The sequence below is a fragment of the Sphingomonas sp. EC-HK361 genome (genome assembly GCF_902498785.1).
Lineage (GTDB): Bacteria > Pseudomonadota > Alphaproteobacteria > Sphingomonadales > Sphingomonadaceae > Sphingomonas.
This window is the reverse complement of record NZ_LR701494.1, coordinates 1,359,870-1,788,539: the sequence shown is the minus strand read 5'-3', so window position 1 is coordinate 1,788,539 and position 428,670 is coordinate 1,359,870. Positions and strand designations below refer to the sequence as shown.

At 65.9% G+C, this 428,670-nt stretch carries 412 protein-coding genes, 4 tRNA genes, 7 pseudogenes and 3 riboswitches (1 of these 426 cut by a window edge); of the genes and pseudogenes, 208 read left to right on the top strand and 215 right to left on the bottom strand.

Going from position 1 to position 428,670, the window contains the following annotated elements; genetic code table 11:
* Positions 1–257: 257 nt before the first annotated feature.
* Positions 258–698: a hypothetical protein gene (locus tag BOS5A_RS16035; RefSeq protein ID WP_234419390.1), complete on the top strand. Its 441-nt coding sequence runs from the start codon at positions 258–260 to the stop codon at positions 696–698.
* Positions 691–1,416 (top strand): phytanoyl-CoA dioxygenase family protein, encoded by a 726-nt coding sequence (locus BOS5A_RS16030; protein ID WP_234419389.1) that lies wholly within the window; start codon positions 691–693, stop codon positions 1,414–1,416. The genes BOS5A_RS16035 and BOS5A_RS16030 overlap by 8 nt, the downstream gene beginning before the upstream one ends.
* A gap of 275 nt (positions 1,417–1,691) precedes the next feature.
* On the opposite strand, the gene BOS5A_RS16025 is transcribed toward BOS5A_RS16030, so the two are convergent.
* Complete coding sequence (locus tag BOS5A_RS16025) at positions 1,692–3,785, bottom strand: TonB-dependent receptor (RefSeq protein WP_442800522.1); 2,094 nt, start codon at positions 3,783–3,785, stop codon at positions 1,692–1,694.
* A 124-nt stretch (positions 3,786–3,909) separates the two neighbouring features.
* Here BOS5A_RS16025 and acs point away from each other — a divergent pair, with 124 nt between their 5' ends.
* Positions 3,910–5,844 carry an acetate--CoA ligase gene (gene acs, locus BOS5A_RS16020; protein WP_151955878.1) on the top strand — a complete coding sequence of 645 codons (1,935 nt, stop codon included), beginning with the start codon at positions 3,910–3,912 and terminating at the stop codon, positions 5,842–5,844.
* A gap of 173 nt (positions 5,845–6,017) precedes the next feature.
* On the opposite strand, the gene BOS5A_RS16015 is transcribed toward acs, so the two are convergent.
* The gene (locus tag BOS5A_RS16015; protein ID WP_151955877.1) at positions 6,018–8,297 is read right to left on the bottom strand and encodes a glycoside hydrolase family 3 N-terminal domain-containing protein; all 2,280 of its coding nucleotides are present in this window, start codon (positions 8,295–8,297) and stop codon (positions 6,018–6,020) included.
* 162 nt (positions 8,298–8,459) lie between these two features.
* On the opposite strand from BOS5A_RS16015, the gene BOS5A_RS16010 reads away from it, so the two are divergent.
* The 6 genes from BOS5A_RS16010 (at position 8,460) to BOS5A_RS15985 (ending at position 18,268) form a co-directional block, all read left to right on the top strand.
* Entirely contained in the window at positions 8,460–9,458 is a 999-nt protein-coding gene (locus BOS5A_RS16010) for a LacI family DNA-binding transcriptional regulator (protein ID WP_151955876.1), read from the top strand.
* Complete coding sequence (locus BOS5A_RS16005) at positions 9,455–10,912, top strand: glucoamylase family protein (RefSeq protein WP_199857405.1); 1,458 nt, start codon at positions 9,455–9,457, stop codon at positions 10,910–10,912. Before BOS5A_RS16010 ends, BOS5A_RS16005 begins: the two co-directional genes overlap by 4 nt.
* On the top strand, positions 10,909–12,453 hold the full coding sequence (locus BOS5A_RS16000; protein WP_234419387.1) for a tryptophan halogenase family protein: 1,545 nt from the start codon (positions 10,909–10,911) through the stop codon (positions 12,451–12,453). Before BOS5A_RS16005 ends, BOS5A_RS16000 begins: the two co-directional genes overlap by 4 nt.
* Before the next feature lie 182 nt (positions 12,454–12,635).
* Entirely contained in the window at positions 12,636–15,677 is a 3,042-nt protein-coding gene (locus BOS5A_RS15995) for a TonB-dependent receptor (protein ID WP_151955874.1), read from the top strand.
* 79 nt (positions 15,678–15,756) lie between these two features.
* On the top strand, positions 15,757–16,434 hold the full coding sequence (locus BOS5A_RS15990) for a DUF6445 family protein (protein WP_151955873.1): 678 nt from the start codon (positions 15,757–15,759) through the stop codon (positions 16,432–16,434).
* A 16-nt stretch (positions 16,435–16,450) separates the two neighbouring features.
* Positions 16,451–18,268 (top strand): family 43 glycosylhydrolase, encoded by a 1,818-nt coding sequence (locus BOS5A_RS15985; protein ID WP_234419386.1) that lies wholly within the window; start codon positions 16,451–16,453, stop codon positions 18,266–18,268.
* Positions 18,269–18,421: 153 nt separating this feature from the next.
* Here BOS5A_RS15985 and BOS5A_RS15980 read toward each other — a convergent pair whose 3' ends face one another.
* Entirely contained in the window at positions 18,422–20,587 is a 2,166-nt protein-coding gene (locus tag BOS5A_RS15980; protein ID WP_151955872.1) for a TonB-dependent receptor, read from the bottom strand.
* 202 nt (positions 20,588–20,789) lie between these two features.
* Here BOS5A_RS15980 and BOS5A_RS15975 point away from each other — a divergent pair, with 202 nt between their 5' ends.
* Positions 20,790–22,049 (top strand): hypothetical protein, encoded by a 1,260-nt coding sequence (locus BOS5A_RS15975; protein WP_234419385.1) that lies wholly within the window; start codon positions 20,790–20,792, stop codon positions 22,047–22,049.
* On the opposite strand, the gene BOS5A_RS15970 is transcribed toward BOS5A_RS15975, so the two are convergent.
* The 7 genes from BOS5A_RS15970 to cyoA all read right to left on the bottom strand — a co-directional run bounded on the left by BOS5A_RS15970 (position 22,046) and on the right by cyoA (position 28,891).
* Positions 22,046–22,573, bottom strand: coding sequence for a response regulator transcription factor (locus BOS5A_RS15970; RefSeq protein WP_151955871.1), 528 nt, complete (start codon positions 22,571–22,573; stop codon positions 22,046–22,048). The two genes, BOS5A_RS15975 and BOS5A_RS15970, sit on opposite strands and share 4 nt — an antisense overlap.
* Positions 22,566–23,807 carry an ATP-binding protein gene (locus tag BOS5A_RS15965; RefSeq protein WP_151955870.1) on the bottom strand — a complete coding sequence of 414 codons (1,242 nt, stop codon included), beginning with the start codon at positions 23,805–23,807 and terminating at the stop codon, positions 22,566–22,568. The genes BOS5A_RS15970 and BOS5A_RS15965 overlap by 8 nt, the downstream gene beginning before the upstream one ends.
* An 84-nt stretch (positions 23,808–23,891) precedes the next feature.
* Positions 23,892–24,713, bottom strand: coding sequence for an SURF1 family protein (locus tag BOS5A_RS15960; protein ID WP_151955869.1), 822 nt, complete (start codon positions 24,711–24,713; stop codon positions 23,892–23,894).
* A complete protein-coding gene (gene cyoD / locus BOS5A_RS15955; protein WP_151955868.1) occupies positions 24,713–25,141 on the bottom strand; it encodes a cytochrome o ubiquinol oxidase subunit IV in 429 nt (142 codons plus the stop codon). Before cyoD ends, BOS5A_RS15960 begins: the two co-directional genes overlap by 1 nt.
* On the bottom strand, positions 25,138–25,749 hold the full coding sequence (gene cyoC, locus BOS5A_RS15950) for a cytochrome o ubiquinol oxidase subunit III (protein ID WP_151955867.1): 612 nt from the start codon (positions 25,747–25,749) through the stop codon (positions 25,138–25,140). Before cyoC ends, cyoD begins: the two co-directional genes overlap by 4 nt.
* Before the next feature lie 36 nt (positions 25,750–25,785).
* Positions 25,786–27,786 carry a cytochrome o ubiquinol oxidase subunit I gene (gene cyoB, locus BOS5A_RS15945; RefSeq protein WP_151955866.1) on the bottom strand — a complete coding sequence of 667 codons (2,001 nt, stop codon included), beginning with the start codon at positions 27,784–27,786 and terminating at the stop codon, positions 25,786–25,788.
* Between the two features lie 4 nt (positions 27,787–27,790).
* Positions 27,791–28,891 carry a ubiquinol oxidase subunit II gene (cyoA, locus tag BOS5A_RS15940; protein ID WP_151955865.1) on the bottom strand — a complete coding sequence of 367 codons (1,101 nt, stop codon included), beginning with the start codon at positions 28,889–28,891 and terminating at the stop codon, positions 27,791–27,793.
* A gap of 225 nt (positions 28,892–29,116) precedes the next feature.
* Here cyoA and BOS5A_RS15935 point away from each other — a divergent pair, with 225 nt between their 5' ends.
* Together BOS5A_RS15935 and BOS5A_RS15930 are read left to right on the top strand one after the other, a co-directional pair.
* Positions 29,117–30,436: an MFS transporter gene (locus BOS5A_RS15935; RefSeq protein ID WP_151955864.1), complete on the top strand. Its 1,320-nt coding sequence runs from the start codon at positions 29,117–29,119 to the stop codon at positions 30,434–30,436.
* Positions 30,437–30,506: 70 nt separating this feature from the next.
* Positions 30,507–31,244, top strand: a complete 738-nt coding sequence (locus BOS5A_RS15930; protein WP_151955863.1) for a Crp/Fnr family transcriptional regulator — start codon at positions 30,507–30,509, stop codon at positions 31,242–31,244.
* A 137-nt stretch (positions 31,245–31,381) separates the two neighbouring features.
* On the opposite strand, the gene BOS5A_RS16205 is transcribed toward BOS5A_RS15930, so the two are convergent.
* Genes BOS5A_RS16205 through BOS5A_RS15920 form a run of 3 tightly spaced genes read right to left on the bottom strand, consistent with a single transcriptional unit; the run spans position 31,382 to position 32,995 of the window.
* Positions 31,382–31,828, bottom strand: a complete 447-nt coding sequence (locus BOS5A_RS16205) for a cytidine deaminase (RefSeq protein WP_234419384.1) — start codon at positions 31,826–31,828, stop codon at positions 31,382–31,384.
* Entirely contained in the window at positions 31,825–32,502 is a 678-nt protein-coding gene (locus BOS5A_RS16200; RefSeq protein ID WP_234419382.1) for a glycoside hydrolase family 25 protein, read from the bottom strand. Before BOS5A_RS16200 ends, BOS5A_RS16205 begins: the two co-directional genes overlap by 4 nt.
* 10 nt (positions 32,503–32,512) lie before the next feature.
* Positions 32,513–32,995, bottom strand: a complete 483-nt coding sequence (locus tag BOS5A_RS15920) for a UPF0262 family protein (protein ID WP_151955861.1) — start codon at positions 32,993–32,995, stop codon at positions 32,513–32,515.
* An 88-nt stretch (positions 32,996–33,083) separates the two neighbouring features.
* Here BOS5A_RS15920 and BOS5A_RS15915 point away from each other — a divergent pair, with 88 nt between their 5' ends.
* Both BOS5A_RS15915 and BOS5A_RS15910 read left to right on the top strand, forming a co-directional pair.
* Positions 33,084–34,574, top strand: coding sequence for a replicative DNA helicase (locus BOS5A_RS15915; protein WP_151955860.1), 1,491 nt, complete (start codon positions 33,084–33,086; stop codon positions 34,572–34,574).
* 4 nt (positions 34,575–34,578) lie between these two features.
* On the top strand, positions 34,579–35,028 hold the full coding sequence (locus BOS5A_RS15910) for a cupin domain-containing protein (RefSeq protein WP_151955859.1): 450 nt from the start codon (positions 34,579–34,581) through the stop codon (positions 35,026–35,028).
* A 149-nt stretch (positions 35,029–35,177) separates the two neighbouring features.
* On the opposite strand, the gene BOS5A_RS15905 is transcribed toward BOS5A_RS15910, so the two are convergent.
* From BOS5A_RS15905 to BOS5A_RS15885, 5 genes are all read right to left on the bottom strand, one after another.
* A complete protein-coding gene (locus tag BOS5A_RS15905; RefSeq protein ID WP_151955858.1) occupies positions 35,178–35,936 on the bottom strand; it encodes a phosphoadenylyl-sulfate reductase in 759 nt (252 codons plus the stop codon).
* Entirely contained in the window at positions 35,929–36,363 is a 435-nt protein-coding gene (locus tag BOS5A_RS15900) for a DUF934 domain-containing protein (protein ID WP_151955857.1), read from the bottom strand. The genes BOS5A_RS15905 and BOS5A_RS15900 overlap by 8 nt, the downstream gene beginning before the upstream one ends.
* Positions 36,356–38,011 carry a nitrite/sulfite reductase gene (locus BOS5A_RS15895; protein ID WP_151956046.1) on the bottom strand — a complete coding sequence of 552 codons (1,656 nt, stop codon included), beginning with the start codon at positions 38,009–38,011 and terminating at the stop codon, positions 36,356–36,358. The genes BOS5A_RS15900 and BOS5A_RS15895 overlap by 8 nt, the downstream gene beginning before the upstream one ends.
* A gap of 140 nt (positions 38,012–38,151) precedes the next feature.
* Complete coding sequence (gene ubiB, locus BOS5A_RS15890; RefSeq protein WP_151955856.1) at positions 38,152–39,630, bottom strand: 2-polyprenylphenol 6-hydroxylase; 1,479 nt, start codon at positions 39,628–39,630, stop codon at positions 38,152–38,154.
* 127 nt (positions 39,631–39,757) lie between these two features.
* Positions 39,758–40,489: a class I SAM-dependent methyltransferase gene (locus BOS5A_RS15885; protein ID WP_151955855.1), complete on the bottom strand. Its 732-nt coding sequence runs from the start codon at positions 40,487–40,489 to the stop codon at positions 39,758–39,760.
* 56 nt (positions 40,490–40,545) lie between these two features.
* On the opposite strand from BOS5A_RS15885, the gene mutM reads away from it, so the two are divergent.
* From mutM to dnaA, 3 genes are all read left to right on the top strand, one after another.
* Positions 40,546–41,361, top strand: a complete 816-nt coding sequence (mutM, locus tag BOS5A_RS15880) for a bifunctional DNA-formamidopyrimidine glycosylase/DNA-(apurinic or apyrimidinic site) lyase (RefSeq protein ID WP_151955854.1) — start codon at positions 40,546–40,548, stop codon at positions 41,359–41,361.
* Positions 41,362–41,462: 101 nt separating this feature from the next.
* Positions 41,463–41,726, top strand: a complete 264-nt coding sequence (gene rpsT, locus BOS5A_RS15875; RefSeq protein WP_151955853.1) for a 30S ribosomal protein S20 — start codon at positions 41,463–41,465, stop codon at positions 41,724–41,726.
* Between the two features lie 418 nt (positions 41,727–42,144).
* Positions 42,145–43,542, top strand: a complete 1,398-nt coding sequence (gene dnaA / locus BOS5A_RS15870) for a chromosomal replication initiator protein DnaA (RefSeq protein WP_234419380.1) — start codon at positions 42,145–42,147, stop codon at positions 43,540–43,542.
* A 21-nt stretch (positions 43,543–43,563) separates the two neighbouring features.
* Here the strand turns inward: dnaA and trpS are convergent, their stop codons facing one another.
* The 3 genes from trpS to secB are packed head-to-tail and all read right to left on the bottom strand — an operon-like array spanning position 43,564 to position 46,684.
* Positions 43,564–44,571: a tryptophan--tRNA ligase gene (gene trpS, locus BOS5A_RS15865; protein WP_151955852.1), complete on the bottom strand. Its 1,008-nt coding sequence runs from the start codon at positions 44,569–44,571 to the stop codon at positions 43,564–43,566.
* A gap of 3 nt (positions 44,572–44,574) precedes the next feature.
* Positions 44,575–46,140 carry a murein biosynthesis integral membrane protein MurJ gene (gene murJ / locus BOS5A_RS15860; protein ID WP_151955851.1) on the bottom strand — a complete coding sequence of 522 codons (1,566 nt, stop codon included), beginning with the start codon at positions 46,138–46,140 and terminating at the stop codon, positions 44,575–44,577.
* A gap of 31 nt (positions 46,141–46,171) precedes the next feature.
* On the bottom strand, positions 46,172–46,684 hold the full coding sequence (gene secB, locus BOS5A_RS15855; RefSeq protein WP_151955850.1) for a protein-export chaperone SecB: 513 nt from the start codon (positions 46,682–46,684) through the stop codon (positions 46,172–46,174).
* Positions 46,685–46,875: 191 nt separating this feature from the next.
* Here secB and BOS5A_RS15850 point away from each other — a divergent pair, with 191 nt between their 5' ends.
* The 4 genes from BOS5A_RS15850 to BOS5A_RS15835 all read left to right on the top strand — a co-directional run bounded on the left by BOS5A_RS15850 (position 46,876) and on the right by BOS5A_RS15835 (position 51,065).
* Positions 46,876–47,520 (top strand): Tim44/TimA family putative adaptor protein, encoded by a 645-nt coding sequence (locus tag BOS5A_RS15850; RefSeq protein ID WP_151955849.1) that lies wholly within the window; start codon positions 46,876–46,878, stop codon positions 47,518–47,520.
* Positions 47,517–48,794 carry a murein transglycosylase A gene (gene mltA / locus BOS5A_RS15845; protein ID WP_151955848.1) on the top strand — a complete coding sequence of 426 codons (1,278 nt, stop codon included), beginning with the start codon at positions 47,517–47,519 and terminating at the stop codon, positions 48,792–48,794. The genes BOS5A_RS15850 and mltA overlap by 4 nt, the downstream gene beginning before the upstream one ends.
* Positions 48,769–49,317, top strand: coding sequence for a Smr/MutS family protein (locus tag BOS5A_RS15840; RefSeq protein ID WP_234419378.1), 549 nt, complete (start codon positions 48,769–48,771; stop codon positions 49,315–49,317). Before mltA ends, BOS5A_RS15840 begins: the two co-directional genes overlap by 26 nt.
* 71 nt (positions 49,318–49,388) lie before the next feature.
* A complete protein-coding gene (locus BOS5A_RS15835) occupies positions 49,389–51,065 on the top strand; it encodes a putative bifunctional diguanylate cyclase/phosphodiesterase (protein WP_151955847.1) in 1,677 nt (558 codons plus the stop codon).
* Between the two features lie 12 nt (positions 51,066–51,077).
* On the opposite strand, the gene dapE is transcribed toward BOS5A_RS15835, so the two are convergent.
* The 9 genes from dapE to rpmH all read right to left on the bottom strand — a co-directional run bounded on the left by dapE (position 51,078) and on the right by rpmH (position 56,920).
* Positions 51,078–52,211 (bottom strand): succinyl-diaminopimelate desuccinylase, encoded by a 1,134-nt coding sequence (gene dapE, locus BOS5A_RS15830; protein ID WP_151955846.1) that lies wholly within the window; start codon positions 52,209–52,211, stop codon positions 51,078–51,080.
* Positions 52,212–52,267: 56 nt separating this feature from the next.
* Positions 52,268–52,933 (bottom strand): glutathione S-transferase, encoded by a 666-nt coding sequence (locus tag BOS5A_RS15825; RefSeq protein ID WP_151955845.1) that lies wholly within the window; start codon positions 52,931–52,933, stop codon positions 52,268–52,270.
* Between the two features lie 42 nt (positions 52,934–52,975).
* A complete protein-coding gene (locus BOS5A_RS15820; RefSeq protein ID WP_151955844.1) occupies positions 52,976–53,596 on the bottom strand; it encodes an SOUL family heme-binding protein in 621 nt (206 codons plus the stop codon).
* Between the two features lie 67 nt (positions 53,597–53,663).
* Positions 53,664–53,807, bottom strand: a complete 144-nt coding sequence (locus BOS5A_RS15815; protein ID WP_199857404.1) for a hypothetical protein — start codon at positions 53,805–53,807, stop codon at positions 53,664–53,666.
* Between the two features lie 50 nt (positions 53,808–53,857).
* Positions 53,858–54,493 (bottom strand): ribosome biogenesis GTP-binding protein YihA/YsxC, encoded by a 636-nt coding sequence (yihA, locus tag BOS5A_RS15810; RefSeq protein WP_151955843.1) that lies wholly within the window; start codon positions 54,491–54,493, stop codon positions 53,858–53,860.
* A 10-nt stretch (positions 54,494–54,503) separates the two neighbouring features.
* Positions 54,504–56,207, bottom strand: a complete 1,704-nt coding sequence (yidC, locus tag BOS5A_RS15805; protein WP_151955842.1) for a membrane protein insertase YidC — start codon at positions 56,205–56,207, stop codon at positions 54,504–54,506.
* Positions 56,208–56,223: 16 nt separating this feature from the next.
* Entirely contained in the window at positions 56,224–56,436 is a 213-nt protein-coding gene (gene yidD / locus BOS5A_RS15800) for a membrane protein insertion efficiency factor YidD (RefSeq protein WP_151955841.1), read from the bottom strand.
* On the bottom strand, positions 56,433–56,714 hold the full coding sequence (gene rnpA / locus BOS5A_RS15795; RefSeq protein ID WP_234419377.1) for a ribonuclease P protein component: 282 nt from the start codon (positions 56,712–56,714) through the stop codon (positions 56,433–56,435). The genes yidD and rnpA overlap by 4 nt, the downstream gene beginning before the upstream one ends.
* Before the next feature lie 71 nt (positions 56,715–56,785).
* A complete protein-coding gene (gene rpmH / locus BOS5A_RS15790) occupies positions 56,786–56,920 on the bottom strand; it encodes a 50S ribosomal protein L34 (protein ID WP_151956042.1) in 135 nt (44 codons plus the stop codon).
* Between the two features lie 477 nt (positions 56,921–57,397).
* Between rpmH and BOS5A_RS15785 the strand changes: the two genes are divergently transcribed.
* Positions 57,398–58,906, top strand: a complete 1,509-nt coding sequence (locus tag BOS5A_RS15785) for a YifB family Mg chelatase-like AAA ATPase (RefSeq protein ID WP_151955840.1) — start codon at positions 57,398–57,400, stop codon at positions 58,904–58,906.
* A 10-nt stretch (positions 58,907–58,916) separates the two neighbouring features.
* Here the strand turns inward: BOS5A_RS15785 and BOS5A_RS15780 are convergent, their stop codons facing one another.
* From BOS5A_RS15780 to BOS5A_RS15770, 3 genes are all read right to left on the bottom strand, one after another.
* Positions 58,917–59,240, bottom strand: coding sequence for a Rap1a/Tai family immunity protein (locus tag BOS5A_RS15780; protein WP_151955839.1), 324 nt, complete (start codon positions 59,238–59,240; stop codon positions 58,917–58,919).
* 33 nt (positions 59,241–59,273) lie between these two features.
* A complete protein-coding gene (locus BOS5A_RS15775) occupies positions 59,274–59,990 on the bottom strand; it encodes a hypothetical protein (protein WP_234419376.1) in 717 nt (238 codons plus the stop codon).
* Between the two features lie 96 nt (positions 59,991–60,086).
* On the bottom strand, positions 60,087–60,386 hold the full coding sequence (locus BOS5A_RS15770) for a hypothetical protein (RefSeq protein ID WP_151955837.1): 300 nt from the start codon (positions 60,384–60,386) through the stop codon (positions 60,087–60,089).
* Between the two features lie 331 nt (positions 60,387–60,717).
* Here BOS5A_RS15770 and BOS5A_RS15765 point away from each other — a divergent pair.
* The 4 genes from BOS5A_RS15765 to ribA all read left to right on the top strand — a co-directional run bounded on the left by BOS5A_RS15765 (position 60,718) and on the right by ribA (position 63,655).
* Positions 60,718–60,802: transfer RNA gene (locus BOS5A_RS15765), tRNA-Leu, on the top strand.
* A gap of 99 nt (positions 60,803–60,901) precedes the next feature.
* A complete protein-coding gene (locus BOS5A_RS15760) occupies positions 60,902–61,516 on the top strand; it encodes a LolA family protein (protein ID WP_199857402.1) in 615 nt (204 codons plus the stop codon).
* Positions 61,517–61,823: 307 nt separating this feature from the next.
* Positions 61,824–62,606, top strand: a complete 783-nt coding sequence (locus BOS5A_RS15755; protein ID WP_151955836.1) for an exodeoxyribonuclease III — start codon at positions 61,824–61,826, stop codon at positions 62,604–62,606.
* Positions 62,606–63,655, top strand: a complete 1,050-nt coding sequence (ribA, locus tag BOS5A_RS15750; RefSeq protein WP_151955835.1) for a GTP cyclohydrolase II — start codon at positions 62,606–62,608, stop codon at positions 63,653–63,655. The genes BOS5A_RS15755 and ribA overlap by 1 nt, the downstream gene beginning before the upstream one ends.
* Before the next feature lie 4 nt (positions 63,656–63,659).
* On the opposite strand, the gene BOS5A_RS15745 is transcribed toward ribA, so the two are convergent.
* The 6 genes from BOS5A_RS15745 to BOS5A_RS15720 form a co-directional block, all read right to left on the bottom strand.
* Complete coding sequence (locus BOS5A_RS15745) at positions 63,660–64,364, bottom strand: head GIN domain-containing protein (RefSeq protein WP_151955834.1); 705 nt, start codon at positions 64,362–64,364, stop codon at positions 63,660–63,662.
* A gap of 43 nt (positions 64,365–64,407) precedes the next feature.
* Entirely contained in the window at positions 64,408–65,127 is a 720-nt protein-coding gene (locus BOS5A_RS15740) for a head GIN domain-containing protein (protein ID WP_151955833.1), read from the bottom strand.
* A gap of 108 nt (positions 65,128–65,235) precedes the next feature.
* Positions 65,236–65,769, bottom strand: a complete 534-nt coding sequence (locus tag BOS5A_RS15735; RefSeq protein WP_151955832.1) for a CarD family transcriptional regulator — start codon at positions 65,767–65,769, stop codon at positions 65,236–65,238.
* A gap of 242 nt (positions 65,770–66,011) precedes the next feature.
* A complete protein-coding gene (gene fdxA, locus BOS5A_RS15730; protein WP_151955831.1) occupies positions 66,012–66,353 on the bottom strand; it encodes a ferredoxin FdxA in 342 nt (113 codons plus the stop codon).
* Between the two features lie 64 nt (positions 66,354–66,417).
* A complete protein-coding gene (locus tag BOS5A_RS15725) occupies positions 66,418–66,696 on the bottom strand; it encodes an RNA-binding S4 domain-containing protein (RefSeq protein ID WP_151956040.1) in 279 nt (92 codons plus the stop codon).
* A 13-nt stretch (positions 66,697–66,709) separates the two neighbouring features.
* Positions 66,710–69,202, bottom strand: coding sequence for a helicase-related protein (locus tag BOS5A_RS15720; protein WP_151955830.1), 2,493 nt, complete (start codon positions 69,200–69,202; stop codon positions 66,710–66,712).
* Between the two features lie 211 nt (positions 69,203–69,413).
* Between BOS5A_RS15720 and BOS5A_RS15715 the strand changes: the two genes are divergently transcribed.
* Positions 69,414–70,892 (top strand): M23 family metallopeptidase, encoded by a 1,479-nt coding sequence (locus tag BOS5A_RS15715; RefSeq protein WP_199857401.1) that lies wholly within the window; start codon positions 69,414–69,416, stop codon positions 70,890–70,892.
* Between the two features lie 28 nt (positions 70,893–70,920).
* On the opposite strand, the gene BOS5A_RS15710 is transcribed toward BOS5A_RS15715, so the two are convergent.
* The 5 genes from BOS5A_RS15710 to BOS5A_RS15690 form a co-directional block, all read right to left on the bottom strand.
* Entirely contained in the window at positions 70,921–72,585 is a 1,665-nt protein-coding gene (locus BOS5A_RS15710; RefSeq protein WP_151955828.1) for an ATP-binding protein, read from the bottom strand.
* A gap of 72 nt (positions 72,586–72,657) precedes the next feature.
* Complete coding sequence (locus tag BOS5A_RS15705) at positions 72,658–73,377, bottom strand: TIGR02186 family protein (RefSeq protein ID WP_151956039.1); 720 nt, start codon at positions 73,375–73,377, stop codon at positions 72,658–72,660.
* Between the two features lie 35 nt (positions 73,378–73,412).
* Positions 73,413–74,327: a sulfite exporter TauE/SafE family protein gene (locus BOS5A_RS15700; protein ID WP_151955827.1), complete on the bottom strand. Its 915-nt coding sequence runs from the start codon at positions 74,325–74,327 to the stop codon at positions 73,413–73,415.
* A 42-nt stretch (positions 74,328–74,369) separates the two neighbouring features.
* Positions 74,370–74,561: a hypothetical protein gene (locus tag BOS5A_RS15695; RefSeq protein WP_151955826.1), complete on the bottom strand. Its 192-nt coding sequence runs from the start codon at positions 74,559–74,561 to the stop codon at positions 74,370–74,372.
* A gap of 68 nt (positions 74,562–74,629) precedes the next feature.
* Positions 74,630–74,812: a hypothetical protein gene (locus BOS5A_RS15690; protein WP_199857400.1), complete on the bottom strand. Its 183-nt coding sequence runs from the start codon at positions 74,810–74,812 to the stop codon at positions 74,630–74,632.
* Positions 74,813–74,951: 139 nt separating this feature from the next.
* Between BOS5A_RS15690 and BOS5A_RS15685 the strand changes: the two genes are divergently transcribed.
* The 7 genes from BOS5A_RS15685 to BOS5A_RS15655 all read left to right on the top strand — a co-directional run bounded on the left by BOS5A_RS15685 (position 74,952) and on the right by BOS5A_RS15655 (position 79,881).
* On the top strand, positions 74,952–75,416 hold the full coding sequence (locus BOS5A_RS15685; protein ID WP_199857399.1) for a helix-turn-helix domain-containing protein: 465 nt from the start codon (positions 74,952–74,954) through the stop codon (positions 75,414–75,416).
* Positions 75,406–75,765 carry a hypothetical protein gene (locus tag BOS5A_RS15680; RefSeq protein WP_151955824.1) on the top strand — a complete coding sequence of 120 codons (360 nt, stop codon included), beginning with the start codon at positions 75,406–75,408 and terminating at the stop codon, positions 75,763–75,765. The genes BOS5A_RS15685 and BOS5A_RS15680 overlap by 11 nt, the downstream gene beginning before the upstream one ends.
* Positions 75,766–75,879: 114 nt before the next feature.
* Positions 75,880–76,275: a hypothetical protein gene (locus BOS5A_RS15675; protein ID WP_151955823.1), complete on the top strand. Its 396-nt coding sequence runs from the start codon at positions 75,880–75,882 to the stop codon at positions 76,273–76,275.
* Entirely contained in the window at positions 76,223–76,684 is a 462-nt protein-coding gene (locus BOS5A_RS15670) for a winged helix DNA-binding protein (RefSeq protein WP_151955822.1), read from the top strand. Before BOS5A_RS15675 ends, BOS5A_RS15670 begins: the two co-directional genes overlap by 53 nt.
* 150 nt (positions 76,685–76,834) lie before the next feature.
* Positions 76,835–78,190: a cytochrome P450 gene (locus BOS5A_RS15665; RefSeq protein ID WP_151955821.1), complete on the top strand. Its 1,356-nt coding sequence runs from the start codon at positions 76,835–76,837 to the stop codon at positions 78,188–78,190.
* 66 nt (positions 78,191–78,256) lie between these two features.
* A complete protein-coding gene (gene cysQ, locus BOS5A_RS15660) occupies positions 78,257–79,069 on the top strand; it encodes a 3'(2'),5'-bisphosphate nucleotidase CysQ (protein ID WP_151955820.1) in 813 nt (270 codons plus the stop codon).
* Positions 79,070–79,131: 62 nt separating this feature from the next.
* Positions 79,132–79,881: a class I SAM-dependent methyltransferase gene (locus BOS5A_RS15655; protein ID WP_234419374.1), complete on the top strand. Its 750-nt coding sequence runs from the start codon at positions 79,132–79,134 to the stop codon at positions 79,879–79,881.
* Here the strand turns inward: BOS5A_RS15655 and BOS5A_RS15650 are convergent.
* Together BOS5A_RS15650 and BOS5A_RS15645 are read right to left on the bottom strand one after the other, a co-directional pair.
* Positions 79,857–80,561 carry an HAD family hydrolase gene (locus BOS5A_RS15650; RefSeq protein WP_151955819.1) on the bottom strand — a complete coding sequence of 235 codons (705 nt, stop codon included), beginning with the start codon at positions 80,559–80,561 and terminating at the stop codon, positions 79,857–79,859. The two genes, BOS5A_RS15655 and BOS5A_RS15650, sit on opposite strands and share 25 nt — an antisense overlap.
* Positions 80,558–81,220 (bottom strand): YggS family pyridoxal phosphate-dependent enzyme, encoded by a 663-nt coding sequence (locus BOS5A_RS15645; RefSeq protein ID WP_151955818.1) that lies wholly within the window; start codon positions 81,218–81,220, stop codon positions 80,558–80,560. The genes BOS5A_RS15650 and BOS5A_RS15645 overlap by 4 nt, the downstream gene beginning before the upstream one ends.
* A 23-nt stretch (positions 81,221–81,243) precedes the next feature.
* Here BOS5A_RS15645 and BOS5A_RS15640 point away from each other — a divergent pair, with 23 nt between their 5' ends.
* On the top strand, positions 81,244–81,771 hold the full coding sequence (locus tag BOS5A_RS15640; protein ID WP_151955817.1) for a thiamine phosphate synthase: 528 nt from the start codon (positions 81,244–81,246) through the stop codon (positions 81,769–81,771).
* 107 nt (positions 81,772–81,878) lie between these two features.
* Here BOS5A_RS15640 and BOS5A_RS15635 read toward each other — a convergent pair whose 3' ends face one another.
* Positions 81,879–82,547 carry a hypothetical protein gene (locus BOS5A_RS15635; protein WP_234419373.1) on the bottom strand — a complete coding sequence of 223 codons (669 nt, stop codon included), beginning with the start codon at positions 82,545–82,547 and terminating at the stop codon, positions 81,879–81,881.
* 219 nt (positions 82,548–82,766) lie between these two features.
* Between BOS5A_RS15635 and BOS5A_RS15630 the strand changes: the two genes are divergently transcribed.
* Genes BOS5A_RS15630 through holA form a run of 4 tightly spaced genes read left to right on the top strand, consistent with a single transcriptional unit; the run spans position 82,767 to position 87,402 of the window.
* Complete coding sequence (locus tag BOS5A_RS15630) at positions 82,767–83,201, top strand: DUF3576 domain-containing protein (protein ID WP_151955816.1); 435 nt, start codon at positions 82,767–82,769, stop codon at positions 83,199–83,201.
* Positions 83,202–83,213: 12 nt separating this feature from the next.
* Positions 83,214–85,898, top strand: a complete 2,685-nt coding sequence (gene leuS / locus BOS5A_RS15625) for a leucine--tRNA ligase (protein WP_151955815.1) — start codon at positions 83,214–83,216, stop codon at positions 85,896–85,898.
* Positions 85,895–86,401 (top strand): LPS assembly lipoprotein LptE, encoded by a 507-nt coding sequence (lptE, locus tag BOS5A_RS15620; protein WP_151955814.1) that lies wholly within the window; start codon positions 85,895–85,897, stop codon positions 86,399–86,401. The genes leuS and lptE overlap by 4 nt, the downstream gene beginning before the upstream one ends.
* Positions 86,398–87,402 carry a DNA polymerase III subunit delta gene (gene holA / locus BOS5A_RS15615; RefSeq protein WP_151955813.1) on the top strand — a complete coding sequence of 335 codons (1,005 nt, stop codon included), beginning with the start codon at positions 86,398–86,400 and terminating at the stop codon, positions 87,400–87,402. The genes lptE and holA overlap by 4 nt, the downstream gene beginning before the upstream one ends.
* Before the next feature lie 136 nt (positions 87,403–87,538).
* On the opposite strand, the gene BOS5A_RS15610 is transcribed toward holA, so the two are convergent.
* The 5 genes from BOS5A_RS15610 to BOS5A_RS15590 form a co-directional block, all read right to left on the bottom strand.
* Positions 87,539–89,083: a DHA2 family efflux MFS transporter permease subunit gene (locus BOS5A_RS15610; RefSeq protein ID WP_151955812.1), complete on the bottom strand. Its 1,545-nt coding sequence runs from the start codon at positions 89,081–89,083 to the stop codon at positions 87,539–87,541.
* Positions 89,083–90,267, bottom strand: a complete 1,185-nt coding sequence (locus BOS5A_RS15605; RefSeq protein ID WP_151955811.1) for an efflux RND transporter periplasmic adaptor subunit — start codon at positions 90,265–90,267, stop codon at positions 89,083–89,085. The genes BOS5A_RS15610 and BOS5A_RS15605 overlap by 1 nt, the downstream gene beginning before the upstream one ends.
* The gene (locus BOS5A_RS15600) at positions 90,264–91,685 is read right to left on the bottom strand and encodes an efflux transporter outer membrane subunit (RefSeq protein WP_151955810.1); all 1,422 of its coding nucleotides are present in this window, start codon (positions 91,683–91,685) and stop codon (positions 90,264–90,266) included. The genes BOS5A_RS15605 and BOS5A_RS15600 overlap by 4 nt, the downstream gene beginning before the upstream one ends.
* Entirely contained in the window at positions 91,673–92,137 is a 465-nt protein-coding gene (locus tag BOS5A_RS15595; RefSeq protein ID WP_151955809.1) for a MarR family winged helix-turn-helix transcriptional regulator, read from the bottom strand. The genes BOS5A_RS15600 and BOS5A_RS15595 overlap by 13 nt, the downstream gene beginning before the upstream one ends.
* Positions 92,138–92,227: 90 nt before the next feature.
* On the bottom strand, positions 92,228–92,479 hold the full coding sequence (locus BOS5A_RS15590; protein ID WP_234419371.1) for a hypothetical protein: 252 nt from the start codon (positions 92,477–92,479) through the stop codon (positions 92,228–92,230).
* A gap of 239 nt (positions 92,480–92,718) precedes the next feature.
* Here BOS5A_RS15590 and BOS5A_RS15585 point away from each other — a divergent pair, with 239 nt between their 5' ends.
* From BOS5A_RS15585 to BOS5A_RS15575, 3 genes are all read left to right on the top strand, one after another.
* A complete protein-coding gene (locus tag BOS5A_RS15585) occupies positions 92,719–93,615 on the top strand; it encodes a UDP-2,3-diacylglucosamine diphosphatase (RefSeq protein ID WP_151955807.1) in 897 nt (298 codons plus the stop codon).
* A gap of 22 nt (positions 93,616–93,637) precedes the next feature.
* Positions 93,638–94,660, top strand: a complete 1,023-nt coding sequence (locus BOS5A_RS15580) for a glycosyltransferase family 4 protein (protein WP_151955806.1) — start codon at positions 93,638–93,640, stop codon at positions 94,658–94,660.
* A gap of 105 nt (positions 94,661–94,765) precedes the next feature.
* On the top strand, positions 94,766–95,434 hold the full coding sequence (locus tag BOS5A_RS15575; RefSeq protein WP_151955805.1) for a DUF1013 domain-containing protein: 669 nt from the start codon (positions 94,766–94,768) through the stop codon (positions 95,432–95,434).
* Positions 95,435–95,615: 181 nt separating this feature from the next.
* On the opposite strand, the gene BOS5A_RS15570 is transcribed toward BOS5A_RS15575, so the two are convergent.
* A complete protein-coding gene (locus BOS5A_RS15570) occupies positions 95,616–96,500 on the bottom strand; it encodes a LysR family transcriptional regulator (RefSeq protein WP_151955804.1) in 885 nt (294 codons plus the stop codon).
* An 89-nt stretch (positions 96,501–96,589) separates the two neighbouring features.
* Here BOS5A_RS15570 and BOS5A_RS15565 point away from each other — a divergent pair, with 89 nt between their 5' ends.
* Positions 96,590–97,537 carry an NAD-dependent epimerase/dehydratase family protein gene (locus tag BOS5A_RS15565; RefSeq protein ID WP_151955803.1) on the top strand — a complete coding sequence of 316 codons (948 nt, stop codon included), beginning with the start codon at positions 96,590–96,592 and terminating at the stop codon, positions 97,535–97,537.
* A gap of 11 nt (positions 97,538–97,548) precedes the next feature.
* On the opposite strand, the gene BOS5A_RS15560 is transcribed toward BOS5A_RS15565, so the two are convergent.
* Both BOS5A_RS15560 and BOS5A_RS15555 read right to left on the bottom strand, forming a co-directional pair.
* Positions 97,549–98,175, bottom strand: coding sequence for a hypothetical protein (locus BOS5A_RS15560; protein ID WP_151955802.1), 627 nt, complete (start codon positions 98,173–98,175; stop codon positions 97,549–97,551).
* Positions 98,176–98,462: 287 nt separating this feature from the next.
* Entirely contained in the window at positions 98,463–99,284 is an 822-nt protein-coding gene (locus BOS5A_RS15555; protein WP_151955801.1) for a flagellin N-terminal helical domain-containing protein, read from the bottom strand.
* Between the two features lie 234 nt (positions 99,285–99,518).
* Here BOS5A_RS15555 and BOS5A_RS15550 point away from each other — a divergent pair, with 234 nt between their 5' ends.
* The 19 genes from BOS5A_RS15550 (at position 99,519) to BOS5A_RS15455 (ending at position 116,224) form a co-directional block, all read left to right on the top strand.
* On the top strand, positions 99,519–100,787 hold the full coding sequence (locus BOS5A_RS15550) for a sigma-54 interaction domain-containing protein (protein WP_151955800.1): 1,269 nt from the start codon (positions 99,519–99,521) through the stop codon (positions 100,785–100,787).
* Complete coding sequence (fliE, locus tag BOS5A_RS15545) at positions 100,784–101,149, top strand: flagellar hook-basal body complex protein FliE (RefSeq protein ID WP_151955799.1); 366 nt, start codon at positions 100,784–100,786, stop codon at positions 101,147–101,149. The genes BOS5A_RS15550 and fliE overlap by 4 nt, the downstream gene beginning before the upstream one ends.
* A 1-nt stretch (position 101,150) precedes the next feature.
* Positions 101,151–102,830 (top strand): flagellar basal-body MS-ring/collar protein FliF, encoded by a 1,680-nt coding sequence (gene fliF / locus BOS5A_RS15540; RefSeq protein WP_151955798.1) that lies wholly within the window; start codon positions 101,151–101,153, stop codon positions 102,828–102,830.
* Positions 102,827–103,837, top strand: a complete 1,011-nt coding sequence (fliG, locus tag BOS5A_RS15535) for a flagellar motor switch protein FliG (protein WP_151955797.1) — start codon at positions 102,827–102,829, stop codon at positions 103,835–103,837. The genes fliF and fliG overlap by 4 nt, the downstream gene beginning before the upstream one ends.
* Entirely contained in the window at positions 103,830–104,543 is a 714-nt protein-coding gene (locus BOS5A_RS15530; RefSeq protein WP_151955796.1) for a FliH/SctL family protein, read from the top strand. The genes fliG and BOS5A_RS15530 overlap by 8 nt, the downstream gene beginning before the upstream one ends.
* Complete coding sequence (locus BOS5A_RS15525; protein WP_151955795.1) at positions 104,537–105,868, top strand: FliI/YscN family ATPase; 1,332 nt, start codon at positions 104,537–104,539, stop codon at positions 105,866–105,868. The genes BOS5A_RS15530 and BOS5A_RS15525 overlap by 7 nt, the downstream gene beginning before the upstream one ends.
* Positions 105,868–106,290, top strand: coding sequence for a hypothetical protein (locus BOS5A_RS15520; RefSeq protein ID WP_151955794.1), 423 nt, complete (start codon positions 105,868–105,870; stop codon positions 106,288–106,290). The genes BOS5A_RS15525 and BOS5A_RS15520 overlap by 1 nt, the downstream gene beginning before the upstream one ends.
* A gap of 40 nt (positions 106,291–106,330) precedes the next feature.
* Positions 106,331–108,151 (top strand): flagellar hook-length control protein FliK, encoded by a 1,821-nt coding sequence (locus BOS5A_RS16195; RefSeq protein ID WP_151955793.1) that lies wholly within the window; start codon positions 106,331–106,333, stop codon positions 108,149–108,151.
* 19 nt (positions 108,152–108,170) lie between these two features.
* Positions 108,171–108,797: a flagellar basal body-associated FliL family protein gene (locus BOS5A_RS15505; RefSeq protein WP_151955792.1), complete on the top strand. Its 627-nt coding sequence runs from the start codon at positions 108,171–108,173 to the stop codon at positions 108,795–108,797.
* Between the two features lie 6 nt (positions 108,798–108,803).
* Positions 108,804–109,775, top strand: a complete 972-nt coding sequence (locus BOS5A_RS15500) for a flagellar motor switch protein FliM (protein WP_151955791.1) — start codon at positions 108,804–108,806, stop codon at positions 109,773–109,775.
* The gene (gene fliN / locus BOS5A_RS15495) at positions 109,772–110,077 is read left to right on the top strand and encodes a flagellar motor switch protein FliN (RefSeq protein WP_151955790.1); all 306 of its coding nucleotides are present in this window, start codon (positions 109,772–109,774) and stop codon (positions 110,075–110,077) included. The genes BOS5A_RS15500 and fliN overlap by 4 nt, the downstream gene beginning before the upstream one ends.
* A gap of 6 nt (positions 110,078–110,083) precedes the next feature.
* The gene (locus BOS5A_RS15490) at positions 110,084–110,365 is read left to right on the top strand and encodes a flagellar biosynthetic protein FliO (protein ID WP_151955789.1); all 282 of its coding nucleotides are present in this window, start codon (positions 110,084–110,086) and stop codon (positions 110,363–110,365) included.
* A 5-nt stretch (positions 110,366–110,370) separates the two neighbouring features.
* Positions 110,371–111,258 (top strand): flagellar type III secretion system pore protein FliP, encoded by an 888-nt coding sequence (fliP, locus tag BOS5A_RS15485; RefSeq protein WP_151955788.1) that lies wholly within the window; start codon positions 110,371–110,373, stop codon positions 111,256–111,258.
* 108 nt (positions 111,259–111,366) lie between these two features.
* Complete coding sequence (locus BOS5A_RS15480; protein WP_151955787.1) at positions 111,367–111,648, top strand: flagellar biosynthetic protein FliQ; 282 nt, start codon at positions 111,367–111,369, stop codon at positions 111,646–111,648.
* A 115-nt stretch (positions 111,649–111,763) separates the two neighbouring features.
* Entirely contained in the window at positions 111,764–112,537 is a 774-nt protein-coding gene (fliR, locus tag BOS5A_RS15475) for a flagellar biosynthetic protein FliR (protein WP_151955786.1), read from the top strand.
* A gap of 1 nt (position 112,538) precedes the next feature.
* Complete coding sequence (gene flhB / locus BOS5A_RS15470) at positions 112,539–113,666, top strand: flagellar type III secretion system protein FlhB (RefSeq protein WP_151955785.1); 1,128 nt, start codon at positions 112,539–112,541, stop codon at positions 113,664–113,666.
* A 52-nt stretch (positions 113,667–113,718) separates the two neighbouring features.
* Positions 113,719–115,194 (top strand): flagellar filament capping protein FliD, encoded by a 1,476-nt coding sequence (fliD, locus tag BOS5A_RS15465; RefSeq protein ID WP_151955784.1) that lies wholly within the window; start codon positions 113,719–113,721, stop codon positions 115,192–115,194.
* The gene (gene fliS, locus BOS5A_RS15460; RefSeq protein WP_151955783.1) at positions 115,194–115,592 is read left to right on the top strand and encodes a flagellar export chaperone FliS; all 399 of its coding nucleotides are present in this window, start codon (positions 115,194–115,196) and stop codon (positions 115,590–115,592) included. Before fliD ends, fliS begins: the two co-directional genes overlap by 1 nt.
* 86 nt (positions 115,593–115,678) lie before the next feature.
* Positions 115,679–116,224: a response regulator gene (locus tag BOS5A_RS15455; protein WP_151955782.1), complete on the top strand. Its 546-nt coding sequence runs from the start codon at positions 115,679–115,681 to the stop codon at positions 116,222–116,224.
* On the opposite strand, the gene BOS5A_RS15450 is transcribed toward BOS5A_RS15455, so the two are convergent.
* Entirely contained in the window at positions 116,221–117,144 is a 924-nt protein-coding gene (locus tag BOS5A_RS15450) for an L-threonylcarbamoyladenylate synthase (RefSeq protein ID WP_151955781.1), read from the bottom strand. The genes BOS5A_RS15455 and BOS5A_RS15450 overlap by 4 nt on opposite strands.
* 47 nt (positions 117,145–117,191) lie before the next feature.
* Here BOS5A_RS15450 and BOS5A_RS15445 point away from each other — a divergent pair, with 47 nt between their 5' ends.
* The gene (locus BOS5A_RS15445; protein WP_151955780.1) at positions 117,192–118,907 is read left to right on the top strand and encodes an acyl-CoA dehydrogenase; all 1,716 of its coding nucleotides are present in this window, start codon (positions 117,192–117,194) and stop codon (positions 118,905–118,907) included.
* Between the two features lie 100 nt (positions 118,908–119,007).
* The gene (locus BOS5A_RS15440; protein ID WP_151955779.1) at positions 119,008–119,826 is read left to right on the top strand and encodes an arylamine N-acetyltransferase family protein; all 819 of its coding nucleotides are present in this window, start codon (positions 119,008–119,010) and stop codon (positions 119,824–119,826) included.
* Positions 119,827–119,968: 142 nt separating this feature from the next.
* Here BOS5A_RS15440 and BOS5A_RS15435 read toward each other — a convergent pair whose 3' ends face one another.
* Together BOS5A_RS15435 and BOS5A_RS15430 are read right to left on the bottom strand one after the other, a co-directional pair.
* The gene (locus tag BOS5A_RS15435; protein WP_151955778.1) at positions 119,969–120,322 is read right to left on the bottom strand and encodes a GntR family transcriptional regulator; all 354 of its coding nucleotides are present in this window, start codon (positions 120,320–120,322) and stop codon (positions 119,969–119,971) included.
* A gap of 37 nt (positions 120,323–120,359) precedes the next feature.
* Complete coding sequence (locus BOS5A_RS15430; RefSeq protein WP_151955777.1) at positions 120,360–120,938, bottom strand: nitroreductase family protein; 579 nt, start codon at positions 120,936–120,938, stop codon at positions 120,360–120,362.
* Positions 120,939–121,053: 115 nt separating this feature from the next.
* Between BOS5A_RS15430 and BOS5A_RS15425 the strand changes: the two genes are divergently transcribed.
* Positions 121,054–122,847 (top strand): peptide MFS transporter, encoded by a 1,794-nt coding sequence (locus tag BOS5A_RS15425; RefSeq protein WP_151955776.1) that lies wholly within the window; start codon positions 121,054–121,056, stop codon positions 122,845–122,847.
* A 41-nt stretch (positions 122,848–122,888) separates the two neighbouring features.
* Entirely contained in the window at positions 122,889–123,581 is a 693-nt protein-coding gene (locus BOS5A_RS15420; RefSeq protein ID WP_151955775.1) for an NnrU family protein, read from the top strand.
* Positions 123,582–123,647: 66 nt separating this feature from the next.
* Here BOS5A_RS15420 and BOS5A_RS15415 read toward each other — a convergent pair whose 3' ends face one another.
* Both BOS5A_RS15415 and BOS5A_RS15410 read right to left on the bottom strand, forming a co-directional pair.
* Positions 123,648–124,640, bottom strand: coding sequence for an aldo/keto reductase (locus BOS5A_RS15415; protein WP_151955774.1), 993 nt, complete (start codon positions 124,638–124,640; stop codon positions 123,648–123,650).
* Positions 124,618–125,886: a dicarboxylate/amino acid:cation symporter gene (locus BOS5A_RS15410; RefSeq protein ID WP_151955773.1), complete on the bottom strand. Its 1,269-nt coding sequence runs from the start codon at positions 125,884–125,886 to the stop codon at positions 124,618–124,620. The genes BOS5A_RS15415 and BOS5A_RS15410 overlap by 23 nt, the downstream gene beginning before the upstream one ends.
* 63 nt (positions 125,887–125,949) lie before the next feature.
* Between BOS5A_RS15410 and glmM the strand changes: the two genes are divergently transcribed.
* From glmM to BOS5A_RS15370, 8 genes are all read left to right on the top strand, one after another.
* Positions 125,950–127,290 (top strand): phosphoglucosamine mutase, encoded by a 1,341-nt coding sequence (glmM, locus tag BOS5A_RS15405; RefSeq protein ID WP_151955772.1) that lies wholly within the window; start codon positions 125,950–125,952, stop codon positions 127,288–127,290.
* Positions 127,291–127,311: 21 nt separating this feature from the next.
* Positions 127,312–127,725: a GFA family protein gene (locus BOS5A_RS15400; RefSeq protein WP_151955771.1), complete on the top strand. Its 414-nt coding sequence runs from the start codon at positions 127,312–127,314 to the stop codon at positions 127,723–127,725.
* Between the two features lie 10 nt (positions 127,726–127,735).
* Positions 127,736–127,960 carry a DUF1272 domain-containing protein gene (locus BOS5A_RS15395; RefSeq protein ID WP_151955770.1) on the top strand — a complete coding sequence of 75 codons (225 nt, stop codon included), beginning with the start codon at positions 127,736–127,738 and terminating at the stop codon, positions 127,958–127,960.
* The gene (locus BOS5A_RS15390; protein ID WP_151955769.1) at positions 127,957–129,150 is read left to right on the top strand and encodes a bifunctional hydroxymethylpyrimidine kinase/phosphomethylpyrimidine kinase; all 1,194 of its coding nucleotides are present in this window, start codon (positions 127,957–127,959) and stop codon (positions 129,148–129,150) included. Before BOS5A_RS15395 ends, BOS5A_RS15390 begins: the two co-directional genes overlap by 4 nt.
* Positions 129,138–129,746 (top strand): ribonuclease HII, encoded by a 609-nt coding sequence (locus BOS5A_RS15385; protein WP_151955768.1) that lies wholly within the window; start codon positions 129,138–129,140, stop codon positions 129,744–129,746. The genes BOS5A_RS15390 and BOS5A_RS15385 overlap by 13 nt, the downstream gene beginning before the upstream one ends.
* Before the next feature lie 179 nt (positions 129,747–129,925).
* The gene (locus tag BOS5A_RS15380) at positions 129,926–131,065 is read left to right on the top strand and encodes a site-specific DNA-methyltransferase (protein WP_151956036.1); all 1,140 of its coding nucleotides are present in this window, start codon (positions 129,926–129,928) and stop codon (positions 131,063–131,065) included.
* 129 nt (positions 131,066–131,194) lie between these two features.
* A complete protein-coding gene (gene folP, locus BOS5A_RS15375) occupies positions 131,195–132,256 on the top strand; it encodes a dihydropteroate synthase (RefSeq protein ID WP_151955767.1) in 1,062 nt (353 codons plus the stop codon).
* A 43-nt stretch (positions 132,257–132,299) separates the two neighbouring features.
* On the top strand, positions 132,300–133,181 hold the full coding sequence (locus BOS5A_RS15370) for a bestrophin family protein (protein ID WP_151955766.1): 882 nt from the start codon (positions 132,300–132,302) through the stop codon (positions 133,179–133,181).
* Positions 133,182–133,185: 4 nt separating this feature from the next.
* Here the strand turns inward: BOS5A_RS15370 and BOS5A_RS15365 are convergent, their stop codons facing one another.
* From BOS5A_RS15365 to lgt, 6 genes are all read right to left on the bottom strand, one after another.
* Complete coding sequence (locus tag BOS5A_RS15365) at positions 133,186–134,637, bottom strand: flavin-containing monooxygenase (RefSeq protein ID WP_199857396.1); 1,452 nt, start codon at positions 134,635–134,637, stop codon at positions 133,186–133,188.
* A gap of 46 nt (positions 134,638–134,683) precedes the next feature.
* Positions 134,684–136,009 carry a cystathionine gamma-synthase family protein gene (locus BOS5A_RS15360; protein WP_151955764.1) on the bottom strand — a complete coding sequence of 442 codons (1,326 nt, stop codon included), beginning with the start codon at positions 136,007–136,009 and terminating at the stop codon, positions 134,684–134,686.
* 52 nt (positions 136,010–136,061) lie between these two features.
* The gene (gene pgeF / locus BOS5A_RS15355) at positions 136,062–136,826 is read right to left on the bottom strand and encodes a peptidoglycan editing factor PgeF (RefSeq protein WP_151955763.1); all 765 of its coding nucleotides are present in this window, start codon (positions 136,824–136,826) and stop codon (positions 136,062–136,064) included.
* The gene (locus tag BOS5A_RS15350) at positions 136,823–137,332 is read right to left on the bottom strand and encodes a GNAT family N-acetyltransferase (protein ID WP_151955762.1); all 510 of its coding nucleotides are present in this window, start codon (positions 137,330–137,332) and stop codon (positions 136,823–136,825) included. Before BOS5A_RS15350 ends, pgeF begins: the two co-directional genes overlap by 4 nt.
* Entirely contained in the window at positions 137,329–138,378 is a 1,050-nt protein-coding gene (locus tag BOS5A_RS15345) for a class I SAM-dependent methyltransferase (protein WP_442800521.1), read from the bottom strand. The genes BOS5A_RS15350 and BOS5A_RS15345 overlap by 4 nt, the downstream gene beginning before the upstream one ends.
* 92 nt (positions 138,379–138,470) lie before the next feature.
* Positions 138,471–139,376, bottom strand: coding sequence for a prolipoprotein diacylglyceryl transferase (gene lgt / locus BOS5A_RS15340; RefSeq protein ID WP_442800520.1), 906 nt, complete (start codon positions 139,374–139,376; stop codon positions 138,471–138,473).
* Positions 139,377–139,441: 65 nt separating this feature from the next.
* Here lgt and BOS5A_RS15335 point away from each other — a divergent pair, with 65 nt between their 5' ends.
* From BOS5A_RS15335 to phbB, 4 genes are read left to right on the top strand one after another with little or no spacing between them, the layout of a single operon-like run.
* A complete protein-coding gene (locus tag BOS5A_RS15335; protein WP_151955761.1) occupies positions 139,442–141,142 on the top strand; it encodes a class I adenylate-forming enzyme family protein in 1,701 nt (566 codons plus the stop codon).
* A 31-nt stretch (positions 141,143–141,173) separates the two neighbouring features.
* Positions 141,174–143,396 (top strand): xanthine dehydrogenase family protein molybdopterin-binding subunit, encoded by a 2,223-nt coding sequence (locus tag BOS5A_RS15330; protein ID WP_151955760.1) that lies wholly within the window; start codon positions 141,174–141,176, stop codon positions 143,394–143,396.
* Positions 143,393–144,400, top strand: a complete 1,008-nt coding sequence (gene hemH / locus BOS5A_RS15325) for a ferrochelatase (protein ID WP_151955759.1) — start codon at positions 143,393–143,395, stop codon at positions 144,398–144,400. The genes BOS5A_RS15330 and hemH overlap by 4 nt, the downstream gene beginning before the upstream one ends.
* A gap of 33 nt (positions 144,401–144,433) precedes the next feature.
* Positions 144,434–145,156: an acetoacetyl-CoA reductase gene (gene phbB / locus BOS5A_RS15320; protein WP_151955758.1), complete on the top strand. Its 723-nt coding sequence runs from the start codon at positions 144,434–144,436 to the stop codon at positions 145,154–145,156.
* 430 nt (positions 145,157–145,586) lie between these two features.
* On the opposite strand, the gene BOS5A_RS15315 is transcribed toward phbB, so the two are convergent.
* Positions 145,587–145,964 (bottom strand): glycine zipper 2TM domain-containing protein, encoded by a 378-nt coding sequence (locus BOS5A_RS15315; protein WP_151955757.1) that lies wholly within the window; start codon positions 145,962–145,964, stop codon positions 145,587–145,589.
* 205 nt (positions 145,965–146,169) lie between these two features.
* Between BOS5A_RS15315 and BOS5A_RS15310 the strand changes: the two genes are divergently transcribed.
* The gene (locus tag BOS5A_RS15310) at positions 146,170–147,162 is read left to right on the top strand and encodes an esterase-like activity of phytase family protein (protein WP_234419370.1); all 993 of its coding nucleotides are present in this window, start codon (positions 146,170–146,172) and stop codon (positions 147,160–147,162) included.
* Positions 147,163–147,240: 78 nt separating this feature from the next.
* Here BOS5A_RS15310 and rpmB read toward each other — a convergent pair whose 3' ends face one another.
* Positions 147,241–147,531, bottom strand: coding sequence for a 50S ribosomal protein L28 (gene rpmB / locus BOS5A_RS15305; RefSeq protein WP_151956033.1), 291 nt, complete (start codon positions 147,529–147,531; stop codon positions 147,241–147,243).
* A 183-nt stretch (positions 147,532–147,714) separates the two neighbouring features.
* Between rpmB and BOS5A_RS15300 the strand changes: the two genes are divergently transcribed.
* Positions 147,715–147,936, top strand: coding sequence for a hypothetical protein (locus BOS5A_RS15300; protein ID WP_151955755.1), 222 nt, complete (start codon positions 147,715–147,717; stop codon positions 147,934–147,936).
* 60 nt (positions 147,937–147,996) lie between these two features.
* Positions 147,997–148,425, top strand: a complete 429-nt coding sequence (locus BOS5A_RS15295; RefSeq protein WP_151956032.1) for a nucleoside deaminase — start codon at positions 147,997–147,999, stop codon at positions 148,423–148,425.
* A 4-nt stretch (positions 148,426–148,429) separates the two neighbouring features.
* Here the strand turns inward: BOS5A_RS15295 and BOS5A_RS15290 are convergent, their stop codons facing one another.
* Positions 148,430–149,104, bottom strand: a complete 675-nt coding sequence (locus BOS5A_RS15290) for an OmpA family protein (protein WP_151955754.1) — start codon at positions 149,102–149,104, stop codon at positions 148,430–148,432.
* A 128-nt stretch (positions 149,105–149,232) separates the two neighbouring features.
* Between BOS5A_RS15290 and BOS5A_RS15285 the strand changes: the two genes are divergently transcribed.
* Both BOS5A_RS15285 and BOS5A_RS15280 read left to right on the top strand, forming a co-directional pair.
* Positions 149,233–150,525: a hemolysin family protein gene (locus tag BOS5A_RS15285; protein ID WP_151955753.1), complete on the top strand. Its 1,293-nt coding sequence runs from the start codon at positions 149,233–149,235 to the stop codon at positions 150,523–150,525.
* Positions 150,522–151,049 carry a 2'-5' RNA ligase family protein gene (locus BOS5A_RS15280; RefSeq protein ID WP_234419369.1) on the top strand — a complete coding sequence of 176 codons (528 nt, stop codon included), beginning with the start codon at positions 150,522–150,524 and terminating at the stop codon, positions 151,047–151,049. The genes BOS5A_RS15285 and BOS5A_RS15280 overlap by 4 nt, the downstream gene beginning before the upstream one ends.
* A 130-nt stretch (positions 151,050–151,179) precedes the next feature.
* Here the strand turns inward: BOS5A_RS15280 and BOS5A_RS15275 are convergent, their stop codons facing one another.
* Together BOS5A_RS15275 and purD are read right to left on the bottom strand one after the other, a co-directional pair.
* Positions 151,180–151,800, bottom strand: a complete 621-nt coding sequence (locus BOS5A_RS15275; RefSeq protein WP_199857395.1) for a hypothetical protein — start codon at positions 151,798–151,800, stop codon at positions 151,180–151,182.
* A gap of 3 nt (positions 151,801–151,803) precedes the next feature.
* Positions 151,804–153,090: a phosphoribosylamine--glycine ligase gene (purD, locus tag BOS5A_RS15270; RefSeq protein ID WP_151955752.1), complete on the bottom strand. Its 1,287-nt coding sequence runs from the start codon at positions 153,088–153,090 to the stop codon at positions 151,804–151,806.
* Here purD and xseA point away from each other — a divergent pair.
* The 4 genes from xseA (at position 153,089) to BOS5A_RS15250 (ending at position 158,854) form a co-directional block, all read left to right on the top strand.
* A complete protein-coding gene (gene xseA, locus BOS5A_RS15265; protein ID WP_151955751.1) occupies positions 153,089–154,465 on the top strand; it encodes an exodeoxyribonuclease VII large subunit in 1,377 nt (458 codons plus the stop codon). The genes purD and xseA overlap by 2 nt on opposite strands.
* A gap of 17 nt (positions 154,466–154,482) precedes the next feature.
* Positions 154,483–154,683, top strand: coding sequence for a DUF2093 domain-containing protein (locus BOS5A_RS15260; RefSeq protein WP_151955750.1), 201 nt, complete (start codon positions 154,483–154,485; stop codon positions 154,681–154,683).
* Between the two features lie 71 nt (positions 154,684–154,754).
* On the top strand, positions 154,755–155,525 hold the full coding sequence (locus BOS5A_RS15255; protein WP_151955749.1) for a M23 family metallopeptidase: 771 nt from the start codon (positions 154,755–154,757) through the stop codon (positions 155,523–155,525).
* A 281-nt stretch (positions 155,526–155,806) separates the two neighbouring features.
* Positions 155,807–158,854, top strand: a complete 3,048-nt coding sequence (locus BOS5A_RS15250; RefSeq protein ID WP_151956029.1) for a TonB-dependent receptor domain-containing protein — start codon at positions 155,807–155,809, stop codon at positions 158,852–158,854.
* Between the two features lie 91 nt (positions 158,855–158,945).
* Here the strand turns inward: BOS5A_RS15250 and clpB are convergent, their stop codons facing one another.
* Positions 158,946–161,522, bottom strand: a complete 2,577-nt coding sequence (gene clpB / locus BOS5A_RS15245; protein WP_151955748.1) for an ATP-dependent chaperone ClpB — start codon at positions 161,520–161,522, stop codon at positions 158,946–158,948.
* A gap of 193 nt (positions 161,523–161,715) precedes the next feature.
* Here clpB and BOS5A_RS15240 point away from each other — a divergent pair, with 193 nt between their 5' ends.
* Genes BOS5A_RS15240 through BOS5A_RS15230 form a run of 3 tightly spaced genes read left to right on the top strand, consistent with a single transcriptional unit; the run spans position 161,716 to position 167,013 of the window.
* Entirely contained in the window at positions 161,716–163,821 is a 2,106-nt protein-coding gene (locus tag BOS5A_RS15240) for a penicillin acylase family protein (protein ID WP_234419367.1), read from the top strand.
* 31 nt (positions 163,822–163,852) lie between these two features.
* Complete coding sequence (locus BOS5A_RS15235; RefSeq protein WP_151955746.1) at positions 163,853–166,714, top strand: M16 family metallopeptidase; 2,862 nt, start codon at positions 163,853–163,855, stop codon at positions 166,712–166,714.
* Positions 166,714–167,013: a hypothetical protein gene (locus BOS5A_RS15230; RefSeq protein ID WP_151955745.1), complete on the top strand. Its 300-nt coding sequence runs from the start codon at positions 166,714–166,716 to the stop codon at positions 167,011–167,013. Before BOS5A_RS15235 ends, BOS5A_RS15230 begins: the two co-directional genes overlap by 1 nt.
* Before the next feature lie 145 nt (positions 167,014–167,158).
* On the opposite strand, the gene BOS5A_RS15225 is transcribed toward BOS5A_RS15230, so the two are convergent.
* The 8 genes from BOS5A_RS15225 to BOS5A_RS15190 all read right to left on the bottom strand — a co-directional run bounded on the left by BOS5A_RS15225 (position 167,159) and on the right by BOS5A_RS15190 (position 177,179).
* Entirely contained in the window at positions 167,159–167,710 is a 552-nt protein-coding gene (locus BOS5A_RS15225) for a hypothetical protein (RefSeq protein WP_151956028.1), read from the bottom strand.
* Between the two features lie 188 nt (positions 167,711–167,898).
* On the bottom strand, positions 167,899–168,189 hold the full coding sequence (locus tag BOS5A_RS15220; protein WP_151955744.1) for a hypothetical protein: 291 nt from the start codon (positions 168,187–168,189) through the stop codon (positions 167,899–167,901).
* A gap of 53 nt (positions 168,190–168,242) precedes the next feature.
* Entirely contained in the window at positions 168,243–169,520 is a 1,278-nt protein-coding gene (locus BOS5A_RS15215; RefSeq protein ID WP_151955743.1) for an MFS transporter, read from the bottom strand.
* The gene (locus BOS5A_RS15210) at positions 169,517–170,806 is read right to left on the bottom strand and encodes a dicarboxylate/amino acid:cation symporter (protein ID WP_151955742.1); all 1,290 of its coding nucleotides are present in this window, start codon (positions 170,804–170,806) and stop codon (positions 169,517–169,519) included. The genes BOS5A_RS15215 and BOS5A_RS15210 overlap by 4 nt, the downstream gene beginning before the upstream one ends.
* A 198-nt stretch (positions 170,807–171,004) precedes the next feature.
* A complete protein-coding gene (locus BOS5A_RS15205) occupies positions 171,005–171,277 on the bottom strand; it encodes a hypothetical protein (protein ID WP_151955741.1) in 273 nt (90 codons plus the stop codon).
* A 72-nt stretch (positions 171,278–171,349) separates the two neighbouring features.
* Positions 171,350–172,822: an efflux transporter outer membrane subunit gene (locus BOS5A_RS15200; RefSeq protein WP_151955740.1), complete on the bottom strand. Its 1,473-nt coding sequence runs from the start codon at positions 172,820–172,822 to the stop codon at positions 171,350–171,352.
* Between the two features lies 1 nt (position 172,823).
* Complete coding sequence (locus BOS5A_RS15195; RefSeq protein WP_151955739.1) at positions 172,824–175,997, bottom strand: efflux RND transporter permease subunit; 3,174 nt, start codon at positions 175,995–175,997, stop codon at positions 172,824–172,826.
* 6 nt (positions 175,998–176,003) lie between these two features.
* A complete protein-coding gene (locus BOS5A_RS15190; RefSeq protein ID WP_199857394.1) occupies positions 176,004–177,179 on the bottom strand; it encodes an efflux RND transporter periplasmic adaptor subunit in 1,176 nt (391 codons plus the stop codon).
* Positions 177,180–177,273: 94 nt separating this feature from the next.
* On the opposite strand from BOS5A_RS15190, the gene BOS5A_RS15185 reads away from it, so the two are divergent.
* From BOS5A_RS15185 to BOS5A_RS15145, 9 genes are all read left to right on the top strand, one after another.
* Positions 177,274–177,912 carry a TetR/AcrR family transcriptional regulator gene (locus BOS5A_RS15185; RefSeq protein ID WP_151955737.1) on the top strand — a complete coding sequence of 213 codons (639 nt, stop codon included), beginning with the start codon at positions 177,274–177,276 and terminating at the stop codon, positions 177,910–177,912.
* 95 nt (positions 177,913–178,007) lie between these two features.
* Positions 178,008–178,766: a trehalose-phosphatase gene (gene otsB, locus BOS5A_RS15180; RefSeq protein WP_234419363.1), complete on the top strand. Its 759-nt coding sequence runs from the start codon at positions 178,008–178,010 to the stop codon at positions 178,764–178,766.
* Entirely contained in the window at positions 178,763–180,556 is a 1,794-nt protein-coding gene (locus BOS5A_RS15175) for a glycoside hydrolase family 15 protein (RefSeq protein ID WP_151955736.1), read from the top strand. The genes otsB and BOS5A_RS15175 overlap by 4 nt, the downstream gene beginning before the upstream one ends.
* Positions 180,553–181,935: an alpha,alpha-trehalose-phosphate synthase (UDP-forming) gene (locus BOS5A_RS15170; RefSeq protein WP_151955735.1), complete on the top strand. Its 1,383-nt coding sequence runs from the start codon at positions 180,553–180,555 to the stop codon at positions 181,933–181,935. The genes BOS5A_RS15175 and BOS5A_RS15170 overlap by 4 nt, the downstream gene beginning before the upstream one ends.
* A 62-nt stretch (positions 181,936–181,997) precedes the next feature.
* The gene (locus tag BOS5A_RS15165; protein WP_151955734.1) at positions 181,998–182,882 is read left to right on the top strand and encodes a LysR family transcriptional regulator; all 885 of its coding nucleotides are present in this window, start codon (positions 181,998–182,000) and stop codon (positions 182,880–182,882) included.
* 69 nt (positions 182,883–182,951) lie between these two features.
* A complete protein-coding gene (dgcN, locus tag BOS5A_RS15160) occupies positions 182,952–183,986 on the top strand; it encodes an N-acetyltransferase DgcN (protein WP_151955733.1) in 1,035 nt (344 codons plus the stop codon).
* On the top strand, positions 183,944–184,933 hold the full coding sequence (gene dgcA, locus BOS5A_RS15155; protein WP_151955732.1) for an N-acetyl-D-Glu racemase DgcA: 990 nt from the start codon (positions 183,944–183,946) through the stop codon (positions 184,931–184,933). The genes dgcN and dgcA overlap by 43 nt, the downstream gene beginning before the upstream one ends.
* Positions 184,930–186,486 carry an N-acyl-D-amino-acid deacylase family protein gene (locus tag BOS5A_RS15150; RefSeq protein ID WP_151955731.1) on the top strand — a complete coding sequence of 519 codons (1,557 nt, stop codon included), beginning with the start codon at positions 184,930–184,932 and terminating at the stop codon, positions 186,484–186,486. The genes dgcA and BOS5A_RS15150 overlap by 4 nt, the downstream gene beginning before the upstream one ends.
* Complete coding sequence (locus BOS5A_RS15145) at positions 186,486–187,730, top strand: dicarboxylate/amino acid:cation symporter (RefSeq protein ID WP_199857393.1); 1,245 nt, start codon at positions 186,486–186,488, stop codon at positions 187,728–187,730. The genes BOS5A_RS15150 and BOS5A_RS15145 overlap by 1 nt, the downstream gene beginning before the upstream one ends.
* Before the next feature lie 104 nt (positions 187,731–187,834).
* Here BOS5A_RS15145 and BOS5A_RS15140 read toward each other — a convergent pair whose 3' ends face one another.
* On the bottom strand, positions 187,835–189,763 hold the full coding sequence (locus BOS5A_RS15140) for an amidohydrolase family protein (RefSeq protein WP_151955729.1): 1,929 nt from the start codon (positions 189,761–189,763) through the stop codon (positions 187,835–187,837).
* Between the two features lie 145 nt (positions 189,764–189,908).
* On the opposite strand from BOS5A_RS15140, the gene dacB reads away from it, so the two are divergent.
* Positions 189,909–191,348: a D-alanyl-D-alanine carboxypeptidase/D-alanyl-D-alanine endopeptidase gene (dacB, locus tag BOS5A_RS15135; protein WP_151955728.1), complete on the top strand. Its 1,440-nt coding sequence runs from the start codon at positions 189,909–189,911 to the stop codon at positions 191,346–191,348.
* A 102-nt stretch (positions 191,349–191,450) separates the two neighbouring features.
* On the opposite strand, the gene BOS5A_RS15130 is transcribed toward dacB, so the two are convergent.
* Together BOS5A_RS15130 and BOS5A_RS15125 are read right to left on the bottom strand one after the other, a co-directional pair.
* Complete coding sequence (locus BOS5A_RS15130; RefSeq protein ID WP_151955727.1) at positions 191,451–192,467, bottom strand: serine hydrolase domain-containing protein; 1,017 nt, start codon at positions 192,465–192,467, stop codon at positions 191,451–191,453.
* Positions 192,464–193,996 (bottom strand): permease, encoded by a 1,533-nt coding sequence (locus BOS5A_RS15125; RefSeq protein ID WP_151955726.1) that lies wholly within the window; start codon positions 193,994–193,996, stop codon positions 192,464–192,466. The genes BOS5A_RS15130 and BOS5A_RS15125 overlap by 4 nt, the downstream gene beginning before the upstream one ends.
* 286 nt (positions 193,997–194,282) lie before the next feature.
* Here BOS5A_RS15125 and BOS5A_RS15120 point away from each other — a divergent pair, with 286 nt between their 5' ends.
* Positions 194,283–197,357: a TonB-dependent receptor domain-containing protein gene (locus tag BOS5A_RS15120; RefSeq protein WP_199857392.1), complete on the top strand. Its 3,075-nt coding sequence runs from the start codon at positions 194,283–194,285 to the stop codon at positions 197,355–197,357.
* A gap of 60 nt (positions 197,358–197,417) precedes the next feature.
* Here the strand turns inward: BOS5A_RS15120 and BOS5A_RS15115 are convergent, their stop codons facing one another.
* Positions 197,418–198,398 (bottom strand): asparaginase, encoded by a 981-nt coding sequence (locus BOS5A_RS15115; RefSeq protein ID WP_151955724.1) that lies wholly within the window; start codon positions 198,396–198,398, stop codon positions 197,418–197,420.
* 144 nt (positions 198,399–198,542) lie between these two features.
* Here BOS5A_RS15115 and BOS5A_RS15110 point away from each other — a divergent pair, with 144 nt between their 5' ends.
* Positions 198,543–198,959: a PilZ domain-containing protein gene (locus tag BOS5A_RS15110; protein WP_151955723.1), complete on the top strand. Its 417-nt coding sequence runs from the start codon at positions 198,543–198,545 to the stop codon at positions 198,957–198,959.
* Positions 198,960–198,964: 5 nt separating this feature from the next.
* Here the strand turns inward: BOS5A_RS15110 and BOS5A_RS15105 are convergent, their stop codons facing one another.
* Both BOS5A_RS15105 and BOS5A_RS15100 read right to left on the bottom strand, forming a co-directional pair.
* Positions 198,965–199,258 (bottom strand): plasmid stabilization protein, encoded by a 294-nt coding sequence (locus BOS5A_RS15105; RefSeq protein ID WP_151955722.1) that lies wholly within the window; start codon positions 199,256–199,258, stop codon positions 198,965–198,967.
* 58 nt (positions 199,259–199,316) lie between these two features.
* The gene (locus BOS5A_RS15100) at positions 199,317–200,174 is read right to left on the bottom strand and encodes an HpcH/HpaI aldolase/citrate lyase family protein (protein ID WP_151955721.1); all 858 of its coding nucleotides are present in this window, start codon (positions 200,172–200,174) and stop codon (positions 199,317–199,319) included.
* A 52-nt stretch (positions 200,175–200,226) separates the two neighbouring features.
* Here BOS5A_RS15100 and rpiA point away from each other — a divergent pair, with 52 nt between their 5' ends.
* From rpiA to BOS5A_RS15070, 6 genes are all read left to right on the top strand, one after another.
* Complete coding sequence (rpiA, locus tag BOS5A_RS15095) at positions 200,227–200,892, top strand: ribose-5-phosphate isomerase RpiA (RefSeq protein WP_151955720.1); 666 nt, start codon at positions 200,227–200,229, stop codon at positions 200,890–200,892.
* A 71-nt stretch (positions 200,893–200,963) separates the two neighbouring features.
* On the top strand, positions 200,964–203,045 hold the full coding sequence (tkt, locus tag BOS5A_RS15090) for a transketolase (RefSeq protein ID WP_151955719.1): 2,082 nt from the start codon (positions 200,964–200,966) through the stop codon (positions 203,043–203,045).
* Positions 203,045–204,151, top strand: a complete 1,107-nt coding sequence (gene tal, locus BOS5A_RS15085; protein WP_151955718.1) for a transaldolase — start codon at positions 203,045–203,047, stop codon at positions 204,149–204,151. Before tkt ends, tal begins: the two co-directional genes overlap by 1 nt.
* A 118-nt stretch (positions 204,152–204,269) precedes the next feature.
* Positions 204,270–205,256, top strand: coding sequence for a phosphogluconate dehydrogenase (NAD(+)-dependent, decarboxylating) (gene gnd / locus BOS5A_RS15080; protein WP_151955717.1), 987 nt, complete (start codon positions 204,270–204,272; stop codon positions 205,254–205,256).
* A complete protein-coding gene (locus tag BOS5A_RS15075) occupies positions 205,253–206,068 on the top strand; it encodes a Cof-type HAD-IIB family hydrolase (RefSeq protein ID WP_151955716.1) in 816 nt (271 codons plus the stop codon). The genes gnd and BOS5A_RS15075 overlap by 4 nt, the downstream gene beginning before the upstream one ends.
* 6 nt (positions 206,069–206,074) lie before the next feature.
* The gene (locus BOS5A_RS15070) at positions 206,075–206,821 is read left to right on the top strand and encodes an HAD-IIB family hydrolase (RefSeq protein WP_151955715.1); all 747 of its coding nucleotides are present in this window, start codon (positions 206,075–206,077) and stop codon (positions 206,819–206,821) included.
* A gap of 97 nt (positions 206,822–206,918) precedes the next feature.
* On the opposite strand, the gene BOS5A_RS15065 is transcribed toward BOS5A_RS15070, so the two are convergent.
* Positions 206,919–208,235: an Nramp family divalent metal transporter gene (locus tag BOS5A_RS15065; protein ID WP_151955714.1), complete on the bottom strand. Its 1,317-nt coding sequence runs from the start codon at positions 208,233–208,235 to the stop codon at positions 206,919–206,921.
* A 118-nt stretch (positions 208,236–208,353) separates the two neighbouring features.
* Between BOS5A_RS15065 and BOS5A_RS15060 the strand changes: the two genes are divergently transcribed.
* Complete coding sequence (locus BOS5A_RS15060) at positions 208,354–208,764, top strand: DUF2147 domain-containing protein (protein WP_151955713.1); 411 nt, start codon at positions 208,354–208,356, stop codon at positions 208,762–208,764.
* 126 nt (positions 208,765–208,890) lie between these two features.
* Here the strand turns inward: BOS5A_RS15060 and BOS5A_RS15055 are convergent, their stop codons facing one another.
* Positions 208,891–209,520 (bottom strand): DNA-3-methyladenine glycosylase family protein, encoded by a 630-nt coding sequence (locus BOS5A_RS15055; protein WP_151955712.1) that lies wholly within the window; start codon positions 209,518–209,520, stop codon positions 208,891–208,893.
* A gap of 54 nt (positions 209,521–209,574) precedes the next feature.
* Here BOS5A_RS15055 and BOS5A_RS15050 point away from each other — a divergent pair, with 54 nt between their 5' ends.
* Positions 209,575–209,892, top strand: coding sequence for a 2Fe-2S iron-sulfur cluster-binding protein (locus BOS5A_RS15050; RefSeq protein WP_151955711.1), 318 nt, complete (start codon positions 209,575–209,577; stop codon positions 209,890–209,892).
* A gap of 196 nt (positions 209,893–210,088) precedes the next feature.
* On the opposite strand, the gene rlmB is transcribed toward BOS5A_RS15050, so the two are convergent.
* Together rlmB and BOS5A_RS15040 are read right to left on the bottom strand one after the other, a co-directional pair.
* A complete protein-coding gene (gene rlmB, locus BOS5A_RS15045; protein ID WP_151955710.1) occupies positions 210,089–210,835 on the bottom strand; it encodes a 23S rRNA (guanosine(2251)-2'-O)-methyltransferase RlmB in 747 nt (248 codons plus the stop codon).
* Positions 210,835–212,439 carry a M20/M25/M40 family metallo-hydrolase gene (locus tag BOS5A_RS15040; RefSeq protein ID WP_151955709.1) on the bottom strand — a complete coding sequence of 535 codons (1,605 nt, stop codon included), beginning with the start codon at positions 212,437–212,439 and terminating at the stop codon, positions 210,835–210,837. Before BOS5A_RS15040 ends, rlmB begins: the two co-directional genes overlap by 1 nt.
* A gap of 136 nt (positions 212,440–212,575) precedes the next feature.
* On the opposite strand from BOS5A_RS15040, the gene BOS5A_RS15035 reads away from it, so the two are divergent.
* Positions 212,576–212,661: transfer RNA gene (locus tag BOS5A_RS15035), tRNA-Tyr, on the top strand.
* Positions 212,662–212,747: 86 nt separating this feature from the next.
* Here the strand turns inward: BOS5A_RS15035 and BOS5A_RS15030 are convergent.
* The gene (locus BOS5A_RS15030) at positions 212,748–213,413 is read right to left on the bottom strand and encodes a tyrosine-type recombinase/integrase (protein ID WP_267903862.1); all 666 of its coding nucleotides are present in this window, start codon (positions 213,411–213,413) and stop codon (positions 212,748–212,750) included.
* Between the two features lie 70 nt (positions 213,414–213,483).
* Positions 213,484–213,677, bottom strand: a pseudogene (locus tag BOS5A_RS15025) (IS3 family transposase); the annotation flags it as partial.
* Between the two features lie 391 nt (positions 213,678–214,068).
* Here BOS5A_RS15025 and BOS5A_RS15020 point away from each other — a divergent pair.
* Positions 214,069–214,839 (top strand): arginyltransferase, encoded by a 771-nt coding sequence (locus BOS5A_RS15020; RefSeq protein ID WP_151955708.1) that lies wholly within the window; start codon positions 214,069–214,071, stop codon positions 214,837–214,839.
* 252 nt (positions 214,840–215,091) lie between these two features.
* On the opposite strand, the gene lepA is transcribed toward BOS5A_RS15020, so the two are convergent.
* Entirely contained in the window at positions 215,092–216,903 is a 1,812-nt protein-coding gene (lepA, locus tag BOS5A_RS15015; RefSeq protein ID WP_151955707.1) for a translation elongation factor 4, read from the bottom strand.
* 187 nt (positions 216,904–217,090) lie between these two features.
* Between lepA and BOS5A_RS15010 the strand changes: the two genes are divergently transcribed.
* Complete coding sequence (locus BOS5A_RS15010; RefSeq protein WP_151955706.1) at positions 217,091–217,873, top strand: CsgG/HfaB family protein; 783 nt, start codon at positions 217,091–217,093, stop codon at positions 217,871–217,873.
* Position 217,874: 1 nt separating this feature from the next.
* Here BOS5A_RS15010 and BOS5A_RS15005 read toward each other — a convergent pair whose 3' ends face one another.
* The 3 genes from BOS5A_RS15005 to BOS5A_RS14995 are packed head-to-tail and all read right to left on the bottom strand — an operon-like array spanning position 217,875 to position 219,476.
* Positions 217,875–218,411 (bottom strand): AAA family ATPase, encoded by a 537-nt coding sequence (locus tag BOS5A_RS15005; RefSeq protein WP_151955705.1) that lies wholly within the window; start codon positions 218,409–218,411, stop codon positions 217,875–217,877.
* Entirely contained in the window at positions 218,408–219,001 is a 594-nt protein-coding gene (pnuC, locus tag BOS5A_RS15000) for a nicotinamide riboside transporter PnuC (RefSeq protein ID WP_151955704.1), read from the bottom strand. The genes BOS5A_RS15005 and pnuC overlap by 4 nt, the downstream gene beginning before the upstream one ends.
* Before the next feature lie 7 nt (positions 219,002–219,008).
* A complete protein-coding gene (locus tag BOS5A_RS14995; RefSeq protein WP_151955703.1) occupies positions 219,009–219,476 on the bottom strand; it encodes an NUDIX domain-containing protein in 468 nt (155 codons plus the stop codon).
* A 111-nt stretch (positions 219,477–219,587) separates the two neighbouring features.
* Here BOS5A_RS14995 and BOS5A_RS14990 point away from each other — a divergent pair, with 111 nt between their 5' ends.
* Together BOS5A_RS14990 and BOS5A_RS14985 are read left to right on the top strand one after the other, a co-directional pair.
* Entirely contained in the window at positions 219,588–220,898 is a 1,311-nt protein-coding gene (locus BOS5A_RS14990) for an FAD-dependent oxidoreductase (protein WP_151955702.1), read from the top strand.
* 77 nt (positions 220,899–220,975) lie between these two features.
* Positions 220,976–221,052: transfer RNA gene (locus BOS5A_RS14985), tRNA-Pro, on the top strand.
* Positions 221,053–221,159: 107 nt separating this feature from the next.
* Here the strand turns inward: BOS5A_RS14985 and ahcY are convergent.
* Positions 221,160–222,572, bottom strand: coding sequence for an adenosylhomocysteinase (gene ahcY, locus BOS5A_RS14980; RefSeq protein WP_442800531.1), 1,413 nt, complete (start codon positions 222,570–222,572; stop codon positions 221,160–221,162).
* A 253-nt stretch (positions 222,573–222,825) separates the two neighbouring features.
* On the bottom strand, positions 222,826–223,581 hold the full coding sequence (locus tag BOS5A_RS14975) for a hypothetical protein (protein WP_151955700.1): 756 nt from the start codon (positions 223,579–223,581) through the stop codon (positions 222,826–222,828).
* A 204-nt stretch (positions 223,582–223,785) separates the two neighbouring features.
* On the opposite strand from BOS5A_RS14975, the gene BOS5A_RS14970 reads away from it, so the two are divergent.
* The gene (locus BOS5A_RS14970) at positions 223,786–224,604 is read left to right on the top strand and encodes a nucleotidyltransferase domain-containing protein (protein ID WP_199857390.1); all 819 of its coding nucleotides are present in this window, start codon (positions 223,786–223,788) and stop codon (positions 224,602–224,604) included.
* 581 nt (positions 224,605–225,185) lie between these two features.
* On the opposite strand, the gene BOS5A_RS14965 is transcribed toward BOS5A_RS14970, so the two are convergent.
* The 4 genes from BOS5A_RS14965 to BOS5A_RS14950 form a co-directional block, all read right to left on the bottom strand.
* Positions 225,186–225,332, bottom strand: a complete 147-nt coding sequence (locus BOS5A_RS14965) for a hypothetical protein (RefSeq protein ID WP_234419359.1) — start codon at positions 225,330–225,332, stop codon at positions 225,186–225,188.
* 4 nt (positions 225,333–225,336) lie between these two features.
* The gene (locus BOS5A_RS14960; protein ID WP_234419357.1) at positions 225,337–225,825 is read right to left on the bottom strand and encodes a hypothetical protein; all 489 of its coding nucleotides are present in this window, start codon (positions 225,823–225,825) and stop codon (positions 225,337–225,339) included.
* 169 nt (positions 225,826–225,994) lie between these two features.
* Positions 225,995–229,003 (bottom strand): excinuclease ABC subunit UvrA, encoded by a 3,009-nt coding sequence (uvrA, locus tag BOS5A_RS14955; RefSeq protein ID WP_151955697.1) that lies wholly within the window; start codon positions 229,001–229,003, stop codon positions 225,995–225,997.
* A gap of 143 nt (positions 229,004–229,146) precedes the next feature.
* Complete coding sequence (locus BOS5A_RS14950; RefSeq protein WP_151955696.1) at positions 229,147–229,365, bottom strand: hypothetical protein; 219 nt, start codon at positions 229,363–229,365, stop codon at positions 229,147–229,149.
* 143 nt (positions 229,366–229,508) lie between these two features.
* Between BOS5A_RS14950 and BOS5A_RS14945 the strand changes: the two genes are divergently transcribed.
* The 3 genes from BOS5A_RS14945 (at position 229,509) to BOS5A_RS14935 (ending at position 231,721) form a co-directional block, all read left to right on the top strand.
* Positions 229,509–229,883: a hypothetical protein gene (locus tag BOS5A_RS14945; protein WP_151955695.1), complete on the top strand. Its 375-nt coding sequence runs from the start codon at positions 229,509–229,511 to the stop codon at positions 229,881–229,883.
* 148 nt (positions 229,884–230,031) lie between these two features.
* Positions 230,032–230,256 (top strand): hypothetical protein, encoded by a 225-nt coding sequence (locus tag BOS5A_RS14940; protein ID WP_151955694.1) that lies wholly within the window; start codon positions 230,032–230,034, stop codon positions 230,254–230,256.
* 235 nt (positions 230,257–230,491) lie between these two features.
* A complete protein-coding gene (locus tag BOS5A_RS14935) occupies positions 230,492–231,721 on the top strand; it encodes a hypothetical protein (protein ID WP_234419356.1) in 1,230 nt (409 codons plus the stop codon).
* A 6-nt stretch (positions 231,722–231,727) separates the two neighbouring features.
* Here BOS5A_RS14935 and BOS5A_RS14930 read toward each other — a convergent pair whose 3' ends face one another.
* The 8 genes from BOS5A_RS14930 to mdh all read right to left on the bottom strand — a co-directional run bounded on the left by BOS5A_RS14930 (position 231,728) and on the right by mdh (position 241,826).
* Complete coding sequence (locus tag BOS5A_RS14930) at positions 231,728–232,657, bottom strand: DUF6597 domain-containing transcriptional factor (RefSeq protein ID WP_151955693.1); 930 nt, start codon at positions 232,655–232,657, stop codon at positions 231,728–231,730.
* Positions 232,658–232,709: 52 nt separating this feature from the next.
* Positions 232,710–233,705 carry a helix-turn-helix domain-containing protein gene (locus BOS5A_RS14925; RefSeq protein WP_151955692.1) on the bottom strand — a complete coding sequence of 332 codons (996 nt, stop codon included), beginning with the start codon at positions 233,703–233,705 and terminating at the stop codon, positions 232,710–232,712.
* A gap of 9 nt (positions 233,706–233,714) precedes the next feature.
* Positions 233,715–235,124 (bottom strand): dihydrolipoyl dehydrogenase, encoded by a 1,410-nt coding sequence (gene lpdA, locus BOS5A_RS14920; protein ID WP_151955691.1) that lies wholly within the window; start codon positions 235,122–235,124, stop codon positions 233,715–233,717.
* Between the two features lie 75 nt (positions 235,125–235,199).
* Entirely contained in the window at positions 235,200–236,438 is a 1,239-nt protein-coding gene (gene odhB, locus BOS5A_RS14915; protein WP_151955690.1) for a 2-oxoglutarate dehydrogenase complex dihydrolipoyllysine-residue succinyltransferase, read from the bottom strand.
* A gap of 80 nt (positions 236,439–236,518) precedes the next feature.
* Complete coding sequence (locus BOS5A_RS14910) at positions 236,519–239,452, bottom strand: 2-oxoglutarate dehydrogenase E1 component (RefSeq protein WP_151955689.1); 2,934 nt, start codon at positions 239,450–239,452, stop codon at positions 236,519–236,521.
* A gap of 75 nt (positions 239,453–239,527) precedes the next feature.
* Positions 239,528–240,412 (bottom strand): succinate--CoA ligase subunit alpha, encoded by an 885-nt coding sequence (gene sucD / locus BOS5A_RS14905; RefSeq protein WP_151955688.1) that lies wholly within the window; start codon positions 240,410–240,412, stop codon positions 239,528–239,530.
* Between the two features lie 82 nt (positions 240,413–240,494).
* Entirely contained in the window at positions 240,495–240,785 is a 291-nt protein-coding gene (locus BOS5A_RS14900) for a GIY-YIG nuclease family protein (protein ID WP_151955687.1), read from the bottom strand.
* 78 nt (positions 240,786–240,863) lie between these two features.
* Complete coding sequence (gene mdh, locus BOS5A_RS14895) at positions 240,864–241,826, bottom strand: malate dehydrogenase (protein ID WP_151955686.1); 963 nt, start codon at positions 241,824–241,826, stop codon at positions 240,864–240,866.
* A gap of 176 nt (positions 241,827–242,002) precedes the next feature.
* Here mdh and BOS5A_RS14890 point away from each other — a divergent pair, with 176 nt between their 5' ends.
* The gene (locus tag BOS5A_RS14890) at positions 242,003–243,130 is read left to right on the top strand and encodes an acyltransferase family protein (protein ID WP_151955685.1); all 1,128 of its coding nucleotides are present in this window, start codon (positions 242,003–242,005) and stop codon (positions 243,128–243,130) included.
* On the opposite strand, the gene zapE is transcribed toward BOS5A_RS14890, so the two are convergent.
* The 7 genes from zapE to sdhC all read right to left on the bottom strand — a co-directional run bounded on the left by zapE (position 243,072) and on the right by sdhC (position 249,162).
* Positions 243,072–244,181 (bottom strand): cell division protein ZapE, encoded by a 1,110-nt coding sequence (gene zapE / locus BOS5A_RS14885; RefSeq protein WP_151955684.1) that lies wholly within the window; start codon positions 244,179–244,181, stop codon positions 243,072–243,074. The two genes, BOS5A_RS14890 and zapE, sit on opposite strands and share 59 nt — an antisense overlap.
* Before the next feature lie 100 nt (positions 244,182–244,281).
* Positions 244,282–244,737, bottom strand: coding sequence for a PaaI family thioesterase (locus tag BOS5A_RS14880; protein WP_151955683.1), 456 nt, complete (start codon positions 244,735–244,737; stop codon positions 244,282–244,284).
* 88 nt (positions 244,738–244,825) lie between these two features.
* Positions 244,826–245,608, bottom strand: a complete 783-nt coding sequence (locus tag BOS5A_RS14875) for a succinate dehydrogenase iron-sulfur subunit (protein ID WP_151955682.1) — start codon at positions 245,606–245,608, stop codon at positions 244,826–244,828.
* A gap of 106 nt (positions 245,609–245,714) precedes the next feature.
* Positions 245,715–246,281: an ATP-dependent Clp protease proteolytic subunit gene (locus BOS5A_RS14870; protein ID WP_151955681.1), complete on the bottom strand. Its 567-nt coding sequence runs from the start codon at positions 246,279–246,281 to the stop codon at positions 245,715–245,717.
* A gap of 270 nt (positions 246,282–246,551) precedes the next feature.
* Positions 246,552–248,354, bottom strand: a complete 1,803-nt coding sequence (gene sdhA, locus BOS5A_RS14865; RefSeq protein WP_151955680.1) for a succinate dehydrogenase flavoprotein subunit — start codon at positions 248,352–248,354, stop codon at positions 246,552–246,554.
* Positions 248,354–248,749, bottom strand: coding sequence for a succinate dehydrogenase, hydrophobic membrane anchor protein (gene sdhD, locus BOS5A_RS14860; protein WP_151955679.1), 396 nt, complete (start codon positions 248,747–248,749; stop codon positions 248,354–248,356). The genes sdhA and sdhD overlap by 1 nt, the downstream gene beginning before the upstream one ends.
* On the bottom strand, positions 248,749–249,162 hold the full coding sequence (sdhC, locus tag BOS5A_RS16190) for a succinate dehydrogenase, cytochrome b556 subunit (protein WP_151955678.1): 414 nt from the start codon (positions 249,160–249,162) through the stop codon (positions 248,749–248,751). Before sdhC ends, sdhD begins: the two co-directional genes overlap by 1 nt.
* Positions 249,163–249,357: 195 nt before the next feature.
* Here sdhC and BOS5A_RS14850 point away from each other — a divergent pair, with 195 nt between their 5' ends.
* The 4 genes from BOS5A_RS14850 (at position 249,358) to BOS5A_RS14835 (ending at position 253,820) form a co-directional block, all read left to right on the top strand.
* Entirely contained in the window at positions 249,358–250,701 is a 1,344-nt protein-coding gene (locus BOS5A_RS14850) for a methyl-accepting chemotaxis protein (RefSeq protein WP_151956022.1), read from the top strand.
* A gap of 45 nt (positions 250,702–250,746) precedes the next feature.
* Entirely contained in the window at positions 250,747–252,117 is a 1,371-nt protein-coding gene (locus BOS5A_RS14845; protein ID WP_199857388.1) for a methyl-accepting chemotaxis protein, read from the top strand.
* A gap of 64 nt (positions 252,118–252,181) precedes the next feature.
* Positions 252,182–252,877, top strand: a complete 696-nt coding sequence (locus tag BOS5A_RS14840; RefSeq protein ID WP_151955677.1) for an SDR family NAD(P)-dependent oxidoreductase — start codon at positions 252,182–252,184, stop codon at positions 252,875–252,877.
* The gene (locus BOS5A_RS14835; RefSeq protein ID WP_151955676.1) at positions 252,867–253,820 is read left to right on the top strand and encodes a 50S ribosomal protein L11 methyltransferase; all 954 of its coding nucleotides are present in this window, start codon (positions 252,867–252,869) and stop codon (positions 253,818–253,820) included. The genes BOS5A_RS14840 and BOS5A_RS14835 overlap by 11 nt, the downstream gene beginning before the upstream one ends.
* 75 nt (positions 253,821–253,895) lie before the next feature.
* On the opposite strand, the gene phhA is transcribed toward BOS5A_RS14835, so the two are convergent.
* Entirely contained in the window at positions 253,896–254,762 is an 867-nt protein-coding gene (gene phhA, locus BOS5A_RS14830; RefSeq protein ID WP_151955675.1) for a phenylalanine 4-monooxygenase, read from the bottom strand.
* 14 nt (positions 254,763–254,776) lie between these two features.
* Between phhA and BOS5A_RS14825 the strand changes: the two genes are divergently transcribed.
* Positions 254,777–255,478 (top strand): TIGR02117 family protein, encoded by a 702-nt coding sequence (locus BOS5A_RS14825; RefSeq protein WP_151955674.1) that lies wholly within the window; start codon positions 254,777–254,779, stop codon positions 255,476–255,478.
* 109 nt (positions 255,479–255,587) lie between these two features.
* On the opposite strand, the gene BOS5A_RS14820 is transcribed toward BOS5A_RS14825, so the two are convergent.
* Positions 255,588–256,976 (bottom strand): helix-turn-helix domain-containing protein, encoded by a 1,389-nt coding sequence (locus tag BOS5A_RS14820; RefSeq protein ID WP_151955673.1) that lies wholly within the window; start codon positions 256,974–256,976, stop codon positions 255,588–255,590.
* Positions 256,977–257,190: 214 nt separating this feature from the next.
* On the opposite strand from BOS5A_RS14820, the gene aceA reads away from it, so the two are divergent.
* Together aceA and BOS5A_RS14810 are read left to right on the top strand one after the other, a co-directional pair.
* Positions 257,191–258,474 carry an isocitrate lyase gene (gene aceA, locus BOS5A_RS14815; RefSeq protein ID WP_234419354.1) on the top strand — a complete coding sequence of 428 codons (1,284 nt, stop codon included), beginning with the start codon at positions 257,191–257,193 and terminating at the stop codon, positions 258,472–258,474.
* Positions 258,474–258,656: a hypothetical protein gene (locus BOS5A_RS14810; RefSeq protein ID WP_151955671.1), complete on the top strand. Its 183-nt coding sequence runs from the start codon at positions 258,474–258,476 to the stop codon at positions 258,654–258,656. Before aceA ends, BOS5A_RS14810 begins: the two co-directional genes overlap by 1 nt.
* A gap of 64 nt (positions 258,657–258,720) precedes the next feature.
* On the opposite strand, the gene BOS5A_RS14805 is transcribed toward BOS5A_RS14810, so the two are convergent.
* Complete coding sequence (locus BOS5A_RS14805) at positions 258,721–259,116, bottom strand: type II toxin-antitoxin system death-on-curing family toxin (protein ID WP_151955670.1); 396 nt, start codon at positions 259,114–259,116, stop codon at positions 258,721–258,723.
* Entirely contained in the window at positions 259,113–259,334 is a 222-nt protein-coding gene (locus BOS5A_RS14800; protein WP_234419353.1) for an AbrB/MazE/SpoVT family DNA-binding domain-containing protein, read from the bottom strand. The genes BOS5A_RS14805 and BOS5A_RS14800 overlap by 4 nt, the downstream gene beginning before the upstream one ends.
* A 76-nt stretch (positions 259,335–259,410) precedes the next feature.
* On the opposite strand from BOS5A_RS14800, the gene BOS5A_RS14795 reads away from it, so the two are divergent.
* The 3 genes from BOS5A_RS14795 to BOS5A_RS14785 are packed head-to-tail and all read left to right on the top strand — an operon-like array spanning position 259,411 to position 261,556.
* A complete protein-coding gene (locus BOS5A_RS14795) occupies positions 259,411–260,364 on the top strand; it encodes a cation diffusion facilitator family transporter (RefSeq protein WP_151955668.1) in 954 nt (317 codons plus the stop codon).
* Complete coding sequence (locus BOS5A_RS14790) at positions 260,361–260,936, top strand: hypothetical protein (protein ID WP_151955667.1); 576 nt, start codon at positions 260,361–260,363, stop codon at positions 260,934–260,936. Before BOS5A_RS14795 ends, BOS5A_RS14790 begins: the two co-directional genes overlap by 4 nt.
* Positions 260,937–260,944: 8 nt before the next feature.
* Positions 260,945–261,556, top strand: coding sequence for a hypothetical protein (locus BOS5A_RS14785; protein ID WP_151955666.1), 612 nt, complete (start codon positions 260,945–260,947; stop codon positions 261,554–261,556).
* Here BOS5A_RS14785 and BOS5A_RS14780 read toward each other — a convergent pair.
* The 3 genes from BOS5A_RS14780 to BOS5A_RS14770 all read right to left on the bottom strand — a co-directional run bounded on the left by BOS5A_RS14780 (position 261,531) and on the right by BOS5A_RS14770 (position 264,187).
* On the bottom strand, positions 261,531–262,082 hold the full coding sequence (locus BOS5A_RS14780; protein ID WP_234419352.1) for a DUF4893 domain-containing protein: 552 nt from the start codon (positions 262,080–262,082) through the stop codon (positions 261,531–261,533). The two genes, BOS5A_RS14785 and BOS5A_RS14780, sit on opposite strands and share 26 nt — an antisense overlap.
* Positions 262,083–262,227: 145 nt before the next feature.
* Positions 262,228–263,013 (bottom strand): 3-hydroxybutyrate dehydrogenase, encoded by a 786-nt coding sequence (locus BOS5A_RS14775; RefSeq protein ID WP_151955664.1) that lies wholly within the window; start codon positions 263,011–263,013, stop codon positions 262,228–262,230.
* Between the two features lie 16 nt (positions 263,014–263,029).
* On the bottom strand, positions 263,030–264,187 hold the full coding sequence (locus BOS5A_RS14770) for a patatin-like phospholipase family protein (RefSeq protein WP_151955663.1): 1,158 nt from the start codon (positions 264,185–264,187) through the stop codon (positions 263,030–263,032).
* Positions 264,188–264,292: 105 nt separating this feature from the next.
* Between BOS5A_RS14770 and ypfJ the strand changes: the two genes are divergently transcribed.
* From ypfJ to rplA, 4 genes are all read left to right on the top strand, one after another.
* Positions 264,293–265,207, top strand: coding sequence for a KPN_02809 family neutral zinc metallopeptidase (gene ypfJ, locus BOS5A_RS14765; RefSeq protein WP_151955662.1), 915 nt, complete (start codon positions 264,293–264,295; stop codon positions 265,205–265,207).
* Positions 265,208–265,288: 81 nt separating this feature from the next.
* Positions 265,289–266,422, top strand: coding sequence for a glycoside hydrolase family 53 protein (locus BOS5A_RS14760; RefSeq protein WP_234419351.1), 1,134 nt, complete (start codon positions 265,289–265,291; stop codon positions 266,420–266,422).
* A 327-nt stretch (positions 266,423–266,749) separates the two neighbouring features.
* A complete protein-coding gene (rplK, locus tag BOS5A_RS14755) occupies positions 266,750–267,181 on the top strand; it encodes a 50S ribosomal protein L11 (protein ID WP_151955661.1) in 432 nt (143 codons plus the stop codon).
* Positions 267,182–267,185: 4 nt separating this feature from the next.
* Positions 267,186–267,878 carry a 50S ribosomal protein L1 gene (rplA, locus tag BOS5A_RS14750; protein ID WP_151955660.1) on the top strand — a complete coding sequence of 231 codons (693 nt, stop codon included), beginning with the start codon at positions 267,186–267,188 and terminating at the stop codon, positions 267,876–267,878.
* Positions 267,879–267,951: 73 nt separating this feature from the next.
* On the opposite strand, the gene BOS5A_RS14745 is transcribed toward rplA, so the two are convergent.
* Both BOS5A_RS14745 and BOS5A_RS14740 read right to left on the bottom strand, forming a co-directional pair.
* Positions 267,952–269,493 carry a hypothetical protein gene (locus BOS5A_RS14745; protein WP_199857387.1) on the bottom strand — a complete coding sequence of 514 codons (1,542 nt, stop codon included), beginning with the start codon at positions 269,491–269,493 and terminating at the stop codon, positions 267,952–267,954.
* On the bottom strand, positions 269,468–270,394 hold the full coding sequence (locus tag BOS5A_RS14740) for a phosphatase PAP2 family protein (protein ID WP_151955659.1): 927 nt from the start codon (positions 270,392–270,394) through the stop codon (positions 269,468–269,470). The genes BOS5A_RS14745 and BOS5A_RS14740 overlap by 26 nt, the downstream gene beginning before the upstream one ends.
* A 305-nt stretch (positions 270,395–270,699) precedes the next feature.
* Between BOS5A_RS14740 and BOS5A_RS14735 the strand changes: the two genes are divergently transcribed.
* From BOS5A_RS14735 to BOS5A_RS14725, 3 genes are all read left to right on the top strand, one after another.
* Positions 270,700–273,738 carry a TonB-dependent receptor plug domain-containing protein gene (locus BOS5A_RS14735; protein ID WP_151955658.1) on the top strand — a complete coding sequence of 1,013 codons (3,039 nt, stop codon included), beginning with the start codon at positions 270,700–270,702 and terminating at the stop codon, positions 273,736–273,738.
* 181 nt (positions 273,739–273,919) lie between these two features.
* Entirely contained in the window at positions 273,920–275,701 is a 1,782-nt protein-coding gene (locus BOS5A_RS14730) for a DEAD/DEAH box helicase (protein WP_151955657.1), read from the top strand.
* Complete coding sequence (locus tag BOS5A_RS14725; RefSeq protein ID WP_151955656.1) at positions 275,698–276,165, top strand: YaiI/YqxD family protein; 468 nt, start codon at positions 275,698–275,700, stop codon at positions 276,163–276,165. Before BOS5A_RS14730 ends, BOS5A_RS14725 begins: the two co-directional genes overlap by 4 nt.
* A 135-nt stretch (positions 276,166–276,300) precedes the next feature.
* On the opposite strand, the gene BOS5A_RS14720 is transcribed toward BOS5A_RS14725, so the two are convergent.
* Entirely contained in the window at positions 276,301–278,787 is a 2,487-nt protein-coding gene (locus BOS5A_RS14720; protein ID WP_151955655.1) for a PhoX family protein, read from the bottom strand.
* Between the two features lie 492 nt (positions 278,788–279,279).
* Here BOS5A_RS14720 and rplJ point away from each other — a divergent pair, with 492 nt between their 5' ends.
* Both rplJ and rplL read left to right on the top strand, forming a co-directional pair.
* Positions 279,280–279,795 (top strand): 50S ribosomal protein L10, encoded by a 516-nt coding sequence (gene rplJ, locus BOS5A_RS14715; RefSeq protein WP_151955654.1) that lies wholly within the window; start codon positions 279,280–279,282, stop codon positions 279,793–279,795.
* Between the two features lie 59 nt (positions 279,796–279,854).
* A complete protein-coding gene (gene rplL / locus BOS5A_RS14710) occupies positions 279,855–280,235 on the top strand; it encodes a 50S ribosomal protein L7/L12 (protein ID WP_151955653.1) in 381 nt (126 codons plus the stop codon).
* Between the two features lie 190 nt (positions 280,236–280,425).
* On the opposite strand, the gene BOS5A_RS14705 is transcribed toward rplL, so the two are convergent.
* The 10 genes from BOS5A_RS14705 to pyrE form a co-directional block, all read right to left on the bottom strand.
* A complete protein-coding gene (locus BOS5A_RS14705) occupies positions 280,426–281,229 on the bottom strand; it encodes a hypothetical protein (RefSeq protein ID WP_151955652.1) in 804 nt (267 codons plus the stop codon).
* Entirely contained in the window at positions 281,226–281,447 is a 222-nt protein-coding gene (locus BOS5A_RS14700) for a helix-turn-helix domain-containing protein (protein ID WP_151955651.1), read from the bottom strand. Before BOS5A_RS14700 ends, BOS5A_RS14705 begins: the two co-directional genes overlap by 4 nt.
* Entirely contained in the window at positions 281,447–281,971 is a 525-nt protein-coding gene (locus tag BOS5A_RS14695; RefSeq protein WP_151955650.1) for a DUF2975 domain-containing protein, read from the bottom strand. Before BOS5A_RS14695 ends, BOS5A_RS14700 begins: the two co-directional genes overlap by 1 nt.
* 72 nt (positions 281,972–282,043) lie before the next feature.
* On the bottom strand, positions 282,044–282,676 hold the full coding sequence (maiA, locus tag BOS5A_RS14690; protein WP_151955649.1) for a maleylacetoacetate isomerase: 633 nt from the start codon (positions 282,674–282,676) through the stop codon (positions 282,044–282,046).
* Complete coding sequence (locus BOS5A_RS14685; protein ID WP_151955648.1) at positions 282,673–283,749, bottom strand: AI-2E family transporter; 1,077 nt, start codon at positions 283,747–283,749, stop codon at positions 282,673–282,675. Before BOS5A_RS14685 ends, maiA begins: the two co-directional genes overlap by 4 nt.
* Positions 283,746–284,678 carry a signal peptidase I gene (lepB, locus tag BOS5A_RS14680; protein WP_151955647.1) on the bottom strand — a complete coding sequence of 311 codons (933 nt, stop codon included), beginning with the start codon at positions 284,676–284,678 and terminating at the stop codon, positions 283,746–283,748. Before lepB ends, BOS5A_RS14685 begins: the two co-directional genes overlap by 4 nt.
* Before the next feature lie 3 nt (positions 284,679–284,681).
* The gene (gene acpS, locus BOS5A_RS14675) at positions 284,682–285,089 is read right to left on the bottom strand and encodes a holo-ACP synthase (RefSeq protein WP_151955646.1); all 408 of its coding nucleotides are present in this window, start codon (positions 285,087–285,089) and stop codon (positions 284,682–284,684) included.
* The gene (locus BOS5A_RS14670; protein WP_151955645.1) at positions 285,086–285,814 is read right to left on the bottom strand and encodes a pyridoxine 5'-phosphate synthase; all 729 of its coding nucleotides are present in this window, start codon (positions 285,812–285,814) and stop codon (positions 285,086–285,088) included. The genes acpS and BOS5A_RS14670 overlap by 4 nt, the downstream gene beginning before the upstream one ends.
* Positions 285,811–286,296: a hypothetical protein gene (locus BOS5A_RS14665; protein ID WP_151955644.1), complete on the bottom strand. Its 486-nt coding sequence runs from the start codon at positions 286,294–286,296 to the stop codon at positions 285,811–285,813. The genes BOS5A_RS14670 and BOS5A_RS14665 overlap by 4 nt, the downstream gene beginning before the upstream one ends.
* On the bottom strand, positions 286,293–286,874 hold the full coding sequence (gene pyrE, locus BOS5A_RS14660) for an orotate phosphoribosyltransferase (protein WP_151955643.1): 582 nt from the start codon (positions 286,872–286,874) through the stop codon (positions 286,293–286,295). Before pyrE ends, BOS5A_RS14665 begins: the two co-directional genes overlap by 4 nt.
* Before the next feature lie 258 nt (positions 286,875–287,132).
* Here pyrE and coxB point away from each other — a divergent pair, with 258 nt between their 5' ends.
* The 5 genes from coxB to mprF all read left to right on the top strand — a co-directional run bounded on the left by coxB (position 287,133) and on the right by mprF (position 294,142).
* Positions 287,133–288,281, top strand: a complete 1,149-nt coding sequence (coxB, locus tag BOS5A_RS14655) for a cytochrome c oxidase subunit II (RefSeq protein WP_234419436.1) — start codon at positions 287,133–287,135, stop codon at positions 288,279–288,281.
* A gap of 1 nt (position 288,282) precedes the next feature.
* A complete protein-coding gene (gene ctaD, locus BOS5A_RS14650; RefSeq protein ID WP_151955641.1) occupies positions 288,283–289,947 on the top strand; it encodes a cytochrome c oxidase subunit I in 1,665 nt (554 codons plus the stop codon).
* A 489-nt stretch (positions 289,948–290,436) separates the two neighbouring features.
* Positions 290,437–291,177 (top strand): AcvB/VirJ family lysyl-phosphatidylglycerol hydrolase, encoded by a 741-nt coding sequence (locus tag BOS5A_RS14645; protein ID WP_151955640.1) that lies wholly within the window; start codon positions 290,437–290,439, stop codon positions 291,175–291,177.
* Positions 291,174–291,590 carry a DUF2147 domain-containing protein gene (locus BOS5A_RS14640; RefSeq protein ID WP_151955639.1) on the top strand — a complete coding sequence of 139 codons (417 nt, stop codon included), beginning with the start codon at positions 291,174–291,176 and terminating at the stop codon, positions 291,588–291,590. The genes BOS5A_RS14645 and BOS5A_RS14640 overlap by 4 nt, the downstream gene beginning before the upstream one ends.
* Entirely contained in the window at positions 291,587–294,142 is a 2,556-nt protein-coding gene (mprF, locus tag BOS5A_RS14635) for a bifunctional lysylphosphatidylglycerol flippase/synthetase MprF (protein WP_234419350.1), read from the top strand. Before BOS5A_RS14640 ends, mprF begins: the two co-directional genes overlap by 4 nt.
* 50 nt (positions 294,143–294,192) lie before the next feature.
* Here the strand turns inward: mprF and BOS5A_RS16230 are convergent, their stop codons facing one another.
* Positions 294,193–294,324, bottom strand: a complete 132-nt coding sequence (locus BOS5A_RS16230; protein WP_267903857.1) for a hypothetical protein — start codon at positions 294,322–294,324, stop codon at positions 294,193–294,195.
* A gap of 86 nt (positions 294,325–294,410) precedes the next feature.
* Between BOS5A_RS16230 and BOS5A_RS14630 the strand changes: the two genes are divergently transcribed.
* The 8 genes from BOS5A_RS14630 to BOS5A_RS14595 are packed head-to-tail and all read left to right on the top strand — an operon-like array spanning position 294,411 to position 300,257.
* A complete protein-coding gene (locus tag BOS5A_RS14630) occupies positions 294,411–295,325 on the top strand; it encodes a heme o synthase (protein ID WP_151955637.1) in 915 nt (304 codons plus the stop codon).
* Positions 295,322–295,468 (top strand): hypothetical protein, encoded by a 147-nt coding sequence (locus tag BOS5A_RS14625; protein ID WP_199857386.1) that lies wholly within the window; start codon positions 295,322–295,324, stop codon positions 295,466–295,468. Before BOS5A_RS14630 ends, BOS5A_RS14625 begins: the two co-directional genes overlap by 4 nt.
* Positions 295,468–296,007: a cytochrome c oxidase assembly protein gene (locus BOS5A_RS14620; RefSeq protein ID WP_151956019.1), complete on the top strand. Its 540-nt coding sequence runs from the start codon at positions 295,468–295,470 to the stop codon at positions 296,005–296,007. Before BOS5A_RS14625 ends, BOS5A_RS14620 begins: the two co-directional genes overlap by 1 nt.
* 37 nt (positions 296,008–296,044) lie before the next feature.
* On the top strand, positions 296,045–296,956 hold the full coding sequence (locus BOS5A_RS14615) for a cytochrome c oxidase subunit 3 (RefSeq protein ID WP_151955636.1): 912 nt from the start codon (positions 296,045–296,047) through the stop codon (positions 296,954–296,956).
* On the top strand, positions 296,953–297,357 hold the full coding sequence (locus BOS5A_RS14610) for a DUF983 domain-containing protein (RefSeq protein ID WP_442800519.1): 405 nt from the start codon (positions 296,953–296,955) through the stop codon (positions 297,355–297,357). The genes BOS5A_RS14615 and BOS5A_RS14610 overlap by 4 nt, the downstream gene beginning before the upstream one ends.
* Positions 297,354–297,980: an SURF1 family protein gene (locus BOS5A_RS14605; protein WP_151955635.1), complete on the top strand. Its 627-nt coding sequence runs from the start codon at positions 297,354–297,356 to the stop codon at positions 297,978–297,980. Before BOS5A_RS14610 ends, BOS5A_RS14605 begins: the two co-directional genes overlap by 4 nt.
* 11 nt (positions 297,981–297,991) lie before the next feature.
* Positions 297,992–299,386 (top strand): threonine synthase, encoded by a 1,395-nt coding sequence (gene thrC / locus BOS5A_RS14600; protein WP_151955634.1) that lies wholly within the window; start codon positions 297,992–297,994, stop codon positions 299,384–299,386.
* A gap of 1 nt (position 299,387) precedes the next feature.
* Positions 299,388–300,257, top strand: a complete 870-nt coding sequence (locus tag BOS5A_RS14595) for a class I SAM-dependent methyltransferase (protein ID WP_151955633.1) — start codon at positions 299,388–299,390, stop codon at positions 300,255–300,257.
* A gap of 3 nt (positions 300,258–300,260) precedes the next feature.
* Here BOS5A_RS14595 and BOS5A_RS14590 read toward each other — a convergent pair whose 3' ends face one another.
* From BOS5A_RS14590 to BOS5A_RS14575, 4 genes and pseudogenes are all read right to left on the bottom strand, one after another.
* Positions 300,261–300,542, bottom strand: a complete 282-nt coding sequence (locus BOS5A_RS14590; RefSeq protein ID WP_151955632.1) for an ETC complex I subunit — start codon at positions 300,540–300,542, stop codon at positions 300,261–300,263.
* Positions 300,543–300,551: 9 nt separating this feature from the next.
* Positions 300,552–301,520, bottom strand: a pseudogene (locus BOS5A_RS14585) (ATP-dependent helicase C-terminal domain-containing protein); the annotation flags it as partial.
* A 105-nt stretch (positions 301,521–301,625) separates the two neighbouring features.
* Positions 301,626–302,009, bottom strand: a complete 384-nt coding sequence (locus BOS5A_RS14580; RefSeq protein ID WP_199857385.1) for an ATP-binding cassette domain-containing protein — start codon at positions 302,007–302,009, stop codon at positions 301,626–301,628.
* Complete coding sequence (locus BOS5A_RS14575; RefSeq protein WP_199857384.1) at positions 301,997–302,422, bottom strand: TlpA family protein disulfide reductase; 426 nt, start codon at positions 302,420–302,422, stop codon at positions 301,997–301,999. Before BOS5A_RS14575 ends, BOS5A_RS14580 begins: the two co-directional genes overlap by 13 nt.
* A 177-nt stretch (positions 302,423–302,599) precedes the next feature.
* Here BOS5A_RS14575 and BOS5A_RS14570 point away from each other — a divergent pair, with 177 nt between their 5' ends.
* The gene (locus BOS5A_RS14570) at positions 302,600–304,537 is read left to right on the top strand and encodes a M1 family metallopeptidase (RefSeq protein WP_151955629.1); all 1,938 of its coding nucleotides are present in this window, start codon (positions 302,600–302,602) and stop codon (positions 304,535–304,537) included.
* 6 nt (positions 304,538–304,543) lie between these two features.
* Here the strand turns inward: BOS5A_RS14570 and BOS5A_RS14565 are convergent, their stop codons facing one another.
* The 5 genes from BOS5A_RS14565 to BOS5A_RS14545 all read right to left on the bottom strand — a co-directional run bounded on the left by BOS5A_RS14565 (position 304,544) and on the right by BOS5A_RS14545 (position 312,239).
* Positions 304,544–305,338, bottom strand: a complete 795-nt coding sequence (locus BOS5A_RS14565; protein WP_151955628.1) for a class I SAM-dependent methyltransferase — start codon at positions 305,336–305,338, stop codon at positions 304,544–304,546.
* Between the two features lies 1 nt (position 305,339).
* Positions 305,340–307,778, bottom strand: a complete 2,439-nt coding sequence (locus BOS5A_RS14560; RefSeq protein WP_151955627.1) for a S9 family peptidase — start codon at positions 307,776–307,778, stop codon at positions 305,340–305,342.
* A gap of 104 nt (positions 307,779–307,882) precedes the next feature.
* Positions 307,883–310,030: a TonB-dependent receptor gene (locus tag BOS5A_RS14555; protein WP_151955626.1), complete on the bottom strand. Its 2,148-nt coding sequence runs from the start codon at positions 310,028–310,030 to the stop codon at positions 307,883–307,885.
* 188 nt (positions 310,031–310,218) lie between these two features.
* Complete coding sequence (locus BOS5A_RS14550; protein ID WP_234419349.1) at positions 310,219–310,623, bottom strand: DUF6176 family protein; 405 nt, start codon at positions 310,621–310,623, stop codon at positions 310,219–310,221.
* A gap of 59 nt (positions 310,624–310,682) precedes the next feature.
* Positions 310,683–312,239 carry an alkaline phosphatase D family protein gene (locus BOS5A_RS14545; RefSeq protein ID WP_151955624.1) on the bottom strand — a complete coding sequence of 519 codons (1,557 nt, stop codon included), beginning with the start codon at positions 312,237–312,239 and terminating at the stop codon, positions 310,683–310,685.
* A 108-nt stretch (positions 312,240–312,347) separates the two neighbouring features.
* On the opposite strand from BOS5A_RS14545, the gene BOS5A_RS16185 reads away from it, so the two are divergent.
* The 5 genes from BOS5A_RS16185 (at position 312,348) to BOS5A_RS14525 (ending at position 314,057) form a co-directional block, all read left to right on the top strand.
* Positions 312,348–312,509: a hypothetical protein gene (locus BOS5A_RS16185; RefSeq protein WP_234419348.1), complete on the top strand. Its 162-nt coding sequence runs from the start codon at positions 312,348–312,350 to the stop codon at positions 312,507–312,509.
* Positions 312,506–312,853, top strand: a complete 348-nt coding sequence (locus tag BOS5A_RS14540; RefSeq protein ID WP_234419347.1) for a phosphatase PAP2 family protein — start codon at positions 312,506–312,508, stop codon at positions 312,851–312,853. Before BOS5A_RS16185 ends, BOS5A_RS14540 begins: the two co-directional genes overlap by 4 nt.
* Before the next feature lie 64 nt (positions 312,854–312,917).
* Positions 312,918–313,436: a Fur family transcriptional regulator gene (locus BOS5A_RS14535; protein WP_151955623.1), complete on the top strand. Its 519-nt coding sequence runs from the start codon at positions 312,918–312,920 to the stop codon at positions 313,434–313,436.
* Positions 313,437–313,438: 2 nt separating this feature from the next.
* Complete coding sequence (locus tag BOS5A_RS14530; RefSeq protein ID WP_442800518.1) at positions 313,439–313,636, top strand: hypothetical protein; 198 nt, start codon at positions 313,439–313,441, stop codon at positions 313,634–313,636.
* Positions 313,596–314,057 (top strand): hypothetical protein, encoded by a 462-nt coding sequence (locus BOS5A_RS14525; RefSeq protein ID WP_151955622.1) that lies wholly within the window; start codon positions 313,596–313,598, stop codon positions 314,055–314,057. Before BOS5A_RS14530 ends, BOS5A_RS14525 begins: the two co-directional genes overlap by 41 nt.
* Here BOS5A_RS14525 and BOS5A_RS14520 read toward each other — a convergent pair.
* Positions 314,028–314,103: transfer RNA gene (locus BOS5A_RS14520), tRNA-Thr, on the bottom strand. The two genes, BOS5A_RS14525 and BOS5A_RS14520, sit on opposite strands and share 30 nt — an antisense overlap.
* A gap of 186 nt (positions 314,104–314,289) precedes the next feature.
* Here BOS5A_RS14520 and BOS5A_RS14515 point away from each other — a divergent pair.
* Together BOS5A_RS14515 and BOS5A_RS14510 are read left to right on the top strand one after the other, a co-directional pair.
* The gene (locus tag BOS5A_RS14515) at positions 314,290–315,513 is read left to right on the top strand and encodes a PAS domain-containing protein (RefSeq protein WP_151955621.1); all 1,224 of its coding nucleotides are present in this window, start codon (positions 314,290–314,292) and stop codon (positions 315,511–315,513) included.
* 110 nt (positions 315,514–315,623) lie between these two features.
* Positions 315,624–320,219, top strand: a complete 4,596-nt coding sequence (locus BOS5A_RS14510) for an NAD-glutamate dehydrogenase (protein WP_151955620.1) — start codon at positions 315,624–315,626, stop codon at positions 320,217–320,219.
* A 123-nt stretch (positions 320,220–320,342) separates the two neighbouring features.
* Here BOS5A_RS14510 and BOS5A_RS14505 read toward each other — a convergent pair whose 3' ends face one another.
* On the bottom strand, positions 320,343–320,762 hold the full coding sequence (locus tag BOS5A_RS14505) for a hypothetical protein (RefSeq protein WP_151955619.1): 420 nt from the start codon (positions 320,760–320,762) through the stop codon (positions 320,343–320,345).
* A gap of 241 nt (positions 320,763–321,003) precedes the next feature.
* Here BOS5A_RS14505 and BOS5A_RS14500 point away from each other — a divergent pair, with 241 nt between their 5' ends.
* Entirely contained in the window at positions 321,004–322,371 is a 1,368-nt protein-coding gene (locus tag BOS5A_RS14500) for a pectate lyase family protein (RefSeq protein WP_151955618.1), read from the top strand.
* 133 nt (positions 322,372–322,504) lie between these two features.
* Here BOS5A_RS14500 and BOS5A_RS14495 read toward each other — a convergent pair.
* A pseudogene (locus tag BOS5A_RS14495) lies at positions 322,505–322,669 on the bottom strand (JAB domain-containing protein); the annotation flags it as partial.
* A gap of 489 nt (positions 322,670–323,158) precedes the next feature.
* On the opposite strand from BOS5A_RS14495, the pseudogene BOS5A_RS14490 reads away from it, so the two are divergent.
* A pseudogene (locus tag BOS5A_RS14490) lies at positions 323,159–324,486 on the top strand (IS66 family transposase).
* A 196-nt stretch (positions 324,487–324,682) separates the two neighbouring features.
* On the opposite strand, the gene BOS5A_RS14485 reads toward BOS5A_RS14490, so the two are convergent.
* The 6 genes and pseudogenes from BOS5A_RS14485 to styA all read right to left on the bottom strand — a co-directional run bounded on the left by BOS5A_RS14485 (position 324,683) and on the right by styA (position 329,402).
* The gene (locus BOS5A_RS14485) at positions 324,683–324,913 is read right to left on the bottom strand and encodes a DNA-binding protein (RefSeq protein WP_070156447.1); all 231 of its coding nucleotides are present in this window, start codon (positions 324,911–324,913) and stop codon (positions 324,683–324,685) included.
* Positions 324,914–325,322: 409 nt separating this feature from the next.
* Positions 325,323–325,854, bottom strand: a pseudogene (locus tag BOS5A_RS14480) (IS5 family transposase); the annotation flags it as partial.
* A 356-nt stretch (positions 325,855–326,210) separates the two neighbouring features.
* Complete coding sequence (locus BOS5A_RS14475) at positions 326,211–326,924, bottom strand: OmpW/AlkL family protein (protein ID WP_083276925.1); 714 nt, start codon at positions 326,922–326,924, stop codon at positions 326,211–326,213.
* 68 nt (positions 326,925–326,992) lie between these two features.
* Complete coding sequence (gene styC, locus BOS5A_RS14470) at positions 326,993–327,460, bottom strand: styrene-oxide isomerase StyC (protein ID WP_234419346.1); 468 nt, start codon at positions 327,458–327,460, stop codon at positions 326,993–326,995.
* 114 nt (positions 327,461–327,574) lie between these two features.
* Complete coding sequence (locus tag BOS5A_RS14465; RefSeq protein ID WP_070156439.1) at positions 327,575–328,075, bottom strand: flavin reductase family protein; 501 nt, start codon at positions 328,073–328,075, stop codon at positions 327,575–327,577.
* Between the two features lie 58 nt (positions 328,076–328,133).
* On the bottom strand, positions 328,134–329,402 hold the full coding sequence (gene styA, locus BOS5A_RS14460) for a styrene monooxygenase subunit StyA (protein WP_070156438.1): 1,269 nt from the start codon (positions 329,400–329,402) through the stop codon (positions 328,134–328,136).
* Between styA and BOS5A_RS14455 the strand changes: the two genes are divergently transcribed.
* The 3 genes from BOS5A_RS14455 (at position 329,383) to BOS5A_RS14445 (ending at position 332,435) form a co-directional block, all read left to right on the top strand.
* Positions 329,383–330,489: a LysR family transcriptional regulator gene (locus BOS5A_RS14455; RefSeq protein ID WP_124808634.1), complete on the top strand. Its 1,107-nt coding sequence runs from the start codon at positions 329,383–329,385 to the stop codon at positions 330,487–330,489. The two genes, styA and BOS5A_RS14455, sit on opposite strands and share 20 nt — an antisense overlap.
* Before the next feature lie 103 nt (positions 330,490–330,592).
* Positions 330,593–330,898 carry an EthD family reductase gene (locus tag BOS5A_RS14450; protein WP_070156436.1) on the top strand — a complete coding sequence of 102 codons (306 nt, stop codon included), beginning with the start codon at positions 330,593–330,595 and terminating at the stop codon, positions 330,896–330,898.
* A 34-nt stretch (positions 330,899–330,932) separates the two neighbouring features.
* A complete protein-coding gene (locus BOS5A_RS14445; RefSeq protein ID WP_070156435.1) occupies positions 330,933–332,435 on the top strand; it encodes an aldehyde dehydrogenase family protein in 1,503 nt (500 codons plus the stop codon).
* A gap of 62 nt (positions 332,436–332,497) precedes the next feature.
* On the opposite strand, the gene BOS5A_RS14440 is transcribed toward BOS5A_RS14445, so the two are convergent.
* Genes BOS5A_RS14440 through paaG form a run of 4 tightly spaced genes read right to left on the bottom strand, consistent with a single transcriptional unit; the run spans position 332,498 to position 337,417 of the window.
* Positions 332,498–333,235 (bottom strand): NUDIX hydrolase, encoded by a 738-nt coding sequence (locus BOS5A_RS14440; RefSeq protein ID WP_070156434.1) that lies wholly within the window; start codon positions 333,233–333,235, stop codon positions 332,498–332,500.
* Between the two features lie 19 nt (positions 333,236–333,254).
* The gene (locus BOS5A_RS14435; RefSeq protein ID WP_070156433.1) at positions 333,255–334,535 is read right to left on the bottom strand and encodes an AMP-binding protein; all 1,281 of its coding nucleotides are present in this window, start codon (positions 334,533–334,535) and stop codon (positions 333,255–333,257) included.
* A gap of 27 nt (positions 334,536–334,562) precedes the next feature.
* The gene (paaZ, locus tag BOS5A_RS14430) at positions 334,563–336,599 is read right to left on the bottom strand and encodes a phenylacetic acid degradation bifunctional protein PaaZ (RefSeq protein WP_070156432.1); all 2,037 of its coding nucleotides are present in this window, start codon (positions 336,597–336,599) and stop codon (positions 334,563–334,565) included.
* Between the two features lie 26 nt (positions 336,600–336,625).
* Positions 336,626–337,417 (bottom strand): 2-(1,2-epoxy-1,2-dihydrophenyl)acetyl-CoA isomerase PaaG, encoded by a 792-nt coding sequence (gene paaG / locus BOS5A_RS14425; RefSeq protein ID WP_070156431.1) that lies wholly within the window; start codon positions 337,415–337,417, stop codon positions 336,626–336,628.
* Positions 337,418–337,517: 100 nt separating this feature from the next.
* Here paaG and BOS5A_RS14420 point away from each other — a divergent pair, with 100 nt between their 5' ends.
* From BOS5A_RS14420 to BOS5A_RS14375, 10 genes are all read left to right on the top strand, one after another.
* Positions 337,518–338,960, top strand: a complete 1,443-nt coding sequence (locus BOS5A_RS14420) for a 3-hydroxyacyl-CoA dehydrogenase NAD-binding domain-containing protein (RefSeq protein WP_070156430.1) — start codon at positions 337,518–337,520, stop codon at positions 338,958–338,960.
* Positions 338,957–339,397, top strand: coding sequence for a hydroxyphenylacetyl-CoA thioesterase PaaI (gene paaI, locus BOS5A_RS14415; protein WP_070156429.1), 441 nt, complete (start codon positions 338,957–338,959; stop codon positions 339,395–339,397). The genes BOS5A_RS14420 and paaI overlap by 4 nt, the downstream gene beginning before the upstream one ends.
* Positions 339,390–340,592 carry a 3-oxoadipyl-CoA thiolase gene (gene pcaF, locus BOS5A_RS14410; RefSeq protein ID WP_070156428.1) on the top strand — a complete coding sequence of 401 codons (1,203 nt, stop codon included), beginning with the start codon at positions 339,390–339,392 and terminating at the stop codon, positions 340,590–340,592. The genes paaI and pcaF (BOS5A_RS14410) overlap by 8 nt, the downstream gene beginning before the upstream one ends.
* 70 nt (positions 340,593–340,662) lie before the next feature.
* Positions 340,663–341,658 carry a 1,2-phenylacetyl-CoA epoxidase subunit PaaA gene (paaA, locus tag BOS5A_RS14405; protein WP_070156427.1) on the top strand — a complete coding sequence of 332 codons (996 nt, stop codon included), beginning with the start codon at positions 340,663–340,665 and terminating at the stop codon, positions 341,656–341,658.
* Between the two features lie 33 nt (positions 341,659–341,691).
* A complete protein-coding gene (gene paaB / locus BOS5A_RS14400; RefSeq protein ID WP_070156426.1) occupies positions 341,692–341,976 on the top strand; it encodes a 1,2-phenylacetyl-CoA epoxidase subunit PaaB in 285 nt (94 codons plus the stop codon).
* The gene (gene paaC / locus BOS5A_RS14395; RefSeq protein WP_083276923.1) at positions 341,976–342,824 is read left to right on the top strand and encodes a 1,2-phenylacetyl-CoA epoxidase subunit PaaC; all 849 of its coding nucleotides are present in this window, start codon (positions 341,976–341,978) and stop codon (positions 342,822–342,824) included. Before paaB ends, paaC begins: the two co-directional genes overlap by 1 nt.
* A gap of 5 nt (positions 342,825–342,829) precedes the next feature.
* The gene (paaD, locus tag BOS5A_RS14390) at positions 342,830–343,324 is read left to right on the top strand and encodes a 1,2-phenylacetyl-CoA epoxidase subunit PaaD (RefSeq protein WP_070156442.1); all 495 of its coding nucleotides are present in this window, start codon (positions 342,830–342,832) and stop codon (positions 343,322–343,324) included.
* Entirely contained in the window at positions 343,315–344,409 is a 1,095-nt protein-coding gene (locus tag BOS5A_RS14385; RefSeq protein WP_223806539.1) for a 2Fe-2S iron-sulfur cluster-binding protein, read from the top strand. The genes paaD and BOS5A_RS14385 overlap by 10 nt, the downstream gene beginning before the upstream one ends.
* A 7-nt stretch (positions 344,410–344,416) precedes the next feature.
* Positions 344,417–345,190, top strand: a complete 774-nt coding sequence (locus BOS5A_RS14380) for an enoyl-CoA hydratase-related protein (RefSeq protein WP_070156424.1) — start codon at positions 344,417–344,419, stop codon at positions 345,188–345,190.
* 204 nt (positions 345,191–345,394) lie between these two features.
* Entirely contained in the window at positions 345,395–346,000 is a 606-nt protein-coding gene (locus BOS5A_RS14375) for a TetR/AcrR family transcriptional regulator (RefSeq protein ID WP_070156423.1), read from the top strand.
* 159 nt (positions 346,001–346,159) lie between these two features.
* Here the strand turns inward: BOS5A_RS14375 and BOS5A_RS14370 are convergent, their stop codons facing one another.
* Entirely contained in the window at positions 346,160–347,032 is an 873-nt protein-coding gene (locus BOS5A_RS14370) for a LysR substrate-binding domain-containing protein (protein ID WP_070156422.1), read from the bottom strand.
* Positions 347,033–347,115: 83 nt separating this feature from the next.
* Here BOS5A_RS14370 and BOS5A_RS14365 point away from each other — a divergent pair, with 83 nt between their 5' ends.
* The 3 genes from BOS5A_RS14365 to BOS5A_RS14355 are packed head-to-tail and all read left to right on the top strand — an operon-like array spanning position 347,116 to position 350,629.
* Complete coding sequence (locus tag BOS5A_RS14365; RefSeq protein ID WP_223806527.1) at positions 347,116–348,150, top strand: 3-hydroxyacyl-CoA dehydrogenase NAD-binding domain-containing protein; 1,035 nt, start codon at positions 347,116–347,118, stop codon at positions 348,148–348,150.
* A 29-nt stretch (positions 348,151–348,179) separates the two neighbouring features.
* Positions 348,180–349,673 (top strand): CoA transferase, encoded by a 1,494-nt coding sequence (locus BOS5A_RS14360; protein WP_070156420.1) that lies wholly within the window; start codon positions 348,180–348,182, stop codon positions 349,671–349,673.
* A gap of 53 nt (positions 349,674–349,726) precedes the next feature.
* Positions 349,727–350,629 carry a hypothetical protein gene (locus BOS5A_RS14355; RefSeq protein ID WP_070156419.1) on the top strand — a complete coding sequence of 301 codons (903 nt, stop codon included), beginning with the start codon at positions 349,727–349,729 and terminating at the stop codon, positions 350,627–350,629.
* A 107-nt stretch (positions 350,630–350,736) separates the two neighbouring features.
* On the opposite strand, the gene BOS5A_RS14350 is transcribed toward BOS5A_RS14355, so the two are convergent.
* Together BOS5A_RS14350 and BOS5A_RS14345 are read right to left on the bottom strand one after the other, a co-directional pair.
* A complete protein-coding gene (locus tag BOS5A_RS14350) occupies positions 350,737–351,579 on the bottom strand; it encodes a pirin family protein (RefSeq protein ID WP_070156418.1) in 843 nt (280 codons plus the stop codon).
* 37 nt (positions 351,580–351,616) lie between these two features.
* Positions 351,617–352,201: an NADPH-dependent FMN reductase gene (locus BOS5A_RS14345; protein WP_070156417.1), complete on the bottom strand. Its 585-nt coding sequence runs from the start codon at positions 352,199–352,201 to the stop codon at positions 351,617–351,619.
* Positions 352,202–352,278: 77 nt separating this feature from the next.
* On the opposite strand from BOS5A_RS14345, the gene BOS5A_RS14340 reads away from it, so the two are divergent.
* The 3 genes from BOS5A_RS14340 (at position 352,279) to BOS5A_RS14330 (ending at position 354,249) form a co-directional block, all read left to right on the top strand.
* Entirely contained in the window at positions 352,279–352,671 is a 393-nt protein-coding gene (locus BOS5A_RS14340) for a winged helix-turn-helix transcriptional regulator (RefSeq protein ID WP_070156416.1), read from the top strand.
* Positions 352,672–352,794: 123 nt separating this feature from the next.
* On the top strand, positions 352,795–353,364 hold the full coding sequence (locus tag BOS5A_RS14335) for a TetR/AcrR family transcriptional regulator (RefSeq protein WP_070156415.1): 570 nt from the start codon (positions 352,795–352,797) through the stop codon (positions 353,362–353,364).
* A gap of 51 nt (positions 353,365–353,415) precedes the next feature.
* A complete protein-coding gene (locus BOS5A_RS14330; protein WP_070156414.1) occupies positions 353,416–354,249 on the top strand; it encodes an SDR family NAD(P)-dependent oxidoreductase in 834 nt (277 codons plus the stop codon).
* Between the two features lie 28 nt (positions 354,250–354,277).
* Here BOS5A_RS14330 and BOS5A_RS14325 read toward each other — a convergent pair whose 3' ends face one another.
* Together BOS5A_RS14325 and BOS5A_RS14320 are read right to left on the bottom strand one after the other, a co-directional pair.
* On the bottom strand, positions 354,278–355,237 hold the full coding sequence (locus BOS5A_RS14325) for an alpha/beta hydrolase (protein ID WP_070156413.1): 960 nt from the start codon (positions 355,235–355,237) through the stop codon (positions 354,278–354,280).
* Between the two features lie 81 nt (positions 355,238–355,318).
* Positions 355,319–356,170 (bottom strand): SDR family oxidoreductase, encoded by an 852-nt coding sequence (locus BOS5A_RS14320; RefSeq protein ID WP_070156412.1) that lies wholly within the window; start codon positions 356,168–356,170, stop codon positions 355,319–355,321.
* A 97-nt stretch (positions 356,171–356,267) separates the two neighbouring features.
* Here BOS5A_RS14320 and BOS5A_RS14315 point away from each other — a divergent pair, with 97 nt between their 5' ends.
* Positions 356,268–356,681 (top strand): winged helix-turn-helix transcriptional regulator, encoded by a 414-nt coding sequence (locus tag BOS5A_RS14315; RefSeq protein ID WP_070156441.1) that lies wholly within the window; start codon positions 356,268–356,270, stop codon positions 356,679–356,681.
* Positions 356,682–356,786: 105 nt separating this feature from the next.
* Here BOS5A_RS14315 and BOS5A_RS14310 read toward each other — a convergent pair whose 3' ends face one another.
* The 15 genes from BOS5A_RS14310 to BOS5A_RS14240 form a co-directional block, all read right to left on the bottom strand.
* Positions 356,787–356,930, bottom strand: a complete 144-nt coding sequence (locus tag BOS5A_RS14310) for a hypothetical protein (protein WP_171905851.1) — start codon at positions 356,928–356,930, stop codon at positions 356,787–356,789.
* Between the two features lie 208 nt (positions 356,931–357,138).
* Positions 357,139–359,406 carry an NADP-dependent malic enzyme gene (locus BOS5A_RS14305; RefSeq protein WP_070156411.1) on the bottom strand — a complete coding sequence of 756 codons (2,268 nt, stop codon included), beginning with the start codon at positions 359,404–359,406 and terminating at the stop codon, positions 357,139–357,141.
* Positions 359,407–359,588: 182 nt separating this feature from the next.
* Entirely contained in the window at positions 359,589–361,214 is a 1,626-nt protein-coding gene (locus BOS5A_RS14300) for a GMC family oxidoreductase (protein ID WP_070156410.1), read from the bottom strand.
* 211 nt (positions 361,215–361,425) lie between these two features.
* On the bottom strand, positions 361,426–361,659 hold the full coding sequence (locus tag BOS5A_RS14295; protein ID WP_070156409.1) for a hypothetical protein: 234 nt from the start codon (positions 361,657–361,659) through the stop codon (positions 361,426–361,428).
* Between the two features lie 14 nt (positions 361,660–361,673).
* Positions 361,674–362,459 (bottom strand): 3-oxoadipate enol-lactonase, encoded by a 786-nt coding sequence (gene pcaD, locus BOS5A_RS14290; RefSeq protein WP_070156408.1) that lies wholly within the window; start codon positions 362,457–362,459, stop codon positions 361,674–361,676.
* Positions 362,459–363,661: a 3-oxoadipyl-CoA thiolase gene (pcaF, locus tag BOS5A_RS14285; protein WP_070156407.1), complete on the bottom strand. Its 1,203-nt coding sequence runs from the start codon at positions 363,659–363,661 to the stop codon at positions 362,459–362,461. Before pcaF (BOS5A_RS14285) ends, pcaD begins: the two co-directional genes overlap by 1 nt.
* Positions 363,661–364,320 (bottom strand): 3-oxoacid CoA-transferase subunit B, encoded by a 660-nt coding sequence (locus BOS5A_RS14280; RefSeq protein ID WP_070156406.1) that lies wholly within the window; start codon positions 364,318–364,320, stop codon positions 363,661–363,663. Before BOS5A_RS14280 ends, pcaF (BOS5A_RS14285) begins: the two co-directional genes overlap by 1 nt.
* The gene (locus tag BOS5A_RS14275; RefSeq protein ID WP_070156405.1) at positions 364,317–365,045 is read right to left on the bottom strand and encodes a CoA transferase subunit A; all 729 of its coding nucleotides are present in this window, start codon (positions 365,043–365,045) and stop codon (positions 364,317–364,319) included. Before BOS5A_RS14275 ends, BOS5A_RS14280 begins: the two co-directional genes overlap by 4 nt.
* A gap of 8 nt (positions 365,046–365,053) precedes the next feature.
* Positions 365,054–365,830: a benzoate diol dehydrogenase BenD gene (gene benD, locus BOS5A_RS14270; RefSeq protein ID WP_070156404.1), complete on the bottom strand. Its 777-nt coding sequence runs from the start codon at positions 365,828–365,830 to the stop codon at positions 365,054–365,056.
* Positions 365,827–366,846, bottom strand: coding sequence for a benzoate 1,2-dioxygenase electron transfer component BenC (gene benC, locus BOS5A_RS14265; RefSeq protein ID WP_070156403.1), 1,020 nt, complete (start codon positions 366,844–366,846; stop codon positions 365,827–365,829). The genes benD and benC overlap by 4 nt, the downstream gene beginning before the upstream one ends.
* Positions 366,847–366,870: 24 nt before the next feature.
* The gene (gene benB / locus BOS5A_RS14260; protein ID WP_070156402.1) at positions 366,871–367,395 is read right to left on the bottom strand and encodes a benzoate 1,2-dioxygenase small subunit; all 525 of its coding nucleotides are present in this window, start codon (positions 367,393–367,395) and stop codon (positions 366,871–366,873) included.
* Positions 367,392–368,744, bottom strand: a complete 1,353-nt coding sequence (locus tag BOS5A_RS14255) for a Rieske 2Fe-2S domain-containing protein (protein ID WP_018250963.1) — start codon at positions 368,742–368,744, stop codon at positions 367,392–367,394. Before BOS5A_RS14255 ends, benB begins: the two co-directional genes overlap by 4 nt.
* A gap of 30 nt (positions 368,745–368,774) precedes the next feature.
* On the bottom strand, positions 368,775–369,701 hold the full coding sequence (gene catA, locus BOS5A_RS14250) for a catechol 1,2-dioxygenase (RefSeq protein ID WP_070156401.1): 927 nt from the start codon (positions 369,699–369,701) through the stop codon (positions 368,775–368,777).
* Positions 369,702–369,759: 58 nt separating this feature from the next.
* Positions 369,760–370,050, bottom strand: a complete 291-nt coding sequence (gene catC / locus BOS5A_RS14245) for a muconolactone Delta-isomerase (protein ID WP_070156400.1) — start codon at positions 370,048–370,050, stop codon at positions 369,760–369,762.
* Positions 370,050–371,219, bottom strand: a complete 1,170-nt coding sequence (locus BOS5A_RS14240) for a muconate/chloromuconate family cycloisomerase (RefSeq protein WP_151956017.1) — start codon at positions 371,217–371,219, stop codon at positions 370,050–370,052. The genes catC and BOS5A_RS14240 overlap by 1 nt, the downstream gene beginning before the upstream one ends.
* A gap of 99 nt (positions 371,220–371,318) precedes the next feature.
* Here BOS5A_RS14240 and BOS5A_RS14235 point away from each other — a divergent pair, with 99 nt between their 5' ends.
* The 3 genes from BOS5A_RS14235 (at position 371,319) to BOS5A_RS14225 (ending at position 376,226) form a co-directional block, all read left to right on the top strand.
* Positions 371,319–372,245: a LysR family transcriptional regulator gene (locus tag BOS5A_RS14235; RefSeq protein WP_151955617.1), complete on the top strand. Its 927-nt coding sequence runs from the start codon at positions 371,319–371,321 to the stop codon at positions 372,243–372,245.
* A gap of 254 nt (positions 372,246–372,499) precedes the next feature.
* Positions 372,500–373,645: a transporter gene (locus BOS5A_RS14230; protein ID WP_151955616.1), complete on the top strand. Its 1,146-nt coding sequence runs from the start codon at positions 372,500–372,502 to the stop codon at positions 373,643–373,645.
* 199 nt (positions 373,646–373,844) lie between these two features.
* Positions 373,845–376,226: a TonB-dependent receptor gene (locus BOS5A_RS14225; RefSeq protein ID WP_234419344.1), complete on the top strand. Its 2,382-nt coding sequence runs from the start codon at positions 373,845–373,847 to the stop codon at positions 376,224–376,226.
* A gap of 255 nt (positions 376,227–376,481) precedes the next feature.
* Here the strand turns inward: BOS5A_RS14225 and BOS5A_RS14220 are convergent, their stop codons facing one another.
* The 11 genes from BOS5A_RS14220 to BOS5A_RS14170 all read right to left on the bottom strand — a co-directional run bounded on the left by BOS5A_RS14220 (position 376,482) and on the right by BOS5A_RS14170 (position 385,986).
* On the bottom strand, positions 376,482–376,838 hold the full coding sequence (locus BOS5A_RS14220) for a hypothetical protein (RefSeq protein WP_151955614.1): 357 nt from the start codon (positions 376,836–376,838) through the stop codon (positions 376,482–376,484).
* Positions 376,839–376,968: 130 nt separating this feature from the next.
* Positions 376,969–377,250: a hypothetical protein gene (locus BOS5A_RS14215; protein ID WP_151955613.1), complete on the bottom strand. Its 282-nt coding sequence runs from the start codon at positions 377,248–377,250 to the stop codon at positions 376,969–376,971.
* A 487-nt stretch (positions 377,251–377,737) separates the two neighbouring features.
* On the bottom strand, positions 377,738–378,412 hold the full coding sequence (locus tag BOS5A_RS14210; RefSeq protein ID WP_151955612.1) for a glutathione S-transferase family protein: 675 nt from the start codon (positions 378,410–378,412) through the stop codon (positions 377,738–377,740).
* Positions 378,413–378,517: 105 nt separating this feature from the next.
* The gene (locus tag BOS5A_RS14205) at positions 378,518–379,108 is read right to left on the bottom strand and encodes a flavodoxin family protein (protein ID WP_151955611.1); all 591 of its coding nucleotides are present in this window, start codon (positions 379,106–379,108) and stop codon (positions 378,518–378,520) included.
* 57 nt (positions 379,109–379,165) lie between these two features.
* The gene (locus BOS5A_RS14200) at positions 379,166–379,612 is read right to left on the bottom strand and encodes an Rrf2 family transcriptional regulator (RefSeq protein ID WP_151955610.1); all 447 of its coding nucleotides are present in this window, start codon (positions 379,610–379,612) and stop codon (positions 379,166–379,168) included.
* 287 nt (positions 379,613–379,899) lie between these two features.
* Positions 379,900–380,622: a TetR/AcrR family transcriptional regulator gene (locus BOS5A_RS14195; protein ID WP_151955609.1), complete on the bottom strand. Its 723-nt coding sequence runs from the start codon at positions 380,620–380,622 to the stop codon at positions 379,900–379,902.
* Between the two features lie 257 nt (positions 380,623–380,879).
* The gene (locus tag BOS5A_RS14190) at positions 380,880–382,337 is read right to left on the bottom strand and encodes an efflux transporter outer membrane subunit (RefSeq protein WP_151955608.1); all 1,458 of its coding nucleotides are present in this window, start codon (positions 382,335–382,337) and stop codon (positions 380,880–380,882) included.
* Positions 382,334–383,212 carry an HlyD family efflux transporter periplasmic adaptor subunit gene (locus BOS5A_RS14185; RefSeq protein WP_151955607.1) on the bottom strand — a complete coding sequence of 293 codons (879 nt, stop codon included), beginning with the start codon at positions 383,210–383,212 and terminating at the stop codon, positions 382,334–382,336. Before BOS5A_RS14185 ends, BOS5A_RS14190 begins: the two co-directional genes overlap by 4 nt.
* On the bottom strand, positions 383,209–383,424 hold the full coding sequence (locus BOS5A_RS14180) for a DUF1656 domain-containing protein (RefSeq protein ID WP_151955606.1): 216 nt from the start codon (positions 383,422–383,424) through the stop codon (positions 383,209–383,211). Before BOS5A_RS14180 ends, BOS5A_RS14185 begins: the two co-directional genes overlap by 4 nt.
* Positions 383,421–385,448 carry an FUSC family protein gene (locus tag BOS5A_RS14175; protein WP_151955605.1) on the bottom strand — a complete coding sequence of 676 codons (2,028 nt, stop codon included), beginning with the start codon at positions 385,446–385,448 and terminating at the stop codon, positions 383,421–383,423. Before BOS5A_RS14175 ends, BOS5A_RS14180 begins: the two co-directional genes overlap by 4 nt.
* Complete coding sequence (locus BOS5A_RS14170; protein ID WP_151955604.1) at positions 385,438–385,986, bottom strand: MarR family winged helix-turn-helix transcriptional regulator; 549 nt, start codon at positions 385,984–385,986, stop codon at positions 385,438–385,440. The genes BOS5A_RS14175 and BOS5A_RS14170 overlap by 11 nt, the downstream gene beginning before the upstream one ends.
* A 112-nt stretch (positions 385,987–386,098) precedes the next feature.
* On the opposite strand from BOS5A_RS14170, the gene BOS5A_RS14165 reads away from it, so the two are divergent.
* Positions 386,099–386,362 carry a LysR family transcriptional regulator gene (locus BOS5A_RS14165; protein WP_234419343.1) on the top strand — a complete coding sequence of 88 codons (264 nt, stop codon included), beginning with the start codon at positions 386,099–386,101 and terminating at the stop codon, positions 386,360–386,362.
* Positions 386,363–386,441: 79 nt separating this feature from the next.
* Here the strand turns inward: BOS5A_RS14165 and istB are convergent, their stop codons facing one another.
* From istB to BOS5A_RS14150, 3 genes are all read right to left on the bottom strand, one after another.
* A complete protein-coding gene (istB, locus tag BOS5A_RS14160; RefSeq protein ID WP_066770779.1) occupies positions 386,442–387,281 on the bottom strand; it encodes an IS21-like element helper ATPase IstB in 840 nt (279 codons plus the stop codon).
* Positions 387,278–388,789, bottom strand: a complete 1,512-nt coding sequence (gene istA, locus BOS5A_RS14155) for an IS21 family transposase (protein ID WP_066770782.1) — start codon at positions 388,787–388,789, stop codon at positions 387,278–387,280. Before istA ends, istB begins: the two co-directional genes overlap by 4 nt.
* A 152-nt stretch (positions 388,790–388,941) precedes the next feature.
* The gene (locus BOS5A_RS14150; RefSeq protein ID WP_070156703.1) at positions 388,942–389,826 is read right to left on the bottom strand and encodes a transporter; all 885 of its coding nucleotides are present in this window, start codon (positions 389,824–389,826) and stop codon (positions 388,942–388,944) included.
* A gap of 363 nt (positions 389,827–390,189) precedes the next feature.
* Here BOS5A_RS14150 and BOS5A_RS14145 point away from each other — a divergent pair, with 363 nt between their 5' ends.
* Positions 390,190–391,851 carry a GMC family oxidoreductase gene (locus tag BOS5A_RS14145; protein WP_083276958.1) on the top strand — a complete coding sequence of 554 codons (1,662 nt, stop codon included), beginning with the start codon at positions 390,190–390,192 and terminating at the stop codon, positions 391,849–391,851.
* Positions 391,852–392,387: 536 nt separating this feature from the next.
* Here BOS5A_RS14145 and BOS5A_RS14140 read toward each other — a convergent pair.
* Complete coding sequence (locus tag BOS5A_RS14140; RefSeq protein WP_234419342.1) at positions 392,388–393,164, bottom strand: alpha/beta fold hydrolase; 777 nt, start codon at positions 393,162–393,164, stop codon at positions 392,388–392,390.
* Between the two features lie 476 nt (positions 393,165–393,640).
* A pseudogene (locus tag BOS5A_RS14135) lies at positions 393,641–393,804 on the bottom strand (transposase); the annotation flags it as partial.
* Positions 393,805–394,046: 242 nt separating this feature from the next.
* A riboswitch (Fluoride riboswitch) is annotated at positions 394,047–394,122 on the top strand.
* A 23-nt stretch (positions 394,123–394,145) separates the two neighbouring features.
* On the opposite strand from BOS5A_RS14135, the pseudogene BOS5A_RS14130 reads away from it, so the two are divergent.
* From BOS5A_RS14130 to BOS5A_RS14055, 16 genes and pseudogenes are all read left to right on the top strand, one after another.
* Positions 394,146–395,498 (top strand): annotated as a pseudogene (locus BOS5A_RS14130) (voltage-gated chloride channel family protein); the annotation flags it as partial.
* A gap of 60 nt (positions 395,499–395,558) precedes the next feature.
* The gene (locus tag BOS5A_RS16265) at positions 395,559–395,993 is read left to right on the top strand and encodes a DUF190 domain-containing protein (protein WP_199857430.1); all 435 of its coding nucleotides are present in this window, start codon (positions 395,559–395,561) and stop codon (positions 395,991–395,993) included.
* Complete coding sequence (locus tag BOS5A_RS14120; RefSeq protein ID WP_199857382.1) at positions 395,980–396,771, top strand: ABC transporter ATP-binding protein; 792 nt, start codon at positions 395,980–395,982, stop codon at positions 396,769–396,771. The genes BOS5A_RS16265 and BOS5A_RS14120 overlap by 14 nt, the downstream gene beginning before the upstream one ends.
* Positions 396,772–396,830: 59 nt before the next feature.
* Positions 396,831–396,892, top strand: a riboswitch (Fluoride riboswitch).
* A gap of 55 nt (positions 396,893–396,947) precedes the next feature.
* A complete protein-coding gene (locus BOS5A_RS14115; RefSeq protein ID WP_083276961.1) occupies positions 396,948–397,769 on the top strand; it encodes a universal stress protein in 822 nt (273 codons plus the stop codon).
* 15 nt (positions 397,770–397,784) lie between these two features.
* The gene (locus tag BOS5A_RS14110; protein ID WP_070156705.1) at positions 397,785–398,111 is read left to right on the top strand and encodes a hypothetical protein; all 327 of its coding nucleotides are present in this window, start codon (positions 397,785–397,787) and stop codon (positions 398,109–398,111) included.
* A 179-nt stretch (positions 398,112–398,290) separates the two neighbouring features.
* Positions 398,291–398,350: riboswitch (Fluoride riboswitch) on the top strand.
* A gap of 105 nt (positions 398,351–398,455) precedes the next feature.
* Positions 398,456–399,679 carry a cation:proton antiporter gene (locus tag BOS5A_RS14105; protein WP_070156706.1) on the top strand — a complete coding sequence of 408 codons (1,224 nt, stop codon included), beginning with the start codon at positions 398,456–398,458 and terminating at the stop codon, positions 399,677–399,679.
* A 25-nt stretch (positions 399,680–399,704) separates the two neighbouring features.
* Entirely contained in the window at positions 399,705–400,145 is a 441-nt protein-coding gene (locus tag BOS5A_RS14100) for a universal stress protein (protein ID WP_070156707.1), read from the top strand.
* A complete protein-coding gene (locus tag BOS5A_RS14095) occupies positions 400,132–401,424 on the top strand; it encodes an SAM-dependent methyltransferase (protein ID WP_199857381.1) in 1,293 nt (430 codons plus the stop codon). Before BOS5A_RS14100 ends, BOS5A_RS14095 begins: the two co-directional genes overlap by 14 nt.
* Positions 401,418–401,816 carry a fluoride efflux transporter CrcB gene (crcB, locus tag BOS5A_RS14090; protein WP_070156709.1) on the top strand — a complete coding sequence of 133 codons (399 nt, stop codon included), beginning with the start codon at positions 401,418–401,420 and terminating at the stop codon, positions 401,814–401,816. Before BOS5A_RS14095 ends, crcB begins: the two co-directional genes overlap by 7 nt.
* Before the next feature lie 5 nt (positions 401,817–401,821).
* The gene (locus BOS5A_RS14085) at positions 401,822–402,631 is read left to right on the top strand and encodes a universal stress protein (RefSeq protein WP_083276962.1); all 810 of its coding nucleotides are present in this window, start codon (positions 401,822–401,824) and stop codon (positions 402,629–402,631) included.
* Entirely contained in the window at positions 402,631–403,254 is a 624-nt protein-coding gene (locus tag BOS5A_RS14080) for a 2,3-bisphosphoglycerate-dependent phosphoglycerate mutase (RefSeq protein ID WP_070156710.1), read from the top strand. The genes BOS5A_RS14085 and BOS5A_RS14080 overlap by 1 nt, the downstream gene beginning before the upstream one ends.
* 11 nt (positions 403,255–403,265) lie before the next feature.
* Positions 403,266–404,561, top strand: a complete 1,296-nt coding sequence (gene eno, locus BOS5A_RS14075; RefSeq protein WP_070156711.1) for a phosphopyruvate hydratase — start codon at positions 403,266–403,268, stop codon at positions 404,559–404,561.
* A gap of 13 nt (positions 404,562–404,574) precedes the next feature.
* Positions 404,575–405,201: a histidine phosphatase family protein gene (locus BOS5A_RS14070; protein WP_070156712.1), complete on the top strand. Its 627-nt coding sequence runs from the start codon at positions 404,575–404,577 to the stop codon at positions 405,199–405,201.
* Complete coding sequence (locus BOS5A_RS14065) at positions 405,198–405,827, top strand: cation transporter (RefSeq protein WP_070156713.1); 630 nt, start codon at positions 405,198–405,200, stop codon at positions 405,825–405,827. Before BOS5A_RS14070 ends, BOS5A_RS14065 begins: the two co-directional genes overlap by 4 nt.
* An 81-nt stretch (positions 405,828–405,908) precedes the next feature.
* Positions 405,909–406,061: a hypothetical protein gene (locus BOS5A_RS14060; protein ID WP_199857380.1), complete on the top strand. Its 153-nt coding sequence runs from the start codon at positions 405,909–405,911 to the stop codon at positions 406,059–406,061.
* Positions 406,061–406,276, top strand: a complete 216-nt coding sequence (locus BOS5A_RS14055; RefSeq protein ID WP_070156714.1) for a hypothetical protein — start codon at positions 406,061–406,063, stop codon at positions 406,274–406,276. Before BOS5A_RS14060 ends, BOS5A_RS14055 begins: the two co-directional genes overlap by 1 nt.
* Positions 406,277–406,298: 22 nt before the next feature.
* Here BOS5A_RS14055 and BOS5A_RS14050 read toward each other — a convergent pair whose 3' ends face one another.
* The gene (locus tag BOS5A_RS14050) at positions 406,299–406,511 is read right to left on the bottom strand and encodes a hypothetical protein (protein WP_070156715.1); all 213 of its coding nucleotides are present in this window, start codon (positions 406,509–406,511) and stop codon (positions 406,299–406,301) included.
* Positions 406,512–407,581: 1,070 nt separating this feature from the next.
* On the opposite strand from BOS5A_RS14050, the gene BOS5A_RS14045 reads away from it, so the two are divergent.
* The gene (locus BOS5A_RS14045; protein ID WP_083276964.1) at positions 407,582–408,163 is read left to right on the top strand and encodes an RNA polymerase sigma factor; all 582 of its coding nucleotides are present in this window, start codon (positions 407,582–407,584) and stop codon (positions 408,161–408,163) included.
* 421 nt (positions 408,164–408,584) lie between these two features.
* The gene (locus BOS5A_RS14040; protein WP_070156739.1) at positions 408,585–408,881 is read left to right on the top strand and encodes a helix-turn-helix domain-containing protein; all 297 of its coding nucleotides are present in this window, start codon (positions 408,585–408,587) and stop codon (positions 408,879–408,881) included.
* Positions 408,882–409,103: 222 nt separating this feature from the next.
* Here BOS5A_RS14040 and BOS5A_RS14035 read toward each other — a convergent pair whose 3' ends face one another.
* The 10 genes from BOS5A_RS14035 to BOS5A_RS13990 all read right to left on the bottom strand — a co-directional run bounded on the left by BOS5A_RS14035 (position 409,104) and on the right by BOS5A_RS13990 (position 417,134).
* Positions 409,104–409,487, bottom strand: coding sequence for a hypothetical protein (locus tag BOS5A_RS14035; RefSeq protein WP_070156717.1), 384 nt, complete (start codon positions 409,485–409,487; stop codon positions 409,104–409,106).
* Between the two features lie 106 nt (positions 409,488–409,593).
* Complete coding sequence (locus tag BOS5A_RS14030; protein ID WP_199857379.1) at positions 409,594–410,934, bottom strand: ImmA/IrrE family metallo-endopeptidase; 1,341 nt, start codon at positions 410,932–410,934, stop codon at positions 409,594–409,596.
* Positions 410,913–411,353 (bottom strand): hypothetical protein, encoded by a 441-nt coding sequence (locus BOS5A_RS14025; RefSeq protein ID WP_070156719.1) that lies wholly within the window; start codon positions 411,351–411,353, stop codon positions 410,913–410,915. The genes BOS5A_RS14030 and BOS5A_RS14025 overlap by 22 nt, the downstream gene beginning before the upstream one ends.
* Positions 411,350–412,276 carry a HEPN domain-containing protein gene (locus BOS5A_RS14020; RefSeq protein ID WP_070156740.1) on the bottom strand — a complete coding sequence of 309 codons (927 nt, stop codon included), beginning with the start codon at positions 412,274–412,276 and terminating at the stop codon, positions 411,350–411,352. Before BOS5A_RS14020 ends, BOS5A_RS14025 begins: the two co-directional genes overlap by 4 nt.
* 19 nt (positions 412,277–412,295) lie before the next feature.
* Entirely contained in the window at positions 412,296–412,748 is a 453-nt protein-coding gene (locus BOS5A_RS14015; RefSeq protein ID WP_070156720.1) for a type II toxin-antitoxin system VapC family toxin, read from the bottom strand.
* Positions 412,745–413,041: a type II toxin-antitoxin system Phd/YefM family antitoxin gene (locus BOS5A_RS14010; protein WP_083276965.1), complete on the bottom strand. Its 297-nt coding sequence runs from the start codon at positions 413,039–413,041 to the stop codon at positions 412,745–412,747. The genes BOS5A_RS14015 and BOS5A_RS14010 overlap by 4 nt, the downstream gene beginning before the upstream one ends.
* Positions 413,042–413,216: 175 nt before the next feature.
* The gene (gene cueR / locus BOS5A_RS14005; RefSeq protein WP_070156722.1) at positions 413,217–413,606 is read right to left on the bottom strand and encodes a Cu(I)-responsive transcriptional regulator; all 390 of its coding nucleotides are present in this window, start codon (positions 413,604–413,606) and stop codon (positions 413,217–413,219) included.
* Between the two features lie 2 nt (positions 413,607–413,608).
* The gene (locus BOS5A_RS14000) at positions 413,609–415,960 is read right to left on the bottom strand and encodes a heavy metal translocating P-type ATPase (RefSeq protein WP_083276966.1); all 2,352 of its coding nucleotides are present in this window, start codon (positions 415,958–415,960) and stop codon (positions 413,609–413,611) included.
* Between the two features lie 253 nt (positions 415,961–416,213).
* Entirely contained in the window at positions 416,214–416,774 is a 561-nt protein-coding gene (locus tag BOS5A_RS13995) for an RES family NAD+ phosphorylase (RefSeq protein ID WP_070156723.1), read from the bottom strand.
* Between the two features lie 6 nt (positions 416,775–416,780).
* Entirely contained in the window at positions 416,781–417,134 is a 354-nt protein-coding gene (locus BOS5A_RS13990; RefSeq protein ID WP_151955603.1) for a hypothetical protein, read from the bottom strand.
* A 185-nt stretch (positions 417,135–417,319) separates the two neighbouring features.
* On the opposite strand from BOS5A_RS13990, the gene BOS5A_RS13985 reads away from it, so the two are divergent.
* The 3 genes from BOS5A_RS13985 (at position 417,320) to BOS5A_RS13975 (ending at position 418,539) form a co-directional block, all read left to right on the top strand.
* A complete protein-coding gene (locus tag BOS5A_RS13985; RefSeq protein WP_070156725.1) occupies positions 417,320–417,697 on the top strand; it encodes a type II toxin-antitoxin system RelE/ParE family toxin in 378 nt (125 codons plus the stop codon).
* Position 417,698: 1 nt separating this feature from the next.
* A complete protein-coding gene (locus BOS5A_RS13980) occupies positions 417,699–418,022 on the top strand; it encodes a helix-turn-helix domain-containing protein (protein ID WP_070156726.1) in 324 nt (107 codons plus the stop codon).
* 169 nt (positions 418,023–418,191) lie between these two features.
* A complete protein-coding gene (locus tag BOS5A_RS13975; protein ID WP_190287315.1) occupies positions 418,192–418,539 on the top strand; it encodes a hypothetical protein in 348 nt (115 codons plus the stop codon).
* On the opposite strand, the gene BOS5A_RS13970 is transcribed toward BOS5A_RS13975, so the two are convergent.
* The 8 genes in view from BOS5A_RS13970 to BOS5A_RS13935 are tightly spaced (at most 53 nt apart) and all read right to left on the bottom strand, a layout consistent with a single transcriptional unit that may run on beyond the window.
* A complete protein-coding gene (locus BOS5A_RS13970; protein ID WP_070156728.1) occupies positions 418,536–422,300 on the bottom strand; it encodes a conjugal transfer protein TraG N-terminal domain-containing protein in 3,765 nt (1,254 codons plus the stop codon). The two genes, BOS5A_RS13975 and BOS5A_RS13970, sit on opposite strands and share 4 nt — an antisense overlap.
* An 11-nt stretch (positions 422,301–422,311) precedes the next feature.
* Entirely contained in the window at positions 422,312–423,736 is a 1,425-nt protein-coding gene (locus BOS5A_RS13965; protein WP_070156729.1) for a conjugal transfer protein TraH, read from the bottom strand.
* A 53-nt stretch (positions 423,737–423,789) separates the two neighbouring features.
* A complete protein-coding gene (locus BOS5A_RS13960) occupies positions 423,790–424,365 on the bottom strand; it encodes a hypothetical protein (RefSeq protein ID WP_070156730.1) in 576 nt (191 codons plus the stop codon).
* Positions 424,365–425,204 carry a conjugal transfer protein TraF gene (locus BOS5A_RS13955; protein WP_070156742.1) on the bottom strand — a complete coding sequence of 280 codons (840 nt, stop codon included), beginning with the start codon at positions 425,202–425,204 and terminating at the stop codon, positions 424,365–424,367. The genes BOS5A_RS13960 and BOS5A_RS13955 overlap by 1 nt, the downstream gene beginning before the upstream one ends.
* Positions 425,205–425,254: 50 nt before the next feature.
* Positions 425,255–425,860, bottom strand: coding sequence for a S26 family signal peptidase (locus BOS5A_RS13950; protein ID WP_070156731.1), 606 nt, complete (start codon positions 425,858–425,860; stop codon positions 425,255–425,257).
* Positions 425,832–426,713 carry a type-F conjugative transfer system pilin assembly protein TrbC gene (locus tag BOS5A_RS13945; RefSeq protein ID WP_124810437.1) on the bottom strand — a complete coding sequence of 294 codons (882 nt, stop codon included), beginning with the start codon at positions 426,711–426,713 and terminating at the stop codon, positions 425,832–425,834. The genes BOS5A_RS13950 and BOS5A_RS13945 overlap by 29 nt, the downstream gene beginning before the upstream one ends.
* On the bottom strand, positions 426,685–427,809 hold the full coding sequence (gene traN / locus BOS5A_RS13940; RefSeq protein WP_070157084.1) for a conjugal transfer protein TraN: 1,125 nt from the start codon (positions 427,807–427,809) through the stop codon (positions 426,685–426,687). Before traN ends, BOS5A_RS13945 begins: the two co-directional genes overlap by 29 nt.
* A protein-coding gene (locus BOS5A_RS13935) for a hypothetical protein (RefSeq protein ID WP_070157085.1) crosses the window boundary here: on the bottom strand, positions 427,806–428,670 show its final stretch. 992 nt of this gene lie beyond the right edge of the window; the window shows 865 of its 1,857 coding nt (coding positions 993–1,857); the start codon falls outside the window, past its right edge; the stop codon is at positions 427,806–427,808. Before BOS5A_RS13935 ends, traN begins: the two co-directional genes overlap by 4 nt.

Sequence of the window (428,670 nt, the reverse complement as noted above, 5' to 3'; positions counted from 1 at the left end):
AGCGACAAACCATCGAACATCGACGCTTGCAGCACCGCAAGCGCGCCGCCTAACATCAACCCCCAGACGAGGCCCGCACTCCACTAATTTACGCCGCGAGATGCGCCAAATGATCTGACGACGGACAGCACGACGACCTGTACGCGCGGCTCAACCTCTGGACGTTCGCGCTGCCGGGGCTTGCCGACCGGCGCGAGGACATCGCGCCGAACCTCGACTATGAGCTCGACCGCTTTGCCGAACGCGAGGGGACACGCGTGACCTTCAACAAGGAGGCACGCGATCGCTATCTTGCCTTCGCAGCGACACCTGACGCGCGCTGGACCGGCAACTTCAGAGACCTCGCGGCGAGCGTCACGCGCATGGCGACGTTCAGCTCGAAAGGGCGCATCGATGGGCCTTGCGTCGCGGCGGAGGTCGCGCGGCTCAAGCGGCTCTGGTCGACCGGAGCGGCGGTCGACGACGGCCTGGACAGCGTTCTCTCCGCGGAGCAGGCCGATGCGCTCGATCCTTTCGATCGCGTTCAGCTGGCTCATGTAATCAGAACGTGCCGCAGCAGCCGCTCGCTGTCTGAAGCCGGCCGCACCCTCTTTGCAGCGTCGCTCGCCCAGCGCGCATCATCCAACGACGCCGATCGGCTTCGCAAGTACCTTCAACGCTTCGGCCTCTCATGGCGGGCAGTGCAGGATCATGAATGATGCTGGTCCGGCGCAGCATGATGAGGAGCAGTCCGGCGTGACGGCTGCCGGAACAATGAACTTCCTTAAGGATGGCGCGGAATGCTTTCCCGCTGCGCTGGACGAGGCGTGTTGCTTGGCAATTGAACGCGCTCTGGCGGACCTGCCGACCGGAGTGCCGGGTGTCCGGATCGGGGCTGCTCCGGCCCTTCACGACCTGCTGGGTCCGGGCGGTGCGGCAGGGTCGATCGCAACCGGCGTTCTGGGTCCGCGATCTCGCCCGGTCCGGGCGGTGCTGTTCGACAAAACCGAGGGCGCGAACTGGGCGCTCGGTTGGCACCAGGACCGCACGATTGTCGTCCAGCAACGCGCATCGGTCGAAGGGTTCGGCCCCTGGACGATCAAGTCAGGCCTCGTGCAGGTCGAGCCGCCGTTTCCAATCCTTCAGCAGATGGTGACATTGCGTATTCACCTCGATCCTGTTGACGAAACCAACGCGCCGCTGCGGATCGTGCCTGGATCGCACAAGCTCGGCCGCATTCTCGAAGCCAAGATTGCGTCGATCGTTGTCCAATTCGGCGAGGAACTCTGTATCGCAGGGCGGGGCGACATCTGGCTTTATGCAACGCCCATCCTGCATGGATCGCGCGCGGCAGATCCACCCCGAAGACGACGTGTTTTGCAGGTAGACTATGCGGCGGATGACCTCCCACAGCCACTGCGCTGGCGCGGCGTTTGACCCCGAAAACCAGTTTAAACCCGTCCCGCTAAGTTATTGATTTCACGTGACCGGGATTTGGCGCAGTTTACAGCGGAAACGGCAGAAAACAGCCATTTTCAGTAGCTTGGGAAGCTCCTGCTCTACCATTGAGCTACACCCGCATCGGTCGTCCGGGGCGCGGGGCGTTGGCCGGTGCGCGTCGGATCGATGCCTGACGCGCCCGTGACATATCGTGGGGGCGTCGGTCAACTGGCGTTGCGCAGGTTCGGTTTTTCTCGCTCGCTCGGAAGATATCATCCGCCGCCGTAACGCAGGCCGATCCACAACGTGCGCGGGGTGGCGCGTTCGATCACGTTTGTGCCGCTGATCCCGGCTTCCACGCGGGCGTCAGCGATATTTTCTGCGCGGGCCTCGATCGCGAGGCGGCGGGTGAGAGGGAGCGCGGCATAGGCATCGACGGTGGTGGCAGGGGCGAGGCTGCGGCTGTTCTGGTCGTCGTCGAACTGGCGTGAAACGTAGCGCAGCGTGCCGGAGGCGACGGCGCGGCCGTGGCGCCAGCCGAGCGTGCCGGAAAGCTGATCGCTTGGGGTCTGGGCGGGGCGCAGACCGTCGAGCGGGGCAGCGGCGCCCGAGGCTTCGACACGCGATGCGACGTGGCTCCACGACAGCCGTGTGAAGCCGGCGCCGCGGCTCGCCTCCGCGTCCAGTTCGACGCCGCGTGCGCGGATCGCGTCCAGGTTGCCGCGCACTCGGTATATGCCGCCGGCTGCGACGAAGCCGACGCCGGGGAAATTGCCGGGACCGCTTCCGGCGGTGATGTTGGCGATCGCATCGTCCAGCCGGTTGTCGAACCAAGTCGCGTTGACGCGCAGTCCGCGCGCGGGCGCGATGGTCGCGCCGACTTCGTAGCCGCCGAGACGCTCGGGCTTCAGGAGCGCGTTTGCGGCGGTCGCGTCGGCTCCGACGCGGAACGGACGGTAGAGCTCGTTGAGCGTCGGTAGCCGCCATCCCCGATATGCCGCCGCGCGCAGCGTCAGTGGGGAAGCGACGCGCCACGCGATGCCGGCCCGTCCCGTCGCCTCGTCACCGGATCGATCGGCGAAGCGAGTGTCGGTGAGCGCCGCGCCGGTCGCGATCGTGCGTTCGGACAGGAAGCCGTTCGCGATACGCCAGTGATCGATTCGTCCGCCGAGCGCGATGGTGAGCGCGCCGAGCTCGATACTGCTGTCGGCGAACACGCCATAGGTCTGCGATGCGCCGCCGGCGACCCGGCGCCTGGTCGGCGATGCGGCGAGATAGGTGTAGAGTTCCTTCGTCCGCCCGGTCACGTCGCGCAGATCGGCGCCCAGCCGCAGCGAGACGGTCCTGCCGAGCGGCGGCGCGATCTCCAGCCGGGCGCCGGTGCCGGTCGCCGGGGTATTATACTGGTCGAGCGTGCGGGTCGCGGTCGTCCGCGCGGCGTCGATGCTCGCGAAGCTGGAGGCGAAGGCGCGTGTCTGGACATAGGCAAGCGCGGACCAGCCCCAGCGTCCACGCCCGACAAGGCGCAGGCTGGCGTCGGCGCCCTCGCTTCGGTTGGCGGTGAAGGGCGTGCCGCGTTCGCGGGCGTCGGTGAAGGCGGAGATGTTGGCCTGCAGCTCCGTCGCCTGCGCGACGCGCACGACCGCTCGCACCGCGCCCGAGGCTTGCTCATAGGGTGCCGCCCGGTCGACGGGGCCGCGGCTTTCGGCGACGGTCAGCACGAAGCCGTCGCCGCGTGCATAGGCACCAGAGATTGTCGCGAAGCCGCCGCTGCGCACGAGCGCGGCCGAGCCTTGCGCTTCAGTGGAATCGCGGCTGCCATGGGCGAAGCTTCCGATGAAGGGATCGTCGCCGTCGGGCGCCGCGCTTTCCAGCTCGACCGTGCCGGCGAGCGCGCCGGGGCCGTAATAGCCGCTGCCGCCGCCGCGCGTGACGCGAATTTGTCCAAGGCGTCCGGTGGCATAGGCGGGGAAGGCGACCCATCCGCCGAACGGATCGGCCTGCGGGACGCCATCCAGGATCAGCAGCGCGCGGCTCGATGCGTTGCCGCCGATCCCTCGCAGCGAAATGCCTTGGCTCGTCGGGTTGGCGGAGCGCGAATCGGAGCGCCGGAACTGCTGAAGCCCCGCCACGTCGGCGAGCACGCTTTCCAGCCGCGTGCTGGCGTTGGCGGTGATCCGGTCGCGGTCCAGCGTCACCACATCGACGACGCGGTCTGCGGGCGAGGCGTCCAGCCCGCGCCCGGTCACGACCCCGGTCACGACGATGTCGGGGACGGTAGCCTGCGGTGCGGTCGCCGGGATTTCCTGCGCCGTTGCCGCGGCGGGGATCCCGACGATCAGCGCGAGCAGGGAAAAGGTTTTCACAGGTCGGCCTTCTACACGGGCAGGCGGAGGCGCGCGCTTCGATCGCCTCCTTGCAGCCCGGCCCGTCTTGCGCAACCTTGACCCGGTGGGCCGAGCGCGGGAGGGTTGAGGGGAGGAGAGCCCAATGACCGAGACTGTTCACCGCGCAGGCAAAGGCACGTCCGGGAGCATCGACGCGGCCGAATATGCCCGCCAATATGCAGCGGCCCGCGACGACCGCGACGCCTATTGGCGCGCCGAGGCGAAGTGCGTGAACTGGGTGCGCCCGTTCGATACGGTGGACGAAAGCTCGTTCGACGAGGGTGATTTCGCCATCCGCTGGTTCGGCGGCGGGCAGCTGAACGTCTCCGCCAATTGCCTCGACCGGCACTTTGCGACGCGCGGCGACCAGGTCGCGATCATCTGGGAGGGCGACGAGCCCGGCGAGACGCGCCGAGTCACCTACCGCGAGCTTCACCGCGAGGTCTGCCGTTTCGCCAATGTCCTGAAGGCGCATGGCGTGAAAAAGGGTGATCGGGTGACGCTGTATCTGCCGATGGTGCCCGAAGCGGCGGCGGCGATGCTGGCATGCACGCGGATCGGCGCGATCCATTCGATCGTCTTTGGCGGTTTCTCGCCCGACAGCCTCGCCAACCGAATCCAGGACTGCGATTCGAAGCTGGTGATCACGGCGGACGAGGGGCGTCGCGGCGGCAAGCCGATCCCGTTGAAGGCGAATGTCGATGCCGCGGTCGCGCATTGTCCCGGTGTCGAGATGGTGCTCGTGATCCGCCGCACGGGGGGCGACGTCACGATGGTCGAGGGGCGCGACGTGTGGCTCCACGACGCTCTGGCAGGCGTCAGCGACGATTGCGCGCCCGAGCCGATGGATGCGGAGGACCCGCTGTTCATCCTGTACACCAGCGGATCGACGGGCAAGCCCAAGGGCGTGCTGCACACGACCGGCGGGTATCTGGTATGGGCGACCAAGACCTTTGCCGACGTGTTCGATTACCGGGCGGGCGAGATTTTTTGGTGCACTGCCGATATCGGCTGGGTCACCGGGCACAGCTATGTCGTCTACGGCCCGCTGTCGAACGGGGCGACGACGGTGATGTTCGACGGGGTACCGAACTATCCCGACCATGGCCGCTTGTGGGAGACGATCGACCGGCTGGGCGTCAACATTCTCTACACCGCACCCACCGCGATCCGCGCGCTGATGCGCGAGGGCGATGGCTGGGTGAAGCAGCACAGCCGCGCGTCGCTACGCCTGCTCGGCAGCGTCGGCGAGCCGATCAATCCGGAGGCGTGGGACTGGTATTACCGCGTCGTCGGAGACCGCCGCTGTCCGATCGTCGACACCTGGTGGCAGACCGAGACGGGGGGCATCCTCATCTCGCCGCTACCCTATGCGACCGACCTGAAACCGGGATCGGCGACGAAGCCTCTGCCGGGGGTTTTCCCGCAGATCGTCGACGCGGAGGGCAAGGTGCTGGACGGGGCGGTCGAGGGGAACCTTGTCCTGACGCGGAGCTGGCCGGGGCAGATGCGCACGGTGTGGGGCGATCACGACCGGTTCTTCCAGACCTATTTCACCACCTATCCGGGCAAGTATTTCACCGGCGACGGCTGCAAGCGCGATGCGGATGGCTATTACTGGATCACCGGCCGCGTCGATGACGTCATCAACGTCAGCGGCCACCGGATGGGCACCGCCGAGGTCGAGAGCGCGCTCGTTTCGCACCCCAAGGTGGCGGAGGCCGCGGTCGTCGGCATGCCGCACGCCGTGAAGGGGCAGGGCATCTACGCCTATGTGACGCTGAACACCGGCGAGGAGGCGTCCGACGACCTGCGCGGCGAATTGCGGCAATGGGTGCGCAGGGAAATCGGCCCGATCGCCTCGCCCGATGCGCTGCAATTCGCGCCGGGTCTGCCGAAGACGCGGTCGGGCAAGATCATGCGGCGCATCCTGCGCAAGATCGCGGAGGACGATACCGGCAATCTGGGGGATATCTCGACGCTCGCCGACCCGACTGTGGTGGAGTCGCTGGTGCGCGAGCGGGTGCGGGCGGTCTAAGGACGGATCGAGATTTGGTGCTTCCCCCCCCCCCGCCAGGGGGAGGTGGGCCGCGCAGCGGCTCGGAGGGGTCGGCAAGCGCTCACGATCGTTTGCGCGTCCTCCCCCTCCGTCAGCTTTGCTGCCACCTCCCCCTGGCGGGGGAGGATTCTGGTCCATCGGGCGTTTTGCGTTTATCCCTTCACCAGCTCGAAGCTGCCTTTGGCGCCGTCGGCCTGCGCGGACGGGGCGATCCAGATGTCGAAGGTGCCGGGCTCGACCGTTGGCTTCAGGTCCTCGCCAAGGAACTGGAGCATTTCGCGGGTCAGGGTGAACTTCACCGTCTCGCTGGCGCCGGGGGCGAGCGCGACCTTATGGAACGCCTTCAGCTTGCGGACCGGCTGGGTGATGCTCGCCGTCCGGTCATGGATGTAGAGCTGCGCCACTTCCTCGCACGCGCGCTTGCCGGAGTTGGTGACCGTGGTGCTGACCTCGAGCCTGCCGTCCCACGCCATCGTGGGGGCGACGGTCAGCGCGCCATAGCCGACCTTGCCGTAGGTCAGGCCGTGGCCGAACGGGTAGAGCGCGGCGTTGGGGGCGCTCCGCCACTGCGCCTTGTAGGGCACGCGGGGGCCATCGGGGGCGGGGCGGCCGGTCGCCTTGTGGTCGTAGTGATAGGGCTCCTGCCCGCTTTCATAGGGGAAACTGCACGGCAGGCGGCCGGCGGGGCTGTAGACGCCGAACAGCACATCGGCGGTCGCGTTGCCCGATTCCGATCCCAGGAACCAGGTGACGAGGATCGCAGGCGCGTCCTTGACTGCGCCGTGGAGCGCGAGCGCGCGGCCATTCTTCAGGACGACGACGATCGGCTTGCCGGTCTTCGCGACGGCTTCCGCGAGCGCCATCTGCGGTTCGGGCAGGACGATGTCGGCGCGCGACTGCGCCTCGCCCGACATGCCTTCGGACTCGCCGATCGCGAGGACGACGATATCGGCCGCCTGTGCTGCGGCAACCGCGGCGTCGATTCCGCCGGCGAGCGGCGCCTCGACCCCCGAGCCGAGCGTCACGCTGACGTTCCGTGCACCCGCGTTGCGGATGCCCGTCGCGAGGTCGATCGCCTGCGCGTTGTCGCCGTAGACGACCCAAGGGCCGTTCAAGTCATGCTGGCCGCTCGCGAAGGGGCCGATCAACGCGATCTTCGCGGACTTGTCGAGGGGCAGCAGATCGCCGTCGTTCTTGAGCATGACGATCGCCTTGCGCCCCGCCTCGCGCGACAGGGCCAGGCTCGCCTTGGTGCGCGACCGCGCTTTCTCGCGCTTCAGGTCGATGCGGCCGAAGGGCTTGTCGAAGAGACCGAGCATGTTCTTGACCGCGAGCGTGCGGCGGACCGAGCGATCGACGACCGCCTGCGGCACCGCGCCCGACCGGACGAGCTCGGGCAGGTGCAGCGTGTAGAGGTTCGACTGCATGCTCATGTCGACACCGGCGAGGATCGCGAGCCGCGCGGCATCGCGGCCGTCCCTGGCATAGCCCGCCGCGATCATCTCCTCATCGCCGGTATAGTCGGAGACGATGATGCCGGGAAACTTCCACTCGTCGCGCAGCACCTCCTGCATCAGCCACTTGTTGGCGGTCGCGGGGATGCCGTTGATCTCGTTGAACGAAGCCATGCCCGACATCGCGCCGGCCGCGAACCCGGCTTCATAGGGCGGCAGATATATTTCGCGCAGCGTGCGCTCGGACAGGTCGACGCTGTTGTAATCGAGCCCGCTTTCAGCCGCACCGTAAGCGGCGAAATGCTTGATGCAGGCCATCACCGCGTCGTTGGCGGCGAGGTCCTTGCCCTGGAAGCCTTTCACGCGCGCAGCGGCGAAGAGCTCGCCGACGAGCACGTCCTCGCCCGCGCCCTCCATCGTGCGGCCCCAGCGCTGGTCGCGGGCGATGTCGACCATCGGGAAGAAGGTCCAGTCGATCCCCGCGCCCGCCGCCTCATAGGCTGCGGCCCGCGCCGTGCGCATCGCGAGATCGGGTTCGAAGCTCGCCGCCTCGCCGACCGGCACCGGGAAGATCGTGCGGTGGCCGTGGATCACGTCGGCGGCGAAGATCAGCGGGATCTTGAGCCGCGACTGCTTCATTACCGCGGTCTGCATCCGCCGCGCCATCTCCGCGCCGTTGCCGTTGAACACGCCGGTCAGCTTGCCCGCGACGGCATCGGCGATCTGGCCTTCGAAGCTGGGGCCGGTCGATGGCGGGTTGAGCGCGGTCGCGACGCCGCCCCCCCACGCCGACGCCATCAGCTGCAACTGCCCGGCCTTTTCCTCCAGCGTCATCTTTGCGATCAGCGCGTCGATGAAGGCGGGGACGGCCAGCGAGTCGGTCGCCTGGAACAGCGCGCGTGCCGGGCTGGACGCCCAGGCCGCGATCGCGCCCGCGCCCAGCAGTGCCGCGCGCCGCGAAATCCGAATGTCCGTCATGGAAAAAGACCCCTCCGAGATGCCGGCGTGCTTGCGCCGAAGCGCTTCGCCGTTGACCATTGCGTGTAACCGGTTACGTAGACGCTGAACGCCGCATAATGCAATGACGAAGCGTTGGTCGCCGACGATCCTGTCGTCGATACGAAGGGTTGGGGAACGGGGATGGCTGCGGCCAATATTCGTGATGTCGCTCACCGCGCCGGCGTGTCGGTGGCCTCGGTTTCGCGCGCGCTGAACGGGCACAGCAACGTCCACCCCGATACCCGCGCGAAGGTGAATGCCGCCGCCAAGGCGCTCGGTTACGTTCCGCATGCTGGCGCGCGCAGCCTCAGCATGGCGCGCACGCACGCGATCGGCGTGGTGCTGCCCGATCTGCACGGCGAGTTCTTTTCCGAGATCGTGCGCGGCATGGACCGCGAGGCAAGCGGGCGCGGCTACCAGTTGCTGCTGTCGAACATGCACGCCGATATCGACATGGCGAGCCACGCGACACGCGCGATGCGCGGGCGGGTCGATGGCCTGGTCGTCATGGCGCCGCAGGTCGATGCGGCAGGACTCGAGATCCTGCTTCCGCCGGGGTTGCCCGCCGTGCTTGTGCATAGCGCCGACGGGTCTGGGCGGCCGCTGCTCCGGATCGATAGCCAGCACGGCGCGGAGACGATGACCCGGCATCTGCTCGCGATCGGCAAGCGACGGATCGTGCATATCACCGGTCCTGCGGGCAATATCGACAGCGCCGAACGGCAGGCGGGGTTCCTCGCCGCGATGGCCGAGCGGGGCGATGCCGAGCCGATCGTCGTCGCCGGCGACTTCAGCGACGATGGCGGCGCCGCGGCGGTGCGCGACCTGCTCGCTGTGGGCACGCGCTTCGATGCGGTGTTCGCCGCCAATGACATGATGGCGCTCGGCGCGCTGACCGTGCTGCGCGATGCCGGCATCGACGTGCCCGGCGATGTCGCGGTGGCCGGTTTCGACGACGTGCCGCTCGCTCGGTATCTCGCGCTCACCACGATGCGCGTGCACATGGCGGAGATCGGCGCGCAGGCGGTCGCACGGCTCGTCGCGCAGCTCGAGGGGAAGGGCGCGGACGCCAGCACCGAACTTCTCGTTCCCGATCTTGTCGTCCGCCAGACGACGCAATCCGAAAAGGCCCGGCGATGACCCTGTTTCCTGTCGACCAGCGTATCGGCCGACGCGCGTTTCTCTCGACCTCGGCAGCGGCGGGCGCCGGACTGGCGGCGGCCGGCTGTGCGCCGATGCTGGCGGAGGCAGCGCCGCGCGGCTCCACCACGCTGCCGCCGCTGATCGACGATATCGAGCACCGCACCTTCGCGTTCTTCTGGGACCTGGCGAACCGCGAGAACGGGCTGGTGCCCGATCGCTGGCCGACGCCGTCCTTCGCCAGCATCGCCGCGGTCGGCTTCGCGCTGACCGCCTATACGATCGGTGTCGATCGGGGCTGGGTGCGCCGGAGCGCGGCACGCGACCTGACGCTGACGACGCTGAAGTTCTTCGACACGGCCAAGCAAGGCCCCGCGATGAGCGGGATCACCGGGCACAAGGGCTTCTTCTACCACTTTCTCGACATGAAGACCGGGCACCGCTTCCGCGATACCGAATTGTCGAGCGTGGATTCGACGCTGTTGTTCCTCGGCATCCTTCACGCGGTCGCCTATTATGACGGCGCCGATCCGGTCGAGCGCCAGATCCGCGAGATCGGCGCGCGCGTCGTGGCGAAGGCGGAGTGGCCGTGGTTCCAGCCCGACGGCAAGGCGATCTCGATGGGGTGGCACCCCGACAAGGGCTTCATCGAGCGGCGGTGGGACGGATATAATGAGGGGATGATGGTCTACATCCTCGCGCTCGGTTCGGCGGGGCATCCGATCGCCGACGGCGGCTGGTCGTTGTGGACCGCGCCCTATGATCGCTTCTGGCGCGGGGAGGGGGCGACGCGCCGCCTCGCCTTTGCGCCGCTGTTCGGCCATCAATACAGTCAGATGTGGATCGATTTCCGCGGTATCCGCGATGCGCCGATGCGGGCGGCGGGGCTCGATTATTTCGAGAACAGCCGGCGCGCGACCTATGCCAACCGCGCCTATTGCGCCGCCAATCCGATGGGCTGGGCGGGCTATTCGAAGGACGTGTGGGGGCTGACCGCGTGCGACGGCCCCGCCAACGCGATGCTGCGCCATAACGGCCATCAGGCGCAATATTACGGCTATGCCGCACGCGGGCCGATCGCCGAACCCGACGGGCTGGACGACGGCACGATCGCGCCGACCGCAGTGCTCGGCAGCCTCGCCTTCGCGCCCGAAATCTGCGTCCCGGCTGCGGAGGCGCTCCACCGCGTCCACGGATCGCGCATCTACGGCAAATACGGATTCCTCGACAGCTTCAACCCCAGCTTCAACTATACCGACGTGAAGACCGATTCCGGCACCATTGACGCGCGCTATGGCTGGGTGGCGAAGGACTATCTCGGCATCGATCAAGGCGCGATCATCGGCGCGATCGCCAATACCCGCGATGGTGCGGTGTGGCGGGCGATGCGCACGTCGGACGTCATCCGCCGTGGCCTCAAGCGCGCGGGCTTCACCGGAGGATGGCTGGGATGACGCAGGGGCAGCAGGGCGGGGACCGGCGGGTCAGGCGGATCACGATCGTCGGCGGCGGGACCGCCGGCTGGATGACCGCGGCGATGCTGTCGCAGCTCCTCAAGGGCTTCGACATCCGCCTGATCGAGTCCGATCAGATCGGCACGATCGGCGTCGGCGAGGCGACGATCCCGGCGATCCGCAACTATGCCGCGATCGCGGGTATCGACCAGGCCGAGATGCTCCGCGCCAGCCAGGCGACCTTCAAGCTCGGCATCGAGTTCGTCGACTGGAAGGCGAAGGGCAACAGCTACATCCACGGCTTCGGCAAGATTGGGCAGGATCTGATGTGGCTGCACCCGCATCACATCTGGCTGAAGCTGGCGGCCGAGGGTCGCGCGAAGCATTTCGACCATTACGCGCTGAACACGCTGGCTGCGCGGCGCAACCGCTTCGCCTTTCCCGATCCGCGCAATCCGGGCTCGCCGATGGCGGGGATCGACTACGCCTATCACTTCGACGCGTCGCTGTTCGCGAAGTTCCTGCGCGCGCAGTCGGAAGCGCGCGGCGTCACCCGCATCGAGGGGCGCATCGTCGAGGTCGCAAGGCACGGCGAGGACGGGCATGTGACTCACGTCGTGCTCGACGACGGACGGCAGATCGAAGGCGATTTGTTCATCGATTGCTCTGGCATGCGCGGGCTGCTGATCGGCGAGGCGATGGGCGTCGGCTATGAAAGCTGGAGCGAGTGGCTGCTGTGCGACCGCGCGCAGGCGGTGCCGTGCGAGAGCGTCTCGCCGCTCACCCCCTACACGCGATCGACCGCGCGCGACGCGGGGTGGCAGTGGCGGATCCCGCTCCAGCACCGGATCGGCAACGGCCATGTCTATGCAAGCGCGCTGACCAGGGACGAGGCGGCAGCGGAGGTATTGCTCGCCAATCTCGACAGCAAGCCGCTCGCCGATCCGCGCCCCGTCGCCTTCGCGCCGGGCAAGCGCCACCGCGCGTGGGAGAAGAACGTCGTCGCGATCGGGCTGTCGGGCGGGTTCCTTGAGCCGCTGGAATCGACGAGCATCCACCTGATTCAGACCGGAATATTGCGATTGATCGCGCTGTTCCCGGCGAGCGGGATCGAGGCGGTCGATGTGGCGGAATATAACCGCCAGACCGATTTCGAATATCGCGACGTGCGCGACTTCATCATCGCGCACTATAAGGTCACCGACCGGGAAGACACGCCGTTCTGGCGGCATGTGAAGCACATGGCGGTGCCCGACAGCCTGGCGGAGCGACTGGAGCTGTTCCGCACATCCGGCCGCTTCTTCATGCATCGGCAGGCGGAGCTTTTCCGCGAGGAGAGCTGGGTCCAGGTTCTGATCGGACAGGGGCATCCGATGCGGTATGATCCCGTCATCGACACGCTGCCGCCACAGCAGATCTCCGATTTCCTCAAGGACATCGAAGAGGTTATCGACGACACCGCGAACCGGATGCCGGACCATGCCGCGTTCGTCGCGCGCAACTTCGCCGCGCCCGCGCCGCCGCCTGCTGTGGCCGCCTGAACACACCTACCCTTAAAAAGCCCGAAACGGCCCCGCGAAGCCAATTGTAACCGGTTACTCTCGCGTGTAAGCGTTTCCACAGGCCTCGCGAGTCGAGTGCCCGTCGTCGCGTAACCGGTTTCGGTGCGGGACGGCGGCGCTGGCGGACAAGAGGTTCGGACGTTTCAGGGGAGGTTTTGCACATGATTTTCAGCTCTCGTCGTTTGAGCATCGCGCACGGCATTTCGGCCTCCGCGCTCGCCGCCGCCATCGTCATCAGCGCGCCGGCGCAGGCGCAGACCGCCAGCGCGATCCGCGGCACGGTGCCGGGCGCCGCCGCCGGCACCACGGTCACCGCGACCGACACCTTCACCGGCCAGAAGCTCAGCACCCGGACGACCGCGTCGGGCGGCTTCACCTTTGTCGGCCTGCGCCCCTCGACCTACCGCGTCGACGTGGCCGGCAAGCCCTCGCAGCAGGTGACCGTGCCCGTCGGGCAGACCGCGATCGTCGATTTCAGCGAAGCCGCAGCGCCGGCCGAGACGGCGGCGCCCGGCGAAGCCCCTGCGCCTGCCGCAGGCGACATCGTCGTCACCGGCCGCCGCCAGCTTGAGACGCGCACCGCGACGATCTCGACGAACGTCAGCCAGGCGCAGATCGAGAACCTGCCGCAGGCCGAGCGCAACTTCCTGAACTTCGCGGCGCTCGCCCCGGGCGTTGCGGTGTCGCCGGGCAACGGCAATGCGCGCCAGGTGCAGGCGGGCGCGGTCAGCGCCGATAACATCAACGTTTTCATCGATGGCCTGAGCCTGAAGAACCAGGTCAATCACGGCGGCGTGGCGGGCCAGAATTTCAGCCAGGGCAATCCCTTCCCGCAGCTCGCGGTGCAGGAATTCAAGGTCGATACCCAGAATTTCAAGGCCGAGTATGAGCAGGCCGGGTCCGCGATCATCACCGCCGTTACCAAGACCGGCGGCGACAAGTTCCACGGGGATATTTTCGGCGACTGGATTCCCTCGTCCTTCTACGGGCGGAAATATTTCGATCGGCCGGGCCACAAGAACAACATCGGCACGAATTGTCCGGATGATGCGTCGAAGATCTGCTTCAAGCCGAAGGACAGCTATTCGCGCAAGCAATATGGCGGTGATCTGGGTGGCCCGATCATCAAGGACGTCCTGCATTTCTACGGCGCGTTCGAAGCGACCGATATCACGCAGCCTTCGACGGCCGTGCAGCTGTTGACGACCAACACGACAGCCAGTCAAGCTGTGCCCGAAGCGATCGCAAGCCAGTATAACGGCAGCTATCCAACCAAATTCAACCAGAAACTATACTTCGGCAAGTTGACGCTGTTCGCGAGCGCGCAGGACACGATCAACTTCAGCGGGTTCTTCCGCCGCGAGAGCAATCTTTCCGACTTCGGCGGTGTGAACGTGCCTTCGCACGGGCATCTGCTGCAGTCGAAGATCGACCTCTATCAGGGCGAGTGGAATCACCGCGGCGAGAATTGGCTCAACGAACTGACGGTCGCCTACAATACGGTGTTCAACGGCACGCCTCGTACCGGCACCGGTCCTGAGATCATTCTCGGGACGGCTGGCGCGGTCCAGGCTGGTCTCGGTGCGAATGGCTTCGAACAATATGACAACCAGAAGACCTGGACCTTCAAGAACAATGTGACCTTCTTCGGCGATCATCACGTCGTGAAGGCGGGCGTAAAATACGCGCGGAACGAGCTGTCGCGCGAAGAAGACCTGCAGAGCAACGGCACCTATTATTTCCAGCCGTCGACCTACACGTCGTTCGATGCGTCGACCCCGCAGGGCGCCGCGATTTCTGTGGTGCCGGTGCAGCCGGCGTTCGCGAAGGACAACCAGATCGGCGCCTTCATCCAGGACGACTGGACGGTCAACGATCACCTCACGGTCAATCTCGGGCTGCGCTGGGACTATGAGGACAACGCCAAGAACGAGAAGTTCGTGACGCCGGCGGCGATCGTCACCGCGCTCCAGAATTATCAGGGCTGGAAGGCGGCGGGGATCGACCCCAACGACTACATCTCCACCGGCAGCAACCGGAAGCCTTACTGGAAGGCGTTCCAGCCGCGCGTCGGCCTGTCCTACGACGTGAATGGCGACCGCGATCTGATCCTGTTTGCGGGCGCTGGCCGCTATTATGATCGGCCGCTGTTCATCACCTCGGGGATCGAGACGGTAAAATCCTATTATCAGAAGGTCGTGACGCTGAACTTCTGCGACGGTCCCGGTCAGCCGACCTGCCAGTCGATTCGCCAGCAGAATAACAATGTGCTGCCCACGAACACGATCGCCTACAATTCCAACCTCAAGAACGTCGATAACCTGCGTGCCGCTGCAACCGCGTCGGGGCTGGGCGGCGACGTCTGGCTGCTGAACAACGACACCAAGCTGCCCTATTCGGATCAGTTCAACTTCGGCTTCCGCAAGCGTCTGGGCGCGGTGCAGACGTCGGTGACGTTCAGCCACATCCGCAGCCACAACATCTTCAAGTTCGTGCGCGGCAACCGCCTGCCCGATGGAACCTACACGTCGCAGGGTGACCAGTGGATCGAGGATATCTTCCCTGATGCCGGCCTGCTGCCCAACTACGGCGGCAAGCTGAACATCGGTACGAACGACGGCAAGGCCGTCTACAACGCGGTCTATTTCACCGCCGAGAAGCCCTATACCGATTCAGCCGGCTGGGGTTTCACGAGCACGCTGACGATCCAGAAGGCGACCTCCAACGTCGCGCAGGACCTGCAGGGCGACGAATTCTACAACGGCCCACGGGTCGATGCCTATGGCTGGAACTATGTCGCGGGGGTCGAGAAATACCGATTCGTCGGCACCGGGATCGTCAAGGGGCCGCTCGACACCAAGCTGTCTGGCACGTTGACCGTCTCGTCGGGCCCGTCTTTCGGCCAGGTCATCTTCCCGGCCAACCCGCCGGAAAAGGCGTGCTGCTACGGCAACTTCGGCGGCGTGTTCTGGCCGGGCGAGATCGTAGGGTATTTCAACCTCGATCTGCGGGCGTCGAAGAACTTCAGGCTGCCGTGGGGCCATGATCTCGAGGTCAGCGTGGCTGCGTTCAACATCTTCGATGCGGTCAATCGGACCTATTCGGCCTGGACGGCCGGCTCGGGCGTGAACCCGACCAAGAAGGAATATGACACCGTCGGTTATGCCCGTTCCTTCCAGGTGGGTGCCAAGTATAAGTTCTGACGTCAGCCCCCTATTGATGTCAGTCATTGGGGGTGGCCGCGTGGCCGCCCCCTTTTTTGTTCGAAAGGAATGTTCCGTCGTGAAGCCAGCGCTCCAGCGGGTGGGAGAGGCAGGCACGCCGGTCGTGACGGTCGATGCGTTCAGCGGGGACGTCGCGTCGCTCGTCGCGCTTGCCGCGTCGCTTGCGCCGTTCCCGCGCGCGGACACCTATTATCCGGGCGTCCGACGCATCCTGCGCGAGGAGGAGCCGGCGTTCGCCTATGTCGCCCGCACGCTCGAGGCGGCGGCGCCGTTCATCGGGGGTGCGTTCGACGCGGAGGGCTTCGACCTGATCGAGGCGAGCTTTTCGATCGTGACGCGGGCGCCGGCGGCGCTGTCGGATCCGCAGCGTATCCCGCATTTCGACGCGACCGATCCGCGCCACCTCGCGATCATGCATTATCTGAACGTGCCGATGGCCAGCGGCACGGCCTTCTACCGCCAGCGATCGACGGGGATCGAGCGCGTGGACGACGGCAATATGGGCCGCTTCGTCGAAACCGCACGGGCCGAAACCGCCGCGACCCCCGGCGGCGGCTATATCAACGCCAGCAACGGTGCCTTCGAGCAGATCGGCGCGGTGGAGGCGGTGGCCGACCGGCTGGTCCTCTATCCCGGCAGCCTGCTCCATTCGGGCATCATCCCGCCCGACATGCCGCTCTCGCCCGATCCGCGCGTCGGGCGGCTGACCGCCAACATCTTCGTCCGCTGTCACTAAGGAAGGGTTTCGCCGCTTGCGTATCGCGCTCCCTCTTGCCGCTCTGCTTCTTGCCACCGCCTCGCCGACGCTCGCCGGGCAACGGACCTACACCAACCCGGTCGATATCGATTACCGCTACAATTTCGAGCAGGATGTCGAGCGTATCTCCTATCGCACCGGCGCGGACCCGGCGATCGTGCGGTTCAAGGGCGCCTATTATCTCTTCATGACGCTCGCCGATGGTTACTGGCGATCGACCGATCTCATCCACTGGGACTTCATCACGCCCAGCAAATGGCCCGCGCAGAGCGTCGTGGCGCCGGCGGTGTGGGAGGATGGCGAGCGGCTCTACATGATGCCGTCGACGACCCAGCGCGGGCCGATCTACGTCACCGACGATCCGGCAAGCGGGAAGCTCGACTATCTCAACCGGATGACGCCGCCGCTGCCGGGCGCGGTGCGATCGGGGTTCGAGGACAGCATCAAGCCGGGGGAGGTGCCGCCCGGCCCCTGGGACCCCGCGCTGTTCCGCGACGATGACGGACGCTGGTATATGTACTGGAACTCGTCGAACGTCTTCCCGCTTTACGCGATCGAACTCGATCCCAAGGACCGGCTGACCTATATCGGCAAGCCCAGGCCGCTCTTCGGGCTGGAACCCGAACGCCACGGCTGGGAACGCTTCGGCCAGGATCACAGCGGTGGTCTGCCCGACGGCACCCCGATCAAGCCCTTCATGGAGGGCGCGTGGATGACGAAGGTGAACGGCCGCTACTATCTGCAATATGGCGCGCCGGGGACCGAGTATAACGTCTATTCCAACGGCACTTACGTCGCCGATCACCCGATGGGGCCGTTCCGCTACGCGCCCTACAACCCGGTCGCCTACAAGCCCGGCGGGTTCGTTGAAGGCGCCGGACACGGCTCGACCTTCAAGGACGCGTATGGCAACTGGTGGAACACGGGGACGCCGTGGATCGGCTATAACTGGACGTTCGAGCGGCGCATCGCGATGTTCCCGACGCGGTTCACCAGCGACGGGCAGATGATCGTCTCGACCCGGTTCGGCGACTTCCCGCACTGGATGCCGACGAAGAAGACCGACGATCTCGACAGCCTGTTCACCGGCTGGATGCTGCTGTCCTATCGCAAGCCCGCGACGGCATCTTCGACGATGGGCGATCACGCGGCATCGACCGTCACCGACGAAAACCCGCGGACCTTCTGGGTTGCAGGCGCAAACAGGCCGGGCGAGACGCTGACGCTCGATCTGGGGTCCACGAAGACGGTGCGCGCGGTGCAGGTGAACTTTGCGGACTATAGGTCCGGGCGGTTCGGCGACGCGCCCGATATTTATACCGCGTTCACGGTGGAAGCGTCGCGCGACGGTAAGGTCTGGTCGAAGGTCGCGGAGACGGGGGCGGATCGCCGCGACCGCCCCAACGCCTATTTCGAGCTGGAGAAGCCTGTCGAGGCGCGCTTCATCCGCTATGTCCACGGGCATGTCGGCGCGGCGAACCTCGCGATCAGCGACATCCGCGTTTTCGGGAACGCCGCGGGCAAGCTGCCCGCCGCGCCCGCGTCCGTCAGCGCAGTGCGCGCGAAAGACACGCGCGACGCGACGGTGCGCTGGGCGCGGGTGGCGGGCGCGGTCGGCTACAATGTGCGCTGGGGCATCCGGCCGGATCGACTGACGCTGACCTATCAGGTGTTTGCCGACCGCGTGGCGAACGGGGCGCAGGCCGCGCTCGACCTTCGGGCGCTGAACGTAGGGGTGCCCTATTACGCGGCGGTCGAGGCGTTCGACGAGACGGGCGTGTCGAAGCTGAGCCGGACGGTGGCGGTGCGATAGAGCGTTCTCGACCTATCCGATCCGGGAGGGGCGTGATTCCAGCCAGCCCGTTTTCGCTTTAGACGGGGTCATTCCTGCGCAGGCAGGGATCCATGTCTCTCTGTAGCACGCGACACGGAGAGACATGAACCCCTGCCTTCGCAGGGGCGACGCTTACAGTGAAAACCGCAACGTCGCGCGGATGTCGCGGCCGGCGAGCGGTGCGAAGTCCTTCAGGAAGCTCGCGGCGCGGCGGGCATCCACATCGAAGATGTTGTTGGCGCTCAACAGCAGCGACGTCTTGCTGTCGGACCCGAACGGCTTGAGGTTCAGCGAGGCGTTGACCATCGTGTAGGCGGCGGTCGGCGTTTCGAAAGCGGCGATCCGGTCCTGCTTGAAGACATGCTCGACCTCGACGCGACCGGAAATCCTGTCGGCCTGCGCCTCCAGCCCGCCGAGGACGCGCATCGGCGGGATGCGCGGGATCGGCCCCAGATCGACGATGTTCGCGTGGACGTAATCGCCGAGCAGATCGGCGTTGATCGCGGTGCCGCCGAAGGTCGCGAGCCGCTTCGACGCATCGAATTCGACACCCCAGTAGCGGGCATCGCGCTGCTGATACTGGAAGCAGGGGAAGTCGACGGTCCGGCCGGACGGCGCGGCGGCGGCTTCGCAGATCGACGGATCGACCTGATTTTCCGAGATGTAATTGGTGAACCAGTTGTAATAGGCCGATGCGTCGAGGCTGAAGCCGTCGCCATGCGCGTGGAAGGTGCCTTCCAGGCCCCAGCTTTTTTCGAGGCGGAAGTCGGGGCTGCCGAGTTCATAGGCCTGCGTTCCGGCATGCGCGCCGTTGGCGAACAACTCCTCGCCCGTCGGTGCGCGTTCCGTGCGCGACAGGTTCAGGCCGACCCGGACTCCCTCAGCCAAGGCATAGGACCCGCCCAGTGATCCGGACAGCGCCTGGTAGCTGCTCTGCCCGCGGAAGAATCGCAGGTCGTCAGCCGGGGTGCGCGCGGCGACGTCGGTGAATTCGTAGCGCAACCCGCCCTCGAACTTGAACGCGCCGGCGTCATATTGCTGGAGCGTGAAGAGGCCGGTCTGGTTGGTCTCGTTCTTGGGAAGGAAGGCTTCGTCCCCGACGACGTTGAAGATGCGGTTGAAATACTGGACGCCCGACGCGCCCTTCCAGCCGCCGCGATCGGCCTGGATGATCTCCAGCCGGCCTTCGGTGCCGTTGTTGTAGAAGGCGGTGCCGACGCTGCCGTCCTCCTCCAGCTCGAAATGGCGGTAATCGGCATGGCCGAGGCGGATGCGGATCTTGTCGACGAGGCTGCCGCCGGCATCGACTTCGCCGCGAAGGTCGTAGCGGTTCTGGACGACGCTGAGCCGCGGGGCCTCCTGCTCCTGCCCGACCTCGGTCGCGTAGCGGATCGGCACGCCGTAGAGGCTGTCATAGTAACTGTACGAGACGCCGAGCGAACCGCCATCGGTGATGACGGTCGCGCCGACGCCTGCCGTCCAGGTGCGCGCGGCGGTGTTGGGCAACTTGTCCTTGATCGCAGCTGTCGCGGCGAAGTCGATCGGCTCGTCGGTGTCCTGCGGCAGGCCGACCTGCGAGAGCACCTGCGCGCGGGCGGCGGGCGTCAGCGCGTAGCCGCCGATCTTGAGGTCGTCCGACTTGCTGTAGGAGCCATCGGCATGAAGGACGAGGTGCTTGCCGACCGCGACATCCGCCGCCGCGCCGCCGGATCGTTCGTTGGCCGCCGATCCATAGGTGCCGATCGCATCGAGCCGGTAACCCTTCTCGGGCACGGTGCGCGGGATGCGGGTGTCGATGACGTTGACGACGCCGCCGACCGCCGACGACCCGTAGAGCAGCGCGGACGGACCGCGCAGCACCTCGATCCGCTCGGCGAGCAGCGGATCGATGATGACGGCGTGATCGACCGAGGTGTTCGACACGTCGATCGAGCCGATGCCGTCCGTCAGCACGCGGATTCGGTCGCCCTGGAAACCGCGTAGCACCGGGCGCGAGGCGCTCGGCCCGAACGAGGTGGAGGATACGCCGGGCTGGCGCGCAAGGGTGTCGCCGATCGTCGGGCGCAGTTCGCGGGTGAGATCGGCGCCCTTCAGGACCGATGTGCCCTGGAGCACGTCCGCCTCGTTGCGCTGAACGGGGGCGGTCACGATGATATCGTCCTGCCGCTTCGTCTGGGCGGCCTGATCGTCGGCAGGTTGCGTCGCGTCGGCAGGTGTCGATGTCGTCACCGGATCGGCGTGGGCAACGCTGGCGATGGCGAGGGCAGCGAGGCTGGCACCGATGGCGAGGGACTTCATGCGCGACTCCTTGAACCTTTGAACGCTTGTCCCGGCGCCGCTATCGGCAATGTTACAACATATCAATAGGGATATCGTGTCTTCGCGCCACATGACGTGTTTTTCACCGACGGGGCGTGGCGCGAATACGTCAGTGTAAACGAACTTGCGTTTGGCATGGCGTTGCGTAGCTTTTCCCGAGGAGAGGTTCCGGGGGGAATTCATGACGATGACACGTTGCATCGCGGCCGTGGCCGCGCTGGTCACGCCGTGCGCGGCATTCGCGCAGGACTCGGTGATGGTGCCCTATGGGGGCGGCAATCCGACGCCCGTTGCGCAGGCGCCCGCCGATACCGGCGATTCGCCGGAGGACATCGCGAAGGACGCGGCGCGCGACCTCAAGGACAGCCGCTTCTACAACAAGCCCGGCGCGACGCGCGCGCAATATGATGCCGACTGGCAGCGTTGCCGCCTGATCGCACGCGGATCGCGCACGCCTGCGGGGATGGTACCCTATTACTATAATCCCGCGGTGATTTCGCCGCTGGCAGCCGGGATCGGCGGTGGACTGGGCGGGTTGCTGGGCGCGGCCATCGCAGAAGGGCAGCAGCGCCGCGCGAACCGGCGGGCGTGCCTGCTCATCGGCGGCTGGCGCATGGTCGAAGTGCCGAATGCGGAGCAGGCGCGCGTCGCGGCGATGACCGATGCCGATCGCAGCGCCTATTTCGACACGATCGTCGGCGCGAAGGACGTGAAGGGCGAGGTCACCGAACGGACCAGCTTCTCGCTTGCTGCCGACCCGGCGCTCGCGCTCGACGCGCCGGTCGCCGGTTCGCCCACCGTCTTTGCCGGCAAGAAGATCGACCCGAAGGCGCCGATCCTGCTCGGCCCGGACGAGGGGCTCGTCGTCGTCGCGTTCCGCCGCCCCGACGCCGGCAGCGCGGGGCGGACGGGCCAGTTCATGATGGCGCGCTATGACGTGACGGCGCGTGACCGGGTGTACCAACCGCGCGATTGGAAGAAGAAGGGCGACAAGACGACCTATGCCATGACCGCGAAGAGCGCGGACAAGAAGGCGCCCTATGAGGTGCAGGTGCTGCGGATGACCGCCGGCGATTATGTGATCGATTCAAGCGCCACCGGGTCGCTGGTGCCCGCGACGACCAACTGCTTCGGCGCGCCGACCTTCCATGTCGGGGCCGGCGAGACGGTCTATCTCGGCGATTTCATTCCCTTTTGGAACGTGAAGACCGCGAGCGGCGCGGTCTCCGCTCTCGCCTGGGCGCCGCACCTCGAGGAGGCGCGCACGGCACTTGCCACTGCGCAGCCTACACTGGCGAGCGCGATGAAGACGGCGACGTGGCGCAACCGCGCGACCTATGCCTGTGCCGGGCTCACGATGGACCGGTTTGACCTGCCGGGGGTGGAGGCGCTCCCCGAGCCGGCGTTGCAGGGCGCGACGGCGGCAGCGGCGACCTCCTAGCGGACGTGGCGCTTCTCCAGCTTCCGCGCGAGCGTCCGGCGGTGCATGCCGAGGCGCCGCGCGGCTTCGGAGATGTTGAAATCGGTTTCCGCGAGCACTTCGTGGATGCGTTCCCATTCCAGCGTCTTGATCGACGTCGGCTGCGCGGAGATCGCCGCGTCGGTGTTACCTTGCGTCAGCCCGAACGCGGCTTCGATATCGTCGGTATTGGCGGGTTTGGTGAGATAGTGCGTCGCGCCGAGCTTCACCGCCTCGACCGCAGTCGCGATCGACGCGAAGCCGGTCAGGACGACGATCCGGATGTCGGGATCGTGCGCATGCAGCGCCTCGACACAGGTCAGTCCGGATGCGCCGCCGAGCCGGAGATCGACGACGGCGAAGTGGGGCGCGAAGCCGAGCGCGTCGGCGACGCCGGCCGCGGTATCGACGGTGCGCACGATATAGCCGCGACGCTCGAACGAGCGGGCGAGGGTGCGCGAGAAGGTGGCGTCGTCCTCGACGATCAGCAGGCGGCGGTCAGCCATCGGCATCCTCGCGTGTCGCGAGCGCGGCGAGGGGGAGGACGAGCGTCACCTCGGCGCCGCCGCCGGCGCGGTTGGCCGCCTCCACCGTGCCGCCGAGGGTGCGCAGCGTGTTGACGGTCAGGAACAGGCCAAGCCCGGCGCCGTGGCGCACCTTGGTCGTCTGATAGGGCGTGCCGATCGTATCGAGCATCGCGGGCGGGAAGCCGCCGCCATTGTCGCTGGCGGTGATGCGCAGATCGCCGTCCGCATCCTCGATCCGCAGCGTCACGCGCGTAGCACCGGCGTCCGCGGCATTTTCCAGCAGGTTGGTGATCGCCTGCGCAAGCGCGCGGTCGGCGACGATCGCGTGGTCGAGGGTCAGCCGGTCGTCGAGCACCGCGATCTCGCGCCGCCCGCTGCTCCAGCCATCGACGATGGCGGCAACGAAGGCGCGCAGCGTCGTGCGCACCGGGTCCTGACCGGTCACCTCGCCGGCGGCGAAAAGGATGCCCGACAGGATATCCTTGCAGCGCGCAAGCTCGGCCTGCATGTCGGCAAGCTCGGCGGACAGCCGCGTGTCGCGCGCTATCAGCGGGTCCTGCCGCCAGTCGCCCAGGATGACCGACAGCGACGCGAGCGGCGTGCCCAGCTCGTGCGCGGCGCCCGACGCAAGCAGGCCCATGCGGACGATCTGTTCCTCCTCGGCGGCGCGCTTGCGCATCTCGGCGAGGTGTCCGTCGCGCGCGCGCAGGTTCGCGGCGATCCGGGTGACGAACAGCACCAGCAGACAGGCGGCGAGGATGAAGTTGATCCAGCTGCCGACGATGAAGGGCGGGCTGATCGGGTTGGCGTAGGGCGCGGGCAAGGCAAGCGGGCGGTAGAGCGTCATCAGCACCGCGAACGCGCTGCACGTCAGCACGACGATCGCCCAGCTATACGCCGCCTCCAGCAGCACCGCGCCGAGCACGACCTGGAGGAGATAGAGCGAGATGAACGGGTTGGTCGCCCCGCCGCTCCAGTAGAGGTTGAGCGTCAGCGCCGCGAAGTCGCAGAGCAACGTGCCGAACAGCTCGACCGTGCGCACCGCACGGCGCTGGAGCAGCGCCAGCGTCGCGAGGTTGAGCAAGACGAGCGCCGCGAGCACGAGCAGCATCGGCACCACGGGAAGAGGAATGCCGAAAATGCGGTTGGCGACGAGTATGGTGCCGAGCTGGCCGGCAACCGCGAGCCAGCGCAGATGGGTGAGCAGCAGCATGTTGCGGCTGCTCGCGTCCTCGGCCGACCAACGCCGGCGGGGCTTTTCGGATTCTGCGGGCGGCGCTGGCGTCACGCAGCCGGATTACGCCGAGGCGCGCACGCGTGTCACGCGCCACGTCATGAAGGCGATCAGCGCGGCGAGGCCGAACCAGGTGAAGGCGTAGACGAGGTGGTTGTTCGGGAAGCGCACCACCGTCATGCCACCGCGCGGGACGAGCTGGCCGGGGGTGGCATCGGCATCGATGAAGTAGGGGGCGGTGGACGACATGCCGCGTTCAGTGCAGTCTTCGCTCATCGCGCTATCCTTACCCTTCCCACCGCCTGCGGCGGCGGGCCCCTTCCCTCTCCCAGTGGGAGAGGGAGGGAGCGGCGAAGCCGCGGAAGGGTGAGGACAGCGCCGAAAGGCACTGGTGATCGCCGCCACGTCACGCGAATACCAGCGGCCCTCCGACGGCACGTTGTCGCGCAGAAAGCCGCCTTTCGGCTCCGTGAGACGCAGTAGCCCGGTGACGGTGACCGGGCCAGTCGGCGGCGTCAGGTCCCGCTTGTCCTCGAGCGCCACGAACCCGCGATTGATGAGGACGGTGAAGCCGCGGCTGGTGTCGAGCGGGGCCATCACCCAGAAGCCGCCGCCAAGCTGTGTCGTCGCCTGGGTGAGCACCGGTTTCACTGGCCGCCAGGTGCCCTCCACCCGCACGCGGGTGTAGGCGTGGTCCGTGCCGATCCGGGGCCAGCGATCCGGCCCCGGCGCGGCGACGGGCGGGGCGGCGAGGCGGTGTTCGACCTGCGCGATCAGCGCCAGCTTCCACGTCCGCCGCTGGATCTGCCATATCCCTAGCGCGCACAGCGCCGCGACGAGCAGCAACAGCGCGGCGGCAAGCAGGGGCCTGCGCCGCGCCACCATCACATCGCGCCCGCGTCCCCGGCGGACATCGTCATGTTGCCGCCCATGTCCATGCCCGACGGCATCATGTTGGTGGTCATGTGATACATCACCCACAGCGTGCCGGTCAGCGCGATGACGACGAGGATGACGGTGAAGATCAGCGCCATCATCGTCCAGCCATGTTCGGACTTCGAGTTCATGTGCAGGAAATAGATCATGTGGACGATAATCTGCGCGAAGGCGAAGACCATCACGATCCCGGCGATAACGCGCGGATCGGCGAACGCCCTGGTCATCACCAGCGCGAAGGGGATCGCGGTGAGCACGACCGACAGCAGAAAGCCGATGACGTAATCGCGCATCGTTCCGTGACCGTGAGCCATGCCGTCGGCATGATGGTCGTGCGGCGTATCGGGGTGCCCGTGGGGCTGGGCGGGCGCGCTCATCGCAGGACTCCGAGCAGGTAGACGAAGGTGAAGACGCCGATCCAGATGACGTCGAGGAAGTGCCAGAACAGCGACAGGCACATCAGCCGGCGGGTATTGTCCGCGCCCAGCCCGCGGCGCGCGACCTGGACCATCAGCGTGACCAGCCAGATCAGGCCGCAGGTGACGTGGAGCCCGTGGGTGCCGACAAGCGTGAAGAAGGACGACAGGAACGCGCTGCGCTGCGGCCCGGCGCCTTCGTGGATCAAATTCGCGAACTCGTAGAGCTCGATGCCCAGGAACGCCGCGCCGAAGAGCCCGGTGATCGCGAGCCAGATCAGCGTGCCGCGTATCTTCCCCGCCTGCGTCGCCAGCATCGCAAAGCCGTAGGTGATCGACGAGAACAGCAGCATCGCGGTGTTGAGCGCGACGAGCGGCAGCTCGAAAATCTCCGACGGGCGCGGACCGCCGGCATAGCTGGCGCCGTAGACCCCCCAGCATGCGAAGAGCATCGCGAAGATGAGGCAGTCGCTCATCAGATACATCCAGAAGCCGATCATCGTGCTCCCGCCGGGGGCGTGATCGTGCTCGTCGGACAGATGGAAAACCTTGGGGAAGGCTTCGGTCATAGCCGGCTCGTTGGGTGCAGCCGTCGTGTTCACGCGTCAGGCTCCTGCATTCGCGAGGAGGCGGGTGCGGGCGCTTTCGGTTTCGATCACCTTTTCCACCGGGATGTGGAAATCGCGGTCGTAGTTGAAGCTGTGATAGATCGCGTAGCCGACCGCGCCGAGAAAACCGATCGCCGCCATCCACCAGATATACCAGATCATGCCGAAGCCGCCGACCAGACTCGCGCCGGCGATGACCAGCCCCGCTTCGGTGTTCTTTGGCATGTGGATCGGCCGGAACCCCTCGACCGGGCGCTGATAGGCGCAGTCCTTCATGTCGTACCACGCGTCCAGATCGTGGACGACGGGGGTGAACGCGAAATTATATTCCGGCGGCGGCGACGAGGTCGCCCATTCCAGCGTGCGCCCGTTCCACGGATCGCCCGTCATGTCGCGCAGCGCCTCGCGGTTCTTGAACGAGACGTAGAGCTGCATCAGGAACGCGGCGATGCCGACCGCGATGATCGCCGCACCGATCGCCGCGATCACAAACCAGATCTGCAAGCTCGGGTCGTCGAAGTGGCGCAGGCGGCGGGTGATGCCCATCAACCCAAGCACGTAGAGCGGGGTGAAGGCGACCCAGAAGCCGACGACCCAGCACCAGAAGCTCACCAGCCCCCATTTGCGATCGAGCTTGTAGCCGAACGCCTTGGGGAACCAGTAGTTGATGCCGGCGAACATTCCGAACAGCACACCACCGATGATGACGTTGTGGAAGTGCGCGACCAGGAACAGCGAGTTGTGCAGCACGAAGTCGGCGGACGGCACCGCGAGCAGCACGCCCGTCATCCCGCCCACCGTGAAGGTCACCATGAACGCGACCGTCCACATCATCGGCAGTTCGAAGCGGATGCGCCCGCGATACATGGTGAACAGCCAGTTGAAGATCTTCGCCCCTGTCGGGATCGAGATGATCATCGTCGTGATGCCGAAGAACGAGTTGACGCTCGCCCCCGACCCCATCGTGAAGAAATGGTGGAGCCACACGAGATACGACAGGATCGTGATGACGAGCAGCGCGTAGACCATCGAGGTATAGCCGAAGAGCCGCTTGCCACTGAACGTCGACGTGATCTCGCTGAAGACGCCGAAGGCGGGCAGGATCAGAATGTAGACTTCGGGATGGCCCCAGATCCAGATGAGGTTTGTATACATCATCGGATTGCCACCAAGCGTGTTGGTGAAGAAGTTCGTGCCGACATACCGGTCGAGGCTCAAGAGCGCGAGGACCGCGGTGAGGATCGGGAAGGCGGCGACGATCAGGATGTTGGTGGTCAGCGCCGACCAGGTGAAGATCGGCATCTGCATCAGCCCCATGCCCGGCGCGCGCATCTTGATGATGGTCGCAACCAGGTTGACGCCGGAGAGGAGCGTGCCGACGCCGGCGATCTGCAAGGCCCAGATATAGTAATCGACCCCGACATCGGGCGAGTAATCGAGCCCGGAGAGCGGCGCCATCGCGAGCCAGCCGGTGCGCGCGAACTCGCCGATGAACAGGCTCGCCATCACCAGCATCGCGCCCGCGGTCGTCATCCAGAAGCTGAAATTGTTGAGAAACGGAAAGCTCACGTCGCGCGCGCCGATCTGGAGCGGCACGACATAGTTCATCAGGCCGGTGACGAGCGGCATCGCGACGAAGAAGATCATGATCACGCCGTGCGCGGTGAACACCTGATCGTAATGATGCGCGTTCAGATACCCCTCGTTCGATCCGAACGCGATCGCCTGCTGCCCGCGCATCATGATCGCGTCCGCGAAGCCGCGCAGCAGCATGACGATGCCGAGCACAATGTACATCACGCCGATCTTCTTGTGATCGACGCTGGTGAACCACTCCTTCCAGAGATAGCCCCAGACCCTGAAATAGGTGAGCGCGCCGAGCAGCGCGACGCCGCCGATCGCGACCGCGACGAACGTGCCGACGACGATCGGTTCGTGCAGCGGCAGCGATTCCAGGCTGAGGCGGCCGAAGATCAGGCGGGTGAGGGTTTCGGACATCGGATCAGGCCTTTGCGAGGACGGCGGAGGTGCCGGGCCGCTGGATGTTCAGGGTCATGTTCTGGTTGGCGGGGGTGCCGGGCTGCCCGGTGCCGGGTGCCTGGCCGCGCCCGTCCGAGCCGCGTCGCTTCACCGGCGCGATCTCTTCGGGTGATTTCTGGAAGGCGCCCTTCGCCTTCGGTTTCTGGCTTTCGTTTGTCGGGACATGCTCCAGCACGGCACCGGGCTGCTGCATGTCGCGGCGCATCGTGTCGGCCATGCAGGGCGTGCCGGGACGGACGCACTGGTTCACCACCTTGTCGAAAAGACCCGGCGCGACCGACGTGAAGCCCATCGGCGGGACCTTCTCGCTTGGCTTTTCGAGCTGCAGATAGGTCGCGGTGTCGAGCGTCTTGCCCGTCGAGCGCGCGCTCGCCACCCAGCGGTCGAACCCCGCCTGGTCGAGCCCGCTGACCTTGAAGTGCATGTCGGAGAAGCCCGCGCCGCTGTAGTTGGACGAGAAGCCGTCGAAGGTGCCGGGCTTGTTGAGGACCGCGTGGAGCTTCGTCTCCATGCCGGGCATGGTGTAGATCATACCCGCCAGCGCCGGCACGTAGAAGGCGTTCATCACCGAGCTGGAGCTGAGCCGGAAACGGACCTGACGGTTTAACGGCAGCGCAAGCTGGTTGACCGTCGCGATGCCCTGTTCGGGGTAGATGAACAGCCATTTCCAGTCGAGCGCAACGACCTGGATTTCCAGCGGCTTGTCGGCCTTGTTCACCGGCGTGCCGCGCGCGATCTGCTGCAGCGGGCGATAGGGATCGAGCAGATGGGTGCTGACCCATGTCAGCGCGCCGAGCGCGATGACGATGAGCAGCGGCGCCGACCAGATGATGAGCTCCAGCCCGGTCGAGTGATCCCAGTTCGGCTCGTATTTCGCTTCCTCGTTCGACGCGCGGTATTTCCACGCGAACAGCACGGTCAACGCCATCACCGGAACGATGATGAGCAGCATGAGGCCGGTCGAGATCAGGACGAGATTCGCCTGCTGGCGTGCGACGTCGCCGCTGGGGTTCATCACGACCATGTCGCAGCCGGACAGCATCGCGACTCCGGCCAGTGCCATGACGAAACGGAAAGGGTGGGACCGCATCATGCGCGCCCACTAGGCTTTGCTGCGCGTGCGAACGATAGGACATTTTGTCCTATCCCCGCGGCGGCGGCGAGCGGGTATCGGGCACTCCCAAAGCGCGGATCACGTCTTGTGGCCGCGCGTTCAAGCCGCACGTCGGTGCGGAGCGGCCCTGCGGGCGGGGCTTGCATCCGGTGCCGAACAAGGAGCAGATACGACATGGCCACCGCGCATTCCGGTGAACTCGAAGCCGATGCCCGCCGCCTCAATGCGGACGGGCACGGCGTTCGTTCGGGCGAGATCGCGATCGGGGTCATCATCGGTCGTACCTCCGAATTCTTCGACTTCTTCGTCTATGCGATCGCCTCGGTCATCGTCTTTCCGACCGTCGTGTTTCCCTATGTCGATCGCCTGACGGGCACGCTCTACTCGTTCGCAATCTTTCCGCTCGCCTTTATCGCGCGGCCGCTCGGCAGCCTCATCTTCATGGCGGTCGACCGGAATTACGGGCGCGGAACGAAGCTGACCATCGCGCTGTTCCTGCTCGGCACGTCCACGGTGTCGATTGCCTTCCTACCCGCTTACGCGCAGGTCGGCCACTGGTCCGCGATCCTGCTGGCGACGTTTCGCATCGGGCAGGGCATCGCGCTGGGCGGCGCGTGGGATGGGCTTGCCTCGCTGCTCGCGCTCAACGTCTCCGAAAAGAAGCGCGGCTGGTATGCGATGATCCCGCAGCTGGGCGCCCCGCTCGGCCTGATCGTGGCATCGTCGCTCTTCGCGTTCAGCCTCGTCTTCGCGCCCTACGAGGATTTCATGGACTGGGGCTGGCGCTACCCGTTCTTCGTGGCGTTCGCGCTGAATGTCGTCGCGCTCTTCGCGCGGCTGCGCATGGTGGTGACGGCCGAATATAGCGACCTGTTCACCGCGCGCGAGTTGCAGCCGACCCGCGTGCTGCCGACGATCCGCAAGGAATGGGGTCACATCGTCATCGGCGCGTTCGCCCCGCTCGCCAGCTTCGCGCTGTTCCACATGGTCACCGTGTTTCCGCTGTCTTGGGTGCATCTCTACACGCAGGAGGCCGTGTCGCGGTTTCTGGTGATCGAGATCATCGGCGCGGTCTTCGGGCTTGGTGCGATCGTTGCCTCGGGGATGATCGCCGACCGGGTCGGCCGCCGCACGCTGCTCGGAGGATGTGCGGCGGCGATCGCGGCATTCAGCGGCTTCGCACCGCAGTTGCTCGCCGGCGGCGAGATAGGAGAGACGGTCTTCATGATCCTCGGTTTCATCCTGCTCGGCCTGTCCTTCGGCCAGTCCTCGGGCGTGGTTGCCTCCAATTTCGACAAGGAATCGCGCTATACCGGCTCGGCGCTCACCTCTGATCTCGCGTGGCTGTTCGGCGCCGGCTTCGCGCCGCTGGCGGCGCTGTTTCTGGCGAGCAAGTTCGGATTGATCGCGGCGGGCGGCTATCTTCTGTCGGGCGCGCTCGCTACGCTGGTCGCGCTGGCGCTCAACAAGGAGCTCGCAAGCCGCCTCGACTGATGACGCCCCCGAAATCGGGGCGTTTCGTCGTGTCGGGATTGATGCCAGAACGCGTTGGGGACCGTTGGCAATGTTGACCGATCTGTTTCTTGCCGGACGGGGGCGCGGCGTGATCTCGCCCGAGGATCTCGCGGCGCTCGACGCGATCGTGTCCGGACCGCACGAGGTGCCGGCGCGAACGACGCTGATCCGTCGCGGCGAGCCGGTCGAGCGCAGCACCTATCTGCTCGATGGCTATGTCTGCCGCTACATGGACGACCGGCAGGGGCACCGGCAGCTCGTCGCGATCCAGGTGCCGGGCGACTTCATCGATCTGCACGCCTATCCGATGAAGCGGCTGGATCACGATGTCGCGACGCTGGGGCCGGCGCGCGTCGCCTATGCCGATCACCGCGCGATCGACAAGCTGGTGCGCGAACGTCCGATGCTGACGCGCATGCTGTGGTATTCGACGCTGCTCGATGCCGCCATGCACCGCGAATGGATTTTCCGGCTGGGGCGCCTCGGTGCGAACGGCCGGATCGCGCATTTGATGTGCGAGCTCGACGTCCGCCTGTCGATGGTCGGCCTGTCGAAGGACGGGCGCTTCTCGCTGCCGATCACGCAGATGGACCTGGCCGAGGCGTGCGGCGTCACCAACGTCCATGCCAACCGCACGCTGCGCGCGCTGCGCGACCGCGATTTGATGACGTTCAAGTCCGGCGAGGTCGTGATCCACAACCTAAAGGCGCTGGCCGCGCTCGCCGAGTTCGAACCCGAATATCTGTATGCGGACTGGTCGGTCGATCTGTCGCAGGTAGAGGGGTGATCGTTTAGGAGTGCGCCGACCCTCATTGCCCGTCACCCCGGACTTGATCCGGGGTCCCGCTTGTTGCGGCGTGCCAAGGTAGCGAGACCCCGGATCAAGTCCGGGGTGACGCAGGATGGTGCGCTAATTCGCCCAGCCTAACGAACTCCCAGATCAGCTGGCCCGAACGCATCAGGGAGCAGCGCCGACAGCCGGTGGCTCTCGATCCGGTCGCCCTCGGCGCCGGCGCAGTGGACCTCGAGATCGCGTCCGCCAAGTTGCGCGGCCTCGTTCAGCACCTGCCGGCAACGACCGCAGGGACGAACGGGTGTGTCGCCCGTCGCGGCGCCGTGCGTGTCCATCAGCCCGCCGATGACCCCGATCGCCACGACATCGCGCAGCCGCCCGCGTGCGCTGACCTTCGCGATGGCGACCGTCTCAGCGCACAGCGACAGGCCGTAGCTCGCATTTTCTACGTTCGCGCCGCTTACGATCTCGCCGTCCGACAGCAGCACCGCCGCGCCGACCGCGAAACGCGAATAGGGGGCGTGGGCGTGGACGGCGGCCGCGCGCGCCGCCGCGATCAGGGTTTCCGCCTCGGTCACTGTGCCGTCTCCATCTTCACCACGTCCCAATTGACCGGCCCGTCGATGCCCTCGATCCGGCGGAAGTCGCTCGCCCGCCACATCCGCCAGCCATGCGCCGGATAGCCGGGTTTCAGGCCGTTGCCCATCGCCCACACGCCGCGCGGCAGCGCGCTCGACAGGTCGTAGTCGCGATCGACGGCGCGGCTGATGAGGAGGAGCGCGGGCTTGCCGGTGTGCGTTTCGACGATCGTCAGGAATCGCTTCAAATCCGCGACAAACGCGGCCGGCTGCGGTCGATCGGCACAGCCGGGGTCGTAGGCGATTTCGACAGCGGGGGGCAGGGCGCCCGGCGCGCGTGGGACAACGGTGTTGAAGGCATTCGCCTGATCGACCGCGTCCTCGCAAAGAGAATACACGTGAATCGCGCCGCGCCGCAGCCCGGCGGCGGCGCTGTCGCTCCAGTTCGTCTCGAACCGCGAGTCCCGGTGGCGTGCGCCGGCGGTCGCGACGATATAGGCGAAGTCCGCGCCCGATCCCTTGACCAGCGGCCATTCGACCGCACCGTTCGCCTCGGACACGTCGACACCCTGCACGGGATAGGTTTCGGATGAAGGACGCCAGCCGATCGCGACTTGCCATGCCGCCATCGCGACGATGCCGGCCGCCGCCAGCACGGCGAGGATTCGCCACATCACGTCTTCCTCATCCCTTGATGTGCAGCACGCAGATGAGCGTGAAGAGGCGCCGCGCCGTGTCGAAATCGATCGCGATCTTGCCGTCCAGCCGCTCCTTCAGGAGCTCCGCCGCCTCGTTGTGGATGCCGCGCCGCGCCATGTCGACGGTTTCGATCTGCGCGGGCGTGGATTGGCGGATCGCCTGATAATAGCTGTCGCAAATCGCGAAATAATCCTTGATGGCGCGCCGGAAGCGGGCGAGCCCCAATATATGGGTTTCGAGCGGTGACTCGTCCTCGCGCTTCACCTCGAAGGCGAGCCGGCCTTCCTCGACGCTGATATGAAGCTTGTACGGGCCGGCATAGCCGTCCTCATGTTCGCGCTGCGGGGCGAAGTGGTTGCCCTCGATCAGGTCGAAGATCGCGATCCGACGCTCCTGCTCGATATCGGCCGAACGCCACAGGATCGTGCGTTCGTCGAGGGTGACATCGATGATCCGCGGATCGGCCATTGTCCGGCGATAGTCGGATGACGATGCGGCGACAATTATTCTCGTTATCCACAATTGAGGATGCCGGGGGATGGCGTAGAAGCCGGCCATGGCCACGCTTGCATTCCCGACGCCTGCCGAACCGCAGGGCCCGCAGCTTCCGCGCAACGTCGAGGCGGAGGCCGCGATGCTCGGCGCGATGATGATCGACAACCGGCTGGCCGACGACATCGTCGACCGGCTGGAGCCGCAGCATTTCTTCGAGCCCGTCCACGGCCGCATCTTCGCCGCGATCAAGACGCTGCGCAGCAACGACATGCTCGCGACGCCGGTGACGCTGCGCCCGATGTTCGAGGCGGACGAGGGGATGAAGGAGCTGGGCGGGCCGGCCTATCTCGCCAGCCTCACCGGATCGGGCGCCGGGCTGATCGGCGCGCGCCAGTTCGCGACGCAGATCTATGACCTGGCGATGCTGCGCGCGCTGGTGACGGTGGGGCGCACCCTCGTCGACCGCGCGATGGACACCTCGGAAGAGGTGAATCCGCGCGGCCAGATCGAGCTGGCCGAGGAGGAGCTGTTCAAGGTCGCGGCGGACGGCGGCGCGGAGAGCGCGGTCAAGACCTTCGCGCAGGCGACGACGATGGCGGTCAAGATGGCCGAGCGCGCGCTCAATTCGGGCGGCAACCTGTCGGGCGTCACGACCGGGCTCGATTCGATCAACGCCAAGATCGGCGGCATGCACCATTCGGACCTGATGATCCTCGCCGGCCGCCCGGGCATGGGCAAGACCTCGCTCGCCACCAACATCGCCTTCAACGCCGCGCGGCGGTGGATGCGCGACATGGCGGACGGGATCGCACCCGCCGATTCGGTCGGCGCCAAGGTCGCGTTCTTCAGCCTGGAAATGTCCGCCGACCAGCTCGCGACGCGTATCCTTGCCGAGCAATCGGGGATCAGCTCCGAGTCGCTGCGCATGGGCAAGATCAGCCGCGCCGAGTTCGGCCGGCTGGCGGCGGCGGCAGCGGAGCTCGAGAGCCTGCCGCTGTTCATCGACGATACCGGCGGGCTCTCGATCTCGTCGCTCCACACCCGCGTGCGGCGGCTTCAGCGGCGGCACAACAACGAGATCGGACTCGTGGTGGTCGACTATCTCCAGCTGCTGACCGGCGGCGGCAAGGGATCGAGCGAGAACCGCGTCCAGGAAATCTCCGAAATCTCGCGCGGGCTGAAGACGCTGGCGAAGGACATGAACGTGCCGGTGCTGGCGCTCTCCCAGCTCAGCCGCGCGGTCGAGCAGCGCGAGGACAAGCGCCCGCAGCTGTCGGACCTGCGCGAATCGGGATCGATCGAGCAGGATGCGGACATGGTCTGGTTCGTGTTCCGCGAGGATTATTACGTCGCGGCGAAGGAGCCGAAGCGCCCGGTCGAGGGGGACGATTCGAAAACGTTCGAGGACCACGCGAAATGGGCGACCGACATGGAGCGGGTTTACGGCCTCGCCGAGCTGATCGTCGCCAAGCAGCGCCACGGCGCGACCGGCAAGGTCGTGATGAAGTTCGACCCGACGATCACCCGATTCAGCGACTACGTGGGGTATTGAGCGGGTGCCGAAGATCGACCTCACCGCGATCGCGCCGATCACCGGCAGCGGCTACCCAGCGCCGTTCGACGATGCCGCGGGCGCTCGCCGCATCCTGCCGCTGGCAAAGGCGAGCGGCATCACCGATTTCGAGGTCAACCTGGTGACCCTGGGCGAGGGCGACTGGTCGAGCCAGCGCCACTGGCATGAGGGCGAGGACGAGTTCGTCGTGATCCTGTCGGGCGAGGCGACCTTGATCGACGATGCAGGCGAGACGGCCCTCGGCGCCGGCGATTGCGTCGCCTTTCCCAAGAGCGACGGCAATGGCCACCATCTGGTCGGCGGCGCGGGCGGGTGCACTTTCGTCGTATGGGGCGTGCCGGAATCGACGCCGTGCCATTATCCCGACATCGACCTGCTGCTGCCCGACGCGCGAACCGGGGTTTACACGCACAAGGATGGCACGCCTTATTAGAGCCGTATGACACGATCGAACCAACGTCACCCCGGACTTGATCCGGGGTCCCGCTAGTCAAGCGGCGCCAAGAAGCGGGACCCCGGATCAAGTCCGGGGTGACGGCTCAATGTGACGTCCTCAAGCCTCAAGCCGGCAGTCTGGTCGCCTCAGAACACCGGCTCCTCGCCCGGCTTTTCGGGCACATGGATGCCGCATTCCACCTTGTCCCAGCCGCGCCAGCGGCCGGCGCGGGGGTCTTCGCCGGGTTGAACCTTGGAGGTGCACGGCGCGCAGCCGATCGAGAGATAGCCTTGCGCTTCCAGCGGATGGCGGGGCAGGTCGTGCTCTTCGAAATAGGCGTCCAGCCTCGCCTTGTCCCAATCGGCGAGCGGGTTGAGTTTCAGCCGGCCCTCGTCCTCCTCGAACCGCGGGAGGGCCGTGCGGGTGCCGGACTGGAAGCCCTTGCGACCGGAAATCCACGCGTCGAACGGCGCCAGTGCGCGGCGCAGCGGCTCGACCTTGCGCAAATCGCAGCAGCCGTCGGGATCATAGGACCAGCGCAGGCCCGTCGCGTCCTTGTCCGCGAGCAGGCGCGGGTCGGGGCGATAGACGCGAAGGTCGGTGAAGCCGAGCCGCTCGCTGAGTTCGTCGCGATAGGCCAGCGTCTCGCCGAACATCTTCTGGGTGTTGGTGAAGATGACCGGGACGTCGCGATTCACTTGCGCGACCATATGCAGCAACACCGCCGATTCCGCCCCGAAGGACGAGACGGCGGCGATGCGCCCCTTGAGCTCGCCTGCGATCAAGTCAGCCAGCATGTCCTGCGCGGCTACGCCTTCGAACCGTGCCTGATACGCTGCCGCGTCCACCGCGGTGAAGGCGGGCGTCACGTCGATCATGTCGAGGGCGCGCGCCGCACTAGCCATGCCGCACCTTCCACACCGGAACGACGCCGTCGGCAGCCTTCTGGTAATGCGCGTCGTAGCGATCGAGGCTGCGCGCCAGCACGGCGGGATCGATCGGTGCCTCGGGCGCGAAGCTGTCGAACCCGCAGCGGCGCATGAAGGGGATTTGATCGACAAGGACGTCGCCCGCCGCGCGGAGTTCACCGGCATAGCCGCTCTCCCGCAAGACACGGGCCGACGAGTAGCCGCGGCCGTCACGAAAGGACGGAAAGCTCACCTCGATCAACGCCAGCTGGGCGAGGTGCGGAAGCAGCGCGCGTGCGTCGTCGCCGGCCTCGATCCGCACGGCGCCGGCATTGGTCTGCCCGGCGAGGAACGAGTCCAGCGTGACCGCCGGTTCGTCATGGGCGTCATCGTCGCGGAAGCGCAGCAGCGTATCCTCAACCATAGATCGCCTCCTTGAACGGCTCGAATCCGACGCGGCGATAGGTGTCGAGGAAGCGCTCGCCGTCCTCGCGCACCGCGACATATTTGTCGGTCACCCGCTCGATCGCATCGACGATGCCGTCCTCGGAGAAGCCGGGACCGGTGATCTTGCCGAGCGACACGTCCTCCGCGCCCGATCCGCCGAGGAGCAGTTGGTAGTTTTCGGTGCCCTTCCTGTCGACGCCGAGGATGCCGATGTGGCCGGCATGGTGGTGGCCGCACGCGTTGATGCAGCCCGAGATTTTCAGCTTCAGCTCACCCAGATCGCGCTGGCGGGCCGGATCGGCGAAGCGCGTCGCGATCTTCTGCGCGACGGGGATCGAGCGGGCGTTGGCGAGGCTGCAGTAATCGAGGCCGGGGCAGGCGATGATATCGCTGATGAGGTCGAGATTGGCTTCCGCCAGTCCCGCGTCGGTCAGCGCCTGCCATACAGTATAGAGGTCCGCCTTGCGGACATGCGGCAGAACGATGTTCTGCGCGTGAGTGACGCGCAGCTCGTCGAAGCTGTAGCGCTCGGCGAGATCGGCCATCACGTCGATCTGGTCGGCAGAGGCATCGCCGGGGATCTGGCCGATCGGTTTCAGGCTGATGTTGACGATCGCGCAGCCGGCTTGCTTGTGCGGGCGGACGTTCTGGGCAACCCAGAGCGCGAAGTCGGGGTCTTTCCCCCCGCTTGTGTCGAGCGAAGTCGAGACACGCTTCTCGACTTCGCTCGAAGCAAACGGAGGGGGGACGAACATCGCGGTGATCCGGGCGAGCTCGGCGGCGGGCGGATCGATGCCCAGCGCCTTTACCGAAACAAACTCCTCCTCGACCTGGCGACGGTATTCGTCCGCGCCGAGTTCGTGGATCAGGATCTTGATCCGCGCCTTGTAGATATTGTCGCGCCGGCCGTAGCGATTGTAGACGCGAAGGCACGCCTCGAGGTAGCTCATCAGGTCGTCGGCGGTGACGAAGTCCTTGATCTCGGGCGCGATCATCGGGGTGCGGCCCATGCCGCCGCCGACGAAGACCTTCGCGCCGAGAACGCCGTCTCGCTCGACGAGCTGGATGCCGATATCGTGGAGCCGCATCGCCGCGCGGTCCTCGTCCGAGGCGATCACCGCGATCTTGAACTTGCGCGGCAGATAGCTGAATTCGGGGTGGAAGGTGCTCCATTGCCGGATCATCTCCGCCCAGGGGCGCGGATCGGCCACTTCGTCCGCGGCGGCGCCGGCATATTGATCCGAACTGATGTTTCGGATGCAGTTGCCGCTCGTCTGGATGGCGTGCATCTCGACCGTCGCGAGGTCCGCGAGGATATCGGGCGCATCCTCCAGCTTGATCCAGTTATACTGGATGTTCTGCCGCGTGGTGAAATGGCCGTAGCCCCGGTCGTACTTGCGCGCGATGTGGCCGAGCATCCGCATCTGGCGGCTGTCGAGCGTGCCGTAGGGCACGGCGACGCGCAGCATGTAGGCGTGGAGCTGAAGATAGAGGCCGTTCATCAGCCGGAGCGGTTTGAACTGATCCTCGGTGATCTGCCCGGCGAGGCGGCGGCGGACCTGATCGCGGAATTCGTCGACGCGGGCATCGACGATCGCCTGGTCGTAGGTGTCGTAGCGGTACATTAGTTCGTCATTCCGGTAGGTTTCCATGTGCTCCCGCGAAGGCGGGAGCCCAGTCTGGATCCCCGCCTTCGCGGGGATACAATGGTTCGCTGGCAATCATATCACCCAGCTCCCCGCATCCGGATCGGCTGGTTTCAGCGTCAGGTCCGGCCGCACCGTTGGCCCCAGCGCGCGGATGCGGTCCTTGATGTGGGCGGGGCGGGGGCCTTCGGGCCGGGGGCGGGGAAATGCGCCTCGATCCGGCGGACGAGATCGGGCAGGCGGGCAAGCGTGCGGACATCGGCGACCAGCCGGTCGGCGATCGCGGCCTCGGGGCCGAGTTCGGTGCGGATCCAGTCTTCGACCACGGGACGTGCGGTATCCCACATGTTGATGTCGGGATCGAGCGCGGTCGCGACGCCTTCGACCATCACCATCGTCTTTTGCAGCAGCAGCAGATGCGGCTGGGTCTGCATGTCGAAATCGCGGGTGATCGCGAACAGCCCGTCGAGCATCATGCCGATCGACATGTCCTTGACCGGCAGCCCGCGCATCGGCTCGCCGACGGCGCGCAGCGCGGTCGCGAATTCGGCGACATTGTGGTGGGAAGGGACGTAGCCGGCTTCGAAATGGATTTCGGCGACGCGGCGGTAATTGCCGGTGATGAGGCCGTAGAGGATTTCGGCGAGCCACACTCGCGCCCGCCTGTCGATCCGCCCCATGATGCCGAAATCGATCGCCGCGATGCGGTTGCCGGGCAGCGCGAAGAGGTTGCCCTGGTGGAGATCGGCGTGGAAAAAGCCTTCCGCGATCGCTTGGCGCAGGAAGGCGTGGACGAGCGTGCGGGCGAGAATCGGCAGGTCGAACCCCGATGCGGCCAGCGCCGAACGATCGGACAGCTTGATGCCGTCGACCCATTCCAGCGTCAGCACTTTCGCCGTCGTGCGTTGCCAGTCGATCGCGGGGACGACGAAATCCGGTTCCGCCGTCATGCCCTCTGCGAGTTCGGAGGCGGAGGCCGCCTCGCGGCGCAGGTTCAACTCACGCGCGGTCCAGCGTTTGAAGGTTTCGATCGTGAGGCGCGGGCGCAGGCGCGATGCCTCGCCGCCCATCTGCTCGACCTGCGCCGCGGCCCATTCATAGGTGTCGATCGCACGCGCGAACTCGTCTTCGACGCCCGGGCGGATGACCTTCACCGCAACCTGGCGCCCTTCGGTCGTCACCGCGCGGTGGACCTGCGCGATCGAGGCGGCGCCCACGGGCGTTTCGTCGATCGACGCGAACAGCGCCTCCAGCGGACGCCCGAAGCTCGCCTCCATCGCGGGGCGGAGCGTGGCGAAGGGGATGGGGGGCAGGTCGTCCTGCAACCGCAGCAGATCGTGCGCGGCGGCGTCCCCGACCAGATCAGGGCGTGTCGCGAGCGTCTGGCCAAGCTTGATCGCGGCCGGGCCGATCGCCTGAAACGCGTCGGCATAGGCCGGCACCTTGGGAACGCGCGCGCCGAACCGCGCGATGCGCGCCAGCCGGCGGACGGGTGCGGGCGTGTTCGGATCGTGCTCGATCCCCTGCAACGCGCCGTGCCGCGCGAGAATGCGGCCCCATTTCAATAGGCGCCAGAGGTGGACGACCGACGGAGTCATGCGCTTGCTCCCCTCCCTGCAAGGGAGGGGATGGGGGTGGGTTGGTGTGAGGCGGTTGCGCCGTCCGCCAACAGGCCGACCCACCCCCGACCCCTCCCTTCCAGGGAGGGGAGGACCGGCAGTTTCATCAAATCTTCCAGCCGCTATGGATCGCGACGAGGCCGCCCAGCATCGGCTCGACCTTCGTCTGCACGAAACCGGCGCCGCGGATCATGGCCTCGAACGTCGGCATATCGGGGAAGCGGCGGATCGATTCGATGAGGTAGCGATAGCTGTCCTCGTCATTCGCCAGCAGCTTGCCGACCCGGGGGACGAGGCGATGCGAATAGCTGTCGTAGAGTTCCTTGAAGCCCGGCCAGACCGTCGTCGAGAATTCCAGGCAGAAGAAGCGCCCGCCACGCCGCAGCACGCGGTGCGCCTCGCGCAGGGCCTTCGGGATGTCGGTGACGTTCCGGATACCGAACGCGATGGTATAGGCATCGAAGAATTTGTCCGGGAAGGTCAGCGTCTCGGCATTCGCCTCGGTCCATACCAGGCCGTCAATACCGCGTTTGGCCGCGCGTTCCATGCCGACCTCGAGCATCGCCGGGTTGATGTCGGCAACGGTCACCTGCGCGCCCGATTTCTGCAGCCGAAACGCGATGTCGCCAGTGCCGCCGGCCATGTCGAGCAGCTGCTCGTCCGGGCGCGGGTTCACGCGGCGGACGAAGCGATCCTTCCACAAACGGTGCATGCCCCCCGACATGGCGTCGTTCATCAGGTCGTAGCGGCTGGCGACGCTGGCAAAGACACCGCCGACGCGCGCGGTCTTCTCGTCGGGGGCGATATCTTCGTAGCCGAAGGAGACGGTCTCGGTCATGGCGCAGCCCTAGCCGCGCCTTGTGGCCGGAGCAAACGCAACCTAGCTGGGACGGCGTGCCGGAACTTCCCGAAGTCGAAACCACCGTTCGCGGGCTTGCCCCCGCGCTCGACGGCCACCGCCTGACGCTGGTCGAGACGCGGCGGGCCGACCTGCGCCATCCCTTCCCGCCCGATCTGCGCCAGCGGATGACGGGCGCAACCGTGACGGGGCTTGGGCGGCGCGCGAAATACGGGCTCGTCGATACCGATCGCGGCGACACGATGATCTTCCACCTCGGCATGTCGGGGCGGTGGCGAATCGATCCGCACGAGATGCTAACGCACGATCACCTGATCCTGGAGACCGATGCCGGGCGCCGGCTGGCGCTCAACGACCCGCGGCGGTTCGGGTTCGTCGATCTCTGGCGAAGCGACGATCTGGCGGCCTATCCTCCCTTCGCGGCGATGGGGCCGGAACCGCTGGGCGCGGACTTCTCGGCCGCGTATCTGGCCGGCGCGCTCGCCGGTCGGCAGGCGCCGATCAAGGCGATGCTGCTCGATCAGCGAATCGTCGCCGGGCTCGGCAACATCTATGTCTGCGAGGCGCTGCACCTGGCGCGAATCGCGCCGTCGCGGGCGGCGGGGCGGATTTCGCGCGCGCGCCTCGCGCGGCTCGTCGACGCGGTGCGCGCGGTCCTGCTCGCGGCGATCGCGGCGGGCGGATCGTCGCTGCGCGACTATGTGCGGCCCGATGGTGAACTTGGCTACTTCTCGAAGGAATGGCGCGTCTATGGGCGCGAGGGAGAGGCATGCGGGTGCGGCGCGCCCGTCCGGCGCCGGGTCGACAGTGGCCGATCGACCTTCTGGTGCGCCGCCTGCCAGGCCGGTTGACCGGCTGCGTAACTGGCGCTAATGGCCCCACCTTCGAAAGGGCGGCGGAGCCTTGTGCTTCACGCGCCTTTTTTTCATCGGACGAGATTTAAGGAACCCTCATGGCGAACACGCCACAGGCGAAGAAGCGCATCCGCCGCAACGACCGTCGCGCTGTCATCAACGGCAACCGCGTCACCCGCATCCGCACCTTCGTGAAGAAGGTCGAATCGGCGCTGGCATCGGGCGACAAGGCCGCGGCGACCGCAGCGCTCGCGTCGGTTCAGCCGGAGCTGGCCCGCGGCGTCGCCAAGGGTGTCCTTCACAAGAACACCGCAAGCCGCAAGTTCGCGCGCCTGACGAAGCGTCTGTCCGCGCTCGGCTGAGCCGCGCCAACATCTTCGCAGGTTCGAAAGGCCCGCCGGCACCCGCCGGCGGGCCTTTTCGTATGGTGCGTATGTAACGAAGCGGGGCGCGCCAAGAAATGAGGATTCACCGCGATTCGCGCGTTTCGTCTCAAGCGTCTTCGAACGAAAACTGCGCTTAGACAGGCACTTATAAGATTTTCAACGCATTTCCGCGGCGGAACTTGAGTCAATCCGCTTTATTTCAAAAATACGACACGCAGCGGACTTGATCGACTCACCCGCTTCTTCATAATCGTCCTTCGCAGCGGCGGCGTTCGCCTGTCGCGCCAGACGAACATTTGGGTGATGCCGGCGCGGCGGGGGCTGCAACGGGGGCAATTTTGGCCGGTAACAAGGCTGTTGCGACATGCGTGTCGCGACACAGGGAGAGATGCGCGTGGCGGTTTCGCAAGTCAGACTGAGTGCCGATGCGACGCCCGTGGCGAAGGCCTGGACGCGTATTCGCACCAATCTGCGCGAGTCGGCCGGCGCGCGGCTGTTCGAACAATGGTTGAAGCCGATCGCGCTCATCGACTCGGATGATGGCGAGCATATCCGCCTGTCGCTGCCGACCGCCTTTGCCGCGAACTGGGTCCGCAGCCACTATGCCGACCGGCTGGTGCACGAATTCCGGGCGGTGCTGCCCGGCGTGCGCAGCGTGACGATCGAAACCGCGACGCAGCGCGTCGAGCCGGTTGTCCTGACCGCCGCTTCGGCGGTGACGGCGCAGGGTGCGCCCGCACCCGTGGTAACCCTGGCGGCGGTCGCGGAACGCCCGGCGCTCGAACCCCGTTACGTCTTTGACCGGTTCGTCGTCGATTCGTCGAACAAGGTCGCGTTCCACGCCGCGAAGGCAGTGGCGGCGCCCGGCCCCGTCCGCTTCAGCCCGCTGTTCCTCCATTCGGGCACGGGGCAGGGCAAGACCCACCTCATGCACGCCATCGCTCATGCCTTTCTCGATGCCGAGCCGAACGCGCGCGTTCTCTACATGTCGGCCGAGCGGTTCATGTTCGAATTCGTCTCCGCTCTGCGTGTCCGGGACACCCACGCGTTCAAGGCACGCCTGCGCTCCGCCGATCTGCTGCTGATCGACGATCTGCAGTTCATCGCCGGCAAGGATTCCACGCAGGAAGAGTTCTTCCACACCGTCAACGAGATCATCGGCGCGGGGAAGCGGCTCGTGATCTCCGCCGATCGCTGTCCGCAGGCGCTGGAGGGGATCGACCCGCGAATCGTCGGGCGGATGGCGATGGGCTTGGTTGCCGACATCAAGGCGCCGGGGCTCGAATTGCGTCGCGCGATCCTCGAGCGCAAGCTCGGCGATCTCAGCGACGTGACCGTTCCCGCCGACGTGCTGGAGATGCTGGCGGCGCGAATCCACACCAACATCCGCGAGCTGGAAGGCGCGCTCAACCGGGTCGCCGCCTATGCGCAGCTGACCGGCGACGCCATCGACCTCGACTTCGCGGTGGCGACGCTCGGCGACATGCTGCGCGGTGGGCAGAAGCGTGTGACGATCGACGAAATCCAGAAGCGCGTCTCCGCGCATTTCGAGCTGAAGCCGCTCGACCTCGTCTCCGCGCGCCGCGCCCGCGCGGTCGCGCGCCCGCGCCAGATCGCGATGTATCTCGCCAAGCGGCTGACGACCCGGTCGTTGCCCGAGATCGGCCGCAAGTTCGGCGGCCGCGATCATTCGACCGTGATCCACGCGGTGCGCCGCATCGAGGAACTGCGCGACAGCGACCGTGAGATCGACGCGGCCGTCCGGGTGTTGATGCGGGACCTGGAGGGCTAATTTTCTTCCCCTGACGGGGAGTTAGACCTGCAATCCCATCGCGCGCTGCGCCCCGACCAGGATGGGCGCTGCGAAATCGCGCGCCTTCGCTGCGCCGCGCTCCAGGATCGCGCCCACTTCCGCGCGGTCGTCGAGCAGGCGGACCAGGCGGTCGCGGATCGGGCCGAGGACGCTGACGGCGAGATCGGCAAGCGCTGGCTTGAACTGTCCGAACCCCTTGCCCTCATACTCCGCGAGCACATCCGCTGGCGTGCGATCGGCGAGCGCGGCGAAGATCGTGACGAGATTGCGCGCCTCGGTACGGCCTTCCAGACCCTCGGGCGTGCCGGGAAGCGCGTCGGGATCGGTTTTGGCCTTGCGGAACTTGTCGGCGATCACGTCGTCGCTGTCGATGAGCTTCACCAGCGACATTTCGGACGGGTTCGATTTCGACATCTTCATGCTCGCGTCGCGCAGCGACATGATCCGCGGTGCGGCCGCGCTGACCAGGGGTTCAGGCAAGGTGAACAGATCGACGCCGTAATCGGTATTGAACTTCGTTGCGATGTCGCGCGCGAGCTCGAGATGCTGCTTCTGGTCCTCCCCCACCGGCACATGCGTGGCGTTGTAGAGCAGGACGTCGGCGGCCATCAGCACCGGGTAATCATAGAGCCCGACGCTTGCGCCTTCGCGGTTCTTGCCGGCCTTGTCCTTGAACTGGGTCATGCGGTTCAGCCAGCCGACGCGCGCGACGTTGTTCAGGAGCCAGGTCAGCTCCGAATGCGCGGGCACGCGCGTCTGGTTGAACAATGTCGACCGGGCCGGATCGATGCCGGCCGCGATGAGCGTCGCGGTCATCTCGATCGTGTTCGCGGCCAGTTCGGACGGCGCGATGAACTCGGTCAGGCCGTGAAGATCGGCGATGAAGTACAGCGTCTCGCCACCCTGGGCCTGCACGTCGTCCTGCATCGCCACCCACTGTTTCACGGCGCCGAGATAGTTGCCGAGGTGGAGATTTCCGGTGGGCTTGATGCCGGATACGACGCGCATGATCTACTTTCTTCGAGAAACGAGCGCCTTCACATCGGCGAGGCGGAGCGCCCCGAACAGGAAGGTCGCGGCGAGATAGACGAGGCCGCCGAGCGCGACCAGCACGAACATCGCCGCCCAGCGCGTGAGGCTGGGACCGGTGGTGTAGGGCACGAAGAGCGCGTTCGCGAACCCCATCACGGCCCCCATCAGGATCGCGGCGAGCGCGAGGCGCCACGCGCGGCGGCGCAACTGCGCATCGGCGACGAAATGCCCGCGCTTGACGAGCGTGCGCCAGAGCATCGCGACGTTGACGCTGGACGCGATCGCGGTCGCGAGCGGAGGACCCATATGCTTCAGCGGCACGATGAAGACGAGGTTGAGGACAAGGTTCACGACCATCGACATCGTCGCGTATCGCACCGGCGTGCGCGTATCGTGGCGGGCATAATAGCCCGGCGTCAGGACCTTCACGAGGATGTAGGACGGCAGCCCGATCGAGAAGGCGGCGAGCGCCTGTGCGGTGAAGAGGGTGTTGGTTTCGGTAAACTTGCCGTGCTGGAACAACGCCGCGACGATGGGGACGCCGCACACGCACAGCGCGATGGTCGCGGGCAGCGTCAGGAACAGCGCGAGCTCGAGCCCGCGGTTCTGCGTCTGCATCGCCTGGCCGTCGTCGCCACGACCGAGCTGAGCCGAGATTGTCGGCAGGAGGACCGTGCCGAGCCCGATACCGATGAGTCCGAGCGGCAGCTGGTTCAGCCGGTCGGCGAAATAGATGTAGCTGACCGAGCCGGCGTTGAGAAATTTCGCGGCGAGCGCGGTCGATACGACGAGGTTGATCTGCACCGCGCCCGCGCCCGCTGCGGCAGGCCAGATGAGCGACAGCAGCCGCTTCACGTCGGCGTTGATCTGTGGGCGCTTGATCTTCAGCGAGACGCCCGCGCGGCGGCAGGCGTGCCAGAGCCACAGCAGCTGCAGCACACCCGAGACGCTCACCGCGATCGCCTGGTTACGCGCGGTCAGCAGCGCCTCATGATCGTGGAAGAGAAGGAGCGCTGCGATGAGCGTCGCGTTGAGCAGGATCGGTGCGGCCGCATTGACCCAGAATTTGTGGAGCGAATTGAGGATGCCGCCGAGCAGCGAGACGAGGCTGATGAGCAGCAGATAGGGAAAGGTCAGCCGCGCGAGATAGACGGTGAAGGCGAACTGGTCGTGGCTCGCCTCCTTGAAGCCGAGCGTCATCGCCCATGTGATCGGCCAGGCTGCGACCTCCAGCAGCACGAGCATGCCGATCAGCACGGGTAGCAGGATCGAGAGCGCGTCCTGCGCGAAGGTGATGCCGTCGGGCAGACCCTTGCCTTGCGGGTCCGCGACCTTCTTGTTGAACATCGGGATGAACGCCGCGCTGAACGCGCCTTCCGCAAACAACGCGCGGAACATGTTGGGCAGGCGGAACGCGATCAGGAACGCGTCCGACGCGAAGCCCGCGCCGACGAACCGCGCGAACAGCGAATCGCGGACAAGCCCCAGGACCCGGCTGGCGAGGGTAAGCCCGCCGACCGATCCCAGGGCCTTGGCAAGGTTCATGGCCGTTTAGCCCTTCAGGGCCGAACCGGCGTCACGCCTGGCCGATCTCGCCGGTTTCGGTACCCGCGCCCTGCTGCGCTGCCTGCTGCATGTAAAGACCGCCGAAATCGATCGGCTCGAGCAGCAGAGGCGGGAAGCCGCCGTCGCGGATCGTGTCGGCGACGACGCGCCGCGCGAACGGGAAGAGCAGGCGTGGCGCCTCACCGAGCAGGAAGGGCTGGACGTGCTCGGCCGGAATGTTGCGCAGCCCGAACAGCCCCGCATAGGAAAGTTCGACCAGGAACGCGACCTGGCCGTCGCTCTCGGCGCGGATTTCGATCTTCAGCGCGACCTCGTGGACATCGTCGCCGACCTGATTGGCGCCGATATCGAACTGGACGTTGATCTGCGGTGCGTTCGGATTCTGGTAGATCGCCGGCGCATTGGGGTTCTCGAACGAGAGGTCCTTCACATATTGCGAGATGAGGCCGGCCGCGGGGCTGGTATCTTCGCCGTTGGGAAGCGGAGCGCCGGCATCGGCGTTGAAATCGTTCTGGTCGTCCATTTTTGCGCCAAGTCCCCTGCGAAATCGAGAAGTCGTTGCGGGGCGCGGCGCCTTTTCGGCACGACAGACCCCGGTTTCGCGTCGCGCCTAGCAGGGCGAAGGGGGCGTTTCAATCATGCGGACGCCGGCTTCGTTTGAAAGACGGGAACTTCACGCCTATGTTGGGCGTCGAGCGCCTACTCGGAGGACAAGTGTTTTATTTAGTGCTTCTTGCGATGGTCGCCGGTTTTTTGGCGTTGCGTCTCTATTCGGTTCTCGGCCGACGCACGGGGCATGAGCAGCCCTTGCCCAAGCCCGCGGAGGAGCGCGCGCCGGTGCGCGCCGTGACTCGCACGGTCGATGTGACCCCCGAGGTGCGCGAGCCGGCGAACCGCAATGTCGAGGATTCGGCGACTGCCGGATTGCGCGCGATCGTCGCTGCCGAACCCGGCTTCGACGTCACCCGTTTTCTGGAAGGCGCGCAAGCGGCGTATCGCATGACCCTCGAAGCCTATTGGAAGGGTGACGAGGACACTTTGTCGCATCTGGTCGAACCCGACGTCGCAAATGCCTTTGCCGAGGCGATCCGCGCGCGGGGTGAGGCGGGGCATGTGCTCGACAATCGCCTCGTGTCGATCGAGCGCGCGGTCATTTCGGATGCAGCGGTCCTCGGCCGCGATGCGCGGATCACGATTCGCTTCGATGCCGATATCGCCGCGGTGACGCGCGACGGGGACGGGAATGTGATCGCAGGCTCGACTGACGATGCCGTCGAAACACACGATGTCTGGACCTTCGCGCGCACGTTGAAGAGCAACGACCCCAACTGGAAGCTCGCGGACACCGACGAGGCATGACGCGCCTTCGGGGGGGAATAGCGCTGGCGTTAGGGCTGGCGCTGTCGGCGTGTGTCGGCGGCGGTCAGGCGCCGTCCCGGCCTGTCAGCGCGGGCGGAACCACTGTCGGCAACGTCATCCCCGTGCGTCAGCCCACGCCCGCGCAGCCCTTGCCGCCGGTCAGCGCCGTCACGGCCGCCGGGGCGGGCACGGCCGCCTCCGCAGGTCTGGCCGCCGGTCCCTCGATCGCGTCGCTGCCCATCACGCCAGATAACGCAGCCCGCGCGCTTTCTGCGTTCCGGACGAGCTGTCCGTCGCTGGTGCGCCGCGCGAACGACCCGACCGGACTGACTCAGGGTGCCGACTGGCAACCGGCGTGCGCGGCAGCGGCGCAGGTGGGCCAGGGCGATGCGCGGAGCTTCTTCCAGCGCTGGTTCGAGGCGGTGCAGGTCGGCGACGGCCGCGCGTTCGCGACCGGATATTACATCCCCGAAATCGCCGGCTCGCGGGATCGGCGTGCGGGCTACGACACCCCCATCTATGCGCGGCCCGACGATCTGGTCGATGTCGATCTGGGCCGGTTCTCCGATGCGCTGAAGGGCAAGTCGATCCGCGGTCGCGTGGATGGCAGGAAGCTGATCCCCTATTACGATCGCACCGCGATCGAGGATGGCGCGATCGGCACTCGCGCGAAAATCCTTGCCTGGGCCAAGGACCCGGTCGAGTTCTTCTTCCTCCAAATCCAGGGCTCGGGGCTGCTGCGCCTGCCCGACGGATCGATCATGCGGATCGGCTATGACAGCCAGAATGGCCGCGATTACACAGGCATCGGCGCGCTGATGAAGGGGCGCGGGCTGCTTCAGCCCGGGCAGACATCGATGCAGGGCATCGTCGCTTGGCTCAATGCGCACCCCACCGAAGGCCGCGCGATCATGCGTGAGAACAAGAGCTTCGTGTTCTTCCGCGAACTCTCCGGCCCGCCGCTCGGCGCGATGGGGCTGCCCGTCGCCGATGCGACGTCGGTCGCGGTCGATACGAAGTTCGTGCCCTTGGGCGCGCCCGTCTTCCTGTCGATGGACCGCACCGATGCGACCGGGCTGTGGGTGGCGCAGGATACAGGCGGCGCGATCAAGGGCGCCAACCGTTTCGATACCTATTGGGGGGCTGGCGACGAGGCGCGCGCGATCGCTGGCGGGATGAGCGCGCGCGGCACCGCGTTCCTGCTGCTCCCGGTCGGCACGCTTGCGCGGTTGCAGGGCATTGGCGGCAATGCCGGCGCGCCACCTCGACGCTGACGAAGCCGCGCTGTGGGCGCGGGTGATGGCAAGCGTCCGGCCGCTCCACGCGGTTCCGGCAGCGAGTCACCCACCGAAACAGCCGTTGCCCAATGCGGTCGCGCCATCGGCTGAAGCCATGCCGTCAACCGTCGCGAAGGCGCCCAAACCGGCAACGCGGCCGGGCGACACGCTCGACGGCGGATGGGATCGGCGAATCGCACGCGGCATCATCCAGCCCGACAGTTCGGTCGACCTTCACGGCCATACGCTGCATTCCGCGCACCTGCTGCTCGATCAGGGGCTGGACCGCGCGATTGCCCGCGGCGACCGCGTCCTGCTGCTCGTCACCGGCAAGCCGCCACGTCCGGAAAGCGAGCGTCCGCATGCGCGCGGCGCGATCCGCGCGGCGATCGGCGACTGGCTGGCGGCGTCGCGCCATGCACACGCCATCGCAAGCGTCCGCGGCGCGCATCCGCGTCATGGCGGGACGGGCGCGCTCTACATCGTGCTCCGTCGCCCGCGCGCTTCGCGAAAGTCTTAACCTTTCTCCGCCATAGGACAGGCCAGATCGGGTGTGTTCGTCCGATGGAGAGCGAGGGGCCTGGAAACGCGATGCAAGGCGCGAAGCTGAAGAACCGTGCGGTCGTCTTTGCGCTTTGCGCAGGCGGCGTCGCGTTCTTCCTGTCGCTCCTCGTCACCGCCAATGGCAGCCTCGCGATCGGCAATTACGCCCGCGCCTTCATCCCGGCGATGGTCTGCGCGGTGATGTGCTGGGCGTCCGCCCACCGCGCGATCGGCGCGACGGCGGAGGCGATCGATATCGCGGTCGACCGGCTGGCCGGCGCAGCGCGCGGCGACCTGACGAGTGCTGTTCCGCCTGCAGTCGGCGCGGCGGTGCCCGAGCTTTCTGCGGCGATGGACGGACTCTTCACCCAGATGGGGGCGAATCTCGAAAGCGTGCAGCGGCTTGCGCTTTTCGATCCCGTAACCGGGTTACCCAACCGAACCCATTTCCGCCGCACCTGCGAGCGGCTGCTTGGCGAGGTCGACGCCGATGCCAGCGCCGCGCTGCTGTTCATCGATCTCGATCGGTTCAAGGCGGTCAACGATACAAGGGGTCATGCGATGGGCGACATGCTGCTCGGCATGGTCGCAAACCGCCTGCGCGCCGTCGCCGACCGCGCAGTGGGGGAAGCGGGCGCATCGGCGCCGATGATCGGGCGGCTGGCGGGGGATGAGTTCACGCTGTTCTTCCCGTCGCTGCGCGACCCGGCGGACGCGATGTGGATCGGGCGTTCCGTCCTGTTCGCGCTGGGCGAGGAATTCGATCTGGGCGATGTGCCGGTATCGATCGGGGCATCGGTCGGTGTCGCGCAGCGACCCCTGCACGGCACGACGCTGCACGAACTGATGCGCGCCGCCGATATTGCGATGTATCACGCCAAGGCGCTCGGCCGCGGCCGTGTGGAGTGCTTCAGCGATGCGCTTGCCGCCGAGATCGCCGACCGTGCGCGACTCGACGGCGAATTGCGTCGCGCGATCGACAACCGTCAGTTCTCCCTCGCCTTCCAGCCGCAGATCCACCTTCACCGCGACCATGTCGTGGCGGCCGAGGCGCTGCTGCGCTGGCATCATCCCTCGCTCGGGCTGCGCATGCCGGGAAGCTTCATCGACCGCGCGGAGGAAAACGGCCTGATCGTCGAGATCGGCGACTGGGTCGTCGAGACGGTTTCCGAGACTATCGCGCGCTGGGGCCGTGCCGGCGTCGTGCAGCGGCTCGCGATCAACGTCAGCCCTCGCCAGATCGAGAATGCCGGCTTTTTCCGTCGTCTCCGCGCCGCGATGTACGAGGCGCAGGCGCCCGCGACGCTGCTGGAACTGGAGATCACCGAAACACTGGCGATGGGATGCAGCGCTGACGTGCTCCGCGCCATTTCAGCGCTGCGCAGCGACGGCGCGACGATCGCGATCGATGGCTTCGGCACCGGCTTTTCGAACCTGTCGCAGCTTCGCCAGATGCCGATCGACCGGATCAAGCTCGACCGCACGCTGATCGCGCCGATCGCCGAAAGCGCCGAGGCCCGCACGATCGCGCAGGCGGTCATCGCGCTGATCCACGGGCTGAACTGCGAAGCGGTGGCCGAGGGGATCGAGACGATGGCGCAGGCCGACGTGCTGCGCGTCATCGGCTGCGACGTGATCCAGGGCTATGCGGTCGCCGCGCCGATGGACGAGGACGCCTTCCTCGACTGGAGCCGCAAGGGCGAGCGCTGGACGGTCAACGGCTGAGCGTTCGCCGCATCAGCCCGCGACGCGGCGCAGGATGTCGGCATAGATATCGGTCAGCATGTGCAGGTCGGAGATCGCGACCGCCTCGTCGAGCTTGTGCATCGTCGCGTTGACCAGCCCGAACTCGACCACAGGGCACAGGGCCGACAGGAAGCGCGCGTCCGACGTACCGCCCGTCGTCGACAGTTCGGGCCGCAATCCCGTCCGCGCCTCGACCGCGTCGCCGATCAGGGCGGAGAAGGCGCCGGGTCCGGTCAGGAACGCCTCGCCGGAAATGCGCGCCACCACCGAAGCGTCGGGCGCATGGGCATGCACCAGCGCCTCGATCCGCCGCACCAGGTCTTCGCCGCGCTGCAGGTCGTTGAAACGGATGCTGAGCCGCGCTGATGCATGCGCCGGGATGACGTTCGTGGCCGGGTTGCCGACCTCCAGATCGGTCAGCTCGATATTGGAGGGCTGGAACCAGTCACTGCCCGTGTCCAGAACCAGCGCATCGATCGCGGCGAGCGCGGCAACGAGCTTCGGGATCGGGTTGTCGGCGAGGTGCGGGTAGGCGACGTGACCCTGTCGGCCGGGTACGCTGATCCAGATGTTGACCGAGCCACGCCGCCCGATCTTCACCATGTCGCCCAGCCGCGCGACCGAGGTCGGCTCTCCCACGAGACAGACGTCCGGCGACAGGCCGTGCTCGCGCAGCCGGTCGATGATCGCGGCGGTGCCGTGGATCGCGGGTCCTTCCTCGTCCCCGGTGATGAGGAGGCTGATCGTGCCGTCGGTTTGCGCGCGGGCGACCGCGGCGACGAAGGCGGCGATCGCGCCTTTCATGTCCACCGCGCCGCGCCCGTAGAGCAGGTCGCCGCGGATTTCGGGTGCAAAGGCATCGCTGGTCCAGCCCGCCCCGGGCGGCACGACATCGACATGCCCGGCAAAGGCGAAGTGCGGCCCTCCACCTTCGCGCACCGCAATCAGGTTTTCGACCGGCCCGTCAGGCGCCTCGCCAGCCACGAATCGCTCTATCGCGAACCCCAGCGGCGTGAGTGCCCCCTCCAGCACGTCGAACACGCCGCCCGTTGCCGGGGTGATGCTCTCAGTGCCGATCAGCGCCCTGGCAAGCGCAACGACGTCTGGCAGATCGGGACTGGTCATGGCAGCGGACATTGCCGAAGCGGGGTCGCGATACAATCCCGTGCGCCAGGCGCCGCTCAGGCCGGCGCCTGCTCATATTGCTCGATCACCCATTCCTCTTCCTGTGCACCGGCGATCCAGTCCTGCATGAAGCGGTGGTTGAGGACTGCGTCCATATAGGGCAGCGCGAAGCGCGCGACGGGCAGCTGGTAGGTCACGAAGCGGGTCACGACCGGCGCGAACATGATATCGGCCGCGCCGAATTCGCCGAACAGGAAATCCCCGCCGCCGCCGAAGCGCGCGCGTGCCTGCGCCCATAGCTCCATGATCCGCTGGAGTTCGGCGCGGACATCCTCGTCTGGGGACTTGGCCGGAAAGGTCTGGCGGATGTTCATGCTGTGCTTGCGGCGCAGATTGGCGAACCCCGAATGCATCTCGGCGGCCATCGACCGCGCCATCGCGCGCGCGGCGTCATCGGCCGGCCAGAATGTGTCTCGCCCCACCTTGTCGGCGAGATATTCGACGATCGCCAGGCTGTCCCACACGACCACATCGTCGCCGTCCCACAGGATCGGCACCTTGCCCGACGACGGCGCGAACTCGTCGCCCTCGCGGCGTTTGTCCCAGTCTGCGTCGTAGAGCGGAACGACGACTTCCTCGAACGGCAGCCCCGATTGCTTGCAGGCGAGCCAGCCGCGCAGGCTCCACGACGAATAGGCTTTGTTGCCGATGATGAGCTTCATGGATCGTTGGGTAGCGGTGCCCCGTCCGGCACGCAACCGATGCTAGCGCGCGATCGGGATCAGGACTTCGTTGCGGCGGAGCGGGGCCGGGATCATCGGCGAATTGTAGAAGGCGTATTCGGCCGGGCCGGTGGGACGATAATGGTGCTTGGCCAGCCACAGTCGCAGATCGCGTTCATGGGCGTTCAGTGCGTCGTCCCCGCCGTTCCCGGCGAAACGGATCGCGGCGACCCGGCGAGCGGGCAACTCCGCGATCGTAACCCCTCTGCCCGGGCGGGGCAGGGTATCGCGGGTAAACTGCGCCGGCATCACGAAGCGTGTGCGCCACCGCCCGCCATCGGCCCGATCGGCGAGGACCGGGGCGGTCATCGCAATCGGCGTCTCGTCGGCATGATCGCCCGCGCCGCCGCGGTGCTTGGCAAAGATGTAGCCCGCTAGCCTGTGAAAGCCGCGGCGCATCGATGCGATCCGGTCACCCTGCTCGGTCGTCTCCGCGACGATATGCTCGGCGTAATCGCGGATTTCGATCGGGCCGTCGGTTTCGACCGTCGTGAAATCGGGCTGTTCGACTCGCGCCTCACGACGCACCAGAAGCGCGCTTGCGATCCCGAGAGCCGCGAGGATGCCGCCGCCGATCGCCGCTGCCTTGTGCCACTTCGCCATTCGCGCGCTCCCGTAACTGTCAAGCGCGCAATGTAGGAAAGCCTGTCATCCCCCGCCAGAGCGGGCGCTAATGCCCATAGCGCTTGATCCCGCGTCGGCGCAGCTTGTTGCGGTGCCGGCGGCGCAAGGTGAGGAGGGCCGTCGGAATACAAACGACTGCCATCACTCCAATGATGAGAAACGCGGTGAGAATGCGCGGTTCGAGGTCCATGCGACCTAACTAATTTGTCATTTTCGCGGCGTCTAGATTGTAAGAAAGGACTAGCCGATCGCTTCGGCGACGGCAGCACGCAGTTCGGCGATACCAAGCCCGGTTTCGCTCGACGTGGCGATGATGTCGGGATGGGCGGCGGCGCGCTTGCGGGCTTCCGTCTCGGTCGCCGCGGTTACGGCGGCGAGGTCGCTTGCCTTGATCTTGTCCGCCTTTGTCAGGACCAAGCGGTAGCTGACGGCCGCCTTGTCGAGCATTTCCAGAATTTCGCGGTCGACGTCCTTGATGCCGTGGCGGCTGTCGATCAGCACGAGTGCGCGCTTGAGGACCTGCCGCCCGCGCAGGAAGTCGTTCACCAGGAACCGCCACTTGCGCACGATGTCCTTGGGCGCCTTCGCAAAGCCGTAGCCGGGCATATCGACAAGGCGGAAGACGAGCGGATCACCGACTTCGAAGAAGTTCAGCTCCTGCGTGCGCCCCGGCGTCACCGACGTGCGCGCGAGCGCCTTCCGTCCGGCAAGCGCGTTCAGCAGCGACGACTTGCCGACGTTCGAGCGGCCCGCAAACGCCACCTCCGGCGCGACCGCATCGGGCAGATGCTCGAGCGCAGGCGCGGACTTCAGGAAGTCGATCCGTCCCGCGAAGAGCTTGCGTGCCGCCTCGATCTGGTCGTCGTCGAACGTCACTTCGCCCTCATCATTTGGCCGGTGCCTGCTTAAGCACAGGGTGGCGCGCATAGAGCAGCCGCTGCTGGAGGATCGACAGGCAGTTGTTGGTGATCCAGTAGACCTGCAAGCCGACTGCGAACGGCGCCATCACGAACATCAGTACCCACGGCATCAGCGCGAACACCTGCTTCTGCGTGTCGTCCATCGGCGCCGGGTTCAGGCGGAACTGGAAGAACATCGAAATGCCGAGCAGGACGGGCACCACACCGATCGCCAGGAAATGCGGCGGGGTGAAGGGCAGGTAGCCGAACAGGTTGAGGATCGTCGCGGGATCGGGCGCCGACAGATCCTTGATCCACAGCACGAAGGGCTGATGGCGCATTTCGATCGTCAGCAGCAACACCTTGTAGAGCGCGTAGAAGATCGGAATCTGGATCAGCGTCGGCAGGCAGCCGGCGAGCGGGTTGACCTTCTCCGCCTTGTAGAGCGCCATCACCTCCTGCTGCTGGCGGACCTTGTCGTCCTTGTAGCGTTCCTGCAGCGCCTTCATCTTCGGCTGGATCGCGCGCATGTTCGCCATCGACGCGAACTGGCGCTGGGCGATCGGGAAGGTGATCAGCTTGATCGTGACGGTCAGCAGAATGATCGCGACGCCGAAATTGCCGAGCAGTTTGAACAGCCAGTCGAGATAGTAGAAGATCGGCTTCTCGACGATGCGGAACCAGCCCCAGTCGATCGCGTAATCGAGCTGGGCGATGCCTTCCTTGTCGGTGTAGCGATCGAGCAGCTTCACTTCCTTCGCGCCCGCGAAGAAGCGGGTAATCTGGCTGAATTGCTGGCCGGGCTGGAGCAGCTTGGGCGCGCTTGCGACGTCGCCCTGATACGCCTTGTTGGCGCCGGCGCGGAACTGTCCGTCGAACGCGCGCGTCTGATCGGGAATCAGCGCGGTCAGCCAGTATTTGTCGGTAAAGCCGAGCCAGCCCCCGGTGGTCGTGAAGCGGGTCGGCGCCGCATCCACATCCTTGAAATTGGGGGCATAGTGCGCAGCGCCGCCATTGACCGACATCGGTCCGCTGTGGATCGTCCAGCTGTCCGGATCCTTGGAGATGCCGGCGCGGTTCACGAGGCCGTAGGTCGCGACCGGTACCGCGCCCGCGCCGCCATTGGCGACGGTCTGCCTGACCGTGAACATGTAATCCTGATCGACCGACAGATCGATCCGGAAGCGCTGGCCCTGTCCGTTCGCAGCGGTGAGCGTGACGGGGCGGCCGGGCGCCAGCACCTGCGAGGACGCGGTCCAGACGGCGTCGGCTGCGGGCGGTTTCAACCCGTCGTCACGCCAGCCGAATGCCGCGAAATACGCATCGGGCGCGCCGGCCGGGGACAGCAGGCGGATCGGTTGCGAATCCTTCGCGATCGTTTCCTTGTAATCGATGAGCACAAGGTCATCGATCCGCGCGCCCTTGAGGTTGATCGAGCCCTTGAGCCGCGGCGTATCGATCGCGACGCGCGGCGATTCGGCCAGCACGATGCGGCGGTCGCGAATGGCGGCGGGGCCATCCGCTGTCGGATCGGCGCTCCTGTTCGCGACGACCTTCGTCTTGCCGTCCTCGATCTTCGTGACCGGGGGGTTGGCGGTGGGGAAGAACTTGTTCTGGATCAGCGGCCATCCGAACAGGATCAGCGCCGCGATCACCGCGAACAGCACGAAATTCTTCTGGTCGTCCTTCACGGAAGTCCTCTTGATCTCACGGCACCGGATCGTGACCGTGCCCACCCCAGGGATGACAGCGGGCAATGCGTTTCACCGCGAGCCAGCCCCCACGTGCGGCGCCATAGCGGCGAAGCGCCTCTATTGCATAGGCCGAACACGAAGGCTGGTAGCGGCAGGACGGGGGCAGGACGAGCGAAGGGCCGAGCTGCCACCCGCGCGCAATCAGGATCAGCAGCCGGGCGATCACCGGGCTGGGGTCCGCGGCTTCAGCTTGCCCAGCGCCTTGGCGAGGTCCGCGCCGAGCGTATCCCAGTCGCGCTCGATGCCGTTCTGGCGGCCGATCAAAACATGGTCGGCGCCGGCCACGCCCTGTTCTGCGATCACCGATCGCGCGAGTTCGCGGAAGCGGCGCTTCATCCGGTTGCGGACGACCGCGTTGCCGACCTTTTTCGATACCGTGATGCCGTAGCGAATCGTCGGATCGCCATCGCCGCGATCCTTCACCAACAGCACAAAGCCGGGCATCGGTGCGCGACGCCCGGCATTGGCTGCCAGATATTCGGATCGGCGGGTCAGCCGCGACAGCGGCTGGCGGATCAGGCCGACAGCTTCTTGCGGCCGCGGTTGCGGCGCGCGCGAATCACCGCGCGACCGCCGACCGTCGCCATCCGCGAGCGGAAGCCGTGGCGGCGTGCCCGCACCAGGTTGCTCGGCTGAAAGGTCCGCTTCATCGTTCATTCCCGACACTGAATTGAATAAGGCCGCCACGGGGACGGCCTTTGTTGGGGTGCGCATAGGCGACGGACCCGCCGAAGTCAACGCGGCGCGTTCCGCCCTGGTGCGCGCGTGGCGCCGCAGCGCGCTCGGCCGCCGCATGGCGCGATCGACGAGTTGCCCGGTGCGCGGCCAGCCCCGCTTCAGCCGCGCCCACCGCACCCGCGCCCACCGCGAGTTGCGCAGGACGAGGACGAGGCCGCCGGCAAAGAGCAATATCCCACCCGGGCCGGGCAGGGGGGAAGCGATCGGCGCTGCGACGATCAGCAGGACGCCGGCGACCAGTTGCGCGATTCGCAAGACGGGGTGGCGATCCTTCACGACGGGCCATGTGGGTGAGGTGTATTGGCTTGGCAAGACGCACCACAGGCAGCGCGCGCGATTGGCATGGCAAGTCCCGGAAATCTCCGTATGAACGGGCACGGGGGTGGGGCATGGTTTCGATCGTATCGACGGTTGCGTATCTGGGGCTCGATGCGCGCGCGGTCGAGGTGCAGGTGCAGCTCATACCCGGGGTGCCGGCGTTCAACGTCGTCGGGCTGGCCGACAAGGCGGTCGCGGAAAGCCGCGAGCGGGTGCGCGGCGCGATCGCGGCGATGGGTCTGGCGCTGCCGCCCAAACGCATCACGGTGAACCTGTCGCCCGCCGATCTGCCAAAGGAAGGCTCGCATTTCGACCTGCCGATCGCACTCGCGCTGCTGGCGGCGATGGGGGTCGTCGATGCCGAGATGCTGGCGGATTATGTGGTCGTCGGCGAGCTCGGGCTCGACGCGCGGATCGCCCCGTCGCCCGGCGTGCTGCTGGCGGCGATCCACGCCGCGGGAGAGGGAAAGAACCTGATCTGCCCGGCGGCGCAGGGATCGGAAGCGGCATGGACGGGCCAGATCGAGGTGCTCGCGCCCGCCGATCTCCTGTCGCTCATCAATCATTTCAAGGGCCATGGCCTGCTGGCGCAGCCCGCCCCGGGCGAGGTAGAGGATCACGCGCATGGCCCCGACCTCGCGCAGGTGAAAGGGCAGGAAACCGCCAAGCGCGCGCTCGAGATCGCGGCGGCCGGCGGGCACAATCTGCTGATGGTCGGTCCGCCGGGTGCTGGCAAATCGCTGATGGCGTCGTGTTTGCCTGGCATCCTTCCCCCGCTCGACTCGGCCGAGGCGCTGGAAGTGTCGATGGTCCAGTCGGTTGCGGGCACGCTGCAAGGCGGGCGACTGACCCGCACGCGGCCGTTTCGCTCCCCGCATCACTCGGCGTCGATGGCGGCGCTGACCGGCGGCGGGGTGAAGGTGAAGCCCGGCGAGGTCAGCCTCGCGCATATGGGCGTCCTCTTCCTCGACGAGTTACCCGAATTCCAGCGCGCGGTACTCGATTCGCTGCGGCAGCCGCTGGAAACGGGCACCGTCAGTGTCGCGCGCGCCAATGCGCACGTCACTTTTCCAGCGCGCGTCCAGCTGGTCGCCGCGATGAATCCGTGCCGCTGCGGGCATCTTGGCGACGCAAGCCTGGCCTGCGCGCGTGCACCCAAATGCGCGGCGGATTACCAGACGAAGGTGTCAGGACCGCTGCTCGACCGGATCGACCTGCATGTCGAGGTGCAGGCAGTCAGCGCCGCCGATCTCGTCCTGCCGCCGCCCAGCGAAGGGTCGGCCGAAGTCGCCGCCCGCGTCGCCGCCGCCCGTGCGGTGCAGCAGGCGCGCTTCGCCGATGACGGCATCCGCACCAATGCCGGGGCCGAGGGGGCCGTGCTCGATCGCACGTGTACGCCGGACGATCCCGGCCGCGCCCTGCTCGCGCAGGCGGCCGAGGCGATGCGCATGTCCGCCCGCGGCTACACCCGCGTGCTTCGCGTCGCGCGCACGATCGCCGATCTTGGCGGGTCGGACGTGGTGCGGCGGGTCCATGTGGCGGAGGCGCTGAGTTATCGGCGGAGGGCGCCGACGAATTGAGGGGCGCGTCTTACTTCCGCTTGCAGGGATAGGCATCGCGCAGCGCATCGCGCACGACGAACGAAGGGGCGCCAACGGCCTTCTTGCCGTGCTTGCGAAGGTATTTGCGCACGACTGCGACCACCGCGATGTTCGATGCACGCTCCGCCGAAGGACATATTCGGCGTGATTGCGACAACGCGTCGAATTCGCCGAGGATATAACCGGTGCAGAAATTGGCGGTGGGATCATCGTCCTTGCCGCGGCATTGGTCGATCAGCTGATCGTTGGTGATGGAACTCACGACCACCGGTCGATCCGCGGCGGCCAGAGCGGCGAGCATCAGGAAGAGCATGATCTTTCCCTCCGGCGGGTGTGCGTCACAAAATCACTGGCCGGCCGCCGCTTCCAGATAGGGCAGCAAACGCGCGCGCGGGAACACGTCGTCCACCGATTTCGTGTCGGGCAGGATATAGACGATGCCGCCCTTGTTCTGGAACAGGGGGCGAAGCTTGCCCGTGTAGAAGCTGGTGCCGACGTTGATGCAGCCGAAAGTGATGCGGTTGTCCTCCGCGGTCGGTGACAGGAGCCGCTCGACGCGCCGCTCCTTCTTGTTCGTGGTGATCACCGCGTGCAGCGCGACGGAATTGGCATAATCGACCCAGAGCACGCGCTGGCGACCGAAGGCGCGGCCGAACTTCGCCACGAAGCGGCCTGCGGGTGTCGTACGTTCGGCGGGGCCGATCTCGGCGAGGGTCTTGGCGCCCACGCCCGGGGAGGAGTCGTCGCCGACGCCGACGCCGATCAGGACGGGCGTCTGGCCCAGCGGCTCGCCGTTCGCCTTGAAGAGGAAGAGCGAGGCCGTCTGCTTGTCGATCACGGCATAGGGCAGGCGGCCATTGTCGTGCGCGGTGGCAACCCACGCGAGGACCCGGCTTGCCGCGTCCGATGGCACAAGCTCCACCGTCGTCGAGGTGACTTTCGGCGGGACGACCTTCTTGGCGGGCGTTGCGGTTTTAGCCTTACGCTCGCGCGTGATCGGCTTGGTCGTGGCCGCCGGCGTTGCTTGTGGCGCTAGCAGCGCCACGGTCAGCCCGGCGGCCAAGCCCGTACGACAGGCAAAACGAAACAGCTCTGTAAACATGGTGGCCTTGTTCAGCAGAGCTGTCCGTCGATGCAAGCGTGTTGTGTGGTGATTCGCTTACCCGCGCGGCTTGCGCTGCCGCTGCTGCATCTGCTGTTCCAGGCCATCGACGCGGCCGTTGAGCTGATCGATCCGCTGGCCGTTCTGCTGCGCCTGACCTGCGGCGGCCTGTGCCTGGGTGAGCGCCTGGCCGGAAGTGCCCTCGACCGTCCTTAGCCGACCGTCCATGCCGTCGATGCGCGAATTGACGGTCGCGATCTGATCGCGGACGAAGCCCTTGGTGGCGCACCCGCCGAGCGCGGTCGACGCGATGAGGATCGCGGGAACAGCCGCAAATTTGGCGATATCGGAACGCATATACTTACCTCTCGAAACCATGGTCGGGCCAATCAGCGCAGGCGGGACATGGTTAACAATCGTTATTAGCCGAGACGTGCGCCCGCTGCGATAAGATATGCCGCGGTTTCTTGTCCGCCGGATCAAACAAGGTCCGGCAAATCGCCTTCGCATGAAGGGATCTGATCTGAGTCGATGTGCTTGGTCCGGCCAAAACCCTTTTTGAAAATGCGATGCTGCAGCCAGCGCACAATTTGTGGCGAGCGTCGGGCATCGTCCTGAGATATCTCGTAAACGCCGCTGCACCGGCAGGCTTGCGGCTCCTCCCTGCTTCGGCTAGCGCCGCACATGTGCGGGCGTGGTGAAATTGGTAGACGCGCCGGACTCAAAATCCGGTTCCGCAAGGAGTGTCGGTTCGAGCCCGACCGCCCGCACCAGCAGCGTTCTTCGGCATTCGCCTTCTGCCTGTATCGGAACCGAAACGGTTCGCGCATGGTTCACCGGCTGTTCAACGCCTCGTGCCTAACCGGAGTGCCATGCTGAAACCCATGATCTTCGCCGCGCTTGCCGCGCCCCTCGTCCTCGCCGCACCCGTCCAGGCGCAGGCCACCGGCGATCTCGCCGCCGTCCAGCGCCATCTGCAGTCGGTGACGACGATGACCGCCGATTTCTCCCAGACCGATCGCAACGGCAAGGTGCTGACCGGCGTGCTGACGCTGAAGAAGCCCGGCAAGCTGCGCTTCCAGTATGAGAAGGGAGTGCCGCTGCTGATCGTGGCGGAGGGTGGTGCGCTGACCTTCATCGACTATTCGGTCAATCAGGTGCAGCGCTGGCCGATCAAGAACTCCCCGCTCGGCGTGCTGCTCGATCCGACGCGTGACATCACGCGTTATGCGAAGCTGGTACCAGGCGATTCGCGGCTCGTCAGCGTCGAGGCGAACGATCCCAAGCATCCGGAGTTCGGCCGTATCACGCTCGTCTTCGCGCGCGAGGCGTCGGCGCCGGGAGGCCTGATGCTGCAGGGATGGGTCGCGCTCGACAGCCAGAACAACCGCACGACGATCCGGCTGTCTAACCAGCGCTTTGGCGGCGAGGTGAGCGACAACACGTTCCGCTGGAACGACCCGCGGACGAAAAAGGGACGGAACTGACAGGTTCGTTCATTTGAGCGACAGGTTTGCGCCCCTAGAGAAGACCTCGCGGATCGGGGCTGTTCCGGGATTTTTCCCCCTGTTGCCCGGCTACCCTGGTTCGCCTGCGTGACGAACGCTAGTCGGCCCTCGTTCCATGCCCCCGGAGCGAGGGCCTTTCTGCGTAGCGCGGCCACGGGCCATGCCCGCGGACTCGCGCAAGCACGGACGGCGGGCAAAGCCCGTCCGACGACTTGGGCTTTTGTCCAAGAGGCGCCCCGCCAGCCCTCGCTTGTGACCACCTACCACCCTCGCTACATCGCCGCGGGTGAAGATCGTCTCCTGGAACATCAATTCGGTGCGGTTCCGCATCGCCATCGTCGAGCAGTTCCTGCGCGCCGAGCGTCCCGACATCCTGTGCCTTCAGGAAACGAAGGTCATCGACGGCGACTTCCCCGTCGCCGCGTTCCGGGCGATGGGTTACAAGCACATCATCCTTCACGGGCAGCGCATGCACCACGGAGTCGCGATCATCAGCCGCGTGCCGCTGGCGGAGGATGATCGGCTTGACTGGCAGGCCAATCGCGAGGCGCGGCATGTCGGGGTGCGGCTGGAAAACGGTCTGCGGCTGGAGAATGTCTATGTGCCTGCGGGCGGGGACGTGCCGGACCGCGACGTGAACCCGAAATTTGGCCAGAAGCTCGATTTCCTCGAACGGATGACAAATTGGTCGGACGGCTTGTCTGGCCCGACGCTGCTCGTCGGAGACTTCAACGTCGCGCCACTCAAATCCGATGTCTGGAGCCACAAGCAGCTGCTCGGCGTGGTCAGCCACACGCCCGTCGAGGTCGCGGCGCTCGCCCGGTTGCAAGCCGCAAATGACTGGGTGGACCTGGGTCGCCACTTCGTTCCCGCCCCCGAGCGACTCTACACCTGGTGGAGCTACCGCGCGAAGGACTGGGCTGCCTCCGATCGCGGGCGCCGGCTCGACCATATGTGGGCGAGCCCCGATGTGGCGAAAGCGGCGGTATCGCACCGCGTGTTCGAGGATTGCCGGGGCTGGCTGACGCCATCGGACCATGTGCCGATCATGACCGAGTTCGACTTTTGATGGGTGAAGCGAAGGCAGCGGCGCGGGCGGCGGATGCGCTGCGGCGCGGCTGGCCGATCCGGATCGGCGCGCTCGCGCTGCTGCCGGTCGAGACGGCCGACCCGGTGCGGCTCGCGGCGTTCGACCCGGACGACACCGCTGGCGTCCTCCTTTCCGCCGGCCGCGCGGTGACGTTGAAGCTCGCCAACCAGATCGAGGCGGCAACCCCGGATGCTCCCGTCTTCGTCGAGCGTGCGCCCTGGATCGATTTCGCGATTGCGACCGCGCTCGCTGACCCGCAGCTCGACCTGGCGACACCGTTGAAGGGGCCGTTCCGCGCCGTCGCGGTGCCGTCGCCGGCCGATGCGACCGCTGCGCTGCGCTTTGCGCGAATCGTGGGGATGCTGCCGGCGTTCTTCGTGATCGAAGGCGGCGTTGGCGACGTGGTGATCGCCGCTGACGACATCGATGCGCACGAGGATGCGGCCCGCCTGTCGATCGCGGCACGCGCGCATTTGCCCGTTGCGGGCGCGGAGGATGCCGAGATTGTCGCGTTCCGCACGCCGGAGGGGCCGGGCGAGCATATCGCGCTGCTGATCGGCGATCCCAACGGCCAGCCGCCACTCGTGCGGCTGCACAGCGAATGCCTTACGGGCGACGCGCTCGGCAGCCTGAAATGCGATTGCGGGCCGCAGCTTCACGCCGCGATCCACGCGATCGAGGCGAGCGGCTGGGGCATCCTGCTCTACCTGCGGCAGGAGGGGCGGGGGATCGGGCTCATCAACAAGCTGCGCGCCTATGCCCTGCAGGATCAGGGGTTCGACACGGTCGATGCGAACACGCGGCTGGGCTTCGCGATCGATGCGCGCGATTTCGGCGTCGCCGCGCGGATGCTCGCGCTGCTCGGGCAGGACCGGGTGCGGCTGCTGACGAACAATCCGCAAAAGGTCGCAGGGCTCGAGGCGGCGGGAATCACGGTGGTGGAACGCGTGGCACACGCGCTGCCGCCAAACCCGCACAACGCCCGCTACCTCGCGACCAAACGCGACCGAACCGGGCATCAGCTTTAGGACGTCAGCGTAGCGCCCTGGTGCCGCACACCACCGGCCCGCCGGCCGGCGCGCGAACGGTGCACTTGGCGTCGCCCGTGACCGTCACCTTGCCCAGCCCGGTCGAGTTGACCTGCGCGGTGTAGCGCGCGGCGGCGCCGATCTCACCGGGGCCGTCGAGCCGCACGGTCAGGTCGTTGGCGGTGAGCGCGCTCGCGTCGATCGCACCGGCGCCGTTCGCGTTCAGGCGTGCGCGCTGTGCGGTGCCCGCCAGCACCAGCGTGCCTGTGCCGATCACCGCTGCGTTGAGTTCGTCCGCCTTCACCCCGCTCGCGTTGATCGCGCCCGCTCCGGTGACCGACAGGTCGACGCGCTGCGCCGACAGCGGAGCGACAGTGACGCGTCCGCCGGCATTGACAATGATTGCGGTGAGGCGCGGCGTCGTCAGCGTAACGACCGGTGGAGTCGAGGGGGCATCGGACGGCGTCTCGCCCCAGCCTTCATGCCCCAGCCGCACGACGAGCGTGGTGCCGTTTACCGCGATATCGAGCTGTTCGATGAGCTTGCGATCACCGCTCGCCGTCGCCCCCGGAGAGGTGCCGGTGCGGATGCGGACCTCGAACGGTCCCTCGACGCGAACCCGCTCGAAGGTGCCCACGCTGTAGGTCCGCTGGATCGCGAAAGCGGGGGCGTGGAGGAGGAGTGCGAGGAGCGCGAGGAGGCGGATCATGCGCGCGAAACTGGCACCGATCCGCCCCGACTGGCAAGCGGCCTCAGCCGCAGCGGACGTTCCCCGAACCCATCTTCGATGTCTTGCACCGCGCGTTCGGGCCGAGATCGACATCGCCCGACCCCATCATCGAGATTTCGGCCGGTCCGTTCACGGTGGCACGCACGTTCCCGGATCCGGCGATCGAAACCTCCGCGCTGGCGGCCGCCAGTCTCGGCGCGTCGATATCGCCGGAGCCGGCGATGTTGACCTCCAGGCGCTTCGCCCGTCCGGCCGCCCGCAGCGTTCCCGATCCCGCGATGTTCATTTCTGCCGCATCGACGGCGACCGCGGCGAGGCCCAATTTGCCCGACCCTGCGACCGAGGCGTCGAACTTCTGCCCCTCCACGCGGTCGACCGCCATGTCGCCCGAACCGGCGACGCTTGCGGACGCGATCCGCGGCATCGTCACATACACCTTGATCGCGTCGCCCTTCGACCAGTGGAAACCGGCGTCCTTGCGGCGATCGATACGCAGCGTCTCGCCGACCTTGCGGATGCGCAGCCGCTCGAGCACCTTCGGGTCGCCCTCTGCGCGAACCGAGAAAGCGGCGCCGACGCGGACATCGACATTGTCCGACCCGGCGAGCTCGACCCCGGTGAAGTCGCCGACCGCAAAGCTGCGCGCGTTGCCGCTGCCGGTGCCCGTGATACCGGGCGTGTCGTCCGATCCGTTGCCGCACGCGGCCAGCGGGATCAGGGCGGCGAGGATCATCAGGCGCATCGGGTTCTCCCTAGTGTGTTGTAGTAATAATACACAAGAGAATCGGTTTCGCAAACGAAAAGGGCGGCCCCCGCAGGAGCCGCCCTCGACGTTGCGATGCAGGCCCCGTCAGGCGGGAACCTTGTCCTTGTTGTAGATGGCAGCGGCGGCGCGCAGGATATCGAGAATCTTCTCCTGTGCGGTCGGCTCGTCCACCTCTTCCATCGCGGCGAGTTCGCGCGCGAGACGGCTCGTCGCGCCTTCGAAGATCTGCCGCTCCGAATAGCTCTGCTCGGGTTGGTCGTCGGCGCGGAACAGGTCGCGGACCACTTCGGCGATCGACACGAGGTCACCCGAATTGATCTTCGCTTCATATTCTTGCGCACGCCTGGACCACATGGTGCGCTTCACCCGCGGCTTGCCCTTCAGCGTCTCGAGCGCTTCCTTCAGCGTCTTGTCGCTGGACAGCTTGCGCATGCCGACGCTCTCGGCCTTGTTGGTGGGGACACGGAGCGTCATGCGCTCCTTTTCGAAGCGCAGCACATACAGTTCCAGCTGCATGCCGGCGATTTCCTGTTTCTGCAGTTCGACGACGCGGCCGACCCCATGCTTTGGGTATACGACATAATCACCGACATCGAACGACAGGGCCTTGGCTGCCATGAGCGACCTTTCTGGAATCGGACCCGGGCGGCCTCGCTGCGGCTTTCGCCACGACGAAAAGGCGGTCCGGGACGAGGGGGGTTGTACGTCTCCAGCGGGCAACGCGCGACAGACGTGCCCGACATGGACCGATATAGCAGAGTCGCAATAAAATTACCAGCCCGATGAGTCAGTCAAGCTGTCCCGTCGCGCGAATTCCCTCGTTCTGGCGCAGTCGTGGCGCGGCCGGTCAGCCGCCCCGATCAGTCGCCTGTGCCGGCTTCCGGCGAGAAATATTTGTCATACTTCCCTTCCTCGCCCTTGTGCTCGTCGGCATCGGCGGGGGTCTGGTCGTTCTTGCGGGTGACGTTGGGCCACTGCGCGGAGAAGGTCGTGTTCAATTCCAGCCAGCGCTCGAGACCATTCTCGGTGTCGGGCAGGATCGCCTCGGCCGGGCATTCGGGTTCGCACACGCCGCAGTCGATGCACTCGCTGGGATTGATGACGAGCATGTTCTCGCCTTCGTAGAAACAGTCGACGGGGCAGACCTCGACACAGTCCATATACTTGCAGCGGATGCAGGCATCGGTGACGACATAGGTCATTGCCGGATCACTCCCCTCGGCGTTCGAACGATGGACAGCCTGCTATGCGGCACGCCTGTCTCCGTCAATCGCCAGTGCTTTCCTGCGAGACGTTCGCATCGAGATCGTCATAGCACGCCGCAGCCTCGACCGCAGGGCCGCGCCTGGCAGGCAGCGCCGCGACGCGGATCACGCGCACGCGGCCGTGCGCCGCGTAGGTCAGCACGTTGCCGACGCGCACGGTCGCATGCGCGCGCCCGATCACTCGGCCGTCGATCCGGAAATGGCCGGTTTCGGCAATAGCCTGCGCAAAGGCGCGGGTCTTGGCGAGGCGCACGAACCACAGGAACCGGTCGAGCCGCATCGTGCCCGCAGGATCAGCCACGCGCCGCACCGAGCGTCGCCAGGGCAGCGAACGCATTGCCGGGGTTCACGACGGCGGCCGCGCGTCGCACCGGCGGGCGCCCGCGCCACGCCCAACGCTCGGCGAAGCCGTCCCCCTTCACTGGACGAAAGCCAAGTTCTGCCATCAACCGCGCATAGGTTTGGGGATGAACGCCCATTGAGACCGCAAGGGCGGGGTCGGTCGCGAACGGCGCGCGGCCCTTGCGGGCATCATGCGCCGCGCGCGCGAGCCGCTCGACGAGATCGAGGCGGATTGCCTGCTGTCCGAGCGAACGGAAACCGGCTGCGGGCGTCGCGCCGGTCGCGCCGCGCGGCAACACCGTCGCACCGGCGTGCGGCAGATCGAACGGCTCGCTGCGCAGGGCACGCAGCGCGCGGCGCCAAGCGGAAGCCGCTGGCTTGAGCAGGCGCGCATCGAAAAGATCGAGCGCGCCGATGGTGATGCCAGCCTTGCGCAGACGCTGGCGACCTTCCGGAGAAAGTGCCTCGAGCGCATCGCGCAGCGGCGCACGTGCGGCAAGCCCGGCGCCGTCCTCCAGCGCTGCCGCAATGCTGCGCAGCATCGGTCCCGCGTCGGCATCGTCCGCCATGGCGGCGAGGTGGCGCAGCGCGGGGACATGGCGGCCGAGCGCGCTATCGAGCCACGCGCCGAGCGTTCTCGCGATGGAATCACGTGCCGCGCGGTCGAGGCAGTCGAGGCTTGGGTCGAGCGCTATCCGCGGCCGGGCCAGCGACGCACCGGCAACCAGCCGCGCGACAATCGACCCGCGCCAGGCAAGCGTCGGCGGCGTCACGGCGAGGTCGATCGCGAAGACGGTGTCGGCAGCCAGGTCGGACGCCCGCCGCGTGCGCTCGCTCGCCAGCCGTTTTCCCGCAGCGGCCATCACCATCCGCCGGTCGCTGGCGGTCGCATCGGGCGCGGGCGTGAAGGCGAACCCGTCCAGACGGCCGATCGGGTGATCCTCGACCAGCACCTCCCCCTCGGCGCCGATCGTGACGGGAAGCGCGCTCGTATCGGCGCCGATCTGGCGGATCAGCGCTGTCGTGCGCTTGTCGACGAAGCGCTGCGTGAGGCTCGCGTGGAGCGCATCCGACAGGCGTTCCTCGACGCTGCGGGTGCGCTCCGCCCAGTGGGCCGGATCGGCCAGCCAGTCGCTGCGCTGTGCGATATAGGCCCAGGTGCGCACTCCCGCTATCCGCCCGGCGATCGTCTCGACATCGCCATCGGCGCGGTCGAGCCGGGCCACTTCGTCGGCGAACCATTGATGCGGCAGGTGCCCGCTGCCCTCGCTCAGATGCCCGAAGACGCGCGCGACGAAGCGGGCGTGGGGATCGACGCCGGATTTGCGGAAATCGGGAATGCCGCACGCAGCCCAGAGGCGCGCGACCATCGCCGGACGCCGCACGCGGTCGCGGATCGCGGGGTCGTCCGCCAGCCGCTTCAACACTGCGAGATCGACCGACTGCGGCGCCGGGCGGAGCACGCCCGCGGGCGGCTTCGCTTCCAGGCTGGCGATCAGCGCGTCGATGCTCGACAGATCGGGCTCGCCCTCGCGCCAGTAAAGGAAATCGAGCGACGGGAAGCGGTGCTCCTCAATCGCGAGCACTTCCTCCGGCAGGAAAGCGCCCGGGCCGTCCTCGACCAGCGCGCCGAACGTGCCGTCGCGCTGATGCCGTCCCGCGCGCCCTGCGATCTGCGCCATTTCCGCGATCGTCAGCCGGCGGTTGCGGCGGCCGTCGAACTTGGTGAGGCTGGCGAAGGCGACATGCGCCACGTCCATGTTCAGCCCCATGCCGATCGCGTCAGTCGCGACGAGATAATCGACCTCGCCTGCCTGGAACATCGCGACCTGGGCGTTGCGGGTTCGCGGGGACAGCGCGCCCATCACCACCGCCGCGCCGCCGCGCAGCCGCCGCAGCATCTCGGCGACGGCATAGACTTCCTCCGCGCTGAACGCGACGATCGCGGAGCGACGGGGGAGGCGGCTGATCTTCTTCGCGCCGGCATAGGTGAGCGTCGAAAAGCGGGGTCGTCCGACGATCTCGACCTTGGGAATCAACGCCTTGACGACCGGACGAAGCGCGGCTGATCCCAATATCATCGTCTCCTCGCGCCCGCGCGCGTGGAGCAGGCGGCCGGTAAAGACGTGGCCGCGTTCCGCATCGGTGCCGAGTTGCGCTTCGTCCAGCGCGACGAACGCGACGTCCCTGTCCGGCATGCTTTCCGCGGTGCACAGGAAATACCGCGCATCCTTGGGCACGATCCGCTCTTCGCCGGTTACGAGCGCGACCTGGTTTGCGCCCTTGATCGCGACGACGCGGTCATAGACCTCGCGCGCCAGAAGACGGAGCGGGAAGCCGATCATCCCGCTGGAATGGCCGCACATCCGCTCCACCGCGAGATGCGTCTTGCCGGTGTTGGTGGGGCCGAGCACGGCGGTTACGGCGGAGGCGGTGGAGGACATGGTCGCGCCAACATCGGAGCCGCGGGCGGGGCATGCAAGCATCTGTGTTGGTTCGGCAAGGCGTCGTTGCGGCTCGTCGTGGGGGGGCAACGACCGGGCGCAAGGCGGCGCCATGGGGCGACGGGTTAATTTGACTTTAGCATGTTCACTCCACAACGGTTGGACCTGCGCCGGGGGGATCGGCGGACTGGCCGATCAAGGGCGTAATCTGTTGTTCTTGCGCGACGACCATGGACTGGAATTGGCAGGCGCCGCCGGCGGCCGTTCTTTCGGTCGTGCGCTCGTGCCGATCGCCGATCTGTCGCCAATCGATCGATTACGCGTAAAAGCCGCGCAGATCGACTGGGTGCCCGATCTGGGTGCCCAGATCGGCAGCCGGACATGGTGGCGCGGCCTGGCGACCTGCACAGCGCTGTGCGCCGCGACCTGGGTGATGTCGCCCGGGCTGGATCGTCCCATCGTCGGCGAAACCCCGGCACCGCTCGCCGGCGCGGAGTGGGAGGAAGCGCGCACCCAGGCGATCGCGCCGCTGGGACTGGGTGCCGATACCGGCCGGCGCATGGCCGCGAACGATCTCGTCCGGCCGCTCGCAGAGACACCCGAGCGTCCGATTATCGAACTCACCGCGACGCTTGGCGACGGCGATCAGTTCGCGAGCGCCCTCCAGCGCGCCGGTGTCGGCCGCGGCGACGCGGCGGCGGCAGCGGATCTTGTCGCCGAGGCGGTGTCGCTGAACGATCTCAAGCCGGGGACACGCTTCGACCTGACGCTCGGGCGCCGCGCCGACCGCACCGTGGCGCGACCGCTCGAAAAGCTCGCCTTTCGGGCGCGCTTCGATCTCAACCTCGCGCTCACCCGCGCGGGCGATCATCTGGCGCTCGATCGCCGGCCGATCGCGATCGACAACACGCCGCTGCGCATCCAGGGCCTGGTCGGGTCCAGCCTCTACCGCTCCGCCCGCGCGGCGGGCGCGCCGGCGAAGGTCATCGAATCTTTCCTGAAGGCCATCGCGACACGGCTGTCGATCGGACGCGACGTCAGCGCCGCGGACAGTTTCGACATCATCGCCGAACAGCAGCGCGCCGCGACGGGTGAGGTGCAGATCGGCCAGCTGCTCTTCGCGGGGCTCGACCAGGGATCGAAAAAGACCCAGCTGGTGAAATGGGACCAGAACGGCGCGAGCCAGTGGTTCGACGCGAAGGGCCAGACCGAGCAGCGCGGCTTCATGGGTATGCCGGTGTCCGGGCGGATCAGCTCGACCTACGGCATGCGCTTCCATCCGCTTCTGGGCTTCATGCGGATGCACAAGGGGCTGGATATTGCCGCGCCATACGGCACGCCGATCCACGCAGCGGTGGCGGGGCAGGTCGCCTTTGCCGGGCGCAGCTCCGGATATGGCAATTTCGTGAAGCTGGTGCACGGCGGCGGCCTTGCCAGCGGCTATGGGCATATGAGCCGGATCGCGGTGCGGCCGGGCGAAACCGTCTCGCGCGGCGAGGTGATCGGCTATGTCGGATCGACCGGCATGTCGACGGGGCCGCATCTCCACTGGGAAGTGTGGAAGAACGGCGCGGCGGTGAACCCGCGCTCGATCGCGCTCGCCAGTACGGCCGTGCTGTCCGGCGAGGCGCTGCGCGCATTCAAGGCGCGCGTATCGACCCTGCTGAGCGTGAAACCGGGCGCCCGCTGATCAATGCAATGACGAATTAGGGAGGCGCTCAGCGCCCCTGTGCGCGCCAGCGCTGGACGGTGCGGTCGATGATCGCGCCTTCGTCGCCGGCCTCGCGCCACAATTCGCTGAACAGCGGGTCGCCTGATGCGGGGCGCTTGCCATCCTCCAGCGGCGCGAAGGCGGCACGGATCGGGATGGCGACGCCTTCGCCGCAGATGATGCATTCGCGGTTGCGCAGCGCGGGGATGGTGTCGAGGAAACCGCGCGCGCCTTCCGGCATCGCGGCGCGCACGAACGCCTGATCGCGATCGTTGTTCAGGCGCATCGAAATGATCGTGCCGCACTGCGACAGCACACCCTCGGCGAGGTCCGACGGACGCTGCGTGATCAGCCCAAGCGATACGCCGTATTTGCGGCCTTCCTTGGCGATTCGGCTGAGGATGCGCCCGACCGACGATCCGTCGGCGTTGCGCTCGTTCGGCACGTAGCGGTGCGCTTCCTCGCAGACGAGGAGGATCGGGCGCTGCGGCTCGTTGCGGGACCAGATGGCGAAGTCGAAAACCATGCGGCTCAACACGGCGACGACGACGGAGGTGATCTCGCTTGGCACGCCCGAGACGTCGATGATCGAGATCGGCTTGCCTTGCGTTGGCAGGCGGAAGATGCGCGCGATGAAATCCGCCATCGTGTCGGCCACCAGCATGCCCGAGAACATGAAGCTGAAGCGCGGGTCGGCCTTCACCTCCTCGATCTTCGCCTTCAGCCGCTGATAGGGCGCGGTGTCGCCGGCGCGGTCCATCTTGCCCATTTCGAGCTGAATGATGCCGGTCAGGTCGCTCAGCAGATACGGGATCGGCGCATCGACGGTCAGCTTGGGAATTTCCTGCCCGACGCGGCTCTTGGCGCGTGCAGCGAGCAGGCATTTCGCGAGAATGTCGGCATCATGCTGCCGGTCGGCCCCGCTCGAGGTCAGGAAGACCTCGCAATGCTCCTCGAAGTTCATCAGCCAATAGGGCATCGCGAGGTTCGACACGTCGAACAGCGCGCCATTGTCCTGGAAGGCTGCGGAATATTCGCCGTGCGGATCGATCATCACGATGTGGCCCTGCGGCGCGAGCGCGCAGATGCGGTGGAGGATCAGCGCGGCCGCCGTCGATTTGCCCGTGCCGGTCGAGCCAAGCAGCGCGAAATGCTTGCCGAGCATCGCATCGACATAAAGCGACGCACGAATATCGCGGGTGGGGTAGATCGTGCCGATATCGATGCTGGCGCGCCCGTCTGCCGCGTAGATCTGCTTCATGTCGGCGGTGGTGAGTGCATGCACCGGACAGCCCGGTGCGGGATAGCGCGTTACCCCGCGGCGGAAATGGTAGAGCTTGCCGGTCAGCTTCTCCTCGTCACCTTCGCCGAGGAAATCGATCGTCGCGACCACGCGGTCGACGCTGTCGTCGGCCAGCCGCAGCGTGCGGACATTGGCGATGAGCCACGTGTTGCCGACACGCAGTTTGATGAGGCTGCCGACCTGTCCCGAGCTTGCGATAATGGGATCGGCATGGGTGCCGATCTGGTCGAGCGCCATCATGTCCAGCAGCGCCTCACTGGCGCTGCCGCCAACGGACAGGACCGCGCCGATCGGCGCGGCAGCGGCGGCGTCGGCCACCGTCACGGGCATGGCCGGGTCGAACGCATGCGTCCCGGAAAGATCGTTCATCTGGGCGGTCCCCCAATTACGACCGCGAGGGATAGCCCGGCTTTCGTAAAGATATGATGAGGACGAGCGGCCCTAAATGCGCCGCGCGATCCAGCCCGCCGCCCAGCCCAGGAAGATCGACAGCGCGACGACGACGATGCCGTAGGGGACGGCATGGCGATCCGCCGCGATCGCGATGAACCGCTCGAACCCCGATTTGCGCACCGTGATATCGCGGACCGCGGCGGCTAGCACGCGCCCGTCGCGGATGAGAAATGTCTCCGCTGTGAAGCGCCCGACCGGGACGCGCGCCGGAATCGCGACGCGCGCGCGGTAGAGGACGCCGTCGCTGATCTCCACCGCGCCCGGCGCCTCGTAATATAGCCCGTCGCGCTGTTTCAGATCGACGAGGCCGCGGCTGAAGCGGTCCTGCACTGCGCTCGTCGCAGCGGAGGCGGGGGAGAGCTGGAGGCTGCCGAGCCCCAGCTCGTAGATCGCGCGGGTGCGTTCGTCGACGACGCGGTCGATCGGTCGCGACGAGGCGATCGCGTAGAAGGATGGGGCCGAGCGGTAGCGCTGCGCCTGCGCATTGACCCAGATGCCGCCGACCTTGGCCTTTTCACGGACCATGATCGATTGGGTCGGCCCCTTCACCACGACCACGATGTCGGCCGGATGTTTCGCCGATGGCCGATCACCCGCCGGGTAGAGAATCGCGCCGAAGAGCAGCAGCTCGGCGCCGGTGAAGCTGTAGGCGATGTCGATCGCGCGCTGCGACACGTCGGGGACGAGGACGGGCTTCGTCTGGGCCATCAGCAGCGGCGCCAGCAATGCGCACGCCCAGCCTTTCACGACAGCTCCACCGAATAGATCTCGTCGGGCCGCCAGCCGAGGCCGAGTGCGATCCGCCCGGCGACGATCAGCACGATGATCGCGAGTGCGAGGCGCAGATATTCGGGTCGTGCGCGCTGCGCGAACCGCGCGCCGATCTGCGCGCCGACGACCGATCCCAGCAACAGCAGCCCGGCGAGGAGGATATCGACCGCTTTTGTCGTCGTCGCATGCATCATCGTCGCGGCGGCAGTCACGAACAGGATCTGGAAGAGCGACGTGCCGACGACGACCTGCGTCGCCATGCCGAGCAGATAGATCATCGCGGGAACGAGCACAAAGCCGCCGCCGATGCCGAGCAGAATGGTCAGCACGCCGGTCATAAAGCCGAGGATCAGCGGCGCGAGCGGCGAGATGTAGAGTCCTGATCGATAGAAGCGCATCCGCAAGGGCAGGGCCGCGACGAGCGGGTGATGGCGGCGGCTTCGCGGCTTCGGCGTCCGTGCGCCGCGCGCCACGCCGATCGCCTCCAGCGATTCGCGCAGCATCAGCCCACCGATCCACACCAGCATCACGACATAGGTGATCGCGATCGTCGTATCGATCTGCCCGCTTTCCTGGAGCAGCCGGAACAGCCACGTGCCGAACCCGGCGCCAAGGAATCCGCCCGCGACGAGGACGCCGCCCATCTTCACGTCCACCCCGTCGCGCCGGAAATAGGCGATCACGCCCGATACGCTGGCGCCGGTGACCTGGCTGGCGGAGGACGCGGCGGCGACGGTGGGCGGAATGCCGTAGACGATGAGCAGCGGCGTCGTCAGGAAACCGCCGCCGACCCCGAACATGCCCGACAGCAGCCCGACGCCGAGCCCCAGCGCGACGATGACCAGCGCGTTGACCGACAGGTTGGCGATGGGGAGATAGACATCCACGACGCGCGTAGCGTTATGCGTTTCGCGCGCGCGGGGGAAGCGTCAGAAGTCGGCGCCGATCGTCAGGGCCAGACCGGAGCCGGGGCGGGCGTTTCCCGCCACACGCTGCCGCCAGTCGATCGTCAGCCGCGCGCGCTGCCTGCCGACCGGAACCAAGGCGACGATCGACGGGCCGATATCGAGGCGCGATGCCTCACGCTGTGCGCCGCCCCATGCACCGAGTCCGCTATCCATGCGAACTAGTCCGGCGTCAGCGATCGGGTAGAAAGAGATATCTGCATAGCCGATGATTTCCGATCGGCTTATTGCATTGACGGTGTCTGCGGTTGCTCGGCTTGGCGCTCCACCGCGCTCCCGATCGCGCGGACGACAGCGACGCGCGCCGTGTCGAGATGGATGCCGACCATGTCAGCGCCCAGCTCGTCAGCCAGCGCAAGCGCCTCTTCGACCTGGCTGAGCAGGCGCCGTCCTCTCTCCGTGTGCATCCGCTCTCCATATTCCAGCCGACGAGTCGACAAAATAGGGAACAAAGCGGAACTTCTTTGTCGTTCGACATTGGGACGGAGGGAAGGTTATTACCATCGGCGTAGCGTTAACGACCACTGCAAACTGAGGATCGGGGCCTTGGATATCGAGCGGTTCGACGCGCTTTCGCCGCGTCATCGCGATTGTCTGAGGCTGACCTTCGAGCGGCTTCGGACCAAGGAAATCGCGCAAACGCTCGGCATCTCGCCGGGCACCGTCAACAAATATTGCACCGAGGCGATCGCGATTTTGGGCGCCAAGGACCGCCGGCATGCCGCGAGCATGCTTGCAGCTCATGAGGGCGCCGCCCCCCTAAATTTATACCCCCCATCCAACGGGGTAGTCCAACCACCTGCCGACGCGCCAGCCATCCCAACAGGCAGCGTGCCACCGTCACCGGGACGGTGGATGCCGCTGCGTCGTAAGGGAGGCAAAAACAATGAGCTCAGCTTCATCGCCCGCATCCTCTGGGTTCCTGCACTCGCGATCATCCTCGCCACTGCATTTGGTCTCCTCGCCCTCGGGGTGCGCACCATCAGCCATCTCGTCTTCGGTGGCGAATGATGACGCCGCGCGGGACGCGGCCTTCGAACATCTTGCGGAATGCCTGCACAGCTATGAGCGGCTGCTTCGCGATAACTTCGCCAGCATGGCGCGGCTGCAGGGGGCAGCCTGCGAAGCGCAGCGGCTGTCGGGGGTCGGATCGACGGTGGGCCATCAATTCCTGCGCGCGGTCACCTCGTCCTCGGTAGGCATCACGGACGCGCTGTCACACATCGCCGACGGCCACCGGCTTCTGGAGCAGCTGGGCAAGCGGCTTGGCTACGACGTGTCGGCCTATGGCGACGGGATCAAGGATCCCGCGCCCGGCTTTACGACCGGCAGCGCAGACCCTCTGCACGCCGCGGGCTGAACGATCGGGGGGCGAGTGTCGACAAAGGTCGCAATATTCTATTTCGTTCAGGTGTTTGCGTCCGCCTAGGCCATCTGGCGAGGCGGCGCACCTGAGCGGATCGTCGCGATCGCGATGATCTGCGCGGCGATCGCGTCCTCACTCGCGCCTTTCGATCCGGCGCACACCTTCCGCACGATCAACGTGCCGGTTGCTGGCATCGACGTCGTCCTGTTCCTCGCGATGTGGGGAATAGCGATCTTCGCCAACCGCTACTGGCCGATTTGGCTTGCCGCGACACAGCTCGTGGCGGTCGGGATCCATGCAACGCGCGCCTATGATCCGCACATCGTCGCGATCGCGTATGGCAGGCTTAGCGGCCAGATTGCCTATCCGATGATCGCGCTTCTGCTGGCCGGCACGGTGCGCCACCGCCTGCGCCTGGCCAAGCACGGCATCGAGCCAGACTGGACCAATCATGGCATCGCTTTCCTCGCCCCTGGAGATTCACGATCAACTCCTGCTGGCTAAGCTCGGTGAGCGGCTCGCGCTCATCGCCGAGAACTCTTTGGCACGCCCAAGTTTTCAACGGGAGGCAGAGCAGCCGATCAATTTCACCATCGAACACACCGCCAAAGCGCTCATCGATGAACGGAAACGCCGCATACGGCATTTCGGCGAATACGCGCAGTTCGCCACGGGGCCGAGCTGGTCAATCCTGCTCGACCTGACGGCGAACATGTCGAAACCTGCGGCGATCTCGATTAACTCCGCATGCTTAGCGTCAGGAGCACCAGCCACGACGGGCCTCCGCCATCTCGCAGCGCTCGTCAACGCAGGGCTGATCGCGCGCGATCGAGACCCCTTCGACGGACGTCGCACATTCGTTCGACTAACGCCGCTGGGTGAGCGGCTCATGACCGCGCATCTCGCTCGCTAACCCGCATGCTGACGGTGTCAATTTCGCTCAATCGAATGCGCAGCCTCGACAACAGGTGCTCCGGTAAGCCGCAGACTTGGCAAGCGTGGTAACGATCTCGCTTGCCACCGCGGCGTAACCAAAGTTACGCTGCGATCAAGGAGAGCGGTAATGCGGCTGGTGAGCGAGCATGTGATCGATGGCGCGGCGGGGCCGGCTACGCCCCCGGTCTACCCGACTCTGCCCGAGGTCGACCTCGTCGATATCCAGCGCTTCACCAAGGGTCAGCCGTGGGGCGATTTCGCCACGATGCGTGCCGAGGCGCCGGTGATGTGGCATCCCGAGCCGCGCGGCGGGCCAGGCTTCTGGGCAGTTACCCGCTATGAGGAAGTAAAGCGCGTCAACGGCGATCCGGTGACCTTCTCCAGCGAAAAGGGCGGTATCCTGATGGCGCTCGGCCCGCCGGAGACGCGGCATCCGACGCTGTTCTCCGCTTCGACCAACTCGCTCATAAACCTCGACGGCCGCCCGCACCGCGAGCTTCGCCGCGAGCATATGCCCTATTTCACTGCGACCTACATGAAGGGCTTGCGCGCGCGGGTCGCGGGCGAGGTCACGCGGCTGCTCGATACGATGGCGCCGCTCGGTCGCTGCGATTTCGTCGAGAAATTCAGCCAGCGCCTGCCGATCTTCACGCTGTGCGAGATGCTCGGCGTGCCGGAGGCCGATCGCGAGCGGTTCATGGGCTGGATTCATTTCCTCGAAATGGCGCAGCAGGTGGCGATGGAGCAGATCGACCAGCTCGTAGGTCTCACTGAGCCGTCCCCGCAGATCGCGGCCTTTATCGAGCTGTTCAACGCGAACGTCGCCGAGATGTTCGACTATGGCCGCCATATGCTGGCAAAGCGCCGCGCCGATCCGCAGGCCGACCTGATGAGCGCGATCGCCAATGCCGAGGTGGAGGGCGAGCGGCTTCCCGGCGAATATCTCGATGGCGCATGGCTGCTGATCGTCTTTGCCGGCAACGACACGACGCGCAACTCGCTGTCGGGTGCGATGAAGCTGTTCACCGAGAATCCGGAGCAGAAAGCGCTGCTGCAGTCCGACCCCGGACTGCTGACGAACGCGGTGCACGAGATCACGCGGATGGTCTCGCCCGTCATCTACATGCGCCGTACCGCGACCGCCGATACCGAGATAGCCGGGCAGCGAATCGCCGAGGGCGAGAAGGTCATCATGTATTACGGCGCCGCCAATCGCGATGCCGCCATGTTCCCCGATCCGGACCAGTTCGATATCACGCGCGCGAATGCCGAAAAGAACATCGCGTTCGGTTACGGCCCCCACATCTGCATCGGGCGGATGACCGCGCAGTTGCAGCTTGAGGAAGCCTATGCGCAGATATTTCGCCGCTTTCCCGACATCCGCTGGACCGGCGCTATGGATATCGCCCCGAACAACTTCGTCCACGCGCTGCGTCGGCTCGAGGTGGAATTTACCCCGGAAGGCATAGCGCGCGCGGCATAAGCGGCTCTTTTGCGCCATGAAGAAAAGGCGGTGTGCGCCGCGCTCGTGACGCCCTAGATAGGGTCCATGACGCGCGAGGAACGATCCGCCCTGATGCTCGGCCTCGTCGCGCTCGCCGAGCGCGCGGGCGACGTCGTGTGGGATCATTTCGTCGGCGGCTGCGCGGTGATGGCGAAGGCGGATGCGAGTCCGGTCACGATCGCCGACCAGGCGGCGGAGGCGATCATCCTCCACGGGCTGGCGCTGCTCGCCCCCGCGGTGCCGGTGGTAGCGGAGGAAGAGGCCGCGGCAGGGCGAATCCCGGAGACCGACGGTGCTTTCTTCCTCGTCGATCCGCTGGACGGCACGCGCGAGTTCGTCCGGCGCGGCGACGATTTCACCGTCAATATCGGACTGATCGAGGATGGCGCGCCGACGATGGGGGTCGTCTATGCGCCGGCGCGCGACGCGCTCTATTGGGGCGATGTCGGGGCGGGGGCCTGGCTTGCCGCGCGGACCCCGCATCAGGATCACGGTGCGCCGCGCAAGATCGTGGTGCGCGATCCCAGCAATCCGCCCTGCGCGGTCGCATCGCGCAGCCACGCAACGCCAGAGGTCGTCGCGTGGCTCGATGCGGGCGGCATCTGCGATTGCGTCGCGATCGGCTCCAGCCTGAAGTTCGCGCTCGTCGCGTGCGGAGAGGCGGACGTCTATCCGCGCACCGGGCCGACGATGGAATGGGATACGGCGGCGGGGGACGCCGTCCTGCGCGCGGCCGGCGGGGTCACGCTCGATCCCGATGGCGCGCCGTTCCGTTATGGCAAGCCGGGCTTTCGCAACACCGGGTTCGTCGCGACCGGCCCGTATCGGCCGGCGCCGCTCCGCGACTTCCTGACGTGATCGCAGCGCTTGCGATGGCCGGCGATCCGGCCGAAAAGAGCGCCTCATTTCAGGGAGAGTCGATGATGCGCTTTCGCCACGCCCTTGCCGCCACGCTGCTGCTGACCACCGCCGCCGTCGCGCGCGACCATCCCGCCGCGCAGACCAAGGCCGCCGTCGCAAAGGCGCTCGCCGATCCCGCGCGGGCCGATCAGGCGAAAGACGACGATCGCCGTCATGCGGCCGCGGTGCTCGCTTTCTCGGGCGTCGGGCCGGGCGACACGGTCGTCGATTACTTCCCCGGTTCGGGTTACTGGACGCGCGCGTTCACGAACATCGTCGGCGCCAAGGGCAAGGTCTACGCGATCTGGCCCAAGGCCGGTGCGAAATATGCCGCGAAGGCGTTGCCGGCGCTGAAGGCGCGCGGTTTCGCGAACGTGACGGCGGAGGTGCAGACGACCGATCTGCCGACCGCGCCGAAGCCGGTAGACCTGTTCTGGACGGTGCAGAACTATCATGATGTCGCGAACGAGAATGGCGAGGCATCGCTGACCGCGTTCGACGCCGCGGTCTTCAAGATGCTGAAGCCCGGCGGCACCTATGTGGTGATCGATCACGCCGATGCGGCGGGCACCGGCATCATCGGCACCGACACGCGCCACCGCATCGATCCGGCGGCGGTGCGCAAGCATGTCGAGGCGGCCGGCTTCACGTTCGTCGGCGAATCGAACGTGCTGCGCAACCCGGCGGACGATCACAGCAAGGCGGTGTTCGACGACAGCATCCGTGGCCGCACCGACCAGTTCGTCTACAAATTCCGCAAGCCCGGCTGAGTCCGGGACAGCATCAAAAGGCGCGCGACTTCGGGAAAGTTGGACGCGGTGGCGTCCACCCCGATCGCGCGCAGGCGCTCGGCATGATCCGCGTCGCAGTGCGACCCCGCGCATAGGCCGATGACATAGGCGCCGCTTGCCACCGCACCGGTCGCGCCGACCGGCGAATCCTCGAGGATCGCGCAGGCCTCGATCGGCACGCCGAGCGCGGCGGCGGCGTGGAGGTAGATGTCGGGCGCCGGCTTGCCGCGCGTCACATGCTCGCGGCCCGAAAAGATCATGTCGCCGAAATCGTCCGCCAGCCCGATATGGTCGAGATGACGGCGGATCCAGCGCGTGGTGCTCGACGAGGCGATCGCGCGCGGCAGGTCGCGGGGCAGGGCGCGGACGAAGCGGATCGCGCCCTCGACCGCACCGACCCCGGCCGCCATGACCCGCGCATCCTCGGCGGCGCGAGCGGCATGGAAGTCGTCCGGGAGCGCGCGGCCGATATGCGTTTCGATCGCGCCGATGAACTCATCGCCGGCCAGTCCCATGAACTTCGCCATCGATTCCGCAGGGCTGGTCGGGTGGCCGATCCCGCTCAGATAGCGCGCGATATGGGCGTTGCCCTCATATTCGCTTTCGATCAGCACGCCGTCGAAATCGAAGATCAGCGCTTGTGGTGGACGCGCGATCATGCTGCCGCGCGTGCCCCGAACAGAGCCGACCCTACACGGACATGCGTCGCGCCCAGCGTTACCGCGGTCTCGTAGTCGGCGGACATGCCCATGCTGAGGCCCGAAAGACCGAGGTCGCGCGCCATCTTTGCGAGGAGCGCGAAATAGGGGGCTGGCTCCACATCGGCCGGGGGGATCGCCATCAGGCCAACGATGGGGAGCCCCGCCTCGCGCGCGTTTGCCAGCAGCGCCGGCACGTCGGCAATGGCGCACCCGCCCTTTTGTGGCTCATCGCCGATATTGACCTGAAGGAAGCAATCCGGGCGCTTCCCCGCCGCCATCGCCTTGCCGAGTGCCGTGACCAGCGAGGGGCGATCGACCGAATGGATGACGTCGAACAGCGCGACCGCGTCCGCGGCCTTGTTCGACTGGAGCTGGCCGATCAGATGCAGCGTCACATCGGGGTATCGCGCCCGAAGCGCAGGCCATTTCTCCTCGGCTTCCTGCACCCGGTTTTCGCCGAAATCGCGCTGGCCGGCGACGAGCAGTGGCTCGATCGCCTCGGCGGGATGGGTCTTGGAAACCGCGATCAGCGTCGTGTCGGCGGGTTTCCGACCGGCGAGCCGGCTCGCCTTCGCGATGCGATCCCGGATGTCGTGCAAAAGTTCGTCTGCGGCCATGCGGCGCGCTATAGCGTTACGCGATGCGTCCCCGCCACCCCGCGATTGTCCCCCGCCTGTGGCTGATGACCGATGAGCGTATTCCCGATCTGATCGCCAGCGTTCGCCGTCTTCCGCGCGGCAGCGGGATCGTGTTTCGCCATTATGCGACGCCGCTGCCTGAGCGAAGCCGCCTGTTCCGCCGGCTGCACCGCATCGCCGTTGCGCGCGGGCTGCTGATCGTGCGGGCAGGCGCTGACCGCATGCCCGGCGAAGCGGGAACCCATGCGCGGCGCGGCGGCGGGTTCATCACCTGGCCTGTGCATGATCGGAAAGAGGCAATGCGCGCCGTGCGACGCGGGGCGGATGCGCTCTTTGTATCGCCGATCCACGCAACGCGGTCGCATACCGGTGCGCCAGGGATCGGCGGGCGGGCGGGGCGACGGATCGGGCAGGGGTTCGGGGTGCCGCTGATCGCGCTTGGCGGCATGAACGCGCGGCGGTTCCATCGCCTGAGGGCCAGCGGGTTTCACGGCTGGGCGGCGATCGATGCGCTTTGTGGGAGCCGTTGAGTTGACGCGGATGTGAGCACCGAAGTGCTCGGTATCTTCATTGTTGATGCAGGAAAGAATTGCGCGCCTTAACCGAACAGATTCGGAACGAGCAGTTCGTCATCCGATCAGAAGCGGAAGGCGGTTCCGACATAGACTGCCTGGCTGTCCACGCGATTGTCGTTGATCCGCGCCAACCGGTCACGCTCGGTGCGGTAGCGCACGCCGGCGGTCAGATCGAGGTTGCGGGTCAGCGAGTAGGAGCCGCCGACGTCGAGCGAATAGCTCGGCCCGGTATCGACCAGCTGGACGCTTTCGTCGATCGGCTTGTCCGCGGTTGCCTTCACGCGGCCGGTGAAACGCTTCAGATCATAGGTGACCGCGACGTTGGCGGCCTCACGGCTGCCCGGCTTGCCGGCCAGGTCGACCTTCGACACATCGCCCGCGATCGCGAAGCGGCGCCAGCCGACCGCGACGCCGAGGTTATAGGCGATCGGCGCGAGGCCGACGGTCGGCGCGGTCTGATCGCGGCCGGCATCGCCGGTGCGGGTCGCGCGGCTGCGCACCGCGACCGTCACCGCGCGGTTGTCGCGGCGGGTTTCGGACGGGGTGAAGCGGAAATCGTCATCGCCAAGACCGCCGCGCGCGAACATCGCGGCGAGGCGGGGATCGGCGGCGGCAGGCGTGAAGGTGCCGAACCCGCGCGCCGGCGCATCTGCCTGTTTTGCCGGGCGAAGATTGCGGTCGGGGGCACCGATTGCGGGCGCCACGGCAAAGCCGGCGGCAACCAGTGCCACCGCAGCTCCACCCAGCAAGGCGCGCTTACCAATCACTCAAAGCCCTCACGACTCTTCCGTAAATCCGGCCTAGCATGATTCGATCCGCGGTCACTATCGGCGGGAGTCGTTTTCGCGCCTGTGTTGCACCGGAGGCACATGTTTTCGCACGGCTTGCCGCGTGCCGGTCGCGCATGTAGAGCCGCAGGCGACGTTTCACCAGCTTTCAGGACGATGCCGATGCTCCGCCCGTTGCGTACCGCGTTCGCGGTTGCCGCCGTACTAGGCCTTACCGCATGCGGCGGCGGCAACGCCCGCCCCAAGGCCGATCTCGCCGCGTCCAAGATCACCACGATCGGCGTCAACAGCTATCTCTGGCGCGCCAGCCTCGACACGCTCTCGTTCATGCCGCTTTTGCAGGCCGATTCGAATGGCGGCGTCATCGTGACCGACTGGTATGTGAACCCGCAGGTCCCGACCGAGCGGATGAAGGTGACCGTATCGATCCTCGACCAGGATCTGCGCGCCGATGCGCTGCGCGTCGCGGCGCTGCGCCAGGTCAACCAGGGCGGGCAGTGGGTTGCGGCGCCGGTGCAGGCGGCGACCACGCAGAAGCTGGAAAATATCATCCTGACAAAGGCGCGCGATCTGCGCCAGGCGTCGATCACCGAGTAAACGGACCCTCAAATGGCGTCACGCTTCAACGCGCTGAAGGCGGACGCGCACTGGCAGGGGGTGTGGGACAGCGCCCGCACCTTCGCGGCGCGCGACGATTCCCCGCGCCCCAAAAGCTATGTGCTGGAGATGTTCCCCTATCCGTCGGGGAAGATACACATGGGGCACGTCCGCAACTACACGATGGGCGACGTGCTGGCGCGGTTCCGCCGGATGCAGGGCATGGAAGTGCTCCATCCGATGGGGTGGGACGCGTTCGGCATGCCCGCCGAGAACGCCGCGATGGAAAAGGGCGTTCATCCAGGCACGTGGACGCGTGCCAACATCGCATCGATGAAGGCGCAGTTGAAGCGCCTGGGCTTCGCGCTCGACTGGACCCGCGAACTCGCGACGTGCGAGCCCGATTATTACGGCCACGAACAGGCGCTGTTCCTCGATCTGTACGAAGCCGGCCTCGTCTATCGCAAGGAATCGGCGGTCAATTGGGACCCGGTCGACATGACCGTGCTCGCCAACGAACAGGTGATCGACGGCCGCGGCTGGCGCTCCGGCGCGCTGGTCGAGAAGCGCAAGCTCAGCCAGTGGTTCCTGAAGATCACCGACTTTGCGGACGAATTGCTCGAGGGCCTGGACGGGCTCGAGCACTGGCCCGACAAGGTCAAGCTGATGCAGGAGAACTGGATCGGCAAGAGCCAGGGGCTGCAGTTTCGGTTCAAACTCTCTCCCCATCCTATTCCTGCTCCCCTCCCTGCACGCAGGGAGGGGCTGGGGGTGGGTGCGTTCGTGGAAAGCGCTGCGCCAGCCTCAAGCCAGCCCACCCCCGACCCCTCCCTTCCAGGGAGGGGATTAGAAGACGTCGAAGTCTTCTCCACCCGGCCCGACACGATCTTCGGCGCGAGCTTCGTCGCGGTCGCGGCGGACCATCCGGTCGCGCGCGAGGTCGTCGCGACGAACCCCGACGCTGCGGACTTCATCGAACGCTGCAAGCAAGGTGGCACCACCGCGGCTGAGATCGAGACGCAGGAAAAGCTCGGTTTCGACACGGGCCTCACCGCGCAGCACCCGCTCGATCCCGCCTGGCAGCTTCCCGTCTACATCGCGAACTTCGTGCTGATGGACTACGGCACCGGCGCCGTCTTCGGCGTGCCCGCGCACGACCAGCGCGACCTGGATTTCGCGCGCAAATACGGCCTGCCGGTCAAGCGCGTCGTCTCCGATCACGACGAAACGGCGCCGGTCTTTGTCGGCGACACCGCTTATACCGGCCCCGGCACCCTCGTGAACTCGCACTTTCTCGACGGCATGGATATCGAGGACGCCAAGCGCGCCGTCATAAGCCGCGCCGAGGGTGAGGGCTGGGGCACGGGCACGACCGTGTGGCGCCTGCGTGACTGGGGCGTCAGCCGCCAGCGCTATTGGGGCACGCCGATCCCGATCATTCACTGCGATGCCTGCGGTCCGGTCGGCGTCCCGAAGGACCAGCTCCCCGTCGTCCTGCCCGAGGACGTCGCGTTCGACATCCCCGGCAACCCGCTCGATCGCCACCCGACGTGGAAGCACGTCGATTGCCCGAAGTGTGGCGCGGCGGCGCGGCGCGAAACCGACACGCTCGACACGTTCGTCGACTCCTCCTGGTATTTCATCCGCTTCGCCAGTCAGCCCAAGGACAAGCCGTTCGACCGCGTGGCGGCGGAACAGTGGCTACCGGTCGGCCAGTATATCGGCGGGGTCGAGCATGCGATCCTACACCTTCTCTACGCTCGTTTCTGGACGCGCGCGCTGAAGCATATCGGCCAGCTCGACATCGCCGAGCCGTTTGCGGGGCTGTTCACCCAGGGGATGGTAACGCACGAGACGTATCAAACCCAAGTCGAGCGAGAGGCGAGCGCAGAAGAACAAGCAAAACTGGGTGTGGAAACAATAACCGATCTCGCTTGGGTTCCGACTGACGACATCGATCGAACTGAAGCAGGTGTATTCCAGCGAAGCACTGGCATTCCTGTGAAGACAGGCCGGGTCGAGAAGATGTCGAAGTCGAAGAAGAACACGGTCGATCCCGAGCCGATCGTCGACCAATACGGCGCCGACGCGGTCCGCTTCTTCGTCATCTCCGACAGCCCGCCGGAGAAGGATCTGGAATGGTCGGAAGCCGGGATCGAGGGCGCATGGCGCTTCGTCCAGCGGCTCTGGCGGCTCTTCGATGGCGAGAAGAGCGGGGAGGGCGCCGACGCCGCGCTCGATCGCAAGGTCCACCGCACCATTGCTGGCGTCGCGACCGATATCGAGGCACTTGCGTTCAACAAGGCGGTCGCGAAACTCTACGAACTGACCGGCGCGATCGAGAAGGCCGCGCCGTCTGCCTCACGCACCGCCGCGATCGCGACGCTGATGCGCCTCGTCGCGCCGATGACGCCGCATGTGGCCGAGGAAGCCTGGGCGGCGGCTGGCGGCGAGGGGCTGATCGCCGACGCGCCCTGGCCCGCGGTCGATCCGGCGCTGCTCGTCGATGACGAGGTGACGATCGCGATCCAGGTCAACGGCAAGCTGCGCGATACGCTCGTGATGCCCAAGGGGTTGCCCAAGGATCAGATCGAGGCCGCAGCGCTTGCGTCCGACAAGGTCGTGCGTATCCTCGAGGGCAAGACGCCCAGAAAGGTTATCGTCGTGCCCGATCGTCTCGTGAACCTCGTCGCATGAGGCTGCTGCTGCCCCTCGTGCTCGCCGCGTTGCCGCTGCTCGGCGGCTGCGGCCTGCATCCGCTCTATGCGGGCGGTGCGAGCGGCCCGGTCGCGACCGCGCTGTCGCGGGTCGAGGTCGCGCCGATACAGGGCAAGTCGGGCTGGCTCGTCGCCAATGCGCTGCGCGAACGGCTGGGGCAGCAGGACGGCGCGCAGGCCCCGCTCTACCGCTTGCAGGTTGCGCTCGACGACAAGATCGCGGGGCTCGGCGTCCGCGCCGACGACAGCGTCTCGCGCGAACGCCGGACTCTGCGCGCACGCTACCAGCTGGTCGATCTTTCGAACAACGGCGTCGTCCTCGATGCGACCGCCGGGTCCGATGCGGGCCTCGACGTGGTCGGTTCGGAATATGCGACGATCGCTGCCGAGAATACCGCGCTCGAACGCCTGTCAGTCACGGTCGCGGACAAGATCGTCGCGCGCCTTGCGCTCTACGCCCGGCGTTCGCCCGCCGCACCATGAAGGCGAGCGAAGCGCAGATGCGCGCCGCGCTGGACAAGCCGTCGGACGCGGTGCGCTTCCATCTGCTCTATGGTCCCGACGAAGCGGGCGCCGCGGCGCTCGCCGCCCGGCTCGGCGCCGCAATGGGCAAGGACGCGGAACGGATCGACCTCGACGGCGCGACGCTCAAATCCGATCCCGCGCGGCTTGCCGACGAAGCCGCGGCGATGTCGCTGTTCGGCGGCGCGCGCCATATCCTCGTCAACCCGGTGGGGGATGAGAGCCTCGATGCGTTCGCGGCACTCCTCGAAGGCGGCGTGGGCAATCCGGTGGTCGCGATCGGCCCGACGCTCAAATCCACCAGCAAGCTCGTGAAGCTGGCGCTCGATTCGCGCGCTGCGATGGTGCTCGCCTGCTACGTGCCCGAAGGCCGCGAGGCGGATGCGATCGCGACCCAATTGATGCGCGACCACGGCTTGCGTCCCGCCGCGGGGGTCGCGACGCGGATCGTGCGCGCGGCGAATGGCGACCGCGCGGTGATGGCGCGTGAGATAGAAAAACTCGCGGACTATCTCGATGCCGCTCCCGATACCCCGCGCGACGCGGGCGAGGACGCGCTCGACGCGATCGGCGCCGATCTTGGCGAGAGCGACGCCGGCGCGATGATCGCGGCGCTGCTGGCGGGCGATCCGGCGAGGCTGGGCGGCGAGCTCGCGCAGCTGAGCGAGGAGGGTGTGTCGCCGATCATGTGGCTGCGCGCGCTCGGTCGCCGGCTGGCCGCGCTCGCGGACATGCGCGCCGATCTCGATCGCGGCGACGATATCGCCGGCGTGATGAAGCGCCGCCGCGTCTTCTGGAAGGAAGAAAAGGCGACCGCCGCGGCGCTGCGCCAATGGACCCCCGCGATGATCGCAACCGCGATCGACCGAGCCCGCGCCGCTGAACGCGCGGTGATGGCGCCGGGGAATGCTGGCGATGTGCTGGCGGAGCACGCGGTGCTCGGGTTGGCTCGGCGGCGGTGAAGCTACAATCCTCCCCTGGAAGGGGAGGGGGACCATGCAAAGCATGGTGGAGGGGTATCGCGCTATCGATAGGGCGATACCCCTCCGTCAGCACTGCGTGCTGCCACCTCCCCTTCCAGGAGAGGAGTTTTTCTATTCAATCCGCCGCAACCGGCCCGTGCCCACCCGAGGGCCGCCGGCAGAGCCACACCACCACCAGCAACGCGATAGACAGCCACGCCGACAAGCGGAACAGATCGGTCGAGGCGAGGAGATAAGCCTGCCCGACCATCTGCCGCGTCACCGCCCCCGCCGCCTGGGTTGCGTTCAGCCCCAGCTTGCCCAGCCCCTCGACCGCCATCTGATAGGGCACGCCATTGCCGATCGCCTCGGCGAGACGGTTTTGATGGAGCGCCTCGCGCCGGTCCCATGCGGTCGTCACGATCGACGCGGCGAAGCTGCCCGCGGTGATGCGGGTGAAGTTCGAGATGCCGGTCGCAGACGGCAGCCGCTCGGGCGGGATTCGGTCGAGGGCGATCGTCAGCATCGACAGGAAGAAGGTGCTCATCGATACGCCCTGCACCAGCAGCGGCAGGGTGAAGTCCCAGAAGCTCGCCGTCGTCGTGTAGCCCGATCGCATCCAGTAGCTGATCGCGAAGCCGACGAACGCGACGCTCGCCAGCCAGCGCGCGTCGATCTTGCCGGAAAGCCGCGCAACGAAGGGGGTCAGCACGACCGCCACGATCCCGCTCGGTGCGGCGACCAGCCCGGCCCATGTCGCAGTGTAGCCAAGCTGGGTCTGGAGCCACAAGGGCAGGATCAGGATGTTGGCAAAGAACACCGCATAGCCAAGGCAAAAGGCGATGTTGCCGATCGCGAAGTTGCGGCTGGCGAACAGCGTCAGATCGACCGTCGGGTTGGCGTCGGTCAGCTCCCAGATCACCCAGGCGACGAAGCCGATCGCGGCGACGATCGTCAACACGACGATCATCGGATCGTTGAACCAGTCAGCATTCTTGCCGAGATCGAGCATGATCTGGAGCGAGCCCACCCACACGACAAGCAGGATCAGCCCGACGGTATCGATCGGCAGCTTCATCGTCGGCGTCTCGCGCGTGCGCAGACCGAACCAGCAGATCGACCCCGCGAACAGCCCGAACGGCACGTTGATGAGGAAGATCCAGCTCCAGTGGTAATTGTCGCTGATCCACCCGCCCAGAATCGGCCCCATGATCGGCGCGACGAGCGTCGTCATCGACCAGATGCCGAGCGCGGTCGCGCGCTTGTCGGACGGGAAGACCGAGATCAGCAGCGCCTGGCTTCCCGGCATCATCGGCCCCGAGACCGCGCCCTGCAGCACGCGAAAGGCGATGAGCGAGGGGAGGCTCCAGGCGATGCCGCACAGGAACGACGCAAGCGTGAAAAGCGCGAGCGAGGTGCAGAAGACGCGAACCACGCCGAACCGCCGCATCAGCCAGCCGGTCAGCGGTACCGAGATGCCGTTTGCGACAGCGAACGCGGTGATGATCCAGGTCGAATTGTCCGAACTCACGCCAAGATTGCCAGCGATCGTCGGCAGAGAGACGTTGGCGATCGTGGTGTCGAGCACCATCATGAACGTGCCGAGCGCCAGCGCGAAGGCGACGAGGCCCAGCCGCGCGCCGGTCAGCGGTGGGGGGCCGGCGGGGGCGGCGGAGGCCATTACCGGTTCGCCGCAATCACCTGACGGATGCGCGCCTCGACCGCATCGTCCGGCCCCTGCGTGCCGACCGAGCCGTGATAGGGCGTCGCGGCCGGCCGTGCGAGCCGGGCGCCGCCGGTATCCGCGGTGTCGATCACGGTCTTCACGGACAGCCCGATGCGCAGCGGGTTCGCCGCCAGCTCCTTCGGATCGAGTGCAATTCGTACCGGCACACGCTGGATGATCTTGATCCAGTTGCCGCTGGCGTTCTGCGGCGGCAGCAGCGCGAAAGCGTTGCCGCTGCCGGCCGACAGCCCGACGACGCGACCGTGATAGACGATGTCGCCGCCATACATGTCGGCGGTCACGGTCACCGGCTGGCCGATCCGGATGTCCTTCAGCTGCGTCTCGCGGAAGTTCGCGTCGATCCACAGCCGGGTCATCGGCACGATCGCCATTAGCGGTGTGCCCGCCTGGATCTGCTGGCCGAGCTGCACCGTGCGCTGCGCGACGACGCCGTCGATCGGCGCGGTGACGTGCATGTGCGACCGCACGATGGCGGCGCGGCGATAGGCCGCGGCGGCGGCCATCACCGCCGGGTTGGTCGCGACGTCGGTGCCCTGCACCGTCGAGAGCGCCTGCGCCTTCTGGCTGCGCGCGAGGTTAAGATTCGCGGTCGCGACCTTCAGCTGATCGGCTGCGTGATCGAGCTCTTCGCCCGACACGGCGCCCTCCGCCGCGGCACCGCGACGGCGGGCATAGTCGTCGCGCGCGCGCGAAACCTCGGCCTCAGCCTGCACGATCGCCGCATCGGACTGGCCGACGCGGGTGAAGTCGCCACGCGTCGCGCGCACCGCCTTTGCCAGATCGGCTTCGGCGGCGGCGAGGTTCACGTCGCTGGTGACAGGATCGAGATCGATGAGCGGCTGGCCGGCCTTCACGCTCTGGGTGTTGTCGGCATAGAGCTGCTGGACGGTGCCCGGATCGCGCGCGGTGATCGCCACCACATCGCCCGCAACATAAGCGTCGTCGGTTTCCTCCTCGGGCGCGGCGAGCAGGAAGTGGAAGACCGCCCAGACGATGACCGCGATTACCACCACGATCGCGAGGATGGTGAGCAGGCGCTTGCGCGTGGCGGACTTGCCCTTGGGCTCGTCGACCGGGGTCGCCTCGGCGGTATCGGGAGTTTTGGTGGGAGCGTTCATGGGTTCGGATTCCGCTGGAGGGTCCGGGAAGGATCGAAGCCGCCGCCAAGCGCGATGGCGAGCTGAGCGCGCGCGACGATCGCGTCGATGCCGAGCGCGGCGGCGGACTGTTGTGCCTCGAGCAGGCGCAGGTCGGTGTCGATGCCCGTCAGTCGCGAATCGAGCCCGGCGCGCACCCGCACGCCGTTCAGCCGCGCGGTCTCGGCAAAGCCGCTGACGACGGCATCCTGCCGTGTGCGCTCGGCATCGGTCGCACGGATGCGGGCGAGCGCATCGGCCGCCTCGCGCACCGCGCCGACGACGCTGCGGTTATAGTCGGCGATGGCGAGATCGACGCCGGCGGTCGCACTTTCCAGATCGGCCTTGCGCCGGCCATTGTCGAAGATCGGCAGATGGATGGCCGCGCCCGATCCGACCGTCCCTGAATCGAGATCGAAGAGGTTGCCCAGGCCAACCGCCTGCAAGCCGATAAGTGCGCTCAGGTTCACGTCCGGATAGAAGGCGCGTCGTGCGACCTGGCGCCCCGCCGCTGCGGCGGCGATCCGGGCCTGTGCTGCGGCGATATCGGCACGGCGCGCGAGCAGATCGGCGGGGATCGTTGCCGGCAGCGCGAAGGCCGCAGTCGCGGGCAAATGCGTCGCCCCGATCGTCGCGGCATAGTCCGCCCCGCGACCCGCCAGTGCGGCGAGCGCGTTCAACGCCGCGGCCCGTGCGCCCTCGGCCCGCGCGAGCAAGGTCTGCGCTTGCGCCAGTAGCGTCGCCGCTGCCTGCTGGTCGAGCTTGCTCGCCAGCCGGTTGCGCACGCGCACATCGACGAGCCGCGCCGACTTCTGTCGCGTCGCGATCGTATCGCGCGCGATTGTGCTTTGCCGCTCGGCAAGCGCAAGCTGCGCATAGGCGGTGACGACCGATCCGGCGAGCATCAGCCGCGCCGCTTCACCGTCGAGCCGCGCCGCATCGAGTGACGCGCGCGCGCCTTCGATCGCTGCCTTTTGCCGCCCGAACAGGTCGAGGTTCCACGCCAGCCCTGCCTGCCCTGTGCCCAGGAAGCGCACCGATCCGCCATAAGGCGGCGGGATCGTATAGTTGCCCGACAGCCGCGCGACCTGACCCTGCGCGTCGAGATCGACGCTCGGCCCGCGCGCCGCGTCGCGTGCGGCGAGGGTCGCTTGCGCCTGCCGGACGCGCGCCTGCGCCGCATCGAGCGAGGGATTGCCGGCCAGCGCATCAGCGACGATCCGGTCAAGTTGGACGTCGCCCAGCGCCTGCCACCAGGTGGCATCGATCGCCGGGGCGGGGGCCGCAGTGAGGCCGAGATCGGCTGGCGTCTTCGGGGTCAGCGCCGGACGCGTATCGGGGGGCGTGCAGGCGGCGAGCGCGATGGCCGCGGCGAGCGTTGCGGTCGTCAGGCGGCGCATGGCGGAGCGGTCTCCATCGCGCGGCGCAGCCGCGTCAGCGTTGCGATCAATTGGGCGATGTCTTCAGCGCTCCAGTCGGCGAGGATGCCGTTCCAGCAGGCGATCGCCTTCAGCCGTTCGCGCATCGCGATCGTCCGGCCTGCTTCGGTCAGTGAAAGATTGACGACACGCCGGTCGCTGTCGTCGCGCTGCCGCTCGACCCAGCCGCGCTCCTCCAGCGTGTCGATCATCCGCGTCATCGCACCCTTGTCGTGCGCGAGATGCCGGGCGAGTTCGGCGCAGGTGCCGCCATGTCCGAAATGCATCGAGACCAGCGCGGACCACTGAATCGCGGTCAGCCCGTCCTCGGCGAACAGCGCGTCGAGCTGCGCCATCCCCATCTGGTGGATCACCCGAACAAGATATCCGGGCGAGCTGTCGGGATAGAAATTGGAGTCGTCGAAGAACGCCATATGGTTGCCGATACAACCATTGCTTTGGCAGTCAATACCCAATTCGTTTCGTGCCCGGCCGCATGAACGGCCGGGTCACGTCGCGGACCCTCAGTTGCTGGCGGAGGAGTCGTTGCTGCCGCCCGTCGCGACAAGCACGATGACGACCAGCGCCGCCAGAATGCCGATGTTGATGAACGTGGAGGTCCCGGCGTTGGCCTTGTTCACGCCCTTCACGCTTGTCGGCGCACGCGCGCTGCCGGCGAGCGAGAGCGAGGTTGCGGGGTTTGCCGGGGCGGCGACGGCCACCGTCGACATGGTCAGCATGGCGGCAGCAGCGGCCGCGCCGAAAAACGTCTTCATCATAATTCTCCCTGATCGCGCAGCGGCATCAGTCCGGTGTCGCGGTGGATTCGTCAACGAGGGGCGGGCGATTTCGTGCGGCTGTTGCGCGAACGCCGCACGCCATCATTTCCTCGCCCGAAGGCGCCTTAGGGCAGGATTGTGACCATATTCTTGCAAGCGTGACTCCAAATCGTCACGCGCGCTTGATGCGGCTGTAACAATCGGCGGCCAGGGACGTCGGGCAAGGGAGACGACCCATGCCGACGACGACCGCCGCCGCCGACACGCTTTCGCCGATCACGGCCGACAGTGACCTCGCCGATCTGTTCGATTTCGCGCATTCCCGCCCAGCGGTGCCTGAGCGGGCCGATATCGTCCGCAGGCGCTATCGCACGATCTGGATCAGCGACGTCCATCTCGGCACGCGCGGATGCAACGCCGACATGCTCATCGACTTCCTCGATCACGTCGACAGCGATACCATGTATCTGGTCGGCGACATGATCGACGGCTGGCGGCTGAAGAAGAAATTCTACTGGCCCGCCGCGCATAACGACGTCGTCTGGCGCCTGCTGAAGCGCGCCAAGCGCGGCACTCGTGTCGTCTACATCCCCGGCAATCATGACGAGGTGTTCCGGCAATTCTCGGGCCTCGATTTCGGCGGCATCTCGATCCGCCGGAAAGCGATCCACGAGACCGCCGATGGCCGCCGTCTGCTGGTTCTGCACGGCGACGAGTTTGATGCGATCACGCTCGCGCACCGCTGGCTCGCGCATGTCGGCGACGCCGCCTATACCGCGCTGATGGCGCTGAACGTGTGGATGAACCGCGCGCGGCGGGTGTTCGGCATGCCCTATTGGTCGCTATCCAAGCACGCCAAGGCAAAGGTGAAGAACGCCGTCGCCTTCATCTCGCATTTCGAGGAGGTCGTCGCGCACGCCGCCGGTGCGCGCGGTGTGGACGGCGTGGTCTGCGGCCATATCCACACCGCCGAGGTGCGCGAGATCGCCGGCGTCGCCTATTATAATGACGGCGACTGGGTCGAGGGCTGCACCGCATTGGTCGAGCATTTCGACGGGCGGATGGAGCTGCTTCACTGGGCCGACGAGATGGCGGCGCGGGCGCGGGAAACCGTCGTCGCGATGGCTGCCTGAGAACGCGGATGCGGAGCGCGCCATGAAAATCGCCATCGTTACCGATGCCTGGGCGCCGCAGGTCAACGGCGTCGTCCGCACGCTGCAGGCGGTGATCGCCGAGCTGGAGAAGATGGGGCACGAGGTGTTGGTTGTGGCGCCTGACGGATTCGCGTCCTTCCCGTGTCCGACCTATCCCGAAATCCGTCTCTCGATCGCGGGCGCCGGTGCTGTAGGCCGCCGCATCGCGCGCTTCGGCGCAGAGGCGGTGCATATCGCGACCGAAGGCCCGCTCGGCCTCGCGGCGCGGCGCTGGTGCGTGGCGCGCGTGCGGCCCTTCACCACCGCCTATCACACCCAGTTTCCCGATTATGTCGCGGCGCGCACCGGCGCCGACCCCGAATGGGTCTGGCGCTATATCCGCTGGTTCCATGCGCCCGCGCAGGCGATCCTGGCCTCGACTCCCAGTGTCATGGCGGAACTGAGCGCGCACGGCCTTCCGCATGTCCGTCGCTGGGGAAGGGGCGTCGACACCGCTCTGTTCCACGGGCGGGTCACCCCTGACGCGGCGATCCACGCACTGCCGGGGCCGATCCAGCTGTATGTCGGCCGCGTCGCGGTCGAGAAGAATATCGAGGCATTTCTGGCGTCGGATCATCCAGGGTCGAAGGTCGTCATTGGCGAAGGCCCCGCGCGCGCCGCGCTCGCACGCCGCTTTCCGGACGCGCATTTCCTGGGACCGCGCTTCGGCACCGATCTCGCCGCCGCCTATGCCGCCGCCGACGTCTTCGTCTTCCCGAGCAAGACCGACACCTTCGGGCTGGTGATGATCGAGGCGCTGGCCTGCGGCACGCCAGTCGCCGGCTACCCCGTCACCGGCCCGCGCGACATATTGACGGCAGAGACCGGCGCGATGGACGCAGACCTCTCCCGCGCCATCGCCGCCGCGCTCACCCGCGATCGTGCCGCTTGCGCCGCCTATGGCGCCGGCTTCGGCTGGGCGGAGAGCGCACGCCAGTTCCTCGACGCGCTGGTGCCGGTGGAAGCCGTACCCGAAGCGGCATGACGCAAGGGCGCTTGCCCTCGCGCGCCGCCTTCTCTAAGTTGTCACATGATGCAAGGCCGCTCCGGTAAGGGGCGGCCCTTTCTATTTTGGACGGAGTTTCGTGCCGTGGCCCTGCCGCTCATGCCCCATGCGACCGCTTCCTGGCTGGTCGACAACACCGCGCTCAGCTTCGAGCAGATCGCCGAATTCTGCGGCCTTCACATCCTCGAGGTGCAGGCGATCGCCGACGATACCGCGACGACGAAACTCACCGGCCGCGATCCCGTCCGCGCGCACGAAGTTACGATGGAGGAGATCGAGAAGGGCCAGAAGGACCCCGATTACCGCCTCCAGATGATCAAGGGTCCCGATCAGGTCCGCCGCACCAAGGGCCCGCGCTACACGCCGGTGTCGAAGCGCCAGGACAAGCCCGACGGCATCGCCTGGATCATCCGCAACCATCCCGAGATCACCGACGGCCAGATTTCGCTGCTGATCGGCACCACCCGCACCACGATCGCCGCGATCCGCGACCGCAGCCACTGGAACATCGCCAACATCACGCCCAAGGACCCGGTGACGCTCGGTCTGACCTCGCAGCGCGAACTCGACGCAGCGGTCGCGAAGGCGGCGAAGGCGGCCGGCATCGACGCCTCGCCAACGGACACCCGCCTCGACGGCGACCGCGAGGCGCTGATCGCGTCGTTGCGTGCAGAGCGGGAACAGGCAGCGCGCGATGCGGAAGCCGGTATCGAGGCGCCCAAGCCGCTGTTCGACGATCCGTTCCGTCGGTAAGCGCCCTTACAGTAGTGAGAGGCTGATCCGGTCGCATCAAAGTAAGCCGTGCTCCCGCGCAGGCGGGAGTCCAGGGTTGCAAGCGATATCGTTGGCGGCACTGGGCTCCCGCCTTCGCGGGAGCACGATCCAGCTACGGTGAATGCCATTCGGGGTTCGATGGCGACAAATTGCCACCCCACTACCGCACCCCCGCAAAGGCCTCCGCCAGCGCATCGAACACCGTCCGCACCGCGACGCTCGATCGCAGATTCTCGTGCATCACGATCCAGATCGGCAGCGTCATCGTGAATGCCTGTGGCAGCACCGGCACCAACGCTGGATCGCGCGCCGCGATACCGCTCTGACATATCCCGATCCCGAACCCCGCCCGGATCGCGGCGAGCTGCGCGGCATGGCTGTCGGTTCGCAGCGCAAAGCTGCTGCGCTCCAGCCCCGGCAGCGCGTCCAGCACAGCGCGCGTTCCCATCGGCTCGCTGTCCGGCCCGATCAGGTCATGCGCCGCCAGATCGGCGAGCGACGCCGGCATGCCCCGCCGTTCGAGATAGTCGGCCCGCGCGTGCAGCCCGATCGCGACCGCGCCGACCCGCTTCGCGATCAGCGCCTGCTGCGCCGGCGCCACCATGCGGATCGCGACATCGGCCTGGCGTTGGAGCAGATCGCCGACAAGGTTGGACGCGACCAGCTCGATCGCCAGCGCCGCGTGCTGTCGCCGGATATCGGCGAGGATCGGCGGCAGATGTTCGATCGCGACCATCTCGCTGGCGGTTACCCGCACCGTGCCGCTGACCATACCCGATCCCGCCGCCGCGGTCCGCAGCAGCGCCGCCGAAGTCGCGACCATGTCCTCGGCGAAGGGCTGCAACGCCAGCGCCCGCTCGGTCGGCAGCAGCCCGCGCTGCGATCGCACGAACAGCGCCTCGCCGATCGCCCCTTCCAGCGCCTCGATATGACGCGACACGCTCGGCTGCGTCAGCCCGAGCGCCCGCGCCGCCGCCGACAGCGATCCCTCGCGCAACACCGCGGCAAAGGTTCGAAACAGGTCCCAGCTCGGCGTTTCGTTCATATATTTTCGTATAGTTGGGCCACGAAGACCGTCAATTCCTTGGAGCTGCCAGCTGCGCCATATCGCTTCCGGCAACACAGGAGGCGGTTATGGAACGGACGGCATTGATACTCGGGGCGACGGGCGGCATCGGCGGTGCGGTCGCGCGGCGGCTGCTGGCATCGGGATGGACGGTACGGGGACTCGCCCGCGCAGGTGGCATCGCGGCGATGCCCATGGGCGTGGAGCGCCTAGTCGGCGATGCGATGACCGCAGCGGATGTCATCCGCGCGGCGGAGGGCGCGGACCTCATCGTCCACGGCGTGAACCCGCCGGGCTATCGCAATTGGGGCAGGCTGGTGCTCCCGATGATCGACAACACAATCGCGGCGGCGCGCGCGAACGGCGCCCGCGTCCTGCTGCCCGGCACCGTCTATAATTACGGCCCCGACGCGCCCGCGCTGATCGGCGAGGATGCGCCCCAGCGTCCGCTGACCCGCAAGGGCGCCATCCGCGTCGAGATGGAGCGGCGCCTGCAAGCGGCCGCAGCAGCGGGGGAGATGTCGGTCCTGATCGTTCGCGCGGGCGACTTCTTCGGGCCGGACGCGCGCCAGAGCTGGTTCAGCCAGGGCCTTGTCCAGCCCGGAAAGCGCCCGCGCATCATCCGAAACCCGAGCCGGCGCGGGGTAGGCCACCAATGGGCCTATCTGCCCGATGTCGCGGAGACGATGGTGCGCCTGATCGAGACCGGGGGGCTGGACCCGTTCGCGACCTTCCATATGGAAGGCATGTGGGACGACGACGGCACCCGGATGACGAGCGCGATCGTGCGGGCGCTCGGTGATCCGACCGTCCCCGTCGCGCGGCTGCCGTGGTGGGCGATCCGGCTCGCTGCGCTGGTCGCCACGACCCCGCGCGAAATGCTCGAGATGCGCTATCTCTGGGAGCGCCCGGTGCGCATGACGAATGCCCGCCTCCGCGCGCATCTCGGCGCGGAACCGCACACACCGCTCGACGAGGCGGTCCGCGCGACGCTGGCCGGGCTGGGTTGCCTGTAGCAACCCTACGTTCAGCGGGCCACGGCGCCTTGAGGGGGCGCCGAGGCAAAGAGCTTCGGCGGGACGCTGCTGGCAGATTGTGGCGCGTCGAACAGGATTGCGATCGGCTCCCTGGTGAACGCCTTGAACGCGGTGCCGGGGGTGAAGATGATCTTTCGTTCCTTCATCAGCAAGCCGCCGATCAGGCCGAAGTTCACCAGAATCATCGACATCACTGATCCGCGAACTTCGCTATGATAGCTGCCGACGAGCGGAATGACCTGCCGGTCGATATGCAGCCACTGCATTTCTATCGTGATCCTGGCTTTTCCCAGACCGTAGGCCCGGCCCCGGTTGAGAGAGATATATCCCGTTACCGGCGTCCCTTCGGGAATCGCGACGCGCGATCCCATCATAACGTCCCGGGCGACCTTCAGGTCGAACTGCGCGTGATATTTCATTTTGCGGGAATTGATCTCGCTATCAAGCGTCAGCGGAATCTCGGTATTGGCGGGGAGGATCGATTCCGGTGCGAGCTTCAACTCCGGGTTCGCCGAAACGATGAACACGCGCGCGGACGGCGCGGCCATCGTTTGCGCAAGCGAAGCCGTGGACCCGAGCGCGGCCGACCAGGCGATCGCAGCAATCACGTGCTTCATGGCATCCCCCACCGTCGCGATGGAATCGTCGGCATGCGGCCATGTCCCTCGCAATACGATGTCTCGTCGGGTGCCGAACATTCCTCAACTGCGGCAAAGGGGTAATCCCGATGTTCCCGGCCGAAGCGGTGCCAACCTGACGGCGCCGCTCCCCGGGTCGTCCGACAGCACAAAACCCCCGGTGGTCTGTGCGACCGCCGGGGGGTTCGTGATCGCGCCGGTTGAGCGGCGGATCAGGTCGGCCCCGACACCTCAAAGGGGGGCGGCGCCGGGGCTTGAGTTCGCGATTACTGAAGCAGCTTGAGCACGCCCTGCTGCGACTGGTTCGCCTGGCTCAGCATCGCGGTCGAGGCCTGCGACAGGATCTGGGCCTTGGCGAGGTTCGCCGTTTCGGCCGAGAAGTCGGTGTCCTCGATGCGGCTGCGCGCATCCGACAGGTTGGTGACGTTGCTCGACAGGTTGTTCGCTGCCGACTGCAGCTGGCTCTGCGAAGCGCCGAGACCGGCGCGGGTCGTGTTCAGCGTCGTCAGCAGCGTGTCGACCGCGGTGATCGCAGCGGTTGCGGCCGTGCCGTCCGCACCGGCAACGCTCGTGGTCAGGCCGACGAGGCTGCTGAGGTCGCCCGTGGCGATATCGACGGTTTCGCTGGCGTTCGCACCGGTCTGGATCTTGGTGGTCGTGCCCGCACCGGTTGCGCCGAAGATGGCGACGCCGTTGAACTTGGTGCCGGTGACGATCGTGCCGATCTGCGTGGTCAGCGCGGTGACTTCGGTCTGCAGGTTCGTGCGGTCGTTCGAGCTGTAGGTGCCCGAAGCGGCCTGCGTGGCCAGCTCACGAACGCGCTGCAGCATGTTGGTGACTTCGCCGAGCGCGCCGTCTGCGGTCTGGGCGAGGCTGATGCCGTCGTTCGCGTTGCGGATCGCCTGGGTCATGCCCTTGATCTGCGAGGTCATCGAGGTGGCGATGGCGAGGCCGGCGGCGTCGTCCTTCGCGGAGTTGATGCGCTTGCCGGTCGACAGACGCTCCATCGCGGTCGACAGCTGCATGTTGGCGCCTGCCGAAGCATTGGCTGCGCGCATCGAGGCGGTGTTGGTTCCGATAACAGTCATGTCCGTATCTCCATTTCGCTTTGCGTCTCCGCCTGCCCCCCTTGGGACGGAAAGAGCCGAGCCGCTGGACAGGAGAACGGCCGCCACGCCGGCGGATTTAGGACAAAAATTGGGGGTCGCGCGCGCGCGTTGTGCACGGGGGAGCGCGCCCGGAAATATTTTGCCGGCAAGCCGGCGATTTAACTCAGTGTTTACCGTCTTTCGTCCATTTCGCCTGCATCAAAGGGGGAATGCATGCGTTCGATCTTCACGTCCGGCACGATTCGCGACCGCCGCTTTGCGCTGCTGTCGTCGATGCGCAGCCAGGGTTTCGCGATCGTCGATGCGGAGGGGGCCGCGCCCGCACCGACCGGCGTCTTCGTGCAGGCCGAGGGTGAGGTGCCCGGCTGCCCGGCGCGAACGATCCTGATCGGCGACCATGGTCGCAAGGTCGAGCCGTTCCGCGGCGGCAACCCCGCACGGCTCGCCTTCGGTCCCGAGGACGCTGCGATCGGCAACGGCTTCTTCCGGGCGATCGCCGGCGGACCCTTGATGCCGACCGCGGCCGATCCCGAGAGCCTGGCGCTCTTCGCGCTCGCCGACCGGGTCGCGCAGGCCGATATCACCGTGCTCATCAACGGCCCGACCGGCACCGGCAAGGAAGTGCTGGCGCGCGCGATCCACAACGGCTCCGCCCGCAAGGACAAGCCCTTCGTCGCGATCAACTGCGCAGCCCTGCCCGAATCGATGCTGGAGGCGATGCTGTTCGGCCACCAGAAGGGCGCCTTCACCGGCGCGTCGTCGGGCGGCGAGGGCTTCTTCCGCGCGGCCGATGGCGGCACGCTGCTGCTCGACGAGATCGCCGAGATGCCGCTCGCGCTCCAGGCCAAGCTGCTTCGCGTGCTTCAGGAGCGCGAGGTCGTGCCATTGGGCGCGACCCAGCCACAGCCTATCGACGTCCGCGTCATCGCCTGCGCCAACCGCGATCTGCAGGGTGAGGTCGAGGCCGGCCGGTTCCGCGCCGATCTCTACTACCGCCTCTCGGTCTTCCCGCTCGCGACCAAGCCGCTCGCCGATCGTCCGCAGGACATCCCCGCGCTCGCCGCGACGATGATCCTGCGACATGCCGGGGACCGCGCCGTCATTCCATGGCCGTCGACCGAAGCGGTGGAGACGCTGCTCGCGCACGACTGGCCAGGCAATGTTCGCGAACTCGAAAACGTCATCCAGCGCGCGCTGCTCTTTGCCGGCGGCGATACGATCGAGGCGAGCCACATCGTCTTCGATCGCCCCGCCGCGCCGCTTCGCGTGGTCGCAAACGACGGCGCCTCGACGCTGGGGCAGGTCGTCCAGCTCAGCGAATTCGCCGCGATCCGCGAGACGATGAAGGCCTGCGGCGGCAGCCGGATCGAAACCGCCAAGCGGCTCGGCATCTCGGAGCGCACGCTGCGCTACCGCCTCGCCAGGGCGCGCGAGCAGGGCGAGGAGATCGCGGCCCCCGGTGACCGGAGAATCTCGGCATGAGCATTAGCGGTATCGGCGGTGCCGGCGGCATCGATCGGGTGATGGCGCTACGCGCGCAAATCCTCGAACAGAACCAGGCGCTGGCGAAGGCTAGCACCGCGAATGTCGGTGCACCCTCGGCTGCGCCGCAATCGACCGGGCCGGCAAGTTTCACCGACGCGCTGGAAGGCGCGCTGAAGAGCGTCAATGACGGCCAGCAACAGGCCGCCAAGCTCTCCGAAAGCTACGAGCGCGGCGAGACGATCGACATCGCCAAGGTCATGCTGGCGCGCCAGCAGGCCTCGGTCGGGTTCGAAGCGACGCTGCAGGTCCGCAATAAGATCCTGTCCGCCTACAAGGACATCATGAGCATGCCGGTGTAAGATGGCCAACGCACTCACCACCACGTCGTCCGCGATGCCTGAACGCTTCGCGAACCCGCTCGAGCAGATCCGCAGCGTCATGGCGCAGCCCGCCGTCCGGCGTGCCGGGCCGATGGCGCTCATGGTTTCCCTCATCGGCGGCGCAGCGCTCGCTTGGTCGATGCTCGCCACTCCGCCACAGAAAACGCTGTTCACGTCGCTGCCCGATGCCGACAAGGCCGCGGTGACCGCCGCGCTCGATCAGGCGAAGATCACGAGCCATATCGACGATTCGACCGGCGCGCTGACCGTGGCGGACGAGGATTATTCGCGCGCCCGGATGCTGCTGGCGGGGCAAGGCCTGCCCAAGGCGGCGCCCGGCGGTTACGCGATCCTCGACCAGCTGCCGATGGGCGTCAGCCGCGCGGTGGAGGGCGAACGCCTCCGCCAGGCGCGCGAAACCGAACTCGCCCGGTCGATCGAGGATATCGACGCCGTCACCGAAGCGCGCGTGCACCTCGCCATGCCCGAGGCGAGCGTCTTCGTGCGCGACAACGCTTCGCCCTCAGCGTCCGTCATCGTCAAGCTCGGCGCAGGCCGCTCGCTGAGCGACGCGCAGGTCTCGTCGATCGTCAATCTCGTCGCCTCGTCGGTGCCGGGGATGAAGCCCGAAAACGTGACGGTGGTGGATCAGCTCGGCGCGATGCTGACGAAGGGCGATGCCTCGCCCGCCGATGCCGCCAACGACAAGCGGATCGAGTTCCAGCGCCGCGTCGAGGACAAGTATCGCACCCAGCTAACCCAGCTTCTTACGCCCTTGGTCGGCGCGGGCAACTTCACCGCAGAGGTTCAGGCCGACGTCAATCTGGATGAAACCAGCGCGACGCGCGAGAGCTACGATAAGGCCGGCGCACTGCGCGCCGAGACGGGCAACTGGACTGGCGACATGAAGACTGCTGCGACGCCGGGGGGCATCCCTGGGACGCTCAGCAATACACCGCCGCCCGCGAGCACCCTCCAGGCGCCGCAGCCCGCGACGGGCAACCCGGGCACGCCGGCCCCGCCGGTTGCAGGCGGCGCAGCGCCCGATCCCGCCAAGCAGTCGGACAGCTTTCAGCGCGCCTATGATCTGGGACGCGAGGTTTCGGTCACCCGTAACGCGCCGGGCAGCATCAAGCGGCTGTCGGTCGCGGTCCTGCTGCGCGATCCGGACAAGGGCAAGCGCACCGGCATGGAGATCAACCAGATCACCGATCTGGTGAAAAGCGCGGTGGGTTTCGACCAGGCGCGGCAGGATCAGGTGACGGTCATCAGCCGGAAGTTCGCGGTCGCGCCCGACGCCGCTGCCGCAACCGCCTGGTATGACGTGCCATGGTTGCCGATGGTCGCGCGCAACCTGACCGCGATCCTCATCGCGCTGCTCGTCCTCTTTCTCGGCGTCCGCCCGCTGGCCAAGGCGCTGATGAAGAAGCGCGACGATGCGCCGCGCCCTGCGCTTGGCCGGAATGCCGCCGGCGTCGACGATAGCGTGGACGATGATGGCGCACCGCGCGCCAAGATCGCCCCTGCGGTGACGCTCGACGAGCTCGAGAACACCCGCGGCTATGAAGCCCGCGTCGGCGCGGTGAAGGGCTTCACCCGCGATAACCCCGCTCGCGCCGCGCTCGCGGTGCGCGACATGATCAAGACGGACGCCCGATGACCGCGCTCTCCAGCCCGCCCCGCATCTATTCCGGCGTCGAACGCGCCGCGGTGCTGATGATGCTCGTCGGCGAGGAGGAGGCTGCGGCCATCCTCCAGAAATTGCAGCCCGAAGAGGTCCGCCAGCTCGGCAAGGCGATGTTCGCGGTGGCAGACGTAAGCGAGGCCGAGGTCGAGGGCGTGCTCGACGATTTCGTCGACAAGGCGCGCGCGCGCACCGCGGTCGGCTTCGATCCGCGCCCGCAGATCGAGGCGGTGATGAACCGCGCCCTCGGCCCCGAAAAGGCGGAAAGCGTGCTCGCGCGCATCACCCCGCCCGAGGCGGCGTGCGAACTCGAGTTGCTCGACTGGCTCGACGCGACCGAAATCGCGGCGATGATCGAGAAGGAGCATCCGCAGATTTCCGCGGTGCTGATCGCGAACCTCGACCCTGCGGTCGGAGGGCGTGTCCTCGAACTGCTGCCACCCGAGACGCAGCCCGATATCCTCCACCGTGTCGCGAGCCTGGGGCCGATCCCGCCCGAGGCGGTCGAAACGCTGAAGACGATGCTCGCCAACCGGAAGGGTGGCCACGGCACCAACCTGAAGATGGGCGGCACCCGCGAGGCCGCGAAGATCCTGTCGAGCGCGCGCAAGGCGACCGAGCAGCGGGTGATGCCGAAGCTGTTCAAGATCGACCGCGACGTGGCGAAGCAGATCGAGGAGGCGATGTTCATCTTCGAGAACCTGCTGGAACTCGACGACAAGAATCTCGGCGCGCTCATCCGCAATATCGACGGCGACATCCTGGTGCGTGCGCTCAAGGGCGTCGACGAGGCGGCGCGCAGCCGCTTCCTGGGCTGCATGTCGGCCCGCGCCGCGGACGGCATCCGCGACGAGATGGAAGCACGCGGGCCGATGAAGCTGAGCGAAGTCCTCGAAGCGCAGAAGTCGGTCATCTCGATCGCGCGCGGCCTCGCCAAGGACGGCACGATCATGATGGGCGGGGGCGAGGACGATTATGTCTAACGCCCAAGCCTTCCGCGCCGGCTTCGCCTCGCGCGCGACCGCGCCCGCGCATCTGCTCGATATCGCCTTCGCGCCGGCCCCGCCCGGCTTTGCGCCGCGCCAGGTCTATCCCCCTAAAGGCGGCGAGGCCGGACCGAAGCATTTCCACCCCGCCGACCGCGATGCGAACCCGACCGAAGGCTGGGACATGCTCGATCCGGCGCCCGTGGCCGAGAGTTTCGTCGATCCGATCGAAGCTGCGCATGGTGCGGGCTTCGCCGAAGGCGCCGCGGCCGCGCGTGCCGAACTCACCGAGGGCGCCGCCCGCGACCGCGCGCTGATCGAGGCGTTGGTGGCCGACCTGAACAGCGGCGACCGTGTCGACCGTGACCGGATTGCACGCCAACTCCGCCAGACCGTGCTGCTGCTGGTGACCCGCGTCATCGGCGAGACGGGGGTGTCGGGCGATCTGCTCGCCGGACGGATCGAGGCGGCGGCGGACATGCTCGCGGATTCGGCAGAGTCCGCGCTGCTCCGGGTGCATCCCGACGATGTCGCGCTGCTCGAAGGCAAGCTGCCCCAAACCATCTTCGCGGCGGGTGATGCCGCCATCGCCCGCGGCAGCTTCGTGCTCGAATCCGCCTCGACCGTCGTCGAGGACGGGCCCGAACTCTGGCTGGAGCAACTGGCGCAGGCGATCGACCGGGTGCCGGTGCCCAAATGCTGAATCGTTTTACCGCTGACTATCTCGAAACGCTGGGCGCTGCCGATTTCTCTCCACAGCCGAAGATCGCGGGGCGTCTTTCGTCGTTTGACGGGTTGCTCATGGAGGCCGTGGGGCTGTCGTTGCCGGTCGGCACCGTCTGCTCGGTCGGCGGCCACGGCGACACGCGGATCGAGGCGGAGGTCATCGGCTTTCGCGGCGGCCGCACGCTGTTGATGAATCTCGGCGGCCCCGCGGCTCTGCTCCCCAACGCGCCGGTGCGGCCGATCGGCCCTCCCGGTGAGGCGGAGGTCGGCGCGGCGCTGCTCGGGCGCGTGGTGGATGGCGCCGGCAAGCCGATCGACGGCCTCGGCCCCATCCGTGGGGCTGGCAAATGGCCGCTCGCCGGCAAGCTGCAATCGCCGCTCGACCGCGGGCGTGTGCTGGAGCCGATGGACGTCGGTGTTCGCGCCATCAATGGCCTGCTGACGATCGGGCAGGGGCAGCGCGTCGGCATCATGGCCGGCTCGGGCGTCGGCAAGTCGGTGCTGCTCGGCATGATCGTTCGTGCGGCGCAGGCCGACGTCATTGTCATCGGGCTGATCGGCGAGCGCAGCCGCGAGGTCGCCGATTTCCTGGAAACCAAGGTCGCAGGCGCCGCCCGCGCACGCTCGGTCGTCGTCGCGGTGCCGGCCAACCATTCTCCGGTGCTCCGCATCCGCGGCGCCTTGCGCGCCACCGCCATTGCCGAGGCGTTCCGGGCGGAGGGCAAGAAGGTCCTCCTCATCATGGATTCGCTGACCCGCGTCGCGCATGCGGGCCGCGAGATCGGCCTCGCGCTCGGCGAGCCGGCATCGGCGCGCGGCTATCCGCCATCGGCCATTGCGATGCTGCCCAACCTCATCGAGCGCGCCGGCACCTGCGTGTCGAGCGGTGGCTCGATCACGGCGATCTACACCGTGCTGGCGGACGGAGACGATGGCAACGATCCGGTGGTGGATTCGGCACGCTCGATCCTCGACGGCCACATCGTGCTCAGCCGGCAATTAGCGGAGCGCGGCATATATCCCGCGATTAACATTGGGCCATCGGTCAGCCGGGTGATGACCGATATCGTTCCGTCCAATCATGTAATGGCTGCGCGCACCCTGCGCGGGCATCTCGCGACCTATGAGGAAAACCGCGACCTTGTGCTGATGGGCGCGTATCGCGCGGGGGCGGACCCGGCGATCGACACGGCGATCGCCTGCCACGGCGCGATCATGGAATATATCCGCCAGGATCACGATGCGGTCGTGCCGCTGGCCGATGCGGTCGCCGAACTCGTCGGCGTCTTCGGCGAAGGCTGATGGCGCTCGACGCCGGAAAGCTTGCGCGCATCCACCGCGTCCGCACGCTCCAGCTCAACCTGAAGCGCGGCGACGAATCGCGCGCGATCGAGCGCGTGGCAAGCGAAAGCGCGCTGTCGACGCGGATCGCGCAACTCGCCGCCAATGTCGCGCCGCAGGAAGCGAGCGAGGCCGGGTTCTCGCTGACGGCCGCGGCCTATTACCGCGACCGGCTCCAACAGTCCGCCAACGCTGCGCAGGACCGCGTGAAAAGCGCCGAACTGCTCGCCGAACACGCAGCCGAAGCGACCCGATCGGCGCGGCGCGACCAGTCCGCGATCGAGAAGCTGATGGAGCGATCGGACGCGGCGGCCGCGCTCAAGGCGATCCGCGCCATGGAAGACGCCCCCGCCTTCAGGAAAAACCGGCACGATCCTTGCTGAACATCCTGTCGATTGATCGATCGACGAGGACCTTGCCGCAATGTTCCAGCTCACGAGCCCCCTGATGCCAGCGACCGGCCGCGCCGGAATCGCCGGTACGTCTGCGGGCGGCGTGGCACTTGGCGGCAAGGGCGCGATCGACCTCCCCGATTTCATGACCTTCGCCTTGATCGGCGTGGCCCCGGCGGCCCCCGGCAAGGTGCGGCAAGATCCTGCCGGTGGCGGCGAGGCGGTGCCGGGGGGCACCGCGATCACGCCACCGGCGGGTCACCCGGAGGTGGGTGGAGAGGACGGAACCGTGCTGCCGAAGCTCATGACGGCTTCTGCCGGAGACGAGGCCGTCACAACGGCCGACACGTCGGTGGTCACGGTGGCGCTTCCCTTGACTGCGCCGGAGGAAAGGGGGGGCAAGCCAACTCGGGTCGCGGAGACGCGGGTCGCCAAGGTTCAGGAAAGGACTTCGCCAATGACTGAACCGTTGGCAATCGCCCCGAATCGCGCCGGCTCCGCGCCGGAGACCTCGACACCGGTTGCCGAAAAACGCGCGAAGGTCAGGAGGCAAGACGCGGGCGTCGCTCTTTCCGAGGCGCCGCCGCAGCCCGTCACCGTTGCGGTGACGACGCAGCCGGTTGCGTTGCCCGCCGCAGCCCCCATCGACAATGTCAGCGACGTGACGGCAATGCAGCCACCGCCGGCTGTCATACCCTCCGTCACGCAGCAAACGGCGACCGACGATCGATCACCGATCCTTGCACCTGCGATCACCAGTTCGTCGCCCGCAGCTGTTGCCGTCCCGGCCGGCGGATTCCCTGCGAAAGCGGCGGCGTCGCCGAGCATTGAACAACCCAGGAATTCGCCGATCCGGCCCGCCTCTGGCTCGCCAACTCCGGCGCCGTCCGCGCCGCTTGACGACCTCGATCTCGCCCCCTCGCGCACCATCCCCAATAGCGGAAGGGTAGCCGCTGTTATGGCAATGCAGCCGAGACCTGTTGACGCACCGGCGGTTGCCCCCGCGCTGGCGCCCTCGCTCGCCCCGATCGCGCGGATGCTGGACGCGTCCTCCCGCGATGCGCCAGTGACAAGCGTGCCGCAAGCGGCGACCCCCGCGCCATCTCCGGTAACGGTGCTCCCCGCCATGCCGGCCAGCGTCGCGTCGTTTCTTGCGTCGGTCGGTCCGCGTCCCGTTCTGGTTCCCTTGGCGGACGCCACCTCGAAAGCGTCGGTGCGCACCGGCGCAGTCACCACGCCCGCGACGGCTGTGCTCGCCCCACCGGCGCCGGTCACACCGACGAACGCGGGTCCGGCAGGACAGCTCTTTGCCGAGGCAATTCATGCAGCAGCGGGCCGCAGCGAACGATCGACGCAGGGCGATCCGGTTTCCCCGGCGGCGTTCGCTGCATCGGCCGTCGGCGTGCCGGCAACGACGATCGCAGCGGTGGCCGATCGGGCACCGATCGACATGATGCAGGGGCATTGGCCGGCAAAGATGATTGCGCGGATCGAATCGCTACGCGACGCGGCCGATGCGCAGGATACGCGGATCAGGCTGATTCCCGACGCGCTCGGCGCGATCGACGTTGCAATGAAGCGCGACGGCGATACCGTCCGCGTGCACCTCGCCGCCGACCGTCCGGAAACGCGCGTTCTGATCGCCGATGCACAGCCGCGGCTGACCGAACTCGGCGAGCAGCGCGGGCTGAAGATCGCCGCGTCGAGCGGCCAGACGTCCGGGCAGGCGATGCCGCAGGATTCCCACCAGCAGCGCGGCAACCCCGCGCCGCCGCAACCCGCTCGCCCGGCCTCGGCCCGTGCGGGCGATCAACCAGCAACGAACGACGATGACGACCAGCGGGTCGCCTGATTTCGGGGGATAGACGACGATGAGTGACGACGTGAAGGCGGACGCGCCGAAGAAGAAGAAGGGCAAGATCGGCAAGCTGCTGGTCGTCGTGGGCGGCGCAGCGGTGCTGATCGGCGCGGGCGTCGGCGGCGGCCTGTATGCCGCGAACAGCGGGCTGATCGGCGGCAAGCACGACGCCGCTGTCGATCCGGACAAGCCCCAGCTCGTGCCCAAGAGCGAGCAGAAGCATCCGGGCGAGGGCGGCGAGGGCGGTGGCCATGGCGGCGGCGAGGCAGCGCCCGCCAAGCATGAGGGCCAGCCGACGCCCGAAGGGCATGGCGGGGATCGCTATGCGACCAACTACTATCCGCTGGAGAAGGACTTCACCTCGAACCTGCAGGATTCGGTGCATTTCATCCAGGTCGGCGTGGCTATCGCGACGCCCTATGACGACAAGGTCATCGAGAACATCAAGACCAACGACATCGCGATTCGCTCCGCGATCCTGATGACGCTGGGCGATACGACCGAGGAGCAGGTCTTCACCTCAGACGGAAAAAAAGCGCTCCAGAAACGGCTCGTCGCAGCAATCAACGCAACTTTGCAGGAAAAGGAAGGGTTCGGCGGCGTTGGTAACGTCTACTTTACCAATTTCGTTGTTCAGTGACCGGGCATGGTTAACGCGCCCGCAACCGAAACCCTGACGGGGGATACCACCCTGGCGAACGATCGCCGGGGTCGCGGGCGTGCGCCGCTCATCCAGTCGAACCCGCTGGGGCAGGCGAAGCTCAATCCGTTCGGCGACCTGCACACGCTTCAGCACCTCTCCGCCCGGCTTGCGCGACCCTTGCGCGGTGTGCTGGAGCCGATGCTGCGCGAGGAGGTGCGGACCTTCGCCGAGCCGCTCGTCGTCCAGCGCTTCGCCGATTACCGCGCGGAGCGGCCCGACCGGCTGACCGCCTGGGTGCCGCTCCAGATGGCGCCCAATGACGGCATTGCGCTGATCGTGATGGACGGGCGGTTCGTGCTGGAATTGCTCGATATCTTCTTCGGCGGCACCGGCGCTGCGCCCGACGAGCTGCCCGGCGAGTTCTCGCCTGCGGCCGACGCGCTCATCGCGCGCCTCACCGATTCGATCACCACGGTGATGAAATCGTCCTGGGAGCCGGTTGCGAGGATCGCGTTCACCGCGGGCCGGGTCGAGGCCAATCCCTCCATGCTCGGCGGCGTCGATGCAGAGGACGCGATGATCGTCACCCGTTTCGGCATCGGCCGCGGCACGCGCAAGCCTGTCTTTCTCGACATCGTCTACCCCGTCACCGCGCTGAAGCCGCACGGCACCGCGCTGACCGGCAAGGTTGTCGGCAAGGGCGCGGAGCCCGATGCCGGCTGGCGCAACGCGCTCACCCGCTCGACGATGGCGGTGAAGTTCCCCGTCCGCTCGGTCCTCGCCGAGCCGGTCGTTCCGCTCTCCATGCTGATGACGCTGAAGGAAGGCGACGTGATCCCGATTATCGTCTCGCACGACGTGCCCGTCATGGTCGGCGGCGACCGCTTCGGCGCGGGCACTGTCGGCACCTCGAACGGCCGCGCCGCCATCCGCATCACCCAACTCACCCGTACCGACGAAGGATTGCCCCAATGAACGACATGACCGGCGGTTTTGCGGTCGACGCGCCCGCGGGCGGTGCCGCCGTCGCGGCCAATTTCCGGCTGCTCCAGGATGTCGACGTGAAGCTGACCGTCGAGATCGGCTCGACCCAGCTGAGCTTGCGCGAGCTCCTCGCGCTGGGCGAGTCGAGCGTGATCGAGCTCGACCGCGCCGCGAACGAACTGCTCGACGTCTTCGTCAACGGCACGCTCATCGGCCGCGGCGAGGTCGTGACCGTCGGCGATCGCTTCGGCGTGCGCATGACCGAGCTCGTCAACCCCGACAAGCGCGTCTGATCTGCGATGCTGTGGACCTACATCCTGAAGCTGGTGATCCTGCTCCCGCTCGTCTGCGGGCTGATGATCGGCTGCCTGTATCTGTGGCGCAAGCTGGAGAGCCGGATGCCCGGCAAGCCGTCTGCGCGGCTGATCGGCGTCAAGGAAACGATGATGATCTCGCCGGGGCTTCGTCTCGCGGTGATCGATTTCGAGGGCAAACGCCTGCTCGTGTCGGTGGGACGCGGCGGCGTGAACCTGATCGACAAGGCTGACGGTTTCCGGGCTGACACGAAGGTGCTTTCGTGAGCGTGATGCGCAGCGGTGCAGGCCCAGCATTGTTCCGCGTCGATTGTGCTCCCGCGAAGGCGGGAGCCCGGACTGGATCCCCGTCTTCACGGGGATACAAAATCGCGCTGATCCTGGCTGCAATTCTCCTCGCGATCTTTGTCGCGATGCCCGCCTTCGCCCAGGCCGCGCCCGCCGCCCCGGTCCCTGGCGTCGGCGACGCGGTCGACCGCGCGCTCGGCCAGCTCGGCGGGCAGCAGGCGGGGAGCACCGGTCAATCCCGCTCTCTCTCGCTCAGCTTGCAAGTCCTCATCATCATGGGGCTGCTGTCGATCCTGCCGGGGATCATCCTGATGATGACCAGCTTCACGCGGATCATCATCGTGCTCTCGATCCTGCGTCAGGCGATGGGCCTGCAGCAGACGCCACCCAACCAGGTGCTGATCGGGCTGTCGCTGTTCCTCAGCTTCTTTGTGATGGCGCCCGTCATCAGCCAGATCAACACGACCGCGATTCAGCCCTATGCCGCGGGGCAGCTCGCCGGCACCCAGATGATCCAGGCTGCCGGCGCGCCCTTGCACGCCTTCATGGCGAAGCAGACGCGGGTGAAGGACGTGACGATGTTCGCGCAGATGGCGAAGTCCGGGCCCTATGCGTCGACGAAGGACATCCCCTTCTCGGTCCTGCTCCCCGCATTTGTGACGAGCGAGCTGAAGACCGCGTTCCAGATCGGTTTTCTGATCTTTTTGCCCTTCATCGTCATCGATCTCGTCGTCGCGACGGTCCTCATGTCGCTCGGCATGATGATGCTGTCGCCCACCATCATCTCACTGCCGTTCAAGCTGCTGCTGTTCGTCCTGGTGGACGGCTGGGCGCTGACGATGGGGAGTTTGGCCAACTCTTTTGCAACCTGATGCCCAACCTCCGTTCGCCCTGAGCGAAGTCGAAGGGCAAGCGCCAAAGGTGCTTCGACTGCGCTCAGGACGAACGGATTTGAACAGGCCGACCCTACAGGATCAATCATGAACCCGCTCGTCGATGCCGATTATTTCCTGACCGTCGCCAATCAGACGATGTGGGTGCTCGCGCTCGCCGCCGCGCCGATTCTCATCCCGACGCTGCTCGCGGGGCTGGTGCTCGGCATGGTGCAGGCGGCGACGTCGATCAACGAGGCGACGCTGTCGTTCGTCCCCAAGCTCGTCGTCGTCGGCATCTCGATCCTGATCTTCGGCAGTCTCATCCTCGGGCTGCTGAGCGACTTCACGCTCAGCATCTTCGAGCGCATTCCGGACCTGGTGCATTGATGAATTCCCCTCTCCCCTTGGGAGAGGGAAGGGTGAGGGCGACCTCGCCCGGCCTCGCCCTCACCCTTCCGCAGCTTCGCTGCTCCCTCCCTCTCCCCTTGGGAGAGGGACAGTAATGTTGGGCTTCGGCCTTTCGATCGAGCCGCAGCTCTGGGCGCTCATCTTCGTGATGGTGCGCGTCGGCGCGGCGTTCGTCGCCGCACCGGTGTTCGGCGCGGTGTCGATCCCGCTGCCGGTGCGCGTGACGCTCTCCGGCGCGATCGGCATTCTCGTGCTCGGCACCCATGCCATCGCACCGCCGCCGCAGATCTTCGCCGTCACGACCTTCCTCGCGGTGGCGGCGGAAGCGCTGGTCGGCCTCGCGCTCGGTTTCGTCCTCCAGATCGCGTTTGCAGCCCCCTTCATCGCGGGCGAGCTCATCGGCGGGTCGATGGGCCTCAGCTTCGCCAACATGATCGATCCGCAGGCCGGGCGTTCGACCGCAGCGATCGGCCAGTTTCTCTCGCTCATCCTGACGCTTTTGTTCCTGTCGATGGACGGCCACCTCGTCCTCGTCGACATGATCGTGAAGAGCTATGATGCGCTGCCGCCCGGCAATGCCTGGATGGGTGTCGAGCGGCTGCGCGATATCGCCTTTTTCGGCGGCTACATCTTCCTCGCCGGCCTCATGCTCGCGCTCCCGGTCGGCTTCCTGCTGCTGTGTCTCAACCTCGTCGTCGGCATGCTCTCGCGGTCGGCGCCGGCGCTGAACCTCTTCGCGGTCGGCCTGCCCTTGAGCCTTGCAGTCGGTGTCATCGCGCTCGCCATGGCCTTTCCGGTGATGGGCGACTACATGCAGGTCATCGTCCGCGAGGGACTCGCGGCGGTCGAAAACCTGGTGTTCCGCTGAGATGGCGGACGAATTCGGCGACAAGACAGAAGCCCCAACCCCCAAGCGTCGCAAGGACGCGACGGAGAAGGGCGATATCCTCAAGAGCCGCGAGTTCGCGACCGCGCTCGTCGTGCTCGCGGGCATCTGCTGGATGGCATTCTTCGGCCCCTCGCTGATCGCCGCGTGCAAGGGGGTAATGACCGAGAGCTTCCAGTTCGGCCGCGGCGATGTCGAGGATTTCCAGCCGCTCCGTCCGCTCGCGGCGGCGGGATGGAAGCTCGTCCCCTCGCTCGGCCTGCTCTTCGCGATCACCATTGCCGCGGCGATCGTCAGTCAGGCGGGGCTCGGCTCGCTGCGCTTCAACGGCAGCCTTCTCGCGCCCAAGGCGCAGCGGATCAATCCGGCCTCCGGTTTGAAGCGCATCTTCGGCATGAATGGCTGGATCGAGCTCGCGAAATCACTCCTCAAGGTCGTGCTGCTCGGCGTGATCGGCGGGTGGATGCTGTGGCGGTCCAAATCGATGATGCTCGGTCTCGCCGCGTCCGACCCCGCGCGCGCGATCGGCGATCTCGGCGGCACCTTCGTCGGCATCCTGATGGCGATGGCCTTGGGCCTCGTCGCGATTGCCGCGATCGACGTGCCGACCCAGCTCATCCGGCTGCTCCAGAAGCTGCGCATGACGAAACAGGAAATCCGCGACGAGCACAAGGAAACCGAAGGCTCGCCCGAGTTGAAGGGCCATATCCGTGCCAAGCAGCGCGCGGTGCTGTCGGGCGGGATGCGCAAGGCGATCGGGGAGGCGCATGTCGTGCTGACCAACCCGACGCATTTCGCCGTCGCGCTGCGCTACGATCGCGGCCGCGATCAGGTGCCGGTGGTCGTGGCGAAGGGCAGGGGCGCGACCGCGCTCGCCATCCGCGAGGCGGCGGCCGAGCATACGCTGCCGGTGCTGGAATATCCGCAGCTCGCGCGCGCGATCTACTACACCAGCCGCGAGGGGCAGGAGGTCCGCGACGATCTCTACATGGCGATCGCGACCGTCCTCGCCTTCGTCTTCGGGCTCAACGAAACCGCGCGCGGATTGCAGCCGGTCGTCGAGGTGCCGACGACCGCACGCTTCGACGAAAATGGTGCGAAACAGGGGTAAAGCGCGGGCGCCTGCGGCCGTTTAATCCAGTGACCAGTCGAAGGGCCCGGGAATGACGACGACGACCTCCACGACGAGCAGCGTCAGCAGCGCCAGCTCGATCGCCAAGACGCTGGGCGCAGGCTCCGGCATCGATCTCGGCGCGCTGGTCGACTCGCTCGTCACGAACCAGTTCCAGCTCAAGAACCAGCAGCTTTCGGCGCAGGCCGACAAGCTGACCGCGCAAATTTCCGGCCTCGCCAAGCTGAAGAGCGGCATCACCGGCTTCGCGAGCGCGCTGCAGTCGCTGGTCAAGGGCGGGACGCTCACCGGCCAGCCGACGACGAGCAACGCGAGCGCGATCCGCACCAGCGTCATTCCGGGCGCTGCGGTGTCCACCGTGTCATCATCGATCGTCGTCAACCGCCTTGCGACCAACCAGACCGCGACGACGAACGCGACCGGGCTGAAGCGCGGCGACACGATCGGCACCGGCACGATCACCTTCAGCTTCGGCACGCGCGCCACGCCCGGCGATGCCTCGACGTTCAGCGCGACCAGCCCGGCGGACGGCTTCACGCTCGACATCACCAGCACCGACGGTACGCTCGACGGTATCGCGAAGAAGATCAACGGCGCCAACAAGGGGGTGACGGCCAGTGTCGTCACCGCCGCCAACGGCGATGCGCGGCTGGTCATCAAGGGGCCGACAGGGGCCGCCAAGGCTTTCGAGATCTCGACGAGCGACACCGGTTCGAGCGGACCGGGGCTTGCGATCCTGAACACGAGCGGCAGCGGCGGGGCGACGACGATCGCGGGCACCCCGCAGGATGCAGAGCTGGTCGTCGACGGCGTCACGGTGACGCGTGCGAGCAACAGCGTGACCGACCTGGTGCCCGGCGTGCAGCTCGACCTGTTGCAGACGACCGCAAGCGCCGTGAACATCGCGAGCACCGTGCCGACCGATGCGCTGAACCAGGCGGTGAAGGATGTCGTCGATACGTATAACGAGATGCACTCGGTGATCGTCGAGCAGACGAACGCGAAGTCGGGCACGCTCGCGGGGGACGGGGCATCGAACCAGCTGGCGCGCACCCTCGCCGGCATCACGCTCGTCCCGCTCGTCAGCGGGGTTCCGTCCGGCGCGCCGACGACGCTGGCGGAAATCGGCGTGAAGACCAACCGCGACGGGACGCTGAGCGTCGACCAGACCCAGCTGACCCGCGCCATGACCCAATGGCCTGAAGTGGTCGAGGCGATGTTCGCTGACGGCACGGGCGCGACCGGCAACGGCTTGTCGGCGGCGCTCAACGCGATCTCGACGACGACGACCAGCCCGACCTACGGGCTCGATGCGACGACCGCGAGGCTGACCCAGGCGCAGAGCGACCTTGCCAAGGCGCAGGACAAGGCGTCGAGCGATGCGGACGCGCTGCGCACGCGGATGACGCAGCAATTCTCGGCCATGGATGCGCGGGTGGCGGCGTATAAATCGACCCAGGCCTTCCTGACCCAGCAGATCGACATGTGGACGAAATCGGACAACTGATGGCGTATGCATCGGCTCTCGCGCGCAATCCGCTCGACACCTACCGCCAGATCGACATTGCCGGGCGCACCGCAAATGCGGACGGTCCCGCACTCGTCCAGCTGCTGTATGAAGAACTCGTCTCGGCGCTGCGAACGGCGGCGTGGGCGGCCGAGCACAACCAGCCGCGCACTCGTAGCGAGCGCGTGACGCGCGCGACCGCGATCCTCTTCGCGCTGGAGGCCGGGCTGGACTTCGACAAGGGTGGCGACGTCTCGGTGACGCTGGCGACGCTTTATGCCGGCGCGCGCAGGACGGTGCTCGACGCCAGCCTGTCGAACAGCGGCGCCACCTTCCGTTCGGTCGCCGATACGCTGGAGGATATCGCAGGTGCGTGGCGGCAGGCACGCGCCGCCTGAGCGGGATGGTTGCGCGCGCGTTAACCATTTGGTGAGCGGGCGCGGTTAGGATCGGCGGCGAGGACCACCCACGCGGGACCGCGCGCATGCACCACCGAAGCATCCTGATCGTCGATGACAGCCGCACCAATCGCGACGTGATGGGCCGCCGGCTGGCCGAACAGGGCTATCTCGTCGCGCTTGCCGAGAATGGCCGCGAGGCGCTCGACATGATTGCCGGCCGCGCATTCGATCTCGTGCTGCTCGATATGGTGATGCCGGGTTTGTCGGGGCTCGACGTGCTCGCCGAAATCCGCGGCGACCGCCAGAACGCCGACCTGCCGGTGGTGATGGTCACCGGCCGCAGCGATGCCGAAGCCGCGGTGCGCGCGCTGGCGGCGGGCGCCGACGACCATATCGCCAAGCCCTTCACCTTTGACGTGCTGTTCGCCCGCGTCGCGCGCGTGCTGGCGCGTGGGCGCCGGCTTGCGGACCTGAAGCGCGCCAATGCCGCGCTTGACGCGCGCATTGCGGTGCGCGCGATGGAATTGGGGGAGGCCCGATCCGACCTGGCGATCGCGCGGACCGACCGGGAGCGCCTCGTCGCGTCGCTCGCGGCCCTGCATGACGAGGTGACGCGGCTGCGAGGCTAACGATGCGCCGCCCGGCGCAGACGGTCGTTGATCGCGGCACCGATGCCGTGGTCGGGAATCGGTGCGACGGCGATCCCGGCGCGATCGCTGGCGTCTGCGCGGTGGAGCGCGTCGAACAGCTTCGCCGCCGCCTCGATCAGGTCGCCGCTCGCCGATAGCGTCGCGTCGCCCATGACTTCACCGAAACCGATGAGCCATTCATCCGATTTCCGTGATGCGACATCCAGGCGGAGCGGTTTGCGCGGCGCGTAATGGCTCGCCAGTTGCCCCGGCGCGGTGATTTCGCCTTCAGTCTCGACGCGAAACGCCGGCAACCCGAGCGCCTCACTTGATAGGGGGCCCGGCCGCAGGATCACGCCGTCGTGGACGATAGTCGATTCCAGCCCCGCCGCGCAGGCCCCATCGTCAATAATCAGCGCCACGCGCGCGCCGAGGCTTGCGGCGACATGCTCCGCCCGCGTCGGACTGATCGCATTGCTGGCGTTCGCGGAGGGCGCCGCGAGCGGTCGCCCGCACGCAGCCAGCAGCGCCTGCATCGCGCGGTGGCCTGGGACACGCAGCGCGATCGTGTCCAGCCCGGCGGTCACCGCCCGCGCAATCCCGGCGTCGGCGCGAAGCGGGAGGACGAGGGTCAGCGGCCCGGGCCAGAACCGCGTAGCGAGTCCGCGCGCACGGTCGTCGAACACCGCGATCCGCTCCGCCGCGGCCAGATCGGCGACGTGGACGATCAGCGGGTTGAAACTCGGCCTGCCTTTCGCCGCATATATTGCAGCGACCGCGTCGCTCCGGGTCGCGTCGCCGGCGAGACCGTAGACCGTTTCCGTCGGAGTCGCGACCACGTCGCCGTGCGCGATGGCCGCCGTCGCTTCCGCAATCGCGGCCTCGCCGTAGGGTAAGATGCGGGGGGCTGGATCGGCCATTCGCGAGGGCTATAGCGAGGCACGACGCGAACGATAAGAGACCCGCCATGCCCTATACCCCTGCGACCGCCGAACAGCGTTTCGTCCTCGATACCGTCGTCGGGATCGGGGAGCTCGGCGCGACCGAACGCTTTGCCGCGGCCAGCGACGACGTGATCGATGCGGTGCTGGAGGGCGCGGGGCAGTTCGCAGCCGGCGAATGGGCGCCGCTCAACCACGCCGGCGACACGGTCGGCGCGAAATGGACGCCCGACGGCGTGCGGATGCCGGACGGCTATGGGCGGGCTTACCAAGACTATGTCGATGGCGGCTGGGGTACGATCGGCGTGCCGGAGGCGCATGGCGGGCAGGGGCTGCCCTTCGCGATCCAGACCGCGGTGCTGGAGACGCTAGGCACCGCGAACATGGGCTTTGCGCTCTGCCCGACGCTGACCGTCGGCGCGATCGAGGCGCTGGCGCATCACGGCACGCAGGCCCAGCAGGCGCTGTATCTGCCCCACCTCGCCACCGGTGCGTGGACGGGCACGATGAACCTAACCGAATCGCAGGCGGGCAGCGATGTGGGGGCCCTGCGCACGGTGGCGACGCCGCGTGGCGACGGGACATGGAGCATCAAGGGCACGAAGATCTTCATCTCCTTCGGCGATCACGACATGGCGGAGAACATCGTCCACCTCGTCCTTGCCCGCACCCCCGATGCGCCCGCGGGCACGCGCGGCATATCGCTGTTCCTCGTGCCCAAATATCGTCTCGATGCGGAAGGACGGCCGGGCGACTTCAACGATGTCCGCACCGTGTCGATCGAACACAAGATGGGGCTCCACGCGTCGCCCACCTGCGTGCTGTCGTTCGGCGATCACGACGATTGCATCGGCGAGCTGATCGGCCCCGAACATGGCGGGATGCGCGCGATGTTCACGATGATGAACAACGCGCGGCTCAATGTCGGTTTGCAGGGTGTGCAGGTGGCGGAAGCCGCGACGCAGAAGGCGGTGGAATATGCCCGCGAGCGAATCCAGTCGTCCCGCGCGGGGTCGCAAGATCGCACGCCCGTCGCGATCATCGAGCATCCGGACGTTCGCCGGATGCTGCTGCGGATGAAGGCGCAGACCCAGGCCGCGCGGGCGCTCGTCTATTACGCCGCAGGGCAGGTCGACCGCGCCGCGCTGGGTGACGAAGCGGCGAACGACCGGCTGGAGGTGATGACCCCGCTTGCCAAGGCACACGGCACCGATCTGGGCAATGAGGTCGCGAGCCTCGGCGTCCAGATCCATGGCGGCATGGGCTATATCGAGGAGACAGGCGCCGCGCAGTATTTCCGCGATGCGCGGATAACGCCGATCTACGAGGGGACGAACGGCATCCAGGCCGCCGATCTGGTCGGGCGCAAGCTTGGCTTGCGCGGTGGCGCGGCATTCGCGAGCCTCATCGCCGACATACGGGCCGAGGCGAAGGATGCGCAGCTGCTGGCGCTGGTGGCCGCGTGCGAGACTGTGGGGCTCCGCCTCGTGGCAGCCGAGGCCGACGACAAGCTTGCGGCAAGCTACCCCTTCCTGACGATGCTGTCGGTCGCATCCTGCGGCTGGCTGCTGGAACGACAGGCGCGCGCCGCGACCGGCGACGATGCGTTCGCGCAGATAAAGCGCGCTGCGGTGCGCTTCTATCTCGAACAGATCGTGCCCGAGGCGCTTGGGCTGGAAGCGGCGGCGTCCGCGAGTGCTGAGGTGCTGTATGAGGTCGAAGCGAACGTGTTCGCAGCCTGATGTATCCCCGCGAAGGCGGGGATCCAGCCTGGGCTCCCGCCTTCGCGGGAGCACATTGAAGTTGGGTGACGCCGCCCGTTCTGGTCGCTAATCACCCGCCATGTTCGATCTCGACGCCTATTTCGCGCGCATCCATCTTCCCGCACGCCCGACCCTGGACGAATACGGCCTCGCCGCGCTCCAGCGCGCGCACCGGCTGGCGACTCCGTTCGAAAATCTCGATGTCATCCTCGGGCGCGGCATCCGGATCGATTCCGCGTCGGTTTTCGCCAAGCTGGTGACGGCCAGGCGCGGCGGGTACTGCTTCGAGCAGAACCGCCTGTTTCTCGACGCGCTTGCTGCGATCGGTTTCGAGGCGCGCGCGGTGCTGGCGCGGGTGTGGCTCGTCGCGACCGAGCCGCCGCCGCTCACCCATACGCTCGCGCTCGTGCGGATCGACGGGAAGGACTGGATCGCCGACGCCGGTTTCGGCGGCAGCTACGCGCCGCCGATGCCGCTTGTCGAAGGCGCCGAGGTGGAAGCAAGCGATGGCGCGCATTTTCGCCTCCAGCGCGATCCCGATTACGGCTGGATGCTGCTTCGGAGCGGCGAGCCAGCCACCACCGATGGCCGCGGTGCGGGCGAGGGCTGGCGCCCGCAATTCAGCTTCACGACGCTGGAAGTCTGGGAATCGGACCTCGCGATGGGCAACCATTGGTCCGCGACTGCACCCGCGAGCCGCTTCACCCAGCATCGCATCGTCAGCATCGTCCTGCCACATGGCTTCGCACGACTGACCGACCGCGACTATCGCCGCTGGGCCGGTGGCGACGACACCGCCGCCGTCATCAGCGACCCGCGCGTTTACCGGATGCGCCTGAGCATGATGTTCGGAATCGATCTGAGCGCGGACGAGGTGGCGGCGTTGGGGGTGATCTGACCATCGTCATCCCAGCGAAGGCTGGGATCCATGTCTCTCACGCATGGCACACCCACCAGATATTGACCCCAGCCTTCGGCCGATGGCCGAAGTTCATCCTGAGCGCCTGCCTTGCAGGCAGTCGAAGGGCTGGGGTAACGAATTACACCCGCTCGCCGAGCAGTTCCTCCGCATCCAGCCCAAGCAACGCGATATGCGCGCGAATCCGTGGCCACTGTGTCTTCACGAAGCTGTCGCGCTCCGCGATGCGCAGTTTTTCCGCGGCGCCCGGCAGCACGAACATGCCGACGCCGCGGCGAACCTCAACATAGCCATCGTCCTGGAAGCTCTGATAGGCCTTGGCGACCGTCAGCGGGTTCGCACCGTGTTCGGCCGCAAGCGCGCGGACGGAGGGAAGCTGGTCGCCAGCGCGAAATTCGCCGCGCAGGATCGCTGCGGAAATGGTGCCGCGTAACCGGATATAGACCGGGCTGTCGTCACTGCTCAGCGCTGTCATGCTGCCTTACTACACCAACTGGCGGTTTCGTCGAGTCCTAAACTGTCCATTCCCGGACAATGCTGTCCAGTTCCGGACGCGGCCGTTCATCGAGCGGGCGCCCCGGCGTGCCGAGAAACAGGAACCCCGCGATCCGCTCCGGCGCCGCGCCGAACGCGTCGCGCACCGCATCCGAATAGGCCGCCCAGCCGGTGAGCCAGCCCCCAGCAAATCCCATCGCGTGCGCCGCGTGGAGCAGGTTCATGCACGCCGCCCCCGCCGACAATTCCTGTTCCCAGAGCGGAATGTGGCTTTCCGGGCGGGGGGAGGACAATGCCACGACCAACGCTGGCGCTTGGCGCGCGAACTGCTCGATCGCCTCGATCTCCAGCCGCGCCGCCTGCGGACGATCGGCCAGGTAAGCTTCCACCAAGGTCCGCGCGAGCGCATCGCGTTGGTCCGCGCGCACGATGACGAAGCGCCAAGGTGCGAGCTTGCCGTGATCGGGCGTGCGCGCGGCAACCGCAAGAATCTCGCGCAACTGTTGCGGCGATGGCCCCGGCGCAACGAGATCGCGCGGCTTGCCCGACCGGCGAGTCTTGAGGAGCGAGAGCGGGGTCGAACGGTCGTTGAACATGGCCGCGCATCTAAGCGCCAACGCGCCCCATTTACACCCGCCGCATTCACGTTAGTCTCGCGCGCAACAAAATTGCCGCATTCGTCGGCATGCAGAATTCAGGAGCGTAAGCGTAATGGTGGACACCCCGACCGCGGATACCCCGCGCGAGCCGGATATCAGTCGCGTCAATCCGGCCAGCGAGGCGACATGGTTCGGCCATCCCCGCCAGCTCGCGCGGCTGTTCACCACCGAGATGTGGGAACGCTTCGGCTATTACGGGATGCGGGCGCTCCTGACGCTCTATCTCACCAAGCATTTCATCTTCGACGATCGCACCGCGACCGGGCTTTACGGCGGCTACACCGCGCTCGTGTATCTGACCCCGCTCGTCGGCGGGTATCTCGCCGACCAGTATCTCGGTTCGAAGCGCGCGGTGAAGTTCGGCGCGATCGTCATGGCGCTCGGCTATTTCGTGCTGTGCTTCGGTGGCCAGACCGCCAAGCCCTTCGCGACGATCGACGGCCAGCGCTATGAAGTGCAGGTCCAGGAACAGGCGGGCGCGGAGACGCGCTACATCGTCGACGGCGCGAACAAGCTCCAGATCAAGGGGAACGACGACGGCACCGTCTCGCTGCTCGACGGCGCGGGGGCCGAGGCGCGCAAGGTCGACAAGGGCGGCTTCGTCTCCGACGCGGACCGCAGCCCCTTCTACGTGATGGTCATGCTGATCGCGCTCAGCATGGTGTCGATCGGCAACGGCTTCTTCAAACCCAACATCTCGACGATGGTCGGGGAACTCTACGAACAGGGCGACCGACGACGCGACAGCGGGTTCACGATTTTCTACATGGGGATCAACCTCGGCTCGCTCTTCTCGCAGCTTTTGTGTCCCTTCCTCGCCGATGCGGTCGGCTGGTGGGCCGGCTTCGGCCTCGCCGCGCTGGGCATGCTGTTTTCCTGGACTCTCATCCAGTTCGATGGCGGGCGGCTGAACGGCTATGGCGAGCCGCCGGTGCGTGCGGGCAAGGACAAGGCGCTGCTGATCTACATCTGCGCGCTGGCGTTCATCCCCGTCTTCTACTTCCTCTACACCAACCTGATGGCCGCGACCGAGGCGCCGGTCGGATCGGGTATCCTCGGCTATGTCGCGTCGCTGCCGCTGATGGGCAAATTGCTCTTCGGCACTTTCCTGATCTCGGTGCCGGGCATCCTGGTCTGGTCGGCAAAGGTCGGTGACCGGCGCGAGTTCCAGATGATGGTCGCCGCGATGATCCTCATCGTCTTCAATGTCGTGTTCTGGACGCTGTTCGAACAGGCTGGGTCGAGCCTTACCCTGTTTGCGGATCGCAACACGGACCTGTCGATCTTCGGGTTGTTCAGCATTTCCGCCGGGCAGACGCAGTTCTTCAACGCCTTCTTCATCGTCGCGCTCGCGCCGGTCATGTCGGTGCTGTGGACGACGCTGGCGAAGCGGGGGATGGAGCCGACGATCCCGGTGAAGTTCGGCGTCGCGCTGATCGGCGTCGGCCTTGGCTTTCTGTTCCTCGTCTGGGGCGGGCAGTTCGCTGGGTCCGATTTCAAGGTCGCGATCTGGTGGCTCGCCGGGCTCTACCTGATCCACAGCTTTGCGGAGCTCTGCATCTCGCCGGTGGGCCTATCGATGATCACGAAGCTGTCGATCGCGCGGATCGTCGGGCTGATGATGGGCGTCTGGTTCCTCTCGATCTCGGTCGCGCAATATGTCGCGGGCGTCGTCGCCCAGGTGGCGAGCGTCGAGACGGTCGGCGGGCAGGTGACGAACCTGAAGGTCAGCCTGGACACCTATAACGGTGTCTTCTGGGCAATCGGTCTCGTCGCGGCAGGGATTGGCGTGTTCCTCCTCCTGATCTCGCCGGTCATCAAGAAGTGGATGCACGGCGTCCAGTGATCGGATAGCCTCCTCCGGTCGGTGGCTGGGGAGGCGGTTCGATGGAAGGCACGGTTCAGGTCGCGGTGGCCGCCGCAGCGTTCGTCGGCACGCATTTCCTGCTGTCGCACCCCTTGCGCGCGCCGCTCGTTGCGCGGCTGGGGGCGGGTGGGTTCCTCGGCGTCTATTCCCTCGTCGCGTTTGCGACCCTGATCTGGGTCGCGCTCGCCTACCGCGCGGCACCGATTCAGCCGCTGCTCTGGCCGGTCGGCGATGGCCTGTGGGCGATCGTCACGGTCGTGATGTTGCTGGCAAGCATCCTCCTGATGGGGTCGCTCATCCGCAACCCCGCGCTTCCGGGGCCGCCCGCCGCGGCGAAGGCGGTGCCCGAGGCGCGCGGCGTCTTTGCGATCACCCGCCACCCGATGATGTGGGCGTTCGCGCTCTGGGCGCTCTGTCACATCGCGGTTTTTCCCGATCCGTCGAATATCGTCGTCGCCGCCGCGATCCTGATCCTCGCGCTCGTCGGCGCGGCCATGCAGGACCGCAAGAAGGAGGCGCTCGATCCCGACTTCTGGCGTGCCTGGGAGGCGAAGACGAGCTACTGGCCCTTCGCCGCGATCGCAGCGGGGCGAGCGAAGCTCGGCGGGTTCGGCATGCACGCGCTTGCGGGCGGCGTGGTGATCTGGCTCGCCGCGACGTGGGCGCACCTGCCGCTGGCCGGATGGGCAGCGGGGATTTGGCGGTGGACATAGTAGTCTGCACCTCCGCGAAGGCGGGGGTCCAGTCTGGGCTCCCGCCTTCGCGGGAGCACATATCACCTACAGCCGCACCATCGCCATCATCTGCTCGCGGTAGCGCGGGCCCGCCGTGCCGCCCCGGGGTGCCGCGGCGTCCAGCTTCGCCAGATCGTCCGCCGACAGCGCCACATCCACCGCGGCCATCGAATCCTCCAGCGTCGCGCGGCGCTTCGACCCTGGGATCGGCACCACATCGCTCCCTTGCGCCAGCAACCACGCGAGCGCGATCTGCGCCGGGCTTACCCCGTAAGCGTCGGCGATCCCCTTAACGACCCCGACTACTCCCATGTTCTTCGCAAAATTCTCTTCCGAATAGCGTGGGTCGTTCAGCCGGTAATCGCCCTCCGGCAAGTCGCTGCGGCTGGTGATCTGCCCGGTCAGAAATCCACGGCCAAGCGGGCTGTAAGGCACGAAGCCGATGCCGAGTTCGCGGCACGTCGGCAGGATTTCTTCTTCAATATCGCGTTCCCAGAGCGAATATTCGCTTTGCAGCGCCGCGATCGGGTGGACGGCGGCGGCCTTGCGCAGCGTCGCCGCACCCGCTTCGGACAGTCCGAGGTGGCGGACCTTGCCCTCCTTCACGAGGTCGGCCATCGCGCCGACCGTCTCCTCGATCGGCACCTTGGGGTCGACACGGTGCTGGTAGAACAGGTCGATCGTCTCGATGCCCAGCCGCTTCAGCGATCCCTCGCACGCGGCCCGGACGTTGGCGGGGGAGGAGTCGGTGCCGCGCGCCGCGCCGTCCTCGATCCGGAAACCGAATTTGGTCGCGATGACCAGCCCGTCGCGCTTGCCCCTGATCGCACGGCCGACCAGCTCTTCGTTGGCGTGGGGCCCGTAGATTTCGGCGGTGTCGAAAAAGGTGACGCCCAGGTCGATCGCGCGGTGGATCGTCGCGATGCTCTCGTCGGCGTTCGCGGCGCCGTACATGTTCTTGCCGACACCCGCCATCGGCATGCAGCCGAGACCGAGCGCGGATACGGTCAGATCGTCACTCAGCGTGCGCTGCTTCATCGGATAGTCCTTCGCTGTTCGCGTCGCCGCTCCGCGCACTGACGGTGGTGGTGACCGCGACGTCCATCGTCACATTGCCGACGGTGCGAAAGAGATCGGGAATCGTTTCGACTGCTACAAGGAGTCCCAGCGCCTCGATCGGCACGCCCATCGCGATCGAGACCGGCGCGACGCTCGCGAAGAAGCTGATCGTGCCGGGCAGGCTCACCGATCCCATCGTCGTGATCGCCGCCGTCGCAACGCCCGCAGCCAGTTGGCCGGGACCGATCGGCACGCCCAGCCAGTGCGCGACATAGAGCGCGACCGCGAGGTTCATCGCCGGACTCGTCGCGCGGAAGATCGCCACTGCGATCGGCAGAACGATGCCCGCGGTTGCCTCCGACGCGCCGAGCTCGCGCGACCCCTTGAGCATGGCGGGCAGGGTAGCGAGCGAGGACTGGGTGCTGATCGCGACCGCCTGCGCCGGCGCGACCGCGCGCGCGAACCGGGCCAGTCCAACGCGACCGCCGACCATCCCGACCGGATAGGCCGCCAGCAAAACGATGAACCCGATCGATGAGACGATGACGATATAGTGGATGAGCGCACCGAACGCCGCCGCCCCCGTCCGCGCGCCGACGCCGTAGGCCAGCGCGAAGATGCCGATCGGGGCGAGCTTCAGCACCCAGCCGATGATGACCAGCATCGCATCGACGAGCGCGCTGAACAGATCGGTCAGCAGCTTGCGCGGCTCGGGCGGCAGCTGGGTGATCGCAAAGGCGAAGACGATGGTGAAGACGGTGAGCGGAAGATACGCATCGGCAGAGGCAGCAGCGACGATGTTGGTCGGCACGATCGTGTCGAAGAACGCCGAAAGCCCCGGCGGCGTGCCGAGCGGCTTCGTGCTGGTCAGTGCGGAGCGCAGCGCGGCGGACCACGCCTCGGGCATCGGCCAGAGCTTCAGCAGGAGCGGCATCACCGCCGCCGACATCAACGTCGTCGTCCACAGGATCACCACGAACAGGACGATGCCGCGAAACGCGATCCGCCCCGCGCGCGCCGCATCGGCTGTCGCGCCAACGCCCTTCACGAGCAGCCCGACGACCAAGGGCACGATGACCATCTGCAGGCCGTGCAGCCACGCCTCGCCGATCGGCTGGGTGACCGCGGTCGCCGCCATCGCCGCATCCCGCGCAAAGGCGACGGCGGCGATGCCCAGGATCAGGCCGAAAATCAGGGCAGTCAGGATCCGTGTGGCCTGGGACATGCTCGCGCTTCACTCTCTCTTCGACTATCAGCAGGCCGAACAGCGGAACGGACGCAGGCGCAGATGGCAAGGAAATATTTCGGAACCGACGGGATTCGCGGGCTGACCAACATCGCTCCGATGACCGCGGAGATGGCGATGAAGGTCGGCATGGCGGCGGGCGCGCACTTCCTGCGCGGCGGGCACCGCCACCGGGTCGTCATCGGCAAGGACACGCGGCTGTCAGGCTATATGCTCGAATCGGCGATGGTCGCGGGGTTCACCAGCGTCGGCATGGACGTCGTGCTGCTCGGCCCCATGCCCACCCCGGCGGTGGCGATGCTGACCACTTCGATGCGTGCCGATATCGGCGTGATGATCTCGGCCAGCCACAACCCGTTCGCGGACAATGGCATCAAGCTCTTCGGCCCCGACGGCTACAAGCTGAGCGATGCCGACGAACTGGCGATCGAGGCCTTGCTCGACAGCGAAGTGAAGCTTGCGCCCGCCGCCGAGATCGGCCGCGCGCGGCGCGTGGACGACGCGCAAGGGCGCTACATCCATTTCGCCAAATCGACTTTCCCGAGCGATCTGCGGCTCGACGGCCTGAAGATCGTGATCGATTGCGCTAACGGCGCCGCCTATCGCGTCGCGCCCTCCGCGCTTTGGGAACTCGGTGCGGAAATCGTCGCGATCGGGGTCACCCCCAATGGCCGCAACATCAACGATCAGGTCGGATCGACCGCACCACAGACGCTTTCCGAAACCGTCGTCGCGTCGGGCGCGGACATCGGCATCGCGCTCGACGGCGACGCCGACCGGCTCATCGTCGTCGATGAAACCGGCGCGGTCGTCGATGGCGACCAGCTGATGGCGACGATCGCCGCCGGATGGGCACGCGCCGGGCGGCTCCAGGGCGGCGGGCTCGTCGCGACGGTGATGTCGAACCTCGGGCTCGAACGACATCTGTCGGCGCAGGGCCTCGGCCTCGTGCGCACCGGGGTCGGCGACCGCTACGTGCTCGAGAAGATGCGGTCGAGCGGCTATAATGTCGGCGGCGAGCAGTCCGGGCACATCATCCTCAGCGATTATGCGACGACCGGCGACGGCCTCGTCGCCGCGCTCCAGATCCTCGCCGAGCTGAAGCGCGCCGGAGCCCCCGCGAGCGAGGTTCTCCACCGCTTCGAGCCCCTGCCGCAACTCCTCAAGAACGTCCGCTTCGAACGTGGCGCGAAGCCGCTCGACAAGGATGCGGTAAAGGCCGTGATCGCCGAGGCGGAGGCCGAGCTCGACGGCAAGGGCCGCGTCCTCATCCGCGCATCGGGCACCGAACCGGTGATCCGGGTGATGGCGGAGGGCGACGACGACGCGCAGGTCACGCGCGTGGTCGATCGCATCTGCGACGCGGTGCGCGCGGCCGCCTGAAACCGGAAGAGGAGCAGCGGGATGAAGCAGACCTATCACGGCAGCTGCCATTGCAAGGCGGTAACGTTCGAGGCGGATATCGATCTCGACCAGGGCACCGGCAAGTGCAACTGCACCGTCTGCTGGAAACAGCGGATGTGGAACGCGGGCCAGCTCAAGCCCGAGGATTTCCGCCTGCTGTCGGGTGAGGACGTGCTTACCGACTATGGCCGGTCGGGTGATTGGGGCGAGGGGCATCACCGCTTCTGCTCAAAATGCGGTATCGCCACCCATGGCCACGGCCGGATCGAGGCGATGGGCGGCGACTATGTCTCGGTCCATCTTGCTGCGCTGGATGATCTGACGGTCGATGATCTCGTCGCCGCTCCCGTCACCTATATGGACGGCCTCCACGATAATTGGTGGAATCCGCCAGCCGACACCCGGCACCTGTGAGGGGCGCGCGATGCTGACGATGCGCCCCGATTGCGAACGCTGCGGCGCCGATTTGCCGGCCGATGCGCCGGGCGCGTTCATCTGTTCGTTCGAATGCACCTTCTGCGCGGCTTGCGCCGATGCACTCGACGAGCACTGTCCCAATTGCGGCGGCGAGCTGCTCGATCGGCCGACGCGGACCGGCGATCGGCTCAAGCGCTACCCTGCCTCGACGGAGCGTCGGTTCAAGGGATGACGCCGCGTATCCTCATCATCGCCGGCTCCGATTCGGGGGGCGGCGCGGGCATTCAGGCCGACATCAAGACGGTGACGATGCTCGGCGGTCACGCGATGACGGCGGTGACGGCGATCACCGCGCAGAACACGCTCGGCGTTCAGGCGGTGCACCCGGTGCCAACGGATATGGTCGTCGCGCAGATGCGGTCGTGCATCGACGATATCGGCGTCGATGCGGTGAAGATCGGGATGATCGGGTCGGCTGAGACGGCGGACGCAGTGGCCGAGGTTCTGGAGCGAATGTGTTCCCGCGAAGGCGGGAACCCAGACTGGGCTCCCGCCTTCGCGGGAACACATCGGCCGGTTCCTATCGTCTTCGATCCGGTGATGGTCGCCACTTCGGGTGCCATTCTTGCCGACTCCGCGACGATCGCCGCGTTCGACCGTCTGATGCGCCTCGCCACGGTTGTGACACCGAACCTTCCCGAACTCGAAGCACTCGGCGGCGAGGCGGCCGTCCGTGCCACAGTCGCTGCGCTACTCGTGAAGGGCGGTCACCGCGACGGCAACCTCCTCACCGACCGCCTCATCGAGGCCGACGGGCGTGAACACCGTTGGGAGGACGCGCGTATTGCGACCACCTCCACCCACGGCACCGGTTGCACACTCGCCAGCGCGATCGCCGAGGGTCTCGGCCGCGGGATGGCGCTTCCTGATGCGATCGCCCGCGCGCGGCTGTTCGTGCGGATCGCGCTCCACGAAGCCCCCGGCCTCGGCGGCGGGCACGGCCCGATGGGGCATCAGTGCGTCCGGCTCGACTGCGACCTTGGCGGCATCATGGCCAATCAGGTCACGCTGCCGGCGATCGATCACGCTGCATCTTTCGCTTTCTACCGCGCGCTCGGCCTCACCCCGATCGTCGACAGCGATGGCCGCTATGCCCGCTTCGAGAGCGCCGGCGGCACGACATTGTCGATCGAAGCGACGGACGAGATCGATGGCCGATCCGTCATTTTCCTCGAATGCGGCGATTTCGACGCGGCCGTATCGGCGGCCCGCGCCGCCGGCATCGCGGTCGCCGATCCGGTCGATCAGACCTGGGGCTGGCGCGAGGCGCGGCTGGTCGATCCCGCTGGCAATGCGCTGTGCCTCTATCAGGCTGGCGAAAACCGCCGCTTCCCGCCATGGCGGCTCGCATGCCCGGACTGAAGCACGAGAAGCTCTGCCTCGCCCCCGTCGCCGGGGTCGATGAGGCGGGCAGGGGACCGCTCGCGGGACCGGTCGTCGCGGCGGCCGTCATTCTGCCCGCAAAAGGTATCCCGCGCGGGATCAATGATTCGAAGAAGCTGCCCGCCACCGAGCGCGCCCGCCTCTGCGCGCGGCTACACGGCTGCGCGATCGTCGGCATCGGCATCGTCGAGCCGGCCGAGATCGACACGCTCAACATCTACTGGGCGACGATGAAGGCGATGACGCTGGCGGTCGAGGCTCTTGAGAAGGTGGGCGGCTGCCCGCCCGGCCACGTCCTTGTCGATGGCAACCGTCTGCCGCGCTGGACCTGGCAAGCCACCGCAATCGTCGGCGGCGACGCGAAGTCGCTATCCATCGCGGCTGCCTCGATCGTCGCGAAGCACACCCGCGACGAGATCATGATCCGCGCGGCCGAGGCGCATCCGCATTACGGCTGGCATTCGAACAAGGGCTATGGCGCGCCCGATCATCTGCGTGCTCTGCGCGAATTTGGCCCGTCGCCGCTTCATCGGCGGAGCTTCGCACCCGTTGCGCAGGCAGAACTTCCGCTGTGAGTCTTTTGAGTCACACCGCAACGGGTTGAGTCCCGCGGCATCTGCCAGACTCAACATCTGGGCGAGTGCCGAAATGTTCGCGGGCGTTAACGAATTGGTGAGGTCGATCATTAACCAATGAACGCTTGACGGATTCCGCGTTCGCCGACGATCTGGCGGGCCAAGAGCGGGGGGACATGATGGGTGCTGTAGGGACGATCGCGCGGCCACGCGCCCAAAAGGTGCTGAGACCTCAGGTCGGGGCGGTGCTGCCGCTCGACCAGATCCTGCAGGACGATTGCATCGAGGCGATGCGGTCGCTCCCGGCCAAGTCGGTCGACATGATCTTCGCCGATCCGCCGTATAATCTCCAGCTTGGTGGCGATCTCAACCGCCCCGACGGCAGCCATGTCGATGCCGTGACCGATGACTGGGACAAGTTCGATTCGCTCTCGGCCTACGACGCCTTCACCCGCGCGTGGCTGGCGGAGGCGCGGCGTATTCTGAAAGACGACGGCACGATCTGGGTGATCGGCAGCTACCACAACATCTTCAAGGTCGGCTCGGCGATCCAGGACCTCGGCTTCTGGATCCTCAACGACATTATCTGGCGCAAGGCCAACCCGATGCCCAACTTCAAGGGCACGCGCTTCACCAACGCCCACGAAACGCTGATCTGGGCCTCGACCGGCGAAAAGGCGAAATACACCTTCAACTACCGCAGCATGAAGACGCTGAACGACGAGCTCCAGATGCGCAGCGATTGGGAATTCCCGATCTGCGGCGGGCAGGAGCGGCTGAAGCGCGACGGGGTGAAGGTGCACCCGACGCAGAAGCCCGAGGCGCTGATCTACCGCGTGCTTCTCGCCTGCACCAAGCCCGGCGATGTGGTGCTTGACCCGTTTTTCGGCACCGGCACGACCGGCGCGGTCGCGAAGCGCCTCGGCCGGCGCTGGATCGGGATCGAGCGCGAGGGCTTCTACATTGATGCCGCGCAGGAACGTATCGCTGCAGCGCTGCCGCTGGACGAATCGGCGCTCGCGACGATGCAGAGCCCCAAGGCTCAGCCCAAGGTGGCGTTCGGGACGCTGGTCGAGACGGGGTATCTGATGCCGGGCGCCATCCTGCACGACACGAAGCGGCGCTGGCGGGTGACGGTGCGCGCCGACGGATCGCTGCTGAGCGACTGCGGGCAGACCGGCTCGATCCACAAGCTGGGCGCGGCGCTCCAGGGCGCGCCGGCGTGCAATGGCTGGACATTCTGGCATCACGACGATGCGGGCGCGCTGAAACCGATCGATACGCTGCGGCAGACGTATCTGCTCGCGACGCAGCCTTGACGACGCAGATCGGAGCAAAGATGAATCCGCCTCCGCTAGGCGGGATGTGTTCCCGCGAAGGCGGAAACCCAGACTGGGCCCCCGCCTGCGCGGGGGCACATCTCTCGGAATGCCGCGAGACAATTGACAATGACCTCTTTCTATCTTCGACCCGCGCACTTCGTCGACACACCCGTAGGTCATCCTGACGGCACGGTCGCGCGTCTCGCGGGCGGGATGCTGTGGTTCGCCGCTTATGACGTGATCGAGGACGGCCTACGACGCACCGTCCCCGTCGCCGATGTCGCCACACTCGGCGACCACGCCCAGGTGCTCCACGCTGCGATCACCGCACCGCGCCCCGCGCTCACGCTAGGCGATCGGACGCTGCGCTTCGATCAGCCCCAGGTCGCTGGCATACTCAACGTAACGCCGGACAGCTTTTCGGATGGTGGCGCGCATCTCGATGATCCCGACGGTGCCGCCGCCGCGGCGACCGACATGCTCGCAGCCGGCGCGGCGCTCATCGATCTCGGCGGCGAATCGACACGCCCCGGCGCGCCGCTGGTCTGGGAGGAGGATGAGGCGAAGCGCGTCGTGCCCGTCGTCGAGCGGCTGGCCGCGAGCGGTGCGCTGGTTTCGATCGACACCCGCAAGGCGCTGGTCATGGAGCGTGCGCTCGCAGGCGGGGCCCGCATCGTCAACGACGTGTCGGCGCTGCTCTGGGACACCCGTTCGCTGGAGGTGGTCGCCAAAGCGGGATGCCCGGTCGTCCTGATGCACTCGCCCCAACCGGCCAAGGGTCCGCATGGCGGCGATGGCTACCGCGATGTGGTGACCGAGGTGTTCGACTGGCTCGAGACGCGCATCGCGGCGGTCGTCGCGGGCGGCGTCGACCGGTCGCGCATCATCGTCGATCCCGGCATCGGCTTCGGCAAGACGCTCGCCGACAATTTGGCGCTGCTCAACGATTTGCCGATCTTCCACGGGCTTGGCTGCCCGATCATGCTCGGTGTCAGCCGCAAGCGGATGATCGGCGCGCTGTCGAACGAGGCGCCGGCAACCGAGCGGCTGGGCGGATCGATCGCGCTCGCGATCAAGGGCGTCGAGGCCGGCGTTCAGCTCCTGCGCGTCCACGACGTCGCCGAGACGGTGCAGGCGATCCGCGTCTGGCGCGGCCTCAGGGATCAGGCCCTGACGCGCCGCTCGTAACGCCCGCGCAACCAATCAGCGGGACCGGCGTTAGCGGGGCGCCATGATCGTTGATGCCACCCCCCGCCTCAGCCGCCTTGTCGCCGAAGTCTGGAAACCGCTGGCCGTCCTGTTCGTGTGGGACGTCGTCGTGACGGTCGCCTATTATGTCCTGCCCTTCAAGGCGCCGTCGCTGCCGCTGACGCTGTTCGGCACCGCGCTCGCGCTCTTTCTCGGTTTTCGCGACAATTCCGCCTATCAGCGCTGGTGGGAAGGTCGCGTGCTGTGGGGCGCGATGATCAACGCGTCGCGCAACCTGGCGCGGGAGGCGCGCAACTTCCTGCCCGCGGAGGCGAACGACCTGAAGCGGACGATCGTGCTGCGACAGGTCGCCTATGTGAATGCGCTGCGCTGCCAGCTCCGCCGCCAGCCGCGCGATGCGGAAGTCCTGCGTTTCCTGTCGGAAGGCGAGGCGACCCCGGCGCTCGCGCGCACCAACGTTGCGAACGGCCTCCTCGACGGTACCGGCAAGCGCATCGACAATGCGCGGCGCGAGGGGTGGATCGACACCATCCAGCAGACGCGCATGGAGTCCGTGCTGGTCGATATCGCCAATGCGCAAGGCGGCATGGAGCGGCTGAAGAACACCCCGCTGCCCAATCAGTATCGCTTCTTTCCGACCTTTTTCACGCACGTCTTCTGCGTGCTGCTGCCGATCGGCCTCGTGGAGACGCTGGGTTTCGCGACCCCGCTCGGCTCGACGATCGCGGGACTGATGTTTCTCGCGGTGCTCCAGATCGGCGACGATCTGGTCGATCCGTTCGCGAACACTGTCCACGACGTGCCGCTCGCCGCGATGTGCCGCACGATCGAGATCGATCTGCTGGAAGCGATCGGCGATCCGGCACCCGAACCGCTGACGCCGGTCAAGGGCGTGCTCTGGTAAGGGATCAGGCGGCGAGGATGTCCGCCAGCACCGGCTCGGCCACTGCCCGCGCGTAGCTTTCGGCATTGCCCGACCAGTTCTGGTGGATGCGGCCATTGTCGGCCTTGTACCAGGATCGGCAGCCGGGGTCGGCCCACACCGTACGCGACAGGTCCGCGATCAGCCGGTCGTTGAAACGGCGCTGCGCTTCGGCCGACACCTCCACCGGCACGCCCTCCGCCATAGCCAGCGCCTTGAGCGCGAAACCGACCTGCGCCTCCAGCATGTAGCTGATCGAATTGTGGCCAAGGTTGGTGTTGGGGCCGTAGAGCACGAACATGTTCGGAAAGCCGTGCACGAGAACGCCGAGATACGCCTCGGGGCCGTTCTTCCACGCATCGGCCAGCGTCAGCCCGCCGCGTCCTTCGATCGCGACCGACCAGGACCAGTCGGTCGTCTCGAACCCAGTTGCGTAGATGATGACGTCGAGGTCGTGGAGCGCGTGCGAGGTGCGGACACCGTTTGGCTCGATGCCCTCGATCGCCGCGGTTTCCAGCGTCACTGTGTCGCGCAGCAGCGTGGGGTAGAAATCGTCGCAGATCAGCACGCGCTTGCAGCCGATCGGATAGTCCGGGGTGAGCTTCGCGCGGAGCGCCGCGTCCGGCACCTGCGCCTCCAGATGGTCCAGCGCCTGCCGGGTCAGCGCCGCGCGCCCCTCGGGCGTCCATTCGAACGCCTGCCAGAAAAATGTGTCGGCGGTGTCGAAGATCATCTGGCGCTGCTGCGCGCCCAATCGCATCGCGACCTCGGGGCGGGAGAACATCAGCGCCTTGTCCTCGGGGGTGACCGGGCGGTCATAGCGCGGAATGATCCAGTTGGGCGTGCGCTGGAAGACGGTGAGGTGGGCGGCGACTTTCGCGACTTCGGGGATCAACTGCACCGCGCTCGCCGCCGATCCGACGACACCGACGCGTTTGCCGGCAAGGTCGATATCGTCGGGCCACTCCGCCGCGTGAAACGCGCTGCCAGCAAAACGTTCGCGACCGGGAATTGCCGGGATGGACGGGCGGGAGAGCTGGCCGAGCGCAGGCACGATCGCGTCGAACGTCTCGCGTGCGCCCTCGCTCGTCTCGACCGTCCAAATCCGCGCGGTGTCATCCCACGTCGCGCGCATCGCGGCCTCGTTCAGCCGCAGGCAGTCCGCGAGCTCGAACTGCTCGACCAGTCCCTTCGTATACGCATGGATTTCCGGTCCCCTCGCATAGTGGTGGCTCCACATCGGGTTGGGCGCGAAGGAGAATTGGTAGAGGATCGCTGGCACGTCGCACGCGGCGCCCGGGTAGCGATTGGCGCGCCAGACCCCGCCGACATCCTCCGCCGCCTCGAACAGGGTGACGTCATGGCCCGCCTCACGCGCCTTGATCGCGGCGCACAGCCCGCCGAGCCCGGCGCCGAAGATCGCGATCCGCTGGCCCATCATCCTCTCCTTCGATGCGGGAGGATGATGGGTGCGGCAGCAGTCGTCAAATGGCGTCGAGCGCCGCGCCGAAGTCCGCGATCAGATCGTCGGCATCCTCGACCCCGATCGAGATGCGCACGAGGCTGTCGGTGATGTTGAGCGCCTTCTTGCGCGCTTCCGGCACCGACAGATGCGTCATTCCCGCGGGATGGCTCGCCAGCGTCTCGGTGCCGCCCAAGGATACCGCAAGCTTCGCGATCTTGAGGTGGTCGAGAAAGGCGAACGCTTCCGTCTCGCCGCCCTTGAGGTAGAGCGAGAAGGTCGATCCGGCCCCAGCGCAGTGGCGTCGGTAGATATCGGCCTGCCGCGCATCGCCCTGCTCCTCGAGGAAGCCGAGATAGCCGACGCGGTCGACCTTGGGGTGCGTTTTCAGGAAGTTGCAGACCTTCACCGCATTCTCGCCCGCCCGGCTCATCCGCAGTTCGAGCGTCTCGAGCGAGCGCAGCAGCATCCATGCGGTATTCGGATCGCAGATCGTCCCGATCGTGTTGCGCATCAGCCGGATGGTGTTGATGTGCTCCTTGGAGCCAAGCACGCCGCCTGCGACGAGATCGCTGTGCCCGCCCGCATATTTGGTGAGGCTGTAGACGACGATATCCGCGCCCTGCCGCATCGGCTGCGCCCAAAGCGGGCCGAGGAAGGTGTTGTCGATCGCGATCGGCGGCTTGTTCGCGCCCTTGAAGATCGCATCTCGGCTCGCGGACACCGCCTCCACATCGACAAGCGCGTTCGTCGGATTGGCTGGGCTTTCGAGATAGATCAGCGCGACGTTGCCGCTCGAAGCCTTCGACAGAACCGTGTCGATCTCCTCGCGCGTCGCGCCGGCCGGAAAGTCGAGCCAGTGGACGCCGAAGCGGCCGAGGATACGCGCGATCAGTGTTTCGGTCGCCGCGTAGAGCGGGCCGGAATGGACGATCGTGTCGCCGGGCTTCACCATCGACAGGAACAGCGTCGCGATCGCCGACATGCCGCTGGAGAAGACCAGCGCGTCCTCCGCTTCTTCCCAAAGCGCGAGGCGATCCTCGAGGATTTCCTGGTTCGGGCCGTTGAAGCGCGAGTAGACGAGGCCCTCGGCCCCGCCGGGACGCTTGCCGGTCACACCCTCGAAATGGCGCTTGCCCGCGGCGGCATTGGGAAAGACATAGGTCGAGGTCGCGAAGATCGGCGGCTTCAGCGAGCCTTCGGACAGCATCGGGTCATAGCCGTGCCCCATCATCAGCGTGGCGGGCTTCAGCTTGCGACCGCCGACGGTTTCCACCGTGGGCTTGGGCGAGGTGCGCGCGGCGACGCCAGTCAGGTCGGCTTCGTCCGGCGGTGTAGTCTTTGGCATCAAATCTCTCCTTGTCCGCCGCCATAGCCGCAAGGACTGGTATCGGGCGAGACTATTTCAGGCCAATGATCGAAATCTGGCGTCCGTAGGAAGGCTCGCCGCGGTGGGTCGCGCGGCGATAGCTGAAGAAACGATCTTCGTGCGCATAGGTATCCATCCCCATCGCCTCGACCCGACCGAGTCCGGCGGCCGCCAGGCGGTGGGCGACATAGGCTTCCAGATCGAACTGGTGATGGCCGGGACGGCCTTCGACGAAGAAGCGTTCGTTGGCCCGGTCCTGCACGAGGAAGCGGGCGAGGAACTGCGCGTCCACCTCATAGGAACTGCGCGCGATGCACGGCCCGATCGCTGCGTGGATGCGTGAGCGGTCGGCGCCGATTGCCTCCATCGCGACGATCGTCGCATCGGTCACCCCGCCGATCGCGCCCTTCCACCCGGCATGCGCCGCTCCGACGATGGCGGCGTCAGCGTCGGCAAACAGCACCGGCGCGCAGTCGGCGGTCAGGATGCCGAGCGCAAGGCCGGGCCGATCAGTGACGATCGCGTCGGCATGCGGGCGCAGATCGTCGGCGAAGGGGGCGATGACGGTCACCGCGTCCGCGGAATGGACCTGATAGACAGTGACCAGCGTCGCGTCCGGCAACACGGCATTGGTCGCGCGCGCGCGGTTCTCGGCAATCGCGGCGCGGTCGTCGCTCGATCCGGCGCCGACGTTCAGCCCGGCATGGATGCCTTCCGAAACGCCGCCGCGGCGCCCCAGAAAGCCGTGTGCCACGCCGCCCAGCGCTGCTGCGCGATGGACCTCGACCGTGCTCACAACATCAATCGCATGATCCGGTCGTCATCTTCCTGTTCCCCGACCATGAAGGTGTAGCGCCCGATCTCTTCAAAGCCACGGCGTTCGTAGAAGCGGCGTGCGCGGTGATTGTCGACATAGACGCTGAGGATCATCTGGCTGCGCCCGATGCTGCGCGCATAGTCGATCGCCCACGCCATCAGCGCGGGGCCGACGCCGTCGCCGTGATGGCTGCCGAGAACGTAGAGCTGATAGAGCTCGATCGCGTCGGCCGGCCAGTCGCCGGGGAAGGCGACGGGGCCGAGTTTGGCAAAGCCGACGATCCGGCCGCTGTCGGTCGCGACATGGACGCGAAAGGCCGGGTCGTCGAGTTGCGACGGCAATCCGTCCGCGCCGAACGCCTGGTCGAGAAACGCCGCGAGGTCCGCCGGGCGATAGAGGGTGCCGAACGCCTCGGTGAACGACCGCGCGGCGACCTTGGCGAGTTCGGTGCCATCGGCGGGGGTCGCGGGGCGATAGGCGATCATGCAAAGCCGCTCGGGGTCGGCCAATTCGGCGCGGTGATCGCAAGCGCGCGGAACAGCGTGCCCATGTCCTCGACGAGGCGCATCCGATCGCGGGCGATCGATTCCGCACGTTCGGGCGCGCTGCGGGCGAGTGCGGCGGCGCGGGCGTCGATGCCGAGGATACGCAGGAAATCGCCTTGCGGGGCCGGCCCATGCATGGTCGCGCCCGATGCGGTGGCGGCTAGTGCCAGCGTCGCGAAATCGACCTGCGCGGTCAGATCGCGCTCGCCCGGGTCTTCGAAGGGATTGGCGAAGGCGTGGCCACGCACCGCCTGCAGCGTGTCGCCGACCGCAGGGCCGTCATAGCCATAGTCGATCGTGAGCAGCGCGCCGCCCTGCGTGACGATCCTTGCGGCGATTCCGCACATCGCGTTGACGGCCGCGGGTGCGGTTTCGATGATCGCGCCGACCGGGCTGTCCCGCAGATCGTCGGGGATCACCTGATCCGGCACCGGCTTGCCCGCGATCGGCAGGAACAGCGTGTCCTGGCACGCGACGACGCGTTCGTGCCAGCCGTCGTGGCGCCTGACCACCTGCCGGATTGGCAATGCGTCGAAGAATTCGTTGGCGATGACGATCAGCGGTCGGTCCGACGGAAGGGTCGCGAGGCTGTCGTGCCATGTCGCCTGCGGCACACGCTCGGCCTGGGCGTCGCGCAGGACGGGTGACGTTTCGACGAAATGGACGGGCGGCGTCAGGCCGACCTTCGCCATCGCGCGCAGCGCATCGGCCGCAAGCGTTCCGCGCCCGGGGCCAAGCTCGGCCCAGGCGATATCGGGGCGCCCGGCGCGGTCCCACAGGTCCACGCACCACAGACCGATCAGCTCGCCGAACATCTGGCTGATCTCGGGCGCGGTGGTGAAGTCGCCATCGGTGCCGAGCGGATCGCGCGTCGCGTAATAATGCGCGTTCGCCGCGCCCATGAACTGCGCGATCGGGATCGGCCCGGCGAGCGTGATCGCGCGGGCGAGCCGATCGGGAAGCGGGGCATCACTGAGGTCGGGCACTAAAACTCCGTTGGGTTCGAGCGTAGTCGAGAACCGTTTGCAGGTGGGAAGCGTGTCTCGACTGCGCTCGACACGAACGGCACTCCTGCAATCTAGGCCACGCTCTCCGAGCCGGCGATCGGCTCGACCCGGTGGCGGCGCCCCGCCGCGGTGACGATCAGGAAGATGCCGCCCGCGATCATCGGCAGCGTCAGGAACTGGCCCATGTGGAAGCCCCATTCGCCGAAGAGCGTGCCGCGGAACTGCGCGTCGGGTTCGCGGAAGAACTCGACCGTGAAGCGCGCGAGGCCATAGCCCAGCAGGAAGATGCCGACGAGCTTGCCCGGCTCGTAGCGCGCCTTCGTCCGCCAGAAGAAGAACCACAGGACCGCGAAGAGCGCGATACCTTCCAGCCCTGCCTCATAGAGCTGACTGGGGTGACGCGCGGGCTCGATCATACCGGCCTGCACGGTGCGGTCGAAAACGATGCCCCACGGCGCGTCGGTCGGCTTGCCCCACAGCTCGCCGTTTACGAAGTTGGCGAGGCGGCCGAAGAACAGCCCGAACGGCACCACGCACGCGACATAATCGTGGATGCGCAGCCAGTTTAGCCCGTTCTTGCGCGCGAACAGGATGATGCCGAGCGTGACGCCCAGCACGCCGCCGTGGAAGCTCATGCCGCCGTCCCACAGCCGCAGGATACGGATCGGGTGGAGGAACATTTCCGGCGCGTAGAAGATCACGTAACCGATCCGCCCGCCCAGAATGATGCCGAGCGTCGCGTAGAACACCAGATCGTCGGCGTGGCGGCGCGCCATCGGGGCACCGGGCTGGTCGAGCAGCTTCAGCAGATACCACCAGCCGACGACGATGCCCGCGATATAGGCAAGGCTGTACCAGCGCAGCGTGAAGAACCCGATCGAGAAGATGTCGGGGTGCAGCCCCAGATCGTTGAAGCGGACATGGCCCGCAGGATCGCCGACCATCGCGGCGGCCTGGGCAAGAATAGACAGGATCAAGGCTTTTCCCTCTGCTTTCGTGCCTGCATAGTGGCGCAAGACTACAAGCGAAAGCGGAGAGAGCGATGCGGACCGAACTCGACCAGCGCATGGATGCGGTGATGGCCGCGCTGGCGGGCGAGGGCGGGGACCTGAAGCTCACGACGATCGATGTGGGCGGCCAGACGCTGCCGATGATCGGGGCGGCACCCCCAGCGCTGTCGCACTATTTCGCGCATTTCTGCGATCTCCATAAGGATGCCGAGTTCCTGATCGCCGGCGACGAACGGCTGACCTTCGGTGCCGTGTTTCCGCAGGCGCAGGCGGTCGCGCGCGCGCTGGTGGCGGGCATGGGGGTGCAGAAGGGCGACCGCGTCGGCATCGCGATGCGCAATTCGCCCTCCTGGATCGTGCTCTACATGGGTATCCTGATGGCGGGCGGGATTGCGACGCTGCTCAACGGCTGGTGGCAGGCCGAGGAGATGGAGGATGCGATCCGTGACGTCGCATGCGGGCTCGTCCTTGCCGATCCGCCGCGGGCGAAGCGGCTCGCCGCCATTGCGGGTCTGCCCGCGAAGGTGGTCGAAATCGATGATCTGAAGCCGCTGGCCGAAGCGCTCGCGCCGCTGATCACGCACGACCATGCCACCACCGCGCTGCCGATGCTGAGCGGCGACGATGATGCGACGATCCTCTTCACCTCGGGCTCCACCGGCCAATCCAAGGGCGCGCTCAGCGATCACCGCGCGGTCGTGCAGGGGACATTCAACTATCTGGCGCAGGCGATGATGATGGTCGCGCTGGCGACGCAGGACGGCAATCCGCCGATCGGCCAGCCCTCGACTCTTCTCAACGTCCCGCTGTTTCACGTCACCGCCGAAGTGCCGGTGATGCTGCAGAGCTTCGCGATGGGGCGAAAACTCGTCCTGATGCCGAAATGGGACGCGGAAGAGGCGATGCGGCTGATCGAGGCCGAGAAGATCACCTATTTCGTCGGTGTGCCATTGATGAGTTTCGAGATGCTTACTCATCCCAACCGGCAGAAATATGACTTGTCCACCGTCGCCGATTTCGCGGCGGGTGGCGCGCCACGTCCGGTCGATCACGTTCGCCGGATCGCGGAGGAGATGCCGGGTTCGCCGCTCATCGGTTATGGCCTGACCGAAACCAACGGCATCGGTTGCGGTAATTGGCGGTCGAACTATGTGGCGAAGCCCAATTCGACCGGGCGCCCGTCCGCGCCGCTCGTCGATCTCGCGATCCTCGACGATGCGGGGAAGCCCGTGGCGCAGGGCGAGCGGGGCGAGATATCGATCCGGTCGGTCTGTCTGTTCAAGGGCTATTGGAACAACCGGGAGGCGACCGCTGCGTGCATGACCGCCGACGGCTATTTCCGCACCGGCGACATCGGCTATCTCGACGCGGAAGGCTATGTCTTCATCGTCGACCGCAAGAAGGACATCATCATTCGCGGCGGCGAGAATATCAGCTGCCAGGAGGTCGAGGCGGCGCTCTACCAGCATCCCGAGGTCGCGGAGGCGGCGGTCTTCGGTTTGCCCGACGAGAAATACGGGGAGGTGCCGGGTGCCGTCGTCCATCCAGCGGACGGCGCCGCGCTTACGCCCGATGATCTCTGCGCATTCCTCGCCGAGCATATCGCCGCGTTCAAGGTGCCGCAGCGCATATGGATCGCCCACGATCCACTGCCGCGGCTGGGAACCGAGAAGATCGACAAGGTCACGCTGCGCGCCGCGTATCGCGCGCGGGCACAAGCCGAAGCCGCTTGAGCCTGTCGCCCACTCGCCTATGGCGTGGGACATGAGCGGGGTCAGCAGGCGCACACTCCTGGTCGGCGGCGGGGCGGGCGTCGGGCTCGTCGTCTCGTGGGCGCTGTGGCCGCGAACCTATGCGGGGAACCTCAGCGCGGCGCCGGGCGAGACGATCTTCGGGGCATGGCTCAAGATCGGGCGCGACGGGCACGTCACCGTCGCGGTGCCCCAGTGCGAGCACGGGCAGGGCGTCTATACCACGCTGCCGCAGATCGTGGCGGACGAGCTGGGCGCCGACTGGCGGACGGTCGGCGTCGAGGCAGCGCCGCTCAATCCGCTCTACGCCAATCCGCTCGGCGCGGGCGAGATTTTCGAAGGCGTGTTCGATGCGCTTCCCGACAGCGTGCGGGCGACCCATGCCGAGCGCGCGGTGCTGATGGTGACTGGCGGCTCAAGCTCGATCCGCCAGTTCGAGCCGGCGCTGCGCGACGCCGGCGCGGCGGCGCGGGTGTTGCTGTGCAAGGTGGCGGCGACGCGGTGGGGTGTGGACTGGCAGGCCTGCGGGACGGCAGCGGGATTCGTCGTGCACGGCGCGCAGCGGCTGCGCTTCGGAGAGCTTGCGGAAGAAGCGGCTGGCGGCGCCATCCCCGATCCACTGCCCTATCGCGACGGAGAGAAGGGACGGCTCGCCGGCCAGTCGGTCGCGCGCCTCGATGCCCCGGCGAAGGTCGATGGTTCGGCACAGTTCGCCGCCGACGTGCGGCTGCCCGACATGGTCTTCGCCAGCATCTGCCAGGGGCCGGTCGGCGACAGCCGGCTGGTGCGGACCGACAAGGCCGCCGCCAACCGCATCCGCGGCGTTATGGAGATAGTGGAGACTGAACGCTGGGTCGCCGCCGCGGCCGAGACCTGGTGGGCGGCGAACCAGGCGATCTCGGCGCTCGCCCCGCGGTTCGAGACCAAGGGGCCGCGCGTCGATTCGGCGTCCATCGACCGCGCGCTGACCGCCGCCTTCGATCGACCGGCGCAGCGCATCGCGTCGGGTGATGATCTGGCAAACCTGCTGACCGGCGGCGGCGTGATCGAGGCGGAATACCGCGTCGGGCTTGGCCAGCACGCGGCGATCGAGCCGATGACCGCAACGGCCTATTATCATGGCGATCGGCTCGAACTGTGGTTGCCGACGCAGGCGCCGTCGTTTGCCCGGTCGGCGGCGGCACGGGCGGCTGGCCTGCCCAACTCCGCGGTGACGGTGCATCCGATGCTGACCGGGGGCGGTTTCGGTGCCAATCTGGAGCACGAGGCGGCGGCGCAGGCGGCAACGCTGGCGGTGACGCTCAAGCGGCCGGTGCAGCTGCAATGGTCGCGTGCGGAGGACTTGCTGCATGACCGTTTCCGCCCGCCCGCGATCGCCCGTATGCGCGCGCGGCTCGCGGCGAACGGCGCGATCCTTGCCTGGCATGCGCGCATCGCTGCGCCGTCCACCGGTGCCGAGCTGGCGTCGCGGCTGATGCCGGGGGATCTCGTGCTGAAGGCCGCGCTCGCGCTTCCCGGCGCGCAGGATGGCTATGCGGTCGCCGGCGCCTTGCCACCCTATCGCCTGCCTGCTTTCGCGATCGATTATCACGCGGCGGATATCGGCGTGCCGACCGGGCATCTGCGCGGTGGTGCGCACGGCTATACGGCGTTCTTCACCGAATGTTTCCTCGACGAACTCGCGCGCGTCGCCGGGAACGAGGCGATGTCCTACCGCATCGGGATGCTCGGCGGCGACGCGCGGCTCGCGCGGTGCCTGTCGACCGCGGCCTCGCTCGGCGGATGGAATGGCGGCGTGGCGGGAAGCGGGCAGGGGATCGCGTGCCACGCCTTTCGCGGCAGTTATGTGGCGGTGCTGGCCGAGGCGCATGTCGACGAGGCGCAGCGCATCCGGGTCGATCGGCTCGTCGCGGCGGTCGATTGCGGACGGCAGATCCATCCCGATATCGTTCGCCAGCAGATCGAGGGCGGGCTGATCTTCGGGCTGGCGAATGCGCTCGGCGTCGCGACCGGGTTCACCGCGAACCTGGCCGACGTTCGCGGGATGGGCGCGGTGCGCTTGCCGCGGCTGGCCGAAACGCCGGATATCCTTGTCGAGGTCATCGACAGCGATGCCGATCCGGGCGGTGTGGGGGAGATCGGTGTGCCGGCCGTCGCGCCGGCCATTGCCAACGCCTTGCAGTCGGCCGGCGGAACCCGGTTGCGGAGCCTACCGTTACGCACGGGCAACCAATGACACTCCCGCCCGATCATCCCCCGATTACGCCGCCGCGCATCGGCGTACTGCTCATCAATCTCGGCACGCCCGACGCGCCGGATACGCCGGCGGTGAAGCGCTATCTGGCGGAGTTCCTGTCCGATCGCCGCGTAGTGGAGCTTTCGCCGCTCCTCTGGCAGCCGATCCTGCGCGGTGTGGTGCTGACGACGCGGCCCAAGAAGTCGGCGGCGGCGTATCACGAGGTGTGGCGCGAAGACGGCTCCCCGCTCGCCGCCATCACCAGGGCGCAAAGCGATGCGCTGCAGGGCGCGTTCGGCGCTGACGTCGTGGTCGACTGGGCGATGCGTTACGGCTCACCGTCGATCCCGGATCGGCTGGAAGCGATGAAGGCGACCGGGTGCGAGCGAATCCTGCTGGCGAGCCTCTATCCGCAATATTGCGCGGCGACGACCGCGACCGCGCACGACCGTGCGTTCGCGGTGCTGGCGGGAATGCGCTGGCAGCCGGCGATCCGGACGCTCCCGCCCTATTACGACGACCCGCTCTACATCGATGCGTTGAAGATCGAACTGGAGCGCGGGGTAGCGTCGCTCGATTTCGAGCCCGAAGTGATCCTGACGAGCTTTCACGGCATGCCGCAACGCACGCTCGAACTCGGCGACCCCTATCACTGCCAATGCCGCAAGACCGCGCGCCTTCTCGGCGAGGCGACGGGGCGGCCGATGACCGTCTCCTTCCAGTCACGCTTCGGGCGTGCGAAGTGGCTGGAGCCGGCGACCGATGCGACGCTGGAGGAACTGGCGGAGAAGGGCGTGAAGAAGATCGTCGTCACCGCACCGGGCTTTTCCGCCGACTGCCTGGAAACGCTGGAGGAAGTCGCGATGCAGGGGCGCGATACCTTCCTTGGCGGTGGCGGCACGCACTTCGCCTATCTTCCGTGTCTGAACGCGAGCGAGGCAGGGATCACGATGCTGCGGCGCATCCTTGCGCGGGAACTTGCGGGCTGGGTGACGCTTCCCTAGCGTCGGCGCCAACGACAAGAAGGAGAGGCAGGAATGGCACGCGTAGCGATCATCACGGGCGGAACGCGCGGGATCGGCGAGGCGATCAGCCTCGCGCTGGAGGATCTGGGGATCACCGTCGCCGCCAACTATGCCGGCAACGACCAGCGTGCGGCCGAATTCACCGAGCGCACGGGGATCAAGGCCTACAAGTGGGACGTGGCGGATTTCGACGCGTGCCAGGCGGGCTGCGCGAAGGTCGCAGAGGAACTCGGGCCCGTGGATATCGTCGTCAACAATGCGGGCATCACCCGCGACGGCACGATCCTGAAAATGTCCTATCAGGCGTGGAAAGAGGTGATCGACACCAATCTGGGCGGCTGCTTCAACATGGCGAAGGCCACCTTCCCGGGGATGCGCGAGCGCAAATGGGGGCGAATCGTCAATATCGGATCGATCAACGGGCAGGCGGGCCAATATGGCCAGGTCAACTACGCTGCGGCAAAGAGCGGCATCCACGGCTTCACCAAGGCGCTGGCGCAGGAGGGTGCGAGGGCCGGCGTGACCGTCAACGCGATCGCGCCGGGCTATATCGACACCGACATGGTCGCCGCGGTGCCGGCCGACGTGCTGGAGAAGATCGTGGCGAAGATTCCGGTCGGGCGGCTCGGCCAGGCGAACGAGATCGCACGCGGCGTCGCCTTCCTGTGCTCGGAAGAGGGCGGGTTCGTGACCGGATCGACGCTGAGCATCAACGGCGGCCAGCATATGTACTGACGGGCGGAGGCGGCGCCGCGCCGCCGCCGATGCGCGGTAAACTGCGCAGCGCCCGGCACGGCCGGCGGGCGAAGCCCGTCCGACGACGCGGGCTTTGCCCGCGGCGGGGCCTTGATGTGGCGACCGCGTAAATCCGCGGTAGCCCGCCGCCGGCAAAGCCGGCGTCGTCGGTCGGATCGGCTCCACCGATCCGCCGGCCGGTGCGGGCGCTGCTCGCACGCGAACACCGGCGCGGTCGTGGCCGCGCCTCCGCCCGCACGTCAACAGGCCCGCCCTCCTTTCGGAAGACGGGCCTGTGCCCTCGATACGCAACCCGAGGGAGCTCGTTTGCCGCGGCCGTCCGTTGAGCAGCGTATGCCGCCCGCCGGCCGTGCCGGGTGATGCGGCTTTGCCGCACCGGCGGCGGGGCTAGGCCCGCCGCCTTCACCCGTCAGCGGCAGTAACGCGGATTGTTCGACTTCTCGATCGCGTGGCCGGCCAGCGCGCCACCGGCGCCGCCAAGGACCGTACCGAGCGTGCGGTCACCGCGGGTGTCGATCGTGCGACCCAGAAGGCCACCGGCGATCGCGCCGACGATGGTACCGGTCGTGCCGTTGTTGCAGCGACGGTTGCGATAGTTGTACCGACCGCGATCGTAATAGCCGCGCTCCGAATAGCGCGGGCCACGGTTGTAGCCGTCGCGATACGCGCCGTCATAAGCACGCTCGTAGCGATCGCCATAATAGCGCTGTGCCTGTGCGGCGGTCGGAACCAGCGCGGTCGCGCCCATGGCAAGGGCTGCGGCGCCGAGGGAAATCTTCTTGAACATCGGTCTGCTCCCGTAATCTGTTCTACCGTTTCGGCGGGCTGTCGTTTTGCGGGTTTCCGCGAATCGCCTGCCTCGTCGATGTCCCCCTTCTCGCCGATTCGCATTGACCCGATACTGAATGCGTCGGTTATCGCGCGTTCAGGCTTGGCGGCGGCGGGCGGGCCGTTAAGACGCGGGGATGCGTCGTCCCGCGATCTTCCTTTCCGTGATCGCGCTTTGCCAGATCGTTCTTCCCGGCTGGTCCGGCGAGGAGCGGCTCGCGCTGCTCGACGTCGATCATCCCAATATCAGCGCGGTGCGCGTGCTGCTCGACGCCGGCGATCCGGATCGGAAGCGCGCGGGGGCGCTGGAATATCTGGGCGGCGTCTCGCTCACCAGTCGCGATCCGGCGTTCGGCGGCTTTTCCTCGCTGAGCGTCGTCGGCGACCGGATCACGCTGCTGAGCGATGGCGGCAATGTCGCGAGCTTTCGGTTGAACCGCGAGATGCAGCCGCGCGCGATCCGCTTTGCGAATCTCCCCGCAGGCCCGGGTCGTGGCTGGGACAAGCGCGACCGCGACAGCGAATCGATGGCGGTCGATACCGCCACGGGCCGCGTCTTCGTCGGATTCGAAGGCTACAACATGATCTGGCGCTATGCCCCGGATTTTGCCCGGGCGGAACGCGCGATCGCGCCGGCGGCGATGGCGAAATGGCCGGCGAACGGTGGAGCGGAGACCCTGGCGCGGATGCCCGACGGGCGTTTCGTCGTCATCAGCGAGGTCGCGCACGTTGCGCCCGCGCATTGGGTCGGCAACGATGCCGGGCGATTGAAGACGCGCGACGGACTGATCTTCGCCAGCGATCCGACGACGCCCGGCCTACAGCCGCTGCACTTCGCCTACACACCGCCCGGACGCTTCGACACGTCGGACGCGACCGCGCTGCCGAACGGCGATCTGTTGGTCCTCGATCGTGACTTCCGCTTGCCCTATCATTTTTCGGCGATGGTTTCCCGCGTGCGCGCGCGTGACCTGCACCCCGGCGCCGTCACGCATCCCGAGCGGCTGGCATTGCTCGATTCGCCGCTGCTTCACGACAATTTCGAAGGCATCGCGACGAGCAGGGAGGGCGACGACACGATCGTGTGGATCGTGTCCGACGACAACCAGTCCTGGCTTCAGCGGACGCTGCTCCTGAAGTTCAGGCTGCGCGGGTAAAGCACGGGCCCCGACGCAAATGCGAACGGCCCGCGACACCTTGCGGTGTGCGGGCCGTGCGGTTGCAGCCTTGAAAGATCAGGCGGCGGTCGCGCGCTTCTTGACGACGTCGCGCTTCAGGCGGCGGGCCTTCAGCGACAGCTTGTCGTCGGCGGTCTTCACCAGCCAGTTGTCGAGACCGCCATTGTGCTCGACCGAGCGCAGCCCGTGGGTCGAGACGCGCAGGCGCACGCTCTGCTCCAGCGCTTCCGACATCAGCGTCACGTTCTGCAGGTTGGGCAGAAAGGTGCGCTTGGTCTTGTTGTTGGCGTGGGAGACATTGTGGCCCACCTGCCGGCCCTTGCCGGTCAGCTCGCAAATGCGCGACATGCGTTCGATCCTGATTTTCAGCGTCAGTCCGGGACAGCCCGGGAAAGCGGCGCCGATAGCGGTGATGCCGCGCGGCGTCAACCCAAAGGCGATCTGGCGAGCATCCTTCGTTGCCTGGCGGCGGATGCAACCCCGCGCTTCCACGCACGTTATTACGGCAGCGAATCAACGAAGGGGAACAGTATGCGCGCGCTTCTGGTGATTATCGGGCTGGCCGTCCTGGTGCTTCTCGCGGCAATGGCATTCGGCTTCATCAACATCGACCAGACCCGCCCCGGCGTCGTCCAGGCGCCGAAGTTCGAGGCGAGCGTCGGCCGCGTCGACGTCGGCATGGAGAACAAGACCGTCGCGGTGCCGAAGATTTCGGTCGAAAAACCGGGCAACACGGCCACTCCTGCGCAATAGGCCTTTACGCCGGGGTGCCGCGGCGGCACCCCGCAAGGCATGATCCCGCTTCCCGAACCGATGCGCCTCGCGCTTGACGCCGCGCGTGCAGGCGCGGCGGCTGGCGAAGTTCCCGTGGGCGCGGTCGTGACCTGCGGCGGCGATATGATCGCGACGAGTCACAACCAGCCGCGCGGGCTTCGCGACCCGACGGCACATGCGGAAATGCTGACCATCCGCGCCGCCGCCGCCGCTCTCGGTCGGGAGCGGCTGGACGACTGCACCTTGTGGGTGACGCTGGAGCCGTGCGCGATGTGCGCAGGTGCCATCGCGCATGCCCGGATAGCGCGGCTCTATTATGCGGCATCCGATCCCAAGGGCGGCGCGGTCGAGCACGGCCCGCGCTTCTTCACCCAGCCCACCTGTCACCACCGGCCGGAAATCTATGCCGGGATCGGCGAAGGCGAAGCTGCGGCGCTGCTGAAGGATTTCTTCACGCAGCGCCGCTGACGCTTCAGCGCAGCTCGTCCTGCGAGATCGGGACGATCTTGATCTCGACGCGGCGGTTGGCGGCGCGGCCTTCCTCCGTTTCGTTCGATGCGATCGGCTGCGTCTCGCCATAGCCGCGCGTGCCGATGCGCGCCGCCTGGACGCCGCGGGTTTCGAGATAGGCCGCGACAGAAGCCGCGCGGCGTTCCGACAGCGACTGGTTGTAGGCGTCGCTGCCGGTCGAATCGGTGTGGCCGTAAACGTCGATATAGGTCGAGCGATAGTCCGCGAGGACGCCGGCGACCTGATCGAGCGTGCGCTGGAATTGCGGCGCTACGGTCGCGCTGTCGGTCGCGAAGTTGATGCCCGACGGGATGTTGAGCAGCAGGTCGTCGCCCTGACGCACGACCTGCACATCGGTGCCGGCGGTGCGCGCGCGCATGTCGCGCTCCTGCTTGTCCATATAGGCGCCGATACCCGCGCCAGCGAGGCCGCCGATTCCCGCACCGACGATCTTTTCCGTCCGGTCGCGGCGTCCGCCGACAAGATCACCGAGCAGATACCCGCCAAGCGCACCGCCGATGCCACCGATCGCGGTTTTCGAGATACGGCGTTCGCCGGTTTCCGGATCGGTGGTGCAGGCGGTGGTCGTCACCAGCGCGCCCAGCGCCGCGGTAACCATGATCTTCGAGAACTTCATGAATACTCCCCTTCGTGTCGGGTGCAGAAACAGGCCGACCCGGCCTTTGTTCCGCAGCCGAACTGAACGCAGCCTGACATGAGTCGTTGCGGGCGGCGCCGATTGCCGGCAAAGGTGGGGCCAGCGCCATGCCACCTTTTCCCTGGATCGACGTCCTCATCATCCTCGCGCTCGTCGCGTTGAACGGCGTGTTCGCGATGAGCGAGCTTGCGATCGTATCGTCGCGCAAGGCGCGGCTGGAGGCGATGGCACGGGCGGGCAAGCCGGGCGCCCGCGCGGCGCTGGCGCTTGGGTCCGATCCCGGCAAGTTCCTGTCGACCGTTCAAATCGGAATCACGCTCATCGGCATCCTCGCCGGCGCTTATTCGGGTGCAAGCCTCGGCGCGCCGACCGCGGCGCGGCTCCAGGCACTGGGCTTGTCGGCGAGCACGGCGGAAACGGTCGGCTTCGCGATCGTCATCGGGCTGACCACCTACGCCTCGCTCATCATCGGCGAGCTGGTGCCCAAGCAGTTCGCGCTGAGGAAGCCCGAAGCCATCGCCGCGATCGTCGCGATCCCGATGCAGTGGATCGCCAAGTTCACGGCGCCGCTCGGCTGGCTGCTCGATTCGACCAGCGCGCTTGTCTTTCGTCTGCTTGGCCTCGCCCGCGAGAATGAGGAGCATGTGACCGCCGAGGAATTGCACCTGATCGTGGCGGAAGCTTCCAAATCGGGTGTTATCGAAGAGCATGAGCGCTCGATCATCTCGGGCGTGGTCCGCCTCGCCGATCGCCCGGTGCGCGAGGTGATGACCCCGCGCGTCGAGGTCGACTGGCTCGACATCGATCTGGAGGATTCGGCGATCCGCGCGAAGCTGCTGGAGACACCGCACACGCGGCTGCCGGTGGCGGAAGGATCGGTCGACGCGGTGATCGGGATCGTCCAGTCACGCGATATCGCGGCCGCCCTGTTTCGCGGCGAAACGCTCGACCTGCGCGCGCTGGTTCGCAAGGCGCCCGTCGTGATCGACCAGATCGACGCGATGGATGCGCTCGACGCGCTGCGCCGCGCCGACGTGCCGATGGCGTTGATCCACGACGAATACGGCCATTTCGAAGGGATCGTGACCCCCGCCGACCTGCTGGCCGCGATCGCGGGCGAATTCGCTTCCGACGTCGATCCCGACGAAGCGCCCAACGTCGTCGAGCGCGATGACGGGTCGCTGCTCGTCGCGGGCACGATGGCGGCGGATTCGCTGGCCGATCGGCTCGGCATCGATCTGCCGGAGGACCGCGACTATGCGACGGTCGCGGGACTCGCGCTTGCCGTCTTCCGGCACTTCCCGGGGGAGGGCGAAAGCTTCACCGAGCAGGGGTGGCGGTTCGAAGTCGTCGATCTCGACGGTCGGCGGATCGACAAGCTGCTGGTCAGCCAGGCGTGAGCGACGGCGCGGCGCCACCGATTCCAGCGCCGATCATCGTTTCCGCGCTGTTCGGCGATGCGGATTTCGCCTTTCTCGACGCGCAGCGGCGCGCGCACTTTCCGCCGGAGCGCAACGTGCTGTCCGCGCATTGCACGCTGTTCCACCACCTGCCGCCGAGTTTGGGCGGCGAGTTGCACCGCCGACTGGCAGAGGAAGCCCGCGCGCCGCGGCCCGCGGCACGGCTGGCGGGCGTCATGTCGCTCGGGCGCGGCGTCGCTTACCGGATCGAAAGCGGGGAACTGGCGGCGATCCGCGCGCGGCTGGCGGAAGCGTTTGCAGGTCTCCTCGTGCCGCAGGATGCGGCCGGCTGGCGGGCGCATGTCACGATCCAGAACAAGGTCGACCCGGCTGAGGCGCGGGCGCTCAAGGCGGCATTGGAGCGGGACTTCACGCCGCGACCGCTGGTGATCGCCGGGTTGGCGGCATGGGATTATCGTGGCGGGCCGTGGGACCTGCGGGTGCAGTTCATGTTCCGGGGTTGATCGAGCGATGCAAGGCGAAGCCGCCGCGGCCAAGCCGCGTCGTCGGACGGCGCTGGAGCGCCGCCGGCCGGGCCGGCTATCGCCGGCTAGCCGAATGATCCGGCTTTCCGGCATCGGCGCGCGGGCGCGCCTATAGCCTGCCGAACACCGCCTCGAACCCGGCGCGGTCGCCGGCGGCGAGGAAGCGGGCTTGCTCGATCCAGCGGTCGCGCGCCATCCGCCCGCGGAACGCCCCGAGTTCGGCGTCGAGCGCATCCGCCTGCGCGTCGTCGAGTGCCGCGATCTGTCCGACCGTCGTGATGCCGAGTTCGCCGAGCCGCGCCGCGACCTTGGGTCCAAGTCCCTTCAGCGTCGTCACGGGCGCGTCGGCGGAGCGCCCGGCGGCGGTCGGAAGCGGCGCGGGTTCGGAATTGGCGATTGTCGCCGGCGCTGCGCCAGCCGGCTCGGCAGCGGCGACCGGTTCATCGGCGAGTGGGTAGGGTTCCGGAAGCGATGCCTCCGGTTCCTCCCGCACCGGTGCGGACTCTGCGCTGGCCGTCGTCGTGGCGTCGGGATCGATCACCAGCCTGGGGTCGTCCGGCTCTGCCGCCGCGTCTTCGATCCGGGCTTCCTCGATCTTCTGGGCCTGCCGGCGCTGGCGCTTCAGGCGCGCGCCGTAGATCAGTCCCAGCACGACGAGCACCGCAAAGACCGCGATCCACGCAAGGTGGATCGTCGTCAGCGTGCCGGTTTCGGAAATCGCGTTGCCCATGGCTCAATTCTCTCCAGTCGCCACCACGCTAGCCGCCCGCTCGATCGCGCGCCAGCCGATGTCGCGCCGCGCGAAGCCGGTGGGGAAGTCGATCGCAACGACGCCGCGATAGGCCGCGGCCTGCGCGCTCGATATATCGCCGCCAGTCCCGGTCACGGCGAGCACCCGCCCGCCCGATGCCACGATCGCGCCGTCCGCCTCGCGGGTTCCCGCCTGGAAGACGACCGCGCCGGTCGACTCCGCGGTCTCTATCCCTGAAATCGCGCCGCCGGTTTCATGCGTGCCGGGATAACCGCGTGCGGCCATCACGACCGTCAAGGCAATCGCATCGCTGAACACCGGTGCGGCCGTGTCGGCCAGCCGCCCCTCGGCCACCGCGAGCAGCAGCGCCACCAGATCGCCGGTGAAGCGTGTCATCAGGACCTGGCACTCGGGATCGCCGAAACGGACGTTATATTCGATCAGCTTCGGGCCATCGGCCGTCAGCATCAGTCCCGCGTAGAGAACGCCGGAAAAAGGGGTCCCCGCCGCGGCCATCGCGGCGATCGTCGGGCGAACGATCGTGTCGATCGCCTGCTGCTCGAGCACAGGTGTGAGAACATCGGCCGGCGAGTAGGCGCCCATGCCGCCAGTATTCGGCCCGGTGTCGCCATCGCCGACGCGCTTGTGGTCCTGCGCCGATCCGAACGCGACCGCGGCGTTGCCGTCGGTCAGCACGAACAAACTGGCTTCCTCGCCCTCCAGCACCTCTTCGATCACCGCTTCGGCGGGGCCGTCTGCAAAGAGCGCGTCGATCGCTGCCTCCGCCTCGGCGCGGGTCAGCGCGACGGTCACGCCCTTGCCCGCCGCCAGCCCGTCCGCCTTGATGACCGCGCGCCCGCCCAGATCGTCGAGTGCTGCGAGCGCGCCGTCCTTCGACGTCACGCGGAAATAGGCCGCGGTCGGGATGTTCGCGCGGGCGCACAGATCCTTGGTGAAGCCCTTCGACCCTTCGAGCTGCGCCGCGGCCTTGCCGGGGCCGAAGACGGGCACACCCGCCGCGCGCAGCGTATCGGCAAGGCCTTCGACCAGCGGCTGTTCGGGGCCGATGACGACCAGGCCGATCGTCTCGCGTCGGCAGAAATCGACGATCATGCGGTGATTGGACGGATCAAGCGCCGCGATCGTCGCGTGGCGCGCAATGCCGGGATTGCCGGGCGCGGCGTAGAGCGTATGGAGGGCGGGCGACTGCGCAAGCCTCCACGCCAGCGCATGCTCGCGGCCTCCCGATCCGATCAGCAGGACGTTCATGCCCGATACTCCCAATGACATCACGGCGCGGCTGGTAGCGGAGCCCGTCCCCGGCGACAACGCGCTTGCCATGAGTGTTGGCGAGCTGTCGGCGCAGCTGAAGCGGATGGTCGAGGGCGAGTTCGGCCATGTCCGCCTGCGCGGCGAGATTTCGGGGTGGAAGCGCGCGGTGTCGGGCCATGCCTATCTCGCGCTGAAGGACGACAGCGCGGTCATCGACGGGGTGATCTGGAAAGGCAGCGTGAGCGCGCTCGCCTTCCAGCCGCAGGACGGTGTGGAGGTGATCGCGACCGGGCGACTGACCACCTATCCGGGGCGGTCGAAATATCAGATCGTCATCGAACGCATGGAGCTGGCCGGCGCCGGCGCGCTGATGGCGCTGCTCGAAAAGCTGAAGGCAAAGCTGGCGGCGGAAGGGCTGTTCGACGCGAGCACCAGGAAGCCGCTGCCGTTCCTGCCGCGGGTCATCGGCGTCGTCACCTCGCCGACCGGCGCGGTGATCCGCGATATTCTCCACCGGCTGGAGGATCGCTGCCCGACCCATGTCCTCGTCTGGCCGGTGAAGGTGCAAGGCGAGGGGGCGGCGGCCGAGGTGGCAGCGGCGGTGCGTGGCTTTTCCGCGATGCCGCAAGGCGGCGCGGTTCCGCGGCCCGATCTCGTCATCGTCGCGCGCGGTGGCGGATCGATCGAGGATCTGTGGACCTTCAACGAGGAAATCGTCGTCCGCGCGGTCGCGGAATGCACGATCCCGATCATCTCGGCTGTGGGGCACGAAACCGACACGACGCTGTGCGACCATGCCGCCGACCTGCGCGCGCCAACCCCGACCGCCGCGGCCGAGATCGCGGTGCCGGTCCTCGCGGAGTTGCGCCTCGGCCTCGACGCGCATGCCAACCGCATCGAACGCTGCGCACGACGTTATGTCGAGCGTGGGCGCGAGCGGCTGACCGCGACTGCCCGGCTGCTCCCGACGCGCGACCGTCTGCTCGGCCCCCAGCGGCAACAGGTCGATGACGCCGCGATGCGGCTCGACCGCGGGCTGGAACGGCGGGTGACGCTGGCGCGCGGGCGGCTCGATCGATCGGCGGGTGCACTGCGCCCCGCTATGCTCCAGCGCCAGATCGATGCGGCGCGGGCGCGGCTCGCCGATATCGGGCGGCTGCTGGAATCGGTCAATCCGGATACGATCCTCGAGCGCGGCTATGCGCGGGTGACGGCGCGCGACGGCGCGACCGTGACCACCGCTTCCGCAGCGCGATCTGCGGCTGCGCTGACACTGGTCTTTCAAGGCAAGCAATCGGTCGATGTGAAGGTTGAGCGCAGCGGCACCCGCGCCTATTCTCCCGTCAAGCCAGAGCAGCCGACGCTGCTGTGACGTCCCAGGAACATCCGATGCTCGTTTCCAATTCCGACCGGCCCGCACGGCTCCATTACATGGCCAACGGCTTTCGCGTTCTCTCGCCAGGGGACCATGTCACCTGTGCGGCTTCGGGCGCGCGGATCGCGCTCGAGGATTTGCGCTACTGGGACGTGACCGGCCAGCGCGCCTTTGCCAGCGCACGGCTGGCCAGCGAGGCGCTCGCGCCGAAGTGAGACGCCGCGAAGTCGTTCGATCCGTTTTTCTGGGCGGCATTGTGCTCGTCGCCGGATGGGCGGGGGCTCAGATGGCGCCAGCGTCCTTTGCGATCACCGGCGAGGCGGTGCAGGGCGGGCTTATCATCGCAACCGCGCCACGCGGCGCAGTCGGGGTCGCTTTCGACGGCAAGCCGATCCCGCTAACGCCGGACGGCCGCTTCCCGATCGGGCTCGACCGCGACGCTGGCGCCGACGCGCTCCTCACCGCGACCTTCGCCGATGGCCACGCCGCCGAACAGCGTATCGCGGTCGCGCCGCGCGCGTGGCGGATCGAGCGGCTCGACCGGCTTCCAAAATATCCGGTGCCCAGCGCTGAGTTCCAGCGCCGCCGCCCCGCAGAGCTTGCACAGATCAGCGCCGCGCGCGCGATCGAGGGGGCGGGCGATGGTTGGCGCCAGCATTTGACTTGGCCGGTGACGGGGCGCATCTCCGGCCTGTTCGGCGCACAGCGCATCTACCGCGGGGAACCGGGAGCCTATCATTCTGGCACCGACATCGCCCGCCCCACCGGCACGATCGTCCGCGCGCCCGCCGATGGCACCGTCATCCTCGCCGCCGACGCGCCGTTCACGCTGGAGGGGCATCTGCTGATGATCGATCACGGCCAAGGGCTGAACAGCGCCTTCCTCCACCTGTCGAGGATCGATGTGAAGGTCGGCGATTATGTGGTGCAGGGCCAGCCGATCGGCGCGATCGGAATGACCGGCCGCGCGACCGGCCCGCATCTCCACTGGAGCGTGACCTGGCGGGGCAGCCGGCTCGACCCGATGCTCCTCGCGGGACCGATGAACGCCGAATAAGGCGTTTGGCATTTTATTACGCCACGTTCCTGCGGCGCAATTCACCTATTACACGGCCTCCCTGAGGTATGTGTCATTTTGGCTACAGCAGCTGCCAAAGCGCGGCTGAAACTGAATGCAGCCTTTACATGCGCGGGGCGGTCATAGCATCGCAGGCTCATGTCCCTTGGGCGGCCGCCTCTGCGGTTGAAAGGGGGACTTGCAATCGGGCCGATCCGAAGCGTGAAACCACGACGGCGCGGCCCAAGCGAGGGAACGATATCGTGAGCAATTTTATCTCGATGCGGAAGCTTGGCCTTCTTGCGACGGCGGCGCCGTTCGCGGTCGCGCTGGCGTCGCCGGCGTTCGCGCAGGACAGCGTCGCCGCGCCGCAGACCAACACGCCCCAGGGCACGACCACCACGTCGCCTGAGACGCCTGCTACGCCCCAGGAAGAAACCGCCAACGACATCGTCGTCACCGGATCGATCCTGCGCGGCACCGACAGCACGGCCTCGCCGGTCACAACGCTGACGACGGCGAACCTGGATCAGCGTGGTATCAGCACCGTTCAGGACGCGATCCAGCAGCTGTCGTCGAACAACGGCCCCGCGCTGGGCAACTCGTTCACCGCCAATGGCGCATTCGCCGGCGGTGCATCGTCGGTTTCGCTCCGTGGTCTGTCGACCAACTCGACCCTTGTCCTGTTCGACGGTCTGCGCGCCGCATATTATCCGCTCGCCGACGACGGCAGCCGCAACTTCGTCGATCTGAACACCATTCCCGACGACATCGTCGAGCGCATCGACGTGCTGCGCGACGGCGCGTCGTCGTCCTACGGCGCCGATGCGATCGCGGGCGTGGTGAACATCATCACCAAGAAGGAGTTCAAGGGGCTTGCCGGGCGCGTGGAAGCCGGCATTGCCGAAAAGGGTTTCGGCGCGACCCAGCGTCTCACGCTCACCGCGGGCACGGGCGACCTCGATGAAAAGGGCTACAACGCCTATATCAGCGGGTTCTATTACCGCAGCGCAGAGGTCAACAACAGCGACCTTCGCTATCCGTACAACACCTCGGATCAGCGCGGCATTGGCGGACCGAACGGCCAGGCCTATGGTCTCGATGCGAACGGCGTGCTCACGAATAATGGCACGCTGACCGCGCAGGGCGATGGCAGCGCCAATCTCGGCAACCTTTACGTCCGCCCTTCGGATGCCACGACTAACACCGCGATTACCGGGACACGCTACCAGCTTCTCGCTGGCCAGTGCTACAACGGAGTCGCTTACAACCCGACAGCGGCGGATCGCACGCCCTCGAACAACGCGAACGTGCCCAACACGGTTTGCCGCGAAGACGGGTATGCGAGCTACGGTACCGTTGCCCCGCAGATCGAGCGCTTCGGCGGATCGGCGAAGTTCACCGGACGGTTCGGTGATAACGCAGAGGGCTATCTGGAGGTGAACTTCCAGCAGTCCAGCACCCAGTATACGGGTGGACCGCCGACGCTGCGCGGCAATGCGCCCACGGGCATCTTCTACCCGCAGTTCTCGACCTCGAGCGCGGCGGCAAACCGGGCGCCCGGCTCGCTCGTCCTGTCGCTGCCGGCTTATGTCTGCGCCCGCGGCACGACGGTTGCCTGCACGGCCGCCAACGGCACCCTCAATCCCAACAACCCGTTCGCGGCGTCGGGACAGCGCGCGCTGCTCATCGGCAGTCTTCCGAACGTCCTCACGTCGAACGGGACCCGCAACCGGGTTTATCGGGCGGCAGCCGGCCTCACCAGCACGATCTTCGACGACGTCGATCTGCGCGTCGATCTGACCGCGATGCATTCGGATCTGCAGCGCAAATCGTCCGGTTATGTCTACATCCAGCATCTGCTCGACGTCGTGAACGACGGTTCGTTCAATTTCGTCAATCCGTATGCGAACAGCCAGCAGTCGCTGGATTACCTGACACCGGATAACATCACCAACGCATCGTCGGACTTGTATCAGGCCCAGGTCACCTTGGGTAAGGAACTGGCGCAGCTGCCGGGGGGGCCTCTGCAGCTTGGTGTTGGCGGATCGGTCTATTACGAAGCCGTCGATGCGCCGAGCGCGAACTCGGACATCAATGGGCCGACGCAGCGCTACTTCACGCTCAACGCGTTCGGCACCGTCGGTCATCGCACGGTCGCCTCGGCGTTCGGCGAAATCAAGGCACCGATCTTCGACCAGCTCGAGCTGGGCGCAGCCGGGCGTTATGACCATTATTCGAGCGGTCAGAGCGCGTTCTCGCCGAAGTTCACTGCCCAGTTCCGGCCGATCCGACAGGTCACGGTGCGCGGAACCTATTCGCGTGGTTACCGCATCCCCAGCTTCGGTGAAGCCAACGCGCTGCCGACGACCGGCTATGTGTCGCAGTCGATCACGAATATCCCGGCCTCGTATCGTCAGCTCTACGGCGGCGCGGCTTGCGCCAATGACACCACGGCGGCGACGTCGTGCCCAGGGTATCTCACCAGTTACTCGATCGGTCTGACGACGCTGGCGTCGCCGAACCTGAAGCCGGAAAAGTCGCGCAGCTTCACGGGCGGCGTTGTGCTCGAGCCTCTGCGCAACGTGCGCCTGACGGTCGATTACTACAACATCAAGAAGACCGGGGCGATCACTGCGCCATCATCGGCGCCCGCAATTGCTGCCTATTATGCGGGGCAGGCAATCCCCGCCGGCTACAACGTCATCGCCGACGCGCCGGACGTCAACAACCCGACGCTTCTTCCGCGTATCGCTTTTGTCGAAACCCAGTTGATCAATGCAAACACGATCAAGTCCGAAGGCATCGATTTCGGCGCGAACGTGTTCCACGACTTTGGTGGGTTCAAGCTGACCAGTAACTTGGATGCGAGCCTCATTCTCGAGCTCAGCACGACATTCCCGGACGGCACGAAGGAGACGTATGTCGACACGCTCGGCAACTTCAACCTGACCGCCGGTTCGGGGACGTTCCGCTGGCGCGGGAACTGGCAGAACACGATCGAGGCTGGCCCCTATGCCCTCACCGGCACGGTCAACTACACCTCGGGTTATGATCTGTCGGCGGAAGATCAGGGGACCGGATACCGCGACTGCGGCCTGGCTCCGAGCTACACGGGTTGCCGCGTGAAGAGCTATATCACCTTCGATCTCAACACGAGCATCAAGGTCACCGACCGCTTCACCTTCTACGTGAACGCGATCAACCTCTTCGATCGGATGCCTGGTATCGACGCCGTCACTTACGGTGCGTATCTGTATAACCCGGTCCAGGCGGGCTATAACGTGTTCGGTCGTCAGTTCCGCGCGGGCGCGAAGTTCAACTTCTAACCCTCGTCAACTGGCCAAAAATTAGGGGCGGCTCCGCGAGGAGTCGCCCCTTTTTTATGTCGCCGGATGATGCGAACGCTCCATCGGGAGATCACACCGACACCGCCAGTTTCCCGTCGCCTTCATCCACGCGAACGGTCGCCCCATCCTTTACATCGCCGCGCAGGATCATGTCGGCGAGGGGGTCCTGGAGGTAACGTTGGACGGCGCGCTTCAGGGGGCGGGCGCCGTAGACGGGGTCGTAGCCGACGCGGCCCAGCCAATTGCGCGCGGCGTCCGTTAGCTCCAGCGTGATCTTGCGATCCGCCAGCAGCTTGCCGACGCGGGCCACCTGGATGTCGACGATGGGGGCCATGTGGCTTTGGCCGAGGCGGTGGAAGAGGATCACCTCGTCCAGCCTGTTCAGGAACTCCGGCCGGAAATGGGCACGGACGATCTCCATGACCTGCGGTTCGACGGTCTCGACGTCCTGGCCTTCCTCGAGATTGGCGAGATACTGGCTGCCCAAGTTCGAGGTCAGGATGATGAGCGTGTTCGAGAAATCGACCGTGCGGCCTTGGCCGTCGGTCAGCCGGCCGTCATCGAGCACCTGCAACAGCACATTGAACACGTCACCATGCGCTTTCTCGACCTCGTCGAAGAGGACGACCTGATAGGGGCGCCGGCGGACGGCCTCGGTCAGCACGCCGCCTTCCTCGTACCCGACATAGCCGGGAGGCGCGCCGATCAGGCGAGCGACGGCGTGCTTTTCCATGAACTCGCTCATGTCGATGCGGACCATCGCATTCGCGTCGTCGAACAGGAACTCGGCGAGCGCCTTGGTCAGCTCGGTCTTGCCGACGCCGGTTGGCCCCAGGAACAGGAACGACCCGAGCGGGCGATTCGGGTCTTGTAGCCCGGCGCGGGCACGGCGGACGGCGGTGGAGACGGCGCGCACCGCATCGGCCTGGCCGATGACGCGCTTGCCGATCACCTCCTCCATCTTGAGCAGTTTCTCGCGTTCGCCTTCGAGCATGCGGTCGACGGGGATGCCGGTCCAGCGCGCGACGACGCCGGCGATGTCCTCGGCAGTGACTTCCTCGCGCAGCATCGCCCCCTTGGTGGCGCCCGCTGCGTCGTCCAATTGCTTCTGCAAGCCGGGGATGGTGCCGTAGGATAGCTCGCCCGCGCGCGCGAGATCGCCCTCGCGCTGCGCCTGGTCGAGCGCGGTGCGTGCGGCGTCGAGCTGTTCCTTCAACTTGGCCTCGGCGCCGATCTTGTCCTTCTCCGCCTGCCAGCGCGCGGTCAGTTCGGCGGATTGTTCCTCGAGATTGGCGAGATCGGCCTGGAGGTTGGCGAGGCGATCGACCGACGCCGCGTCGGTTTCCTTGCGGAGCGCCTCACGCTCGATCTTCAGCTGGATGATGCGGCGGTCAAGATTCTCGATTTCCTCGGGCTTGCTCTCCACCTCCATGCGAATGCGGCTCGCGGCCTCGTCCATCAGGTCGATCGCCTTATCCGGCAGGAAGCGATCGGTGATGTAGCGGTTCGACAGCGTCGAGGCAGCGACGATCGCGCCATCGGTGATGCGGACGCCGTGGTGGAGCTCGTAGCGGTCCTTCAATCCGCGCAGGATCGAGATGGTGTCCTCCACCGTCGGCTCGCCGACAAACACAGGCTGGAAACGCCGCTGGAGCGCCGGGTCCTTCTCGACATATTTGCGGTATTCGTCGAGCGTGGTTGCGCCGACGCAGTGGAGCTCGCCGCGCGCCAAGGCGGGTTTCAGCAGGTTGCCGGCGTCCATCGCGCCTTCGCTCTTCCCCGCGCCGATGAGCTGGTGCATCTCGTCGATGAAGAGGATGATGTCGCCCTCGGCAGCCTTCACCTCGTCGAGCACGCCTTTCAGCCGCTCCTCGAACTCGCCGCGATATTTCGCGCCGGCAATGAGCGCGCCCATGTCGAGCGCCATCAGGCGGCGGTCCTTCAGCGTATCGGGCACGTCACCGTTGGCGATGCGAAGGGCTAGCCCTTCCGCGATTGCCGTTTTTCCAACGCCTGGCTCACCGATGAGCGCGGGGTTGTTCTTGGTTCGCCTGGCGAGGATCTGGATGGTGCGGCGGATCTCCTCGTCGCGGCCGATGACGGGATCGAGCTTGCCGTCCTTTGCGGCCTGGGTGAGGTCGCGGGCAAATTTCTTGAGCGCGTCGTAGCGGTCCTCTGCTCCCGCGGTGTCGGCGGTGCGGCCCTGACGGAGCTGATTGATCGCAGCGTTCAGACCCTCCGCAGTGACGCCCGCGGCCTTCAGCGCCTTGCCGGCGGGAGTATTCTGCGCCAGCGCGAGCGCGAGCAGCAGGCGCTCGACGGTCACGAAGGAGTCGCCGGCACGCTGCGCGATCTGTTCGGCGGAATCGAGCACGCGCACAGCGTCGTTATCGAGCCCAGGCGTCTGCTGCGCGCCCGATCCGCTGACCGCCGGGACCTTCGACAAGGCAAGATCGATTTCGCTCGCCGCGCGCTTCGCATCGCCACCCGCTGCCTGGATCAGGCCCGCCGCCATGCCCTGCTCGTCCTCGAGCAACGCCTTCAGAATATGCTCCGCGCCGATCCGCTGGTGGCTCATGCGGATCGCGACGGTCTGCGCCGACTGGAGGAAGCCCTTGGCGCGATCGGTGAATTTTTCGAGGTTCATGCGTGATCCTGTTTCTCTTCGCCGCTAGATGGTGTGGCAAATCAGCAACACAAGCCCGGTTCGTCATGCCGGACTTGTTCCGGCATCCACGGTGCCGCACAGTCGTTTGCCTGCGAGCATGCGGCGCGGTGGACCCCGGCACAAGGCCGGGGTGACGGAAAGGATGGGGGCCATGCGTCGAATAGCGGTCGGAATGGCGGGCGTTTCTTTGCTTGTCGCGATCGCGCTGGCGACATGGGAGCCGCTGCTCGCGCGGGCCGCTGCGCCACCGCTGGCGCACCGCTATGACAGCGTGATTGCGCGCGACACGTTCGGGGTGCCGCACATCTTCGGCAAGACCGACGCGGACGTCGCTTACGGCGTTGCCTATGCGCATGCCGAGGACGACTTTTCGACGCTGCAGGAAGCGGTCGCGATGAGCCGTGGGCGGCTGGGCGCGATGCTTGGCGCAGATGGCGCCAAGACCGATTACGCGCTGGCGCTGCTTGGGGCACAGGCGACGGTGGACCGCGATTATGCGGCGCAACCCGCCGATGTGCGCGCGGTGCTCGACGGCTATGCGAGCGGGCTGAATGCCTATGCCGCGCGGCATCCGGACGAGGTGCGGCTGGCGAAGCTGTTCCCGATCAACGGGCGCGACATCGCGACGGGGTTCGTGCTGCGATCGCCGTTCTTCTTCGGGCTGGATCAGACGCTGGGTGCGCTGGTTGGCGACGAACCGCTGCCGGCGGAGACTGCTGGCGCGACGCCGGACGCGGCCGATCCGGCAGCGCTGCCGGCTGCGGGCGAGGGCAACCAGAACGGATCGAACGCCTTCGTCGTTGCACCCAGGCGGTCGGCGGACGGGCATACGCGGCTGGTGTCGAACGCGCATCAGCCGTGGCGCGGGCCGGTGGCATGGTATGAGCTGGTCGTGCATTCAGGGACGGGCTGGAACTTCGCGGGCGCGACCTTTCCGGGGGTGCCGTTTCCGGTGCTGGGGCATGGCGAGACGCTGGGGTGGACGAATACGGTCAACCGGCCGGACCTGACCGATATCTACAAGCTGACGCTCAACGAAGCAGGCGATGCCTACCGGTTCGACGGCGCGTGGCGGCCGCTGGAGAAGCGCCGCGTATGGCTGCCGGTGAAGATCGGGCCGTTCGTGCTGCCGGTGCCGAAGACGGTGTATCGCAGCGTGCAGGGTCCGGTGATCGAGAACAAGTCCGGCGCCTGTGCGATCCGCTATGCGGGCGCGGATCAGCTTCGGATGATCGAGGAATATTACCGGCTGACCCATGCGCGCGACTTTGCGCAGTGGCAAAAGGCGCTGGCGATCCAGGGCGTGCCGGCGACGAACTTCCTCTACGCCGACGCCAGGGGCAACATCGCGCATGTCTACAATGCGATGTTTCTCAATCGGAAGCCGGGGTTCGATTATGCGCACGTCCTGCCGGGCGACACGTCGCGCGATCTGATGGCGGGGACGGTGCCGTATTCGGCGTATCCGAAGAACGTCAATCCGGCGTCGGGCTTCCTCATCAACGCCAACAACACGCCGTATCACGCGGCGGGGGCGGGAAGCGAGATTGCACCGCAGCCGCCGCTGCTCGGTGTCGAAACCGACACCACCAACCGCGCGACGCGCGCGCTGGAGCTGATGGGGGCGGATGCGTCGATCTCCGAAGCGGACCTCGAGCGGATCAAATACGATACGGCGGTCAGCCGGAAGAGCTGGGCGGGCACGTGGTTCGCCGATCTGGCGGCTGCGCCGGCGAAGGGCGATCGGGACATCGCGGCGGCGCAGGCGCTGATGACGAAATGGGACTGGAATTACGACGGCAAGGGGCCGGCCGATACACTCGCCGCGCTGCTGCTGCGGGCGGGCAACAAATGGCATTATCAGCGCCGGGCGGAGGCCGATACGCGCGCGACGCTGAAGACCGCGGCAGCGTATCTGATGCAGCATTTCGGGCGGCTCGACGTGCCGCTCGGCACGGCGCTCAGGCTACGGCAGGGGACGGTCGACCTGCCGCTTGACGGCGGGCCCGATGTGCTGCGCGCGGCGGCACTGTGGGACGAGGCAGACGACGGGAGGCTGGTCGTGAAGCATGGCGACAGCTTCGTCATGTTCGTCGATTGGGACCGGCAGGGGCGCGTCACGTCGCGGTCGATCCAGCCCTATGGTGCAGCCACGACGCGGCCGACGTCGAACCATTATGCGGATCAGGCGCCGCTTTTCGTGCGGCACCAGACCAAGCCGGTGTGGTTCCGCCCGCGCGAGCTCGCCGCCCATGTCGAGCGGGTATATCGCCCCTGAACAAGGGATTGCCCGCGCGACCGCATGCGCTATGGTCGGGCAATACAGTCTTTGGGGGGATATCGTCGTGAAGTTCAAAGCCCTGGTGCTCGCGGGTGCCGCCTGCGTCGTGTCGCCCGCGGTCGCGCAGACCGCCACGCCCGCGCCGGCGCCGGTTTCCGCGCTCGTGAAGGCGGTGGATATCCCCTACGAGCAGTTCACGCTTCCCAATGGCCTGCGGGTCGTCGTCAATACCGATCGCAAGGCGCCGATCGTCGCGGTCAGCGTGTGGTACAATGTCGGATCGACGTTCGAACCCGCGGGCCGCACGGGCTTTGCGCATCTGTTCGAGCATCTGATGTACAATGGCTCCGAGAATGCGCCGGGTGACTTTTTCGAGCCGCTGAAGTCGGTCGGCGCGACCGATTACAACGGCACCACGAGCTACGACCGGACCAATTATTTCGAGACGGTGCCGCGCGCCGCGCTGGACCGGGCGCTGTTCCTCGAAAGCGACCGGATGGGGTATCTGACCGGCGCGATCACGCAAGCCGTGCTCGACGAGCAACGCGGGGTGGTGCAGAACGAGAAGCGCGGCAACGACAACCAGCCTTACGGCCTGCTGCAATATTCGATCATCGACGGACTGTTCGCGCCGACCAACCCCTATGGCCACACCGTCATCGGATCGATGGCCGATCTCGACCGCGCGAGCCTGGCGGACGTGAAGGGCTGGTTCCACGACCATTATGGCCCGAACAACGCCGTGCTGGTGCTGGCGGGTGACATCGACGCCAAGACCGCGCGTCCGCTCGTCGAGAAATATTTCGGCCGCATCGCGCGCGGCCCGGTCAGCACGCAACCGACCGCGCCGATCCCGACGCTGCCGGCGCGCAAGGACACGACGATCCAGGACCGGGTCGCCGCGACGCTCATCACCCGCAACTGGGTGGTCCCCGGAATGCGCGACAAGGATGCGGCCGCGCTGCAGGTCGCGGCATCGGTGCTGGGCGGGCTGGCGAGCTCGCGGCTCGACAACATCCTGGTGAAAAAGGAAAAGCTGGCGGTGCAAGCGGGCGCCTATGTCCAGTCGCTGACCCAGCTGGGCATGTTCGGGGCGAATGCGGTGGTGCGCCCCGGCGTCGATCCCGCGGTGGTGCAGAAGCGGCTGGACGAGATCATCGCCGATTTCGTGAAGACCGGCCCGACCGCGGACGAGGTAGAGCGCGTGCTCACCTCCACCGTATCGCGGCGTATCGGGGGACTGGAATCGGTCGGCGGGTTCGGCGGCAAGGCGGTCGCGCTGGCAGAGGGCACGCTCTATGCCAACGATCCGGCCTTCTACAAGAAGCGTCTGGTCGCGCTCGCTGCCCAGACGCCGGCAACGGTGCGGGCGGCGGCACAGAAATGGCTATCGCGGCCGACCTATGCGGTGACCGTCGTGCCCGGCGCGCGGCCTGCCTACGAAGAGGCGAAGGTGCCGCCGAAGGTCGCGGTCGTGCCGGCGCCCGAAACCCCCGTGAAGGGTACCCGTGGACCGCTGCCCGCTGTCGGCCAGGTCGCCGACCTCAGCTTCCCGAAGGTCGAGCGCACGAAGCTGTCGAACGGGATCGAGATGATCTATGCGCAGCGCACGACGGTGCCGATCACCCAGGCGGTGGTCAGCTTCGATGCCGGCATCGCGGCTGACGTTGCAGGCAAGCTCGGCACGCAGCAGCTGACGCTCGAGATGATGGATGAGGGCACGCCGAAGCTGGACTCGATCCAGCTTGCCGAAGCGAAGGAGCGGCTGGGCGTCGATATCGGCACCGGGTTCAACGCCGATCGCACGACGATCAGCCTGCGCGCGCCAAGCGCCAATCTCGCCGCAGGGGTCGATCTGCTCGGCGATATCGTGACGACGCCGGCCTTTCCGGAAGCCGAGCTGGGCCGCGTGAAGAACCAGCAGCTGGCCGGCATCGCGCAGGAACTGACGAGCCCCGACGCGCTCGCCAGGCGGGTAATGCCCAAATATCTCTACGGTCCGGCATCGCCCTACGCCAAGCAGGCGGGTGCGGGCGATCCGCGCGCGGTGGCGGCGATGACCCGCGGCGACCTCGTCGCGTTCCAGCAGGCGTGGCTGCGCCCCGACAAGGCGAAGATCTTCGTCATCAGTGACCGGCCGCTTGCCGAGGTGAAGGCGGCGTTCGACCAGCGGTTCGGCGCGTGGAAGGCCGCAGGAGCGGCGGGAACGAAGTCCTTCCCCGCCAGCGCGTTCAAGCCGTCGCCGAAGATCATCCTCGTCGATCGTCCCGATTCGCCGCAATCGGTCGTCGCGGGCGCCGCGCCGACCCCGCTCAAGGGCACGGACGACACGCTGCCGGTCGAGGTCGCGAACGACGCGCTGGGCGGCGATTTCCTGTCGCGGATCAACATGAACCTGCGCGAGGACAAGCATTGGTCCTATGGTGCGGGCGGCGGCTTTGCGACCAACATCCATGCCGCGCCCTATGCGGTGCGTGCGCCGGTGCAGGCGGACAAGACCGGCGCATCGCTGGCCGAGGTGCGCAGCGAGATCGCGGGGTTCGTGGGCACGAAACCGATGACGAAGACCGAGTTCGATCGGACGATCACGGGCGCGACTCGCTCGCTCGTCGGCGATTTCGAAACCTCGGGCGACGTGCTCGGCGGAATGCAATCGAACGACCGGTTCGGGCGCCCCGACGACTATTATGCGACGATCACGCAAAAATATCGTGCGCTGACGTTGCCCCAGGTTGACGCTGCGGCAAAGCGGGCGATCGATCCGAAGGCGTTCACCTGGGTGATCGTCGGCGAGGCGGCGAAGGTCCGTCCGCAGCTTGACTCGGCCGGGCTGCCGGTCGAGGTCATCTCCGCGGCGTCCGTGGCGGGCGCGAACCAGGAGAGCAAATGATGTCGGGTGTCGATGGCACATACGAAGTCACGGTGAAGTCGCCGCTGGGCGATCAGAAATCGACGCTGACGGTCAAGAGCGACGGCGCGAGCTTCACCGGCACCAATTCCGGCGCGATGGGATCGAGCGACATATCGGGCGAGGTGGACGGCAATACGCTGACCTGGAAGCAGCAGATGACCGTGCCGATGCCGATGACGCTCGACATGGCAGCGACGGTGGATGGCGATGCGATTACGGGAACGGTGGGCGCGGGCGCGTTCGGCAGCTTCCCGCTATCGGGATCGCGCACGGCGTAGGTGTGAAATCCTCCCCTGCAAGGGGAGGGGGACCAGCCGAAGGCTGGTGGAGGGGTGTCCCCCTATCGAAAGGGCGATACCCCTCCGTCAGCGCTGCGCGCTGCCACCTCCCCTGCCAGAGGAGAATTAGCTAACGTCCCACAAATCAATGCGGCAGCGCGGCGGTGTCCACCTTTTCCACCCAATAGGGGAAGAAGCTCGGCTTGCGTGACGACCAGCCCGAGGCGGTCGCAGCGGCTTCGCTGATCGACTGCAGCAGCTTGCGGCGCAGTTCCGGGTGGAGATGTGGTAGCGCGGCGGCGGCGCAGAAGGCGCCGGGCAGCCACGGCCGCACGCTTGCCCCGATCAGGCGTTCATAGAGAAAGCGGTAAGCCGAAAAGGTCTTGATCCGCCCCTGGCCCAGATCGAACGCGCTGATGGTGACCAGCGGCGCGAGGAATGGCTCGACCGCGTCGAGGCCGCTGTCGTCGGGCACGATGCCACGAATATCGGGAAGGCGCGCGTAGATCTTCGCCTGCGCGCGGATGCTCGCCGCCTCCACCACGTCGCGCGACCAGCGCGCCAGCGCGTCGTCGCGGTCGAGGCCGATATCGAGGCTGCGCCGGATATAGCGCTGCGTCGAGGCTTCGAAGCCAGCAAACTCCTTCATCTCGGCCAATGTCATCGCGCCTTCGGCCGGTCTTGTTTTCGATCCCATCGTCGTCACCCCGCCCCATGATCGGGCCGGATGAAGATGCGCCAAGATGGTTAACATGCCCCTTAACGCCGCGTCGTCCGGCATTCAGCATGGAATCAGCAATCCTGCCGCGCCGCAACATGCGATGCGACGAGCGGAGTCCTGCGATGCCAAATGACCGGATTCTGCGCTATTTAAGCAACAATCATTCAGGCGTCCTGCTGGCGCTCCGCTTCCTCGGCCGGATTGAAGCCAGAGGACGGTGCCGGCTCTCCGCCGCCAGGCTGCGTGTTCGACGGCGGGTCGGAGGCGTCCATCGATTCATCGAGCGCATTGTCGAGCTGCGCATCCTTGTCTTCCGGATTGCGCTCCAGTCGCTTGGTGATCGTCTCGTCCTGCCCGGCGTTCTGGTCGCGCTTCGCATCGTCGGCGCCAGAGTCCATGCCTGGTGCGACCGACAGGCTGTCGATTGCGCGCTCGTCGATTCCTTCATTGCCCATGGTCGCTCTCCTCATTTCGATCGCTCAACGAGCGTCGGGCGCGCGCGTTCCGGTCAGTCCTCGACAATGCGGCTCGTGTCGCGCGTGTCGCGCATCCGCAGATACACCGCCAGCGACGCCGCGATCATCGCGGTCACATACCAGTAAAAGCCGCGCTCCCACCCGGATTGCTTGAACCACAAGGCGACATACTCTGCCGTCCCGCCGAAAATCGTGTTCGCGAGCGCATAGGGCAGCGCGACGCCGAGCGCGCGGATGTGCGCGGGGAAAAGTTCGGCTTTCACCACCGCGTTGATCGAGGTGTAGCCGGTGACGATGATGAGCGCGGCCATGACGAGCGCGCCCGCGATCCACGCGCTACGCGTCGTCTCCAACGTGGCGAAGATCGGGTAGGTCGCGAGGACGCCGAGGACGCCGAAGCCGATCATCAGCGGCTTGCGCCCGACACGGTCGCTCAGCGCGCCGCCGAGCGGTTGCAGGAGCATGAAGCCGAATAGCGTTACGCCGTTGATGAGCGAGGCGGTCTCGCGGGTGAAGCCGCTGGTGTTGACCAGGAACTTCTGCATGTAGATCGAGTAGGCGTAGAAGGCGAGCGTGCCGCCCGCGGTCAGCATCATCACCACGCCGGCTTCGCGCGGGTGATGGCGGATGAGCTGCCAGAAACCGGATTTGGCGGCGCCCTCCGCGACGGCATTTCTGAAACTCGCGGTTTCCGCAAGGCCGCGGCGGATGTAGAAGACGACCACCGCGAGCGCCGCGCCGACAGCGAAGGGGATGCGCCAGCCCCAGTCATCGAGCGCGGCCTCGGTCATCACCGATTGCAGCGCGAGCAGCAGCAGGATCGCGAGAAGCTGGCCCGAGATGAGCGTCACATACTGAAAGCTCGACCAGAAGCCGCGGTGCGCGCGCGTCGCCATTTCGGTGAGATAGGTCGCGCTCGCGCCGTATTCGCCGCCGACCGAGAGGCCCTGCATCAGCCGCGCGAGGACGAGGAGCGCGGGCGCCGCGACACCGATCGTCGCATAGCCGGGGGTGACGGCGATCAATAGCGAGCCTGCGCACATCAGCGTCACCGCAAGCGTGAGACCGGCCTTTCGGCCCTTGCGATCCGAATAGATGCCCATGATCCACGCGCCGATCGGCCGCATCAAAAAACCAACCGCGAAGACTGCGGCGGCGCTCAATAGCTGCGCGGTGCGGTTCTCGCTCGGGAAGAAATGCGGTGCGAAATAGAGGGTGAAGGCGGAATAGACATACCAGTCGAACCACTCGACGAGGTTACCCGCCGATCCGCCGACGATCGCTTTCAGGCGGCGCGCGCGGTCGGTCATCTGGTGCCGAGCGCGGCGTTCAGCGCATCACGATCGAGCGCATTCTCCCAACGCGAGACGACAATCGTCGCGACTGCGTTGCCGACGAAGTTGGTGAGGCTGCGGCATTCGGACATGAACCGATCGACGCCCAGGATCAGCGCCATGCCCGCGACCGGAACCGAAGGCACGATCGAGAGCGTCGCGGCCAGCGTAATGAATCCCGCGCCGGTCACGCCGGCCGCGCCCTTCGACGAGAGCATCGCGACCCCCAGCAGCAGCAACTCCTGGCCGAGCGTGAGGTCAACGTTGCACGCCTGCGCGATGAACAGCGCGGCGAGGGTCATGTAGATATTGGTGCCGTCGAGGTTGAACGAATAGCCGGTCGGCACGACGAGCCCGACGACGGGCTTGGCGCAGCCCGCAGCCTCGAGTTTCTCGATAAGGCTGGGAAGCGCGCTTTCGGACGAGGAGGTGCCGAGGACGAGGAGCAGCTCCGCCTTGAGGTATGCGATCAGCCGGAAGATCGAGAAGCCGCAGACGCGCGCGACGAGGCCGAGGACCACAAGCACGAAGATCAGTGACGTCGCGTAGAAGGTCGCGACGAGCGCAGCGAGGTTGGCGAGCGCGCCGATGCCGTAGGCGCCGATGGTGAACGCCATCGCGCCGAATGCGCCGATGGGCGCCGCCTTCATCAGGATGCCGACCATGCGGAAGACCGCGATCGATACATCTTCAAGCAGTGCGGTAACCCGTTCGCCGCGCTCGCCGATGAGCGCGAGCGCGATGCCGAAGAGGATCGCGACGAAGAGCGTCTGGAGGATGTTGCCGGTGGTCAGCGCCGAGAGTGCGGTGTCGGGGACGATATCGAAGACGAAGCCGGTGAGCGATGTCTGGTGCGCCTTGGCGGCATAGTCCGCGACCTTGCTGGCATCGAGCGTCGCGGGATCGATGTTGAGCCCCGCGCCGGGACGCACGACGTTGGCGACGATCAGGCCGACGATGAGCGCGAGCGTGGAGAAAGTGAGGAAATAGGCGAACGCCTTGGCGGCGACGCGGCCGACGCGGGCGAGATCGCGCATGCCCGCGATTCCGGTGACGATCGTCAGGAAGATCACGGGGGTGATGATCATCTTCACCAGCTTGATGAAGAGATCGCCGAGCGGTTTCAGCGCGGTGCCGGTCGCAGGCGCGAAATGGCCGACGAGAACGCCTGCGACGATCGCGATCAGGACCCAGAAATAGAGGTGGCGATACCAGGGCAGAGGGGCGGCTGGGACGGGCGCTGGCTCCGGGATCGCGATCATGTCGGCTCGTGCGCTGGGGACGGGAGGCAAGGCATGGACGCCCGACGGGGGCGGATCAAGGTCACGGTTCGACGTGTGAAACTGGGTTGGATCGCTGCCCGGGGCTCTCGCACAATTTTTGCGCTCCCGCGAAGGCGGGAGTCCAGTCTGGATCCCCGCCTTCGCGGGGATACATCACTCGCAGGGTAGCGCCGCCGCTCAGCTCAGATGCCGTGCGTGCTTGCCGCCGTAGCGCTGGCCCAGGAAGCGGGTGAGACGCTGCATCGCGCTGGAGGCGGCGTGGGCGCTTTCTACGCAGCAGGGCAGGCCGTCCTCGCTCTTGCCCGACGCGCGCATTTCCACTTTGTGGGCGAGCTCTTCGAGATCGGCGCGAGTCAGCAGGTTCTTCTCGCGCAGCACGCAGAGCAGGCTTTGCAGGATGATGAGGCTTTCCTCACCGGCGGTGGCATCGGGTTCCCGAGTCAGGTCCATGATCGCTCTCCTGTCATTTTGAAGACAGGGTACGCGAATCCTGTTCGGGGGCAAGGCCGGAATTTCGAGCCTTTAGTCCAGCCCGCCACCGAGCGAGCGATAGAGCTCGACGAGGTTGCTCGTCCGCGAAGCGCGGGTGGTGACGAGCTGCTGCTGGACGGCATAGGCGGTGCGTTGCGCATCGAGCGAAGTCAGAAATGAATCGACCCCGGCGCGGTAGCGGGCATCCGAGAGCCGTGCCGCAACCCGTGCCGCCTCTGCGCGCGCAAGCTGGGCGTTCAGCTGCTCGTCGATGGTGCCGCGCTGGGCGAGTGCGTCGGCGACTTCGCGAAACGCGGTCTGGATCGTCTTTTCATACGTCGCGACCGCCGCCTTTTGCGAGGCGCGGGCATAGTCGAGATTGCCTTTGTTCCGCCCGCCGTCGAACAGCGGCAGCGAAACCGACGGGCTGGCGGTGTAGGTCCCGCTGCCTGCGCCGAAGAGGCTGCCGAGCGCGGTGCTGATCGTGCCCAGCGTCGCGGTGAGCGAGATGGTCGGGAAGAACGCCGCGCGGGCCGCGCCGATATTGGCGTTCTCCGCGATCAGCTTGTGCTCGGCGCCCAACACGTCCGGGCGACGCAGCAGGACGTCGGAGGTCAGGTTTCCGGGAAGTGTCTGGATCGTGACATTGCCGTCACCGAGCGCCGCGGGAAGGAGATTGGCGGGAACGGTGGTGCCGACGAGCAAGTTGAGCGCATTCTGGTCCTGCGCGATCCGTGTCTGGAGAACCGCGATGTCGTTGCGCGCCGACTGGTAGTTCGTCTCCGCCTGGCGCGACTCCAGTTCGGACGCGACGCCGATGCGGAACTGCGCGCGGGTGAGGTTCAGCGTCTGCTCGAAGGCCTTCAGCGTCTCGCGCGAGAGTTTCAGCTGGTCCTGATCGGCGGCCATCGTCGCCCATGCGGTCGCGATCTCGGCGATCAGGCTGATGCGGGTAGAGCGCTGCGCTTCCTCGCTGGCGAAATACTGTTCCAGCGCCGCCTTGTTGAGGTTGCGGATGCGGCCGAACAGATCCAGCTCGAACGCCGAGAAGCCGACATTGGCGGAGTAGATTTCGAGGTTCGAAGAGCTGCCGCCCGTCGTCACGCCGGTGCCGACGCCCGTTCCCGTGCCGGTTCCCGCCCCGACGCCGCCGGTCGAGCCCGTCGCGCCGAACGCGTTGTTGGTATAGGTCGCCGAGCCGCTGACGCTGGTCGTCGGCACGATATCGGCGCGCTGGACGCGGTATTGCGCGCGCGCCTGGAGGACGTTCGCCGCGGCGAGTTGCAGGTCGCGGTTGTTGTCGAGTCCGGTCTGGATGACCTGGCGCAGTCGGTCGTCGGTGAAGAAGTCCCGCCAGCCGATCTTCGTCACATCGGGCGCGTCGGTGGGGGCAGTCGGATAGACCCCGCCCGTCGGCAGCGCGGCGGGGACCGCGCCGAGGGGACGGACATATTTGGGCGCGAGGTTGCACCCCGCGAGCGCGGTGCTCGCGGCGAGGACGAGGAGGAGAGGGCGGTAGGTCACGTCAGGCTCCCTGCGGCGCGGGCGTCGGCTTGCCCTGCTCGCGGTCGGTGTCGGTATAATGCTCGCCGTGCTGGCCGAAGATGCGCAGCACGACCACGAAGAACATCGGCACGAAGAAGATCGCGAGGATCGTCGCCGACAGCATGCCGCCGACGACCGCGCGGCCGATCGCGTTCTGCCCGCCCGCGCCCGCGCCGGTCGAGATGGCCAGCGGGAACACCCCGAAGACGAAGGCGAGGCTGGTCATGAGGATCGGGCGGAGCCTGAGCTTTGCAGCCTCCACCGCCGCATCGAAGGCGTTCATGCCGTCGCGCATCCGTTCCTCGGCAAACTCGACGATCAGGATCGCGTTCTTCGCCGACACGCCGATCGTCGTGATGAGGCCGACCTGCAGATAGATGTCGTTGTTGAGACCGGTCAGCGTCGCGGCGAGCAGTGCGCCGAGGATGCCGAGCGGCACGACGAGCATGACCGAAACCGGCACCGACCAGCTTTCGTAGAGCGCGGCGAGGCAGAGGAAGACGATGAGCAGCGACAGGCCGTAGAGCGCCGGCGCCTGCCCGCCCGACAGCCGTTCCTCGTAGCTCAGGCCGGTCCATTCCAGCGATGTGCCCGGCGGCAATTTCTCGTGAATCGCCTCCATCGCCTTCATCGCCGCACCCGACGACACGCCGGGGGCCGGCTGGCCGAGCAGCTCCATCGCGGGCTGGCCGTTGTAGCGGGTCAACTGGACCGGTGCCTGGCTCCACGAGAGGTTCGCGAACGAACTGAACGGCGCCATGGTACCGGTCGCGCCGCGGACGAAGAAGTTGCCGATATCCTCCGGCGCCAGCCGGTAGGGTTCGTCCGCCTGGATATAGACGCGCTTGACGCGGCCGCGGTCGATGAAGTCGTTGACGTAGGCGCCGCCCCAGGCGGTGGAGATGGTGCTGTTGACCGTCGACAGGTCGAGTCCCAGCGCACGCGCCTTGTCGTGATCGACCTCGATCTTGAGCTGCGGGGCGTCGTCGAGCGCGTTCGGGCGCACCCCGGCCAACGACTTGTCCTGCGCGGCCATGCCCAGCATCATGTTGCGGGCCTCGACAAGCTTGGCGTGACCGATGCCGCCGGTATCGACGAGCTGGAGGTCGAAGCCGGTGGCGTTGCCAAGCTCCTGCACCGCGGGCGGCACGACCGCAAAGATCAGTGCGTCCTTGAACTGCGAGAAGGCACCCATCGCCCGCCCCGCAATCGCCTGCGCCTTGTTCGCGGCACCCGACCGGTCTTCCCAATTCTTGAGCGGGATGAAGGCGATGCCGCTGTTCTGGCCGGCCCCGGCAAAGCTGAAGCCGTTGACGGTGAAGACGCCCTGGACGTTGCCGCCCTCTTGGCTGAGGAAGTGGTCGCGGATCGTGTCGAGGCCCTTTTCGGTGCGCGCGGTAGTGGCACCCGATGGACCCTGGACGAGCGCGATCATGATGCCCTGATCTTCATCGGGCAGGAAGCCGCTGGGCAGGCGGATGAACAGGAACGCCATGCCGATGACGATCAGAGCATAGACGACCAGCGAGCGCTTCCAGCTCCGTGCCGTCCCGCGCACGCCCTTTTCATAGCGGACCTGCCCGCGTTCGAACTTGTCGTTGAACCAGCGGAAGAAGCGCGCGAGCGGGCCCTTGCCTTCCGTCTTGTCCGGATCGTGGGGCTTCAGGATCGCCGCGCACAGCGCGGGCGTCAGGATGAGCGCGACCATGATCGAGAGCACCATCGCGGAGACGATCGTGATCGAGAACTGGCGGTAGATGACGCCCGTAGATCCACCGAAGAACGCCATCGGCAGGAACACCGCCGACAGGACGAGCGCGATGCCGACGAGCGCGCCGGTGATCTCGTCCATCGATTTGCGCGCGGCGTCCTTGGGACTGAGATGCTCGGTCTGGATCAGGCGTTCGACGTTTTCGACGACCACAATCGCGTCGTCGACCAGGAGGCCGATCGCGAGCACCATGCCGAAGAGCGTCAACGTGTTGATCGAATAGCCCGCGATCGCGAGCACCGCGAAGGTGCCGAGCAGCACGACCGGGACCGCAATCGTCGGGATGAGCGTCGCGCGGAAGTTCTGCAGGAACAGGAACATGACGAGGAAGACGAGCACGACCGCCTCGACCAGCGTCTCGATGACCTGTTTGATCGACAGGCGCACGAACGGTGAGGTGTCGTAGGGATAGATCACCTTCACGTCGGACGGGAAGGTCTTCGCGATCTCGTTCACCCGCGCCTTGACCGCCTCGACCGTCGTCAGCGCGTTGGCGCCCGGCGCGAGCTTGATGCCGATGCCCGAGGCGGGCTTGCCGTTCCACTTGGACGAGAAGCCGTAATTCTCCGCACCGATCTCGACCCGCGCGACGTCGCCCAGGCGGACGATCGAGCCGTCGGGATTGCTCTTCAGGCTGATCGCGGCGAATTGCTCGGGCGTTGTAAGCCGGGATTCGACCGAGACGGTCGCGTTGAGCATCTGCTCCTTGGGCGCAGGCTGCGCGCCGATCTGGCCGGCGGAAACCTGCGCGTTCTGCGCCGTGACCGCGGCGGTGATGTCGGCGATGGTCAGCGCGTAGTTGTTGAGCTTCAGCGGATCGACCCAGATGCGCATCGCATATTGCGACCCGAACGTCTGGGTATCGCCGACGCCGTTCACGCGGGCGAGCGGGTCCTGAAGCTTCGAGACGATATAGTCGGCCAGATCATTGCCGTCGTGGCTGCCGTTTTCCGAATAAAGCCCGACGAACATCAGGAAGTTCTGCGTCGCCTTGGCGACCAGCAGGCCCTGCCTCTGTACTTCCTGCGGCAGCAGCGGTGTCGCCGCCTGCAGCTTGTTCTGGACCTGGACCTGCGCGATGTCGGGATCTGTGCCCTGCTCGAAGGTCAGCGTGACGGTGACGGTGCCGGCCGACGAGGACGAGGACGAGAAGTAGCGAAGGTTGTCGATTCCCTTCATCTGCTGCTCGATGATCTGCGTCGTCGTGTTCTCGAGCGTCTGCGCATCCGCACCCGGATAGGTCGCGGTGATCGAGACCGCGGGCGGCGCGATCGCGGGGAACTGCGCGATGGGCAGGCTGCGGATCGCGAGCACGCCGGCGAGCATCAGGATGATCGCGATGACCCATGCGAAGATGGGGCGATCGATGAAATAGCGGGACATGCGGGGTTACTTCGCTTGGCTCTGGCCGCCGGGCGCGCCCTGGGGCGCGGCGGCGGGCTTGGCGTTCGGGTTCCAGGGCGCAGGCTTCACCGGCATGCCGGGGCGCAGCATCATCCCGCCCTCGACGATCACCTTGTCGCCGGGCTTCAAGCCGCCGGTGACGATCCAGTTGTCGCCAGACGTGCGGCTGGTCTCGAGCGTGCGCGGCTCGACCTTGTTGCCGGCGCCGACGACCATGACGGTCGCCTTGCCCTTCTCGTCGCGGCTGACGGCGCGCTGCGGCACCAGCAGCGCGCTTTGCTGGGTGCCCTGACCGAGCCGGGCGCGGACGAACATGCCGGGAAGCAGCAGGCCGTTGGGATTGGGGAAGATCGCACGGATCGTCTGGCTGCCGGTGGTCGGATCAACCGTCACGTCGGCGAAGCGCAGCGTGCCCTCCGGGCCGTAGGCGGTGCCGTCCTCCAGCAGCAGCTTCACCCTGGCATTGCCGTCCCGCGACACCTGGCCGGCGAGTATCTGCTGGCGCAGCTTGAGCAGGTCCGCGCTCGACTGCTGAATATCGACATAGATCGGGTCGAGCCGCTGGATCGTCGCCAACGCGTCGGCCTGCGCGGCGGTGACGAGCGCGCCGGTGGTGTAGATCGAGCGGCCGATGCGGCCGGAGATCGGCGCGCGGATCGTGGTGCGGCCGAGATCGATTTGTGCGGTGCGCAACAAAGCTTGCTGCGCCGCAACATCGGCGCGTGCCTGCGCGGCGCTGGTCTGCGCGTTCTCGTAATCCTGGCGGGCGATCGCGTTGATCTTCACGAGTTCGCCGTAACGCCGCGCGAGTGCCGCACTCGACGCGATGGCGGCGCGCGCGCGGGCGAGCGCGGCCTGCGCATTGGCGACCTGCGCCTGATAGGGCGTCGGATCGATCCGGTAGAGCGGCTGGCCCTTGCGGACCACGTCGCCTTCCTGAAACAGCCGCGCCTGCACGATGCCGTTCACCTGTGGGCGAACGTCCGACGTCTCGTAGGCACTGGTGCGTCCCGGCAATTCGCTTGTCAGCGTCACCGCCTGTTCACGTACCGTCACATATCCCACAGGTGCCGGTCCGGGTGACGGCTGTTGCGGTGCCTTTCCGCACGCGGCAAGCAGCAGGAAAGCCATCGCGGGGATCGCGTTACGGAGTATTGACATGCCATTCTCGCCGGGATGTGATATGTGAGTGAACGATCACTCACGCATGCTGCTACTGCGAACATCACCACGTCGTCAAGCCAAGGATTAACGAATGGCAACAAAGTCCGTCTATTGCGATCCCGGTGAATCCGGGCTGGACCGCGCTGCCGACCGTCGCCGTCGAGTCGTCGATTCGGCGCGGGACCTTTTCGTGGCGCACGGATTCCACAATACCGGCATCGCGCAGATCGCGCAGCGCTCGGGCGTGCTCGTCGGGCAGATCTACCGCGATTTCGCGGGCAAGGAGGATATCGTCGCGGCGATCGTCGAGCGCGACATGGCGACGTTCCTCGAAGACGATGCGCTGGACCGGGCGATCGCCGCGGGCGACCGCGCTCATTGCCGCGAGTGGCTGGCCGATTTCGTCGACAGCGAGGATGCCGGCGAAGAATGCGCGCTGATGGCCGAGATCATGGCAGAGGCCGGGCGCAACATGCGGATCGCCGGCATCTTCCAGTCGGTGCACGCCAAGGTCCGCGCCAAGCTGATGACCGCGCTCGTCGCTTGCCTCGACGGTTCTACGACGGGCACTGAACTGGACGCGTTCGCCGACACGATCATGGCGATGTCGTTCGGCATGATGTGCACGCGCATCACCCAGCCGAGCAAGGACATGGCGCCTGCGACCCGGGTCGTGCAGGCGACGATGCTGCGCGAACTCGATCGGATGTGTGACAGTCAGGCGGTCTGACGCCGCGCCCTGCGCACCGCTTTTGCGGTGGCTTGGGGAGACATTCCAGGTCTGACGCGTTGCACAAACTCGTTACGGACATGGAAAGGGAATGCATGACATCCGTCGCTCGCGACGCCGATGCCGACACGCTGTTCGCACCGCCGGTGATGCCGGCGGATCGCACCGCCTTGTTTCTGGATTTCGACGGCACGCTGGTCGATCTGGCCGAGGCGCCCGATGCGATCGCGATCGACGAAGGGCTGGCCGCGCTGATTGCGCGGGTGGCAGCGAAGCTCGATGGGCGCCTGGCACTGGTCAGCGGGCGTCCCGCAGGCGATCTCGCGCGCTTCCTCGACGTGCCGGTGACGATCGTGGGCAGCCACGGGATGGAGTTTCGCTGGGCCGACGGCACGCGCCAAGAGGCGGTGCGGCCCGAGGCGATGAATGCGGTCGTGACGGCGATGTATCGCTTCGCCGCGGCGGAACCGGGGGTGATCGTCGAGGTGAAGCCGCTCGGCGCCGCGCTCCACTATCGCCGTGCGCCGCATCTGGCCGACCGGGCCGAGGCGCTGGCGCTCGAGGTCGGCGGCGTGGACGGTCTCCTCATCCAGCGCGGCAAGATGATGGTCGAGGTGCGTGCGGCCGGCGGCGACAAGGGCAGCGCGCTCCGGCGGCTGATGCAGGGAGATGCGATGGCGGGTGCCGCGCCGATCTTCCTCGGCGATGATGTGACGGACGAGGACGCGTTTGAAGTTGCGCGCGACATGGGCGGCGCTGGGGTTCTGGTCGGTGATGCGCGCGAGACCGCGGCGTCCTACCGGCTCGCAAACGTCGCTGCCGTCCATCGCTGGCTGGCGGAGATCGCGGCATGACCAATCTCGATCTCTGGCCGGTCGGCAATTGCCAGGTTTCCGCCCTGATCGACACGGCGGGACGCTTCGTCTGGGGCTGTGTGCCGCGAGTCGATGGCGATCCGCTGTTTTCCTCGCTCGTCGCGGGGCACGAGCATGAAAGCGACGACGCGCAGGGCTTCTGGGCGATCGACCTGGAGGACTGCGCCTCGATCGAGCAGCAGTATCACCGCAACACCGCCGTGCTCGTCACGCGTCATACCGACAACGCCGGCAATGCGATCGAGGTCGTCGATTTCTGCCCGCGGTTCCGCCGCATGGGGCGCAGCTATCGCCCGACCGCCTATGCGCGGATCGTGAAGCCGGTGGCGGGCAGCCCGCGCATCCGCGTGCGGCTGCGTCCGACGCACAACTGGGGCGTAAAGTCGCGCGGGCGCGTCGGCGGGTCGAACCACCTGCGCTACGCGACCGCGACTATGACGATGCGGCTGACGACGACCGCGCCCGCCGGTCTGATCGACGAGGAGCGCTGGTTCCGGATCGAGCGGCCGCTGCATTTCTTCCTCGGTCCCGACGAAAGCTTCGTCGGCGATGTGGAGGCCGGCATCGAGCAGATGCGCGCCGACACCATCGCGGAGTGGCAGGAATGGGTGCGCGGCCTTGCGACTCCGCTGGAGTGGCAGGACGTCGTCATCCGCTGCGCGATCACACTGAAACTGTGCCAGCATGAGGAAACCGGCGCGATCGTCGCCGCGCTCACCACGTCGATTCCCGAACACGCCGATTCCGAACGCAACTGGGACTATCGCTACTGCTGGATCCGTGACGCCTATTACACGGTGCAGGCGCTCAACCGGCTCGGCGCGCTCGACGTGCTGGAAGGGTATCTCGCCTATCTGCGCAACATCGTCGATGGCGCGCGCGGCGGGCATACCCAGCCGCTCTACGGCGTGCTGGGCGAAGCGACGCTGGAGGAGCGGGTGGCGCCGCATCTGGCGGGCTATCGCGGGATGGGGCCGGTGCGCGTCGGCAACCAGGCCTATGAGCAGGTCCAGCACGACGCCTACGGCCAGATCGTCCTGTCCAACGTGCAGGCATTCTTCGATTCCCGGCTGTTCCGCCCGGCCGGCGTCGCCGATTTCGAATCGCTCGAAAAGGTGGGCGAGCGCGCGTGGAAGAATTACGACCAGCCCGATGCGGGGCTGTGGGAGTTGCGCACCCGGCAGAGCGTCCACACCTATTCGTCCGCAATGTGCTGGGCGGCGTGCGATCGGCTGGCGAACGCCGCGCACGCGCTTGGGCTGGAGGACAGGCACGCCTTCTGGCAGGACCGCGCCGATCACATCCGCGCGGTGATCGAGGAACGCGCGTGGCGACCCGATACCGACCGGCTTTCCGCGACATTCGGCGGCGACGATCTCGACGCCAGCCTCATCCAGCTTCTCGAACTGCGCTTCCTCGCCCCCGACGATCCGCGCTTCATCGGCACGCTGGCGGCGGTGGAGAAGGGGCTGCGGCGCGGCAGCACGATGCTGCGCTACGACACGGAGGATGATTTCGGCCTGCCCGAAACCGCGTTCAACTTCTGCACCTTCTGGCTGATCGAGGCGCTGTATTTCACCGGGCGCCACGAGGACGCGCGCGCGCTGTTCGAGGAGATGCTGACCCGGCGCACCAGGGCCGGGCTGCTGTCGGAGGATATCGACCCTGTGAGCGGGGAATTGTGGGGGAATTACCCCCAGACCTACTCGCTGGTCGGCATGATCAACTGTGCGGTCCTCCTGAGCAAACCGTGGAGCGCCATACGATGAGCCGGCTGATCGTGATCTCGAATCGGGTCAGCGCGCCGACCGGATCGACATCCGGCGCGCAGGGCGGGCTTGCGGTCGCGCTGCAGTCGGCGCTGAAGGCGCGCGGCGGGTTGTGGTTCGGGTGGTCGGGGCAGACGACCGATCAATTCAGCGGCCAGATCGACTTCCAGCGCGCGCACGGCGTGACCACCGCGACGGTCGATCTGGAAGAGCAGGATGTCGAGGAATATTATAACGGCTATGCCAACCGCACGCTCTGGCCGCTGTTCCACTACCGGATCGACCTGGCCGAATATCAACGCGATTTCGCCGAAGGCTATCAGCGGACGAACGAGCGGTTCGCGGAGACGGTGCGTCCGCTGATCGAGCCGGGCGACGCGATCTGGGTGCAGGATTATCACATGTTCCCGCTGGGCGCGGAACTGCGCAAGCGGGGCGCGAAGAACCGGATCGGGTTCTTCCTGCATATTCCGTGGCCACCGCGGCGGTTGCTCGCGACTCTGCCGGAGGCGGTCGATCTCGTCGCGAACCTCTTCGCCTATGACGTGCTTGGCTTTCACACCGCCGAATGGTGCGAATCCTTCTGCGATTTCGTCCGCGCGGAGATGGGTGCCGAGGTGAAGGACGGCGTCGCCTATCTCGGCGACCGGCAGGTCAAGCTGCTCGTCGATCCGATCGGCATCGATGCCGAGGAGTTCAAGGGACTGGCCGGGAGCACGCGTGCGCGGCTCACCTATCGGCAGATGAAGGACAGCGCGGTCGGGCGCGCGATGATCGTCGGGGTCGACCGCCTCGACTATTCGAAGGGACTGGAGGAGCGCTTCGCGGGCTACGAGAAGTTCCTCGAGGATCACCCCGAGGAGCGCAAGGAAGTGTTCCTGCTCCAGATCGCACCGCCATCGCGCGGCGCGGTCGGCAGCTATCAGCGCATCCGCAGCGCGCTGGAAGGGACGGCGGGGCGGATCAACGGCGCGCATGCCGATCTGGACTGGGTGCCGATCCGCTACGTCAACCAGGGCTATGGCCGCGACGTGCTGGCGGGGGTCTACCGCGCCGCCCGGATCGGGCTGGTGACGCCGCTGCGCGATGGTATGAACCTCGTCGCCAAGGAATATGTCGCGGCACAGGACCCCGCGGACCCCGGCGTCCTCATTCTCTCGCGCTTCGCCGGCGCCGCGAACCAGCTCGACCAGGCGGTGCTCGTCAATCCCTACAGCGCGGAAGAGCTGTCCGACGCGATCATGACCGCGCTGCGCATGCCGCGCGACGAGCGTATCGCCCGCTGGCGATCGATGATGGACGTGATCGAGCGCGAGGATGTGACGTGGTGGCTCGACCGGTTCATCGACGCGCTGATGGGCGAACCCGTCCCCGCCTGATGCCGTTCAATCGGGCTTGGCTCGATTGACCCCGGGGCGCTTTGGGGTAGGGTCGTGCGGGCATGAACCTGCGCCACATCGAAATCTTCCACGCGGTCTATGTCAACGGATCGGTCAGTGCGGCGGCGCGTGCGCTCAACGTCTCGCAACCGTCCGTGTCGAAGACGCTCCGCCATGCCGAATCGCTGCTCGGGTTCGAGCTGTTCAAGCGCACGAGCGGGCGGCTGATCCCGACCGAAGACGCGCACACGCTGTTCGCCGACGTCGCCGAAATCCAGGACCGGGTGCATCAGCTCCGCGAGGCGGGACGAAACCTGCGGCGCGGATCGGGTGGCATGCTGCGCATTTCGGCGCTGCCGTCGGTCGCGCTCGGCGCGCTGCCGACCGCGGTCGCGCGGTTCCTGCGCAACCATCCCGACGTGCAGTTCGATCTCCAGACGGTTCATCACGACGATCTGCTGCGCAAGCTCTACGAGCGCGAAACCGATATCGCGATCGCCTATGAAGTGCCGCCGGCCGCGCCGGTCGGGACGCGCTGGCTCGGCGAGGGCGAGCTGGTGCTGCTCTACCGCGAGCAGGACATGCCCGATGCGCCGCCGCGCGTCGGGCTGGAATGCCTGGCGGGCAAACGCTTCATCAGCCTCGCGGCGAGCGGCCCGATCGGCCAGCTTTTCGCGCACGAGGTCCAGCGGTTGGAGGTCGCGTTCGACGAGGTTGTGTCGGCGCGCACCTTCTACATCGCCGGCGCGCTGGTGCGGCAGGGCGTGGGGATGACGGTCGTCGACAGCTTCACCGCGCAGGCGTCGCTGGCGCCGGGCATTTCGATGCGGCCGCTCAAACCCCAGCTGACCTTCGACGTCAGCGCGATGTTCCTGATTAACCGCCCGCCGACCGCGCTCGCGACCGATTTTCTGAAGACGCTGGGCAAGGTGATCGAGGCGCCATAACGGCGGGCTATGGCGGTCCGCGCACTCGCTATGCGCTGGAAAAGGCCCGGTTCGATACGACTTTCGCCCATGATACCGGGACCTTTTCTTCTCTATCTGGGCCACAGCGCCGATTTCGTCGGCATCAAGACCTCGCGCGGGCTTGCCGCGTTTCGACCCGCCGATTGTGTTGGCGAATTCCGTCACGACGATTGCCCGCTGACGCTGAACCTGCCGCGCATGACGATCGCGCAAGGGGCCGCGGCGGGTGCGAAGACGCTCGTGCTCGGCATCGCCAATTCTGGCGGGACGCTTGGCGGCGATCTCGTCGAGGATGCCGCCGCGGCGCTGGAGGCGGGGATGCATGTCGCGGCGGGGCTCCACCATCGGCTGCGCGACGTGCCGCGGCTGGCCGAGCTTGCAGCCGAGAAAGGCCTGCACCTGTTCGACGTTCGCGAGCCGCCGGCCGACCTCGTCGTCGGGACGGGCTACCCGCGCGCCGGCCGGCGGCTGTTGACCGTCGGCACCGATTGTTCGGTCGGCAAGATGTACACCACCCTCGCGCTGGCCATGGCGATGCGGGACCGCGGCCTCGTCGCCGATTTTCGCGCGACCGGGCAGACGGGCATCCTGATCGCCGGCGACGGCGTGCCGGTGGATGCGGTGGTCGCCGATTTCATTTCCGGCGCGATCGAGCGGATCGCGCCTGCGCGCCACGACGGCGGCTGGGACCTGATCGAGGGGCAGGGTTCGCTCTTCCATCCATCCTTCGCGGGTGTATCGACAGGGTTGCTCCACGGCGCGCAGCCAGAGGCGATCGTGCTGTGCCACGATCCGGCACGGAGCCATATGCGCGGCATTCCCGGCCGCAGCCTGCCCGATCTGCAGGAGTGTCTGGAAGCGAACCTGCAGGTTGCGCGGCTCACCAGTCCGCACGTCCGCGCCGCAGGGGTCTGTCTCAACACCTCGACCTTCGAACGGGAGGCCGCACGCCGGCTGTGCGCCGAAACCGAAGATGCGCTCGGGCTGCCCTGCACCGATCCGATCGCGTTCGGGGTCGAGGCGATCATCGACGAGGTTTTATGCACCGAACCCTCCAGGCAAGCCATGACCGCTTCGCACTGACGAAGCCGTTCCGTATCGCGCGCGGGGTGAAGACCGCCGCGGATGTGGTGACGGTGACGATCGGCCAAGGCGGTGCCGTCGGCCGCGGCGAGGGGGTGCCCTATCCGCGTTACGGCGAAAGCGTGGAGACGACGCTCGCCGCGATCGACGGCGTGCGCGATGCCATCGGCGCCGGCGCGGGGCGCGAAGACCTGGTCGCGCTGCTGCCGGCGGGCGCGGCGCGCAATGCGATCGACTGCGCGCTCTGGGACCTGGAGGCGAAGCTTTCGGGCAGGAGCGTCGCGGCGATGCTCGGCCTCGCCGAACCGGCCCCGATCGCTAGCGCGCTGACGATCGTGATCGAAACGCCCGACGCGATGGCGGCAGCGGCGGTGGCGCTCGCACATGTCCCGCTGCTCAAGGTGAAGGTCGATGCGAACGACCCGGCCGCGCAGTTGCTCGCGGTGCGCGGGGTCGCTCCCGAACCGCGCCTGATCGTCGATCCCAACGAAAGCTGGGACCGCGCGCTGCTCGAGGCGATGCAGCCGCTGCTCGTCGATCTGCGCGCCGATCTGCTCGAACAGCCGGTGCCTGCCGACGACGATGCGTGGCTGGAGGAGTTCCAGTCCGAAGTGCTGATCTGTGCGGACGAGGCGGTGCACGTCGCGGACGATCTCGATCGGCTGGCGGCGCGGTACGACGTCGTCAACGTCAAGCTCGACAAGGCGGGCGGGTTGACGGAAGGGATGGCGCTGGCGAGGGCGGCGCGGGATCGGGGGTTGGGGCTGATGACAGGATGCATGGTGTGCTCGTCGCTCGGCATCGCACCCGCGCTGCTGGTGGCGGGGCTGTCCGACTTCGTCGACCTTGACGGCCCCGTCTGGCTTGCCGAGGATCGGGCCGGGGGCGTGACCGATCGTGACGGCTGGCTTCATCCGCCTGCACCAACATTCTGGGGAATGCCATGATTGCCAGCCGGTTCGCGACGATTGCAGGCGCCGCGCTGCTGCTCGGCGCAGCACCCGCCCCGGTCGATCTGCTGATCCGTGGCGGCACCGTCTATACCGGGTCCGATGCGCCGTTCACCGGCGATGTCGCGGTCAGGGGCGACCGGATCGTCGCGGTCGGCAGGCACCTTGCGATGACGGCGAAGCGCACGATCGATGCAAAGGGCATGGTTGTCGCGCCGGGGTTCATCGATCCGCATACCCATATGGGTGACGACCTCGCGTCGGACGATCCCGCGAAACGGCTGATCCCCGCCTTTCTGATGCAGGGGGTGACGACCGCGTTCATCGGCAATGACGGCGGCGGCAGCGCCGAGGTCGCGAAGGTTCTGGGCAGCGCGGCGACGAAGCCGGTCGGCATCAACTATGCGACCTATGTCGGCTTCGGCGCGGTGCGCGAGGCGGTGATCGGAGAGGCAAGGCGCGATCCGACGGCGGATGAGATGGCGCGGATGAAGCGCCTCGTCGCCGGCGCGATGTGCCAGGGGGCGATGGGGCTCTCGACCGGGCTGTATTACGCGCCGCAGAGCTTTTCGAAGACTCCCGAGGTGGTCGAGCTGGCGCGCGAGGCGGCGGTCCGCGGCGGCACCTATGACAGCCATATCCGCGACGAATCGAGCTACACCGTCGGGCTGAAGGCGGCGATCGCGGAGGCGCTCCAGATCGGACGCGAGGCGAAGATGCCGGTGCATATCTCGCACATCAAGGCGCTGGGCGTCGATGTGCAGGGGCAGGCGCCCGCGATCGTCGCAATGGTCGATGCGGCGCGCAAGGCCGGGCAGGATGTGACCGCCGATCAATATCCGTGGTCGGCATCGGGGACGAGCCTTGTCGCGTCGCTGGTGCCGTTATGGGCGCAGGATGGCGGGCGCCGTGCGTTGCTCAAGCGGTTCGATGACGCGTCGCTGGCAAGTAAGATGCGCACCGACATGACCGAGAATCTGCGCAAGCGTGGTGGCGCCGATTCGCTGCTGATTACCGAAGGGCAGTTCAAGGGGCATCGGCTGTCCGAGATTGCAAAGGCGCATAGTCTCGATGCCGTCGCAGCGGCGATCGCCGTAATCCGGATCGCCGACCCCGCCGTCGCCTCGTTCAACCAGGCCGAGGGCGACATCGCGATCTTCATGCGCCAGCCCTGGGTGATGACCGGGTCCGACGCCTCGACCGGCCACCCGCGCGTTTATGGCACCTTTGCGCGGAAATACGCCAAATATGTCGTCGCCGATCACGTGCTGACGCTCCGGCAGTTCATCGAGCGGAGCTCGGCGCTGACCGCCGATACCTTCAAGCTCGCTGGACGCGGGCATCTGAAGGCGGGCGCCTTTGCCGACGTCGTTGTCTTCGATCCCAAGACCTACGCCGCGCGTGCGACCTATGAGCAGCCGACGCTGACCGCAGCCGGAGTGCGCACGGTGCTCGTCAATGGGCGACTGGCGGTGGATGCGGGCACAATGACAGGGGCGGCCGCGGGCCGTGCTCTGCCGCATAGGCCGACCGCCGGCAGCTGCCGCTGATGCTCGCACGCTGGTTTGCCACGCCGCTGTGGAAGCGCGTGCTCGGCGCGCTGGTTCTCGGCGTTATCTTCGCACTCGTCCGGCCTGCTGCCACGCCCGCGGTGGCGTTCATCGGCGACCTGTTCGTCCGCGCGATCCGCATGCTCGTCGCGCCGATCGTCCTCGTGACGATTGCCGCGGGCATTACGTCGCTCGCCGATCCAAAGCGGCTGGGGAGCATGGGCGGGCGCACGGTTGGGCTGTTCGCCGCGACGACCGCGGTCGCGGTGTCGGTCGGGATGCTTGTCGGCGCGCTGTTACGTCCCGGCGCGGGCGCGCCGCTCGGCACGGCCGCGCCGCACACGCTCGGCGCGCCGGTCAGCGCCTACGACCAGCTCGTCGGGATCGTCCCCACCAACATCGTCGAGGCGCTGGCGAAGGGGGATATGCTCGCGCTGATCTTCGTCGCGATCCTGCTCGGCGTCGGCACGGTGCTGGCGGGGGAGGGCGGCAAGCCGTTCGCGACGCTGCTCCAGGCGACGTCGGCGGTGCTGCTCAGGATCGTCACGCTGGTGATGGAGGCGACCCCGTTCGGCGTGTTCGCGCTGATCGCAAATGCGGTCGCGGCCAATGGTGCTGCGGTGTTCGTACATGTCGGCTGGCTCGCGCTTGCGGTCGTGCTCGGCTCGCTGATCCAGATTTTCGTCGTGCACGCGCTGATGCTGCGCTTTTTGGCGAAGGTGCCATTGTGGCGTTTCTATCGCGGGATCGTCGATGCGCTGGTGATCGCCTTCTCGACCGCGTCGAGTTCGGCGACGCTGCCCGTCGCGATGCGCGTGGCGGAGGACAATCTCGGCGTGGCGCGCGCAGTCCATTCCACCGTCCTCCCGCTCGGCGCCAGCATCGGCAAGGACGGCACCGCGATGTATGTCGGGCTGCTGAGCCTCTTCGCGCTGCAGGCGTTCGGCGTGCCGATGAGCGCCGGAACCTATGGGATCGTGCTGCTGAGCGGCGCGCTGGCGGCGTTCGGAACGGCGCCTGTGCCGAGCGCGTCGCTGTTCATGCTGGCGGCGGTGTTGTCCGCGGTCGGCGTCGCGCCCGAGCAGACGGCGCTGGTGGTCGGGTTCGTCCTGCCGTTCGACCGGCTGCTCGACATGACACGGACGGTGCCGAGCGCGTGTGCCAACCTGGTGGTCGCGACGACGGTGGCGCGGTGGGAGGGCGAGCTGGACGAGGTCGTGCTCCTGGAGAGGCCGAGCGCTTAAAAGCTAAGCATCGGGTTCGCTACACCCGTTCGGCCTGAGCGAAGTCGAAGGCCATTCGCCGCGCTGGGTGCTTCGACTTCGCTCAGCACGAACGGATCGGTGTTTTAGTTGGTATCGTCGTTCGGACGCCCGACCGGCGCCATGTCGGGAACAGTCGCCCGAGGTTCCACCGTGTCCGCTGGTCCCTTGAAGAAGCGCAATTTCTCGATCTGCAGCCACGCCTTTCCGCCTGGCTCACCCTGCAACCGAATGGTCAGCGCGCGCAGTTTCGCCAGATCGAGTGCGCCTCCGCCCTTGCGGCTCTGGAACGCGCTGAAGGGAATGCGGTATTCGCGTCGCTCGGCTCCGGCCGAGAAGGTCGTGCGAAACCAGTCGCCGGTTTCAAGTCCGTAGCTGTCGAACGACAGCCCGTAATCGCCACTCCCGCGCGCCTCGAACGCGATGCCGGTAAAGCCGCGCGCGTCGGCAAGCTGGATCGCGCCCTTCGTCAGCGGCAGAATCAGCGCGGCGTAGGGGCGGGGGGCGGCGCCCATGTGCGCGACGAGGAACAGGTGCTTGTCGGTCGCGGTGTCGGGGCGGACGAAATCGAGATGGCTGTGGTCGATGCCGGGTTCGGTGCTCTCGACCGGCAGCGTATCGAGATCGGTGCGGCCGTCGGCGCGGGTGCCGATGTCGATCGGGCCGGCCATTTCGTGCGAGGGAAGCGGAGAAGGCGCGTCGGAATCGAGGAGGCGGCGGAGCTTCGGAAGGTCCACCTCGCGCCCGCCGACGAAGACGCGGCGGACGTTGTAGAGGTCCTCGATCCGCTGATCGGGTTTGCCGGCGATAAGGACGAGATCGGCGCGCATGCCCGGCGCGATCCGGCCTGAGGTTACCGATTTGCCTAGGATCTCCGCGCTGACGCTGGTGCCCGCGGCGATCGTCTCGGCTGGGGTCAGGCCGAGCTTCGCAAGCCACATCATTTCGCGCAGCGTCGACGAGCCGTGATAGACCCCGCCGATCCCCGCGTCCGTGCCGACACCGATGCGGATGCCGGCGGCTTTCAGCGTGCGGACATTGTCCTGCATGATCGTCCAGCGCCTCGATTCCAGCGTCGGGATCGCTTCGACGGGTTCCGCCATCCGCGCTTGCTCTCTCGCGCGCTCCGGCGGTCGCAGATCGGCCCATTCGGGCTTCAGGAACTGGCGGTCCTGTTGCGGCTCGTAGACGACCAGCGTCGGGATGTAGGCGGTATGGTGCGCCTGCATCAGCGCGATCAGCTCGGCATCGACCGGCGCATCGCCGACGCCGTGGCCGACCGAGTCCACCCCCGCCGCCGCGGCGACCTTCGCGCCCTCCAGCGTGACGGTGTGGGTGATGACCGGGATGCCCGCGGCGTGCGCGTCCGCGACGATCGCGGCGAGCGTCGGCTCGTTCATGCTGTTGAGATCGGGGGTGCGGCCGTAGCGCCAGCCATCGGCGAACACCTTGATGACGTCGGGCTTGTAGGGAAGCGCCTGCTTCATCGCGACGTGGGCGGCGCGGGGGGTGGCGACCTGCATGGTGAAGAAATTGCCCCATCCGAACTCGGTGCCGTGGCCGCCGGGGACGCCCAAACGGATCGCGAGCTCGAGGTGCGGCGCCTCGACGCTGTGGTCTGCGGTCATCTCGCGGATGGGGGCGAGCATCTCGCCCGACACCGAATAATCGTTCACCGAGGTGACGCCGTCGAGCAGATAGCCGGCATAGGCCTTGCCGAGATCGTCGGGCGCGTCGAAGGCGGGGGAGCGGAGATGGGTGTGGAGATCGTGCAGCCCAGGGATGAGCGTCATACCCTTGGCGTTGACCACACGGGCGCCGCGTGGGGCCTTCAGATGCGGCGCGACTGCGGTGATCCGCTCGCCCTCGACCAGCACATCGCCAAGGGTCGCGGGCGCGCCGGTGCCGTCGAAGACGCGCGCGCCGCGGATCAGCGTCGTGGTGTCACGCGGCTCCGCCGCGCCGAGCGAGGCGATGGCGGCGAGGAGCGCGAGCGCGCTTCGGGTCCACGACATGCAATTCCTTTCGACGTGCGGCGCCTTGTCGCGACCGGCCGTGCGATCGACAAGGTCGAAATGCGGGCGATATGCGCAGCGGTTATGCCAGCGCGAAGCCTCTGAATGATTTGTGCGCGGGCAAGAGGCGGCTAGGTTCGCGGCCATGATCCGCATCGCCCTGCTCGCCGCCACCGCGCTCGTCGCGCTTGCCCCCGCCGCCGCGCGCTCGACGCTGGACGATCATGTCGCGGCGGCGCTGGCGAGCGCGGGGCCGGGGACGCGCTTCGGGCTGCTCGTCACGACGATGGAGGGGAAGGAGGTCGTCGCGGTGAACCCGGACGACCGCTTCGTGCCGGCATCGAATACGAAGCTGTTCACGACGGCGGCGGTGTTCGCCTCGGGCATCGATCTGGCCGCGCCCGATACCGCGGGCGCGACGGTGCGGATCGATGGCGGCGATGTGGTGCTGACCGGCCACGGCGACGCGCGGATGTCGGCGGCGGCGGATTGCACCGACGATTGCCTCGCGACGCTGGCCGATGCGGTCGCGGCGAAAACCCGCCGCGTCCGCGATGTCATCGGCGACGACACGCTCTTTCCGGACGAGCGGTGGAGCCCGGGGATGAGCTGGAACAACATCCCGACGACCTCGGGCACAGGCATTTCGGCGCTGACGCTCGACGACAACGAACTGGCGGTGAGCGTTCTGCCGGGCAATGCGGCGGGCGCGACGGCGACGATCGCGGACGGGTATTACAGAATCGACAACCACGTCGTGACGAGTGCGGCCGAAGTGCCCGCTCGTATCGGATATGCGAGGCTGCCGAACAGCCGCGTGCTGCGGATCGAGGGGACAGTGCCGGTGGGTGCGCCTGCGAGGATGGTCACGGTCGGGATCGACGATCCAGCCGATTACGCCGCCTGGACGCTTCGCCGGATGCTCGTCGCGCGCGGGGTGAAGGTGAGCGGAGCGGTGCGCGTGCGCCACCGCGCCTTGTCGCCCGCCGACGATCCGGAGCAGCGTGGCACAGCCCCCGCAACTCCGCCGCCAACCGAGTCCGCGCCGCTTGCGCGGTTGTCGCCGAAGCCGCTGATCGAGGACCTGATCCATACCAACAAGGTCAGCCAGAACGTCCATGCCGAGCTGTTCCTGCGCCGGGTCTCGCGGTTGTCGGGGAGCGGGTCGATCGCGGACGGGCAGGCGCGGGTGACTTCGCTGATGACGACCGCCGGCGTGCCGCGCTGGGCGTGGGACTTTGCCGATGGATCGGGCATGTCGAGCTACAACCGGGTCAGTCCCCGCGCGACGGTGGGGTTGCTGCGATACAGTGTGACGCAGCCCTGGGGCGAGGCTTGGCGCTCGACCTTTCCGGTCGCGGGCGTCGACGGGACCTTGAAGCGGCGGTTCGTCGGCACGCCGTTGCAAGGCCGGCTGTTCGCGAAGACGGGAAGCCTCGACAAGGCGAACGGCCTTGGTGGATTCCTGACGACGGCGAAGGGCAAGACGCTGGTCTTCGCGGCCTATGCCGCCGACATGCCGCAAAGCGGGTCGGCGACGAAGGCGCTCGATGCGGCATTGCAGGTGGTCGCCGCGGAGAATTGAAGCTGTGCTTCTCGTGTCACCCCAGCGAAGGCTGGGGTCCATCTCTGATCGGTATGCCACCCGCTAGAGACATGGACCCCAGCCTTCGCTGGGGTGACGGCTTCATCGCTTATCCCATGCCCCAATCAGCGCATCCCCCGTTGCCGGGCGCAGCGTGAAGATGCCGCTGTCGAAATGCCGTGTCGGATGGACGCGGTTGGTGAGCAGCGTCCAGGCGAGGCCGCGGTCGAAGTCGATCCACAGGCCGGTGCCGGTGAAGCCGGTATGGCCGATCGTCTCCGCCGAGCAAGCATCGCCGCCGGACCAGCCTTCGAAGCGGCGTTCCCAACCGCAGGTGCGGTGCTCGTAGAAGGGGGTGCGGATCGCCTCCAGCATCGCCGGCGAAGCGCCTGAGCCGTCGAGCAGTCCGAGCGCGAAATCGAGCACGCCGGCGACCGTCCCGAACAGCCCGGCATGACCCGTCTCCCCGCCAAGGGCCGAGGCGTTCTCGTCATGGACCTCGCCCTTCAGCACGCGCTCGCGCCAGTGGCAGAATTCGGTCGCGACGGCCGGGCCGGGGGGTGGGCCGTAGCTCAGGCCATCGCCCAGCGACCATGCGGAAAGGGGCTGTCCGGTAATCCGCTCGATCGCGATGCCCAGCAGGATGAAGTTGATGTCGGAATAGACCGGCGGGCCGTGGCGCCATTCGCGCTGGAGGACGAAGACGCGCAGCCGCTGGGGGTCGTCGCCGTAGGTGTAGATCGGCTCGACCGCGGGGAAGAAGGTGCGGTGGGCGAGGCCGTCGCGGAAGGTGAGCCTGCGCTCGGGGGCGCCCGCGACGTCATACTGGCGCAGGTCGGGGATCGCTGTGATGAGCGGCGCGTCGAGATCAAGGCGGCCTTCGTCGGCAAGCGCCAGGATCATCGTCGTCGTCGCGACGACCTTCGAGACCGATGCGAGGTCGAACCAGTGCTCCGGCGTCAGCGGCTCGGGTTCTGGGACGAGCGCCGCCATGCCTGTGGTGCGCGTCGCGCGCGAACCGTCTGCGGCGACGATGCCCAGGGTTGCGCCGGGGATGCGGCTGGCGGCGACTGCTTCGGCGGCGGGGGCGAAGGCGCGGTCGGCGATGTGCTCGATCATACGGCCGCCTCAACGCTGTCGTCGGGCCTTGCCCGCGCCTTCACCACGATCGGCAGCAGCACGACCGCGGCAAAGCTCATCGCGCCGGACATCCAGAAGAAGCCGTCATAGCCGATTCTTTGCTGGATCGCCCCCGAAGCGCCCGCGAGGAGCCTCGGCAGCAGGAAGGCAAAGCCCGACAGGAAGGCATATTGCGGGCCCGGATGCTTCGGGTTCACGAGCATCGAGAGATAGACGACGAAGATCGCGCCCGCGAAACCGTGGCCGAACTGATCGACCGCCATCGCGATATAGAGATCGAGATCGCCCGCGGTCACCGGCAGCGACCCCAGCGTGAACAGCAGCGGGCCGCCCGGGTGCTGGTGCGCCAGCCAGGCGAAGACCCAATTGCTGACCGCCGACATGACCGCGCCGATGGCAAGGCTCCACGCGAGCGGCCAGCGCGCCGCCAGCAATCCGCCGAGCGCGACCCCCGCCATGCTCGAAAACAGCGCGACCGCCCCGTCCGCCATGCTGATCTGAACGAGGCCGTAACCGAGCGCGTTGAACAGCGGGTGCGACAGGGTAAGCGCCATCACGTCCCCCATCCGGTAGATCGCGACGAAGGCGAGCACTGGAAGGACGATGAAGCCGTAGCGCCAGAATATATCGACATAGGGCCCGATCGCGGCGGACGTGCGCGCTGGCGCGGTCGGCGGCATTCGCTGGATGCGGGGCAGCGCGATGGCGAGCGCGATGAAGGGCAGGAGGCACAGGACGAGGACGACGGGCGTTATGTTGGTCTTGCTGGTGATCCCGGCCGCGCTGGCGAGCGCGAGCAGCAGCCACCCGATGATCGCGGTCGCGATCGTGCTGAGCGCGAGGATGACGACGCTGCCGACGAGGCCGCGTGCCAGCGCAGCGCCGCGGCGCTCGTTCGCCCGCGGATCGGCGCGCATCGCGGCGAGCACGGGAAAGGGAAGGAAGGCGGCCGCGGCGATAGCGAGATAGGCGATCGTCCAGTCGGATTTCGCCGCGATGTAGATCGCGCCGCTGCCCGCCGCGACCATCGCGCTTCGGTAGCCCCACAGGTTTGCCGCGACGATCGGACCTTGTTGCGCACGCGTCGGCGCAAGCTCGATCCGCCACGCGTCCGCGGCGACCTCCAGCGTTGTCGTCCAGAAAGCGAGGATCACCGCGAACAAGGCGGTCACCGCCAGGTTCGCGTCGGACGAGGTGAACCCCATCGCCGCCATCGAGGCGAAGATGCCGAGCTGCGACAGCATGATCCACCCACGCCGCTTTCCCCAGAAGCGCGCGAAACCGGGCGCGTCATATGTGTCGAGCAGCGGCGCCCAGGCGAATTTGAAGGTCGGGAGCAGCGCCACCCAGGCGAAGAAGCCGATCGTGACGATGTCCACATTGTGCCGGGCGAGCCGCAGCAACAGCACCGCGTTGAACATGTAGAAGGGCAACCCCGCCGAAAAGCCGAGCAGGGCATAGAGTGTGAGGCGTCCGAAACCCGGTTTCAGCGGGGCCTCATCGGTCATCGGCCCCGCTCTTTTCGTTGCGCCCATCGGCGGTGCGGCGGTTGCGGTCACGCGGATACTCCTGCTGTTCGCCGGGAGCGTCCCGATCGCCTCGCCACGCTTCGTCGTGCGCACGCATCCGTCAATCCCGTAGCTGTGGCCTGAATGCCACGCGGCCCGAGGATCGTCACCACCGATGATGCCGGCAGGTTATGGCTTGGGGAAAAGAAACTATGACGCGACGTGACATTTTTGTTTCTTAATGCCGAGTGACCGCGGGGACGGCGGAAAATCAGGGGGACTGGGTATGCGCGCATCGATCTGGCTGAAGAGCCGACTGGCCGGGGGAACCGCGCTCGCGCTGCTCGGCCTCACCGCGCCGGATCTTGCCACGGCACAGACGGCGCCGGATGCGCAGACGACGCCCGATGCTGCGACGCCGACCGGCGCGGCCACCCCGCAGACGGGCGCCGGGCTGACGTCGGACAAGAAACCCGTCGAGGACGCCGGCGAGAAGGACATTCTGGTCACCGGTTCGCGCATCAAGCAGGACCCGAACAATTCGGCGTTACCCCTGCAGGTCGTGACGACGCAGGAACTCCAGCGCAACGGCATATCCAGTCCCGAACAGCTTATCAGCTTTCTGTCAACGAATGGGTCGGGCGCGGACAATCTCGCTTCGAATGCGGATGTAACGAGCGGCGCGCAGCGAGGCACCAACGGCCTTTCGGCAGCTAACCTTCGTGGTCAGGGTTCGGCGGCAACGCTTGTTCTGTTGAACGGTCGGCGCGTAGCGGCGCATGGACTCAGTGGCTCCGCGGTCGACGTCAACCAGATTCCGTTCGCGGCCATTGAGCGGGTTGAAGTGCTGAAGGACGGCGCGTCGGCGATCTATGGCACCGATGCTGTCGGCGGGGTCATCAACTTCATCACCCGCAAGGACTATCAGGGGATCGGTGTCCAGGCGTTCGACGACATCACCGAGCAAGGTGGCGGCAACATCTATCGCCTTTCGGGAATCGCCGGCTACGGAGACCTGTCCAATAATGGCTTCAACGTCATGGGCGCGGTTTCGTATAGCTGGAACAACATCCTGCGCGGCGCAGACCGTGATTTCGTCAACGGCAACCAACCCAATCGCGGTCTTTCGATCGACACGCGTGGCACGCCGACCGCGACGGCGTTTCCCCTCAACCCCAGCGCGACATATTTCCCCAATGGAACGCTCCTTGGTGGGACCTCTGGCGCGACACAGATCACCAACTTCTATTTCCCTGGCACGACGACGGTCGCCAATGGCGGCATCAACGTGCTCGACCTTCCCGGCGGCGCGGGTTGCACCACGATGGAAGGCGGGCTGCCTTACGACGAGCAGTTGTGGAACGCGCCGGGAGCGAAATATGCCTGCTCGTTCGATACCGGTCGCGTCGCCGTCATCCAGCAGCCGATCGAAACGCTGACCTATTACGCACGCGGCGTGCTGCGTGTGGGCGGGCAACACGACCTTTCGCTCGAAGTGACGGGATCGGATGCCAATTCGGCCAAAAGCTTCTCGAATGCACAGGTTTCGGGCAACACTACCAGTCTCCAAGCAGCCTTTCCGCTTAACAACCTGACCCGCGACACCTACAACAACGTCTACAACAGCATCGTGACCGCGTTCGCCGGATCGCCCGGTCTGGCGCAGGTTCAGGCCAATTACGGCAAGCCGATCGGGTTCCGTTGGCGCTGCATCGAATGCGGGCCGCGTGAATACAAGACCGAAACCAAAACTCTGAGGGTCGCCGCCGCCGCCGAAGGACCGCTATGGGCGGGGTGGGATTACCGCGCCGGCGCCTCCTATGCACGATCCGAGTCCCGGTCCGTGCTGGGCACCGGATATTATTTCAGCGGCAACGATTCGACCAACAAGCCCGCGGCCGGTGCCCCCACCGCTCCGGGCGCCAGCGCGCCGGGGCTGATTGGGTTGCTCAACAGCGGCATCCTCAACCCGTTCCTTTTGCCGGGGCAGGCGCAAAGTCAGGCGGCGATCGATGGTCTCGCCGCGGTTTCCGCTGCTGGCACAACGCTGTACGGCGGCAAATACGACGTGAAGCAGTTCGATGCGTCGGTGTCGGGTTCGCTCTTCCGCATATGGGGCGGCGACGTGAAGCTCGCCGCCGGCGTCGATTATCGCCGCGAAACCTATGCATTCAACGGATCGACCGCTGCGAATGCCGGCACGCCGACGATTTTCCTGGCCGCGTTCGACAATGTGAACGCCCTGACGCCGAAGACCCGCAATGTGAAAGCGGCGTATGCCGAGATCCTTATCCCGATCCTTCCGCAACTCGAGGTTACGGCTGCCGGACGTATCGACGATTACACGGGTTTCGGGACCACCACGAACCCGAAAGTTTCGATCAAGTTCCGCCCCATCGACGCGCTGATGTTCCGCGGCTCCTACAACACCGGTTTCCGGGTTCCATCGTTCAATCAGATTTTCAACGGCGTCACGACGTCGCCGTATGCGGGCAGCGATCTGGTCGATCCGATCAAGTGCCCGAGCGGCACGCCGAACGTGACCGATCCGAACTGCGCGTTCATCCGACCAGATATCAACACTGGTGGCAACCTGCAGCTTGGACCTGAAACTGCGCGTCAATTCAGCGCGGGCGTCGTGTTTCAGCCGTCAAACCACTTCAGCGCTTCGGTGGACTGGTGGAAGATCGATGTCGATAACACCATTACAAGCCTCACGCTGACCCAACTCATCCAGAACGCTTCGCTGTTCCCGGACCGCTTCATTCGTGATCCAGCAACTGGGGCGATCACGACGATCGACGATCGAGTCATCAACGCTGGCGCGCGGCGGACGCAGGGTCTTGAAGTCGCCCTGCGTGGGTCGATCGACGCATTGGGTGGCCAGTTCGCGGCGGGTCTGGACGGGACCTACCTGCTCAAAAAACGCGAGAAGCTTACGCAGAACGCGCCGTATGGACCTAGCCTGATCGGCGTCTTCAGCTTTGCGGGCGACCTTGGTATCCGCTGGAAGCACAACGCCTTCGTCAGCTACACCAACGACGATATCAGCCTGTCGCTGACGCAGATTTTTCGCGACGGTTACAAGAACGGCGCACTTCCCGGCATCGCCGCGGGCACGGTGACCCGACCGGACTATAACAAATATGTCGACAACTATATCATCTATAACGCATCGGTCAGTTATCTTGGACTCGGCCCGAACTTCAAACTGACCGCGGGCGTGCGCAACATATTTAACACCGATCCCCCGTTCGCGATCACATATGACGGCAACACTGGGGCGGGCGGATCATGGGAGCCGCGCGTTGCGGATCCGCGTGGCAGGTCGTTCACGATGGCGGTGGAGATCAAATACTGATCGCTCGAGCGTGCATCAAAGGGGCCGCGCGATCACCCGGTCGCGCGGCCCTTCTTCCTTTCAGAAAGCGAGCAGATCGGCGAGGGCGGCGCGGTCCTGACCCTGCGACAGCGCGAGCTGCGTCAGGAGGCGCGCCTGGGCGGGGCGCCAGCGGCCGGCGTTCAGGATGCCGCGACGCGCAAGGTCGATCTCGCTGCCGTCATAGGCGTAGCTCTCCCGCAGGGTCGCGCCCATGCCGACGCGCGAGGCGATGATGACGGGGATGCGGTCATTCAGACGGTCGATCGCCTCGACCGCGCGCGCCGAGACATGGCCACCGCCAACGCCCGCAATGACCAGCGCGCCGATCGGTGCGTTCGCAAAGGCGCCGATCGTTTCCGGTTCGAGATCGAGCCCCGCCTGCACGACCGGAACCGCGGGCACCGCGCCGCCCACCGAGAGCCGCGGCAGATCGGCGATCGTCGCCAGCTCGAAGCGCAGATGCCCCTCGACCACATGCCCGATCGGTCCGAACGGTTCGGAGGAGAAGGCGTGCGGGCGGCTGCTGTGGACCTTGCGGACGAGGTGCGCTGCATGGACCTCCTGGCCGAACAGGACGAGCGGACCTTGTCCGTTTGCGGCCGGATTGGCGGCGACGCGGATCGCGGCGGTGAGGTTGGCGGGCCCGTCCGCGCCCGCCTCGCCAGCGCTGCGCATCGCGCCGGTCACGACCACCGGCTTGCCCCGCCCAAGCATCAGCGCGAGCGCGAACGCGGTTTCCTCCAGCGTGTCGGTGCCGTGGGTGACGACGGCACCTTCAACGCCGCGCGCGAACGCTGCTTCGATCGCATCCGCGATGGTCTGCACGTCGGCGAGCGAGATGCTGGCGCTGGGCTTGGCGAACAGGTCGTGACGCTCGAGCGTGATTCCCGCGTCGAGGCTCAGCCCGGCGGCGAGGGCATCGGCGCCGTGGCTCGGCGCCACCCCGCCGCCGTCCGCCGGTGCCATCGCGATCGTACCGCCAGTGGCGAACAGCGCGATCGAGCATCGGGGCTGGGTCATGGGCGAAACCTCAGGCGAAAGGAGAGATCGCGCGCTTGCGCCAGGCGCAGCGCGATTGGCAACCCCGCACCGAATCGGCGCAATAATGTGATGATACCGATGTCAGAAAGTCAGCGACGCGCAAAAATTCGTGGTTAAGCGTGCATGCACGACGAATATTGGGAACGCGCAACCGTAACTGATGTTACATTCCCCATTGTAAGAGCGTCGGGGATTTTCATGCAGTGTCTCAAAACAGCGCGCGCCGCACGCGCTTTCGCGCGCATGAAGGTGTTCCAGCCCGGCGCGATGGAATGGGGCGCAGCGCAGACCCGCATCCACCTGCTCGATCTCTCGCGCGGCGGTGCGCTCGTCTATGCGCAGCAGCCGCCGGCCGTGGGATCGATCGTTCGCTTCGTCGAACCAGCGTGCCTTTCCGCCGCACGCGTCGTGTGGGCGCGGGGCAAGCGCTTCGGCGTCGCCTTTGCCGCGCCGATCAGCGACGCGCTGATCGACATGGTGATTGCCGAGCAGGAGCGGCTCGCCGACGATCTGGTCAAGCGACCACCGCTCCAGCGCTGAACGCGTCAGGCATTGCCGTTGCGGCGGCGTGTTTCCCAGCCCTTGCGCGCAGCGGCGGTTCGCGCCTCCGGGCTGCCTTTGCGCTGCGCCTTGCCACCTTGTTTTGACGCGGCGTTGGTATCGGGCTTGCCGCGTCCCGAACCGGACTTGTTGCCGCCGCCCGAATCCTTGTTCACCGTCGCCCAGGCCCGCGACTCCGCTTCCTTCTTGGGGACGCCGCGCTTCTCATAGCCTTCCTCGATATGCTCGGCCTTGCGCTTCTGCTTGTCGGTATAGCTGCTCTTGTCGCCCTGGGGCATCGCTCGTCTCCTCGCGCCGCTGAAACGAACGAGGCCGACGCCGGTTTCTGACCGAGCCTCAGCGCATCGAGGTAATGGCAAGCACCGCCTGCGCTTCGGCAAGGTGGAGCCGCTCGACCATCGTGTCGCCGAGCCGGATCGCACCGCGGCCCGACGTTTCGGGGTCGGCGAAGGCCGCGACGACGGCGCGGGCCCAGGCGACGCGCTCGTCGCTCGGCGCGAACACGGCGTTGGCGACTGCGATCTGGCCGGGATGGACCAGCGATTTGCCATCGAAGCCCAGATCGGCACCCTGCCGGCATTCGCGTTTGAGCCGCTCCGTGTCGTCGATCGCATTCATCACGCCATCGAGGGCGGCGAGGCCGAAGGCGCGTGCGGCGACGACGATCTGGGTCAGCAGCGGCGACAGCGGTGCGCGCATCTCGCCGGGGGTGCAGCGCATGTCCTTGGCAAGATCGTTCGTGCCGGCGACCAGCACCTCGAGCCGGTTCGCTGCCGCCGCGCCGCAGATCGCCGCAAGCTGCAGCATGCCGCGGCAGGTCTCGATCATCGCCCAGAGTGGCGGGCCGTCCGCCCCGATCAGGCTGCGGGCCGCGGCAAGATCGTCGGGTGCCGAAACCTTCGGGATCAGGATCGCGTCCGGCTGCGCCTCGCGCAGTGCGGCGAAATCGTCTTCGCCCCATTCGGTGTCGAGGCCGTTGACGCGAACCACGAGCGTCCGTTTGCCAAAGCCGCCGGCCTTCACGGCGTCCACCGCCATCGCGCGCGCTTCCGCCTTGCGATCGGGCGCGACCGCGTCTTCCAGATCGAGGATCACCGCGTCGCACGGCAGGTCGCGCGCCTTTGCGATGGCGCGCGCATTCGAGGCGGGGAGGTAGAGCGCGCTGCGGATGGGGCCGGGGATGTGGGCTGTCATGCGCGTGGTCTGCCGGTTGCGAAGCGCGCGTGCAATCGCGACATGGGACGCGATGGTGGATGACGACAAACGATTGGCGGCGGAGGCCGCGGTCTCGGAAATCGCGCCGGGCATGCTCGTCGGCCTCGGCACCGGATCGACCGCGGCCTATGCGATCCGGGCAATCGGCGAGCGCCGGCTCGACATCGCCGCCGTCGCCACGAGCCGGGCGAGCGAGGCGCTGGCGCGTTCGGTCGGTATCCGCGTCGTCGATTTCGCGGATGTGACGCGCGTCGACGTGACGATCGACGGCGCCGACGAGATCGACGACCGCTTTTTCGCCATCAAGGGTGCCGGCGGGGCGATGCTGCGCGAGAAGATCGTCGCGGCAGCCTCGCGGCGGATGATCATCGTTGCCGATGGCACGAAGCGCGTCGCTGCCATCGGCGCGGCGAAACTGCCCGTCGAAATCCTTCCTTTCGCGCGCGCCAGCACGATCGCCGCGCTGGAAGCGCTGGGTGCCGAGGTCACGATTCGGGCCGGCTTCCGGACCGATCAGGGCAACATCGTCGCAGACTGCCGCTTCGCGACGTTCCCTGACCCGCACGACCTGGCGCGTGCGATCGATGCGATCCCCGGCGCGCTCGGTCACGGCCTGTTCCTGAGCGAGGTCGATGCCGCCTGTATCGCGACCGACGGGATCGTCACGCGGCTGGAACGAGCGCCGCGCAGCGGTTAGGGCGCGCGCACAAGGAAACACATGCCCGAGTCGATGCGTTCGACCACCAACTCTTCGCCTGAGGATTTCCGATGACCGATACCGCCACCGCGACCCCCGCGGCTTCTGTCCACGAAGACGGCAGCCTGGAGCGGCTGACCATCGACACCATCCGCACCCTGTCGATGGATGCGGTGCAGAAGGCGAATTCGGGGCATCCCGGCACGCCGATGGCGCTTGCGCCGGTCGGCTACACGCTCTGGTCGCAGTTCCTGCGCACCGATCCCGGCAAACCCGACTGGCCCAACCGCGACCGCTTTGTCCTGTCGGTCGGCCACGCATCGATGTTGCTGTATTCGCTGCTGCATCTGGCGGGCGTCGAGGAAATCGATCGCGACGGCAAGAAGACCGGCAAGCCCGCGATCAGCCTTCAGGACATCGAGAATTTTCGCCAGCTCGGCTCGAAGACGCCGGGCCATCCCGAATATCGGCACACGACGGGCGTCGAGACGACGACCGGGCCGCTCGGCGCGGGCTGCGGCAATTCGGTCGGCATGGCGATCGCCGAACGCTGGCTGGCGGCGCGCTACAATCAGGACGGCTTCCCCGTCTTCGATCACGACGTCTATGTGCTGTGCGGCGACGGCGACATGATGGAGGGTGTCTCGGCCGAGGCGGCGAGCCTGGCCGGGCACCTCAAACTCTCGAACCTGTGCTGGATTTACGACAGCAACCACATCTCGATCGAGGGCGGGACCGATCTCGCGTTCGATGAGGATGTCGGTGCGCGGTTCGAGGCCTATGGCTGGCACGTCCTTCATGTCGACGATGCCAACGATACCAAGGCGGTCGCCGCCGCGATCCAGTCCTTCCGCGACACGGACGACCGGCCGACGATGATCGTCGTCCATTCGGTGATCGGTTGGGGCAGTCCCAAGGCGGGCAGCGAAAAGGCGCACGGCGAGCCGCTGGGCGAGGACAATATCCGCGCCACGAAGAAGGCCTATGGCTGGCCGGAGGACAAGAGCTTCTATGTTCCCGAGGGCGTCGCGGCGCATTTCCACGATGCGATCGCCGACCGCGGTGTTGCGCTACGCGAGGAATGGGAGGCGATGTTCGGACGCTACAAGGCGGCGCATCCGGCGCTTGCCGCCGAGATTGCGGCGATGCTGGCGAACGAGCTGCCCGAGGGTTGGGACAGCGAGATTCCGACCTTCGAGGCGGACGCGAAGGGCATCGCCAGCCGCGACGCGGGCGGCAAGGTGCTGAACGCGATCGTCAAGAAGGTGCCGTATCTGGTCGGCGGCTCCGCCGATCTGGCGCCGTCTACGAAGACCGACATCAAGGGGGCACCCTCGTTCGAGCCGGGCAATTACGGCGCGCCGAACCTGCATTTCGGGGTGCGCGAGCACGGCATGGGTGCGGTGGTGAACGGTATGACGCTGTCGCATCTGCGCGCCTATGGCTCCACTTTCCTGGTGTTCCTCGATTACATGCGCCCGCCGGTGCGGTTGGCGGCGATCATGGAGCTGCCGTCGATCTTCGTCTTCACCCACGATTCGATCGGCGTCGGCGAGGACGGGCCGACCCACCAGCCGATCGAGCATCTGGCCACTATGCGCGCAATCCCCGGGCTCGACATGATCCGTCCCGGCGACGCGAACGAAACCGCCGAGGCGTGGCGCGCGGCGATGACCGACGGCGACCGGCCGACTGCGCTCGTCCTCTCGCGCCAGGCGCTGCCGACCCTCGATCGGAGCAAATACGCCAGCGCGTCGGGTGTCGCGAAGGGCGCCTATGTGCTGGCGAGCGCGGACGATCCCGAGGTTATCCTGATCGCGACCGGATCCGAGGTGTCGCTCGCGGTCGAGGCGTATGAGAAGCTGGTAGCGAACGGCGTCAAGGCACGCGTCGTGTCGATGCCGAGCTGGTATCGCTTCGAATTGCAGGACCACGCCTACAAGGAAAGCGTGCTGCCCGCGGCGGTGACGGCGCGCGTCGCGATCGAGATGGCGGGCGAGATCGGCTGGGATCGCTATGTCGGGTTCAAAGGCCGCACGATCACCATGTCCACCTTCGGTGCGTCGGCACCGATCGCCAAGTTGCAGGACAAGTTCGGGTTCACCGTCGACAATGTCGTCAAGATTGCCCGCGAAAGCATGGAGGCCAAGTGATGAGCAGGCTCAGCGACCTGAGTGGCAAGGGCACCGCAGTGTGGCTCGATTTCGTCGACCGCAAGTTCCTGGAAAGCGGCGGACTGAAAACGCTGGTTGAGGACGACGGCATCACCGGCGTCACCTCCAACCCGTCGATCTTCGAAAAGGCGATGGGGCAGGGCACGGCCTATGACGACAGCCTCGCGGCTTATGACCGGGCGCATCCCGAAGCGCCGACGATCGATCGCTATGAAGCGCTCGCGGTGCAGGACATCAAGGCGGCGGCCGATACGCTGCGCCCGGTCTATGATCGGCTGGATGCGAAGGACGGCTATGTCAGCCTGGAAGTGTCGCCCTATATTTCCGACGATACCGACGCGACGATCGCGGAGGCGGCCAAGCTGTGGAGCATGGTCGACAAGCCGAACCTGATGATCAAGATTCCCGGCACACCCGCTGGCGCTCCCGCGATTGCCGCCACGATCGCGGCGGGGATCAACGTCAACGTGACGCTGCTGTTCGGGATCGAGGCCTACAAGGCGGTCGCGCTGGCGCATGCCGCGGGACTCGAGAAGCGGGTCCAGGAGGGCAAGCCGATCGACCGGATCGCGAGCGTCGCCAGCTTCTTCGTCAGCCGCATCGACAGCGCGATCGACGCGAAAATCGACGCACTCGGCACAGACGAGGCCGCGGCAATCCGCGGCAAGGTCGCGATCGCGAACGCGAAAATGGCGTATCAATGGTATCTGGAGTTCCTGAAGAGCGACCGCTGGCACGCGCTCGCCGCCAAGGGCGCGATGCCGCAGCGGTTGCTCTGGGCATCGACGGGCACCAAGGACAAGGCCTATCCTGACACGCTGTACGTCGACACGCTCATCGGTGCGGATACGGTCAATACGATGCCGCCCGCGACGATGGACGCGTTTCGCGATCACGGCACGATTGCCGAGACGCTCACCGCGGATGTCGACGGTGCTCGCCATGTGCTGGCGGAGGCGGAGCGGCTTGGTCTCGACCTGAACGGGGTCACCGACCGGCTGGTGGAGGAAGGCGTCGCCTCCTTCGCCAAGGCGTTCGACGATCTCCTCGGCGCCATTGCGGCCAAGCATCCCGCCACCGCCTGACAATCCTCCGTTCACCCTGAGCCTGTCGAAAGGCCGTTCTTCCATTTAGGCAGGGAACAAACAGGGCAGGACGGGGCTTCGACAAGCTCAGCCCGAACGGGATAAGCGGAGAATTAACATGAAGATCGGGTTGATCGGCCTCGGCCGCATGGGCGGCAACATCGCGCGGCGGCTGATGCGTGGCGGGCACGAGGTCGTGGCGTTCGATCGCAATGCAAAGTTCGTCGAAACGCTCGCCGGCGAAGGTGCGAGCGCCGCCGACGGTCTGGATTCGATGCGCGCGCAGCTCGGCAGCCCGGCCATCTTCTGGGTCATGCTCCCGGCGGGCGATCCGACCGAAAGCACGATCGCGACGCTCGCCGAGCGCGCGGAGGCGGGCGACATCATCATCGATGGCGGCAATACCTTCTACAAGGACGACATGCGCCGCGCGAAGATGCTGGCTGAAAAGGGCATTCGCTATATCGACGTCGGAACGTCGGGCGGGGTCTGGGGCCTCGAGCGCGGCTATTGCATGATGATCGGCGGCGACAAGGACGCGGTAGATCTGCTCGACCCGATCTTCGATTGCCTGGCGCCTGGCCTCGGCACGATCGCGCGCACCCCCGGTCGCAATACGGACGATGGTGAAGACCCGCGCGCGGAGAAGGGCTACATCCACGCCGGACCTGCGGGCGCGGGGCACTTCGTGAAGATGGTCCACAACGGCATCGAATACGGACTCATGCAGGCCTATGCCGAAGGCTTCGACGTGCTGTCAGGCAAGAATTCGGACAAGCTGCCCGAGGATCAGCGCTTCGACCTGAACCTGACCGATATTGCCGAGGTGTGGCGGCGCGGCAGCGTGATCTCGTCCTGGCTGCTCGATCTGTCGGCGGCTGCGCTCGCCAAGGATCAGAAGCTCGAACAGTTTTCCGGCAATGTCGCGGATTCGGGCGAGGGCCGCTGGACGATCGATGCGGCGATGGAGCAGGCGACCCCGATCAACGTCCTCGCGACCGCGTTGTTCGCGCGCTATCGCAGCCGGGTCGAGCACACCTTTGGCGACAAGATGCTTTCGGCGATGCGCTTCGGCTTCGGCGGCCATGTCGAGATGCCGCAGTGACCGGACCGGGACTCGTCGTCTCCGATGTGGACGGCACGCTTGTCGACAAGCAGAAGCAACTGACCGCGGGGACGATCGCCGCGGTTGAGCGCCTGCGCGCGGCTGGGATTCGCTTCACCATCATCAGCGCGCGGCCGCGATCGGGAATGATGCCGCTTGCCGATTCGCTCGACCTCGACGGGCCGATGGGCGCGTTCAACGGCGGCACTGTCTTTCGCCGTGACGGCACGGTTCTTGAGCAGCACCGCGTCGATCCGGAAATCGCGCGCGGCATGTTCGCGCTGGCGCATGGCGTGCAGGTCGATCGTTGGGTGTTCGCCGACGACCAGTGGTTCGCCTCGACCGACCGCGGCGTCCATGTCGAGCATGAGCGCGTCGCGTCGAACAGCGAGCCGGTGGTGACGACTGCGTTCGGGACGCTGCTCGACCGCGCCGACAAGATCACTTTTGTCAGCGACGATGCCCCGCTGCTGAAGGCGCTCGCCGAAAAGGCTGTCGCGCGCTTTGGCGACCAGGCGACGATCGTGCAGAGCCAGACCTATTATCTCGACGTAACGGCGCGCGCCGCCAACAAGGGTGACGGCGTGGCGGCGCTCTGCGACGCGATCGGCGTCCCGCTGGGCGATACGACCGTGATCGGCGACCAGGCCAACGACGTCGCGATGTTCGAGCGCGCTGGCCGCGCCATCGCGATGGGCAACGCGCCGGACGCAGTAAAGGCCAGGGCGCAGTCGGTGACCGCGAGCAACGACGAAGACGGTGTCGCGCACGCCATCGACACCATGATCCTTTCCCAATCCACGAAAGACTGACATCCCATGAAGAAACTCGTCGCCTTCGATCTCGACGGCACGCTCGCGCTCAGCAAGCAGGCGATTCAGGCGCCGATGGCGAATGCGCTCGCCGACCTGCTCGAGGTGGCGCATGTCGCGGTGATCTCGGGCGGGGACTGGCCGCAGTTCGACAAGCAGGTCGCCAGCCAGCTGCCCGAGCGGGCGGACCGATCGAAGCTGTGGCTGATGCCGACGACGGGGACGAAACTCTACACGTTCCAGCGCGGAAAGTGGTCGCCGGTCTATGCCGAACTGTTCGATGATGCGACCAAGGCGAAAATCCTCAAGGCGTTCGACGAATCGCTCGAGGCGACGGGATTCAAGCCTGAGCAGACCTGGGGCGAGCGGATCGAGGACCGCGGCAGCCAGATCACCTTTTCCGCGCTCGGCCAGCAGGCGCCGCTCGAGGAGAAGGAGCATTGGGACCCCAAGTTCGAGAAGCGCAAGGTCATCCAGGCGGACTTGCGCCAGCGTCTGCCGGGGCTGTCGATCAACATGGGTGGTGCGACCTCGATCGACATCACACGGGAAGGCGTCGACAAGGCATATGGGCTGAAGCGGTTGCGTGACGAAAGCGGCATCGCGCTCGACGACATGATGTTCGTCGGCGACGCGATCTTTCCGGGCGGGAACGACTATCCGGCAAAGGAGCTCGGGCTCGACACGGTGCGGGTGCGCGATGTCGAGGATACGCTGACCATGATCGCAACAGCTGTTGCTTGTCTGAAGTAGAATTGTGCTCCCGCGAAAGCGGGAGCCCAGTCTGGATCCCCGCCTTGGGCCCCTTCAAAGTATTACTTTGAAGGGAAACCCTTCGCGGGGATACAATTTAGAGCATCCCCCACAGCAGCGTCGCGTTCAGCCCGATAATCACCACCGTGATCGCCCACGCCACGACCTTCAGCCATCGCCCGCTCGCAAAGCGCCCCATCAGGCGCTTGTCGCCGGTGAACATCACCAGCGGCACGACCGCGAAAGGAAGCTGCAGGCTGAGGATCACCTGACTGAGCACCAGCAGCTTCGTCGCGCCGGCATCGCCCATCGCGCCGACGACGATAACGGCGGGAATGATCGCCAGCCCGCGGGTGATGAGCCGCCGCTGCCAGACCGGCAGCCGGATGTTGAGGAATCCCTCCATCACGATCTGCCCCGCGAGCGTGCCCGTCACCGTCGAATTCTGCCCCGACGCGAGCAGCGCGATCGCGAAGACGACGCTCGCCGCGCCCATCCCGAGCATCGGTGCGAGCAGCCGGTGCGCGTCGGCGATATCGGCGACGTCGGTGCGGCCGGCGGTGTGGAAGGTCGCCGCGGCGAGGATCAGGATCGCTGCGTTGATGAAGAAGGCGAGGCCGAGCGCGACGGTGGAGTCGATCGTCGCCAGCTTCACCGCCTCACGCGTGCCGGCCTCGTCGCGGCGATGAGCGCGGGTCTGGACGATCGAGGAATGGAGGTAGAGATTGTGGGGCATCACCGTCGCGCCGAGGATGCCGATCGCGATGTAGAGCTTGGCCGGATCGGTCACGATCTGCGGCGTCGGCACTAACCCCCCGAGGATGCCCGCTAGGCTCGGCTGCGCGAGGAGCAGCTCGAACGCGAAGCAGACCGCGATGATGAGGAGCAGCGCGACGACGAACGCCTCGAGCTTGCGAAAGCCATAGCGTTGCAGCGCGAGGATCAGGAACACGTCGAGTGCCGTCAGGATCACGCCGTAGACGAGCGGCAGCCCGAACAGCAGCTGGAGCGCGATCGCGGTGCCGAGCACTTCGGCCAGATCGCAGGCGATGATCGCGATCTCGCACAGCACCCATAGGCCGAACGAGACCGGCTTCGAATAATGCTGGCGGCAGGCCTGGGCGAGATCGAGTCCCGCGACGATGCCGAGCCGCGCCGACAGCGCCTGGAGCACGATCGCCATCAGGTTCGAGACCAGGATGACAGAGAGGAGCGTGTAGCCGAACGCCGATCCGCCGGCGATGTCGGTCGCCCAGTTGCCGGGGTCCATATAACCGACCGCGACGAGAAAGCCGGGTCCGGCAAAGGCGAACAGCCGCCGCCCGAATGCGGTGCCGACCGCCGGCACAGCGACGCTCCGGTGGCTTTCGGAGAGTGAGCCGTGGATCGGCAGCGAGGCTGGCGGTGGTGTCATCGCGTCAGCCTTGCCGGAAATGATGCGTATCGATCAACCGTCTTGCCACCCAAATCGTCCACCGTGCATTCACGCATCCGGTGCGAAGATACGTGCCGGTTCACAAAGAGGATTGCCGATGATCCGTTCCGCCGCTGCTGTGCTTTTGATGATGGCTGCAACGTCCGCAGGTGCGGCAGTGCCGATCAACGGCCGCTGGATCACCGGGGACGGCAGCGCTGTCATCACGGTGGGGCCGTGCGGCGCGCAGACCTGCGGGCGGATCACCACGGTGCTGAAGGCCGAACCGGGCGCGCCGAAGGTCGATGCCGGCAACCCCGATCCGGCTCTGCGCACGCGCCCGATCGTCGGGCTGCCGATCCTGACCCAGTTCGCCGACAAGGGCGATGACTGGCGCGGCCGCATCTACGATCCGCGCAACGGCAAGACCTACAAGTCGATCGTCAAGCGCAACCCGGACGGGACGCTGAAGGTGCAGGGGTGCATCGCGTTCTTCTGCCAGACGCAGATCTGGCGGCCGGTGCGGTGAATCGGGTTCATCTCTCCCCGTTCGTGCTGAGCGCAGTCGAAGCACCGTCCTTCTGCTACGCGTCGGCAACGAAGAACGGCACTTCGACAAGCTCAGTGCGAACGGATGTGATGGCCGGTGCGCTGACTACACCGGCGCGGCGTCCGCCCCCGCACCGTAATGGTGCCAGGTGAAGATCGCCGCCGCCCCGCGATACGGCCGCCATGTTTCGGAGAGCTCGCGAGTCAGCTTCTCGCTCGGCCGCACGTCGTGACCGAGGATGCGGCCGACCTCGATCTGCACGGCCAAGTCGCCCGCGGGCCAGATATCGCCGCGCCCCTCGGCGAACAGGAGATACACCTCGGCGGACCAGCGGCCGATCCCCTTCACGCGAGTGAGCGCCGTGATCGCGTCCTCGTCGTCCTCCGGCAGAATGTCGAGATCGAGCCGGCCGCTCGTCACCTCGTCGGCAAGGCTCCTCGCATAACCCGATTTCTGGCGCGAAAAGCCCGCGGCGCGCAATTGCTCGTCGGTCGCCGCGGCGATGGCGTGCGGATCGGTCGGGTCGCCGACGATCGTCTCCAGCTTGCGCCAGACCGCGTCCGCCGCCTTCACGCTCACCTGCTGGCCGACGATCGTGCGCAACAGCGTCGCATAGCCGCGGTCGCGGATGCGGGGTTCGGGATAGCCGACGCGGGCAACGGCCGCGGCGAAGGCGGGTTCCAGCGCGGCGAGGGCGTCGAGATCGGCGCGCAGCCGCTCCGCGCTCAACCCCATTGCGAGGCTCGCCGCTTGGCGGCATGGGAAGGGAAGACTGTTTCGGAGATCATCATGCCCAAGCTTATCGTCGTCACACGCGCCGGGGAAGAACGCGAGATCGACGGCGAGGCCGGGCTGTCGGTGATGGAGGTCATCCGCGACGCCGGGATCGACGAGGTTCTGGCGCTTTGCGGCGGGTGTTGCTCCTGCGCCACCTGCCACGTCCATGTCGACCCGGCGTTTGCGGCCAAACTGCCGGCGATGAGCGAGGACGAGAATGATCTCCTCGATTCATCTTCGGATCGGGACGATCGATCGCGGTTGTCGTGCCAGTTGCAGTTCACGAGCGCGCTGGACGGGTTGAAGGTAACGATCGCCGCGGAAGATTGACGGGCGCAGGCGCGGCCACGCCGCGCCGATGCGCGAAGCGCAGCGCCCGGCGCGGCCGGTGGGTCGGCTTAGCCGAACCCGTCCGACGACGGCTTTGCCGTCGGCGCCTCAATGTATGCAGAGCGTCGTGCCAGCGCAGGCTGGCATCGCATCGCAGAGAGACCCCAGCCTGGCGCCGGGGTGACGACAAAAGCGGCTACGATCGCGCCGCCACCGCATACAGCGCGATCGCGGCAGCGTTCGACACGTTCAGGCTCTCGACCTTTCCGGAAATCGGCAGCTTTGCTAGTTCGTCGCAGTGCGCCTCGGTGTTCTGGCGCATGCCTTCGCCTTCGGCACCGAGCACGATCGCGACCCGCTGCTGGCCGATCGCCTGCGCAAAAGTCTGGTTGGCGTGGCCGGTGAGGCCGACGCGCCAGAACCCGGCTTCGGCGATTTCCTCCAGCGCGCGCGCGAGGTTTACGACACGTATCCACGGCACCGTTTCCAGCGCGCCAGATGCGGCGCGCGCGACCGAGCCTGATTCGGGCGGCGCGTGACGGTCCTGCGTCACGATGCCGAGCGCGTCGAACGCGGCTGCCGAGCGGAGGATGGCGCCGACATTGTGCGGATCGGTCACCTGATCGAGGACGACGAGCGGGCGCTGATCGTCCCGCCCTTCCAGCAAGAGATCGCCGAGCCACATGTCCTCAAGCGGATCGACCTCCGCCACCAGTCCCTGATGCGGCGCGTCGGAGGGCACCATGCGGCCAAGGTCCGCCACATCGGCATAGACGATCGGCAGCACCGGCGGCAGGTCGAGCGACGACAGCGCGTCGCGCGTGCCCCAAAGCTTGCGCACCGTGCGGTTGGGATTGGCGAGCGCGGCGGTCACCGCGTGACGTCCCCAGAAGCGGGGGCGCTGGCCGGTCGTCGAGGCGGGGCGGTGTCCGCGTTTGGCCATCAGTCGTCATCGTCCTTGGAATAAGCGAAGGGATCGGTGACCGCCGGCTGGGTCGGCACCGGCGGCCGCGGGAGCGCCTTGTCGGCATTGGCGGCATTCAGCAGGAAGGCGGCGAGCACCGTCGCCCCCTGCCGCATATCGTCACCGCGCAAGTGATCGAAGGTGTCGGCGTTGCTGTGATGCGTCACGCTGCCATAGTCCAGCGGATCCTGGATGAACTGGAAGCCGGGCACGCCGACCGACTGCATGAAGACGTGGTCGGTGCCGCCGGTCGGGCGGTTGGCGATCTGCGTCATCCCCATCGCGCGGAACGGCGCCATCCATTCCTGGAAGATCGGCACGACTGCGGGATTGCCCTCGGTATAGATGCCGCGCAGCTTGCCCGAGCCGTTGTCGATGTTGAAATAGGCGGCGAGGTCGTTGAAGCCGGGGCGCGGCGTGACCGGCCAGCGATTGGTGAAGCCGTAATAGCGCTGCATGCCCTGGCCCGTGCCGGACGTGGCATTACCGCGGGTCGCCAAGTGTTCCTGCACGAATGCCATCGAGCCGAGCAGGCCCTGCTCCTCCCCCGACCAGAGTGCGAAACGGATGGTGCGCTTCGGGCGGATGCCGGTCGCGGCGAGGATGCGCGCGGCTTCCATGATCATCGCGGAACCCGCGCCGTTGTCGGTCGCGCCGTCGCCCGCGACCCAGCTGTCGAGATGCGCGCCAGCCATGACATAGCCGGCCTTGGGATCGGTGCCGGGAATGTCGGCGAAGATATTGTAGGCGTTCGGGTCGCTGTCGTCGAAACGGACGACGCTCTCGATCTCCAGCGTCGGCGCCGGGCCGATCTTGGCGAGGCGGGCGAGACGGCGGTAATCCTCGGCGGCGATCTGGACCGCTGGAAGCGCGGGCGTCTCTCCCGTTCCGAAAAGATAGCCTTCGCCCGAGACGAGCTTGCCGTCGCGGTACGCCATCGTCGCCATCGCGACCGCGCCTTCGGCCTTCAGGAAGGCGTCGAGCTTCTGGGTGAAGTCGAGCCGTTTCAGCCGCTTGTCGGCGGCTTGCGGGTCATAGGTCGGCTGCTGATACTCGTCGAGCTTGCCGAGTTCCTCGCCGGTGTAGCGGTTGAAGGGCGCCTTCGTCAGGTCGCGCGCCGGTTCCGGAAAGCTGGTCATGACGATCTTGCCAGCAAGCTTGCCGCGCCACTTGGCGAAGTCGCTTTCCTTGGCGATCGGCGCGACGATGACGGGGGCGGTGAGGACGCCGTTGGTCGCGGGCGTCCAAGCGATCGGGATCGCGGTGAGCTGGATCGGGCGCGGCGTGACCATGCGGACGCTCGACTTCTCGATCCACCAGCCGCGACCGAAGGGATAGGCTTCCTTATGGACGTTCTTCAGCCCCCATTCGCGGTATTTGTCCTGCGTCCACCCTTCCGCAGTGCGCATCGCGGGCGAGTTGGTGAGACGGGGGCCGATGACGTCGGAGAGATGCTCCGCCGTCACCATTACCTGGCTGTGGTTCATGCCTTCGTCGATGATGCGGTTGACCGGGCCGCGGTCCTGCGCGGCGGCGGGCGAAAGTGCGAAAAATGCCGTCGCGGCCAGCAAAAGATGACGCATTGCAGTGATCCCCCTGGAAGTTTCCCGTTGCCGCCGGTGCTATGGCTCCTGCCGCCGCCGCGCAAGCATGGTTGCGGCGTTGACAGGATGGATCGGCGCGGGCATTGGGCCGCTTCGCTTTTGAAAGCGACCCTGGGGACAGGTGGCCGAGTGGTTAAAGGCAGCAGACTGTAAATCTGCCCGTGCAAGCGTACGCTGGTTCGAATCCAGCCCTGTCCACCATCATCAAATCAACAACTTAGCCGAAAATCAGAAAGACGTTGTCGTTTCTCGAATCTCGCTGTGTGTAAATCGCGTGTAATCGCGTTTTAGCAGGGTTCTAGGTGCGCAACGGCGCGGTCGATGTGGCTTCCGTGGATGTGTGTGTAACGGAGCACCATTCCTAGTGTCTTATGCCCGCTAATTCTTTGGATGGTTGGCAGATCGACGCCAGCCTTTACCAGGCGGGTGATTGCGGTGTGGCGCATAACGTGTGGGGTAATCCTAGCTGGGTCTAGTCCTGCTCGAACCACAGCACGCTTGAATCCCTGCTCCATATCCGGTCGATGGGGCAGCTTCGAAGGCCTTACCGCAGGGAACACCCAACCCGTTTTGTCACTTTCGGATTCACGTTGAACGCGCAGCATGTTCGCCAGCGAGGCCGTGATGGGCTGTTCACGCTCACCCGCCTTCGCTCTTGGAATAAAAATTCGACGGTTCTCAAAATCGATTTGATCATAACGGACCGCTACAATTTCACTGTGTCGCATAGCCGCATTCAAACCAAAGGCGACGAATAGGTGAAGCCGTTGATCGTGGTCCACGCGGGCGGCAGTTTGTAGGGCCTTGGCATCTTCTTCACCAAGGATCGAGATCGGTTTTCTCTGTCCGCCGTCAGCGCCAATGGCACAGATTTGAGGTTGTGATGTAAGGAGGATTTGGGCTTCGTCGTAGTGACGAAGGAACGAAGATGAAGCCCAAATCCTCCAATGCAAAATCGCTGGTGAAGGCCTCTGCCGAGCGGGTGGTGAAGGATATCCGGCGGCAGACCCGCCGCCATTTCTNTAATACAGGCTCTGGGCGATGCCCTCCTTGCGGCACAGCTCGGCGATGCTGTCTTCCCCGCGCAGACCATCCAGCACGATGCGGATCTTGTCCTCGGCCGAGAAATGGCGGCGGGTCTGCCGCCGGATATCCTTCACCACCCGCTCGGCAGAGGCCTTCACCAGCGATTTTGCATTGGAGGATTTGGGCTTCATCTTCGTTCCTTCGTCACTACGACGAAGCCCAAACCCTCCTTACATCACAACCTCAAATCTGTGCCATTGGCGCTGACGGCGGACACGCGTGCCACCTCCCCCCTGGCGAGGGAGGATCAAAAGGATACAGGTGGTCCACCGTCACCCCAGCGAGGCTGGGGTCTCGTCGTAACAAGGAGACCCCAGCCTTCGGCCTGCGGCCGAAGTTCATCCTGAGCGCCTGCCTTGCAGGCAGTCGAAGGTCTGGGGTGACGGGCTGATTCTGGTGCTGGAAAGACTCTCTGCGCCGCGTTACCCTCCGATTGATGGTGAATTGGCTTTTCAGGATCGATCCGGCGATTCATATCGACCGCACGCGCAATCGGGCGCGGCTTGAGGAGGATCGTCGGCGGTGACCGCGCCATTTCGTTTTCCGCGCTTTTTCGTCACCAGCCCGACCCCCTGCCCCTATCTTCCGGGTCGGCAGGAACGGAAAGTCTTTACCGAACTCAACGGCCCCCACGCCGCCGAACTCAACGACGCGCTCAGCCGAATTGGCTTTCGCCGGAGTCAGGCGGTCGCCTATCGTCCCTCCTGTGCCGGCTGCACCGCATGCGTTTCGGTGCGCGTTTTGACCCAGGAATTCCAGCCGAACGCGACGCAGCGAAAGTTGCTGCGACGGCATGAAGATCTGGAAGTCGCCGCCTGCCGCGCATGGGCAACCGACGAGCAGTATCAACTCCTGCGCCGCTATCTGGGCGCACGCCACCCCGGCGGCGGCATGGCGGGTATGGACGAGGGCGACTATGCCGACATGATCGAGCATTCGCCGGTCAATTCGGTCATCGTGGAATATCGCGAACCCGGCGTGAACGGCGCGCAGGGACGGCTCGTCGGCGCGTGCCTGACCGACCGGCAGGCCGACGGACTGTCGATGATCTACAGCTTCTTTACCGCCGATGATGAGGCCCGTGCCGGCATGGGCAATCTCATCATCCTCGACCACATCCTTCGCGCCCGCGCGGCGGGACTGCCCTATGTCTATCTCGGCTATTGGGTGAAGGGATCGGCGCGGATGGCCTACAAGACGCGCTATCGCCCGATGGAAATGCTCGGGCCCAGCGGCTGGTCGCTGATGCCGGAGGACTTGGAGAACCCTGCAAGGGCGGCGGCGGCGCCTTGAAGGCGCTGGATCGCCGGAAGACGCCAAAGACCGGCTGAAGCCATTCCGCTGTCCTACACGCACTTACTGAGCGATAACCGGGACCGCTCTTTCGCATCGTCGATACCGGCTGTCCTACAGCGGCCGCTTTATGCAACGCGCAGGCGCGCGCGCACCCGCGCCTAGGTGTCAACCGTGTCAACCTGCGGCGATTTCACCCTGCGAAATTAAGGCGTTAACGCAGCGCGAATCGACCACCTCGAAAGTCGACGCTCACCCTTCATCGCCCATCCGCAGCGCCGCGATGAACGCCTCCTGCGGGATGCTCACGCTCCCATACTCCCGCATCTTCGCCTTGCCCTTCTTCTGCTTGTCGAGCAGCTTCCTTTTGCGCGTCGCGTCGCCGCCATAGCATTTCGCCGTCACGTCCTTGCGCATCGCGCTGATCGTCTCCCGCGCAATCACCTTGCCGCCGATCGCTGCCTGGATCGGGATCTTGAACATGTGCCGCGGAATCAGCTCCTTCAGACGCTCGACCATCCCGCGCCCGCGCACCTCCGCAGTGCCGCGGTGGACGATCATGCTGAGCGCATCGACCGGCTCCTCATTAACCAATATGCCCATCTTCACGAGATCGCCTTCGCGATAGCCGATCTGGTGATAGTCGAAGCTCGCATAGCCCTTCGACAGCGACTTCAGCCGGTCGTAGAAATCGAACACCACTTCGTTGAGCGGCAGTTCGTAGGTCACCTGCGCGCGGCCGCCGACATAGGTCAGGTTCTTCTGGATACCGCGCCGGTCCTGGCACAGCTTCAGGATGCTGCCGAGATACTCGTCGGGCACATAGATCGTCGCCTCGATCCACGGCTCTGAAATGCTCTCGATCTTGTTGGGCTCGGGCATGTCGGCCGGGTTGTGCAATTCGATGTGCCCTTGCCCGTGCGTCATTTCGATCTGATAGACCACGCTCGGCGCGGTGGTGATAAGGTCGAGATCATACTCGCGGGTCAGCCGCTCCTGGATGATTTCCAGATGCAGCAGGCCCAGGAACCCGCAGCGGAAGCCGAAGCCAAGCGCGGCCGATGTCTCCATCTCGAACGAAAAGGACGCATCGTTGAGCCGAAGCTTCGAAATGCTCTCGCGCAATTTCTCGAAGTCGTTGGCGTCCACCGGGAACAGTCCGCAGAACACCACCGGCTGGACTTCCTTGAACCCCGGGAGCGCCTCAGCCGCGGGGCGCTTGCTGTCCGTCAAGGTGTCGCCGACCCGCGCCTGCGCCACATCCTTGATCTGCGCTGTGATGAAGCCGATCTCACCCGCCGCCAGCTCGGTCAACTGCTCGATCTTGGGGCGGAAACATCCCACCCGATCGACCAGATGCTGCGTGCCTGCCTGCATGAAGGTCACGTTCTGACCCTTCTTCAACACGCCTTCCATCACGCGCACCAGGATGACGACGCCCAGATACGGATCGTACCAACTGTCGACGAGCATCGCCTTCAACGGTGCGTCGCGGTCGCCCTTGGGCGGCGGAATGCGCTTGACGACCGCCTCCAGGACCTCGGCGATGCCGATCCCCGATTTGGCCGACGCGAGCACCGCCTCCGACGCGTCGAGCCCGATCACATCCTCGATCTCCGCCTTCACCTTGTCGGGATCGGCAGACGGCAGATCGATCTTGTTGATGACGGGCACGATCTCGTGGTCATGCTCGATCGACTGATAGACATTGGCGAGCGTCTGCGCCTCGACCCCCTGCGCCGCGTCCACCACCAGCAGCGCGCCCTCGCACGCCGCGAGGCTGCGGCTCACCTCATAGGCGAAGTCGACATGCCCTGGCGTATCCATGAGGTTCAGCGAATAGGTCTCACCGTCCGACGAAGCGTAGCGCAGTGAGACGGTCTGCGCCTTGATCGTAATCCCGCGCTCTTTCTCGATGTCCATATTGTCGAGCACCTGCTCGGACATCTCGCGGTCGGTCAGCCCGCCGGTCGCCTGGATCAGCCGGTCGGCAAGCGTGGATTTCCCGTGGTCGATATGCGCGATGATCGAGAAATTGCGGATTTGGGCGAGCGGCGTCGTCATGATCCGCGCGCCCTAGCAGCGCCCGCGCCCGCGCGCCACGGTTTCAGCGCTCAGGGTGTGACGGGCCACTACCCCTTATGCGCACAGGATCGACGGCATCCGCCGTGATAAATGCGGCTTGGGAGGTCGCGAACAGATGGGAACGCCGACGCCGAAGGCGCGTGCGTTTCAATGCAACGGGGGTTGTATGACGCGACTGATCGCCGCCGCTGTGGCACTTTCCTCTCTTACGCTTGCTACGCCCGCCACTGCGCAGAGCAAGGGCTCGTCCGCGCATCAGGCGCAGGAGAAGGGCGAGGCGCAGATTCCCGTCTGCACGCGCCGGCTCGGCACGCTGGCGATCGTCGAACCCGATACGCAGTGGTGGCGTGAGTTGAACCTCGGCAGCCCGGAAGCGATCATCAAGATCTTCGTCCAGAAATCCGGCTGCTTTGGCCTCGTCAACCGCGGCCGTGCGATGGCGAACCGCAACATGGAACGCGCGATGGCGGATCAGGGCGAGCTGCAGGCGGGGTCGAACCTCGGCAAGGGGCAGGTGAAGGCGGCGGACTATTTTCTTCAGCCCGACATCGTGACCGCAAACCGCAATTCGGGCGGCGGCGGCGCGGGCGCGGTGCTCGGCGGGATCGGCGGCCTGTTCGGCGGCGCCGGTCGCGCCTTCGGCGCGATTGCGGGCGGCATCAATGTGAAGAAGGGAGAGGCGAAGACGACGCTCAGCCTCGTCAACGCACGCACCACCGAAGAGGAGGCGCTGACCGAGGGCTATGCACGCAAGTCCGACGTCAGCTTCGGCGGAGGCGGTGGCCTCTTCTCCGGCGGCACGTTCGGCGGCGCGGCGGGTGGCGGCTATCAGGACACAGCGATCGGCCAGATCATCGTGCTGAGCTATCTGGACGCCTATACCAAGCTCGTCCGGCAGTTGGGCGGCCTGCCCGACAACGCCGCGAAGGCGGCGCCGCGCGCGCAGTAGATCAGGCGGCGAGCGCGGTTCGTTCAGCATCCTTGATCGCGGCGAGCGCATTGAGGAATCGGCGCGAATCTTTGCCGCCAACCAGCCGCCACGGCACGCCGCGACGCTCAAGCTCTGCCTTCGAAAGATCGAAAAATTGCTGGCGCGCCGCAGGAGTCCCGAACATCCGCGTGCCATCCTCCACCCACGGCAGGTCGATATCGAACAACAGATAAAGATCGGCAGTGTTGTTCCACCGGTCCAGCGCCGCATCGCGGTAGCCGAACAGCATGTCCGCCCAGACTGCGGTCATCAGCGGATCGGTATCGAGAATGATTGGGAAGCGTCCGGTCGAAACCGCGGCGCGCGTCTTCGCGTCATGGCCGTTGGCGATCGCGACAAGGTCCGCCATGGTCAAATCGGTTCCGAACCGCTCGCAATAGGCCCGCCCGAACTCGGCAATGCACACCCCGTCGAAATGGTTGGCGAGCCGCGGCGCCATTTCCGATTTGCCGGTGCTTTCGGGGCCGTGAAGGCAGATGGTGCGAAACACCGTCATGCAGCGGCCTCGCACGCGCCGGCGAAATTATCGCGCCGATTGTCGGCTGCACGCCAGTCCACCAAACCCCACACCGACAGTCCGAGGAAGATCACGTAGAGCACCGCCGTCAACCAAAGGGATTTCGCCGCGTAGAGTCCGATCGCAGCGATGTCGACCGCGATCCACAGCAGCCAGTTCTCAATCTTACGTCGCGCCAGCAGAATTTGTGCAGCGATACTGGCGGCCGCGATGGCCGCATCCCACCAGGGGTAGCTCGCATCGGTCAAGCGGTGCATCATCGACCCCCAAGCGCCCGCCGCGATTGTGATACCCGCCACCCAGGCTACGCGCTCCGCACCACTCATTTGCTCGACGACGATGATGCCCGCATCGGCGCGGGCGCGCGCCCAGCTCCACCAGCCGTAAAGGTTGACCACGAAGAAAAACACCTGAAGCAGCGCATCGCTGTAGAGTTTCGCGTCGCTGAAGATCACCGCGTAGAGGGCGACCATCGCAAGTGCGAACGGATAGTTCCAGATGCTGCGCTTTACGACAAGCGCGACATTCGCGACGCCAAGCAGAAACGCGGTGATTTCGAGCGGGCTCATGCGGCGATCACCATTTGCCCCACCCCGTGCGCCCTTCCATCCATTCCCCGATCCGGCGCGAGGTTGCTGGCGACACGTCATGCGGCAGAGTATCGACCGCGAACCAGGCGACCTCCGCGATCTCCCGCCGGTCCGCAATAACGGGCTGTGCGCCGACGGTGGCGCGGGCGACGAAGACCGCGACGTGATCGTCCTTGCCTTCGCGCAGATTGTGGAAGACGCCTTGGACTCCCTCGATCGTCACGCCCGCCAATCCGGTTTCTTCCGCGATCTCGCGGACCGCTGCATCGGCCGCCGCCTCGCGCTTTTCCACACCGCCGCCCGGCAGATACCATCCGCTCGAATAGGTGTGCCGCACCAGCACGACGCGGCCGGTGCCGTCGTGGACGATCACGCGCACGCCAAGGGTGCGCGGCCGCGTGATCCGCCAGACCATCCGTGCGCCCGTCGCGATCAGCCTGTGTATCGTCGCCATCGAACCGCACGCTACAGGATGCGCTCCGACTTGCCAGCCCGCGGTGAATGCGGGCTTTGCGCCCAGACCCTCCCGCCCTATCCTCCCCTCAACTGTAACGAGAGGGTCGGGATGCGGCATATCGCGGTGATCGGATCGGGTCCGGCGGGCTACTACACCGCGGAGGCTTGCCAGAAGGCATTCGGCGATCAGGCACGCATCGACATCATCGATCGGTTGCCAGTACCCTACGGCCTCATCCGGTCGGGCGTGGCGCCCGATCACCAGTCGATCAAGGCGGTCAGCCGGCGCTACGAAGCGACCGCGCTCAGCGACACTGTGCGCTTCGTCGGCAACGTGACCGTGGGCGAGCATGTGTCGACCGGGGAGCTGCTCCAGCTCTACGACGCGGTGGTCTTGGCGACAGGAGCACCAGCGGACAAGCCGCTCGGCATTCCCGGCGATGCACTGTCTGGCGTCCACGGCTCCGCCGCGTTCGTCGGGTGGTATAATGGCCATCCCGATTTCGCGGGTCTCGCGCCCCGGCTCGACGGCGCCGATGCGGTGATTGTCGGCGCGGGGAACGTCGCGCTCGACGTCGCGCGCATCCTCGCCAAGTCGGCCGACGAATTTCACGGATCGGACATCGTCGGCCACGCGCTCGAAGCGCTTGGCGGTCATGCGATCCGCCGCATCACGATCCTTGCGCGGCGCGGCCCGCATCACATCGCGATGACACCCAAGGAACTCGGCGAACTCGGCTGTCTGGCGCGTGCGACGCCCCGGGTCGATGCCGATGACTTGCCGCCGATCGAAGCCGACGCGGAACTCGATCCCGGCCAGCGCAAGGCGGTCGCGCACCTTCGCGAATTTGCGGCGCCGCACGAAAGCGCGCCAGACGCGATCGCGATCGATTTCGATTTCTTCGCCAGTCCGGTGAGGATCGAAGGCGATGGGCGGTGCGAACGCGTCGTCGTGGAACGCACGCGGCTCGATGCAGACGGCAGCGTGGTCGCGACCGGCGACACCTACGCGATCCCCGCCGATCTCGTCATCTCGTGCATCGGCTATCGCACCCCGCCCATCCCCGGTGTGCCGTATGACGCAAAGCTCGGGCGGTTCGCCAATGAGGACGGGCGGATCGCGCCCGGCCTCTACGCGGTCGGCTGGGCGCGGCGCGGGCCGACTGGGACGATCGGCACCAACCGCCCCGATGGCTTCCTGATCGCCGAACACATCGCCGCCGATCTGCCCGACGCCGGCACAAAGCAAGGCCGGACAGGCCTCGACGCGCTGCTGACCGAGCGCGGCGTCGAGATCGTCACGTTCCGCGACTGGCAAGGTATTGACCAAGCCGAAATCGCCAACGCCCGCGCGGGATCGCCGCGGGAGAAATTCACCCGGATCGAGGCGATGCTGGCTGCGCGAAAAGCCGTCACGTGAGCGCTTGCGCCGCCGACGTTCGCTGATATAAGCCGCGGCCTGCCAGCCCGGCGCCACGCGCCGGCAAGCACCTCGGTCGGGGAATAGCTCAGCCTGGTAGAGCACTGCCTTCGGGAGGCAGGGGCCGGAGGTTCGAATCCTCTTTCCCCGACCAATCGGCGTCTTGCCGAAGACGGCGCCGAGCGCGCCAGCACGACGTTGATCGTTTCCTTACTTTTCAAAGAACTGGGGCGACCGCGTCTCCGCGATCGCCCGGTTGGCTCAGTAGCGATAGTGATCCGGCTTGAACGGACCATCGACCGGCACGCCGATATAGCCGGCCTGCTTCGGGGTCAGCTTCGACAGATGCACGCCCAGCTTTTCGAGGTGGAGCGCCGCGACCTTTTCGTCGAGGTGCTTGGGCAGGACGTAGACTTCGTTCTTGTAGTTCTCGCCCCTGGTCCAGAGCTCGATCTGGGCGAGCGTCTGGTTGGTGAAGCTTGCCGACATCACGAACGACGGATGGCCGGTCGCGCAGCCGAGGTTCACGAGACGCCCCTTGGCCAGCACGATGATCTGCTTGCCGTCCGGGAACTCGACGAGGTCGGTGCCAGGCTTCACCTCGGTCCAGATGTAGTTCGACAGCGCGGCGATCTGGATCTCGCTGTCGAAATGGCCGATGTTGCAGACGATCGCCATCGGCTTCATCGCCTTCATGTGATCGGCGGTGATGACGTCGGCGTTGCCGGTCGCGGTGCAGAAGATGTCGGCGCGGGTCACCGCTTCCTCCATCGTCACGACCTCGAAGCCTTCCATCGCCGCCTGCAGCGCGCAGATCGGATCGACCTCGGTCACCATCACGCGGGCGCCGCCGTTGCGCAGCGACTGCGCCGAGCCCTTGCCGACGTCGCCGAATCCGGCGACGCAGGCGACCTTGCCGGCGAGCATCACGTCGGTCGCGCGGCGGATCGCGTCGACCAGCGATTCCTTGCAGCCGTAGAGATTGTCGAACTTCGACTTGGTGACGCTGTCGTTGACGTTGATCGCGGGGAAGGGCAGCTCGCCCTTCTTGGCGATCTCGTAAAGGCGGTGGACGCCGGTGGTGGTTTCTTCCGACACGCCCTTCAGGTTCTTGACCGTCTGCGTCAGATAGCCGGGCTTCTTCGCGACGAACGCCTTGAGCGCGCGCTGCATCTCGACCTCTTCCTCATTCTCGGGTTCGGGCATGGTGTGGCCGGCTTCGAGCTTGGCGCCCCACAGCGCGAACATCGTCGCGTCGCCGCCGTCGTCCAGGATGATGTTCGCGGTCTGGCCGTCCACATCGCCGTCCCAGCTGAAGATGTCGCCGACATAGTTCCAGTAGTCGGCCAGGCTCTCGCCCTTCACCGCGAAGACGGGGACGCCGGTCGCGGCGATGGCGGCGGCGGCGTGGTCCTGCGTCGAGAAGATGTTGCACGTCGCCCAGCGGACGTCGGCGCCGAGCGCGGTCAGCGTCTCGATCAGCACCGCGGTCTGGATCGTCATGTGGAGCGAGCCGGTGATCCGGGCGCCCTTCAATGGCTGCGATGCGCCGAATTCGCTGCGCAGGCTCATCAGGCCCGGCATCTCGGTTTCGGCGATGTTGATCTCGGCGCGGCCGAAATCGGCGAGGTCTATGTCCTTGATGACATAGTCGTTCGTGGTGCGGTCGAGCACGGTTGCCACGGGGTATTCTCCAGGTTGATTGGGCCGACCAAGGCGCCTTACCGCCGATCGACATGCCCGCGCAGATAGCGGCTCGCAGGCAACAGATCAAATATAAAGATATCTTTATATGTCGAGGGGAAGGCGCAATGCGCCGATGCAGCGGCCGCAGGCACGCTGCATCCCCTCGACCGGCCGGCGGCGCCAAAGCGCCGACCGACGGCTTGGGCTTTGCCCAAGTCGGCCACCCCCAAGTTGACACGCTTTACACCACCCACGGTAGCGTCACCCCTCCCCTTCCCCCAGATGTTGTGCCCCCGCCCGCGGGATCGAGTTCCGCCAGCCGATCGGGCGAAAGCGGCGGCGGCAAGACCCGATCGACCCCTTCCAGCATCGCGGGCCAGAGCTGGGTCAACTCACGCGCGGAGAGGACGGGGTGCGCGGGTTCCGGCTTGTGGGCGAGGAGGAACATCAGCAGCCGGTCGTTGTGGACGGTGCGCGTGCCGACCTGCTCGCCGCGAAACCACACCGGCTCCTCGCGGCCCGAGAGCGCGCGCTCGGTCGCTTCGTCGAGCAGCGCCTGGCGCGCCATCTGGATCGCGGTGTCCCACGCGATCGCGAAGACCGAATGGGGCTCGCGCCGGCGCAGCGCATAGGCGGCCTGGCGCGAGATTCCGACCGCGGCGCAGGCATGGCGCACCGACCCGCTTTCGGCGAGCGCGACGAGGAAGGCGCGCTGGCGATCCACGGTCCAGCCGGGTGCGGCGAGGCGCGGGCGACCGGCGGTGGCGGCGTCGAAGGTGCGGCCCTCCGGCTCTTCGTCGGGATAGCATTGCCGGAACTCGTCGGGCGGCAGCACCGCGCGCGTCGCCTCGCGCATCGCGGCCGCAACGTCGCCGCCCTTCTGGATCGCATCGATGCCCGCGTTGAGCGCTGCGTCGGTCGATCGCGCCAGCCGCGCGTGGCGCGCCATGGCCGCTTCATGCTCCTCGCGCGTCAGCGGCGTGAACCGTCCCCTCAACCGACCCCTCCCCCATGTGTAAACGGGGTGACTATTTATCGCAGAAAGCGCGTGTAGGACACGGCGCGCAAACGCGAAGATTTAGCGAATGCTAAATCGAGCGCCGCGCAACGGCGCGGGCAAGCCCGGCCGGCGGGCGGCGCAGCCGACCCGTCCGACGACGCGGGATTTACTCCCGCGGCGGGGCCTCTAGGCTATGTGCTGATGATGCGCACGATCCCGCCAGAATTCGCTCCAAACACCGTCGCTGAAATCGACGCGACACTTGACGCGATCGTCCGAGACGAAACCGTGCGAATTCCTTGGGCAATCGAGAGCGGGAGCCGCGCCTGGGGTTTCCCATCACCAGACAGCGATTACGATTGCCGTTTCATCTACGTGCGGCGCGAACCTGCATATCTTTCGATTTGGCCGCAGCGGGACGTTATCGAAACGCCACTGATCGGCGATCTCGACGTGAATGGATGGGATTTGGCGAAAGCGCTGCGGCTAATGCTGAAGGGCAACGCAGTCGTTCTAGGGTGGCTACGGTCCCCGCTGATTTATCGTGGCGAGCCAACATTTCGTGACGCCCTGCTCGACCTGGCATCTCGACACGTCGATCGCCAAGCGATCGGTCGCCACTATCTTCACTTAGGCGAGCGGCAGCGCCGCACCTACTTCGGCGACGGCAAGAGCGTGGCGACCAAGAAGCTGTTCTATGCGCTTCGCCCTGCCGCGGCGTTGCGCTGGCTTCGGCTGCATCCTGACGCAGCAATCCCACCGATGCACTTTCCGACGCTGATGGCCGAGTGCGATCCGCCAAGCGACGTCATGGCGATGACGGACGATCTGATCGCTCGCAAGGCACAGACCCGTGAGTTGGGACAGGGACCGCTGCCCAACCTCATCGCGACATTCGTTGCCGATGAGTTTGCGGCTGCGCACGAGGCGTTTGAGGGCCGCGTCACTGCCCCAAGCGCAGCAGCGAAGGTCGAGATTGATTCTTTCTTTCAAACGTCCGTCACGAACGTTGGGCACTGATTTCAGCGGGGACGGGCAGGCCGAAGGGACTGAGCAGCGCCGCGCCAAGGAATGTCATGGCCGTGGTGTGATTGCACGTCGAAGACGTTTCCGGCGCGCGACGGCCGAGCGACAAAGGGTGATTCCATGGGGCGAGGTGGCTACAATGGCGGGTCAACCATCATCGGGCCATGGTCGAGTGGATGGTTCTCCGGTCATCGGCGCGGTGCCGCGAACCGTGAGGCACAGCAGCATGCCCTCGCAGACCGCATCACGCAGGAGAAAGCAGAACGGAAGGCGCGTCTTGCCGTTAAGGCTGAAAGGAAACAAAAGAAGTTAGCCGCGAAGCTAGCGGCAGGTGCTGTGGTCGAGAAGCATCATAAAAAACTGGACGCAAGGCCAAGGACCAAGAAGACGCCGGAGCAAATCGCTCAGCGGTTGAACCGCGCGATGCAGGGTGTCGAAGTAAGGCGGCTCACAAAACGGACATTGCGGCTGAACAGGCCGAAGGATTAATCAAATACGATACAACGTGTCTGCCGATCTGAATGCTCGTCGTCATCCACCCATTGCCAAGATGGATTGCGGGAGAAGTGAGATCATCACCAATTCCCGCCCGCCTCCTCGATCGCCTTCAGCAGCGTGCGCTTGGCGGATGTGCGCCGATTGCCCGCATTTCGGGGCAGCTCCGGATTGCCCAGTTCGGCGCGACGGCGGGCGAGACCACGACCGAACGTTTCCAATGACATGGTATCAGGAGTCTTTGAGCGCTGCGAGGCCATAATCGCCAACCGTTTCTTGGTGAATGCGACATTCCAAATAGGCGAGGTCGAGCCGATCTGAAAGCGCGAACAGCAGCCGTGCCTGCTGAAGCATCTCGGGCGCTGTTCCCGACGCATATTGGCCGAGCCTGTCCGCGATCATGTCTTCGAGCGCAATCACCGCCACGATCCCGTCTTTGCCAAGCGTGAAGATGCGGACGCGCTCGCGATCCGCCGCGCCATCGAGCAGGACGCTCGACACGACCTCGAAACCCAGCTTCAACGCCGGATGCAACATTCCCGTAAAGGTGTGGCCCTTGCCGATCGGTCGCTCGAAACCCAGCGCGACAAGAGCGTCCTCGAATGCGTCCTGCCGGCTCGTCACCACGTCGAAGTCGCCGGTGTTGATGGCGCTGCCGGAGTAGAGCTCGGCTGCGGCGCCGCCGACCAGGATCGGGGCCTCGAATGCCCGCTCCTTCATCGCACCGCTTGCCCGCGCAAACATGCGCAGTGCGGCTTCGAATTCCGATCGCCAGGGTTTCACTCCGCTGCCACAGCCTCCCGCTTTCCCAACAACGGCGCCCGATAGCGCCCGGTAAAGCTCCGCGGCCCCTTCGCGACCGCTTCCGGCCCTTCGACTACGCCGCCGCTCACGCGGCGGCTTCGCTCAGGGCAGGCTTGCCCCCGGTCGCGCGCTCCAACAGCGGTTTCAGATAGCGGCCGGTGAAGCTCCGCGGCTCCTTCGCTACCGTTTCGGGCACGCCTTCCGCCACAATCTCCCCGCCCTTCACGCCGCCTTCCGGACCCAGGTCGATCACCCAGTCCGCGGTCTTGATGACGTCGAGGTTGTGCTCGATCACCACGACGGTGTTGCCCTGCTCGACCAGCGCGTGGAGGACTTCGAGGAGTTTGCGGACGTCTTCGAAGTGCAAGCCCGTCGTCGGCTCGTCGAGGATGTAGAGGGTCTGGCCGGTGGCCCTGCGCGACAGTTCCTTGGCGAGCTTCACGCGCTGCGCCTCGCCGCCCGAGAGGGTCGTCGCCTGCTGGCCGACCTTTACGTAGCCCAGCCCGACCTCGACCAGCATCGCCATCTTGTCGCGGATGGGGGGGACGGCCTTGAAGAACTCGGCGGCGTCCTCGACCGTCATGTCGAGCACGTCGGCGATGCTCAACCCCTTGAACTTCACCTCCAGCGTCTCGCGGTTGTAGCGCGCGCCGTGGCAGACGTCGCACGTCACGTAGACGTCGGGGAGGAAGTGCATCTCGATCTTGAGCACGCCGTCGCCCTGGCACGCCTCGCACCGGCCGCCCTTGACGTTGAAGCTGAACCGCCCGGGCTTGTAGCCGCGCGCTTGGGCCTCGGGGAGTCCGGCGAACCAGTCGCGGATCTGGGTGAAGGCGCCGGTGTAGGTGGCGGGGTTCGATCTTGGGGTGCGGCCGATCGGCGACTGGTCGATGTCGATGACCTTGTCGAGATGCTGGAGGCCGGTGATCTTCTCGTGCTTGCCCGATAGGATGCGCGCGCCGTTCAGTTCGCGCGCGGCGGCGGCGTAGAGCGTGTCGATGGTGAGCGAGGACTTGCCCGAGCCCGAGACGCCGGTGATGCAACAGAAAGTGCCGAGCGGGATCGACGCGGTGACGCCCCGCAGATTGTTCGCGGTGGCGCCGGAGACGGTGAGCTTCTTGCCCGTGCCCTTTCGGCGCTTGGCCGGCACGGGGACCTCGCGGGTGCCGTTCAGGTAATCGGCGGTGATGCTCTTCTTCGACTTGAGGAGCTGCTTCAGCGTGCCCTGCGCGACGATCTCGCCGCCGTGGACGCCGGCGCCCGGCCCCATGTCGATGACGTAATCGGCGGTGCGGATCGCGTCCTCGTCATGCTCGACGACGAGGACGGTGTTGCCGAGGTCGCGCAGGCGCCGGAGCGTCTTCAGGAGCATGTCGTTGTCGCGCTGGTGGAGGCCGATCGAGGGTTCGTCGAGGACGTAGAGCACGCCCGAGAGGCCGCTGCCGATCTGGCTCGCGAGGCGGATGCGCTGGGACTCGCCGCCGGAGAGGGTGCCGGAGGTGCGGTCGAGGTTGAGGTAATCGAGGCCGACATTGTTGAGGAAGCCGAGGCGCTCGAGGATTTCCTTCAGGATGCGCTCGGCGATGGCGTTCTGCTGGGGCGTGAGGTGCGCGGGGATCGCCTCGAACCAGGCGAGCGCATCGACGACCGAGAGGTGGGTCGCGTGGGCGATGTCCTGCATGCCGATCTTGACCGCCAGCGCCTCTGGCTTGAGGCGGGCGCCGTGGCAGGTCTCGCAGGGTTGGGCGGACTGATACTTGCTCAGTTCCTCGCGCATCCAGGCGGATTCGGTCTGCAGGAAGCGGCGGTTGAGGTTGCCGATGACGCCCTCGAACGGCTTCTTCACGTCGTAGGACTTGCGGCCGTCGACGAAGGTCAGGGTGACGGGCTTGCCGCGGGTGCCGTGGAGGATGACGCTGCGGACGTCCTCGGGCAGGTCGGCCCAGGGGGTTTCCAGGCTGAAGTCGTAGGCTTTGGCGAGGCTGCCGAGGACCTGCATGTAATAAGGCGACGGGGGGTTGGATTTTGCCCACGGCACCACCGCGCCCTTCTTGATGCTGAGCGCGTGGTTGGGGACGACGAGGTCCTCGTCGAAGATCAGCTTCTCGCCGAGGCCGTCGCACGCCGGGCACGCGCCTTGCGGGGCGTTGAAGGAGAAGAGGCGGGGTTCGATCTCGGCGATGGTGAAGCCGCTGACGGGGCAGGCGAATTTCTCGGAGAAGACGATGCGGTTTTCGGGAACGCCGGCGCCTTTCATGCTTCCCGTTTGTGCTGAGCTTGTCGAAGCACCGTCCTTCTTCTCGTCGGCCGAAGAGAAGAAGGACGGCCCTTCGACAAGCTCAGGGCGAACGGCGGAGGTGGCTTCCGCCACCGTCGTGTCGACCAAGTCCACATAGGCGAGGCCCTCGGCGAGCTTGAGCGCGGTTTCGAAGCTGTCGGCGAGGCGGGTGGCGATGTCGGGGCCGACGACGAGGCGATCGACGACGACTTCGATATCGTGCTTGTATTTCTTATCGAGCACAGGCGCTTCGTCGATCTCGTGGAGCTCGCCGTCGATGCGCACGCGGGTGAAGCCCGCCTTCTGCCACTCGGCGAGTTCCTTGCGATACTCGCCCTTGCGACCGCGCACGACCGGCGCGAGCAGATACAGCCGCGTACCCTCGGGCAGCGCCATGACGCGGTCGACCATCTGGCTGACGGTCTGCGCCGCGATCGGTAGGCCGGTCGCGGGCGAATAGGGAATGCCGACCCGCGCCCAGAGGAGGCGCATGTAATCGTAGATCTCGGTGACGGTCGCGACGGTGGAGCGCGGGTTGCGGCTTGTCGTCTTCTGCTCGATCGAGATGGCGGGGCTCAGCCCCTCGATATGATCGACATCGGGCTTCTGCATCAGCTCGAGGAACTGGCGCGCATAGGCCGAGAGCGACTCGACATAGCGGCGCTGCCCCTCGGCATAGATGGTGTCGAAGGCGAGGCTGGACTTGCCGGACCCCGAGAGACCGGTGATGACGGTGAGCGTGTCGCGCGGGATGTCGACCGAGACGTCCTTGAGATTGTGCTCGCGGGCGCCGCGGACGCTTATGTGGGTCAGCATTCGGAACACCGATGCTTCGTAATGTGAGTCAGCATGCGGCTGGTTCTACTTCTGTTCTGAGCGGGAGGCCAGAGCAGGAGATGGGAACGCCGCGCTTATTTTGCCAGCCGGGACGCGCCACGCCCGGCTGGACGGCGGATCGATCAGTGCTTTGCGGGAGCGGCGTTGCGCGCGGCGACCTTGGCGCGGTGATGACCGACCGCGCAGCCGATCGCGGCGCCCGCAACGGCATGGCCGTGCCCGACGAAATGCCCGCCGACGCCGCCGACCGCGGCACCCTTCAGGCAGCCTTTGGCATCGGCGGGACCCGCGGCGAGCAGGAGGGCGGCGGCGGCGGTCAGGAATACGGAGGCCTTGCGCATAGAAATTCTCCATTGGTCGGTGATGCGCCACCATCGACCCGCCAGCGTGGCGGAGCGATGAGCGGCGGGTGACATTTACGTCATGGGCCTTGCGCGGGGGCGTGCGTGTATTATCTTCGTGACACACAAGCGCGAGAGTTATCATGGCGAAGACGAAGAAGGTAAAGCTGCCCAAGTCCGTCGGCGGCGTGAAGATTCCCAAGGAGCTTCGCCGCAAGGGCGAGACGCTGATCGGCGGCGCGATCGATGCGGCCAATTCGCCCAAGGGGCGGGAGATGCTCGCGATGGGGCTGGCCGCGGTCGCGACCGCAGCAGCGGCGAAGGCGACCAAGGCGCATGCCGATCACGCCAAGCCGCATCATCCGCCAGAGCCCCCTCGCCCGCCCGAACCCCCTCGTCCGCCGGAAGCGGCGACGCCGGGCCGCGCGGGGATCGACGCCAATGTCGATCAGGTGGTCGATGCGGTCAGTGCCGCTGCGAACGCATTCCTGCAGCGGCTGCGCGACCGCAAGGGATGATGGCAACGTAAGCCGTCGCCCGGCCGGCACGGCGATAACGAACTACTTCGTTTGCGTGGGGGTGCATCGGCCGTAGGGTCGGCGCATATAACGGCCGAATCGGGTATATCTCTCACTGCTCACCGGGGAGCGAGGAGAGGATAGCACCATGAAAAAGCTGATGATTGCAGCAGTGGCGTTAGCCGGCATGGCCGGCTCGTCCGCTGCGTTCGCCGCCCATTACACGCATCTGTACGGAACGTGGTCGGAATGCAGGGCAGCGGCGAAGGTCGCGACCAAGGCCGGCGAGACGGTGTATGACTGCCGCCTCGTCGATGGCGGCTGGACCTATGATCCACCGGCCTGCCAGGACGGCCAGTGCACGCCTGACTAAAGCCCGCTGAACGCAGGCCGAGGCATCCAGCCCCTCATAATCGCAAGTGCGGGAATCCATAGCCGCTGGTGGAGGTGAGACTTGACCACAGCCAGCCCGTCTGGATTCCCGCCTTCGCGGGAATGACGGTGGGTGGCAGGTCGACTTCTTTCGAGGCCTTGGGCCGTTCTTGCGGGACGTGCCGCGAGCGGTGCGGGACTGTCGCGCCGGGTCGTGTCCGGTTATGCGACGAGCGATGAGGCACGAACCTGTCCGGCCGGTCATCCGCGGGGTCACCTTCACGGCGGCGGCATTGCTTGGCAGCGCGGCGTCGGCGCAGGACATCCGCCTCTCGCCGCTGCTTGATGTCCGGCTGCGCTATGGACAGGTCGAGCAGGCCGGGATTGCCGACCGGGCGGAAGCAGCGACCGCCCGCATCCGTTCCGGCATTCGCGCGGATGCCGGGCATTTTCAGGCACTGGTCGAGACCGAAGCGACGCTTGCCATCGTCGAGCGCTACGATAGCAACACTAACGGCCTCACCCGCTATCCTATCGTCGCCGATCCGCAGAATATCGAACTCAACCGGGCGCAGCTTCGCTATCGGGGTGGTGACTATACCGCGACGGTGGGGCGGCAGGTGATCGAGCTCGCCGACCAGCGCTTTGTCGGATCGGGCGCCTTCCGCCAGAATCAGCGAACCTTCGATGCTGCGCGCGCCCAGTGGGGCGATCCGAAGCGCCTGTTCACCGACGTGACCTATGCATGGTCCGACCGGACGACCAACGGGATCGACGGGCGCGGTGCGCGACCGCAGGCGATCGGTGGAGACAATCTGTTCGCGCTCGCGGGACTACAGACACCGGTCGGCACGCTGACGGGCTTCGGCTATCTGGTCGATCAGGACGACCCGGCGGTGCAGGGATTCCGCCTGTCCAGCCAGACCTATGGTGTTCGCCTTGCGGGCACGCGGGCGCTGGGGCCGAACGCCGCAATCGCCTATGCCGCCAGTTGGGCACGGCAGAGCGACTGGCACCGCAATCCGCTGGATTTCACCGCCGACTATTGGCTTGTCGAGGCGACCGCGAGTCTCGGCATCGTCTCGCTCACCGCGGGGCATGAAGTGCTCGGCGCCGACGACGGCCGCGCGCTGACGAGCGTGCAGGCGCCGCTCTCCGCGCTGTTCAAGTTCCAGGGCTGGGCCGACAAGTTCACGACCACGCCGCCCGATGGCGTGCGCGATCTGTATGGCACCGCAGGCCTCGCGTGGAAGAGGCTGGGGCCGTTCAGCGGCGCGGGGCTGTCGGCGACATATCACCGGTTCCGCAGCGACCGGCTGGACCAGCGCTATGGCAGCGAGTGGGACTTGCTTGCCAGCGTGAAGCGCGGGCGCACGACGGTGCAGGCGCGCTATGCCCGGTATCGTGCGGAGCAGTTCGCGACGGATACCGACAAGCTGTGGTTGGAGGTCAACTGGGCGTTGTAAGTGCCGTCAGGCCGCGTCGCGTTCGACCGCGTGCAGCGCCTGGGTCGGCGCCCCCAGCGCGGCGGCGCGGGCGTGGAGGCTGCCCATGAGGAACACATGCTCCTCCATCAGGAAGCGGCGGGGGGTGGTGTTGAGGAAGGTCTGCGCGTCGCGCAGATAGTGGGACTGATCGAAATAGCTGCGGTCGATCTCGCCCTTTCGCCCGGTGCCGTCCAGCCCGTTGTCGCGCAGGAACGATCGCAGGAAGCGGGCGCGGCGCAGCAGCAGCTTGGGGGTCATCCCGAAATAACGCATCGCGGTGCGCCGGAGCTTCGCGGTGGGGACGCCGAGCATCGCGGCGACCGTGCCGATGTCGGGATCGCCATCCGCGACGATGACGGCGGCGAGCGCGGCGATCAGCGGCTCTTCCGGGTATGGCTTGGCGAGCAGGGGCGCAAGGACCGCGTCGAGCGTCGGGGCGATATCGGCAACGACCTTCGTCGCGGCGAGATCGCGCGCCAGCCGGTCGGCGAGCCGTTCGCCGAGCAAGGCGGTGACCGGGACGACGCGGTTCTGGATATCGGTCGCGGCGCGCCGGGTTAGTCGCGCCCAGCCGATCGGCGAGATGCCGATGCCGATCATGCCACCGCCGCGCGAGGTGATCCGCATCGGCCGCGTGGTCGGGCCATAGAGGCTGGCGGTGGCGACGGGATCGAACCGGTGGCGGCCGATCTCTACCGTGACCGGCCCGGCATCGACGCTGACGCAGAGCATCGCGGGCGCAGGCAGGAAACGATCGACGCGCGGTTCGTCCGACAGCGCAGCATAGGCGTTGTAGCCGGTGATCGCGGTGCGCAAGTCGGGCGCCGGCTGGAAATAGGACACGCGGGTGCCCGCGGGCATGCCCGGCTGTGCGGCGTCGCCGGCGGTGCCTGCGATCAGGATGTTACGGTCCACTGCGCCCCCGCCGCTTCGATACCGCGCTGCTATCGCGCAATTCCCGGTAATTTCAAGCGGGTCGCGACCGGTTCGCCTCGACCACATGCAGCGCCTGGGTCGGCGTGCCGAGGACGGCGCCCCGCGCGCGGACGCTGGCGTTCAGGAAATGCGTCTCGCGCGCCATGAAGCGGCGGGGCGTGGTGCCGAGAAAGGTGTTGGCATCGCGCAGGAAATGCGAGGCGTCGAAATAGGCATCCTCGACCAGCGCATAGTCGGTCGCGTCGCCGGTCTGGAACATCGCGAGGAACGACCGCAGGAACCGCGTGCGGCGTAGCAGCAGCTTGGGCGTCATGCCGAAATTGCGGTGCGCGACGCGGCGCAGCTTGCTGCCGGGGACGCCGGTCGCCTCGGCAAGCTGGGTAAGGCCGGCCATCTCGCGATCGACGACGAGCGCCATGAGATGGCGGATCAGCGCCGCGTCGTCGGGCTCCGGGCCGAGCAGCGGCGAGAGGATGGCGTCGAGGATCGGCTTGACCGCGTGCTCGTCGGGCGCGGCGGAGAGTTCATGGACCAGGCGGCGCGAGAGCGCTTCGCCGGCGATCGCATCGAAGGGCACGATGCGGTTGTGGAAATCCTGCGCAGAGCGGCGGAACAGGCGGGACCAGCCTAGCGCGTTGATGCCGAAGCCGATCATCACGCCGCCATGCGTGACCGCCTCCAGAACGCGGCTCGTCGGGCCGAAGAGCGAGACCTGGGGAATCGGATCGAAATGGCGGTTGCCGATGCGGACCGAGACGGGGCCAGCACCGAGCGTGATGCGGACATTGGCGGTGCCGGGAAGGAACCAGTCCTTCTGCCCCATCACCTGCGGCCCGTGCGCGGCGTAGAGGTGGTAGCCGGTGATCGACCCCGCGATTTCGTCGGCCGGGCGATCGTAGCGGATGGCCATGCCCGGCCCCATCGCGAAGACGCGGGAATCGATGTCCGGCGCCTCGGTGCCGCCGACGATGCCCGCCGCGGTCAGCCCCGTCGATGATCTGGCAACGGGGTGGCCGGCAATCGTCATCCCTAAGGCTTAGATATGGATTGGTTTTCCCGCAACGGCCATTGCGGCTTCCTTGATCGCCTCGCTGTGCGTGGGGTGGGCGTGGCAGGTATAGGCGATGTCTTCGCTCGTCGCGCCGAACTCCATCGCCTGCGCGGCTTGCGCGATCATCGTGCCGGCGACGCTGGCGATGCACCAGACGCCGAGGACGCGGTCGGTCTTCGCATCGGCGATGATCTTTACGAAGCCGTCGGGCTCGTGATTGGTCTTGGCGCGGCTGTTCGCCATCATCGGGAACTTGCCGACCTTAACCTCTCCGCGTTCTTTTGCGGCTTCCTCGGTGAGGCCGACGCCGGCGATTTCTGGCCAAGTGTAGACGACCGAGGGGATGACGTCGTGGTTCACGATGCCGTGCTGGCCGGCGATGTTCTCGGCGACCGCGATGCCTTCGTCCTCGGCCTTGTGCGCGAGCATGGGGCCGGGGATGACGTCGCCGATCGCCCAGATGCCGTCGACGCTCGTGCGGAAATCGTGGTCGGTCTCGATCTGGCCGCGCTGATTGGGGGTGAGGCCGATCTTGTCGAGCGCGAGGCTGTCAGTGTTGGGCTTGCGGCCGATCGAGACGAGGACGCAATCAGCCTCGATCGTGGTCGCAGCCTGTCCTGAGCCTGTCGAAGGGCCCGCGGCGGGTTCGAGGGTGAGGGTCGCCTTGTCGCCATCGACGGTAACGCCGGTGACCTTCGTGGACAGCCTGAACTCGATGCCCTGCTTCTTGAAGATCTTGTTCGATTCCTTGCGGACCTCGCCGTCGAAGCCGGGGAGGATCTGGTCGAGGAACTCGACGCACGTCACCTTCGCGCCGAGGCGGCGCCAGACCGACCCAAGCTCAAGCCCGATGACGCCGCCGCCGATGACCACCATGTGCTCAGGCACCTTGGCGAGCTCGAGCGCGCCGGTGGAATCGACGACGACCTTCTGGTCGATCTCGACGCCCGGCAGCGGGGTGACCGAGGAGCCGGTGGCAATGACGATATTCTTCGCGGTGACCTTCTGATCGCCGACGCTGACGGTGTGGGCGTCCTCGAAGCTGGCGCGGCCCTTGAGCCAGGTGACCTTGTTCTTCTTGAACAGGAACTCGATGCCGCCGGTGAGTTGCTTCACCGCATCGCGGCGCTGGCCGTGCATGGTGTCGAGATCGAGCTCGGGGGTGACCTTGATGCCCATCTTCGCCATCGTGCCGTTCGCGGCGGCGTCGAAATATTCCGACGCGTGGAGCATCGCCTTGGACGGGATGCAGCCGACGTTGAGGCACGTCCCGCCCAGCGTCTCGCGGCTCTCGGCGCAGGCGGTGCGCAAGCCGAGCTGTGCGGCACGGATCGCGGCGACATAGCCGCCCGGGCCGGCGCCGATCACGAGGACGTCATAGTCGTAGTCAGCCATTTCGTGTCACCTTGATGTGCTCCCGCGAAGGCGGGAGCCCAGTCTGGATCCCCGCCTTCGCGGGGATACATGGAATTACAAATCGATCAGAATCCGCGTCGGGTCCTCGATCGCGTTCTTGAGCGCCACCAGGAACGTCACCGCCTCGCGGCCATCGATCAGGCGGTGGTCGTAGCTGAGTGCGAGATACATCATCGGGCGGACGACGACCTGGCCGTTCACCACCACCGCGCGGTCTTCGATGCGGTGGAGGCCCAGCACCGCCGACTGGGGCGGGTTGATGATCGGGGTGCTCATCAGCGAGCCGAAGACGCCGCCGTTCGAGATGGTGAAGGTGCCGCCCTTCATCTCGTCCATTTTGAGCGTGCCGTCCTTGGCGCGCTTGCCGAAGTCGCCGATCGTCTTTTCCACGGTCGCGACCGACATCTGGTCGGCGTCGCGGATGACGGGGACGACGAGGCCGCCGGGCGAGGACACCGCGACCGAGATGTCGGCATAATCGTGATAGACGATGTCGTCGCGGTCGATCGAGGCGTTGACCGACGGAATGTCCTTCAGCGCCATGCACGCGGCCTTCACGAAGAAGCCCATGAAGCCGAGTCGGACGCCGTGCTTCTTTTCGAACAGGTCCTTGTATTTGGCACGCGCGGCGATGACCGCGGTCATGTCGACGTCGTTGAACGTCGTGAGCATCGCGGCGGTGTTCTGCGCTTCCTTCAGGCGCTTGGCGATCGTTTGGCGCAGGCGCGTCATGCGGACGCGCTCTTCCTTGCGGCCGGTGGAGGCGATGACCGACGGGGTGGCTGGCGCCGCGGGCGTCGGTGTGGGGGCGGGTTTGGACGAGGCGGCGGCGGCGATGTCTTCCTTGGTCAGGCGGCCGTCCTTGCCGGTGCCCTGGATCGTCGCGGGGTCGACGCCGTGTTCGAGGACGGCGCGGCGGACCGAGGGGCTGAGCGCGGCAGGGGTGTCGCCGGCGGGTTCGGCGGGAGCCTGCTGCCCGGCGGTTGCGGCGGGTACGGCCTCGGCAGGCGCGCTGGCTGCCGGCGCAGGTGCGGCGGCCTGCGCGGGAGCGCCGCCACCGGCCTCGACCGTGGCGATCATCGCGCCGACCTGGACGGTATCGCCGACCTGGACCGCGTGGGCGCCCATGACGCCCGCGACCGGCGATGGCACCTCGACCGAGACCTTGTCGGTTTCCAGGCTCGCGATAGGCTCGTCGGCCTGCACCGGATCGCCGGGCTGCTTGAGCCATTCGCCGAGCGTTGCCTCGGTGATCGATTCGCCGAGCGTGGGGACGGTGACTTCGGTTGCCATGTTCGCTTCCGTTTCAATGTGCTCCCGCGAAGGCGGGAGCCCAGGCTGGATCCCCGCCTTCGCGGGGATACAAGATAGGATCAAGTCTTGCGCGTGCGCCGGATTTCCTCGCGGACATTGTGGCCGAGCGCGTCGGCGACCAGCGCGCCCTGTTCGGCCTGATGGCGCTTCATCAGCCCCGTCGCGGGCGAGGCCGAGGGGGTGCGGCCGGCATAGCGGGCGCGGGCCACCTTGCTGCCGGCGTCCGCCAGGCACGCCTCGATAAAGGGTTCGACGAAGAACCAGTAGCCGTTGTTCTTCGGCTCTTCCTGCGCCCACACGACCTCTTCGAGGTTGGGCATCTTCTTCAGGCGCGCGGCGAGCGGCTCGCCCGGGAAAGGATAGAGCTGCTCGATGCGGATGATCTGGGTGTTCGCATCACCCGCCGCGTCGCGTGCCTCGATCAGGTCGTAGGCGACCTTGCCGGTGCACAGCACGACGCGCTTCGTCTCGGTGTCCGCCGCGCCGTTGGTGTCGGAGAGGATGCGTTTGAAGTGCGTATCGCCGATGAAGTCGCTCGCCTGGCTGACCGCGAGCTTGTGACGCAGCAGCGACTTCGGCGTCATGATGACCAGCGGCTTGCGGAAGGTGCGGTGCATCTGCCGGCGCAGCAGGTGGAAATAATTGGCCGGGGTGGTGCAGTTAGCGACCTGCATGTTGTCGCCCGCGCACAGTTGCAGGAAGCGCTCGGGGCGCGCCGAGCTATGCTCCGGCCCCTGCCCTTCATAGCCGTGGGGCAGCAGCATGACGAGGCCGTTGGCGCGCAGCCACTTGGCTTCGCCGCTCGCGATGAACTGATCGATCATGATCTGCGCGCCGTTGGCGAAATCGCCGAACTGCGCTTCCCACAATACCAGCGTCTTGGGGTCGGCGAGCGCATAGCCATATTCGAAGCCGAGCACGCCATATTCGCTGAGCGTGCTGTCCAGCACCTCGAAACGGCCGTGCTCGACGGTCGAAAGCGGGACGAACTTGTGCTCGTCGGTCTGATCGACCCAGACGGCGTGGCGCTGCGAGAAGGTGCCGCGGCCCGAATCCTGCCCCGACAGGCGGACGCCGTAGCCTTCGGAGAGCAGCGAGCCGAAGGCCAGCGCTTCGCCGGTCGCCCAGTCGAAATTGGCGCCGCTGGTGAACATCGCCCGCTTGGCATCAAGGACGCGGCCAAGCGTCTTGTGGATCGCAAGGTCTTCGGGAACGGTCGTCAGCGTGCGGCCGAGCGCATCGAACAGCTTCTTCTCGACGCCGGTTTCGATATTGCGGCGCGCGGTTTCGGGGTCGGCGGGGGCGCCGAGGCCGGACCACCGCCCGCCGAACCAGTCGGCCTTGTTGGGTTTGTACGCGGCGCCCGCCTCGAACTCGCCCTCCAGCAGCGTAGTGAACTGCTTGACGTTCTCGTCCACCCAGGCCTGGTCGACGACCTTTTCCTCGACCAATCGCTTTGCGTAGATGCTGCTCACCGGCGGGTGCTGGCGGATACGATCGTACATCAGCGGCTGGGTGAAGCTCGGCTCGTCGCCCTCGTTATGGCCGAAGCGGCGGTAGCACCACATGTCGATGACGATGTCGCGGTGGAATTTCTGGCGGAACTCGATCGCCATCTTACAGGCGAAGGTCACCGCCTCGGGATCGTCGCCGTTGACGTGGAAGATCGGCGCCTGGACGCCCTTCGCCACGTCGCTCGGATAAGGCGAGGAGCGCGCGAACTGCGGGCTCGTCGTGAACCCGATCTGGTTGTTGATGACGAAGTGGATGCAGCCGCCGGTGTTGTAGCCGCGCACCCCGGAGAAGCCGAGGCATTCCCACACGATCCCCTGTCCCGCGAACGCCGCGTCGCCGTGGATGAGGACGGGAAGCGACTTGCAGTGATGCTCCAGATCGTCCGCGATCGTCTGGATCGCGCGCGTCTTGCCGAGGACGACGGGGTCCGCCGCCTCGAGGTGGCTCGGGTTGGCGACGAGCGACATATGGACCTTGATCCCGTCGAACTGACGGTCGGTGCTGGTCCCGAGATGGTATTTCACGTCGCCCGATCCGCCGATGTCGTCGGGGTTAGCGGAGCCGCCGGCGAATTCATGGAAGATCACCCGCAGCGGCTTCGCCATGACGTTGGCGAGGACGTTCAGCCGGCCGCGGTGGGCCATGCCGAACACAATCTCGTTCACCCCCATCGCGCCGCCATATTTGATGACGCTTTCGAGCGCGGGGATCATGCTTTCGCCGCCGTCGAGGCCGAAGCGCTTGGTGCCGACATATTTGCGGCCGAGGAATTTCTCCCACTGCTCGCCTTCGATCACCTTGGTGAGGATCGCCTTCTTGCCCTCTGGCGTGAACTCGATCGCCTTGTCCTTGCCCTCCATGCGGTCCTGGAGGAACACGCGTTCCTCGACATCAGCGATGTGCATGTATTCGAGGCCGACCGAGCCGCAATAGTTGCGCTGGAGGATCGCGACGACCTCGCGAACGCTCGACCATTGCAGGCCGAGGGTGCCGCCGAGATAGACCGGGCGATCGAGATCGGCGTCCGAGAAACCGTGATAGGCGGGGCTGAGATCGGCCGGAAGCTCCTGCCGCGCCATGCCGAGGGGATCGAGATTGGCGGCGAGGTGCCCGCGCACGCGGTAGGTGCGGATGAGCATCTGGACGCGGATGGCGTCGGCCGCGGCCTTGGTGACGTCGACCTTGGGAGCAGCGTCGGCGGCGGGCGCTGCAGGCTTGGCGCCGGGCTTTGCGGGCCTGGGCGCGGGCTCCATCTGGGTGGGGTCGAGCGCGGCGGTCAGATCGTCCGTCGTCTTGAGCGGCCAGGCGATGTTGGCCCAGCTCGGCCCCTGCGCGGAGCCTTCCAGCCCCTCGAAAAAGCCGCGCCAGCCGGGCTCGACCGTGTCGGGCGACGCCTTGAACCGCGCATACAGCGCCTCGACGAACGCCGGGCTGACGCCGGCGGCGATGTCGCTGAAATCCTGACCTTCGTAGCCCATGTCCCGGGTCCTTTGTGTCCCCGCGAAGGCGGGGACCCAGACTGGACCCCCGCCTTCGCGGGGGTACAATGAGGGTTATCCCTTGAGTACTTCCAGCAGCGTCGACCCCAGCTCGCTGGGCGACGCCGCCACCTTGATCCCGGCCGCTTCCATCGCCGCGATCTTGTCTTCCGCTCCGCCCTGGCCACCTGAGACGATCGCGCCGGCATGGCCCATCCGCCTGCCCGGAGGTGCGGTGCGGCCGGCGATGAAGCCCGCCATCGGCTTCTTGCGCCCGCGCTTCGCCTCGTCGCGGAGGAACTGCGCGGCTTCCTCTTCAGCCGAACCGCCGATCTCACCGATCATGATGATCGAGGTCGTCGCGTCGTCGGCGAGGAACAGTTCGAGCACGTCGATGAAGTTGGTGCCGTTGACCGGATCGCCGCCGATGCCGACCGCGGTCGTCTGGCCGAGGCCGGCGTTCGTCGTCTGGAACACCGCCTCATAGGTGAGCGTGCCCGAGCGGCTGACGACGCCGACCGAACCTTGTTTGAAGATGCTGCCCGGCATGATGCCGATCTTGCACTCGCCCGGCGTCAGCACGCCGGGGCAATTCGGGCCGATGAGGCGCGATTTCGAGCCCGAGAGCGCCCGCTTCACCTTCACCATGTCGAGCACGGGAATGCCCTCGGTGATGGTGACGATCAGCGGCACCTCGGCATCGATCGCCTCGAGGATCGAATCCGCGGCGAAGGGGGGCGGGACGTAGATCACGCTCGCGGTCGCGCCGGTCTTCGCCACGGCCTCGGCGACGGTGTCGTAGACGGGCAGGTCGAGATGGGTCGTGCCGCCCTTCCCCGGCGTGACGCCGGCGACCATCTGCGTGCCGTAGTCCAGCGCCGCCTTCGTGTGGAAGCTGCCGGTTTCGCCGGTCATCCCTTGGGTGATGACCCTGGTGTTCTTGTCGACGAGGATGCTCATTCTGTCTCCATCTCTACCTTGTGTCCCCGCGAAGGCGGGGACCCAGTCTGGGCTCCCGCCTTCGCGGGAGCACAAGGAAGCTTCAAAACAATAACTCGAACAGATCGTCCCAGCCGGGGTTCATTCGTTCAATCTCCGTCAGCTTCCACTGCCGGTTCCATTTCTTCATCTGGAGCTCGCGATATCGCGCGCCTTCCAGATCGTCATGTGCCTCGTACCAGACGAGATATTTGCAGCCGTATTTCTTGGTGAAACCCTCGACCAGGCCGTTACGATGCTGATACGCCCGCGCGGCGAGATCGCTGGTCACTCCGATGTAAACCGTGCCGTTTCGCCCGCTTGCCATGATGTAGGCGAAGCCGGGCTTGTTCATCAGCATTGCGCTCCCTTGTGCTCCCGCGAAGGCGGGAGCCCAGTCTGGATCCCCGCCTCCGCGGGGATACAAGCCCCCTTAGTTCAGCGACCCATCGATCCCCTTGCACGCCACCAGCAGTTCCTTCACCGCGTCGACCGATACGCCGAGGTTCGCCTTCGCCTCGTCGTCCAGCGCGATCTCGACGATCTGCTCTACGCCGGCCGCGCCGATCACCACCGGCACGCCGACATAGAGGTCGGTCACGCCGTACTGGCCGTCGACATAGGCCGCCGCGGGCAGGACGCGCTTCTGGTCGTAGAGATACGCCTCGGCCATCGCGATGCCGCTGGTCGCCGGGGCGTAATAGGCGCTGCCGGTCTTCAGCAGCGCGACGATCTCGCCGCCGCCGCCGCGGGTGCGCTTGACGATCGCGTCGATCTTTTCCTGGGTCGAGCGGCCCATCTTGATGAGGTCGGGGACCGGGATGCCCGAAACGGCCGAGTAGCTGATGACCGGCACCATCGTGTCGCCGTGGCCGCCGAGCACGAAGCTCGTCACGTCCTTCACCGACACGTCGAATTCCTCGGCGAGGAAGTGGCTGAAGCGCGACGAGTCCAGCACGCCCGCCATGCCGACGACCATGTGGTGCGGCAGCCCCGAGAATTCGCGCAGCGCCCACACCATCGCATCGAGCGGGTTGGTGATGCAGATGACGAACGCGCCCGGGGCGTTGGCCTTGATCCCCTCGCCGACCGCCTTCATCACCTTCAGGTTGATGCCGAGCAGGTCGTCGCGGCTCATGCCGGGCTTGCGGGCGACACCGGCGGTGACGATGACGACGTCGGCGCCGGCGATGTCGGCATAGTCGTTCGAGCCGGTGATCTTCGCGTCGAAGCCCTCGACGGGCGCGCACTGGCTGAGGTCGAGCGCCTTGCCCTGCGGCACGCCTTCCACCACGTCGAAGAGGACGACGTCGCCGAGCCCCTTGAGTGCTGCGAGGTGCGCGAGCGTGCCGCCGATATTGCCGGCGCCGATCAGCGCGATTGTCTTGCGAGCCATGACGAGTCCTTGAAAGCAAGCGGTGCGGGAAGCGTGAATGGTCACGCCGCCTACGCGCTTTGTGCAGGCAGGGCAACCGCTAAAGGGCAGGCATTAACATTGTTATCGCACATGGTTCGCAATAGCGATTGCGCTGATATACCCCGTCTTAATCAAGCGGCGGGCAGGATGGCGCGGTGAGCCAGCCCCGATCCGACCAGATCCTTGCCATCGACGCGGTGCGCTTCCTTTGCGCTCTGCTGGTCGTCGCGCATCATTATGCGGCGATGCTACCGATCGTGGCGCCGATGTGGGCGGGCGAGGTCGCTTTGCCGCGCGACTGGGCGGGATGGAGCTGGGCCGGATGGATCGGCGTGGAGCTGTTCTTCGTCGTCTCGGGCTATGTCATCGCCATTTCGGCCGAGCAGGGTGCGGCTGGCAGTTTCCTGCGCCGGCGCGCGTTGCGGCTGGTGCCGGCGGCATGGCTCTGCGCGTCGATCACCAGCGTGGTCGCGCTCGCGGCGGGCATCTTCGCCTGGCCGGTCGTGCTGGCGCGGTGGAGCGCGAGCATCGTGTTCGACCCGTTCGTAAAGCAGGCCGATCCGTCGAGTTGGACGCTCGGCATCGAAGTCAGCTTCTACGGCCTGGTGGCGCTGGCGCTGTATTGCGGCGGCCGGCGCCGTGCGGTCGAGGCGATCGGCGCGGGACTGGCGATCATCAGCGCCGTCTGGTGGCTGTCGCGCGCGACAGGACTCGTGCCGGCGGTCGAATCCAAGATGCTCGACCTGTTGCTGGTGACGCACGGCGCCTTCTTCGCGATCGGGATCGCGCTTTGGACGATCCGCGCCGGGATCACGCCGCTGCGCATGCTGACGCTCGGAGTGGGGCTGGTCGCCGGCACGATCGAGATCGTGAGCCAGGCGCATTTCATGGCCACAGGCCTGACGCTGCCCGCCGGCCCCGCGCTGCCGCTCGGCATTTTCGCAGCGGGCGTGTGCGCGATCGCGGCGGCGGGCGCCTTGCAGGCACCGCTGGCCCGATGGATCGGCAGCGGTCCGTTGAAGATCGCTGGTCTGGCGACCTACCCGCTCTATCTGATCCATCAGCAGGCGGGGTTCGTCGTCATCCTCTGGCTGACGCAGCACGGCGTCGAGGGGCATTTAGCGATGCTGGGGACCGCCGCGCTCGCGCTGTGCGTGGCGATTGCCATCGTGCGCTGGGCGGAGCCGCCGCTGCGCCGCTGGCTCGCGGCGCGGATCGACGCGCTCAGCCGCCGTGGCTCTGGGCGAGATACTCTTCCGAGCGCATCTCTTCCAGCCGGCTGACGGTGCGTTCGAATTCGAAGGCGCCATCGCCCTTTTCATAGAGCGCCGCGGGTTCCGCGTCGGCGGCGGCGAGCAGCTTGACCTTATGTTCGTAGAGCGCGTCGATGAGCGCGACGAAGCGCGCGGCCTCGTTGCGGTTTTCGGGGCCGAGCTTGGGGATGCCGACGAGGATGACGGTGTGGAAGCGGCGGGCGATGGCGAGATAGTCCGCGGCGCCCTTCGCTTCGCCGCACAGCTTCCTGAAGCTGAAGACGGCGACGCCTTTCAGCGCTTTCGGCACATGGAGCGTGCGGCCGCCCTGGACGGGGATGTCGGCGGTGGGGACGTGGGCGCGGTCCTCGACCGGGAAGTCGGTGAGGCGGAAGAAGTCGCCGGATAGCGTGGCGGTCGCTTGCGCGCCGTTGGGGACGAGCCAGGTGTCGATGCGGCCAAGGCGGTCGCGGCGGTAGTCGACGGGGCCGTTGAGTGCGACGACGTCGAGACGGTCCTTGAGCAGCGCGATGAAGGGCAGGAAATGCTCGCGGTTGAGGCCGTTCCTGTAGAGATCGTCGGGCGCGCGGTTCGAGGTGGCGACGACCGTGACGCCGGCTTCGAGGAGCGCGGTGAAGAGGCGCGAGAGGATCATCGCGTCGGGGGAATTCGTCACCATCATCTCGTCGAAGGCGAGCAGGCGCACCTCGTCGGCGAGCGCGGTAGCAACGGGGAGAATCGGGTCGCCGGCTTCCTTGCGGCGTTCCTCGGCGATGCGCTGGTGGACCTCCAGCATGAACTCGGCGAAGTGGACACGGCGTTTGCGGCGGATGTCCAGCTGGTCGAAGAAGAGGTCCATGAGCATGGATTTGCCACGCCCAACCCCGCCCCAGAGGTAGAGACCGCGTGGTGGGACGGGCTTGGCGCGGGTGAGGCGCCAGAGGATGCTGCCCCTGGTCGGCACCGCTTCGAGCGCGGTGGCGAGCGCGTCGAGGTGGCGGGCGGCGGCTTGCTGCTCCGGGTCGGGGCGGAGTTCGCCCGTGGCGATGAGGGCGGCGTAGCGGGTGAGGACGGTGGTCATGGGCGGCTGCCAGCACCCCCGCGGAGGCGGGGGTCCAGTGCGTCGAAGGACAGCGCTTGTGGCTCTGGATTCCCGCCTTCGCGGGAATACGGATCGTATTTCATCGCGCCGTCGGCTTGCGGATCGTGCCGCTGAAGCTCGCGACCTTGTCGTCGCCCTGCACCACGAGGCCGCGCAGGAACAGCAGGCGGCCGGTTTCCTTCAGGAGCTCGACCTGTGCTTCCAGCGGCTCGCCGAGGCGACCGCCGCCGATGAACTGGGTGGAGAGGTCGAGCGTCACCGCGGTGCCGGCGGAGATCAGCCCGAAGCTGCGGCTGGCGGCGAAAAGCGCCACGTCGATGAAGCCGAGGAGCGCGCCGCCGTGGACGCGATCGGCGAGGTTGGAGTGCTCGCGACCGGGGGTCATGCGGACGCGGGCGATGCCGTCCTCGCGGCGGACGAGCATCGGGCCGAGGAACGCGTTGTAGCGGGTCGGATCGCGGAAGCCCCAGGCCATCCAGCCGGGGTGGTCAGGGTGCTCTTCGTAGAGGAAGTCGGGTCTGGGTTGGTCGGTCATGCAGTACCCCCGCGAAGGCGGGGGTCCAGAGCCACAAGCGCCGTCCCCCGTGGCTCTGGGCTCCCGCCTGCGCGGGAGCACGGTGCTCCTAAAGAACTCGCTCGGCTTCCATCTTCTTGATCTCGGCGATCGCCTTCGCCGGATTGAGGCCCTTGGGGCAGGCGTTGGCACAGTTCATGATGGTGTGGCAGCGGTAGAGGCGGAACGGGTCCTCGAGGCTGTCGAGCCGCTCGCCGGTCATCTCGTCGCGGCTGTCGGCGAGCCAGCGATAGGCTTGCAGCAGGATCGCCGGCCCCAGGAACTTGTCACTGTTCCACCAGTAGCTCGGGCACGAGGTCGAGCAGCAGGCGCACAGGATGCATTCGTAGAGGCCGTCGAGCTTCGCGCGTTCGTCGGGCGACTGGAGGCGCTCCTTGCCGGCGGGCGGCGGGGTGACGGTCTGCAGCCACGGCTTGATCGAGGCATATTGCGCGTAGAAATGGGTGAAGTCGGGAACGAGGTCCTTGATGACGTCCATTGCGGGGAGCGGCGTGATCTTCACCTCGCCCTTCACGTCCTCGATCGCGGTGGTGCAGGCGAGGCCGTTCTTGCCGTCGATGTTCATCGAACACGAGCCGCAAATGCCCTCGCGGCACGAGCGGCGGAAGGTGAGCGAGGAATCCTGCTCGGCCTTCATCTTGATGAGCGCGTCGAGCACCATCGGGCCGCATTCGTCGAGATTGATCTCGAAATCGTCGTAGCGCGGGTTTTCGCCGGAATCGGGATCGTAGCGGTAAATCTTGAATTTCTTCATCCGCCCGCCCGGCTGCGCCGCCTTGTGGGCCTTGCCCTTCTTGACGACGCTGTTCTTCGGCAGGGAGAATTCGGCCATTCTGACATGTCCCGTGTGATCGGATCGGTCGCGGTGTCGCGCGGTTCGCGTGCCAGATACATAAGGTGGCGGGTGGCCGCAAACACTACCCGCACCCGGCGGCGGATCAGATGACGTCGAGCACCAGCCCGAGATCGCGCGCCTCCTCGGCCTCGATATACCAGTTGGACGGCGCCCTTTCGCGAAGCTGCTCGAAGCTCACCCGGCTCCCCGCGACGAGATCGCGAAAGCCCTCCTCCTCGATCATCACCGAATGCTCGATCTCGTGGAGGGCCGCCTTGATCGACGACACGACCATGCGAAGCGGCCCGTCGAGGGTGATCTTCTTCGAGATCTGGCGCTCGTGGAGCATCAGCCGGGTGCGCCGGGTGAGAAAGCGGCGCTCGACCGGGAAGGCGGACATGAAGGTCGCCCCCGCCGAATACACCGCGACCTTGCCGAGGAACAGCATCTCGCGGCCGTGATAATCGCACAGCAGGCGCACTTCGTCAGCCATCGTCCGCGCAATCTCAGGATCGCCGCCGAGCGTCGTAAGAGTGACGACGATCGGGCCGTCAGGGGGGCAGGCGGTAAGCTGGGTGCGCCAAGTGGCGTAGGTCTGGTCGGTGATCGGGCCGACGAGGCGGATGTGGGGCTGCGCGAGCAGCGGGTAGCGGTTGGGATCGGAGGTCATGGCCGCGCAACCGGTGATGGGGATGGAGGGTTCCGGATCGGCATACGAAGTCGTTGCACTTGCCGTGCTCCCGCGCAGGCGGGAGCCCCGAGCAACGCGCGGTATCCTGATTGGCTCTGGGCTCCCGCCTGCGCGGGAGCACGGAATATCTGATAGGGATGGAGGAAAAGTGGGCATGGGCGAAGCCCATGCCGTCGGTCGCGGCTTTGGCCGCGCCGGCCGGAGGCGCCTTGAGGCTTGGCGAAGCTTCGCTCCGCCTTGCCCGGCGCCTCAGTAAACCCGCTTCTTCGGCTTGATATACTCCGCGTCGTCGGTGAGCGTGTAGTCGTGGACCGGGCGGTAGTCGATCGCGACGGCGCCGCCCTTCCCGCCCCAGCCGTCGAAGGTGGCGATGGTGTGCTTCATCCAGTTCGCGTCGTCGCGGTCGGGATAATCCTCGTTGACGTGGGCGCCGCGCGATTCCTTGCGGTTCGCGGCGGATTCCATCGTCACGACAGCCTGCGCGATGAGGTTGTCGAGCTCCAGCGTCTCGACGAGGTCGGTGTTCCAGATCATCGAGCGGTCGGTGATCTTCACGTCGGCCATCCGCTTGTTGATCGCGGCGATCTTCTGCTGGCCTTCGGATAGCAGGGCGTTGTCGCGGAAGACGGCGCAGTGCTTCTGCATGGTGCGCTGCATGTCGAGGCGGATGTCGGCGGTCTTCGACGCGCCGTCGGCGTTGCGGAACGTGTCGAGGCGGGTGACGGCCATCTCCTCCGAACCCTTGGGCAGCGGGTTATGCGGCGCGTTGGGCTTCGAAATCTCCTTGATCCGCAGACCCGTCGCGCGGCCGAAGACGACGAGATCGATAAGGCTGTTCGAGCCGAGCCGGTTGGCGCCGTGGACCGAGACGCACGCCGCCTCGCCCACCGCGAACAGGCCGGGGACGACGCTGTCGGGGTCGCCGTCCTTCAGGCGCACGACCTCGCCGTGATAATTGGTCGGGATGCCGCCCATATTATAGTGGACCGTCGGAGTGACGGGGAGCGGCTGGCGGGTGAGATCGACGCCGGCGAAGATCTTGCCGGTTTCGGTGATGCCGGGCAGGCGCTCGTGGAGCACCTTGGGATCGATATGGTCGAGGTGGAGCCAGATATGGTCCTTGTGCTCGCCGACACCGCGGCCTTCGCGCATTTCCATCGCCATCGAGCGGGAGACGACATCGCGGCTGGCAAGGTCCTTGGCCGACGGGGCATAGCGCTCCATGAACCGCTCGCCCTCGGAGTTGGTCAGGTAGCCGCCCTCGCCGCGCGCGCCTTCGGTGATGAGGACGCCGGCGCCGTAGATGCCGGTCGGGTGGAACTGGACGAACTCCATGTCCTGCAGTGGGAGCCCGGCGCGGAGCACCATCGCGTTGCCGTCGCCGGTGCAGGTGTGCGCCGAGGTCGCGGAGAAATAGGTGCGGCCGTATCCGCCGGTCGCGAGCACGACGTTGTGCGCGCGGAAACGGTGGATCGATCCGTCCTCCATGCAGAGCGCGATGACGCCGCGGCAGGCGCCGTTCTCCATGATGAGATCGAGCGCGAAATATTCGATGTAGAAGTCCGCGTCGTATTTCAGGCTCTGCTGGTAGAGCGCGTGGAGCATCGCGTGGCCGGTGCGGTCGGCCGCGGCGCAGGTGCGCTGGACGGGCGGCCCCTCGCCCATGTTCTGCATGTGGCCGCCGAACGGGCGCTGGTAGATGGTGCCGTTGTCGTTGCGGCTGAAGGGCACGCCGGCGTGCTCCAGCTCGTAAACCGCGGCGGGCGCCTCGCGGACCATATACTCGATCGCGTCCTGATCGCCGAGCCAGTCCGATCCCTTGACGGTATCGTACATGTGCCAGGTCCAGTGATCGGGCGAATTGTTGCCGAGGCTCGCCGCGATCCCGCCCTGCGCGGCAACGGTGTGGCTGCGCGTCGGGAAGACCTTGGTGATGCACGCGGTCTTCAGGCCGCTTTCCGCGATCCCCATCGTCGCGCGCAGGCCCGATCCGCCGGCGCCCACCACGACGGCGTCATAGGTGTGATCGATGATCTTGTAGGCTTGGGGCATCAGGAGGCCACTCCGGGCGTGACGGTGAGCGCGATGCGCAGGATCGAGAAGATCGCGATCCCCGCGACGGCTGCGGTGAAGATGTTGAGGAGGACCATCGCGACGACGCGGCGCTCGCCGGTCTGGTAATCCTCGATCAGCACCTGCAGCCCGAGGCGGAAGTGGTAGAAGATCGAGGCGACGAACAGGATCAGCGGGATCGCGACCCACGCCGACTGCGCCCAGTTGCGGACGGTCGCATAGTCATAGGCGGGCAGCCGTGCGATCGAGAAGATCAGCCACAGGACGAGGAGCAGGTTGGTCCCCGCGGTGAGCTTCTGGTGCCACCAGTGGTGGACGCCTTCATGTGCCGAGCCGAGCCCGCGGACGCGGCCGAGGGGTGTGCCGTGCGCCATCATTTCGTCCCCAGATAAAGCCAGAAGATCGCGGTGAACGCCACCGAGCAGACCATCGTCATCAGCGCGAAGGTCCTGTTGCGCTTCAGCTCGAACGCGGCGCCGGTGTCCATGACGAGGTGGCGGATGCCGCTCATCATGTGCTGGAAGACGCTGAGCGTCAGGCCGACGCCGACGATCCAGCCGAGGATGTTGAGACCGCCGCCTGAGAGCGTGAAGGTATCGAGAAAGGTCGCATACGCCTTCTCGCCCGAGGCGAGCGCGGCCAGCCACCAGACGAACAGCCCGGTGCCGATCGTCGCCATGCCGTCGCCGGTCGCGCGGTGGAGGATCGAGACCAGCATGTGCGGCCCCCATTTATACACCTGAAGGTGCGGGGAAAGCGGCCGGGCGGGGTTGCGGGCGGTTGCCAAATCTTTGTCCTCTGGCGGTAAGCCGTTCAAGTCGTCGCGACCTATTAGACCGACAGGCAGGCGATGCAAGGCGGTGATCGTGCGCGCGTGCGCCTGCCCCACTCCTAACCCCGGCTTAACCATTGGCGCGCTAGCACCCGCACCAACGCCTATTTCCATTTCGGAGCCCGCCCCTTGTCCACGCAAGCCAATGACCTGCCAGCGCCCGGTTCGATCGCAGCCGCGGTCGATCTCGCCGCACGGTTGCGCGTCTTCGATTTCGACGGATCGCTCGCGAGCGCGTCGCGCGAGGTGTGGGACATCATCAAGCCCGATATCCGCAGCGTTTCCGAAGCCTATTGGAACCAGTGGCTGCGCTGCTTCGCAGACGAGCGCATCTGGGCGCCGCACGAAACCGCGAAGATGATCGACCTGGGCGTGACCTTCCTGGAACGGCGCTTCCTCGACACGTCGGGCCGCGCCTGGGTCGAATCGGTCGAGCGCTCGGTCGCCGCGGCCTATGTGGCGGATGTGTCGCCGATGGCGCTGCTGTCGATGATCAACGCATCCGACCGGTCGGCACTCGATGTGTTGATGGCGCGGGTCGACCGGAGCGACGAGCGCCTCACGCTGCTGATCGATACGCTGATGCGGCTGTCCGCGCTGGAAGGCGAGATCACGGTCGCGACCTATACCGAATATCGCCGCCACGCAGCGCAGGTCGCGCGCGACCGGCTGGCCGCCGATTTCCGCAACGGCATCACCGCGACCGTCGAGGATGCGACCCGCGACGGCGAGACGCTGCGCGAGCAGGCCGCGGGCGCGAGTGCGTCGGCGCGCGGCGTGCTGGGCAAGGCAAGCGAAGTCGCCGCGGCGGCGGAGCAGTCCGCGGTCGCGATGCGCGAGGCGGCATCGACCGCCGCGGGGCTGATCCGCGCGATCGAGGATGCGCGGGTCGAGGTGGAAGCCGCCGCCGAAATCGCGACGCGGGCTTCAGGGCAAGCGGGCGAAGCGGTCGGCATGAGCGAATTGCTCTCCGATCACGCGAAGTCGATCGAATCGATCCTGGGTCTGATCCGCGATATCGCCGGGCAGACGAACCTGCTGGCGCTGAACGCGACGATCGAGGCCGCACGCGCGGGCGATGCCGGTCGTGGCTTCGCGGTCGTGGCGCAGGAGGTGAAGTCCCTCGCCAACCAGACCGCGCGCGCGACTGACGATATCGCCGCGAAGATCGCTGCGATCCAGGCCGCGACCAAATCCACGGTCGAGACCAACGCCTCGATCCGCACGACCGTGTCGGAAGTGCAGAGCTCCGCCGAACGCATCCGCCACGCGATGGAAGCGCAGGCGCAGACCGTCACTGCGATCACGGCGGCAGTCGACGAAACCGCGCTCGCCGCCGATTCGATGTCGGGCACGATCGCCGCGATCCGCGAGGATACCGAAAATGTCGCGACCGAGATCGACCGCGTCGGTGCGGGCTTCGATTCGCTCGACGGCATTCTCGGCGGGCTGAAGACGAGCGCCGGGGAGTTCGCCGGCAAGGTCGCAGCCTGACCCGCCACGAGAGGCAGGCGCGATAAGAAGGCAGGAGGGGACGGGATGGCCAGTGATCGCAGCGCGATGCTCGGCAGCTGGAGTGGGGCCGACCGGCGGATCGCCGATCATGTCGGCGATTACGACTGGGACGGCGCCGTCGCGCCGGCCTGCGCCGATATCTGCGCGATGATGGTCGACGACGACTGGACCACGGTCGCGTCGAGCTTCTGGAGCCATTATCTGTCGCTTCCGGCCGCGGCGCATCTTCGCCCGCTGATCGACGACGCGTATCTCGCCAAGCAGATCGCGCGCAGCGCGCACTATACCCGGCTGAAATACGCCGCTCCGTTCAGCGACGAATGGCGCGTCTCGGCGGTGCGTCACGCCGAGCAGTCGAACGCGTCCGGGGTTCCGCTGCCGACGCTGCTCGCCGCCCTCGCCTTCGCGCACGCCCGCACGCTCGATATCGTCGAGCGGCGCGTGGGGGCGGATGTGGCGCGGATGCGGCGGCTGGGCGACGCGGTGCAGCGCCTCGCGCTCGTCGAAGCCGACGTGATGGCGTCGCACCTCGGCCAGAGCGACGCGGAAGCCGCGCATACCGCCCGCGTGAGCCGCACCACCGATTTCAACGACCGGATCGGCGCGGTCATCGACGGCGCCGCTGCGATGGGCGAGCAGATCCAGGGCGATGCGGCCGGCGCCAGCGCGTCGGCGCGCGGCGTGCTTGGCAAGGCGAGCGAAGTCGCCGCCGCCGCCGAGCAGTCGGCGATGGCGATGCGCGACGCGGCATCGACCGCGGCGGGGCTGATCCGTGCGATCGAGGATGCGCGGGTCGAGGTGGAGGCTGCGGCCGAGATCGCGACTCGCGCTTCCGGGCAAGCGGGCGAAGCCGTCGGAATGAGCGAATTGCTGTCGGATCACGCGAAATCGATCGAATCGATCCTTGGCCTCATCCGCGACATTGCCGGGCAGACGAACCTGCTTGCGCTGAACGCGACGATCGAAGCGGCGCGGGCGGGCGATGCCGGTCGGGGATTTGCGGTGGTGGCGCAGGAAGTGAAGTCCCTCGCCAACCAGACCGCGCGTGCGACTGACGATATCGCCGCGAAGATCGCCGCTATCCAGGCCGCGACCAAATCCACGGTCGAGACCAACGCCTCGATCCGCACGACCGTCTCCGAGGTGCAGGGCTCGGCCGAACGCATCCGCCATGCGATGGAGGCGCAGGCACAGACCGTCACCGCGATCACCGCGGCAGTCGACGAAACCGCGCTCGCCGCCGATTCGATGTCGGGCACGATCGCCGCGATCGTCGAAGACGTGACCCGGTTGCAGGGCGATATCGACCATGTCGGGACGCAATTCGATGCGATCGGCGCGGAACTCGGCACATTGAAGGCCTCGGCCGAAAGCTTTTCGCGCAACGTCGCGTGACGGCGCCCGTAACAGCCAACAGCGCCGATTGACCTGACCCGCGGGCACGCTACGCCCTCGGCCTATGACACGAATCCTCGTCACCGGCGCGAGCCGCGGCATCGGCGCCGCCATCGTCGCAACACTCGACCAGCCCGGCATCTCGGTCGCCAGCCACGCCACGCGTCAGGGCCTCGCCTTCGATCTGGCCGAGGCAGACGCCCCCGCGCGACTGTGGGACGCCGCGGTCCATCAGCTCGGCGGGGTCGATGTGCTCATCAACAATGCCGGCATCTTCGAGGCGAACCCGCTCGACGGCGACGATGCGGACTGGTCGGCCGGCTGGGCGCGCACGCTGCAGGTGAACCTGACCGCGTCGGCCGAACTCTGCCGCCGCGCGGTCCTCGCGTGGCAGCGCGAAGGACGCAGGGGCCGGATCGTCAACGTGGCGAGCCGCGCCGCCTATCGCGGCGACAGCCCCGCCCACTGGCACTATGCCGCGTCCAAGGCGGGCATGGTCGCGGTGACGAAGACGATCGCGAGAGGCTATGCGCGCGAGGGCATCCTGGCCTTCGCGATCTGCCCCGGCTTCACGATGACCGGGATGGCCGACGACTATCTGGCGAGCCGCGGCGGCGACAAGCTCCTCGCCGACATCCCGCTCGGGCGGGTCGCGGAGCCGGCGGAAGTGGCGTCCGTCGCGCGCTACCTCGCGCTCGAGGCGCCGGCATCGATGACGGGCGCGGTGATCGACGTGAACGGGGCGAGCTATGTCCGCTGATACGGGGTCCGCTGAATCCTGGAAGCTCACCCTGCCCTGCACGCGTGACGAGGCGGAGGCGATCGATGCGGCCGAGGACGTGGCGGTCGAGGCGGTGCTGATGACGACCGAGCTGTATGAGGACGACCGCGAGCACTGGCGGCTCGACGCCTATTTCGAGGGCGAACCCGGCGCGGACGCGATCGCGGCGATCCGGGCGCTGGTGCCGAGCGCGGCGGGTGTCTCGCCGGCGATCGAGCGGCTGGCGGACGCGGACTGGGTGACGATGAGCCAGTCGGGCCTCGCGCCGCTGCATGTCGGGCGCTTCTACGTTCACACCTCCGCGCATGACGCGCCGCCGCCCGAGGGCGCGCGCGCGTTCCTGATCGAGGCGGGGCGCGCCTTCGGCACGGGGCATCACGAGACGACGAGCGGGTGCCTCGCGATGCTCGATGCGATGGCGGGCGAAGGGGTGCGCCGGGTGATCGATGTCGGCACCGGCACCGGGTTGCTCGCCTTTGCGGCGCGGGCGCTGTGGCCGGATGCCGCGATCGTCGCGACCGATATCGACCCGGTGGCGATCGAGGTGACGCGTGAGAATGCGGTGGTGAACGATGTGGGGGGCGTCGAGCTGGTGGTAGCCGACGGCGCGCTGGACGATACGATCACGGCGCGGGCGCCCTATGACTTCGTAATCGCGAACATCCTTGCCGGGCCGCTGGTGTCGATGGCGCCGGAGCTGGCGGCGATCGCCGATGCGCATGCGACGATCGTTCTGGCGGGGCTGCTGGAGACGCAGCGAGAGGGCGTCGTCGCGGCCTATGCGGCGTGCGGGTGCTCGCTGGAGGCGGTCGATCGGCGCGGCGACTGGAGCGTGCTGCGGCTGCGCGCGGGGGCCGAGCGTTATGTGCCGGGTGCGCCGTTCGATCCCAAGGGGCGCGATGGGTGGGCGCTGGATCTTTAGCCCAAAAGTCTCGGCGTTGTGCTCCCGCGAAGGCGGGAGCCCAGTCTGGATCCCCGCCTGCGCGGGGATACAGTTTTACGCCTTTGCCCGCGCATAGTCCTGCGTGCCGCGGGTCAGCACCTCGTCTTCGGGAAGAATTTCCGCGACCGGCACGTCCGGCTTCGCCTTCAGCTGTTCGTAGAGCGGCGCGAAATCGGTTTCCACGGTCACGCGCAGCAGCTCGTCGAAGCTCGGGATGACGAAATAATTCTGCTGGAAATCGTCGATCCGGTATTCGGTGCGCATGACGCGGGCGAGATCGAAGGCGATGCGGTTGGGCGACGGATCGTCGAGCGCGAAGCGGCTTTCGGCATAGCTGGAGACGATGCCCGAACCGTAGATGCGCAGCCCCTCGGGCTCCGCGATCAGCCCGAACTCGACGGTGTACCAATAGAGCCGGCCGAGATATTTGAGCGCGTCGAGCCCAAGCGCGCGCTGCCCGCCGCGGCCATAGGCTTCCAGATAATCGGCGAAGACCGGATCGGCGAGCATCGGCACGTGGCCGAAGACATCGTGGAAGACGTCCGGCTCCTGCAGATAGTCGAGCTGATCGGGGCGGCGGATGAAATTGCCCGCGACGAAGCGGCGGTTGGCCATATGGTCGAAGAACACGTCGTCGGGGACAAGCCCGGGCACGGCCACGACCTGCCACCCGGTGAGCGTCATCAGCCGTTCGGACAGTTCCTCGAAATCGGGAATGCCGGGCTTCGACAGCTTCAGCACGTCGAGCCCGCGCAGATAGGCGTCGGAGGCGCGGCCGGGGAGCAGCTTCGCCTGGCGTGCGAAAAGCGTGTTCCATGTCGCGTGGTCTTGCGGCGTGTAGTGCGCCCAGTCCTGCGGCACCGTCCAGTCGGCGCCGGCGCCTTCGGGCGGGGCGTCCATCACATGCGTATCTTCGATCATGAACTTGCCCTAGCATGAACGCGGTGGCTTGGGGAATTGCAGCAAAGGCGTGGCGGGTCGCCGTTCAAGCGATGACCGCTCTGACCGTGATCGTGACGGCTTACGCTACCGCCGGGCTGATCGGCGGTGCGATCCCTGCCAATGCGGGATGGCGCGCGCCGGCGGACGGGATCGAGATCTTCGTCGAGGACAACGGCATCCATACCGGGATCGTGCTGCCCAAGCGTGCAGCCGGGGTCGACCTGAGCAATCTGTCGCAGCCCGGCGACCTGCGTGATCCACGCTTCGTCGCATGGGATCACATCGCGGTCGGATGGGGCGAGCGGAACTTCTATCTCGGCACGCCGACCTGGGCTGACGTGTCGCCGCGCACGATCCTGCACGCCGCGATCGGCAGCGATGCGGTGCTGGTGCACGTCGAGCATATCCCGCGCCCCATGGCCTCGGCCAGCGTTCGCCGTATCGTTTTGCGGGCCGAGGAGTATCGGCGACTGGCAGCCTTCGTGCGTGCCAGCCTGGCGCCGGGCGGGCGGCGCTATCCCGGCTATGACCGCTACGATGCCTTTTACGACGCGCGGGGGCATTACAGCGCGGTCACCACCTGCAATGCGTGGACAGGCGAAGCGTTGAGGGTCGCGGGTGTCCGGGTCGGGCGGTGGACGCCGTTTCCGGTGACGGTGATGGGGTGGTTCGAGGCGCCGCAGTCCGGAGATTAACCCACCTCCGTTCGCCCTGAGCGAAGTCGAAGGGCATGCGCCTCAAGTGCTTCGACTTCGCTCAGCACAAACGGGTGGGAAGGAGCGACTGAGCCCAGCCGCAAATGCCCTAATCGCCCGCAAAGGTCAGCGCGGTCAGGCGGCGTTCGCGCTCGTTGATCGTGAGCGCGCGGCCGGCAGGAGCGAGCGAGCGCTGCGGGCAATCGGGGCGGAAGCAGGCCCGGCACCCCAGCCCGATCGGCATCGCCGCCCCCGCCAGATCAAGCCCGCGTGCCGCGGCGAGCGTGCCCGCCAGACGCGCCTCCACCCCCAGCCCGACGACGAATTCCGCGGAGATCGCGCCGGCGCGGTGCCCCTGCGGCGCGACGGTGCGCGCCATCGTCAGCCAGCGCGTCGCATCCTCCGCCTCGACCAGATCGACGGTGAGCGAGCCGGGGCGATCGAACGCGGCGTGGAGCCGCCACAGCGGGCAGCGGCCGTCGCTTTCGACGAGCGACGCGCCGCTGGCGCCGGCATAGCGCTTCGACGCCTGCCCCGCGCGGTCGACCCGGATCATGAAGAAGGGCAGGCCCCGCGCGCCGACCCGCTGGAGCGTGGTGAGCCGGTGCGCGGCCTGTTCGAACCCCGCCCCGAAGCGGCGCTGAAGCAGCTCGATATCATAGCCGGTCGCCTCGCACGCGCGCAGGAAACGGGCATAGGGCATCATCACCGCGGCGCCGAAATAGCTGGCGAGATGGCGCCGGTACAGCCGCTCCGCTGCGCGGTCTGCAAAGCCGGCGCCGCCGACGAGCGCATCGATCTCGCCGCGTGCCTCGATCTGCGCGAGCTGGAAGGCGGCGGCGAAGGTGCGACTGGCGGGATCAAGCAGTTCCGACAGCTGCAACTGGCGCGCGTGAAGATCGAGCCGGCGGAGCACATCGGGCAGCACATCGATAGGCAGGATGCGGATCGTCAGGCTGTGCCGCACGCGCAGCCGCTCCGCGATCGCGCCGTATAGGTCGCCCGCGCCGAGCCGCAACTCGTCCGCGAGTCCCTCCGCCGCCGCGTCGAGATCGGCGAAATGGTTGCGCCACCGCTCGATCTCGCGGCGCACCGGCGCGACCGGATCGTCTGCCGTGGGGACGCCAGCGCCGCCGCCCGCCCCCAGCCGGTCGAAGACGCGCGCGAACGCCTCCGCCCCGCCCGGCGCCGCCGCCAGCCACTCGGCGACCTCGTGCCGGTCGATCTCCAGATCGGCGAACATCGGATCGGCGAGGCGTCGCCTGAGCGCATCGGCGCCGCCGGCCGGCTCGCCCGCCGCGAGCGCGCGCGCGTCGAAATCGAACCGCTCCGCCAGCCGCACCAGCAGCGTCGCCGACAAGGGCCGCTGGTTGCGTTCGATGAGGTTGAGATAGCTGGGGCTGATATCCAGCGCCTCGGCCATCGCCGCCTGGCTGAGTCCCGCCTGCCGGCGCACCCGGCGCACCGCGTGGCCGGCGATGATCTTGCGTTCAGCCAAGGACTGCGCCCGGAGGCGGTGGGAGTGCGGGAGGCCGGATCATGACGCCATGCTCGTCATTCGCGCGAACATGTCAATCCTTTACAGCATGACAGGCTACGGGAGCGTCAGCTCGACAGCGCGACCCCGCCATCCTGGTTGCGACCCTATCCGAACGCGGGCGCGGCCTGTCACAAAGACTTGCACGATACGACAATTTGTAAAGGACAAGACAGTGGCGACGACGTTCGAAGACCTGATTCCGGCGCCGGCCGGCCGTTTCGACGGGATCGAGCGCCCGTACAGCGCGGACGACGTCGCCAAACTCCGCGGGTCGATCGCCATCGAGCACACGCTGGCCCGCAAGGGCGCGCTGAAGCTGTGGGAACTGCTCAAGACCGAAGATTACGTCCATTCGCTCGGCGCGATGACCGGCAATCAGGCGATGCAACAGGTCCGCGCGGGGCTGAAGGCGATCTATCTGTCTGGGTGGCAGGTCGCCGCCGACGCCAACACCGCGGGCGCGATGTATCCCGACCAGTCGCTCTACCCGGCCAATGCCGGGCCGGAACTGTGCAAGCGGATCAACAACGCCCTCCAGCGCGCCGACCAGATCGAGCATAGCGAAGGCGGCGCGACGCGCGACTGGTTCGCGCCGATCGTCGCGGATGCCGAGGCCGGCTTCGGCGGGCCGCTCAACTGCTTCGAGATCATGAAGGCCTATATCGCCGCCGGCGCCGCCGGCGTGCATTACGAGGACCAGCTCGCATCCGAGAAGAAGTGCGGGCATCTCGGCGGGAAGGTCCTGATCCCGACCCAGGCGCACATCCGCAACCTCGACGCGGCGCGGCTTGCGGCGGACGTGTGCGGCGTGCCGACCGTGATCTGCGCGCGGACCGATGCGGAGAGCGCGAAGCTGATCACCAGCGATGTGGACGAGCGCGACCATGAATTCCTGACCGGCGAGCGCACGCCCGAGGGCTTCTTCCGCCTGAAAAACGGCACCGGCGTCGATCACTGCATCAAGCGCGGGCTGTCGTTCGCCGCGCACGCCGACCTGCTATGGTGGGAAACATCGAAGCCCAACATGGCCGACGCGCGGCGCTTCGCCGAGGCGATCAAGCGCGAATATCCGGACAAGATGCTGGCCTATAACTGCTCGCCCAGCTTCAACTGGGAGGCGAACCTCGACCGGGACGACATCGCCCGGTTCCAGCGCGAGATCGGCGCGATGGGATATAAATACCAGTTCGTCACGCTCGCGGGCTTCCACCAGCTGAACCACGGCATGTTCGAGCTTGCCAGCGGCTACCGCGACCGCGGCATGGCGGCCTATTCGGAGCTGCAGCAGGCCGAGTTCGCGAGCGAGGCAAGGGGCTATACCGCGACCCGCCATCAGCGCGAGGTCGGCACCGGCTATTTCGATCTCGTCGCCCAGGCGGTTGCCGGCGGCGCCAGTTCCACCACCGCGCTCGCCGAATCGACCGAGGCCGCGCAATTCACCAAGGAGGCTGCGTGATGACCACCCTGCAAACCACGCCCCGCGGCATCGAACCGGCGCCGACCCGCGCGGTCTTCGCCTCCACCGACTTCGCGCTGTTGAAGGACGCGGTTGGCGATTTCATCGGTCGCCTCGATCCGGAAGACAAACGCCTCAACCGCCTCGCCGCGCTCTATCACCGCATCGGGCGCCTGGCCTGACGCTCCACGACTTCCTGGGGAGGAAGATGTCCGTCGGTGGGAAACCACCGGCGGGCATTTCGTGTCAGGCGGCCACGACGCGCGCGCGGAACCACGCGGCGAGGTGTTCCTCGCTCAGGTTGCCGGCGGCCAGCGCGATCATGGTGCGCGTTGCATCGGCCTTGTCGAAAGACAGTTCGATGGCATTGAGCTTGAGGAAGAGACGAGCCATCACCCACGCCGTCCGCTTGTTACCGTCGGCAAACGGGTGATTGCGCGCGATCCCGAAAGCATAACTCGCGGCAAGGGCGCAAAGATCGGTTTCGCCATAGCCGTGCTTGTTCAGCGGCCGAGCGATCGCCGATTCGAGCAGGCCCGCATCCTTGACCCCCGCGAGCCCGCCATGTTCAGCCAACTGCCGATCATGCACCGCCATCGCGATTTCCGCACTTAGAAAGCGCGGCACTGGAACGGCATTCATCGTGCCAGCACGGCCAGAATATCGCGATCCTCGCGCATGATATTTTCTGCAGCGCCCATCGCTTCGACAAAAGCCGGATCGTGAGGCTTGACCGAGAAGCCGTCCGGCTGTTCGGTGACGAAGACCTGATCTCCCAGACCCACCCGCAGCTTCGCGAGCATGTCCTTGGGAAGAACCAATCCCAGCGAATTTCCGACCTTCACGATCTTGAGCGGCATGTGCATACAGGTGTTATAACACGCCGGCTCGCATCCTTCAACGCGGGCGCGCGTTCTGCGGCAAAGGGGACAGGGCTTGGCCAAGGCTGCCGAGGGCGAATCGAACATCGTCATCTTCGCCGCGCTCGCCGCGAACCTCGGCATCGCGGTTGCCAAGTTCATCGCGGCCGGGATTTCGGGGTCGTCCTCGATGCTGACCGAGGGCGTCCATTCGGTCGTCGACAGCCTCAACCAGGTACTCCTCCTCTACGGCCAGAAGCGCGCGGATCGGCCGCCCGACGAGGTCCACCCCTTCGGCTATGCGCGTGAGCTGTATTTCTGGGCGTTTGTCGTCGCGATCCTGATCTTCGCGGTCGGGGCGGGCGTGTCGATCTACGAGGGCTACCTCCACATCCTCGATCCGGAGCCGCTGCAGAGCCCGGTCATCAACTACATCGTGCTCGCCATCGCCTTCGCGATGGAGGGCAGTTCGTGGCTGATCGCGATGCGCGCCTTCGCGAAGGCCAAGGGCGATGACAGCTGGTGGCACGCTATCCGCGTGTCGAAGGACCCGTCGGGCTTCATCATCCTGTTCGAGGATTCGGCCGCACTCGTCGGGCTCGTCGTCGCGGGCATCGGCGTCTTCCTGAGCCACACGCTCGGCGATCCGCGGATCGACGGCGTCGCGTCGATCGTCATCGGCTGCGTGCTCGGCCTCGTCGCGGTGATCCTGGCGCGCGAATCCAAAGGGCTGCTGATCGGCGAGCGCGCCGACCCGCGGATTGTCGCGCGGGTCCGCGCGATCGTCGAGGCTTCGCCAAGCGTCGATGCGGTCAATCATGTCCGCACCATCCATACCGGCCCGAAGAGCATCTTCGTCGCGATCAGCGCCGACTTCCGCGATTCGGTGACGATGGGCGAAGGCGAGCGGCTGATCGAGGACCTCGAGGACAAGCTGCGCGCGGCCGAACCGATGCTGTCGTCGATTTACATCCGCCCCGAACGGCGCGAGGATGCGGCGGTGGCGCCTCCCGTAAAAGACCGGTCGTGACGAACCGACGCCAGTTTCTGGCCGGCACCGCCGCGATCCTTGCGCTGCCCTCGCCGGCCTTCGCCGCCGACTACGCGATCGACTGGCAGGGCGGCACGGTCGATCCGGCTGTGGCGGCGCGCCTTGCGCGGCAGATCGCGATTGTAAAGGCGCTGCCGATCCGACCCGAAATCCTCGCCTTTTTCGCGCGGCAGCCGATCCGCGTCCTGACCGGACCCGGCGAGGGTAGCCACGTCAACACCGATCCGGTCGTCTATTTCACGCGCGATGCGTTTCCCGACGACAACCCCGTCCTGCTCCACGAACTGATCCACCGCTGGCATTTCGCCACCTTGGCCGATACGCCCCGTGTTCAGCCCCTGCGCAGGCTTTTCGAGGCCGAGCGCGCGCATCCGCACTGGCCGCGGCGGGCCTATATGTATGAGAATATCTCGGAATTTCTGGCGATGACGGCGAGCGTCGTGCTTTATGGCCGCGCGGCCCGCCCCCCGTATACGCGCGCAGAGGTCGCCAATCGCACGCCCGATCTATACAGGTGGATCGTCGACACGTTCGGCCTTCGCCTGTCGTGAGGGAAATTATGCGCGTATTCGCCCGTATCCTGCTGTCGCTTACCTTGTTTCTCGCCGCGATCCCGGCGCAGGCGGCGGTGACGATCACCTTCTGGAGCCACGAGCTCGGCAATTCCTTTCCGCATGCGTTCTTCACGCTGCGCGGTATTCCCGATCGCGGCGGCGCGCCGGTCGATGCGAATTACGGGTTCACGCCGGTGTCGATCAGCCCGGCGATGCTGTTCGGCAATGTTAAGGGGCGGCTCGACATCGCGAAGCCGGGCTACATGCGCGGCAGCGATGCGCAATTCTCACTGGTGCTGAGCGACGCGCAATATGATTCGATCCTGGCGCTGGTCGAGGAATGGAGCGAGCGCGGCGACCCGACCTACAACCTCAATACCCGCAACTGCGTGACGTTCGCGCGCGAGGCGGCGCGGCGCGCGGGGCTGTCGGGGGTCGATCAGCCAAAGCTGATGAAGAAGCCCCGCTCCTTCCTTCAGGCAGTCGCCGCCGCGAATGTCGGGCGGGTCGTGATCGTAAAACAGCACGGCAAGGCCTATATGGCGACCCTCGCCCCGATCACGCCGCCGAGCGTGTCGCTTGGCACGGCAGTCACCCAGCCGGCACGAGCTCAATGACGTCGAGGGTCGATTCGAACGCCGGGTAAGGCAGGACCATCCGCCAGCGCCGCGTGCCGATCCGTTCGACAAAGCCCGCCATGTCGCGGGTCGTGTCCCGGCCGTAATCGATTGTGCGGCTCTCATCGCCGAGGACGACGGTGCCGAGAAACACCCCGCGCGTTGGCTCGGACGTGTAGATCGTGCCGACCGGACGCTGCGATCCGGTGAGCTTGGCGAAGTGCAGCGCGCCGTCCTCGCTGTCGATCCGGCAGCGAAACGCGGGATAGGCGACATAGCCGAGGCCGACCCCGGCCCTCGATCCCAGCTTCACGACGCGGCAGCGATAGTCGCCCGCCGGGGGCAGCGGATCGGCGAGCATCCGGTCAGGATCGAACAGCGCCGCGTCGGCCGCGAGATCGCCGCCATGTCCGGCGGTGCGCGCCTGATCGAGCGCGGTCATCCAGGCGGATCGCCATCCGCGCAGCCGGATCCGGTCCGCGGTCGTCACATGCGCCCGCCAATCCGCCTCCGCGATGGATGGCAAGGCCGGGGCGGAAGGTCCCCCGGGCGGAGCGGCGCCCCGCCCCGCGCAGCCAGCCACCAGGAACGCTGCACACAGCGCGCCAGCACCGAAACCCTTCACACCCACGCGACCATCCTCTTCTCCGGCCTGCGAGGCTAGGGAGCGATCACGCCGCGGTCCAGCCGCCGTCCATCGAAAGATTGGCGCCGGTGATCGACGCCGCTTCATCGCGGCACAGGAACAGCGCGAAGGCGGCGACCTGCTCCGGCGTCACGAACTGCTTCGTCGGCTGGGCGGACAGCAGCACGTCGTTCATCACCTGCTCGCGCGTCAGCCCGCGCGCCTTCATCGTATCGGGGATCTGGTTCTCGACCAGCGGCGTCCAGACATAGCCCGGCGAGATGCAGTTGACGGTGATGCCGTCGGTCGCGACTTCCAGCGCCGCGGTCTTGGTCAGCCCGGCAAGGCCGTGCTTGGCGGCGACATAGGCCGACTTGTTGGGGCTCGCGACGAGGCTGTGCGCCGACGCGGTGGAAATGACGCGGCCCCATTTCCTCGCCTTCATGTGCGGGATCGCGGCCTTCATCATGTGGAACGCCGATGTCAGGTTGATCGCGATGATCGCGTCCCACTTGTCGTCGGGAAACTCGGTGATCGGCGACACGTGCTGGATGCCGGCATTGTTGACGACGATATCGACCGAGCCGGTCTCCTTCGCCGCGCGCGCCACCATCGCCGCGATCTGACCCGGCTTCGTCATGTCTGCCGCGTCGTAGAGCGCTACGGCACCGCTCGTTTCGGCGAGCCCAGCGCGCTCCGTCTCGATCGCGGCTGCGTCACCGAAGCCGTTGATGACGACCGCCGCGCCTTCGGCCGCGAACGCCCTGGCATAGGCAAGCCCGATGCCTGAGGTGGAGCCGGTGACGATCGCGGTCTTGCCCTTGAGGAACATGGTGTCTCCTGATGATCTAGCGGGGGTTGAGGTCGAAGGCGGCGGTGCGCCCGGTGAGCACGTTTTCGGCGAGGATTTCGGCATTCGCCATCGTCGCATCGACCGCCGCCTGCCCCGCCGCCCAATGCTCGGCCATGGTGCGCGCCGAAAACTCGAAGTCGCGGCTCCCGCCCTCCCAGGCATTGGCGCGGTAGATGAGATGGACAAGGCTGACCGGCTGCTCCTTCGCCAGCGCCGTCAGCGCCGCGACATCGCCATCGGCGCGCAGGTCGGCCGGCAGCTTGGCAAGGACCTTGCGGATCAGCTCGCGCTCCTTGCGCAGGCGGATGAGCTCGTCGGTGACCTGCCGGGTGCGGCTGGAGAAGCGGATTTCCTTTTCGCGCGCCATCACGTCCATGATCGTGCGCGGGCGATCCGCGGCGGCCGAAAACAGATCGACCTGGAACACGAGCAGGCTGTCGGTCTGGTGATCGAGCACATGCTGGAGCGGGGTGTTCGAGACGAGACCGCCGTCCCACCAATATCTGCCGTCGATCTCGACCGGGGGCAGCCCCGGCGGCAACGCGCCCGATGCCATGACGTGGCGCGCATCGAGGCGCTCGGTCGTGCTGTCGAAATAGCGGAAATTGCCGCTTTCGATATCCACCGCGCCGACCGACAGGCGCACCGGGCCGTCATTGACGAGGTCCCAGTCGATGAGGTCGTCGAGGGTCTTCGCAAGCGGCGCGGGATCGTAGAAGCTGAGCGCGCCGCACGACCCCGGCGTCGCGAGCACCGGCGGCACGAAACGCGGGCCGAAGAAGCCCGGCACGCCCGCCATCGCGACGAAGCCCGCGGACCATTCATGCACCGCCTCACGCAGGTGATCGTCGGGGTAGAGCGGGAAGCTGGGGAGCGCGCTCGTCACCGTGTCCCAGAAGGTGCGCAGCGCCGCCACGCGGCGTTCGGGCGGGTTGCCGGCGATCAGCGCGGCGTTGATCGCGCCGATCGAGATGCCCGCCACCCAGTCGATCGGCACCGCTGCCTCCGACAGCGCCTCGAAGACCCCCGCCTGATAGCTGCCGAGCGCGCCGCCGCCCTGCAGCACCAGCGCGACCTGTTCCGGCAGCGGCATCGCGCGGGCGCTGCGCCGGCCCATCGACGTCCGGGCGGGTTGCGGTTCGATATCGGCCATCGGCGCGCCTCATGCGCGCCTCGACGCGCATCTTCAAGCGCGGGCATTGCAACCGGCGGGGCATCCGGCGCATTCTGCTGCGCGTAGCAAAGAGGGGCATCCGTAATGCGGCTCGACGATTTCGATCCCAACATCAATGTCGGCGACCAGCGCGGGCAAGGCGGCGGTTTCGGCGGCGGCGGCGGCGGCGGGATGCTGCTCGGCCTGCTGCCGCTGATCGGCAGCCGCTTCGGCTGCGGCGGCATCGTCGTTGCGCTGATCCTGCTCGCGGTGTTCGGCGGGCTCGGCAATCTCGGCAGCATGATCGGCATGGGCGGCGGCGGCAGCTCTGCGCCGACCACACGCTCCGCCCCCGCCGGCACGACCGAGGCGACGAAAGCGTGCACGGTCGACGCGGAAAGTCGTGCGGCCTGCAACGCCTATTCCTCGGCCGACAAGACCTGGGAGGCGATCTTCGCCAAATCCGGCCAGCAATTCCGGCAGCCGTCGCTGCAATTCTACAGCGGGAACGGCCGGTCGGGCTGCGGCGCGGCGCAGTCGGCGATGGGGCCGTTCTACTGCCCGACCGACCAGGGAATCTACCTCGACACGAGCTTCTTCAACGAACTCGCCAACCGCTTCGGCGCGAAGGGCGATTTCGCGCAGGATTACGTGATCGCGCACGAATTCGGCCATCACATCCAGAACCTGCTCGGCACCTCCGATCAGGTCCAGCGTGCGCAGGCGCGGGCGAGCGAGGCCGAGGGAAACGCCATCTCCGTCCGGCTCGAGCTGCAGGCCGATTGCTATGCCGGCGTCTGGGCCGCGCAGAACAGGGACCGGCTGGAACCGGGCGACATCCAGGAGGGGATGACCGCCGCGCAGGCGATCGGCGACGACACGCTCCAGAAGGAATCGCAAGGCCGGGTGATGCCCGACAGCTTCACCCACGGCACCTCGGCGCAGCGCATGGCTTGGCTGAAGCGCGGGCTGGACAGCGGCGACCCGGCGCAGTGCGACACGTTTTCCGGGGCGATCTGATCGGACTTGGCAATTATAAGATAAATGCGTAGCGCTTCATGGGCGCGTGGCTTCCATACTGCGCGACCCGGGAGCTAGGCGATGCGACATGTCTTCCTGATGCTGGCGCTCGCGGCCGCGCTGACAGGTCCGGCGATCGGACAATCCTCAAAGCCGCGCGCCCTGCCGGCGCCGCCCAAAGGCGGGCTCTACCTTGGCGGCGACCTGTCCTACGTCAACGAGATGGAGGATTGCGGGGCGATCTACCGCGACCGTGGGAAGAGGGTCGACCCGTTCCGGCTGCTCGCGCGCAAGGGCGGCAACCTCGTCCGCGTCCGGCTGTGGAACGATGCGACGTGGACCAGATACAGCAACTATGCCGATGTGCTGAAGACGATCCGCCGCGCCAAGGCCGCGGGGATGCAGGTGCTGCTCGACTTCCATTATTCGGACGACTGGGCGGACGGCGACAAGCAACTGACGCCCAAGGCCTGGGAGAAGCTCGGCACCGAAGCGCAGGCGAAGGCGCTGCACGACTATACCGTCGACATCCTCACCCGCCTCAACCGCGACGGCGCGATGCCGGAGATGGTGCAGGTGGGCAACGAGACGAATCAGGAGTTGCTCGGCGGCAGGAAGGGGGTGGCGATCGACTGGACGCGCAATGCGACGCTGTTCAACGCCGGGATCGCTGCGGTGCGCGCGGTCGGGCGGACGGCATCGATCAATCCGCGCGTCATGCTCCACATCGCGCAGCCCGAGAACGTCCTGCCGTGGTTCGATGCGGCGAAGGCGGCGGGAGTCGCCGACTACGACGTCATCGGCATCAGCTATTATCGCAAATGGTCGAAATTCACGCCGGACCAGCTGAAGACGACCGTCGCGGCGGCGAAGGCAAGGTTCGGCGCCGACGTGATCGTGGTGGAGACGGGCTATCCCTTCACGCTGGCCGGCAAGGACAGCGCGACCAACCTGCTCGGCGCCGACGCGCTCGTCCCGGGGTTTCCCGCAAGCCCCAGGGGCCAGCGCGACTTCATGGTCGCGATCACCCAGGATGTGATCGACGCGGGCGGGATCGGCGTCGTCTACTGGGAGCCGAACTGGGTCTCCACCAAATGCGGCACGCGGTGGGGCAACGGATCCGACTGGGAGAATGCGGCGTGGTTCGACTACGAGCGCACCGACGCGCTGCCGGTGTTCGATTTCCTGGCGCATCGGTATCGGCGCGTGAAGTAGAATAAAGGGTTCACGCGGAGGCGCGGAGATCGCGGAGGGACAGCGATCGGGTGGACCGTCTTTCCTCCTTTTCCGAGCAGGAAGGGAAAATCGACTCCGCCATCTCGTGGACGTAACTCCGCGTTCTCCGCGCGAACCTCTCTTTCTCCCGCTGGCGCCCGGATACGGCTTTCGGGATATACCATGCACATTGCAAACGCGGACACCTTCCGCTAGGGGCCACGGCTTCCAGCGTGACAGCGAGGGAAAACGTTGCGGGAGGGTGCTTCGAGCGCCCGTCTGGACCGCTAAACTTGAACGGGCCTTTCGCCCACTAGAGAGTGAGACATGGCAAAGAAGATTACCGGCTATATCAAGCTGCAGGTGCCCGCGGGCGCTGCGAACCCGTCGCCGCCGATCGGCCCGGCGCTGGGCCAGCGCGGCGTGAACATCATGGAATTCTGCAAGGCGTTCAACGCGCAGACCGGCGACCAGGAAAAGGGCACCCCCCTTCCCACCGTCATCACCGTCTATGCCGACCGTTCGTTCTCGTTCGAGACGAAGACCGCGCCTGCGACCTACCTCATCAAGAAGGCGGCGAACCTGAAGTCGGGCTCGAAGGAGCCGGGCAAGGTGTCTGCGGGCAAGATCAAGCGCTCGGCGCTGACCGCCGTCGCCGAAGCGAAGATGAAGGACCTGAACGCCAACGATATCGAAGCGGCAACCCGCATCATCGAAGGCTCCGCCCGCGCGATGGGCCTCGAAGTGGTGGAGGGCTGAGATCATGGCATTCGTGAGCAAGAAGGCAAAGGCCATCACCATCGACCGCGAGAAGCTGCACGGCGTTGACGAGGCGATCGGCCTCGCCAAGACCGGCGCGACGAGCAAGTTCGACGAGACGATCGAAGTCGCGCTGAACCTGGGCGTCGATCCGCGGCACGCCGACCAGATGGTCCGTGGCGTCGTCACGCTGCCCAAGGGCACCGGCAAGACGGTGCGCGTCGGCGTGTTCGCCAAGGGCGCGAAGGCGGACGAGGCGCGTGAAGCGGGCGCCGACGTGGTCGGTGCGGAAGATCTCATGGAGATCGTCCAGGGCGGCACGATCGATTTCGATCGCTGCATCGCGACCCCGGACATGATGGGCGTCGTCGGTCGCCTCGGCAAGGTGCTCGGCCCCAAGGGCCTGATGCCGAACCCGAAGCTGGGCACGGTCACGATGAACGTCGCGCAGGCGGTCAAGGACGCCAAGGGCGGCCAGATCGAATACCGCGTCGAGAAGGCGGGGATCATCCATTCGGGGATCGGCAAGGCCAGCTTCCCGGCGGAAGACCTGCGCGCGAACTTCGACGCGCTGCTCGACGCGATCGTGAAGGCAAAGCCGTCGGGCGCCAAGGGCAAGTATGTCCGCAAGGTCGCGATATCGTCGACCATGGGCGCGGGCATCAAGGTGGACACGACGGAAGTCGCCGGAGCCTGAGGCACCGACCTCTGTCCGTTGCAGACCAATGAGAAAGGGCCGGTAGAGCGATCTCCCGGCCCTTTTTTTGTCGCTAGTCGCGCCTGATCCGGTAGAGCGCGCCGTCAGTTATGGACCAGACGCGCGCGAAGCGATCGTCGCGCAAGTCGCCCGCGCCCGGCATGTTGATGATCCACAGATAATCGAATGCCGTGTGCGGGAGGCGCTTCAGCAACCCGGCCCGCGCCGGCTCACCGGGCTGACGGCAGCCGGCAGGGCGCACGATCTGGCTGGGATCGGTCGCGAAGGCGCCCGCCGCGGGGTAGCGCACCTTCAAGAGCTGCGCGCCGGACAAGGCCCAGGAGTCGTTGACGAAGGCATCGCGGCGCACGGTAGCGAGGCCGCCGAGATGCTCCATCCGCGCGCCCGACCAGTCGCGCTGGCAGGCGGTGCCGACGAACGCGATCACGCGCGCGCCGTAGGGGATGTGATCGATCGCGGCGAGCTGGCGGCGATATCCCTGGTCGAACATCGCGTAGCTCGCCGTCGATGCGCCGATCCGGACGAAGAAGAACGCGAGCGCGCCAAGCGCCAGAGCCCGTTGTAGCCGGGGACTCGACGGGGTGCGGATCGCGACGATCGCGATCGCCAGCAGATACGGCGCCAGCCGCATGTCGGCATAGGCGGACCCCAGCAGGATTCTTGGCAATGCGATGAAGACCAGCGCCAGCGCCGCGCTGGCCGCCGCCAGCACCGTCGCATAGCCGAGCTTGCGCTCGACCGCGCCGGCCACCGCGAGGAACAGCAGGATCGCCGCCGATACGCGATCGAGAACCTCCCACCGGTCGCGCAGCACAGCGATGAGCCAGGTGAGCTTGACCGGGAGGTTGAACCAGTCGCCGGTTTCGCCCGCCACCTCGCCCGAGCGCCACAGCGCCATCAGCAACAGCGGCGGCGCAAGCGGCAGCAGCGCCAGCACGAAGCGCCGCGCGGCCCGCCAGCCGTCCGCCCTGCCCCGGACCAGCACGACCGCCTCCGCCGCCGCCGCCATCGTCGCGAGCAGCGCCCAGCCGAAGACGTGACAGGTCCATAGCAGGACGCCGAGGGGAACGAAGATCGTCGCGCGCAGCGCGGGCCGCCCGGTCCTGCCCAGCCGCAACCACAGCGCAAAGGCCAACAGCGCCAGCGCCATCGCGAGCGAGAAATTGAGGAACCCGAACTGGAAGGGATAGCCATAGGCAAGCGGCAGCGCAAAGGCGAGCGTCGGGGGTGCGCGGCCATGCACCTCGACCGCGATCAGGATAAGGCCGGCGGCGGTCAGTGGCGGGATCGCCAGCGCGACCAGCTTCGTCGCCGCTTCCACGCCCAGCAGCTTGGCAAGCGGGATGATGAGGACATCGACCCCGAGATTGCCGATCAGCGTCCAATGGAACGCATAATAACGCTGAAGCGCGGGCGACCGATCGATCGTGGTCTCGATATGATAACGCGCCAGATGACCGAGCGCGTCGGTGAGCGGCGGCAGCGACGGCCAGGCAAGCGGCACCGCGCAGAGCAGGACCAGCGCAAAGAGGAAACGCTTGTCGGACCACCAGCCAGAGGCGTTTCGATCACGCAGGCGAAAGCGTCCGGTCACGGTGACGGGCAGCTGCCGACGCTGGCAGATTTCGCCTGTGCGCCACCCCGATCAGAGCTGCTGCAAGGGCGAGGCCGGCGATGACATCGATCAGGTAATGCGTGCCCTCGACTGGTGTCGCCGCCAACATCATACCGTTCACCAGCAGCAGGGGCATGCGCAGGCGCGCGACGGGCCAACCTGACCATGTGAACAAAACCGCGCACACCGCGTGGAAGCTGGGAAACGTAATCAGGCCCACGATCCGTGCCGGATCGACGACATGAACCGCGCCGCCACGCAACGCTTCGATGATCGCCACATGGTCAAGCCCAGTAGCGGGCATGTAACCCGGCGCCATACCGACGTGATAGGCGAGCGCCGAGCGCGCAGGAAGAAAATAGAACGAGAACAGGCACACGCAAAGTGCGACGCCAAAGACGGCAACGAACGTGCGAGCGCGCTCCGCCCTTCCGGTCATCGTCAGGGCGGCGATGACAACAAGCGGAGTCGCGAAAATTGTCCGATATGCCGGAGCGGTGACGGCGGTCAGCCAGGAATGGCCCGCGAAGAAGCGGTACGTGGCCAGCCAGTCGAAACCCATCGCGCTATCGATGTTTGCCAGTGCCGCGTCGTGAAAGCCGTGGCTCGCCGCGGCGACGGCGTAGCTGCCAAGCCCGCCAAGCGCGCTCACCCAGCAGAACAGGCCGAGCAGTTCGATGAGGTCCGCCAGCCGCAACTGGCGCGCGTCGGTCAGCCGGCCCCGCAACGCGGCGACACCAGCGATCAGTCCGATCATCGCGAGATAGGGCGCGCCGGTAGACCGGGCGACCGACAGGCCGGTCATGCGAAAACCGATCGCGACCAGAAGCGATCCGCCGATCACCAGACCCCACAGATGCCCACGCGTTGCCGTAACCATGCCCACCCCGTTCGATGCGCTTCATGGACCGAAGGTGGTTAACGGATCGTGGCGGCGGACTGCTTCCAACCGGAATCCTGATCGAACCAAGTCTTTGCCGGGGGTCGTAGCAGTAAGTTCTCAACAATAACGTCAGCAATACGACCTGATTGATGCAGGCGTGACACAATTCAGAAATATCCGCATCGGCCATTTACAAAGTTTTCGTGGCGATGCAGCGTTGCGCGATGGAGGTGTCCGGGGGGACATAAAGCCTCCTTCCAGCCGGCGTTCGCCGGCTGGATGCGTATGGGGAGTTTTCATACATGAAGTTTTCTTGCCGCAGCCATGCGCTGCGTCTGCGCGACGGTGTCGCGCCGCTTGCGTTCGCCATCGCCATGTCGACCAGCCCCGCGCACGCGCAGGTGGCGGATCAGACGGTGCCGAGCACGACTGCTGCGACCACGGCCGACGCGCAGGCTGATACCGGCGCGGACAAGGACATCGTCGTCACCGGATCGCTGTTCCGTCGCACCGATACCGAAACCCCCTCGCCCGTCACCGTGCTGACGTCGGACACGCTGTCGAAGGCCGGCATCACGACCGCGTCGGACGCGATCCGCTCGATCTCCGCCGACAGCGCCGGTTCGATCGGCACCGGCTTCCAGACCGGCTTCTCGGCCGGCGGCTCGGCCGTGTCGCTGCGCGGCCTCGGCGTGTCGTCCACGCTCGTCCTTGTGGACGGCCTGCGCTCGACCAACTTCCCGATCAACGACGACGGGCACAACGCCTATGTCGACCTGAACTCGATCCCCTTCAGCCTGGTCGACAGGATCGAAGTCCTGAAGGACGGCGCATCCTCGACCTACGGCGCCGACGCGATCGGCGGCGTGGTCAACATCAAGCTGAAGAAGCAGTTCGTCGGCATTGACGGCCTGGTCGAAGGCGGCGTCGCCGAAAAGGGCGATGCGAGCCACCAGCGCGCGAACCTGACGCTCGGCTACGGCGATTATGAAGCGAGCGGCTTCAACGTCTACATCAACGGCGAATATCAGCGCGACGGCCGCGTCACGAGCCACAGCCGCGGCTTCCCCTACAACACGCAGGACCTGACGCGGATCGGCGGCATCGACAACAATTCGGCCGACCAGTCGCTGACGATCAACACCCCGACCGCCTATGTCACGCGCGTCAACCAGACCGACCTGAACAACCCGCTCAGCGGGCAGGCCGGTGCGCCGCTGACCAACCAGTATCAGGCGCTTGGCCTCGGAAACTGCGCCCGCGGAACCTACACCGTCGCGACCGGTACCGCGCAGGGAACGGGCTGCAAATACGACCTGACCGACCTGTATCGCCAGCTTCAGCCGCTGCAGGAGCGCTATTCGGTCAACGGCCGCGCAAGCCTGCGTCTGTCGGACAATATCGAGGGGTATCTGACCGGCAGCTACAGCCGCAGCTATGTCAGCATTCAGGGCATCCCGTCGGCGATCCGCGCGACCCAGCCATTCGGTGCGGCGCCTTCGACGGCGTCGTCGAACCCCGGCATCGTCCTGCCCGTGTATATCTGCGCAAGCGGCAACAACTGCGCGACCGACCTCGCCAACCGCCGCCTCAACCCGAACAATCCCTTCGCGGCAGCGAACGCACTGACGCCGAACCAGGGTGCGGCGCGTATCTATTATCTGTTCGGCGACATCCCGGCGGGCAGCGATCGCACCAACGAGGTCTACCGCTTCACCGGCGGTCTCAACGGCAGCTTCGACGGTGACTGGAACTGGCGGGTCGAGGGCGTGTATGCCCGCGACAATCTGAGCATCACCCAGCACGGCCTGATCAACATCGCGGCGCTGCGCAGCGCGATCAACACGGGCTCGTACAATTTCGTCAATCCGCAGACGAACAGCACGGCTGTCCGCCAGGCACTCGCGCCCGACAAGACGACGCCGTCCTATTCGGAAATGTACGGCATCGACGCGTCGGTGACGAAGGTGCTCGGCACGCTGCCGGGCGGCCCGCTGCAGGTCGCGGTCGGCGGCCAGGTTCGCCGCGAGAAGCTGGAGAACAACAACCAGAACGCGGCGCTCGACACCTATGGCCTGACGACCGCCTCGGCGTTCGGCCAGCACACCGTGTCGGCGGCGTATTTCGAGCTCGACGCGCCGATCGTCACCCAGCTCGACGTCAACGTGTCGGGCCGGTACGATCACTATTCGGAAGGGTTCAGCCACTTCTCGCCCAAGGTCGGCGTGAAGTTCACGCCCTTCCGCGAGTTCGCGCTGCGCGGCACCTACTCGCAGGGCTTCCGCGCCCCGACCTTCGCGGAATCGGGCCCGCGCAGCCAATATGCCGGCTTCGTCACCACGACCCCGCCGTGCAACTTCCAGATCGCGCACGGCGGCGCCGTCAGCGGCACCGGCTGCACCAATGGCGGAAACCCGTACAACCTCGCTTACTCGCTGGGTCGCGGCGTTCGTGGCAACCCGGACCTGAAGCCGGAAACCTCGCGCAGCTTCACCGCCGGCGCGATCTTCCAGCCGGTCAAGTGGCTGAGCCTGACCGCCGACTATTACAACGTGAAGAAGTCGGACCTGATCGTTGCCGGCCCTGACATCGGCAAGGCTGTCAGTGCCTATTACGGCGCGGCGAACCTCGCTGCGGCGCAGGCGGCGGTCGCGGCCGTCGGCCCGGGCTATGCCGTCAACACGGTCGATGCGCCGGATCCCGATCCGCGCTATTCGAACGCGCTGCCGCGTGTGCTCATCATCGACGTGCCGTATGTGAACGCCAACTATGCAATCACCTCTGGCATCGATCTGGCGGCGACGGCGACGATCCCGCTCGGCAACGACGTGACTTTCACCAGCCGTGTCGAGGCGACCCACATCTTCAAATATGATCTGCACACCACCGCAGGTGTTCAGCGTTATGCGGGGACGCTTGGGCCGTACGACCTGTCGTCGGGCAACGGCACGCCGGACTGGCGCGGCAACTGGCAGAACACGCTGGATGCGGGTCCCTACTCGCTCAGCCTGACCGCCTATTATGTCGGCCGGATCAAGGAGGTTTCGACCGACCAGCAGTCTGCGCCGTTCACGACGGACTGCTCGGCGAACCTCTACAAGCCGGCCGGTTCGAACGGCGACGCGTTCTGCTACGTCCGCCCGTTCATCACGACCGACCTGAACTTCACGACGCGCGTGGCGGACAACTTCACCTTCTTCTTCAACGTGAAGAACCTGTTCGACGCCCGCGCGCCGATCGCGCCGGCGGCCTATGCCAGCGCGCCGAACTTCCTGACGACCTGGCACTATGCCGGCCTGATCGGGCGCCAGTTCCGCGCGGGCGCGACGTTTAAATACTGATCGGACGAAGGGCCTCGAACTCCCTCGATATCTGAGGCCCCACCGGTTCCTTGGGGCGGCTCCACCCGGAGCCGCCCCTTTTTTTTTGCGCGACCGGCCTCCGCCGGCGCCTCGCGTGAATTTGCGTTTTCGCGCTGAAAAGCGCATGAGCGGCGTTTAATCCTCCCATTCGAATTGGCTCATGCCCTTCAGCACCCTTCCCCCCGTCCTCGCGGACGCGCTCGTCGCGCGCGGGTATACCGCCCTCACCCCCGTTCAGGCCGCCGTGGTCGAACCCGATGCCGCGGGACGCGATCTTCTCGTCTCCGCCCAGACCGGATCGGGCAAGACCGTCGCCTTCGGGCTCGCCATCGCGGACACGCTGCTCGACGAGGGCCACGCCCCCGCTGCCGGCCTGCCCCGCGCACTCGTCATCGCGCCGACGCGCGAACTTGCGCTGCAGGTCGCGAAGGAGCTGTCGTGGCTGTACAAGGCCGCGGGCCTGCGCATCGCGACCTGTGTCGGCGGGATGGATGCCAGCCGCGAGCGCCGCGCGCTGAGCCACGGCACCCACGTCGTCGTCGGCACGCCCGGCCGGCTGCGCGATCACCTCGAGCGGGGCGCGCTCGACCTGTCGGGCCTGCGCGCGGCCGTCCTCGACGAAGCGGACGAGATGCTCGACATGGGCTTTCGCGACGACCTGCAGACGCTGCTCGACGCGTCCCCCAAGGAGCGGCGGACGCTGCTGTTTTCGGCGACGATCCCCAAGCCGATCGTCCACCTCGCCAAGACGTATCAGCGCGACGCGCTGCGCATCTCGACGGTGGGCGAGGACCGCGGGCACGGCGATATCGAATACCGCGCGATCACGGTCGCGCCGTCCGATATCGAGCACGCGGTCATCAACCTGCTGCGCTTCTACGAGGCGGAGACGGCGATGCTGTTCTGCGCGACGCGCGACAATGTGCGGCATCTGCACGCCAGCCTGGTCGAGCGCGGGTTTGCCGCCGTGGCGCTGTCGGGCGAGCACAGCCAGTCCGAACGTAACCATGCGTTGCAGGCGTTGCGCGATCGCCGCGCCCGCGTCTGCGTCGCGACCGACGTTGCGGCGCGCGGCATCGACCTGCCGACACTGAGCCTCGTCGTCCATGTCGAGCTGCCGCGCGATGCCGAGACGCTGCAGCACCGCTCGGGCCGCACCGGCCGCGCGGGGAAAAAGGGCACCGCGGTTCTGATCGTGCCCTATCCGCGGCGCAAGCGGGTCGACATGATGCTGCGTCAGGCGCGGATTCCGGCGACGTGGGGCGACGCGCCGACGCCCGAGGACATCCGCAAGCAGGATCGCGAGCGGCTGTTGACCGCGCTCCTCGCCCCGGTCGAGATCGACGAGGACGACGCCGCGCTCGCCGCCGAGCTGATGGCGCAGAAGTCGCCCGAAGATATCGCCGCCGCGCTCGTCGCCGCGCACCGCGCCGCGATGCCCGCGCCCGAGGAGCTGATCGACCGCGGCGCCGCGACGCCGGAGCAGCGCGGGCACCGCGCGGGCTTCGACGACACGGTGTGGTTCCGCATGAACATCGGCCGGCGCCAGAATGCCGACCCGCGCTGGATCCTGCCGCTGCTCTGCCGACGCGGCCATGTGACGAAATCCGAGATCGGCGCGATCCGCATCGGCGCGATGGAGACGCAGTTTCAGGTGCCGCGCGCGATCGCACAGCGCTTCGCTGCCGCCGTCGCCAAGACCGCGAGCGCGGACGGCGAGGACGAAAGCGGCGTCGCGATCGAGGCGGTCGATGGCGCGCCGGCCCGTAATGCAGCGCCCGCGCGCCCGACGCTGGAGCGGCGGCCGGGTGGCGGCGGCAACGGGGGCGGTGCGCCGCGGCGTGGTCCTCAATCGGGTGCGGCGCGCAGCAACAGCCCGCGCAGCAACGGCCCGCGAGCGACCGGCGGCCGCGCGCCCAACAGGACGCAGCGCCCGCGTTGAGCGCCGCGCCGCCCGTCGTCCGCATCCTCGTCGATGCCGATGCCTGCCCGGTGAAGGACGAGGTCTACCGCGTGGCGTGGCGGCTCGCGGTGCCCGTCACCATCGTCAGCAACAGCCATCTGCGCGTGCCGGATCACCCGCTGATCGACCGCGTGGTGGTGAGCGATGCGTTCGATGCCGCGGACGACTGGATCGCGGAAGCGGCGGACGCGAAGGCCGTAGTCATCACCGCCGACATCCTGCTCGCCGATCGCTGCCTCAAGGCGGGCGCGACCGTCCTTGCGCCTACCGGCCGCGCATTCACCACGAGTTCGATCGGCGCGCAGATCGCGACGCGGGCGATCATGGCGGACTTGCGCGCGGGTGGGGAGCAGATCGGCGGTCCTCCTCCGTTCACGAAGACGGATCGCTCGGCGTTTCTTTCGGCGCTGGATGGTGCGCTGGTGCGGTTGCGGCGAAAGTGATCCTCCCCGGCACGGGGAGGTGGCAGTCCGAAGGACTGACGGAGGGGGCCTTCCGATAGCGCAGCGTTTGAGGAAAGCCCCCTCCACCATGCTTCGCATGGTCCCCCTCCCCTTTCAGGGGAGGATTCTAGCGGATCAAATCCCCACGATCCCGCCGTCCGCCTTGGTAATCACGATCGTCGCCGAGCGCGGGCGGGCTTTCGCGGTGGTGCTCGTCTGGCTGTCGGGCCAGTTCGAGGTGATGTTCGCCGGATTGCCGTTCTCGCCCGGATGCTGGATGTTGACGAACAGCGCGGTGCCGTCCGGGGTCGTCGTGATGCCGGTGATCTCGCACTCCTTCGGCCCGACGAGGAAGCGCTTGAGCGACGCGCCGGGTGCCTTGCCGACGCGGGTGGACTGCGAGCCACTGAGCGCGCCGATCGTGTTGGTCACCGTCTTCGTGCCGCCGTCGCCGACATTGCCGGGAATCGCCGCCAGCAGCATACAGTTGGTGACATCGGTATAGGCGCCGTCGTCGGTCTCGATCCACAGGACGGGCGTGCCGTTGCCGGTGGTGTTGCTCGGAATGCCGAACCACAGGCCATCGGGCGACGAGAAGTCGTTCGTCGCGTCGAGGCCTGACAGGTTGACGTTGGTGGCATTCGCGGTCGAGCGTGCACCGAAGGCGTAGATGTCCCAGGTGAAGGCGGTTGCCTCGGTCGTGTCGCCCGCTTCACGCAGGCGGATGATGTGGCCGTTGGCGTTGCCGCTCGTCGATCCGCTGGTCACCTTGGCATCGACATAGGCACGCGGGTTCGCGGTGTCGGTGGGGTTCGCGCCACCGATCGGAGTGCGCGAGGAGTTGTTGGTGAGCGTGCAATACATCTCGCCGGTAACCGGGTTGACGGCGGTCCATTCAGGCCGGTCCATCCGCGTCGCGCCGAGCGCGTCCGCCGCGAGGCGGGCGTTGATGAGCACGTCGGCCTGATCCGCAAAGGCGTAGCTCGCGTTGGCCGCGGTCAGCGGACCCTGGCCGAAGACGAGCGGGAGCCACTGGCCCGAGCCATCGGCGTTGAACTTCGCGACGTAGAGCGTCCCCGCGTCGAGATATTTGTCGCCGGTCGCAAGGCGGTTCGAGGGGTTGGCATCCGCTGCCGACCACGCCACGTTCGACACGAACTTGTAGATATATTCGTTCTGCGCGTCGTCGCCCATGTAGAAGGCGGGCTTCACCCCCGCGATCGTGCGGCCGCACTGGCAGCCCTCATGGTTCATCCGGCCGAGCGCGGTGCGCTTGCGCGGGGTCGAAGCAGGGTCGAACGGATCGATCTCCACCACCCAGCCGAACTGGAACGCCTCGTTGCGGAAGTCGCCAGTGCCATCGGCGGCTTTGGTTGCATCGACGCTGATGTTCCAGCGGCGGTAACTGGTGTCGTTTGCATCGGCGGGGGTCACCGTTGCCCAGCCGTAATTGCCCGCCCGGTTTTCGGGAATGCCGTAGCGCGCGAGGCTGACATTGGCCTTGGTCGTGCTGGTACCGCGGGCCGCGACGTCGCCGGTGACACGGCGGAAATAGCCGGCCCAGTTCTCCTCGTTGGTCAGGTAGCTGCCCCAGGGCATGGTGCCGTTGGCGCAGTTGTTGATCGTGCCGCGCCCGGCGGTGCCGGTCGTCGAATAGAGCGTTTTGAGCGCGGCGTTGCCCTTCACCGGGCCGCTGAACGCCATCGGCGTGAGCGGGGTGATGCGGCGGTTGAAGGTCGAGGCCTGGGCATACGCCCAGGTGCCGCTCGCCTTGCTGATCTCGACCACCGAGACGCCGTGGCACTCGATCTCCTTCAACGCTTCCGCCTCGGGCCGCACGCCGCCCGTCGTCGTCGCGCCGTTCGTGTGGAGATAGGGCTGGTTGATGTTCTCGTGGTTGAGGACGAGCAGACCGCGCGTGTTGTTCGTGACATCGAAGCCGGCGCCCGACGCGGCGAGGCCGAAATAGCTCATGCCGTCATGGTGATCGCCCGCACGCTTCGAAAAGGTCGTGTCGGTGCCGTTGTTGGCATAGGCGGCGACGCCGTTCGCGATCGGATCGCCGAGCCGGTAGAGGACGGTCACGTTATAGCCCGACGGTACCGTGACGACGTCGGCGAGGCTTTTCGATACTGCCGAGAAGTCGAGCGTGGCCGGGGAAACCGTGACCGTCGTCTGGGTCTGCCCGGTCTTGCCGCCGGCGCCGGTGCCGGTGAACTGGAAGACCAGCGTCTGCGCGGACGTGACCGCCGGCGCCTGGAACGACGCGCTCGTGGTGTTGGCGCCGGTGAGCGCCACCGTCGGACCACTGATCTGCGTCCAGGAAAAGCTGGTGGCATTGGTCGCGGTGGAATTGAGCGTGACCGTCTTGCCGGATGTCGTCGCGACCGACGATCCTGCGGGCACGAAGACCTGCGCGCCCGAACCGCCGCCATCCTCGTTGCAGCCGGCGAGCAGCGCGCTGCCGAACACCGCAGCGGTCATTGCGCCCACGCCGCCGCCAAGCGTCTGGCGACGCGAGTAGCGCGCACCAATCAGGTCCGAGATGTGCGGGTTGCTGCTGAGATTGGTATCGATATCGCCGTCGTGGAACAGGCACGTCGGTGCGGTTGGCGTCTTCATGGATTTTCCCCCGGGAATGGCCGATTGGCTGAGCGCGGGTTTGGCTTCGGCAGGTTGCGGGGCGATGGCGTTTCGGGGACGGAGCCGTGACGGGAGCGTTACGGTTCAGGGACTCGATGCTCGATGCACCGGCGCGATAGTGTGCTCCCGCGAAGGCGGGAGCCCAGACTGGATCCCCGCCTTCGCGGGGATACAACGCCACTGGAGTTGACCTTCGCGCCCATTCCGCTATGGGCACGCCGTCGTCCGACAGGCCTTGCCTTTCGGGCAACCGTCCGAGACAGCGAGTGCACCGGATTTGCGGTGCTTGATTTCTCGCCGAGACGGGGACACGGATTTTCCGGCTCGGCCCAGCGCCGCGCCCGGTCTGTCGCGTTACGACGCGCCAGTTTTCCCATTCCCCATCGCTGGACAGCTGTTCGACACGCAAGTGCCGGGCGGATTGTAACCGGGCGTGTCCGTTCGCGGATACGCTCAAATGTGGAGAATGGCATGGATCGTGGTCAGAAGGCCGCAGCCGTCGCCGAGCTCAAGCAGACCTTCTCCGAGGTCGGCGTGGTGGTCGTCACCCGCAACCTCGGTCTCACCGTCGCGCAATCGACGCAGCTGAGGACGAAGATGCGCGAGGCCGGAGCGGCGTACAAGGTCTCGAAGAACAAGCTTGCCAGGATCGCGCTGGACGGCACCGACTATGGTTCGCTGGGCGACATGCTCACCGGCCCGGTCGGTCTCGCCAGTTCCATCGACCCCGTCGCGGCCGCCAAGGTGGCCGTCGACTTCGCCAAGACGACCGACAAGTTCGAGATCGTCGGCGGGGCGATGGGCGCAACCGCGCTCGACGTGGAGGGCGTGAAGGCGCTCGCCACGCTGCCGTCGCTGGATGAACTGCGCGCCAAGATCGTCGGCCTCCTCGTGGCACCCGCCACGAAGATCGCAACGATCACGCAGGCACCCGCGGCACAGATCGCGCGCGTCCTTTCCGCCTATGCGGAGAAGGAAGCGGCCTGATCCTCAGGCATTACTTTCGATGAAATAACGGGCCGCGTGCCCGAAACTGGAGAATACACATGGCAGACCTGAACGCGCTGGTTGACAGCCTGAGCGAACTGACCGTCCTCGAGGCGGCCGAGCTTTCGAAGATGCTCGAAGAGAAGTGGGGCGTTTCGGCCGCAGCAGCGGTCGCGGCGGCTCCGGCAGCGGGCGGCGCCGGCGGCGGCGCACCGGCAGCCGAAGAGAAGACCGAGTTCGACGTGATCCTGACCGGCGACGGCGGCAAGAAGATCAACGTCATCAAGGAAGTCCGCGCGATCACCGGCCTGGGCCTGACCGAAGCGAAGGCTCTCGTCGAGGGCGCGCCGAAGGCCGTCAAGGAAGGCGTGAACAAGGACGAGGCCGAGAAGGTCAAGAAGCAGCTTGAAGAAGCCGGCGCGACCGTCGAGCTGAAGTAAGCCGCAGCGGGAGAGACGGGCCACGTTGGCCCGCACTCCGGCAAGGCCTGTCCTGAGCGCCTGCCTTGGCAGGCAGTCGAAGGGCCGGCGAACGCGGAAGTTTCCTTCCGCGTTTCACGTCATGGGATTCACTCCCATGACGGCCGCTTCAAGAAAAGGGCGACCCCGGCGATGGGGCCGCCCTTTTTCTTTACGCCGCCCGCACCGTGCCGCCGATCACGTCACGCGATGCTGCGTCTCCCAGCAGCGGCACCCCGCGCCGATCCGCGATATACCGCGCGATACGCACCTGGATCGCGGCGAGAACCGTGACCATGATCGCGACCACAACGGCGTCGATCGCGAGCGCCGGCCACAGGATCGTGGACGGCTTGCCGGCGGGCCAGCGGTTGAGCAACTGATGCACCCCGCCGAAAGGGAAGCGCGCCACGAACATCAGCAACAGCCCCCAGACATAGAACCAGCGCGTCACGCGCGCCGATGCCAGCGGCCCGTAGGCATTCGTTCCCATTGCAGCATTGACGAACCACAGGAACAGCAGCGGCTCGGCCAATTGCTGGATCAACGATACCGTGAGCCGCAGCGGCATGACGCCGCTTTCGCCGACACCGAACAGCCCGAGGATCGGGGCCGCGTAGATGACGATCGCGGCGATGATGAGCTGATACCCCGCCACCCACGCATAGCGCCCGACCGCATGCGCCGACGGACGCAGCGCCTCGCGACGATCGCCCGTGACGAAATACCGGATCGCGACGAACCCCAGCGCATAGACGATCAGCATCTTTGGCCAGCCGAATGCCATGCGCAGCGGCTCCATCGCGGCGGCCTTGCGCACCGCGCTATCGGGCGAGAAGAAACCGAGCTTCACCTCGACGCAGTGCTGCGCGAACTCGATGGTGATCATCGCCGCGAACACGAGCGGCAACGCAGCGGCGAAGCGCCACGCATCGCGAAACGCGCCGCCCCAATTGCCAAAGAACGCCTTGATCATTCCCCACCCCCTTCTTCATCGATGAACGCCAGCAAATCCCCCGGCTGACATTCCAGCACCCGGCAGATCGCCTCCAGCGTCGAGAAACGGATTGCTTTCGCCTTGCCGGTCTTCAGGATCGACAGGTTGGCAAGCGTGATATCGACGGCTTGCGCCAGATCGGTCAGCGTCATCCGCCGCGCGTGGAGCAAATCGTCCAGATGCACCCGGACCGGCATCAGACCGTCCCCGCCAGATCGTCGCGCATCGCAGCGCCGACGGCGAAGATGCGCGCGAGCACAAATGCGACGAAGACCGACAGCCAGCCGCCGATCGACGGCGACCAAGATCCTACATCCGCACCGAGGTGCGCGATCCATAAGGTGATGCTGCCGAAGCAGAGATCGAGCAGCTGGATCGTGAGCAGCGCCCAGCCGATGCGCGCCAGCCGCTCGCCATTGACCGCAACGAAGGGGTCGCCCGCCCGCGTCGTCGCCAGCATGGCGCGCATGGCGGAAAAGATGGCCGCCGCCGGCACCGCCACGATGATGCCGAGCACCATGAACCCCCGGATTCCCCAGAGCACGCGGTGCGCATCGACCGCGTCGTGATATTTCGCCGCGATCCGGGCGATGATCTGCGCCGCGAAGGGAAAGGTCGCCGCGATGGCGAGCGCGAAGCCAAGTGCGCAGACGATGTTGAGGACCGCGAGGACTCGCACGACCCGGTCGGCGATTCCGATCACCCGTCCGCCGTCCGTCATCACCCTTCTCCCTTAGGAGCGGGTGATTGCACATTTATCGAATTACGAAAAGCTGTTTATCGTTTTTCGATATTACCCCGGTTTCACGGCGTCCGGGCGCGCGCGCCGGAACGCCGACATTTCGCCAGCCGCGGCATCCGCCGCCAGCAGCTTCGGATACGAGGAAAGGTCCACTTCGAACCGGCGCGCATTGTAGAGTTGCGGGACCAGGCATACGTCGGAGATATCGGGCGTGGCGCCACCCAGAAACGGCCCCTCGCCCGCCATCGCCTCGAGCGCAGCGAGGCCCTCGGTCACCCAGTGGCGATACCAGTCGTCCTTCGCCGCCTGATCCGCGCCGAACTGCGATTCGAGCCGTTTCAGCACGCGCAGATTGTCGATCGGGTGGATATCGGCCGCGATCACCAGCGCGCGGGCGAGCTGGCGGCTGCGCGTCGTCGCATCCTTCGACACCATCGGCGGATCGGGGAAGTTGGCGTCGAGCCAGTCGATGATCGCGAGGCTCTGCGTGAGCGGCACGCCGTCGACGACGAGCGTCGGGACGAGGCCCTGCGGATTGATGGCGCGGTTCGCACCGGCGCCCTGTTCGCCGGCGACGAGGTTCACGGGAACGCTGCGATAGGCGACGCCCTTGAGATTCAGTGCGATGCGGACGCGGTAGGCGGCGGACGAGCGCCAGTAATCGTGGAGAACGATGTCCGTCATGCGCGGTCCGGCAAAGCCTCGTCCGCGCCGTCCACATTCTCCGACCGGCGTTCCATCGCGGTCTTGATCATCGCGGTCATCGGATCGGCGAGCGCGAGCCCGAGGATGCCGAAGAGCGCGCTGGCGAGGATCTGGGCGCCGAGCGTCAGCGCCGGGGGCAGATCGACGGTGCGCTTGGCGACCATCGGGATGACGATATAGCCGTCGATCAGCTGGACCGCGACATAGATGCCGATCGCCCAGAAGCCGGTGTGCATCCCCGCCGAAAAACCGACCGCAATGGTCAGCGCGCCCGACACGAACGCCCCGATATTCGGGATGAAGGCAAGCAGCCCGGTGAGGATGCCGAGGATGAGCGACATCGGCACCCCGGCAAAGGCGAGCGAAATGCCGACGAACACGCCCTCGATCGCCATGCCGATCAGCCGGCCCGCGAGCAGCCGCCGCAGGGTCTTGCCCATCCGCTGCACGGTGATCGCGAACTCGCGCCGGTTGTCCTGCGGGACCATCCACTGGAGGCCGCGGTCATAGACCTTGGGGTCCATCGCCACGAACAGCCCGATGACGAGGATCATGAACATCGTCGTCAGCGCGCCGAGCGCCGTTCCGACCCACGACGTGACCCGCCCGACCGAGGACAGCGCCTGACGCGCCAGCCCGCTCAGGTCCGATGCGCCGGGCATCATCCCCTGCTGGGTGAGCCAGGTCGTCAGGCGCAGCGCCTGCACCTCGACGGTCGAGCGCAGCTGCATGACCTGTTCGGTGATCTGGACGCCAGCGACGTAGAAGGTCGTGACGAGGAATATGATCGTCAGCAGGCAGACGATCAGCAGCCGCCATCCCCGCCCGATCGGCAGCACCCGCCCGAGCAGGCGCACCCCGCCGTCGAGCATCGCCGCAAAGACGAGCCCGGCGAAAATGATGAGCAGCGGCTGCACCAGCAGCACGACGAGCGCGATGCCGCAGGCCATGCCGAGCCACACCGCCGCCCGCTTGATCTCGCGCCGGGTCGCAGGGTCGCGCACCTCGTGCGGGCTCGCGCCGCCGACGACGGTCAAGGGTTGATCGCTCACTTCGCGACTACAGGATGGAGCGAGGTGCCGGCGCGGCCCGAGCGCAGCGATCCCCACCAGGTCAGCGGGTTCCACGTCGCATCGCCGTCAAGGCTGAAGGTGATGAACTCCGCGCGCCCGCCGAGATTCTCCCACGGCACCGGGCCGCCGAGGCCGCGGTCGAACCCGCCGAGCGGAAAGCGGCTGTCCGCCGACCGATCGCGATTGTCGCCCATCAGGAAGACATGGTTCGCGGGGATCTTCACCGGCCCGTAATTGTCACCCTGGCTGTAGCCGAGCTCGACCGTGTCGTAGCGCCGGCCATTGGGCAGCGTCTCGGTAACGATCGGCAGGTGACAGACGTTCGTCCCGCCCGGCAGCCTGAGCCGCGCGCCCGGATATTGATCGGGATCGCAGGTCGCGTTCGAATCGATCGGCAGGTTCTCGTAATGGAGCGCCCCGCGTTGCACTGGCTTCGCGTTCAGATACACCGTGCCCCCGCGCACCGCGAGCGTATCGCCCGGCAGGCCGATGACCCGCTTGATGTAATCGCTGTTGGTGCCCGGCGGGGTGACGATGACGACATCGCCGCGCACCGGGATATGCCCGAAAATGCGCCCCTTGCTGAAGGGGAACTGCACCGTCCAGCTGTCCTGCGGCTCGTGGAGCAGCAGGTCGCGCACGATTGCGGCCGGGTTGGGGATCGTCGGCGAGACGAACGACCAGCCATAAGCGAACTTGCTGACGACCAGCCGGTCGCCGACCTCCAGCCCCGGCAGCATCGATTCGCTGGGGATGTAGAAGGGCTTGGCGATGAAACTGTGGAAGCCGAGGACGGCCAGCAGCAGCCAGAAAATCCCCTTCACCTCCGACCAGAAACCGCTGCCGCGCTTCTTCATCACCGTGCGATCGGTGGCACGCTCGCTGCGCAAACTCAACTCCTCGGGCATCGGCTACTCTTCGGAACGGACCGCCTCGATCACGACAAGGGCCTGCGCCCAGGGATGATCGTCGGTCATGGTCAAATGCACGCGTCCGACGTGGCCCGCCGGTATCATGGCGTCAAGCCTTGCCTTGGCCCCGCCCGTCAGCGCGAGCGTCGGCGCGCCGGAGGGCGCGTTGACGACGCCGATGTCCTTCATGAAAACGCCGCGCCGGAAACCGGTGCCCACCGCTTTCGAAAACGCCTCCTTGGCGGCGAAACGCTTGGCGAGGGTGCCCGCCTTGGTGAAGGGGCGCCGCGAGGCCTTCGCACGCTCGACATCGGTGAAGACGCGGGTTTCGAAGCGATCGCCGAAACGATCGAGAGACGCCTGAATTCGCTCGATATTGCACAGATCGGAGCCGAGGCCGAGGATCACCGCGCCGCGTCCATTTCTTCGCGCATCCGGCGCACCGCGTCACCAAGCCCGGAAAAGATCGCCTCACCGATCAGGAAATGGCCGATGTTCAGTTCGCGCACCTGCGGGATAGCGGCGATCGGGCCGACATTGTCATAGGTCAGGCCATGGCCGGCGTGGACCTCGATGCCGTTCTTGGTCGCAAGCGCTGCGGCATCGGCAATCCGGCGCAATTCGTCGGCCCGCGCTGGTCCGTCGAGTTCGGCATAGCGGCCGGTGTGGAGTTCGACGACGGGCGCGCCGAGGCGCACCGCGGCATCGATCTGGCGCGCATCGGGTTCGATGAACAGCGAGACGCGGATGCCGACCTCACCCAGGGCCGTGACCATCGGTGCGAGATGGTTGTGCTGGCCGGCGGCATCCAGCCCGCCTTCGGTCGTCCGCTCCTCGCGCTTTTCGGGGACGATGCACGCCGCGTGGGGACGATGGCGCAGCGCAATACCCAGCATCTCGTCGGTCGCCGCCATCTCCAGGTTCAGCGGTATCGTCAGTTTGGCCGAAAGCCGCGCGATATCGTCGTCGGTGATGTGGCGGCGATCCTCACGCAGATGCGCGGTGATGCCGTCCGCGCCCGCATCCGCCGCCAGCAAGGCCGCGCGCACCGGATCGGGATAGCCGCTCCCGCGCGCGTTGCGCACGGTCGCGACGTGATCGATGTTGACGCCGAGGCGCAGGGGACGGGTCATCGGCGCGCGCCCGTGCCGGCAATTCCCGCAAGGGCGGCGGCAGACCCAAGCCCTGCCACCGCCTGCATCGACGCGCTGCCGGGCGGAAGCAGCAGCGCGAAAGAGTCGATGACCGTCATCAAGCCGGCGAGCTGGAGATACTGAATGCCGCCACCAGCCCACCACAGGCCGATGAAATGGAGCCCGACAATCACGCCGACCGCAGGAATGAGATATCCGCCCGATCCCGTTTTCATGAGCAGATAGCTCGTAAACGCGATAGCGCCGAACTCCAGCGCGACCGAAAGCCGATAGCGCCCCATCCGGAAGAGCCCCGTCCGCCGCTCATTCATTCGCCAAGCGCGGATTACGAGCGCGATGATCGCAGCCACGCCAAGCCCGCCGACCACATAGCGCCAAGGAAGCGGCAGGGCCCCGGCCCCCAGCAGAAGCCACAGCGTCGCGAAGGCGAGGCCGATGGCGCGCCCGGTAAAGGGGCTCACGCGGCTCTGCTCCCCGGCTTGGTCGCGGGGATCGCCGTCAGGGCTGCGGGCAGCGCATCGGCCGCATAGGTCGGCACGTCGAGGCGGATGAGCGAGAAGAACGGCACGCCGAGATCGGCCGACCCGTTCGATCGATCCACCAGCGCCCCCGCCGCGATCACGCGCCCGCCCGCGTCCTCGATCGCCCTGATCGCCTCGCGGCTCGACAGTCCCGTGGTGACGACATCCTCCATCATCAGCACCTCCTGGCCCGGCGCGAGCCGGAAGCCGCGGCGCAGTTCGAAGGTGCCGGTGGGACGCTCGACGAACATCGCCTCGACGCGCAATGCCCGCGCCATTTCGTGGCCGGCGATGATCCCGCCCATCGCCGGAGAGACGACCGCGCTGATCCGTGCGCGCAGGTCGCCCGGGATTCGCTCGACGAGCGCGGATGCGAGTCGGGCGCCGCGTGCCGGGTCCATCAACACGCGCGCGCACTGCAGGTAGCGGGAGGAGTGCAGCCCCGACGACAGGATGAAATGCCCCTCCAGCAGCGCATCGGCGCCGCGGAACTCGGCCAGAACCTCCTCGTCGGTCATTGGCGATCTCCTCCGGGTCTCGGCAGCGCCCGCGCGGGCGATCCTGGAGGCCGCATAGGAGCGCAATCGGCGGTCTGCAACGCGGCACCTGCCAAAAAACCGCGGCCGCCCGCTTGCGGCGCGGCGCTCCCCCTGCGTATAGGCCCACTGTTTAAAAGGGGGCAAAGCCTCGCGCATGGGCCTCGCGCACGGGCGTGGCTCGGGCGACCGTCTAGAAGAGGGTGACGACGGACGATGGTGAGAAACGGGTTGAAGTCGATGATGCTGGCGGCGGGGCTGATGCTTGCCGGCATCGGCCAGGCGGGCGCCGCCGCGCCGCAAACGCCCCAGGCGGCACCTGCACCGCAGGCGGCCTCCGCCCCTGCGAACACGTCCAATGTCGCGCCGGCCAGCGCCGGTGCGCCGGCGACCGCACAACCCGCCTCGCCCGAACTGGCGATGGACGGCGCGCCCGCGATGACGGTGAAGCCGATGATCGGCCAGCCGACCGACGGGCTCTTCGGGCTCCAGCCGCAGGTGACCAAGAACGGCCAGCGCGCGCATCACTTCCATGACGTGATCCTCGTGCCGCTGATCACCGTCATCTCGCTGTTCGTGCTCGCGCTGCTGATCTACGCGATGATCCGCTTCCGCCGCGCCGCAAACCCGGTGCCGTCGAAGACCAGCCACAACACCGCGATCGAGATCATCTGGACGCTGGCGCCGGTGGTCATTCTCGTCCTGATCGCGATCCCCTCGATCGGGCTGCTCTCCGCGCAGTTCAAGCCGGCGCCCGCTGGGGCCGTCACGCTGAAGGCGATCGGCAACCAGTGGTTCTGGTCCTATCAGTATCCCGACAATGGCGGGATCGAGATCACCGCGAACCTGCTGAAGGAAAAGAACGAGGTTGCCCCCGGCGAGCGTTATCGCACCGATGCCGACGGCCCGCGCCTGCTCGCCGCCGACAACCGCGTCGTGCTGCCCGTCGGCGTGCCGATCCGCCTGATCACCACCGCCAATGACGTGATCCACAGCTGGGCGGTCCCCGCCTTCTGGATCAAGCTCGACGCAATCCCCGGCCGCCTGAACGAGACGAGCTTCACGATCGAGAAGCCGGGCCTCTATTTTGGCCAGTGCTCCGAGCTGTGCGGCGCGCGCCACGCCTATATGCCGATCGCGGTCGAGGCGGTGCCCCCGGCCGAGTTCGCCGCCTGGGTGAAGGCAAAGGGCGGGTCGATGCCGGGTAGCGTCAAGCCATCCGACAAGGTCATCCCGCAGCCGGGTGCCGCGGGCAGCGCGACGGCGCAGGCCGAAGCCGCCACCGCCGACAACGCCGCGGGTCCGGTCGAGAACGCAACCGTGACCCCAGCCACTTCCACGCAAGGTGCGACCGCCAATCCGGCCGCGACCGGCGACGCAGGACGTTAAGATGACCGATACCGCCCTCCACCCGTCCGCGTTCCAGGCGCATGACGACGCCCACGCGCATCACGACGCGGACCACAAGCCCGGCTTCTTCGCGCGCTGGTTCATGTCGACCAACCACAAGGATATCGGCACGCTGTACCTGATCTTCGCGATCGTCGCGGGGATCATCGGCGGGTCGATCTCGGGGCTGATGCGCGCCGAGCTGGCGCACCCCGGCATCCAGTATCTCGGCACATGGGCGAGCCTGCTCCACGGCGGGCCGCAGAGCCTCGACCAGTCGCTCCATTTGTGGAACGTGCTGATCACCGCGCACGGGCTCATCATGGTGTTCTTCATGGTGATGCCGGCGATGATCGGCGGGTTCGGCAACTGGTTCGTGCCGATAATGATCGGCGCGCCCGACATGGCCTTCCCGCGGATGAACAACATCAGCTTCTGGCTGCTGATCCCGTCCTTCTCGCTGCTCCTTGCCTCACCGTTCTTCGGCGGCGCGGGCAATGGCTGGACGCTCTACGCGCCGCTCTCCACCTATGGCGAGCCGGGACCGTCGACCGACATGGCGATCCTGTCGCTTCACCTCGCGGGCGCGTCGTCGATCCTGGGCGCGATCAACTTCATCACCACGATCTTCAACATGCGCGCGCCGGGCATGACGCTGCACAAGATGCCGCTGTTCGTGTGGTCGGTGCTGGTCACCGCCTTCCTGCTGCTGCTCGCGCTGCCGGTGCTCGCCGCGGCGATCACGATGCTGCTGACCGACCGCAATTTCGGGACGACCTTCTTCGATCCGGCCGGCGGCGGCGATCCGGTGCTCTACCAGCATCTGTTCTGGTTCTTCGGCCATCCCGAAGTGTACATCATGATCCTGCCGGGCTTCGGCATCGTCAGCCAGATCATCTCGACGTTCAGCCGCAAGCCCGTGTTCGGCTATCTCGGCATGGCCTATGCGATGGTCGCGATCGGTGTGGTCGGGTTCGTCGTGTGGGCGCACCACATGTTCACCACCGGCCTCAGCGTGAACACCAAGATGTATTTCACCGCGGCGACGATGGTCATCGCGGTGCCGACCGGCATCAAGATCTTCTCATGGATCGCGACGATGTGGGGCGGGTCGATGACGTTCAAGACCCCGATGGTCTGGGCGATCGGCTTCATCTTCATGTTCACCGTCGGCGGCGTGACGGGGGTCGTCCTCGCCAATGGCGGCGTCGACGATTACATGCAGGACACCTATTACGTCGTGGCGCACTTCCACTATGTGTTGTCGCTGGGCGCAGTGTTCAGCCTCTTCGCCGGCTTCTACTACTGGTTCCCGAAAATGTCGGGGCGGATGTATAACGAGCTGCTCGGCCAGCTGCACTTCTGGGTGTTCTTCATCGGCGTGAACGTGATGTTCTTCCCGATGCACTTCCTGGGGCTGCAGGGCATGCCGCGCCGCTATCCGGATTATCCGGACGCCTATGCGCACTGGAACGGGATCGCGACGATCGGCTACATGATCATGGCCGCGGGCATGGCGATCTTCTTCGTCAACCTGATCTGGTCGCTGCTGGCGGGCAAGAAGGCGGACGACAACCCCTGGGGCGACGGCGCGACGACGCTGGAGTGGACGCTGTCCTCGCCGCCGCCCTATCACCAGTTCGAGACGCTGCCGCGGATCGATTGAGCCGGAGTGCGTCGCGCACGCTGCGCGGCGCTGCCCGCAAGGGCACGCGAACGGCAGGCCGGCGGGGCATCGCCCCGTTCGACGACACCGGATTAACGCCGGTGTCGGCCCGGCCAAAAAGAAACGCCCCGGCTGCCGCCGGGGCGTTTCTTTTCTTCGAACGAAAAGGGCTGGCTGGAATCACTACCTCCGTTCGTTTCGAGCGAAGTCGAGAAACGCTGGACAGCGCTTGGAAACGTTTCTCGACTACGCTCGAAACCAACGGGCGGATAAAGGGAGGAAGAAAGCGCTCTGCCGACCGCTTTCTTCCTTCCATTTTGACCACTTATCCGCCCCTTAAAAAAGCGGGACCCCGGCTCGGGGGCCGGGGTGACGAGGGGCTTCAGGCACGTCCCGCCCCGCCCCCCCCACGCCCTCTCCCCGGGGGCGTGACAGCTTCGTCATCGCGCCGCCATCATCGCGTCAACGCTGCGCGCATAGACCGCGGGGATGCCTCGCCCCCGCCCCCGTCGTCTCCGTCCGTTCGGCCTTGCGGCCGCCGCCGTTGCGCTGGCGATCGCGGTCACCGCCTGGGCCGGCGGTTTCTTCGACGCCGACGCCTATCATCTGCTCGCCGCCGACGGCCCCAAGACCCGGCTCGCCGCGCTCTATTTCAGCGGCGACATGGGCCTCCGTTTCGGCATGGGGCCGCCGACGACGCGGGCGCTGGCCGAACACGGCATCCCCATACTCGGCGTCAGTTCCTCCACCGCCTTTCGCACGCGCAAGACCCGTGCGGAGATCGACGCGATCGTCGCCGACAGCGCGCGGCGCGCGCTTGCGCAGACGGGCGCCGCGCGACTGGTGCTGATCGGCCAGTCCTATGGCAGCGACATCCTGCAGACGGGCCTCGCCGACTTTCCCGCCGACCTGCGCGCAAAGGTGGCCGCGATCGTCCTCGTTGTGCCCGGGCAAAGCGTGTATTTCCGCGCCGACCCGTCCGGCCTCGCCTATCGCGCCGCTCCCGATTCGATCGCGACGACGACTGCGCGCACCATTACCTGGGCACCGCTGACCTGCATCTACGGCAAGGCCGAACCAGACAGCCTGTGCCCGCTCCTCCGCCTGCCCAATGCGACCATCGTCGCGATGCCGGGCGGGCATTTCCTCGGCCATGACGACGCCAGCCTGGTCGGGCACGTCCTCGGCGCGCTGCGCGGCGTCATCCAATCCAGCCGGACCCCGTCATGAAACGCCTATCACCCCTGCTCGCCCTGCCGATCGCCGCGACGGCGATCGTCGCCGCGGTTCCCGTGCCCGACAGCACGCCGCCGATCGGTCGCTGGGCCAATCCGCGCCATACGCTGGAAGTCGAAACCCACGCCTGCGGGCCGTCGACGCTCTGCGGCGCGATCGTCTGGGCCGATTCGACCGCGCAGTCCGATGCGCGCGACGCCGGAGTGCAACGGCTCGTCGGCATGCAGTTGCTGCAAGGCTATCGCGCAGCGGGCGGCGGCGAGTGGTCGGGACGGGTCTATGTGCCCGACATGGGGCGGACCTTTCCGTCACACATCCGGCTGACCACCCCCGACACGCTGACCATCGCCGGGTGCCTGATGGGCCACTTGTTCTGCAAGTCGCAGACATGGCGGCGCGTGGGGTGAGCACGCCCGCCGCGCGGTTGGCCGGCTTTGCCCGGCGCAACCGGCGCATCCTGACCCTCGCGCTCGTCGCGCTCATCGGCACGCTCGGCTTTCTCGCGCTCCACCGCGTGCTGCTGAGCGTGCACCTGAAGGATGTGCGGGCCAGCCTAGCGCAGATCCCGCCGGCGCGGATCGCCCTTGCCTTCGTGTTGACGGCGCTCAGCTATCTCGCGCTGACGTTCTACGACGTCATCGCGCTCAGCACGATCGGTCGCCGATTGCCGTGGCGCACCGCCGCGGTCGCGTCGTTCACCAGCTATACGCTCAGCCACAATCTCGGCCTTTCGCTGCTGACCGGGGGGTCGGCGCGACTGCGCATCTACCGCGGCGCGGGGCTCAGCCTTGCCGAGACGGGGCAGGTCGTCCTGATCGCGTCGATCACTTTCTGGATCGGCGTCGGCGGGGTCGCGGCCCTCGCACTGCTGGCGGGCGGTGGCGGCGTCACCGTGCTGGGGCAGGATTTCACCGCCGATGCGGCGCGGCTGATGGGGCTGGCGCTCGCCGCCCTCCTCGCGGGCCTGCCGCTCGCACGGGCGATGGGGATGAAGCGCATCGCCGCTCTCAACTTCGACCTGCCGATCCCGACGCTTCCCCGCCAGGCAACCCTCGCCATCGTCGCGCTGGTCGATCTGGCCGCGGCGTCCGCCGCGCTGTTCGTGCTCGTCCCCGATCTCTCGCCGGCGCTCTTTCCCGCTTTCCTGTTCGCCTACGCCCTCGCGATCGTCATCGCGCTCGTCAGCCATGTGCCGGGCGGGGTCGGCGTGTTCGAGGCGGTAATGATCGCCTCGGTCCCCGGCGATCGGCCGGACGTCTTCGCGGCGCTCCTCCTGTATCGGCTCATCTACTACATCCTGCCGCTCCTCCTCGCGGCGAGTGGCGTGCTGGTCGCGGAAGGGTATCGCCTGCGCCACCCGATCGCGCGCGGGCTCGGCTTCGTCCAGCGCACCGCGCGCGGATTTGCGCCGACGGCCGTCACGGTGCTGGTCTTCACCGGCGGGCTGATCCTGCTCGTCTCCGGCGCGTTGCCGGGTGTGAAGGGTCGCCTGAGTGCGCTCGACGAGCTGCTGCCCCTGCCCTTCATCGAAGGGTCGCATCTCGCCGGGAGCCTTGTCGGCACAGCTCTGCTGCTCGTCGCACCCGCCCTGCGGGCACGACTGCGCAGTGGCTTCGATACCGCGCGGCTGATGCTCGCGGGCGGCATCGTCTTCTCGCTTGCCAAGGGCTTCGATTGGGAAGAAGCGCTGCTGATCGCGGCCATCCTTGCGGTGCTGCAATATGCCCGGCCGGCCTTCACCCGGCGCGGCGGCGTGTTCACCGATCCGCCCGACTGGCGCTGGATCGCCGCCGCCGCCGCCGCGATCGCGATGAGCGTATGGGCTGGGTTCTTCGCCTATAAGCGCATCCCCTATTCCGATGACTTATGGTGGCGGTTTGCCCTTAAAGGGAATGCGCCACGCTTCCTGCGCGCGAGTTTCGGCGCGGGCGTGCTCCTTGCCGCGACCGCGCTCTGGCACCTGCTCGCCGCGCACCGGCCGCGCGCCATCGCCGACATTCTGCCCGACGACGTGGCGCAGGCGGCGTTCGCGCGCTCGCCGCGCAGCGATGCGAATCTGGCGCTTACCGGCGACAAGCGCTTCCTGCTGTCAGCTGCCCATGACGCGTTCCTGATGTACCGCGTGCAGGGGCGCAGCTGGATCGTGATGGGCGACCCCGTCGGCCCGCGCGCGGCGTGGGACGAGCTTCTCTGGGCACTAAGGCGGCGCGCGCATGGCGAGCGCGGCCGGATCTGCGTGTTCCAGGCGAGCGAGGCGATGCTGCCGCTGTTTGTCGACCTTGGCCTCCAGCCGATGAAATATGGCGAGGAGGCGCGCGTCGATCTCACCCGCTTCACGCTGGCCGGCCCGCGCGCGAAGCCGCTGCGGCACGCGATCCGGCGGTGCGATGCGGCAGGCGCGGTCTTCTCCATCGTATCGGCCGCCGAAATGCCGCCGATGATGGCGGAACTCCGCGCGATTTCCGACGAATGGCTCGGCGACCGGCACGGCCGCGAGAAGCGCTTCAGCCTCGGTGCGTTCGACGCCGGCTATCTCGCGCACTTCGACATGGCGGTCGTTCGGGTCGGCAACCGCATCGTCGCCTTCGCCAATATCTGGCGTTCTGGCGACGGGACGGAGGCTTCTATCGACCTCATGCGCCATGTGAACGATGCGCCCTATGGCACGATGGACATGATGATCGTGCGGCTGATCGAGTGGGCGCGGACGCAAGGGTTCGCGCGGTTCAACCTCGGAATGGCGCCGCTGTCGGGGCTGCGCGCCGGGCCGCTCGCGCCGATCTGGGCGCGGATCGGGCATCTGCTGTTCGACAATGGCGAGCGACTTTATGGCTTTGCGGGGCTTCGCGCGTTCAAGGAGAAGTTCGGGCCGGATTGGGTGCCGCGCTTCGTCGCGACGCCGCCGGGACTGTCGGCAGCGCGCGGCATGATCGACATCGCGCGGCTGGTCAGCGGGTAGAAGGTCGTCACATTTTATGTGTCCCCACGAAGGCGGGAGCACAACAGGCGCTACAGCACATCTCCGAACATCAGCCACAGCATGACGAACCACGCTAACAACCCCAGCACCCCGATGAACACGCTCAGATGTTCGCGGATCCAGCGGAAAGCAGTGCGCGGAGTATCGTCCTCGTCGGTCATCGCACCGGCCTAGCGACAATCGCCTGACGTCCGCAACCGTGCGCCCTTTCTTCCGCGGCGGACAGCCGATATAGGCGGCCGCGACCATGACCACCGAGACGCTGCTCCCCGATACCGCGACGCTGCCGGCCGACTGGCGCGACTTCCTGGCGCTGACGAAGCCGCGGGTGATGACGCTCGTCGTCTTCACCGCACTGTGCGGGATGCTGGCGGCGCCGGTGCACCTCGATCCGGTCATCGGCTTCACCGCGATCCTGTGCATTGCGCTCGGTGCGGGAGCCTCTGGGGCGCTCAACCAATGGTATGAAGCGGACCTGGACGCGCAGATGCGCCGCACCGCCAGGCGCCCGCTTCCGGCCGGGCGCATGGACCGGCAGGCGGCGCTCCATTTCGGCGTCGGGCTCAGCGTCTTTTCGGTCATTCTGATGGGGCTGGCGGTCAATCTCGTTTCCGCGCTGATCCTCGCGATCTCGATCCTGTTCTACGTCGTCGTCTATACGGCCTGGCTGAAGCCGCGGACGCCGCAGAATATCGTCATCGGCGGCGCGGCGGGCGCGTTTCCGCCGCTGCTCGGCTGGGCCGCGGCGACAGGCGACGTCACGCTCATGCCGGTACTTCTGTTTGCGATCATCTTCCTGTGGACCCCGCCGCACTTCTGGGCGCTGTCGCTGTTCGTGAAGACCGACTACGCCAATGCCGGCATTCCGATGCTGCCGGTCGTCGCCGGCGAGCGCGTGACGCGCCAGCAGATCGGCCTTTACACCATTCCGATGGCGGCCGCGGCCGTCGCGCCCTGGCCGCTGGGCTTCACCGGCGCGATCTACGGGCTGGTCGCAGTCGTGACGACCGCGATCTTCGGCTTCCATGCGGCTCGCGTGGCGGTTCGCACGACGCAGGTCGACGACACGATGAAGCCAGAAAAGACGCTGTTCAAATATTCGATCCTCTATCTTTTCGTGATCTTCGGCGCGCTCGTCGTCGATCGGTGGGTGCTGGCATGACGGTGAACGACGATCGCGAACGGCAGGACCTGATCCGCCAGCGCCAGAAGAGCCGCGCGCTCATCCTCGCGCTGCTGCTCGGCGCGCTCGTCGTCCTCGTCTTCGCGATCACCATCGCCAAGATTCGCGCAGGCATGGCATGATGCGGATTACCGGCAAGGCGAAGACGGTGCTCTTCCTGATGGCGTGCCTCGGCGTCATGACCGGCCTGTCCGCCGCCAGCGTGCCGCTCTACCGGCTGTTCTGCCAGGCGACCGGACTCAACGGCACCACCCAGCGCGGGACGCAGGCGCCCGGTGCGATCAACGACAGGGTCCGCATCGATTTCGACGCGAACGTCAGCCCGAAACTGCCGTGGAAATTTGCCCCCGAACTGAAATCCGACACGATCGACGTCGGCGCGCGCGACATGGCGTTCTTCACCGCGACCAACCTCAGCGACCATCCGATCACGGGCAGTGCGACCTACAACGTCACCCCGGCGCAGGCCGGCAAGTATTTCACCAAGATCCAGTGTTTCTGTTTCACCCAGCAGACGCTGAAACCCGGCGAGACCGCGAGGATGCCGGTGATCTTCTTCGTCGATCCGAAGATCGCGACCGATCCGGATACGCGCGACGTCCAGACGATCACGCTCAGCTACACATTTTACCCGGTGGATTCCGGGAAAGCCGCAAGCTAGAGCAAGCGCAAAGAACCGAACCTACAGGGATGAGATGATGGCCGGCGCCAAGACCCACGACTACCATATCCTGCCACCAAGCCCCTGGCCGATCATCGGCGCCTTCTCCGCGCTCATCATGGCAGCGGGCGGGATCATGTATATGCATTCGGCGGCGCATGGCGGCTGGGTGTTCCTGATCGGGCTTGCCGCCGTCCTCTTCACCATGTGGGGCTGGTGGCACCAGGTGATCCGCGAGGCGCATGCCGGCGATCACACGCCCGTCGTCCAGCTGCATTTTCGCTACGGGATGATCCTGTTCATCGCCTCCGAGGTGATGTTCTTCGTCGGCTGGTTCTGGGCGTTCTTCGACTTCTCGCTGTTCCCGACCGCGATGAGCTTCGTCGACGGGCAGGTCGAGCGCGCCGCCGAAGGTGCGGCAGCCATCGCCGCGCAGTGGCCGCCCAAGGGGCTGGAGGTCATCAACGCCTTCGAATTTCCGCTGCTCAACACGCTCATCCTGCTGACCAGCGGCACGACCGTGACCTGGGCGCACCATGCGCTAATTCACGGGCAGCGCGGCGGCGAGAAGACCGGGCTGTGGGGCCTGCTGGGCGTCGGGAACCGCGACGGCGTGCTAAAGGGCCTGTGGCTGACGATCGTGCTCGGCGTGCTGTTCACCTCGATCCAGGCTTATGAATACGCCCACGCGCCCTTCCCCTTCAAGGGACTGAACTACGGCGCGTCGTTCTTCATGGCGACGGGGTTTCACGGCTTCCACGTGCTGATCGGGACGATCTTCCTGATCGTGACGCTGATCCGCACCTACAAGGGCGACTTCACCCCGAAGCAGCATTTCGGCTTCGAGGCGGCGGCCTGGTACTGGCACTTCGTCGACGTGGTGTGGCTGTTCCTGTTTGTCAGCATCTACGTCTGGGGCGGCTGGGGCGCACCGGTCCACGCCGGTTGACCGATCCCACTGCCGAGAGTGAACGGGGCGCGGTGCTGGTGTCAGCACCGCGCCCCATCGATTCCGGGCTGAAGGGCGTGTGCCCGCGCTGCGGTGCGCCGACCCTGTTCGCCGGCCCGATCCGCTTCGCCGATCGCTGCCGTGCCTGCGGGCTCGATTTCTCCACCTTCAACGTCGGCGACGGACCGGCGGCGTTTCTTACGCTCATCCTCGGCACGATCGTGGTGATCCTGGCGATTACCGTCGAACTCACCCTCCACCCGCCGCTGTGGCTGCACATGCTTATCTGGATTCCGGTGACGCTCGTGGGCGTCGTCGCTTCGCTGCGGCTCGCCAAGGGCTGGCTGATCGCGCTGGAGTATCGCAACGCCGCGCGTGAAGGGCGGATCGAGCCGCGATGAAGCGAATCCCCCTCATCCCGACGGTCGTCGTGACGCTCGCCGTCGCGGCAATGATCGCGCTCGGCTTCTGGCAGTTGCAGCGACTCCAAGAGAAGGAAGCGCTGCTCGCAGTCTATGCGCACAATGAGGCGCTGCCTGCGATCGCGCTTCCGCAGTTCCCCGACGACCGCGTGCTCTTTCGCAAGGCGAGCGCAATCTGCCTCGAACCCGTTCGGTGGGAAGCGCAGTCCGGCCGCGACGCGAAGGGGCGCACCGGCTGGCGCCAGATCGCGCAGTGCCGCACTGGCGCGGAAGGCCCCGGCTTCTGGGTCCAGGTCGGCGTCGCGACCGATCCGGGCGCAAAACCCGTCTGGCGCGGCGGGCCGGTGAGCGGCTACGTCACTCACGCCCCCGATCACCGGCCGCTGATCGCCGGCATCTTCGATCACACGCCAAAGGCGCTGATGATCGTCGCCGACACGCCGCTTCCCGGCCTTGCCGCGAACTCGGCGGCGGACCTGTCGGCGGTGCCCAACAACCATTTGGCCTATGCGGTGCAGTGGTTCCTGTTCGCAGGGATCGCCGCGATCATCTACGCGCTGGCGCTGCGGCGGCGGCTTGTGGCGGCGAGGCGCCCCCGCTAGGTCCGGCGACCATGCGGTATGTGAGCACGCGCGGGGGCGCCCCCGCACTCGATTTCCGGGGCGCAACCCTCGCCGGGCTTGCCAGCGACGGCGGGCTGTATGTCCCCGAGGCTTGGCCACGCCTTTCCCACGACGAGATCGCAGCGCTCGCGGGACTCTCCTATGCCGAAACGGCGGCGCGGGTCATGGCGCCGTTCGTCGGCGACGCGCTGACCACGGACGAGCTTCGCGCGCTGTGCGAGGCCGCTTATGGCCGCTTTGCCCACGCCGCGGTCACGCCGCTCGTCCAGCTCGACCATGACCAGTGGCTGCTTGAGCTCTTCCACGGCCCCACGCTCGCGTTCAAGGATGTCGCGCTGCAGTTGCTCGGGCTTCTCTTCGAGCGATTCCTCGCTGGCACCAGCGATCATCTGACAATCATCGGCGCGACGAGCGGGGATACGGGCTCTGCGGCGATCGATGCGGTCGCGGGGCGGATGGGCGTCAATATCTTCATGCTCCACCCCGAAGGGCGCGTGTCCGACGTGCAGCGCCGCCAGATGACGACGGTGCTTGCCCCCAACGTCCACAACATCGCGATATCGGGCGATTTCGACACCGCGCAGGCGCTGGTGAAGGCGATGTTCAACGACGCGGCGTTCGCTTCGCGTTTCCGGTTGTCGGCGGTGAATTCAATCAATTGGGCGCGGCTGATGGCGCAGGTGGTGTATTATTTCTACGCTGCCGTTCGATTGGGCGCTCCGCAGCGGGCGGTCGCGTTCAGCGTGCCGACGGGCAATTTCGGGGACGTCTTCGCGGGCTATGTCGCCGCGAAGATGGGGCTGCCGATCGTGAAGCTGATCGTGGCGACCAACGTCAACGATATCCTCCACCGCGCGTTGTCCAGCGGTGATTATTCGAGCAGCGCCGTGGTGGCGACCCCGACGCCGTCGATGGACATTCAGGTGTCGTCGAATTTCGAGCGCCTGCTCTTCGATCTGGGGGGCCGCGACGGGGATGCGCTGGCCGGACAGATGCGCGGGTTCGAAGCGTCGCGCGCGATGCGGCTCACCAACGCACAGCGCGAGGGTGCGGCCTCGCTCTTCGCAAGCGACCGAGTCGATATCGACGACATGACGCGCGCGATGCGGTGGGCATATGAGAGCGCTGGTCAAGTGATCGATCCGCATACCGCGATCGGTCTCGCGGCGGCGCGCCGGGCGAACGTCGATGTGCCGATGGTGACGCTCGCCACCGCGCATCCGGCAAAGTTCGGCGATGCGGTGGAGCGAGCGACGGGCGTGCGCCCCTCGCTGCCGTCGCGGATCGGCGACCTGTTCGACCGTGAGGAGCGCTGCACAACGTTGCCGGCGACCTTCAACGCCGTGACCGGCTTCATCGGCGAGCGCGCGGCGGCGCGGGGCTGAGATGGAGCTGAAGACCCTCGTCGGCGAGCCTTGGGCCGATTACGGCCTGGTCGATTGCGGCCACGGCAGGAAGCTGGAACGCTATGGCCGCTTCCGCTTCGTCCGCCCCGAGCCACAGGCGCTATGGGCGCCCGCCAGCACCGACTGGCGGTTCGACGGCGAGTTCGTGCCCGGATCGGACGAGGATGGCGGCGGACGCTGGGTGTTCGGCAACCCAACCCCGCGCGACGGCTGGACGCTGGGCTGGGACGCGGTGCGCTTCACCGCGCAGACGACGCCGTTCCGCCATCTCGGCTTCTTTCCGGACATGGCCCCGGTCTGGTCGTGGATTCGCGAGCAGACCGCTGGCACGGACGCGCCGACGCTGATGAATCTGTTCGGCTATACCGGCGTCGGCACGCTCGCGATGGCAGCATCCGGCGCGCAGATGGTCCATGTCGATGCGTCGAAGAAGTCGGTCGAGGCGGCGCGCGCCAATGCCGCGCTGTCGGGCATGACCGACTTGCCCGTCCGCTGGATCATCGACGACGCCGCGAAATTCGTCGCGCGCGAGGTGCGCCGCGAGCGGCGCTATGACGGCATCCTGCTCGACCCGCCGAAATATGGCCGCGGGCCGGATGGCGAAATCTGGCGGCTGGAGGAAGACCTGCCCGGACTCATCGCCAATTGCCGGCAACTGCTCGATGCCGATTCGCGCTTCCTGTTCCTGACGGTCTATGCGGTTCGCATGTCCGCGCTCGCGATCGGGGAAATGCTGAAACAGGCGTTCGCCGACTTGCCGGGCACGGTCGAGGCGGGGGAACTCGCGGTGCGCGAGGAAGCGCGCGGGCTTGCACTGCCTACTGCGATCTGGGCGCGCTGGTCGCGCTAGCGTTCAGCGAAAATTGTCGGCGTAAGCCTGCAGCTTCAGCGTCTTCGTCGGTGGCGGCACGATCGTGAAGGCCAGACCCTCGCGCTCGCAATAAGCGGTCGCAGCCGCCTGAGTCGGGAAATACAGCCGCACCTGATCGCGGGTATCGCCGCTCCCTGCCCAGCCGGTGAGCGGATCGGGACGCTTCGCCTCGGCGGGTTCGAATTCGAGCTGCCAGAGATCGGTCCGGGCCTTGCCGGACTGCATCGCGTTCTTGGGGCGCTGGAAGATACGGGCGGTCGTCATGTCGCCCCCTTATCGCTGTTCGCCGCGCCTTGCATCCGCCTTTTTCGTGCGCAGCGTCGCCGAGGCGGCGGCGGGATCGTCAGGCCAGGGGTGACGCGGGTAGCGCCCGCGCATTTCCCTGGCGACCGCGGCCCAGCTTCCCGCCCAGAATCCCGGCAGATCGCGCGTCGTCTGGATCGGGCGTCCCGCGGGCGAGGTCAGGCTGAGGACAAGCGGCACCCTCGCCTCGCCGACGACAGGGTGCTCGGCCAACCCGAAGAGCGCCTGCACGCGCAGCTCGACGCGCGGGCCCCCGTCTGCGCCGTAATCGATCGCATGCGTGCTGCCCGCCGGGCTGGTGAAATCGGCGGGCGCGATCCGATCGAGCGCGCGCATCCCTTCCCAGCCAACCAGATTGCGCAACGCGTCGGTGAGCGCCCCGGACGGGATCGCGTCGAGCCGGCGGCGGCCTTCGACCAGCGGCGGCAGCCATTCGTCCAACCGCGCGATCAGGTTCCCTTCATCGAGCGCCACGGCATGGTTCGCGAAAGCGGCGCGGTTGCGGATCGCGCGCGCGCCGTCACCCCATGGCAGCAGCTCGAGCCCGTGCGTGCGCACGCCGTCCAGCAACGCGGCAGACAGGATCGCCGGATCGGCGCGGTCGTCGGGTCCGCTCGCCATCCGGATTGCACCGAGCCGCCGCTCGCGAATGGCGCGGACCGCCCCCGTTTCGCGGTCGAAATCGGCGGTGCGGCGCGTTTCTATACGGTCGGCGAACAGCGTTTCGACCTCCGCGAGGTCAAGCGGTGCGGCCGACAGGATGCGCGCACCCGCGGCCATCCCTGCGGTTTCGGCGACGGCCAGCCATTCCTCGCGCGCGAGCGGTGAGGACGGATCGAGCCGGAACCCCCGCCCGCCGACCGACGCCCACGCCTCGCCCGACGCATCGCGGCGTTTGGCCACGCGGTCGGGGAAAGCGAGCGCGAGAACCCCTCCCACTCCCCTCCCTGGAAGGGAGCGACAAACCATCGAACATCGACGCTTGCAGCACCGCAAGCGCGCCGCCTAACATCAACCCCCAGACGAGGCCCGCACTCCACTAATTTACGCCGCGAGATGCGCCAAATGATCTGACGACGGACACCGCGCTCCCGTGGCGAACGGCGCGAGCAGCATGTTGTCCAGCGCGGAGAGGCCGGGGATGAGGTGCAGGTCCTGAAAAATCAGCCCGATATGGCGGCCACGATGGCAATCGCGCGCCGCGCTTGAGAAACGGCCGACATCCTCGCCATCGATGCAGATCGTGCCTTCCAGTCGATCGGCAAGGCCTGCCACCGCCAGCAGCAGGGTCGTCTTGCCCGAACCGGAAACCCCGCCGAGCACCGCCGCGTCGCCGGCGCCGACCGCCAGGTGTGCGACGCGCGCGATCGGCTTGCCGCCATAGCCCGCGACCAGCCCCTTTACCGCCAACCCCCTCACTTCCGGCACCGCGCTGCCCATTGTTTCAACTGATCGGTGCCGAGCAGGCCGAGTTTGCGCCCGCAGACCTTGCCGTTGCGGTCGAGCGCGACCGCGACCGGCAACGCGCTGCCCGCGCCGCCCCATTGATCGAGCACGGCGCGCGGCGGGCGTCCATCGGCATAGGCCCCCTGCACCGACTGCCCACGCGCAACGAGCGTCCTGCGAGCCAGCGCGGGCGGATCGATCGCGAGCGTCCGGACCGGCAATGGGGCTGCCGCCGCCGCGAGCCGGGGCAATCGCGCGATCTCCGCCTGACATGATGCGCACCAGCTCGCCCAGAGCACCACCACCGCCGGCCCGGCAAGCGGACCCTCGGCGGGCGACAATGGCTGCGCCGAGGATGCCGGGATCACAACCGCCAGTAGCAGGGGAATCAACATCGGCACACCAACCTTCAAGCGCGTAATACTATAACGTATCCCAAATGCCAGTCGCAACTTCGGGATCCGGCGCGCGGATCGGCCGCTTTGCACGGCTGCGACCCCGCCCGGCCTGTTGCCGACCGGCGGATCAACCGATACGCACGGGATATAGAGTCTCAAAGGAGTGCGCTGCGGATGCGGCTGGTGAAGAACGGCGCGGTCATGCTTGCTGTGGTGGCGGCCTCTTCGGCGGCGGCGCAGAGCTACGATCCGCGCGAGACCTTCGCGCCGTTCGGCATGGGACAGGCGGTCAATGTCTATCGCGGCGCGAACGGCATGCCGGGCCCGGCCTATTGGCAGAACCGTGCCGATTATGTGCTGCGCGCGACGCTCGATCCCGCAACCAAATCGATCACCGGCACCGCGACGATCACCTACACCAACAACAGCCCCGACACGCTCTACGTGCTGTGGTTGCAGCTCGACCAGAATCTCTACAGGCAGGGCTCGCGCGGGCGCCTGGCGGGCGGCGGGAGCCGTCCGGCTGGTAGCACCGACGGCATGACGCTGGACAGCGTCAGCGTCGCAGCGGCGGGCAAGGCGGTGTCCGTGACGCCGCTGATTTCCGATACCCGCGCGCAACTGCGCCTGCCGGCGCCGCTCGCGCCGCATGCCAAGACGGTGGTGACGATCCGCTACCACTATACCATCCCGGGCGCGTTCGGCGGCCGCACGTCCTGGGGCCGATCGCGCGACGCGGAGGTGTATGACATCGCGCAATGGTATCCGCGCATGGCGGTGTACGACGATATCCGCGGGTGGGACACCGCGCCCTATCTCGCGCAGGAATTCTACCTCACCTACGGCAATTTCGATTACTGGATCACGCTGCCGTCAAGCATGATCGTCGCCGGATCGGGCGAGTTGATGAACCCGGCGGAGGTGTTGACCCGAACTCAGCTCGCCCGGCTCGCCAAGGCGCGCGCCAGCGACGCCACGATGATGATCCGCGATCCGTCCGAGATTGCCGATCCCGCCACGCGGCCCAGGGCGGGCGACACGCTGACCTGGCATTTCCGGATGGAGAACACCCGCGATGTCGCGTTCGCCGCGTCGAGCGGCTTCGCCTGGGATGCCGCGCGGATCAACCTGCCCGGCGGCAGGACCGCACTCGCGCAGTCGGTCTATCCGGCGGAGAGCCAGGGCGCGGACAAATGGGGGCGTTCGACCGAATATCTGAAGGATGCGGTCGAGCGGTTCTCGGCCAAATGGTTTCCCTATCCCTGGCCGAACGCGATCAACGTCGCCGGGCCGACCAGCGGCATGGAATATCCAGGCATCATCTTCGACGGCCCCGACGACGCCGGCAAGGAGCTGTTCTGGATCACCGCGCACGAGATCGGCCATAGCTGGTTCCCGATGATCGTCGGCTTCGACGAGCGCCGCGACGCCTGGATGGACGAGGGCTTCAACACCTTCATCGACGTCTATGAATCGGACGAGTTCAACAAGGGCGAATACGCGCCCAAGCGCGATTCCGAATATGCTGAGGGCGGGGGCAATCCGGTCGATGAAATCCTGCCGATCCTCGCCGACAAGGATGCGCCGCCAATCCTGTCGCGCGCGGACACGGTGGTCGAGAAATGGCGCCACCCGGTCACCTATTTCAAGTCGGCACTCGGTCTCGTTCTGCTGCGCGAGCAGATTTTGGGGCCGGAGCGGTTCGACCCCGCCTTCCGCCGTTTCATCGCCGCCTGGGCGTTCAGGCACCCCAAGCCCGCAGACTTCTTTCGCGCGATGGAAAGCGACGCTGGCGAGGACTTGAGCTGGTGGTGGCGCGGCTGGTATGCGAACAACTGGCAAATGGACCTCGCGGTCGCGGGGATCGAGGCCGCGAAGGACGGGACGCCGCTGATCCGCGTCGAGGCGCGCGACCGGCTGGTGATGCCTGCCACGCTGCGAGTCAGCTATGATGATGGGCGGACGACCGATCTGCGGCTGCCGGCGGAGACGTGGATCCGTCAAGCCTCGGTCGCGGTTCCGGTTCCGACCGGTCGCGTCGCCAAGGTCGAACTCGACCCTGACCACAAGCTCCCGGATCGCGATCGAGCGAACAACATTATGAAGCGTTGAAGGCGCTTATCGAGTTCCGACCGCGACGATCCCGGTCGATGGAACCATGACCTTGTCGTTGCCAGGCATTGCGGCGACTTGTTCGTGCAATCGATGCAGCAAGGTGACGCGCTGGTCTGCGTCGAGTGCGCCCCAGAGCGGACTGGTGCCGAACAGGATGCCGGGATCATCGAATAGCGTGCGCTCGATCCCGAAGTCGATTGTCAGTGTTTCGATCGTGACCGATGCAAAGCCCGCCGCGATCATCGCGCTTTCAAGATTTGTCGGGTCACTCAAGTAAACCACCCCGTCCGGCATGGACGGAAGCGCGACATCCGGAAACAGCTCGTCGCACAGGTCCATCAGTAGGATATTGGGACCCGCACCGCGCGTCTGCCAAGTGGCGATTGCTCCCTTTCCATGGGGCCGGACAACGCGCGACAGCTCGGAAAGGCCCGCGCGCCAGTCCGGGAACAGAAACACGCCAAAAATCGAGAAGGCGGCGTCAAACGAATCATCGGGTAGCTCCAATGCCTGCCCGTCCATCACGCGCGCCGTCAGGTTCGGTATACCGTGGGCCAGGACTCGGCGGATCATCGCGTCCGAAAAGTCGGTTGCCAGCACCTGTGCGCCGGTTTCAGCGGCTGCCAGGGCGAGCGCGCCGGTGCCCGTCGCTACGTCCAGGACCCTGTCGCTAGGTCCGATATTGGCTCTGTCCAACGCCAATCGTGCGAAGAGAGCCGTATAGGGATGGGCCGCCTGCTCATAAAAGCTTGCCAGATCGTCCCATCGCTCGGTGTCTGAGAGGGAAGTCGCGGTCAATTCACTTGGCCTCCGCCGTCGCGACGTCTCGCTTCGGCTTCACATATTTGTCGAGCCAGTCGGTCATCTGCCACAGCGTCTCCTCGGTCGATTCGAGCGCGCGGTAGCCGTGCGGCTCGTTGGGCAGCACGACGTAGCGCACCGTCGCGCCATTGCCCTTCAGCGCGGCGTACATCCGCTCCGACTGGATCGGGAAGGTACCCGAATTGTCGTCGGCGCCGCCGTGGATCAGCAGGATCGGCGTCTTGATCCGGTTGGCATAGGTGAAGGGCGACATCTCGGTATAGGTCGGCGTGGCCTGCCAGTAGGTCCGCTGCTCGGCCTGGAAGCCGAACGGCGTGAGCGTGCGGTTATACGCGCCCGAGCGCGCGATTCCGGCGCGGAACAGATCGGTGTGGGCGAGGAGGTTGGCGGTCATGAACGCGCCGTAGCTGTGCCCGCCGACCGCCATCCGCGCGCGGTCGCCGACGCCCAGCTTCACCACCGCATCGACTGCGGCCTGCGCATCCTCCTGCAGCTGCTTCACATAGGTGTCGTTGGGCTCCGCGCCGTTCTCGCCGATGATCGGCATCGCCGGATCGTCGAGCACGGCATAGCCCTGGGTCAGCAGGAACAGATGGCTGATCCCGCGCGGCCGGGTGAAGCGGTTGCCCTGGTCGACGGTCTGCCCGGCGACCTTCGCATCGGTGTACTCGGACGGATAAGCCCACAGCAGCGTGGGCAGCGGCCCGTCGCGCTTCGCGTCATAGCCCGCCGGCAGATAGAGCGTGCCCGACAGCGGCAGGCCGTCGGCGCGCTTGTAGGTGATCGTCCGCTGGGTAACGCCGGCGAACACCGGCGCGGGATCGGGGAAATCGGTGACCGCCTTCGCCGACCCGCCACGCACGCTGCGGATCATGTAGTTGGGCGCGAGCTTCGCGCTCTCGCGCCGCGTCAGGATGCGCGTGCCCTTGTCGTCGAGCAGCGAGACGACGCTTTCGTAATAGGGTGCCCTGGCGGTCCATAGCCGCGTCTGCGCGCCGCCCGCGATCGGCATCCGCGCGAGGAACGGGAAGGCGCCGGCCTTGGTCGCGCCCTCGCCGCTGGCGAACACCGCCTGGTGATCGGGGGTGAAGCGCATCACCGCCTTGCCCGCCGCATTCTCCTTGGTGATCGGAAAGCCGGGATCGCCATATTGATCCTGATAATTGCGCGTCAGCAGCAGCTTCGCCTCGCCCGGCGCCGAGGGCGTGACGGCATAGCGCCGCTCGGTGCGCGTCTTCCATTCGCGGTCGACCACCAGCGCGAAGCCGTCATCGCCCCACATCGTCGTGGCATAGCGGCTGACGGTCTTGCCGAGCTCGACCGGCGGCGCGGTGAACGGCGCGGCCTGCATCAGCAGCCGGTCGTGGAACGGTAGCTTCGCCTTGGGATCGCCGCCGTCGAGCGCCTCGGCCCAGACCAGCGTCGCGGGCGCGTCGCCGCGCCACTCCGCCTCGCGCGGTCCCTTCACCGTCGCGTCGAAATCGACCGGCAGGTCGTCGGCGAGCGGGCGATCGACCAGCATCTTCACCGGCTGGCCGTCGATCGTCGAGACCGCGATCTCGGTCGGGAAGAAGCTGGCGGGCAGGAGGTAAGAATAGGGCCGCTTCAGCTTCTCGGTCAGCAGATAGCGGCCGTCCGGCGACATGCTGAAGCTGGTGTAGAGCCCCGGCTGGCCTATCGGCGTCGCCGCGCCGCTCGTCGCATCGATCCGGGTGAGCTGGCCGGTGAAATAATAATCGAACAGCCGCTCGTCGGTTTCGTTCGCCAGCAGGTCCTCATAGGTGCGCGCAGCCGACATGCGGCGGCTGCTTTCCTGCACGATCGGCCCGGTCGGGGTCGCCGTCTCGACCGGCGGCGCGCCGCGGTTCGCGACGACCTTCCGCGCGATGATCGCGCGGCTGTCCGGGGTCCAGGCGAACGACGAGCCGAACGCCGCGTTCAGCCCGCGCGCCAAGGGCCGCGCCGCGCCGCCACGGTCGGCGATCCAGAGCGCCAGCCCGTTCGGCTCCTGCACGACGATCGCCAGCCGGGTGCCGTCGGGCGACCAGTCGGGCGAGGCGAAGCGGGTGCCGGCGGGGAGCTTGACCTGGACCGTCTTGCCGCTCGCCACATCCTTGAACGACAGCGCATTCCCCCAGTTCACGCGCACCTCCGCGGGACCGTTCGTCGCGGGGTCGATACGATACCCGGCGAGGCGCAGGATCGGCTTCGACATATTGGCGATCGTCGGCAGGTTCTCGCGGCCGATGATCGCCAGCGTCCGGTGATCGGGGCTGACGACGACAGCGGGGGTCGGCGGGGTTTCGAGGATTTTCGCGATCGCTGCTGGCGCGCGGTGATAGCCTGTCGAAGGGGCCTCGCCGGAAGCGGCAGCGGAAATTGTCAGGACAAGTGTCAGGACGCCGACGCGCAGCATAGATAACCCCAAAAATTCAGCCCGATCAGCATCCTGACGGTGATCTCCGCAGAATGATAGTGCCGACGGGAGGGCATCCCGTCGGCACCGCAGCCCCCGCTGCGTTACAGGCCGAACCGAAGCGTCGCGCGGAGATCGCGGCCGGCAAGCGGCGCGAAGTCCTTCAGGAAACTCGCGTGGCGGCGCACATTCTGGTCGAAGATATTGTTGGCGCTGAGCAGGAGCTGTGTCTTGCTGTCGCGCCCGAACGGCGAAAGGATGATCGAGGCGTTGACGATCGTATAGTCCGAGGTCGGCGTTTCGAACGCGGCAATGCGGGTCTGCTTGAAAAGATGCTCGACTTCGGCGCGCGCCGTGAAGCGGTCGCCCTGCGCCTCGATGCCGCCCAGCACGCGCGCCGGCGGAATGCGCGGAACGGGCCCGAGATCGACGATATTGGCATGGACATAATCGCCGAGCACATCGGCGTTGATCCGCGTCGAGCCGAGCTGGAACAGGTTAGCCGACAGGTCAGCCTCGAACCCGTAGTAGCGCGCGTCTGCCTGCTGATACTGGAAGCAGGGCAGATCGACCTCGCGTTCCTGGGCGCCGTAAAGGACAGCGCCCGCCTCGCACACCGCGGGGTCGGTCTGGTTCTCGGAAATGTAGTTCTTGAACCGGGTGTAGTAGGCCGACGCATCGAAGTTCACGCGCTCGGTATGCGCGTGGAAGGTCGCCTCCAATCCCCACGACTTCTCGAGCCGGAAATTTGGATTGCCGAATTCATAGGCCTGCGTCCCGGCATGGCCGCCATTGGCGAACAGCTCCTCGGCCGATGGCGCGCGCTCGGTGTGCGAGCCGTTGATGCCGATGCGGATCGCGTCACCGAATCCATAGGACGCGCCCAGCGAACCGGACACCGCGTCGAACGTGCGCCTGCCGGTGAAGAAGCGGCTCTCTTCGTCGGTCCTGGCGGTCAGGTCGCTGCGCTCGTAGCGGATGCCGCCGGCCGCCTTGAACGCGCCGCCATCATATTGCTGGAGCGTGAAGAAGCCGGTCTGGTTGGTTTCGTTGCGCGGCAGGAAGGCCTCCTCGCCGACGACGTTGAACAGGCGATTGAAATACTGGACACCGGACGCGCCCTGCCAGCCGCCATGATTTGCCTGAACAAGCTCAAGGCGTCCCTCCGTTCCATTGTTGTAGAAGGCGGTGCCGATCTCGCCCGTCGGCTCGAGCTCGAAATGCCGATAGTCGGCATGGCCCGCACGGATGCGGATCTTGTCGAGGAAGCCGCCACCGGTCTCGACCTCACCGCGCAGATCGACGCGGTTCTGCACGACATCGAGCCGCGGTGCCTCCTGCTCCTGACCGACCTCGGTCGCGTAGCGGATCGGCACGCCGTAAAGGCTGTCGTAATGGCTGTAGGATATGCCCAGCTGGCCGGTATCGGTGATCAGCGACGCGCCGACGCCTGCCGTCCACGTTTCCGCAAAGGAATTGGGCAGCTTGTCCCTGATCGCAGCCGAGGCGGCGAAATCGATCGGTTCGTCGGTGTCCTGCGGCAGGCCGACCTGGCTCAGCGCAGCCGCTCTTGCTGCCGGCGACAGCGCATAGCCGCCGATCCGGAGATTGTCCGACTTCAGATAGGAACCATCGGCGTGCACCACGAAGTGCTTGCCGATCGCAACGTCGCCCGCCCCCTCGATCGACCGCTCGTTGGAGGCCGAGCCATAGTTGGCGATCCCGCTCAGCCGATAGCCGTTCTCCGGCATGGTGCGCGGGATGCGGGTATCGATCACGTTCACCACGCCGCCGGTCGCCGACGAGCCGTAGAGCAACGCCGCCGGCCCGCGCAGCACCTCGACCCGCTCGGCGAGCAGCGGATCGATGATGACGGCGTGATCGACGCTGGTGTTCGACACGTCGATCGACCCGATCCCGTCGGTCAGGACGCGGATGCGCTCGCCCTGGAAACCGCGCAGGATCGGGCGCGAGGCGCTAGGCCCGAAGGAGGTCGCCGATACGCCGGGAAGACGGGCCAGGGTTTCGCCGATCGTCGGACGCAGATCGCGCGTCAGCGCTTCGCCGGACAGCACCGAGGTGCCCTGAAGCACGTCGCGCTCGCTCTGCTGGATCACCCCCGTCACGATGATGTCGGACTGGGCCGGCGATGCTTGCGACGTGGTCCGTTCATCGGATTCAGCGGTTTGCGCGGTGACGCCGGTGGACGCGAGCAGCGAGACGAGGCTGACGCCAATCAGATATTTAAGCATTTTATCTTCCCTGAACATTTTGTCATGCGCCTACGCTTGATAATATATTGTATCAAGGACTATTCGGATTTTAGTCGACGTCCGATCGCGCGGCAGGCGCGTTTTGGCGTGCGCCAGCCAGTGAGCGTATCCAGCGAACCGGCGAGCGATGGATGCAGCTCGGTCAAGCATGTGCACCGTGATCGGCGTCATCGCTCCTGACGCTGTTCGTTGCGCACCGCCTTCACAATGAAGTCAGGCGCCAGGACATTCTGGGTAACCAGCTGACGGTGCGATCCCTTGACCAGCACCGCTTTCATGAACGCCATGTGACGACGATCGAGATCGAGGGTGGAACGCTCGACCGGCGAGCCGCCGACGCCTTGAACCGTGATCCAGTAGAGCCGCCTGGGTTCGTCAGGCGCAGTGAACATCGCCTCGAAATAGGTGCGTTCACGCGCCAGCGTCTGAACGGCCTCGCGGTGGCGGGCATGGAGGAATGCGATCCAATCCGCGAATTGCCGCTCGCTCCCCCCGGCCCGGTCAAATCGGTGAAGCGTCACTTCCACGGGTCGGAGCGGCTTGTGGGTCGGGGCCGCGATGGCGACGGCCATTGCCGAGATCGCAATGCCGGCTACGATGCCGACTGCAAAGCTGCCGCGCCACGCCGATATCATGCGCGGTGCAACGCCGGTGCGCCGTGCTCGACGGTAAAGGCGGCAGCGGTGGCGATCGCCGCGCCGGGTTCGGACACGTGCTCGACGACCCGGAAGTTCGTCTCCCACCGCTCCGGCGTCACGTCGCAGGTCATGTAGCCGCGGCGGTCGTTCGAGAATTTGAGGAACGGGTTGTTGGCCAGGATCCGGTCCGCGCCCTTGCGGGTATCGGCCCCGTCGCCGCCCGAGGAGATCGACGTGCCGACGAATTCGACCGCGACCGCGTCGCCGCGACCGCCATCGAGACGCAGCTCGCCCGCAAAATTCTGGTGCTCGTCACCCGTGAGCACGACGACATTGTTCAGCCCCTTGAGCCGCGAGAGCAGTCTTTCGCGCGGCGCGTTGTAGCCGCCCCAGCTGTCCATGTTGCGGATCGGCGCCGGCTCCGCGCCCGTCCGGCGATCGAGCGGCATGACCATGACCTGCTGGGCGAGCGCATTCCAGCGCGCGCGCTTCTCCTTCAGCGCCGTCGTCAGCCACGCCTCCTGCGATGCACCCATCACCTGCGCCTTCGGATCGTCCCAGCCCGCGCAATAGGCCTTGAAGCCGTCATCGCAGGGCTGATCGGAGCGGAACTGCCGGGTATCGAGCAGATGCAGGTCGAGAAGCTGGCCCACCTTGGCCCGGCGATGGATCGGCATGCCGCTAGGCCCCGGAAAGGCGGCACGCCGAAACGGCATATGCTCGTAATAGGCCTGGAAGGCGGCGGCCCGGCGCAGCGCGAAGATTTCGGGCGGATCATCCTCCTGGTCGATGTCTCCGACCCAGTTATTCTCGACCTCGTGATCGTCGAAGGTAGGGAACCAGGCATGGGCCGCGTGCGCCGCCTGGAGATCGGCGTCCATCTTGTATTGGGCGTAGCGCCGCCGGTAATCGTCGAGATCGAAGAGAAGCTGGCCCTCATGCGCGCGTACGAAGCGCCGAGGGCGGCCGTCATATCCCACCGGGACCGGCGAGCTTCTGCCCTCATAGATGTAGTCGCCATAGTGGAACACGAAGGCGAGGTCCTCGTCCGCCAGATGGCGATAGGCCGTGAACAGCCCGTCCTCGTAATTCTGGCAGCCGCAGACCCCGAAACGCAGTCGATCGATCGCAGTGCTGGCCAGCGGCAGCGTCCGCGCGCGGCCGGCGACCGATCGCTCGCGCCCGACGCTGAAGCGATACCAATAAGGCCGGTCGGGCGACAGGCCGCCGACCTCGACATGAACCGAATGCGCCAGCTCGGGCCGCGCAAACGCGCTGCCTTTCGCCACAACCGTCGAGAAGCGGTCATCCGACGCGACCTGCCAGTCGACCGAAATAGGCGCCATCGGCATTCCACCATGCCGTTCCAGCGGCTCTGGCGCGAGGCGAGTCCAGATCACAAATCCGTCCGACGCCGGATCGCCCGCTGCGATCCCAAGACGGAAGGGATAGGCAGCGAAGAGCTGCTGCGCCCGCAGGATCGCTGGCGCGGCCAGCAATCCGGCACCGGTGGTCAGTCCGAGCAGCGTCGTGCGGCGGGTAAGGGTCATGCGGGCGATCTCTGTCGTAATCGGCAAGGCCCTAGAGAAGCGGGCGGCGTGAGACAATATATCAATTCTGTCCACGTTCGCAGCGCGGCAGGAAGCGCTTACAGGGCGATGGCGACCGACGATGGGAAATCGACGCCGCGCGACATGTTCGCCAAATTCAGTTGCGCGACTGGCATCGCTCTGACCCCGGAACTGGCGCCAAAGACGGCGGCACTCCTGCCGAACGAGAGGTTCGACACGGCGCAATCTGCCAGCCCGCCGAGGAGTTGAAGACGAGCTACGACTATCCGGCCGGCCATACGACGCTAGGCTGGGCCTGGGCGACGATCCTTGCCGAGCTTGTGCCAGACCGGGCGACACCGAACATGGCGCGCGGTCGTGCCCATGGCGAAAGCCGGGTCGTTTGCGGGGTTCACAACGCCAGCGCGGTTGAAGCGGGCCGCGTGACGGCCGCCGCGACACTCGCCGCGATCGAAAGCGATCCGGCGTTTCTGCGCGATCGTGCCGCGGCACGGCAGGAGATGGATCGGTTACGACGCGATCCGTCGGCGGCGCGACCGGCGTCATCGGCATGTTCCAACGAGGGTGCTTTGGTGGCGCAACGGGTCTATTGATGTTCCAAGACCTGTTCGAGCGCACCACTCACGTTCGCTCGGACATCCGGCCCCGGGGAACGATATGGCTGACCGCAACCACAAGCATCACGAGCCGCAAGGAGCGGCACTTGCCGGTTCGGCGCAAGCCGCGTTGGAACGCGCAGGCGAGCGCTGGACTCCACTTCGCGCGGCAGTGTTCGCGGCGCTCACCAAGTCCGCGAAGCCGGCATCGGCCTATGATGTGACCGAGGCCGTATCGCACGCCGAGGGCCGTCGGATCGCGGCGAACAGCGTCTATCGGATTCTCGACCTGTTGGTTGCGGCCAATGTCGCGCGACGGGTCGAAAGCGCCAACGCCTATATCGCCAACGCGCATCCGGATTGCCTGCACGACTGCATTTTCCTGGTGTGTGACAGTTGCGGTGGCACGACTCACATCGACGACGATCGGATCAGCGATGAAGTTCGTGATTCCGCCGCCGCCGCCGGCTTCATGGCGAAGCGCCCTGTCCTCGAGGTACGCGGCGTATGCAGGGACTGTGACGGCGGGGAGGCCGCAAAGGCAGAGGGGGAGATCTTGCCGGCTCCGCTTCGGCGCTGATCTTGGGGCTGGTTGCGATCGGCATCGGCGTGGAAGCCGTGCTGCGGCTGTTCGAGCCTGTCGCCGTTGCGTTCGGCGAAGCGATGATCATCGCGATCCTGGGCCTTGCGGTGAACATCGTCAGCGCGGTCCTGCTGTCCGGCAATCGCGACCACCGTCATGGCGAGCAGCGCCTGGATGATGCACAGGTCACGCCGTGAGCGGCAGGCGACCGAAACCCGGATCGGGCGGAGCTATGAAGTGATGGAGGACGGCGACCTCTCTGTGTGCGATCCCAAGCCTGGCGAGCGACTTGCCGAGTATAATCGGCGACCGGCCCAGCCTAGCGCGACCGAACGCAGCCACACCGCTTGGCTCGTCACTGGCAAGCGGCGAATCGACGCCCATGCGGTCGAACGCTTCGGGGCGCTGATCCGACAGCAGATGACAAGCAGTCCACAGTTCCGCCGCGCCTATGTGCAGCTACCCGTTGCCAAGGTCGTCGTCGCCCATGCCACGATTGATATCACTGGTTCCGTCGCAGCCATGGAAGCCGCACTAGGCCCTGACCACGCCAACGATCCCCCTCGGGTGCCCATCTTTGACCGGGAGTGGTGCCGCTTACAGGACTCGAACCTGTGACCCCCGCATTACGAATGCGATGCTCTACCAGCTGAGCTAAAGCGGCCCTGGTGCCGATCGGGAGGTGACGCTCCGCGGATCGGGAAGCGGGCGCTTATCAGGCGTGTCGGGGACTGACAAGCGCCTTGTCGCGCGGCGCGTCGCGCGGCTGGCGCCTTTACGCTGCGTTTACCAAAGCCGTGCGATCACGCCGCTGACAGTTCAGTTGCCCATTTCGAGGGATTCGTAACGCATGGATACCGTCCGCGGCCTTGAAGGCGTCACGCCGCCCAACGATCCGACCGAGGGCGGCGTGGGCGAGGCGACCCCGGTGGTCGGCACCGATGAGCGCCGGATGCATGTCCGCGCCTACAACCACTGGGTGTCGCTGCTGAAGGGCAGGGGCTATCCGCAGATCGCCGATCTGCAGCCCGAGGGGATCGCCGATTTCGGGCCGCACAGCGTGCTGCTCGATTTCAGCGAGGGGATCGAGGACCCCAGGGTCCAGTATCTGGGCGCGGCGCTGCGCGACGAGTGCGGGCTGGACCATGCGATCGGCCGGATCAGCGAGGTGCCCGCGCGCTCGCTCCTTTCGCGGCTGACCGACCATTATCTTCAGATCATCGCGAACAAGGCGCCGATCGGGTTCGAGGCGGAGTTCGTCGGCACGCGCGGCCACACCATGATGTATCGCGGCATCCTGATGCCGTTTGCCGGCCCCGACGATTCGATCGGTTACATCTACGGCGTCATCAACTGGAAGGAGCTGGTCGACGGCCAGACCCAGGCGAAGCTCGACGCCGAGCTTGAGGCGGCGCGGCGCGACGTGCCGCGCGCGACCGTGCCCGCGCCAGTCTGGGCAGACGGGCCGAGCGCAGAATATGTCCCGGCCGCCCTGGCGAGCGCGCTTGCCGATCAACTGCTGCAGGCGCGCGAGAGCGCTGCCGCGGTTCGCGCGGCCGATACGCGCAGCCGTGCTGCGCTCTACCGCGCGCTCGGTCGCGCGCATGATTTCGCGCTGGCGACGAACGACGATGCCGACGGCTATGCGCGGCTGCTTGTCGAGGCGGGCATTGCGGTGCAGGCGCGCGCGCCGATGACGCCGGTGGTCAAGCTCGTCTTCGGTGCCGATTACGACAAGACGCGCGTCACCGAGTTCGCCGCGGTTCTGGCGCACGCTGCCCGGCACGCGGTCCCCGCGGGCGGCCTCGCGACGTTCATCGATGGCTATGACGGTGGCATCAAGGGCGTCGTCCAGGCCGAGCGCGCGGTGCGCAAGCCCGCGCCGAAGCCGCGCCGTGCAGACCCCATCGCCGATCGTCCGTCGATAGCACGCGTTGGGATCGAAACCGGTGCTGCGGCCGGCGAGGTCGTGGTCCTCGTCGCGCGCGTCGCTGCCGATGGTGCGCTGGATGTGGTGGGTGCGGTCACCAACGATGCGGCGCTTCGCGACCGGGCGATTCGCGCCCTTGCCTGACCTTTGCGCCCGTTGCGCGCCGGCCTCACATTATTGCGCATCGCAGCAATTTCCGGCCGGGCTGCACAGGGGTTGAGATAGGCGCCGGGCGGGCGCATAGGGCCGGTCCTATGGCCAAGACGTCGCTGAAATCGCTGTCGGACGCGCTCGCTGCCCGGCTCGTAAAGGGTGCCCTTCCGGGCGAATTGCAGGGGTTCGGCAAGGCCGAGCAGGCCGACGCGGCGGCCTTCGTCGCCGCCACCGCCGAACAGCGTCACGACGGCGCGCCGGCGATGAGCCTGGAGGTGCTGCCGGGCGATGCGCAGAACCGGCGGATGCGGCTTGCGATCGTCAACGACGACATGCCGTTCCTCGTCGATTCGATCGCTTCCACCGTGGCGTCGCACGACATCGCGATCGATCGCATCATTCACCCGGTCATGTGCGTCGAGCGTGACGCGGCCGGCCATCTGACCGGGGTGGCCGATTCGGGCGGGTCGCCGGAATCGATGGTCTATATCGAAATGGATCGCACCGACGCGCGCGACCGGCGCGGGCTGGTCGCCGATCTGCAGGCGAACCTTGCCGATGTGCGCGCCGCGGTCGCCGACTGGCCGGCGCTGCAGGCGGCGATGGCGGCGGACGCGGACGCCGCGACCGACGAGGGGGCGGCGCTGCTGCGCTGGTTCCTCGATCGCAACTTCACGCTGCTCGGGTATGAACGCTGGACCGGCGGCAAGCGCAGCCAGGTCCTGGGGCTCGCCCGCCACGACCACGGCGTGCCGATCCTCGCCGAGCCGTCGCGCGATCTGGCGACTGCGTGGTTCGCGAAGGGCGGCGAGGCACCGCTGCTGCTCAAGTCGAACCTGATCTCGACCGTTCACCGTCTTGTGCCGCTCGACCTCGTGGTGGCGCCGGTGCGCGAGGGCGGCAAGGTGACCGGGCTGTCGATCCATGCCGGCCTGTGGACGAGCGCCGCGCTCAACGCCACGCCGCGCAGCGTGCCCGTGCTGCGCACGCGATTGAAGGCGCTCGAAGCGAAGTTCGGCTTCGATCCCGCCGGCCATACTGGGAAGGCGCTGACCCACGCACTGACCGCGCTGCCGCACGATCTCGTTGCGGCGTTCGACGAAGCCTCGCTCGAGGATCTCGCGCTCACCGCGATGAGCCTTGCCGATCGCCCGCGGCCGAAGCTCGTCCTCGTCCGCTCGCCGCTCGGCCGGCACCTGTTCGCGTTCGTCTGGCTGCCGCGCGACGACCTGACTACGGCGCGCCGCGTCGCGATCGGCGAGATGCTGGCGGAGGCGGCGAACGCGGTCGTCCTCAACTGGACGAGCGGAACCGAGGATTCGGGCGTCGCGCTCATCCGCTACACGCTCGATCTGCGCGGCGAAGGGCGGATGCCCGATGCAGCCCCGCTCGACGAGCGGCTGGCGAAGATGGTGCGCGGCTGGGCGCCCTCGGTCGAGGCGGCGCTGATCGAGGAGGTCGGGGCCGCGCGCGCCGCGCGCCTCGCGCTGCGTCACGCGGCAACGCTGCCGCAGGGCTATCGCACCGCAAACGGCCCGGAAGAGGCGGCGCGCGACATCGTGCGCATAGCCGGCCTGCAGACTGAGGGCGACCGCGCCGTCCGCCTGTTCGCGGATGCGAGCGGGGCGACGCGGCTGAAGATCTACCGTCTCGGCGGTGCGCTCGCGCTCTCGGATGCGGTCCCGGTGCTCGAGAATTTCGGCTTCCGCGTGATCGAGGAGGTGCCGACCGCACTCGCCGACGACAGCCACCCGCATATTCACGACTTCCTGGTCGAGGCGGACGCGAAGCCGGCCGATGTCGGCGTGCTGGAAGATGCCATCGCGCAGGTGCTGGCGGGCACGGCGGAAAATGACGAGTTCAACCGCCTGATCGTCGATGCGGGGCTCGCCCCGCAGGCCGTCGTGCTGTTCCGTGCGTGGTTCCGCTATCTGCGTCAGGCCGGGCTACCCTACGGGCTGACGACGGTCGTCGATGCGCTGCGCCGCGCGCCGCAACTGGCGACCGCGCTCGTCCAGCGCTTCGCCGCTGCACACGATCCCGACGCGAAGGGCGATCACACGCCGATCGACGAAGCGATCGGGCGCGGGCTCGATGCCATCGCCGCGATCGACGACGATCGCATCCTGCGCGCCTACAAGGCGCTGATCGCGGCGACGCTGCGCACCAACGCGTTCGCGCCTGCGGGGCAGGAGGCGCTGGCGTTCAAGCTCGACAGCAAGCTCATCCCCGGCCTGCCTGCGCCTGTGCCATGGCGCGAGGTGTGGGTCTATTCGCCGCGCGTTGAGGGCATCCACCTGCGCGCCGGACCGGTCGCGCGCGGCGGTCTGCGCTGGTCGGATCGCCGCGACGATTTCCGCGTGGAGATCCTCGGCCTGATGAAGGCGCAGCGGGTGAAGAACGCGGTCATCGTGCCGACCGGCGCGAAGGGCGGCTTCTACCCCAAGCAGCTGCCCAATCCGGCGACCAACCGCGACGCGTGGCTTTCCGAAGGGACCGAGAGCTACCGCATCTTCATTCGCTCGCTCCTGTCGATCACCGACAATCTGGTCGATGGCAAGGTCGTCCATCCCAAGAGCGTCCGCATCCTCGACGGCGACGATCCCTATTTCGTCGTCGCCGCGGACAAGGGCACCGCGACCTTCTCCGACGTCGCCAACGCGCTCGCGATCGAGCGCGATTTCTGGCTCGGCGACGCCTTCGCCAGCGGCGGGTCGGTCGGTTATGACCACAAGGCGATGGGGATCACCGCCAAGGGCGCATGGGTCTCGGTCCAGCGCCACTTCGCCGAGCGCGGCGTCGATGTGCAGAGCGAGCCGATCCGCGTCGTCGGCTGCGGCGACATGTCGGGCGACGTCTTCGGCAACGGCATGCTCCTTTCGCAGACATTGAAGATCGTCGCGGCGTTCGATCACCGCCACATCTTCCTCGATCCCGACCCCGATCCCGCGGCAAGCTGGGCCGAGCGCGCGCGCATGTTCGCGCTGCCGCGCTCTTCATGGGCGGACTATGATCCGAAGCTGATCTCGAAGGGCGGCGGGGTCTTCGCGCGCACCGATAAGACGATCAGGCTGTCGAAGCAGATCCGTGAGGCGCTGGCGCTTGACGTGGACGAGATGGAGCCGGGCGCGCTGATCTCCGCGATCCTGAAATCGCCCGTCGATCTGATCTGGTTCGGCGGCATCGGCACCTATGTGAAGGCCGCGGCCGAGAACAACGCGACCGTCGGCGATCCCGCCAACGACCGGCTGCGCGTCAATGCCGAGGAACTGCGCGCCATTGCGGTCGGCGAGGGCGCGAATCTGGGCGTGACCCAGGCCGCGCGCATCGCCTTTGCGGGCGCGGGCGGGCGGATCAATACTGATTTTATCGACAACTCCGCCGGCGTCGATTGTTCGGATAACGAGGTCAACATCAAGATCGCGCTCAACGCCGAAATGGCGGCGGGGCGGCTCGCTTATGAAAAGCGCAACGATCTGCTCGCATCGATGACCGACGACGTCGCGCATCTGGTGCTGGAGGACAACCGCCTCCAGACGCTCGCGCTGTCGACGATGGAACAGGACGGCCCGAAGGCGCTGCCGAGCTATGTCCGCGTGATCGAAATCTTCGAAGGGCAGGGCAAGCTCGACCGCAAGGTGGAGGGGCTCGCCGGCAATGACGACCTGCTCCGCCGTGCGACCGAGGGTCGCGGGCTGACCCGGCCCGAGCTCGCGGTGCTGCTGGCGACCGCAAAGCTCGCGCTGCAGGACGCGATCGAGCATTCGCCGCTTGGGCGTGACGACGCGATGCGCGCCGATCTCCACGCCGCGTTCCCGCCGGCGATGCGCAAGAAGTTCGCCGCCGCGATCGACGCGCACCGGCTGCGCGGGGAAATCGTCGCGACGAAGCTCGCCAACCGCATCGTCAACCGGATGGGCGTGCTCTACCCGTTCGAGCTGGCCGAGGAGGAAGGCGCTGCGATGGCCGATATCGCGGCGATGTTCGTCGTCACCGAACGCCTCTTTGACCTGCCCAAGCTCTGGGCAGAGATCGAGACGACGGCGATGCCCGAAGCGGCGCGGATCGCGCTGTTCGACGAGGTCGCGGTGGCGACGCGCGCGCAGATCGCCGACCTGCTGCGCGTCACCGCGCCCGGCATGATGCCCGACGAAGCGATCGCGCGGCTGTCGAGCGGGATCGCGCGGCTCGACAAGCAGACCAAGGCGCTGCTGCTCGACGAGGCGAAGGCGCAATCGGGGCGGATCGCCGATACGCTGGAACAGATCGGCGCGCCGCGATCGCTCGTCGTCAAGGTCGTGCGGCTGTTCGAGCTCGACGGTGCGGTCGGGCTCGCCGATCTCGCCGAGCGGCTCAAGCTCGACGAAGCCGACATCACCCGCGCCTTCACCCGGCTCGGCCAGGCGCTCGGGCTCGACTGGGCGCAGGCCAACGCCGCGCGCATCGCGCCGAGCGATCCGTGGGAGCGCCTGCTGATCGCCGGCCTCGCCCGCGACTTCCAGCAACTCCGCTTCGACTGGCTGGCGCGCTGCGGCGGCAAGGCGCCTGGCGACGCTGTGGAAGGGTGGCTGGAGCGCAACGCGACCCGCGTCGCGCAGTTCAAGGCCGTCGTTGACCGCGCGCGGCTGGCGGCGGTGCCGAACGCTGCGATGCTCGCGCAGATCGCGGGTCAGGCGCGGGTGCTGCTGGGGCGGTAGGGTCGGACAACCCCATGCGTGCCTTCACCCCGGCCTCGAGCCGGGATCCCGCGTCTTGCCGCCGTTGGAGCCAGCGGAACCCCCGATCAAGACCGGGGTGACGAGTCTTTAGGCGATGTGCGGCTACCCGCCCGCATTGGCATCGAAGGCTTTCCGCAATTCAGGCGTATAATCCCGCGTGTCGACAATGCCCCGGCCGTTGCCGCAGATGTCGTCCGCATTGACGATCTGCCCGGCGCCGCCGATCAGCACCTGATCGCCGATGAGCATGAATTTGTGGAACCCGCTCATCCCGCCATAACCGTTCCTGGCGTTGATCTCGCCGCATAGCTGGACATATTCGGTGCCGTCCTTGCCCGTCGTCTTCTGGATGAAGACGTTACGGAACTTGGCGCCATCCGTATCTCTCACCTTGTCCGCCAGCATCTTGCCGGCCTTTGCGACATCGCGTTCGCCTTCGGCCCGCTGCGCCGGCGTAAACGTCGGGCTTTGCGCCGACGCCGTGGCCGACAGCGCCAGCGCGACCAGGCCGAGACCCGTCATTCGTGTCATCCTGTTTCCCCCCTACACGCTGATCCCGCGCGAAATGTAGGCACCGTCCGAGCCGCGCCGCAAGGCGTTCCGTTCTCACGACTCGCTGAACTTTCGCGCTATTTCATCGATCTTGCCCGCCTTACCCGCCGCGCACGATCGGCAAAGCTCGAGAACACGGGCACGACTCCTCCTTATGGTCAATTGATCCTTCGGCGAACGATCGGCAGGGATTTCGCAGGGGGAGAAGACGATGGCCTGGATCGGACATGGCGCGAGCGCGCTCGCGGGCACCACGGCGCTCTCAATTCTCGCGGCGCTCGCCCCGTCGCCGACGCTGGCGCAGACCGCGCCGCCGGCGCCGCGCGCGGTGGCGGGGCCGCTCGCCTTTCCCGGCGCGGTCGGCTACGGCGCGGCGGCGAAGGGCGGGCGCGGCGGTCAGGTCATCATCGTCAACAAGCTCGCTGATTCCGGCCCCGGCAGCTTGCGCGCCTGCATCGACGCGAGCGGGCCGCGGGTGTGCGTTTTCCAGGTCAGCGGTGTCATCCGCTTCACGACACGGCCGCCAGTGATCCGCAACCCCTACCTGACCATCGCCGGGCAGACCGCGCCGGGCGCAGGCATCACGCTGGCGCATGGCGGCGGGTCGGTCGGCTATACACCGCTGCTCATCAAGAACACGCAGGATATCGTCGTTCGCTACATCCGCGTGCGCAACGACCGGATCGGCGCGAACCGCGAATCCGAGGATTCGATCACGATCGAGCACAGCGACAACGTGATCCTCGATCATGTCAGCGCCAGCTGGGCGCGCGACGAGCTGATCAACGGCTATGCCGACAACGACCGGATCACGATCAGCAATTCGATCTTCGCCGAGGGCATCCCGACCCACGACAAGTGTGCGCTGCTCGCCAGTGATCCGGTCGATGCCCAGCGGTTGACGTTCGCCGGCAATGTCTGTGCACACAATGGCGACCGCAATCCCGATCTCAACTTCCCCCGCGGCTCCTGCGTCGAGGTCGTCAACAACGTCTTCTACAATGCCGCGTCCGAGTTCGCTGAAATCTGGGAAAGTTTCGGCGGCACCCCCGTCGCGCTCATCGGCAACAGCTTCATCGGCGGCGCGAACACGAGCCGTTCGACCGTCGCGATCGCGCGCAACCTGACCGGCTCGATCGGGCCGGCGAAGGTCTATCTGTGGGACAACGCCTTTTCCGGCCCGATGGTGCAGGTCTCGCCGCTCGTCGCGCCAGTGCAGGTCGCCGGTCCGCCATGCATCCCGACCTTCGCCGCGACGTCCGCTGCGACCGCCTATCAGACGGTGCTGCGCGGTGCGGGCACCCTGCCGCGCGACAATTTCGATGCGCGGATCGTGTCGGACGTGCGCAACCGGACAGGGGCGATCGTGAAGCAGCCGGGGGTCATCCCGGCGCCGAACGTCACCGGCAAGGCCTATCCGGACGTCGATCGCGACGGGATGGACGACCGGTGGGAAGCCTCGCATGGCATGAACCCGAAGCTATTCGACGCGTGGGGCGACGCCAATGGCGATGGCATCCTCAACCTCGATGCCTGGCTCGACGAGCTGCACCGGCGCCTGATGAGCCTGACGCTGTGAAGAACTGATTGATCCTCCCCTGGAAGGGGAGGGGGACCAGCGAAGCTGGTGGAGGGGTGTCCCCGCTATCGAGAGGGCGATACCCCTCCGTCAGCGCTCCGCGCTGCCACCTCCCCTTCCAGGGGAGGATACTTTAGATCAGTCCCTTGGCGCGCAGGCTCACATGGCCGCTCGTCCCGACGATGATGTGGTCGTGGACCGCAATCCCCAGCCGCTTGCCCGCATCGATGATCGCGCGCGTGATATCGATGTCGGCCCGGCTGGGTGAGGGGTCGCCTGACGGATGGTTGTGGATCATCCCAGCTTGCACGAATAAATGATTGATTTAATTCGAAAATTATACTGATTAAATCTCGTTGGGGGCTGAAATGAGGGGCGGATTAAATCCCGCTCACGCCTCCTCGTTACGCTACCATGACACACCCCCGTGCACCCATATTGAATGCGGTTATAGTCCCCTTTTTAACCTTGGGACAATGTGAGTCTGGCAGCGCGTTCGAGATGACAGCTCCCAGTCATACGGGAGAAAAGCCGCGCCAAGACGCAGCGAGTGGGTCATCTATTGGCGATGGCAGTACTATCAATTTGCTAGAAATGATTACCGTACGGCGTCCTCGGCTGTCCGCGAACTTTCGTCAACGCGTGAGGCAAATACGGTGCCGTATCCGGATTTTTGTAAGCAAGTCCTTGAGGAAAAGACAAGGGCCTCCGACCTTAACGCGTAACTGCTCACGGGGTTGCCAGAAAAGGTGTTGCGCCCGGAATCAGGATTTGATTCAGCCTGAGCATGTCGCCGCCGCCGCTTCATGTTCTGACCGAGGCGGAGAGGAACGCACTGCTGCCTACACAGCACGAGATGATCGAGCGGATGGCGGCTCGGATTTCGGAACTGGAGGCGCCGGTCGGTAAGCCGCGCAAGACGTGGAAGAACTCACGCGTCCCGCTCTCGAAGGACGATTTCGGCAAGGGTGGCAGTAAGGGCCGCAAGGCGAAGGACGGCAAGCGCCCCTCGCGAGTTGGCAGGCACCGGCCTCTGTCCGAGACACCGGATAAGACCGAGCGGGTCATGGCGACGGCCTGCGGGCATTGCGACAGCGATGTTTCGGGTCAGGTCCAGCGCTGCCGTCATCGCTATGATCACATCGATTTGCCTGCGATCTGGCCGATCGTCACACGCATCGAGTTGTTCGGTGGCCGCTGCCGCGAATATCGCGCCGAGGCGCCTGCCGAGATGGCGCCGGGCACGCTGTTCGGCCCCGGGATCGGCTCGCTGCTCGCATATCTGCATCACAGCCACCATGTAGGCTTTGAACGCTTGGCCCGGTTTGCCGACGAGTTGTTCGGTCTGGTCATCTCCGAAGGGGCAATCGCCAATGTCTTGCGCCGCATGGGCGGCAGTGTACCAAAGCGATCGACAAGTTGCTGACCATGCGGGTGATCGCATCGGACGAGACGACGATCCGCATCAACGGCGTCATCCATTGGCAGCGGGTGTTCCTCTCCGACAAAGCCGTCCCGCACAAGTCGCCCCACGCCGGCACGCAGCGTCGCTGAGTAGGTGCTCGGCGGCCATCAGCCCGATGTGTAGATCTCTGATCGCTATGCCGGTCAACAGGAACTGGGCAAAGCGCACCCGGTGCGCCTCGCCCACGTGTTGCGCGATGTTTAATACGCCATCGACTGCGGCAACGGGGCCTTTGCCCTGAAAGTCCGCGATCACCTGCGTTGGGCCATCCGCATTGGCAAGCGACGGAGCAGCCTGAAAGACACAATGCTGGCCACCTATGCCGCCAAGGCCGACAATGTGCTTACCCGGTTGATGCGCATGCCGATCGTCCATCCGGCCGGACAGGCGCTCCTCAGACAAATCAAAGCGTGGCGAGGGAAGTTCTTCGTCTTCCTCTCCAACCGCGAGGTCCCAGCAACCAACAACATCTCCGAGAGAGAGATCTGCCCATCGGTGGTGTTCGAAAGGTCACCAACGGCTTCCGCTCGGGATGGGATGCACAGATTCATGCGGGCTATCGCTCTGTGACCGGAACGGCCCGTCTCTCCGGACAATCCGCGCTCCGCGCCATCCGCAATCCCGTCGACGGCAATTTCGCTATCGCCTGATCCGCCTCGATCCCGAGCCAACCCCGTGAGCAGTTACCTTGACGCCGCAGAGGGACTGACAACAGTTGCTTGGTCCGCGGCGTTCCTCGTTTTGGAGTGCTTGCCACGCCGGCAGGCTTGTCGATCGGGCTCGATGTGGGGGCCTTTATTGTTGGGGACGCGTGCGCGGCTCGTCAACGGTAGGGAGCAAGAGCTATTAGACCTCTGTGACGCGAGCCCGGCCGATCACCTTGGAAGGCTTGCAGACAACCATGTTCTTCTTGTCCCAGACGTCCAATTCCTCGACAGGGTACAGGACAGCTTTCCCTACCTTGATGAACGCGGGGCCAATCCGCATTCCCCGCCAACTCTCCAACGTGCTGACAGTGACAGCCCCGCGATAGCGTTCGACCACTTCCTCGACAGTCAGATACTTATTGTCGGACATAGGATGCCCCATTGGTTTTTATCCTGAAGACTTCTTTGACTGGACGACTCATGTGGTGACGCTTGGGTCGACAAAGAATGAGGTGATCCGGCTGGCCGCGCAATGGGTGGGGCAATGAAGTGCCGAACCAATCGATAAGCGTATAGAGAGACAAAAAATGGAGCTTCTTGCTTCATTTTGCTCTTCTGGTGCGTGGATTGGTCTCGGAGCCGACCCGGCGCTCCTTGAGGAAGCGCCGTGGTGGTCGACATATGACGGTTGAGATGCGAGACGGGCAGCCGGAGCGGTGGCTTCGCCGGGAACCGGCTGCACGGAACGCGCTCGCGCGTGGAGGAAGCTGGGCGGAATCAGGTCCGATGGGCGCCGGGGCAGCGCCCCGGGACTACTCAGCCGCGCCCAGCGACGCTGTGCGGAACCAGTCGGGATCGTAGCCTCGGTTACCGAGCAGCGTTTTGGCGCGGGCAAGGCGTCGAGCATGAGGGCGGCGCCCTTGTAGTCGCTCACCTGCCCCTCGCTGATCGGCATGATCAGCGGCCTGCCGTTGCCGTCCCATACGGCATGGCGTTTGGAATTCAGGCCGCCTTTTGTGCGTTCGATACGTCTGCGAACAGCCACTTTTTGAGCAGGCTGGCGGCGGTCCGATGCGCCTTCAGGTGCGTCGCATCGATCATCAGCTGGTCGGGCTTGCCGCCCCGCGCCGACAGGGCGGAGAAGATCTTGTTGAGCACGCCAAGCAGGCTCCACCGGACGAAGCGGTTGTAGATCGTCTTCGACGGACCGTAGTCGTCGGGCGCGTCGCGCCATCGCAAGCCGTTCCTGATGACGAAGATCATGCCGCTGATGATCCGCCGGTCGTCTACCCGTGGCACGCCATGCGACAGCGGCAAATATGGCTTGATCCGGCACATCTGCGCCTCCGACAACCGAATCAAATCGCTCATGGCAAGGCCTGCCAACTCCGTCATCGAATCAACCGATCCTCATCTCCGCGAATGATTTGATAGATCCTGAGCCTAGCGTAGAGGCCCCTGAGGTCACCTCATCCGAGATTTGAATTCAAGGCTTCCGCCGGCAGCCCGCAGGTCATGCAATATAGCCGCAAGGTGCCGACCCTCCATCCAAGCTGGACCTTGCGAAATCCCTCGGGCGGGAGAAACTCGCGCATATTTTCGTTGTCGTTCGGCGCAGCAGACTCGGGGGGAGAGGCTATGCAGCCCCGTAGACCACATTTCGGACAGGAAATGACTACCATGATGTCCTATCCATCCTTTTGACTGCGCCGCGCCGAACCCGCTTGTCAGAAGTGGAAGCTCAAACCGCCTGTCACGATCAGCGGATTGATGCGGATGTTGGCCCTCGCCGGCGCGCCCGCCACCGTACCGCGAGCGGTCGTGTTGAGGAAAATCTGCTTTGCATCGACAAAAAGGCTCAAGCGGTTGCTCAGCCAGCTCTCGATGCCACCCTGGAGAACAACCCCTACCGGGCTCTTGACCTTCAGGTTCTGAACCGCCGCATCGTGGTTCTTGAGCACGATCGTATAGTTGATGCCGGAGCCCAGATAAGGCTGGAAATGCTTGCCAAAGTTGGTGATGTGATACTGAACGGCGGCGACGGCCGGACCGTAGGTCACCTTGCCCAGCTTGAGCCCGGCTAAGGGGCCGGTGCCATACAGCGTGGCGGTCGGCGGTGCGCCGACCGTCAGGGATACCGAAACGTTCGGGTTGAAATAATAACCGCCCTCGATCTCGCCGGTGAAATTGTTCTTGACGCGTACGCTTGCTCCGGGGACCTGCTGGCCCCCGACAGAAATCTTGGCGCCCTCATCGTAAATCACTTCGGCCGGCCCGGCGCGGATGAACCAGTGCTTGAACGGTGCCTCTTCCGCAACGGGCGGGGGTGCGGGGGCGTCGGCCGCTCGGGGCGTCGCGTCGGCACCGGGCTCGGGCGTGTCGGCCAGCGCAGGTGCCGTAATGCAAACCGCGCAGATCGCGGCCATGATCCTTGCCTTCATAAATCATCCTCCCATGGCGCAATGTGCTGCGCTCTACTGAATCGTCTTCGGATAAGTGTTCCGGCAACTCAGCGCCGGGCATCCTGGATCGCGCGCAGCCCGATCATGAACAGCGCGATCATCACGAGGACGCCGAACAGATAAGCAGGGGCAAGCGCGAGGAAACTGAAGATATTGGCATCGCCCCATTTGTTGGGGCCAAATGACAGGCCGCGGTTCGGCGCCCAGTTTCCGAAAAAATAGAAACCGGTGTTCGACCAGCCGTCGAGAACGACGATCCAGCCCCAGAGGCGCGCCTGCTTCGGCGTAAAGGAGAGGAGCGGCAGGATGAATGCGACCGCGATCACCATCAACCCGTTCATGACGGGTCCGGTGTGCGCGCGCGCCCAGCCTTCGGCCGAGCCGGGGAGCTGGAATTTCCAGTCGATGCCGGGGAGCGGGAAGATCCCGCCCAGCAGATACATCCACAGGCCGAGGCCTCCGACCAGGGCCATGAAGATCATGAGCACGCCGTTGCCAAGCATGACATTGCGCAATGCAACGCGATGGAATGCATCGTCCTTTTCCGTCGGGGAAGCCGATGCTTGCGAGCGGGACGCCAAAGTTGCCATATTATCCTCTCCTCATTGTTTTCCCGGGTGTTCTTCACCTCAGGCGGCGGCAGCGACCGGAAGCGCGTGGAAGCGTCCGCCGTGAAACAGCAACGGCGGATGGTCCGCAAAATAAACGCCCTGTATGACGCCGAAGAATACGACATGGGTGCCGGCCTGCACCTGATGGTCGACTCGGCATTCGATCGCTGCAAGTGCCGTCTGGAGGATCGGCAGCCCGTGGACATCGCCCGCCGTCCAATCACCATGCTCGAACCGGTCGTCACCCTGCAGGCCGCTCCGGCCCGCGAACACTTCCGCTACCGGCTGATGATGCTGAGCCAGCAGATTGACCGCGAACAGGCCGGTTTCCCTGATCATCTGACACGTTCCGGTCGCGGTGTTCACACAGGCGAGGATGGTAGGCGGCGACGCCGAGACCGAGCAGACGGCAGTTGCGGTCACTCCCCGCCGGTCCCCATCACGCTGGGTGGATACGATGCTCACGCCGGCCGCGAGGCAGGACAGAGCTCTGCGAAATATGTCATCGGTTACGGACATCGGGTGTCTCCCCGGAAGGTGAAGGCCGGCCCGCACCCCAGCGGCCGGCCGACCTTCCTCATTCAGCTGCAACTGTGACTTCTTCGTCGTTCGCCGGCACCGAGAGGCGCTGCTCGATCCAGCGCTGGACGCGCTCGGGGCTCGAGAAACAGTCCCACTGCTTCTCCGGGAAGTTGAAGTTCTCGGTGAACTCGTCGGCGAGCGGCGGGTTCTGGCTAATCGCGCCGATGAACTGCAGAAGCTCAGGCGCAAGCGTGTTGAAGCCACGGAGGATATAGTTGGTCCAGCGGGTGGCGCTGAGCACCCGGTCACCGCGACGTGCGTCGACCTTCTCCATGAAGCGCTCGTCGAACACCTCATTGGCCACGATCTCCTCGCCGAGTATCACGCCGGCATAGGATGCCATGTTCGCGCCCTGGCCCAGGACCGGATCGACCACGGCCTGCACGTCGCCGAGCGCGACCGCGAGCTTGCCGTTCGACAGCCTGGTGTAGCTCGCGCGCACGGTTGGCGTGACACCGCCCTGGAGGATGTCGAGCGGCCCATTGGCAAGATCGAAGGTGTCGAGGTCGATGCGCTCGTAGCAGGTCGGATAGTGCTTCTTCAGCTTTTCGAGAAGAAGCGCGATGAAGGCCTTGGGATCGTCGTCATATTTGGTCTTGGCGAGGATCTCGAGATCGCCGCCGATATGGTTCTCCATGACGAGCGCGCTGACCATGCCGTTGAACGAGAGAGTGGGAATCTCGATCATCTCGCCCTGTCCGGGAGAGAAGAACATCGTCACGGCGCGCGTTTCCGTCTCGCGGATGCCCTTGAAGAGTCCGACGCACAGCGCGCGCTGCGGCCGATCGAATGGCGAATAGGCGGGCTCGTGGGCGAACATCTGGCCGAACGGGCCCTTGCCGGTGCATATGACGATCAGATCGTGCTTTTCGGAGATCTCCGGCAGATCCTCGTGGGCGATCGGCTCATAGACGATGGTCCCGCCGCGCGCTGCGAAATCCTCCATCAAAGCGGGCTGATAGATGCGATAATCGACGGCCCGGCTCGGCTTTTCGAGCTTCCCGTAGAATTCGAGCGGCTGCGGGCCGCCGATATAATAATAATGCCCTGCATAGCCGGCATCGGGCCAATGGTTCACGCCAAGCCGGTCCTCGCGGGACACGGTGACATGGTGGTGAGCCACGGTGTTGAGGAGGCGCATCGACGCATATTCCTCGGGCCGCCGATCGGTGTAGATCGTCGCCTCGACGCCGTTCTCGATAAGGTGGAGGCCAAGATGAAGGCCTGCGGTGCCGGCGCCGACGATGCCGATCGATTTCGTCATATCCTCTTCCTTTCGCGGATGGTCGGGAATTGCTTATTTTGTTTCATCCTATTTACCGACCGAGCGTTCAGGCGTAAATCGCCTGTTCGTGCTAGTATATATTCCATATGGAATAGGTATGACAGACCGCCTCGAAGCCTACGCCGCTTTTTCGAAAATGATGGAGCTCGGCTCCTTTTCCGCGGTCGGGCGGCAGCTTGGCATCGCTCAGTCGACTGTCAGCAAGCATATCGCAGCGCTCGAAAAGGAGTTCGGTATCCAGCTCTTCCATCGAACGACTCGCCAGATTCGGCCGACGGCTGAGGCCGAGCGGATCCATGAACATGTCCACCGCATGCTCGATGCGGCCGAAATGGCCCATGCCGTCGTGCACGGGCAGCAGCCGGAAGCGAGCGGACTTTTGAAGATCGCGGTGCCGCACACGCTGGGGCGGTGTCTCGTGCGGCCGCTGGTCCACACATTCCTCGAGCTCAATCCGCTGGTCTCGGTCGATCTTATCGTGGCAGAGCAGGAGCCGGACCTGGCCGCCGGCGGTTTCGAACTCGCGGTGGTGACGGACGCGCCCTCGGAAGGTCCGCTTATCGTGCGGACAGTCAGGCGCTTCGAATGGCTTGTCGTGGCCTCGCCCGAGTATCTCTCCCGCAACGGTATCCCAGAGACCGCTATCGATCTTGAAGACCATGAAGTGGCGTGCGCGCCGTGGATGGCAGACGGCGTCCTCGCATTCGATTCGGAGAACGGCCGGCAGGCCATCAAGGTCAGTGGACGCTTCATCACCAACAGCGACGACACAGCCTTTGAAGCCGCGATGGGTGGCCATTGCGTCGCGATCGTGCCGGCATGGCTGGCGGTCGAGGGTTTCGAGCGCGGGGCGCTCCAGATTCTGTTGCGGGACTATTTCCTACCGTCGATCGCAGTCAGCATCGTCTACCCCCAATCGCGCTACCCTTCGCGGCGGGCGAGGGCCTTCATCGATTTCGCGGCGGCGCGGATGATGCAGAGCCGTGACCTGCTCGCCCGCATCGACCCTGCGCTTGCGAGGCCGCAGCCACATTTCGTGCGTCCGGACGAGCCGATCCCGATCTGACATCAATTGATTTTGCCGTGACGATGCCATAACGCTTGTGATTAGCCGTCTGACCGTTCATGCTATTAATGTCGTCAGCATGCAAAAAGACGGGAGAGACGCCATGAAGAAGATGCTTGCCCTTTATCGGGCCCCGGAGGACGCCGAGGAGTTCCTGCGGCATTATCGCGAGGTGCATATGCCGCTGGTGCGCGCGTTGCCCGGCCTCGTCGACGTTGCCATTACCCGGATCAGCAGGACGCTGGTCGGAGAAGAGGGTGTCTTCCTCTTGGCGGAAATGAGCTTTGCGGATGACGCCGCATTGGCGGCGGCGCTCAAGAGTCCGGAAAACGCAGCGTGCGGGAAGGACGCCATGGACTTCGCGGGCAAGCTTGTGACCGTGATGACGGGAGAAACCCTCGCGCTCTGACCGGTATCACCGGCAAGATATACAGGAGAGAGATATGGCAACTGCTTCCAATATCGTGACCCCCCTCAACGACGTCACCGCCTTCCTGGGCACCGAGCATGGCCTGTTCATCGACGGGTCCTGGCGCGAAGCGCGCAGTAGCGACCGGATCGACGTCTATAACCCGGCGACAGGCGAGCGGATCGCGTCTGTCGTCAACGCCAACGCTCAGGATGTCGACGACGCGGTGCGCAGCGCCCATGCGGCCTTCGAGAGCGGCGCCTGGTCAGCGCTTGCCCCGGCGGAGCGCGAGCGGCTGCTGTTGAAATTTGCGGATCTGGTCGAACAGAATGCCGAGGCGCTGGCCCAGCTGGAAACCCTCAACCAGGGCAAGTCCATCAACATCTCCCGCTACGTCGATATTGGCGGTGCTCCGTCCTATATGCGCTATATCGCGGGCCTGGCGACCAAGGTGACCGGCGAAACTTTCGATGTCTCGATTGGTGCGATTCCGGGCGGCCGGTACAATGCCTCGACGCGGCGCGAGCCCATCGGCGTGGTCGGCGCGATCTCGCCGTGGAACTTTCCGATGATGATCGGGCTCTGGAAGATCATGCCGGCACTCGCAGCGGGCTGCACGGTCGTCCTCAAGCCATCCGAGCTCACACCCCTGACAAGTATCCGCCTTGTCGAACTCGGCCGGGAAGCAGGCCTGCCCGATGGCGTCCTCAATCTCGTGACCGGCGACGGCCGCGCCGGAAAGGCCCTGGTCGATCATCCTCTCGTGTCGAAGATCAGTTTCACCGGATCGACCGCGACCGGAAAGGCGATCGCACGAAGCGCAGCCGAGCGGATGCTGCGGACCTCGCTCGAGCTCGGTGGAAAGAATCCGGCGATCTTCCTCGCCGACGCGCCGATCGAGAAAGCGGTGCAGGGCGCTATCCTCGGCGGCTTTTTCAACAATGGCCAGGTTTGCGCGGCCTCGTCGCGACTTTATGTGGCACGCGACATATACGAGCCCTTCGTGAAAGCGCTTGCGACCGCGGTCGACGGCATGGCGATCGGGCCGGGACTCGATCCCGCAGCCCAGATCAACCCGGTCGTTTCGGCGGGTCATCGCCAGAAGATCCTGGATCATGTCAGCAAGGCTCGGGAAGATGGCGCCAGGATCGTGGCGGGCGGCGACCGGCCCGATCTGCCAGGCTATTATGTGCGGCCGACCATCGTGGTGGATGCGGGGGCGGATCTTGCCATCTCGCGCCAGGAAGTGTTCGGCCCGCTGGTGACCGTGACGCCCTTCGACAGCGAGGACGAAGCGATCAGGCTCGCCAACGACAGCGACATGGGCCTGGCCGCCTCGCTCTGGACCAACGATCTGAAGAAGACGATGGAGCTCACGTCTCGGATCAAGGCCGGAACGGTGTGGGTGAACTGCCATAATCTGATCGATCCGAACATGCCGTTTGGCGGATTCAAGGAATCCGGCATCGGTAGGGACTTCGGCGTCCGGTCGCTCGATCCCTACACCGAGGTGAAATCGGTCTGCATCGCCTATTAATGGATCGCAGGCCTGCATCGGCTGTCGCTGCGCGGCGGCGACGGTCGATGCCTGTGGCCTGGTTAGCCGAGTATCGCCTTGTCGAGAGGTTCAGCCGTCACCGGATACCCAAGATTTTCCGGAATGCAGAGATGCGGAATGCCTCCACGATCTTCGATCCAGGGGCTCACCATGCCGATCGGACGCTGGGCGGCATCTTCGCAGGCCTCAGCGATGTTTCCGAAATGTGCCAGTCGCTCGACATTGCGGCGGGTCGGGAACATAAGCTTCGTCGTCCCCTGATCCGCGCCGTCGAGCAAAGCCTTCGCACTCGTCCAGAAGACACGCGAAATCTCCGAGCCGTCAGCGATCGGGAGCGGTAGAGCCTCCGGCGCGCGGGCGAGAAAAAAATGCGTGTCGAAGGGACGTTTCTCGAGACCCACCGGGCACCAGCGCGCAAACGGGACGAGGGTTGCGATCGCGAGCCTGACGTTCCGCTCCGCCAGAATGGCAGATAGGGAACGACCGGCGCGAAGCTCCACGCCGATCTCGAACATGGCCTGTTCGCACGGCCTGGGCTCGGCCGCTATCAGGATGCCCGTTTCTTCCGCCGTCTCGCGGATCGCGGCGACCTTCGCGGCGTCGAGCGAGTGATTGGCAGAGGCGTAATCTACCGGCTCGATCCGCCCGCCGGGAAAGGCGACCGCGCCGCCTGCGAAACGCAATCCTGCGGCACGTTCGACCATTAGCAGCTCGGGAGCGGTCGGCCCGTCACGCATGACGATCAGGGTCGCGGCAGCTATCGGTGCTTCGTCCTTCATCGGTCAGAGGCGAGGGAATTCACGCGCTCAGCGCCTGGAGCCTCAGATCGCGAACATGCGACGCCTTGCCGGTGGATCGCGGAATATCTCCGATCCGCCTCAGGTTGATACGCGCCGTGACGCCGATGACATCCTTCACGTAGGATGCAAGCAGCCGGCATTGGGCGGCGCTCGCTTCATGGTCGAGGTCGCCGCGCGGCTCGACTTCGATCAGCACCTCGTCCATTCGCGAAGGCCGGCTGATTTCGATGAGGAAATGGGGCGCCAGACCCGGGCATTTGAGAACCTGTTCTTCGATTTGCGTGGGGAAGACGTTCACGCCACGAATGATCAGCATGTCGTCGCTTCGGCCGACGATCTTGGCGATACGCCGATAGGGAAGCCCCTCGCCCGGCAACAAGCGGGTAAGATCGCGGGTGCGGTAGCGGATGATCGGCAGTGCCTCCTTCGTGAGCGACGTGAAGACGAGCTCGCCTTCCTCGCCGTCTGGAAGCACTTCTCCGGTCTCGGGATCCACGATCTCGGGGAGGAAATGATCTTCCCAGATGGTCGGGCCGGACGTTCCCGCGATCTCCTGGGCAACGCCCGGTCCCATGACTTCGGAAAGGCCGTAGATGTCGCTTGCCCGGATGTCGAACGCCTCCTCGATCTCGCGCCGCATTGCTTCGGTCCAGGGCTCCGCGCCGAAAATCCCATAGCGCAGCGACGTCGCGCGCGGATCGAGGCCCTGCTTGCGATATTCGTCGAGGATACAGAGCATATAGCTCGGCGTGACCATGATGATCTCGGGCTTGAAGTCCTCGATGAGCTGGACCTGTTTTTCGGTCTGGCCCCCGGACATCGGAATGACGGTGCATCCGAGCGCTTCGGCTCCATAGTGGGCGCCCAGACCGCCTGTGAAGAGGCCGTAGCCATAGGCGATATGCGCCTTCATGCCAGGCCGTCCGCCCGCGGCATGGATGCAGCGCGCGATCAGGCTAGACCAGGTCTTGATATCGTTGGCGGTATATCCGACGACGGTGGGGCGACCGGTCGTTCCGGACGAGGCATGCACGCGCGAGACCTGCTCCTGGGGCACCGCGAACATTCCGAACGGGTAGGCCGCCCGCAAGTCCGCCTTGGTCGTGAACGGCAAAAGCGCAATGTCGGCGAGCGACCGGATATCGGCCGGGCTCACGCCCCTCTGCTCGCACTTTGCCCGGAAACTTGCGACGTTGCGATAGGCATGCGCCACCGACCATTGCAGTCGCTCGAGCTGGAGCGCCTCCAGTTCTGCTCGCGTCCTGGGTCCGTAATCCATCTTTCTCTCCCATCCCTCTTTTATAGATCAGAAGGCATTCATCGTGAGCAACTCGTAGGCGGCGACTATATCGTCCGCCGTATCGGTGACGGTCACGGCCCAGCGGACCTCGCCATAGTCGTCGTTGCGCCGGGTCTTCGCTTTCACCGTCAGCGAGACCTTGATCGCCTCTCCCGGGGAGACGGGCTTCACGAAGCGAAGCGAGTCCAGCCCGGTATTGGCCAGCACGGGCCCGGGCGCCGGATCGACGAAGAGGCCCGCGGCGAAAGACAGGAGGAGATAGCCATGCGCCACACGGCCCGGGAAGAACGGGTTCGCCGTGGCCGCCTCTTCATCCATATGGGCGTAGAAGGTGTCGCCCGTGAACGTCGCGAAATGCTCGATATCCTCGAGCGTGATCGTGCGCGACGCGGTGTCGAAGGTCTTGCCGATCGCCAGTTCGTCGAACCGCACGCGGAAGGGATGCTCGCCCTCGCTGGGCTTGGGCGCGCCGGGCAGCCACTGACCGACGATGGCCGAGATCGTTCGCGGGCTGCCCTGCAAGGCGGTGCGTTGCATATAGTGCTTCACGCCACGAACGCCGCCCATCTCCTCGCCGCCGCCGGCACGGCCGGGTCCGCCGTGGATCAGCATCGGCAGCGGCGAGCCGTGACCGGTCGATTCCCTGGCGCAGTCGCGATCGATGAAGATGACGCGGCCGTGATAGGCGCCCGCACCCAGCGTGAATGCACGCGCGATCCCGGGATCATAGGTGAAGACCGACAGCACCAGGCTACCCTTGCCGCGATTGGCGAGCGCGACAGCGTCGTCGAGATCCTTGTAAGGCATCAGCGTGGAGACAGGACCGAACGCCTCGACATCGTGGATGAGGTCGGCACTCCAGGGATCGTCGGCCCGGAAGAGCAGGGGTGAGATGAAGGCGCCGCTCCCGCCCGCATCGCCGGTGACCTCGACGCTGTCGATGGCGCCGAAGGCGAGACGCGCCTCTGTTGCAAGTTCGCGTGCCTTCTCGCGCACATCGTCCAATTGCGAGGCGCTGGCGAGCGCTCCCATCGTTACCCCCTCGATCCGCGGATCGCCGACGACGACCTTGGCGAGTCGGGCCTTGAGCGCCGCCTCGGCATCGTCGAGCAGGGCGGCCGGCACGAAGGCGCGCCGGATCGCGGTGCATTTCTGACCGGCCTTTACGGTCATCTCACGCACGACTTCCTTGATGAAGAGGTCGAACTCGGGGCTATCCGCGGTCGCGTCGGGACCGAGGATCGACGCGTTGAGTGAATCCCGTTCGGCGATGAAGCGGACCGACTCTTGAGCGATCGTGGGATGCGACTGGAGCTTCATCGCGGTCTGGGCCGAGCCGGTGAAGGAGACGACGTCCTGGCAGGTGAGATGTTCGAACAGATCGCCGGTGGAGCCCATGATGAGCTGCAGCGCGCCGCGCGGCAGAACCCCGGCGTCCAGCATGATGCGCACGGCCGCTTCGGCGACATAGCCCGTCGAGGAGGCCGGTTTCACGATGGCCGGAACGCCTGCGAGCAGGGTCGGCCCGAGCTTCTCCAGCATACCCCAGACGGGGAAGTTGAAGGCGTTGATGTGCAAGGCCACGCCCTGGAGCGATGTATAGACGTGCTGGCCGATGAACGTGCCCCGCTTCCCGATCGGCTCCACGGCGCCATCGATCAGGATCGTGTCGTCGGGGAGCTCGCGCCTGCCCTTGGATGACGTCGTAAACAGGGTTCCCGCGCCGCCCTCGATGTCGATCCAGCTGTCGGTGCGCGTCGCGCCTGTCTGGTAGGAGATCTCGTAAAGCTCTTCCTTTCGCTCGATGATCGCCTGCGCGAGCGCCTTGATCATGACGGCGCGCTGGTGGAATGTCATCGCCCTGAGCGCAGGGCCACCGATGTCGCGGCCATGTGCGAGCATCGCCTCGAAATCGAGGCCCTGGCTGCCCGTAAGCGCGACCGTCTCGCCGGTGATCGCGGAACGCACCTCGGACAGGTCTCCTGCCGCCGTCTTCCACTCATCGAGCGCGTAATTCTGCAGGGTGATCGGAAAGTTCGTCATATAATCCTCTTGCTCGAATTCCTGGTTCAGCGTCCCGTGAACTGCGGCTTGCGCTTCGCCATGAAGGCGGCGACGCCTTCGCGATAATCCTCGGAAAAGCCGAGTTCACGCATCGCGTCGCGTTCCAGCTCGAGCTCGGTTTCGATCGGCTGGAGCCAGGACTGGCGGATAAGTCTTTTGGTGGCGGCGAGGCCTCTGGTGGGACCGGCCGCAAAGCGCGTCGCCAGCGCCTCCACTTCGGCGCCCAGGGCTTCGTCATCGACGCATTTCCAGATCATGCCCCAGCGTTCGGCGGTCTCGGCGGGCAGGGGGTCTCCGGTCAGCGCCAGCCCGAGCGCCCGCGCCTGCCCAACGAGCCGCGGCAAGACCCAGGTGCCCCCGGAGTCGGGAATGAGCCCGATATTGGCGAAGGACTGGATGAATTTCGCGCTGCGCGCGGCGATGACGATGTCGCAGGCAAGCGCGATGTTGGCGCCCGCGCCCGCCGCGACGCCGTTGACCGCGCAGATGGTGGGCTTTTCGAGATTGGTGATCCGCCGGATCAGCGGAGCATAGAAGCGTTCGACGGATTCGCCGAGATCCACGGCCTGTTCGCCCGGCGCAACCGCGCGATCGGCGAGATCCTGGCCGGCGCAAAAGCCGCGGCCCGCACCGGTCAGCACGAGCACGCGCGCGCTCTGGTCAGCCGCCGCGATGTCGAGCGCGGCCGCGACCTCCTCGTGCATCTGTGCGGTGAAGCTGTTCAACCGATCCGGCCGGTTCAAGGTGAGCTTCGCCACCCCGTCCGCCAGATCGAAGTCGATGGTCTGGTAACTCATCAACGCCCTTTCCGATTCATCCTCTTTAATAGACTGCCCGGTCGGACTATTATTGGCAAGCGGGAAATTGCTGGTTAGGAAAGTCCCCAAGGAGATTCGGATGAACAGGAAGGTTGCGGTCATCGGCGCGGGCACGATGGGAAGCGGTATAGGCCAGGTAGCCGCGACGGCGGGGCATGAGGTGGTAGTGATTGACCGCGACGCGAGCGCTCTCGATCGCGGTCGGCAGCTCCTCGCAAAGTCGATCGGTGCGCTGGTCGCGCGCTCGCGGCTCGATCGGGACGATGCCGACACCATCGTAGCACGTATTGGCTGGTCGCAGGAGCTGGGCGATGCCGCGGACGCGGGCCTGATCATCGAGGCCGTGCTCGAAGACCTCGATGTCAAGCACAGGCTCTTCGCGGACCTCGGCGCGCTTGCCGCGCGTGACGCCATCGTCGCCAGCAACACCTCCTCGCTCTCGATCTCCGAGATGGCGCGCAGCCTGCGCCATCCCGAGCGTTTCGCTGGCCTTCACTTTTTCAACCCGGTGCCCGCGATGAAGCTCGTCGAGGTGGTCGCGGGGGCAGAGACCAACCCTGTGGTTGTCGAGCAGCTGACCCGCCTCATGGCCGCGTGGGGCAAGCACGCGGTCGCGGTGAAGGATGTGCCCGGCTTCATCGTCAATCGCGTGGCGCGGCCCTTCTATGCCGAGGCCTTCCTGGCACTCGACGAAGGAATTCCAGCCGCGCTGATCGACGACGCGATCAGCAGCGGGGGCGGGTTCCGGATGGGGCCGCTCACGCTCGCGGATATGATCGGCCACGATGTGAACTATGCGGCCGCCCGCTCGGTCTTCGATGGGATTTCCCCGCACGCGCGGTTTCGGCCCCAGCCGGCGCAGGCGCGGCTGCTGGACGAAGGGCGACTAGGCCGCAAGTCGGGCAGGGGGGTCTATGACTATGGAGCCGCCGAGAAAACCGGGCAGGTCGATCAAACGACCGCCAGCCAGCGGCCAGCGCCTCAAATCGCCGTCGCCCAGGACGCGCAGGACTTTCTCTGGCTGAGCGGGAGGCTGTCGACCTCGCCTGCGACAGGAATACCTGCCGGCAGCATTTCGGTTGATGGCGTCATCGTGGCGAAGGGAGACGGCCGCACGCTCGATCAGCGGCGCGAAGTGGACGTCCTCCTCGACCATGTTCATGACCACGCCATATCGCCGGTGCTGATCGCATCGGCGCGCGACGAGCGTTCGGCTGCGGCCGCCGCGGATCTCGCCTTCGCGCTCGATAAGAGGCTTCTTCTCCTTCCCGACCGGCCGGGCCAGATCGTCCTGCGGACCCTGGCGCAGCTCGTCAATGGCGCGGCGGATGCCGTCGAGGATGGCATCGCGCCGGCCAACGCCATCGACGAGGCGATGATCCACGGTGCCAATTATCCGCGCGGGCCATTGGCCTGGGCCCGCGATTTCGGGCCTGCCAGGCTGAAGCAGACACTCCTCCATATCGCTGCCGGCACGGACGATCTTCTTTATTCCCCGTCGCGCGGGCTCGACCGCCTGTGAGCGATGCGCGAGCCAGAGCGATCACCGATCTCCTGCGGACCCGCGAGACGATGGGCGCCGAGTGGGGGATCGAGATCGAGGAGGTGCGGACCGGATATGCCCGCATCGCCGTCACCGTCAACGCCTTCATGCTCAACGGCTATGAAACCGCCCATGGCGGCGCGATCTTCACGCTGGCCGATCAGGCTTTCGCCTATGCCTGCAACTCCCACGATGCCTTCACCGTAGCGCACGCCGCGTCGATCAGCTTCCTCGGCCCCGCCAGACGCGGCGACCGTCTGATCGCGGAAGCGAGCGAAGTCATGCTGTCCGGCCGCAGCGGCGCCTATGCGGTGACGGTGCGCACGAGCGAGGGGCGCGCCGTCGCGTCCTTTCACGGCCTTTCCCGCACCATCGGCGGTGCGATCCTGCCATCGGAGAACCAAGACGATGCCTGACGCTTTCATCTGCGACGCGATTCGCACACCTGTTGGCCGCTATGGCGGCAGCCTTGCCGGCGTGCGCGCCGACGACCTTGCCGCAGTCCCGATCCGGGCCCTTGTCGAGCGCAATCCGAAGGTCGACTGGGCCGCGCTCGACGACGTCATTCTCGGCTGCGCCAACCAGGCAGGCGAAGATAATCGCAATGTCGCCCGCATGGCGGCGCTGCTGGGAGGTTTCGGCGAGCAGGCCCCGGGCACCACCGTCAACCGCCTGTGCGGCTCGGGGATGGACGCGGTCGCAATGGCGGCTCGTGCGATCAAGGCGGGCGAAGCAGAGTTCATCGTCGCAGGTGGGGTGGAGAGCATGACCCGCGCGCCGTTCGTCATGCCCAAAGCCGACGGGCCGTTTTCGCGGTCCAACGCGGTTTACGACACCACCATCGGCTGGCGGTTCGTGAACAAGGCGCTCAAGGCTCAATTCGGTATCGATTCGATGCCGGAGACCGCGGAGAATGTCGCCCAGGATTTCCACGTGACGCGCGAGGATCAGGACCGGTTCGCGGCCGAAAGCCAGCGCCGCGCAGCGTCGGCCCAGGCGTCCGGCCGGTTCGATGCCGAGATCGTTCCCGTCGCGGTCCCGCAAAGGAAAGGCGATCCTCTGCTTGTCACCCGCGACGAGCATCCGCGCGAGACCAGCGTCGAAACGCTCGCCAGGCTGAAACCTATCGTGCGCCCCGACGGAACGGTCACCGCCGGCAATGCATCCGGTGTGAATGATGGAGCGGCCGCCATCATCGTGGCGAGCGAGGCTGCCGCCGCAAAATATGGCCTCACGCCGCGCGCCCGCGTGGTGGGCGGCGCGGTTGCGGGCGTTCCTCCGCGCATCATGGGGATCGGTCCCGCCCCGGCTTCCGAAAAGCTGCTCGCACGGCTCGGCCTTTCGATCGGCGACATGGATCTTGTTGAACTCAACGAAGCCTTCGCCAGCCAGGGCCTGGCCGTGATGCGCCGGCTCGGCCTGCCCGACGATGCGGAGCATGTGAACCCGAATGGTGGTGCGATCGCGCTCGGTCATCCGCTGGGCATGTCGGGCGCGCGCCTCCTGCTGACCGCCACCGAGGAGCTCCAGCGCCGCGGCGCCCGCTATGCGCTGTGCACGATGTGCATCGGCGTCGGGCAGGGCATCGCCACGATCATCGAGCGGGTCTGAGCGCACAAAATTAGTTGACCGTCCGGTCGGTGAATTATATACCGGATTCGTACTGAGAAGGAGCAAGCCGATGTATACCACCGAGCTCAAGGAGCAGGGCGGTAAGGTCGCCCCCGTTTCGATCGTGTCCGAAGACCCGGAACTCGTCGCCGCCTTCGAGGCGCGGGTGGCCGCGGACGAATTCATCGAGCCCAAGGACTGGATGCCCGAGGCTTATCGTCGGACGCTCGTGCGCCAGATCTCGCAGCATGCGCATTCCGAAATTGTCGGCATGCTACCGGAAGGCAACTGGCTGACGCGCGCGCCGTCGCTGCGACGCAAGGCGATCCTGCTGGCCAAGGTGCAGGACGAAGGCGGCCACGGGCTCTATCTTTACTGCGCCGCCGAGACGCTCGGCACGAGCCGAGAGGAGATGATCGAGGCGCTTCATGCGGGCAAGGCCAAGTACAGCACCATCTTCAATTATCCGACGCTGACCTGGGCCGATATCGGCGCCATCGGCTGGCTCGTCGACGGCGCCGCGATCATGAACCAGGTGCCGTTGCAGCGCACGTCTTATGGTCCCTATGCCCGCGCGATGATCCGCGTCTGCAAGGAGGAGAGCTTCCACCAGCGCCAGGGTTACGAGATCATGATGACGCTGGGCGCCGGTACAGCCGAGCAAAAGGCGATGGCACAGGACGCGCTCAACCGCTGGTGGTGGCCCTCGCTGATGATGTTCGGTCCGCCCGACGCGGATTCGCCCAATTCCGCGCAAGGCTTCCGCTGGCGGATCAAGCGCGACAGCAATGACGATCTCCGCCGGAAATTCGTCGATGCGACCGTGCCGCAGGCGGAGTTCCTGGGCCTGACGATCCCCGATCCCGACCTTCGCTGGAATGCTGAGAAGGAAGGCTATGATTTCGGCGAGATCGACTGGGAGGAATTCTATGCCGTGGTTCGCGGCGAGGGACCGACCGCCAGGGAGCGCATGAAAGCCCGACGCGACGCCTGGGAGCAGGGCGCCTGGGTCCGCGAGGCGGCCGACGCCCATGAAGCCAAACGCCGGGCCCGGCTTGCCGCCTGAGACCTGTCGACACCATAAACAAGGACGATTTTGATGAGCCACGATTGGCCGCTCTGGGAGGTCTTCATCCGGTCGAAAGGCGGGTTGAGCCATAAGCATGTCGGGTCGGTGCATGCGCCCGATGGGGAACTTGCCCTGCGTCATGCGCGCGACGTCTATACCCGGCGGCTGGAAGGCGTCAGCCTCTGGGTCGTACAGTCGAGCGATATCGTCGCTTCCGACCCGGACCAGTCCGGCCCGATGTTCGAGCCGGCGGAGACGAAGATCTATCGCCATCCGACCTTCTACGACATCCCAGACGCCGTGGGGCATATGTGATGGCGCCGTCGCTTCCGACCATCCAGCCGGGCGATGTGGCTAATGCCGAAAAGGCGCGGGCGGGCGGCAGCTTCGACGCGGGCGAAGCGGTCGAGCATCATGGGGCGCTCTTCGACTATCTTCTGCGCCTTGGCGATGACAGCCTGATCCTGGGTCAGCGTCTCACCGAATGGTGCGGGCATGCGCCGGCGCTCGAGATCGACCTCAGCCTCGCCAATATCGGTCTCGACCTGATCGGTCAGGCGAGCCTGTTCCTCAACCTGGCGGGCGAGGTGGAGGGAAAGGGCCGCGATGGCGACAGGCTGGCTTTCCATCGGGATGTTCTTGCCTTCCGCAATTGCCTGCTCGTCGAGCAACCGAACGGCGATTTCGCGCAGACCATCGCGCGGCAATTCCTGTTTTCCACCATGCAGCTGTCGCTGTTCGAACGACTGACCGGCTCGTCCGATCACCGGATCGCGGAGATTGCCGCCAAGGCGGTCAAGGAAGTGCGCTACCATGCCGAGCTTGCCTCCGACTGGGTGGTCCGGCTCGGAGACGGTACCGAGGAAAGCCGGCGGCGCATGGTCGACGGCCTGGACTGGTTCTGGCGCTTCGTTGACGAGATGTTCCAGAGCGATGAGATCGAGCAGTCCTTGACCCGCGCGGGTATCGCGGTCGATCGGGCGGAACTTCGCCAGGGTTTCGACGCGACCGTCGGAAACGTGCTGCGCGACGCCACCTTGCCCCTCCCCGAATATCCCCGCGCCCTTACTGGCGGCCGGATCGGCCATCATGGCGAGCATCTCGGCCATCTGCTCGCAACGATGCAGTATCTGCCGCGCACCTACCCTGACGCGGTCTGGTGATCGGCATGGTTTCCGAGGTCCTTGACGATGCCGTTGCCGACCGGATCATGGCGGTTCTCGCTACCGTTCCCGATCCGGAGATACCGGCGGTGTCGGTGACGGACCTGGGCATCGTCCGCGGCGTGCGTTGCGATCCTCCGGTCGTGACCATCACGCCAACCTACACCGGCTGCCCCGCGACGCTGGTCATCGAGGCATCCGTCCGCGCGGCTCTCGACGAAGCCGGCTTTGCCGATGTGGGGATCAAGACGGTCCTTTCGCCGCCATGGACGACCGACTGGATCAGCGACGAGGGACGCGAGAAGCTGCGCGCCTATGGCATCGCACCGCCACCCAAAGGCGCCGGATCGCGATCGCTTCGGGCTGACTCTCCTGCCGAATGTCCCCGCTGCGGATCGCTGCATACGCAGGAGGTCAGCCGTTTCGGATCGACCCCGTGCAAGGCGCTGTGGCGCTGCCTCGACTGCCAAGAACCGTTCGATCGCTTCAAATGTCATTAGGAACGCCAATGTCGACCGCTTTCCATCCGCTCAAGATCCTGGACGTCGCCCACGAAACCGATCAGGCGATCGCGGTGACGCTCGAGCCTGATCCGTCGCTTGCCGAGACCTTTGCCTTTCTTCCGGGACAGCATCTGACTTTCCGCGCGGAAATCGCCGGGCAGGATGTGCGCCGCAACTATTCGATCTGCGCGGCACCGGGCAACGGCCCGCTGCGGGTCGCCATCAAGCAGGTGGAAGGCGGACTTTTCTCCGGCTGGGCGCTTCAATCATTGAAGGCGGGCGATATCATCGAAACGATGGCACCGCGCGGCCATTTCACCTGGAAATTCGAGCCCGAGGCTCGGCATCATTATCTGGCCTTCGCCGCGGGCTCGGGCATCACGCCGGTTCTCTCGCTCATCAGGACGGGCCTGGCGATCGAGCAAGACAGTCGTTTCACGCTGCTCTATGGCAATCGGAGTTCCTCCTCGATCATGTTTCTCGAGGAACTCGCCGCGCTGAAGGACCGCTATCTGGGTCGGCTCCAGATCTATCATTTCCTCACCAGCGAGTTCGACGATATCGAATTGTTCAACGGTCGCCTGGACGAGGCGCGGATCGCCATGGTCCTGGACTCGCTTGTCGACCCGGCCGCGATCGATGTCGCGTTCATCTGCGGTCCGGGTGCCATGATGGACGCCGCCGAGCTGGCGATGCTGGGCGCGGGCCTGTCGCCGGAACATGTCCTGACCGAGCGCTTTTCCACCGGCGAGGAGAGCGAGACGGAACGGCAAGCGGATCGTGAGAGCCGCCGGAAGGCGCAGGGCCTGCGGATGGAAGTTCGTGTCGACGGACGGCGCCGGGCCATCGAATTCGATGCCGAGAAGGGCAATATCCTCGAGAGCGCCCGGGCCTCCGGACTCCCTGCGCCCTATGCGTGCAAGGCGGGCGTGTGCGCGACCTGTCGGGCCAAACTGGTCGCTGGCGAGGTCACCATGAAAAAGAATTACGGATTGAGCCCGCAGGAAGTCGAGCAGGGTTACATCCTGACCTGCCAGTCCATCCCGGCCGGCGAGGGTGTGGTTGTCGACTATGACAGCTGAGGCCCCCATGCTGCTCGCGTCGCGGCCTTCCGATGGCGTGTTGCTGCTGACCCTCAACCGGCCGGCAAGCCGCAACGCTCTCGCGACGCCTCTGCTCGAGATGATCGCCCGCGAGCTGATGGGCGCGGCCGACGATGATACCATTCGCTGTGTCGTCCTTGCCGGAAACGAGAAGGTATTCGCGGCGGGTGCCGATCTTGGGGAACTGGAGCGCTCCGACGGAAAGGAGCCGATCGCCGGGCCGCGCTGGAACGCCTGGGCCTGTATCGCGGGCTTCCCCAAACCGCTGGTGGCGGCGGTCGAGGGCTGGTGCCTCGGCGCGGGCTGCGAACTGATGCTGCGCTGCGACATCGTTGTCGCGGCCGAAAATGCCAGGATCGGCCAGCCCGAAACCAATCTCGGGATCATCCCTGGGGCAGGGGGCACTGCGCTCCTGCCGCGCCTCGTAGGACGGGCCGCCGCCCTGGATATGGTGCTGACGGGCGAGCCGATCCACGCCAGGCGCGCATATGATCTCGGGCTGATCGCGCGGCTGGCCCGGGACGGCGAGGCCTTGTCCGATGCGCTGACCCTTGCAAGCAAGCTCGCCTCGCGCGCACCTCGCGCGCTCAAGGCTGCGAAGGCCAGCATAAGAGACGCCGCGGATCGTTCCTTGAGCGAGCATCTCTGCGCCGAGCGCCAGCGCTTTCTTGCACTGCTCGCCGGTCCGGAGAAAGCCGAGGGCATCGCGGCCTTCCGCGAACGACGCGATCCGGTCTGGCCGGCAATGTCCTGCGGCTGATGGCCAAGGCCCTGGTCCGGTGACGGGGGCCATCGGGCAAGGCGCACATGTGGCCGGTCGATCCCGTCTGGAATGGCTATTGGTCGCTTGCAGCAGCTGCCGTCCTCTCGAGGCCGACCGGCCGGTCAATCATTGCTTGAGAATTTCGGGCCGATCCGGATAATAGGGTCGGTTCTTATACTCTTGTGTGGATTGGACGGATTGATGGCGCGCACCCAGGCCCCGGATTATGAGGAGCGCCGCATAGCGATCGTCGACAAGGCAGCCGAACTCTTTGCTCGGCGCGGCTTCACCGGCGCATCCCTCTCCGATCTCGCCGCAGCGTGCCAGACGTCCAAGTCGCTCATCTACCATTATTTCCCTTCGAAGGAGGATATTCTTTACGAGGTGATGTCTTCGCACATCGATCAGCTCGTGGAGGATACCCATCAGGTGGCCCGGGAAGGCGGGCGAGCCGCCGACCAGTTCAACAGGCTGATCCATGCCTTCCTGCGCCACTATATGGGCGCGGCGAGCCGCCAGAAAGTGCTGTTGAACGAGCTGGCGCATTTGCCAGACGCAATGCGTGAAACGATCGTGAGCAAGCAGCGCCAGGTGGTCGAAGTGACCCAGAAGCTACTCACCGCTCTCACCCCGGGTCTGGCCGGCGACCCGAAACGGGCACGCGTCCAGACCATGCTGCTCTTCGGGATGATCAACTGGACCCACACCTGGTACGATCCTGACGGAGACATAAAGATCGACGAACTGGCGGAAATGGTTCTCGAGCTGATCGGCAAGAAATCCGCGAGCGGCAAACGGGCAGCATAGCAATCTGCTGTCATCCCGTTCGCTATTGTAACGGCACGATGATGCTGAGCGGAGCTCTTTCGCTCACTGACATACGAACTGCCCAGGCTGATGATGCGCGGGGCAGACCCCCGGCATGATCGTGGCCGGTGAGCCGACCACCGGGCATGGGCTGTACGACTAGGCCCGCCACCCTTTTCGCACAGCTTCCATCAAATGCCTGGAGCGGGATGCGTTCTTGGGCCGGTAGCCGATCATGAGCGGGATTGGGGAAGGTCCGTCGACGAGAGGACGCGTGATGACGCGCGGGAGCAGGAGCTGGTCGGCATATTTCGGCAAAAGCGAAAAGCCTCCGACCGTGAGGATGAGCGACAGCGCCGAGGCAATGTTGGCGGCCGTGTGGACCGGGCGCAGCGGCAGGTCCTTGCGCTGCGCCCAGGCGTCGATGGCCACGCGCAGAGCCGGGGCGGACCGACGCCCGACTGACACATAGGTCTGATCGATCAGGTCCTCGAAGACGAGCTCGGGCTTCGCAGCCAGAGCATGGTCGTCGCGCAGAAAGGCGGTGAGGCCGTGATAGCCCGCAATCTCGAAATGGATATCCACCGCGTCTTCGTCCTGACGCATGAAAGCCATATCGATGTTCCCGGCGCGCAACTCCTCGATCAGTCGCGGAGATGAGGCGCTCATCACGCGAATTTCCGCTTCGGGGGAATGCTTCCGGGCAAGTTCGACCACCCTGGGCAGTGTCGACAGTTCAAGCCCGGGGAGGACCCCCAGCCTCAACACAGCCGGAGTATTTCTGGCCGCCGCAGCCGCGTCATCGACTTCTTTCAACACGCGCCGGCTTCGTTCCAGGAACACGAGGCCCGGATCGGTAAGCACCACGCCACGAGACCGTCGTTCGAAGAGCTTCACGCCCAGCTCTTCTTCAAGCTCGAGCAACTGCCGGCTCAGTGACGGCTGCGAGGTATGCAGCCGGGATCGCGCTGCCGTGCTGACGCTTCCGGATTCCGCGACGGCAACGAAGTATCGGATGTGGCGCAGTTCCAACCATGCCTCCTGAGCATAGCTTGTAGCGCTAGCAAGTCTTGGTGTGTCTGGCAACGCAGGCATAGATTTGGCGCAAGAGATGGGTGGACATCGCCAATCAGACACCCGCCCACCTCGAACATTTTTTAGGCTTGTCCGCATCTCGTCGAGATCTGCGCAAGCAAAACGGAGAAATCATCGTGGCGACACCTCAAAAAATCGGCATCGTCGGTTGCGGCGTCATCGGCGCCAGTTGGGCGGCTTATTATCTGGCTCGCGGATTTGACGTTGGCGCAACCGATCCCGCGCCCGGTGCCGAGCAGAAGCTGCGGGATCTCGTCGCGCAATATTGGCCCGCGCTCGTCAAGATCGGGCTCGCGCCCGGCGCGTCCCAGGACCGGCTGACCTTCGATGCCGACCCCGTGAGCGCGCTGGCCGGCGTCGGCTTCGTGCAGGAGAACGGACCCGAGCGCGTCGACGTCAAACGCGCGCTGCTCGCCGAGATTTCGGCAGCCGTCGCCGATGACGTGATCATCGCCACCTCCTCGTCGGGAATTCTCATCTCCGACATCCAGGGCGGCGCGCGCAATCCCGAGCGGGTCGTGCTCGGTCACCCCTTCAACCCGCCGCATCTGATCCCGCTCGTCGAGGTCGTGGGCGGCAAGGAAACCTCCGACGAGGCGGTCGAACGGGCGATCAATTTCTATCGCGCGATCGGCAAGAAGCCGATCCATATCCGGCGCGAGGTCAAGGGCCATGTCGCCAACCGGCTGCAGGCGGCGCTGTGGCGCGAGGCTTTCTACCTGGTCGATCAGGGCATCGCTTCGGTGTCCGACATCGACACCGCCATCGCGCATGGCCCGGGCCTGCGCTGGGCGCTGCTCGGACCGTTCCTCAACCTCCATCTGTCAGGCGGCAGCGGTGGTATCGGCCATGTGATCGACCATCTCGGACCGCCGATCGAGTCCTGGTGGCGCGATCTCGGCGACCTCTCCTTCACGCCCAAGGTCAAGACCGAGGCGATGCAGGGCGTCGAGGACGAATTGAGCGGCCGGGAACTCGCAACGCTCCAGGAGGAGCGCGACGACACGCTGATCCAACTCCTCGCCCTCAAGGCCCAGGCTCCTCAGCTGCCCTGAGCTTCTCTCTCAAGACATTGGATGACGTGATGACCAGCATGATCCAGGACCGCATTGCCGCGGCGCTCTCGGCGCCGCTCACATCCGACGATCGCATCGATCCCGCCAGGGAGCTGCGGGAGGTGTTGGACGGGGTAGGTCTCGACCCCACCGACGCCGGAGGAACGGTCACATTCTCCGGCAAGGACCCGATCATCTCCAGCCCCTGGCCGCTTGCCACCATGGCGGGCGTGTCGCTGATGGCCAAGGCGGTGGCCTTCGCGGGGATCTGGAAGACGCGGACCGGCGAGGGACAGGACCTGTCGGTCGACCTGCGCCAGGTGCTCCACCGGCTATGCCCCTTCTACGACAAGAAGTGGGAGATGCTGAACGGATATGCGCCGGGTACACCGTCCGACCCGGCCAATCCGTTCATGCCGAGCCACATGTACCAGACGCGAGACGGCCGCTGGCTGCAGTTGCTCAACATCTATCCCCGGACCAAATCGGCGGCGCTCGCCTTGCTCGGGTGCAGCGACAGCGTCAGCGCCATCGCGGCCGCGGTTCGCGAGCATGACGGGCTCGCGCTCGAGGAGCGTTTCAACCAGGCCGGTCTGCAGGCGACATTGGTGCGCACCGCCGAGGAATTCACGCAGACCGAGCAGTTCGGCTATCTGAAGGATATGCCACTCGTCGAGATCACGAAGATCGGCGACAGCGATCCGGTTCCGTTCACCGCCGATCCACGAACGCCCCTCGACGGGATCCGGGCGCTCGGACTTGGCCGGGTGATCGCCGGCGCCGGCCTGGGCCGCGCTCTCGCCTATCATGGCGCGGACGTCCTCAACCTGTGGGGACCGGGCGACTTCGAGATGGACCTGACCTATTACACGGCGAACGTCGGAATGCGGTCCGCGACCATGGATCTCAAGCGCGCCGACGAGATGACGCGCTTCAAGGCGCTGCTGGGCGATGCCGACCTCTTCTTTTCCAATCGGCGCCCGGGCTTCCTTGGTCGCTACAACCTGACGGCCGAGCAGCTCGCCGAAATCAAGCCCGGCCTCATCCATGTCGACATGTCGCTCTATGGCTGGCGCGGTCCCTGGGCGGATCGTATCGGCTTCGACCAGAATGCCGGCGGCGTCAGCGGCGTGTTCGCCCGCGAAGGCACGCCCGAGCGGCCGCAGCTGACCGAGATATTCGTCGTCAACGACTACGCCATGTCGTGGATCGCCAGCGTTGCCGTCGCGGCTGCGCTTCAACGCCGCGCGACCGAGGGCGGCAGCTATCGTATCCGGATCTCGCTCGCACGGCTGTCGATCTGGCTCCTGCACATGGGCATCTTCGACAAGGCCTATGCCGCTGCGATCGCGGGCACTGCCGGCGATCATGAATATCTCGCGCCCGAGCTGTTCGAAGCGGACACGCCATGTGGGCATTATCAGGGGGTCACCGACCAGGTTCGGATGTCCCGCACGCCCGGCTTCTACGCGACGCCGCTGGTGCCTCGCGGCTCGGGCAAGGCTGAATGGCTCGCGCGCTGAGATCCTCGCCGCCCGCCAGATGAGGCAGGGTCGGTTGCAATCGGAGATGTGAGATGAACGAATACACGGCTGCGCAGGGCCGTCTGGCCCTGCTGGATGTCTACAAGCGGCAGTTGGTGGTGATTGAGCGTGAGAGCGGCAAGATCCTCCTGACGGTGGAGAATGTCGGCCACCCCGACGGTATCCAGGTCGATGCGGCAAAAGGTTATTTCTACTGGACCGACATGGGCCCCCATCGCGAAGGCGAGGACTTCTTCGAGCCGGACGGCACCATCCGGCGCTGCCGCCTCGACGGCACTGGCGATACCCAGCTGGTCGGCGACGGCGCGATCTACACGCCCAAGCAGCTCCAATTGGATCATGACGCCGGCATGCTCTACTGGTGCGACCGCGAAGGCGGCCGGGTCATGCGCAGCAGGGTCGACGGGAGCGGGCTGGAAACGCTGGTGGAGCGGGGCAGGGGAGGCGCCTATCCCCGCGACAAGCTCGACCAATGTGTCGGCATCGCGCTCGATGCCGCGCACGGCAAGCTCTACTGGACCCAGAAGGGGCCCAAGAAAGCAGGTCTCGGCCGTATCTTCCGCGCCGGCATTGAGCTTGCCCAAGGTGAGCAGCCCTGGAACCGGTCCGACATCGAGCTGCTCGTGGACGCGCTTCCTGAACCCATCGATCTCGAAATCGACGAGGAACGGGGCCTGCTCTACTGGACCGATCGCGGCGCTGAGCCCGATGGCAACTCCTTGAACCGCGCCCGCATCACGGCTACCGGCCTGGAAGGGCACGAGGTTCTGGTTCGCGGCTTTGAGGAAACGATCGGCCTGACGCTCTGCCCTGGTGACAATGTCGCCTATGTGTCGGACCTGTCGGGCCGCGTCTATCGCATCGACCTTGAGACCATGGAACGGACGGTGCTGTACGACCAGGGTCAGGCGGTAACCGGCCTCGTGCTCTTCTGATCACCGTCGGCCCTCGCCAGGCGTCGCTTCCTTGAGGGGGCAGTACAGACGGGAAGCCAAGACTGTGCGCATCGCCAGGGTTTTGGTTTCCGGCGCCCCTGTTCAATTCATGCGAACAGCCCTGCCTGATAGTCGCGCGCGGCCTGTACGAGTTCAGTGGCCGTGGTCATGACGAAAGGGCCACGCGCAGCGACGGATTCGTTGATCGGCGGGGCGTGGCCGTAGATGATCGTTCCGCCATCAGTCGACGTCACGGTGACGCGGTCGCCCATATCGCCGAACATCACGCGGCTATACTGCTCGACCCTTTCGCCGCCGATGATGACGTCCCCCTCGATCACGTAGAGGAAGAGGCTGCGTCCCTCCGGCGCCGGCAACACCACCGTTCCACCAGGCGCTAGGTCAACGACGAGCATTGTCGCGTCTGTCAGCGAACGGATCGGAGCCATGGTGTCCTCGAAGCGACCCGCGACGACGTTGACGGTGGCGCGGCCGCCATCGATCTCAATCGACGGGATGTCTTCAGCCTCGAGCCCGACATAATGCGGCGGGGCGTCTTTGAGCGCCGAGGGAAGGTTGAGCCAGAGTTGGAGGACTTCGAGCGGTCCGCCGTCCTTCCTGAAGGCTGGCGGGGCGGACTCGTTGTGGACAATGCCCGAGCCGGCCGTCATCCATTGCACGCCGCCGCCATGAACAATCCTGGGCGACGAGCGGCTGTCCTCGTGCAGCAGCGCGCCGGTGCGGACGAAGGTTATCGTCTCGAACCCCCGATGTGGATGGGGCGCAAAGGGCAGGCCATGATTGTTCGGCGGATAGACCTGCGGCCCGTGATGGACGATCAGCAGGAAAGGCGTGGGGCCAGACATGGTCACCGGCGGGATGCGGGTGATCAGGTCGTGATTGTCCTCGCGCCGCGCGACGCCTTTGTTGACGATCGTCCGTTCGGTCATGGTCTCTCCCTGTTTCGAAACGCACCCCGTGATCGGGTCAGCCGGCTTTCGCCTGCTTGCCTTCTCGGTAGCCCTTGAGCGCGCCGCCCCAGCCAAGCAGCTCGTCGAGCATCGTATTGAGTGCGGTCGCCTGCACGTCGCGCGGCTTGAACGTGGAGAAATTCTCAAAGTCGTCGAACAGCGATAGCGCGACCTGCGAACGCACATCCGCGATGTGCAATTCTCCGACGATACCGCGCAGATGCTCGACGGCGCGAACGCCGCCCGTGCTGCCATAGCTCACGAAACCCGCAGCCTTGTCGTGCCACTCGTAGAACAGGAAATCGATCGCGTTCTTGAGCGCACCGGAGGTCGAATGGTTATATTCCGGCGTCACGAACACGAGGGCATCGAGCGGTGCGATCGCGCCCGACCAGGCTTTGGAATGCTCCTTGGTGAAGGGTTGCCGCAGCGACGGCGGGAACGGCTCGTCGAGCACCGGCAGGTTGAAACTCTCGATATCGACGAGATGAAAGGCGGCGTCCTTGCGCTGCGAGGCGAGTTCATGGACCCAACGCGCTACCGCTTCGCCATTGCGGCCGGGCCGCGTGCTTCCGATGATGATTCCTACATTCAGCGTCATGAGGCAGCCTCCGGCTTACAAAAAGGAAGTGACGCTATATTGGTAAGTTCCTCGAACGGCTGCAAGGAGGCACATGCATGATAGTCCCGAACAGCGATGTCAGCGATCAGCTCCAGCAGGTGGCCGAGGGCTGCGAGATCACGCGAGACGTCTTGCAGCGGATTGGCGATAAATGGACCGTGCTGGTCATTATGAGCCTTGCCGGCGGGCCTCGTCGCTTCTCGGAAATCGCGCGTCTGGTGCCAGACATTTCGCAGCGCATGCTGACCTTGACGCTTCGTGGGCTGGAACGGGACGGTCTCGTCACGCGGACGGTGACGCCGACCGTTCCGGCGCGCGTCGACTACGCGCTCACGCCGCTCGGGCGCTCGTTGCAGAAACCTGTTGCCGCGCTGGGAAAATGGGCTCGCGCCCATCAGGACATGATCAAAGCTGCCCGTGTCGCCTTCGATGGCCGGCTCCGTGAATGATCCCGGACGCAGGTTTGGCATGCCACAGCTCGCCATGCACGTCGGTTGACAATCGTACTAAATATGTCAAATCTGTAAATCAGAGGGCCGCCCGTTTCTGAAGAGCCCGCCGCAGAGAGACCCATGAACACCGAGCCCGGCGACACGTATGACGCGATCCTCACGGCCGCGCTTGAGGTCTTCCTCCGGTACGGCTTCGCCAAGACATCGATGAAGGATCTCGCGCAGGCGGCCGGCCTGTCACGGCAAGGTCTCTACCTGCATTTTGGCAGCAAGGATTCCATCTTCGAGGCGATGGTCGCAGGGAACCTGCGCGATGCGGGCGGTACGGTGCGGCGGGCGCTCCGGCGGGCTGATTGCAGCATTGAAGACAGGCTGGCCGAGGCATTCGAGGTCGCGCACGGCGCAGGCATTGGCTCTCCATTGCTGGACGAACTCATAGAGGAGAGCCGAAAACGTTGCCCGCTTGCGGTCGGAGCGTTCGAAACGACGCTCCTGTCCGAGGTCACCGAAGCCCTGTCGGTGGCGCAGGTTGCGGATCGATGGAAAGCGGAAAAGCTTTCGGCAGCCGAGCTGGCGCAGCACCTCGTCCACGCCTCGGTCGGCATAAAGCATGAAGTCGCCTCGCCCAATGCATATCGGGCAGGAATTCGTCTGGCCGTGCAGATCATATGCCGCAGCCCGCGTGGCTAGACCCGATCCAGCCATCGCGAAACCGATCGTTCCATAAGAAAGAACCGACCAATGCAGAAGACCATCATCATAACCGGAGCCAGCGATGGAATTGGAGCGGCAGCAGCGCGGAAGCTCAAATCGCTTGGCCACACCGTCATCCTGGTGGGCCGTTCGCGGTCGAAGACCGAGGCGATGGCCCGCGAACTGTCTGTGCCCTTCCATCTGGCCGACTATGCCACGCTTGGTGATGTGCAGCGACTGGCGGACGAACTGCAACATTATGATCGCATCGATGTGCTCGCGAACAATGCGGGCGGTATCATGGGGAACCGCGAACTGACCGAGGACGGGTTCGAGAAAACCTTTCAGGTGAACCATCTCGCGCCGTTCCTTCTGGTCAAGCTGCTGATGCCCGAACTGATCGCAAGTCGTTCCACCGTCATCCAGACCGCAAGCGAAGCCGCGAACATGTGGGGCGGCGGTTTTGACCTCAGCGACCTCAACAACGAGCGCGACTACGCACCGCAGAAGGCTTATGGCCGGGCAAAGCTGGCGAACATATTGTTCACCAGGGAACTCGATCGTCGGCACCGACCGGACGGCATTTCCGCCGTGGCGTTCCATCCCGGCGTCGTCCGCTCCAGCTTTGCAAGCGACACCACGCATTTCATGCGCTTTATCTATCACACGCCGCTGAAGTACCTCATCACGATAAGCCCTGAGAAGGCGGCAACCGGTCTGGTCGACCTTGCCGAGGGAACCCCGGGCAGCGATTGGGAATGTGGCGGGATGTATGCGAACGGGAAGCCGATGAAGGTGGGCTTCAAAGACGATGGATCGATTGCCAGGGGACTGTGGGACCGGAGCGAGGCGATGCTTAAGCCGTGGCTTGGTCAAGGCTAGCAAATCGTAGACGCTTTCAGAGACCTTGCTAAGAAAGGTTTTGCCGCAGGAAGGCTCCCGCGCGTTCGGAAGCCTCGACCGCTGTGTTCAGGACGCCGGCCATTTCGATGAACCCATGCACCATGCCGAGAATTTCGACATAGTCCACCGGCACACCGGCCGATTGGAGCGCGTCCCGGTACAGGCGACCGTCATCGCGGAGCGCGTCGCATTCCCCGCTGAAGATCAGCGCCGGCGGCAAGCGATCGAAGGTGGAGGCGAGGAGAGGGGAGACCCTTGGATCGCGAGGATCGATATCGGAAACGAAAGGATCGGACATGGCGTGCATCGCGTCCAGCGTCAGTGGTGGCACATTGCCGTTTTCGACCCGAGACGAAAATGCCCAGCCGGTCGGGGATAGATCACCGCAAGGGTAGAACAGCACCTGCGCGCGAAACTGAACCTCGTCGCGCAGTTGTTGCGTCGCGACGGCGGCAAGGCTGCCCCCGGCGCTGTCGCCCGCAACGGCAAGCCGCTGGGGATCCAGAGCGAACTCGCCGGCATGCTCCGCGAGCCATCGGATAGCGGCCACGACATCGTCGGGGCCGGCAGGAGCAGGATATTCGGGCGCCAGACGATAGCCGATCGCAACCACGGTCACGCCGCTATTGTGGACGAGCCGCCGACAGACCTTGTCGTGACTGTCCAGGTCGCCGAGCGACCAGCCGCCGCCGTGGATGTACACGGTTGCGGCTCCCGGCGAACTGGGGGTCTGCGGAACATAGAGGCGCAGCGGGATCGCTCCCGCGGGCCCCATGGCCTTGATGTCGCGTACCTCGCCGACGGGCAGCACCTCGCCGCCCAATGTCGCGCCGATCTGCTTGTATGCTTCGCGCATCTCAGCGATCGGCAGAGTATCGAGCGGCGGCGCACCCGATTCGTTCATCGCCTCCAGGACCGCGCGGACGTCGGGCGCCAGCCGCGCCGGATCGAAGGGTTTTGCCTGCATCTCGTCAATCTCCGTTGAAGCGCAACGGCGCGCCGGCGTCGTTGCTGTCAGTTTCAGATAAATGATGCCCAAGCATGTCGCTCAGAGGGATTTGAGCGCGCGTTCAACGCTCGTTGCCAGCGGCGTCGTCGGACGCCCGATGAGCTGCGACAAGGTGCGCTCCGATCCATAAAGCGCGCCCTGCGAGGCGCTGACATCATAGGAAGCGATGGCTGCGGCCAACTCCTTGGGCAAACCGGCACCTTCGAGCGCTGCGGCGTAATCGGCTGCGGGAAGATTATGATAGGGAATGTTCTTGCCGGTCTGTCGCGATATTTCGGCCGCAAGGTCGGTCAGGGTCCAGGCTTCGTCGCCGGCCAGTTCATAGGTCATGTTCTCATGACCCGGAGTGGTCAATACGGCGACGGCGGCTTCGGCAAGGTCCTCCCGGGTCGCGGAGGATATCCTGCCATCACCCGCGCTGCCGATCAGCGCGCCGTTGGTCAGCGCAGGGCCGACGGAGCCGGTATAGTTCTCGGTATACCAACCGTTGCGCAGGAGCGTGTAGGCAAGACCCGACGATTTCAGTTCGGCTTCGGTTGCCCGGTGCTCGTCCGCCAGGCTCAAGCTGGACACGTCCGCGTGAAGCACGCTCGTATAAACGATGCGCTCGACCCCCGCTTTCTTCGCGGCCGCGATTACATTGGCGTGCTGGACGGCTCGCTTGCCGATCTCGCTGGAGGAGATCAGCAACAGGGTGTTGACGCCGCGGAGAGGCGCATCGAGCGTAGCAGGAGCGGAATAGTCGATCGGCTGGGCAGCAACCCCAAGAACCTCAGTCTGCTCCGGTCGGCGGACCAGGGCGAGAAGATCGCCGGCAGACACCTTCTGCTTGAGCTTGTCGATGACAATATGGCCCAGCTGGCCGGCTGCAGCCGTTACTGCGATCGTCATGGCAAATATCTCCGCGTTGAATCAGGGTAGGAGGGCTTGCCTCGATATAGCGTCCGCCATTATTCTTGGTAAGTACATACAAAAAGGTAAGTTTAGGATGGCGCTCGAAAAGTCCGCCCGCACGTCCGAACCATCGGAGCGGAAAACCCTTCCCGACAGGCTCCTACGCGGCGATGTTCTGACGCCCGCATGCCCCTCCCGCGAGATCCTCAACCATCTCACCAGCCGGTGGGGCATATTGGCGCTCATCGCGTTGCTCCCTGGAACCATGCGGTTCAGCCAACTGCGTCGTCGGATCGGCGGGGTCAGCGAGCGGATGCTGGCGCAGACGCTTCAGCTGCTCGAAAAGGACGGTATGGTGGAGCGGCGCGCCTTCAACGTCGTCCCGCCGCATGTGGAATACACGCTTACGCCGATGGGCATGCAGGCGGCCGTTAAGGTACGAGACCTCGCCGACTGGGTGGAATCCAACCTGGAGACGCTCCTCCAGGCGAGAAGCGAAGACGGCTGAAGCCACACGGGGCATGGATGTCAGGAGCATCACCGCAAGAGCCGATCCTGTCAAAGCCGCTCGCCGGCGCGCATCGGTACCAGCATGGCGGCCGCCCAAGGGTTATTACTCGAGACGCAGGATGGGCTTGACGGTCTTGGCGCTCTCGCAGTCCGCGACCGCCTGGTCGATATCGGCGAAGTCATAGAACTGACCCTGTTCCTGCAATACACCCGGCCAGAACGAGAGACGGCCTTTCGAGCCAATCACCCATCGCTTTGAGAACTGCCTGGACGTCTGGAACTGAGCACGCTGGATCGAATGGTTTCTCCTGCATATCGTAAAACTCCGTTCAAGGGCTGGATAGGCATAGAGGTCGGCTCGGGTACACCAGTGGAAACACAATCTCGCCATCGTCGTCAGCGGTAAATCACGGCCTCTGCCTGTGCGGGTCGTGTCTTTGCCGGTCGTAGCGCTGCTAAGTGTTCTGCATCTCATCGGTCGCGACGATCGCCGTGAGATTGAGGATGCCACGCGCCGTCACGCTGGGGGTAAGAACATGAATCGGCCTGGAGAGGCCCATCAGCATCGGACCGACGACAGGCGAATTCGATGAAGCGGAGAGCGCCGTCAACGTAATGTTGGCGGCATCGAGATTGGGCATTACCAGCAAGTTCGCCGGTCCTTTCAGCGGGCTGTCGGTAACCAGCCTTTCGCGCAGACGATGCGAGAGCGCGGCATCAGCGTGCATTTCACCATCGACGATGAGTTCCGGTACCTTCTTCTGGACGAGCGTCAGAGCTGCACGCATTTTGCGCGCGCTCGGACTGTGCGAGGCTCCGAAGTTGGAATGCGAGAGCAGGGCGATCCGTGGAACAAGTCCGAACCGACGAACGCGCTGCGCCGCGAGTAGCGTCATTTCGGTGATCTGCTCGGGCGTCGGGTCAGGCACCATATGGGTGTCGGTGATGAACAGGGCTCCGGCATCGAGAATGAGCCCGGACAAGGCGTAGGCCCGCTGCACGCCCGGGACGAGGTCGATGATGCGCAGGACATGCTCGACCTGGCCCCAGAACTCGGCATTGCCGCCCACGAGAGCGGCATCCACGCGCCCGGTTCGCAGCAACATGGCTGCGGTCACCGTAGGACGCCGGTAGACGTGGCGCAGGATTTCCGATGATGCAACACCGCGCCGCGCGGCGATTATGCGGTATGCTTCGGCGAGGGGTTCGATGATTTCGTGATCGGTTTCGGGATCGATCACGGTGACGTCACGATCCAATTCGAAGCGCAGGCCCAACTCGGGCAGCTTCTGCGACAGGATGCGCCGCCGCCCGATGAGTGTTGGCTGCACGATGCCGTCATCCAGGGCATCTTGAACTGCGCGCAAGATGCGTTCGTCCTCGCCCTCGCCATAGACCACGCGCCGGCGACGCCCGCGCACCGCCTCGAACACCGGCAACAGCAATTGCGCCGAGCGCAGGTTTTGTTGAGCCAATGCGCGGCGATACTTCTCAAGATCGACGGTGCGCCGGGCCACCCCGCTGTCCATCGCGGCCCTGGCGACCGCCGGGGCGATCTCTGAAATGAGTCTGGGATCGAAGGGGGTGGGAATGATGTAGTCAGGGCCGAACGCGAGCTTGCGCCCGCTATAGGCCTGGGCGACGCTTTCATGCGCGGGCAGGCGCGCCAGCGAGGCAATGGCCTCGGCGGCGGCCATCTTCATCTGTTCGTTGATGGTCGTTGCCCCCACGTCCAGCGCGCCGCGAAAGATGTAGGGGAAGCCCAGGACATTGTTGACCTGGTTCGGATAATCCGATCGGCCCGTTGCGATGATCGCGTCAGGGCGTGCCGCACGCGCCGTCTCGGGCAGGATTTCCGGTTCGGGATTGGCCAGCGCAAATATCAGGGGCCGATCCGCCAGCAGCGACAGCCATTCGGGTTTCAGGACATGCGGCGCGGACAGGCCGAGAAAGATGTTCGCGCCAGGCAGCACTTCGGGCAGGGTCCTGGCATCGGTGGCTCGCGCATAGCGCGCCATATTGGGCAGCATGCCCTCGCGACCCGCATGGATCACGCCGTCTCTATCGGTCAGAGTGACATTCTCCCGAGGCAGGCCCATCGCAACCAGCAGGTCAACGCAGGCCAGCGCCGCAGCGCCTGCACCCGAGGTTACCAGCTTCGCGTCGCTCAGCGGCTTGCCCTGGAGCACCAGCGCGTTTTGCACCGCCGCCGCGACCACGATGGCGGTGCCATGCTGGTCATCGTGAAAGACGGGAATGTTCATCCGTTCCTTAAGGCGGGCTTCGATCGAGAAGCATTCAGGCGCCTTGATATCCTCCAGATTGATGGCGCCGAACGTCGGCTCCAGGAGCGCGACGGCATCGACGAAGGCGTCGGGATCTGTGGTATCGACTTCGATGTCGAACACGTCGATATCCGCGAATTTCTTGAACAGGACGGCCTTGCCTTCCATCACCGGCTTGGATGCAAGAGCGCCGATCGCGCCAAGCCCCAGCACGGCCGTCCCGTTGGAAATCACCGCAACCAGATTGCCGCGCGCGGTGTAATCGAGCGCCTTGCCAGGGTCGGCGGCGATTTCCTCGCAAGGCGCGGCGACGCCTGGCGAATAGGCCAGCGCCAGATCGCGCTGGTTGACCATCCGCTTGGTGGGCTCGATCGCCAGCTTGCCGGGCTTGGGATGCCGGTGGTAGTCGAGTGCGCTGCGATAGAAATTGTCGTCCATCTATGACCCATTATCCCTTGGGCTGACAGGCTGCCCACAAGGTCCTGCTGCCGCCAGCCATCGCACCAACTCGAAGTCCATGATCGCGCGCGATGGTTGCGTGACGAGTGCCATCAAGGCTCCCCAGGCCATTCAACGATCGGCGCGATCTCTCCCACGTGTTTGATTGCCAACTGGCAGCCCTACGCCGCCCGACCGGTTGTTCCGATATTGCGAAAATAGGTCTGAACCAACATTTTGGCGGCGTGCAGGGCCAGTGCTTGCGTTGGCGCATTCGTGTTGCCGCTCGTGATTGTCGGCATAATAGACGCGTCGATCACATGCAGTTGTTCTGTTCCTCTGACCTTGAGCCGGGCGTCGACCACAGCGCCTTCGTCGAGGCCCATTCGGCAGGTGCCCACCGGGTGCCACATGGTGGTGGCCACGCTTTTCACGAACTCACCGATCTGCTCGTCGCTCTGCTTATCTTTTCCGGGGAGAACCTCTTCGTCCACGACTTCGGCAAGCGATTCCTGTTCCATCACCTTGCGCACAGCTTTCACTGCGTCGATGCCGACCTTCAGATCATATTCGTGACCGATGAAATTCGGGTTGATGAGCGGCATCGACGTCGGATCGCTGTCCGCCAAGCGCACCCAGCCCCGGCTTTTGGGCTGCAACACGACGGTGGCAAAGGTCACCCCGGAGCGCGAGCCGGTGGGGTTCAGTCCGTCCGCAGCGATGATCGGCTCGTGGTAGCATTGTACCGTGGGCTCCTCGCTGTCCAGGTCCAGCGGGTTCCAGTAGGACACCGTTTCGATCCCGTTGCCCGACGCCGGGCCGTCACGGGTCAGCAGATAACGCATCCCTGCGACCAGGGAGCCGATGCCATGGGCCGAATGCTGATAGCCCATCTTCCCCTTCACATAGGCAGTGATGGGAATGATCGGGTGATCGTGCAGGTTTTCCCCAACGCCCGGCAGATCCACCTTCACCTCGATCCCGAATTTCTGGAGTTGCTCCCTTTGCCCGATGCCCGAGTGCATCAGAATCTTCGGCGATTGCACCGCACCCGCAGACATGATCACGAGGTCAGCGCGGATGTCCTGTTCGTTTTTTCCGTTGAGAGCCCTGACACCGACTGCGCGTGTCCCGTCCAACAGCACTTTCGTAACCGTATAGCCGGTAAGCAGCTTCACTCGCCCACTGTCTACATGCCTGTGAAGATACGCGACCGCAGCGCTGCAACGCTTGCCGTTGAGCGTGTTGGTCTGAACGGGCGAAACACCGTTCTGGAAGTCTCCGTTATAGTCCGCGTTGTAGGGAAGGCCATATTCCTGGAATGCTTTCATGCATCGCTGATTCAGCTCGTTGATGCCCTTGGGCAGTTCAACGGACAGATCTCCGTGAATGCCATGATGGGCATTGTGGAAGGTGTCGTTCTTTTCCTGCTCGATATAGGCCTGGATCATCGTGTCCCACGACCAGTCTCCTGTATCGCCGACGGCAGCCTGCCAGGCGTCAAAATCCTGCTTCTGACCACGAACGTAGCACATGGCATTGATCGAGGAGCCGCCCCCGACGACCTTGCCCATGCGAAAGCGCCGGGGCGTCCCATGGACCGGCACCGTATCATAGGCCCAGACATGCCGGTCATGCGCGAGGATGTTCGAATATCCCGCAGGGATATGGATCATCGGATCACGATCCTTATCGCCTGCCTCGATGACCGCAATGCTGGCTCGGGTGTGACGGGCGAGATAATCGGCCACAACGCACCCGGCAGCGCCACTGCCTACGATGACCACATCGAACTCTTTGGTAGACATTGACAGGCTCCTGATTGCTTTTTGTTGTCTGCTCTGAATGGTTGGCGGCTCGATCAGGCCACCTGATTGGGACGCTGCCTCGGCCAAACCTCGCTACTGAGGACCTTTTGACTAGCGGCTGGCTCGGCCCTCAGCCGGATCGTTATGGAGTTGGAAGAGGTGTTCCGGACCTGGGCTCAGAATGGAGAGGCTGGAGGGGCATTCTTGATCGTCACCCACTGCCAATGTGTGAATTCTTCCCGATTTGCAGGACCGCCGATCGCTGTGCCATTACCTGAAGCGCCGACGCAGCCGTCACGCCGATGAGCGCCGCGTCCGCCTGTCCCGCGCGACCAAGCGCGTTGCCGGTCGCGGGCTCGATCACTTGATAGGACGCGGCGGCCTTCTGCCAGGCGCCGTCGAACAGCCTTCCGTCGAGGTGGGCGTCCTCCAGGAGAATCGACATTTTCATGCCCTTTTTTACGCAGCGAAATGGTCGAGGACGGCGGCGGTGAAAGCCTCCGCTTGCTCGACATTGGAAAGATGGGCGGCCGGCAGCATCTCAAGGCGTGCGCCCGGAATGGCGCGCGCCAGCAGCTCCGAATGGGGCGGGGGCGTCGCCGGATCCTCGGAGCCGCCAATTACGAGCGTCGGCGTGGCGATCAGGCCGAGTATCGGACGCATGTCCATGTCGCGAATGGCGGCACAGCAGCCCGCATAGCCCCCGGGATCGGTGGCGGTGAGCATGGCGCGCACCGGCGCGATCTGCTCCTTGGGCGTCGCGAGGAAGGCGGGCGTGAACCAGCGGTCCAGCACCGCGTCGACGAGCGCTGCCAGGCCGCCCTGGTGCACGGCCGCGATCCGGCTGTCCCACGACGAAGGCGGCCCCATGAAGGGCGAGGTGTTGGCCAGCACGAGGCGCTCGAGCCGTTCGGGCGCGCGAATTCCGAGCCACTGGCCGACCATGCCGCCCTTCGACAGCCCGCAGAAGAGGACTTTCGAAACGGAAAGCGCATCGAGCATTTCGATCACGTCACGGCCGAGCCGGTCCATCGAATAGGCGCCGGCCGGCGCATCGGACTGGCCGTGGCCGCGGCTGTCGTAGCGCAGGACACGGAAGGACCGTGCGAGCGCCGGTATCTGCGGCGCCCACATCTCCATGGCGGTGCCGAGCGAGTTGGACAGAAGCAGGACCGGTGCGGCCTCCGGGCCCTCGAGCCGGTAGGCGATGCGGCACCCATCGCCGGCAGTGATGAAATCGCTCATCACACCCGCTCCAGCAGCAGGGCGATGCCCTGGCCCACGCCGATGCACATGAAGGCCATAGCATAGCGGCCGCCGGTGCGGTGCAACTCCTCGGCGGCGGTGAGCGCGATGCGCGCCCCTGACATGCCGAGCGGATGGCCCAGCGCAATGGCGCCGCCGTTGCGGTTGACGCGCTCGTCGTCGGGCTGAAGGCCGAGATCGCGCAGCACGGCGATGGCCTGGCTGGCGAAGGCTTCGTTCAGCTCGATCACGTCGAGCTGGTCCATGGTGAGCCCGCCCAGCGCGAGCAGCTTGCGCGCGGCGGGCACCGGGCCGACGCCCATCACGCGCGGCGCCACGCCCGCCGCTGCCATCGCCACGATGCGCGCGCGGGGCGTGAGGCCGTTCGCCTTCGCCGCCGCCTCCGACGCGATCAGCAGCGCGGCGGCGCCGTCGTTGACGCCCGAGGCGTTGCCCGCCGTCACCGTGCCGTCGGGGCGGACGACGGGTTTGAGCTTCGCCAATGCCTCAAGCGTCGTCGTGCGGGGATGCTCGTCGTGAGCGAAGACGATGGCGTCGCCCTTCTTCTGCGGGATGGTGACGGGCACGATCTCGGCGGCGAGCCGGCCATTGGCCTGCGCGGCGGCGGCCTTCTCCTGGCTGCGGACCGCGAAAGCATCCTGATCCTCTCGACTGACGCCCCATTCCTGCGCGACATTCTCGCCCGTCTCGGGCATCGAATCGACGCCATAGGCGGCCTTCATCGCCGGGTTGACGAAGCGCCAGCCGATCGTGGTGTCCTCGATCTTCTGGCCGCGCGAGAAGGCGGTGTCGGCCTTGCCCATCACATAGGGCGCCCGGCTCATGCTCTCGACGCCGCCCGCGATCATCAATTGCGCGTCGCCCGAGCGGATCGCGCGCGCAGCCAGCCCTACCGCGTCCAGCCCCGAGCCGCAGAGCCGGTTGACGGTAGAACCGGAGATCTCCTTGGGCAGTCCGGCGAGCAGGGTCGCCATGCGCGCGACATTGCGATTGTCCTCACCCGCCTGGTTGGCGCAGCCGAGGATCACATCGTCCACCGCCTGCCAGTCGACATGCGCGTTGCGCTCGGCCAGCGCCTTGATCGGGATCGCGGCGAGATCGTCGGCGCGGACGGCGGCCAGCGTGCCGCCGAAGCGGCCGATCGGCGTGCGGATCGCATCGCAGAGGAAGGCCTCGGCCATCACGCGGCTTGCCTGTCTAAGGCGCTGGTGTCGAGCGAAGCGCCGGTCTTTGCCTTCACCTCGTCCAGCGTGACGCCGGGCGCCAGCTCGACGAGACGGAGCCCACCGGCTTTCCTGTCGCAGGCGATGACGGCGAGGTCCGTGATAATCAGGTCGACCACGGCCTTGCCGGTGAGCGGCAGGGTGCATGCGGTCAGGATTTTGGGCTCGCCCGCCTTGTTGGCATGGTCCATCACCACTACGACGCGCTTGACGCCGGCGACCAGGTCCATGGCGCCGCCCATGCCCTTCACCATCTTGCCGGGGATGGTCCAATTGGCGAGGTCGCCGTTCGCCGCCACTTCCATGGCGCCGAGCACGGCCATGTCGATATGGCCGCCGCGGATCATCGCGAAGCTGTCGGCCGACGAGAAGAAGCTGGAGGTCGGCAGGGCAGTGATGGTCTGCTTGCCGGCGTTGATGAGATCCGGATCGGCCTCGCCCTCATAGGGGAAAGGGCCGATGCCGAGCATGCCGTTCTCGCTCTGGAGCGTCACGTTCACGCCCGCCGGGACATGGTTCGCGACCAGCGTGGGGATGCCGATGCCGAGGTTCACATAATAGCCATCGCGCAACTCCTGTGCGGCGCGCGCGGCCATCTCGTCGCGGGTCCAGCTCATGCGACGGTCTCCCCCTTTGTCGCCTCACGGGGGCGCGTGGTCAGTTTCTCGATGCGCTTCTCGTTGATCGTGCTCTTGACGATGCGATCGACATAGATGCCGGGGGTATGGATGCAGTCCGGGTCGAACGTGCCCGCCTCGACGATCTCCTCGACCTCGACCACCGTGATCTTGCCGGCGGTCGCCATGTTCGGGTTGAAATTGCGCGCGGTCTTGCGAAACATGAGGTTGCCCGCCTGATCGGCGCGCCACGCCTTGATGATGGCGAGATCTGCGCGCAGCCAGGTCTCGCGCACATATTCCTCGCCCTCGAAGATATCGACCGGCTTGCCCTCGGCGACGACCGTGCCGACGCCGGTCTTGGTGTAGAAGGCGGGTATGCCCGCGCCGCCGGCGCGGATGCGCTCGGCCAGCGTCCCCTGCGGGTTCAGCTCCAGATCGAGCTCGCCAGAGAGATATTGCTGCTCGAACAGCTTGTTCTCGCCGACATAGGAGGAGATCATTTTCTTCACCTGTCGGCTTTCCAGCAGCATCCACAGGCCGAACCCGTCGGCGCCGGCGTTGTTGGAGATGACCGTAAGATCCTTCACGCCCGCCTTGCGGATCTCGGGGATCAGGCTTTCCGGATTGCCCGAAAGGCCGAAGCCGCCCGACATGATCGTCATGCCGTCGAACAGCACGTCCGCGAGCGCGGACGCCGGGTCTGCATATATCTTGTTTGCCATGATGTGCCCTATCCGAGATCGCCACCGGCGACGGGAAGGACCGATCCGGTGATATAGGATGCTTCGTCCGAAGCGAGGAACAGGATCGGTCCGACCTGTTCGTCGATCGTGCCGTAGCGCTTGAAGAAGGTAGAATCGGTGACCTGGCGAACCGCCTCGGCCATCCACCGCTGCTCGTCGGCGCTATCGCCATCCGGGTTGCGGGCAACCCGGCGGGGCGGGGCCTGCGTGCCGCCCGGCGCCGCTGCGACGACGCGAATATTGTGCGCGGCATATTCCATGGCCAGGCTTTGCGTGAGCGCGTTCACGCCGCCCTTGGCTGCGGAATAGGGCACACGGTGAATGCCGCGTGTCGCATTGGAGGATATATTGACGATCGTGCCGCCGCCTCGCGCCAGGAGGTGCGGCAGGACGGCATGGCAGCACCACAGTGTCGGCATCAGCGAACGGCGGATCTCGGCCTCGATCTGGTCAGGCTCGAATTCGGCGAAGGGCCGCATCCGGATCGCGCCGCCCACCCCGTTGATGAGGATATCGATCCCGCCAAACCGATCGACGGCGGCGGCGAGGGCGGATGCTGCGCCGTCATAAGTTTCCAGATCGCATACATGGCCTGCCGTTTCTCCGGTTGCGCCATCGGCGACCTCGGTCACGAAGCTCGCCCGGTCGACGAACAGCACCTGGCCCCCTTCAGCCGCGGCGCGCTCCGCCACCACGCGCCCGATACCCTGGGCAGCACCGGTGACGACCAGCACCTTGCCCGAAAAACGATCCGGGAAGATCATGCCGTCACCAGTTCGGTCGGGGCGAACTTCTCATAATAGAAGCCTGCCGGCGTCACGCCGCGGTCACGCAGGAGTTGCCGCACGCTCTCGACCATGGCCGGCGGCCCGCAGAGATAGACATCGCAGTCGCCCGCGTGGAGCGCTTCGTCCTCGATATGGTCGGTCACGTGCCCCTTGCGCGGGTGTTCGACATCTTGGCTGACGCATGTCACGTAGGTAAAGGTTGCGAGCCTGTCCTTCAGCGCGTCGAGGCGTTCGATCTCGACGAGGTCGGCAACCTTCGACACGCCATAGACCAGATGGACGGGCTGGTCGGTACCCTCGTCCGCAAGGACCTCGAGCATGGACAGCAAGGGCGCAAGGCCCGTGCCGCCCGCCAGCATCAGCAGGGGCCGCGTCCCCGCACGCAGGAAAAAGCTGCCGTTGGGACCAACGAAGCTGATCCGCGCGTCCGGCTGGGCCTCGGTCGCAAGCCAGCCGCTCATCAGCCCACCAGGAATGTTGCGGATCAGGAAGCTGGCTTCGGCTGCACCGGGTTTCGAGCTGAAGGAATAGGAACGGTGCTGATCCGTGCCCGGCACGGTGATATTCACATATTGGCCGGGCAAAAAGTCGAGCGCTTCCGGCTTGTCGAGCCGGAGCTTGAGGACGATCGTGCTGTCGGAGACCAGTTCGACCGCGCTCACCTGCGCGCCGTGCTCGGTGGGAACGAGCTTGCAGGCGGTGGAAGGCACCGGCACGTCGATCACGCAATCGGAGGATGGCACCATCTGGCAGGTGAGGACGAGGCCCTCTTCAGCCTCCTCGGCGGTCAGCGCGTCCTCGACATAGTCGTCGCCGAGGTCATAGTCGCCCTGTTCACAGCGACACTTGCAGGTGCCGCACACGCCGTCGGAGCAATCCATGGGCAGATTGACCTTCTGGCGATAGGCGGCGTCCAATACCTTCTCGCCCGCGTTGCAGTCGATGAAACGGGTGACGCCGTCCTCGAAGTTAAAAGCAATACGATAACTCATTCTGTCCTCTCCGGCAGGCCAGCGTCAGATGTGATAGACGTCGATGACCTGGTGGATATAATCGTTCTTCAGGACCACTTTCTTGCGCAGGATGACGGGTTCCGCGCCGGTGGTATCGAGCGTGTAGAAAGAGGTGCCGAAAAAGCTGTCGGTCACCTTGTAGCGATGGCTCAGCGTGTTCCAGTTGAAGCGCAGGTCCAGTTCGCCGTCGCGCTCCTGCAGGATCTCGATATTCCCGATGAAGTGGCTGGTGCGCGGCTCGGGTGTGGAAGCACCCGAGCGCTCGGTCTTGATGCGGAAAACCCTGTCCTCGAGACCCTCGCGGTTGGGATAGTAGATCAGCGAGATATGCTTGTGGGGATCTTCGACCAGCTGATCGTCGTCATCCCAGGCGGGCATCCAATATTCTGCCTTGGGCGAATAGCAATCGAGCCATTCGTCCCATTGACGGTCATCGAGCAGCCGCGCCTCGCGGTAGAGGAAATCAACCACGCTTTGGCGATCGAGGCCGGACGCGCGGGTCGGCTCGGGGGCGAGGAGGGTGCTCATTCAGCTGCCTCCAGCACCGGCGCGTTCTCGTGGAGAAGCGCCGTCTTGAGCGTCTCCGCCCAATATTCGTGCTGGCGCACGAACAGCCCTTCATCCTCGCTGCGCTCGCCGCTGAGGATCGGTTCGAGTCCGATTGCCCTGGCATTGTCGTCCGGCCCGTCGATCCAGCGCAGCGCGCCGCGACTCAGATCGTTCCACACCCCGTCGGCGGCCTGGTAGGCGGTCTGGCAGGCGCGGAACTCTTCCAGATCGTCCGGCGTGCCCATGCCGCTGACGTTGAAGAAGTCCTCATATTGGCGGATGCGCAGGGCGCGCTCCGTGCTGCTCTCCCCCTTGGGCCCGAAGCAGTAGATGGTGATCTCCGTCTGATCGACGCTGATCGGGCGGACGACACGGATCTGCGTCGAGAACTGGTCCATCAGATAGACGTTCGGATAGACGCCGAGGTTGCGCGTCTGTCCGACGATGAAGCCGGCCCGCTCCGCGCCCAGCCGTGCCGTCAGTTCCTCGCGATGGGCGAAGACGGGGCGGACCTCCGGATTGAGCAGATTGGTCCAAAGCAGGATATGGCCGTTCTCGAAGCTGTAGACGCCGCCGACGCTCTTTGACCAGCCATTAGCATCGACGGTGCGCGTGCCGTCCGCTTCGTAATTGCGGTGGCCCATGGTCGCCGCGTAGTTCCAGTGGACCGAGCTGACGTGATAGCCGTCAGCCCCATTCTCCATCTGGAGCTTCCAGTTGCCGTCATAGATGTAGGAAGAATTGCCGCGCAGAACCTCCAGCCCGTCCGGCGCCTGGTCGACGATCTGGTCGATGACGGCCTTCGCACCGCCCAGATGCTCCTCCAGCGGGAGGACATCGGGGTTGAGGCTGCCGAACAGGAAGCCCCGATAATTCTCGAACCGTATACGCTTGAGATCGTGCGAGCCGTCGGTGTTGAAGCCGGCGGGATACTCGCCGGTCTTCCCGTCCTTCACCTTGAGCAGCTTGCCGGCATTGTTGAACGTCCAGCCGTGAAAGGGGCAGGTGAAACTCCCCTTGTTGCCATGCTTGCGCCGGCAGAGCATCGCACCGCGATGCGCGCAGGCATTGATGACAGCGTGCAGTTCGCCGCCCTTGTCGCGGGTGATGACGATGGGCTGGCGGCCGATCGAGGTGGTGAAATAATCGTTGGGTTCGGGAATCTGGCTTTCATGCGCCAGATAGACCCAGTTGCCCTCGAAGATATGCTTCATCTCAAGCTCGAACAGAGCTTCGTCGGTGAAGATGTCGCGGCGGCAGCGGTAGATGCCGCGTTCCTTGTCCTCGACGACGGCCTGATCGAGCCGCTCCAGCAAAGTGGTGCCCATCATCATTCTCCTGTTTGCGTTTTGCGGCGTTCAGGCGTCCTGCAGGGCGCGGGCGCGGCTCGATTCCTGTTCGTCCGTCTGCTCCTCTGCCGGGTTCAGCACGAAGTCGAAGGCGATCTCGGCATAAGGCGCGTTGAGCCCGGCGGCATGGATATCGCTTGCGACGCTATGGCGAATGACCGGCGGGATCAGCTCGTCCTTGGTCGCATAGGCGAAATCGTCATGGACAAAGGGATCGCCCTCGATGTTGATCTGCGTGGTCAGATGGCGATAGCCGTGCGCGGAGATGAAGAAGTGAACATGCGCGGGCCGATTGCCGTGGCGGCCGACGGACGCTAGCAGCTTCTCGATATTGCTGCCGCCCGGCACGGCGTAGCCCGAGGGCAGGACGCTGCGGAAGCGATAACGCCCCTCCGCGTCGGTCTCGATCCGGCGCCGCAGATTGTAATCCGACTGGGTCTTGTCGAAGTAGGAATAATTGCCTTTGGTGTTGGCATGCCACACATCGACAATTGCATTGGCGATGGGCTTTCCATCCACATCGCGGACCTGGCCGTGCATGATCAGCACCTCGCCGTCATCGCTGCCGTCGTCCAGCCGCGCCTCGGCCTTGAGGAGCGGCGCGCCGGCCACGTAAAGCGGACCTTCGATCGTACGCGGGGTGCCTTGGGTGATGCCCTCGGCCTGGTCCTTGAGATCGGCGCGGATATCGAGGAAATGCTCGAGGCCCAGGCCCGCCGCCCACAGGCCGAACTCCGGCGCGCCACCGGCAATGAAGTTGAGCGCATGCCAGAATTCGTCGTCGGTCACGTCGAACTGGTCGATCGTCTCGAACAGGTCGGACACGATCTTGCGGACGATCGCCTTGAGCCGCTCGTCGCCGGCGCTTGCATGGTCGGCGCCCGCGATCTGGTCGAGGAAGCCCTGAATATCGGGAGATTGCGTCAACTGGGTCATTTCAAATATCCTCTCGACTTGGAAGAGTTTCTTGGGTCCGCCTGCCGGGACCAAATGGTCAGCGATCATCCTCCCGGATGGAGGAGGGGTGCCGACACAGCGGCGACACCCGGATCTCCATGAAGGGAAAAAGCGGCAACATGCTCAGCAGGTCGTGCAATTCGGCAGGGCTATCGACATCGAAGATCGAGACGTTTGCGTAGCGTCCCGCGAGGCGCCAGATATGCCGCCACTTGCCCGCTTCCATCAGTTCCTGGCAGCGCGCCTTCTCGGTCGCCTTGAGCGCGTCGATGCGCGCCGGATCGGCATCGGTGGGGATGCGGACATCCATCTCGACGTGGAACAGCATCAGCGGCCTCCCGTGACCGCATGGAGGACGGGGCTGGTGCGGTCCCGGCGGAAACGGGCCACCTTGTCTTCGTCGAGCGCGACCCCCAGGCCCGGGCCTTCGGGCACCACGAGCGAGAAATCCTCGTAGCGAAGCGGCTCGGCGAGGATTTCCTCAGTGAGCAGCAGCGGGCCGAACAGCTCGGTGCCCCAGTCGAGACGGGGAAAGGTCGCAAAAAGCTGCGCCGAGGCGGCCGTGCCGACGCCCGCCTCGAGCATCGTTCCGCCGTAAAGACCGACGCCCGAGGCCATCGCGATCGCCGCGACGTCATAGGCCGGATGCAGCCCGCCCGACTGGGCGATCTTGACCGCGAACACGCGCGCGCCCGCCGAAGCGGCAACCGCGAAAGCGTCGCGCGGTCCATGCAGCGCCTCGTCCGCCATCAAGGGGATCGCATGCCGTGACGAGAGACGTGTCATGGCGGGCAGGGCATCGCGCGCCACCGGCTGTTCGACGAGGTCGCATCCGCAATCGGCGAGCAGCCCCATGCCGAGGTCGGCCTGCGCCTCGTCCCAACCCTGGTTGACATCGACGCGCACGCTGCCACGATCACCCAGCGCCTTCTTGATCGCGGCGACATGCGCGACATCCTCGCGCACGCTGCGCTTGCCGATCTTCAGCTTGAAGATCGCATGACGGCGCTGTTCGATCATCGCTTCGGCTTCTTCGATGTCGCGGGCCGTATCGCCGCTCGCCAGCGTCCAGGCGACCGGCAGCCGGTCGCGCACGCGCCCGCCGCCGATCAATTCCGACACGGGAACACCCAGGCGCTTGCCGGCGCCGTCCAGCAACGCGGTCTCGACCGCGCATTTGGCGATGTGGTTGCCCACCACATGGCGCCGCACCTTGGCCATCGTCTCGCCGACGCGCGATATGTCGCAGGTCTCGAGGACGGGCGCGATATAGGTGTCGATGGCGAGCTTGATGCCCTCCGGGCTCTCGTCGCCATAGCTCAGCCCACCGATCGTGGTTCCCTCGCCGATGCCCTGGATGCCGTCGTCAGCCTGAATCCGGACAAGGACGACGGACTGGCTGTGCATGGTCGCCATTGCGAGCACATGAGGCCGGATCGTCGGCACATCGACAATCAAGGTATCAATGCTGACAGATCGACTCACCACACAGACCATCCTCAAATTAGCTTGTCTGCGGTGATAAGTACGGTAAGCTATAGGGAGTGGCAAAGATCATTCGGGTCTTGATGTGATACCCATAAGGTATGAAAGCGCATGGACCTTCGACAGCTTCGCTACTTTGTAACGCTTGTAAATGAACGCAATTTCACCCGCGCGGCCGATCGGCTCCGCATCGCCCAGCCGCCGCTGAGCCGGCAGATCCAGCAGCTCGAGGCGGAGATTGGCGCTGAACTGATCGATCGTTCGGCGCGGCCACTTCGACTCACCGAGCCCGGGCGGCTTTTTTACGAACAGGCCGTTCAGGTGCTGGCGCGCGTCGAGGAAATGCGCTCCATGATGAGCCGGGCGCTGGTGATCGAGAAGCGGCGCTTCGTCATCGGGTTCGTGGCATCGACGATTTATGCGCATCTGCCGGAGCTCATCCGCGAATTCCGCGCGGAAGCGCCGGATGTCGAGTTGAGCCTGATCGAGCTCGTCAGCCTGGAGCAGATCAGTGCGCTCAAGGAAGGGCGGATCGATGTCGGGTTCGGGCGTGTGCGGTTCGAAGACGAAGAGGTGCGCCGGACGGTGCTGCGCGAGGAACAGCTCGTGGCGGCGATCCCCGCCGGGCATCCTCTCGCGAAGGTTGATGGCCCGGTCTCCCTTCGGCAGCTCGCCGATGAACCGCTGATCCTCTACCCGCGGGCACCGCGACCGGGCTACGCTGACCAGGTCATCGCGCTCTTCCATGATATCGGCGTGGAGCCGCGCATCGCGCATGAGGCGCGCGAGTTGCAGATCGCCGTGGGTCTTGTTGCGGCGGAGGAAGGCGTGAGTATCGTGCCGGTATCCGTCCAGAAGTCACGCGTGAGCGACATTCGCTACCTGCCGCTGATCGAGCGGGCGACGTCCCCCATCATCATGAGCCATCGCATCGGTGACGCCTCGCCGGAGCTCGCTCTCATGGGAAGGGTGATTGCCCGCATGTACCCGCGATGGGGCTACGACGTGCCGGAGCCCTTTCGCCAGGCAGGTTCCTGACGAAAATCGTCGGGCCCGTACCTCTTCATATCCGGTATAGTTAGAATACTCCGATAGTCTTGGACAGTCGGTGGCGGCTTGTTCAATTTCGAGAAACCGCCAGTGTCGAACCCTTAAAGCGGCGACCCTGAACAACGCGGAAGCTAACGGGCGTTTCGGAGGGGACATGCTGGACACAAAGGTAGATCGTCGCTGCTGAGAGCATAGCTCTGCAGCGCACTCGATCGCTTCAATCAACAATCAATTCTAACGGCATGGCGCGGATGCGTGTCTTGCCGGGAAGAGGAGGCTCGGATGAGCAATGTCGATCCGGAGTTCTTGCAACCGCAGCACGCCGGCCCACCTGCGGGGAAGGGGTTATCGGCGTCGTCTCTCGTTGGCATCGTTGGTCGAAAGATGTTCTCGCGCCCGGCATTCGACGACCAGGCGGCATCGCCGACCATCGCCGGCAGCCGCAGTCCCAAACATCATTGGTTCGCAGCATGTCGTGGTGGCCACGGATGAAGCTCCACTCTATTTTGCGGAAGTCCGGTCTTTTGGCCGCTATGACCATGACGTGGATGGCCGCGCCCGCGAGTGCAACCGACGTGGATCCGGGCGACTATACGGCGCTCCCTCCCGGGACGAATATGTTCCTGATCTATGGCCAGCATATCCATCGCGATGAACTTCGCACGCCCGACGGCGGAACTCTGAAATCGGGCACCAGCCTGGACACGTCTGTGACGCTCCTGCGCTATGTGCATTTCACGAAGCTCGGGCCGTTCGTCGTCGATCCGCAGATCATCCTTCCGATTGGTTCGGTGCATAATGCGCAGGTCGGCGGACAAAGATTGGGCAAGGATACCGGTCTTGGCGATGCGTTGATCTTCGCAACCATCTGGTTCGTCAACAAACCCGGCAAGCGTCCGACCTATGTCGGATTTTCACCGATCATCGGCGTCCCGACCGGCGACTATGATCCCGACAAGGGCATCAATTTCGGAAACAATCGCTACACGTTCAATCCGCAGATTGGCGTCATCCAGGGGATTACCGACCGAATCCTGCTCGATGTCTACGGCGATGTCACCTTTTATGGCGACAACAACAAGGTGGGGCGCCTGCACCAGACGCTCAAGCAGCACGAGACCTATGAAGTCCAGTCCTGGCTCCGCTTCGCGATGCCCGACAGCAAATCCACTTTGTCGGTCGGTTATGCCGGATATTGGGGCGGCAGGCAGTATCTGGACGGGGTTTACCAGGGGCAGCGGACCGAGCACCAGCAACTGCGGCTCGCGGCGCAGACGATGCTGACGCGGAGCTTCCAGCTGGAGGCCATCGTCGCCCGGGATGTGCAGGCCAGGGACGGCTTCCGGGAAGCCGGTCGGTTTCAGCTTCGGCTGCTCAAGATTTTCTGATCCGACGACTACGGGCCGAGCCACGCAAGATGCGCCGGTCCCTCAACAGGGAGAGAATGCTATGTTCAAAAGGGCTTTGGGAATCTCGTATCTTCACTCGTCTATATCGGCGCTATCGCTGATCGCAGCGCTCGGTGTCTGCGATGCCGCCGCCGCCCAGACTTCAGGCGAGGCCGTGCCTGGCCCGAATGACGCACCGGTGCAGACTGCGGCAGCGCCTGGGCCGGCAGGAATCTCCGACATTGTCGTGACCGCCCGCCGGCGCGAGGAAAGCATCCAGAATGTGCCAATCTCGATTGCGGCGTTCGGCGGTAGCGCGCTGGCCGAGCGACAGATCGATTCCTCGGACAAGCTCACCCAGCTTGCGCCCAACGTCCAGTTCAGCGCCGTTGCCCCTGCTTCGGGAAACAGCTCTTCCTCGGCCATCTTCATCCGCGGTGTCGGCCAGACCGACTTTCTCGCCTCGACCGATCCCGGGGTCGGCTTCTATGTCGACGGGGTCTATTTCGCGCGGGCCAGCGGCACCGCCATCTCCCTGCTGGATGTCGATCGTGTCGAGGTGCTGCGCGGTCCGCAGGGAACGCTCTTCGGCCGCAACACCGTCGGCGGAGCAATCCAGGTTTTCTCGGCGCGACCGAAGTTCGACAAGATTGCGGGGAATATCGGGGTGACACTCGGCGATTATAATCGCCGCGATGTGCGCGGCGTCCTCAACCTGCCCGTCAGCAATACCCTGGCGCTTCGGTTCGCCGCAACGAAACGGGTCCGTGACGGCTATGTCACCAATATTCTAAGCGGGCGCGATCTCGGCGACGTCGATACTTTCGCGGGCCGGGCGAGCTTGCTGTGGAAGCCGACCGACAAGCTCGAGGTGACGCTGATCGGGGATTATACCAAGGACGATGTCCACGGTTCGCCGACGGTGTTCGGCGGCATCAACACGAGCGCTGCATTCGTCCGGTTCGCATCGGCGATCGCAGGGTGCCCGGGCTTCGCGCTCACCACGCCGCCCACGCCGGTTCCCGAAAACACCGACCGCCGCTGCGCGAACAACCAGTATCTCGGCCTCGGGCCCTACAAGGTCGCCTCCAATGCCCCCAGCAAATCCGAACTGGAAATGTACGGCGTCGGGCTGACGGTCCAGTATGAGCTTTCCAACTGGATGACCGTGAAGTCGATCACCGCCTATCGCAAAACCAAGCCCTTTTCGATCCGCGATGCCGACAACACCCCGCTCCAGATCCTCGAGACGGTTAACAGCGACAATATCAAGCAGTTCACGCAGGAACTGCAATTTCTCGGCGACGTCTGGGACGGCCGCCTCAAATATCAGTTCGGCGCCTATTATTTCCGCGAGACCGATTACCAATTTTACCCGGTTTACCTTCCCTCCCAGATCAGCCCGACGACAGGTGAGGAATTGCGCGTCGGCGGCCTCAATAACAATGCCTCCATCAAGAATCAGTCGATCGCCCTGTTCACGCAGGAATCCTTCGCCATCACCGACAAGCTCAACCTGACCGTCGGCCTTCGCTATACCCGGGACCAGAAGGAGGCGACGCCCGACGAGACGGCGGCGGCGTCAGGTTATGGCTACACCAATGTCGGGTATAATGTCGCCTATCCGGCGCCGCTCTCCGGTCAGACCGTATGCCTGGGGCCGCCTCGAACCGGAGCGGCGGCCGCGACATGCGCGGGCTCGAATGTCTATCTCTTCGATCCCGTCCTCAACAAGAAGACCATGAGCAAGGTCACGCCCGCCGCGACGCTCCAATACCAATGGACGCCCGAGCTCATGACCTATGCAAGCTATTCGAAGGGCTTCAAGAGCGGCGGGTTCAACACCCGGATCGTTCAGCCGGTGATCTCTCCCAACGCGCCGACGGGCAGGGAATTCCTGCCGGAATTCGATCCCGAGCAGGTCACGACATATGAAATCGGCGGAAAGTTGCTGATCGGGCGCGCGTTGCGCCTGTCGGGTGCGGGCTTCATCTCGAAGTACAAGGATATTCAGATCGTCGTTCGCGAAGGCGTGGCGCCTGTCGTGCGCAATGCCGGCAAGGCGACGATCAAGGGCTTCGAACTCGAAGGCACGGCCAATCCGGTCCGTCCACTGCTGATCAACTTCGGCGTTGGCTACACGAACTTCCAGTATGACAGCTTCACTGCTGCGCTCGAGGCAGGCCAGGTCGGGCTGGCGCCCGGTGCTTTGGGACGTGTCGACCTCAACGACAAGCAGGCCTATTCCCCCAAATGGAGCCTGAACGGCGGTCTCTCGTATCGCATCAAGGTCGGCGAGGGATCGATCACCCCACGCGCCGACATTGCCTACCGCAGCAAGACCTATTTCGATGCGCCAAACACGGAGCAGATCGCCCAGGGCAAATACGCGCTGGTCAATGCAAACATTCGCTACGAAGCTCCGGGCAACCGGTTCAGCCTCGCGGCCGGCATTACCAACCTGACGAACAAAGCCTATCGTGGCAGCGGCAACTCGTCGCTGACCGCATCCTCCGGCTATGCAGAAGTGACCTACGGCCCGCCGAGGATGTTCACCTTCGAGGGCACGTACAACTTCTAGGCGTTGCGTCCCGCCACGGCCTGGTTGCCGGGGTTCTGACGCGGATGAACCAGCTTTCCCGAACAGCCGTGCTGGGTTCACATGGACGCAATAACCTCGCTCCCGGCCTGGCGCCGCCCGTCCACGCACGCGGTCGCGCCAGGCCGGAAGCAAGTTCTGCCCGGGCATGCTGCAACAAAAACACCACCCCCGTGCGATGGGGCGGTTGCAAAGATGACAGACGGCTTGTGAACCAGGGGACAGCGGATTTCCAGTCTAGCCGCCCCGCTTCAATACCGCGCGTATCAGTCGGCATTGTTCCGGCGAATAGCCGTGATCCAGAAGCTCAGCTTCCGCCCCCGGCGCGCGATTATCTCCATGCCGAAAGAGGACGCAATAACGACGAAGCGCCTCGAGCCGCGCGTCGGCGAACGGATTTTGAACCTGGATATCGAACAGGCGCTCGATCAGCCGGCGCATGCGCCCGACCTGGGAGACACTGCGCAGGTTGTCACGGCAGGACAGCTGCGCGACCTGCATCGTGAGTCGATCCAGCTCCTGTGAGCCACGCGCCTTTGGTGCGATTGAGCAAGTGGCCTTGTCGGCGAATTGCTGCGCAAGATCGAGAAACATTATCGCCTCTTGACCGCATCAAGCGGTGCCCGACAGCGGGAAGACTGGATTTCCAGCCATCGCGCGATGGCGCCCAAGGTCATCTCGTCGATTTCGATTCCCCACAGACGAAGCATTCCTGTTGCAAACCTCATGGGTGCGTCCTCCGGGCGGGATGCCCGAAGATATGGGGCGCGGCCGTGACACCAATCAGCGCACAGACGATGATCGCGATGAACGGATCATCAAGAGCCCGTACAAGCGCTACGAAGAGGACACTGATTATTCCCACGGTGGCGGCGAAGAACGAGACCGAGGACAGTCGGGCCAGCATGTGCGGCCGCGTAAAGGTCGAGATCGATCCTCGCTCGGGGGCGCCCTTCAGGAGTGAAGCTGGCGCGCGGCGTAGAATGGGGAGCAGGAACAGTTTCATGTCTTCAACCGGGGTTTGAGATCGAGCCGGTATCTGCGCCGCGTGGACACGCAATTCAAAGATCGATTTGCTACTTGTGGATACCGCTGCGGTATGGGTTGACCATTCGCGCTCATCGTAGCAAAGGCGCATACCGCAGCGGAGGTCCGATCTTGCCGCCAAAGGGACGGCGACGCCGCTTATCACGCCATAGGCCGCGAGACCGGGCTTGCCATCGCGCGGGAGTGACCCTCTCTCCTGATCGACCCGCTGCTGCAGCGTCCGCAGATGCAGGGCAACGTCGATGATGGACCGTGTCCCCGGAGGTCCTTCTCGACCTCGATGCGGCGGCGCCGGTCTCCGTCGCCTTGTCAGTCCCGAAAACAGGGTTTCGGGGCTGGACCGGTAATCTCGCGACTGCCCAAGCGGACGTTCAGTGGGGACCTACGGCGCCTGGCGGGGGCGGCTACGTGACGCCAGCCCCGCCCATTTGCCTTTGCATCGTCGCTCAGAGCGCCATCGTCCTGCCGAACAGGGCCCTACGCGTTTCATCGTCAATGTCGGACTTGAGCTTGAGCGTGTCACGAAGAGCGATCGCGCGAGCGGCTGCCGGGCGCGTGTTCATCGTCTCATGCCACCTCCGCAGATGGGTCAGGGAAGGGAAAGCTTCGCCGACGATGCCGGGCGCGAAATTCACCCAACCCCACGCCGCGAAATCGACGATCGAACAGTTTTCTCCAAGTATGAACGAACGGTCGGCAAGGCGCGCATCGAGAATCTCGAGATGCCTTTCGGCTTCTTTCGTATAGCGGTTGATCGCATAAGGGAGCTTCTCCGGTGCGAATTTCACGAAATGGACCGCCTGACCGGAATATGGCCCAAGCCCCGTCGCGATGAACATCAACCACGACAGCAGTTCGCCGCGCGAACTACCGGCCGTTGCGCCGAACTGGCCGGTCTTCTCTTCCAGATAGAGAAGAATCGCGTTGGAATCGAACACGATCTCACCGTCGTCCACGATCACCGGCACCTTGGCATTCGGGTTGAGCGCGGTAAAAGCCGGGATATGCTGATCCCCCTTGAATATATCGACGGGGATCATCTGGTATGGAAGTCCCGTTTCCTCCAGCATGAGCGCAACCTTCATCGGATTGGGCCCGGAGTGAAAATAAAAATCGATCATGGATTGTGTTCCTGTTGAGGTTATTCACAGCTGTCCGATGTCAATAGTGCCTTATTGTCCATCTGCCTGGGGGTCGCCGTGCACGACGGACCGGCCGTTTCCGTTTCAGTCAGCGCGCCCGCGCACGAATTGAAGCGTCGTTTCCGCAACGCGCCGGCCAAGATGCTCGGCAGTCCGCAGGTCGGCGGCGGGAGGAGCAACATCGGGACCTTCGTCGGCGTTCGACTGTGCCGATGCGCCCAGCCAAATTCCCAGCCGGTTCAGATCCTCTTCCGATCCTGTGCTGGAGTTGTTCGCGGGCGGCAGGCCGAGGCTGACCCAGTGCATGCCCTGCTGAGCCGCAAATAGTGCGATCTGGATCAGCGTCGCCAGCTTGTCGCCCGAGCGCGAGGCCGAGTTCGAGAAGCCGGCCGCGATCTTATTTTTCCAGGCAAAGCCCTTGGCGAAGACGGTGCTTGAGGTCAGATCCAGGAAGGCTTTGAACGGCGCGGACGCGCTGCCCATATAGGTCGGCGCGCCGAAGATGATGGCCTCCGCCGCCTCCAGATCGTCCCAGCGAGTCTGGGCCTCCTCGACCGTGAGCAGCAAGGCCTCCGCGCCCTCCACCTGGTTCACGCCCGACTTCACAGCCTCGGCCTGCCGCGCGGTATGGCCGTATCCGCTGTGATAGACGATGGCGATGCGAATATCCGACATATGCACACTCCTTTGTATATATGTTGGCGACATACCAACATAATCAGATAAATGAAGTCATCCTTGCCAAGGGATGGTGAACTGGCCCCGCCTGGCAATGTCGGCGGCCACTTCCGCGATCGAAACCCTTTGCAACTCCTCCTCCAGCGCCTGACGGGCGCGATCGAGCGCAGGGAGCATCGCGGCCTGGATATATTTGCCGACCACGCATTTCTCATCGGGCGGCGAGCGATGCAGCGAGAAAATCTCGCAGTCCTCCACGGCCTTGTAGACGTCGAACAGGCTGATCTTCGCCGCAGGTTTCGCCAGTAAAGCACCTCCTCCCAGGCCCATCTGCGCGGTGGAAAGGCCGGCATCGGCGAGCCTGGAGAGAATCGACCGGATGACCGCCGGATGGGTACTGGCGCTTCTTGCGAGATCCTGGGACCGCACGGGCCTGCCCTCGTTAACGGCAAGCGCGGCGAGCGTGTGAACGGCAACGGCGAAGCGGGTGCTGGTGGGCAAGTGAAAGACCATATCCAAATGTGTTGCTATCGTAATTACACATTAGTGCGGATCCTTCAATCCCCATCGGATGACCGACGGGGCACATGTATTTCGTCCGGTGCTTGATGCGCTGGTAAAACTCTTGCGCCGGACCGTCGCATGGCTCTACGGACGCCATCACAAAATTACGTTGATAAGACCGTGCAGCTGTCGCGGGCTCGTTCGAAATGCGCGCCACCAATTCGCTCAGTCGGAGCCTGCCGACTGTACCCATCGAATCTCGCATCGCCGGATCCAAAATCGTTTCATTGTTCAGCGATAGCTTCCGGTCTGGAGCTCGGATCTATATTGATAGGCGAAAGGCTCGTCCGCAACGTGTCGAGCATCAAGTTCGCCGCGGCCCGGACTGCCGATTCATCGCATCCGGCCACCGCCTGGACATACACGCCGGATAGCAAGATCAAAATAAGCTGGGCCAGATCGCCTGGATCGACGTCGCTCCTGAGTTGCCCGGCCTGGATCGCGGCGGACATCCGGCGTTCAAGTGTCCATTGGCGAAGCCGTCGTCGCCGTTCGACAAAATCACGTATCGCGTCGCAGCACGGAGCACCGGACAGGATGGCGAGGAAGCCGGTGGGTCCGCTGCCTGCGGCGAAGACGGCCGTATCAACACTGCCGGCCACCAGCTCCCTTAGGACGTCACCAATATGGACCCGCCGCAAGGCGGTTCGAAAAAAACGCAGTCGTGTCGCTTCAAAGCGCAGAAAGGCATGGCGGAAAAACGATTCTTTAGGGCCGAACGTCCGGTAGAGGCTCGGCCGGCGCAGGCCGGTAGCATGCTCCAGATCGTCGATGCTGGTCCCTTCGAATCCCTTGGCGCAAAAAACCTCCATGGCGGCCTCGAGCGCCACATCCGGATCGAACGAGAGGTGCCTTCCCATGCGCGTTAATCGGTCATCGCGAACCGGTGTATCAGCCCGGTTGGATCTTCCCTTTTTGCCGCAGTGTGAGGTGGCAGTCTCGCGCATGTTGGCGGCTGCTCACGCTCGGATGCCAAGTCATTGGCTTGCCGTCCGCTCCCCACGGCTCTCGTCCGTGCAACAGCCGATCGAACGGGCATATGGTTCTTCCTCATGATCGGGCGTGGTGTTTATCGCTGCATCTTCCGGTCGCATTGATTGTAACAGGCTAAGGGGCATAAGATAAGGATCCGGCCTTCAGCAGCATGGCGACATAGGCCGAGGTGTAGCCACCATGGAAGTCTTCGGCAGCCTGATACATCTGCTCAGCGTGCATTTGCCTTTACTCGCGTTGAACTCTCTTTCGTTTCTGTCCCCTCTGGTCCATCCGTCCACCCCCCACCAAGCGCCAGGAACAGGTCCACCTGCCGATCGACAAGGGTCGCACGCGATTGCGCGAGTGTTGCCTCGGCGTTCGCGAGACTTGCTTCGGCGGAAAGAACATCGATGAAGTTTGTTCGGCCGAAATGATAGAGACGGCTTGCCTGGTCGCTCGCCTTGAGCGTGTCCCCCTGGGTCAGCGTGAGGGCATGGTTTCGATCTGCTTCCCGGGCATAGGCCGACAAGGCGGTTTCGGTCTGCCTCAATGCCTCGATGACCGTGCCGTCGAAATTGGCGGAGGCAGCCTCGGCAGAAGCCCCGGCCTCTGCGATCCGGGCATGGGCGACCGACCGATTGGGAAAGGTCCATGAGAGGAGGGGGCCGAGGCTACCGCCGAAGCCGTTGCCCGACAGGAAGGTCGAGAACGGACCCGCGAAGCCCATCGAGCCGCCAAGCGAGATGTGCGGGTAGAGTTCCGCTGTCTCGACGCCGATAGTCGCCGTCGCTGCATGAAGCCGGCGCTCCGCCGCGCGGACATCCGGACGTCGGCTGAGCAGCGCGGCGCCGTCTCCGATCGGGATGACCTGCCGGAGCGAAGGTGGAGCAGCACATTCCTCCGCCTCACGGGGGTAGTCCGCAGGCGCGCGGCCCATGAGCGCAGCCAGTTCGTATAACGCGGCCTGACGACTGGCGAGGACGCCCGGAATAGCCGCGGCGCTCTGATCGACGGCCGCCCTTGCGCGCGTGACATCGAAGGCCGTGCCGCGCCCGCCGCTTGCGAGGCGCGTGGTGACCTGCAGCGTCTGGCGCTGCACCTCGAGAACCCTTCGGGTGGCCGCAAGCGTCACGTTTGCAGAGCAGGCGGCCGCGTAGCTGCGCGTGACCGCTGCAGCGACGGCCACCCGGACCTGGTCGCGTGCCGCCTGTTCAGCCTCGCTGTTGGCGCGTGCCGCCTCGATGCCGCGCTTGATGCCGCCGGCCAGATCGAGTGGGTAGGACACCCCCGCGCCAAGATTGTAGGTATAGGACGAACCGGGGCCAGTGAAGCCGCCGATGCGGCTGATGTCCGCGCCGCCCGAGATGGTCGTCTGGATGGTCCGGCCCGCCTCGGCCTCGCGCACAATATAGCTTGCACGCTTCAGATTGGCATCGGCGGCCCGCAGATCGGTATTCGCCGCGAGCGCTTCCGCTACATAGGCGTCGAGTCTGGCATCCTCATAAAGACGCCACCAATGATCGGGCAGAGGAGCCGATATGTAGATTGCCTCGTCGCCGCTGTGGAATGGCGCGTTCGCCGAAGGCGATTTGACCATCGCATGGTCCGGAACCCGGAAATCCGGACCGGCGGTGCAGGCCGACAGCAGCGCCATCAGCAGTCCGGATGCGGCAGCATGGCGTTTCATGCCCGCTTCCCCCTCGGCAGGATCGTGACAGTCGCTGTCCGCCCGGGAATAAGCGCGGTGTTCGGCGCCAGCCGATCGATATGGATCCGCACAGGAATGCGTTGGGCCAACCGAACCCAGGTGAATGTCGGAGTGACCGTGGGCAGCAGGTTGCCGCTGTTCCCGCGCTGGTCATCGGCGATACCGCCTGCGATGCTGTCGACATGGCCCTCCATCGGTTGCGGCGTTCCCATAAGCCGCACGATCGCGCGGTCCCCGACACGAATGCCGTCGAGCTTGGTTTCCTCGAAATAGCCCTCCACCCTCAGGGTGTCGGTCGCGATCAGCGCCATCGCCTGCGTGCCGACCCCGATATAGTCGCCGGGATGAAGATCGAGATTGGTGACCTGCCCGTTGACGCTTGCGCGGACCTCGGTCCGCTGCAGGTTCAGCGCGGCGGTTTCGCGGGCCGATTGCGCCTGCATCAGCGCCGCCTGCGTGGTCAGCACGCGAGCGACATTCTCTTCATGGGTCTCGGCCGCGACCAGGTCGCCCAGCGCGAGATCGCGCCGCGCCGTCTTGCGCGCCATATCGAGTGTTGCCTTGGCGCTGGCAATGTTGGCGTCGGCTTCGTCGAGCGCGGCCCGGTATCTTGGACGGTCGACTACGAAGAGCAGGTCGCCGGCATGAACGACCTGATTGTCGCGCACATGGACCTCGGTCACCAGACCGGCAACATCGTTCGTGACCCGCACGACATCGGCGCGGACATGTCCGTCGCGCGTCCAGGGCGAGACCTCGTAACGATGCCACATTGCGATCGCGACGAGCGCCGCGACAACGACGATGACGAGGGTCGCCACCAGCCTGACCAGATAAGGAACAAAGCGTTTCATGACATGGATCCAAAAATGCCGCTCGCATCCGCGAGCGCGGCAAGAAGGAGAAGGAAGATTGCGAGATCGACGATCGGCCGATGGACGATGAAGCGATAGAAGCCGATGCTCGACAGGAGCATCGTCACCGCCCCGCACAGGACCAGCGCTCCGAGCCCGATCAGGATGAGGGTCGGAACGAACACCCCGAAGATCGAGATTTCGCCGATCATGCTTGCGTCTCCAGGAGAGGTGCGGCGGCATCGGGAAAGAGGCTTCGCCGCAGACCCACGAGCGCGAGAGAGAGCGCCCTTGCGGCATCCTGCGGAAGCGTCGATGAGCTCCTTGCCAGGAGCCGATCGAGTTGTAGGCGTGCATCCTCGCCAACACCGGGCGCAGATGAACCGGCGGATCGAAGATGGTCATGAACCGCAACCAGCACAGACCCGATAGCCCCATCGGTATCGGCCAGACCCCTTCTGCCTCTGATCCGGCGCAGCTCGTCGATGTTGATGCCGGCCCGCGTGTCCGCCAATATAGCCTCGAGCGTGTCGGAAGAGGCCTCTCCGCGGGCTACATGCGGATAGAGATAGGCGACGCGGTCCAGCATTGTAGCGAGCCAGCGCTCGGTGCGAGGTCGGGCACGGCTCAGGCATCGGCGAGCCAGGTCACGCCGCGTGACATGAAGCAGCTTGCGGGCACGCATGTTACCATCGATGCTCGCAAAAAGCGTCAGGCTGATCACGGGGGCGGCCATCCCGGCGAACTGCGCCATATTGCCGTTGAGAAGGGCATCGAGGCTGCTGGAATAGCGATCGACGAGTCCGATCGAGGTCGGCAGCGTCACCATGAAGCCGAGCGCATAGGGTGCTGTCGGAGGCATGGTCATCATCCCTCCCATCAGGAGAAGCGTGGGGGCCAGAACCATGACCAGAGGCGCGAAGTCCGTGACGCGCGGAAAGATCGCGAAATCGTAGAGTAGGCAGACCATCGTGGCGACGACGGCACCAATCAGCAATTTCCAGCCGGTGGCGGAGTCGCCGCCAATGCTTGCGAGAATGGCGCCCACGGCCCCGGCGATCAGGGCGGCCGACGCGCCGTCGGGCCAGGCAGTCGCGATCCAGACCGTGCACAGCAGCACAACCGCGGTTGCGACTCCCAGCGCCGACCGGATGGCCACCCCATGATCGCGGTGGAGCGGACGATGGCCGGCGCGGCGTAGAACGGCTTCTATCTCCCTGGGCGGAATTGCATGAGGATCGGCTATCAGCGTCCGCAAAGCGCCGCAGGCGCTATGGGATCGAATCAGTTCGTTGAGGCGCACGAGCAGATTGGCGAGCAGCATCGCGGTCCAGGACGATGGCGCTGCAGGTTCCAGCATCCGCGCACGGCTTGCGAGCGTCTTCGCCTCCCCATCGGAGCGCGCACCGGACTCCAGCCACTGGCGCGTGTCTGCCAGAAGCACCTCGACCGTTTCCGGCATCGCTCCGGCCGCACGGAGCTGTTCGATCCGGTCGAGACATGCAGCGCCCAGGGGCAGGATAAGGGAAATCTGATCCTGCAACGCCCGCACCACCGAGATTCGCGGCTGCAGACGTGCCATGTCGAAGGGAAGGTGGATCGAAAGCTGGTGAAGATCGAAGATGTCGACCGCTAGACGCCGCCGGTCCCGGTTCAACGTCGCTTCCAGTCGGTCGTTCAGCGTGTCGGACGACCAGCGCGCTGCATCCCCGAGAATCGTATCCACGCGGGCGATCAGACGCGAGGTGACAGTCTGCGGAAGGACCACGCCATGGAGCAAGCTGGCACACAGGATCCCCAGCGTGATCTCCTGGACGCGCAGGATCGCGGTGGTGAAGATCGCATCGGGCGCGGAGACCGAAGGAAAGCCGATAATGCTCGCCGTGTAGCCGGCAAGAAGAAAGATATAGGATCGCGGAGTCCTATCCAGCAGTCCGAAATAGATGCAGACGCCGAGCCAAAGGGCGAGTGCAAGCGTGAGAAGCTCGGGAGAGTTGACAAGATTGGGCACGAGGATCACCGCCATCGTGGCGCCCAGGACCGTGCCCAGTACCCTGAACAGCGCTTTCGACAGAACCGCACCGGCAAGCGGTTGCGAAACGATATAGGCGGTAAGCACCGCCCAGGAGGGCCGGGGCAGGCCGATGCGCAGCGCGATATAATAAGCGAGCATCGCTGCCACGAGGCACTTCACGGAGAAAAGCGCGTCGCGGACGCCGAACCGATCAGAACTCATTGCGCCGCTCCCCGTCGAGCGACCGTGCAATCCTGCGGATCACGCGCAGGGCGGTTGCGAGATCCTCGTCGTCGAAGCCCGCAAGCGCCGTGGCGCGCAACGTCGCTATTGCCTGTTTGACCTCGCGCGCGGCCTTGCGACCGCTGCTGGTGAGGCGCACGCGGCGCACCCGGCGATCGACGGGATCGAAGAGACGTTCGACATAGCCGGACTCTCCGAGCGCATCGACGAGCCGGACGAGCGATGCCGAATTGATATCGAGACCTGAAGCCAGGTCGGTTTGGCGAAGATCGTCGCCGAGTTCGTCCGTGAGAAGCAGGGCAAGACCGGTGGCTCCCGAGAGACCCAGTCTGGCCAGCTTTAGGTCGAGTGCATGGCGCCAGCTGCGCGCGAGCGGGACGAATTCCCGAGTGAACTCGCTTTCAAGTGCAGCGCGGCCTCCCGCTCTGCCGTCCTTGATATCCAGGGGCATGCCGTCGCGCTTTCCACAGGATCGGGGCGATGCGCGTTGCCCTGCGTCCATCTTCTCGGTAGCCATTGTCAGGAAAGCCTTTCGCGGCACTCATCCGACGCGGCATTTGCTCTAAGGAAATGACTGCGTAAAAGATCATTATGGTTCGAACGAATACCGTGGGGGTATCGTGTACGATGTGAAGCATCTCCGCTATTTTGTCGCCGTGGCGACCGAACGCAGTTTTACCCGTGGCGCCGAACGGCTCAACATGGCCCAGCCGCCGTTGAGCCGTCGGATCCATGAAATGGAGGAGGAACTCGGGACGAAGCTGTTCGATCGTGAGGCAAGGCCGCTCGCCCTCACGGCCACAGGCCAGCTCTTCTACGAGCAGGCGATCCAGGTCATCCAGCGGGCCGAGCTGTCAACGGCGGAGCAAAAACCGGCCACTGTGGCGGAGTAAAAGTAGGCCACTGATGTTGCGGCAGGTGCAAAGCAAAGGGCCCCGATCGGGGCCCTTTGCTTTTGGCCGTTTTGATGGGTCAGTTTTCGTCGACGGTGGCCTGGTTTTGCTCCGCCCCGCTGGCAGTGGCGCGACGGCGACTGGCTGACTGCTTTAGGCGGTAACTGTCACCATTCATGGTCAGGATGCTGACGTGGTGGGTCAAACGATCCAGCAATGCGCCGGTCAGGCGCTCGGACCCAAGCACCTGCGTCCAGTCCTCAAACGGCAGGTTGGAGGTAACGATGGTGGAGCCGCGTTCGTAGCGCTGGGAGAAGGTCTCGAACAACAGCTCCGCGCCGGTGGGCGAGAGCGGGACGTAACCCAGTTCGTCGATGATCAGCAGCTTCACTGCAGCCAACTCGCGCTGCATCTTGAGCAGCCGCTTCTCGTCGCGGGCTTCCAGTAACTGGTTCACCAGCGCCGCGGCGGTGGTGAAGGTCACGGTGAAGCCCTTCTGGCAGGCGGCCAGCCCCAGGGCGAGCGCCACATGGGTTTTGCCCGTCCCGCTATTGCCCAGCGCAATGATATTCTCGCGCCGCAGGATATATTCGCAGCGCGCCAGATCCAGCGTCAGCATCTTGTTGAGGCTGGGGATGGCGGTGAAGTCGAAGGTATCGAAGCTTTTGACGGCCGGGAACCGGGCAGCACGGATCCGGCGTTCGACAGTGCGCCGCTCACGGTCGATCAGTTCCAGTTCGATCAGGCGCAGTAGATAGCGGGGATGATCGACACCATCACGCGCGCACTCCCGGGCTACTTTCTCATATTCGCGCAAAACGGTCGGCAGTTTGAGTTGCTTGAGGTGGTGGGCCAGCAGCACCTGTGGCGCACCAGCGGTGGTGCCGGTGGGCAGGTTGTCATCGGGCGCCCGGCTCATGCTGCCATCTCCTTCGAGACCTGGGGCATCAGAGCCGCATAATCAGCCGCCTGCGTGACCTTCACATCCAGCCTTGGCAGGTGGGGATAGGTCGTCAGGTCAAGCCTGGCGGGCCGCCGTTCCATCCTGGCCAGTGCGATCTGCTTCACCGCATCAAAGCTGATCGCGCCCATGTGGATCGCCTGAGTGACAGCATGGGTCACCACGGCCATGGGCATCGCTTCCAGCAAGCGCAAGACCTGGATATACTCGCGCTTGCCCTTGCGGCCCATGCGTCCCTCCAGCAATTGCCGCAGGTGGGCAAAGACATCGGGCAAGGCCCAATTCTGCAGTGCAGCCGCCTGATCGAGAGCATTCGGCTTTGTCTCGATCAGCGCCAGATAATGCAGCGGATCGGCCACAAAATCGCCGCTGCCATAACTGCGCACATGGCGGGCGATCTCCTCGGCGCCGGACAGGATCACCACCTCGTCCACGAAGCCCTTCACCACCACATCCTGGAACCCAAACCTTGTGGGCACCGAGTAATCATTGCCGCGATACCGCACCAGCGCCGTCGATGACACACGGGCGCTGCGCCTCTCGCATGGCTCCAATGGCACCGGCGGTAGTGGGCGTAGCGCCGCAACGTCAGCAACCATGCGCTCACCGATGGTCTGGGCATGGCGGCCAGCACGTTCGCCTTGCCGCGCATGACAGCGCTCCAAAAGAGCCGCGTTCAGTGCGTCATAGCTCGCCGCCTGCGGCTTGGGCGTCATGAAGTTGCGGCGCGCGTATTTGACCAGCCCTTCGACCTTGCCCTTGTCATTCCCCTTGCCGGGTCGGCCGAAGCGGTCAGAAAACAGGTAGTGGCTGACCAGCTCGCTGAAGGCACGTGTGCGCTCACGCTTGCCGTCCCCCAGAATCTTGGCCACCGCAATCGTCGTGTTGTCGTAGAGGATCGACTGGGGAATGCCGCCAAAGAAGTCGAAGGCCGATACATGCCCATCCAGAAATGCCTCGGTCGTCTCGCGCGGGAAAGCCTTCACGAAACAGGCATCGGACTGCGGCAAATCCATGCACAGGAAGTGGATCTTCTGCTCCACACCGCCAATCACGCCCACCGCTTCGCCAAAATCCACCTGCGCATGCCCCGGTGGGTGCGCCAGCGGCACAAATGTCTCGCGGCCACGCACCCGGCTCAGCCGGACATAGTCCTTCACCACCGTGTAGCCGCCGCCATAGCCATATTCATCGCGCAGCCGCTCGAAGATCCGCTTCGCCGTGTGTCGCTGCTTGACCGGCGCCGTCCGGTCACCTTCCAAAATCGCGTCAACCACCGGCAGCAAAGGCCCCAGCTTCGGCTTCTCCACCGGCTTCGTGCGCGTATAGCCAGGTGGCAGTGAAAATCGGCAGATCTTGCCAATCGTCTCCCGGCTTAATCCAAATACCCGCGCGGCCTCTCGCTGGCTGCGCCCCTGCACAAACACAAACTGCCGAACACTCGCGTAAACTTCCACGGCATACATCCCGGCCGCCCTCAAAAGGGCAGCCTTACCACTGGCCGGTTTTTACTCCGCCACGCTCAGCACTTCGCTGGCGTTCCAGTGGCTGGTTTTGTCACCGCCCTGCACAGATCAAGGTTTGTGCATGTTTTCCGGCCATTCACCTCGAGCGCTGACTAAAAGATTTTAGCGATGCGGATCTGGGCCCGTATCGCCTCGCGGAACCCGCCCTCGACATGAACCATGTGGCCCGCGCTACCCTCGACTTGCAAGCCCGGCGCGACGAACGTCTGCACGGCAAAGCGGACCTGCTGATTTTCGGTCTTCGTGCCGTTGTAGAGTCCATCGACATATTGGCGGCCGCCCCAATAGCCGGCATAGCCGATCGACGCCGAAGTCTTTGGCGACAGAGTGTAGCGCCCCCAGATCTGCACGGCGTCCGTGCGATGCTGCGTCAGGGTCTGCCGATCAACGCCATAGTCGTCATTATGGCCGTACCATGTCATGTCGCCATAGGCTTCGAGCGCAAACCGTCGCGCGACACCCTGCACGACGCCGACCTGCATGTCGTATGTGTAGCGATTGCCGCCGATATTGGCGGCTTTGTTGTGGCTATAGGTCCCGGTTGGCATCGAGACGATCGGCGAGAAGCCCACATAGGTGCCATGCACTGGATCGTCATGATGCACGAGCCACAGGGTCGCGAATGGCATGATGTCGCCGATCCCGCTTGAGCTTCGTAGCCTCTGACCGGCCGCGCGGCCGCTGTAAATCGCGCCGAACGGCACGATGATCTGCGGATCCGCGATGAACGGGCCTATCTTCACGAAGTGAACGAAACGGACGAGTCCGATGCTTGACCGGAGCTCAGTGTCGCTTCCCAGCAGGCCCACCCCGGGCACCTGGATCGCATCACGATCGGTGTAGGTGCCGTAGAGCAGCAACATATTGGTGCCAGGCTTCAGCGCGACGTAGTCGCCGGGATCCACATCGACTGCCGCGGCCGGGGTGGCCAGCGCAGTGGTAAGCAAGAACAACAATGCACTATGGCGCCAGCCCATCGATCCCTCCCTGGATATTTGGTTATTCAATGACCAAGCGAAGCGATCGAGGCAAAAACCTTTATGGTCTGGCCGATATACCCTTTCGGTATCAAAATACAATGCTTTCAATGAACTGGCGCCGGCGACTTCCCGCCGTGAAGCCTCATGATACCCTGGCGATATAGCAGATTATCGATAAGGTATTTCGAATGGGGCGGCGGCGCTTTTATTGAAAAGTCCGCCTGCCGATCAGCCCGTCAACGGGTCAGACGCCATCGGCGTAGAGTTCGCGTTCGGAATGCCGGGACGCGGTCAGGCCGGCAGGCAGTCGCGCGGATTGCCCGCGGTCGCTGGGGCGACCGCGAATGAGGATGACTGAGCATGACCAAGGAAAGCTACGACTTCGTGATCGTCGGTGCTGGTGCAGCCGGCTGTGTAGTGGCGAGCTATCTGGCCGAGCACACCGACGCGTCGATCGCACTCATCGAGGCGGGCGAGACCGATCGCGATCCGTTCATCCATATCCCCGCGGGATTCGCCAACATCCTCATCCATGACCGGCACGTGTGGAAGTATGAAACGGTACCGCAGCATGGGACCGTCCGCGCCTATCGCGCGGGCAGGGTGCTCGGCGGCGGATCGTCGATCAACGCGATGTGCTATGTTCGCGGCCAGGAGCGCGATTATGCCGCCTGGCAGAACGCCGTCGGCGACACCGGCCGCTGGTCCTATGCGGACCTCCTCCCCGTCTTCATGGCGCAGGAGGACAATGACACCTTCCACGACGACTATCATGGCGTCAACGGCGGACTGTCAGTCCAATTGCCCAAGGGCATCAACAAGCTGAATCAATATTGTTTGAAGGCATTCCAGGAATATGGCCTTCCCTACAATCCCGATTACAATGGCGAGAGCCAGATCGGAGTCTCGCCGGTCCAGTCTACGGTCGGCAACCAGCGCCGCTGCAGCGCGGCCGATGCCTATCTGCGGCCGCACCTCGCTTCGGGCCGGGTAACGCTCCTCACCGACAAGACCGTCACGCGCATCCTGATCGAGAACAAGCGTGCCGTTGGTGTTGAACTGCATGGTACGACTCCGGAACTCATCCTGGCGGGCGAGGTGATTCTATCGGCTGGAGCGATCCAAAGTCCGAAGATCCTGATGCATTCCGGCGTCGGGCCGGCCGAGCAGCTGCTACAGCATGGTCTTCCGGTCATCGTCGACTCTCCGGAAGTCGGCGAGAATCTCCAGGATCATCCGATCGTCCCCGTGCGCGCCTATGTGAAGGGCGATCTCGGCTACCAGATGGCGGCGCAAGGCCTTGGAAGCATGAAGGCCGGTCTGCGCTACCTCGTCACCAAGGACGGCCCGGCGTCGGGCAATGGCATCGAGACGGTGTCCTACTGGAATCCTTCCGACTTCACCGCCGATCCCACCATCCAGTGCTATCATGTTCCGATCATCTCGGCAGACGGCTTGAGTCCGACAGGCGATCGCTCCGGCATCACCTTCGAGCTTGTCGTCCTCCAGCCGAAAAGCCGCGGCTGGATCCGCCTGGCGGATGGCGATCCGACCTCGATGCCGCTCATCAATCCGAACTTCATCGGCGAGGAGGAGGATCTGAAGGCCGCCGTCGCATCCGTCCGCGCAATTCGTGAAGTGATGCGCCAGGAGTCGCTCGCGCCCGTGATCGAGGACGAGATTGAACCTGGCCCGCAAGCGCAGACGGACGCCGAGATCGGCGAGTGGGTCAAGCGCGTCGCCACGACGATGTGGCATCCGGTCGGCACCTGCCGGATGGGGGCGGACGAGCGCGCTGTCGTCGATGCACGTCTACGGGTACGCGGAGTTGAAGGCCTGCGGGTGATCGACGCGTCCATCATGCCGAACATCACGAGTGGCAACACCAACGCACCCACCCAGGCCCTCGCGCGTCACGCTTCTGCCATGCTGGTGGACGACGTCTTGCACCGGTCTACCGGACGGGCTCCCGGCTCGCCGCAGCCTGCGATCGTTCCTCCCGCCCAGACGCTGCCTGCCTGAAAGTCCAACATCGACTTGGCGCCGGCGATCCGCTTCCTCCGACCGATCGCAAACCATGGCAGTACACGAAATCAGGCCGTCCCCCTTGGTGGGCGCTGTCGACGTGACAAATGACAAAGGGAAGCGTCATCACCGTCCGCAAAAACCGCGCAGGAACGGTCGATCATCAGGAGGTGTCATTGCGTGATGAGAAAAAATCGCAGGGTTAGTGGAGGATATCGAAGGTCTATTCTCTTCAAGGGTTTCGGTGGTATCCGTTTTGATCCGGGAACAGCTCCGAGCGCCATGGAGGCGCATGAGGTGGTCGTCGATAAGTCTATGACCTCGTCGGAATTGCTTTGTTCCGCGCCGAAGAGCGAGCGCGATGAGTGACTTAAGGTCACTCATTGGCTCCTCGCCGATGGTCTCGGTGAGGCGAAGACATCTTCCCAGTACGCCCCCGATAACCCGAACAGCTTACGCGCCGCCAATCTTTTCAGACATGCACGTCTGGCCAGATAAATTCGAAGAGAAATGCTTTGCCTCTCGGGCGATGATCAATCGGCCTCCGTTGCCAACCATTCCCTGAGAAGGGTTGTCGTCTCTCCGGGATGCTCGAGAGCTGCCATATGGCCGCAGTCTCGAATGATATGCAATACTGACCCCACAACGCGATCGTGGATTTCTTCCGCGTGTGCGGGCGGCGTGATCCGGTCGCCGTCTCCAACGACGATCATCGTGGGCACCGCGATGGTGCTGAGGAGACCGGTCGAGTCGGGGCGGCTCATGATTGCCTGTTGCTGCCGAAGAAAAGCGTCTCCGCCAACGCGTTGGGCCATTGCGCGCATTTCGTCCGCCACGGTCCCTTCGACATGACTTGGATGCACTAGACTGTTCAGCAAGCGGCGGGTGACGCCCAGAAACTTGCCCCGCTGAAGGGATTCGATACCGGCGTGGCGCTGGGCAATCCGCTCCGGTGTGTCGGCGCGCGCGCTTGAATTGAAAAGGGCTAGGCGACGAACCCGGTGAGGCGCTCTGCGCATGATATCGAGCGCTACATAGCCGCCCATTGAGAGACCGACGAGGGAGAAGCGGGCAGGGGCTGCTGCAAGCGTCCGTCGCGCCATGTCACCGATATTGTCGTCCAGGGTGAGGTCAGCGATCATCGGCGCGACGTCGTCAGCGAGCGCGCCGACCTGATGGCGCCAGAGCGACTGGTCGCACAACAGGCCGGGCAGAAAGACGATAGGCTCGAATGATGCCGGATGCGTCGATCGGGAAGAGGAGGGCGACGGTCGCTCGAAACTTTGCGCGTGAACTACGGTACGTGCCATATTGACGACCTCCTGCATCTGCCGGTGGGCCTGTGGTCATCATATGTCCAATACATGATGGGTGTGATCCCAATAGCCTTAGAGCATGATGTGGAGTTGTGGCATATCTGTTCTTTCCTGACCGTTTTGGAGGAAAGGCATTTTGCCCGGACAGCATAGAAGCTTGGAAATGTGCAGCCGCCTCTCAGCCATGAGATCAGGGACCTTGAACAGAGATCGGTAGCCGTCCGTTGCATCCATCCCTCGCGGCGCTGCGCTGCCCAAGTCGGCAAGGCTTTCGGAAAAGGTTCGGGTGTGGAGATTATCGATGTGGCTGTCGCAGCTGCGCCGTAATGGCCACAGCGAAATCGAGTGACCCTACCCCGGAATTGCCACCGGCCAGAACGAGAGATCCGGCTTTTCATGGGCCGGGGTTAACCCCGGCCCATGAAGCGAATTCGGCCGGTGTCGAGAACCCCAGGGATGTGGAAGGTGCATCTTGCGCAGCTCTGAAGGCCCAAGCCGCCGTATAACTGCTTCCAGCGGTAATACGTCGCCTCCGAGAGGCCCATCTTCCGGCACACTCCGGCACCTGCGTGCCGACCTCGGCCTGACGCAGCGCAAACGCAATTTGCTCGCCAGTGAACTTCGACTTCTTCATGCAAAATCTCCAACTCAAATCAGCTTCGATTTTGACAGATTTCTCCCATTCCCGCTGGAGGCATTTTCCGGGACGGGGTCGAGCCCCCGCTGTCTCAATTGGCTTGCAGGGTGCAAGCCTAGTCGATCCCGGCCTTCTCCTTCCCTGAACTTGGCAGGCCACCGCCGTGCGGGAGTGGATACGGGTTATCTGGAGATTGAGCACGTCATAAGGATTGACGCTGCAGTGCAGCGTCAGGCATAGCCGATCACGGCAATGGATTCCTGCCGGGCTCGTCCGAGCCGAACCGCCCGCAAGGCTGATGATTCCTACCTGTCGCCGTCAGGCAACAAGGAGGAATTGTGCGCGCTACGTTTCGGAATCTCTTTCATACCCTAAACGTCGCTGCGTTCGTCCGCACGCGCCACGGCCACGCCATCTCGGTGCTTCGCTGGGGATTGATTCTCGTGCCGATGGCGCTGGCGGTCGGAAGTCTCTGCGCTGCCTTCCTGTGGAGTCTCGACGTCGCGACACGGACGCGCTTCGCGCATCCCTGGCTGCTGTTCCTGCTGCCGGCGGGCGGCTTCGCGATCGGGCTGCTCTACCAGTGGACGGGCAGGAGCGTCGAAGGCGGCAACAACCTGATCGTCGAGCAAATCCACGAGCCCGGTGGCGGCGTGCCGCTGCGCATGGCGCCACTGATCTTCATCGGAACCGTGGCGACGCACCTGTTCGGCGGCTCCGCAGGGCGCGAGGGGACAGCCGTGCAGCTCGGGGGAAGCCTCGCGAGTGCGGTCGCGCGTCTGGTCGGGCTCGATCCATCCGGCGTCCGCGTTCTGCTGATGGCCGGTATTGCCGCCGGCTTCGGGGCGGTGTTCGGCACGCCGCTCGCCGGCGCCGTGTTCGCGCTGGAAGTGCTCGCGATCGGTCGCGTCGAATATTCGGCGCTGGTGCCATGCCTGATCGCCGGTGTCGTCGGTGACTGGACCTGCCATATGTGGGGCATCCATCACGGCGCCTATCACATCGACTATGTTGCCGGCGTCGGTGGTGCGCTGACCGCGGAACCGCTGTTGCTGGGCAAGGCAGCGATCGCCGGCGTGGTGTTCGGGCTTGCCGGCCTCGTCTTCGCGGAGGCCAATCACAGCCTGGGCGGCCTGTTCAAGCGCCTCATTCCCTATGGTCCGGTTCGGCCAGTGGTCGGCGGGTTGATGGTCATCGCCTTGGTCTATCTGCTCGGCACCCGTGATTATCTCGGGCTAGGAGTTTGGTCCGCCGATCCCAACGCTCCCACCATCGCCGGCTTCTTCGGGCCGCCCGTCGACCATTGGAGCTGGCTGCTCAAGATCCTCTTCACCGTCGTGACCCTAAGCGCCGGCTTCAAGGGCGGCGAGGTCACGCCCTTGTTCTTCATCGGGGCCGCACTCGGCAACGCGCTCGGCGGGCTCCTGGGCGCGCCTGTCGATCTGTTCGCGGGGCTCGGCTTCGTGGCGGTGTTCGCGGGGGCGGCCAACACGCCGCTCGCCTGCACGATCATGGGCGTCGAGCTGTTCGGGGCGACCCACATCGTGCCGATCGCGATCGCGTGCTTCCTGGCCTATCTCTGCTCGGGTCACAGCGGCATCTATCTGTCGCAGCGGATCGCCGTCCCCAAGACGGGCGGCGGCCTGCTCCCGCCCGATACCACGCTGCGGGATGCCCGCGCGATCCGCCCGCAGCATTCACTCACCGATCTTTTCCCCTTCTCCCCATCCATCACCAGCGAAGGCGATCCCATGCCCCACACACATCAGGTCAATGCCAGCGAGATCGGCATGATCCGTATCTACCTCAAGCCCAGCGACAAGGCCGCCAAGGGCTCCGTGAAGACGCTTTGGGCCTCCAAGCCGCTCTACCGCGCCCTGGTCGCGCAGGCGAAAGCGGAAGGCGTCATGAACGCCGTCGCGCATCACACCCATTACGGCTTCTCAAACCACGGCCCGGTGCGCGAGCATGGCGCCGAGATCAGCGATCCGCATCTGACCATGTGCGTCGAGCTGATCGACCATCGCGACAAGCTCGAAGCCTTCTGCGCGGCACATGGCGATCTGCTGGCGAGCAAGGTGATCGTTTACAAGCATCTCGAGCATTGGAGCATCGGCCCCAGGGGTGTCGATCATGAGGATGCGACGCCCGAAGAGCTGTCGGCCGAGCCGGATGCCGCCGTCTGATGGGGCACCGCCGCTCGAGGTGAAGGGGCTCAGGACCGAAATCGGCGAGCAGGTCATCCATAAGGGCCTCGACCTGACCGTTAAACGCGGCGAGATCCTCGGCCTCGTCGGCGGCTCAGGTTCGGGAAAGTCCGTGCTGCTGAAATCTATCATCGGCTTGCTTCCGCCCGCTAGCGGCTCGATCCAGGTGTTCGGGACCGACATTCATGAGGGGCCGGAGGCGGAAATCGAAGCCGTCAAACGCCGGTGGGGCGTGCTGTTTCAGGCCAATGCCCTGTTTTCAACGCTAACGGTGCGGGAAAACATCGAAGTCCCGCTGCGCGAACACGCCCGGCTTCCGGACCAAATGCTTTGTGAAATCGCCCAGCTCAAGGCGATCCTGTCGGGTCTCCCAGCGGACTCGATCGACAAATTTCCCAATGAGCTGTCGGGCGGGATGCAGAAGCGGGCCGGCGTAGCTCGCGCGATTGCGCTTGATCCCGAACTGTTGCTGCTTGACGAGCCGACATCGGGCCTCGACCCGGTGATGGCCGATCAGATCGACCGTCTGATCCGCGATCTGGCGCATAGTCTCGGTCTGACGGTCGTGCTGGTGACGCACGACATCGACACGCTCTACACGATCACCGATCGGGTAGCGGCGCTTGCGGACAAGAAGATCGTAGCCATCGCGCCGGTCCGCGAGCTGGAAAAGTCCGATCATCCCTGGGTGCGCGAATACCTGCTGGGGAAGCGCTCGCGCGCCGGCACGCCGCTTGGCGTTGGCGACCATCGCTGAGCCGAGGGCTTGCACGGTGCAAGCCTCCGCCCTTGCCGATCGACGAGGCGAATATCTATATAGGGTTCGGGGATGGAGTTCCCCATCAACCGCCGCAAAGGCTGATAACTCCTACCAGAACGCCATTTCGCGGGCGTCGGTAGGTCTTGCCGCACTCCCGCAGAAGGGAGAGGGTCATGACCACTAAGCTGTTGGCGGTGATCGCCGAGGCCGCGACGACGCCGGCCTGTCTGGACGCGGCCGAGGCCGCAGCCCATGTGCTGAAGGATGCCACGATCGAGGCGCTGCATGTCGTCGTCGATCCCGAGCATATTGTCTGCGCGAGCGAGGAGCTGGCCTTCCAGCAATTGCGTGTCCGCTATGAAGGCACCGCCCAGGAGCGCGAGGCGGCGACACACGCGACCTATGAAGCCTGGATCGCCGAGCATCCGGACGCGGACATTCCGCTGCGCTGGAAGGAACGCATCGGCGCCGAGGAGGAAAATGTCGAGCAGGAAGCGCGTATCTTCGATGTGCTGGTCCTGGCGCGCCCGACCAACATGGACGGCGGCGACGCGCTCCACGCCGCCTTCAACCGCGTCAAGCATCCCTTCTTTCTGGTGCCCGCGAAATGGCGTCTTCAACCTGGTGATACTTTCGCTGAGCATATCGTCATCGCCTGGAACGACACATCGGCTTGTCTGCGGTCGCTCGAAGGCGCCTTGCCGTGGTTGCGCGTGGCGAGTGAGGTGACGCTGCTGCTGGTCGCCGAAAGCCGCGAGATTGCCCGTTCGGCCGAAGAGCTGCTCGGACTCGAAGGCATAGCTTTCCACGTCCGCCAAGTGCCGCGCGATAGCGAGACGCTCGGCGACCAGCTCGTTACCGAAGCGCACCAGCTCGGTGCCGATCTGCTGGTGATGGGCGCCTATCGGCACAATCAGTTCATCGAATGGCTGCTTGGCGGAACCACCCGCCATGTGCTCGCGCGCTTCGATCTGCCCCTGTTTCTCGCTCACTGACGAAGGATGGAGAAGATGCCCGAAGATCATGCCTATTTCGTGCGCCGAGCACAGGAGGAGCAGCGCTTGGCCGCAGAGGCCGATACGGCCGAGGCTAAAGCGTCGCACCTGAAGCTCGCCGAAGAATATACCGCCAGAGCGGCCGAGGTGGGCGAGCGGGCCGTAGGGAAGGCAGAGGGTGCCGCCCTGCAGCCCGACGAAACCGATCCCGCCAATATCGACCAGACCCGCACCGCCGGTCCAGCCAGTATCCGCGACCGCGACCCCCGACGAGGCTGGGATGAGGTCGATGAACAATCTGACGAGAGCTTTCCGGCAAGCGACCCGCCAAGTATCCCATGAAGGTCGATATGCCCGTAGCCCCTTTCGACCTGATTCTGGTGCTGGCAGTCATCCTCGCAATCGTTGGCGTCCTCGTCAGTGTGACAAAATCCAAGGGGTGACTGGATTAGCCTTGAGCGGAACGATCAATTCACTTTAAGGTTATCCGGAAGGGAAGGGCTCTTGCCCTGCCTTCGACATCGCTGGATGGGGATGGAGTCCCCCATAACCGCCGACAGGCTGATGACCCCTACTGCGTCAAACGCGGTGGGAGTGTGTCTTCGCCGCGCGGGCCGTCGGTAACGGCCCGATCCTGACACACGCCGGAACGGGCATAGCCCGAGCGGGTGCGGAGACGGTGAAGAATGACCCATGTGTGGGCGATTGCCGCGCTTTGGCTGGGGCTGGCGCTGGTCGCGACCCTTATGTCGATCTGGTTCAAGATCGCTACGGCGCTGTCGGAAATCGTGGTGGGCACCATCGCCCAGCTCATTATCGGCGCGGCCGTGGGCTCGGCAGTGCTCGGCACCCAGGAAAGCTGGGTGACATTCCTATCGGGGGCGGGCGCGATCGTCCTCACCTTCCTCGCCGGCGCCGAGCTGGACCCGAGCGTTTTCCGCACCAAATGGAAGGAGGCGACCGCAGTCGGTCTGGCGGGGTTCACGCTGCCGTTCGTCGGCTGCACGCTACTCGCCGTCCTCGGGCTGGGCTGGACGATGAAGGCCGCCCTGCTCGCCGGCGTCGCCATGTCCACAACTTCGGTCGCGGTCGTCTATGCAGTCATGCTCGAGTTCGGGCTCAATCGCACCGATTATGGCAAGACGCTGCTTGCCGCCTGCTTCATCAACGACCTGGTGACGGTGCTGGCGCTGGGCGTGATCTTCGCGCCATTCACCGTCAAGACGGCGATTTTCGCTGGGATCGCTGTCGTCGTGTTCGTGATCCTGCCGTGGCTGACGCCCCGCTTCTTCAAACTCTATGGCGATCGCCCCTCCGAGCTGGAAGCCAAGTTTCTGTTGCTCGCGCTGTTCGGCCTCGGCGCGCTTGCGACCTGGGCGGACAGCGAAGCGGTGCTGCCGGCCTATCTGGTCGGCATGGTGCTAGCTGGCACCGTAGGCAAGGATCACGCGCTCATTCGGCGGCTGCGCACGCTGACCTTCGGCCTGCTGACGCCCTTCTACTTCATTCGCGCCGGCTCGTTCGTCTCACTGTCGGCGCTATGGGCTGCGCCGATTGGCTTTCTCGTGCTCTTGATCGGCAAGATGGCCTCGAAGGTGGTCGGCGTCTATCCGTTGACGCGCTGGTTCGCGTCTCCGCGCAAGGAAGCGGCCTACACGACCCTGCTTATGTCGACGGGCCTTACCTTCGGAACGATTTCAGCGCTGTTCGGCCTCTCGCACCACGTCATCGACCAGAGCCAATATTCGATCCTCGTCGCGACCGTGATCGGCTCGGCGATCGTCCCGACATTGATCGCCAATGCCTTCTACCTGCCGCGACACCTGATCCCGCCTGAAGAGCCGCTTCCCGACGCGCAAAAGCCCGAAGCGGCGCCGCAGGTCGCGGCCGCCGTAGCAGGCCGCTCATGACGTCGCCGGCAAGGAGGTAAGTTCGATGTTCCACCATATCGTTCACGCCAATGATGGCTCCGAGAACTCCCTGACCGCGCTACGCACCGCGATTGAGCTGGCAGCGGTCGCGGACACCGGCCTCGACGTGCTGTTCGTCGAAGACATTGCGCCTCGAACCGGCATGATCGCGGACGTAACCGCGCATGAAACGGAGGAACGCCGCCATATCGGCAGGCACAAGGCGCTCGCCGAGCGGATCGCGGCGCGATCGGGTGTCACGCTGAAGACCCACGTCTTCACCGGCCATCCGGTCGGGCACATCGTCGCGTTCACACGCGAGGCCAAGGCCGATCTGCTGGTGATCGGCGCGACCGAACATGCCGATCTGTGGGAGCACCTGTTCGGCCGCCGCTCGGACCGCATGACGCACAAGGTGGATTGCTCGGTGCTCATCGTCCGCGAGGGAGGACATGATGCTGCGTGAGCTGCTCGCCCGCATGATCGAGGTCGGCCGGCTGTCCGTTGCGATCGGTTCCGAGCCCTCCTTCACCATCGGCGCGGTGCCGATCGACATGCCGCAGCTCGATGTCGCGATCCGGCTGAAGGATCGCTGGGCTGCCAATCTGCTCGCGCTCGACCCCGAATATCAGCTCGGGCAATGCTATATGGCGGGCTCGCTGGTTATCGAACGCGGCACGCTCGACAGCCTCATGGAGCTGATCGGGCGCAATTTGAAACGCCGTCCCGGCGCGGGTATCCTGGGCCGCGCCCGTGAGCTGACGGCCGCGCTGCGCGCCCGCACCAATTCCCTCGGGCGATCGCGCCGCAACGTCGCGCACCATTATGACCTGTCGGAAGCCTTCTACCGCCTCTTCCTTGACGAAGATCTCCAATATAGCTGCGCCTACTTCACCGATCCGGGCATGTCGCTCGAAGCGGCGCAGGCCGCGAAGAAAGCGCACATCGCGGCGAAGCTGGATCTGCAGCCTGGCGCGCATATTCTCGACATCGGCTGCGGATGGGGAGGCCTGGCGCTGATGCTCGCGCGCAGCGCCGACGTTTATGTCACGGGAATCACCCTCTCGACCGAACAGCTTCGGGTCGCACGAGACCGCGCCTCGGCCGCTGGCGTTTCCGACCGCGTGCGGTTCGCGCTCGCTGACTATCGCCAGGTGGCGGGCCGGTTCGATCGCATTGTGTCGGTCGGCATGTTCGAGCATGTCGGTGCCAAGCATTATCGGGACTATTTCGGCGCGATCGACCGGCTCCTGACCGATGATGGCGTGGCGCTCGTCCATTCGATCGGCCGCAAGGATCGGGGGCCGGGTTTCGACCGCTGGACGCAGGAGCACATCTTCCCTGGCGGTTATATTCCGGCCGTTAGCGAAGCCTTGGCGGCGCTCGAGGAAACCGGGCTGTGGTTGACCGATCTCGAAGTGCTGCGGCTCCATTATGCCGAGACACTGCGCCACTGGCGCCTGCGCGCCGCCGCCAACCGCCCTGCGATCGAGGCGATCTACGATGCCCGTTTTTATCGCATGTGGGAGTTCTATCTGGCGTCCTGCGAGATGGGCTTCCGCTTCAATGGGCTGATGGTGTTTCAGGCCCAGATTGCCCGCGACGTCGCCAGCCTGCCGATCACGCGCACCTACATCACCGAAGCCGAGCAAGGCTTGCATGGTGCAAGACCCCGACCGCAGCCGAAGCGGGCGCACGCCCGTCGCAAGGCGACCGCTCCTGAAACGGAGGCGGCGCAATGCTGACCTACGCATGGATCGCCGTCGGCGGTCTGATCGGCACGCTCGGCCGCTACTGGATCAACCTCGTCTTCACGGCACGCTTCGGCGAGGCGATGCCGTGGGGAACGATCTTCATCAACATAACGGGCTCGTTCGTGATCGGCCTGTTCGCCGCCCTCACCGAAACGGGCGGCCGCTGGCCGGTGCCGCCGGAAATCCGCGCCTTCATGCTGGTGGGGCTCTGCGGCGGCTATACCACCTTTTCCTCGTTCAGCCTGCAAACGCTCGCCCTCATCCAGACCGGCGAGCTGGGCCGAGCCCTCGCCAACATCCTCCTGTCCGTCACCGCCGGCGTGCTCGCGGTCTGGATAGGCTTCTCCGCGCCCGAAGCTCTGGCGCGGCTATTTCGGAGCTAAGCCCCATGAAGATTCTCGCCATCGTCACCGAAGCCGCCACCGCTCGCTCCTGCCTCGACGCCGCCGTTGTTGCGGCGAAGGTCGACAAGTTCGCCCGGATCGAGGCGCTGCATGTCGTCGTCGATCCCGACCAGCTCGTCTCCTCGACCGAGGAAGTCCAGATCCAGCGCCTCCGGGAGACGGCCGAGGGCACCGCCAGCGACAAGGCGATGGCCGCGCAGGCAGCATTCGTTGCATGGAACGCCGGCACCGCCGACGACACGCCCCGCGTCGAATGGAAAGCGCCGGCAGGAGCCGAGGAGGCGACGATCGTCGAAGCAGCCGGCGACGCCGACCTCCTTGTGCTGGTGCAGAGCCAAGATCTCGACAGCGGCGACGCGCAGCACGCCGCGATCCGCGAGACGGGCAAGCCGCTCTTGCTGGTGCCGGCGGATTGGACGCCCCGACCGCCCGCCTTCGCGCACATCGCCGTGGCGCTGAGCGACACGCCGGTCACGGACGATGCTATTCAGGGCGCGATGCCGTGGCTGCGCGCCGCCGACACGGTGACGGCGATCCGAATCGACGCCGAACAGGATCATGCCCTCACCTTGGCCGACAGGCTGCAGGAAATGGGCATAGACGCGCAATTGCGCGTGGTCGCGCCTTCAGGGCATGATCGGGGCGCGCAGATCGTCAAGGAGGCAGAGGCGATCGGGGCCGACATGCTGGTGGCGGGTGCCTATCGGCACAGCCAGCTCGTCGAATGGCTCCTGGGCAGCACCACGCGGCAAATGCTGCGCAACACCGCTCTGCCGCTGTTCCTGGCGCACTGATGGGGGCGCCCATCAGCCTCGTCGTCGTGCGTCATGGCGAGAGCGCGACCAATGCGGCCAATGTCTTCACGGGCTGGAGCAATCCGCCGCTGACAGCGATCGGCCGAGACGAGGCAGCGCGGGTCGCCCATCGGATTCGGGAGGCGAGGCTGGCGCCCTCGCGCATCTTCAGCTCGCCGGCGTCTCGCGCGACGGAGACGGTCGCGATCATCAAGGAAGTGCTGGAAGCAACCGAAACGCCCTTGACGCATCTGCCGGCGCTCAACGAGCGCGATTACGGCACGCTGACGGGCCGCAACAAGGATGAGGCCGTAGCCGAGGTCGGCGCCGCTCAGATACGGCTCTGGCGGCGTTCCTACGCCGAGGCGCCGCCGGAAGGGGAGAGCCTGCGCGGTACCGCCGCGCGCGTGCTTGCGGCTTATGTCCACGTCCTCTTGCCCGCCGCGATGGCTGGCGGAACCACGCTTGTCGTCTCCCAAGGCAATACGCTGCGAGCGCTGTGCATGGCGCTCGACGGCCTCGACGCCGCCGCGATCGAGAGTTTCGACCTCTCGACCGGGGCTACCATCCACTATGCGATCGGCGAGACGACGGCGATCGTCCGCCGCGCGCTCCTCGCCTGATCGGAACCGCCATGATCCCCAGCACCCGCATTGCCAGTCTTCACGGCCGCGAGATCCTCGACTCGCGCGGCAACCCGACGCTCGCCGTCACTGTTATTCTCGAAAGCGGCATCGAAGCGACCGCAGCGGTGCCGTCCGGTGCCTCGACCGGCGCCAACGAGGCTGTGGAACTGCGCGACGGCGACAGCGCCCGTTTCGGCGGCAAAGGCGTCTTGCAGGCCATAGGCCGCGTCGAAGGGCCACTTGCCGCCGCCCTGCAGGGCTATGACGTCTGCGATCAGGCCACGCTCGATCGCGCCATGATCGCGCTCGATGGCACGCCCGACAAGGCCCGGCTCGGGGCGAATGCCATCCTTGGCGTCTCGATGGCGGCCGCCCGCGCCGCGTCGGCGGTGCAGGGGGTGCCGCTCTACGAGCAGCTTGGCGGCGGTTCGGCGGCGCAAATCCTGCCCGTGCCGGCGTTCAACGTCATGAACGGCGGCAAGCACGCCGAAAGCGGCATCGACTTCCAGGAGTTCATGATCGTGCCGGCGGGCGCGCCGAGCTTCGCCGAGGCGCTGCGCTATGGCGCTGAAACCTACGCGGCGCTCCGCGAGATCCTCCATCAGGAGAAGCTGCGCACAAGCGTGGGCGACGAGGGCGGTTTCGCGCCGGGGTTCGATGCGCAGGCAATTCACGCTTCGCTGAGCCTCATCGTCAAGGCGATCGAGAAAGCCGGTTATCAGCCGGGAGAGGACATCGCGATCGCGCTTGACCCTGCCGCCTCATCATTCCGATCCGGCGACTGTTACGATGTCAGACCCTCCAGCGGCGGGCCCTTCGATCGTGCTGGCCTGCTCGCATTCTACGAGAAGCTCATCGGCGAGTTTCCGATCGTCTCGATCGAAGACGGCTTCGCCGACGACGACTGGCAGGGCTTCGTCGACCAGATGGCCGCGCAAGGTGGCCGGATTCAGGTCATGGGCGACGACATCACCGTCACAAACGCAAAGTTCATCAGGCAAGCGATCGACCGCAAGGCGATGAACGCGGTCCTCATCAAGCTCAACCAGATCGGCACTGTCACCGAGACGGTCGACGCGGCGAAGCTCTGCCACCAGGCTGGTTGGTGCACGATGGTCTCCCATCGCTCCGGCGAGACCAATGACGACTTCATCGCCGATTTCGCGGTGGCAATCGGCGCGGGGCAGATCAAGTCCGGCGCACCCTGCCGGGGCGAACGTCTCGCAAAATACAACCGGCTTCTCGAAATCGAACGCGCGCTTGGCGGCCGAGCCGTCTTCATCAATCCGTTCACCCGCAAATGAAAGGCGGCTACCCATGAAACTCATTCTCGTGCGCCACGGTCATGTCGAAGGCATCAAACCCGAGCGCTTTCGGGGCCGCAAGGAAGTCCCTTTGACGGAGCTGGGCCGGCGACAGGCGGCCGCTACTGCAGAACGGATCGCGGCCGAATGGAGGGTCGATGCCGTGTTCACCAGCCCGATGGGTCGATCCGCGGACACAGCGCGGGCCATCGCCGATCGCTACAGCCTGGTCCCGCAGCCGCTCCCGGAGCTGCTCGACTTCGATTATGGTGAGTGGAGCTGGAAGACGCATGAAGAGGTCCAGCAGACGTCTCAGGCTCTCTACGATCTGTGGTTCAGCGCGCCGCATCTGGCCCGCATACCCGGCGGTGACACGCTTCAGGCGCTTGCGCTGAGAACCGCCGATTCCCTCCGGCTCATGCTGGAAGCCCATCCCGGCGAGACGGTGGTGGCGGTCGGCCACGACAGCGTAAATCGTGCCCTGCTGCTGCAACTGCTTGACCTGCCGCTATCGGGCTATTGGCGTCTGCAGCAACATCCGGCCTGCATCAACGAAATCGACATCGACACCAAGGTAGCGGTCCAGCGGATCAACGAGCATGTCCACCTGCTCGGTCTGTCGGAGGAAGAACCGGCATGAGCGGGGAACGATCTTCGACCGAGCCTCTCAACAGTTCTCTGCTGTCCGCCCTTCGGCGGGCGGTGCTCATCGTCGCGCTGCTTAATCTGGCGTATTTCGGCGTCGAGTTCGCGGTCGCGCTCCGCATCGGATCGGTGTCGCTCTTCGCAGACAGCGCCGACTTCTTCGAGGACGCCGCCGTCAATTTCCTTATCGTGGCGGCCCTGGGATGGAGTGCCGCGCGGCGCGCGCGCGTGGGCATGTTGCTTTCGGCAATCCTGCTGGCGCCTGCAATCGCCTTCTTGTGGACGCTGTGGCACAAGCTCAGCGCTCCTCTTCCACCCGACGCCATAGCCCTTTCTGCCACCGGCCTCGGCGCCCTGCTGGTGAACCTGATCGCGGCCTTCCTGCTCGCCCGCCATCGGCGGCGGGGCGGCAGTCTTGCCAAGGCAGCCTGGCTGTCAGCACGGAACGATGCCCTTGCAAACGTCGCGATCATTGTCGCTGGCCTCGTGACACTGAGAGTTCATTCGCCCTGGCCGGACATCATTGTCGGCATCGGCATCGCGATCATGAATCTCGACGCGGCCCGCGAAGTCTGGATGGCGGCGCGGGAGGAGCATCTGCTTTCCCAAGCCGAGCCGTGATACGCGACCGTCGCATCGCTTTATGGGCACCTTGAAGCTCTGGCTCGCGATAGGCTGTTGTTCGCGCCGATCGGCGCGCTCATGGCGACGATCATCCCATATCGCGAATATAGCCAACATCAGCTTCCCAAGGGCTGCGTCGTTCGCGAGGTGGCCGGCGCGGTTGCCGCGCACGGTCGGGGAAGCCGAAGCAATGCGGGACACGCCCAAGGCGCGGGCGCTGACCGCGCCTGATGGGGTCGAAGCCGTCAGAGGCCAAGGAACGGGCCGGGACGTCATCGCCTGCGGCGGTCGAGCGCGCCGACGCGTTGGTGAAGGTCCACTCCGAAAAGGTTCTCGGTCGGGCGCGGATGCAGCTCTATGAGCCGATTGGCCGTCCCGATGCGCAGGAAGTCGAACAGCTCTCCGTCGTCTGCGGCGTACTCATGCAGTGCGGCTACCGTTCGTGAGGGGCTGCGATGGAATGGGACGTTAGTTCAAGGGCTCACCATCCGGGCCGCGGCCGGTCATCATATACCATTGCTCGAGCGTCGTCGGCGCGCCGATCAGGCGCTCGATGGCTTCGCAAGTCGAATAGGCCGCGTCATATTCCTGGTGCTCGTCGAGAATGTTCAGCGCGCGCTCAAGCAACTCTTTGGCTTCCGCCAGTTTTTCGGTCAGCACGCGCTCCGCAAGATAGGTCATATGTCACCCCTGCTCTTAATCTACCGCAAGTGGTTGTGCTGGGCACGAGGAGAAGTTCCCATTTTGGGAGGATCATGCGCGCGATGTCTGCAGTCTCAAGGTCGGCCTCCTCACGGCCTCGGCCGATCCCCTAGTGTGACGCAGTTTTAGTGCCTTGCCAGCAAAGAGCCGGGCCATCTTGCTATGGGCCAGGATCGCTTCGGTGCACGTCGCGCGCACCGCAGCGCCGCAGCGCCGGATGTCGCGGTCGAACTGTGACCTGCAAAAGGAGTTTGAAATGTTGTGCCGCGACTCCTGCGGATCGCCGAGATAGGGGCAACGTGGGAGGGCGCATATTCGCATAAGGTTGCCAGGAGAGGTGATGTCCTCCGCTCAACCCAAGAGGACGCGTAGGGTCGGACCAATGTCGCGACCCCGTCCTGCGTCACTCGTCAAACGCGATCATTGTCCGCGGAGCCCTGCTCGCGACCACTACGGGCGCCGCGGCCTGTCTAGCCGCTCGCCGCAATCTGCTAGCTGGCCGTGGACATCGCACCCGCCGGCGGATGACTAAGTGGCCGGGGCATGGATGGGTAGAATTTTCCGTCACGCTCGCCCAGTCTTCGCCGTGCCGCGCGCTGCACGGTTCTCACCGATTCGCGCGCGGAGGCGATGTTGCTTTGGGTCTGGAGGCCGGCAGATGGCGCAACGTGCGATGTGGTCACACAGGCGATCCCGCCGCGATCCGCCAAATCATGTTAACCAAAATACTTCGGATTGTGTGAACTATGCATAAGATAACTATCCCATTTTTTATTTGATAATTGTAAATATATCTTAAACTGGAATTGTATATGTTTAGATATGTAAATATCATTTAATCGCATCTTCTTTTGTGTTCCTGACGAGGAGGGCTGCTATTATCTGGCCGGGAAGGGTGACATTCCGTGATCCACTCGTGGCGGAAATGGCGAGATACTGGCAAAAATGGGCGATCGAACACCGATCATTTACTTCGTTGCTGCACAGCTTCTCAATGAATTCACGTCGGATCCCTGGACGAGCGGGCTACCGCTAGAGCCCTGACGGCAATGACTGACGAAACAGAATCATCTCGACCTCAACAGGCAAGCGAATTTGACGCTTCCCTCGAGACCGATAGTGAAGGCCCGGCTCACAGGCTACTAGCCCTGCTTGAGAGCGAGTATGACTCGCTGCTGAGGCGTCTCTCAGCGCATCTGCGCTCTCCGGAGGCGGCCGCGGAAGCGCTCCACGATGTCTACGTTAAACTGAGGTCTGAGCCCAGCATCGGCGATCTGCGCAGCCCGCGCTCGTATCTCTACCGGATGGCCGTAAATCTCGCGATCAACCGGCGTCGTAGCGAGTGGCGCACCGTGAACTTGGATGTGGCCGAGCTTTCCGAATTTCCCGATAGCACACCGGACCAGGAAGCTGCTGTCCTTGCTGCAGATGAGATGGACCGGGCTCTCGAGGCGCTTCACTCTCTTCCCCTTAAGCGGCAGGCGATTTTTTTGGCCCGATGGCGTGACGAAAAGCAGCAGAACGAGATCGCCGCTGATTTCGGTTTGCACAAGCGCTCTGTTCAAAAGGAGCTGGTTCGCGCCGAAACCTATCTTCGCAAGATCCTGCGTCGGCCCAAGGGGCAATCTTAACAGCGCCGTATCCCAATCCTGGTCCTGGTCCTGCTCCTGCTCGATCATGGGGCGTCTGCAATTTGGGTCGGAAGAAAGTTGGCCGCCTTTGGTTCCCCTCATGTGTCCCATCAAATGGGAATAGTAGGGCCTCCCCCTTCGAGAACCCGACGGCTCGGTCCGTCGTGCCTCGCGGTGGCGGCCGATAGGGTAGGGCGCTGAAGTTCCCGGCGTCAGAAGTCTACCCTGCAACCCATTGGGGGTCGCGATGGCGGCTTTTGGAAGTGCGGGCGCCGGGCCGATGCCCTGCGCAGGACAGGTGCAGACCCGGGCGCATGCTGGACCGGCTAAACGGCCGGGATATAATGACGGACGGGGCTTTGGCTCAATCAGTAGCCAGCCGAGCCTGGCACCATGGCAGGTTGGTCTCGCCATGCGGGCTATGTGCGAAGACATCAGTAACCCGATTTCCATCTCCGAGGTCGCGTCACGTTGCAGATTATCGCTCTACTACTTCGTGCGCGCGTTCACAAATACAGTGGGGATAGCGCCCTATGCATGGTTCGTACAGCAGCGTATCGTCTGCGCAAAGCACCTCCTGGCCAATACCGCGCTGCCGCTGGCGCAGGTCGCTCTCGAATGCGGATTCTCCGACCAGGCTCACTTCACCAAGGCGTTTGCCAAGGCGTCCGGCCTCACGCCTGCAAAGTGGCGTCGTTGTCAAATCTGCGCAACCTGACATCACGCCGGGTTCGCATGAATTGTTGAGCACCTGCGACACGAAAAATAAAGGAGTTGATCGCCCGGTGTCCTGATGCCCGGCCTCCGCATCCGTTCTCTGACTAGCCATCGAGATCGGGACCTTGGATTAGTCACCGGACCATATTCGTGAATGCGCGGAAGGTGATGATCCTATAGATGTCGACGTCCATTCCTATCTTTGGATGTCGGATGATATTGCCTATTCCCTTTGTTCACCGTCCGCTTGCCGGGCAGCGGCACGGCGCTTTACGAAGGCGAGCAGGGCGGGGTCGTGCTCAGGCCGGTTCCAGCGCGCAGAATCGCGCAGAACAATCACATCTTCAAGATGCGTGAGGAACGTGTAGACCTTGTTGACGACCTCGATCATCAGGGCTTTCATCTCTGCGTCTGATATTCTCGACACCTCCGGCCAGGGAATTTCGCCGTAAGGCGTGACTACCATCACGTCGCTATAGTCTTCGGTAACACTCTCCGGCACCTTTCCGGCATGAAACTCCTCGAGACATGTGTTGCGGACGCATTGCTCGACAAGGGCGAGTGCGATACGTCGGGCGGCCGCATCCGGTATTGCATCCTCATTCATGAAGCCTCCTCGCCAAGGCATACTGTTAAGCGGTATTTCCGGCGCCACACAACCGAACTGATCTCCTCGACACCCGTTCGACCCGGATTAATGAAGCTCCGAGGCTTCAGACAATCGCCGTCATGAAATCCTCTTCGGGCCAGTCCCGCTCGATCCGGCCGTGATTCTTGAGGAGCGTGTTCACGACCATCGGTGACACCTGGAAATGCTCCGCCACGTCCTGCTGATTTTCGTCCGAATAGTCGCCGCGCAGCATCTCCTCGACGACGTCGAAGGGCGCGAGGAATTCGGCTGCGAACGATCGCTGGGCCTTTTGCCGATAGGTGTAGGCATGCGTTGCTGCATGCAGTGCGCCCTCGCGGTTCATCAGCCTATCCCCGAGCACGCGCGCCAGAGCGAAGCGCCGACCGACCTCCCGCTTTCCCGGCAGAACGATGAGCGATTTGTCTTCTGCGGCGTCGTCGAGAGCATAGGGGAGGGCGGCAGGCCCGCGCGGATGCTCGGTCAAGGCGTCAGGGGTCGTGCCGGCAAGTGCCGCCAGCAGCCGATCATCAATGATATCGGCCCCGAGCCGTTCCTGCTGGCGGAGCGCATCAGCGACGTTTGTCCCGAGCTTCCAGGCGGGCACTTCCGGGTCCTTGACAACGCGATACTGGGCGTCGAGCACCACCGCGTCCCTGGCAGAACCACGATGACCGAGGGTCTGGGCAATTTCTTCCAGCCGGCGCGCGGTTAGGAGATCCTCGCTCTCGTGCGGCAACCGGGCACGCTCAGCCGCGACTTCCCGGACAGCATCTTCACCCAGACGTTCGGCATCGCCGATCAGCACCTCCACCGCGTCGTCGTCGAACGCGTCGGGATCGCGTCCCATCAGCGCCTCGAGACGTCGGCGCCTGGCAATCTCCGGGTCCGCCCGCTCCGCAATGACATCCCGCCAGAGCCGGTCGAGATTGGTTTCCCCAACGCCTTGCTCGTGCAAGCGACCAATGATCCTTGGCAGAAATTCGTCGAGGGCTGCCTCGAAAAGTGTCGAGGGGACGATTGTCGGAAATGCGCCCACATATCGGAATGGCTTCGCGTCAGGCTCCGCGGAGGCGTGGGAAATTAACATGGTGCGCACGCCATCCGACCAGATCTCGATGTTCGGCCAGAGATACCCTTCGCCGATCGAGTTCATCTTGTGGGCGAGCGACCAGTCCGGTGATGCCGAGCGGGGTTCCCAGCGCAGGCGCCACCAATTCCATGCCAGCCATTCCGCCACATGATAACCGGAGACCAGCGGTCCCTGCCGGAAGCCGTTCAGGAAAGAGTCGAAGCCCTCCGTCAGCGACTGGCGAGCCGTGCGCATGGTAAACAGGCCGAAGGCAGCCCGCTCTTCGCGGCTTCCCTCGTCGAGGCGCTCAGGCGCAAGTCCAAATTCCAATCCTACCGGCACCGCCGCTTCCATTCCTTCAAAATGTAGGCGCGCATGTCGCGCTCGTCATCGCCAAGCCTGTATCCGTGATAGTCCGTCTCTAGCTCCGGTCGTGTTTTAGCTTCGTAAACCTCATTAGCCTCATCGACGGCCCAAATATACTTTGGAACGCTGCCGTCGCCGAATTGACTGACCATGCCGAGCATGATCCCCTGCTGCATCAGGGACGAGGCTTCCGCCAGAAGAACCGCTCGCAGCGCGTCGCAGGGCGATTTGGAGGGGCGGGGATTGTGCGACGGATGAAAACCATAATCCCCGGGTCGCAGCTTATGATTTGCCGATCCGACATAACGGAGGCGTGCACACAGAGCCTTGCGGTCTTCCACTTTCAGAAATTCTTCGTCGGCAAACCGTCGATCAGGACGGTTTCCCTCGCGCTTCCGGATGCTCATGGTTGGGATCCTAACGCCGCGTGGAGTTCCGCGAGTTTCTCCTGGCAGAGTTCGTTGACGATCGTGCCAAGGATCTCGACGCGCTCGGAGAGATAGGCGAACTCCTCGTCAGTCATCCTGAAATGGTCGGAATGCCGGGCCTTCACATAGGCGTCCTTGAGTTTGAGAAAACGCGCCTCGAGCTTGCGCTTGTCGCGCGGCCACGCCTCGACAAGGCGAGGCGACAGCCGCTCCGCCTGCTGCCGCAGGAATTTCAGGTTGTGACTGTATGGGGTGTAAAATGTGAAGACGAGAAGGACGCAATAATAGAGCCGCTCGCAGGCCTGCTGGAGATTGTAGGCCGCGTCGGGAAATTGCTTTGTGTCGTAACAGAACTGGAAAATTCTACGAGACGACACGGCTAACTCGAACCACTGGTCGTAATAGCCTTTGGCCATGTCATAGGCTTGCTGCGGCGTCTTGGGCTTGGGTTTGTGCAGTTCGCTATCGTCGGCCTGGTAGAGCGCGATGCCGTCGCGGGCGATGTCCATGAAGAAATAGCGGCCGTGCGCCAGCCCGTCATTCACTTCCTGCAGTGTGTGAATGATGAAATTGACCGGCGTCCGCAGCCGGTTGAGGATCATGGTCTCGATGTTGAGACGTTCTTCAGCCTTGTCCCAATATTCGAGCCGGTCGGTCAGTTCCTTCTGGTTGACGATGATAAGCAGATCGAAATCCGATCGGTAGCCGCGCTCGGTGTGGGGTTCATGCACCCAGCGGCCCGTTGCATAGGAACCGTAAAGAATGATCTTGAGGATGCGGCCGAGCTTGCGAGCACCGGTTGGGTTGCCATGGGCATCGTCGAACTCCTCGAACAGGATCTGAATGACCCGATCAAGCTCGTGTCGCTTGCTGGCCGGAAGATGGTCGATGTCCGTTTTCATTGCCTCGGTGCCATTCAACTTATGTGACGGAGAAATCAGCGGGCCCGTCTTCCCAGGGGTTGAAGAGCGCCGCTCCGCTGTTTCGTGTGTCCTTGACGTTACGGGTGACCAGAAAAAGGTCGTTTTCGATCGCGGTCGCGGCGAGCAGCGTGTCCACGACGGGAGGCGATTGACCAACGCGGCGCTTCACCTCGCCGGAAATGACGCCCCACCGAAAGACCACAGCATCCTCGACGGACAACAACCGGCCGCTGAACCGATCGGCGAGGGCGGCGCGCGCGGCGAGATAGCGGGAACGGTCCGGACTTTCCGGGTCCAGATTGTGGATGCCCTTGTCGATCTCCGCGAGAGTGAGCACGCTCAGATACATGCTATGCTCGGTCTGGCTCGCTGCCCAGGCCTTCACACTCGGAGCCCCATTCGGACTGGCCAGGGCCGACACGACATGGGTATCCAACAGCCAGCCCTTCACAGAAGAATATCCCGTCCCCGGTCCATTTCGCGCTCCAGATCGAGACCGTCGAGCCCGAGGCCTTCGAGGAAGGGTACGAAGGCGGGCTTGCTGCCGTCCGTGGGCAGGAGCCGTTCGAGCTCTTCCACGCTGATGACCGCAACAGTCTCGCGCCCTCGCACGGTGACTCGCTGGGGGCCTTCGCTTTGAGCGCGTCGGACAACCTCGCTGAAGCGCGCCTTGGCGTCCTCGAGTTTCCAGGTGCCGCCTTGTCCGTCCTTGGCTTCCGGGTCCTTTCGGATTGCCGTGCCCATTCGCATTCTCCTGACTAGCTAGTCAGATATAGGACTTGGGACGGAGTTTGGCAACGCGAAACTGAGCGCGTGACGCAAATTGAAGCGCCAGTCCACGGTCGGCCTGGGCGTGCCGCCGTGAGCGTGCTTCTGAGCGAGCCGCGCGTGTCGGCTTCAGGCCGCGTCAACTCCCGGGCTATGTGCGGGCGAGACGCTCGATGATCGGGCATTCCGGTCGAACATCGCCATGACAGGCCTCAGCCAGCGTCACCAACGCCGTCCTCATTGCCTGAAGCTTTGCGGCCTTTCGGCCCAGCTCCTCGGCGCGCGCCATGGCCAGTGCCTTGACGTCGCCGCTCGATCGCCCACGATCCTGCCACAAGCCGAGGAGCGAGCGGATCTCCTCGATCGGGAAGCCAAGGTCGCGGGCATTGGCAATGAAGCGGAGGCGATGCACGTCCGCGTCCGAATAGTCGCGATAACCGCTGCGCCGCCGGGCCGGCGGCGGGACGAGACCGATCTTCTCATAATGCCGGATCATTCGCTGCGACACCCCGCTCGCCTGTGACGCCTGGCCGATGTTCATGGCTAGCTCCCGTCGAGCCTCACGGCACTCAGCCGCAGCGCATTGGCGACCAAGGTGAAAGAGGACAGGGCCATGGCGGCGCCAGCGAACATCGGCGAGAGCAGGATGCCGGCGACCGGGTAGAGCACGCCCGCCGCGACCGGAACGCCGATGCCGTTGAAGAGGAAGGAGAAGAAAAGGTTCTGGCGGATATTGGACATGGTCGCCCGGGCGAGCCGGCGCGCCCGTACCATCGCCGCCAGATCGCCCGCGGTCAGGGTCAGTCGGGCGCTTTCGATGGCGACGTCGGTGCCCGTTCCCATCGCGATCCCCACATCTGCGGCGGCCAGCGCCGGCGCGTCGTTGATGCCGTCACCCGCCATGGCGACGCGCGCGCCTTTTGTCTTCAGTTCGGTGATGATCCGCGCCTTGTCGTCGGGCCTGAGATCGGCATGAACCTCGTCGATGCCGCCAATTGCGTTCGCGACCGCCTCGGCCGTGCCGCGACTGTCGCCGGTCAGCATGACGATGTGCAGTCCTTCGGCTTGAAGCGCGGCGAGGGCCTCGCGCGTCGAGGCCTTGATCGGATCGGCGACCGCGATCAGGCCTGCGGCACGCCCGCCGACGGCAACGAACATCACGCCGGCTGCATTGGCCCGATGGCGTTCGGCGGCTGGGGCGAGCAATGTGCTGTCGGCACCGATCCGCTCCATCTGCGCGGCATTGCCGACGGCGATCGTGCGGCCTCCGACAGTCCCGCTGATCCCCATCCCGGTTTGCGATTCGAAATTGCGGACCTCGCTGAGCGTGAGCCCCCGATCGCTCGCGCCCGCGATGATCGCGAGAGCCAGCGGATGCTCGGACCGTTCCTCCAGCGCGGCGGTCAGTGCCAGCAGCTCGTCCGCCGTGAACCCCTGGGTCGGTTCGACTGCCATCAGCTTCGGCTTGCCCTCGGTCAGCGTGCCGGTCTTGTCGATCACCAGCGTATCGACGCCATCGAGCGCCTGCAGAGCCTCGGCGTTCTTGACCAACACCCCGGCTTGCGCTCCGCGTCCGGTGCCAACCATGATCGACATCGGCGTGGCGAGTCCCAGCGCGCAGGGACAGGCGATGATGAGGACGGCGATGGCGTTGAGCAGCGCGTGGCCGAAGCGCGGCTCCGGCCCGACCAGATTCCAGATGATGAAGGTCGCGATCGCCACCAGCACCACCGCCGGCACGAACCAGCCGGCTATGCGGTCGGCGACTGCCTGAATCGGCGCGCGGCTGCGTTGCGCCTCTGCCACCATCGCGACGATGCGGGCCAACATGGTGTCCGAGCCGATCGCTTGTGCTTCCATGACCAGGCTGCCGGTGCCGTTGACTGTGCCGCCCGTGACCGCCGCGCCGGGAAACTTGAACACCGGCGCCGGCTCGCCGGTGAGCATCGATTCATCGACCGGCGAGTGGCCGTCGCTCACGACGCCGTCGACCGGGATCGCCTCGCCGGGGCGCACGCGCAGGCGGTCGCCTCTCGCAATGTCTGCCAACGGCACTTCGCTTTCGGCGCCGTCGGGGCTGATGCGCCGTGCCGTCTTGGGCGCGAGTTTGAGCAATGCACGGATGGCGCGTCCCGTGGAGGCCCGTGCGCGCAACTCCAGCACCTGGCCGAGCAGGACGAGCGCAACGACGACGCCCGCAGCCTCATAATAGACTGGAACCATATCGCCATGCGTGCGGAGAGCGGCCGGGAAGAGGCCGGGGGCGACTGTAGCGATCAGACTGTAGAGGAACGCTGCCCCCACGCCGATCGCGATCAGCGTGAACATATTATAGTGGCGGCTCTTCAGCGAGGCCCATCCGCGTTCGAAAAACGGCCATCCGGCCCACAGCACGATCGGCGCGGTGAGGGCGAGCTGCACCCAGGGGGACCAACGCATGGGCACGAGGTGCAACCCCACCATCTCGCCACCCATGGAAAGCAGCAGCAGCGGCACCGCGAGGATCCCACTCACCCAGAGGCGGCGGGTAAAGTCGACCAGTTCGGGGTTCGGCCCCTCGTCGGCGCCAGGCTCAGCGGGCTCCAGCGCCATGCCGCAGATCGGGCAGGAGCCGGGGGCATCGCGACGGATCTCCGGATGCATCGGGCAGGTCCAGATCCTGGATGCCGATGCCACAGGAGCGGATGCCGATTGCGGCGCCAGATATTTTGCGGGATCGGCGATGAACTTCGCCCGGCAGTTGGCGCTGCAGAAGTGATAGGAAGCGCCATTGTGCTCGGCATGTTGGTGCGTCTTCCCAGGATCGACGCTCATTCCGCAGACGGGATCCTTGGTTTCGCCCGCGGGTTTGCCGTGCGAGAAGCTATGGCCGCTATGGCCATGATGATCATGCATCGCCTTGCTCCTTTACGGCTGTAGATAAGGTCTGACATCATGTCACGGTCAAGTCCCTGGATATCGCGATGGAGTTGCGCTTTCAGGACAGGGCGGGGAGGCTGTGCATAATGTCGCGGCATCTCGCCCGCGAGATTGAGCGTTTTGTCCGCAATTTTCGCGGATTGAGTTATTGGCCCGGTCGGAGACGGCCAGACATCGGCCTTCGACAGTCCGCTGCGCTATTCAGAACCGCTGAAAAACATCGAGTGATCTACGGTTCCACATAGTCCTTCCCAAAGTGCGCGGCGAGTGATGTCGCCTCGGACGGCGAGATGCTGACGTTGCTGACCTCCGAGATGGCGATGGCGGTTGCGGCACGCTCGAACAGGGCAACGCAAGGCTGATTGTCGAGCCGGGATGTATAAAGAATCCCGTCCGCCGTGGTCGTTTGATGGATGTGCCGGCTGGCAGCCCAGGTCTTGCCATAGGCGTCGCCGTGCAGGTCGGTGAAGGACAGGCCATGAACCGATATGCCGCCATCGAGGAGTGGATAGAGCCTGAGCGCTCGTGTGGTGACGATTTCACTGCGAGCGCGAGCCTGGACCGCACTGGACAGGATGTAGGGTATCGCAGGCCGTCGGACGAGCGTTTCGCCAAAAGCCGTTACCAGCGTGCGGGCGGTGTGGAGTACCTTGTAGCTGCCATCGGGGGCGTCGAAGCGGCCTTCGGGTTTAGGCCCGAACGGCCCGAAGAAAAGCGGATCATGGGCAGCACGATGAATCCGGTGCATATGCACGCCCGCACCGACGCGTCGCAACATGGTGGCGGCCATTCCTGGTCAGACCGCCCAACTCGCGACAAGTGCGACGAGCTGACGCAAGGTTTCCTGATCCGGGCGACGCCCCAGGATCGCCAGCGGTGTTTCCTCGTGGGCGCTGAAGCCTTCAACCGGCGTCGTCAGGAGCATCAATTGCTCCCAGGGATGAGTGTCGCCGAAGGCCTCGAGCAATCGCTTGAGATTGGGAAGCGCCTCGCCATTGACGAGCTGGGCAGCCGGATATGGGATTTCAGCGCCATAGGGGACGCCGAGCATCTGCCGCCGCTGCCGTTGCTTCTTGATGGCGACCGCAGTCACGCCAAGCATCTCGGTAACATCAGTGCGATCAAACATCCTACTGGCGCGCTGAGCCATATCGTCGCGGAAGCGCGCGGTCTTCTCGCGCGCAGCCCTGATCGCCTCGAAATCAGCTGGCGATTCTGGCGCGACGTCGCCCGGAGCGATTGCAAGTGCCTGGCGCATCTGAACAAAGCAGACCGGCTATTGACGCTATACCCATTTAGGTATAAATGGGTGTTGTAAGATGATGTGGTCCGGGAATGAGTGAGTCAGACAAGGAAATAAGATGGCTGGGGAGCACGCTCAAGGATTTGTCGGCCATGCCCGACGAGGTGAAGCGGCCACTGGGTTACGGTCTCCGCTTGGCCCAGAAGGGGGAGCGTGCGCCGGATGCGAAGACGCTGAAAGGTTATGATGGAGCAGTTGAACTGATCGAGGACCATGATGGCGATTCCTATCGGGCGGTCTACACCACTAGAATCGATTCCGCTGTCTATGTGCTGCATTGCTTCCAGAAGAAGTCAACGAACGGGATCGCTATCCCGAAACACGACAAGACGACGATTGAGAGCAGATTGAAAGATGCCAGGCGGGACGCGGAAGATCAGCGTAGCGCGAGTAAGAGCAAAGGACATTGATATGGCTGTCGAACATGTAACTTCCGGCGGAGGCAACGTCTTTGCCGATCTCGGCTTGGCCGATGCCGATGATCTCAAGGTCAAATCCGACCTGGCGGCACTGATGCTCCGGTCCATCCATGAGCTCAAACTGAGCCAGACTGTCGCGAGCCGAATGATCGGCATTCCGCAGCCCAAGCTGTCGAAGATCCTGAACGGCAGGTTGGACGGCATCAGCGAAGCCTATATCGCGACGGCTCTCAGGAAGCTCGGGCATGATGTCGCCTATCAGGTCAGCCCTCGGCATGAGGGCGTCGGGCAGGCTCACGTCATCGAGCTGGTCTGATCTCCTTTCGGTCAGAACGGGCGTGCACATGCCACATGATTCTGTCGCCGATCAGCCTCCACCACTTACGCCTGCTACCGGGGGGCAAACGCTGCGCGCCCGACACTTTTTCTGGCGTCCATGGTACGCGAAGCTCTGGTGGGCGACCATTCCGGTCTGGTGGGGAGGGATGGCCCTCTCCACCCGCATCGACACGCTGGAAGCCTTCTATCGTGGGGGGATCGCGGGCTATCTCGACATCCTGTTCTTTCCGATGACTGCGGTCATGGTGCTGGGCGTCGGTTATGTTCGCGAACGCCTGGATAGTTTCATCGGGCAAGGCGATGGTGTGCCGCTGTCCGATGAGGAGGGTGACGCCGAGAGACAGCGTGTTTGGGAAGAGCATGAGCGGATGGTGGAGAGATCGCGCGCTTTCGCCGATCCATTCGACCCCCGATCTGGACCGCTCTGGATCGGCAACCCTTCGAACCCACTGAATCCAGACTACATTGATCCCCACACCGGAAGGCATCGTTAGCGCTTCTTGAATTTACTGTCTCCGTCGCCAGGACTGCCGGCGATGTCGGTCGAGAAACTGCCCTTCGAGAGGACTGAGTTCTGCTCGAGCGAGGTTAATGGGCCGGTGATATCAAAGGTGGCGCGTCCATTGTCCGCATCCTGAAGGTAGCGATTGCGCATGCCTTCGTTCCCAAGGACGCGGTTCGAAAGTTCGCGGGAGAAGGTTGCTGCCGGATCGCTGGAGCGCGCTGCGGCACGCTCAGCGGCAGCAATGGATTCCCGGACATCATAGTTCATAACGTCCATCGTGGATTGCGCGGTTTCGGTAGTGGATCCCTGATCCGTGCTTCGAAAACCTATATTACCACCAAACCGACCGGCTGTCGTTCTCCCTTTGCTAGTTGTCTGGGTAGGTCCTCGTTGCCGTCCTTTGCCAGACCGCGCGCTGTCGCTCGTGGTTTCACTATCGGAGGTAGATATCGTTCTCCCGATTTCGAGGCCGAAAGTGGTTCCCATTGTTGTCTGATCCGCGGCGGAACGGGAGAGAGTTCTCTGCCATCCTGTTTGCGCCATGATCGCCTGGACGTCGCGCTGGAGCGTGTCGGCGACCTGTGGCTTCAATCTCCATTCGCCTTTGCGGTCCATCTCGAATCCGCCGCGCAGCCAGTTGGCGAGCATAGCCTGCCCCTCGGCGCCACCGCCCATGAAATGCTCGATCGTGTCAGGCCCTGCCTGCTTGCCAGCCTCGAACCGGGTACTGGTGTCGCTGCGTGCCGAGCGGCTGAAATCCGTGCCGCTGGAAACCAGAAGATCATTGTGCGCGAAACTGAACCGTGCGTGCCCGCCATTGGCGATCGCGCCAAGCTGGCTCTCGTTGATAAGCCCGGCCTTCCACATCGCAGCAGCGGTCTCCGGGGTGAGATTGAGGCCGAGGTCACCATTCTGGTCCATGGCGATCTGGCGCTTCGTGAGGTTGATGCCGTTCTCGGCAAGGAGACCCTGCATACGGGTCAAGCGCTCCCGATCGACGATCGAGGTGATGCGCTCGTTGCGCGCGCGATCAGCGATGCCCCCGGCGCCGCCTTCGGCCATATCGACCTGGTTCCCCGCTGTGCGGCTCAGCGCCTGGATGAAGCTGTCGAGCCGTGCTGCCTCCCGCGTCGAGACGCCCGCCGCAGCTGCGCCCTCTGCGAACCCGAAATTTTCCGATTGGCGCCGCTGCTCGCCGATGCGCGCCGCGCTTCGCGTGCCCGTTGTTCCAACCTCTCGCTGCGCGTCAAGCTTGCCGGACCGTTCGGCGAAATCGTAGCCCGACGCCTCGCGCGTGCGTCCATAGATGCTGGTCCCTTCGCGGCCGGCCTCGGCCGTCGCGCCATCGGCTGTCCCGACCTGGACGGCCGCATTATAGCGTTCGAGCGCGGCCTCGATTTGCGCCTCATTGCGCCCCGTCGCGCGGGACAGTTGAGTTATGGCGGAACTGCGCGCTTCGCCCGACAGCGCATTGATGAAGCCGATCCGGCGCGAAGTTTCATCGACTGACAGGCCGAGCATCGCCGCCGCTTCGCGCTGGCCCTGATTGCTGCCGCTTCGCCAGCCCTGCTCGGTCGCGACATTGGCACGCTCGACGCCTGCAACATTGTCGCCGGCATAGTCGCGGCGTCCCTCCATCGCGCCGACCTGGACCTGCGCGGACGTGAGGTCGTTGCGCAGCATCTGCTCCTGATCATAAGTGTTGGCGATCAGCTTGGCGAATGTCGGATCAGCCTGGGCGTCGCCGATCACGCCTGATGCCTTGAGCTGGGCATCAGCCGGCGAATAACCGGCGCGTTCAAAATGCCGGGCCGCCCCCTGCATCATCATGCTGTAAGCGCGCTGGTCGCCGAAGGCGCGCCACTGGACGAGGTTCTGGCTGAAGGCCGCGAACGCCTTCTCGCCGGCCTCGTCCTGACCAAAATAGCTCGTGCCCAGACCCCTCAGGGCATCCTTCTCCGCGAACTGATGGATCGCTGTAGTGGCCGCATTGGCCTGGACGGCGCGCGCGACCCCGGGATCGGCAAGGTCCCGGCCACCCAGCGCGGGAGCGAGGCTCCCCATCTGGCGCGAGCCTTCGATGCCGCCGAGTGCGAACGCCGTTCCGCCCGGCGTGCCAGGACGCTCGCCAAGGATATGTCCCGCCTCGCCATAGCTTCGGTTCGCATTGAAGGTCGAACGCTCCCCAAAATCGCCAAAGCTCGAAGCGGCGGCCGCGCGGGTACGCGTTCCCATGGCTGAAGCCTGGGCCTCGAGCGCGGATGCCTGTCCCTCGGCGGTGCCCATCGGCGCGGCGGCGGCCGTGCCCTGGCTCGCTATCCCGAGCGACCCTGAGGTGAAGGAGGTGAACACATTGCCGCTGAAGCGGAAGACTGTGAAAACGAACGCGCCGGCGAGGCCAGCGGCGGCGGTCCGGAAGCTGCCGAAGATCGCCAGCGCCTTCATCGCCGCCGATGGCGCCAATAGCCAGGCATTGGCGGCGAGCGCGTTCGAGCGCAGTTCGGCGAGCGTCGCGGTCGCGCGCCCGAGGGTCAACTGATAGATCCCCGCGTCGATCACGCCCCAGAGCGCCACGAACACGAACATACCGAGGGCAAAGCTCGCCACGCGCAGGTTGATGGGCGTCAGGATGAACAGCAGCGCGATCGGGATCATGAACAACATGATGCCGAACACCGTGGCGCGGATCGTCGGCATCCATTCGTTCGCGACCGACATGGTGGCGAGACCATTGGAGATGACCGCCCGGTTGGCCATCACCCTGGCGGCGCTCGCCGGGGAATCCTCGAACAGGACGTCGCCTACGGTGTTGCCCAGCAGGATGTGGGTCAGAAAGGCTTGCGCGCTGAGCGGCCGGCCAAGCATCATCTGCCCCATCTCCCCAAGCTGCTGGCGGCAACGCGTCATCTGCTGTGCATTGCCAGTATCATAGCCCGTTCGGGTGCAGATCTGGTTGGTGTAGCTTTCGAACAGGACGGGATCGGACAGGCGATCGGAGATGTGCGTCCAGGCGTCGCTGCAGCTGACCGTCGTTCCACCCTTGTCGGATTGCGTGTAGACCGTGGAGAAGGTGGATGGCCCGGCCATCGCCGCGAACGAAGCAGGCAGATCGGTCGAGGTCCGGAACAGCTGGTCATCGTCCACGCCATAAGCCGCCGACACACGGGCGACCGGATAGCATTGGCGGACATAGTCCTTGATCGTCGCGTCGAGGAACACGTCGGTCATCGGACCGCGCGGCGAAACGGCGTTTAGGAAAAGGTCGAAGCTGTGCCCGCCGGCACCGAACTCGATCTTCGCATTGGGGTCCAGCGTGTTGTCGTCGATCGTCTCGACCATCGCGCGTTCCATCATGTTGGTCGCTCCGGCGACGAGTACGAGGAGGTTGGGGACGCCGCCGACAGGCTGATAGGCATTGCGCACGCGGTCATAGACATGGACCGTCCCGGTCGTGGCGATGAGGCCGACAAACAGGCCGATACCGATCAGGATCTGGAAGCCGAAGGCGACTAGGCCCATGCCGGTCCCGCGCACGCTGGCGATGATTGCACCGAGACCGATGCCGACCGTCGCGACGATCATCACCAGCGTCTCGTAGCGCGGATCGCTGAAGATCATCGAGACTAGGCGAAAGGCATCGACCGTCTCGGCGAAGCCGTCATAGGTGTGGAAGCTCGTATCGACCGCCAGGGCGGGCGTGGCGAGAAGCAGGGCGGGAAGGGCGGCAAAGAGCCTCGCAAGCCGGCGCATGATGGTGTGTCCTATTGATTGCGGGCAGCGGCGCCGGCGGCATCGCGCGCGTCGCGGTCGCGCTCCCGCAGGAGTCCGGCATAATTGGTGGAGAGGTTGGCCTGATTGAGAGCTGCCATGTAGCTTTGGCGCATCTGCGCGCGTTGGCGCAGCACTTCGTCTCTCAGGTCACGCAGCTGCTCGATCCCCTTGGACAGGATGCGCGTCTGACAGACATTCTTGTTGTTGCCGTCTGCCGATCCCGCGACGGTCGCGCCGCGCTCGGCATTGGTCACGGTGAAATCGATCGTGCGGGTCAGGTCATTGAGCATCTGGTAGGCGAGGGTGAGCGCGACCAGTTCGTCGGTATCTGCAATCACGGAATCGACGACGCCCTGGCGCACGCCCCATTCGAGCATCCGGTAGACCGGCAGCGTTCGGACGTTGGCGACGAACTGTCGTTCCTCGGCCGAGAGCGCCGCCCGCGTGCGGATCTTGGTGGCGATCGACTGCATGCGCTCGCGGGCGAGCACGAGGGCACCCCGTCCCGAGCCGTCCTGTGCGCAATCCGCACCCGTCGGCGGGAAATTGAGCGTCCTGCGTTGGACCCGGCCGGTCAGGAAGTCCTGCGCGCTTTCCGTATCCTGCGCGGGACATTGGGGAATGGCTGTGAACAGCGGTACCCGGTCGCCATCGTCCCAGCGCATATAGACGTCACCGACCCGGGCCCGCATGACGCTTGCCCAGTCGCCAGCGCCGACGCGCGAGGCGGCATGGGACAACAGCGAGCCGGTACGGAAGATGTCGGTCACCTCCGCTGGGCAGTTGGCGAGCGCGTCCTTCAGATCCTCGGTGGGGTTGTTGTTGTTCGCCTCGATCTTCTCGCGGCTCTGCTGATAGCTCTTGGCGAAGCCCTGCTTGACCGAGCGATAGCCGGTCATCTCCTCGATGATACCCGACATGTTGTCGTCGCCCTTGGCTATCTGCACCATGCGATTGGCGAGCCGGCAATCATTGACCTGGATCGAGTTCAGGAAATTGGTCGCTGCTTCCATCTTCGAGATGATGTTGCCCATCTTCTCGTCCAGCGTTTCGAGCAGATACTGGAACGCCACCGCAGGCGCGGCCTGCAGAATGCTCTCGAGCTTCTGGACCAGATAGTCGGGATCAAGGAATGACATGCCGCCCAGGAACATGTCGATACCGCCGCAGCCGGCTTTCACCTTTGGCAGGCTGACGGACATGAGATAATCATTATGGACGTCGACACGGCCCGACATGCCGCCGGCCGTCACATAGCCGCGCGTCTGGTCCTCGAACGAACCGGGAGAGGTATAGGTGACATTGTCGAACCAGCTTTCCGCCCAGCTCTGCGCATGGGCAGGCGCGGTCGAGACGAATGTGGCAAGGACAAGCGCGATCAGCGCGCGCGCAGCGGTGCGATACCGACCGAACATGGCGGACTCCGGACAATCTGGGTTGGGGGCGGAAGGACTGAGGCCGCCATTGCTCAGTGCCTTCCGTTGCGGGTCGCCGGCAGCCCCACGATGCCGGTGAATTTGGACATGGCGCGGACGCCGACCGCGGGTCTCACGCCCGTCAGCATCTTTGCGGCAAGATAGAGATTGCGCGCGAGGTTGGGCGCGTGGTCGGTGCCAATCGCCACCGGCACGACGCGGATGTCGTCCGCGATCGGCCGCACCCAGGCGACCGGATGTCCGACCCAGGGGAGACCAAGGCGCCCCGACCGGATCATCGCCTCCTGGGCGCCAATCGTGCGAACCTGCCAGCCATAGCGCGTGCCGAGGGCCGTCAGCTTGCTCCAGAGATCGCCGCAGGGCACGCATCCGGGCGCCGTGGTCATCTCGATCACGAACGCGGCCCCGTGGCCGCGCAGCGTCGCGGTGAAATCGTCCGGGAAGTCGCGCGTTACGGGCACTCGTGACAGCCATGCCTGCATCGTCTTTGCATCGCCAACCGGATGGATCGCGGCCCGCATCGCGTCATCGGGCGTCACGGTCTGTGCGGACGCAGACCCCATGCCGATCACCAGGCCTGGGATGCCGAGGAGGATGAGCGCGCGCATCACGGCTTCTGTCCGGTCGAGGCGTCGACAAGATCGCCGCCGAGTGCGCGGGGGTCGGTGGCGGAGACCGGGCCGTTGCCGAGCGCGTCGAAGAAGCCGGCATCCTCGCCCGGACCCGTCATGAACTGTTCGGGCCGGATATCGCCGCGCAGCAGGCGCACCGCCTGATACGCCATCTGCGCGAGATTGGGATAAGCCTCCACGCCGGACGCAATGACCATGCGCTGCTGGCTTCCACGGCGAATGATCATCGTCGTGGGCGTGATCTCTACCCCGAACCGCTGGCTGACATCCGGCCGCTTGTCGACATCCATGAGCGTGACCTGCCAGCCCATCTCTTCCTGGAAACGCTGGATGATCGGCCACTGGACGCGGCAATAGCCGCAGGTCGAACGCGAGAACATGACGAGCGCGAACTCGCCCGCATGGGCGCGCAGGTAGGACCGACGGATGGCGTCCTTCTGCGCGCCAAGCTCCGAGCGGGCATCGCCGACCATGGGGTTTGCGGACTTCGAGTTGAGCTCGGGATGTTGCAGCATTGCGATCTGCGTCACGCCGGCGAACGCGCGCGCCTTGCGCCGCGCGAAGTCCTGAAGCCGCCAAAAATCGGCGACGGCATCGACCGTCAGCACGGTCGCGGCATAATCGCGCTGCTCTTCGATGAGCTTGCGGATCTTCGGCGGGGTCCAGGTAGCCAGTTCCGCCATCGGTGGTATGACGGGTTTGACCAATCCGTCCGGCTCGGCTCTTTCCTCAGGCTTTGGCCGGGGCGCTTCATACCACCAATAGCCTTGGCGCTGTCCTTGAGCCTGCCCTTCTGTCTGGGCGTTCGCCGGCATCGAGGCAAGAACGATAGATGTCGCTGCCGCGACGATCAGCCGCCGCGCGCTCACAGGATGCGCTCCATCCTGGTAAGGTTTGCGATCGGCAGCAGCCCGAAATAGCGGCTGTCGAACCCGCGCGGGTGCGTCGAGCCGACATAGGCCATCCCGGCGGGGATGAGGCCGCTCCACTTCATATGGTCAAGCTTCAGCCCGTTATGGGCTTGGGGCAGGCTGACGCCGAGCAACTGGCCGTTGCAATAATAATGGCCGTCCCAGCCGTTTTGGGTCAGCGGTGAGGGCGTTTCGAACATGGTGAGCCGATCACCGGGGAGGCACAGCGCATGCTTGGTAACGGAGACTGGCTTCGGCCCGGCGATCGGGTGATGCAGGGTGAACATCACATAGTCGCCGCGCAGGATCGGCCCCGGGCTCTTGCGCACGGCAAAGGCCTCGATCGACGGGGTCATGACCAGGGTCACTTGCGGCATCACCAGCGCTGCGCAGAGGGCGAGCGGCAACACGACCAGCATCGCGCGCCATAGGCGGTCGGGGCGCGCAGGCTGATCCGGGCCGGGAGCGCCGAGCGCGACCGCGGCCTTGCGGGGAAGACGCCGCAGGCGTGGCCATAAGCCGGCCGTCCACCTAGCGAGCAACCAGAAGAGCCTGAGCATGGCTGACCTCCTCTTTTCCGCCGAGGCGGGCATATTCTTCGAGCATTCCGGAAAGAGCGCTGTCGCCGAACACGACATGGCTGGCGCGGGGACTGTCGTCGTCGCGCTCGCAATAGGCCTGGGTCGGATCGCCCGGGATCATCGCGAGTGCGGGGACCTGGGCGATGCCATGTTGGCGAAACACGATCGGATCGATGATCAGCTGCACATCGCGCATCACGCAGTTCGGACCTTCGCAGCCGGGATCGAGCCTGAGGATCTGCGCGGTCAGCTTCGCCATCGGGCCCATTTTCCGGAGCCCCCCGGGTACGCCGCGGAACGCCATGACGCCGTGAACCTTCGCCAACTGAGCGGCGTAGTTGCGCAGTGTCGAGATCGGCATGGAGGAAGACACGAACAGGACCGGCACCCAGCCCCTGGCGGCAACGGCCGGCGCGGCCTTGGCGAGCGCCTGTTCCTCGGCGGGCTCGAGCCCCAGCGCCTGACGGAGCGCTTTGGCCTGTCGCTCTCGCTCGGCGGCAAGGCTCGCCTCGCCGCGCGCCTGGGCGGCGCGAGCGCGTGCTTCCATCTCCGGCATAGGCGTCCGGCCTCGCAGGCCTTCGAATGCGCGCCGACGGACAGCCGGATCGTCAGTCGGCGGCAGCCTCGGGTCAGGCGTGTGTCCCGCAGCCTCCTTCTCTCGCGTGACGATGCCCTCGAGCCGATCCATGGCTTTTTGGCCCTGCTCGGCGGTGGATCCCCTGGCATCGCCGCGAGGGGCAACGGGCGTGGCATCCTGTGCCAGCGCGGCGGTTGCGGCGCCTGCAGCCACGAGGAGAGCGGCGTTACGGATTGATGGCTTTGAGATACGCATTGACGCGCTCCCCCATGTCTATCTGGATGTCGGATTGGGCGCGGGCCTCGATGTCCGCATAATATTCGGAGAGATCGATCTTGCTGAAATCTAGCGCCTGGAACTCCTCAGGCGTGAACCCACGGCACATCGGCTTCTTGGCCGTGCCCCAAAGATTGCCGTTGAAGGCCTTAAGCTGGGGACGGCCCTGTTCCTGGATGATGCGGCCGAGCTTTGTGTTGAAGCAGCAATGGCCGCGCGCCTTCTGGAGGCAGATCCCCAGGAAGCTGGACGTACAGTAGCTACCGATTTCGTGACACATGCCCGACGACCGCAGCATGGCGGTTTCCATATCCTGCTGATCACAGCCGGAGAAAAGGAACTCGATCATGAAATTGATCGCGAGGCTGACCGCGAGCGAGGTTGGGTCGAGCCCAACGATCAGCGCGTTCGCACCGGCGCTGGCCGCCTGGCTCGCGGTCGCGCCCGCCTTGAAGGCGACATAGGCCGCCTTCATGCCCGTGAACACGCCTTTGGCGACGGCGATCTTGGTGCCGATCGAACCAATCGACGAGCCCATGCCGTCCTTGACGATCTTGCCCTTGTCCTTGCAGCAATTGGAAAAGGTGGTCGAAAGCCCGGCCGGGCGGCAGCGCACGCCACGCCCGGAGAAAATCTCGATCTGGCCCATACAATTGCCGTCGGCATCGATGCCCCCATTGGGCTGGCTGCCCGGATCGTCCATCGGCGGTTCGTTGACGATCGGGTTGGTCGCGAGGTCCGCGCACTGATTGGGCGAGCAAGCCGGCGGGCCGCCTGTGCTTTTCACCATGCAGGCAAATTGCGGTCCGGCCGGGCAGCTATATTGTCCGGCGGCGTCGGCCACGCAGTCGACCTGCTGGATCGGGCAGAGCCACGCGCCGCTTGTCGTGGCGAGGCAGCTAGCCTGCTCGCCTTCGTCGGCAGCATCGCCATTATTGTTGAGATCGGCGGCGCAGATCTGCTGCGCACTGGCGGCGCTCGGGAAGGCGATGCTCGCGCCCAGGCAAAGCGCTATCGCGAGCGCAGCTCCGCGCGGATCGAGGGGCCGGCTTCTCTTGCTGGGCAGGCCGATCATTGCACGCTCCCCGTGCAGACGAGGTCGGCGCCGGCGAGGCGGACGGTCTGCATCATCACGACCGCCTCGGGAAAGTCGTCAAGGCATCCACAGGCGGAGACCACTTCCTCACCCGGACCTGCGGGGCACTGATTGTCGGACGTGCAGGCGTGGAAGAAGGTGTCGTAGCCGGTTGGCACATTCTGTTTGGCGCCGACGACTCCATCCGGCGCAGCCGCGTTGTTTGCTTTGGGCGCGCGCGTCTTGCAGACGGCCTCGCAGGCCGGAACGGAACCCCTGTCTGGCAGGCTGAAGGCGCGGGTCGAGGTCGCGAAACTGCCATCGCTCTGCCGGGCGCGGTCGGCGAGCATCGTCTCGGTCGAATGGTCGATGATATAGGTGCCGCGGCTCGTATCGGGTTTGGCGATGTCATCGACCGAACAGCGATAGGTGCGGTCTTTCAGAAAGAAGTCGCGGGTGAGATCGGTCGGGCAGGCGGGGCCGCCCAGGATACGGGTCTGGGGCAGGGGCTTCAGGCCCGTCGCGACGCCGTTGATCCAGGTCTGGACGCCATCGACCAATTCGCTGTCGAGTTTGCATTGCGGATCGGCGGCGATCGTCCCGCATCCGTCGACCAGCTGCTCCAGCGTCTTGCAGCTATTGTCGACATCGACATGGACCTGCGCGAAACCCTCGCCGCCTTCCGCGACCGCGACGCGCAACCAGATCTCGTGATCGCCGGCGGTGAGCCAGGGCTTCAGGTCGAGATTGGGATAGGCATAGAAGGTCTTCTTGAGCTCGCATTTGGAGGGCGGGAGGCCAAGGGTGGTCCAGGCGGAAGGGCCCGAACCGACAAGCTGCCCGTCGATGCGTACCTGCGCC

Coding starts and splice junctions, on each gene's coding strand:
- BOS5A_RS15995 (WP_151955874.1), top strand. CDS start 12,636: ATGATTTTCAGCTCTCGTCGTTTGAGCATCGCGCACGGCATTTCGGCC.
- BOS5A_RS14300 (WP_070156410.1), bottom strand. CDS start 361,214: ATGTCTACCAAAGAGTTCGATGTGGTCATCGTAGGCAGTGGCGCTGCC.
- BOS5A_RS14670 (WP_151955645.1), bottom strand. CDS start 285,814: ATGACCCGTCCCCTGCGCCTCGGCGTCAACATCGATCACGTCGCGACC.
- fliF (WP_151955798.1), top strand. CDS start 101,151: ATGGCCAACGCACTCACCACCACGTCGTCCGCGATGCCTGAACGCTTC.
- BOS5A_RS15205 (WP_151955741.1), bottom strand. CDS start 171,277: ATGGACCTGACTCGGGAACCCGATGCCACCGCCGGTGAGGAAAGCCTC.
- BOS5A_RS14935 (WP_234419356.1), top strand. CDS start 230,492: ATGAGGCACGAACCTGTCCGGCCGGTCATCCGCGGGGTCACCTTCACG.
- BOS5A_RS14945 (WP_151955695.1), top strand. CDS start 229,509: ATGGCGAAGACGAAGAAGGTAAAGCTGCCCAAGTCCGTCGGCGGCGTG.
- tal (WP_151955718.1), top strand. CDS start 203,045: ATGAGCAGGCTCAGCGACCTGAGTGGCAAGGGCACCGCAGTGTGGCTC.
- BOS5A_RS15520 (WP_151955794.1), top strand. CDS start 105,868: ATGGCGCTCGACGCCGGAAAGCTTGCGCGCATCCACCGCGTCCGCACG.
- BOS5A_RS14455 (WP_124808634.1), top strand. CDS start 329,383: ATGCCGATCGATTTCGTCATATCCTCTTCCTTTCGCGGATGGTCGGGA.
- uvrA (WP_151955697.1), bottom strand. CDS start 229,003: ATGCTGACCCACATAAGCGTCCGCGGCGCCCGCGAGCACAATCTCAAG.
- BOS5A_RS15065 (WP_151955714.1), bottom strand. CDS start 208,235: ATGACACCACCGCCAGCCTCGCTGCCGATCCACGGCTCACTCTCCGAA.
- BOS5A_RS15920 (WP_151955861.1), bottom strand. CDS start 32,995: ATGGCCGATCCGCGGATCATCGATGTCACCCTCGACGAACGCACGATC.
- BOS5A_RS15530 (WP_151955796.1), top strand. CDS start 103,830: ATGTCTAACGCCCAAGCCTTCCGCGCCGGCTTCGCCTCGCGCGCGACC.
- dgcN (WP_151955733.1), top strand. CDS start 182,952: ATGATACCGGGACCTTTTCTTCTCTATCTGGGCCACAGCGCCGATTTC.
- BOS5A_RS14420 (WP_070156430.1), top strand. CDS start 337,518: ATGAACAGGAAGGTTGCGGTCATCGGCGCGGGCACGATGGGAAGCGGT.
- BOS5A_RS14140 (WP_234419342.1), bottom strand. CDS start 393,164: ATGGCACGTACCGTAGTTCACGCGCAAAGTTTCGAGCGACCGTCGCCC.
- BOS5A_RS14175 (WP_151955605.1), bottom strand. CDS start 385,448: ATGAGTTCTGATCGGTTCGGCGTCCGCGACGCGCTTTTCTCCGTGAAG.
- BOS5A_RS15735 (WP_151955832.1), bottom strand. CDS start 65,769: ATGGCAGCCAAGGCCCTGTCGTTCGATGTCGGTGATTATGTCGTATAC.
- BOS5A_RS14085 (WP_083276962.1), top strand. CDS start 401,822: ATGAAGATTCTCGCCATCGTCACCGAAGCCGCCACCGCTCGCTCCTGC.
- rplA (WP_151955660.1), top strand. CDS start 267,186: ATGGCATTCGTGAGCAAGAAGGCAAAGGCCATCACCATCGACCGCGAG.
- BOS5A_RS14505 (WP_151955619.1), bottom strand. CDS start 320,762: ATGACGGGTCTCGGCCTGGTCGCGCTGGCGCTGTCGGCCACGGCGTCG.
- cysQ (WP_151955820.1), top strand. CDS start 78,257: ATGACGCGCGAGGAACGATCCGCCCTGATGCTCGGCCTCGTCGCGCTC.
- rpmH (WP_151956042.1), bottom strand. CDS start 56,920: ATGAAGCGGACCTTTCAGCCGAGCAACCTGGTGCGGGCACGCCGCCAC.
- BOS5A_RS14575 (WP_199857384.1), bottom strand. CDS start 302,422: ATGTTGATTCCCCTGCTACTGGCGGTTGTGATCCCGGCATCCTCGGCG.
- BOS5A_RS14375 (WP_070156423.1), top strand. CDS start 345,395: ATGGCGCGCACCCAGGCCCCGGATTATGAGGAGCGCCGCATAGCGATC.
- benB (WP_070156402.1), bottom strand. CDS start 367,395: ATGAGCACCCTCCTCGCCCCCGAGCCGACCCGCGCGTCCGGCCTCGAT.
- BOS5A_RS14210 (WP_151955612.1), bottom strand. CDS start 378,412: ATGATCGATTTTTATTTTCACTCCGGGCCCAATCCGATGAAGGTTGCG.
- BOS5A_RS15815 (WP_199857404.1), bottom strand. CDS start 53,807: ATGGACCTCGAACCGCGCATTCTCACCGCGTTTCTCATCATTGGAGTG.
- BOS5A_RS15105 (WP_151955722.1), bottom strand. CDS start 199,258: ATGCCCCAGGGCGACAAGAGCAGCTATACCGACAAGCAGAAGCGCAAG.
- BOS5A_RS14555 (WP_151955626.1), bottom strand. CDS start 310,030: ATGCTTAAATATCTGATTGGCGTCAGCCTCGTCTCGCTGCTCGCGTCC.
- BOS5A_RS14515 (WP_151955621.1), top strand. CDS start 314,290: ATGGATACCGTCCGCGGCCTTGAAGGCGTCACGCCGCCCAACGATCCG.
- BOS5A_RS15975 (WP_234419385.1), top strand. CDS start 20,790: ATGACGATGACACGTTGCATCGCGGCCGTGGCCGCGCTGGTCACGCCG.
- BOS5A_RS15145 (WP_199857393.1), top strand. CDS start 186,486: ATGCTCGCACGCTGGTTTGCCACGCCGCTGTGGAAGCGCGTGCTCGGC.
- BOS5A_RS15165 (WP_151955734.1), top strand. CDS start 181,998: ATGAACCTGCGCCACATCGAAATCTTCCACGCGGTCTATGTCAACGGA.
- BOS5A_RS15565 (WP_151955803.1), top strand. CDS start 96,590: ATGGAACGGACGGCATTGATACTCGGGGCGACGGGCGGCATCGGCGGT.
- BOS5A_RS14170 (WP_151955604.1), bottom strand. CDS start 385,986: ATGGCTACCGAGAAGATGGACGCAGGGCAACGCGCATCGCCCCGATCC.
- BOS5A_RS15130 (WP_151955727.1), bottom strand. CDS start 192,467: ATGATCGAGCACATCGCCGACCGCGCCTTCGCCCCCGCCGCCGAAGCA.
- BOS5A_RS14475 (WP_083276925.1), bottom strand. CDS start 326,924: ATGAAGGCAAGGATCATGGCCGCGATCTGCGCGGTTTGCATTACGGCA.
- BOS5A_RS15675 (WP_151955823.1), top strand. CDS start 75,880: ATGATCTGCGCGGCGATCGCGTCCTCACTCGCGCCTTTCGATCCGGCG.
- BOS5A_RS14380 (WP_070156424.1), top strand. CDS start 344,417: ATGCTGCTCGCGTCGCGGCCTTCCGATGGCGTGTTGCTGCTGACCCTC.
- BOS5A_RS14625 (WP_199857386.1), top strand. CDS start 295,322: ATGACGGTGAACGACGATCGCGAACGGCAGGACCTGATCCGCCAGCGC.
- holA (WP_151955813.1), top strand. CDS start 86,398: ATGAAGGCGAGCGAAGCGCAGATGCGCGCCGCGCTGGACAAGCCGTCG.
- flhB (WP_151955785.1), top strand. CDS start 112,539: ATGGCGGACGAATTCGGCGACAAGACAGAAGCCCCAACCCCCAAGCGT.
- BOS5A_RS15175 (WP_151955736.1), top strand. CDS start 178,763: ATGACCAATCTCGATCTCTGGCCGGTCGGCAATTGCCAGGTTTCCGCC.
- fliP (WP_151955788.1), top strand. CDS start 110,371: ATGCGCAGCGGTGCAGGCCCAGCATTGTTCCGCGTCGATTGTGCTCCC.
- BOS5A_RS15780 (WP_151955839.1), bottom strand. CDS start 59,240: ATGCTCTTCCTGATGCTCGCCGCTCTGGCCGCCGCGGATCGACCGGTG.
- BOS5A_RS14105 (WP_070156706.1), top strand. CDS start 398,456: ATGACCCATGTGTGGGCGATTGCCGCGCTTTGGCTGGGGCTGGCGCTG.
- paaZ (WP_070156432.1), bottom strand. CDS start 336,599: ATGACGAACTTTCCGATCACCCTGCAGAATTACGCGCTCGATGAGTGG.
- lepB (WP_151955647.1), bottom strand. CDS start 284,678: ATGCCCGAGGAGTTGAGTTTGCGCAGCGAGCGTGCCACCGATCGCACG.
- BOS5A_RS15560 (WP_151955802.1), bottom strand. CDS start 98,175: ATGAAGCACGTGATTGCTGCGATCGCCTGGTCGGCCGCGCTCGGGTCC.
- rlmB (WP_151955710.1), bottom strand. CDS start 210,835: ATGGCCAAACGCGGACACCGCCCCGCCTCGACGACCGGCCAGCGCCCC.
- BOS5A_RS14900 (WP_151955687.1), bottom strand. CDS start 240,785: ATGAACAAGCCCGGCTTCGCCTACATCATGGCAAGCGGGCGAAACGGC.
- BOS5A_RS15285 (WP_151955753.1), top strand. CDS start 149,233: ATGCCACCTTTTCCCTGGATCGACGTCCTCATCATCCTCGCGCTCGTC.
- acs (WP_151955878.1), top strand. CDS start 3,910: ATGACCGAGACTGTTCACCGCGCAGGCAAAGGCACGTCCGGGAGCATC.
- BOS5A_RS15005 (WP_151955705.1), bottom strand. CDS start 218,411: ATGACGGTGTTTCGCACCATCTGCCTTCACGGCCCCGAAAGCACCGGC.
- rplK (WP_151955661.1), top strand. CDS start 266,750: ATGGCAAAGAAGATTACCGGCTATATCAAGCTGCAGGTGCCCGCGGGC.
- lpdA (WP_151955691.1), bottom strand. CDS start 235,124: ATGGCTGACTACGACTATGACGTCCTCGTGATCGGCGCCGGCCCGGGC.
- fliE (WP_151955799.1), top strand. CDS start 100,784: ATGAGCATTAGCGGTATCGGCGGTGCCGGCGGCATCGATCGGGTGATG.
- BOS5A_RS13955 (WP_070156742.1), bottom strand. CDS start 425,204: ATGCCGGCGAACGCCCAGACAGAAGGGCAGGCTCAAGGACAGCGCCAA.
- pcaD (WP_070156408.1), bottom strand. CDS start 362,459: ATGAGCGATTTCATCACTGCCGGCGATGGGTGCCGCATCGCCTACCGG.
- BOS5A_RS15930 (WP_151955863.1), top strand. CDS start 30,507: ATGTTGACCGATCTGTTTCTTGCCGGACGGGGGCGCGGCGTGATCTCG.
- BOS5A_RS15430 (WP_151955777.1), bottom strand. CDS start 120,938: ATGTTCAACGACCGTTCGACCCCGCTCTCGCTCCTCAAGACTCGCCGG.
- BOS5A_RS15840 (WP_234419378.1), top strand. CDS start 48,769: ATGCCGGCGCGCCACCTCGACGCTGACGAAGCCGCGCTGTGGGCGCGG.
- secB (WP_151955850.1), bottom strand. CDS start 46,684: ATGGACGACCAGAACGATTTCAACGCCGATGCCGGCGCTCCGCTTCCC.
- BOS5A_RS14550 (WP_234419349.1), bottom strand. CDS start 310,623: ATGGCCGTCGCCATCGCGGCCCCGACCCACAAGCCGCTCCGACCCGTG.
- BOS5A_RS15665 (WP_151955821.1), top strand. CDS start 76,835: ATGCGGCTGGTGAGCGAGCATGTGATCGATGGCGCGGCGGGGCCGGCT.
- BOS5A_RS14345 (WP_070156417.1), bottom strand. CDS start 352,201: ATGACGCTGAATGTAGGAATCATCATCGGAAGCACGCGGCCCGGCCGC.
- pyrE (WP_151955643.1), bottom strand. CDS start 286,874: ATGACCGACGAGGAGGTTCTGGCCGAGTTCCGCGGCGCCGATGCGCTG.
- BOS5A_RS14760 (WP_234419351.1), top strand. CDS start 265,289: ATGCGACATGTCTTCCTGATGCTGGCGCTCGCGGCCGCGCTGACAGGT.
- BOS5A_RS14150 (WP_070156703.1), bottom strand. CDS start 389,826: ATGGGCTGGCGCCATAGTGCATTGTTGTTCTTGCTTACCACTGCGCTG.
- BOS5A_RS16265 (WP_199857430.1), top strand. CDS start 395,559: ATGCCCCACACACATCAGGTCAATGCCAGCGAGATCGGCATGATCCGT.
- BOS5A_RS14330 (WP_070156414.1), top strand. CDS start 353,416: ATGCAGAAGACCATCATCATAACCGGAGCCAGCGATGGAATTGGAGCG.
- BOS5A_RS15070 (WP_151955715.1), top strand. CDS start 206,075: ATGAAGAAACTCGTCGCCTTCGATCTCGACGGCACGCTCGCGCTCAGC.
- BOS5A_RS15630 (WP_151955816.1), top strand. CDS start 82,767: ATGCTCCGCCCGTTGCGTACCGCGTTCGCGGTTGCCGCCGTACTAGGC.
- BOS5A_RS14080 (WP_070156710.1), top strand. CDS start 402,631: ATGGGGGCGCCCATCAGCCTCGTCGTCGTGCGTCATGGCGAGAGCGCG.
- BOS5A_RS15140 (WP_151955729.1), bottom strand. CDS start 189,763: ATGTCGTGGACCCGAAGCGCGCTCGCGCTCCTCGCCGCCATCGCCTCG.
- mdh (WP_151955686.1), bottom strand. CDS start 241,826: ATGGCTCGCAAGACAATCGCGCTGATCGGCGCCGGCAATATCGGCGGC.
- BOS5A_RS13965 (WP_070156729.1), bottom strand. CDS start 423,736: ATGTTCGGTCGGTATCGCACCGCTGCGCGCGCGCTGATCGCGCTTGTC.
- BOS5A_RS16200 (WP_234419382.1), bottom strand. CDS start 32,502: ATGTGGCGAATCCTCGCCGTGCTGGCGGCGGCCGGCATCGTCGCGATG.
- BOS5A_RS15645 (WP_151955818.1), bottom strand. CDS start 81,220: ATGGCCGCAGACGAACTTTTGCACGACATCCGGGATCGCATCGCGAAG.
- pcaF (WP_070156428.1), top strand. CDS start 339,390: ATGCCTGACGCTTTCATCTGCGACGCGATTCGCACACCTGTTGGCCGC.
- BOS5A_RS15230 (WP_151955745.1), top strand. CDS start 166,714: ATGTCGGGTGTCGATGGCACATACGAAGTCACGGTGAAGTCGCCGCTG.
- BOS5A_RS13975 (WP_190287315.1), top strand. CDS start 418,192: ATGGCCCTCTCCACCCGCATCGACACGCTGGAAGCCTTCTATCGTGGG.
- BOS5A_RS13945 (WP_124810437.1), bottom strand. CDS start 426,713: ATGCGTATCTCAAAGCCATCAATCCGTAACGCCGCTCTCCTCGTGGCT.
- ypfJ (WP_151955662.1), top strand. CDS start 264,293: ATGCGGCTCGACGATTTCGATCCCAACATCAATGTCGGCGACCAGCGC.
- BOS5A_RS14810 (WP_151955671.1), top strand. CDS start 258,474: ATGACCACCCTGCAAACCACGCCCCGCGGCATCGAACCGGCGCCGACC.
- purD (WP_151955752.1), bottom strand. CDS start 153,090: ATGAACGTCCTGCTGATCGGATCGGGAGGCCGCGAGCATGCGCTGGCG.
- BOS5A_RS15935 (WP_151955864.1), top strand. CDS start 29,117: ATGGCCACCGCGCATTCCGGTGAACTCGAAGCCGATGCCCGCCGCCTC.
- ribA (WP_151955835.1), top strand. CDS start 62,606: ATGGGTGAAGCGAAGGCAGCGGCGCGGGCGGCGGATGCGCTGCGGCGC.
- BOS5A_RS14775 (WP_151955664.1), bottom strand. CDS start 263,013: ATGTTCCTCAAGGGCAAGACCGCGATCGTCACCGGCTCCACCTCAGGC.
- BOS5A_RS14320 (WP_070156412.1), bottom strand. CDS start 356,170: ATGACGATCGCAGTAACGGCTGCAGCCGGCCAGCTGGGCCATATTGTC.
- BOS5A_RS14360 (WP_070156420.1), top strand. CDS start 348,180: ATGACCAGCATGATCCAGGACCGCATTGCCGCGGCGCTCTCGGCGCCG.
- BOS5A_RS15275 (WP_199857395.1), bottom strand. CDS start 151,800: ATGGGCAACGCGATTTCCGAAACCGGCACGCTGACGACGATCCACCTT.
- BOS5A_RS14010 (WP_083276965.1), bottom strand. CDS start 413,041: ATGGGCACGGCAATCCGAAAGGACCCGGAAGCCAAGGACGGACAAGGC.
- folP (WP_151955767.1), top strand. CDS start 131,195: ATGACCTCTTTCTATCTTCGACCCGCGCACTTCGTCGACACACCCGTA.
- BOS5A_RS15505 (WP_151955792.1), top strand. CDS start 108,171: ATGAGTGACGACGTGAAGGCGGACGCGCCGAAGAAGAAGAAGGGCAAG.
- sdhD (WP_151955679.1), bottom strand. CDS start 248,749: ATGGCGCACGGCACACCCCTCGGCCGCGTCCGCGGGCTCGGCTCGGCA.
- crcB (WP_070156709.1), top strand. CDS start 401,418: ATGCTGACCTACGCATGGATCGCCGTCGGCGGTCTGATCGGCACGCTC.
- BOS5A_RS15760 (WP_199857402.1), top strand. CDS start 60,902: ATGCTGAAACCCATGATCTTCGCCGCGCTTGCCGCGCCCCTCGTCCTC.
- BOS5A_RS14385 (WP_223806539.1), top strand. CDS start 343,315: ATGTCATTAGGAACGCCAATGTCGACCGCTTTCCATCCGCTCAAGATC.
- BOS5A_RS15895 (WP_151956046.1), bottom strand. CDS start 38,011: ATGTACCGCTACGACACCTACGACCAGGCGATCGTCGATGCCCGCGTC.
- paaD (WP_070156442.1), top strand. CDS start 342,830: ATGGTTTCCGAGGTCCTTGACGATGCCGTTGCCGACCGGATCATGGCG.
- BOS5A_RS15555 (WP_151955801.1), bottom strand. CDS start 99,284: ATGACTGTTATCGGAACCAACACCGCCTCGATGCGCGCAGCCAATGCT.
- BOS5A_RS15725 (WP_151956040.1), bottom strand. CDS start 66,696: ATGCGGCTCGACCGGTTCCTGTGGTTCGTGCGCCTCGCCAAGACCCGC.
- BOS5A_RS15885 (WP_151955855.1), bottom strand. CDS start 40,489: ATGACCGAGACCGTCTCCTTCGGCTACGAAGATATCGCCCCCGACGAG.
- BOS5A_RS13985 (WP_070156725.1), top strand. CDS start 417,320: ATGAGTGAGTCAGACAAGGAAATAAGATGGCTGGGGAGCACGCTCAAG.
- BOS5A_RS15695 (WP_151955826.1), bottom strand. CDS start 74,561: ATGGATAGCGGACTCGGTGCATGGGGCGGCGCACAGCGTGAGGCATCG.
- paaB (WP_070156426.1), top strand. CDS start 341,692: ATGAGCCACGATTGGCCGCTCTGGGAGGTCTTCATCCGGTCGAAAGGC.
- BOS5A_RS15010 (WP_151955706.1), top strand. CDS start 217,091: ATGACGCGACTGATCGCCGCCGCTGTGGCACTTTCCTCTCTTACGCTT.
- BOS5A_RS13995 (WP_070156723.1), bottom strand. CDS start 416,774: ATGGCCGCCACCATGTTGCGACGCGTCGGTGCGGGCGTGCATATGCAC.
- trpS (WP_151955852.1), bottom strand. CDS start 44,571: ATGCGCGTCGTATCCGGCATCAAGCCCACCGGAAATCTCCACCTCGGC.
- BOS5A_RS14910 (WP_151955689.1), bottom strand. CDS start 239,452: ATGGGCTACGAAGGTCAGGATTTCAGCGACATCGCCGCCGGCGTCAGC.
- BOS5A_RS14305 (WP_070156411.1), bottom strand. CDS start 359,406: ATGGACGACAATTTCTATCGCAGCGCACTCGACTACCACCGGCATCCC.
- rpsT (WP_151955853.1), top strand. CDS start 41,463: ATGGCGAACACGCCACAGGCGAAGAAGCGCATCCGCCGCAACGACCGT.
- rpiA (WP_151955720.1), top strand. CDS start 200,227: ATGGTGGATGACGACAAACGATTGGCGGCGGAGGCCGCGGTCTCGGAA.
- BOS5A_RS13950 (WP_070156731.1), bottom strand. CDS start 425,860: ATGCTCAGGCTCTTCTGGTTGCTCGCTAGGTGGACGGCCGGCTTATGG.
- BOS5A_RS15115 (WP_151955724.1), bottom strand. CDS start 198,398: ATGACCCAGCCCCGATGCTCGATCGCGCTGTTCGCCACTGGCGGTACG.
- BOS5A_RS15835 (WP_151955847.1), top strand. CDS start 49,389: ATGCAAGGCGCGAAGCTGAAGAACCGTGCGGTCGTCTTTGCGCTTTGC.
- BOS5A_RS14450 (WP_070156436.1), top strand. CDS start 330,593: ATGAAGAAGATGCTTGCCCTTTATCGGGCCCCGGAGGACGCCGAGGAG.
- BOS5A_RS14605 (WP_151955635.1), top strand. CDS start 297,354: ATGAAGCGAATCCCCCTCATCCCGACGGTCGTCGTGACGCTCGCCGTC.
- sdhA (WP_151955680.1), bottom strand. CDS start 248,354: ATGCCCCAAGCCTACAAGATCATCGATCACACCTATGACGCCGTCGTG.
- BOS5A_RS15600 (WP_151955810.1), bottom strand. CDS start 91,685: ATGCGCCGCCTGACGACCGCAACGCTCGCCGCGGCCATCGCGCTCGCC.
- BOS5A_RS14730 (WP_151955657.1), top strand. CDS start 273,920: ATGCCCTTCAGCACCCTTCCCCCCGTCCTCGCGGACGCGCTCGTCGCG.
- BOS5A_RS15335 (WP_151955761.1), top strand. CDS start 139,442: ATGCGGACCGAACTCGACCAGCGCATGGATGCGGTGATGGCCGCGCTG.
- BOS5A_RS15220 (WP_151955744.1), bottom strand. CDS start 168,189: ATGGGCAATGAAGGAATCGACGAGCGCGCAATCGACAGCCTGTCGGTC.
- BOS5A_RS14925 (WP_151955692.1), bottom strand. CDS start 233,705: ATGACGATTGCCGGCCACCCCGTTGCCAGATCATCGACGGGGCTGACC.
- BOS5A_RS14185 (WP_151955607.1), bottom strand. CDS start 383,212: ATGAAACGCTTTGTTCCTTATCTGGTCAGGCTGGTGGCGACCCTCGTC.
- paaA (WP_070156427.1), top strand. CDS start 340,663: ATGTATACCACCGAGCTCAAGGAGCAGGGCGGTAAGGTCGCCCCCGTT.
- BOS5A_RS14065 (WP_070156713.1), top strand. CDS start 405,198: ATGAGCGGGGAACGATCTTCGACCGAGCCTCTCAACAGTTCTCTGCTG.
- BOS5A_RS15965 (WP_151955870.1), bottom strand. CDS start 23,807: ATGCTGCTGCTCACCCATCTGCGCTGGCTCGCGGTTGCCGGCCAGCTC.
- pcaF (WP_070156407.1), bottom strand. CDS start 363,661: ATGGCCGAGGCCTTCCTCTGCGATGCGATCCGCACGCCGATCGGCCGC.
- styA (WP_070156438.1), bottom strand. CDS start 329,402: ATGACGAAATCGATCGGCATCGTCGGCGCCGGCACCGCAGGCCTTCAT.
- BOS5A_RS14020 (WP_070156740.1), bottom strand. CDS start 412,276: ATGAAAACGGACATCGACCATCTTCCGGCCAGCAAGCGACACGAGCTT.
- BOS5A_RS14235 (WP_151955617.1), top strand. CDS start 371,319: ATGGACCTTCGACAGCTTCGCTACTTTGTAACGCTTGTAAATGAACGC.
- BOS5A_RS15970 (WP_151955871.1), bottom strand. CDS start 22,573: ATGGCTGACCGCCGCCTGCTGATCGTCGAGGACGACGCCACCTTCTCG.
- BOS5A_RS15720 (WP_151955830.1), bottom strand. CDS start 69,202: ATGTCCTCCACCGCCTCCGCCGTAACCGCCGTGCTCGGCCCCACCAAC.
- BOS5A_RS13980 (WP_070156726.1), top strand. CDS start 417,699: ATGGCTGTCGAACATGTAACTTCCGGCGGAGGCAACGTCTTTGCCGAT.
- BOS5A_RS14500 (WP_151955618.1), top strand. CDS start 321,004: ATGGCCTGGATCGGACATGGCGCGAGCGCGCTCGCGGGCACCACGGCG.
- BOS5A_RS15110 (WP_151955723.1), top strand. CDS start 198,543: ATGCACGACGAATATTGGGAACGCGCAACCGTAACTGATGTTACATTC.
- BOS5A_RS14060 (WP_199857380.1), top strand. CDS start 405,909: ATGGCGACGATCATCCCATATCGCGAATATAGCCAACATCAGCTTCCC.
- BOS5A_RS14280 (WP_070156406.1), bottom strand. CDS start 364,320: ATGAGCTGGACCCGCGACGAGATGGCCGCGCGCGCCGCACAGGAGTTG.
- BOS5A_RS14720 (WP_151955655.1), bottom strand. CDS start 278,787: ATGAAGACGCCAACCGCACCGACGTGCCTGTTCCACGACGGCGATATC.
- BOS5A_RS15785 (WP_151955840.1), top strand. CDS start 57,398: ATGGTTTCGATCGTATCGACGGTTGCGTATCTGGGGCTCGATGCGCGC.
- BOS5A_RS15960 (WP_151955869.1), bottom strand. CDS start 24,713: ATGGTGGCGCGGCGCAGGCCCCTGCTTGCCGCCGCGCTGTTGCTGCTC.
- BOS5A_RS15100 (WP_151955721.1), bottom strand. CDS start 200,174: ATGACAGCCCACATCCCCGGCCCCATCCGCAGCGCGCTCTACCTCCCC.
- cyoC (WP_151955867.1), bottom strand. CDS start 25,749: ATGACCGAAGCCTTCCCCAAGGTTTTCCATCTGTCCGACGAGCACGAT.
- BOS5A_RS14000 (WP_083276966.1), bottom strand. CDS start 415,960: ATGCATGATCATCATGGCCATAGCGGCCATAGCTTCTCGCACGGCAAA.
- BOS5A_RS15290 (WP_151955754.1), bottom strand. CDS start 149,104: ATGAAGTTCTCGAAGATCATGGTTACCGCGGCGCTGGGCGCGCTGGTG.
- BOS5A_RS15525 (WP_151955795.1), top strand. CDS start 104,537: ATGCTGAATCGTTTTACCGCTGACTATCTCGAAACGCTGGGCGCTGCC.
- otsB (WP_234419363.1), top strand. CDS start 178,008: ATGACATCCGTCGCTCGCGACGCCGATGCCGACACGCTGTTCGCACCG.
- BOS5A_RS14620 (WP_151956019.1), top strand. CDS start 295,468: ATGCGGATTACCGGCAAGGCGAAGACGGTGCTCTTCCTGATGGCGTGC.
- BOS5A_RS14025 (WP_070156719.1), bottom strand. CDS start 411,353: ATGAGCATCCGGAAGCGCGAGGGAAACCGTCCTGATCGACGGTTTGCC.
- BOS5A_RS14965 (WP_234419359.1), bottom strand. CDS start 225,332: ATGTCATTGGAAACGTTCGGTCGTGGTCTCGCCCGCCGTCGCGCCGAA.
- BOS5A_RS14845 (WP_199857388.1), top strand. CDS start 250,747: ATGGCCAGTGATCGCAGCGCGATGCTCGGCAGCTGGAGTGGGGCCGAC.
- BOS5A_RS14770 (WP_151955663.1), bottom strand. CDS start 264,187: ATGGCCGATATCGAACCGCAACCCGCCCGGACGTCGATGGGCCGGCGC.
- BOS5A_RS15905 (WP_151955858.1), bottom strand. CDS start 35,936: ATGGCTAGTGCGGCGCGCGCCCTCGACATGATCGACGTGACGCCCGCC.
- BOS5A_RS15060 (WP_151955713.1), top strand. CDS start 208,354: ATGATCCGTTCCGCCGCTGCTGTGCTTTTGATGATGGCTGCAACGTCC.
- BOS5A_RS15300 (WP_151955755.1), top strand. CDS start 147,715: ATGCGCGCGCTTCTGGTGATTATCGGGCTGGCCGTCCTGGTGCTTCTC.
- BOS5A_RS14230 (WP_151955616.1), top strand. CDS start 372,500: ATGGCGCGGATGCGTGTCTTGCCGGGAAGAGGAGGCTCGGATGAGCAA.
- BOS5A_RS14045 (WP_083276964.1), top strand. CDS start 407,582: ATGACTGACGAAACAGAATCATCTCGACCTCAACAGGCAAGCGAATTT.
- catA (WP_070156401.1), bottom strand. CDS start 369,701: ATGACCCAGTTGACGCAATCTCCCGATATTCAGGGCTTCCTCGACCAG.
- BOS5A_RS15255 (WP_151955749.1), top strand. CDS start 154,755: ATGGCGCCAGCGTCCTTTGCGATCACCGGCGAGGCGGTGCAGGGCGGG.
- BOS5A_RS15185 (WP_151955737.1), top strand. CDS start 177,274: ATGGCAACAAAGTCCGTCTATTGCGATCCCGGTGAATCCGGGCTGGAC.
- BOS5A_RS14880 (WP_151955683.1), bottom strand. CDS start 244,737: ATGACCGACCAACCCAGACCCGACTTCCTCTACGAAGAGCACCCTGAC.
- BOS5A_RS15605 (WP_151955811.1), bottom strand. CDS start 90,267: ATGAACGCTCCCACCAAAACTCCCGATACCGCCGAGGCGACCCCGGTC.
- traN (WP_070157084.1), bottom strand. CDS start 427,809: ATGATCGGCCTGCCCAGCAAGAGAAGCCGGCCCCTCGATCCGCGCGGA.
- BOS5A_RS14295 (WP_070156409.1), bottom strand. CDS start 361,659: ATGTCGATTCTCCTGGAGGACGCCCACCTCGACGGAAGGCTGTTCGAC.
- BOS5A_RS14220 (WP_151955614.1), bottom strand. CDS start 376,838: ATGTTTCTCGATCTTGCGCAGCAATTCGCCGACAAGGCCACTTGCTCA.
- murJ (WP_151955851.1), bottom strand. CDS start 46,140: ATGAACCTTGCCAAGGCCCTGGGATCGGTCGGCGGGCTTACCCTCGCC.
- BOS5A_RS14115 (WP_083276961.1), top strand. CDS start 396,948: ATGACCACTAAGCTGTTGGCGGTGATCGCCGAGGCCGCGACGACGCCG.
- BOS5A_RS15710 (WP_151955828.1), bottom strand. CDS start 72,585: ATGAACGATCTTTCCGGGACGCATGCGTTCGACCCGGCCATGCCCGTG.
- BOS5A_RS16005 (WP_199857405.1), top strand. CDS start 9,455: ATGACCCTGTTTCCTGTCGACCAGCGTATCGGCCGACGCGCGTTTCTC.
- BOS5A_RS15350 (WP_151955762.1), bottom strand. CDS start 137,332: ATGATCGCCTATCGCCCCGCGACCCCCGCCGATGGCACCGAACTCGCC.
- BOS5A_RS14035 (WP_070156717.1), bottom strand. CDS start 409,487: ATGAATGAGGATGCAATACCGGATGCGGCCGCCCGACGTATCGCACTC.
- BOS5A_RS14325 (WP_070156413.1), bottom strand. CDS start 355,237: ATGCAGGCAAAACCCTTCGATCCGGCGCGGCTGGCGCCCGACGTCCGC.
- coxB (WP_234419436.1), top strand. CDS start 287,133: ATGATGCTGGCGGCGGGGCTGATGCTTGCCGGCATCGGCCAGGCGGGC.
- BOS5A_RS14525 (WP_151955622.1), top strand. CDS start 313,596: ATGGCGAGCAGCGCCTGGATGATGCACAGGTCACGCCGTGAGCGGCAG.
- dacB (WP_151955728.1), top strand. CDS start 189,909: ATGATCCGCATCGCCCTGCTCGCCGCCACCGCGCTCGTCGCGCTTGCC.
- lepA (WP_151955707.1), bottom strand. CDS start 216,903: ATGACGACGCCGCTCGCCCAAATCCGCAATTTCTCGATCATCGCGCAT.
- BOS5A_RS15150 (WP_151955731.1), top strand. CDS start 184,930: ATGATTGCCAGCCGGTTCGCGACGATTGCAGGCGCCGCGCTGCTGCTC.
- BOS5A_RS14870 (WP_151955681.1), bottom strand. CDS start 246,281: ATGACCTCCGATCCCAACCGCTACCCGCTGCTCGCGCAGCCCCACATC.
- BOS5A_RS15915 (WP_151955860.1), top strand. CDS start 33,084: ATGGCCACGCTTGCATTCCCGACGCCTGCCGAACCGCAGGGCCCGCAG.
- BOS5A_RS14205 (WP_151955611.1), bottom strand. CDS start 379,108: ATGTCGGATATTCGCATCGCCATCGTCTATCACAGCGGATACGGCCAT.
- BOS5A_RS15225 (WP_151956028.1), bottom strand. CDS start 167,710: ATGGGATCGAAAACAAGACCGGCCGAAGGCGCGATGACATTGGCCGAG.
- phhA (WP_151955675.1), bottom strand. CDS start 254,762: ATGATCGAAGATACGCATGTGATGGACGCCCCGCCCGAAGGCGCCGGC.
- BOS5A_RS14095 (WP_199857381.1), top strand. CDS start 400,132: ATGATGCTGCGTGAGCTGCTCGCCCGCATGATCGAGGTCGGCCGGCTG.
- BOS5A_RS16195 (WP_151955793.1), top strand. CDS start 106,331: ATGTTCCAGCTCACGAGCCCCCTGATGCCAGCGACCGGCCGCGCCGGA.
- phbB (WP_151955758.1), top strand. CDS start 144,434: ATGGCACGCGTAGCGATCATCACGGGCGGAACGCGCGGGATCGGCGAG.
- BOS5A_RS15190 (WP_199857394.1), bottom strand. CDS start 177,179: ATGTCAATACTCCGTAACGCGATCCCCGCGATGGCTTTCCTGCTGCTT.
- BOS5A_RS15120 (WP_199857392.1), top strand. CDS start 194,283: ATGCGCGCATCGATCTGGCTGAAGAGCCGACTGGCCGGGGGAACCGCG.
- BOS5A_RS15235 (WP_151955746.1), top strand. CDS start 163,853: ATGGTCGGGCAATACAGTCTTTGGGGGGATATCGTCGTGAAGTTCAAA.
- xseA (WP_151955751.1), top strand. CDS start 153,089: ATGCCCGATACTCCCAATGACATCACGGCGCGGCTGGTAGCGGAGCCC.
- BOS5A_RS14640 (WP_151955639.1), top strand. CDS start 291,174: ATGAAACGCCTATCACCCCTGCTCGCCCTGCCGATCGCCGCGACGGCG.
- rnpA (WP_234419377.1), bottom strand. CDS start 56,714: ATGCCCGGCTTTGTGCTGTTGGTGAAGGATCGCGGCGATGGCGATCCG.
- BOS5A_RS14960 (WP_234419357.1), bottom strand. CDS start 225,825: ATGAAGGAGCGGGCATTCGAGGCCCCGATCCTGGTCGGCGGCGCCGCA.
- BOS5A_RS14840 (WP_151955677.1), top strand. CDS start 252,182: ATGACACGAATCCTCGTCACCGGCGCGAGCCGCGGCATCGGCGCCGCC.
- BOS5A_RS15580 (WP_151955806.1), top strand. CDS start 93,638: ATGAAAATCGCCATCGTTACCGATGCCTGGGCGCCGCAGGTCAACGGC.
- BOS5A_RS15410 (WP_151955773.1), bottom strand. CDS start 125,886: ATGTCCCAGGCCACACGGATCCTGACTGCCCTGATTTTCGGCCTGATC.
- BOS5A_RS14315 (WP_070156441.1), top strand. CDS start 356,268: ATGGCGCTCGAAAAGTCCGCCCGCACGTCCGAACCATCGGAGCGGAAA.
- fliG (WP_151955797.1), top strand. CDS start 102,827: ATGACCGCGCTCTCCAGCCCGCCCCGCATCTATTCCGGCGTCGAACGC.
- BOS5A_RS15440 (WP_151955779.1), top strand. CDS start 119,008: ATGTTCGATCTCGACGCCTATTTCGCGCGCATCCATCTTCCCGCACGC.
- BOS5A_RS14700 (WP_151955651.1), bottom strand. CDS start 281,447: ATGCCGGTCCGGGTGCATCTGGACGATTTGCTCCACGCGCGGCGGATG.
- BOS5A_RS16185 (WP_234419348.1), top strand. CDS start 312,348: ATGGCGACCGACGATGGGAAATCGACGCCGCGCGACATGTTCGCCAAA.
- BOS5A_RS14595 (WP_151955633.1), top strand. CDS start 299,388: ATGGAGCTGAAGACCCTCGTCGGCGAGCCTTGGGCCGATTACGGCCTG.
- BOS5A_RS15330 (WP_151955760.1), top strand. CDS start 141,174: ATGAGCGGGGTCAGCAGGCGCACACTCCTGGTCGGCGGCGGGGCGGGC.
- BOS5A_RS16030 (WP_234419389.1), top strand. CDS start 691: ATGAATGATGCTGGTCCGGCGCAGCATGATGAGGAGCAGTCCGGCGTG.
- BOS5A_RS15500 (WP_151955791.1), top strand. CDS start 108,804: ATGGTTAACGCGCCCGCAACCGAAACCCTGACGGGGGATACCACCCTG.
- BOS5A_RS15380 (WP_151956036.1), top strand. CDS start 129,926: ATGGGTGCTGTAGGGACGATCGCGCGGCCACGCGCCCAAAAGGTGCTG.
- BOS5A_RS14055 (WP_070156714.1), top strand. CDS start 406,061: ATGGGGTCGAAGCCGTCAGAGGCCAAGGAACGGGCCGGGACGTCATCG.
- BOS5A_RS14950 (WP_151955696.1), bottom strand. CDS start 229,365: ATGCGCAAGGCCTCCGTATTCCTGACCGCCGCCGCCGCCCTCCTGCTC.
- fliD (WP_151955784.1), top strand. CDS start 113,719: ATGACGACGACGACCTCCACGACGAGCAGCGTCAGCAGCGCCAGCTCG.
- BOS5A_RS15650 (WP_151955819.1), bottom strand. CDS start 80,561: ATGATCGCGCGTCCACCACAAGCGCTGATCTTCGATTTCGACGGCGTG.
- BOS5A_RS14545 (WP_151955624.1), bottom strand. CDS start 312,239: ATGACCCTTACCCGCCGCACGACGCTGCTCGGACTGACCACCGGTGCC.
- BOS5A_RS14040 (WP_070156739.1), top strand. CDS start 408,585: ATGTGCGAAGACATCAGTAACCCGATTTCCATCTCCGAGGTCGCGTCA.
- BOS5A_RS15595 (WP_151955809.1), bottom strand. CDS start 92,137: ATGGCGTTCTTCGACGACTCCAATTTCTATCCCGACAGCTCGCCCGGA.
- BOS5A_RS14990 (WP_151955702.1), top strand. CDS start 219,588: ATGCGGCATATCGCGGTGATCGGATCGGGTCCGGCGGGCTACTACACC.
- BOS5A_RS15425 (WP_151955776.1), top strand. CDS start 121,054: ATGGTGGACACCCCGACCGCGGATACCCCGCGCGAGCCGGATATCAGT.
- BOS5A_RS15040 (WP_151955709.1), bottom strand. CDS start 212,439: ATGCGTCATCTTTTGCTGGCCGCGACGGCATTTTTCGCACTTTCGCCC.
- BOS5A_RS14940 (WP_151955694.1), top strand. CDS start 230,032: ATGAAAAAGCTGATGATTGCAGCAGTGGCGTTAGCCGGCATGGCCGGC.
- benD (WP_070156404.1), bottom strand. CDS start 365,830: ATGATCTTCCCGGATCGTTTTTCGGGCAAGGTGCTGGTCGTCACCGGT.
- BOS5A_RS16000 (WP_234419387.1), top strand. CDS start 10,909: ATGACGCAGGGGCAGCAGGGCGGGGACCGGCGGGTCAGGCGGATCACG.
- BOS5A_RS15585 (WP_151955807.1), top strand. CDS start 92,719: ATGCCGACGACGACCGCCGCCGCCGACACGCTTTCGCCGATCACGGCC.
- BOS5A_RS14445 (WP_070156435.1), top strand. CDS start 330,933: ATGGCAACTGCTTCCAATATCGTGACCCCCCTCAACGACGTCACCGCC.
- BOS5A_RS14825 (WP_151955674.1), top strand. CDS start 254,777: ATGAACGCGGTGGCTTGGGGAATTGCAGCAAAGGCGTGGCGGGTCGCC.
- paaC (WP_083276923.1), top strand. CDS start 341,976: ATGGCGCCGTCGCTTCCGACCATCCAGCCGGGCGATGTGGCTAATGCC.
- BOS5A_RS16010 (WP_151955876.1), top strand. CDS start 8,460: ATGGCTGCGGCCAATATTCGTGATGTCGCTCACCGCGCCGGCGTGTCG.
- BOS5A_RS14240 (WP_151956017.1), bottom strand. CDS start 371,219: ATGGTCTGTGTGGTGAGTCGATCTGTCAGCATTGATACCTTGATTGTC.
- BOS5A_RS14570 (WP_151955629.1), top strand. CDS start 302,600: ATGCGGCTGGTGAAGAACGGCGCGGTCATGCTTGCTGTGGTGGCGGCC.
- BOS5A_RS14335 (WP_070156415.1), top strand. CDS start 352,795: ATGAACACCGAGCCCGGCGACACGTATGACGCGATCCTCACGGCCGCG.
- BOS5A_RS14030 (WP_199857379.1), bottom strand. CDS start 410,934: ATGGAAGCGGCGGTGCCGGTAGGATTGGAATTTGGACTTGCGCCTGAG.
- BOS5A_RS15705 (WP_151956039.1), bottom strand. CDS start 73,377: ATGGCCCAGACGAAGCCCGTCCTCGTCCCCGACGTGTCGCAGCGCGCG.
- BOS5A_RS14070 (WP_070156712.1), top strand. CDS start 404,575: ATGAAACTCATTCTCGTGCGCCACGGTCATGTCGAAGGCATCAAACCC.
- BOS5A_RS15400 (WP_151955771.1), top strand. CDS start 127,312: ATGAAGCAGACCTATCACGGCAGCTGCCATTGCAAGGCGGTAACGTTC.
- BOS5A_RS14800 (WP_234419353.1), bottom strand. CDS start 259,334: ATGCCGCTCAAGATCGTGAAGGTCGGAAATTCGCTGGGATTGGTTCTT.
- rplJ (WP_151955654.1), top strand. CDS start 279,280: ATGGATCGTGGTCAGAAGGCCGCAGCCGTCGCCGAGCTCAAGCAGACC.
- BOS5A_RS15365 (WP_199857396.1), bottom strand. CDS start 134,637: ATGGGCCAGCGGATCGCGATCTTCGGCGCCGGGCTCGGCGGGCTGTGC.
- rpmB (WP_151956033.1), bottom strand. CDS start 147,531: ATGTCGCGCATTTGCGAGCTGACCGGCAAGGGCCGGCAGGTGGGCCAC.
- sucD (WP_151955688.1), bottom strand. CDS start 240,412: ATGAGCATCCTCGTCGACAAGAACACCAGGGTCATCACCCAAGGGATG.
- BOS5A_RS14465 (WP_070156439.1), bottom strand. CDS start 328,075: ATGTCCGTAACCGATGACATATTTCGCAGAGCTCTGTCCTGCCTCGCG.
- BOS5A_RS14190 (WP_151955608.1), bottom strand. CDS start 382,337: ATGAAACGCCATGCTGCCGCATCCGGACTGCTGATGGCGCTGCTGTCG.
- BOS5A_RS15295 (WP_151956032.1), top strand. CDS start 147,997: ATGCGCCTCGCGCTTGACGCCGCGCGTGCAGGCGCGGCGGCTGGCGAA.
- BOS5A_RS14255 (WP_018250963.1), bottom strand. CDS start 368,744: ATGGGCACCACTTTGCTGGAGCGGCTCGATCAGGCCGTCGTCGAGGAC.
- BOS5A_RS13960 (WP_070156730.1), bottom strand. CDS start 424,365: ATGCGCGCGCTCATCCTCCTCGGCATCCCAGGCCTGGTGATCGGCATG.
- cyoA (WP_151955865.1), bottom strand. CDS start 28,891: ATGGCACTGGCCGGAGTCGCGATGCTGTCCGGCTGCGACATGGTCGTG.
- BOS5A_RS14110 (WP_070156705.1), top strand. CDS start 397,785: ATGCCCGAAGATCATGCCTATTTCGTGCGCCGAGCACAGGAGGAGCAG.
- pnuC (WP_151955704.1), bottom strand. CDS start 219,001: ATGAGCCCGCTCGAAATCACCGCGTTTCTGCTTGGCGTCGCGAATGTC.
- ubiB (WP_151955856.1), bottom strand. CDS start 39,630: ATGACTCCGTCGGTCGTCCACCTCTGGCGCCTATTGAAATGGGGCCGC.
- BOS5A_RS15250 (WP_151956029.1), top strand. CDS start 155,807: ATGCGGAAGCTTGGCCTTCTTGCGACGGCGGCGCCGTTCGCGGTCGCG.
- fliS (WP_151955783.1), top strand. CDS start 115,194: ATGGCGTATGCATCGGCTCTCGCGCGCAATCCGCTCGACACCTACCGC.
- istA (WP_066770782.1), bottom strand. CDS start 388,789: ATGTATGCCGTGGAAGTTTACGCGAGTGTTCGGCAGTTTGTGTTTGTG.
- BOS5A_RS14805 (WP_151955670.1), bottom strand. CDS start 259,116: ATGAATGCCGTTCCAGTGCCGCGCTTTCTAAGTGCGGAAATCGCGATG.
- BOS5A_RS14875 (WP_151955682.1), bottom strand. CDS start 245,608: ATGGCCGAATTCTCCCTGCCGAAGAACAGCGTCGTCAAGAAGGGCAAG.
- BOS5A_RS15125 (WP_151955726.1), bottom strand. CDS start 193,996: ATGACCGATGAGGCCCCGCTGAAACCGGGTTTCGGACGCCTCACACTC.
- gnd (WP_151955717.1), top strand. CDS start 204,270: ATGAAGATCGGGTTGATCGGCCTCGGCCGCATGGGCGGCAACATCGCG.
- leuS (WP_151955815.1), top strand. CDS start 83,214: ATGGCGTCACGCTTCAACGCGCTGAAGGCGGACGCGCACTGGCAGGGG.
- BOS5A_RS14735 (WP_151955658.1), top strand. CDS start 270,700: ATGAAGTTTTCTTGCCGCAGCCATGCGCTGCGTCTGCGCGACGGTGTC.
- BOS5A_RS15690 (WP_199857400.1), bottom strand. CDS start 74,812: ATGCACACGGAGAGAGGACGGCGCCTGCTCAGCCAGGTCGAAGAGGCG.
- BOS5A_RS14590 (WP_151955632.1), bottom strand. CDS start 300,542: ATGACGACCGCCCGTATCTTCCAGCGCCCCAAGAACGCGATGCAGTCC.
- BOS5A_RS15195 (WP_151955739.1), bottom strand. CDS start 175,997: ATGTCCCGCTATTTCATCGATCGCCCCATCTTCGCATGGGTCATCGCG.
- BOS5A_RS14510 (WP_151955620.1), top strand. CDS start 315,624: ATGGCCAAGACGTCGCTGAAATCGCTGTCGGACGCGCTCGCTGCCCGG.
- BOS5A_RS15610 (WP_151955812.1), bottom strand. CDS start 89,083: ATGGCCTCCGCCGCCCCCGCCGGCCCCCCACCGCTGACCGGCGCGCGG.
- BOS5A_RS14275 (WP_070156405.1), bottom strand. CDS start 365,045: ATGGCAAACAAGATATATGCAGACCCGGCGTCCGCGCTCGCGGACGTG.
- maiA (WP_151955649.1), bottom strand. CDS start 282,676: ATGACGGACATCGTTCTCCACGATTACTGGCGCTCGTCCGCCGCCTAC.
- BOS5A_RS16015 (WP_151955877.1), bottom strand. CDS start 8,297: ATGACGGACATTCGGATTTCGCGGCGCGCGGCACTGCTGGGCGCGGGC.
- BOS5A_RS14355 (WP_070156419.1), top strand. CDS start 349,727: ATGAACGAATACACGGCTGCGCAGGGCCGTCTGGCCCTGCTGGATGTC.
- BOS5A_RS15055 (WP_151955712.1), bottom strand. CDS start 209,520: ATGGGGTTGAGCGCGGAGCGGCTGCGCGCCGATCTCGACGCCCTCGCC.
- BOS5A_RS14180 (WP_151955606.1), bottom strand. CDS start 383,424: ATGATCGGCGAAATCTCGATCTTCGGGGTGTTCGTTCCGACCCTCATC.
- benC (WP_070156403.1), bottom strand. CDS start 366,846: ATGAGTTATCGTATTGCTTTTAACTTCGAGGACGGCGTCACCCGTTTC.
- BOS5A_RS15450 (WP_151955781.1), bottom strand. CDS start 117,144: ATGGCCGATCCAGCCCCCCGCATCTTACCCTACGGCGAGGCCGCGATT.
- tkt (WP_151955719.1), top strand. CDS start 200,964: ATGACCGATACCGCCACCGCGACCCCCGCGGCTTCTGTCCACGAAGAC.
- BOS5A_RS13990 (WP_151955603.1), bottom strand. CDS start 417,134: ATGGCTCAGCGCGCCAGTAGGATGTTTGATCGCACTGATGTTACCGAG.
- BOS5A_RS15315 (WP_151955757.1), bottom strand. CDS start 145,964: ATGTTCAAGAAGATTTCCCTCGGCGCCGCAGCCCTTGCCATGGGCGCG.
- cyoB (WP_151955866.1), bottom strand. CDS start 27,786: ATGTCCGAAACCCTCACCCGCCTGATCTTCGGCCGCCTCAGCCTGGAA.
- BOS5A_RS15640 (WP_151955817.1), top strand. CDS start 81,244: ATGCGTCCCCGCCACCCCGCGATTGTCCCCCGCCTGTGGCTGATGACC.
- BOS5A_RS15395 (WP_151955770.1), top strand. CDS start 127,736: ATGCTGACGATGCGCCCCGATTGCGAACGCTGCGGCGCCGATTTGCCG.
- BOS5A_RS14645 (WP_151955640.1), top strand. CDS start 290,437: ATGCCTCGCCCCCGCCCCCGTCGTCTCCGTCCGTTCGGCCTTGCGGCC.
- BOS5A_RS15825 (WP_151955845.1), bottom strand. CDS start 52,933: ATGAAGCTCATCATCGGCAACAAAGCCTATTCGTCGTGGAGCCTGCGC.
- BOS5A_RS15445 (WP_151955780.1), top strand. CDS start 117,192: ATGCCCTATACCCCTGCGACCGCCGAACAGCGTTTCGTCCTCGATACC.
- BOS5A_RS15550 (WP_151955800.1), top strand. CDS start 99,519: ATGCGTTCGATCTTCACGTCCGGCACGATTCGCGACCGCCGCTTTGCG.
- BOS5A_RS15260 (WP_151955750.1), top strand. CDS start 154,483: ATGCTCGTTTCCAATTCCGACCGGCCCGCACGGCTCCATTACATGGCC.
- BOS5A_RS14835 (WP_151955676.1), top strand. CDS start 252,867: ATGTCCGCTGATACGGGGTCCGCTGAATCCTGGAAGCTCACCCTGCCC.
- BOS5A_RS15215 (WP_151955743.1), bottom strand. CDS start 169,520: ATGACCGACCGCGCGCGCCGCCTGAAAGCGATCGTCGGCGGATCGGCG.
- BOS5A_RS14535 (WP_151955623.1), top strand. CDS start 312,918: ATGGCTGACCGCAACCACAAGCATCACGAGCCGCAAGGAGCGGCACTT.
- ctaD (WP_151955641.1), top strand. CDS start 288,283: ATGACCGATACCGCCCTCCACCCGTCCGCGTTCCAGGCGCATGACGAC.
- hemH (WP_151955759.1), top strand. CDS start 143,393: ATGACACTCCCGCCCGATCATCCCCCGATTACGCCGCCGCGCATCGGC.
- glmM (WP_151955772.1), top strand. CDS start 125,950: ATGGCAAGGAAATATTTCGGAACCGACGGGATTCGCGGGCTGACCAAC.
- BOS5A_RS15360 (WP_151955764.1), bottom strand. CDS start 136,009: ATGCCAAAGACTACACCGCCGGACGAAGCCGACCTGACTGGCGTCGCC.
- BOS5A_RS15385 (WP_151955768.1), top strand. CDS start 129,138: ATGCCCGGACTGAAGCACGAGAAGCTCTGCCTCGCCCCCGTCGCCGGG.
- BOS5A_RS15900 (WP_151955857.1), bottom strand. CDS start 36,363: ATGGTTGAGGATACGCTGCTGCGCTTCCGCGACGATGACGCCCATGAC.
- BOS5A_RS14740 (WP_151955659.1), bottom strand. CDS start 270,394: ATGGTTACGGCAACGCGTGGGCATCTGTGGGGTCTGGTGATCGGCGGA.
- BOS5A_RS15480 (WP_151955787.1), top strand. CDS start 111,367: ATGAACCCGCTCGTCGATGCCGATTATTTCCTGACCGTCGCCAATCAG.
- BOS5A_RS15745 (WP_151955834.1), bottom strand. CDS start 64,364: ATGATCCGCCTCCTCGCGCTCCTCGCACTCCTCCTCCACGCCCCCGCT.
- BOS5A_RS14705 (WP_151955652.1), bottom strand. CDS start 281,229: ATGATCAAGGCGTTCTTTGGCAATTGGGGCGGCGCGTTTCGCGATGCG.
- BOS5A_RS14120 (WP_199857382.1), top strand. CDS start 395,980: ATGCCGCCGTCTGATGGGGCACCGCCGCTCGAGGTGAAGGGGCTCAGG.
- dgcA (WP_151955732.1), top strand. CDS start 183,944: ATGCACCGAACCCTCCAGGCAAGCCATGACCGCTTCGCACTGACGAAG.
- dapE (WP_151955846.1), bottom strand. CDS start 52,211: ATGACCAGTCCCGATCTGCCAGACGTCGTTGCGCTTGCCAGGGCGCTG.
- BOS5A_RS14970 (WP_199857390.1), top strand. CDS start 223,786: ATGATGCGCACGATCCCGCCAGAATTCGCTCCAAACACCGTCGCTGAA.
- cyoD (WP_151955868.1), bottom strand. CDS start 25,141: ATGAGCGCGCCCGCCCAGCCCCACGGGCACCCCGATACGCCGCACGAC.
- BOS5A_RS14350 (WP_070156418.1), bottom strand. CDS start 351,579: ATGACCGAACGGACGATCGTCAACAAAGGCGTCGCGCGGCGCGAGGAC.
- BOS5A_RS14560 (WP_151955627.1), bottom strand. CDS start 307,778: ATGCTGCGCGTCGGCGTCCTGACACTTGTCCTGACAATTTCCGCTGCC.
- BOS5A_RS14440 (WP_070156434.1), bottom strand. CDS start 333,235: ATGAAGGACGAAGCACCGATAGCTGCCGCGACCCTGATCGTCATGCGT.
- BOS5A_RS14195 (WP_151955609.1), bottom strand. CDS start 380,622: ATGCGCGAGACTGCCACCTCACACTGCGGCAAAAAGGGAAGATCCAAC.
- zapE (WP_151955684.1), bottom strand. CDS start 244,181: ATGACCACCGTCCTCACCCGCTACGCCGCCCTCATCGCCACGGGCGAA.
- BOS5A_RS15590 (WP_234419371.1), bottom strand. CDS start 92,479: ATGAAGACGTTTTTCGGCGCGGCCGCTGCTGCCGCCATGCTGACCATG.
- BOS5A_RS15670 (WP_151955822.1), top strand. CDS start 76,223: ATGGCATCGCTTTCCTCGCCCCTGGAGATTCACGATCAACTCCTGCTG.
- BOS5A_RS14100 (WP_070156707.1), top strand. CDS start 399,705: ATGTTCCACCATATCGTTCACGCCAATGATGGCTCCGAGAACTCCCTG.
- thrC (WP_151955634.1), top strand. CDS start 297,992: ATGCGGTATGTGAGCACGCGCGGGGGCGCCCCCGCACTCGATTTCCGG.
- BOS5A_RS15570 (WP_151955804.1), bottom strand. CDS start 96,500: ATGAACGAAACGCCGAGCTGGGACCTGTTTCGAACCTTTGCCGCGGTG.
- BOS5A_RS14630 (WP_151955637.1), top strand. CDS start 294,411: ATGACCACCGAGACGCTGCTCCCCGATACCGCGACGCTGCCGGCCGAC.
- fliR (WP_151955786.1), top strand. CDS start 111,764: ATGTTGGGCTTCGGCCTTTCGATCGAGCCGCAGCTCTGGGCGCTCATC.
- clpB (WP_151955748.1), bottom strand. CDS start 161,522: ATGAACCTCGAAAAATTCACCGATCGCGCCAAGGGCTTCCTCCAGTCG.
- BOS5A_RS15420 (WP_151955775.1), top strand. CDS start 122,889: ATGGAAGGCACGGTTCAGGTCGCGGTGGCCGCCGCAGCGTTCGTCGGC.
- BOS5A_RS15415 (WP_151955774.1), bottom strand. CDS start 124,640: ATGAAGCAGCGCACGCTGAGTGACGATCTGACCGTATCCGCGCTCGGT.
- BOS5A_RS15240 (WP_234419367.1), top strand. CDS start 161,716: ATGGCGGGCGTTTCTTTGCTTGTCGCGATCGCGCTGGCGACATGGGAG.
- BOS5A_RS14785 (WP_151955666.1), top strand. CDS start 260,945: ATGCGCGTATTCGCCCGTATCCTGCTGTCGCTTACCTTGTTTCTCGCC.
- BOS5A_RS15435 (WP_151955778.1), bottom strand. CDS start 120,322: ATGACAGCGCTGAGCAGTGACGACAGCCCGGTCTATATCCGGTTACGC.
- rplL (WP_151955653.1), top strand. CDS start 279,855: ATGGCAGACCTGAACGCGCTGGTTGACAGCCTGAGCGAACTGACCGTC.
- catC (WP_070156400.1), bottom strand. CDS start 370,050: ATGCTGTTCCACGTCGAGATGGATGTCCGCATCCCCACCGATGCCGAT.
- BOS5A_RS15210 (WP_151955742.1), bottom strand. CDS start 170,806: ATGATCGCGATCCCGGAGCCAGCGCCCGTCCCAGCCGCCCCTCTGCCC.
- BOS5A_RS15740 (WP_151955833.1), bottom strand. CDS start 65,127: ATGCGCCTGATGATCCTCGCCGCCCTGATCCCGCTGGCCGCGTGCGGC.
- BOS5A_RS15490 (WP_151955789.1), top strand. CDS start 110,084: ATGCTGTGGACCTACATCCTGAAGCTGGTGATCCTGCTCCCGCTCGTC.
- BOS5A_RS15655 (WP_234419374.1), top strand. CDS start 79,132: ATGATGCGCTTTCGCCACGCCCTTGCCGCCACGCTGCTGCTGACCACC.
- mltA (WP_151955848.1), top strand. CDS start 47,517: ATGACGCGCCTTCGGGGGGGAATAGCGCTGGCGTTAGGGCTGGCGCTG.
- BOS5A_RS15455 (WP_151955782.1), top strand. CDS start 115,679: ATGCACCACCGAAGCATCCTGATCGTCGATGACAGCCGCACCAATCGC.
- BOS5A_RS15980 (WP_151955872.1), bottom strand. CDS start 20,587: ATGAAGTCCCTCGCCATCGGTGCCAGCCTCGCTGCCCTCGCCATCGCC.
- paaG (WP_070156431.1), bottom strand. CDS start 337,417: ATGAGTTACCAGACCATCGACTTCGATCTGGCGGACGGGGTGGCGAAG.
- BOS5A_RS15820 (WP_151955844.1), bottom strand. CDS start 53,596: ATGGCGAAGTGGCACAAGGCAGCGGCGATCGGCGGCGGCATCCTCGCG.
- BOS5A_RS14340 (WP_070156416.1), top strand. CDS start 352,279: ATGATAGTCCCGAACAGCGATGTCAGCGATCAGCTCCAGCAGGTGGCC.
- BOS5A_RS15390 (WP_151955769.1), top strand. CDS start 127,957: ATGACGCCGCGTATCCTCATCATCGCCGGCTCCGATTCGGGGGGCGGC.
- fdxA (WP_151955831.1), bottom strand. CDS start 66,353: ATGACCTATGTCGTCACCGATGCCTGCATCCGCTGCAAGTATATGGAC.
- BOS5A_RS14215 (WP_151955613.1), bottom strand. CDS start 377,250: ATGAAACTGTTCCTGCTCCCCATTCTACGCCGCGCGCCAGCTTCACTC.
- BOS5A_RS14050 (WP_070156715.1), bottom strand. CDS start 406,511: ATGACCTATCTTGCGGAGCGCGTGCTGACCGAAAAACTGGCGGAAGCC.
- BOS5A_RS14695 (WP_151955650.1), bottom strand. CDS start 281,971: ATGACGGACGGCGGACGGGTGATCGGAATCGCCGACCGGGTCGTGCGA.
- BOS5A_RS14615 (WP_151955636.1), top strand. CDS start 296,045: ATGGCCGGCGCCAAGACCCACGACTACCATATCCTGCCACCAAGCCCC.
- odhB (WP_151955690.1), bottom strand. CDS start 236,438: ATGGCAACCGAAGTCACCGTCCCCACGCTCGGCGAATCGATCACCGAG.
- BOS5A_RS15170 (WP_151955735.1), top strand. CDS start 180,553: ATGAGCCGGCTGATCGTGATCTCGAATCGGGTCAGCGCGCCGACCGGA.
- BOS5A_RS15050 (WP_151955711.1), top strand. CDS start 209,575: ATGCCCAAGCTTATCGTCGTCACACGCGCCGGGGAAGAACGCGAGATC.
- eno (WP_070156711.1), top strand. CDS start 403,266: ATGATCCCCAGCACCCGCATTGCCAGTCTTCACGGCCGCGAGATCCTC.
- BOS5A_RS16230 (WP_267903857.1), bottom strand. CDS start 294,324: ATGACCGACGAGGACGATACTCCGCGCACTGCTTTCCGCTGGATCCGC.
- BOS5A_RS15770 (WP_151955837.1), bottom strand. CDS start 60,386: ATGCGTTCCGATATCGCCAAATTTGCGGCTGTTCCCGCGATCCTCATC.
- BOS5A_RS13970 (WP_070156728.1), bottom strand. CDS start 422,300: ATGCGCCGGCTTGCGAGGCTCTTTGCCGCCCTTCCCGCCCTGCTTCTC.
- BOS5A_RS14485 (WP_070156447.1), bottom strand. CDS start 324,913: ATGTCCGACAATAAGTATCTGACTGTCGAGGAAGTGGTCGAACGCTAT.
- lptE (WP_151955814.1), top strand. CDS start 85,895: ATGAGGCTGCTGCTGCCCCTCGTGCTCGCCGCGTTGCCGCTGCTCGGC.
- istB (WP_066770779.1), bottom strand. CDS start 387,281: ATGAGCCGGGCGCCCGATGACAACCTGCCCACCGGCACCACCGCTGGT.
- cueR (WP_070156722.1), bottom strand. CDS start 413,606: ATGAACATCGGCCAGGCGTCACAGGCGAGCGGGGTGTCGCAGCGAATG.
- BOS5A_RS14995 (WP_151955703.1), bottom strand. CDS start 219,476: ATGGCGACGATACACAGGCTGATCGCGACGGGCGCACGGATGGTCTGG.
- BOS5A_RS15370 (WP_151955766.1), top strand. CDS start 132,300: ATGATCGTTGATGCCACCCCCCGCCTCAGCCGCCTTGTCGCCGAAGTC.
- BOS5A_RS14435 (WP_070156433.1), bottom strand. CDS start 334,535: ATGGATTACGGACCCAGGACGCGAGCAGAACTGGAGGCGCTCCAGCTC.
- fliN (WP_151955790.1), top strand. CDS start 109,772: ATGAACGACATGACCGGCGGTTTTGCGGTCGACGCGCCCGCGGGCGGT.
- BOS5A_RS14145 (WP_083276958.1), top strand. CDS start 390,190: ATGACCAAGGAAAGCTACGACTTCGTGATCGTCGGTGCTGGTGCAGCC.